The 352,591-nt window shown below is 66.6% G+C and carries 326 protein-coding genes, 1 tRNA gene, 3 pseudogenes and 1 riboswitch (1 of these 331 running past the window's edge); of the genes and pseudogenes, 162 read left to right on the top strand and 168 right to left on the bottom strand.

All coding sequences use genetic code 11. From position 1 onward, the window contains the following. Positions 1-86 precede the first annotated feature (86 nt). From ABQF13_RS10535 to ABQF13_RS10525, 3 genes are all read left to right on the top strand, one after another. Positions 87-920, top strand: coding sequence for an arylamine N-acetyltransferase family protein (locus ABQF13_RS10535; protein ID WP_448392648.1), 834 nt, complete (start codon positions 87-89; stop codon positions 918-920). Between the two features lie 121 nt (positions 921-1,041). Next, positions 1,042-1,959 carry a helix-turn-helix domain-containing protein gene (locus ABQF13_RS10530; protein WP_448392647.1) on the top strand — a complete coding sequence of 306 codons (918 nt, stop codon included), beginning with the start codon at positions 1,042-1,044 and terminating at the stop codon, positions 1,957-1,959. Between the two features lies 1 nt (position 1,960). After that, entirely contained in the window at positions 1,961-2,482 is a 522-nt protein-coding gene (locus ABQF13_RS10525; protein ID WP_448392646.1) for a dihydrofolate reductase family protein, read from the top strand. On the opposite strand, the gene ABQF13_RS10520 is transcribed toward ABQF13_RS10525, so the two are convergent. The 4 genes from ABQF13_RS10520 to ABQF13_RS10505 all read right to left on the bottom strand — a co-directional run bounded on the left by ABQF13_RS10520 (position 2,479) and on the right by ABQF13_RS10505 (position 5,746). Continuing rightward, positions 2,479-3,051, bottom strand: coding sequence for a TetR/AcrR family transcriptional regulator (locus ABQF13_RS10520; protein ID WP_448392645.1), 573 nt, complete (start codon positions 3,049-3,051; stop codon positions 2,479-2,481). The two genes, ABQF13_RS10525 and ABQF13_RS10520, sit on opposite strands and share 4 nt — an antisense overlap. Positions 3,052-3,130: 79 nt before the next feature. Beyond that, the gene (locus ABQF13_RS10515) at positions 3,131-3,268 is read right to left on the bottom strand and encodes a hypothetical protein (RefSeq protein WP_448392644.1); all 138 of its coding nucleotides are present in this window, start codon (positions 3,266-3,268) and stop codon (positions 3,131-3,133) included. 151 nt (positions 3,269-3,419) lie between these two features. Then, complete coding sequence (locus tag ABQF13_RS10510; protein WP_448392643.1) at positions 3,420-4,922, bottom strand: aldehyde dehydrogenase; 1,503 nt, start codon at positions 4,920-4,922, stop codon at positions 3,420-3,422. A gap of 14 nt (positions 4,923-4,936) precedes the next feature. Then, positions 4,937-5,746 carry a class I SAM-dependent methyltransferase gene (locus ABQF13_RS10505; protein ID WP_448392642.1) on the bottom strand — a complete coding sequence of 270 codons (810 nt, stop codon included), beginning with the start codon at positions 5,744-5,746 and terminating at the stop codon, positions 4,937-4,939. A 35-nt stretch (positions 5,747-5,781) separates the two neighbouring features. Here ABQF13_RS10505 and ABQF13_RS10500 point away from each other — a divergent pair, with 35 nt between their 5' ends. After that, positions 5,782-6,942 (top strand): glycosyltransferase family 4 protein, encoded by a 1,161-nt coding sequence (locus ABQF13_RS10500; protein ID WP_448392641.1) that lies wholly within the window; start codon positions 5,782-5,784, stop codon positions 6,940-6,942. Here ABQF13_RS10500 and ABQF13_RS10495 read toward each other — a convergent pair. Together ABQF13_RS10495 and ABQF13_RS10490 are read right to left on the bottom strand one after the other, a co-directional pair. Then, the gene (locus ABQF13_RS10495) at positions 6,926-8,575 is read right to left on the bottom strand and encodes an MmpA family trehalose lipid delivery protein (RefSeq protein WP_448392640.1); all 1,650 of its coding nucleotides are present in this window, start codon (positions 8,573-8,575) and stop codon (positions 6,926-6,928) included. The genes ABQF13_RS10500 and ABQF13_RS10495 overlap by 17 nt on opposite strands. A 32-nt stretch (positions 8,576-8,607) precedes the next feature. Further along, on the bottom strand, positions 8,608-9,813 hold the full coding sequence (locus tag ABQF13_RS10490) for a cell envelope lipid trafficking protein PgfA (RefSeq protein ID WP_448392639.1): 1,206 nt from the start codon (positions 9,811-9,813) through the stop codon (positions 8,608-8,610). A 206-nt stretch (positions 9,814-10,019) separates the two neighbouring features. Between ABQF13_RS10490 and ABQF13_RS10485 the strand changes: the two genes are divergently transcribed. After that, positions 10,020-11,132: an acyltransferase family protein gene (locus tag ABQF13_RS10485; RefSeq protein WP_448392701.1), complete on the top strand. Its 1,113-nt coding sequence runs from the start codon at positions 10,020-10,022 to the stop codon at positions 11,130-11,132. On the opposite strand, the gene ABQF13_RS10480 is transcribed toward ABQF13_RS10485, so the two are convergent. The 4 genes from ABQF13_RS10480 to ABQF13_RS10465 are packed head-to-tail and all read right to left on the bottom strand — an operon-like array spanning position 11,129 to position 17,989. Beyond that, complete coding sequence (locus ABQF13_RS10480; protein WP_448392638.1) at positions 11,129-12,610, bottom strand: AMP-binding protein; 1,482 nt, start codon at positions 12,608-12,610, stop codon at positions 11,129-11,131. The genes ABQF13_RS10485 and ABQF13_RS10480 overlap by 4 nt on opposite strands. A gap of 1 nt (position 12,611) precedes the next feature. Beyond that, a complete protein-coding gene (locus ABQF13_RS10475) occupies positions 12,612-13,589 on the bottom strand; it encodes a phosphotriesterase family protein (protein WP_448392637.1) in 978 nt (325 codons plus the stop codon). A gap of 10 nt (positions 13,590-13,599) precedes the next feature. Beyond that, positions 13,600-17,838, bottom strand: coding sequence for a DUF3367 domain-containing protein (locus ABQF13_RS10470; RefSeq protein ID WP_448392636.1), 4,239 nt, complete (start codon positions 17,836-17,838; stop codon positions 13,600-13,602). Continuing rightward, the gene (locus ABQF13_RS10465) at positions 17,816-17,989 is read right to left on the bottom strand and encodes a DUF2613 domain-containing protein (RefSeq protein WP_064890250.1); all 174 of its coding nucleotides are present in this window, start codon (positions 17,987-17,989) and stop codon (positions 17,816-17,818) included. Before ABQF13_RS10465 ends, ABQF13_RS10470 begins: the two co-directional genes overlap by 23 nt. A gap of 81 nt (positions 17,990-18,070) precedes the next feature. On the opposite strand from ABQF13_RS10465, the gene ABQF13_RS10460 reads away from it, so the two are divergent. Together ABQF13_RS10460 and ABQF13_RS10455 are read left to right on the top strand one after the other, a co-directional pair. Beyond that, on the top strand, positions 18,071-19,231 hold the full coding sequence (locus ABQF13_RS10460; RefSeq protein WP_448392635.1) for a glycoside hydrolase family 3 N-terminal domain-containing protein: 1,161 nt from the start codon (positions 18,071-18,073) through the stop codon (positions 19,229-19,231). An 86-nt stretch (positions 19,232-19,317) separates the two neighbouring features. Next, on the top strand, positions 19,318-19,947 hold the full coding sequence (locus tag ABQF13_RS10455) for a TetR/AcrR family transcriptional regulator (RefSeq protein ID WP_448392634.1): 630 nt from the start codon (positions 19,318-19,320) through the stop codon (positions 19,945-19,947). A gap of 34 nt (positions 19,948-19,981) precedes the next feature. On the opposite strand, the gene ABQF13_RS10450 is transcribed toward ABQF13_RS10455, so the two are convergent. Together ABQF13_RS10450 and ABQF13_RS10445 are read right to left on the bottom strand one after the other, a co-directional pair. Continuing rightward, a complete protein-coding gene (locus ABQF13_RS10450) occupies positions 19,982-20,797 on the bottom strand; it encodes a MaoC/PaaZ C-terminal domain-containing protein (RefSeq protein WP_448392633.1) in 816 nt (271 codons plus the stop codon). 13 nt (positions 20,798-20,810) lie between these two features. Continuing rightward, on the bottom strand, positions 20,811-22,163 hold the full coding sequence (locus ABQF13_RS10445) for a 3-oxoacyl-ACP reductase (protein ID WP_448392632.1): 1,353 nt from the start codon (positions 22,161-22,163) through the stop codon (positions 20,811-20,813). Between the two features lie 47 nt (positions 22,164-22,210). Here ABQF13_RS10445 and ABQF13_RS10440 point away from each other — a divergent pair, with 47 nt between their 5' ends. Both ABQF13_RS10440 and ABQF13_RS10435 read left to right on the top strand, forming a co-directional pair. Beyond that, positions 22,211-23,509 carry an acetyl-CoA C-acetyltransferase gene (locus ABQF13_RS10440; protein ID WP_448392631.1) on the top strand — a complete coding sequence of 433 codons (1,299 nt, stop codon included), beginning with the start codon at positions 22,211-22,213 and terminating at the stop codon, positions 23,507-23,509. Between the two features lie 133 nt (positions 23,510-23,642). Next, entirely contained in the window at positions 23,643-24,590 is a 948-nt protein-coding gene (locus ABQF13_RS10435) for a TIGR03564 family F420-dependent LLM class oxidoreductase (protein ID WP_448392630.1), read from the top strand. Positions 24,591-24,746: 156 nt separating this feature from the next. Here the strand turns inward: ABQF13_RS10435 and ABQF13_RS10430 are convergent, their stop codons facing one another. Both ABQF13_RS10430 and ABQF13_RS10425 read right to left on the bottom strand, forming a co-directional pair. Next, entirely contained in the window at positions 24,747-25,829 is a 1,083-nt protein-coding gene (locus ABQF13_RS10430; protein ID WP_448392629.1) for a lytic transglycosylase domain-containing protein, read from the bottom strand. 242 nt (positions 25,830-26,071) lie between these two features. Further along, on the bottom strand, positions 26,072-27,907 hold the full coding sequence (locus tag ABQF13_RS10425) for an acyl-CoA dehydrogenase (protein WP_448392628.1): 1,836 nt from the start codon (positions 27,905-27,907) through the stop codon (positions 26,072-26,074). A 238-nt stretch (positions 27,908-28,145) separates the two neighbouring features. Between ABQF13_RS10425 and ABQF13_RS10420 the strand changes: the two genes are divergently transcribed. Then, positions 28,146-29,228, top strand: coding sequence for an NAD(P)H-dependent amine dehydrogenase family protein (locus ABQF13_RS10420; RefSeq protein WP_448392627.1), 1,083 nt, complete (start codon positions 28,146-28,148; stop codon positions 29,226-29,228). 1 nt (position 29,229) lies between these two features. On the opposite strand, the gene ABQF13_RS10415 is transcribed toward ABQF13_RS10420, so the two are convergent. Continuing rightward, positions 29,230-40,230: an SDR family NAD(P)-dependent oxidoreductase gene (locus tag ABQF13_RS10415; protein WP_448392700.1), complete on the bottom strand. Its 11,001-nt coding sequence runs from the start codon at positions 40,228-40,230 to the stop codon at positions 29,230-29,232. 235 nt (positions 40,231-40,465) lie between these two features. On the opposite strand from ABQF13_RS10415, the gene ABQF13_RS10410 reads away from it, so the two are divergent. The 4 genes from ABQF13_RS10410 to pe are packed head-to-tail and all read left to right on the top strand — an operon-like array spanning position 40,466 to position 47,896. After that, on the top strand, positions 40,466-41,887 hold the full coding sequence (locus ABQF13_RS10410; protein WP_448392699.1) for a condensation domain-containing protein: 1,422 nt from the start codon (positions 40,466-40,468) through the stop codon (positions 41,885-41,887). Positions 41,888-41,926: 39 nt separating this feature from the next. Next, positions 41,927-44,923: an MMPL/RND family transporter gene (locus ABQF13_RS10405; RefSeq protein WP_448392626.1), complete on the top strand. Its 2,997-nt coding sequence runs from the start codon at positions 41,927-41,929 to the stop codon at positions 44,921-44,923. An 11-nt stretch (positions 44,924-44,934) separates the two neighbouring features. Then, positions 44,935-46,725 (top strand): AMP-binding protein, encoded by a 1,791-nt coding sequence (locus ABQF13_RS10400; protein WP_448392625.1) that lies wholly within the window; start codon positions 44,935-44,937, stop codon positions 46,723-46,725. Positions 46,726-46,762: 37 nt separating this feature from the next. Beyond that, the gene (gene pe / locus ABQF13_RS10395; RefSeq protein ID WP_448392624.1) at positions 46,763-47,896 is read left to right on the top strand and encodes an acyltransferase PE; all 1,134 of its coding nucleotides are present in this window, start codon (positions 46,763-46,765) and stop codon (positions 47,894-47,896) included. Here the strand turns inward: pe and ABQF13_RS10390 are convergent. Beyond that, entirely contained in the window at positions 47,891-48,568 is a 678-nt protein-coding gene (locus tag ABQF13_RS10390) for a GAP family protein (protein WP_448392623.1), read from the bottom strand. The genes pe and ABQF13_RS10390 overlap by 6 nt on opposite strands. Positions 48,569-48,644: 76 nt before the next feature. Between ABQF13_RS10390 and ABQF13_RS10385 the strand changes: the two genes are divergently transcribed. Next, a complete protein-coding gene (locus ABQF13_RS10385; RefSeq protein WP_448392622.1) occupies positions 48,645-49,130 on the top strand; it encodes a flavin reductase family protein in 486 nt (161 codons plus the stop codon). A gap of 20 nt (positions 49,131-49,150) precedes the next feature. Here ABQF13_RS10385 and ABQF13_RS10380 read toward each other — a convergent pair whose 3' ends face one another. After that, positions 49,151-49,312: a hypothetical protein gene (locus tag ABQF13_RS10380; protein WP_448392621.1), complete on the bottom strand. Its 162-nt coding sequence runs from the start codon at positions 49,310-49,312 to the stop codon at positions 49,151-49,153. Positions 49,313-49,785: 473 nt separating this feature from the next. On the opposite strand from ABQF13_RS10380, the gene ABQF13_RS10375 reads away from it, so the two are divergent. Then, on the top strand, positions 49,786-49,947 hold the full coding sequence (locus tag ABQF13_RS10375) for a hypothetical protein (RefSeq protein ID WP_448392620.1): 162 nt from the start codon (positions 49,786-49,788) through the stop codon (positions 49,945-49,947). 42 nt (positions 49,948-49,989) lie between these two features. Here the strand turns inward: ABQF13_RS10375 and ABQF13_RS10370 are convergent, their stop codons facing one another. The 3 genes from ABQF13_RS10370 to ABQF13_RS10360 are packed head-to-tail and all read right to left on the bottom strand — an operon-like array spanning position 49,990 to position 53,310. Then, positions 49,990-51,135 (bottom strand): acyl-CoA dehydrogenase family protein, encoded by a 1,146-nt coding sequence (locus ABQF13_RS10370; RefSeq protein ID WP_448392619.1) that lies wholly within the window; start codon positions 51,133-51,135, stop codon positions 49,990-49,992. A gap of 34 nt (positions 51,136-51,169) precedes the next feature. Then, complete coding sequence (locus tag ABQF13_RS10365) at positions 51,170-52,168, bottom strand: acyl-CoA dehydrogenase family protein (RefSeq protein ID WP_448392618.1); 999 nt, start codon at positions 52,166-52,168, stop codon at positions 51,170-51,172. Beyond that, the gene (locus tag ABQF13_RS10360; RefSeq protein ID WP_448392617.1) at positions 52,165-53,310 is read right to left on the bottom strand and encodes an acyl-CoA dehydrogenase family protein; all 1,146 of its coding nucleotides are present in this window, start codon (positions 53,308-53,310) and stop codon (positions 52,165-52,167) included. Before ABQF13_RS10360 ends, ABQF13_RS10365 begins: the two co-directional genes overlap by 4 nt. A 381-nt stretch (positions 53,311-53,691) precedes the next feature. On the opposite strand from ABQF13_RS10360, the gene ABQF13_RS10355 reads away from it, so the two are divergent. The 3 genes from ABQF13_RS10355 (at position 53,692) to ABQF13_RS10345 (ending at position 57,247) form a co-directional block, all read left to right on the top strand. Next, positions 53,692-55,164, top strand: a complete 1,473-nt coding sequence (locus ABQF13_RS10355; protein WP_448392616.1) for an aldehyde dehydrogenase family protein — start codon at positions 53,692-53,694, stop codon at positions 55,162-55,164. Between the two features lie 70 nt (positions 55,165-55,234). Continuing rightward, on the top strand, positions 55,235-56,416 hold the full coding sequence (locus ABQF13_RS10350) for a CaiB/BaiF CoA transferase family protein (protein ID WP_448392615.1): 1,182 nt from the start codon (positions 55,235-55,237) through the stop codon (positions 56,414-56,416). 72 nt (positions 56,417-56,488) lie between these two features. Beyond that, positions 56,489-57,247, top strand: a complete 759-nt coding sequence (locus ABQF13_RS10345; RefSeq protein ID WP_448392614.1) for a GntR family transcriptional regulator — start codon at positions 56,489-56,491, stop codon at positions 57,245-57,247. A 24-nt stretch (positions 57,248-57,271) separates the two neighbouring features. Here the strand turns inward: ABQF13_RS10345 and ABQF13_RS10340 are convergent, their stop codons facing one another. The 5 genes from ABQF13_RS10340 to ABQF13_RS10320 are packed head-to-tail and all read right to left on the bottom strand — an operon-like array spanning position 57,272 to position 62,651. Then, positions 57,272-58,090: a mycofactocin-coupled SDR family oxidoreductase gene (locus ABQF13_RS10340; protein WP_448392613.1), complete on the bottom strand. Its 819-nt coding sequence runs from the start codon at positions 58,088-58,090 to the stop codon at positions 57,272-57,274. Then, positions 58,077-58,544 (bottom strand): Zn-ribbon domain-containing OB-fold protein, encoded by a 468-nt coding sequence (locus ABQF13_RS10335; protein WP_448392612.1) that lies wholly within the window; start codon positions 58,542-58,544, stop codon positions 58,077-58,079. The genes ABQF13_RS10340 and ABQF13_RS10335 overlap by 14 nt, the downstream gene beginning before the upstream one ends. Next, positions 58,544-59,746 (bottom strand): thiolase C-terminal domain-containing protein, encoded by a 1,203-nt coding sequence (locus tag ABQF13_RS10330; protein ID WP_448392611.1) that lies wholly within the window; start codon positions 59,744-59,746, stop codon positions 58,544-58,546. Before ABQF13_RS10330 ends, ABQF13_RS10335 begins: the two co-directional genes overlap by 1 nt. 41 nt (positions 59,747-59,787) lie before the next feature. Continuing rightward, on the bottom strand, positions 59,788-61,617 hold the full coding sequence (locus ABQF13_RS10325) for a flavin-containing monooxygenase (protein ID WP_448392610.1): 1,830 nt from the start codon (positions 61,615-61,617) through the stop codon (positions 59,788-59,790). Between the two features lie 47 nt (positions 61,618-61,664). Further along, entirely contained in the window at positions 61,665-62,651 is a 987-nt protein-coding gene (locus ABQF13_RS10320) for a cyclase family protein (protein ID WP_448392609.1), read from the bottom strand. 239 nt (positions 62,652-62,890) lie between these two features. On the opposite strand from ABQF13_RS10320, the gene ABQF13_RS10315 reads away from it, so the two are divergent. From ABQF13_RS10315 to ABQF13_RS10255, 13 genes are all read left to right on the top strand, one after another. Continuing rightward, positions 62,891-63,613: a GntR family transcriptional regulator gene (locus ABQF13_RS10315; RefSeq protein ID WP_448392608.1), complete on the top strand. Its 723-nt coding sequence runs from the start codon at positions 62,891-62,893 to the stop codon at positions 63,611-63,613. Positions 63,614-63,759: 146 nt separating this feature from the next. Then, on the top strand, positions 63,760-63,978 hold the full coding sequence (locus ABQF13_RS10310) for a ferredoxin (RefSeq protein WP_448392607.1): 219 nt from the start codon (positions 63,760-63,762) through the stop codon (positions 63,976-63,978). Beyond that, positions 63,978-65,183, top strand: a complete 1,206-nt coding sequence (locus ABQF13_RS10305; RefSeq protein WP_448392606.1) for a cytochrome P450 — start codon at positions 63,978-63,980, stop codon at positions 65,181-65,183. Before ABQF13_RS10310 ends, ABQF13_RS10305 begins: the two co-directional genes overlap by 1 nt. After that, positions 65,180-65,953: an SDR family NAD(P)-dependent oxidoreductase gene (locus tag ABQF13_RS10300; protein ID WP_448392605.1), complete on the top strand. Its 774-nt coding sequence runs from the start codon at positions 65,180-65,182 to the stop codon at positions 65,951-65,953. The genes ABQF13_RS10305 and ABQF13_RS10300 overlap by 4 nt, the downstream gene beginning before the upstream one ends. A 323-nt stretch (positions 65,954-66,276) precedes the next feature. Beyond that, positions 66,277-67,080 (top strand): MlaE family ABC transporter permease, encoded by an 804-nt coding sequence (locus ABQF13_RS10295; RefSeq protein WP_448392604.1) that lies wholly within the window; start codon positions 66,277-66,279, stop codon positions 67,078-67,080. Positions 67,081-67,118: 38 nt separating this feature from the next. After that, entirely contained in the window at positions 67,119-67,928 is an 810-nt protein-coding gene (locus tag ABQF13_RS10290; protein ID WP_448392603.1) for an ABC transporter permease, read from the top strand. Between the two features lie 5 nt (positions 67,929-67,933). Further along, positions 67,934-69,379, top strand: a complete 1,446-nt coding sequence (locus ABQF13_RS10285; protein ID WP_448392602.1) for an MCE family protein — start codon at positions 67,934-67,936, stop codon at positions 69,377-69,379. Between the two features lie 19 nt (positions 69,380-69,398). Beyond that, positions 69,399-70,427 (top strand): MCE family protein, encoded by a 1,029-nt coding sequence (locus ABQF13_RS10280; protein ID WP_448392601.1) that lies wholly within the window; start codon positions 69,399-69,401, stop codon positions 70,425-70,427. Further along, positions 70,424-71,704: an MCE family protein gene (locus ABQF13_RS10275; RefSeq protein ID WP_448392600.1), complete on the top strand. Its 1,281-nt coding sequence runs from the start codon at positions 70,424-70,426 to the stop codon at positions 71,702-71,704. The genes ABQF13_RS10280 and ABQF13_RS10275 overlap by 4 nt, the downstream gene beginning before the upstream one ends. A gap of 2 nt (positions 71,705-71,706) precedes the next feature. Continuing rightward, positions 71,707-73,008: an MCE family protein gene (locus ABQF13_RS10270; protein WP_448392698.1), complete on the top strand. Its 1,302-nt coding sequence runs from the start codon at positions 71,707-71,709 to the stop codon at positions 73,006-73,008. After that, positions 73,005-74,150 (top strand): MCE family protein, encoded by a 1,146-nt coding sequence (locus tag ABQF13_RS10265; RefSeq protein ID WP_448392599.1) that lies wholly within the window; start codon positions 73,005-73,007, stop codon positions 74,148-74,150. The genes ABQF13_RS10270 and ABQF13_RS10265 overlap by 4 nt, the downstream gene beginning before the upstream one ends. A gap of 1 nt (position 74,151) precedes the next feature. Next, positions 74,152-75,606, top strand: a complete 1,455-nt coding sequence (locus ABQF13_RS10260; protein WP_448392598.1) for an MCE family protein — start codon at positions 74,152-74,154, stop codon at positions 75,604-75,606. Beyond that, a complete protein-coding gene (locus tag ABQF13_RS10255; protein WP_448392597.1) occupies positions 75,570-76,052 on the top strand; it encodes a lipoprotein LpqH in 483 nt (160 codons plus the stop codon). Before ABQF13_RS10260 ends, ABQF13_RS10255 begins: the two co-directional genes overlap by 37 nt. Before the next feature lie 37 nt (positions 76,053-76,089). Here ABQF13_RS10255 and ABQF13_RS10250 read toward each other — a convergent pair whose 3' ends face one another. From ABQF13_RS10250 to ABQF13_RS10235, 4 genes are read right to left on the bottom strand one after another with little or no spacing between them, the layout of a single operon-like run. Then, on the bottom strand, positions 76,090-76,839 hold the full coding sequence (locus tag ABQF13_RS10250) for a succinate dehydrogenase/fumarate reductase iron-sulfur subunit (RefSeq protein ID WP_448392596.1): 750 nt from the start codon (positions 76,837-76,839) through the stop codon (positions 76,090-76,092). Beyond that, positions 76,836-78,785 (bottom strand): fumarate reductase/succinate dehydrogenase flavoprotein subunit, encoded by a 1,950-nt coding sequence (locus tag ABQF13_RS10245; protein WP_448392595.1) that lies wholly within the window; start codon positions 78,783-78,785, stop codon positions 76,836-76,838. Before ABQF13_RS10245 ends, ABQF13_RS10250 begins: the two co-directional genes overlap by 4 nt. A gap of 36 nt (positions 78,786-78,821) precedes the next feature. Further along, entirely contained in the window at positions 78,822-79,643 is an 822-nt protein-coding gene (locus tag ABQF13_RS10240; RefSeq protein WP_448392594.1) for a succinate dehydrogenase subunit SdhC, read from the bottom strand. A 42-nt stretch (positions 79,644-79,685) separates the two neighbouring features. Further along, positions 79,686-79,982, bottom strand: coding sequence for an Rv0250c family protein (locus ABQF13_RS10235; protein ID WP_448392593.1), 297 nt, complete (start codon positions 79,980-79,982; stop codon positions 79,686-79,688). Between the two features lie 128 nt (positions 79,983-80,110). On the opposite strand from ABQF13_RS10235, the gene ABQF13_RS10230 reads away from it, so the two are divergent. Continuing rightward, complete coding sequence (locus ABQF13_RS10230; RefSeq protein WP_448392592.1) at positions 80,111-80,869, top strand: isocitrate lyase/PEP mutase family protein; 759 nt, start codon at positions 80,111-80,113, stop codon at positions 80,867-80,869. A 9-nt stretch (positions 80,870-80,878) separates the two neighbouring features. Then, entirely contained in the window at positions 80,879-81,265 is a 387-nt protein-coding gene (locus tag ABQF13_RS10225; RefSeq protein ID WP_448392591.1) for a hypothetical protein, read from the top strand. A gap of 29 nt (positions 81,266-81,294) precedes the next feature. Here the strand turns inward: ABQF13_RS10225 and ABQF13_RS10220 are convergent, their stop codons facing one another. Then, positions 81,295-81,729, bottom strand: coding sequence for an Hsp20/alpha crystallin family protein (locus ABQF13_RS10220; RefSeq protein ID WP_448392590.1), 435 nt, complete (start codon positions 81,727-81,729; stop codon positions 81,295-81,297). A gap of 213 nt (positions 81,730-81,942) precedes the next feature. On the opposite strand from ABQF13_RS10220, the gene nirB reads away from it, so the two are divergent. Together nirB and nirD are read left to right on the top strand one after the other, a co-directional pair. Further along, positions 81,943-84,516, top strand: coding sequence for a nitrite reductase large subunit NirB (gene nirB, locus ABQF13_RS10215; RefSeq protein WP_448392589.1), 2,574 nt, complete (start codon positions 81,943-81,945; stop codon positions 84,514-84,516). After that, positions 84,513-84,890 (top strand): nitrite reductase small subunit NirD, encoded by a 378-nt coding sequence (gene nirD / locus ABQF13_RS10210; protein ID WP_448392588.1) that lies wholly within the window; start codon positions 84,513-84,515, stop codon positions 84,888-84,890. The genes nirB and nirD overlap by 4 nt, the downstream gene beginning before the upstream one ends. On the opposite strand, the gene ABQF13_RS10205 is transcribed toward nirD, so the two are convergent. The 8 genes from ABQF13_RS10205 to ABQF13_RS10170 all read right to left on the bottom strand — a co-directional run bounded on the left by ABQF13_RS10205 (position 84,887) and on the right by ABQF13_RS10170 (position 91,381). After that, positions 84,887-85,564, bottom strand: a complete 678-nt coding sequence (locus ABQF13_RS10205) for a sirohydrochlorin chelatase (protein ID WP_448392697.1) — start codon at positions 85,562-85,564, stop codon at positions 84,887-84,889. The genes nirD and ABQF13_RS10205 overlap by 4 nt on opposite strands. Continuing rightward, on the bottom strand, positions 85,561-86,709 hold the full coding sequence (locus ABQF13_RS10200) for a uroporphyrinogen-III synthase (protein WP_448392587.1): 1,149 nt from the start codon (positions 86,707-86,709) through the stop codon (positions 85,561-85,563). Before ABQF13_RS10200 ends, ABQF13_RS10205 begins: the two co-directional genes overlap by 4 nt. A 78-nt stretch (positions 86,710-86,787) precedes the next feature. Beyond that, positions 86,788-87,342, bottom strand: coding sequence for a GNAT family N-acetyltransferase (locus ABQF13_RS10195; protein WP_448392696.1), 555 nt, complete (start codon positions 87,340-87,342; stop codon positions 86,788-86,790). Positions 87,343-87,442: 100 nt separating this feature from the next. Continuing rightward, positions 87,443-88,333: a 5-oxoprolinase/urea amidolyase family protein gene (locus ABQF13_RS10190; RefSeq protein ID WP_448392586.1), complete on the bottom strand. Its 891-nt coding sequence runs from the start codon at positions 88,331-88,333 to the stop codon at positions 87,443-87,445. An 8-nt stretch (positions 88,334-88,341) separates the two neighbouring features. Then, positions 88,342-89,004 (bottom strand): 5-oxoprolinase subunit B family protein, encoded by a 663-nt coding sequence (locus tag ABQF13_RS10185; RefSeq protein WP_448392585.1) that lies wholly within the window; start codon positions 89,002-89,004, stop codon positions 88,342-88,344. 74 nt (positions 89,005-89,078) lie between these two features. Beyond that, positions 89,079-89,780, bottom strand: coding sequence for a queuosine precursor transporter (locus tag ABQF13_RS10180; protein WP_448392584.1), 702 nt, complete (start codon positions 89,778-89,780; stop codon positions 89,079-89,081). A 12-nt stretch (positions 89,781-89,792) separates the two neighbouring features. Then, positions 89,793-90,701: an ABC transporter substrate-binding protein gene (locus ABQF13_RS10175; protein ID WP_448392583.1), complete on the bottom strand. Its 909-nt coding sequence runs from the start codon at positions 90,699-90,701 to the stop codon at positions 89,793-89,795. 17 nt (positions 90,702-90,718) lie between these two features. Continuing rightward, entirely contained in the window at positions 90,719-91,381 is a 663-nt protein-coding gene (locus ABQF13_RS10170) for a TetR/AcrR family transcriptional regulator (RefSeq protein WP_448392582.1), read from the bottom strand. A gap of 106 nt (positions 91,382-91,487) precedes the next feature. On the opposite strand from ABQF13_RS10170, the gene ABQF13_RS10165 reads away from it, so the two are divergent. Next, the gene (locus ABQF13_RS10165; protein ID WP_448392581.1) at positions 91,488-92,945 is read left to right on the top strand and encodes a cytochrome P450; all 1,458 of its coding nucleotides are present in this window, start codon (positions 91,488-91,490) and stop codon (positions 92,943-92,945) included. A 15-nt stretch (positions 92,946-92,960) separates the two neighbouring features. Here the strand turns inward: ABQF13_RS10165 and ABQF13_RS10160 are convergent, their stop codons facing one another. Both ABQF13_RS10160 and ABQF13_RS10155 read right to left on the bottom strand, forming a co-directional pair. Further along, the gene (locus tag ABQF13_RS10160) at positions 92,961-93,245 is read right to left on the bottom strand and encodes an EF-Tu/IF-2/RF-3 family GTPase (protein ID WP_448392580.1); all 285 of its coding nucleotides are present in this window, start codon (positions 93,243-93,245) and stop codon (positions 92,961-92,963) included. An 8-nt stretch (positions 93,246-93,253) separates the two neighbouring features. Continuing rightward, positions 93,254-94,054, bottom strand: a complete 801-nt coding sequence (locus ABQF13_RS10155) for an SDR family oxidoreductase (protein WP_448392579.1) — start codon at positions 94,052-94,054, stop codon at positions 93,254-93,256. A 197-nt stretch (positions 94,055-94,251) separates the two neighbouring features. Here ABQF13_RS10155 and ABQF13_RS10150 point away from each other — a divergent pair, with 197 nt between their 5' ends. Beyond that, complete coding sequence (locus ABQF13_RS10150; RefSeq protein WP_448392578.1) at positions 94,252-94,896, top strand: dihydrofolate reductase family protein; 645 nt, start codon at positions 94,252-94,254, stop codon at positions 94,894-94,896. Positions 94,897-94,948: 52 nt separating this feature from the next. On the opposite strand, the gene ABQF13_RS10145 is transcribed toward ABQF13_RS10150, so the two are convergent. Both ABQF13_RS10145 and ABQF13_RS10140 read right to left on the bottom strand, forming a co-directional pair. Further along, positions 94,949-96,310, bottom strand: a complete 1,362-nt coding sequence (locus tag ABQF13_RS10145; RefSeq protein WP_448392577.1) for an HNH endonuclease signature motif containing protein — start codon at positions 96,308-96,310, stop codon at positions 94,949-94,951. Between the two features lie 63 nt (positions 96,311-96,373). Next, positions 96,374-97,381 (bottom strand): CobW family GTP-binding protein, encoded by a 1,008-nt coding sequence (locus ABQF13_RS10140; protein ID WP_448392576.1) that lies wholly within the window; start codon positions 97,379-97,381, stop codon positions 96,374-96,376. 103 nt (positions 97,382-97,484) lie between these two features. Between ABQF13_RS10140 and ABQF13_RS10135 the strand changes: the two genes are divergently transcribed. Together ABQF13_RS10135 and arsB are read left to right on the top strand one after the other, a co-directional pair. Next, the gene (locus ABQF13_RS10135; RefSeq protein WP_448392575.1) at positions 97,485-97,847 is read left to right on the top strand and encodes an ArsR/SmtB family transcription factor; all 363 of its coding nucleotides are present in this window, start codon (positions 97,485-97,487) and stop codon (positions 97,845-97,847) included. Beyond that, positions 97,844-99,337, top strand: a complete 1,494-nt coding sequence (arsB, locus tag ABQF13_RS10130; RefSeq protein ID WP_448392574.1) for an ACR3 family arsenite efflux transporter — start codon at positions 97,844-97,846, stop codon at positions 99,335-99,337. The genes ABQF13_RS10135 and arsB overlap by 4 nt, the downstream gene beginning before the upstream one ends. Here the strand turns inward: arsB and ABQF13_RS10125 are convergent. Both ABQF13_RS10125 and ABQF13_RS10120 read right to left on the bottom strand, forming a co-directional pair. Continuing rightward, positions 99,309-100,088: an SDR family NAD(P)-dependent oxidoreductase gene (locus ABQF13_RS10125; protein WP_448392573.1), complete on the bottom strand. Its 780-nt coding sequence runs from the start codon at positions 100,086-100,088 to the stop codon at positions 99,309-99,311. The two genes, arsB and ABQF13_RS10125, sit on opposite strands and share 29 nt — an antisense overlap. Positions 100,089-100,120: 32 nt before the next feature. Further along, on the bottom strand, positions 100,121-101,047 hold the full coding sequence (locus ABQF13_RS10120) for a carbon-nitrogen hydrolase family protein (protein ID WP_448392572.1): 927 nt from the start codon (positions 101,045-101,047) through the stop codon (positions 100,121-100,123). 53 nt (positions 101,048-101,100) lie between these two features. Here ABQF13_RS10120 and ABQF13_RS10115 point away from each other — a divergent pair, with 53 nt between their 5' ends. Continuing rightward, positions 101,101-101,730, top strand: a complete 630-nt coding sequence (locus tag ABQF13_RS10115; protein WP_448392571.1) for a DUF3159 domain-containing protein — start codon at positions 101,101-101,103, stop codon at positions 101,728-101,730. 78 nt (positions 101,731-101,808) lie between these two features. Here ABQF13_RS10115 and ABQF13_RS10110 read toward each other — a convergent pair whose 3' ends face one another. The 5 genes from ABQF13_RS10110 to ABQF13_RS10090 form a co-directional block, all read right to left on the bottom strand. After that, positions 101,809-102,795, bottom strand: coding sequence for a cobalamin B12-binding domain-containing protein (locus ABQF13_RS10110; protein ID WP_448392570.1), 987 nt, complete (start codon positions 102,793-102,795; stop codon positions 101,809-101,811). Positions 102,796-102,906: 111 nt separating this feature from the next. After that, entirely contained in the window at positions 102,907-104,082 is a 1,176-nt protein-coding gene (locus ABQF13_RS10105) for an NDMA-dependent alcohol dehydrogenase (RefSeq protein ID WP_448392569.1), read from the bottom strand. After that, positions 104,083-105,537 (bottom strand): aldehyde dehydrogenase family protein, encoded by a 1,455-nt coding sequence (locus ABQF13_RS10100; RefSeq protein ID WP_448392695.1) that lies wholly within the window; start codon positions 105,535-105,537, stop codon positions 104,083-104,085. Positions 105,538-105,566: 29 nt separating this feature from the next. Next, entirely contained in the window at positions 105,567-106,355 is a 789-nt protein-coding gene (locus ABQF13_RS10095; protein WP_448392568.1) for an SDR family oxidoreductase, read from the bottom strand. 115 nt (positions 106,356-106,470) lie between these two features. Further along, positions 106,471-107,103: a TetR/AcrR family transcriptional regulator gene (locus ABQF13_RS10090; protein ID WP_448392567.1), complete on the bottom strand. Its 633-nt coding sequence runs from the start codon at positions 107,101-107,103 to the stop codon at positions 106,471-106,473. Positions 107,104-107,144: 41 nt separating this feature from the next. Between ABQF13_RS10090 and ABQF13_RS10085 the strand changes: the two genes are divergently transcribed. Together ABQF13_RS10085 and ABQF13_RS10080 are read left to right on the top strand one after the other, a co-directional pair. Continuing rightward, the gene (locus ABQF13_RS10085) at positions 107,145-108,293 is read left to right on the top strand and encodes an ABC transporter substrate-binding protein (protein ID WP_448392566.1); all 1,149 of its coding nucleotides are present in this window, start codon (positions 107,145-107,147) and stop codon (positions 108,291-108,293) included. A 64-nt stretch (positions 108,294-108,357) separates the two neighbouring features. Then, on the top strand, positions 108,358-109,410 hold the full coding sequence (locus tag ABQF13_RS10080) for an NAD(P)H-dependent amine dehydrogenase family protein (RefSeq protein WP_448392565.1): 1,053 nt from the start codon (positions 108,358-108,360) through the stop codon (positions 109,408-109,410). 10 nt (positions 109,411-109,420) lie between these two features. Here ABQF13_RS10080 and ABQF13_RS10075 read toward each other — a convergent pair whose 3' ends face one another. Further along, the gene (locus tag ABQF13_RS10075) at positions 109,421-110,506 is read right to left on the bottom strand and encodes an NAD(P)H-dependent amine dehydrogenase family protein (protein ID WP_448392564.1); all 1,086 of its coding nucleotides are present in this window, start codon (positions 110,504-110,506) and stop codon (positions 109,421-109,423) included. Positions 110,507-110,604: 98 nt separating this feature from the next. Between ABQF13_RS10075 and ABQF13_RS10070 the strand changes: the two genes are divergently transcribed. Next, entirely contained in the window at positions 110,605-111,447 is an 843-nt protein-coding gene (locus tag ABQF13_RS10070) for an SDR family oxidoreductase (RefSeq protein ID WP_448392563.1), read from the top strand. An 11-nt stretch (positions 111,448-111,458) separates the two neighbouring features. On the opposite strand, the gene ABQF13_RS10065 is transcribed toward ABQF13_RS10070, so the two are convergent. After that, positions 111,459-112,262 (bottom strand): SDR family NAD(P)-dependent oxidoreductase, encoded by an 804-nt coding sequence (locus ABQF13_RS10065; protein WP_448392562.1) that lies wholly within the window; start codon positions 112,260-112,262, stop codon positions 111,459-111,461. Positions 112,263-112,580: 318 nt separating this feature from the next. Here ABQF13_RS10065 and ABQF13_RS10060 point away from each other — a divergent pair, with 318 nt between their 5' ends. Genes ABQF13_RS10060 through ABQF13_RS10050 form a run of 3 tightly spaced genes read left to right on the top strand, consistent with a single transcriptional unit; the run spans position 112,581 to position 115,974 of the window. Beyond that, positions 112,581-113,777 carry a cytochrome P450 gene (locus ABQF13_RS10060; RefSeq protein ID WP_448392561.1) on the top strand — a complete coding sequence of 399 codons (1,197 nt, stop codon included), beginning with the start codon at positions 112,581-112,583 and terminating at the stop codon, positions 113,775-113,777. A 1-nt stretch (position 113,778) separates the two neighbouring features. Then, on the top strand, positions 113,779-114,843 hold the full coding sequence (locus ABQF13_RS10055; protein ID WP_448392560.1) for a hypothetical protein: 1,065 nt from the start codon (positions 113,779-113,781) through the stop codon (positions 114,841-114,843). A 33-nt stretch (positions 114,844-114,876) separates the two neighbouring features. Continuing rightward, the gene (locus tag ABQF13_RS10050) at positions 114,877-115,974 is read left to right on the top strand and encodes a dihydrodipicolinate reductase (RefSeq protein WP_448392559.1); all 1,098 of its coding nucleotides are present in this window, start codon (positions 114,877-114,879) and stop codon (positions 115,972-115,974) included. Here the strand turns inward: ABQF13_RS10050 and ABQF13_RS10045 are convergent. Beyond that, the gene (locus ABQF13_RS10045) at positions 115,971-116,783 is read right to left on the bottom strand and encodes a mycofactocin-coupled SDR family oxidoreductase (RefSeq protein ID WP_448392694.1); all 813 of its coding nucleotides are present in this window, start codon (positions 116,781-116,783) and stop codon (positions 115,971-115,973) included. The genes ABQF13_RS10050 and ABQF13_RS10045 overlap by 4 nt on opposite strands. Positions 116,784-116,870: 87 nt before the next feature. Between ABQF13_RS10045 and ABQF13_RS10040 the strand changes: the two genes are divergently transcribed. After that, positions 116,871-117,653, top strand: a complete 783-nt coding sequence (locus tag ABQF13_RS10040) for an SDR family NAD(P)-dependent oxidoreductase (protein WP_448392558.1) — start codon at positions 116,871-116,873, stop codon at positions 117,651-117,653. Here ABQF13_RS10040 and ABQF13_RS10035 read toward each other — a convergent pair. Both ABQF13_RS10035 and ABQF13_RS10030 read right to left on the bottom strand, forming a co-directional pair. Then, a complete protein-coding gene (locus ABQF13_RS10035) occupies positions 117,650-118,729 on the bottom strand; it encodes an NAD(P)H-dependent amine dehydrogenase family protein (protein WP_448392557.1) in 1,080 nt (359 codons plus the stop codon). The genes ABQF13_RS10040 and ABQF13_RS10035 overlap by 4 nt on opposite strands. Positions 118,730-119,024: 295 nt before the next feature. Further along, positions 119,025-120,635, bottom strand: a complete 1,611-nt coding sequence (locus ABQF13_RS10030; protein ID WP_448392556.1) for a class I adenylate-forming enzyme family protein — start codon at positions 120,633-120,635, stop codon at positions 119,025-119,027. Positions 120,636-120,741: 106 nt separating this feature from the next. On the opposite strand from ABQF13_RS10030, the gene ABQF13_RS10025 reads away from it, so the two are divergent. The 3 genes from ABQF13_RS10025 to ABQF13_RS10015 all read left to right on the top strand — a co-directional run bounded on the left by ABQF13_RS10025 (position 120,742) and on the right by ABQF13_RS10015 (position 123,810). Beyond that, a complete protein-coding gene (locus ABQF13_RS10025) occupies positions 120,742-121,290 on the top strand; it encodes a nuclear transport factor 2 family protein (RefSeq protein WP_046750493.1) in 549 nt (182 codons plus the stop codon). Positions 121,291-121,363: 73 nt separating this feature from the next. Next, complete coding sequence (locus ABQF13_RS10020; protein WP_448392693.1) at positions 121,364-122,584, top strand: CaiB/BaiF CoA transferase family protein; 1,221 nt, start codon at positions 121,364-121,366, stop codon at positions 122,582-122,584. 5 nt (positions 122,585-122,589) lie between these two features. After that, on the top strand, positions 122,590-123,810 hold the full coding sequence (locus tag ABQF13_RS10015; RefSeq protein WP_448392555.1) for a cytochrome P450: 1,221 nt from the start codon (positions 122,590-122,592) through the stop codon (positions 123,808-123,810). Positions 123,811-123,818: 8 nt separating this feature from the next. Here the strand turns inward: ABQF13_RS10015 and ABQF13_RS10010 are convergent, their stop codons facing one another. From ABQF13_RS10010 to ABQF13_RS09970, 9 genes are all read right to left on the bottom strand, one after another. Next, entirely contained in the window at positions 123,819-124,382 is a 564-nt protein-coding gene (locus ABQF13_RS10010; protein ID WP_448392554.1) for a hypothetical protein, read from the bottom strand. A gap of 93 nt (positions 124,383-124,475) precedes the next feature. Further along, entirely contained in the window at positions 124,476-125,078 is a 603-nt protein-coding gene (locus ABQF13_RS10005; RefSeq protein WP_448392692.1) for a TetR/AcrR family transcriptional regulator, read from the bottom strand. 29 nt (positions 125,079-125,107) lie between these two features. After that, complete coding sequence (locus ABQF13_RS10000) at positions 125,108-126,274, bottom strand: lipid-transfer protein (RefSeq protein ID WP_448392553.1); 1,167 nt, start codon at positions 126,272-126,274, stop codon at positions 125,108-125,110. Further along, positions 126,271-126,723, bottom strand: a complete 453-nt coding sequence (locus tag ABQF13_RS09995) for a MaoC family dehydratase (protein WP_448392552.1) — start codon at positions 126,721-126,723, stop codon at positions 126,271-126,273. Before ABQF13_RS09995 ends, ABQF13_RS10000 begins: the two co-directional genes overlap by 4 nt. After that, on the bottom strand, positions 126,720-127,853 hold the full coding sequence (locus tag ABQF13_RS09990; RefSeq protein WP_448392551.1) for an acyl-CoA dehydrogenase family protein: 1,134 nt from the start codon (positions 127,851-127,853) through the stop codon (positions 126,720-126,722). Before ABQF13_RS09990 ends, ABQF13_RS09995 begins: the two co-directional genes overlap by 4 nt. Positions 127,854-127,869: 16 nt before the next feature. Further along, a complete protein-coding gene (locus tag ABQF13_RS09985; protein ID WP_448392550.1) occupies positions 127,870-128,283 on the bottom strand; it encodes a Zn-ribbon domain-containing OB-fold protein in 414 nt (137 codons plus the stop codon). Beyond that, complete coding sequence (locus ABQF13_RS09980; protein WP_416584755.1) at positions 128,284-128,838, bottom strand: FAS1-like dehydratase domain-containing protein; 555 nt, start codon at positions 128,836-128,838, stop codon at positions 128,284-128,286. Between the two features lie 14 nt (positions 128,839-128,852). Beyond that, a complete protein-coding gene (locus ABQF13_RS09975; protein ID WP_064891142.1) occupies positions 128,853-130,034 on the bottom strand; it encodes an acyl-CoA dehydrogenase family protein in 1,182 nt (393 codons plus the stop codon). Continuing rightward, positions 130,034-131,206 carry a cytochrome P450 gene (locus ABQF13_RS09970; RefSeq protein WP_046750559.1) on the bottom strand — a complete coding sequence of 391 codons (1,173 nt, stop codon included), beginning with the start codon at positions 131,204-131,206 and terminating at the stop codon, positions 130,034-130,036. The genes ABQF13_RS09975 and ABQF13_RS09970 overlap by 1 nt, the downstream gene beginning before the upstream one ends. Before the next feature lie 278 nt (positions 131,207-131,484). Here ABQF13_RS09970 and ABQF13_RS09965 point away from each other — a divergent pair, with 278 nt between their 5' ends. Together ABQF13_RS09965 and ABQF13_RS09960 are read left to right on the top strand one after the other, a co-directional pair. Then, on the top strand, positions 131,485-132,942 hold the full coding sequence (locus ABQF13_RS09965; RefSeq protein WP_448392549.1) for an aldehyde dehydrogenase family protein: 1,458 nt from the start codon (positions 131,485-131,487) through the stop codon (positions 132,940-132,942). Continuing rightward, positions 132,939-135,332, top strand: a complete 2,394-nt coding sequence (locus ABQF13_RS09960) for a CaiB/BaiF CoA transferase family protein (protein ID WP_448392548.1) — start codon at positions 132,939-132,941, stop codon at positions 135,330-135,332. Before ABQF13_RS09965 ends, ABQF13_RS09960 begins: the two co-directional genes overlap by 4 nt. Before the next feature lie 98 nt (positions 135,333-135,430). On the opposite strand, the gene ABQF13_RS09955 is transcribed toward ABQF13_RS09960, so the two are convergent. From ABQF13_RS09955 to ABQF13_RS09945, 3 genes are all read right to left on the bottom strand, one after another. Continuing rightward, positions 135,431-135,904 carry a MaoC family dehydratase gene (locus ABQF13_RS09955; protein WP_448392547.1) on the bottom strand — a complete coding sequence of 158 codons (474 nt, stop codon included), beginning with the start codon at positions 135,902-135,904 and terminating at the stop codon, positions 135,431-135,433. After that, positions 135,901-137,097, bottom strand: a complete 1,197-nt coding sequence (locus ABQF13_RS09950; RefSeq protein ID WP_064919319.1) for an amidohydrolase family protein — start codon at positions 137,095-137,097, stop codon at positions 135,901-135,903. Before ABQF13_RS09950 ends, ABQF13_RS09955 begins: the two co-directional genes overlap by 4 nt. Positions 137,098-137,188: 91 nt before the next feature. Next, positions 137,189-137,824 carry a cysteine hydrolase family protein gene (locus tag ABQF13_RS09945; RefSeq protein WP_448392546.1) on the bottom strand — a complete coding sequence of 212 codons (636 nt, stop codon included), beginning with the start codon at positions 137,822-137,824 and terminating at the stop codon, positions 137,189-137,191. Positions 137,825-137,873: 49 nt separating this feature from the next. On the opposite strand from ABQF13_RS09945, the gene ABQF13_RS09940 reads away from it, so the two are divergent. Beyond that, positions 137,874-138,311, top strand: a complete 438-nt coding sequence (locus ABQF13_RS09940; protein WP_448392545.1) for a nuclear transport factor 2 family protein — start codon at positions 137,874-137,876, stop codon at positions 138,309-138,311. Here ABQF13_RS09940 and ABQF13_RS09935 read toward each other — a convergent pair. Both ABQF13_RS09935 and ABQF13_RS09930 read right to left on the bottom strand, forming a co-directional pair. Further along, positions 138,301-139,203, bottom strand: coding sequence for a TIGR03619 family F420-dependent LLM class oxidoreductase (locus tag ABQF13_RS09935; RefSeq protein ID WP_448392544.1), 903 nt, complete (start codon positions 139,201-139,203; stop codon positions 138,301-138,303). The genes ABQF13_RS09940 and ABQF13_RS09935 overlap by 11 nt on opposite strands. 27 nt (positions 139,204-139,230) lie before the next feature. Further along, the gene (locus ABQF13_RS09930; RefSeq protein WP_448392543.1) at positions 139,231-140,349 is read right to left on the bottom strand and encodes an acyl-CoA dehydrogenase family protein; all 1,119 of its coding nucleotides are present in this window, start codon (positions 140,347-140,349) and stop codon (positions 139,231-139,233) included. A 207-nt stretch (positions 140,350-140,556) separates the two neighbouring features. Between ABQF13_RS09930 and ABQF13_RS09925 the strand changes: the two genes are divergently transcribed. The 4 genes from ABQF13_RS09925 to ABQF13_RS09910 are packed head-to-tail and all read left to right on the top strand — an operon-like array spanning position 140,557 to position 145,474. Next, positions 140,557-141,750, top strand: a complete 1,194-nt coding sequence (locus tag ABQF13_RS09925) for an amidohydrolase family protein (RefSeq protein ID WP_064891136.1) — start codon at positions 140,557-140,559, stop codon at positions 141,748-141,750. A gap of 6 nt (positions 141,751-141,756) precedes the next feature. Continuing rightward, a complete protein-coding gene (locus ABQF13_RS09920) occupies positions 141,757-142,740 on the top strand; it encodes an acyl-CoA dehydrogenase family protein (RefSeq protein ID WP_064891134.1) in 984 nt (327 codons plus the stop codon). Continuing rightward, on the top strand, positions 142,737-143,933 hold the full coding sequence (locus ABQF13_RS09915) for an acyl-CoA dehydrogenase family protein (protein ID WP_448392542.1): 1,197 nt from the start codon (positions 142,737-142,739) through the stop codon (positions 143,931-143,933). The genes ABQF13_RS09920 and ABQF13_RS09915 overlap by 4 nt, the downstream gene beginning before the upstream one ends. After that, positions 143,933-145,474, top strand: a complete 1,542-nt coding sequence (locus ABQF13_RS09910; RefSeq protein ID WP_448392541.1) for a class I adenylate-forming enzyme family protein — start codon at positions 143,933-143,935, stop codon at positions 145,472-145,474. Before ABQF13_RS09915 ends, ABQF13_RS09910 begins: the two co-directional genes overlap by 1 nt. Here ABQF13_RS09910 and ABQF13_RS09905 read toward each other — a convergent pair. Beyond that, on the bottom strand, positions 145,437-146,327 hold the full coding sequence (locus ABQF13_RS09905) for an IclR family transcriptional regulator (RefSeq protein ID WP_448392540.1): 891 nt from the start codon (positions 146,325-146,327) through the stop codon (positions 145,437-145,439). The genes ABQF13_RS09910 and ABQF13_RS09905 overlap by 38 nt on opposite strands. A 96-nt stretch (positions 146,328-146,423) precedes the next feature. Between ABQF13_RS09905 and ABQF13_RS09900 the strand changes: the two genes are divergently transcribed. The 5 genes from ABQF13_RS09900 to ABQF13_RS09880 are packed head-to-tail and all read left to right on the top strand — an operon-like array spanning position 146,424 to position 150,242. Next, positions 146,424-147,476: a zinc-binding dehydrogenase gene (locus tag ABQF13_RS09900; protein WP_448392539.1), complete on the top strand. Its 1,053-nt coding sequence runs from the start codon at positions 146,424-146,426 to the stop codon at positions 147,474-147,476. Next, a complete protein-coding gene (locus tag ABQF13_RS09895) occupies positions 147,473-147,874 on the top strand; it encodes a nuclear transport factor 2 family protein (RefSeq protein WP_448392538.1) in 402 nt (133 codons plus the stop codon). Before ABQF13_RS09900 ends, ABQF13_RS09895 begins: the two co-directional genes overlap by 4 nt. After that, on the top strand, positions 147,871-148,719 hold the full coding sequence (locus ABQF13_RS09890) for an SDR family NAD(P)-dependent oxidoreductase (RefSeq protein ID WP_448392537.1): 849 nt from the start codon (positions 147,871-147,873) through the stop codon (positions 148,717-148,719). Before ABQF13_RS09895 ends, ABQF13_RS09890 begins: the two co-directional genes overlap by 4 nt. Continuing rightward, on the top strand, positions 148,719-149,675 hold the full coding sequence (locus ABQF13_RS09885; RefSeq protein ID WP_448392536.1) for an LLM class flavin-dependent oxidoreductase: 957 nt from the start codon (positions 148,719-148,721) through the stop codon (positions 149,673-149,675). The genes ABQF13_RS09890 and ABQF13_RS09885 overlap by 1 nt, the downstream gene beginning before the upstream one ends. Before the next feature lie 12 nt (positions 149,676-149,687). After that, the gene (locus tag ABQF13_RS09880; RefSeq protein ID WP_448392535.1) at positions 149,688-150,242 is read left to right on the top strand and encodes a nuclear transport factor 2-like protein; all 555 of its coding nucleotides are present in this window, start codon (positions 149,688-149,690) and stop codon (positions 150,240-150,242) included. A 53-nt stretch (positions 150,243-150,295) separates the two neighbouring features. Here the strand turns inward: ABQF13_RS09880 and ABQF13_RS09875 are convergent, their stop codons facing one another. From ABQF13_RS09875 to ABQF13_RS09835, 9 genes are all read right to left on the bottom strand, one after another. Next, complete coding sequence (locus ABQF13_RS09875; protein WP_448392534.1) at positions 150,296-151,474, bottom strand: amidohydrolase family protein; 1,179 nt, start codon at positions 151,472-151,474, stop codon at positions 150,296-150,298. A gap of 225 nt (positions 151,475-151,699) precedes the next feature. Beyond that, the gene (locus tag ABQF13_RS09870; RefSeq protein WP_448392533.1) at positions 151,700-152,458 is read right to left on the bottom strand and encodes an SDR family NAD(P)-dependent oxidoreductase; all 759 of its coding nucleotides are present in this window, start codon (positions 152,456-152,458) and stop codon (positions 151,700-151,702) included. Continuing rightward, complete coding sequence (locus ABQF13_RS09865; RefSeq protein ID WP_448392532.1) at positions 152,455-153,048, bottom strand: SDR family oxidoreductase; 594 nt, start codon at positions 153,046-153,048, stop codon at positions 152,455-152,457. Before ABQF13_RS09865 ends, ABQF13_RS09870 begins: the two co-directional genes overlap by 4 nt. Positions 153,049-153,275: 227 nt before the next feature. Then, positions 153,276-154,727, bottom strand: coding sequence for a class I adenylate-forming enzyme family protein (locus ABQF13_RS09860; RefSeq protein WP_448392531.1), 1,452 nt, complete (start codon positions 154,725-154,727; stop codon positions 153,276-153,278). Further along, positions 154,724-155,524 (bottom strand): enoyl-CoA hydratase/isomerase family protein, encoded by an 801-nt coding sequence (locus ABQF13_RS09855; RefSeq protein ID WP_448392530.1) that lies wholly within the window; start codon positions 155,522-155,524, stop codon positions 154,724-154,726. The genes ABQF13_RS09860 and ABQF13_RS09855 overlap by 4 nt, the downstream gene beginning before the upstream one ends. Further along, positions 155,521-156,333, bottom strand: coding sequence for an enoyl-CoA hydratase/isomerase family protein (locus ABQF13_RS09850; protein WP_448392529.1), 813 nt, complete (start codon positions 156,331-156,333; stop codon positions 155,521-155,523). The genes ABQF13_RS09855 and ABQF13_RS09850 overlap by 4 nt, the downstream gene beginning before the upstream one ends. Continuing rightward, positions 156,330-157,577, bottom strand: coding sequence for an acyl-CoA dehydrogenase family protein (locus tag ABQF13_RS09845; protein ID WP_448392691.1), 1,248 nt, complete (start codon positions 157,575-157,577; stop codon positions 156,330-156,332). The genes ABQF13_RS09850 and ABQF13_RS09845 overlap by 4 nt, the downstream gene beginning before the upstream one ends. Before the next feature lie 5 nt (positions 157,578-157,582). Continuing rightward, entirely contained in the window at positions 157,583-158,389 is an 807-nt protein-coding gene (locus ABQF13_RS09840; protein WP_448392528.1) for an enoyl-CoA hydratase/isomerase family protein, read from the bottom strand. An 8-nt stretch (positions 158,390-158,397) separates the two neighbouring features. Continuing rightward, entirely contained in the window at positions 158,398-159,657 is a 1,260-nt protein-coding gene (locus ABQF13_RS09835; RefSeq protein ID WP_448392527.1) for a hypothetical protein, read from the bottom strand. A 90-nt stretch (positions 159,658-159,747) separates the two neighbouring features. Between ABQF13_RS09835 and ABQF13_RS09830 the strand changes: the two genes are divergently transcribed. Beyond that, complete coding sequence (locus ABQF13_RS09830; RefSeq protein ID WP_448392526.1) at positions 159,748-160,566, top strand: enoyl-CoA hydratase-related protein; 819 nt, start codon at positions 159,748-159,750, stop codon at positions 160,564-160,566. Between the two features lie 2 nt (positions 160,567-160,568). Here the strand turns inward: ABQF13_RS09830 and ABQF13_RS09825 are convergent, their stop codons facing one another. Further along, on the bottom strand, positions 160,569-161,426 hold the full coding sequence (locus tag ABQF13_RS09825) for an SDR family NAD(P)-dependent oxidoreductase (RefSeq protein ID WP_448392690.1): 858 nt from the start codon (positions 161,424-161,426) through the stop codon (positions 160,569-160,571). 115 nt (positions 161,427-161,541) lie between these two features. Here ABQF13_RS09825 and ABQF13_RS09820 point away from each other — a divergent pair, with 115 nt between their 5' ends. Continuing rightward, entirely contained in the window at positions 161,542-163,050 is a 1,509-nt protein-coding gene (locus ABQF13_RS09820; protein ID WP_448392689.1) for a class I adenylate-forming enzyme family protein, read from the top strand. Positions 163,051-163,129: 79 nt separating this feature from the next. Here ABQF13_RS09820 and ABQF13_RS09815 read toward each other — a convergent pair whose 3' ends face one another. Then, positions 163,130-163,531 (bottom strand): Zn-ribbon domain-containing OB-fold protein, encoded by a 402-nt coding sequence (locus ABQF13_RS09815; RefSeq protein WP_448392525.1) that lies wholly within the window; start codon positions 163,529-163,531, stop codon positions 163,130-163,132. Then, the gene (locus tag ABQF13_RS09810) at positions 163,531-164,676 is read right to left on the bottom strand and encodes an acetyl-CoA acetyltransferase (RefSeq protein WP_448392524.1); all 1,146 of its coding nucleotides are present in this window, start codon (positions 164,674-164,676) and stop codon (positions 163,531-163,533) included. Before ABQF13_RS09810 ends, ABQF13_RS09815 begins: the two co-directional genes overlap by 1 nt. 38 nt (positions 164,677-164,714) lie before the next feature. On the opposite strand from ABQF13_RS09810, the gene ABQF13_RS09805 reads away from it, so the two are divergent. The 4 genes from ABQF13_RS09805 to ABQF13_RS09790 are packed head-to-tail and all read left to right on the top strand — an operon-like array spanning position 164,715 to position 168,589. Continuing rightward, entirely contained in the window at positions 164,715-165,545 is an 831-nt protein-coding gene (locus ABQF13_RS09805; protein WP_448392523.1) for an HpcH/HpaI aldolase family protein, read from the top strand. A 32-nt stretch (positions 165,546-165,577) separates the two neighbouring features. Next, positions 165,578-166,693, top strand: coding sequence for a TauD/TfdA family dioxygenase (locus ABQF13_RS09800; RefSeq protein ID WP_448392522.1), 1,116 nt, complete (start codon positions 165,578-165,580; stop codon positions 166,691-166,693). Then, positions 166,690-167,763 carry an NAD(P)-dependent oxidoreductase gene (locus ABQF13_RS09795; protein WP_448392521.1) on the top strand — a complete coding sequence of 358 codons (1,074 nt, stop codon included), beginning with the start codon at positions 166,690-166,692 and terminating at the stop codon, positions 167,761-167,763. The genes ABQF13_RS09800 and ABQF13_RS09795 overlap by 4 nt, the downstream gene beginning before the upstream one ends. A 1-nt stretch (position 167,764) precedes the next feature. Beyond that, positions 167,765-168,589, top strand: a complete 825-nt coding sequence (locus ABQF13_RS09790) for an enoyl-CoA hydratase/isomerase family protein (protein ID WP_448392520.1) — start codon at positions 167,765-167,767, stop codon at positions 168,587-168,589. Positions 168,590-168,670: 81 nt separating this feature from the next. Here ABQF13_RS09790 and ABQF13_RS09785 read toward each other — a convergent pair whose 3' ends face one another. Continuing rightward, entirely contained in the window at positions 168,671-169,858 is a 1,188-nt protein-coding gene (locus tag ABQF13_RS09785) for an amidohydrolase family protein (RefSeq protein ID WP_448392519.1), read from the bottom strand. A gap of 206 nt (positions 169,859-170,064) precedes the next feature. Between ABQF13_RS09785 and ABQF13_RS09780 the strand changes: the two genes are divergently transcribed. Further along, positions 170,065-170,862, top strand: coding sequence for a TetR/AcrR family transcriptional regulator (locus ABQF13_RS09780; RefSeq protein ID WP_448392518.1), 798 nt, complete (start codon positions 170,065-170,067; stop codon positions 170,860-170,862). Here the strand turns inward: ABQF13_RS09780 and ABQF13_RS09775 are convergent. Continuing rightward, positions 170,851-172,011, bottom strand: coding sequence for an acyl-CoA dehydrogenase family protein (locus ABQF13_RS09775; protein WP_448392517.1), 1,161 nt, complete (start codon positions 172,009-172,011; stop codon positions 170,851-170,853). The genes ABQF13_RS09780 and ABQF13_RS09775 overlap by 12 nt on opposite strands. A 103-nt stretch (positions 172,012-172,114) precedes the next feature. On the opposite strand from ABQF13_RS09775, the gene ABQF13_RS09770 reads away from it, so the two are divergent. After that, on the top strand, positions 172,115-173,131 hold the full coding sequence (locus tag ABQF13_RS09770) for an acyl-CoA dehydrogenase family protein (RefSeq protein WP_448392516.1): 1,017 nt from the start codon (positions 172,115-172,117) through the stop codon (positions 173,129-173,131). On the opposite strand, the gene ABQF13_RS09765 is transcribed toward ABQF13_RS09770, so the two are convergent. Both ABQF13_RS09765 and ABQF13_RS09760 read right to left on the bottom strand, forming a co-directional pair. Then, complete coding sequence (locus ABQF13_RS09765) at positions 173,110-173,526, bottom strand: PaaI family thioesterase (RefSeq protein ID WP_448392688.1); 417 nt, start codon at positions 173,524-173,526, stop codon at positions 173,110-173,112. The genes ABQF13_RS09770 and ABQF13_RS09765 overlap by 22 nt on opposite strands. Positions 173,527-173,543: 17 nt before the next feature. Next, complete coding sequence (locus ABQF13_RS09760; RefSeq protein ID WP_448392515.1) at positions 173,544-174,452, bottom strand: enoyl-CoA hydratase; 909 nt, start codon at positions 174,450-174,452, stop codon at positions 173,544-173,546. Positions 174,453-174,547: 95 nt separating this feature from the next. Here ABQF13_RS09760 and ABQF13_RS09755 point away from each other — a divergent pair, with 95 nt between their 5' ends. After that, positions 174,548-175,660: an NAD(P)H-dependent amine dehydrogenase family protein gene (locus ABQF13_RS09755; RefSeq protein ID WP_448392514.1), complete on the top strand. Its 1,113-nt coding sequence runs from the start codon at positions 174,548-174,550 to the stop codon at positions 175,658-175,660. Continuing rightward, the gene (locus ABQF13_RS09750) at positions 175,657-176,286 is read left to right on the top strand and encodes a nitroreductase family protein (protein ID WP_448392513.1); all 630 of its coding nucleotides are present in this window, start codon (positions 175,657-175,659) and stop codon (positions 176,284-176,286) included. The genes ABQF13_RS09755 and ABQF13_RS09750 overlap by 4 nt, the downstream gene beginning before the upstream one ends. A gap of 78 nt (positions 176,287-176,364) precedes the next feature. Here the strand turns inward: ABQF13_RS09750 and ABQF13_RS09745 are convergent, their stop codons facing one another. Next, the gene (locus ABQF13_RS09745) at positions 176,365-177,459 is read right to left on the bottom strand and encodes an NAD(P)H-dependent amine dehydrogenase family protein (protein WP_448392512.1); all 1,095 of its coding nucleotides are present in this window, start codon (positions 177,457-177,459) and stop codon (positions 176,365-176,367) included. Between the two features lie 98 nt (positions 177,460-177,557). Here ABQF13_RS09745 and ABQF13_RS09740 point away from each other — a divergent pair, with 98 nt between their 5' ends. Further along, positions 177,558-178,793: a cytochrome P450 gene (locus ABQF13_RS09740; RefSeq protein ID WP_448392511.1), complete on the top strand. Its 1,236-nt coding sequence runs from the start codon at positions 177,558-177,560 to the stop codon at positions 178,791-178,793. Positions 178,794-178,985: 192 nt separating this feature from the next. On the opposite strand, the gene ABQF13_RS09735 is transcribed toward ABQF13_RS09740, so the two are convergent. Both ABQF13_RS09735 and ABQF13_RS09730 read right to left on the bottom strand, forming a co-directional pair. Then, on the bottom strand, positions 178,986-179,111 hold the full coding sequence (locus tag ABQF13_RS09735) for a hypothetical protein (protein ID WP_448392510.1): 126 nt from the start codon (positions 179,109-179,111) through the stop codon (positions 178,986-178,988). A 62-nt stretch (positions 179,112-179,173) separates the two neighbouring features. Further along, positions 179,174-179,929, bottom strand: coding sequence for an SDR family oxidoreductase (locus tag ABQF13_RS09730; protein WP_448392509.1), 756 nt, complete (start codon positions 179,927-179,929; stop codon positions 179,174-179,176). 116 nt (positions 179,930-180,045) lie between these two features. Between ABQF13_RS09730 and fadD4 the strand changes: the two genes are divergently transcribed. Beyond that, positions 180,046-181,578, top strand: a complete 1,533-nt coding sequence (gene fadD4, locus ABQF13_RS09725; protein WP_448392508.1) for a fatty-acid--CoA ligase FadD4 — start codon at positions 180,046-180,048, stop codon at positions 181,576-181,578. Here the strand turns inward: fadD4 and ABQF13_RS09720 are convergent. Beyond that, the gene (locus ABQF13_RS09720; protein WP_448392507.1) at positions 181,575-182,630 is read right to left on the bottom strand and encodes an NAD-dependent epimerase/dehydratase family protein; all 1,056 of its coding nucleotides are present in this window, start codon (positions 182,628-182,630) and stop codon (positions 181,575-181,577) included. The genes fadD4 and ABQF13_RS09720 overlap by 4 nt on opposite strands. Before the next feature lie 40 nt (positions 182,631-182,670). Continuing rightward, complete coding sequence (locus ABQF13_RS09715; protein ID WP_448392506.1) at positions 182,671-183,612, bottom strand: NAD(P)/FAD-dependent oxidoreductase; 942 nt, start codon at positions 183,610-183,612, stop codon at positions 182,671-182,673. A gap of 77 nt (positions 183,613-183,689) precedes the next feature. Here ABQF13_RS09715 and ABQF13_RS09710 point away from each other — a divergent pair, with 77 nt between their 5' ends. From ABQF13_RS09710 to ABQF13_RS09700, 3 genes are all read left to right on the top strand, one after another. Next, entirely contained in the window at positions 183,690-184,172 is a 483-nt protein-coding gene (locus tag ABQF13_RS09710; protein WP_448392505.1) for a DUF4383 domain-containing protein, read from the top strand. Between the two features lie 87 nt (positions 184,173-184,259). Continuing rightward, on the top strand, positions 184,260-184,835 hold the full coding sequence (locus ABQF13_RS09705) for a CsbD family protein (protein ID WP_448392504.1): 576 nt from the start codon (positions 184,260-184,262) through the stop codon (positions 184,833-184,835). A 2-nt stretch (positions 184,836-184,837) separates the two neighbouring features. Beyond that, positions 184,838-185,515 carry an IF2 family translation initiation factor gene (locus ABQF13_RS09700; RefSeq protein ID WP_448392503.1) on the top strand — a complete coding sequence of 226 codons (678 nt, stop codon included), beginning with the start codon at positions 184,838-184,840 and terminating at the stop codon, positions 185,513-185,515. A 6-nt stretch (positions 185,516-185,521) separates the two neighbouring features. On the opposite strand, the gene ABQF13_RS09695 is transcribed toward ABQF13_RS09700, so the two are convergent. Together ABQF13_RS09695 and ABQF13_RS09690 are read right to left on the bottom strand one after the other, a co-directional pair. Next, a complete protein-coding gene (locus tag ABQF13_RS09695) occupies positions 185,522-186,934 on the bottom strand; it encodes an NCS2 family permease (RefSeq protein ID WP_448392502.1) in 1,413 nt (470 codons plus the stop codon). Positions 186,935-186,944: 10 nt separating this feature from the next. Beyond that, positions 186,945-187,379, bottom strand: a complete 435-nt coding sequence (locus tag ABQF13_RS09690; protein ID WP_448392501.1) for a MarR family winged helix-turn-helix transcriptional regulator — start codon at positions 187,377-187,379, stop codon at positions 186,945-186,947. A 51-nt stretch (positions 187,380-187,430) separates the two neighbouring features. On the opposite strand from ABQF13_RS09690, the gene ABQF13_RS09685 reads away from it, so the two are divergent. Further along, complete coding sequence (locus ABQF13_RS09685; RefSeq protein ID WP_448392500.1) at positions 187,431-188,096, top strand: TIGR03086 family metal-binding protein; 666 nt, start codon at positions 187,431-187,433, stop codon at positions 188,094-188,096. Here ABQF13_RS09685 and ABQF13_RS09680 read toward each other — a convergent pair. From ABQF13_RS09680 to ABQF13_RS09670, 3 genes are all read right to left on the bottom strand, one after another. Beyond that, on the bottom strand, positions 188,054-188,425 hold the full coding sequence (locus tag ABQF13_RS09680; protein WP_448392687.1) for an NYN domain-containing protein: 372 nt from the start codon (positions 188,423-188,425) through the stop codon (positions 188,054-188,056). The genes ABQF13_RS09685 and ABQF13_RS09680 overlap by 43 nt on opposite strands. A 501-nt stretch (positions 188,426-188,926) precedes the next feature. After that, positions 188,927-189,265 (bottom strand): STAS domain-containing protein, encoded by a 339-nt coding sequence (locus ABQF13_RS09675; RefSeq protein ID WP_448392499.1) that lies wholly within the window; start codon positions 189,263-189,265, stop codon positions 188,927-188,929. Between the two features lie 191 nt (positions 189,266-189,456). Then, positions 189,457-190,695, bottom strand: a complete 1,239-nt coding sequence (locus ABQF13_RS09670; RefSeq protein WP_448392498.1) for a DNA polymerase domain-containing protein — start codon at positions 190,693-190,695, stop codon at positions 189,457-189,459. A gap of 65 nt (positions 190,696-190,760) precedes the next feature. Between ABQF13_RS09670 and fadD2 the strand changes: the two genes are divergently transcribed. Next, positions 190,761-192,449, top strand: coding sequence for a long-chain-fatty-acid--CoA ligase FadD2 (fadD2, locus tag ABQF13_RS09665; protein WP_448392497.1), 1,689 nt, complete (start codon positions 190,761-190,763; stop codon positions 192,447-192,449). A gap of 48 nt (positions 192,450-192,497) precedes the next feature. Here the strand turns inward: fadD2 and ABQF13_RS09660 are convergent, their stop codons facing one another. The 7 genes from ABQF13_RS09660 to ABQF13_RS09630 are packed head-to-tail and all read right to left on the bottom strand — an operon-like array spanning position 192,498 to position 199,474. Beyond that, a complete protein-coding gene (locus ABQF13_RS09660) occupies positions 192,498-192,815 on the bottom strand; it encodes a hypothetical protein (protein ID WP_448392496.1) in 318 nt (105 codons plus the stop codon). Positions 192,816-192,855: 40 nt separating this feature from the next. Further along, the gene (locus ABQF13_RS09655) at positions 192,856-193,131 is read right to left on the bottom strand and encodes a hypothetical protein (protein ID WP_448392495.1); all 276 of its coding nucleotides are present in this window, start codon (positions 193,129-193,131) and stop codon (positions 192,856-192,858) included. A gap of 31 nt (positions 193,132-193,162) precedes the next feature. Then, positions 193,163-195,388 (bottom strand): acyl-CoA dehydrogenase family protein, encoded by a 2,226-nt coding sequence (locus ABQF13_RS09650; RefSeq protein WP_448392494.1) that lies wholly within the window; start codon positions 195,386-195,388, stop codon positions 193,163-193,165. Beyond that, positions 195,366-196,784, bottom strand: a complete 1,419-nt coding sequence (locus ABQF13_RS09645; protein WP_448392493.1) for an MFS transporter — start codon at positions 196,782-196,784, stop codon at positions 195,366-195,368. The genes ABQF13_RS09650 and ABQF13_RS09645 overlap by 23 nt, the downstream gene beginning before the upstream one ends. After that, complete coding sequence (locus ABQF13_RS09640; protein ID WP_448392492.1) at positions 196,750-197,721, bottom strand: 2-hydroxyacid dehydrogenase; 972 nt, start codon at positions 197,719-197,721, stop codon at positions 196,750-196,752. Before ABQF13_RS09640 ends, ABQF13_RS09645 begins: the two co-directional genes overlap by 35 nt. Beyond that, positions 197,712-198,854 (bottom strand): alpha/beta hydrolase family protein, encoded by a 1,143-nt coding sequence (locus ABQF13_RS09635; RefSeq protein ID WP_448392491.1) that lies wholly within the window; start codon positions 198,852-198,854, stop codon positions 197,712-197,714. Before ABQF13_RS09635 ends, ABQF13_RS09640 begins: the two co-directional genes overlap by 10 nt. Further along, positions 198,851-199,474: a TetR/AcrR family transcriptional regulator gene (locus ABQF13_RS09630; protein WP_448392490.1), complete on the bottom strand. Its 624-nt coding sequence runs from the start codon at positions 199,472-199,474 to the stop codon at positions 198,851-198,853. The genes ABQF13_RS09635 and ABQF13_RS09630 overlap by 4 nt, the downstream gene beginning before the upstream one ends. A 96-nt stretch (positions 199,475-199,570) precedes the next feature. On the opposite strand from ABQF13_RS09630, the gene ABQF13_RS09625 reads away from it, so the two are divergent. Beyond that, positions 199,571-200,146: a VOC family protein gene (locus tag ABQF13_RS09625; RefSeq protein ID WP_448392489.1), complete on the top strand. Its 576-nt coding sequence runs from the start codon at positions 199,571-199,573 to the stop codon at positions 200,144-200,146. Between the two features lie 91 nt (positions 200,147-200,237). Here the strand turns inward: ABQF13_RS09625 and ABQF13_RS09620 are convergent, their stop codons facing one another. Continuing rightward, positions 200,238-200,843, bottom strand: coding sequence for a TetR/AcrR family transcriptional regulator (locus ABQF13_RS09620; RefSeq protein ID WP_448392488.1), 606 nt, complete (start codon positions 200,841-200,843; stop codon positions 200,238-200,240). 90 nt (positions 200,844-200,933) lie between these two features. On the opposite strand from ABQF13_RS09620, the gene ABQF13_RS09615 reads away from it, so the two are divergent. The 13 genes and pseudogenes from ABQF13_RS09615 (at position 200,934) to eccE (ending at position 216,892) form a co-directional block, all read left to right on the top strand. After that, a complete protein-coding gene (locus tag ABQF13_RS09615; RefSeq protein ID WP_448392487.1) occupies positions 200,934-201,833 on the top strand; it encodes an oxygenase MpaB family protein in 900 nt (299 codons plus the stop codon). Between the two features lie 23 nt (positions 201,834-201,856). Continuing rightward, positions 201,857-202,057: pseudogene (locus tag ABQF13_RS09610) on the top strand (SAM-dependent methyltransferase); the annotation flags it as partial. A 173-nt stretch (positions 202,058-202,230) separates the two neighbouring features. Beyond that, positions 202,231-204,072: a type VII secretion AAA-ATPase EccA gene (gene eccA, locus ABQF13_RS09605; protein WP_448392486.1), complete on the top strand. Its 1,842-nt coding sequence runs from the start codon at positions 202,231-202,233 to the stop codon at positions 204,070-204,072. Then, positions 204,069-205,616, top strand: coding sequence for a type VII secretion protein EccB (eccB, locus tag ABQF13_RS09600; protein WP_448392485.1), 1,548 nt, complete (start codon positions 204,069-204,071; stop codon positions 205,614-205,616). The genes eccA and eccB overlap by 4 nt, the downstream gene beginning before the upstream one ends. Positions 205,617-205,677: 61 nt before the next feature. Further along, entirely contained in the window at positions 205,678-209,667 is a 3,990-nt protein-coding gene (eccCa, locus tag ABQF13_RS09595) for a type VII secretion protein EccCa (protein ID WP_448392484.1), read from the top strand. Beyond that, positions 209,667-209,975 carry a PE family protein gene (locus ABQF13_RS09590; protein WP_448392483.1) on the top strand — a complete coding sequence of 103 codons (309 nt, stop codon included), beginning with the start codon at positions 209,667-209,669 and terminating at the stop codon, positions 209,973-209,975. Before eccCa ends, ABQF13_RS09590 begins: the two co-directional genes overlap by 1 nt. Position 209,976: 1 nt before the next feature. Next, entirely contained in the window at positions 209,977-211,554 is a 1,578-nt protein-coding gene (locus ABQF13_RS09585; protein WP_448392482.1) for a PPE family protein, read from the top strand. A gap of 52 nt (positions 211,555-211,606) precedes the next feature. Continuing rightward, complete coding sequence (locus tag ABQF13_RS09580; protein WP_069407214.1) at positions 211,607-211,900, top strand: type VII secretion protein EsxS; 294 nt, start codon at positions 211,607-211,609, stop codon at positions 211,898-211,900. Between the two features lie 28 nt (positions 211,901-211,928). Continuing rightward, positions 211,929-212,219, top strand: coding sequence for a WXG100 family type VII secretion target (locus tag ABQF13_RS09575; RefSeq protein ID WP_069407215.1), 291 nt, complete (start codon positions 211,929-211,931; stop codon positions 212,217-212,219). A 6-nt stretch (positions 212,220-212,225) separates the two neighbouring features. Further along, complete coding sequence (locus tag ABQF13_RS09570) at positions 212,226-213,098, top strand: ESX secretion-associated protein EspG (protein ID WP_448392481.1); 873 nt, start codon at positions 212,226-212,228, stop codon at positions 213,096-213,098. Beyond that, on the top strand, positions 213,077-214,507 hold the full coding sequence (gene eccD / locus ABQF13_RS09565; protein WP_448392480.1) for a type VII secretion integral membrane protein EccD: 1,431 nt from the start codon (positions 213,077-213,079) through the stop codon (positions 214,505-214,507). The genes ABQF13_RS09570 and eccD overlap by 22 nt, the downstream gene beginning before the upstream one ends. A 67-nt stretch (positions 214,508-214,574) precedes the next feature. After that, positions 214,575-215,933 (top strand): type VII secretion-associated serine protease mycosin, encoded by a 1,359-nt coding sequence (gene mycP / locus ABQF13_RS09560; protein ID WP_448392686.1) that lies wholly within the window; start codon positions 214,575-214,577, stop codon positions 215,931-215,933. Further along, the gene (gene eccE / locus ABQF13_RS09555) at positions 215,930-216,892 is read left to right on the top strand and encodes a type VII secretion protein EccE (protein WP_448392479.1); all 963 of its coding nucleotides are present in this window, start codon (positions 215,930-215,932) and stop codon (positions 216,890-216,892) included. Before mycP ends, eccE begins: the two co-directional genes overlap by 4 nt. Here the strand turns inward: eccE and ABQF13_RS09550 are convergent. Then, positions 216,831-218,024 carry an alpha/beta hydrolase family protein gene (locus tag ABQF13_RS09550; RefSeq protein ID WP_448392685.1) on the bottom strand — a complete coding sequence of 398 codons (1,194 nt, stop codon included), beginning with the start codon at positions 218,022-218,024 and terminating at the stop codon, positions 216,831-216,833. The genes eccE and ABQF13_RS09550 overlap by 62 nt on opposite strands. A 101-nt stretch (positions 218,025-218,125) precedes the next feature. Next, positions 218,126-218,608 (bottom strand): hypothetical protein, encoded by a 483-nt coding sequence (locus ABQF13_RS09545; RefSeq protein WP_448392478.1) that lies wholly within the window; start codon positions 218,606-218,608, stop codon positions 218,126-218,128. A gap of 48 nt (positions 218,609-218,656) precedes the next feature. Here ABQF13_RS09545 and ABQF13_RS09540 point away from each other — a divergent pair, with 48 nt between their 5' ends. Beyond that, positions 218,657-219,325: a phosphatase PAP2 family protein gene (locus ABQF13_RS09540; protein WP_448392477.1), complete on the top strand. Its 669-nt coding sequence runs from the start codon at positions 218,657-218,659 to the stop codon at positions 219,323-219,325. Here ABQF13_RS09540 and ABQF13_RS09535 read toward each other — a convergent pair. Then, positions 219,282-220,772, bottom strand: coding sequence for a bifunctional phosphatase PAP2/diacylglycerol kinase family protein (locus ABQF13_RS09535; protein ID WP_448392476.1), 1,491 nt, complete (start codon positions 220,770-220,772; stop codon positions 219,282-219,284). The two genes, ABQF13_RS09540 and ABQF13_RS09535, sit on opposite strands and share 44 nt — an antisense overlap. Before the next feature lie 68 nt (positions 220,773-220,840). Here ABQF13_RS09535 and ABQF13_RS09530 point away from each other — a divergent pair, with 68 nt between their 5' ends. Next, entirely contained in the window at positions 220,841-221,494 is a 654-nt protein-coding gene (locus ABQF13_RS09530) for a L,D-transpeptidase family protein (protein ID WP_448392475.1), read from the top strand. 3 nt (positions 221,495-221,497) lie between these two features. Here ABQF13_RS09530 and ABQF13_RS09525 read toward each other — a convergent pair whose 3' ends face one another. Continuing rightward, positions 221,498-221,956, bottom strand: a complete 459-nt coding sequence (locus tag ABQF13_RS09525) for a nuclear transport factor 2 family protein (RefSeq protein ID WP_448392474.1) — start codon at positions 221,954-221,956, stop codon at positions 221,498-221,500. Between the two features lie 46 nt (positions 221,957-222,002). Here ABQF13_RS09525 and ABQF13_RS09520 point away from each other — a divergent pair, with 46 nt between their 5' ends. Further along, positions 222,003-222,764 carry a DUF3159 domain-containing protein gene (locus ABQF13_RS09520; protein ID WP_448392473.1) on the top strand — a complete coding sequence of 254 codons (762 nt, stop codon included), beginning with the start codon at positions 222,003-222,005 and terminating at the stop codon, positions 222,762-222,764. Here ABQF13_RS09520 and ABQF13_RS09515 read toward each other — a convergent pair. Continuing rightward, the gene (locus ABQF13_RS09515) at positions 222,748-224,253 is read right to left on the bottom strand and encodes an FAD-dependent oxidoreductase (RefSeq protein ID WP_448392472.1); all 1,506 of its coding nucleotides are present in this window, start codon (positions 224,251-224,253) and stop codon (positions 222,748-222,750) included. The two genes, ABQF13_RS09520 and ABQF13_RS09515, sit on opposite strands and share 17 nt — an antisense overlap. 110 nt (positions 224,254-224,363) lie before the next feature. Between ABQF13_RS09515 and ABQF13_RS09510 the strand changes: the two genes are divergently transcribed. Beyond that, entirely contained in the window at positions 224,364-226,028 is a 1,665-nt protein-coding gene (locus ABQF13_RS09510; protein ID WP_448392471.1) for an Hsp70 family protein, read from the top strand. A gap of 3 nt (positions 226,029-226,031) precedes the next feature. On the opposite strand, the gene ABQF13_RS09505 is transcribed toward ABQF13_RS09510, so the two are convergent. Further along, complete coding sequence (locus tag ABQF13_RS09505) at positions 226,032-227,216, bottom strand: DUF7159 family protein (protein WP_448392470.1); 1,185 nt, start codon at positions 227,214-227,216, stop codon at positions 226,032-226,034. A 63-nt stretch (positions 227,217-227,279) separates the two neighbouring features. After that, entirely contained in the window at positions 227,280-228,041 is a 762-nt protein-coding gene (locus ABQF13_RS09500) for an SDR family NAD(P)-dependent oxidoreductase (RefSeq protein ID WP_448392684.1), read from the bottom strand. Between the two features lie 99 nt (positions 228,042-228,140). Here ABQF13_RS09500 and ABQF13_RS09495 point away from each other — a divergent pair, with 99 nt between their 5' ends. Next, a complete protein-coding gene (locus ABQF13_RS09495) occupies positions 228,141-228,830 on the top strand; it encodes a VldE C-terminal domain-containing protein (protein ID WP_448392469.1) in 690 nt (229 codons plus the stop codon). A gap of 479 nt (positions 228,831-229,309) precedes the next feature. Here the strand turns inward: ABQF13_RS09495 and ABQF13_RS09490 are convergent, their stop codons facing one another. The 3 genes from ABQF13_RS09490 to ABQF13_RS09480 all read right to left on the bottom strand — a co-directional run bounded on the left by ABQF13_RS09490 (position 229,310) and on the right by ABQF13_RS09480 (position 231,273). Then, positions 229,310-229,717, bottom strand: coding sequence for a hypothetical protein (locus ABQF13_RS09490; protein WP_448392468.1), 408 nt, complete (start codon positions 229,715-229,717; stop codon positions 229,310-229,312). A 165-nt stretch (positions 229,718-229,882) separates the two neighbouring features. Then, a complete protein-coding gene (locus tag ABQF13_RS09485; RefSeq protein ID WP_448392467.1) occupies positions 229,883-231,073 on the bottom strand; it encodes a Fic family protein in 1,191 nt (396 codons plus the stop codon). Positions 231,074-231,199: 126 nt separating this feature from the next. Continuing rightward, a tRNA-Gly gene (locus tag ABQF13_RS09480) sits at positions 231,200-231,273 on the bottom strand. Between the two features lie 45 nt (positions 231,274-231,318). Between ABQF13_RS09480 and dcd the strand changes: the two genes are divergently transcribed. The 6 genes from dcd to rfbA all read left to right on the top strand — a co-directional run bounded on the left by dcd (position 231,319) and on the right by rfbA (position 237,160). Continuing rightward, a complete protein-coding gene (gene dcd / locus ABQF13_RS09475; protein WP_448392466.1) occupies positions 231,319-231,891 on the top strand; it encodes a dCTP deaminase in 573 nt (190 codons plus the stop codon). Positions 231,892-232,155: 264 nt separating this feature from the next. Beyond that, positions 232,156-233,730 carry a DUF7159 family protein gene (locus tag ABQF13_RS09470; protein WP_448392465.1) on the top strand — a complete coding sequence of 525 codons (1,575 nt, stop codon included), beginning with the start codon at positions 232,156-232,158 and terminating at the stop codon, positions 233,728-233,730. Positions 233,731-233,840: 110 nt separating this feature from the next. Beyond that, a complete protein-coding gene (locus ABQF13_RS09465; RefSeq protein WP_448392683.1) occupies positions 233,841-235,136 on the top strand; it encodes a cytochrome P450 in 1,296 nt (431 codons plus the stop codon). 27 nt (positions 235,137-235,163) lie between these two features. Beyond that, the gene (locus tag ABQF13_RS09460; RefSeq protein WP_448392464.1) at positions 235,164-235,910 is read left to right on the top strand and encodes a maleylpyruvate isomerase family mycothiol-dependent enzyme; all 747 of its coding nucleotides are present in this window, start codon (positions 235,164-235,166) and stop codon (positions 235,908-235,910) included. Positions 235,911-235,928: 18 nt separating this feature from the next. Beyond that, positions 235,929-236,294: a nuclear transport factor 2 family protein gene (locus ABQF13_RS09455; protein WP_448392463.1), complete on the top strand. Its 366-nt coding sequence runs from the start codon at positions 235,929-235,931 to the stop codon at positions 236,292-236,294. After that, the gene (gene rfbA / locus ABQF13_RS09450) at positions 236,294-237,160 is read left to right on the top strand and encodes a glucose-1-phosphate thymidylyltransferase RfbA (protein WP_448392462.1); all 867 of its coding nucleotides are present in this window, start codon (positions 236,294-236,296) and stop codon (positions 237,158-237,160) included. Before ABQF13_RS09455 ends, rfbA begins: the two co-directional genes overlap by 1 nt. Here rfbA and ABQF13_RS09445 read toward each other — a convergent pair. The 7 genes from ABQF13_RS09445 to ABQF13_RS09415 form a co-directional block, all read right to left on the bottom strand. Then, positions 237,111-238,373 (bottom strand): YibE/F family protein, encoded by a 1,263-nt coding sequence (locus tag ABQF13_RS09445; RefSeq protein WP_448392461.1) that lies wholly within the window; start codon positions 238,371-238,373, stop codon positions 237,111-237,113. The two genes, rfbA and ABQF13_RS09445, sit on opposite strands and share 50 nt — an antisense overlap. A gap of 39 nt (positions 238,374-238,412) precedes the next feature. Further along, positions 238,413-239,222, bottom strand: a complete 810-nt coding sequence (locus ABQF13_RS09440; protein WP_448392460.1) for a class I SAM-dependent methyltransferase — start codon at positions 239,220-239,222, stop codon at positions 238,413-238,415. Between the two features lie 92 nt (positions 239,223-239,314). Further along, a complete protein-coding gene (locus tag ABQF13_RS09435) occupies positions 239,315-240,934 on the bottom strand; it encodes a helix-turn-helix transcriptional regulator (protein ID WP_448392459.1) in 1,620 nt (539 codons plus the stop codon). A 37-nt stretch (positions 240,935-240,971) separates the two neighbouring features. Next, positions 240,972-242,246, bottom strand: a complete 1,275-nt coding sequence (locus tag ABQF13_RS09430) for a pyridoxal phosphate-dependent aminotransferase (protein ID WP_448392682.1) — start codon at positions 242,244-242,246, stop codon at positions 240,972-240,974. Between the two features lie 58 nt (positions 242,247-242,304). Then, a complete protein-coding gene (locus ABQF13_RS09425; protein WP_448392458.1) occupies positions 242,305-245,229 on the bottom strand; it encodes a (Fe-S)-binding protein in 2,925 nt (974 codons plus the stop codon). A 136-nt stretch (positions 245,230-245,365) separates the two neighbouring features. Beyond that, on the bottom strand, positions 245,366-247,948 hold the full coding sequence (iniR, locus tag ABQF13_RS09420) for an isoniazid response ATPase/transcriptional regulator IniR (protein WP_448392457.1): 2,583 nt from the start codon (positions 247,946-247,948) through the stop codon (positions 245,366-245,368). 4 nt (positions 247,949-247,952) lie between these two features. Continuing rightward, the gene (locus ABQF13_RS09415; RefSeq protein WP_448392456.1) at positions 247,953-249,725 is read right to left on the bottom strand and encodes an Hsp70 family protein; all 1,773 of its coding nucleotides are present in this window, start codon (positions 249,723-249,725) and stop codon (positions 247,953-247,955) included. Positions 249,726-249,961: 236 nt separating this feature from the next. On the opposite strand from ABQF13_RS09415, the gene ABQF13_RS09410 reads away from it, so the two are divergent. The 4 genes from ABQF13_RS09410 to ABQF13_RS09395 all read left to right on the top strand — a co-directional run bounded on the left by ABQF13_RS09410 (position 249,962) and on the right by ABQF13_RS09395 (position 255,221). Beyond that, on the top strand, positions 249,962-250,459 hold the full coding sequence (locus ABQF13_RS09410) for an Rv0340 family IniB-related protein (RefSeq protein WP_448392455.1): 498 nt from the start codon (positions 249,962-249,964) through the stop codon (positions 250,457-250,459). 250 nt (positions 250,460-250,709) lie between these two features. Continuing rightward, positions 250,710-251,696 (top strand): IniB N-terminal domain-containing protein, encoded by a 987-nt coding sequence (locus ABQF13_RS09405; RefSeq protein WP_448392454.1) that lies wholly within the window; start codon positions 250,710-250,712, stop codon positions 251,694-251,696. A 97-nt stretch (positions 251,697-251,793) separates the two neighbouring features. Beyond that, positions 251,794-253,653, top strand: coding sequence for a dynamin family protein (locus ABQF13_RS09400; RefSeq protein ID WP_448392453.1), 1,860 nt, complete (start codon positions 251,794-251,796; stop codon positions 253,651-253,653). A 62-nt stretch (positions 253,654-253,715) separates the two neighbouring features. Continuing rightward, positions 253,716-255,221 (top strand): dynamin family protein, encoded by a 1,506-nt coding sequence (locus ABQF13_RS09395; RefSeq protein WP_448392452.1) that lies wholly within the window; start codon positions 253,716-253,718, stop codon positions 255,219-255,221. A gap of 73 nt (positions 255,222-255,294) precedes the next feature. On the opposite strand, the gene ABQF13_RS09390 is transcribed toward ABQF13_RS09395, so the two are convergent. From ABQF13_RS09390 to ABQF13_RS09380, 3 genes are read right to left on the bottom strand one after another with little or no spacing between them, the layout of a single operon-like run. Then, positions 255,295-255,753, bottom strand: a complete 459-nt coding sequence (locus tag ABQF13_RS09390) for a hypothetical protein (RefSeq protein WP_448392451.1) — start codon at positions 255,751-255,753, stop codon at positions 255,295-255,297. A 19-nt stretch (positions 255,754-255,772) separates the two neighbouring features. Then, complete coding sequence (locus ABQF13_RS09385; protein ID WP_448392450.1) at positions 255,773-256,195, bottom strand: hypothetical protein; 423 nt, start codon at positions 256,193-256,195, stop codon at positions 255,773-255,775. 40 nt (positions 256,196-256,235) lie between these two features. Then, positions 256,236-257,177: an LLM class F420-dependent oxidoreductase gene (locus ABQF13_RS09380; RefSeq protein WP_448392681.1), complete on the bottom strand. Its 942-nt coding sequence runs from the start codon at positions 257,175-257,177 to the stop codon at positions 256,236-256,238. Between the two features lie 263 nt (positions 257,178-257,440). On the opposite strand from ABQF13_RS09380, the gene ectA reads away from it, so the two are divergent. From ectA to thpD, 4 genes are read left to right on the top strand one after another with little or no spacing between them, the layout of a single operon-like run. Then, positions 257,441-257,998, top strand: a complete 558-nt coding sequence (gene ectA / locus ABQF13_RS09375; RefSeq protein WP_448392449.1) for a diaminobutyrate acetyltransferase — start codon at positions 257,441-257,443, stop codon at positions 257,996-257,998. Between the two features lie 30 nt (positions 257,999-258,028). Further along, on the top strand, positions 258,029-259,318 hold the full coding sequence (gene ectB, locus ABQF13_RS09370) for a diaminobutyrate--2-oxoglutarate transaminase (protein WP_448392448.1): 1,290 nt from the start codon (positions 258,029-258,031) through the stop codon (positions 259,316-259,318). A gap of 14 nt (positions 259,319-259,332) precedes the next feature. Continuing rightward, positions 259,333-259,722, top strand: a complete 390-nt coding sequence (locus ABQF13_RS09365; protein WP_448392447.1) for an ectoine synthase — start codon at positions 259,333-259,335, stop codon at positions 259,720-259,722. Continuing rightward, complete coding sequence (gene thpD, locus ABQF13_RS09360; protein WP_448392446.1) at positions 259,719-260,639, top strand: ectoine hydroxylase; 921 nt, start codon at positions 259,719-259,721, stop codon at positions 260,637-260,639. Before ABQF13_RS09365 ends, thpD begins: the two co-directional genes overlap by 4 nt. Before the next feature lie 34 nt (positions 260,640-260,673). Here the strand turns inward: thpD and ABQF13_RS09355 are convergent, their stop codons facing one another. Both ABQF13_RS09355 and ABQF13_RS09350 read right to left on the bottom strand, forming a co-directional pair. Next, positions 260,674-261,147, bottom strand: a complete 474-nt coding sequence (locus tag ABQF13_RS09355) for a hemerythrin domain-containing protein (protein ID WP_448392445.1) — start codon at positions 261,145-261,147, stop codon at positions 260,674-260,676. Positions 261,148-261,167: 20 nt separating this feature from the next. Continuing rightward, a pseudogene (locus ABQF13_RS09350) lies at positions 261,168-261,437 on the bottom strand (PIN domain-containing protein); the annotation flags it as partial. A 294-nt stretch (positions 261,438-261,731) separates the two neighbouring features. Here ABQF13_RS09350 and dnaK point away from each other — a divergent pair. The 4 genes from dnaK to ABQF13_RS09330 are packed head-to-tail and all read left to right on the top strand — an operon-like array spanning position 261,732 to position 265,784. After that, on the top strand, positions 261,732-263,597 hold the full coding sequence (gene dnaK, locus ABQF13_RS09345; protein WP_448392444.1) for a molecular chaperone DnaK: 1,866 nt from the start codon (positions 261,732-261,734) through the stop codon (positions 263,595-263,597). Then, positions 263,594-264,196, top strand: coding sequence for a nucleotide exchange factor GrpE (grpE, locus tag ABQF13_RS09340; protein WP_448392443.1), 603 nt, complete (start codon positions 263,594-263,596; stop codon positions 264,194-264,196). Before dnaK ends, grpE begins: the two co-directional genes overlap by 4 nt. 35 nt (positions 264,197-264,231) lie before the next feature. Next, positions 264,232-265,416 (top strand): molecular chaperone DnaJ, encoded by a 1,185-nt coding sequence (gene dnaJ, locus ABQF13_RS09335; RefSeq protein WP_448392442.1) that lies wholly within the window; start codon positions 264,232-264,234, stop codon positions 265,414-265,416. Further along, positions 265,416-265,784, top strand: coding sequence for a heat shock protein transcriptional repressor HspR (locus ABQF13_RS09330; protein ID WP_448392441.1), 369 nt, complete (start codon positions 265,416-265,418; stop codon positions 265,782-265,784). Before dnaJ ends, ABQF13_RS09330 begins: the two co-directional genes overlap by 1 nt. On the opposite strand, the gene ABQF13_RS09325 is transcribed toward ABQF13_RS09330, so the two are convergent. From ABQF13_RS09325 to ABQF13_RS09305, 5 genes are all read right to left on the bottom strand, one after another. Next, on the bottom strand, positions 265,781-267,229 hold the full coding sequence (locus tag ABQF13_RS09325) for a sugar nucleotide-binding protein (RefSeq protein WP_448392440.1): 1,449 nt from the start codon (positions 267,227-267,229) through the stop codon (positions 265,781-265,783). The genes ABQF13_RS09330 and ABQF13_RS09325 overlap by 4 nt on opposite strands. A gap of 238 nt (positions 267,230-267,467) precedes the next feature. Then, complete coding sequence (locus ABQF13_RS09320; RefSeq protein ID WP_448392439.1) at positions 267,468-268,370, bottom strand: aldose 1-epimerase; 903 nt, start codon at positions 268,368-268,370, stop codon at positions 267,468-267,470. Positions 268,371-268,662: 292 nt separating this feature from the next. Beyond that, positions 268,663-269,724 carry an NAD(P)-dependent alcohol dehydrogenase gene (locus tag ABQF13_RS09315; RefSeq protein WP_448392438.1) on the bottom strand — a complete coding sequence of 354 codons (1,062 nt, stop codon included), beginning with the start codon at positions 269,722-269,724 and terminating at the stop codon, positions 268,663-268,665. Between the two features lie 49 nt (positions 269,725-269,773). Continuing rightward, positions 269,774-270,940: an FAD-binding oxidoreductase gene (locus tag ABQF13_RS09310; protein ID WP_448392437.1), complete on the bottom strand. Its 1,167-nt coding sequence runs from the start codon at positions 270,938-270,940 to the stop codon at positions 269,774-269,776. A gap of 16 nt (positions 270,941-270,956) precedes the next feature. Further along, entirely contained in the window at positions 270,957-271,961 is a 1,005-nt protein-coding gene (locus ABQF13_RS09305) for an ABC transporter permease (protein WP_448392436.1), read from the bottom strand. 102 nt (positions 271,962-272,063) lie between these two features. Here ABQF13_RS09305 and ABQF13_RS09300 point away from each other — a divergent pair, with 102 nt between their 5' ends. After that, positions 272,064-272,678, top strand: coding sequence for a TetR/AcrR family transcriptional regulator (locus ABQF13_RS09300; RefSeq protein WP_448392435.1), 615 nt, complete (start codon positions 272,064-272,066; stop codon positions 272,676-272,678). On the opposite strand, the gene ABQF13_RS09295 is transcribed toward ABQF13_RS09300, so the two are convergent. Both ABQF13_RS09295 and ABQF13_RS09290 read right to left on the bottom strand, forming a co-directional pair. After that, on the bottom strand, positions 272,673-273,323 hold the full coding sequence (locus ABQF13_RS09295) for a GAP family protein (protein ID WP_448392680.1): 651 nt from the start codon (positions 273,321-273,323) through the stop codon (positions 272,673-272,675). The genes ABQF13_RS09300 and ABQF13_RS09295 overlap by 6 nt on opposite strands. 30 nt (positions 273,324-273,353) lie before the next feature. Beyond that, the gene (locus tag ABQF13_RS09290) at positions 273,354-273,755 is read right to left on the bottom strand and encodes an Rv0361 family membrane protein (RefSeq protein WP_448392434.1); all 402 of its coding nucleotides are present in this window, start codon (positions 273,753-273,755) and stop codon (positions 273,354-273,356) included. Positions 273,756-273,924: 169 nt separating this feature from the next. Here ABQF13_RS09290 and clpB point away from each other — a divergent pair, with 169 nt between their 5' ends. From clpB to nhaA, 7 genes are all read left to right on the top strand, one after another. Further along, positions 273,925-276,504 (top strand): ATP-dependent chaperone ClpB, encoded by a 2,580-nt coding sequence (gene clpB / locus ABQF13_RS09285; RefSeq protein WP_448392433.1) that lies wholly within the window; start codon positions 273,925-273,927, stop codon positions 276,502-276,504. Positions 276,505-276,646: 142 nt separating this feature from the next. Next, positions 276,647-277,462, top strand: coding sequence for a trehalose monomycolate transport factor TtfA (gene ttfA / locus ABQF13_RS09280; RefSeq protein WP_448392432.1), 816 nt, complete (start codon positions 276,647-276,649; stop codon positions 277,460-277,462). Positions 277,463-277,476: 14 nt separating this feature from the next. Then, positions 277,477-278,265: an SDR family NAD(P)-dependent oxidoreductase gene (locus ABQF13_RS09275; protein WP_448392431.1), complete on the top strand. Its 789-nt coding sequence runs from the start codon at positions 277,477-277,479 to the stop codon at positions 278,263-278,265. 12 nt (positions 278,266-278,277) lie between these two features. Further along, positions 278,278-279,177, top strand: coding sequence for a hypothetical protein (locus tag ABQF13_RS09270; protein WP_448392430.1), 900 nt, complete (start codon positions 278,278-278,280; stop codon positions 279,175-279,177). Next, positions 279,170-279,811, top strand: a complete 642-nt coding sequence (locus ABQF13_RS09265; protein ID WP_448392429.1) for a TrmH family RNA methyltransferase — start codon at positions 279,170-279,172, stop codon at positions 279,809-279,811. Before ABQF13_RS09270 ends, ABQF13_RS09265 begins: the two co-directional genes overlap by 8 nt. A gap of 14 nt (positions 279,812-279,825) precedes the next feature. After that, a complete protein-coding gene (locus ABQF13_RS09260) occupies positions 279,826-280,926 on the top strand; it encodes a glycoside hydrolase family 76 protein (protein ID WP_448392428.1) in 1,101 nt (366 codons plus the stop codon). After that, a complete protein-coding gene (gene nhaA, locus ABQF13_RS09255) occupies positions 280,923-282,767 on the top strand; it encodes a Na+/H+ antiporter NhaA (protein ID WP_448392427.1) in 1,845 nt (614 codons plus the stop codon). Before ABQF13_RS09260 ends, nhaA begins: the two co-directional genes overlap by 4 nt. On the opposite strand, the gene ABQF13_RS09250 is transcribed toward nhaA, so the two are convergent. Beyond that, positions 282,764-283,741 carry a LysR family transcriptional regulator gene (locus ABQF13_RS09250; protein ID WP_448392426.1) on the bottom strand — a complete coding sequence of 326 codons (978 nt, stop codon included), beginning with the start codon at positions 283,739-283,741 and terminating at the stop codon, positions 282,764-282,766. The two genes, nhaA and ABQF13_RS09250, sit on opposite strands and share 4 nt — an antisense overlap. Positions 283,742-283,878: 137 nt before the next feature. On the opposite strand from ABQF13_RS09250, the gene ABQF13_RS09245 reads away from it, so the two are divergent. The 7 genes from ABQF13_RS09245 to ABQF13_RS09215 are packed head-to-tail and all read left to right on the top strand — an operon-like array spanning position 283,879 to position 291,165. Continuing rightward, positions 283,879-284,751 carry an FAD binding domain-containing protein gene (locus ABQF13_RS09245; protein ID WP_448392425.1) on the top strand — a complete coding sequence of 291 codons (873 nt, stop codon included), beginning with the start codon at positions 283,879-283,881 and terminating at the stop codon, positions 284,749-284,751. 18 nt (positions 284,752-284,769) lie between these two features. Continuing rightward, a complete protein-coding gene (locus ABQF13_RS09240) occupies positions 284,770-285,252 on the top strand; it encodes a (2Fe-2S)-binding protein (RefSeq protein ID WP_448392424.1) in 483 nt (160 codons plus the stop codon). Further along, a complete protein-coding gene (locus ABQF13_RS09235; RefSeq protein ID WP_448392423.1) occupies positions 285,249-287,651 on the top strand; it encodes an aerobic carbon-monoxide dehydrogenase large subunit in 2,403 nt (800 codons plus the stop codon). The genes ABQF13_RS09240 and ABQF13_RS09235 overlap by 4 nt, the downstream gene beginning before the upstream one ends. Before the next feature lie 8 nt (positions 287,652-287,659). Then, positions 287,660-288,406, top strand: a complete 747-nt coding sequence (locus tag ABQF13_RS09230; protein WP_448392422.1) for an XdhC family protein — start codon at positions 287,660-287,662, stop codon at positions 288,404-288,406. Then, positions 288,403-289,290 (top strand): AAA family ATPase, encoded by an 888-nt coding sequence (locus ABQF13_RS09225; protein WP_448392421.1) that lies wholly within the window; start codon positions 288,403-288,405, stop codon positions 289,288-289,290. Before ABQF13_RS09230 ends, ABQF13_RS09225 begins: the two co-directional genes overlap by 4 nt. A gap of 19 nt (positions 289,291-289,309) precedes the next feature. After that, a complete protein-coding gene (locus ABQF13_RS09220; RefSeq protein WP_448392420.1) occupies positions 289,310-289,966 on the top strand; it encodes an SRPBCC family protein in 657 nt (218 codons plus the stop codon). A 2-nt stretch (positions 289,967-289,968) separates the two neighbouring features. Beyond that, on the top strand, positions 289,969-291,165 hold the full coding sequence (locus ABQF13_RS09215; RefSeq protein WP_448392419.1) for a vWA domain-containing protein: 1,197 nt from the start codon (positions 289,969-289,971) through the stop codon (positions 291,163-291,165). Here ABQF13_RS09215 and ABQF13_RS09210 read toward each other — a convergent pair. After that, positions 291,162-291,839 (bottom strand): DedA family protein, encoded by a 678-nt coding sequence (locus tag ABQF13_RS09210; RefSeq protein ID WP_448392679.1) that lies wholly within the window; start codon positions 291,837-291,839, stop codon positions 291,162-291,164. The two genes, ABQF13_RS09215 and ABQF13_RS09210, sit on opposite strands and share 4 nt — an antisense overlap. A 130-nt stretch (positions 291,840-291,969) precedes the next feature. Here ABQF13_RS09210 and ABQF13_RS09205 point away from each other — a divergent pair, with 130 nt between their 5' ends. Then, positions 291,970-292,983 carry an alcohol dehydrogenase catalytic domain-containing protein gene (locus ABQF13_RS09205; RefSeq protein ID WP_448392418.1) on the top strand — a complete coding sequence of 338 codons (1,014 nt, stop codon included), beginning with the start codon at positions 291,970-291,972 and terminating at the stop codon, positions 292,981-292,983. A gap of 44 nt (positions 292,984-293,027) precedes the next feature. On the opposite strand, the gene ABQF13_RS09200 is transcribed toward ABQF13_RS09205, so the two are convergent. After that, positions 293,028-293,876 carry an Rv0361 family membrane protein gene (locus tag ABQF13_RS09200; protein WP_448392417.1) on the bottom strand — a complete coding sequence of 283 codons (849 nt, stop codon included), beginning with the start codon at positions 293,874-293,876 and terminating at the stop codon, positions 293,028-293,030. Positions 293,877-293,968: 92 nt separating this feature from the next. On the opposite strand from ABQF13_RS09200, the gene ABQF13_RS09195 reads away from it, so the two are divergent. Next, positions 293,969-294,385: a DUF3151 domain-containing protein gene (locus tag ABQF13_RS09195; protein WP_448392416.1), complete on the top strand. Its 417-nt coding sequence runs from the start codon at positions 293,969-293,971 to the stop codon at positions 294,383-294,385. Here ABQF13_RS09195 and ABQF13_RS09190 read toward each other — a convergent pair. Further along, positions 294,382-295,272 carry a cation diffusion facilitator family transporter gene (locus tag ABQF13_RS09190; RefSeq protein WP_448392415.1) on the bottom strand — a complete coding sequence of 297 codons (891 nt, stop codon included), beginning with the start codon at positions 295,270-295,272 and terminating at the stop codon, positions 294,382-294,384. The two genes, ABQF13_RS09195 and ABQF13_RS09190, sit on opposite strands and share 4 nt — an antisense overlap. A 75-nt stretch (positions 295,273-295,347) precedes the next feature. Next, positions 295,348-296,127: a site-2 protease family protein gene (locus ABQF13_RS09185; RefSeq protein ID WP_448392414.1), complete on the bottom strand. Its 780-nt coding sequence runs from the start codon at positions 296,125-296,127 to the stop codon at positions 295,348-295,350. Between the two features lie 33 nt (positions 296,128-296,160). Here ABQF13_RS09185 and ABQF13_RS09180 point away from each other — a divergent pair, with 33 nt between their 5' ends. Further along, a complete protein-coding gene (locus tag ABQF13_RS09180; protein WP_448392413.1) occupies positions 296,161-297,513 on the top strand; it encodes a cytochrome P450 in 1,353 nt (450 codons plus the stop codon). Here ABQF13_RS09180 and ABQF13_RS09175 read toward each other — a convergent pair. Further along, the gene (locus ABQF13_RS09175; RefSeq protein ID WP_448392412.1) at positions 297,464-298,039 is read right to left on the bottom strand and encodes a peptidase M50; all 576 of its coding nucleotides are present in this window, start codon (positions 298,037-298,039) and stop codon (positions 297,464-297,466) included. The genes ABQF13_RS09180 and ABQF13_RS09175 overlap by 50 nt on opposite strands. An 89-nt stretch (positions 298,040-298,128) precedes the next feature. Between ABQF13_RS09175 and ABQF13_RS09170 the strand changes: the two genes are divergently transcribed. The 3 genes from ABQF13_RS09170 to ABQF13_RS09160 are packed head-to-tail and all read left to right on the top strand — an operon-like array spanning position 298,129 to position 300,715. Next, entirely contained in the window at positions 298,129-299,427 is a 1,299-nt protein-coding gene (locus tag ABQF13_RS09170; protein WP_448392411.1) for an adenylosuccinate synthase, read from the top strand. Next, positions 299,424-300,059: a PaaI family thioesterase gene (locus ABQF13_RS09165; RefSeq protein WP_448392410.1), complete on the top strand. Its 636-nt coding sequence runs from the start codon at positions 299,424-299,426 to the stop codon at positions 300,057-300,059. The genes ABQF13_RS09170 and ABQF13_RS09165 overlap by 4 nt, the downstream gene beginning before the upstream one ends. Positions 300,060-300,103: 44 nt before the next feature. Further along, positions 300,104-300,715: a hypothetical protein gene (locus ABQF13_RS09160; protein WP_448392409.1), complete on the top strand. Its 612-nt coding sequence runs from the start codon at positions 300,104-300,106 to the stop codon at positions 300,713-300,715. Between the two features lie 108 nt (positions 300,716-300,823). Here the strand turns inward: ABQF13_RS09160 and ABQF13_RS09155 are convergent, their stop codons facing one another. The 3 genes from ABQF13_RS09155 to ABQF13_RS09145 all read right to left on the bottom strand — a co-directional run bounded on the left by ABQF13_RS09155 (position 300,824) and on the right by ABQF13_RS09145 (position 304,331). Further along, on the bottom strand, positions 300,824-301,042 hold the full coding sequence (locus ABQF13_RS09155; RefSeq protein ID WP_448392408.1) for a ferredoxin: 219 nt from the start codon (positions 301,040-301,042) through the stop codon (positions 300,824-300,826). Next, positions 301,039-302,244 carry a cytochrome P450 gene (locus ABQF13_RS09150; protein WP_448392407.1) on the bottom strand — a complete coding sequence of 402 codons (1,206 nt, stop codon included), beginning with the start codon at positions 302,242-302,244 and terminating at the stop codon, positions 301,039-301,041. The genes ABQF13_RS09155 and ABQF13_RS09150 overlap by 4 nt, the downstream gene beginning before the upstream one ends. A 62-nt stretch (positions 302,245-302,306) precedes the next feature. Next, on the bottom strand, positions 302,307-304,331 hold the full coding sequence (locus ABQF13_RS09145) for an MMPL family transporter (protein WP_448392406.1): 2,025 nt from the start codon (positions 304,329-304,331) through the stop codon (positions 302,307-302,309). 66 nt (positions 304,332-304,397) lie between these two features. Between ABQF13_RS09145 and purT the strand changes: the two genes are divergently transcribed. From purT to ABQF13_RS09120, 5 genes are read left to right on the top strand one after another with little or no spacing between them, the layout of a single operon-like run. Further along, positions 304,398-305,621, top strand: a complete 1,224-nt coding sequence (purT, locus tag ABQF13_RS09140; protein WP_448392405.1) for a formate-dependent phosphoribosylglycinamide formyltransferase — start codon at positions 304,398-304,400, stop codon at positions 305,619-305,621. A gap of 2 nt (positions 305,622-305,623) precedes the next feature. After that, complete coding sequence (locus ABQF13_RS09135; RefSeq protein ID WP_448392404.1) at positions 305,624-306,064, top strand: Rv0361 family membrane protein; 441 nt, start codon at positions 305,624-305,626, stop codon at positions 306,062-306,064. A gap of 19 nt (positions 306,065-306,083) precedes the next feature. Further along, a complete protein-coding gene (locus tag ABQF13_RS09130) occupies positions 306,084-306,497 on the top strand; it encodes a rhodanese-like domain-containing protein (protein ID WP_448392403.1) in 414 nt (137 codons plus the stop codon). After that, complete coding sequence (locus ABQF13_RS09125; protein WP_448392402.1) at positions 306,494-307,714, top strand: O-succinylhomoserine sulfhydrylase; 1,221 nt, start codon at positions 306,494-306,496, stop codon at positions 307,712-307,714. The genes ABQF13_RS09130 and ABQF13_RS09125 overlap by 4 nt, the downstream gene beginning before the upstream one ends. Then, positions 307,714-308,130: a hypothetical protein gene (locus ABQF13_RS09120; protein WP_448392401.1), complete on the top strand. Its 417-nt coding sequence runs from the start codon at positions 307,714-307,716 to the stop codon at positions 308,128-308,130. Before ABQF13_RS09125 ends, ABQF13_RS09120 begins: the two co-directional genes overlap by 1 nt. 88 nt (positions 308,131-308,218) lie before the next feature. On the opposite strand, the gene ABQF13_RS09115 is transcribed toward ABQF13_RS09120, so the two are convergent. Continuing rightward, complete coding sequence (locus ABQF13_RS09115; protein WP_448392400.1) at positions 308,219-309,070, bottom strand: SDR family oxidoreductase; 852 nt, start codon at positions 309,068-309,070, stop codon at positions 308,219-308,221. Between the two features lie 82 nt (positions 309,071-309,152). Between ABQF13_RS09115 and ABQF13_RS09110 the strand changes: the two genes are divergently transcribed. Both ABQF13_RS09110 and ABQF13_RS09105 read left to right on the top strand, forming a co-directional pair. Next, positions 309,153-309,671, top strand: coding sequence for a GNAT family N-acetyltransferase (locus ABQF13_RS09110; RefSeq protein WP_448392399.1), 519 nt, complete (start codon positions 309,153-309,155; stop codon positions 309,669-309,671). Next, on the top strand, positions 309,668-309,964 hold the full coding sequence (locus ABQF13_RS09105; protein ID WP_448392398.1) for a hypothetical protein: 297 nt from the start codon (positions 309,668-309,670) through the stop codon (positions 309,962-309,964). Before ABQF13_RS09110 ends, ABQF13_RS09105 begins: the two co-directional genes overlap by 4 nt. Here the strand turns inward: ABQF13_RS09105 and ABQF13_RS09100 are convergent. Beyond that, positions 309,957-310,703, bottom strand: coding sequence for an MBL fold metallo-hydrolase (locus ABQF13_RS09100; protein WP_448392397.1), 747 nt, complete (start codon positions 310,701-310,703; stop codon positions 309,957-309,959). The two genes, ABQF13_RS09105 and ABQF13_RS09100, sit on opposite strands and share 8 nt — an antisense overlap. A gap of 34 nt (positions 310,704-310,737) precedes the next feature. On the opposite strand from ABQF13_RS09100, the gene fgd reads away from it, so the two are divergent. After that, positions 310,738-311,748: a glucose-6-phosphate dehydrogenase (coenzyme-F420) gene (gene fgd / locus ABQF13_RS09095; protein ID WP_448392396.1), complete on the top strand. Its 1,011-nt coding sequence runs from the start codon at positions 310,738-310,740 to the stop codon at positions 311,746-311,748. Here the strand turns inward: fgd and ABQF13_RS09090 are convergent. Genes ABQF13_RS09090 through ABQF13_RS09075 form a run of 4 tightly spaced genes read right to left on the bottom strand, consistent with a single transcriptional unit; the run spans position 311,651 to position 318,323 of the window. Beyond that, positions 311,651-313,465, bottom strand: coding sequence for a glycosyltransferase family protein (locus ABQF13_RS09090; RefSeq protein WP_448392395.1), 1,815 nt, complete (start codon positions 313,463-313,465; stop codon positions 311,651-311,653). The two genes, fgd and ABQF13_RS09090, sit on opposite strands and share 98 nt — an antisense overlap. 1 nt (position 313,466) lies before the next feature. Next, positions 313,467-315,404 (bottom strand): hypothetical protein, encoded by a 1,938-nt coding sequence (locus ABQF13_RS09085; RefSeq protein WP_448392394.1) that lies wholly within the window; start codon positions 315,402-315,404, stop codon positions 313,467-313,469. Next, the gene (locus ABQF13_RS09080) at positions 315,401-316,828 is read right to left on the bottom strand and encodes a glycosyltransferase family 2 protein (RefSeq protein WP_448392393.1); all 1,428 of its coding nucleotides are present in this window, start codon (positions 316,826-316,828) and stop codon (positions 315,401-315,403) included. Before ABQF13_RS09080 ends, ABQF13_RS09085 begins: the two co-directional genes overlap by 4 nt. Beyond that, on the bottom strand, positions 316,821-318,323 hold the full coding sequence (locus ABQF13_RS09075) for a hypothetical protein (protein WP_448392392.1): 1,503 nt from the start codon (positions 318,321-318,323) through the stop codon (positions 316,821-316,823). Before ABQF13_RS09075 ends, ABQF13_RS09080 begins: the two co-directional genes overlap by 8 nt. Before the next feature lie 273 nt (positions 318,324-318,596). On the opposite strand from ABQF13_RS09075, the gene pta reads away from it, so the two are divergent. Both pta and ABQF13_RS09065 read left to right on the top strand, forming a co-directional pair. Next, the gene (gene pta, locus ABQF13_RS09070; RefSeq protein WP_448392391.1) at positions 318,597-320,672 is read left to right on the top strand and encodes a phosphate acetyltransferase; all 2,076 of its coding nucleotides are present in this window, start codon (positions 318,597-318,599) and stop codon (positions 320,670-320,672) included. After that, positions 320,669-321,874: an acetate kinase gene (locus tag ABQF13_RS09065; protein WP_448392390.1), complete on the top strand. Its 1,206-nt coding sequence runs from the start codon at positions 320,669-320,671 to the stop codon at positions 321,872-321,874. The genes pta and ABQF13_RS09065 overlap by 4 nt, the downstream gene beginning before the upstream one ends. 91 nt (positions 321,875-321,965) lie before the next feature. Here the strand turns inward: ABQF13_RS09065 and ABQF13_RS09060 are convergent, their stop codons facing one another. The 4 genes from ABQF13_RS09060 to glnX all read right to left on the bottom strand — a co-directional run bounded on the left by ABQF13_RS09060 (position 321,966) and on the right by glnX (position 327,205). Continuing rightward, on the bottom strand, positions 321,966-322,400 hold the full coding sequence (locus ABQF13_RS09060) for an STAS domain-containing protein (RefSeq protein ID WP_448392389.1): 435 nt from the start codon (positions 322,398-322,400) through the stop codon (positions 321,966-321,968). Between the two features lie 218 nt (positions 322,401-322,618). Then, positions 322,619-324,913, bottom strand: a complete 2,295-nt coding sequence (locus ABQF13_RS09055) for a serine/threonine-protein kinase PknG (RefSeq protein ID WP_448392388.1) — start codon at positions 324,911-324,913, stop codon at positions 322,619-322,621. Beyond that, positions 324,913-325,878, bottom strand: a complete 966-nt coding sequence (locus ABQF13_RS09050; RefSeq protein ID WP_448392387.1) for a glutamate ABC transporter substrate-binding protein — start codon at positions 325,876-325,878, stop codon at positions 324,913-324,915. Before ABQF13_RS09050 ends, ABQF13_RS09055 begins: the two co-directional genes overlap by 1 nt. A 10-nt stretch (positions 325,879-325,888) precedes the next feature. Then, the gene (gene glnX / locus ABQF13_RS09045) at positions 325,889-327,205 is read right to left on the bottom strand and encodes a protein kinase G-activating protein GlnX (protein ID WP_448392386.1); all 1,317 of its coding nucleotides are present in this window, start codon (positions 327,203-327,205) and stop codon (positions 325,889-325,891) included. 121 nt (positions 327,206-327,326) lie between these two features. Between glnX and ABQF13_RS09040 the strand changes: the two genes are divergently transcribed. Continuing rightward, entirely contained in the window at positions 327,327-327,824 is a 498-nt protein-coding gene (locus ABQF13_RS09040) for an NUDIX hydrolase (protein WP_448392385.1), read from the top strand. On the opposite strand, the gene thiE is transcribed toward ABQF13_RS09040, so the two are convergent. Then, complete coding sequence (gene thiE / locus ABQF13_RS09035) at positions 327,817-328,485, bottom strand: thiamine phosphate synthase (protein WP_448392384.1); 669 nt, start codon at positions 328,483-328,485, stop codon at positions 327,817-327,819. The two genes, ABQF13_RS09040 and thiE, sit on opposite strands and share 8 nt — an antisense overlap. A gap of 114 nt (positions 328,486-328,599) precedes the next feature. Between thiE and thiO the strand changes: the two genes are divergently transcribed. The 6 genes from thiO to ABQF13_RS09005 are packed head-to-tail and all read left to right on the top strand — an operon-like array spanning position 328,600 to position 334,368. Next, positions 328,600-329,655, top strand: coding sequence for a glycine oxidase ThiO (thiO, locus tag ABQF13_RS09030; protein WP_448392383.1), 1,056 nt, complete (start codon positions 328,600-328,602; stop codon positions 329,653-329,655). Continuing rightward, the gene (thiS, locus tag ABQF13_RS09025; RefSeq protein ID WP_448392382.1) at positions 329,652-329,849 is read left to right on the top strand and encodes a sulfur carrier protein ThiS; all 198 of its coding nucleotides are present in this window, start codon (positions 329,652-329,654) and stop codon (positions 329,847-329,849) included. Before thiO ends, thiS begins: the two co-directional genes overlap by 4 nt. Then, positions 329,842-330,600: a thiazole synthase gene (gene thiG / locus ABQF13_RS09020; protein ID WP_448392381.1), complete on the top strand. Its 759-nt coding sequence runs from the start codon at positions 329,842-329,844 to the stop codon at positions 330,598-330,600. The genes thiS and thiG overlap by 8 nt, the downstream gene beginning before the upstream one ends. Further along, positions 330,597-331,358: an SGNH/GDSL hydrolase family protein gene (locus ABQF13_RS09015; protein ID WP_448392380.1), complete on the top strand. Its 762-nt coding sequence runs from the start codon at positions 330,597-330,599 to the stop codon at positions 331,356-331,358. Before thiG ends, ABQF13_RS09015 begins: the two co-directional genes overlap by 4 nt. A gap of 47 nt (positions 331,359-331,405) precedes the next feature. Next, on the top strand, positions 331,406-332,914 hold the full coding sequence (locus ABQF13_RS09010) for a M28 family metallopeptidase (RefSeq protein ID WP_448392379.1): 1,509 nt from the start codon (positions 331,406-331,408) through the stop codon (positions 332,912-332,914). Further along, the gene (locus tag ABQF13_RS09005; protein WP_448392378.1) at positions 332,911-334,368 is read left to right on the top strand and encodes a M28 family peptidase; all 1,458 of its coding nucleotides are present in this window, start codon (positions 332,911-332,913) and stop codon (positions 334,366-334,368) included. The genes ABQF13_RS09010 and ABQF13_RS09005 overlap by 4 nt, the downstream gene beginning before the upstream one ends. Here ABQF13_RS09005 and ABQF13_RS09000 read toward each other — a convergent pair. The 4 genes and pseudogenes from ABQF13_RS09000 to ABQF13_RS08985 form a co-directional block, all read right to left on the bottom strand. Then, positions 334,322-334,824 (bottom strand): annotated as a pseudogene (locus ABQF13_RS09000) (solute carrier family 23 protein); the annotation flags it as partial. The gene ABQF13_RS09005 and the pseudogene ABQF13_RS09000 overlap by 47 nt on opposite strands. 12 nt (positions 334,825-334,836) lie before the next feature. Next, the gene (locus ABQF13_RS08995; RefSeq protein ID WP_448392377.1) at positions 334,837-336,003 is read right to left on the bottom strand and encodes an APC family permease; all 1,167 of its coding nucleotides are present in this window, start codon (positions 336,001-336,003) and stop codon (positions 334,837-334,839) included. Positions 336,004-336,017: 14 nt separating this feature from the next. Next, positions 336,018-336,320: a hypothetical protein gene (locus ABQF13_RS08990; RefSeq protein WP_448392376.1), complete on the bottom strand. Its 303-nt coding sequence runs from the start codon at positions 336,318-336,320 to the stop codon at positions 336,018-336,020. 50 nt (positions 336,321-336,370) lie between these two features. After that, on the bottom strand, positions 336,371-336,595 hold the full coding sequence (locus ABQF13_RS08985; protein ID WP_448392375.1) for a hypothetical protein: 225 nt from the start codon (positions 336,593-336,595) through the stop codon (positions 336,371-336,373). Positions 336,596-336,699: 104 nt separating this feature from the next. Here ABQF13_RS08985 and ABQF13_RS08980 point away from each other — a divergent pair, with 104 nt between their 5' ends. Continuing rightward, positions 336,700-337,935, top strand: a complete 1,236-nt coding sequence (locus tag ABQF13_RS08980; RefSeq protein WP_448392374.1) for a TetR/AcrR family transcriptional regulator — start codon at positions 336,700-336,702, stop codon at positions 337,933-337,935. Here the strand turns inward: ABQF13_RS08980 and ABQF13_RS08975 are convergent. The 8 genes from ABQF13_RS08975 to ABQF13_RS08940 all read right to left on the bottom strand — a co-directional run bounded on the left by ABQF13_RS08975 (position 337,902) and on the right by ABQF13_RS08940 (position 345,984). After that, positions 337,902-338,180: a DoxX-related protein gene (locus ABQF13_RS08975; protein WP_448392373.1), complete on the bottom strand. Its 279-nt coding sequence runs from the start codon at positions 338,178-338,180 to the stop codon at positions 337,902-337,904. The two genes, ABQF13_RS08980 and ABQF13_RS08975, sit on opposite strands and share 34 nt — an antisense overlap. An 18-nt stretch (positions 338,181-338,198) precedes the next feature. Next, positions 338,199-339,686 carry a flavin-containing monooxygenase gene (locus ABQF13_RS08970; protein WP_448392372.1) on the bottom strand — a complete coding sequence of 496 codons (1,488 nt, stop codon included), beginning with the start codon at positions 339,684-339,686 and terminating at the stop codon, positions 338,199-338,201. A gap of 54 nt (positions 339,687-339,740) precedes the next feature. Beyond that, positions 339,741-340,331 (bottom strand): septum formation family protein, encoded by a 591-nt coding sequence (locus ABQF13_RS08965; RefSeq protein WP_448392371.1) that lies wholly within the window; start codon positions 340,329-340,331, stop codon positions 339,741-339,743. Next, positions 340,328-340,945: an alpha/beta hydrolase family protein gene (locus tag ABQF13_RS08960; protein WP_448392370.1), complete on the bottom strand. Its 618-nt coding sequence runs from the start codon at positions 340,943-340,945 to the stop codon at positions 340,328-340,330. Before ABQF13_RS08960 ends, ABQF13_RS08965 begins: the two co-directional genes overlap by 4 nt. After that, on the bottom strand, positions 340,942-341,784 hold the full coding sequence (gene thiD, locus ABQF13_RS08955) for a bifunctional hydroxymethylpyrimidine kinase/phosphomethylpyrimidine kinase (protein WP_448392369.1): 843 nt from the start codon (positions 341,782-341,784) through the stop codon (positions 340,942-340,944). Before thiD ends, ABQF13_RS08960 begins: the two co-directional genes overlap by 4 nt. Beyond that, positions 341,781-343,379 (bottom strand): phosphomethylpyrimidine synthase ThiC, encoded by a 1,599-nt coding sequence (gene thiC, locus ABQF13_RS08950; RefSeq protein ID WP_448392368.1) that lies wholly within the window; start codon positions 343,377-343,379, stop codon positions 341,781-341,783. Before thiC ends, thiD begins: the two co-directional genes overlap by 4 nt. Beyond that, positions 343,373-343,482: riboswitch (TPP riboswitch) on the bottom strand. Its footprint overlaps the gene before it by 7 nt. Before the next feature lie 39 nt (positions 343,483-343,521). After that, positions 343,522-345,114, bottom strand: a complete 1,593-nt coding sequence (locus ABQF13_RS08945; RefSeq protein ID WP_448392678.1) for an HNH endonuclease signature motif containing protein — start codon at positions 345,112-345,114, stop codon at positions 343,522-343,524. A 69-nt stretch (positions 345,115-345,183) separates the two neighbouring features. Next, a complete protein-coding gene (locus ABQF13_RS08940; RefSeq protein WP_448392367.1) occupies positions 345,184-345,984 on the bottom strand; it encodes an exodeoxyribonuclease III in 801 nt (266 codons plus the stop codon). A 58-nt stretch (positions 345,985-346,042) separates the two neighbouring features. On the opposite strand from ABQF13_RS08940, the gene ABQF13_RS08935 reads away from it, so the two are divergent. Then, entirely contained in the window at positions 346,043-346,333 is a 291-nt protein-coding gene (locus ABQF13_RS08935; protein WP_448392366.1) for a CDGP domain-containing protein, read from the top strand. On the opposite strand, the gene ABQF13_RS08930 is transcribed toward ABQF13_RS08935, so the two are convergent. Further along, positions 346,334-347,233, bottom strand: a complete 900-nt coding sequence (locus ABQF13_RS08930; RefSeq protein ID WP_448392365.1) for an N-acetylglutamate synthase, CG3035 family — start codon at positions 347,231-347,233, stop codon at positions 346,334-346,336. Beyond that, a complete protein-coding gene (locus tag ABQF13_RS08925) occupies positions 347,233-347,826 on the bottom strand; it encodes a peptide deformylase (protein ID WP_448392364.1) in 594 nt (197 codons plus the stop codon). Before ABQF13_RS08925 ends, ABQF13_RS08930 begins: the two co-directional genes overlap by 1 nt. A gap of 135 nt (positions 347,827-347,961) precedes the next feature. Here ABQF13_RS08925 and ABQF13_RS08920 point away from each other — a divergent pair, with 135 nt between their 5' ends. The 5 genes from ABQF13_RS08920 to ABQF13_RS08900 are packed head-to-tail and all read left to right on the top strand — an operon-like array spanning position 347,962 to position 351,235. Further along, positions 347,962-348,270 carry a nucleoid-associated protein NapA gene (locus ABQF13_RS08920; protein ID WP_448392363.1) on the top strand — a complete coding sequence of 103 codons (309 nt, stop codon included), beginning with the start codon at positions 347,962-347,964 and terminating at the stop codon, positions 348,268-348,270. Positions 348,271-348,306: 36 nt separating this feature from the next. Continuing rightward, positions 348,307-348,771, top strand: coding sequence for a LytR C-terminal domain-containing protein (locus tag ABQF13_RS08915; RefSeq protein WP_448392362.1), 465 nt, complete (start codon positions 348,307-348,309; stop codon positions 348,769-348,771). Positions 348,772-348,781: 10 nt separating this feature from the next. Next, positions 348,782-349,480: a superoxide dismutase[Cu-Zn] gene (gene sodC, locus ABQF13_RS08910; protein WP_448392361.1), complete on the top strand. Its 699-nt coding sequence runs from the start codon at positions 348,782-348,784 to the stop codon at positions 349,478-349,480. Continuing rightward, positions 349,437-350,594 carry a glutamate--cysteine ligase gene (locus tag ABQF13_RS08905; protein WP_448392360.1) on the top strand — a complete coding sequence of 386 codons (1,158 nt, stop codon included), beginning with the start codon at positions 349,437-349,439 and terminating at the stop codon, positions 350,592-350,594. Before sodC ends, ABQF13_RS08905 begins: the two co-directional genes overlap by 44 nt. A gap of 2 nt (positions 350,595-350,596) precedes the next feature. Beyond that, positions 350,597-351,235, top strand: coding sequence for an LON peptidase substrate-binding domain-containing protein (locus tag ABQF13_RS08900; RefSeq protein ID WP_448392359.1), 639 nt, complete (start codon positions 350,597-350,599; stop codon positions 351,233-351,235). 30 nt (positions 351,236-351,265) lie between these two features. On the opposite strand, the gene ABQF13_RS08895 is transcribed toward ABQF13_RS08900, so the two are convergent. Continuing rightward, complete coding sequence (locus tag ABQF13_RS08895) at positions 351,266-352,039, bottom strand: hypothetical protein (RefSeq protein ID WP_448392358.1); 774 nt, start codon at positions 352,037-352,039, stop codon at positions 351,266-351,268. After that, positions 352,030-352,591: the final stretch of a hypothetical protein gene (locus ABQF13_RS08890; RefSeq protein ID WP_448392357.1), read on the bottom strand. Its footprint extends 806 nt past the window's final position; the window shows 562 of its 1,368 coding nt (coding positions 807-1,368); the start codon falls outside the window, past its right edge; the stop codon is at positions 352,030-352,032. The genes ABQF13_RS08895 and ABQF13_RS08890 overlap by 10 nt, the downstream gene beginning before the upstream one ends.

The following is a 352,591-nucleotide window of genomic DNA, read 5'->3' as shown; positions in this document are numbered from 1 at the left end:
TCCGAAGCGAACATACGTTCGATCATGCCAGGGGGGTATGACATGGCACTTGACCTCAACTGCGGTTGAGACCGCAGGATGTGCTCATGACGGCCGACGCGATCCCCGGGCTCGATCTGGGTGCCTACTTCTACCGGATCGGGTACACCGGCCCAACCGCGGCGACCGTCGACACGCTGCACGGGCTGGTTGCCGCGCATCTCCGGTCGATTCCGTTCGAGAACCTCGATCCGCTGATGGGGATCCCGGTGGCCGACCTCAGCGCTTCGGCCCTCAGCGACAAGATGGTGCGTCGCCGCCGCGGCGGGTACTGCTTCGAACAGAACGGCCTGATGGGCTACGTGCTCGCGCAGCTCGGTTTCGACGTCGACCGGCTCGGCGGCCGGGTGGTTTGGATGCGCGACTCCGACGAGTTGCCTGCGCAGACGCACGAGGCGCTGGCGGTGACCGTGCCAGGGGACGACGGGCGTTGGCTGGTCGACGTCGGCTTTGGCGGTCAGACGCTGCCCTCGCCGATCCGGCTCGAAGCCGGCCCGGTGCAGCAGACCCGCCTCGAGCCCTACCGGCTGCGCGAGCATGCCGACGGCTACATGCTGGACACCCAGATCCGCGACGAGTGGCGCCCGCTCTACCTGTTCGACACCCGCCCCCTGCCGCTGATCGACCGCGAAGTCGCAAGTTGGTATGTGTCAACGCATCCCGAGTCCGGCTTCGTCAAAGGCCTGACCGCCGCACTCGTCACCGACGAGGCCCGCGGCAACCTGCGCGACCGCGACCTCGCCATCCACCGCGCCGGCAACACCGAACGGATCCGCTTCGACAGTGCCGCCGACGTGCTGACCGCATTGACCGAACGCTTCGGCATCGACCTGTCGGGGCTCGGAGACGTCGAGGCCCGCGTCAGCGACCTTCTCTTTTGAGCCGAACGGGACATTTCGGCGGATTCGTGCGAGTAATTTCGACCGTTTCGTCGATCTCGGCGGGCTGGACAGCAGGAATTGTCATGTCCAACCGGCGGATGCGCGACGATACTCGTTCAACGTGAGCGAGCGATCACGCCGGGACCGGCTGCGCGAACTGCTCGACGCCGTCGTCGACGCCGACAACGCGGAGGTCGGCGATATGGCGCGCAGCAGCTACGCCTCCGAATTCCACTTCTCCCGCGAGGTTCGCCGGCTGACGGGGGAGTCGCCCGCCGCGCTGCGCCAACGCATCATGCTCGAGCGGGCCGCGTGGCGCCTGCACAACGGCGAGACCGTATCGGCCGTCGCCGCCGACGAAGGCTGGTCGTCGGCGGAGGTGTTCTCGCGCGCCTTCCGACGCACCTTCGGCGTACCGCCATCTCGGGCCCCCGAATTGCCGTTTCGGGTTCAGGCGCCCAACGGACTGCACTTCCATCCGCCCCAGTCGCTGTGGCTGGACAGCGACGATGACACCAAGGAGCCCGACATCTCGCAACTGATGGTGGCCCACGACATCGCCGATACGACGTATCTGATCAACCATGCCGCCCAACTGTCCAACGACCAATGGCGCGAACCGATCTCACCCGGGCAGGTGGTCTTGGACTGGGATGGGCCGGAGCCCAGCGTCGGCGCGGTGCTCGGCGCCATCGTGTGGACCAAGCAGGTCTGGTTGGCCACGATCGAGGGCCGCGATTTCCCGGACCGCGCCGCGATCCAACCCGAGTCTGCCACACCCGGAAGGCTAGCCGAACGTCACGACGATATCGGAAGAGGCTGGGCGGCAATGGTTTCCACGTATACCGCCGAAGGCAGGCTAAATGACACCATCATTGACGCACTGTGCGACCCGCCGGAATCCTTTCAGCTGTACGGCATTATCGCGCACGTGCTCACCTACTCCGCGCACCGACGCCAACTCGCCCGAGCGATGCTCGCGCGCCAAGGCGTGCGCACCGACCACGGCGATCCGCTCGAATGGATGAGAGGCAATTGACATGGCGACCGTGTACTACACCGCGTCCAGCCTGGACGGGTACATCGTCGACGACGCGGACAGCCTGGACTGGCTGACGTCACGCGATATCGACCAGTCCGGGCCGTTCGGCTACGACGCCTTCATCGAGTCCATCGGTGCGATCGTGATGGGATCGGCCACCTACGAGTGGATCGTGAAAAACCAACCGGGCGAATGGATGTACGAGCAGCCGTGCTGGGTGCTGACCAGCCGTCCGCACATCATCATGACGGGCCATCCCGTGCAGACGTTCGACGGCGACGTGACCGATCTGCATCCGAAGCTGGCGGCCGCCGCGGCCGGCAAGGACGTCTGGGTGGTCGGCGGCGGCGACGTCGCCGGGCAGTTCGTCGCCGCGGGCCTGATCGACGAGATGATCGTGAGCTACGCCCCGTGCTCGCTGGGCGCCGGTTCCCGTGTGCTGCCGGTCCGTTCGGAATGGGTGCTGTCGGAGTCCGCGGTCAACAAGGACTTCGTCTGCGCGCGGTGGCGCAAGGGCTAGCGATGGTCCGGAACGTCGTGGCGACGGATGAATTCCCTTGACCTGATCAAGAATTCGACCTGCTGGGCGACGTCCTGCAGCGGATCGACGCTGCGGGTGGACCGGCACAGCACCACCGCACCTTCCAGCGATGCGATGCACATGATCGCCAGCGAGGCGGCTTGGGCGTCGTCGAACCCGTCCGAGACGAACGCCCGGGTCAGCGCGTCGCGCCAGTGGGTGAAGATGCCGCCGGCAAGCGAACTCAGCGCAGGCTCGTCGTCGGCCGACCCGATCGCGGCGGCGACCACCGGGCACCCCGCGGTGAAGTCGCTTTTGACCAGCAGCTGTTCCCAGAACTCGACGAACTGCCGCACCAAATACATTCCGCCGTGCGCGACGGCATCGTCCATCACCTCGGTGATCGCCTCGCCGGCGTACTGCAGCGCCTCGGTCAGGATCTGGTTGCGGCCGCCGGGGAAGTGGTAGTAGACCGAACCCCGCGGCGCGCCGCTGCGCGCCAGTACCTCGTCGATCGTGACGCCCGCGGCGCCGCGTTCCCGCAGCACCTGAGCGGCGCTGATGAGCATGTTGGTTCTGGTGGAGCCGCGCTTGGTGGTGCGGCCCTTGGTCGGGGTGGCAGACAGCAGAGACCTCCGGAGCGAACGGTCAGGCCGTGCGCGTCGGCCGCGGCTGCGACGAAAGCCAGCCGAAGCCGCGCGACCCGAAGCGAACGATGGGCCGACGGTTGTCAGGCACGCGATAGGTGAACCGGCGTCCGGCGAAGTTGACCTCAACGATCCACATCGAGCGCCTCCCTTTGTATGACGTGAAGCATAAATTGGGTAACACCCATTGGCAATTTATGTATTCCCGATCACACTGAGACGCTGATCAGACCGGCGCGGCACCTGGCCAACGGTCAGCAGATTATGCTCTGAACCATAATCCGGGAACGTCAGTCCTCGGGGGTGTAACCGAACGGCAGCAGCACGCTCTTGTGCTCGACGTAGGCCTCGATGCCTTCCGGGCCGTTCTCACGCCCGATGCCGGAGTTCTTGTACCCGCCGAACGGCGAGCCCGGGTCGAAGGCATACATGTTCACCGCGTACGTGCCGGTGCGGATCTTCGACGCGATCTCGATCGCCTTCTTGTTGTCGGTCGTCCACACGCTGCCCGCCAGGCCGTACACCGAGTCGTTGGCGATGCGCACGGCGTCCTCTTCGGTGTCGTAGGGGATCACCGCCAGCACTGGGCCGAAAATCTCCTCCTGGGCGATCGTCATCGAGTTGTCCACGTCGGCGAACACGGTGGGTTCGACGAACCAGCCGTTGTCCAGGCCCTCCGGCCGGCCGCCGCCGGTGACGAGGCGCGCCCCCTCCTCGACGCCCTTCTTGATGTAGCCCTCAACACGCTCGCGTTGCTTCTCGCTGATCAGCGGCCCGATCGCCGCGTTCGGGTCATCGGGCAGCCCGACCGGCATCGCCGAGACGAAGTTCGCGACCTTCTCGACGACCTCGTCGTACCGCGAGCGCGGCGCCAGGATGCGGGTCTGCGCGACGCAGGCCTGACCGCTGTTCATCACACCCGAGAACCCGAGCATCGGCAGCGTCGCATCGAGGTCGGCGTCCTCGAGGATGATCGCGGCCGACTTGCCGCCCAACTCGAGCGTGCACGGTTTGAGCTTCTCGGCTGCGATCTTGGCGATCTCCTTGCCCACCGCGGAACTGCCCGTGAAGGTGAACTTGTCCAGCTCCGGGTTGGCCGTCAGCGCGCGGCCGGTCTCCGGGCCGCCCGGCACGATGGACAGCACCCCTTCGGGTAGACCGGCCTCGGCGAACATCTCCGCCATCGCGAACACCGACAGCGGGGTTTCGGCGGCCGGCTTGAGCACCATGGTGCAGCCGGCCAGCAGGGCCGGGCCCAGCTTGTTGGCGGCCAGGAAGAACGGCACGTTCCATGCGGTGACGGCGCCGACGACACCGATCGGCTCACGCACCACCATGGTCTGGCCGTAGACGCCGTCGCGGACCTCTTTCCACGCGAACTTGTCGGCCGCGCCCGCGTAGTACTGGAACGCCGACATCGCGGCGCCGTACTGCATCATGTCGACGATCGTCTGCGGCTGCCCCGTCTCGGCGGCCAGCAGGTACTTCAGCTCGTCGGCGCGCTCCTCCATGAGCTTGACCGCGGCGCCGAGCACCTTGGCCCGCTCCTGCGGGGACATGTGCGGCCACGGCCCCTCGTCGAAGGCCTTGCGGGCCGCCGCGCAGGCCGCGTTGACGTCGGCCTCGACGGCCAGCGGCACCTTGCCGACGAGCTCACCGGTGGCCGGTGAATGGACTTCGATGACCTCGTTGGACGCGGGCTGGGCCCACTTGCCGCCGATGAAGAGTTTGTCCCACTGGGTTCGATGCGCCGGCTCGCCGGCGGGTGTCTTGTGCGCGACGGTCTGAGTCATGCTCGTCACACTACCTATCCACCGGCGAAAGTAGAACCTGTTCCAGTCGGCGGCATGAGAACGAGCACCAAGTTGCTGACCAGGAATTCCCGCAGCCCCGGGACCCGCGTCAGCCACCATGCCCATCGCGGGTGGTAGCGGGGGAATGCGGCCAGCAGGGCCCCGGTGCCGTCGGCCCACTGCAGCCCGGCGGCCGCCGATACCGCGAACAGTGACGAGCCGTAGTTGTTCTTCGGCGGACGGCCGTGCTTGCGGGTGTAGCGCGCGGCCGCGCGGGCCCCGCCCAGGTAGTGCCACAGCCCGGTCTCGTGCCCGCCGAAGGGGCCCAGCCACACCGTGTAGGACAGCACCACCAACCCGCCGGGCCGGGTGACGCGCAGCATCTCCCGGCCGAGCCGCCACGGCTCACGCACATGTTCGGCGACGTTGGAGGACAGGCAGATGTCGACGCTGGCGTCGGCGAACGGCAACGCCGTACCGGAAGCCCGCACGTAGGTGGCCGGTGTCGTCGCCTCGGGCGCGGCGTGCATCGCATGGATTTCTCCGGGGTCGGGTTCGACACCGATGTAGTGCACCCCGGCGTCGGCGAACGCCGACGCGAAGTAGCCGGGTCCGCCGCCGATGTCGAGCAGCGTGCAGCCGGCCGGCGAGGCGCCGTGCACCCCGCGCCACAGGTCGGCGACCATCGCCGCGGTGTCGGAGGCCAGCGCCCCGTAGAACCGCGCGGGATCGTGCTGCTCGAACCGGAACTCACTGAGCAGCTTGATCGACCGGGTCAGCGTCGCGCGGCGGGCCAACACATCGGTGACATCGGTGACGGCCATCCGAGCGACCATATCCAGCCGCTACGCTGGCACGGATGTCTGACCGCCGCGTTCGCTCCGTGTTGCTGCTGTGCTGGCGCGACACCGGGCACCCGCAAGGCGGCGGCAGTGAGGCCTATCTGCAGCGCATCGGCGCGCAAATGGCCCAGTCGGGCGTCGCAGTGACGTTGCGGACGGCGCGCTACGCCGGTGCCCCGCGACGCGAGACCCTCGACGGCGTGCAGATCAGCCGTGGCGGGGGCCGCCACACCGTGTACATCTGGGCTGGGTTGGCGATGGTGCTGGCCCGCGTCGGGCTCGGGCCGCTGCGCAAGACCCGGCCCGACGTGGTGATCGACACCCAGAACGGCATCCCGTTCTTGGCGCGGCTGGCCTATGGGCGCCGCGTCGCGGTGCTCGTGCACCACTGCCACCGCGAGCAGTGGCCGGTGGCGGGTCCGGTGCTGGGGCGCGTCGGCTGGTTCGTCGAGTCGAAGCTGTCGCCGCGGGTCAACCGCCGCAACCAGTACGTCACCGTGTCGCTGCCCTCGGCGCGCGACCTCGTCGGCCTCGGTGTGCACCCCGACCGGATCGCGGTGGTACGCAACGGTCTTGACGAGGCGCCCCCGGACACGTTGAACGTGCCGCGCTCGGCGGCGCCGCGGGTCGCGGTGTTGTCCCGGTTGGTGCCGCACAAGCAGATCGAGGACGCCCTGGATGCGATCGCCGAACTGAGCAAGCGGATCCCGGACGTGCATATGGACATCCTCGGCGACGGCTGGTGGCGACAGCGGCTCGTCGACCACGCTGCGCTGCTGGGCATCACCGACGCGGTGACGTTTCACGGACACGTCGACGACGACACCAAACACCATGTGCTGCAGAGGTGCTGGGTGCATGTGCTGCCGTCCCGCAAAGAAGGTTGGGCGCTGGCGGTCACCGAAGCGGGCCAACACGCGGTGCCGACGATCGGCTACCGGTCCTCCGGCGGGCTGACCGACTCGATCATCGACGGCGTCACCGGAATGCTCGTCGACGACCACGACGAGCTGGTCGACGGCCTCGAACGGCTGTTGTCCGATCCTGTGCTGCGCGAGGAATTGGGCGCCAAGGCCCACACCCGCAGCGGCGAGTTCTCCTGGCGGCAGAGCGCCGAGGCTATGCACACCGTCCTCGACTCGGTGCACGCCGGCAGCTACGTCAGCGGCGTGGTGTAGCCCGGCGCAAACGCGCCACCGTCATCCCCACCAGCCCCGCCAGCAGCGCCGCGAGCCACACCACGTGCGCTGCAATCATCAGCGGGCGCGCCGACGCGCCGGGGTGGTCGGCGCCGACGCGGTAGAGGGTCAGATGATCGTCGGTGTAGGCGACGGGCAACGGCAAACGTACTGTCGCACCGCCGGATTCGACGACCACCCAGCCGACCCCGGCCTGCGCCAACTCGTCGCGGGACGCGCCGCGCAACAGCATGTCCTGCACCTGCCGGGCACGCTGACCTTCGCCGGGCACTGTCTGGCCGCCGATGTTCAGATCACCGGTGGACAGCACGTCGGCGCGCACCCAGCGCGGCAGCGGATCCAGCACCGGAGCCGCACCCGCCCATGTGAACTGGCGCATGCTGTCCACCGGCAGCACCGCGACCGGCCGCGGGTCGGCGTTGATCATCTCCGCGACCGTCGCCCAACCCGGCGGGTACTGCACCGCGACCACCTTGGCGCCCACACCCCACGCCAGGTCCGGCAGCGTGGCGATCAGCGCCGCACAGCACAACGCCGCCGTCGCCGCGGCAGGTAGCCACCGCCGCAACGTGCTGACCGCACCCGCGGCGGCGAGGGCATAGGCGGGCATCGCCAACGCCACCCATTTCTGCGCGTCGCGCAGCACGCCGAGGCCCGGGAACATCCGGATCATCGCCTCCACCAGCGCCAGCCCGGGCCCGGTCGCCATCACGGCGGGTACCAGCACCGCGACGACGGCCAGCACCACCAGCGGCACCGCGGCCGGGCGCCGGATCAGCGCAGGAAGCCCCAACGCCACGATCGCCAGCAGCACTACCGTCGCCACCGCAGCGAAAAGTATTGTGCGCGAGTCAGGTACGGCCTCTCCGTTCCAGATGCCGCCCAGCCCGGCGAGGCTGAGTAATGTACCCAGCCCCGGTTCGGCGCGCGCCGCGAACGCTGCCGCCCCGGCGGCCTGCGACGACGACAACGAACCGGCGACCGCCGCCGCCAGCAGCCACGGCAGCGCGACCAGCACCGCGACGCCACACGTCAGCGTCGCGCACAGCCAACGCGGCCGTCCCGTGCCCGGGGCGAACACACACGCCAGCGCCACCGTCGCCGCCAGCAGCAGACCCGTCGGGGTCAGACCCGCCAGCGCGATCCAGAACACCAGCGCCCACATCGGCGCCAACGACGTCGACTCCCGCAACCGCAGCATCGAAGCCGCCACCCACGGCAGGCAGCCGTAGCCCACCAACAGACTCCAGTGCCCCTGCAGAAGACGCTCAGCGACATACGGATTCCACACCGCGACCGTCACCGCGACGCACTGGCCGGCCAAACCGGAGGACAGCATCTGGGCCGCCAGCCGCGCGGCGCCCCAGCCGGCCAGCCACAGCCCGGCGGCCAACAGCACCTTGACGACCACGCCGCCGTCGATCACCGACGACGTGATCGCGACAAAGAAATCCTGCGGCAGCGCGCGGGGTGCCGCCTCGCTCAGGCCCAGCGCGGCATCCGACAGATACGAGCGCGGCGTCGACACCGCGTCGCGCAACAGCAGATAGCCCGGGGCGAACAGCGGCGCGGTCACCGCGATGGACAGCGCCAGCGCATAGCCGGCAGCCATCAGCGCCCGTGCAGGCGCCTGGAGTCGCGGGATCAGACCGGTCTGTCCGGCGGCAGATCGGACGGGCGGGGCGCGGGCAGCTTCTCGGTCTGGGCCTCAGCGCCGGGCACGGGTTCAGCGGAGGATCCGCGCGTACCGAAGAAGCGGTGGTCGGCCTCGTCGAGACCCGGGTCGATCAGCGTGGATTCGGCGCGCAGGCTGAACGACCCGGCCAGCGCGCCGCCGACCAGGAACACCAGCCCCATCGCGGTGAAGGTGATCGGCAGGATGCGGCCCCACAACGCCACCCGGTCGCGCTCGTCACGGGCGCTGGCGACCTGGGATTCGACCGTCTCCTCGTTGAACGTGACCTGGTAGTCGACGAACGTCACCTCGGGGTTGAGCGGCTCACGGGCGTAGTAGTGATAGCCGTGCTCTTCGCGTTTGACGATGGTTCCCGACACCGGGTCCACCCAGAAGGTGCGCTGGGCGGCGTAATAGCGCGACATCGTGATCGGTTCTTCCGGCTCGCCGGGGACGCCCCACATCGCGGCGGTCGCGGTGACCTCGGCGTCGGCCTCGTCGTCCAACAGCGACGCATACCGAACGGGTTCCACCAGCTTGCCGTCCGCGTCGTAGCCGACGTTCTGGCTGAACCGGTAGGTGGTCAACCCGTTGACGTCCTCTTCGCCGTCGTAGTTGGCGTCGAACGCCTTCTGCGCGATCGGATCGAAGACGGGATAGGTCTTCTTCTCGGTGTCGAACGGGAACCGGTAGGCCAGCCCCTCGTGGGGCAGCGCGATGTTGGTCGGCGGCTGCTCGTCCTCGATGGCGCGCGGCTTCTGCACGGCGCCGCCGGGGTTGCTCTCGCTGGAGACCGCCTCGGCGGTGTGCCGGTCCACCGTGACGGTGTCGACCATCGCCAGCAGCAGGCCGGTGTCCTGCTGTTTGTCGGTGCGGCGCAGCGTGGTGCCGACCTGCAGCGTGACGACGTCGGCGTTGGACGGCGCCTCCACCGTCATCTGCTGCTGCTGGACCACCGGCACGTCACGGTCGACGACGAACACCGGCTCGTTGAGCGAGGCCGGGTCGAACGCCGTTCCCGTGCCGTCGCTGACCAGTGTGGCGTCGAGGTCGAGCGGGATCTTGGCGATCTTGCCCTCGGTGTAGGTGGACAGCAACAACGCGGCGATCAACAACGCAGCGCCGAGCCCCATGATCCCGCATGCCGCGATTCGCAGCGCCACTGCGCGGTTCAAACCGTGCCTCCTTCACCTGCGGTCACCCGCAAACCCGTTCGACACTAACAGCCCGGTTTAAGGTCGTCGCTTACTACGACCGCATCGGATGGCCACCGTATGACGACCTATTTTCGACCATTTCCCGCTCGCGCGGCACACTGGTCGCCGTGACGGAATCCTCCGGGGTCGGCGGAACGCGCGGATTTCTGCCCGCGGTCGAGGGCATGCGGGCCTGCGCCGCAATGGGTGTGGTGGTCACTCACGTCGCCTTCCAGACCGCTCACACCGGCGGCATCGCTGGGCGGTTGTTCGGCCGGTTCGACCTCGCCGTCGCGGTGTTCTTCGCGCTCTCAGGCTTCCTGCTCTGGCGCGGCCATGCCGCCGCGGCGCGCGGGCTGCGACCGATCCCGCCGACCGGGCACTACCTACGGTCGCGGGTGGTGCGCATCATGCCGGGCTATCTGGTGGCCGTCGTGGTCATCCTGCTGCTGCTGCCCGACGCCAAGGCCGACCTCACGGTGTGGCTGGCCAACCTCACGTTGACCCAAATCTATGTGCCGCTGACCCTGACGGCGGGCCTCACCCAGATGTGGAGCCTTTCGGTGGAGGTGGCGTTCTACCTGGTGCTGCCGTTGCTGGCGCTGGGGGTGCGGTGGGTGCCGGTGCGCGCCCGGATACCGCTGATCGCGACGGCGGCGGTGGCCAGCCTGGCCTGGGGGCTGATCCCGTTCGACACCGCGTACGGGGTCAACGCGCTCAATTGGCCGCCGGCCTTCTTCTCGTGGTTCGCCGCGGGCATGCTGCTCGCGGAGTTGACCGTGTCACCGGTCGGGTGGGCGCACCGGTTGGCGCGGCGCCGGGTGCTGATGGCCGTCGTCGCGGTGGCGGCGTTCCTGGTGGCGGCCTCGCCGATCGCCGGTCCTGAAGGGCTCACCCCCGGCACCGTCGACCAGTTCATCGTCAAGATTGCGATGGGCGCGCTGGTGGCCGCCGCGCTGGTCGCGCCGCTGGTGTTGGACCGGCCCGACACCTCGCACCGGTTGCTGGGCAGCCCGACGATGGTCACGCTGGGCCGCTGGTCCTACGGGCTGTTCATCTGGCACCTCGCCGCGCTGGCGATGGTGTTTCCCGTCATCGGCGAGTTCGCGTTCAACGGGCACATGCCGATCGTGCTGGTGCTGACGCTGGTGTTCGGCTGGGCGATCGCCGCGGTCAGCTACGGGCTTATCGAGTCGCCGTGCCGAGAAGCGCTGCGACGCTGGGAGTTCCGCCGCAAGCGGCCGGTGCCGCCGCTGGATTCCTCGGTCGACAGCGTTCCGGAACCCGTGGCGCGCTAGCCCGCCGTCGCGGACCGCCGCGAGATGATCTCGTCGCGGACGGCCGAGCGGCGCGCCTTACCCGCGTCGTCGCGCAGCGGGGTGTCGGTGAACTCCACGCTGCGCGGCACCTTGTAGCGCTCGATGCGTTCGGTCAGGAACGCGACGACGGCCGCCTCGTCGAGATCACCGTCGGCATGCACGATCGCGTGCGGCACCTGGCCGAGATCGCCTGTGTCGTCGGGAATCCCGACCACCAGACAGGACAACACCTGCGGGTGAGCGGCCAGCGCTGACTCGATCTCGGCGGGATAGACGTTGCGGCCACCGACGGTAAACATGTCGACGCGGCGGTCGTTGAGGTAGAGGAAGCCGTCCGCGTCGAAGTAGCCGAGGTCGCCCAGCGAGTCCCAGCCGTCGCGGCTTTTCGCGGTTGCGCCGACGTAGCGGTAGGTGGGCGCGCTGCCAGGTGCCGGCCGCATGTAGACCTCGCCGACGACGCCCGGCGGGCACTCGTTGCCGTCGTCGTCGAGCACCTTCATCTCGCCGGCGACGACGATCCCGACCGAACCCGGGTGCGCCAACCACTGCTCACCGGAGATGAACGTCAACGCCTGCAGTTCGGTGCCCCCGTAGAGCTCCCAGATCACCTCGGGCCCAAGCAGATCAATCCACGCCTGCTTGACGGCCGGCGGGCACGGCGCACCCACATGCCAGAACCGTCGTATCGACGACAGGTCGTAGGCGTCGGGGTTGGCCCGGTACACCGGCAACAGGCGCTGCATGATCGTGGGCACCGTGGCCAGATACGTCACCCGGTACTCGGTGACCAGGCGGAGGAACTCGGGTGGATCGAACCGTGGCATCAGCACGTTGTGATGGCCCTGCACGAGGCCGATGGCGAACGTGGTGAATCCGGTGTTGTGGCTCAACGGCACCGAGAACAGGTTGACGTCGTCGTCCTGCGTGCCCATCGCATAGCCCACCAGGGCCGGAAAGCGGCTGTCACCGCCGGACTCGATCAACTTCGGGCGCCCGGTGCTGCCGCCGGAGGCCATCGCCTTCAACACCGGCGACACCGCCTCGGGCAGCGGCGCGTCCGACAGGTGCGGATCCGGCTCGAAATTCGCTGGTACGCTGGGGATTTCGCCGGACGGATCGATGCGGCCCACGATCAGCGCCCGCGGCCGCAGCGCGAGCAGCCCGGCCAGCTCCGCGTCGGGCAGGTGCGGGGACAGCGGCTGCGGAATCGCACCCAGCTTCCACGTCGCCACCACCGCCTGCGCCCACTCGATCGAGTTAGGCAGCACGATCGTCACGTAATCACCATGGCGCACACCGAGTTCGGCGTAAGCGCGGGCTAGCCGGTTGGTCCACTCGTCAAACTCGCGGCGGGTCAGGGTGCGCCCTTCGCAGGTAACGACCGGTGCGTTAGGCGCCCGCTGAGCGAGCAGCCTCACCTGGGTGCTGATGGGTGGGGTCTCGGGCGTCTCAGTCATCTCAGTAACCGCCCGTCGTATCGAAGATCTTGCGCGGATTGTCGACGAGCATCGTGGTGAGCTGCTCCTCGGTGACGCCGCGCTGCTTCAACGCGGGGATGACGTCGTGGTGGATGTGCAGGTAGTGCCAGTTCGGCAGCACCGCGGGCACAACCTGTTCGGGCAGCCAGTCGATGAAGCAGGACGCGTCGTGGGAGAGCACCATCTTGTCGGCGTGGCCGCGTGCGCACATCTGGGCGACGGTGTTCACCCGCTCCTCGAACGGCAGGAAGACGTCCACGCCGAACCGGTCCATGCCGATGTAGGACCCGTTGGCGATCAGTTCTTCCAGGTAGCCGAGGTCGGTGGTGTCGCCGCAGTGGCCGATGACGACGCGCGACAGGTCCACACCCTCGTCGGAGAAGATGCGTTGCTGTTCGAGGCCGCGGCGCGTCGCTGCGTGGGTGTGCGTGGAGATCGGCACGCCGGTCTGCCGATGCGCCTGCGCCACCGCCCGCAGCACCCGTTCCACACCCGGAGTCAGACCGGGTTCGTCGGTGGCGCATTTGAGGATCGCGGCCTTCACGGAGGTGTCGGCGATGCCGATTTCGATGTCGCGGACGAACATCTCGACCATCGGCTCGACGTCGCCGAGCATGCCGCCGGGCGCGGTGAAGTGGAAATACATCGGGACGTCGTTGTAGGTGTACACGCCCGTCGCCACCACGATGTTGATCTCGGTGGCCGCGGCGACGCGCGCGATGCGCGGAATATAGCGGCCCATCCCGATCACGGTCAGGTCCACGATGCTGTCGACGCCGACGGCCTTCAGCTCGTTGAGCCGGGCGATCGCATCGGCTTCCCGGTTGGCTTCGTCGCCCCACACCTCGGGGTAGTTGGCGGTGATGTCGGGGGACAGGATGAACACGTGCTCGTGCATGAGGGTGACGCCGAGATCGGTGGTGTCGACGGGACCCCGGACGGTGTTGAGCGTTGCCACCCCGCCGATGCTAGGACCTTTCCCGGCCGTTCGGCGCAGTATGGACCGTCGAGGCCGCGACCATCGCCAGCGAGGTGAGCGCCAGGAACTGGACCCCGGCCGAGTGGCCGACGTAGCCGTCGACCGAGCGCCACGGGTTCTGGCTCAGGATCGCCCCCGCCAGAATCAATCCACCAGCCGACACCCCGACTGTGACGCCGGCGCAGAGCTTTTCGCGGTTGCGCAGCACATGCCGGACCAGCAGCGCAGAGCCGACCACCACGACGCCGACCGCCCCGGACACCACCGCGCCGACGCCCAGTACCGCGACGGTGACCACGGCTCGACTCGGTTGCCACACCGGTGCCGGGTCGTCAGGCTCGAGCCGCCTGCGCACCGGCACAAACGCGAGCAGCGCGAGCACGGGCAGCAATGCCAGGCCGCCGATGAGTCCGGCGCGGTAGACGGTGTTGGAGTCGAACGTGAGCGTGACGGTGCCGTGGGTATGCGCGGGCAGCACCCAGCCCTGTTGCCAGCCGTTGACGGTGACCGGGGTCAGCACGGAGCCGTCGGCGCTGCGCGCGGTCCATCCCGGGTTGACGCTTTCGGGCACCACCAGCACTCGCGGCTGCGGCGCCGAGGACACCGTCATCTCGCGGTGATCAGCGTCCCAGATCCCGGTCTGCGCGCGGACGGTGTCGGCTGAACGGATTTTGGCGGCCAGCGGCCCGGCCAGCTGCACACCGTCGACAACGAACGCGTCGCCGGGGCTGATCACTAACTCCTGCTGTCCCGCGGGCAGCTCGATCGGCCCGTCCCCGCAGGGCCGGGCCCGCACCGGCTCACCGTCGAGCAGCGCACCGACCGTGGTGGCGACCGAGGTCTGCACGAACTGTCCGGCCACCCCGATGATCGGCCCACGCCCGCAGGGCAATTCGATGGTGCGGGCCCGGTTGCGCGCGGCGTCGGCCGCGGCGATCGGCATGCCGTCGGTGTCGAGCGCGACGACTTCGGCCAGGCCGGGAGGTTTGAGTTGGTCGAACCCGAGCGCAGTGCGGTCGATGATGTCGTCCCAGTCCAGGATCGACAGCGTCACCGTGTCGGTGACCCGGGGGGTGAGCTGAAGTGTCTGCCCGCCAGCGTCACCGGCCAGGCGCCGCACCTGCGGTCCGTCACCGAGGTCGACGGCCACCAGCGTCGGCGTCGCGGGCAGCACCGACGAACTCGGCGTCACCCGCAGCGCGGCGACCTCGCTGGCCTGCGGCAGTTTCACCGTCAACGTCGGCGCCGTCCGGTGCTGGACGACGCTCTGCGGCGCGGTCCACGCCGTCTCGGGGTCACCGTCGGTGGCGGCGTAGGCCGACCCGAGCACGTCGATCACATCCGAGTCCCCCATGGCGCGCGCGCTGCCGGGCGCACTGATCAAATCCGCCAGGTTGGGGCCCTGCCGGGCGCGCACCCACACCGACGGTGTCACCGAGATCGGTTCGGGCACGGTCAGCGTCCTGCTCATGCTGACCGGCTCCTCCGGCGCCAGCGACATCGTCGCCGCGCACCGCACACCGGTCGGGCTCGGTGCACAGCCCGGCCGGCCCAGCAGCTCTGCACCCAAATCCCATTGGGCCACAGCAGAACCCGCCGGCGGGCCGGGCACGGAAACAGTGCGCCGAAGCGTGACGGGATGGGCGAAGCCGTTGGCGTCGTACTGGGTGACCGCGAAGTCGGTGATGCCGAATTGCACACCGGGTGAACCGTCTTCGGTGCCCACCGCGGTGATCCGCACCCACGGTGACTCGCCGTAGGGCAGCGCCGCGGTCAACGGCTTACCGGGTTCGTCCACGCGCAGGGTGCTGGTGCCGTTGACGGTGGACACCTCGATGCGGTCGACCTGGGCGCCCACAGCCGTGGCGCTCGGGGTGATCGTGATGGTGGCGTTGGTGACCGGATGGTCGAAATCGACCCGTAGCCATTGGCCGATCGCCGCCTGCAGCGCGTTGGACACCCAGGCCGTAGAGGAGTCGGCGTCGACCGCGGAGGCCGGACCGCTTGCGGGTGCGACGTGGGGCAGCGCGGTGGAGTCGGCCGACGAACTCGACACCGAGATCCGTCCGCCGTTCCACTTTCCGTACACGAGGTCGGCGCCGGGGGCGGGGTAGTCGATCACCCGGTTGAAGGTGTGGCGGGCGTCGTCGGGGGTGCGGATCGCCGACGAATGGTCGTCGACGCGGCCGTAGTCGGTTTCGCGGGCCAGCGGCGTGTCGGTCACCGTGACGAGCGGGGCGGGTAGGCCCGCGCGGTCGGCGTCACCGGTCAGCAGCATCGGGCCCAGCGGCGGCTGGTGGAGCAGCCGGCGCCGTTCGTCGAGGCGCAACAGCGCCTCGGGCGCACCGTCGACGCGGGCCATCGCGTCGGCGTCGACGAGGTAGGGCACGACGGGCATGGTGGCCTCGACCCGGTAGATCTGCACGGCCGGATAGCGCGGCCGCAACCCGCTGTCGGTGACGAATCCCGCGAGCGTGCCCGGCCCGACCGGATCGCCGAACTGCGCGACCTTGGTCAGCCCCGGTGAACCCTCCACGGCCCGGTGCACCAACAGCGGGCGCGCCGATCGCGAAGTCTCCGGGTCCAGATCGTTGCGTACCACCACATACGAAATGCCTTGGCGGGCAAGGGTATCCGCGAGGCCCGCCGACGGGCGGCCTGCGGCGAACAGCCGCTGAACGGAGTCCAGCGCCCGGATGGTCTGCGGCGGGGTCAACGGAATCGAATCCCGTACCCCCCAGGCGTTTTCGCCGAGCACCTGCAGCGGTTCGTCGTGGCTGTTACCCCACACCTGGGTGGCGAACGGCGCGCCGGGGGCCACCAGCACCCGGCCTTCGGTGTTGTGTTCGTCGAGCCACGCGGCGGTCTGATGCCAGTACTGCGGGATCGCGTCGAAGGTGCCGGGCGGGGTCAGCCGTCCGGTCCAGGCCAGCGATGTGGCGGCGATCAACGCGGTCAGCACCACGACGCCGACGGCCACCCGTTTGTCCCGCTCGAGATGGGCGAACGCGTCGGTCCACTGCTCGCGCGGTGCGCTGCCGGGCAGCGGGATGCGGCCGAGCAGGTGCGCCAGCCCCAGCGCCAACGGCAGCCGCAGCAGCGGTTCGAGCTTGTGCAGGTTGCGCAGCGGTGTTCCGGCGTCGTCGAGGAAAACTTGAACATAGTGCGCCACCGGCGATCCCAGGCCGCCGGAGTATCCGGCCGCCAGCAGCACGACGCCGATCAGCAGGATGGTGATGAGCCGTCCGCGCGCGGGCATCGACCGCATCGCCAGCCCGGCCAGCCCCGCCGCGGCGACCAACGTCGTCGCCAGCACCGCGACCGAACCGGTCACCAACGACGCACCCGCCGTCGCATTGGGCGCCACGAACGGCGTCCACGCGTCCGTGCCGCGCAGCATCTCCGTCAACGACATCCACCGGGTGGTGACGCCGGAGGACTCGATGTAGTCCAGAAACGGCGGGCTGATGCGGCCCAGCAGCAGCAGCGCCACCACCCACCACGACACCGCCAGCGCGATGCACAGCGTCCACCATCCGGCGAACCGCCACCACAGCCGGTTCGGCCGGTGACAGGCCAGCCAGATCAGCGCCGCCAGGCACGCGGTCAACGTCGCTACGGCGTTGACGGCACCCATCAACGCGATCGCCACCGCCGACTGTGCGGCCAGCACCCGTGTTCGCGGGTCGCCCCTGTGCTTTCCCACCCCTTCGGTCCCGCCCTGCAGCGCCAGGATCACCGGCAACAACACCCACGGCGCCAACATCATGGGCAGGGTCTCCGAGGAGATCGCGCCCAGCGTGGTGAGCACCCGCGGTGACAGCGCGAACGCCGCGGCGGCGATCACCCGCGAGGTGCGGCTGCCGATGCCGAGGGCCTCGGCGACACGCAACAGCCCCCAGCACCCGGCGGCCAGCAGCAGCGCCCACCACAGCCGTTGGATCACCCACCCCGGGATGCCGAGCAGGTCGCCGGCCAAGAAGAACGTGCCGTGCGGAAACAGGTAGCCGTAGGCCTGATTCTGCGCCTGCCCGAACGGCAGCTCGCTGTTCCACAGGTTGAACGCCCGGGCCAGGAACCGCAGCGGGTTGGCGGTCAGGTCCAGCTTGGTGTCGGGCGAGATCTGGCCGGGCGACTGGGCGAACGTCAGGACCAGAGCCGCCGCAGCAGCCACCCACAGCCAACGCCGCCGAAGCGGCGTGACCTCAGCTTCTGTCGCCGTACTCAACCCGGTTGAGCACCGATGACGCCGGATCGCCCGCCTGCAGCGGAGGCTTCGTGTCCTGCTGCACCATCAGCGTCACCCCGAATACGGCAGCCGCGCCGAGCAGCAGGCCGACGACAATACTGGCGCCGGCAGGCACGAGGAACCGATCCATGCGGCCAAAACTAGCACGGGATACGACGTGGCCCCGTCCGCTGCCACGGTCGGCCACCGCAGTCCGCTATCGTCGAGGCCCATGGCCTTGCCCCGCGCGCTGTGCGCTGCTGTGACGATGTCCGGGCTGGTGCTGGCCTGCACGCCCGCCGAGCCGCCCGCGCCGCCGCCGTCGAGCGTGGTGACGCAGCATAGGGGCGACGTTCCCGCCGCACCGGCGCCACCGGCGTGCGGGGATCCGCAGGCGATGCTGGCCGCGATGTCGACGCGCGACAAGCTCGCCCAGCTGCTGATGGTCGGTGTCTCCAATGCGGCCGAGGCCCGCACGGCCGTCAACAATCACCACGTCGGCGGCATCATGATCGGCAGCTGGACCGACCTGTCGATGCTGACCGACGGCGCGCTGGCCGAGATCGCCGCGTCCGCAGGCCCGTTGCCGCTGGCCGTCAGCGTCGACGAGGAAGGCGGCCGGGTGTCGCGGCTGGCGCCGCTGATCGGTACGCAGCCCGCGGCGCGGGTGCTGGCGCAGACGCAGACCCCCGAGCAGGTGTACGACATCGCCCGCCAGCGCGGCCAGGCGATGCGCAACCTGGGCATCACCGTCGACTTCGCGCCGGTGGTCGACGTCTCCGACGCCGCTGACAGCACCGTGATCGGTGACCGGTCCTTCGGCTCGGATCCGGCGACCGTCACCGACTACGCTGGCGCGTACGCGCGGGGTCTGCGCGACGCCGGTGTCCTGCCGGTGCTCAAGCACTTCCCCGGCCACGGCCGCGGCTCCGGCGACTCGCACACCGGCAGCGTCACCTCACCGCCGATCACCGAACTGCAGAGCGTCGACTTGGTGCCGTACCGCACGTTGACCGGCCAGGCTCCCGTCGGCGTCATGATCGGTCACCTGCAGGTTCCCGGGCTGACCGGCAGTGACCCGGCCAGCCTGAGCCCGGCCGTCTACGGGATGCTGCGCTCCGGTGAGTACGGCGGCCCGCCGTTCAACGGGCCGGTCTATACCGACGACCTGTCGGGGATGCAGGCGATTTCCGACCAGTTCGGGGTGGCCGAGGCGGTGCTGCGCGGGCTGCAGGCCGGTGCCGACACCGCGCTGTGGGTGAGCAGCGCCGAGGTGCCTGCCGTGTTGGACCGGCTGGAGAAGGCGCTGGAGGCGGGCGAGCTGACCATGGGCAACGTCGACGCCTCGGTGCTGCGGATCGCCGGGGTCAAGGGCCCGAATCCGCGCTGCTAGTTCCCGCCCACCGCCCGCTGCTAGTTCCCCGCTGCTAGTTCCCCGCTGCTGACCCCTTCTCGGCGGCCGTTGCTTACTCTTGACTAATGGCCGGAGGCACCAAACGTCTACCTCGCGCGGTGCGCGAGCAGCAGATGCTGGATGCCGCCGTGCAGATTTTCTCGGTGAACGGCTACCACGAGACCTCGATGGACGCCATCGCCGCCGAGGCGCAGATCTCCAAACCGATGCTGTACCTGTACTACGGCTCCAAGGAGGAGCTGTTCGGCGCGTGCCTGGACCGTGAGCTGTCCCGGTTCGTCGACGAGGTCCGCAGCCAGATCGACTTCACGCAGAGCCCTAAGGACATGCTGCGCAACGCCGTGCTGGCGTTTTTGACCTACATCGACACCAACCGAGCGTCGTGGATGGTGCTCTACAACCAGGCGACCAGCAGCCAGGCGTTCGCCCACACCGTGCGTGAGGGCCGCGAACGCATCATCGACCTCGTCGGGCGGCTGCTCACCTCGGGCACCCGCAACCCGGAGCCCGACACCGACTTCGACATGATGGCCGTCGCGCTGGTGGGCGCCGGCGAGGCGGTGGCCAGCCGGGTCAGCACCGGCGACGCCGACGTCGACGAGGCCGCCGACATGATGATCAACCTGTTCTGGCGCGGCCTGAAGGGCACGCCGTCCGACCACCCCATCGAGACTGTGGTCAGATCGCAGAACTGAGCCGAATCGCGATCTGTACGCAGGCTCGACCCACCTACAGCGACCTGACCGTGCCCGTCAGATGCAGGTCGCCCTTCTTCAAGTGCCGCAACGTCAGATCCCACCCGTCGGACACCCGGTCCACGTAGAGCCCGGCGCTGGCGGGCAGCACCACCGGCTTCGCGAACTTCACCGAGTACTTCACCGCATCCGGCAGCTGGCCCTCGATGTTGGCCAGAACCGCTGCCGCGGTGAACATTCCGTGCGCGATCACCGTCGGGAAGCCGAACAGCTTGGCCGCGACCGCGTTGGTGTGAATCGGGTTGTGATCGCCACCGACCGACGCATACTGCCGGATCTCGCTGGGCGTGATGCGCAGCATCGCATTCGGCGGACCCAGCTTCGGCTGCTTCTGCGGCGGCGGCTTGGGTTCATCGGACAGGCTGGTGCGCTGCTGATGCAGAAACGTCGTCACCTGATGCCACGCCTGCTCGTTGCCGACATTCACATCGGTGATGATGTCGACCAGCAGCCCGCGCCGGTGCTCACGCATGTTCTCGGCATGCACCCGCGCCGACACCGTATCGGTGACCTTGATCGGCCGGTATTGCGTGATGTGGTTCTCGATATGCACCGAACCCATTGCCGCAAACGGGAAGTCGAAGCCGGTGATCAATTCCATCACGGTCGGGAACGTCAGCGCGAACGGGTACGTCAGCGGCACCGTGTCACCGAACTGCAAGCCGGTGACGTTCGCGTACGCCGCGACGTTCGCGGCGTCGATGTCCACGTCCTCGACCGTCAGCGTCCGGTCCGGCAGCTTGTCATCGCGCGGGATGAACGGCAGGGCGCCGACGACCGCGCGCAGCATGTTGTTCACCTGATCAAGCCCCCAGCCATGCTTGTCCGCACACCCGAACCGTATTGCCGGTGACGGCATTTGACGCCGGACTCGCGAAATACGCGATGGTCTCGGCGACGTCGACCGGCTTGCCGCCCTGATATAGCGAGTTCAGCCGGCGACCCACCTCGCGGGTGGCCACCGGGATCGCCTCGGTCATCTTGGTCTCGATGAAGCCCGGCGCGACGGCGTTGACCGTGACGGCCTTGTCCGCGTACGCCTCGGCCAGCGCGTCGGTCAGCCCGATCATGCCCGCCTTGGTGGCCGCGTAGTTGGTCTGGCCGCGGTTGCCTGCGATACCGGCCATCGACGAGAGGCCGACGACACGGCCGCCGTCGCCGATCGCCCCGTTGCCCACCAGGCCTTCGGTAAGTCGAAGCGGCGCAAGCAGGTTCACCGCGACGACGGAGTCCCAGCGGCTCTCGTCCATGTTGGCCAACAGCTTGTCGCGGGTGATACCGGCGTTGTTGACCAGGATGTCGGCGCGGCCGTCATAGTTGTCCCGCAGGTGCTCGGTGATCTTGTCGACGGCGTCGTCGGCGGTGACGTCCAGCGTCAGCGCAGTGCCGCCCACCTTCGTCGCGGTCATCCCGAGCGGCTCGTGCGCACCTTCTACATCGATGCACACCACCCGCGCGCCGTCGCGGGAAAACACCTCGGCGATCGTCGCACCGATGCCGCGCGCCGCCCCGGTGACGATCGCGACCTTGCCGTCCAGCGGCTTGTCCCAGTCCTCGGGCCGCGACGAGTCCGCCGCGCCCACGGAGAACACCTGTCCGCCGACGTAGGCCGACTTGCCCGACAGCAGGAACCGCATCGTCGACTCCAGGCCAGTGGCGGCCGGTTTCGCCTCGGCCGACAGATACACCAGGTTCGTCGTCGCGCCGCGACGCAACTCCTTACCGAGCGAGCGGGTGAACCCCTCCAGCGCACGCTGCGCGATGCGCTCATGGGGGCTGCCGGCCTCCTCGGGCGTCGTGCCCACGACGACGACGCGCCCCGACGGCCCGAGGTTGCGCAGCACCGGGGTGAAGAACTCGTAGAGCTGCCTCAACCCGGCCGGGTCGGTGATGCCGGTGGCGTCGAAAACCAGCCCGCCGAACGAGTCGGCCCACCGGCCGCCGAGGTTGTTCGACACCACCTCGTAGTCCTCGGCCAGCGCGGTGCGCAGGGGTTCGACGACCCGGCCCTCCCCGCCGATGAGCAGCGTGCCCGCCAGCGGCGGCTCACCCGGCTGGTAGCGGCGCAACGTCTCGGGTTGCGGGATGCCGAGCTGCTTGGCGAGGAACGATCCGGGCGTCGAATGGACGATTTGCGAATACAGATCGGTAGCCATGTGAACGAACTTACTCCAGAGTAAGAAGGGTGGGTACTATGGGTTTCATGGCTAGTGATACCCACCGACGGGTCGCCATCCTCGGCGGCAACCGAATTCCCTTCGCCCGCTCGGATGGCGCCTATGCAAACGCCTCCAACCAGGACATGTTCACCGCTGCGCTGGGTGGGCTGATCGACCGGTTCAACCTCGACGGCGAGAGACTCGGGGCCGTGATCGGCGGCGCCGTGCTCAAGCACAGCAGCGACTTCAACCTGATGCGTGAATGCGTGTTGGGCAGCGCGCTGTCGTCGTACACCCCGGCGTTCGACCTGCAGCAGGCGTGCGGCACCGGGCTGCAGGCCGCGATCTCGGCGGCCGACGGCATCGCGGCCGGGCGCTACGACGTCGCCGCGGCCGGCGGGGTGGACACCACCTCCGACGCCCCGATCGCGTTCGGCAACGACCTGCGCCGCGTGCTGCTGGGGCTGCGCCGGTCCAAGTCCAACCTCGAGCGGCTCAAGCTGGTCGGCAAGCTGCCCGCAGCGATCGGCGTGGAAATCCCCGTCAACAGCGAACCCCGCACCGGCATGTCGATGGGTGAGCACGCCGCCGTCACCGCCAAGGAGATGGGCATCAAGCGCACCGATCAGGACGAGCTCGCCGCGGCCAGCCACCGCAACATGGCCGCCGCCTACGACCGCGGCTTCTTCGACGACCTCGTCACCCCGTTCCTCGGGCTGTACCGCGACAACAACCTCAGGGCCGATTCCTCTGCAGAAAAGTTGGCGAAGCTCCGACCCGTGTTCGGCGCCAAACAAGGTGACGCGACGATGACCGCGGGCAACTCGACGCCGCTGACCGACGGCGCCTCAGTCGCGCTGCTCGCGACCCCGGAGTGGGCCGCCGAACGCGGCATCGAACCGATGGCCTACTGGGTCGACGCGGAGACCGCGGCGGTCGACTACGTCAACGGCCGCGACGGCCTGTTGATGGCGCCGACGTATGCGGTGCCGCGGCTGTTGGCCCGCAACAATCTGGCGCTGCAGGATTTCGACTTCTACGAGATCCACGAGGCGTTCGCGTCGGTGGTGCTCGCGCACCTGCAGGCGTGGGAGTCCGACGAGTACTGCAAGGAGCGGCTGGGCCTGGACAAGGCGCTGGGCAGCATCGACCGCTCCAAGCTGAACGTCAACGGCTCCTCGATCGCCGCGGGACACCCGTTCGCGGCCACCGGCGGGCGCATCGTGGCGCAGATGGCCAAGCAGCTCAGCGAGAAGAAGAAGGAGACCGGGCAGCCCGTGCGCGGCCTGATCTCGATCTGCGCTGCCGGTGGGCAGGGCGTCACCGCCATCCTCGAGGCGTAGAAATTCTTTTCGCGGGGCTGTAACGGTCCGCCTGCGCCGGTCGATAGTCCTGGTAGCTCCGTATTGCCGTCTGACCCCCCGACCCGATGGCAATACGGGGCTCTTAACTTTTCTGCCGTGCTTCGATGGTGGGATGCAGACCAGCGTCGCTCTCACCGGACTCCTCCAGCCCGACGCCGGCGACCGCTCGCCGGGCCGCTCCCTGGCTGACGCCACCGTGGCGCGGCTGGCGTCGCTGCGCGACGACGGGTTCCGTCGGGTGTGGATGGCGCAGCTGCCGTATGACCCTGATCTGCTGACCGTGCTGGCGGTCGCGTTCCGCGAGATAGACACGCTCGAGATCGCCTCCGGTGTCATCCCGATCCAGATCCAGCACCCCACCCAGTTGGCGCAGCGGGCGCTGACGCTGAACACCATCGCCGACGGCCGCTTTCTACTCGGCATCGGGCTGAGCCACCGCATGGTGACCGAAGGGGTGTGGGGCATCTCGTATGACCGGCCGGTGCGCCAGATGCGGGAGTACCTCGACGCGCTGCTGCCGCTGTTGTCCGGTGCGCCCGCCGACGCGACCGGCGAGTTCTGGACGACGCGCGGCTCGCTGCAGGTGCCCGGTGCGCCGACGCCCGATGTCTATCTGGCTGCGCTCGGCCCGCAGATGCTGCGCCTGGCGGGGCGGCGCAGCGCGGGGACGATGACGTGGATGACTGGGCCCAAGACGCTGGCCGGCCACATCGTGCCGACGTTGCGCACGGCGGCCGTAGAAGCCGGTCGCGACGAGTCGTCGGTGCGGGTGGTCGCATCGCTGCCCGTCGCCGTCACCGACGCCGTCGACGCGGTGCGGGGGCGTGCTGCCGAGGAGTTCGCGATCTACGGCCAGCTGCCGTCGTATCGGGCGATGCTCGACCGGGAGGGATACGCCGGGCCCGAGGACGCGGCCATCATCGGCGATGAGAAAACAGTGTCCGACCGCCTCGCTGAACTGGGCTCATCCGGCGTCGACGAGTTCGTCGCCGGCATCTTCGACACCGACCCCGAAGCCCGGGCGCGCACCCGCGCGCTGCTGCGGTCGATCGACTCCTGAAGTCCCGAAAAAGCCTCTGGTGTGACGCCGGACACCGGCGTACGATCGGTCGCACGACGGGTTCGGGAGTGACTGATCCGAAGAGCCGGCAAGGGTTGAAAGCCGGTCGCGCGAGACTAAACGCGGCGCACCTGAGTGTCCTCCCGAACCCGCCCTTTATTCGGTGCCGCGCGCTCCGCCGGTGCGGCCGTTGCCGATCTTGACCCGCGGCGAGCTGTTGCCGGTGTCGGTGCCCGTTGCGCGACTGCCGCTGCTGCTGCCGCTACCGCCGCTGCTGCCGGTGCGAACACCGCTGGATCCGCCGGCGGAGACCGAGCCCGCCGAGGACGAACCCGATTGCCCGGTCGGCGAGCCGGAGCGGGTGCTGCCGGCGTTGCGTTCGGCCCAGGTTTGAGTGGACGGCTGCTCCGGCACGGATTGCGTGGTGCCAGAACCGCTTTCGGCTGGGCCGGTGTTGGTTGGGCGGGCCACCGCGCGGGTGCTGCCGACCGGCCGTGTCGGCCCGGTGATCGGCGGCAGGTACCCCGGCGGGGTTCCGGCGGCGTATGCCTCGCTCCACCCCAGCACGTTGAGGGTGTAGGGCATCGAGTTGTTGTACCGCAACACCGCGGTGATCAGCTGGGACCGATCGCGAAGGTCGAGTCCTCCGCTGCACAGGTAGCGCGCCGCGGCCAGGGTGGCGTCGAAGAGGTTCTGCGAGTCGGCGTGCCCGTCGCCGTTCCCGTCAGCGCCGAACAGCGCCCAGGTGCTGGGCAGGAACTGCATGGGGCCCATTGCCCTGGCGTACACCGTGCGACCGCTATTGCGGGCCGCCACGATGATCTCGTTGCCGGGCAGCGAGCCATCGAGTGTCGGGCCGAAGATCGGCTCTACGGCCGTGCCACGGTGATCGGCCTTGCCGCCGAACGCGTGCCGCGATTCGATCTGCCCGATGCCGGCCAGCAGGTTCCAGCTGAGGCCGCAGCCCGGTTCGGCGCGCGCCATCAGGCCGTCGGCGTTGCGGTACGCGGTCAGTGCGATCGCGGGGATGTGCACGGCGCCCGGTGCGTTGAGGGCGGCGGGCGGCGGCGGCCCGACCACCTCCGACACGGGCGACGGGCTGGTGGGACGCGCCGCCGCCAACGGGCCGGCGGGAAAAACCGGCTGCGGCGCGACGGCAGCCAACGGGCGGATATCCGGCTCGTCGTGCACCGCCACGATCAGGCTCGGCGCGGTGGCGACCGCGCTGGTCACGACCATCCGAGCGATCACGCTCGCCCCAGCGGCCGGGCCGCGCACGGCTCGGCTGAGCCGGCGACGAATCAACTCCATGGTCGTACGGGCCCGGGCGTTGCCCCCTATCTGCACTGGCCTCGTCCTCGTCGTTGCGTTGTCGGACCCATCATAGGGTCCGGTGAGCCACCCGCCCGGTGCCCCGTGCAACGCAAATGGCCCCCGGGAAGAGACCGGGGGCCATTTGGTGCGAGACGACCAGGAAGGCTTTAGAAGGCCGCCTCGTCGAGTTCCATCACATCGTTGTCGAGGTTCTCGATGATGTGGCGGGTGCTGGTCAGCATCGGCAGGTAGTTCTTCGCGAAGAACGACGCCACCGCGACCTTGCCCTCGTAGAAGGCGCGATCATCGCCCTCGGCGCCGGCGTCGAGCTTGTCGATCGCCACCGCCGCGTGCTGCTGCAGCAGCCAACCGATGACCAGGTCGCCGACGCTCATCAGGAAGCGCACCGAGCCCAGGCCGACCTTGTACAGCTCGGCCGGGTTCTCCTGCGCCGACATCAGATAACCGGTCAGCGAGGCGGCCATGGCCTGGACGTCCTCGAGCGCGGTCGCCAGCAGCTTGCGCTCGGCCTTCAACCGCCCGTTGCCGGATTCGTTCTTGACGAACTGCTCGATCTGCCCGGACACATGCGACAGCGCCACACCCTTGTCGCGGACGATCTTGCGGAAGAAGAAGTCCTGCGCCTGGATGGCCGTGGTGCCCTCGTACAGCGAGTCGATCTTGGCGTCACGGATGTACTGCTCGATCGGGTAGTCCTGCAGGAAGCCCGAACCGCCCAGTGTCTGCAGGCTCTCGGTCAGCTTGGCGTAGGCCTGCTCGGAGCCGACACCCTTGACGATCGGCAGCATCAGGTCGTTGACCCGCACCGCCAGGTCGGCGTCGACGTCATGTAGCGCCTTGGCCACCGCCGAGTCCTGATACGTGGCGGTGTAGAGGTACAGCGCGCGCAGACCCTCGGCGTAGGCCTTCTGGGTCATCAGCGACCGCCGCACGTCCGGGTGGTGCGTGATGGTCACCCGCGGTGCGGTCTTGTCGGTCATCTGGGTCATGTCGGCGCCCTGCACCCGCTCCTTGGCGTACTCGAGCGCGTTGAGGTAACCGGTCGACAACGTGGCAATCGCCTTGGTGCCGACCATCATCCGGGCCTGCTCGATGACCTCGAACATCTGCGCGATGCCCTCGTGCACCTCGCCGACCAGCCAGCCCTTGGCGGGCACGTCGTGCTGGCCGAACGCCAACTCACAGGTGGCCGAAACCTTCAGGCCCATCTTGTGCTCGACGTTGGTGACGAAGACACCGTTGCGCTCACCGAGCTCACCGGTCTCCGGGTCGAAGTGGAACTTGGGTACGAAGAACAGCGACAGGCCCTTGGTGCCCGGGCCTGCGCCCTCGGGGCGGGCCAGCACCAGGTGCATGATGTTCTCGAACAGATCATCGGAGTCGGCGGACGTGATAAACCGCTTCACCCCGTCGATGTGCCACGAGCCGTCGGGCTGCTCGACCGCCTTGGTGCGGCCCGCGCCCACGTCGGAGCCGGCGTCCGGCTCGGTGAGCACCATGGTGGCGCCCCAGTTGTGCTCGGCGGCCATCTTGGCCCACTTTTTCTGCTCTTCGGTGCCCAGGTTGTAGAAGATCTGGGCCATGCCCGGACCCATCGCGTACATGTACGCGGCGGGGTTGGCGCCGAGGATGTGCTCGATCAGCGCCCACTGCAGCGCGCGAGGCATCGGCATACCGCCGAGCTCCTCGTCGATGCCGGCCTTGTCCCAGCCGGCCTCGAACAGCGCGCGCATCGACTTCTTGAACGACTCCGGCAGCGTCACCGAATGGGTCTCCGGGTCGAACACCGGCGGATTGCGGTCCGCGTCGGCGAACGACTCCGCGATCGGGCCTTCGGCCAACCGCGCCACCTCAGCCAGCATCTCGCGGGCGGTGTCGAGGTCCAGGTCGGCGTAGTCGCCTTCGCCGAACGCCTTGTCGACGCCATATACCTCGAACAGGTTGAACACCTGGTCGCGAACGTTGCTCTTATAGTGGCTCACGGTTCCTCCTCATCGAGACGGCCACTTGCGGTTGGGTACTTAGTCCTAAGTTACCCACCAGTAACTGGCCCAAACTATACCGTTCAGTAACTTCAACACAAAGCAGGTGTGAGCTATTTCAATCTGCTAGCCATCCGGCCCAGGCCGCACGGTGCCAAAGTGCCAGTTGACACGTGTATGACCTGGGGTTTCCGAGTTCTGTGACGATGATCACCGACACGCCCGCTAGGGTGTCCGGGTGCAGCGGGTGGCGGTGTGGGGAACGGGCAACATGGGGTCGGCGGCCATCAGGTCGACGGTGGCGTTTCCGGGGTTGCAGTTGTGCGGGGTCATCACCTCGTCGCCGGACAAAGCCGGCCGGGACGCGGCGAGCTTTGCCGGGTTGGATCGCCCGACGGGCGTCACCGCCACCACCGACGTCGATGCGGCGCTGGCCGGCTGCGACGCCGTGGCCTATATGGCCTCCGGCGACATCCGCGCCGACGACGCCGTCGCCGACATCGAGCGCTGCCTGCGTGCGGGCAAGCACGTGGTGACGCCGTCGTTGTACTCCCTCTACGACCCGCGTTCGGCGCCGCCGGACTGGGTCGAGCGGATGACCAGGGCCGCCACGGACGGCGGGTCCACGCTGTTGGTCAGCGGCGTGGACCCCGGCTGGGGTAACGACGCCCTCGCCGTCCTGGCCGCCGGGCTGTGCACACGCATCCGGACCATCCGCTGCCAGGAGATCTTCGACTACTCGACATATGATCAGCCGCACGCGGTGAAGGTGCTCTGTGGTTTCGGCGGCCCGATGGAGGAGACGCCGATGATGCTGCTGCCGTCCATCCCAACGATGGTGTGGGGCGGCAACCTCCGGCTGATCGGACGGGGTCTCGGGCTGCAGATCGACGAGATCGCCGAGGACATTCAGCGCCGGCCGCTGGAATCGTCCGTCGACACCGTGATGGGCCGGTTCGAGAAGGGCACCCAGGGCGCGTTCTGGCTCAAGGTGATCGGCAAGGCCGACGGGCGCGAACGCATCGTCATCGACCACATCACCCGCATCCATCCCTCGTGCGCACCGGACTGGCCCCAACCCGACGAGGGCGCAGGCGATCACCGCGTGATCATCGACGGCGACCCGCAGTTGACCATCGTGAGCCGCGCCGACGTGCCGGGCGGAACCCGCGCCGACGGCGGCAACACCACCGCGGCCAACCGCCTGCTCGGCGCGCTGAACTGGCTGGCTGACCAGAAACCCGGTATCTACGACGGCCTCGACGTGCCGATGCAGTCGGCGCTGCCACCGGAGGTGGAAGCGCAGCGCTGGGCTGACTGAGTCACTGCGCGGCTGGCGACTGCTTTCCATCGGGCATCTGGCCCACCAGATACTCGGCGAGCGACCCGATCGTCGGATAGTCGAAGACCGCGGTCACGTCGATCGTGAACGCATCGCCGAACTGGCTGTGCAGCCGGTTGCGGAGTTCGATCGCCATCAGGGAGTCGGTGCCGAGGTCGAGGAACCGGCTGGTCGCCGCTGGTGGTTGCGCCAGACGCAGGAAGGTCTGCACCTCGCGTTGGAGGAACTCGGTGACGAAACCGGCCCGCTGAGGCGCGGGGATCTCGATCAGTTGCGCAAGCATCTCGCTGTCGCCGTCGGCGTCCCCGCCCGCGCGCGGCAACACCAGGTCCAGAATCGGTGGCCGCGAGGCACCCAGCATCTTCGCCGCGCGCTGCCAGTTGGCGTTGATGACCGCCGCCTGCCCGGTACCGTTCGCGACGACCTCGGCCATCGCCCGCAGCGCGGACGAAGGCTCCAACGGAACCAGTCCCTGGGCTCTGATGTTGGCGCCGGCCGCATCCGATGACGCCATCCCGCCCTGCGCCCACGGGCCGAAGTTGATACCGGTGGCCGGCAGGCCCTGCGACCTTCGCTGCGCGACCAGACCGTCGAGGAACCCGTTGGCCGTGGCATAGTTGGCCTGACCGGGCGAACCGAACAGGCTGGACACCGACGACGACACGATGAAGAAGTCGAGGTCGTCGTCCCTGGTCAAGCGGTCCAGATGGCGGGCGCCGAAGGCCTTGGGCGCCAACGTCATCCGGAATCGCTCGACGCTCTGCGCCGACAGCAGCCCGTCATCGAGCACACCCGCCAGGTGGGCCACCCCCGCGAGCGGCGGCAACTCCGCGCGGATCCTTTCGAGCAGTTCGGCCGCCTCGGATTCGTCGCTGACGTCTGCTGATCTGACGTGGATGCGGCACTTGTGCCGTTCGCTGATCGCGTCGATCGCCTGTTGGGTCTGGGTGTCGGGTTCGCGCCTACTGGTCAACACGATGTCGCCGGCACCGAGTTGGGCGAGGTGGGTGGCCGTGTGCAGACCGATCGAGCCCAGCCCGCCGGTGATCAGATAGGTGCGGTCCACACGCGGCTGCAACGGAGCGGGTATCTGCAGCACGATCTTGCCGATGTGGCGTGCCTGCTGCATACGGCGAAACGCGGCCCTGGCCTCCGTCAGCGGGTAGACCTCGGCGGGCAGTGGCGCCCACTCGCCCTTGCCCAGCCCCTCCGAGATCTCGCCGAGCAGGCCGTGGATGCGCACCGGGTCGTCAAACGTCACGGTGTCCAGCGCGACGATCTCGTAGGCGATATCGGGTCGGATGGCCGCCATCTGCTCCGGTGTCCAGATGTCGCGTTTGGCGATCTCGGCGAAGCGACCGTTCTGTGCGGTGGCCCGCACGGTGGCCTCGATAAACCCTTCGTTGGTCAGGCTGTTGAGCACCACGTCGACGCCCGCGCCTTCGGTGTCGGCCAGGATCTGGTCGGCGAAATCCGTAGTCCGCGAGTCGTATACGTATGCCACACCCATCTTGCGCAGCGTCGCGCGCTTGAAGGTGCTTGCGGTCGCGAAGACCGTGGCGCCGTGCTGGCGGGCCATCTGGATGGCGGCCATGCCGACACCGCCGCTGGCGGCGTGGATGAGCACCCGGTCGCCGGGCCGCAACTGCGCCCAGTCGAACGCCAGGCGCGCCGTCAACGCCGCAGCCGGGACGGTCGCGGCCGCCACGGCGCCCACGCCCTCGGGTGTCGGCGCGAGCAACTGCGCGGGCACGTTGAACCGGCTGCAGAACGCCCCCTGCATGGCGCCGAACACCCGCTGGCCCACCTCGAGTCCCTCGACGTTGTCACCCAATTGGGTGACAACGCCGGCGAAGTCGCCGCCGATCGGACCCGGGTCGCCCGGATACAGCCCGAGCACGTTGAGCACGTCGCGGAAGTTCAGGCCCGCAGCCTCCACCCGAACCTGGACGCAGCCGGGCTCCGGCGGCGGCACATCCGTCTCGGTCAGCCGCAAGTTGTCGATCGCACCGCGTTCGGTGGGCGCCAGCACGTAATCGGTGGAGCGCGGCACCGTGAGATGCCCGCCCCGCGCCCACGGCAACAACCGCGACGCCAGCAGCTTTCCTTGGCGCACAGCCAGTTCCGGCTCGTCGACCGGCGCCGCGATCAGGTCGGCGAGCACCTGCACCGCCTCCGGTGATCCGTCGCAGTCGACGAGCCTGCACCGCAGTGCCGGTTCCTCGTTGATGGCCGTGCGCCCGAAACCCCACATCGCGGCCTGGACCGGGTCGACCGGCTCACCTGAGTCGGTGGCCACCGCCTGCTCGGTGACGATCCACAGCCCGCCAGGCAGTTTCACCTCTCTCTGCTGCACCGTGTGCACGACGTCGAGGAGGTTGGCGATCTCGTTCTCGATCCGCGCGGCGGCATCGATGCTCGACTCGTCGGCCCCCTGTGCGGCGCAGCGCCAGACGACCCCGGAGAACGCCTCACCTCGCGCATGCGCCTGGGTCAGCAGCTGTCCCAAGGGCTGCTGATCGGTGTCGCGGTCCAACGGCACGCAGCCAGGCAGCAGGGTGGCCAGTTGGTCCATCCCGGCCACCAGCCACGTTCCGTTCACCGCTGCGCGTTCCGGCGCCGGGACCTCGTGCCAGCCGAGGGTGTACAGCGTCCGGGTGGCATCGCCGCCCAGCCCGCGCAGCAACACTTCCCGGGGTGCGCGTTTGACGGTGAAGTCGCGGATTCCGCCCAGCCGGCGGCCTTCTCGATCCAAGAAATCCAAATCGAAGATCTGGGTTTCGGCATCGACTGCGCTGGTATGCCACTTCGTGTGGCAGTAGAACCGGCGGGGCATCTTCTCCTGCACGGTCAGCTGCCCGTAACGCAGCGGCAGGAGCAGATCGTCGACGCCCTGTTCCATCGCCTCCCGGGTCGGGAACGCCGGGAAGGTGATTCCGGTGCACAGGTCCAATAACACTGGGTGCATGGGCTCGGTGCCCAGATGCTCGGCCAGTTCCTCGCCGACGAGGATGTCGCCGAGCGCCTCAGCCTCGCCGACCCACAGCGACTTCAGCGACCCCGACCAGGTCGGGCCCCACTCCAACTCCGCGTCGGCAACCAGTTCGAACAACTCCTGCGGACGCGAACGCGTGCACCGCTCGATGATGTCCTCGATCGACTCCTCGTACGACGCCGGATCGTCGGCGATGCCGGCGTCGTCGCGGGTGACGGTGCCGTCGGCGTTCAGCGACCAGTCGCCGCCGCGTTCCCCGTACGGGCGGCTGTGGATCTGGAACTTCCACGCGCCACCGTTCTCGCCCGCGTTATCCAACGGATGCAACGTGAGTTGCACCTCACGAGAGCTCTTCTCGGGCAGGATGATCGGCTCGTAGAAGAAGATGTTCTGCACCCGCGCGGGTGGGCCCGCCGCGGCCAGCGCCATCGTCGCGTACGTCGCGCCGGGTACGACGACCGTGCCGTAGATGACGTGGTCGGCGACCCACGGCAGGGATTTCACCGACAGCCTGCTGGTGTAGACGGTGTCCCCAGATGCGAGTTCCTTTGCGCTACCGAGTATCCCCGAAACCGGGGCGCCGTCGACGGCGATGCTGGTGGTCTGCGGCCAGAAGCGGCGACGCTGGAACGGGTAGGTCGGCAGCTCCAGCCGCCGACGTCGCCGCCGGTGCAGCGCCGCGAAATCGGGCAGGTGCCCACCGACGTAGGCCGAGGCCAACGCGTCGGCGATCTGGCGCCGGTCACCGACACCCTTACGCAGCGACGCGATCGCCCTGGGCGCCGGCACATGTTCGGGCCAGACCTGTACCGCCACACCGGTCAACACCGGTTGCGGCCCGATCTCCATCAGGACCGAGCACCCCAGCGCCGCCACGGTGCGCACGCTCTCGGCGAACTGCACGGGCTGGCGTGAATGCCGCCGCCAGTACGACGCGTCGAGCGGGGTCTGCGCCGTGAGCACCGTGCCGGTGCGGTTGCACACCAGCGGCAGGGTCGGCGTGGCGAACGTGAATTGCCCGGCATAGCTCTCGAATTCGTCGAGTATGGGATCGAGCAGTTCGGAGTGGAAGGCGTGGCTGGTCTCCAGCCAGGTGCAGCGGATCCCGTCGTCGGCGAACCTGGCGACGATCTGCTCGAGATCTTCGCCCGGGCCAGACAACACGGTGTTGGGTCCGTTGTAGGCGCCGACCGACACCCGGCCGAACTCGGCGGCGACTTCCTCGATGTGCTTGGCGTCGGTGAATACCGCCACCATGCGCCCACCTTCGGGCAGGCTGCCGAACATTCGGCCGCGTTCGGCCATCAGTCGTGCGCCGTCTTCGAGGCTGAACACCCCGGCCACGCACGCCGCCGCGTACTGGCCCACGCTGTGCCCCAACACCACGTCGGGTTCGATGCCCCACGACTGCCACAGCCGGGCCAACCCCATCTCGAGGGCGAACAACGCCGGCTGCGCATACGACGTGTGCCGCAACCGCTCGGTGGACTTGCCGGCGGTCTCCCGGTCGGTGGCGAACAGTACCTCGAGCAACGGCTGCGGCAGGATGTCCTTGACGGCTTCCGCGCACCGTGTCACCGTCTCGGCGAAAACGGGCTCGGCATCGAACAATTCGCGCGCCATCCCGGGATACTGACTGCCCTGCCCGGTGAACAGCCACGCGGTCGTCGGCGGGTGGGTGTGCTCGCCGCGCACCACACCGGGGCGGGTGCGGTTCTCGGTGACGTCGGCCAGACACTGACGCACGGCGTCGACGGAATCGACCACCAGCGCGGCGCGGTGCTCGAAATGCGAACGGCCGGTTCCCGCGGTCTGGCACACGTCGGCGAGGTCGAGGTCGGCGTGGGTGCTCAACCACCCCTCATAGCGTCGTGCCAACTCCACCAACGCTTCCGGCGACCGGGCCGACAGCGGAAGCACGTGCACGGACCTCTCGTCCCCAGCCTCGAGTTCGGCGGCGGGCTCGGACGGCGCCTCCTCGATCAACACGTGTGCGTTGGTGCCGGTGAACCCGAACGAGCTCACCCCGGCGCGGCGGATTCGCCCGTTGGTCTGCCACGGCAGCGCCTCGTCGACGACGCGCACCGGCAGCGCATCCCACGGGATGTGCGGCGACGGCTCGTCGAAGTGCAGGCTCTGCGGCAGCAGCCCGTGCTGAAGGGACAACACCACCTTGATCAAACCCGCGGCCCCGGAGGCCGATTCGAGGTGACCGATGTTCGTTTTCACCGATCCCATCAGCAACGGCCGGTCCGCATCGCGCGAGGCGCCGTAGGCGGCCGCGGCGGCCTGCACCTCGATCGGATCACCCAGTGGCGTACCCGTGCCGTGCGCCTCGAGGTAGTCGATGTCACCGCCGGACAACCCGGCCCGGTTCAGCGTCGACTCGATAAGCCGTTGCTGCGCACCGCCGTTGGGCACCGTCAAACCGCTCGATGCGCCGTCCTGGTTGACCGAGCTACCCACGATGACGGCCGAGATCCGGTCGCCGTCGCGCACTGCGTCGCTCAACCGCTTGAGCACCAGAACCCCGCAGCCCTCGCTGCGCACGTATCCATCGGCGGAGGCGTCGAACGTCTTGCATCGTCCGGCGGGGGAGAGCATCCGGGCCCGTGACGCGGCGACGGTGGTCACCGGGCTCAGCAAGACGTTCACCCCGCCGGCCAGCGCCAGATCGCAGTCACCTGACTGCAGCGCCTGGCGTGCCTGATGAACAGCCACCAGCGCCGAACTGCATGCGGTGTCGACGGCGACCGCGGGCCCCTCGAGACCCAGCGCGAACGCGACCCGCCCGGACACGGCGTTGAGGGCGTTGCCGGTGATGAAGTGCGGTTCGATCTTGTCGATCGACTCGGTGGACAGCAGATGCGCGTATTCGTTGGCCGCGACCCCGGTGAAGACCCCGGTTCGGCTGCCCCGCAAGGCTGATGGTGCGTATCCGGCTCTCTCTAAACCCTCCCACACCGTTTCGAGCATCAGCCGCTGCTGCGGTTCGATCCAGACCGCCTCGCGCGGGGAGATCCCGAAGAACTCGGGATCGAACTCGTCGATTGCGTCGAGGAAACCACCGCAGCGGGTGTAGGTCTTACCCCGGGCGTCGGGGTCGGCGTCGTAGAACTCGTCGATGTCGAATCGGTCCTCGGGAACCTCCCGGATCGCGTCGACCCCGCCGGAAAGCAGTTCCCAGAACGCTTCCGGATCGGATGCGCCGGGGAAGCGGCACGACACCGCGATGATCGTGACCGGTTCGTCGGTACGCGTCGGCGCCACAGCGACGGGTCGACGCTCGATGTCGACGGGCGCCTGCTCGGCCAGCTCGAGCACCTCACCGAGCAGGTAGTCGGCCGCGTCCGACAGCCGGGGATGATCCATCACCAGCGTGACGGGTATCTCCTTGCCCGTCGCTGTTTCGAGGCGGCGCCGAAGCTCGACGGCCATCAGCGAGTCCATGCCGAGGTCGAAGAACCCGGTGTCCTCGCGGATCTGGGCGGCCTCCACCCGGGTCACCTCGGCGACAGCGTCGCGCAGGTAGTTGGTGACCAGCCGCTTGCGCTGCTGCACCGGTGCGTTGATAAGCCGCTCGACCAGCTGCGTCTTGCCGGACGGCGCCACCTCTGCGGCCGCGGCCTGGCTGGGCACCTCACGCTCCAGCTCGGCGAGGAACGCACGCCTGCCCGCCTGCTGATACAGCGGAAGGAAGCGTGCCCAGTCGATCCGGGCCACCACCGCCTGGACCGGACCGTCGGACGTCGAGATGACGTCGGCCAGGCCGGTCAGCGCGTCGGCGGGTGACATCGTTTTGACGCCGCGTTCGTCAAGGCGCGCACGGGACTCCGCATCGGCCATGCCCGCGGACCACGGACCGAAGTTGACGCTGATCCCGGTGACGCCCTGCTCGCGCAGTCGCCACGCCAGCCCGTCGAGGAACGCGTTCGCCGCACCGTAAGCGGTCTGACCGAACCCACCCCACACCGAGGCGATCGAGGACGTGCTGATGAAGAAGTCGAGCTGCAGGTCCAGTGCGGCCTCGCTCAGATACCAGGCGCCCCAGACCTTTCCGGCGAACACCCGGTCGACTTCGGCGTCGTCCAGGTCGCTCAGCCGGGTCGTGCTGACCTCGCCGGCGGCGTGCACGATACCGGCCAGCGGGGGCAGTTCGGCAGCCACGCGGTCCAACAGCCGCGCGACATCGTGGGCGTCGGCGACGTCGGCGGCGATGATGCGGAACTCGCAGCCGTGCTGTTCGGTCAGCGCGTCGATGCGCTGCCGGGCGGCCTCGCTGGGCGCCCGTCGGCCGGTCAGCACCAGTTGCTTGGCGCCGTGCTCGGCTAGGTAGCCCGCGATCTCCAAACCCAGGGACCCGAGCCCGCCGGTCACCAGATACGTTGCGTCAGCACGTATTTGCAAGGGCTCCGTGCTTGGCGGCGAGGTGCGCCGGACCAGGCGCGGGACGAAGAGGGCCCGGTCGCGGAGCGCGACCTGGTCTTCGACGACCCCGGAGTCGCGCGGGGTGGCGATCCGGTCGATGAGCCGCGACCATTCCCCGCCGGTCGACTCGGACAGGTCGGCGAGCCCGCCCCACACCTGCGGCAGCTCCAACGATGCGGCCCGGCCGAAGCCCCACAGGCAACTCTGATCCGGTGCGACGGTGTCGGCATCGGTGACGCGCTGTGCGCCGCGGGTCACCACCCAGATCGGCACCCGAAGCTCCGCGGCGCCGGCAGCACGGAAGAGCCGGCGTGTTCCGCCGAGCACCCGGTGCTGGATCCGCAGCAGCGAGCGCATCGACGCCGAGGGCCGACGGGCCGGGTCCGTGTCGAGGGCAGCGACGTGCACGATCCGCAGCTCGGTTTGGGCCGCGGCGCGCAGCATGTCGGTGAACTGTGTCTCGTCGGCGTCGCAGGTCGGCAGGCCGACGATCTCATACCGGTGACCCCGTGCGCTCAACTCGTCCACCAGCGGTGTGACGGCGGGGGTGGGGTCACCGACGAGGATCCAGGTGGGCCCCTCGCCGGTATCGGCTTGCGGGCTTCCCACAGGTGGGGCGGGAACCTCTTCCCAGCGGATCTCGTAGCGGTCGTCTGCGATGGTCTGCGTCGACAGCTGCCGGTTGTGCTGTGCGGCGAAGCTGGCCAGCACGTCGCGGGTCTGCTGATCGGCACCGGAGCCGTCGAGGAGGGCCGCCAGTTCCTCGATGCGGCCGTCCTCCAGAAGACCCAAAGCCTCCGTGCGCGCGGCGGAATGCCTCGGCGCGTCGACCTCCAAGCGGTCGTCGGTCTGGCGCTCCGGCCGGTTGTCCAGGAACCAGTACTGCCGGTGTTCGAACGGATAGGTCGGAAGATCGACCTTGCGCGCGGGCCCCGGCCCGACCGCGGTGAACTCCGGATGGTGTCCGAGGACGTAGGCGTCGGCGAGGGCTTCGGTGATCTGCCGGTGGTCGGCGGTGTTTTGGCGCAGCGAGGCGATCGCGCGTGGCGCGGTGGCGGGCTCGGGCCAGGCGCCCATGGCCGCGGCGGTCAGCACCGGCCGCGGGCCGATCTCGAGTAACAGCTTGCAGTTCATCTCGGCGAGGGTGCGCACGCTCTTGGCGAACTCCACCGGTTGCCGCGCGTGGCGGCGCCAGTAGGCGCCGTCGAGTCGCACGCTCTGGCCGAGTGCGGTCCCGGTGCGGTTGTCGATCAGAATGCGTTGCGGCACACCAAATTCGAACCGGTTCGCACAAGCTTCGAACTCGTCGAGGATCGGGTCGAGCAGCGCGGAGTGGAACGCGTGGCTGGTGTCGAGCCAGTCGCACCGGGTCCCGTCGGATTCCAGCGTGGCGACAGCCTTCTCCAAATCGGCCGCCGGCCCGGACAATACGGTGTTGGTGCCGTTGTAGGCGGCGACCGACAGGGTCGGGTACTCGTCAGCCAGGTTATCGACGCGCTGGGCCGCGGTGAAGATCGCCGCCATTCGCCCGCCCGCAGGCAAGCTGGCGAAGAGCCGGCCCCGTTCGGCCATCAGCAGCGCGCCGTCCTCGAGGCTGCAGATTTCGGCGACGCAGGCCGCCGCGTACTGGCCGACGCTGTGGCCGAGCACCACATCGGGTTCAAAGCCCCACGACTGCCACAGCCGGGCCAGACCCATTTCCACCGCGAACAGGGCCGGTTGCGCATATGAGGTCTGCCGAAGCGTCTGTTCGCAGTCGGGGCTGTCCACGTCGAAGATCACGTCAAGCAACGGCTTTTCAACGACGTCGGCGACCGCGGCCGCGCAGCGCATCAGCGTCTCGGCGAACACCGGCTCGGTGTCGAACAGCTCCCGCGCCATACCCGGGTACTGGCTGCCTTGTCCGGTGAACAGCCACGCCGTCTTCGGTGCGGCCTGCGTTTCGCCGCGCACCAGGCCGGGTGCCGGGCGGTCGTCGGCGAGCGCGCCGAGCAGTTCGATGGCCGACTCCCGCGAGTTGACCACCAGCGCGGCCCGGTGCTCCAGATGCGCGCGCGCCACCCCGGCGGTGAAGCACACGTCGGCCAAGGTGGCGTCGGTGTTCTTCGTCAGCCAGCCGCGGTACTGATCAGCCAACTGCACCAGCGCGGTGGGTGTGCGCGCCGACAGGGGCAGCAGCGCAAACCGTGCAGGGTCGACGGGTTCGACGACGAGGCCGGGCGCGGCAGTGTCGGCTATGGCCGGGGCCTCTTCGAGGATCACGTGCGCGTTGGTGCCGGCGAACCCGAACGAGCTGACCCCCGCGATACGGGCACGCCCGTTGCTTTCCCACGGGACGGTCTCCTTGACCACCTCGATGGGCAGCCGATCCCACGGGATGTGCGGTGACGGGTTCTCGAAGTTGAGATGTTTGGGCAGCGTCTTGTGCTCGAGCGCCAGGATGACCTTGATGACGCCCGCGATGCCCGCGGCCGCTTCCAGGTGCCCGATGTTCGTCTTCGCCGACCCGATCAACAGTGGATCGTCGGCGTTGCGTCCGACGCCGAGCACCTCGCCGGCGGCCTGGGCCTCGATCGGGTCGCCCAGCGATGTTCCGGTGCCGTGCGCCTCGAGGTATCCGACGGCGCTGGGGTCGAGGCCGGCCCGCTTGAGCGCATCGGCGATAACCCGTTTCTGGGCAACGCCGTTCGGCACCGTCAACCCGCCCGACGCGCCGTCCTGGTTGATTGCGCTGCCGCGGATCACGGCGCGGATCGGATCGCCGTCGCGGATCGCGTCCTCGAGACGCTTGAGGACGACGACGCCGCACCCCTCGCCGCGCACGTAGCCGTCCGCGGCCGCGTCGAACGTCTTGCAACGGCCGTCGGGTGCGAGCATGCGGGCTTGTGAAAAGGTGACCATGGTGGCCGGGGAGAGCAGCACGTTGGTACCACCGGCCAGCGCGACGCCGCATTCGTCCAGGCGTAGCGCTTGGCACGCCTGATGGATCGCCACCAGCGACGAACTGCAGGCCGTGTCGACGGCGACCGACGGGCCCTGCAGGCCCAACCGGTAGCTGATCCGGCCGGCCGCCGCGGCGTTCGAGGTGCCGATGGCCATGTAGGCCTCGATCTCGGGATAGTTCAGCTCGTCGGAAACCATGCCCAGGTAGTCGTGGGTGGAGATCCCGACGAACACGCCGGCGGTGGTTTCGGCCAAGGCGCTGGGCGCAATGCCGGCATGCTCCACCGCGCGCCACGCCGTCTCCAGCAGCAGCCGGTGCTGAGGGTCCACCAGCCGCGCCTCACGGGTGGAGATCCCGAAGAACGGCGCGTCGAACCCCGTGGAGTCGTCGAGAAAACCGGCCCGACGGGTCACGATCTTGCCGGGCGCTCCCGGTTCCGGATCGAAGAAATCGTCGACGTTCCAGCGGTCCTCGGGCACCTCCGATATCGCGTCGCGGCCCTCGCGTAGCAGGTCCCAGAAGTCGTCGACGTCCTGGGCGCCTGGAAACCGCGCTGCGTAGCCGACTATTGCGATGCGAGCAGTCGGCTCGTTGAGATGTCCCGCGGATACCATGCCGTTGTTGTCCTCCCTTGACATCGGCGGCCAGAACACGCCCCCTGGCAAAGTGTCGTGCCCGTCAATTGAGCGTGGCCCCCCGGCAGACTATGGCATGTCGGCGCGCGGCATGGTTGGATCCGCTAACGACTGGGATTCGGACGGTGCGGCGGGCCTGCAGACGTATGTTGGTGCGGCAACGACTCGATGCCGGATCGGCAATCGGCAGAAGCAGTATGGATTGGGGGCCGGGTTGCAAATCGGCAAAATCACGATCGGCGCACTCGACGATTGGACGTTGAAGCCCGGTCATCTCACGTCTTGGCATCCGACCCCTGCGGCCGCCGAGAAAGCGCTGCGCGCTCCGGTCAGTTCGACGCCCGTCAGCTACATGCAGGGCCAGCATCTGCGCAACTACTACGAGCGCACCGCTGCGGGGTTGAGTTTCTCGCGGCAGATGATCACTAGCTGCGAGGTGAACGGACAATGTGACATTTCGGCAATGGATCAGGCCGTCAATGCCTACCTGCGTCGGCACGACACCTTCCGCAGCTGGTTCGAACGCACCGGTGACGGTGAGTTCATCCGGCACGCCATCGAGAATCCAGCCGACATCGAATTCGTGCCAATCCAGCACGGCGCGATGACCGTCGACGAAATTCGCGCGCATGTGGTGGACATTCCGAGCCCGTTGGAATGGGGCTGCTTCACTTTCGGGGTCATCCAGAACGAAGACCACTTCACCTTTTTCGCGGCCATGGACCATGTCCATGGAGACGCCACCTTGATCGGCACCACAATGCTCGAAGCCAACGGCATGTATTCGGCGTACAGCGGCAGCGGTGAGGCGCTCGCACTACCCGACGCCGGTAGTTATGCCGAATTCTGCATCCGCGAGCGCGAGCGCACTTCGCCGTTGACCGTGGATTCGTCTGATGTAAAGGCATGGATTGATTTCGCAGACAGCAATGGCGGTGGATTTCCCGAATTCCCGTTGCCGCTAGGTGATCCGACGGAGTCGACCAGCAGCGATATCACCACCGAAATCCTGATGAACCCGGCCCAGACCGAACGCTTCGAAGCGGCGTGTTCGACGTCCGGTGCGCGCTTTGTCGGCGGTCTATTCGCCTGTCTGGCCCAAGTCGAGCACGAACTGACCGGTGCGCTGACGTATTACGGGCTCACCCCTCGCGATTCCCGCTCCGCCGCGGACAATTTCATGACGCAAGGGTGGTTCACCGGATTGATTCCGATCACCGTGCCGATAGGCGTGGCCACATTCGGTGATGCCGCCTGGCTCGCACAAGATTCCTTCGACGCGAACCTGAATATGGCCAAGGTGCCCTACTACCGCGTTCTGGAGTTGGCGCCGTGGCTGAGTTGGCCGCAGCCCAATTTCCCCGTGTCGAATTTCTTTCATGCCGGTGCCGCTCCGCTCAACGCGGTGCTGGCCGCCGCCGACATGGGCATCGCAGACAATATCGGGGTCTATTCGGATGACCGGTACTCATATCAGCTCACCATTTATCTCTTCCGATACGGCGAGGGCACGGTCATGGCGATCATGCATCCCGCCAATCCGGTCGCCGAAAAGTCGGTTGCGCGTTATATGGCGACAATGAGGTCGGTGTGCGGGCTGGTCGCCGACCGCGGTAACTGGGGGCGTGTCGCATAGCGTGGATCGACTCGGTGGCCGTGCGGTGGTGAGGGCGTCATGCGGCGGTTAGCAGACGTAGTGGTGCGGTGGCCCTGGGCGGTGATCGGCGTCTGGGTCGCCATGGCGATCGCCCTGCCGCTTGCGCTGCCGTCGCTCGGCGAGATGGCGCAGAAACATCCGCTCAGCATCTTGCCCAGCGATGCACCGTCGAGCATCACCGCGACGAAGATGGCGGAGGCTTTCCCGGAGCCGGGTTCGGACAACCTTCTGGTCGTCGCGTTCATCAACGAAACCGGTCTCACGCCCGCCGACGAAGCCATCTATCGCAACGTGGTGGACGTGGTGCGCGACAACACCTCCGACGTGGTTTCCGTGCAGGATTTCGTCAGCACACCGCAGCTGCGGCCATTTCTGACCAGCGACGACAAAACGACCTGGGTGCTGCCGGTCGGCCTCGCGGGGGAGCTGGGTACGCCGCGGGCCTATGACGCGTTCAACCGCGTGGCCGACGTCATCAGGCACGAGATCCCCGACGGTCCGCTGGCTGTGCACCTCACCGGGCCCGCCGCCACCGTCGCGGACCTCACCGTCGCCGGTGAGAAGGATCGCCTGCCGATAGAGATCGCCATCGCCGTCATGGTTCTCGGCGTGTTGCTGCTGGTGTATCGCAACGTGGTGACGATGCTGCTGCCGCTGGTGACGATCGGGTCGTCGCTGCTGATCGCCCAGTCGGTGGTGGCCGGGTTGTCGGAGCTGACCGGCGCGGGCGTCTCCAACCAGTCGATCGTGTTCCTCAGCGCGATCATGGCCGGAGCCGGAACGGACTACGCGGTGTTTCTGATCAGCCGCTACCACGACTATCTGCGATCAGGCGACGATTACGATCGCGCGGTCAAGGCCGCGATGATCTCGATCGGCAAGGTGATCGCGGCATCCGCGGCCACCGTCGGACTGACCTTTCTGCTCCTGAACTTCGCGCAGATGGGCGTGTTCAAGACCGTCGGCGCGTCGGCGTCCATCGGGATCGGCGTCGCCTTCCTCGCCGCGGTGACCCTGCTTCCCGCGATCATGGTGTTGGCCGGACCGCGCGGCTGGATTCAGCCGCGGCGCGAGCTGACCGCGCGGTTCTGGCGGCGTTCGGGCATCCGGATCGTGCGCAGACCGGTGACGCATCTGGTCACCAGCCTGATCGTGTTGGCCCTGCTGGGTGGGATCGCGGTGATCGCGCGCTACAACTACGACGACCGCAAGGTCGTCCCGGCGTCGGCGCCGAGTTCGGTCGGGTACGCCGCGCTGGAACGCCACTTCCCGGTCAGCCAGTCCGTTCCCGAATACGTGCTGATCCAGTCCCCGCACGATCTGCGCAACCCGCGGGCGCTGGCGGATCTGGAACAGCTGGCGTCACGCATCGCACAACTGCCCGGCGTCGGTTTGGTCAGCGGCATCACCCGGCCCCTCGGCGAAGTGCCTGCCGAGTTCCGGGCCACCTACCAGGCCGGCCTCGTCGGCGATCGGCTGGCCGACGGCTCCGACCGGATCAGTGATCACGCCGGGGATTTCAACCGGCTGACCGACGGCGCCAGCACGCTGGCCGACAGCCTCGCCGACGTACGGGGTCAGATCAACGCGGTCGCGCCCAGCATCCGGGACCTGGTGACGACGTTTTCTGCGATGCGGACCGAATACGGCGGAGACAGGCTGGTTCGCGACGTCGAGATCGCGGCCAAGCTGGTCGCCAGCGTCAACGCACTCGGCAACTCGATGGGCTTCAACTTCAGCGCCGTCAAGGATATGTTCGCCTGGATCGGCCCGGTCTTGGCCGCGCTGCAGGGCAATGCCATCTGCGACGCCAACCCGTCCTGCCGGGACACCCGGATGCATTTTCAGCGCCTCGTCGCCGCGCGGGAAGACGGAAGCCTCGCTGAGATCAACGATCTCGCCCACCAGCTCCAGGATGTCGACGACCGAAAAACCCTCAACGAGGCGGTGGCCAAGCTCAACGCGGCCATGGCCAACGTGGCCAAGGCGGTCGACGCGATGGGGCTGGACCAGCCCGGCGGCCCCGAAGCCGGGTTGACCGAGCTACAGCAGGGCGCCAACCGACTGGCCGACGGAAGCCGCGAAGTCGCGGGCGGCGTCGACCAACTCGTCGAGCAGGTCAAGGTGATCGCCGCCGGGCTCAATGAGGCGTCGACGTTCCTGCTCACGCTGAGATCCAACGCCGCCGACCCGGCGCAGGCGGGCTTCAACATTCCGGTCGAGGTGCTGAACCTGCCGAACTTCAAGGACGCCGCCAAGGCCTACATCTCACCTGATGGCCGCTCGGTGCAGTACCTGATCCAAACCGAACTCAACCCCTACAGCCCCGAGGCGATGGACCAGGTCAACGAGATCTACGACGTCGCGCGGGGCGCCCAACCCAACACCATGCTGGCCGACGCCACGATCTCCATGGGCGGGTTTCCCGTTGCGCTGCGCGACACCCGCGACTACTACCAGCAGGACATCCGGTTCATCATCGCCGCGACCATCATCGTCGTGCTGTTGACGTTGATGGTGCTGCTGCGCGCGATCATCGCGCCGCTGTACCTCGTCGGCTCCGTCGTGGTCTCCTACTTCGCGGCGGTCGGCCTCGGGGTGCTGGCGTTCCAGGTGGTCCTCGGCCAGGACCTGCATTGGAGCGTGCCGCCGTTGGCATTCGTGGTGCTGGTGGCCGTCGGCGCGGATTACAACATGCTGTTCGTGTCGCGGCTACGTGACGAATCACCGCACAGCGTGCGCTACGGCGTCATCCGGACGCTGGGCTCGACCGGTGGTGTGATCACCGCGGCGGGGCTGATCTTCGCCGCCTCGATGTCGGGTCTGCTGTTCTCGAGCATCGGCATCGTGGTGCAGGGAGGTTTCGTGATCGGGGTGGGAATCCTGTTGGATACCTTCGTGGTCCGCACCATCACGGTCCCAGCCATCGCCACCCTGGTCGGGCGCGCGAACTGGTGGCCGTCGCGCATCGGGCCGCGCCGGGCCGAGCGTCTGCAACCGAGCCCGACGAGCTGATCGGACATAGCGTGACAACAACAACGTCTGAGTCGTCGATCCTGTCGATGCTGCACGGGCGCGCCAGCCTGCGCCCCGACGAGGTGGCGTTCACGTTCATCGACTACCGCCGCGACCCGACGGGCCGCGCCGAGAGCCTGACATGGTCACAGCTGGCCCGTCGAACGATGAACCTGGCCCGCGAGATCGCGCGGCACGGGTCGGTCGGGGACCGGGCGGTGATCCTCGCCCCGCAGAGCCTGGAGTATGTGCTGGCCTTCCTGGGCGCCATGCAGGCCGGGCGGGTGGCGGTCCCGCTGCCGCTACCGCATCCCGGTGCCGGCCACGAACGGGTGAGCGCGGTCCTCGCCGATACCGAGCCCACGGTGGTCCTCACGACCGCGGACGCCGCCACCGGAGTCGACGAGCTCGTCGCCGCGGGCACAGCGCCGACGCCGACGATCGTCGTGGTCGACGCGCTGAACCTGGACATTCTGGAGAACGGGACCGAGACCGACGCCGAGCCTGGCTTCGCGCCGGCGCAGTGGCCGAGCATCGCCTACCTGCAGTACAGCTCGGGATCGACCAGGACACCGGCGGGAGTCATGCTCTCGCACCGCAACCTGACGGTGAACTTCGAGCAGCTGATGCGCGGGCTGTTCGCCGAATCCCCGCTGCCGCAGGACGCCACGCTGGTGTCGTGGCTGCCGTTCTACCACGACATGGGGCTGGTGCTCGGCGTCTGCGCGCCGATCCTGTGCGGCCGTCGCGCCCACCTGATGAGCCCGGAGGCGTTCCTGGAACGGCCGGCCCGGTGGGTGCGCGCGCTGGCCGAGAACACCCCCGCGTTCTCGTCGGCGCCGAACTTCGCGTTCGACCTGGCCGCCCGCAAGACCACCGACGACGACCTGGACGGGCTCGACCTGGGCGGCGTGGTGGGCATCGCCAGCGGCGCCGAACGTGTCGAGCCCGCCACATTGCATCGCTTCGTGGACCGGTTCGCGCACTTCAACTTTCGCGACCACATGATGCGTCCCGCATACGGTTTGGCCGAAGCGACGGTGTTCGGGGCAGCGGGCACCTGGAGCGAATCCGCACCGGCGGTGCACTTCGACACCACAGAACTGGGCGCGGGCCGGGTCCGGCCCTGCGCCGGTAACGGCACGGCGCTGGTCAGGTATCGGGTGCCGCACGGTCCCACGCTGCGGATCGTCGACACCGAGACCCACCGCGAATGCGGACCCGGCCAGGTCGGCGAGATCTGGTTGCACGGGGAGAACGTCTCGGAAGGATACTGGCGCAAACCGCCCGAGGAGCAAAGCTGCTTCGGCGCAACGCTCGTCGAACCATCAGCCGGGACGCCGGATGGGCCCTGGTTGCGCACCGGCGACCTCGGCTTCATCCACGACGGCGAGCTGTTCATTGTCGGGCGCATCAAAGACCTGCTGATCGTGCGCGGCCGCAACCACTATCCCGAGGACATCGAGGCGACCGTGCACGAACTCACCCGCGGCCGGGTCGCGGCGATCGCGGTGCCGGTGAACGGGACCGAGACGCTGGTGACCGTCATCGAGCTCAAGAAGCCGCCAGATCCCGACGGCGACGCGATGCGGTGGTACAGCGCGGTGAAAAGCGATGTCACCTCCGCGATCTCCAACGTGCACGGCCTGAGCGTCGAGGATCTCGTGCTGGTGGCGCCCGGCTCGATCCCCACGACTACGAGCGGCAAGATCCGGCGCGCCGCGTGCGTCGAGCAATATCAGCAGGACGGATTTCCCCGGCTCGACACCGCAAACGGGGTCCGCGTGGATGCGGCGGAGTAGGGTGTACGCGAGTGGCGCGGGGAGGGCTACGACAGGCATGAAGCGACGGCTGGCATTCGGCACTGCGCTGGTAACTCTGTGTGCCACAAGCTGTTTCGGTCTTGGGGTCGCATCCGCCGACGAACCGCCGGACCCGGTCCCCTCCGATGGCCAGCCGGCGCTGGGCACCCCGGGCCGCGGCTATGCGCTGGGCGGTGCCCACGTCTCGGGTATCCCCTACGACGAATACATCATGCGCACCGGCGCCGACTGGTTCCCCGGACTGGACCGGTCGATCGTCGACTATCCCGCGGGGCAGGTACAGGGCCACACCCTGGAACGCTTCTTTCCCGGCATCGGCGCATTCGGTGAGCGCATCATGCCCGGCCTCGGCCTCGACGGCCCGAGCGTCGGTGAGTCGGTCGACGTCGGCACCCCCAATGTGATCAACGCGGTCCGCGACGGCGGCCAAGGCACGGTGATCGGCCTGTCCGAAGGCGCGATGGTGCTCAACGACGTGCAGGCGAAGCTCGCCTACGACCCGGCCGCGCCGCCACCGGATCAACTGAGTTTTGCGATGTACGGGGACCCGGTGGCCCGGCACGCGTTCGGGGAGAGCTTTTTGACCCAGGTGTTCCCGGTCGGCAGCGTCGTGCCGTCGCTGGACTACCGCGTGCCGGCGCCGGTGGAAAGCCAGTACGACACCTATCAGTTCGTCTCCGCCTACGACAGCATCGCCGACTGGCCGGACCGGCCCGACAACTGGATCTCGGTCGCCAACGCGATCGTCGGTCTGGCCACCGGGCACACTGCGGTCGCGTTCACCGACCCGAGCATGGTGCCGCCGCAGAACATCCGCACGACCATCAACTCCAGGGGCGCCAAGACGACGACGTTCATGATCCCCGAGGAGCACCTTCCGCTGGTGATGCCCTTCAAGTACCTCGGGGTGCCCCAGGAGACGCTGATCAAGCTCGACGCTGTGCTGAAGCCCTACGTGGACGCCGGCTATTCGCGCCACGACAATCCGTTGACGGCGCCCATCACCGTGGACCCGGTCAACGGCTATGACCCCGCCGAGATCACCGCCCCCGCCACGCAGGCGGCCTTCGGCGGTGGCGCGGATCCGGTGTCGCAGCTGCTGTCCGGGCTGCAGTACGTGCTGAACAATCAGCCCCAGCCCGGCTCATAGACCGGCCCAGCCCACGCCGAGCAGCACGCACCCCACCACGGCCAACAGCAACGCCACCCCGCGTCGGCCCTGCGCGCGCAGCCAGCCGTGCAGTGCCGCCAGCGTCGCGCGGGTGCGGTCCGGGGCCACCAGATAAAACAGCAGCGGAATCTGAACGAGCGCGAACGCCACCACGTTGAACACCAGCAGCGCGCCGAGTTGCACCGCCGTCGCGGCGCCGGAGGCCGCGATCAGCGCCAGCGCCGCCAGGTAGTCGACGGACGGCAGCGCGGTGCCGAGACCCACGACCCCGGCCGTCCAGAGCGAACCACCGCTGAGCAGTTGCCGGGCGCGGCCCGCAATCGTGGTGAACACCCGGCCTGCGACACCCACCGGCCCGTCAGGGCCGCGCTTGGAGCCAAACACGCCGGTGGCCACCACCGCGGCGTAGACCAGGACCACCGCACCGACCGCGATCTGCACCCGCGGCAGGGTGAAGTGGGTGGACCCCAACGCGGGCCGCAACAGAAACAACACGAGCACGCCCACCGTCAGGCCCATCGCGTAACCACCGGTGAGAAAGGCGACCAGTTGCAGCAGCGGTCGGGGCCGGTTGAGCATGAGCACCGTCATACCGATCCGGAACGGCTCGAGGCTGACGGCAATGGCCATCGCCAGGAGCGGTATCCACATGACGAGCGTCAGGCTACCCGGCGGCCACCGCCCGGGCGTGGCCTGCCAGCAGGTCACATGTGAAGATGGTCAAAGTATGAGTGCAACCAACTTGAACCCCACGTCGCTTCGCGAGGCGTTCGGACACTTTCCGTCGGGGGTCATCGCGATCGCCGCCGAGGTGGACGGCACCCGGGTGGGCCTCGCTGCGAGCACGTTCGTCCCGGTCTCTCTGGAGCCGCCGCTGGTTTCGTTCTGCGTCCAGAACACCTCGGAGACGTGGCCCAAGCTCAAAGACCTGCCAGCACTTGGTATCAGCGTGCTGGGCGAGGCGCATGACGACGCGGCGCGCACGCTGGCGGCCAAGACCGGGGACCGGTTCGCCGGGCTGCGGACGGTGTCGCGGGAGTCAGGCGCGGTGTTCATCGACGGGACCGCTGTCTGGTTGGAGAGTTCGATCGAGCAACTGGTCCCTGCGGGTGATCACACCATCGTGATTCTGCGGGTCAGCGACATCATCGTGCGCGCTGACGTGGCCCCGATCGTGTTTCACCGCAGCACGTTTCGTCGGCTCGGTACGTAGCTGTACCCAGCCTCAAGCGGTCAGGGCCGCGTGGCGAGTTCCTCGCGGTAGGACTGAATGCGCTGCTCGATCTCCTCGGCGTCGGCGATGCGGCCCTCCTTGCGGGCCAGCCTGGCTCGGCTGCTGAGTTCGCGGATGGCCGTGCGGATTTCGGTAATGCTGTGACGCTCGCGTAAGGGCATAGCGCTGCCTTTCGTCGTTGATTGGCCGCTGTGCCTAGAGGCTACCCCCGATCCTGCCGTTCTCAACCCCCGGCGAAGATCCTGCGAGGAGGTAATATATCCCGGATGCATACACGTTGGGCTCGACAGATGCCGGGCTCAGGCGGGAACTGGGACTGGTGTCGTGGAGTACGAGGCTGTCGACAAGTCCGTTGCTGTCGTTCGGATCAACCGGCCGGAGTATCGCAATGCGCAGAACAGGGCGATGACGTGCACGCTCGACGGATCCACACGTTGGTTCATAGCCGGCTTCCTTAGGCAAGTCCCTGATGAGCGAAGGGTGTGGTCTGAAGTTGACAGCAGGGACGCGGCTCCGCAGCGCGGTGGACGAAACTCAGGTCGTGGTCATCCGGGCGCCAGACAGTCCGATCGAGCTCACTTGCAGTGGCCACTCATTGCTGCCCTTGGGAGCTGAGCCCGAACCAGGACTGCCGATGGTGGTCGGACACGACGGCGGAACGGATCTCGGTAAGCGTTACCTGCACGCGGACTCCCGTCTCGAGTTGCTGTGTACCAACGCGGGCGCAGCTGCCCTCTTCGTCAACGACAACGCAATGCCGGTCAAGACCGCCAAGCCATTGCCCGCATCGGACTAGTACTTAGTGCGGTGACGGCGGTTGTGCACCGCGCGAATATCATCAGAGGCCCATTGACTTCGCGATGATGGTTTTCATGATTTCGCTTGAGCCGCCGTAGATCCGGCTTACTCTAGCGTCTGCGTACATCTTCGCGATCGGATACTCGAGCATGTATCCGTATCCACCGAACAATTGCAGGCAACTGTCCACCGCGCGTGCCTGCACTTCTGAGCAGAACAGCTTCACTCGGGCTGCATCGGCTACCGACAGTTCCTTCGCATCGAGTTCAGCGACCGCACGCTGGAGCAGCGAGTCTGCGGCCTCGATCTCAGCCGACACCCCCGCCAGCACGAACTTCGTGTTCTGAAACTTCGAGAGTCGACGACCAAACACTTCGCGCTGGCTGACATACGCGACCGTGTCGGCCAGTGCGGTCTTGGCCATTGCCACCGAACCCGCGGCCACGCTGATGCGTTCCTGCGCGAGATTGCTTGTCAGGTACTCGAACGCCCGACCTTCTTCACCCAACATGTCGTCACAGCTGACAGCCACGTCAGTGAAACTCAACTCTGCTGTATCCGCGTAGTGCATTCCGAGCTTGTCCAGATTGCGGGCTTTGGTGTAGCCGGGCGTGCCGTCCTGCACGACGAATAGCGAAAGGCCCTTACGGCGATCCTGGTGCTGCGAAGTGCGCGCGACAACGATCACCAGACCGGCGTTGATCCCTCCGGTGATGAACGTCTTCGCGCCGTTGATGACGAAGCAATCTCCATCGCGCCGAGCCGAGGTCGCGATACCACCGAGGTCCGAACCCGTTTCCGGTTCGGACATCGCGATGGACGCCATATTCTCGCCGGTTCCCAGGCTGCGCAACCACCGGTGCTTCTGGTCCGCCGTGGCGTAGCTGAGGAAGTACGGAATGACGACGTCGATATGGACCCGCACCGGCGATAGCGACAGATGCGCACCAATCAACTCTTCGGCCACCACAAGGTTGTAAGTAAAGCTGGCCTGACCGGCCCCTCCGTATGCTTCGGGAATCTGCAGACTGAGAATGCCGAGTTCTCCAGCCTTGCGGTAGAACTCGACATCCACCCGGTGCTGTTCCTCCCACTTTGCAACATTCGGTACTGCCTCCCGCTGGATGAATGCGCGAACAGCGGCGCGAAACTGGTCGTGGTCTGGGCCGTAGAGCGAATTGCGCATGATGGTGATCCGATCTGTAAGGGGTGTCGAGCGTTCAGTTGCAAGCGTCAAGTAGGGCGGAGGCCACGACGCTTTCGTGTGCGGCTGCGACTCCCCACGCGGTACTCAACGCCCACACTCGCTTCATCCACAGGTGCAGGTCGTGCTCCCAGGTGTAACCGATGGCGCCATGGCATTGCAGCGCCGTCTTCGCTGCCAAATTCGCTGCACGAGTTGCATAGATTTTCGCGAAACTGATCGCAAGGTCCGGATCAGCGGCATTGGCGGCCAGTACCCATCCGGCGCGGTAGACGACCGGCCGTGCATGTTCGAGGCTGACGAGTGCGGCCGCGAGTAGATGTTTGACCGACTGTTGGGAACCGACAGGGATCCCGAATTGCTTTCGCACTCTGACATATTCGCTAGTCATCGTGATTAAGCGGTCGGCCAGACCGAGGAGCTGAGCGGCCGCTGCCACGGTGGCCCGGCGCCCGGCCAATACGGCGTCGGATCCCGGTAGTTGTCGCGGCCGCACCGGCGTGACGATCGCCGATGTGACTGAAAGATCGACTGATGGCGTCGCCATGGTGATGTTGAGGTCTGCCCTCGCCGTCACTTCCAGTCCACCGCGGCCGGGGTGGACGAGCAGATCCGCCGTGGTGATCCAGCGCACCCGGTCGGAAGTCTGCTCCTGGACGGCGACCACCAGTTCACCGGTCACGGCGGCAACCGCTTCCGGTGCTGCGGCTGCCGCCAGTGCGGGCACCGCTGCCGCGATGTGCTCGCCGAGCGGCCCTGGAACGGCGAATCTTCCGCATTCCTCCAGCAACAGAACGAGTTCGACCTCGGACGCTTCCATCCCACCGGCCTCAGCGGGGGCAAGTAGTCCGAGCAGACCCACTGCGCCAAGTTGTTTCCACAACTGGGGAACAGGACTCGACGATTCCGACCATGCGGCGCGCACCACTGCGGGTGGGCATGTCTCGACTAGAAGGTCACGAAGACCGCTACGTAGCTGGATCTGGTCGGTGGTGAATGCGAAGTACACAGTCATAGCCTCGGCATGCCCAGCAGTCGCTCAGCGACTATGTTGCGTTGAATCTCGTTGGTACCTGCGTAGATCGGGCCGGACAGAGCGAACTCGAATCCCTTGATCCAGTGGTCATCGAGGTCAGCGTCAATGCCTTGCAAGGCCAATGCAGCCTGGTGAAGTTCGATATCCAACTCAGACCAGAACAGTTTGCTCAGGCTGGCCTCGGCACCCAGCGGAACATCATCGAGCAGCCGGGTAACTACCCAATCCGTAGCCAACTTGTAGGCCTGAGCGCCCATCCAAGCGTTCGCAACGGCGCCTCGATACCGCGAATCGGCACGCACCGTCTCCGGTGAAGCGTAGAACTGCTCGATCAACCTCTCGGCAGTCGCCAGAAATCGGCCGGGGCTCCGCAGCGCAAGACTGCGCTCTGATCCCGTCGTCGCCATCGCGACCCGCCAACCGTTGCCGACTCCGCCCAGCACATCGCGGTCAGCGACAAAGACGCCGTCGAAATAGACATCAGCGAACCCTTCCGTTCCGTCAAACTTGGCGACTGGTTTGACAGTCACGCCCGGTTGGTCGAGGTTGATCAGGAAGTAGGTGAGGCCGCGGTGGCGTTCGGCCATTTCGCCGGTACGAAAAATGCCGAACATGTGCGTGCTGACTGCTGCGCGCGTGGTCCAGCACTTCTGCCCGTGTAGACGCCAACCGCTGGAATTACCGTCACGTACGGCCCGCGACCGCAGGGAGGCCAAGTCACTGCCCGACTCGGGTTCTGACCAGCCCTGGCACCAGATGTCTGTGGCCGACGCGATTCGTCGGAGGAACCGCTCTTGTTGGTCTTCGGTACCGAATTCCAATAGCGATGGCGCAAGCAGGAAGATACCGTTCTGCGCGACGCGTTGCGGTAGACCGGCTCGGTAGTACTCCTCCTCGAAAATCAACCAGTGCCACAGGTCCAGGTCGCGACCCCCGAATCGTTGTGGCCAGCTGACGACAGCCAAGCCGGCGTCGAAAAGCCGCCTTTCCCAGTCAAGATGCAGGGGCGCTCCATCGAGGGTGTCACCCGACGGCATCGGTAAGGCCGGCTTGTTGTCAGTCAGCCAGTCGCGTACCTCTGCGCGAAACGCATCATGGCCGGCGCTCGGCGTGAGATCCATTCCTTCTCCCGTATTTCGCAACGGACGTGCCACCGCTGGCAGCTATGAATCCAGGATTCGCAACCCTAGGTTTCTGAGCTCCGTCGTGTCAAACACGAGGTACTGACGGACTTCCACCACCACCGGGAAGAGGCTTGAGGCCGGGCGCGGTCCGTACGCTTCGTGACGGCCCCGTACCGCAGGTTGCGTTACGAGCCCCTAGGCCGAAAGCTTTTCAACCCTTGTTTTGAATCGGAGTAACGTGCCGAACGAGGCCGCAGGATGCTTGACGCACCGGACAAGCTCTGCGTTGACTTCTCACGCCGCGACCTATAGATTTCCCTGTGAATCCTGGATACAGAATCGCGGCGGTCACGCCCGCCGGTGGTATAGGAGGCAAGTGTGGCCGAGGAGTTTGTTCCCCAGCTTCTGATCGACGGGCGTCTGGTGGCGGCTCGCTCTGGCAAGACCTTCGCGAACATCGACCCGTACTTCGAAACCGAGATCGGACAGACCCCCGACGCGGGCATCGAAGATGTGGACGCAGCGGCCACCGCGGCGCACCAGGCGTTCGCAAACACCTCCTGGTCCAAGGACCACGCATTCCGGGCTCGCTGCATCGGTCAGCTTCGAGAGGCGATGCAGCGTCATATCGAGGAGTTGCGCGAGCTTCTCGTCGCCGAGGTCGGCTGCCCCATTTTCATGACCAAGCAATTTCAGCTCGACGATCCGATCGACGAACTTACTGACTGGATGGAGCTGGCCGAAAATTACACATTCGAGCGGAACCTTCCGCCACACCCGGCGATGGTGTCGCCGAATGAGCGGCTGCTGATCAAGGAGCCTTGGGGCGTCACGGCTCTGATCACGCCGTACAACTATCCCATCCAACAGCTCTGTTACAAGGTCGGACCGGCCCTGGCGTCGGGCAATACCGTCGTTGTCAAGCCGTCTCCGCTCACTCCGTGGACCGCCAACTTCGTCGGCAAGTTGGTTGCCGAGGAGACCGACATCCCACCCGGCGTCTTCAACGTCATCACCAGTTCGGACACCGAGGTCAGCGAGGCGCTGGTGGCGCATCCCTGCGTCGAGATGATCAGCTTCACTGGTTCCACGGCGGTCGGAAAGCGGATCATGGCCACCGCGGCGGAACGGGTGAAGAAGGTCGCGTTGGAACTCGGTGGAAAGTCGGCGACCATCGCGCTCGACGACGCCGACGTTGAGGCCGTGGTTCGATTCAATGTCCCACGTATGTCCCGACATTCGGGACAAGGATGCACAAACCTGACTCGCCTGCTGCTCCCCAGGGTGAAATACGAGATGGCTCTCGAGCTGGCCGCGGAGGTTGCATCGCAGGTGATTTGGGGCAATCCCCGCAACTTTGATACGCACATGGGACCGCAGATCAGCCGAACGAATCAGCAGCGCGTGTTGCAGCACATCGAGAAAGCCCGCGCCGAGGGCGGCCGCATCGTCGCCGGCGGCGGGATACCGGAGGCCGCTGAGACCGGCTACTTCGTTGAGGCCACGGTGATCGCCGACGTCGACCCGAACTCGACGATCGCTCAGGAGGAGACATTCGGGCCGGTCCTCGCGGTGATTCCGTACGACACGGAGGAAGAAGCCGTGGCGATTGCGAACAATTCGCTGTTCGGCCTGTCCGGCGCGGTTTACGCGGCGACCGATGAGCGTGCGCTGGCCGTCGCCAAGCAGGTCCGCACCGGCACAATGGATGTCAATGGAGCGACCTGGTTCGCCCGCGACACCCCGTTTGGCGGAATGAAGCAGAGCGGGTTGGGCCGCGAGTGGGGCCTGGCCGGCTTTGAAGAGTTCCTTGACACTCGGGTCATCGGCTATCCGACCCCAAAGGCATGATGGTGCAACGTCATTTACGGACTGCTCCGGCGATCGGCACATACCGATGAAGGTGTTCGAGGGTGTCCGTGTGGTCGAACTGGCCTCGTACCTGTTTGTTCCGGCGGCCGGAGCCATTCTGGCGGACTGGGGCGCGGATGTGGTCAAGATCGAGCATCCCGAGCGACCCGATCCCCAGCGCAACTTCGTGATCGCGGATATGAGCGTCGGCGATGCCCCGTTCGATGCGCTCATGCAGCAGACTAACCGCGGTAAGCGAAGCCTCGGTCTCGACGTCAGTACGGCGGATGGCTACCGGCTGCTCACCAAGCTGGTGGCCACGGCCGATGTGTTCCTGACCAACTTGCTACCGGCCAGCCGAAGGCGACTCCGATTGGAGGTCGATGACGTTCGAGCGATGAACTCGGGCATCGTCTACGTCAGGGGGAGTGGTTACGGCCCGTTGGGTGAGGATCGCAACATGCCCGGCTTCGACGGGACGACTTTTTGGGCCCGCGGCGGGGCGGCGGACAACCTGACCCCGGCGGGGGCTGCGGAGCCGACGCCTATGCCGCCGGCGCTCGGTGACCTACCCGGCTCCACCTCCATCGCCGGCGCCATCGCGGCCGGCCTGTTCCATCGGGTACGCACGGGTGAGCCGCCGGTGGTTGATGTTTCGCTGCTCGGCGTCGCGGTCTGGGGTAACTCACCGGCCATTATCGCATCCGCTCAGCGCGGTGAACCGATCCGCAAGACACCTCGTGAGGAAAACCTGAATCCGGCGTCGTTGGCGTATCGCACCCGTGACGGCCGGTTCATCAAACTGTCGCTGTTTCAGTCGGATCGCTATTTCGGGCGGCTCTGCGAATGCCTCGGCGTGGCAGAAATCGCGGCCGACGCGCGGTTCGCCGACTCGGCGTCGCGGGCGGCCAACGGTAAAGAATGCATTGCGGCCTTGGATGAGGCTTTTGCCCGGTTCGATCTTGCTGAAGTCACGGAGCGGCTGGCCGACCTCGGCGGACCGTGGTCCGTCGTGCAAACCACGTATGAGGTGAGCCAGGACCCGCAGGTTCTAGCGAACCGCTACTTGGCGGACCTGGATGTGAACGGCCAGAGAATCACCGTTGCCGCATCGCCTTGGCAGTTCGGCGAAACACGCTACCCGCTGTGGCCCGCACCCAGCCATGGCGCCGATACCGACGACATACTGCTCGAACTCGGACTCGACCATGACGAGATAATCGAACACAAGGTGTCGGGAACCGTCCTGTGACGTCGGCCTCAGCAATGGGCTCAGATGTTTCGGACAGGCGTCACGCCGAGACTCGAAGGGTATCCTGGATTCGTGACTGGCGGGGGGCGCGCGAGCGCACGTAGGAAGAGCAAGCCGGCGGCGAAGCCACGCATCGCCGGTGGCCGGCTCGTTGACGGGATCACCGCGCAGCTGCGAGAGATGATCCTCGACCACACGATTGCGCCAGGCACGGTTCTGCTTCAGAACGAATGGTCGGAGCGGCTGCAAGTCAGCCGCACGCCGTTGCGTGAAGCTTTCCGGATTCTCGAGCGGGATGGTTTGGTCCGCGTGTCGAACGGCAATCGCACCATCGAGGTCGTGCACTTCGCCAGCCGTGAACATGAGTTGCGAGGGTTGTACGAGGTGCGCGAGGTACTCGACGGCTTGGCTGCCCGACTCCTTGCGAATGAGGGTCTGCAGGACGAAACCGCACTGGAGCTTGACTCGCTACTGGAAGAGATGGACGAAGCGGCGCAGCCATTCGACTCGTCTCGCTGGTTCTCTGCCCATATGGCTTTCCACGTGCGCATCGCCGAGTCGTGCGGCAACAGTCGGTTGCGGCAGCAGCTGGATCTGATCAGGATGACGAGCCTCTCGCTGCACGCCTACCTCGGCGAACTGCCCTCTGCCGGCGACCGCCTGGCGGATGTGCTCACCACGGCTGCCAAGCAGCACCATGCGATTGTCGCCGCGATTCGCAGCGGTAACGGCGATCTCGCCGAGATGGCGGCGTGCCAGCACATCCGTACCGTGCTGGACTCCGACCTGATCGAAAGAGCTGCCGGGCTACTCAAGCCGACAACAGATTAAAACCGTTCTCGTCGCGGCGTTCGATCACTTGTTGACCATGCCCGCGTCGACCGGCAGCGCGATGCCGGTGACGTAGCGAGCTTCATCGGACACCAGCCAGGCGATCGCGTTGCTGACATCGCGTGCTTCGATCAACGAGACAGGCAGCGGGTTGCCCAAACCAGCAGAAAGCGCAGGGTCGGCGGCGGCAGCCGATTCGTGGAAGCCGGCGAGCATCGGTGTGTCGACCCCTGTGGGGTGTACCGTATTCACGCGGATGCTTTGGGACGCAAGGTAATTAGCGAACATCCGCATCAACCCGACCACACCATGTTTCGCCGCCGCATACCCAAAATTCCCTCCGTTGGTACCAGCGACCATGCCTTTCAAGCCGTTCACCGAGCTCGTGATGACAATCGACCCGCCCTGCTTCTGGCGCTCGAGCGTCGGCAATGCCGCCTGGATCGTATTCCACACGCCCACGAGCATTACGTCGATGGCGTCACGGAACGCTTCGTCATCGCGGCCCTCACCGAGTCCTTGGAACATGATCCCCGCGTTGGCAAGCACAATGTCCAATCGCCCGAGTGCGGCCACTCCGTCGGCGACCGCTTTCTTGAGCGCCGCCGCGTCGCGGACGTCGACAACGAAGGACTCCATGCGTTGCCCGAGCTTCTCCACCAGGGCAACCGTCTCGGCGAGGTCCGCGGTGGTTGGCATCGGGTAAGAAACGGTTCCGATTTGTTCACAGATGTCGACGCCGACGATATCGGCGCCCTCTTCGGCCAGTCGGACCGCATGTTCTCGGCCTTGTCCGCGCGCCGCCCCCGAGATCAGCGCAACCTTGCCGTCAAGTTTTCCCATCGGGATTCCTCGCTTTCGTTCGGTGATCGGTAAGTGCATCCGCGGCCCGCGCAGGTTCCCACTGTGGAAGGGTCACACCGGCTTTGATGTCATCGAAGCGCACGCGCATCGGCATGCCCACGGACACCTCAGCCGCACCGGCCAAGTGGCCGATAAAGCGGATGGTGGGGTCTTCATCGAGCTGAACCAGCACGATGGTGTACGGCGTTGGGAACGCCTCATGAATAGTGTGATGTACAACGGTCCACGAATAGATCGAGCCGGTCGGCTGCACGTCCTGCCAGCCGGTCTTCCACGACCCACAATGATGGCAGTATGACTTGGGCAGATGGAGTTTGGCGCCGCACACTTCGCACACGCGCACAACGAGCCGATGTTCGGCAGCAGCCTGCCAGAATCCACCGGTTTCTTCGTCATCGACAACGGGAAGGGGCCGTTGGGGAGTGCCCGACATCAGGCCGCCCGCAGAATCATCGCACTGGTCATCGCCGGCGCCCCCGACGTGACCAAGCAGGTCTGTGCCCCGGGCACTTGCGAAGTTGAGTGGCCGCGCAACTGCCTGACGCCTTCCAGGATGTGGTTCATGCCGTGGATGTAGCCCTCCGAGAGATTGCCGCCTGCGGTGTTGATCGGGATGCTGCCCGTGAGGTCGATGGCACCGCTGGACGCGAAAGCCCCGCCTTCGCCGGGGGCGCAAAAGCCATAGTCTTCGAGCTGCAAGAGCACCGTGATCGTGAAGCAGTCGTAGAGCTGGGCGACGTCCAACTCGGCGGGACCGAGACCAGCCCGTCGATAGAGTTCGCGGGCCACGGACATGGACGGGTTGGTCAACATATCAGGCCTCATCAAGGCCGGAAACACTTTGCCGCCCTGTACTTCCGGAACGGTTCCCTGGGTAACTGCCCGCACCAGAACAGTGGGCTGTGGCGAGTCGATGGCCCGCTCGGTGGCGGTGACCACCACCGCGCATGCTCCATCGGACTCGAGGCAGTAGTCGAACAGCCGAAGCGGCTCGGCGATGATCCGCGACTGGAAATAGTCGGTGATCGACATTGTGCGGTTACTCATCATGGCGGCTGGATTGGCGTTGGCGCGTCTGCGGACTGTAACCGCAATGCTGGCGAGATCCTCAGCGGTGGAGCCGAATTGGAGCATATGCCGATGCGCATACAGCGCATAAAGCTGTCCAGGCGCCATGAGTCCATAGGGTAGGAAGAACTCATCGAGGGTACCGCGACCGCCTACTCGCTGTGCTCCTTTGGCCTGCTGAATCGCGGTTCCCTTACCGAATCTCACTCCTGACCGACCGTTGAGCGCACGATAAACAAGCACGTTTCTGGCCTGCCCGGACATGATCGCGGCGACCGCTTGACCGACCATGCCGCAAGGCGATGCGCCGCCCGTACCAGTGGCGCCCCAGTACGTCAGGTTGGTCAGACCGAGCCACTGGCCGATATCGCTGTGGTGAACTGTGTCGTAATCCGAGCGGACGACGCCGTCGATGTCTGTGGGCGTCATCCCCGCGTCGGCGATGGCGGCAAGGCCGGCCTCGGCGGCCAAAGCCGCGACGCTACGGCCAGACCGCTTGGAGAACTCCGTCGCCCCGATACCGGTGATCGCGCACCTGTCCCGGTGGTTGTAGCCGTCGTCCTTCACCCCGTGACTCCTAGGCTCTCCGGCGCGTGAAAGGCCGCAGCCTAGCCTTGTTCTGACTCGTCGGCGCGCACAATGGTGGCTTTTCTCTCGTATTCCTTGGCTTCGCGCCACTTCGCGAGAATCTCCTGATATTCGAACGTCCCGCCACCGTAGGCATCGACCCAGACCGGTCGACCGTGCTCGAAGTTGCCTGTCGAAGCGTCGAAGTCGCCCTCGTTGTTGAAATAGCCTGGGGTACAAGCTTGGACCGCTTCGGCGTTGAATACCTGGCCGACTTTGTCGTCCATTACGTCGCACCACTCCTGAACGGCGGCCTCGGTGATGTCGATCTTCAGGACACCGTCGTCGTGCAGTTGCTTGATGGTCTTGGCGATATGTCGTGCTTGGTAGGTGAACGCATACGTGTTGTTCACCGTCACCGCTGTTTGCCGAAGTCCTCCGACGACGTACATATTTGGGAAACCGTGGGTTTGGATGCCGTGCACGGATTTCACGCGCTGCTTCCAGGCTTGTGCGAGAGTCAGGCCGTCACAACCGATGACGTCGAACCCACCGGAGCGGTCCGGGGTGACTACGGCTTCGAAACCAGTGGCATAGACAATGATGTCGACCTCGTATTCTCTACCGTCGACTACGATTCCGGTCTTGGTGATGGCATCGGGCCCCCGTCCGTCGGTATCGATCAGATGGACGTTCGTCTTGTTGAATGCTTGCAAATATTCGTCGTTGAAACCAGGACGCTTGCAGTGTGTCGCGTACCAGGGCTTCAGGGACTCGGCCAGCACCGGATCCTTGACCACTTCGTCGACGCGCGCCCGGACTCGTTCCATCTGTGCAATGTCGTTTTCTTCGACCTTGCGAAGATAGGCGTCCATGTCGGGAGTCGTGCCGGCGTCGGGCACCTCAAGGGGCGGGATAGCCCAGACTCTCGTCCATTCGTCCTCGACGATCTTTTCCTCGACGGGGACGCCGAGCATCTGGGCCTCGAAGTTTGCCCAACGCTTTTCCTGCCAGCCCGGCTCCTGGCTGACGAACCATTCTTCGTCCGTCGGTGCGTTGTCGCGCGGCAACACAATCGTCGGTGTGCGTTGTATCAGGTAGGTCTCTTGGGCGCTCTCAGCCACATGCGGGAACGCCTGCAGGGCGGTGGGCCCGGTGCCGATGATTGCGACTCGTTTGTCGGTGAGCTTGTGCAGATTGCCTCGCGAGTCACCTCCGGTCACGCCGAAATCCCATCGGCTGGAATGGAACCACGGGCCCTTGAAATCCTTCAGGCCGGGAATACCCGGTAGTTTGGGGCGATGCAGGATCCCGCCTGTCGCCAGCACGAGGTAGCGGGCACGGACCTCGTCACCGCGATCAGTGCCCACTGACCACAGCAACGCGTCGTCGTCCCAGGCGACACCCTGGACGCGGGCCTGGAAGACCGCGTTCTCGTAGAGGTTGTAGTGCTTGGCGATCGACTTGGCGTAGTCGAATATCTCGTCGCCGGGGGAGTATCGCATCGACGGTACGTAGCCTGTCTCCTCGAGCAGCGGCATATACAGGTACGAGTCGGTGTCACATGCGATGCCCGGATACCGGTTCCAGTACCAAGTACCGCCGAAGTCAGCAGCCTTGTCGATGACTGTGACGTCGTCGATACCCTCTTTGGCCAGGTGCACTGCCGTCAGCAGGCCAGCGAAACCGGCACCTACGATGGCGACCTCGGTTGTCTTCCTAACCGGCTCGCGTGGTTGGATTTTGGTGAATGGGTCGGCTTCGACATCGGAACCGATATCGATGGTGATGTATTGACCGGCGCCTTGGGCCCGGATTCGCTTATCGCGTTCCTCGGCGTATTTTCGAGCCAATTGCTGGGCGTCGGCCATGTTATGTATGCCTCCTACGGATGACTTGCGAGCGATGGGACCTTGGGCTACTTGACGGCGATGGGGTTCACGGGGGAGCCGACAGCGCCAGTGACTCGCAGCGGCGGTGCGACGAGCTGGAATTCGTACACACCGTCGGCGGCGCAGTCGGCGGCCAGGTCATCGAGGAACCAGAACTCGCCGAGCATCATGCCCATATCGCGCAACGTCAACAGGTGCAGCGGGTTGAACATGCCCTCGACACCCGACTCCATACTCTCTACCTGGACGTTGTCGGCCGCGACCGCTGCGACTTCGTGGTCGTGAAGCCAGGATGCGACGGTCCAGGACAGGCCTGAGGACGGTTCCAAGGGATTACCGGTCTGCCGGAATTTCGCGATCCATCCGGTGCGAACCGCGATGACGTCTCCCCGCTGCACCCGCACGCCCTGAGCGGCGGCGGCCGCGTCGAGTTCGGCTCCGGTGATGTCGTTGCCGGGTTCGAGGAAGTCGACGCCACGATGCTTGCACATGTCGATCAGCACGCCGCGGGTTGTCACGCCTTTGATGTCGACCTTGTCGATTGAGCAGTAAAACGCACCGGCGCTGGTGACTGAGGAGGCGGGGAAGCCGTTGTAAAGAAGGCCGTCGTAGTACGCGTGGGATAACGCGTCCCATTGCGTCGACGCCTGAAGCGGCATGATGATCATGTCGTCGTTGAAACGGAAGGCGCTGGCGCCGAAGTACTTGCTGATCTGCTGCGCAGTGCTGTTGTCCGGCCAGTTGCTGCCGTACCGCGCCCATTGCGTTTCGTCACCGCCGTCCACGGTCATCAGGTGGATCGGCTTGTTGCGGAAATCGAGGGCACCTTGCGGGCTCGACGTGCCGAACTCAATACCCAGCGGGAAAACCGTGCCTCGATTGACCAGGCTGGCAGCGTGCCGAACCTTTTCGTCGTCGATGAAGTTGAGCGTTCCCAGCTCGTCGGCCTGGCCCCAACGGCCCCAATTTCGCACCTGATCGGCAACACGGTGGAACTCGGTCAAACTGTCCACTGCAACTCGAATCTCTCGTTCGTAATGGCCCGCATCACTTGCGTTCCGACGGCCTCAGGCAGTATTGCATCCAGGATGCTAGACGACAAGGCCGTGCCCGGATTCTCTGCTTTACACTGGTGGGGCGAGTGTGAACCCCAGAAACCAGTCTGCTTGCGCAATGCCGGTCACTCCACCGGGTCGCCGGACCCGGGAAGGATCTGCCGGCCACGGGGTGCGATGCCCCGAAGGAGGAGCCAATGACTACCGACGCATCAACGAGGATCGAGTTGCTCCGCAGGACGCCTCGGTTGGTCGACGAGGTCATCAACCGGCTGCGGGAAAGCATCGTCGACGGCACGTTGCCCGCTGGTACGCCACTTCCTCAGGTTGCTCTGGCTGCGCAACTCGGCGTGAGCCGCACACCGCTGCGAGAGGCGTTGCGTGTCCTGGACAGTGAAGGTTTGGTCCGTAGTTCGGACAACAACCGGACCGTCGAGGTGGTGCAGATCGGGCCAGAGGATTTGCGTGAGATGTATGAAGTGCGCGAGGTGATCGACGGACTCGCAGCCCGCCTCGCGGCGCGTAAGGGCCTGAATGCCCAGGACGAAGCGCGCGCCTGTCAGCTGCTTGCAGAGATGGCCAGCTCGTCAGATCCATACGACCCGGTGCGTCGCAACCGTGCGCATGCCGAGTTCCACGAGCTGTTCGCGCTGGCCTCAGGCAACGCCAGAGTCCAATCTTTTGCCTCGATGATCCGCACCAGCTCGGCCATGTTGTATCTGCCGCTGGTGCGCGAAACGGCTGCGGCGAACCTTGCGGCCGCTAATCCGGAAAACACGTACAAAGAGTTTCTGGATGAAGCCCAGGCCCAGCATAAGAGCATCCTTGAAGCCGTCGTGGAGCGCAGGGCTGGTGCCGCTGAAGAGGAGGCCAGGCGACACATCCGCCGAACCTTGCGGCTGGCACCATATTTCGGGTGAGCTTGCCAGCACGGCAGCCAATGATTGACGAGATGTGCTTCTTAGCGGTAACGTCCACGTACTGTATCCAGGATGCTTCACGGTTTGGGATCGGCTGAACGGGCCTACGAAGCCCGGGAAGAACTGGGAACGAGGGACACCGACCAATGAAGGTTCAAATCGACGAAGAACGCTGTGCGGGCCACGGCCGTTGTTATGCCATCGAGCCGGACATGTTCGCTCCAATCGACGACGACGGGCATGCCGGCTTCCTTCTCGACGGGCAGCCGGTTGATGCAGCTGACCTAAAGGCGAAGCTGGCCGATGTCAGCGCGAATTGCCCGGAACAGGCAATCACGATCGAGGAGAGTGAGGGTCGGAAGTGATGACCACGCCAACCGAACAAACCGTGTGCCCGGTGGGCTATACGGATTTCGACCATATGAGCACGACGCCGGACGGCGAATGCCCATACCCCGTCTATCAACAGCTTCGAGCCGACAGTCCGATCGGTAGAAGCGAGCATTACGGCGGCTTCTGGGTTGTCACCGGCTATCCGGAATGCTACGAAATAATCCACCGGCCAGAGGTGTTCTCCTCGCGCCGCATCACGTTCCCGGCGTTTCCGCAGGATGCGCCAATGATTCCAATCGAGCTCGATCCTCCCGACCACTCGCTGTATCGGTCGCTGCTGGCGCCAGTCTTCTCACCGCGCCGAACCCGGGAGCTGTGGGAGGATCCGATTCGCGCAGTCGTCAATCGACTCATCGACGGCTTCATCGACAGTGGGCGTTGCGACGCGTACAAGACACTGGCAGAACCCATTCCGTGCTACATGGGCACAACGCTGCTCGGCGTGCCGAACGACGATGCGCCGAGGCTGCTGGAATGGGTGTCAGCGGTTGTCGACAACTCGCCAGCCGACCCAGAGGCGCCCAAAGCAGCGATGCAGAAACAGTACGAGTACTTCACCGAGAAGCTCGAGCAACGGCGCGCCGATCACTCCGGCGACGACGTCTTGTCCCGATTGCTTCGGGCCGAGGTCGACGGTAAGAAGCTGACGCAGGACGAACTACTGGGATTCTGCCTGCTGTTGTTGCTCGCCAGTATCGACACCACCCAAAAGGCGATGGGGTCGATGATCTGGCACCTCGCCAACGATGCGGACCTTCGTCACAAGCTAGCTGCCGATCGTTCCAAGATTCCGGCCGCGGTCGAGGAGATGCTGCGATTCTGGTCGCCATCACAACCCAGCCGACTAGTCCTACAGGACATCGAGTTCGCGGGCCAACAACTCAAAGCCGGTGACGTGGTGCTGATGATGATCGGCTCTGCGGACCGCGATGAACGGGAGTTCCCCTCGGGGGAGGAGTTCGTAACAGACCGTAGCCCCAATCGACATCTCACGTTCGGCGGGCACGTGCACAAATGCATGGGAGCGCACATCGCCAGGCTTGAAATGCGAGTACTCCTCGAGGAGTTGTTGTGCCGCATACCAGATTTCGAGATCGAGGACGATACGAAGGTCCGATGGTGTCCCGGTCAGGTCCAGGGGTACGTCTCGGTGCCGATCAAGTTCAACGTCGGATGACCGCAGTGGGGAAACTGGACTCAAAGGTCGCTTTGGTCACCGGTGCAGGTAGAGGACTTGGAGCCGCCGTCTGCGAGTGGATGGTCAACGAGGATGCGACGGTGGTCGCTGCAGACATCAATGCGGCGAGCGGGCGCGAACTAGTCGATCGGCTCGGAGAGCGGGCCGTGTTCGTCAAACTGGACGTGACCAGCGAGCGATCGTGGGAAGCCGCGGTTGCTGAAGTGACAGCCCAATTCGGCCAGATCGACGTACTGGTGAACAACGCCGGCGTGCTGTGGATCGCACCGCTGATCGGCAGTTCGCTAGATGACTATCACCGGGTCGTCGCCGTCAACCAGACCGGACCCTACCTCGGCATGCGCGCCGTGCTGCCCGGCATGGTGCAGGCGCAAAGTGGTTCGATCGTGAATGTCGCATCGATGAACGGAATTCGAGGAATGCCCGGCGAAGCGGTATACAGCGCAACCAAACACGCAGTCATCGGTATGACACGTTCAGTTGCCCTCGAAGTGGCTGAATCTGGTGTGCGGGTGAATGCGGTCTGCCCTGGACCGATCGACACCCCGATGATCGCGGAGGCCGACATGGGGACCGTCGGCAAGTCCAATGCAGAAGCATTGAAACCGCTGGTTCCCTTCAAGAGACTTGCCGCTCCGGCGGAAGTCGCCGAAGTTGTGTGCTTTCTCGCCTCGGATGCCGCATCGTATTGCAGCGGAGCAGAGTTCGTTGTCGACGGTGCTTGGACGTCGGGCTTGTCATTCTCTTAGGAACGACAGTGATCGGAGTCGTCGACGATGGACAGCGTGCCTGTGGTGTTACCCGGACTGCCCGACTCGGCCCGGGTCCACGGCTGCTCGTTGCGTTGGGCAGTCACCATGGCTGGGCCATGGGGTCCCGTACCCTCGTCGCCGAGTACCTCAGCTCGAGCACCTTTGAAATGGCAAAGATCTCGAAAAGGGTTGGTTGAAAGCACTTCTCGGACCAACGCGAAGGATTGACGGCGTGTTCTGGCTACTGTACGTTGAGCCCACGCAATGTATCCAGGATGCTGATTGCGCGTTGGCGGTCATAAAGGAAGGACCCTGCTGGCATGGCAGCACCGACTGAGGTCCAAACCGGTCCACCCCTGGGGGGCGTACGGGTCGCCGCCAAGCCCGCACGCGCGCTCGGCAACTTCTTCTCGGTTTCGCTCGACATCTTGGTGCAGATGGGGAAACCGCCGTTTGCATGGCGGGAGTTCATCGACCAGACGTGGTTTGTCGCCCGGGTGGCGATCCTCCCGGCCGTCTTGTTGTCGATTCCGTTCAACGCATTCGCCGTCTTCTTGCTCAACGCACTACTTGTCGAGCTGGGCGCGGCTGATCTCGGCGGCGCCACCGCCGGCGTGGCGTGTGTCACTCAGATCGCGCCGATGGTAACGGTTTTGGTGGTAGCGGGCGCAGGCGCCACGGCCATGTGCGCAGACCTGGGCGCACGGACAATCCGTGAAGAGATCGATGCAATGCGGGTCATGGGACTTGATCCAGTCCGCGGGCTGCTGGTTCCGAGAGTCGCCGCCCTGACAGTAAATGCGTTGTTGCTCAATGCTATAACGACGACAACCGGTCTGGCGGCAGACTACGCATTCACCGTCAACTTGCAACACGTTACGCCCGGTGCATTCGCCTCGAGTCTGACTCTTCTGGTCGGACTGCCGGAATGCTTGATCGCCATCCTCAAAGCGGTACTCTTCGGCATCGCCGCGGGATTGATCGCCTGCTACAAAGGCATCACCGTAGACGGCGGACCGCAGGGCGTCGGTAATGCCGTGAACGAAACCGTGGTCTTTTCCTTCATGACGCTGTTCATGATCAACGTACTGCTGACCGCCATGAATGCGCAGATCGCGTCATGAGCGCTCCTACCCGCCACCCCTGGCCGCGGCTTGTCCGAATGTTCGAAAGGTTCGCCGACGAGTGGAACCGAGCCGGCACCCAGGCCGCGTTCTATGCAAGATCGCTCGCCCTGATTCCTAACGCGCTGGCCCGCTACAAGGTGGAGACGTTGCGCGTCATCGCCCAGACCAGCTTAGGCGTCGGCACGCTGGCAGCAATCGGCGGCACCGTTGTCATCGTCACGTTCTTGCTGATGTCCCTCGGCGCACTCAATGGGCTTGAAGCGCACCGATCACTGAGTCACGTCGGCGCGGACGCAGTGGGCGGATTCTTCTCCGCATATGTCACCACAAGGGTTTCTGCGCCCCTGATTACCAATATCGCCTTGGCAGCGACCATCGGCGCCGGCGCTACCGCACAGCTTGGTGCGATGCGAATCAATGAGGAGGTTGACGCTCTCGAAGTGATGAGCATCAACTCGATGGCGTATCTGGTTTCAACCCGAGTCATGGCCGGTGTAATCGTCACCATTCCACTATTTTGTCTGTCGGCCGAGGCAGCCTATCTGACAACGCGAGTCGTCTACATCTATGCCTTCGGGCAGTCGGCGGGCGTCTACGACCATTACTTCTCTACTTATCTCAGGCCTCTAGACCTGATTTGGGCGTTGACTCAAGCGGTTGGAACGGCTCTTGTGGTCATGCTGCTGCACACCTACTACGGGTTCACTGCCAAGGGCGGACCCGCTGGCGTCGGCGAAGCAGTTGGCCGCGCGGTGCGTGCATCTTTGATCGTGTCGGTCGCCACGACATTGATGATCGGCATGGCCGTATACGGGAAGACCGGCGACTTCAACCTAGCGGGATAGCGACGATGAGACCTAAATGGCGCGAGGCTGGTTTGCATCCGGCGATCTGGACTGTCATCGAATTGACGGTGATTGTTGGACTGGTCGTGTTGACGGTCGGCATGTTCAACCGAGACTTCAGGCCCTACGCGCGGGTTACCGTGATGTCCGACCGAGCTGGCCTGGTGATGGAGACCGACGCTAAGGTCAAGCTGCGCGGCGTGCAGATCGGTCGTGTCGCGTCGATCCAGTCGGACAGCCCGGTGCGGCTCGAGCTTGAACTCTATCCCGACCAGCTGAAGTACATTCCGGCCAACGTCGAAGCACAGATTGCCGCGCCAACTGCATTTGGCGCCAAGTATGTAGAGTTCATAGCACCGCAGGAGCCGAGTTCGAAGCGCCTTGTGGCCGGCGCGGTGGTGAAGTCACACAACGTCAGCATCGAAGTCAACACCGTGTTCCAGAACCTCGTCGATTTGCTCAAACAGGTTGACACCGCAAAGCTCAACGCGGTGTTATCGGCGTTGGCCGAGGGGTTCCGAGGTAAGGGCGAGGACCTCGGCGGCGCGATCACCGACCTCAACCAGGTGTTGACGACCATCAATCCCCGCAGGGAGACGATGCGAGAGAACTTCCGCGCGCTCAATGAGGTTGCGGACACCTACGGGGCAGCCGCCCAGGACATCCTGCAAGTGCTAGACGCGGCGAGCACGACAAGTGCGACCATCACCGACAATGCGCAAGCACTGGACGCGTTGCTGGTCAACCTGATTGGTCTCTCACATACCGGTATCGATCTGATCGCGCCGAACCAGGACAACCTCGTGCGGGCGATAAACGTGCTGGAGCCGACCACTCGACTGTTGAAGAAATACGATCCGGAAATCACTTGCACGCTGCTTGGGGCAACCAAGGCCATGGAGATGGGCTGGGGTGAGATAGCCGGCGGCCGCAATGGTAAGTCGATCATTTTGGACGTCGCCCTGTTGCCCGGTGACGACCCATATCGCTATCCCCAACACTTACCGATCAACGGCGCCAAAGGGGGCCCCGGCGGACAGCCGAGTTGTGGTTCGTTGCCCGACGTTTCGAAGAACTGGCCGCAGCGGTACCTGGTCACCGACACCGGATGGGGCACCGGCCTGGACCTACGTCCGAACCCCGGCATCGGGTTCCCAGGCTGGGAGAACTACTTCCCGGTGACTCGGGCCGTCCCCGAGCCTCCTAGCATTCGCAATCTCGGGGGGCCGGCTCCCGGTCCGATTCCGTATCCGGGTGCGCCCCCTTATGGGGCCCAACTGTACGAGCCTGACGGTACGCCGCGCTACCCAGGTCTGTCGCCGGCACCGCCGCCTGGTAGACCGCGCGACCCCGGGCCCCCGCCCCCGGGAGCGGAGCCGTTCCAGCCCACACATCCAGGTGGCGTGCAGCCGACCCCGGCGCCGGCGCTTCCCCCACCGGGATCCCGCTAATGGATGAGGCAGACGACTGATGCAAAAACGATTGCACGCGAAGGTTTTCCACCTTGCAATCTATGCGACGGTATGTTTGGTGTTGACCTTCGGGCTGATCGCCATCCTGGCGCAGTTGCGGTTTCAACCGCAGCAGACATATTCGGCAGTCTTCGCGAACGTCTCCGGGCTGCGGCCTGGCGACTTTGTACGAGTCGCCGGCGTGGAGGTCGGTAAGGTCAAGAAGATCACCGTTCGGCGTGACTCCACCGTGCTCGTCGAGTTTGGGGCGAACGACTCAGTCATGCTCACTGACAGCACCAGGGCCGCAGTGCGCTTCAAAGACCTGATCGGCGGCCGGTTCCTGGCGCTTGAACAGAATCCCGGTGACATCAAACGACTCGATCCAGGGTCGACCATCCCGCTGGCCCGAACGGAGCCGGCACTCGACCTCGAGGCGCTGGTCGGCGGGTTCCGGCCACTTTTCCGTGCGTTGGATCCGGACCAGGTGAACCGACTGACCGGCCAACTGATTTCCGCCTTCCAGGGTCAGGGGGTGACGATGAACTCGATCCTGGCTGAAACCGCGTCGTTGACCAACACCCTTGCGGATCGCGATCAATTGATCGGCGAGGTCATCGGGAACCTGAACACCGTTCTAGGTTCCCTTGGCGACCACACGAATCAGTTTGCGACGGCCGTGGATTCGGTATCGGAACTTGTTGCCGGCCTGGAGGATCGCAAGAAAGACATCAGCAGCGGCATCGCGTATGCCAATGCGGCGGCTGGGTCGATCACCGGTCTCTTGAAACAAGCCCGGCCGCCGATCAAGACGGTCGTACACGAGGCCGATCGGGTTGCGGCTGCAGTGGTAGCGGATCACGAATACGTCGACAATCTGCTCAAGACGCTGCCTGACGCCTACCAAATGCTGGACAGGTTGGCCCTTTCCGGCGATTTCTTCAGCTTCTACATGTGCGAAGTCGTGCTCAAGCTAAATGGTAAGGGCGGTCAGCCCGTGTACGTCAAGCTGGTCGGCCAGAAGTCCGGGAGGTGTACGCCCAAATGACGAGGTTCACCGAACGGAACCCCTACACCGTCGGCGCCATCGGCATCACATTGACCGTCGCCGCTGCCTTGATCACGTTGAATTATGGCAAGTTGCCGTTCTTCCACACCGGAAAGGACTACGAGGCGTACTTCACCGAGGCAGGTGGTCTCCGGCCTGGCAGCACCGTGGCCGTGTCGGGCTATGACGTCGGAGAAGTCTCCAGCATCGAACTCGAGGGACCGGGCGTGCTGGTCAAATTCCATATCGACGACGTACATCTGGGAGAACGAACCGAGGCCTCGATCAGGCTGGAGGGGCTACTCGGCACCAGGCACCTCGAGCTCACGTCGCGTGGCGACGGCGAGCTCACCGAGCCGATTCCCTTGGAGCGGACCACTTCACCCTACGAGCTTCCCCATGCCCTAGGAGACCTCACAGAAACCATCAGTGGTTTGGACACCGGCCAGCTGTCCGATTCACTGGCCGTCCTCTCGGAAACGTTCTCTGATACCGCACCTGCCTTGAAGGAGGCAGTGAAAGGCGTTGGCCGGGTGTCCGAGACGTTGGAGAGGCGCGATGAGCACCTCCGGAACCTCCTGACGAACGCAAACAAGGCGACTGCGGTGCTCGCCGAACGTAGTGACAAGGTGGTGAAGTTGGTGGGCGATACCAACGCCTTGCTGGTCGAGCTGCAATCGCAAAGTGCCGCTCTGGACAACATCTCCAACAATCTGTCAGCGCTTGGTCAGGAGTTGAAAGGCTTTATTGCAGAAAACAATCACGCGGTAAAACCTATGTTGGACAAACTGAATGGCGCGTTGACCATCGTCGACAACCGCAAAAGCGATGTGCAATTAGCGATTAAAAAGCTCAACCCATACGCGCTCGGTTTGGGCGAAGCGCTGGCATCGGGTCCGTTCTTCAAAGCTTACGTCGTCAACCTACTGCCGGGACAATTCGTGCAACCGTTCGTCGATGCTGCGTTCTCCGATCTTGGATTAGACCCGAACGTCCTCGCACCCACTGAGCGCGCCGACCCGCAAGTCGGCCAACCGGGAACACCTCCGCTTCCGGTGCCGTATCCGCGAACGGGCCAAGGCGGCGCACCGCATTTGACACTCCCCGACGCCATCACCGGCAAGCCGGGCGATCCCCGATATCCGTATCGGGAACCACTGCCTCCGCCCCCACCGGGCGGCCCGCCGCCGGGACCGCCCGCCCTCGGCGCAGGACCAGCGCCCGGAGCCGACGGGTCAGCCGGCGAACGACAACCAGCTGAAGAGGGTGGACAGTGAAAATCAGTAAACCGGCCGTCGCAGTCGCTGTGGCCTTGACGTTGGTTCTGGTCGGCGGAATCGTAACGGTTACTCGTACGGCCACCGAGATCGGCCGGACCAACATCGTTGGATACTTTGACAATAGCAATGGCATTTACGTCGGTGACCATGTCGTCATCCGCGGGGTGCCAGTCGGTGTAATCGAAAAGATCGAACCGGAGCCCGACCGGGTAAAGATCTCATTCTGGTACGAAAGCAAGTACCGGGTGCCGGCCGACGCCAAGGCAGTGATTCTATCGCCGACGTTGATCACGGCCCGCGCAATACAGTTGACACCCGCCTACAGCACCGGTCCGGTCATGCACGATGACGCGACCATTCCTCAGGACCGTACCGCCGTCCCGGTCGAGTGGGACGACCTACGGATCCAACTCGAAAAGCTCACCGAGACACTACAACCGACGAAGCCAGGCGGCGTCAGCACCCTTGGGGGCTTTGTCAGCACCGCCGCCGACAACCTGCGCGGCCAGGGTACGAACATCCGCGACAGCCTGACTAAGTTGTCGCGGGCCCTAGCTGCGCTCGGTGATCACAGCGACGATCTGTTCTCTTCGATCAGGAACCTCTCGACCCTGGTGTCAGCCCTGGAGAACAGCGACGACCTGCTGACGACGCTGAATCAGAACCTCGCCGCAGCGACGCGACTGGTGGCCAACGATCCCAACGAAGTTGGGAACGCGATCCGCGATCTGAGTGATGTTGCCGACGATGCCACCCACTTCGTGGTTGAGAACCGCGAGGCGCTGGGCGTTACTTCGGACAAGGTGGCGTCGGTTTCCAACGCGGTTGTCGAGAGCCTCGACGACATCAAGCAAGCGCTGCATGTGTTCCCGACCACTGCGCAGAACTTTGTCAATATCTACCAGCCGGCGCAGGGCACCCTGACGGGCATCTTGGCCGCCAACAACTTCGCCAACCCTGTGCAATTCTTGTGCGGTGCAATCCAGGCGGCGTCACAGCTAGGTGCCGAGCAGTCTGCGAAGCTCTGTGTCCAGTACCTCGCGCCCATCATCAAGAACCGTCAGTTCAACTTTCCCCCGCTGGGCATGAACCCGTTCGTCGGAGCAACGGCTCGGCCCAATGAGCTGACCTACAGTGAAGACTGGCTGCGTCCCGACTACATCCCACCAAATCCATTGCCTGCCGCACCAGCGGCACTGCCGGCCGAGGAAGGCGCGCAGCCTCCTCTCCACGGGTCAACGGTGACTGAACCGGTAGACGGGCTGCTGGGAATGATGATGCCGCAGGGGGCGGGGCAATGACCGGATCTGCCAAGCTTGGGCGAATAACCGTGAGGTCGTTGTTGGTCGTGGCCATTGCCATACTGCCCGCCTGCTCGGATTTCCAGGGACTTAATTCGGTGAAGTTGCCGGGGACCAAGGGGGGTGGCCCGGGTTCTTTCACCATTCAGGCGCAGCTCCCCGATGTGCAGAACCTGGAACGGAATTCCCGTGTTCGCGTCGATGATGTGACGGTCGGAAATGTCGCGAAAACCGAAGTTCAGGGGTGGCATGCGTTGGTGACGATGACACTCGACGGCGACGTCGAACTGCCGGCGAACGCGACGGCCACCATTGGTCAGACCAGCCTGCTGGGGTCTGCGCATATCGAGCTGGCACCGCCGACGGATGTTCCGCCGGAAGGCAAATTGACGGAAGGGGCGCTGATTCCCCTGTCGTCAGCGGAGGCGCACCCGTCAACAGAAGAGACCCTCGCCGCAGTTGCGATGGTGCTAAACGGGGGCGGTGTCGGGCATGTGCAAGACATCGTCACCGCATTGAGCACAGCGGTTACCGGGCGCGAGAACGACCTGAGAAGCCTCATCGAGCAATCCGATACGTTCGTCGGCTATCTCGATGACCAAAAGGATGACATCGTCGCGGCGACTGACAGCCTCAACAGCCTGGTCGGGCAATTCGCCGAGCAGAAGCCGGTGATCGACAAGGCGCTCGAGACTGTGCCGCAAGCGTTGACGGTCCTCAAGGACGAGCGGGAAGTTCTCGCGGATGCGGCGGCACAGGGCGGCAAGCTCAGTGCGTTGGTGACTGACACCGTTGACCAGACCAAAGAGAATTTGGTCAAGGAACTGCACGACTTGGGCCCGGTGTTGAAATCGCTCGCCGACGCAGGTCCGTCGCTGACCCGGTCCCTGGACCTGCTGTCGACGTTACCGTTCCCCAAACCGACACTGGAGAAGTGGATTCGGGGCGACTACGCGAACCTCACCGCCGTGGTCGACCTAACGTTGAGCCGTATCGACGCGTCGTTGTTCACCGGTACCCGCTGGGAGGGTGATCTGACCGAACTCGAGATCCAGTGGGGCCGCACCATCGGCCAGATGCCCAGCCCGTACACGGCGGCTAATCCGCTGGTTGCCCCCTACCGATTCGATCAAGGGCCGTGACATGCGTTTGAAACGATCAATCAGAATCCAATTAGTTGTTTTTGCGGTGATCGCAGTATTCGCGATTTCGGTGATGTTCTTCGGCTACATGAAGGTACCTGCAACGTTTTTCGGTGTTGGCCATTACACCGTGACCGTGCAGTTGCCGGAGGCGGGTGGGCTGTACTCGGAAGGTAACGTTACCTACCGAGGTGTCAAAGTCGGTCGCATAGTCGACGTCCATCTGACTGACACCGGAGCCGCAGCTGTGCTCAGTTTGACGTCAGGCATTGACATCCCTGCCGACCTCGACGCCGAAGTGCACAGCGTTTCGGCGGTAGGTGAACAATATGTGGCGTTGTTACCTCGCGATCGGAGTGCATCGCCGTTGAAAGATGGCGACGTGATTCCGGCGGACCGCACCAGCATTCCGCCTAATATCAACTCGCTGTTGGCTTCCGCCAACCGGGGCCTGGAGGCGATACCTCGCGATGATCTGAAGACCTTGGTCGATGAATCGTATGCGGCGGTCGGCGGTCTAGGGCCGGACCTTTCCCGGCTGCTCAAGAACACGATCACGCTGTCCAGAGGAGCGCGGGAGAACCTGGACTCGATCGTCAATTTGATCGACGATTCAAAGCCGGTGTTGGACACCCAGATCAACTCGTCGGACTCCATTCAGGCATGGGCATCCAACCTTGCCACCGTCACGGCGCAATTGAAAGACAACGACGCCGATGTAGAGGGCCTGCTAAAGAAGGGTAGTCAGTCGACCGACGAGGTGCGGTTGTTGCTCGACCGAGTGAAGCCGACCCTGCCGGTCATACTGGCCAACTTGGTCAGCGTCGGCGAAGTAGCGGTTGCGTACCGAGACAACATCGAGACACTGCTCGTAGCGGTACCGCAGGCGGTGGGAAACGTTCAAGGGATATTGGTGGCCAACGCGGGGACCAAACAAGATTACGCCGGAGCCTATCTGAGCTTCAACCTGAACCTGAACGCGCCGCCCCCGTGCACGACCGGGTTCCTACCCGCCCAGCAACAGCGCGCCGCCGTTTATGAAGACGCACCCGATATTCCGGAAGGCGACTTTTACTGCCGGATTCCGCAGGACTCACAGATCACCGCGGTCCGCGGCGCCCGCAACTTGCCGTGCGCGACGCGGCCGGGAAAGCGCGCACCGACGGTGAAGATGTGCGAGAGCGACGAAGAGTACGTGCCTCTCAACGACGGGGTCAACTGGAAGGGTGACCCGAACGCGACCATGTCAGGGCAGGGCATTCCACAGTTTCCGCCCGGTGAGGCCGCACCTGCGCCGGCCGCCGAACCACCGCCGGTTGCTGTCGTACCGTACGACCCCGCCACCGGTACATATGTCGGGCCCGACGGGCAGGTCTACACCCAACGCGACCTAAGCCAGGGCGCCGGGGAGGAGAAGTCATGGCAGCAGATGTTGACACCCCCAAGCGGAAGCTAAGCGATGAAAATGTGATGAAAAGGCGCTGCGCGGCTGCCGCGGTCCTCATCGTCGTGAGCACTGCCAGCTGTTCATCGGTTGCGGTGCAGCAGAAATCCGGACAACTGCCGCCCGGTACGGCGCAGCTCAGCGTCGGAGGCGAGGATGCCGGCAGGGCCGAGGACGCAAATTGCTTACCGAACAAGCACTTGACGATGATCACAATCGGAGACAAAACCCCGGTTGCTGTCGCCATGATTGCGAGTACCAATGAGCTAGCCGTCGAGTGGGTGAGGTTGCACGACGTCGCCGGCTTCAGCGGCAGCTACAACCACGGCCTTGGGAGCGAGGCGGATGTGACCCTCGCCGGCGCGACGTATCAGATCTCAGGGGTGGCCGATGGATTCGATAGCCAGAATCCCAGCAGACCGACAACCGAAACGTTTGCAATAAACGTTTCGTGTTAGCGGTGGTGCTGCGGCGCCGCGTAGCGTCAGTGTGCGGTTAACCCCGCCGGAACAGCTTGTTGCCCAGCCACACCACCGGGTCGTACCGCCGACCGGCCACGCGTTCCTTCATCGGGATGATCGCGTTGTCGGTGATCTTGATGTTCTCGGGGCACACCTCGGTACAGCACTTGGTGATGTTGCACAGGCCCAGGCCGGTTTCGTCTTGAGCGAGATCGCGTCGATCGGCGGTATCGAGCGGATGCATCTCCAGTTCCGCGGTCCGGATGAAGTACCGCGGGCCGGCAAACGCCTTTTTGTTCTCCTCGTGGTCGCGCATCACGTGGCACACGTTCTGGCACAGGAAGCACTCGATGCACTTACGGAACTCCTGGGAGCGGTTCACGTCAACCTGCTGCATCCGGTATTCGCCCGGCTGCAGCTCTTTCGGCGGCGTGAAAGACGGGATCTCCCTGGCCTTTTCGTAGTTGAACGACACATCGGTGACCAGGTCGCGGATCACCGGGAAGGTGCGCAGCGGCGTCACGGTGATGGTTTCGGACGGGTCGAACGTCGACATCCGCGTCATGCACAGCAGCCGCGGCATACCGTTGATCTCCGCCGAGCAGGAGCCGCACTTGCCGGCCTTGCAGTTCCACCGCACGGCCAGGTCGCCGGTCTGGGTCTGCTGGAGCCGATGGATGACGTCGAGCACCACCTCACCATCGTTGGCCTCGACCGTGAAGTCCTGCAGTTCTCCGCCGTCGTTGTCACCGCGCCAGACCCGCAGCTTTGCCTGGTAGCTCATGCTCCCCTCCTTGCTGAGTGGTTGGTGAGCTCTTCTGGGGTGAAGTACTTCTCCAACTCGTCTAGGTCGATCAATTCGAGTAGGTCCTCCCGCATCGGGACCTGGTCTTCATGGGTGATCGTGATGTCCGGTACGGGCGAATCTCCTTCCGCCCGGCACACCAGCAGCTTCTTGCGCCACCCCGACTCCATCGACGGGTAGTCGTCGCGGGTGTGGCCGCCGCGGCTCTCGGTGCGCTCCAGCGCAGCCATGGCCACGCACTCGCTGACCAGCAGCATGTTGCGCAGGTCGATGGCCAGATGCCAGCCGGGGTTGTAGTGCCGGTCGCCCTCCACCCGAACACGCTTGTAGCGTTCGCGAAGTTCCTTGAGCTTCTCGATCGCTTCGGACACCTCGTCGGCCTTGCGGATGATGCCGACCAGGGAGTTCATCGTGTCCTGAAGGTCCAGTTGCAGCGAGTAGGGGTTCTCGGTCGGGCCACCGTCGGCCGAATCCTCGAACGGCCACAACGCCAGTTCGGTCGCGCTGGCGACGGCCTCCTCGGACACCTTGGGCCGTTCCTTGAGGGCGCGCACGTAGTCGGCGGCACCGAGGCCGGCGCGCCTGCCGAACACCAGCAGGTCCGACAGCGAGTTACCGCCGAGCCGGTTGGAGCCGTGCATACCGCCCGCGCACTCACCGGCGGCGAACAGGCCAGTCGTCTTGGCAGCCGCGGTGTCGGGATCGACCTCGACGCCGCCCATCACGTAGTGGCACGTCGGCCCGACCTCCATGGGCTCCTTGGTGATGTCGACCTCGGCGAGCCCCATGAACTGGTGATACATCGACGGCAGCCGGCGTTTGATCTCCTCGGCGGGCAGCCGCGACGCGATGTCGAGGTAGACGCCGCCGTGCGGGCTGCCCCGGTTCGCCTTGACCTCGGAGTTGATGGCGCGGGCGACCTCGTCACGCGGCAGCAGGTCAGGGGTGCGCCGCGCGGAGTCGTTGTCCTTGAGCCACTGATCGGCCTCATCGGGGGATTCGGCGTACTGGCCTTTGAACACCGCCGGGATGTAGTCGAACATAAAGCGAGAGTTCTCGGAATTTTTCAATACCCCGCCGTCGCCGCGGACACCTTCGGTGACCAGGATGCCTTTCACGCTGGGCGGCCACACCATGCCGGTCGGGTGGAACTGCACGAACTCCATGTTGATGAGCGTGGCACCGGCGCGCAGCGCCAACGCGTGCCCGTCGCCGGTGTACTCCCACGAGTTCGATGTCACTTTGTAGGACTTGCCGATGCCGCCGGTGGCCAGGACCACCGCAGGCGTCTCGAACAGCACGAACTTGCCAGTCTCGCGCCAATACCCGAACGCGCCCGCGATCCTGTCTCCGTCTTTGAGCAGGTCGGTGACGGTGCATTCGTGAAACACCCGGATCCGAGCCTCGTAGTCGCCGAACTCGGCCTTGTCCTCCTGCTGCAGCGAGACGATCTTCTGCTGCAGCGTGCGGATGATCTCCAGGCCGGTGCGGTCACCGACGTGGGCCAGCCGCGGGTAGGTGTGCCCGCCGAAGTTGCGCTGGCTGATTTTGCCGTCCTTGGTGCGGTCGAACAGCGCACCGTAGGACTCCAGCTCCCAAACCCGGTCCGGGGCTTCTTTTGCGTGCAGTTCGGCCATGCGCCAGTTGTTCAGGAACTTCCCGCCGCGCATGGTGTCCTTGAAGTGCGTCTGCCAGTTGTCCTTGGGGTTGGCGTTGCCCATCGCGGCCGCGCAGCCGCCCTCGGCCATCACGGTGTGGGCCTTGCCGAACAGCGACTTGGTGATGACGGCCACCTTCAGGCCGCGTTCGCGCGCCTCGATGACCGCGCGCAGGCCAGCACCACCGGCACCGATCACAACCACGTCGTAGGAGTGCCGTTCAACTTCCGATGAGCCGCTTGCGCGACGAGCTCCAACTTCAGCCATCAATCCTCGCCTCGAATTAGTTCAAGAATTACGTTGTCAGCCAATGAATCGCAGGTCGGTGATCGCCCCGCTGGCCACCAACATGACGTAGAAGTCGGTCAGCATCAGGGAGCCGAGGGTGATCCAGGCGAACTGCATGTGTTTGGTATTGAGCTTGCTGATCTGGGTCCAAAGCCAATAGCGCACAGGATGTTTGGAGAAGTGCTTGAGCCGTCCACCGGTGACGTGACGGCACGAGTGGCACGACACCGTATAACCCCACAGCAGGATGACGTTGGCGGTCAGGATCACGTTGCCCAGGCCGAACCCGAAACCTTCGGGTGACCGGAATGCGTTGAGCGCGTCGTAGGTGTTGAGCAGCGTGATCGCCAGCGCCACATAGAAGAAGTAGCGGTGGCTGTTCTGGATGATCAGCGGCAGGCGCGTCTCACCGGTGTAGGTCGAATGCGGCTCAGCCACGGCGCAGGCCGGCGGTGACTGCCACACCGACCGGTAGTAGGCCTTGCGGTAGTAGTAGCAGGTCAGCCGGAACAGCAGCAGGAACGGCAGCGAGATGAACGCCATCGGGATGAACCACGGCAGGTCGCCGACCCACTGACCCAGGTGGCTGGACCCCGGCACACACGCGGTGCTGACGCACGGCGAGTAGAACGGCGTCAGGTAGTGGTAGTCCGCGACGTAGTAGGCGCTGCCCCAGAACGCCCGGACGGTGGCGTAGATGACGAATGCGGCCAGCCCGAGGTTGGTCCACACCGTCGGCATCCACCAGCGGTCGATGCGCAGGGTGCGCTGCGGAATTCGGGCTCGGCCCGGCGAAAAGACGCCGGTCGCCTTGCGGTCGGCGGTCGGTGCGCTCACTGTTGCCTTTCGGTGTAGAGGTATCCCGCTGGTGACACACGCCTATCGCGTGCCACCGATACCTTCGTCGTCGACCCCGCGCCAAAAGTCGGTGTCGTAGCTGGTGTCCGGGATGGGGATTCGCTCGGCGGGACGTTGCTGCTGGGTCACACCGCGGGTCAGCTCCAGCTCGTCGAGGTCGATGTCGAGGCGGTCGATGTCGTTGAGAAGGCGTTCAGCATCGTTGACGATGCGTCGGGTGGCAGGGGTGTCCCCGTATCTCGACGCCAGCGAAGTCGCACACCGCCGCATTCTGCCGATGAGCTCATGCAGCTCGGCAAGTTCGGTAGTGCTGGACAATTGACCTCCTTGGGCTGAAGGTGTCAGGAATCACCGTACGACACCTGATGCTAGCCACATCATGCGGTTCAGCGTGAGACAGATCACGTTGTCCGACCTGGAACGATGCCGACGACGGAGGGAAACCGATGCCCGATCAGATCCTGGCTCAACGGGCAGCTGCCCTGCTGGCCAAACACCAGCCCGGGAACCCGGTGATCCTGCCGACGGTGTGGGACGCGTGGTCGGCGCGCCTTGCGGTCGACGCCGGGTTTGCCGCGTTGACCGTCGGCAGCCACCCCGTCGCCGACTCGGTCGGAAAAGCCGACCGGGAGGGTATGACGTTTTCCGAACTGCGGACCCGAGTCAAACAGATCACCGGCGCGGTCGACGTCCCCGTTTCAGTCGATATCGAATCGGGTTACGGCCAGGAACCGGCCCGCCTGATCGAGGGCCTGCTCGACTCGGGCGGTGTCGGGCTCAACATCGAGGACACCGTGCACAGCGAAGGCGGCAGGCTGCGCTCGGTCACCGAACACGCCGCGTTCGTCGGCGCGCTGCGCCGCGCTGCCGACAGCGCGGGCGTGCACGTGGTCGTCAACGCGCGCACCGATCTGTTTTTGCGCAAGGACGGTGAGGAATCCGACCGCGTCGAACGTGCGATCGCGCGGCTGCAGGCGGCCGCCGCCGAGGGCGCCGACGTGCTGTATCCGGTCGGTCGACACGATACGGACACCTTGCGTCGGTTGGCATCCGAACTTCCGCTGCCGATCAATGCGATCGCGGTGCCGGACGCCGATGACCCCGCCTCGTTCGGCGCGCTCGGCGTCGGCCGGATCAGCTTCGGGCCATTCCTGCAGGGCGCACTGGCGGGGCGGGCCACCGAGATACTGCAGCGCTGGGCATAGATTACGGCCGTGCCAGAAAACCCGGAAAACGAGGAGGAGCCGGCCTGGCACGACCAGCAACCGGTCGTGCTGGCTGCCGGCGCGGCGGCGTTGATCCTGCTGGCCGTGCTCGCTTACGCGGTGATGCGGACTTCGGACGCGGCGAAAACCCCGGAGACCATCCCACCGCCTGCGCCGTCGACGCCGGTGTCGACCTATACGACTTCGCCGACGTCCACGACCAGCTATTCGCGGCCAAGTGTGCAGACCAGTGAAGACAACCCGGGCCTGCCGCCGCCCACCACCACGACGACCACGACAACGACAACCACGACAACGACGGCGACAACGACGACCAGGACCACCACCAGACTGAGGACGACCACCCCTACAAACGACGAATCCGGTGGAGACTGAGCTCCACCGGATCCCGTTGCCGGTAAGGGTTACTTGTTTTCGATCGCGATGCGCTTGGTGTGCGCGTCCCTGTGGGCACCCGCCACACGGACGTTCAGTACGCCGCTGTCATACGACGCGGAGATGGCGTCCTCGGTGACGTGCGCCGGTAGCTTGAACGACCGGCGGAACGATCCGTAGCGCACCTCGCGTAGGGCTCGACCGTCCTTGTCCTCGGCGCGCTCGTCGCGCCGCTCACCGTGAATCACCAGGTGACCGCGCTCCACCTCGACGTTGACGTCCTTCTCGACGTCGACGCCCGGCAGTTCGACACGGACCACCGCGTCATCGCCGTCTCGAACGATCTCGGCGGCGGGGGTGAACGCCCCGGCGAACCAATCGTCGGCCGTGGCGGGGCTGAAGAAGTCGCGTACCCATCGATCGATGTCCCAGGCGGGACGGGTGCGTAATGCCAACGTGCTCATTTGTCTCCTCACTCCTCTCGGAATCGGCAGGCCAGCTCTCTGACCAGCGTCTACCTAATAGAACTTGAGTCAACCCCGCTCATATTCCGCCCCGGCGCTGTTCGCTGCGAGCGAAGCGGCTCACAGGTCCGCCTGCAAAGGCGTGAGCACACCGTGATTGGCGCTTCACACGAGGCGACATTGCGGCAATATCGGCTGCCTAACGTCTGCGCCATGGCACCTAGAAACGTCGTGGTCGTCGGCCATGGGATGGTCGGTCACCGGTTCGTCGAGGCGCTGCGCTCGCGCGACGGCGACGGCTCCTGGCGCGTGACCGTGCTGGGCGAGGAGGCCGACGCCGCCTACGACCGCGTCGGGCTCACCAGCTACACCGAGCACTGGGATCGCGGACTGCTGGGGCTACCGGGCAACGGTTACGTCGACGACGACGTCGTCGACCTGCGCCTGGGTAGCCGCGTCACCCGGATCGACCGCGCCGACAAGACCGTGTCGACCGCCGACGGCGGACGGTTCGACTACGACGCGTTGGTCCTGGCGACCGGCTCCTATGCCTTTGTTCCTCCGGTCCCGGGCCACGACCTGCCGGCCTGCCACGTCTACCGCACCCTCGACGACCTCGACGCGATCCGCGGCGACGCCGCGCGCGCCGCAGAGCAGAGCCGTGCCCCGGTGGGCGTGGTGATCGGCGGGGGACTGCTCGGACTGGAGGCCGCCAACGCGCTGCGCACGTTCGGCCTGCGCGCCCACATCGTCGAGATGGCGCCGCGCCTGATGGCCCAGCAGCTTGACGAGGCCGGTGGTGCACTGCTGAGCCGGATGATCACCGAGCTCGGCATTTCGGTGCACACCGGCGTCGGGACCGAGTCGATCCGCCCCGCCCAACGCAACCGGCCCGTGCGGCGCTCCGCAGACGACGACTCGCTCCGGGTGAGTTTGAGCGACGGCACCTACATCGACGCGGGGCTTGTGGTCTTCGCCGCGGGCATCCGTCCCCGCGACGAACTGGCCCGCGACGCCGGCCTGGACATCGCCGACCGTGGCGGTGTGCTGACCGATCTGGGATGTGTCACCACGGATCCCGACATCTTCGCGGTCGGTGAGGTGGCTGCCATCGACGGTCGCTGCTACGGGTTGGTCGGGCCCGGGTACACCAGCGCGGAGGTGGTCGCCGACCGGCTGCTCGGCGGGTCCGCGGAGTTCGGCGAGGCCGACATGTCGACCAAGCTCAAACTGCTCGGCGTCGACGTCGCCAGCTTCGGCGACGCGCTGGGCGCTACGCCGGACTGTCTGGAGGTAGCCGTCAACGATGCGGTCAACCAGACCTACGCCAAGCTCGTGCTGTCCGACGACGCCAAGACGCTACTGGGCGGCATCCTGGTCGGCGACGCCTCCGCCTACGGCATCCTGCGGCCGATGGTCGGCGAGGCGCTGCCCGGTGATGCGCTGGCGCTGATCTCACCGGCCGGAAGTGACGGTGCCGGTGCGGGTTTGGGTGTCGGCGCGCTGCCGGCCGCCGCGCAGATCTGCTCGTGTAACAACGTCACAAAAGGTGATCTCACCGACGCGATCGCCGGCGGCTGCGCTGACGTGCCCGCCCTGAAGAAGTGCACGCTGGCAGGCACGTCCTGCGGTTCGTGCGTCCCGCTGCTCAAACAACTGCTGGAAGCCGAGGGCGTCGAACAGACCAAGGCCCTGTGCGAGCACTTCACCCAGTCGCGCGCCGAACTGTTCGAGATCGTCACGGCGGGGCCCTCGGACTCCACCCGCACGTTCTCCGCGCTGATCGAGCGGTTCGGCACCGGAAAAGGTTGCGACATATGCAAACCCGCCGTCGCGTCGATCCTGGCGTCGACGAGCTCGGAACACATCCTCGACGGTGAACAGGCTTCGCTGCAGGACTCCAACGACCACTTCCTGGCCAACATCCAGCGCAACGGCAGCTATTCGGTCGTGCCCCGGGTGCCCGGCGGGGACATCACTCCCGAACAGTTGATCCTGATCGGGGAGATCGCACGGGATTTCGACCTCTACACCAAGATCACCGGGGGTCAGCGGATCGATCTGTTCGGTGCGCGGGTGGATCAGCTGCCCGAGATCTGGCGGCGTCTGGTCGAGGGCGGCATGGAGTCCGGACACGCCTACGGCAAGGCGCTGCGCACGGTGAAAAGCTGCGTGGGCAGCGACTGGTGCCGTTACGGGCAACAAGATTCGGTGCAGATGGCGATCGACCTCGAGCTGCGCTACCGCGGGCTGCGCGCACCGCACAAGATCAAGATGGGCGTGTCGGGTTGCGCGCGGGAATGCGCGGAAGCCCAGAGCAAGGACGTCGGCGTCATCGCCACCGAAAAAGGGTGGAACCTCTACGTCGGCGGCAACGGCGGCATGTCGCCGCGGCACGCGCAGCTGCTGGCGGCCGATCTCGACGACGACACCCTGGTGCGCTACATCGACCGGTTCCTGATGTTCTACATCCGCACCGCCGACCGGCTGCAGCGCACGGCGACCTGGCTGGAAGCACTCGACCACCCGGATAGGTCTGGGCTCGACCACCTACGCGACGTGGTCTGCAACGACTCGCTCGGCCTGGCCGCCGAGTTCGAGGACGCCATCGCCCGCCACGTCGCAGGTTACGCCTGCGAATGGAAGGGCGTGCTGGAGGACCCCGACAAGCTGTCGCGGTTCGTGTCGTTCGTCAACGCGCCCGAGATGGCGGACCCGACAGTGGAGTTCGCCGAAAGGATGGGACGTAAGGTCCCGATCGGAATGCCGAAGGTGCCCCAAACATGACACTGCTCAACGAGGTTCAGGTGTGGACCGCCGCATGCCCGTATGACTTCCTGATCCCCAACCGCGGCGTCGGTGTCCTGCTGCAGGACGGTTCACAGGCCGCGCTGTTCCGGTTGGACGACGGCTCGCTGCACGCGGTCGGCAACATCGACCCGTTCTGCGGCGCGGCCGTGATGTCGCGCGGCATCGTCGGTGACCGTGACGGCCGCGCGATCGTGCAATCGCCGATCAAGAAGCAGGCGTTCACGCTCGATGACGGAGTCTGCCTCGACGACCCGGAGGTTTCGCTGCCGGTCTATTCGACCCGGGTAACCGACGGCCACGTGGAGGTGGGCATTGGCGAGATTGGCCCAAAGGGACAAACGGGCGGTTAGGCCGCCACCCGCAGCCGCCCGTACCGGAACCGGGCCGCGATCAAGCGCACCAACCCGCCATGGGCGCCCAGCGGCGCGGTGACCACATCGGCACCGCTGCACCGTAGCCGGTCCTGAAACAACCCGTCGGACAACAGATACGACGCCACGACCACCCGCCGGGCGCCGCGCCGGCGCAACATGTCGACCGCATCAGCCACCCGGGGCTCGCCCGCGGCGAAGGTCAACTCCACCCGCGAACTCGTCATCGCCGAAGCCCAGGTGGCCATCTTGCGCAGATCCGACTGCGCGCGCGGATCAGATGTCCCCGCAGCCGCCAGCACCACAGAATCCCCGGCACGCCAACCGGATGCGACGAGACGGTCGGCCAGCACCCGCGCCAACTGCGGGCTGGGCCCCAACGCCTCGGTGACCGTAACGTCGGAACGCCCGCTGGCAGCCACCTGCGCGGGGATGTCTGCGTTGACGTGATGGCCGCGTGCGAGGAACGCGGGCACCACGACGGTCGGTCCGGCCAACCCGCGCAGCACCTCGTCCGGTGTCGGACCGACCACGTCGACGAACGCCACGTGTGCCGGCGAACCCAGTGTCACAGAGACCCGTTGCGCCAACTGCTCGACCAGCGCGACGCCACTCGCCTTGCGGGTGCCGTGCGCCACCAGCACCGCGTTCACCATGCGGTGTCCGCGTCGTCGTCGACCGTCAGCCGATAGCCGCGTTTGACCACCGTCGACACGATGTTCTTGTCCCCCAGTGTAGTTCGCAGTCGAAGCACCGCGGTCTCCACTGCGTGGGTGTCGGTGCCGCTGCCGGGCAGCACCCGCAGCAGGTCGTGGCGCGACACCACGGTGCCCGGCCGGTGCGCGAGCGCACGCACGATCGCCATACCCGCAGGCGACACCGCCTTGGCCTCACCGTCGACCAGCACGCAGGTACCGCGGATCTCCAGCAGATGACCGGCCACCCGCACCGTTCGCGTGCACAACATCGGCAGCTCGTCGGTGATGTGACGGGCCAACGCGCCCAACCGCATTCGTTCGGGCGCCGACGTCGGCACCCCGAGGCGCACCAGGGGCCGGGCCGTCACGGGTCCGACACACATCGCATGCACGTCGCCGCGCAGCGCCGCCAGTAACCGGTCCTCGAGGCCCATGTCGGCGGCCCGCAGCAGCAGCGCCGCGACGGCAGGCGCCGACGTGAACGTCACCGCGTCGAACTTCTCCTCGGCGATACCCGCGACGAGTTGGTCGAAGTCCCCGTTGCGCGGCGCCGGCAGCCACCGGTACACCCGGATCGGTACGACGTCTGCCCCCGCGGCCCGCAATTCGCCGACGAACTCGGGAAACGGATCCCACTGCTCGGTGGCCCCGTGCAACTGGACGGCGATGCGCTGACCGACGATGCCGCCGTCGACCAGATAGTGCAGCAGTTCGCGAGATGACTCCGACTCCGGCGACCATTCCTCTTTCAGGCCGGCGGCGCGTAACGCGCCGGTGGCCTTCGGACCGCGTGATACGACGCGCGCATTGGCCAGCGCGGCGGTCAGGTCACCGGCCAGCCCCCAGCCGTCGGCCGCCTCGATCCAGCCCCGCAGCCCGATGCCCGTCGTGGCGATCACGATGTCGGGCGGCGTGGCGATCAGCGCCGCGGTGTTCGCACGCAACGCGTCGTCGTCGGGCAGCGGGACCATGGTGATCGCCGCAGCGCTGGTCACCGCCGCACCGCGGCGTTGCAGCAGCGCAACCAGTTCGTCGGCGCGCCGGGCGGAGGTCACCGCCACCCGGAAACCGGTGAGGGGCGCCCAGTCGGGCTCGCTCATGGGAACTGTGTATTCAGTTCATGTTTCCGAGCGGTTAATTGACCATTGCCCCGACGTATCGACCGCGGGTGACGCCGCTCACCAGACGTCGCCGTCGCGCCAATCACAGGTGATCTCGGCGGTCGGATCGAGTTCTAGGCTCTTCGGTAAGCCGGTCGGCAGCACGAACAACGCGTGGTCGTCGTCGGGGGTGCGGGTTACGCCGTCGGGCGCCAGCACTGATGTCGGCCCCTGCCATGGCACCCACCCCCGCGCCATGTAGATGCGCCGGCCTTCCTCGGTGACGCTCAGCGCGCCGAGTTGATAGGCGCCGCGAAGCACCTGTTCCAGGGCATCCATCACGGCCTGGGCCAATCCTTGGCCGCGCCAGTCCTCGCGCACGGCGACGCCCTCGACGTAGCCGCAGCGCAGCGCGGTGTCGCGGTACAGAAGGCTGCGCTGAACCACCGCCCCGTGCGCGATGACGGCACCGTGATCGGAGATCACGGCATGCATGCCGCCGAGGGTGTGTTCCCAGTCTGCGTCGGTGAACTCACCGCCGAAGGCCTCCATCACCATCCGGCGCGCATCCTCGCGGGTCTCCGGGTCGAGGTCGGCGGTGTGGATCAGGCGTGCGCTGTGAACGCCGCGCACGTGAGGAGGGGTGAAGACCTGTGGGTGCACACTGCCGTTCTACCAGGATCGGCCGACATTATGCGTCGACTCCGGCGAGCAGGTGGCCGTGGCCGCGGGATCAGGCCGCGAACGGCTGCCGCGGACGCGACCACCGCATCCGCACCGTCTGCCCCGGGCGGATCTGGGCCATCTTGTCGATGTCCTCGTCGGTCAGCACCCCGATCACCGGGTATCCGCCCGTGACCGGGTGATCGGGCCCGAGGATCACCGGAAATCCGTTGGGCGGCACCTGAATTGCACCGCGGTTCGCGCCGTCGCTGGGCAACTGTACGCCGGGCTGGCGGTACTCCAGCGGCATACCGACCAGCCGGGTGCCGACCCGGTCGCTCTTGTTGGTGACGAGCCAGTTGGTGCGCATCAGCACGTCGGGGTCGACGAACCAGTCGTCGCGCGGGCCGGGCACGACCGTCAACTCCAGCACGTCGTCCTCGATGGCAGCCACCGGCGCCTGGTCGAGCTCGGGAAACTCCTCGGACTGCGCGCCGATCGGTACGACGTCACCGGCTTGGAGCGGCAGCGGCCCGATCGCCGACATGACGTCGTAGGACCGCGAGCCGAGCACCGGTTTCACGTCGATGCCGCCGCGCACCGCCAGATACGTCCGCAAGCCCGAACGGGGCGCCCCGAGCGAGATGACCTCACCGTCACGGGCATAGTGAACGCTGTTGGTGCCGAACGGAACCCCGTTCACCGCGGGGTCGGTGTCGGCGCCGGTGACCGCGATCGCGATGCCTTCCCTGCTTGAGTCGCGAACCCGTGCCGAAAAGCCGCCGAACGTCACCTCGATGGTGGCGCGGTCGTCGGGGTTGGCGACCAGTCGGTTGGCCAGCATGTGAGAGCGCCGGTCGGCAGCGCCGGAGCGGCCCACTCCCATGTGCGCCAGGCCGGGACGGCCCAGGTCTTCGATCAATGCCAGTGGTCCAGGTCGCAGGATCTCCAGTGTCGCCATGGCTCCTCCTAGCCGACCGCCCGGAATCGCACTGTCATGCCTGGCGTCAGCAGCGCCGGCTGCTCCCTTTCGACGTCCCAGAGCACCGTTCCGGTCCGGCCGATCAATTGCCAGCCGCCGGGCGATTCGCGGGGGTAGATACCGCTGAACTCACCGGCCAGACCTACCGCGCCGACGGGCACCTTGGTGCGCGGTTCCGCGCGCCGAGGTACCTCCAGGCGCGGATCGCCGCCCACGAGGTACGCGAAACCCGGTGCGAAACCGCCGAATCCGACCCGCCACGGGGTCGCGGTGTGCGCGGCGACGATCTGATCGATGGCCAGCCCGGTCAGCCGGGACACCTCGTCGAGGTCGGGCCCGTCGTAGATGACCTCGATCTCGACGTCGGCGCCGGTCGGCTGGGTCAGGTCCGCCACGATGTCGGGGGTGACTTGGATCTTGGCCAGACGCTGACGGGTCGGTGCCTGATAGCCGGGCCCGGCCAGTTTGATCAACACGGTGCGCGATGCCGGAACGATGTCGAGCACGCCGAGCAGATCGGCGCGCCGGATCGCCTCGGTCCACGCCAAGACGTCAGTAGTGCGGTCGAACTCGAGCAGCAGCGCTTGGTCACCGTAGTCATGGACGGTGCCGAGAACGCCGGCTCCCATCACGTCGGCTGTCATGCTCATGCCCCGAACCTACCCGCGAGTAGCAACGAATGCTCGCGCTCTATGAGCCTTGCCAGAGGAGCCTTACCGAAGCCTCAAACGGCGGGCTGATACGTCGGCTCGCGGCGCTTGATGAATCCGATCACCCGGTACGTCACGGGCAACACCAGCACTTCGACGGCGGTCTTGTACACCCAGCCCAACGCCACATAGGTGGCGAAGTCGGCCCAGGTGTTGATTCCGATCGCTGCCGCGGCGATGCTGCAGAACACCAAGGTGTCGGCAAACTCCCCGACGATCGTCGAACCGATCAGGCGAGCCCACAGATGCTTCTCCCCGAAGCGGGTCTTGATCCGCACGACCACCCACGCGTTGAGGGTCTGGCCGACGATGAAGCCGGCCAGCCCGGCGATGACCAGTTGGGTGAATGGTTTGACGACCGCCTCGAACGCGGCCTGGTTCGGGTAGAAGTCCGCGGCGGGCAGGTAGGCGGTGAGCCAGAACGTGAAGGCGGCGATCGCCTCCATCACGAACGCGATATAGATGGCCCGCCGGGTGGCCGCGAACCCGTACACCTCCGACAGCACATCGCCGATCACGTAGGTCAGCGGAAAGACGACGAACCCGCCGTCGGTGATCAGCGACCAGTCGCCGATGATCGGCCCGAACTCGATGCCCTTGGTGGCTGCGACGTTGGAGATCAGCACCAGCCCGGTGAACACCGCGACAAGCGTCGGATAGTAGGCGGAGCCCGTTTTCGCGAAGCCGCGGTGCTCGAGCTCGCCGGTGCCGGTCACCCGGTTATCTTGTCAGGCCAGCGCCCGCATCAGACGAGGTGGCAGCTGGTCGGCCAGCACGGGATAGGACAGCGGCGACGCGAACGCGATCGCGCCCGCGAGTTCCTTGCCGGTGAACACATTGCGTCTGCCGTGCTCAGCGATTTCGGGGTCGGCCAGCAGCGCCGCCTGTTGCTCGTCGCTTTCAGTGCACCAGATCAGCACGTCGGCCGCGTCGGGGTCGTCGGTGACGACGAACCCCATCTGGGTGAGAAATTCGGTGCGCCATGGCGGCGTCAACGGTTGTGGCCGGCCCTCGTCGAGAAGGCCGTGCAACAGCACGGTCTTCTTACCGGTGAACTGCGGATTGTCGGCGCCGATCGCGGTGAACCGTTCGTCGATGCCGGCGATTAGCGCCTGCATCTCGTCGTGTTTGTACACCGCCTGGCCGATGGTGGTGGCCTGCTCCTTCCACGGCTCGAAGAACGCGTCTTCGCCGCTCTGCGCGACGGTCGGCGCGATCTCGGACAGCCGCGCATAGGTGTCGGCGTCCAGGCCGGCGTTGGTCGCGACGATCAGGTCGGGGGTCAACGACGCGATCTGGGCGACCTGGATGCCGTCGGCGAGGTTGAGCACCACCGGCTGCGCGCCGCCGAGTCTCGGTTGCGCCCAGGGCCATACGGCATACGGTTCGCCACCGAACCAGTCGGTCACCGCGATCGGCACGACACCGAGAGCCAACAGGTGGTCCTGTCCGCTGAGGCCGGCGCTGACGACGCGCGTGGGCGGTGCGGGGATTCTGGTCTCGCCGAACACGTGCTTGACGGTCACCGAGCCGTCGTCGGCGACGGTGCCGGGCTGCTCGGATCCGCACGCGGCGGCCAGCGCAACCGTCCCGGCCGTCAGCGCCAGGAAACTCCGCCGGGACAACGCAGCAGGCACCCGGCGAGAGTATCGCCTCATCCGCGATCGTCGCGCAGGCGCGCTCGCGCGACCGCGGCCGCACCATCACCGGTGATCAGCCACAGCGAGGTGAGTTCGGCGACGAGTTCGTCGACGGTGATCGCCACGGTGCCGTTGACGAACGCCAGGATCGCGTCGGCGGTGCCGCCGACCACGAACGCCGGTGCGAGCCGCGCGAGCGGGTCGTGTTTGAGCTCGACACCGTGCACGGTGCGCGCATGGTCGATCAACACCGCGGTGAGGCTGTGCATCACCGTTGCACGGTGCTCGCGCAGGGCGGGTGTCGCAGCCACGTCGCCCAACAGCACCCGGGCGCGGCGCGGATCATCGACAAGGTTGTGCACCAGCGCCTCGACAACCGCGAAGGCCTGTCGCTCAAGGCTTTCCGCATGGTTGTCGAGGAATGCCTTCAGGGTGGCGTCCCGCACCGCCGTGGCAATGTCGTCGATCACCGCGCCTGCCACGGCGTCGACCTCGCTGAAGCTCTCGTAGAAGTAGCGCTTGTTCAGCCCTGCGTCGGCGCACAGCCGCTCGACGGTGATGTCGCGCCACTCGTCGCGACCCATCACGTCCAGGGCGGCGTCGCGCAGCCGCGACCGTCGTTGCCGCTGGCGTTCCGCGCCGGAAACTCCGCCGTAGCTGCGCGGTGACGAGGCCATGGCTCGATCGTCGCACTCGTCGCCCGACACGGGAACCGCACCGTTGACAGCGCTTCAGCGAAACTGGCACGGTTACGTACCAGATAGTCAACGAAGGGATCGACCGATGATCAACCTCGTGGACGCGGTCGCGCCGCCGACCTCGCTGACCGAGGCGCGACAGCAGGTCCAGGGATGGCTCCAGCGGTTCGGTGCGACGTTGGCAGACCGGTGGCCCAGCCCGGATCGTCCCCTGGCCACACCGCCGCCCGGATCAGGCCTTGCGCCGGTGATGGGCAACTACGGTGCTCCGTACCTCGGGCACGTCCTGGCCACCCTCGTGGACCCGTTGGAGTTCGCGCGGCGCCGGTACGCGAAATACGGTCCGGTGTCGTGGGCCGGCGGGGTCGGGTTTCGCGTCGTCGCGCTGATGGGGCCCGAAGCGCTCGAGGCGGCGTGGGTCAACCGGGACAAGGCGCTGTCGAGCACCCGGGGTTGGCAACCGGTGATCGGCCCGTTCTTTCACCGCGGCCTCATGCTGTTGGACTTCGAGGAACACCTCGATCATCGGCGAATCATGCAGCAGGCCTTCACCCGCACCGCCCTCAACACCTATCTGGCCAGCACCGCCGACGGCGTCGACCGCGCGCTTCCGGCATGGCGCCCGTCGTCGAAGTTCCCGATGTATCCGTCGATCAAGCAACTGCTGCTGCAACAGGCCGCCGAGGTGTTCGTCGGAACGAAACTCGGCGCGGAGTCCGATCAACTAATCGAGGACTTCCACCGCACCGTGCACGGCGGTCAAGCGATCGTGCGCGCGGACGTGCCGGGTGGGACGTGGGCGCGTGGCCTGCGGGCGCGAGAACGCCTGGAGCGCTACTTCGGTGCGCAGATCGCCGACCGTCGCCGAGGCGACGGCACCGACCTGTTCTCGATGCTGTGCCGCAGTGAATCCGATGACGGCCAACGCTTCTCGGATGCCGACATCGTCAACCACATGATCTTCCTGTTGATGGCCGCTCACGATACGACGGCTATCTCCTTGTCGATGCTGGCCTACGAGCTGGGCCGAAACCACCACTGGCAGAACCTGCTTCGTGACGAAGCCGTCAACCAGCCGATCGACAGACCCAGCCTCGCGGACCTCGAGGCCTACCCGCTACTGGACTGCGGGTTCAGGGAGGCGCTGCGCATGTACGCGCCCGCGGGATCCCTGTTCCGCCAGGCGATCCGTGACACCGAGATATGCGGGCACTTCATTCCCCGGCACAGCCAGATCGCGATCAGCGTGCACGCGTCGATGAGGTTGGCCGACTGGTGGCCTGACCCCGACACCTTCGACCCGTCGCGGTTCACCGACGCGGCCAACCGTGCGGCGGTGCACCGGTATGCCTTCGCGCCCTTCGGCGGCGGCGCACACAAGTGCATTGGTCAGCAGTTCGCCGACATGACGGTCAAAACGGTCATGCACAAGCTGGTGCGCCGGTTCCGGTGGAGCGTCCCGGACGGCTACCGGGTCCCGCTCACCTGGGGGACCGGGCCCATGCCCGCCGACGACCTACCGATCGAACTCGAAATGCTCTGAGACACTTGCGGTTCCTCACATGATCACGTGGGTGCCGTCGAGCGTTGGGGCCTCGCCTGTGGAGATGATGACGTCGCCGCGGTTGATCTGGCCTTTGTCGATGCTCTTGATCAGCACGCCGACGTTCTCACCGGTGGTTGCCTCGTCGAGTTGTTTGCGGAACTTCTCGATGGCGTCGACGGTGACGGTGGGCTCGCCGTTGATGGAGATGGTGTCGCCGACCCGAAGCGTGCCGGCCTGCACACGGCCGGTCGCGACGACCCCGCGGTTACGGATGACGAACACGTCTTCGACGGTCATCCGAAACGTCACTGGTGGGCCAATCGTTTGTTGATCAACCGCGTCAGCCACGCCGGGGAGAATCGCGAACCGACGGTGAGCGCCTTGGTCTGCGCGCCGACGGGGAAGTGCACCTGATTGAGGGCGCGGCGCAGAGCGGACGGTTCGATCGCCTTGTCGATGGCGTCGGCGACGTCCTGGGCGGTCAGCCGGATTCCGAGTGAGTCGGTGGTGCCGGTCTTGATGTTGTCGGTCATCGCGGTCTGTACGTACAGCGGCCAGATGGCGATGACGCGGATGCCGTAATGGCGCCATTCGATGTCGAGCGCTTCGGTGATGCCGCGGACAAAGAACTTGGTCGCGCTGTAGTTGGCGAGTTCGGCCTGCCCGTAGATCGCCGACGCGGAGGACAGGTTGACCACGACGGAGTCGGGGGTGTCGCGCAGGTAGGGGAAGGCCGCGTGCAGGCCGTTGACGACGCCTTTGGCGTTGATGTCGATTTCCTTGTGGTGCTGGCGGACGTCGCGGTCTTCGAATCGGCCCGCCAGCAGGATGCCGGCGTTGTTGATCAGCACGTCGAGGCGACCGCCGGTGGCCGCTGCGAATTCGTTGACCCGCTGAGTCATTTCGTCGGCGTCGGTGACGTCGAGGTGCCCGACGACCGCCTTCGCGCCGAGCTGCTCGACCTCGTCGGCGAGCGACTTGAGCCCGACCTCGTCGATATCGTAGGCGCCGACGGTGAAGCCCTTCCGGGCGAAGGTGAGCGCGGTCGCGCGGCCGATGCCCGCGGCGGCTCCGGTGATGAACACCGATTTGGTGGATGTGGTCATGGACGAGACATACCCCTTTCGAGGCATGATTGTGTCAGTTCCGCGCCAGCGAGTACCCGCGAGGTCGACGCGGTGGCGAACAGGTTGGCGAGCCGGCGCGCCCGAGGCCGAGACCGGTGAACCAGACCGCGCCGGCGGTGAGTTTTGCGCGGCCAGCGAGTCCAATCAGTGGATCGGTTACCAACCAGGAGGAGCCCGTGGGCCAACTGCTCAGAGTCCAGAACTTCAACGTCTCGCGCGACGGTTTCGGCGCCGGCGAGAACCAGAGCTTCGAGCGTCCGTTCGGTCACGCCGACCCCGGCGACATGTTCGCGTGGGCCGGAGCGACGGCGAGCTGGCCGAACCGCACCGATCCGGGTGGGAGTCGCGGACTCGACGACTACTTCACCCGCGACTTCGCCCACAACATCGGAGCCGAGATCATGGGCCGAAACAAGTTCGGACCACAGCGCGGCCCATGGAGCGACCACGAATGGCAGGGTTGGTGGGGCGACCAGCCGCCGTTTCACACCCCGGTGTTCGTGATGACGCACTACGAGCGCCCGTCGTTCACCCTGTCGGACACTACATTTCATTTCATCAATGCCGACCCGGCGACGGTTCTCGAGCGGGCACGTCAGGCTGCCCAAGGCAAGGACGTACGACTCGGGGGCGGGGCGACGGTCATCCGCCAGTTCCTCGACGCCGACCTGGTCGACACCCTCCACGTCGCGGTGTCGTCACAGGTGGAACTGGGTGCGGGATCACGGCTGTGGGAATCACCCGAGGAATTGTCTGACCGGTACCACCACGAGGCCGTGCCCAGCCCGAGCGGCATAGTGCACCACCTGTTCTGGCGCTGACGCAGCCTTGTATGCCGCCGCGGCCATCGCGGCGTTTTCGCATCGCCGCGGGCTACGCGGCGTCCGGTTTGTCCGGCGGTGGCTGGGGTCTTCGGTGGTATCGGTTGGCCCTGGGCTGTCGGCTGGGGTCGACGGATTTCGGTGGGTACCAAAGTGTTTGGCCGAGGGATTGTTCGTCGTAGCGGCGGCGGGCTTGCCATTGTTCGTCGGTGGGTCCGGTGTTGGCGTGGTCGGTGCCGCAGACCATGGTGAGGCGGTCGATGTCGGTGGTGCCTTGGGCGTTCCATTCGATGACGTGATGGACGTCGGCGTGGTAGCCGGGCTGGTCGCAGCCGGGCATGGTGCAACCGGCGTCGGTCGCGTGCAAAACGATGCGTTGATCGGCGGAGGCCAGACGTTTGGAGCGGCCCAAGAACAGCGGGCGCCCGCAGTTCTGGTCGTAGATGTAGAGGTAGTGGTGGGCGTGGGCGGCCATGCGCAGCGCGACTTCCATGGGCACGGTGGAGCCGCCGCCGGTCATCGCCACCCCGGCGGCCGCTTCCAGCTGCTGCAGGGTCATGGTGACGATGGCGGTGACGGGCAGGCCGCGGTGCTGGCCGAGCTTTCCCGAGGCCAGCAGAGCGCGCAGTCCGGCTTTGATGGCGTCGTGGTTGCGTTGGCCGGTGGTGCGGGTGTCGGTGGCTGCGGCGGCGGGGTCGGGCTCACCATCGACAGCCGGTGACGGGTCCGCGGGGTTGCACATGCCGGGGCGGGCGAGTTTTGCCAGCAGGATCTCCACGTAGGCGCGGGCCTCGGGGTCAATGCAGAACCGGCCTCGGGTCATCCCGTCGGCGTCCTGGGGGCCCATGACGAACTCGCTGCGGGCTTTGCGGCTCTGTTCTCTGCTGACCGGGTCAGTGTGGGTGGCGTCGTATTCAGCGAGCAGCAGCGCCGCGTCGCGGCGCAGGTTTTCAGGGCGCTCAGCCACGGCGGTCCCGGTCAATTCCAGATCGAAGCGGGCCCGGTCGGCGTCGGTGGCGTTGTCCGGCAGTTTGGCGATGGTGTCGCGGATGATCTTGACGTGGTCGGCGCTGATCAGGGCGTGGCGGGCGGCGGCGGCGGTCTCGGGCAGGGTGGGCTCGGTCGCGTGCAGATCGGCGGCCACCGCAATCCGCGCCCCGGCGTCGGCGGCCGACAGGTGCAGCAGGTTGGCCAGGTGCGTGCGCAGCTTGCTCACCTGCGTCGGCCACTGGGCGCGCAATCCGTTGACGGTGTCATAGCCCACGGTGGTCAGCTTGCGCTGAGCCGATTCCACCTCACACAGCACCGCATCGAGCACCTCTGGGGCCAGGTCGTCGAAGGGCAGTTCGGTTAGCTCTGCCACCGCGGCATGCAGGCGGGACAACCGCGCCGCCACGTCATCCGCGCCGAGCATCGTCACCTCCTCTGTCGAACCTATGTTCGAAACGATAGATGAGGGGTCCGACAAAAAGCTCGGTCAGATACTCAGCCGGCGGTAGCGCTGTAGCCGTCGAAGTCCCGCAGCGGGCACCGGGCCGTCGTGTGGCCGCAATGCGGCGTCCATGCGTGCGCGGACGTCGTCGATATCGAACCCGGCGCCAATGGCGACCAAGCTGTTGGCCGCTGTGGGCTTGGGAGCGGTCGCGATGTGCACCGACGTGCCGACCACATTTACGACGTAGCCGCGCTCCCGCACGCCCGAGCGCACGCTGACCACGCCCTTGAGCCGGTACACGCCGGCAGGCGGTTTTTCGAGCAGGTCGACGAGCGGGCCCGGGTCGAGGCATCCCTCGCTGGTCGCGGTGACGGAGTCGGCCGAAACGTGGTCGTGCGCATCGGCGACGAGCAGTTCGCGAAAGGACAGCTGCCCGGTGTCCTCGCCGGCGTCGGCGACGTCGTACAACAACGCCGGGTCGACCTGCCCGGCGATCGCGCCGACGAGGTGCACCTCCGGATTACGCTCGCGCACACGTCGTTCGATTCGGTCGAGGACGTCGTCGCGGCGCTCCGGCGGAATCTGGTCGAGCTTGTTGACCACGACCAGAGACGCCGCACCGTATCGCGCGGGCGGTGTCTGGCCGTCGTCGACGGTGTCGAAATGCGCGGTGACGTCGACGACGTCGACGATGCCGCCCGGGCGGATGCGCTCGACCCCGCTGAACCGGATGATTCGGGAAATCGCCACCGGGTCGGCCAGGCCGCTGGCCTCGACGATGATCGCGTCGAGGCCGAGGCGGGGGTCGGCAAGCTTGGCCAGCGCCTCGTCGAGCCCACCGTCGTCGGGCAGACAGCAGATGCAGCCGCCCGCGATCGACTCGGGCTCGTCGACCTGCCCGGTCACCAGCGCGGCGTCGACGTTGAGCTCACCAAAGTCGTTGATGACCACGCCGATTCGTGCGCCCGGGGTGCGAAGAACATGGTTGAGCAGCGTTGTCTTGCCTGCGCCGAGATAGCCGGTCAACGCGATGACAGGTATCGCTCCCACCGCGCTCCCTCCTTCGGCCGCCGTCAGTGTAGGGGGGCGGCGTGGAGTTAGTTCGCCGGGCGGTCACTTGACCCGCTGATTCGATATCTGTCAATATCGACGAATGTCGAATTCACGCCGATCCGCCGACGACAGTCGCTGTGCCGGCCCACCTCTGCTACGCGAACCCCTGTCGACCGCGGAAGCCACGCAAATGGCGGTCAAGCTCAAGGCGCTGGCAGATCCGACGCGGTTGCGGCTGTTCAGCGCGATCGCCAGCCACGCCGGAGCCGAGGCGTGCGTGTGCGACATCACGACCGATATCGACGTCTCCCAGCCGACGGTGTCGCACCACCTCAAAGTGCTGCGCGACGCCGGCCTGCTGACCTCGCAGCGGCGCGCGTCGTGGGTGTACTACGCCGTGGCCCCCGAAGCGCTGCACAGCCTGTCCGCGCTCTTCGACCTCACCACCGCCGTCGACGCATGAGCAGTACGGCCTCGACGGCGCCGACGGCACCGGTCGTCGGGAAACTGTCCACGCTGGACCGGTTCCTGCCGGTGTGGATCGGCGTCGCGATGGCGGCGGGCCTGCTCCTCGGACGCTGGGTGCCGGAGGTCAACACCGTGCTGGAAGCCGGTCAGGTGGACGGCATTTCACTGCCGATCGCGCTGGGACTGTTGGTCATGATGTACCCGGTGCTGGCGAAAGTGCGCTACGACCGCCTCGACACCGTGACCGGTGACCGCCGGCTGCTGGTGAGTTCTCTGCTTCTCAACTGGGTGCTCGGGCCAGCGCTGATGTTCGCGCTGTCGTGGCTGCTGCTGCCGGACCTTCCGGAGTACCGCACCGGCGTGATCATCGTCGGGTTGGCGAGATGCATTGCAATGGTTATCATCTGGAACGATCTGGCGTGCGGCGACCGCGAAGCGGCGGCGGTGCTCGTCGCGCTGAACTCCGTCTTCCAGGTCGTCATGTTCGCGGTGTTGGGCTGGTTCTACCTATCGGTGCTGCCAGGCTGGCTCGGGTTGGAGCAGACGACCATCACCGCCTCCCCGTGGCAGATCGCCAAGTCGGTGCTGATCTTCCTCGGAATCCCGCTGCTGGCCGGTTACCTATCGCGCCGCGCGGGCGAGCGCGTCAAAGGCCGCGACTGGTACGAAACCCGGTTCCTGCCGAAGATCGGGCCATGGGCGCTGTACGGGCTGCTGTTCACCATCGTGATTCTCTTTGCGCTCCAGGGGGATCAAATCACGAGCCGTCCGCTCGACGTGGCACGAATCGCGTTACCGCTGCTGGCCTACTTTGCGATCATGTGGGGCGGCGGGTATCTGCTCGGCGCGGCGCTGCGGCTGGGCTATGCGCGTACCACCGCGCTGGCGTTCACCGCCGCGGGCAACAACTTCGAGTTGGCGATCGCAGTGGCCATCGCCACGTTCGGCGCCACCTCCGGGCAGGCGTTGGCCGGCGTGGTGGGTCCGTTGATCGAGGTTCCGGTGTTGGTCGCGCTGGTATATGTGTCGCTGGCGTTGCGACGCCGGTTGCTCGCCGACGTGCGGCCCACCGTGCTGTTCTTGTGCACGCACAACGCCGGGCGCTCGCAGATGGCGCTGGGTTACTTCAACCACCTCGCCGGCGAGCATGCCGTGGCGTGGTCGGGTGGCTCGGAACCGGCGGATCAGATCAACCCGTCAGCGGTTCAGGCAATGGCGGAGGTCGGCATCGACATCACTCGGGAATATCCCAAACCGTGGACCGACGACACGGTGCGGGCCGCCGACGTCGTCGTCACGATGGGCTGTGGAGACACGTGCCCGTACTTCCCCGGAAAGCGTTACGAGAACTGGGAATTACCCGATCCTGCCGGCCAGTCCGTGGAGACCGTCCGGCTGATCCGCGACGAGATCGAACATCGGGTACGCGGCCTGCTCGACAGCCTGGCGCCCCAGCTCACATCGCGAACGAGAACCCGCCATTGACGGGGATCGTTTGCCCGGTGATCCACGACCCGTGTTCGCTGCCGAGTAAGACCGCTAGCGCTGCGAGATCATCGGGATCGCCGGGTCGACGGATCGCATAGTTTTGCAGAATCGCCTTGGCCTGTGGGGAATCCGCGTGTTCGGCCCACAACGGCTCGGTCAGCGGGGTACGCATCGTGCCGAGCGCGATGTTGTTGGCCGTGATGCCGTAGCGCCCGTTTTCGACGGCGATGGACCGGATGAATCCGGCTGCGCCGGCCTTCGACGCCGCGTAGGCCGCCCCGTTGGCGTCGCCCGTGCGGCCCGCGTCCGAGACGATCGTGATGACGCGCCCCCAGTTGTTGGCGATCATCGCGGGCAGCACCGCGCGGGTGCAGTGCAGAACCCCGTACAGGTTCACCCGCAGGTACGCCTCCCAGTCCGCGGGCTCGGACTCGGCGAACGGGCCCCGACCGGCGAATCCCTCGGCGCCCGCGTTGCCCGCGTTGTTCACTAGGACGTCGACATCACCTTGTGCGACAACTGCGTTGGCGACCTCGTCGAAGTCCGTCACATCAAAAGGCACCGGTGCGGCGCGGCCGCCGCCCTCACGTAACTCGTCGACCACCGCGTCGGCGCGTGCCGGACGCAGGTCGTTGACGAGCACTTCGGCACCGGCTTTGGTGAACGCGTGCGCCAACCCGCGGCCCACGCCCTGCCCCGCGCCGGTGATCAGGACACGGCGGCCGCCCAGGTCAATTTGCAACGTCACACCGTGCAGAGTTGATCATGAAGTGGGGTCTGTCAACTTGCGCTGCGCATCACGTGACGGCGATACCAACGACGGCCGTGCCAGCGCTGATAGTTCCAGACCACGCTCGGCAGCGGACCTCGAGGATGCAACCAGAATCCCTCGGGCACATCGAGTAACGGTGCGCGACGGCCGATTTCGATCTCTGCGAGAACAATGCCTTCGCCCTCCTCGGCGCGGCGCTCCGCGACGACGTTGCCGAGCGCATCGGTGATCAGCGTCGCCCCCTCGAAACGCCCCCGGTAGGTCATCGGCATCCAGGGCATCGGGCACGTCACCTCACCGGCGTGTGCGGCGTGCACGACCGGTGCGCCGACGTACTTGGCGAAGGAGGCCGCCGCGAGTCGTGCCGTGGCCGCGTTGCTGCGTTCCCAGCGATCGAAGACGGCCCGGGGTGGCCACGGCGGAATCGACCACCAGCCGGATCCGGTCATCACCAGATCGACGCGCGACCGCAACCGATTGACCGTGCCGGTACGCATCAGCTCCCAGCACACCGCCGCGCCGATATCGTGGTCCCCGGCCCGGAACACGCCGTCGTCGTCTCCGCCGACGTAGAAGGCGTTCTCCCACATCGTGGGCAGGTCCTTGTCGTGGCGGCCCACCACACCGCTGGCGTCCGCACCGAAATAGGCGTTGCGTACGTGCCCGTCGGCGTCCCGGCACAGAAACGAACCGCCGACCAGCGCGCGGTGCCGCCGGGCAAGGGCGGTGAGCAGTTCGGTCGCCTTCCCGTCCGGCGGCAGGGCGGCGTCTTTCAGCGCGTCGACGAACCCGATACCGGTGGTGAAGAACTCCGGCAGCGCAATGACCTCGGCGCCGGCCCGGCCGGCTTCATCGGCGAGGCGTTCGCAGGCAGCGAGGTTGGCGCTCACGTCACCAACTACCGCCTCTAGCTGAATCGCCGCCGCCAACACCATGGTTCAAACGCTACTACGAGGCGCGACGGGCGCTCCCCGCTAGTGTGGCGACCATGTCCCAGCCGCCGGGCGACCCCCGGCCACCGATCGAGCGCCTGCTCCTTCGTGCCGGCGGTGTGCGCGGTCTGGTGTCCACGGCGTTGCCGGTCGCGGCCTTCGGCGCGACGTCGGCGCTGGCGGATCTGCGAGCGGCGGTGGCCGCCGCCATCGTGGCCGCGACGGCGGTCCTCGGTTGGCAGTTGCGCAGGCGCGAGTCCATCCGGCCCGCGCTGCTGGGGTTCGCCGGGGTGGCGGTGTGTGCGGCGTACGCCTTCGTCACCGGCCGGGCCAAGGACTTCTATCTGCCCGGCATCTGGATGTACTTCGCGCTGGCCATACTGTTCACCACGTCGCTGGTGATCCGGCGACCGCTGGTGGGTGTCGTGTGGGCACGCATCACCGGCCGCGACGGCAGTTGGCGCCGAATTCCGCGGGTGCGCTTGGCTTTCGATATCGCTACCATCGTGATGGCCACCGCATCCTGGACACGGTTCCTGGTGCAGTTCTATCTGTACGACACGGATCAGGACGGCCTGCTCGCGGTGGCGCGCATCGCGATGGGTTGGCCGGTGTTCGTCGTCACTTCATCGGTGATCTTTCTGGCCGTGCGGACCGCTCTGCGCGCGGTGCCGCGCACCGCTTGAGGGGGCCTCGCGTTCAACCGATCTCGGTTTCGTCCGGGTTTTCAGCGGTGACGGCCGGACCGGAGGTCAGAGTGAGTTTCATGAAGCGGTCGTGGTTCGGTATGCGGACAGGTCCGTACGCGCCGCGGCCAGCAGGCGCTGGGTTCGCGGAAAGTCTTGGAGTTGGGCCGACAACAGTTCCAGCGTCAGCGTCAGCGAGATCGTCGGTACGCCGCGGGCGCAGAGCACCTCGGCGGTCCAGACCATGAAACCGGTGAACAGGTCGTCGTCGTCGACGTACAAAGCGGTCGCAAGGAAGTCGACGATATGGGCGATGTCGGCGGCGGTGTGCTCGCGTTGCGCCTCGCTGTAATCGCGCATCGCAGGGAAACGGTCCTGCAGGTCAGCAAGGCTTTGCTTGACCAGTTGCGCCTTGGTGCTGCTGACCAGCGAATACTCCTGGTCGGCCAGATGCGGCAGGCTCCCGGGAGCGTGGTGGTTCGCGGAGAGGCGAAGCCGGGTCAGGCCTTCGCTCAGCCACTGCGCGGCGCCGCGGGCATCCGGCGCCCAGGCATCGGCACCGAGCAGGCGCGCGTAGCGGCCGTCGGCCCCGAATGCGGCACCGCCGACGAGCACTGAGACACCTGCGGACTGGCAGGCCGCGATCGCGGCGTGTGCGGCAGGCAGCCGGGTCGGGATGGAACACGACAGCGCGACCGCATCGGGTGCGTGCTGGTGCAGGTGCGCGACCAGGTGCGGATTCGGTACCTGGGCGCCGAGGAAGTCCATCTGCCACCACGCAACCTCGCCGCCCGACAGTTCTGTTGGCCTTGCTTCGAACTCGCGGCCGTTCACGGTGCCGGTCGCCACCGAAGCCCGCCGATCGTGTGCGCGCACCAGCCACGACGGCGCGGTGTCGGCCAGCCGGGCGCCGATTTCGACGTCGGCCAGCACCGATCGGGCGGGGGCACTCACTGCGTGGACCACCCCGGAGCGGTCGACCACGACCACCGGGTGGGGAACGGATTGCCAGCTCAACCCGTCGACAGCCGCCGATGCGCTCTGCACGCATCGGTCACTGCTCAACGGTCGGCTCCGCACTCAAAATCATCGCACCCCGGCAGACCTGGATATTCGCTGGGAGGCGTTGGGCTCAGCCCCTGATCATTCGACTCTACGCCCGTGCGCCGAATGACCTCATGGAAAGCTGATGACCCCGCGGACGTTCCTACCCGCGCGCAGATCGCGCATCGCCTCGTTGATGTCGTCGAGCTTGTACTTCTGGGTGACCAGTTCGTCGAGTTTGAGCGTGCCGGCTTCGTACATCGAAAGTAGTCGGGGCATCGCTTCGCGGGGGTTCATTTCGCCGTAGAGCACGCCCTTGAGCGTCTTACACGACGAGACCATGTCAGGCAGGCTCATCGGGACCATCAGGTCGCTGACCTTCGCCATGCCGGTCAGCACGCAGGTGCCGCCCTTACGCAGCAGCAGCATCGCCATCATCACGAGGTCGACCGGCACCACGCCCGGCGTCAGCACGACCCGGTCGGCCATCACACCCCAGGTGATCTCTTTGACGAGGTCTAGTGCGGCGCCGGCGTCGACGGCGGTGTGTGTCGCACCGAAGGTGGGTGCGATCTCGCGTTTGAACTCGTTGGGGTCGACGGCGACGATGTGCTTGGCGCCCGCGGCCTTCGCGCCTTGGACGGCGTTCATACCGATTCCGCCGACGCCGATGACCACGACGGTGTCACCGGCCTGGGTGCCCGCGGCCACCGATCCGGAGCCGAAACCCGTTGTCACACCGCAGGAAACCAAGGACGCGGCTTCCAGCGGAATCCAGTCGTTGATCTTGACGAGGGACCGTTCGGATGCGACGACGTACTCGGAGAAGGTGCCGACCTGCATCATGGCCATCAGGTCCTCGGAGCCGTTCGGCCCCGCAATGTGCCTGCGTCGGGTGCCGTCGGTGGTCATGGCCTTGCTGTAGAGATCGGCGCCGACGTCGCAGATATAGGTGTGCCCAGTGGCGCACCAACGGCAATTGCCGCAGGCTGGCAGAAACGAGATGGCCACGTGGTCACCGGGTTTGAGGTTCGTGACTTCGGGGCCCACCTCCTCGACCACCCCGGAGCCTTCATGTCCGCCGAGCATGGGGAACCATTCGGGCACGGCCACGCCGGAGGCCCGCATCATCTCCTCCATCTCGGGGCTTGGCACGCTGTCGCCGGTGTAGAAGTGCTCGTCGGAGTGGCAGATGCCGGCGTAAGCCATCTTGACCAGCACCTCACCGGCGTGCGGCGGGTCCAATTCGATGTCGGTGACTTCCCAGTCGACGCCCACTCCGCGTAACACCGCGGCTCTTGATTTCATCTACGACTCCTTAGGCCAGCCGACAGTCTTGGTTTCGGTGAAGATCTCGAGGCCCTCGATGCCGCACTGCCGTCCGACACCGGATTGCTTGTAGCCGCCGAAGGGTGCGTCGGCGCCGTACCACAGACCTCCGTTGATTCCGAGGGTTCCGGTGCGGATCCGGCCGGCGACGGACTTGGCCCGGTCGAGGTCGTTGGCGAACACCACGCCGGAAAGGCCGTAGATGGAGTCGTTGGCGATGCGCACGGCGTCGTCGTCGTCGTCGAACCCGATGACCGACAGCACCGGGCCGAAGATCTCCTCCTGGGCGATCGTCATCCGGTTGTCCACGTCAGCGAAAACCGTTGGCTCGACGAAGAACCCCTTCGGAAGGTGGGCGGGAATGTTTCCACCCGTGACCAGGCGGGCGCCTTCCTGCTTGCCCTTCTCGATGTACCCCATCACCCGGTCCTGCTGGCGTTTCGACACCTGAGGACCCTGCAGCACCGACGGGTCGGTGGGATCGCCGTACTTGTTCTTCTCCATCGCGACCTTGACGATCTCGACGGCCTCGGCGTAGCGGGAGTTGGGGACCAGCAGCCGGGTCGGCATGGCGCAGCCCTGTCCGGCGTGCATCGAAATGAAGGCGCTGCCGCCGACCGACGCGCTGATGTCACCGTCGTCGTCGAGCACGAGATACACCGACTTGCCGCCGAGTTCCAGAAAGGTCGGCTTGACGGTCTCGGCGGCGGCGGCCATGATGCGTCGCCCGGTCGCCGTCGACCCGGTGAAGGCCACCATGTCGACCAGGGGTGAGGTCGAAAGGACCTCGCCGACGAGATGGTCCGAGGAGGTGACGATGTTGACCACCCCGGGTGGGATGTCGGTCTGCTCGGCGATGAGCCGGCCGATGCGGGTGGCGTTCCACGGGGTGTCCGGTGCGGGCTTGAGCACCATCGTGTTGCCCATGGCCAGGATCGGCCCGATCTTGTTGAGGATGATCTCGAATGGGAAGTTCCACGGCGTGACGACGCCGACGACGCCGACGGGTTCCTTCCACACTTCGCGCGCGGCCAGCGTGCCCATGCCGAACGCATCCTTGTCGGGAAGCGAACGCTTCCAAGGGAATTGTTCGATCATGTCGGTCGGCCAGCCCAGTGCCTCCCTGAGCGGCACGTCGAGCTGTGGCCCGAACGTACTCAGCAGCGGGCAACCGGCTTCTGCGATGAGCTCGCTGCGGATCTCCTCGCGTTCGGCCTCCAGCGCCGCCTGCAGTTGACGTAGGCCGGCGGCCCTGGCCGCGGGGTTTCGCGACCAGTCGGTGTGGTCGAACGCGTGCCGGGCGGCCGCCACGGCGCGTTCCATGTCGGCGCGGGTGCCGTCGGCGGTACCACCGAGCACCTCCTCGGTCGCGGGGTTGATGTTGTCGAACTGCCGGCCCGTTTCGGATTCGACGAGCTTGCCGTCGATGAGCATGCGCGATTCGTGTGTCACCGAAAAGTCCTTCACCACTGTCGAAGTTCGGCCACCGCGCCGGAGGGCCGGGGAGCCAATGTCAGGTTGGGGATGAAACTGCTGTTCCCACAACAAAGTACGGAATGAACAACATCGACGAGGTGGTCGGCCTCCACGAGACCGCCCTGCATGTAGCCGTTGTCCATCCAGAACCGGATGGCGTTTTCCAACGCCTGGGGCTCCCACGTCTTGTTGAACTCAGTCTGAGAGTCGCCTTCGCCGCCGAAGCAGTCGCCGACCGCCAGCCGGGTGAAGCCGATGTTCGGATGTTCGATCCGCCAAGCCTCGACCAGCTTGTCCAGGGCGGCCTTCGACACCGCGTAGGCCCCGAGCAGCGGCCACGGATCGGAGTACGACGCACTCAGCGACGACAGGTAGACCGCCGAACCGGCGGTGGCCGCGAGGTGAGGTGCGGCTGCTGCGGTGACGAGTGAGGCTCCGGTGACGTTGGTGGCGAACAGGTTCGCCCACTGCTCGGCTGTCACCTGGGTCAGCGGGGCGAGGATGCCGACGCCGGTGGTGTAGACGAGTGCGTCCAGGCCGCCGAAATCTTCGACGACGGTTGCCATGGCGCGATGACAGGCGTCTGCGTCGGTGACGTCGCACGCGACCGCCGCCGATCCGTTGCCGGCCTCCTCGGCGGCCTTCTCGAGGCGGTCGCGACGCCGCGCGAGGAAGGCGACCCTCGCACCCTTGCCCGCCAGGCCGATGCCGATGCACCGACCCAACCCGGCGGACGCTCCGACTACGGCAACGCGCAATGGTGGCGCGTCTGACATCAGCTCTCCTCGAGACGGGGGCGAACAAACATTATCAGGTTGGTAGAAGAACCATAATCAAAAATGTAAACGGACGTTTCCGCACGTGCGCAGCCGGTCGGTTGGACATAGGCCATTAGCGTCGGGCGACTTTGCGGGGCTCGGTAGCGAAGCTGAGCAGAAGCCGGTCGAGTATGCGAGCCGCACGACCACGTGCCCGCGCCGGGCTTTTTGCGTGTGCCACCAAAAGCGCGCCCTCCTCGAGTGATGCGACCAGCATGTGCGTCAACTCGGCAACGGGCAGATCGTCGATGGTGCCCTCGGTGATGGCATTGCGCACCATTTCGTTGATCAACGCGATGCTGTTGTCTTCCTGGATCGCGCGCAGTGTCCGCCAGCCCAATACGACCGGGCCGTCGACCAGCATGATGCGCTGCACCTCGGGTTCGAGGGCCGACTCGAGGAAGCCGTGCAGGCCGGCGCAGAGCCGCTCCCAGGAGTCGGCGCCCGCCGGCGGTGAGGCCAGCGACCGCAGCGTGAGGTCCCGCTCGACCTGCTCGAACACGGCGCGGAAAAGCTCGGCTTTGTCCTTGAAGTGGTGATAGAAGGCGCCACGGGTGCCGGCGCCCGAGGTCGCGACCAAGTCACCGATGCTGGTGTTGAAGTATCCCTTCTCCACGAACAGCGTGCGGCCCGCGTCGATGAGGTCACGCCGGGTTTGATCGCCGCGTGCCCGCCGTTCGGAATCTGTGCCGCCGCGCTTGGCCATGGCGAACATGGTAGCAACCTTCATGTTGTATGTTGCTGGGTATGACAGACCGAGGTGTTCGCGCGTACGGTTCGGTGGCCCCCCTGAAAATCGGTCTGCTCAACGACTATCCGACCAGGTCCGGAGCCGAAGACGACACGCTGGACACCCTGCGGTTGGTGTTCGATGAAGCGGTCGCGTCCGGCATCGTCGACCGCCCGGTCGAGGTGGTGAGACGCGACGTCATCGGCCTGCCCAACGGTACGTATCATGCCGTTGAACGCGGATACGACGAGCTGGTGGCGGAAGGCTGCCTGGCCATCTTCGGCCCATATGTCTCCGACAACGCGGTACCGCTCACCGCGCACGCCAACCGGGTGGCCAAGGTTCCCAACATCATCCTGTCCGGGTCGGAGGGTGCGCTGGGCGAGTGGACCTTTGCGCTCAACAACGGGTCGATGCCCGAGGAGCCGGTGATGCTCGCGGCGGTGATGCTCGGCGACGGAAGATCGAGGATCGCTATCGCCTACGAGGCATCGCTGATCGGCAAGGAATACCTCGCGTTCACCGAAAAAGCATACTCCGCTGCGGGTTTGAAGACAGTGACCACTGTCGCCATTCCGCAGGTCGAAGCCGACAAGGCAGTTGCGGTCGCCGAACTTCGTGCCGCCGCCCCCGATGCCCTTGTTCACGTGGGTTTCGGTCACGGACTATGGGGCTTTTCGGATGCGCTGGAAGCTGCCGGCTGGGATCCGCCGCGCTACACCACCACCGCCTTCGAGATGGCGCACATCAGCGACGAGTGGATGCGGCAGTTGCGCGGCTGGATCGGCTTGGACAGCTACGACGAACGCAACATCGTCGGCCAGGCGTTCCTCGACCGGTTCGAGGCCCGCTACGGCCGTCGACCAGCACACTCGATGCCCGGCCTCTGCCACGACGTCGCAACCGTGATCGCCAGGGGCTTGGCGGCTGCGCGGCCGTTGACCGGTGAAGGCGTCAAGGAGGGGATCGAGCAGGTGAAGCTCGTGCCGGCGGCCAGCGGAGCGCCCGGAACGTTCTTGCGGTTCGGTCGCTGTATCAGGCAGGGCTGGCTGGGCTCCGACTACCTGATCGCGCGCCGGATACTGCCGGACGGAAGCCGGCACGTATTCCACGCGGCGCCGAGTGACAACATCCCACGCGCGGTCGGTGCCCTTGCCGTCCGCTAGCCACCCCCTAGGGAACCGTGATGGTTGAAGCACATCCGATCCTCGAGAACGAGGGAGTGGCCGGATGACTCGTGTGATTCAGTGGGCCACCGGTGTAACCGGAAGGATGTCGCTGCGGCACGTTCTCGGCCGACCGGACCTCACGCTCGTCGGTGTGCGTGTCTACGACCCCGCGAAAGCCGGAGTCGATGCTGGCGCACTGTGCGGTGTTGAGGAGGCCGGGGTGCTCACCACCGACGATCGCGATGCGGTCATCAACACCGACGCCGACGTGGTGCTCTACATGGGCAAGGTGGAAACCGACACCGCTGGCTGCTTCGCCGACGTCTGCGACCTACTCGCATCCGGCAAGAATGTCATCGCCACCGGCAGCAGGTTCATCCATCCACGGTCACTGCAGGAATCCCTTGCAGAGAACATCGAGCGTTCTTGCAACGCAGGAGAATCAGTGTTCCTGGGGCTGGGGCTGTATCCGGGTTTCGTGGCGGAGTCGATCGCGCCCGTCCTGTCGCGGCTGACACAGCGCACGAGCCGGATCAATGTCCGCGAGGTGCTCAACTACTCGACATATACAAGCCACGATCTGGTCTTCAACGCCATGGGTTTCGGGCACGCGCCCGAGGACACCACGCCGCTGCTGACCAACCCCGAGTACGCGGCGAGCGCATGGATAGGCAGCGCGACCGTGCTCGCGCAGGCGCTCGGGCTCCAGATTCATTCTGTGCAGGGATTCCGGGAAGTCGTGACGACGCCGCGTGCCTTGACCGTCGCGGCGGGCCAAATCCCAGCGGGGACTGTCGGCGCCATGCGATTCGGTGTCGTCGTCGACTGTGGCGAGACCACGATGTCCGTCGAGCATCTCACCCGCATGGCCGACGATCTGGCTCCGAACTGGCCGACCGAGATCGGCTACGAGGTCACCTTCGAAGGTGATCCGAACATGCGGATTCATCTCGAAATCGGTTCCGTCGGCGAAGATCACGCCGAACAGGGCTGCCTGGCCGCCGCGATGCATGCGATCAACGCGATACCCGCCGTCGTTGCCGCCGAACCCGGGCTGTACGACCTGTCCACCATTGCGCCGTTTGTCGCGCACTGGACGAACCGCACTGGCTAGCCGGGAGATCTCAGGCGCTGTTGCCGAAGCCTGTGTGGCTGCGAATGAGTGGCAGGTCCGCCATCGTCGCGAACCCGGCGGGCGCCGCGCACACCGCCGGGATCGCGTTGACGACCTGCATCGCCACCGTGACGAGCCCGGCCCGGACATGCTCCTCGATCGACGCCGCACGCGAGAAGCTGGCCAGCGGGAAGAAGTGTGTTCGCATGGACGGGTCGCCCTCGATGGTCAGCGTCCAACCGTCCAGCGGTTGCGGCCAGTGGTCGGGATACTCGCCTCCCACAGTCCATAGCGTCTCGAACTCGATCAGCGGGTTACCGTCACGATGGCCGACGAAGTTCCAGCGCTGTCCCGCTGTGCTGTGCTGCCGCACGAGATGATCGAAGATCTCGAAATCCTTGCTCGCCGGCACGGTTTCCAGGGTGACCGAGACGTCGTCGATACCCGCGTTCAAGGTGTCGGAGAGAAACCAGATCTGCTCGACGAAGAGTTTGGTCAGGAACTTGAGGTAGTCGTTGGCGGTGGGGGTCACCTCGTCCACCGGCCGGCCGAACCACATTCCATCGAAGGTGATCTCGGTGCTCTCCCACAAGGTCCAGTCGGCCCTCTCCTGCAGAGTCAACCGATCGATTGTGCGGCTCATCCCCGACAGCGCCAGCGGCAGCACTCCGGACAGATTGCCCGGGTTGAGCCCGCTGCCATGAATGGTGCTGTTGCCCCTCTCGCACGCGGCCAACAACTTCGTCCTTTCGGCCTCGGGTATCCGCCGAGGATGAAACAAGAACGACGGCGTTGCGACGTTCTTGCCGCTCGCGAGCAGTGCGCAGACGTCGTCGAGGTCGGTGAACGACGGCGCGTACAGCACGAGATCGGCGTCCAGCGCGAGGATCGTCGCCACGTCGGTGGTGGCGGTGGCGCCGATGGGCGCTCTGTCTACCAGCGTCCCGACATCGACCCCGTTCTTCACCTCGGAATATACGCGGGCGCCGACCAACTCGAGATCGGGACGGTGATCGAGGATGGCGGTGATCATCTCGCTGCCGACGGCGCCGGTAGCCCACTGAATGATGCGCAGCCGACGGGTGCTCGTGGTCATCTGGCGGTTGCCTTCCGAACCATCACGATGTCACGGTAACACCGGTGATAACGTGAGTTCTCATATCCGGTAAATGAAGTTCTCGACAGGAGCGTGTCATGGAGGATGTGCTGGGGTATCGCGGTAAGTCGGTTGTCGTGACGGGCGCGGCGTCCGGCATGGGGCAGGCCACCGCGCAGATCCTCGTCGACCTCGGTGCGACGGTCACCGCCCTCGACATCAAACCCACGACCGTTCCCGTCGCCGGTGCGCTACAGGTCGATCTGCGCGACCAGTCGAGTATCGAAGATGTCGCGGCGTCCATCGACGGTCCGGTTGACGGGCTCTTCAGCTGTGCGGGGCTTCCCGGTCCACCGTTCAGCGAGTGGGACACGATCCTGGTCAACTTCGTCGGGGCGCGTCACCTGGCCGAGTGCCTCGTACCGAAAATGCCCGACGGGTCGGCGATCAGCGTCATCTCGTCGTCGGCCGCAATCGGTTGGCAGGACCACATCAAGGTCATTACCGGGTTGCTCGAAACAACGGGGTTCGACGCGGCGGTCGAGTGGCTGACGGCCAACGAGAAGTTGTGGTCGTGGAGCGGCTATGCCTACTCGAAGTACATCATCGATGCGTGGGTGGGTTGGTGGTATCCCGAACTCGGTCGCCGCGGTATCCGGATCAACTGCATCAACCCGGGACCCACCGAGACGGCGATGATGCCGGCCTTCCAGGACCTGATGGGTAAGGACACCGTCGATCAGGCAGTGGGACCGGTCGGGCGGTATTCGACGCCGGAGGAGCAGGCCTGGCCCCTGGTCTGCCTCGGTAGCCCGCGCTTCAGTTACGTGGGTGGTGAGGTGCTGTGGACCGACGGCGGCTGGAACGGTGCCATGACGATGGGCCGGCACCAGGCGCAGTGGGCCGACACGGCCGCCGCGGAGATGGCGAAGAACGCCTAGCGAGCCAGGACTCAGATGAAGTCCGAGCCACCATCGACGTTGACGGTGGCGCCGGTGACGTATCCGTTACGGCGTGAGGCCAGATACGCCGTCGCCGAGGCGATCTCCTCGGGCAGCCCGGCCCGGCCGAGGTCACAGGGGTGCCGGTAGGTCCGCTCCACCCACGTCATCACATCGTGCGGATCCGCGGAGTTCAGTCCTTCGGCGGCGAGCACGTCTTTGAGGATCTCGGTGAAGCTCGCGGTCACAATGGTGCCCGGGCATACGCAGTTCACGAGGATGCCCTCTGGCCCGAGGCTCTTTGACAGGTTCTTGGTGAAGCTCGACAGTGCCGCCTTCATTGCGGTGTAGGCGACAAGCCGCGGGCTCTGGCGTTGAATCGAGTGCGCGGACAGGGTGACGATGCGGGCCCAGTCGGCGGCACGCAGCATCGGCAGCCCTGCGCGCACGGATCGGACTGCGGACATGGTGCCCAAGTCGAAGGCGGCGTGCCAGTCGTCATCGTCGAGTTCTTCGAAGGCTCCGGCATCGGGTCCCACCGTGTGCACCAACACGTTCAGCCGTCCCCAGGCTTCGCCGACCGCGCTGTACCCGGCCGTGATCGATCCGGCGTCGGCCATGTCGACGCTCAGTGCAAGCACCTCGGGCGCGCCGGCCTCGCGGATCCGTTCGGCCGCGGCATCGAGGCCTCGCTGTTCACGCGCCATGATCGCCACCGATGCCCCTTCGGCGCCCAGCGTTTCGGCGATCGCCAGCCCCATGCCCTTACTGCCACCGGTGACGACGGCCGTCGCACCTTCGAAGCCCAAATCCATAGATCGGTCCCTTCTATCGGCCGCCCAAGCCTTGCCTTGACTACCTGACTCCGTTGTCGCTGCCGCAGAGTCGATGATCGAGCGAATCGTGCGCCGACCCCTGGCGCAATCCGAACCGGCGCCGAAGCCATTCTGGGTCTACTTCGACACCGATATGCGCCGGCGCATTCGATCTCCGCGCGATGCGAGAATTCATATTCTCACATGGGCAGTTGGGGCGGCAGCCGACCGTATCGCGAGCGTCCTGGCCGTGCATGCATAAGGGCCTGCCGGAAGAAACCCGCGATAACGAAGCCCGATAACGCCTATTCTCACGGAGTGACCTACAGGGTGAAGGTTGGGCCGTATTACGACCCGCTCGACTTCGACATCGACGACGATCCTTACCCCGTGTGGAAACGGCTGCGCGACGAAGCGCCGCTGTACCACAACGACAAGTACGGTTTCTACGCGTTGAGCAGGTACTCAGACGTCGCCCGCGAATTGGCCAACTGGGAGGATTACCGGTCGGGCAAGGGCACCACCATCGAGATCATCCTCAACGGCGTCGAGGTACCGCCGGGCATCATCCTGTTCGAGGACCCGCCGATCCATGACTTTCACCGGCGGCTGTTGTCGGGTGTGTTCACGCCGCGGCGCATGGCTGCCATCGAACCACTGGCACGGGAGTTCTGTCGGCGCGCACTGGAACCCCTTGAGAAAGTCGAGACGTTTGACTTCATCGCCGACCTCGGCGCATGGATGCCGATGCGCACCATCGGATACCTGCTGGGTATCCCCGAGGACAGGCAGATCGCGATCCGGCAGAACACCGACCGGCTTCTCGAGCTCAAAGACGGCGAACTCGTCGATGTCGCCGACGACGTGCTGACGCGTCAAGGCTCGATGCTGGAGGAGTTCATCGACTGGCGTTACGACCACCCATCGGACGACCTGATGACGGAACTGGTGAACGCTGAGATCGAGGAACCTGACGGCAGTACCAGGCGGTTGACCCGCGGAGAGGTGCTGACCTATACCGGCACCCTCGTCGGCGCGGGAAACGAAACGACGACGCGGCTGATCGGCTTCACCGGACAACTGTTGTCCGACCATCCGGACCAGCGCCGTGAACTCGCGGCCGACTTCAGCCTGATCCCCGCGGCGATCGAGGAGGTGCTGCGCTACGAGGCGCCGTCGCCTGTGCAGGCCCGCTATGTCGCCCGTGATGTTGAGCTCTATGGTGAGACGGTCGCTGAGGGCTCGGTGATGCTGCTGATCAACGGCTCGGCGAACCGCGACGAGCGGCAGTACCCGGACGCGGACCGGTTCGACATCCACCGGCAGCCCGCCCACTTGTCATTCGGGCGCGGCATTCACTTCTGCCTCGGCGCCGCATTGGCACGCATGCAAGCGCGCGTGGCGATCGAGGAGGTGCTGACCCGTTGGCCGGATTGGGAAGTCGATTATGCGACGGCCAAGCGTGCGCACACCACCAGCGTGAGAGGTTGGTCGACTCTGCCAGTGAGCGTGTGACATGGCGAATACCGTTGCGCGAAACTCAAGATCCGGTATCGAACCACGCACCGTGACCCGGTTCTCGCCGTGGCCTGCCCGGGTCGGATGGGGACTGTTCTTCGCGGCCTATCTGGTCTTCGCGATCGTGACCATCGCGAACATCCAGTCGGGCCTGCACGGGCACCCGGCGAAAACCAATCCGAATCCCGGGCCTGCTCCCTACCCACCGTTCCTCGGCTTCGACAACTGGCCACTCGTGGTCGCCTTCAGTTCGATTCCACTGGCCATCGGCCTGGTCGGTGCGCTGGGATGGCTGTCCTGGCGCCAACGCAAGGTGCACTGGGCCGTCATCATCGCGTTCGCCGGGCTCATCACCGGGGCGCTGGATCCACTCGCCAACTGGGCGACGTTCGCGATCTTCGATCCGCGGATGCTGCACTTCCCGTTTTCATGGCCGTACGTCAACATCGCGCCGAATCTCGAACCCGCCCTGGCACTTCTGGGCGGCTATGCGGCCTACTATCTGCTCAACGGGCTGGGCTTTCTAAAGCTGCACGATTTACTGCTGGACCCGCTGATGCGGCGCACGCGTTGGCTGGCGGAGCGCAGGCTGATCAGGGTGTTCATCGGTGCGACGATCATCGCAATCCCGATCAACGGCGTCATCCAGTTCACCTGGATGCGGGCCGGGATCTTCATTTACACCGAAGCCGTCGGGCCTGTGCTTCAGATCGGCCATATCCATTTTCCGCTGATCATGGCGCTCTACGATTCGGTGATCTTCGCGATGGTCGCGGTGATGTGTGTGCGTGATGAGAGCGGCGACCTGGTGCTGATCAACCGCATCGCGCGGTGGTTGCCCGGGCGGTCCGACCGCCCGAAGGTGACGCTGACGCGGCAGCTGCTGATCTCGGTGACTGTGGGCCTGGTGTCGTTCTCAGTGCCGTTGGCGGTGCTTGCCGGGCTGCGGGAAGCCGGCCTGTCGAGGCCCTCATTCGACCAGAATCCCTATCCCGAGATGAACCTGTACGACCCGTATGGGCATCTCGAAGGCGCTGGCAAACCGGGGCCGTTCTACCGGTGACATCGATGGTCGCGTGAAGAGAGTGAGTAGACAGTGACAGATGGGATCGGCAGGCGATACCGAGTTGTCCACGCCGGCACCGGTTTCACCGGCCGTGAGGCGTTACGCGCGGTGATCAATGATCCCGCGCTGGATCTCGTCGGGGTGAAGGTGTCGACGCCGGAGAAAGCCGGGTTGGACGCAGGTGAACTGTGCGGTGCACCAGCTGTCGGCGTATCCGCGACAGATGACCTCGCAGCTGTCCTCGCGTTGAATCCCGACTGTGTGACTTACTGCGCGACCGCTGTTCGACGCGAAGAAGAGGCAATCGCAGACATCGCCGCGTATCTCGACGCGGGTATCAACGTGGTGACGTTCTCGCTGATCCCCATGGTCTATCCCGCGGCGGCTCCCGCCGAGTGGCGCAAAGTCCTGGAAAGCGCCGCAGCACGGGGCAACTCGACGTTCTATGCCACCGGCAGCGAGCCGGGGTTCATCAGCATGAACATTCCCACGGCGCTGCTGGCAGGAGCCGGCCGCGTCGACTCGTACCGCATGGACGAATACGCGCTCGACCTCGACAAGTCCTACCCGATCTGGGATGTCCTGCACGAGTCGATGGGGTTCGGGAAGCCCGACGGCCATGTTCCGGTTCGGATCGCGTCGGGGAAGGTGCACAAGGACTGGGGCACGGTGGTGTCCTACATCGCCGACATCCTCGGCTTCGAACTCGAAGGAATCGAGCTGGACTGGGAGACGCTGCTCGCGCCGACCGATCTCTCCACCGCGCTCGGCGTCATCCCCGAGGGCACGATCTGTGCGCACCGATGGCAGCTCGCCGGGATCGTCGGTGGCCGCCCCGCCGTCGCGGTTCAATACTTCGCGACGGTCAGCAGCACGCCATGGCCCGACCACTGGCCCAAGCCGGCTCGCGAAGGCCAAGGCGGAATGGTCTTTCGCGTCAACGGCAGTCCCAACATGAACCTCGAACTGCACCTCGAGCAGTCGGACACCGACCGGGTGAATCCCGGGGTTGCGGCCACGGCGCTGGCGGCGGTCAACGCCGTCCCGAGCGTGGTGGACGCGCCGCCGGGCGTGATCGCCAGGCCCTTGTCAGGGCCTTCGGTCGTCACACGGCAATCCAGCGCTTAACTGCCCGTCACACCGACATCCACCGGAATGGCAGCAGCCGTGACAAATCTCGCGTCGTCCGATGCCAACCACGCGACCGCATTGGCGACGTCCTCGGCAGTGGTGATCGCGTCGGGCAGAAGCTGTTTCGTGAAGCCGTGCCGCAGCGCGGGGTTCGACGTGGCGGCATCGGCCATCGCCTCGATCATCCGACCGCTTCCCATCGGCGTCGCCACAGAGCCGGGATGCAAGCTATTGACTCGGATGTGGAACTTGCCGAGTTCGGCGGCGAATGAGCGGGCCAGGGCCGTCACGGCGTGCTTACTGGCGGTGTAGGCGATCATGAACGGCTCCACCGTCAGCCCGGCCGCCGAGCCGACGAGGATGATCGAGCCGCCCCGCCCAGCGGCGATGATGTGTTTGGCGCCCGCCATCACCGTGTTCCAGGTGCCGACGATATTGATGTCGATGGTGTCCTGGAAGTCACGCGGCGACACCTGATCCCACGCGGCGGGCGCGCAGATGCCCGCGTTGGCGACGATGACGTCGAGCCGCCCGAGTTCGGCGACCGCGTCATCGACAGCGGTACACAGGCCATCGTGATCTCTTGTGTCGACGATCGCCGTCACCGCACGCCGGCCGTTGGCCGCTACCATCTCCGCCGTCTCGGCCAGATCCTCAGGCGTGGCGGAATCGTAGGGGACACTCGGGGGTAGCGGTCCCGCGATGTCAACGAGTATGACGTCGGCACCGTCGGCGCTGAGCCGAACGGCATGCGCGCGTCCCTGTCCGCGGGCCGCTCCGGTGATGAGCGCGACCTTGTCGGTCATCTCTGGCACACGCGCACGTTACCCCGTCTGAGAATTCGCATTGACAGTTTTGGAGAACGTCCGTTGCGTAGATGATAGTTTCCGATCATGGGTGTGCTCGACGGTCAGACGGCGTTCATTCTCGGTGCATCGGCGGGGATCGCCCAGGCTTCAGCCAGACTGCTGGCCATCGACGGCGCGACGTTGTACTTGCTGGGCCGATCGATGAAGCGGCTGGAAGCGACGCGTGACCGGATCCATGAGGCCGCACCGGACGCGGAGATCGTGCTGCAAAAGGGCGACCCCGAAGACGAAGACACCGTGAGAGCGGCGGCACAGTCCGCCCACGATGTCCACGATCGGTTGAACATCGTCATCGGCACGGTGGCCAGCGGCGGCACGGGGCCGCTCGTCGAACAGGACCTCGAAACCTTCACGAATTTCGTGATGGGCAACCTGCGCTCGAACTTTCTCGCGCTGCGCTATTCGGCGCCGCTGATGACGGGCGGCGGTTCGATCGTGTTCATCTCGTCGACATCTGCCAAGATTCCGATGGAGGGGTTGGGGCACTACTCGGCGGGCAAGGCCGCGCTCGAGATGATGATCCGCGTCGCCGCCTCAGAACTGGGCCCGCGCGCCATCCGGGTCAACGCGGTACGTCCGGGCCTGACCGAAGCAGCCACCACTCAGGGCTACATCCACCTCGAGGAGCTGACGAGCAGTTTCCTCGAGCGGGTACCGCTGGGCAGGCTCGGTGTCTCCGATGACATCGCTCCCGGCGTGCGCTACCTGGCTGGGCCCGAATCCGGCTGGATGACGGGACAGAGCTTCGCGATCGACGGAGGCAACGAGGTGCGGGGCGCACCACGCGGACCGATGTTCACCGTCTAACCGAAGTCCAGCGCGTTGCGGGGCGCCGTGATCGGCAGATCCAACGACGTGACGATTCCCGGCGCCGCGTCGACCACGTAGGGGATGGCGTTGACGACCCGCATGGCGGTCGCCTCCATCGCGTTGGCGTTGGCCGACTCCGGAGTGTCCTCGGTGCCGAGTCGCAGGTCGCACTCAATGTGCGGTCGGCCCTCGATGATGAGGCGGTACGTGCCGTTGGGCGCCGACGCCCACTCGGGTGCCAAGTCGGGAGCCATCCGATTGATGTGCTCGATCGTGATCACCGGGTGGCCATCGACGACACCGGTCGTCTCCGCCCGCACCGCGCCGCACGTTCCCGCGGGAATGGTTCCGCACGCGACGTGCAGATCCCGTGGAGTGAGCACCCGTTCGTAGGTCTCGGTGACCTTCTCGATTTCGACGCCGAGAGCCTCGGCCACCAGCCCGATCGGCGGCCCCCAGGCAAATTGTTGTGCACCTTCGAGCTCGAGAAGGGGCGTGAAGTCGAGCGGTTTGCCGAAGCCCATCGCATCGATCATCAAATCTTGGTTGGGGTAGGTCGAGTAGTCGAAGATCTCCTGCGCCCGGATGGACCGGATGGTGTTCGAAAGGGTGGTCAGCAACACCGCGAGCTGGTCGCCTGCGAAGCCCGGCTCGATCCCCGAGGTGTAGATCGTGACGCCACCGGCCACGGCGGCTTCGCGAACTTGGTCGGCGAGCTGCGGAATCCATTTGTCGGGGAACATCATTCCCGGGGTGTTGGTAGTCACCACGTTCAATCCGCCGTTGAGCAGGCGCACATAGTCACGCACCGCCGCTGCGTCCATCTCGGCGCTGGCCGCGCCGTAGACCACACAATCGGGCTTCGACGCGAAGATGTCGTCGAGATCGCCGGTGGTGATCACGCCGATCGGGCCCAGCCCGACGATTTCACCGGCGTCGCGTCCGACTTTGTCGGCACTGTGTACCCACACCCCGACCAGGTCCAGGTGCGACCGACGGACGATCGCGCGGATCGACAGGCTGCTGATCCAGCCGGTGGATATGACGGCGACGCGTAATGGCCTGTCAGTCAATCGCTGTACTCCTTCAGTGTCACAGGTCGGGCAGCGGCGATTCCGAGATGCCCTCGCCGACGCTGCTGCCGGCCCCCGTCACGATCGCCACTCGGCCCTCGAGGTGGGACTGTTCTAGTGCCCACGCGGCGAATGTACCGGAGCGAGAATGCAAGTTTCCGAAAACGGGAAACCATCTTCACGGCAGCGCAAAAGTGCCGGCATGACCAAGGCTCTTCCGTGGCTGCACCACGTGGATTTGCGATCACACCGGAGCGTTCGTTTTGCCGATCAGTCTGCCGTGACGCTGTCGCGGTCACCCGTCCGACAGAAGGCCGCTCAGCTGCTTGGCGAGATCGGACTTCCTGACCTTGCCTGTCGCCGTGAACGGCAGCGCATCCTTCTTCGTGACCCAGATGAACTTCGGCACCTTGTACGCCGACAGGCGGCTGCGCACCTGCGCCCGCAACTCCGCGGGGTCCAACTCGGCGTTACCGCGCGGCACCACCGCCGCCGCCACGATCGTGCCGTTGTGCCCGTCCTCGGCGCCGACGACGTACGCCTCGAGAACGCCGTCGCAACCCGAGAGGGCCTGTTCCACCTCGCTCGGAGTGACGTTCGTCCCGCCGCCGGTCTTGATCAGATCGCCCAACCGGCCGGTGAACTTGATCCAGCCGTCGTCGTACTGGACTCCACAGTCGCCCGTGCGGTAATAGCCGTCCGGGGTGAACACTTCGTCGCGTTCGCGCTTGTACAACCGCTGCATCAGCGAGTAGCCCCGCACCCAGATTTCGCCGTCCGTGCCGGGGGGCACGGGGTCTCCCGTTGCGGGATCAACCAGCAGATGCGAGAGTCCCTCGATCGAATATCCACCCGTCTCCGCGCGCTCGGCTGGCTGGGCAGGATACGGATCGACACCGATGTGATTGCCGCAGAGTTCGGTCATCCCCAGCGCGTTCGGACCTTTCGGTCGGCGTTCGAACGGCACCATCGCGGGCATGCTGGTGCGCTGCACCGAGCTCAGGTCGCGTCGTGCGAACTCCGGGTGCTCGGCCAGCGACTGGCCCTGTTGCGGCCAACCCAGCGTGATGGTCGCGCGATGACGCTCGATCAACTCGAGCGCATCGGCCGCGTCGAACGCCGGTTGGGTGACCAGCGTTGCGCCGTGGTGGATCACGGCGTGAATGCCGGTGATCAAGCCGCCGACCCAGAAGAACGGCATCGACGTGAACATCACGGTGTCGTTCGTGACGCCGTAGTCGAAGGTCAGGTTGTACGAGTGCCGTACCAGCGTGCCGTGGGTGTGCACCGGGCCTTTCGGATCGCCCGTGCTCCCGGAGGTGTAGATGATCATCACGTCGTCGGCCGGCGTCACACACGATTCGACCTCGACCAGAAAGTCGAGCTCGAGTCCCGTCGCGCGGTCGGCCGAAAGCGCCGACGTCCACGGGCGCTCACCCTCACCGAACACCGCGATCATGCGCAGATATGGTGCGCCCCGCACGACCAGCCTGCCGGGGATGGCTTGGTCCGCGAGTCCTGGAAGTGCCTCCTCGAGCCGGTCGAGAAAGCTGTTGCCACGAAACTCCGGCCGGGCGATGATCGCCCGCAGGTCCGCGTGACGGGCCGTCCACGCCAGCTCCGGAGCCTTGTAGAACGTGTTCAGTGGCACCGCGACCGCGCCGATGCGCGTGATCGCGAACCAGGTGACAGCCCAGTCGAGGCCGTTGGGCATGAGTATGCCGACGTGATCGCCCTTGCCGAAGCCCTCGGCCAGCAGCGCCGTCGCCAACCGCGCCGACTCGAGGTCGAGGTCGGAATAGGTCAGCGTCTGCCCGTCGACGATGAGGAACGGTTTTTCCCCGAAGCTCGCCGAACCCGACCTGACCAGCGCGGGGATCGTGGGCGTGATGGTCGGGAATGGCACGACTCGAATCCTCCGCTCGGACGGTTGGCCCCCACAGGGTATCCACCCTGTTGAAAAGCGAGAATACCGGTTCTCGCAGGCCGCGCCCGGCCATTACACTTCAGGCATGTCGTCGTCGAGCCGGGTCGAACGGCTGGAATCCAATCTTCAGATCGCCCAGTTGCCGAGCCGCTACGCCATGGCGCTGGACTCGCGTGACCTCGACGCCCTGGTGGCGTTGTTCGTCGACGACGTCGACGCCGGTGAGCACGGCAAGGGCAGAGCGGCGCTGAGAAGTTGGTACGACGAGGTGCTCCGCAGGTTCTATCGCAGCATCCATCTGATCTGCGGACACGTAATCGATTTCGTCGACGACGACCATGCGACCGGCTCGATCTACTGCCGTGCCGAGCATGAGGACGGCGACGGTTGGTTTGTCATCACGATGCGCTACGACGACGTCTACGAGCGCCGTGACGGGAGCTGGTATTTCGTGAGGCGCCGAGAGCACCCCTGGTACTCGGTCGATGTGACCGAGCGCCCAGGGCCGGAGTTCATTCGATGGCCTACCGATGTACCGCTTCGTGCGCAGATGCCCCATCGGATGCCCACCTGGCGCGCATTCTGGGAAAGTGGAGACCCGGCGCTTCCCGGCCGCCTGTCCAGGCGGCCCTAGCGCGTTTACAAACCGCTATGAAAGTGCGATTCTCACATTCGTAAATGCTCGTTACCGGTTGTAGGAGGCCGTCATCAGCGTCGACAACGTACTAAGCGGGGTCCGTGTGCTCGAGGTTGCCGCGTGGACATTCGTGCCATCGGCCGGCGCGGTGCTCGCCGAGTGGGGCGCCGAGGTGATCAAGGTCGAGCCGCGTGCGGGTGGAGATCCGCAGCGCGGTCTGGTCACCATGGGCATCGTCGACGAGGGGGGTGGTGCGGTCAACTACATGATCGAGATTCCCAACCGCGGTAAGAAGTCGATCGGCGTGGACCTGAGCACTCCGGGTGGCCGCGACGTGGTCCGCGAGCTGGCCAAGACCTGCGACGTGTTGCTGACCAGTTATCTGCCGGACCGCCGTAAGAAGTTCGGCATCGATGTCGATGACATTCGGGAAGCGAATCCGAGCATCGTGTACGTCCGTGGGTCCGGGCACGGCCCCAAAGGTCCCGACGCGAACAAGCCCGGGTACGACGGGGTGTCCTATTGGGCGCGGGGCGGTATCGCCACCGTCCTCACGGAAGACGCCGAGGAACTCGTCCGCTCCCGGCCGGCGTTCGGCGACCTCCTCGGCGGCATGACCATCGCAGGCGGCATCGCCGCCGCACTGTACAAGAAGGCGACGACCGGTCAGGGGTCGGTTGTCGACGTGTCGCTGCTCGGGCTTGCCGCGTGGAACCTCAGTCCCGACGTCGCTGTGAGCCAAATCCACGGTGGCAGCGCCATTCCCAAGTTCGGCCACGCCGACGCGCCCAACCCGCTGGTGGGCACCTACCGCACGAAGGACGGGCGCTACGTCCAGTTGATGATGCTGCAACTCGACAAGTTCTACGCGGAGGCGATGCGGGTGATCGGCCTGCCCGAGTTGGTTGATGATCCGCGGTTCGCCGACCCCGCATCGCGGTACGAGAATCGGGTGAGCCTGATCGCCCTGCTCGACGAGGCGTTCGCCGAACGCACGGTCGCCGAATGGCGCGAAATCCTGGCGCCGCTCTCGGGTGCGTGGGGAATCGTGCAGACACCGGCGGAGGTGTGTGAGGACCCCGCGGTCACCGCGAACGGATATGTCGCCCAGACCGAAACCGTCAACGGCGTTCCGTTCTCGATACCCACCAACCCCGTCCAGTTCGACGAGCACTCGGTGGTGCCCGCCGGTGCGCCCGAACACGGTCAGCACACCGAAGAAGTCCTGATGGACGCGGGACTCGACTGGGAAACCATCGAGAAACTGAAGGAGTCGGGGGCGATCCTGTGAGTGCGATGTCATCGGAAATAGGCAACGCATCCGTCGAATTCGACCCGTTCTCACGGGACTTCTTCGACGGCGCGTATGACACCTACCGGCGTCTGCGAGACGAGGCCCCCGTTTACTACAACGCGAAGTGGGACTTCTGGGCGCTGACGCGCTACGAGGACGTAACCCCCGCGACGAAGGATCACGAGACCTTCTCGTCGGCCAAGGGCGCGACGCTGGACATGGTCAAGGCGCACGACGACGCGATTCCGGTGCCGAAGGTGATCATCTCGATGGACCCGCCGGAGCACCAGAAGATGCGCCGGCTGGTGAGCAACGTCTTCACCCCGCGTGCGATCGCGGCGCTGGAAGACATGGTGCGCGACAAGGTCTACGAGCGCATCGAAGCGCTCAACCCGAAGAGTTTCGACGTCGTCGCGGACTTCTCCGCGCTGTTCCCGAACGAGGTCATCACGACCATGCTCGGAGTGCCCAAGGAGGATCGCGACCAGATCCGGCGCTGGCTGGACCTTCTGCTCGAGCGTCGCCCCGGTGAAATCGCGGTCCCCAGAGAGGGATACGAAGCCTCGATGAACACCGGCCTTTACTACTACGACCTCGTGCAGCAGCGCAGGGCAGCGCCCCGGGATGACATGATCAGCCGTCTCATCGAGACCGAGATCGAACGGGACGGTGTGGTGGAAAAGCTCACCGACGTCGACATCACGGGCTTTGCGACGATGCTCGGCGGCGCGGGCGCCGAGACGGTGACGAAGCTGATCGGTAATGCGATGGTCGCGTTCGCCGACTTCCCCGACCAGTGGCGAAACCTCCGCGACGACCGCAGCAAGATCCCGGCCGCGATCGAGGAACTACTCAGGTACGAGGCGCCGTCGCAGTATCAGGTGCGGACCGCGACGCGAGACGTCACCTACTACGGCACCACCATCCCCAAAGATGCGGCCGTGTTGCTCGTCACGGGCTCGGCGCTTCGCGACGAGCGGATGTTCGACGATCCCGACCGGTTGGACATCGATCGGGACCGCAAGATGGGCTTCAATCTCGCGTTTGGCTATGGCGTGCACAGTTGCCTGGGAGCCGCCTTGGCGCGGATGGAAAGCCGTATCGCACTCAACGCGCTGCTCGACCTCATTCCAGAGTACGAGGTCGACCGCGACGGTCTGCGCCGCGTGGCGATGTCGAACGTCTGCGGCTACGCGAACGTCCCGGTGCGCAGCACATCCTGAGGCAGATGTCAGCTCGGCAGGCCCGACGCAGCCTGCGCGAGGGGATGGAATCCACCGTGGAATGCTTCGACGGGTGCCGCCGCCAGCGTGCCCACCGCCTTCATCGCGTGGTACTTGAACGCCCGCGCAGCTGAGCTGAGGCGATGTTCGATGTCGGATGCCGAAGCCGGTGCAGAGGACCAACTTCCGCCCCACGCGGCCACATCGGCACCATGCCGCCGGACGGCATCGGTGATGAAGCGGCGCACGCCTCGATGCCGCTCGTGCATCGCTGCAGCGAAGACGACCGCGGCGGGCCATTCCTGCCCGAAATCTAAACTCTGCGGCAGGATGTGGCCGTGGGCGCCGAGGATCTGCAGCGCTCGCGCATCGGATACGGCTGCCAGATAGATCTCGACGCGCCATCCGGCTCGCAGCGTGTCGGCGACGAGTCCACCCGCCGCCGTCACCAGATCCGCGGTGTCAGGCGCCAGCACCACCAATTTGTAGGGCGCGGCGTGGGTCCGGGCCCGGTCCCTCCGGCTCCGGATCTGCCGCGAGGTCTGCGCCGCCGATGCCGCAGTGAGTTTCACCGGGACCCTCCCGATAATCACAGTATCAAATTATGAGAATACGCATTTTCGTCGGGTTGCGCGAGCCACCGGAGCAGGGTCGAGGCCACACCGCTACCGTCGCCGCGGGCCGCCGTCGACGAATCCGTTCACCACATAGGCCCGTACGAAGTCGGCCACGGCGTCGTCGTCGCGCATGTCGATGGTTGGAGACGGAGTGGTGAACAGCGAGAACAACATCCGGGCAAACCACTCGGTCGCCGAGGGCACGTCCAAATCGGCCCGGACTTCTCCGGTGAGCCTGGCCGCCGCCACATAGGGCGCCAGGAACTCGGCGCAGTCCTTGAGCAGGGTGGCCGCGTTCTTCGTCATCATGAGGTTGACCTCCTCCGGATCGAAGTACGCCTCTGGTTCGACGACCCGACGCGCCTGGGTGACGAAGACCGCGGCGCGCACCAACCGGCCTTCCAGCGTGCTGCCGCCGTGGCGGTCGATGGCCTTGGCCATGTTGCGGTAGAACCGCTGCGACGCCGCCTCCGCGCACGCTTCGACGATCGTCTCCTTGTCCCGGAAGTACTCGTAGAACGTGCTGCGCGACACCCCGGCCGCCCGGGCGATGTCGACGATGGTCGTCTTGGCCAGCCCACGTGTACGGAAGCAGGCGAATGCCGCCGAGATGATGGCATCCCGGGTGTCGACCGCCACCGATTGAGTCATGTCAGACGCCACCGCACGACATTAACGGCTCAGTGGTCGGGAGCCAGGATGAGGCCGCTGGTCGGAACACCTGTCCCCGACGTGACGAGCACATGCTCGACGTCGTCGACCTGGTTGTAGGACGTGCCGCGGATCTGGCGGACGCCTTCGGTAATGCCGTTCATCCCGTGGATGTAGGCCTCGCCGAGCAGACCGCCGTTGGTGTTAATCGGCATCCGGCCGCCCAGCGAGAGCTCGTCGACCGACACGAAGTCCTTGGCTTCGCCTCGGCCGCAGAATCCGAGTTCCTCGAGCTGGGTGAACACGAACGGGGTGAAATGGTCGTAGAGAAATGCGGTCGAGATGTCGTCCGGTTTCAATCCGGAGTTGCGCCACAGCTTGTCGCCGACCACCCCCATCTCGGGTAGACCGGTGATGTCGTCGCGGTAATAACTGGTCATCACCTCGCCGTCGTATGCCGCGCCCTGGGCCGCCGCGGTGATCACGGCAGGCGGCTTGGCGAGATCGCGAGCGCGTTCGACGCTGGTGACCACCATCGCCACCCCACCGTCGCTCTCCTGGCAGCAGTCGAGCAGCCGCAGCACCGGTTCGATGATCCAGCGGGACTCCTGGTGCTGTTCGAGGGTGATCGGCTTCTGGTAGAACCAGGCATCGGGGTTGTTGGCCGCGTGCTTGCGGTCGATGACCGAAATCTTGCCGAAGTCGGCGTTGGTGACCCCGTAGGTGGTCATGTAACGCTGGGCGTGCAGGGCGACCCAGGCCGCGGGCGTCATGAATCCGAACGGGGCATACGGCGCCATCCACAGCGGGGTCACGCCGGGTTGGCGGCCGGCGCCGCCGAACCGGAACCCGGAGCGCTCGTTGAACGCCCGGTAGCAGACGACCGCTTCGGCGGCACCCGTGGCGACCGCCATGGCGGCCTGCATCACGGTGCCTGCGGCGGCCCCGCCGCCGTGCGGAACGCGGGTGAAGAACGTGAGGTTCTCGATGCCGACGTTGCGGGCGACCTCGATCTCCTCGTTCTCGTCGACGGTGAAGGTCACCATGCCGTCGATGTCCTTCGGGCTCAGCCCAGCGTCCTCGATCGCGGCTTTGACTGCCTCGCAAGCGAGTTGCATCTCGGTCCGGCCCGACTCCTTGGAGAACTCGGTCTGCCCGATGCCGACGAGCGCGGCCTTACCGCCGATGCCCGTCACGCGTCGACTCCGTCGAGCAAGCTGAGCACCGCGGTGCCGGTGACGTGATCGCCGAGGCTGTTGGTGCCCTTGAAGGCGACCTCGACGAAGCCTTCGCCGTTGGCCGACGACTTGCCGGTCACGCTGCCCTCGAACCGCAGCGGGTCGTTCGGATAGGCGGGCACCCCGAGCCGGATGGACAGCTTCTTGACCATCGCCTCGGGTCCCGCCCAGTCGTGCAGAAACCTCACGCACAGCCCGTTCGTCGTGAGGATGTTGAGGAAAATGTCCTTGGACCCTTGGGAGTTGGCGAAGTCGCGGTCGTGGTGCACCGGCATGTAGTCCCGGGAAGCGATGGCGCCGGCCACGATCAGCGTGGTGGTGACGGGTATTTCCATCGGTGTCACATCGTCGCCGACGTTGATGTCCTTCCACGCCAGCGTGGTGGTGCGGTTCAATGTGGAGGTCATCGGGTCAGTCCTTCCGCGTACGTTCTGCCAAGCCGGGCCAACTGCTGGGAAGCGGATCCAAGCGTGAGTTCAATCTGCTTGGCCCACAGGAAGTATCGAGACAAGGGATAGGTCACGTCGATGCCCATGCCGCCGTGCACCTGCTGAGCCGACGCGGCGACGCGCGCCCCGGCTTCGGCGGCCCAGAACTTGGCGATCGCCGCTTCCCGCTCGGCGGGGCGTCCTTTGGCGATCAACCATGTCGCGTGCCAGGTGGTCCACCGGATCGCCTCGGTGTCGATGAATGCGTCGGCCAGACGTTGTTGGACGGCCTGGAACGATCCGATGGGACGCCCGAACTGTTCGCGCTCGCTGGTGTAGGAGGCGGCCAGTTTCAGCGCCCGCTCGGTCACGCCGATCTGCATCGCGCACAGACCGACCAGGGCTCTGGTGACCTGCGCTTTGACAATGCCGGTGCCGATGTCGCCTTCGGCGTTTTCGCTGAGGCGCCGCCCGACGGCGTCCGTTAGCTCGACGTCGGCGAACGGTTCGCCGTTGGTCGTCGTCGCAGGCGTCACCTGCACCCCGTCACCGGTCTCGACGACGAACAACCCCGGCCCGTCCTCGGTCCCGGCCGAGACGACGATCGCCGTGGCGAGTTGCGCGGCCGGCACCAACTCTTTGGTGCCGGTCAGCCGCCAGACGTCACCGTCGGACCGTGCGGTGGTGCGCGGTGCGGTCGGATCGGAGTTTCCCGGTTCGGCCAGGGCGGAGGTCAACAGGATGCTGCCGTCGACCACCCCGGGTAGATAGCGTTGTTGTAGATCGGAATCACCGTGCCGGGCAATCGCTTCCGCGCCGAGGGCGAGCGTCGCGTACACCGGAACCGGCGCGACGCTGTACCCGACCTCGCTGAGCAGCACGCCCAGCTCCAGGAACCCGCCGCCGGTGCCGCCGACGGACTCGGGCAGCGCGATCCCCAGCAGGTCGGCCGCCGCCAGCTCGGACCACAGCGCGGCGTCGTAGCGGACGTGGCCCGATTCGAGGCCCGCCTCGAGCTCGGTCAGATGCTCTGGTGTGGCACGGTGCTCCAACAGCTGTCGGGCCACCTTGGCGACGGTCTCCTGCTCATCGGTGAAGGTGAAATCCATTGACTGTTCCCTTCACTCAGCGGGCCGGCCGGAACTGATGCAACACCAGCTCGTCCCCGCTCGGCAGGGCCTCGAAGGTCTCATAGAAGACCTCCACGGCCATTCCGACCTCGATCGCCTCCGGTTCGATGTCGCAGAGGTTCGACACGATGCGCACCCCCTCGTCGAGCTCGATGAGCGCGACGACATAGGGGTATTCGAGGAACGGCAGCGGCGGGTATTTCGGCATCACGAAGCTGTAGACCGTGCCGCGCCCGCTGGACACCACGTAGTCCCAATTCAGCGACTGGCAGCCGCCGCACATCGGCCGGGGCGGTACCCGCAACGTCTTGCAGTCCGTACAGCGCTGGATACGTAGCTCGTGCTCTTTGAGTCCCGACCAGAAGAATTCCGTGTCCGGGCTGATCGAGGGAGCGAGTCTGCTGGCCATTCAGTTTCCCGTCTTGAATCGCAGGGTCCGGAACCATTGGCGCCCGATGACCTCGCCGTCCTGATCGCGGTAGGTGGTGACCCACGTGACGAAGAAGCCGTTGCCCATGGCCGTCTTCTTCTCATCCGAGATCGATTCGAAGACGGTCTCGGAGGTGATCTGGTCGCCGACGCGGGGATACCGCTCGATCTCGAACTCGGAGTTGGTCGCGATGATGCCGGTGTAGCCCGCATCGGAGAGGAACTGCAGGGGATTCTCGCCCTTCATCTCGATCGGCACGCCACCGCGCTCGTGAATGCCCTCCAGCTTCGGCGGAGGCATCGTCCAGCTCTGCAACATTACCGGCGGTGAGACGATCCCGCCGTAGCGCGAGTTCTCGGCGAACTCGGGATCGAGGTAGGCCGGGTTCATGTCGCCGATGGCGTACGCCCAGTGCCGGATCATCGCCGTGTTCACGGGATCCGGCGCGTGCACGGGCTTGCCCACGCCGTCGGTGGGCATGCCGATGAGTGCGTCGAGGCGTTCACGCAGGTCGTCTTTGGCTGTGTCGGTCACTGCTGGGATTCCTTTCAGGACGCTCGCATGTCACGGGGTGCCCGTGGCATCCCGAGGCCGGCCATGGCGATGATGTCGCGTTGCAGTTCGTTCGCACCGCCCCCGAAGGTGTTGATGACGGCCAGCCGGTAGGCGCTCTCGAGCTCACCCCTCAGCGGCGCGTCGGAGCCCTTGCGTGTACCGGCCTGCCCGACCACGTCGAGCAGCTCGCGGGCCACCTGCTGGGTGAGTTCGGTGCCGAAAACCTTTGCCGCCGAGGCTTCTCCCATGCCGAGCGCGCCGGAGCTCATGTTGGTGTTGACCCGCAGATTGAGCAGTCGGTAGGCGGCGACCTGCGCCTCGACGCGGGCGAGCGCCTGCTGGACCCATGGCTGGTCGATCACGCGTCCGTCGTCCAGCGGTGTGGTCCTCGCCCATTCCAGGGTCTTGGCGAACAGCGGCTCGAGCGCGCCGAGATTGCCCAGCGCGGCGCGTTCGAGGTTCAGCTGGTTGGTCACCAGCTTCCAGCCTTGGTTCTCGCCGAGCACGATGGCGCTCTCGGGTACCCGCACGTCGTCGTAGAACGTGTAGTAGGTCGACACACCGGGCATGGTGTGCAGCGGCTTCCAGGAGAATCCCGGCGAGTCGGTTGGCACGATGAACACCGTGATGCCCTTGTGTTTCTTGGCTTCTGGGTCGGTGCGTGCCGCCAACCAGATGTAGTCGGCGAATTCCGCGCCGCTGGTGAACATCTTGGAGCCGTTGATGACGAACTCATCACCGTCGCGGACCGCAGTGGTGCGCAACGACGCCAGGTCGCTGCCCGCGCCGGGTTCGGAGTAGCCGATCGCGAAGTCGACGGTGCCCTGAAGGATCGCGGGCAGGAACTTCTGCTTCTGCTCCTCGGTGCCGTATTGGATCAGGGTGGGGCCGACGGTGTTGAGCGTGATCATCGGCAACGGTGCGTGCACCTGGCGCGCCTCTTCGTTGAAGATGTACTGCTCCAGCGCGGTCAGCCCGCGGCCGCCGTACTCCACCGGCCACGCGACGCCCAGCAGGCCGGCTTCGCCCAGCGCCCGCCTGCACTCCCGCACCGCGTCGCCGCCTTCCATCCGGCCTGCGACCGCTGCGCGCCGCTCCGGGGTCATCACGGCCGCCAGCCGCTCCCGGAACTCTTCTCGGAGTCGCTCCTGTTCGGGTGTGTAGTCGAAATCCATCAGCGGCTCGCCCCCAAGCGCACCGGCATGCGTTTGACGCCCGGCACCATCGTCGCGCGCAGCCGGGTCACGTCGCCGGTCAGCTCGATGCTCGGGTAGGCACCGAGGAGGACCTCGAACATGATCCGGGCCTCCAGTCGCGCCAGCTGAGCACCGAGGCAGGCATGTTCACCGGCGCCGAAGGCGATGTGCGGGTTGGGGTTCCGGGTGATGTCGAACTCTTCACTGGTGGGGCCGAAGATCTCCTCGTCCCGGTTGGCCGAGCCGTACAACATCACCACCGTGTCACCGGCCCTGATCCTCTGTCCGCGGATCTCGACGTCTTCGGTGGCCCTGCGCGCCATGTGCGTCACCGGGCTGGTGAATCGCAACATCTCCTCGACCGCGCACGTCAGCAGCGACGGATCCGAACGAAGCAGCGCGAACTGGTCGGGATGCTGCAGCAGCGCCACGGTGCCCAGCGCGATGAGGTTGCGGGTGGTCTCGTTACCCGCCACCAGAAGCAGGAACGAGAAGTTGAGCAGATCGGCGTCGCTGAGGCGCTCCCCGTCGACCTCGGCGGCGGCCAGGATGCTCAACAAATCGTCCTGCCCGGAGACCTTGCCGGAGCGCCGGGCGTCGATCAGCTCGGTGAAGTACGCGTAGAGCTCGCCGAGTGCGACGAGGTGATCCATCTCGATGTCGGGGTCCGCGGTGCCGACGGCCGCGTCCGACCAGGTGCGAAACTTCTCCCAGTCCTCGGGCGGGGCGCCGAGCATCTCGGCGATCATCCTGGTGGGCAGGGGTGCGGCGATCTCCTCGGCGAACTCGTACTCCCGGGAGGGGTCGATGCCGCCGACGATGCCGTTGACGATGTTGCGGATCTTGGGTTCCAGCAACGACACCTGGCGGCGGGTGAACCCGGCGTTGATGAGCTTGCGCAGCTGCCGGTGCCGGGGCGGGTCCGTGAAGATCAGGTTGCCTTCCTGGACGGGTTCGGGCTGGCTGGGATCCGGGATGGTGATGCCGCGTGTCGACGAGAACAGCAGGGGATGACCGGAAACGAACCGCACGTCCTCGTACTTGGTCAACGCCCAGAAGTCGGTGACGTCGTTCCACACCACCGGCGTGCTGTTGCGCAGTTCGCGATAAGCCGGATACGGGTCGCCCGCGTAGAAGTCCGGGGAGTGCAGCGGGTGGGCGGAGGTGGGTCGGGACGTGGATTCTGTGGGCACCGCGGGCTCTCCTCGACGAATCGGACATCGGACACATTGCGCTGCAATGTCCGGCGATTCTGTGTCTACTCTACGGGCGACGTGGCTGTCAATCGACATTCCGCCAGGAAATAAGCGTGTTCGTTGACGAGCCACCATGAAGCGGTGTACACACATGTCACTGATGTCGGACAGCGTGTGCCTGACTGGGACGGTGGTCACCATCAGGCGGAGAACCGGGAAGGTCCAGTGATCTGATGGCCGCGTCCAGCCTTGTCGACAGCTATGATTTGTTCATCGACGGCGGTTGGGTGGCGCCGGACAGCGGCCGGTACGAGGTGACCGATCCGGCCACCGAAACGGTCATCGCGACCGCGCCTGACGCCGGCACCGCACAGGTCGAACAGGCCATCGCCGCCGCGCGGACCGCTTTCGACAGCGGCCCGTGGGCATCGGCGGCGCCGGAGGAACGGGCGCGCTGTTTGCAGCAGTTGAGCGATGCGCTGCTCGCCCGAGGTGATGAGATCTACGCGCTGGCCCAGGCCGAGTGGGGATGCACAGCAAACGAACGACTGATCCACGTCGACGGGCCCGCCTTCATGGTCGGCCACGCCGCCGAACTGGCGCTCGAGCCGGCTGAAGCGCCCATGGACGCATGGGGTGCGGCGGGCACGACGCTGTTGCGGTACGAGCCCCTTGGCGTCGTCGCGGCCATGACACCCTGGAACTTCCCGCACACCCTGAACGTGATGAAGCTGGGCGCAGCGCTGGCCGCGGGCAACACCCTCGTCCTCAAGCCTTCGCCTCTCACGCCGCTGGCCGGCCTGGCGCTTGCGCGAATCATCCTGGAGGACACCGACATTCCCCCCGGCGTCGTGAACGTCGTCACCCCGACCGGGCTTGACGCCAGCAGGATGCTGACCCTCGACCCACGCGTGGACATGGTGAGCTTCACCGGTAGCTCGTCGGTCGGTCGCGACGTGATGGCCGGCGCGGCGACAACGATGAAGCGGATCCTGCTGGAATGCGGTGGCAAGTCGGCCTGCGTGCTGCTCGACGATGTGGAGATCACCGACGAGCTGCTCGAGCGGCTGTTGTTCGAGGGCTGCACACTGCACGCGGGGCAGGCGTGCATCCTCAACAGCCGGCTGGTGGTGCCCGACGCGCTGCACGACGAGGTCGTCGACCGGCTCGCCGAGCTCGCGCGCGCGGTGACGGTCGGCAACCCCACCGACGACGGGGTGACGATGGGACCGCTGATCAGCAGGCAGCATCTGGAGCGCGTCGAGGGTTTCGTCCGGCGCGCCGAATCGGACGGCTCGAAGGTGGTGACCGGCGGTGTGCGGCACGAAAACCCCTCGGGTGGTTTCTATTTCGAGCCGACAATCCTGACCGACACCAGCGCCGACTCCTACATCGCGCAGGAGGAGGTCTTCGGTCCGGTGTTGACGGTGCTGCGCTACCGTGGCGACGACGAGGCCGTGGCCATCGCCAACGACTCCGCCTACGGGCTCGGCGGTGCGGTGTGGGGTACCGATGTCGATCGGGCGCTGGGGGTCGCGCGGCGCATCAGGACCGGGCAGGTGTCGATCAACGGCACCATTCCCGGTGACGCGCCCTTCGGCGGCTTCAAACAGAGCGGCATCGGCCGTGAGGGCGGGGTGATGGGCTTGCGGGCCTACATGGAACCCAAGGCAATCGGGGTTCCGGCGTGAGGGAAGCCCTGGCCGGACTGCGGGTCGTCGAGCTGGGCAGCGAGATCGCGGCGCCGTACTGCACGAAGCTTCTCAACGACCTCGGTGCCGAGGTGTGCAAGATCGAGTCGCCGCAGGGCGATCCGCTGCGCAGATGGGGTCCGTTCCACGACGGCGCACCGCGGCACGGCGGGCTGTTCGAGTACTTGAACGCTGGAAAACACGGACTGACAGTCGATCTCGGGACATCAGCCGGTCTGGCGCGAGCTCACGAGCTGATTGCGCAGGCCGACCTGCTGGTCGAGGATCTGCCCGCCGGCTCGGCCGACCGGTTCGAGTGGGGACTCGACCGTGAGTCCCTGCAACAGCTCAACCCTGACCTCGTGGTCGTCAGGGTCTCCGACTACGGTCAAGACGGCCCGCGGCGATCGCAACCGTCGACACCGCTGACGCTGCAGGCTGCGTCGGGATGGGTCAACACCCGCGAGTTCGGCCGGGCGCCGGTACAAGCCGGCGCGCGCATACCCGAGTACATCGTCGGGGGCTATGCGGCACTCGCGGCGCTGACCGCGCTGCGTATCTCCAACACGGAGCAGGGCCGGGTGGTGGAAGCCGACGTCTCGGCTTTCGAGTCGCTGTTGAGCACACTGCCGTATCCGATGTTGCTTGCTGAGCGGCTGAAAAGCATGGGGCTGCCGACGAACTCGAAGGCCGCGCCGATGCTCGGCATCGTGCGGGCAGCCGACGGCTGGATCGGGATCAACTGCCTGACCGGGCAGCACTGGCTGGACGTGTGCGCGATGATGGGGCTGCCGGAGTTCGGCGAACATCAACTCGCCATCATGCTGGGCGGTCCGGAGCGTGACGAGTTCTTCGCGAAGGCACAGCCCTGGCTGGATTCGATGCCGGTCGCCGAACTGGTGGAATTGAGCCAGGCCATGCGAATTCCGGCCGCTCCGATCAACGACGGATCCTCGATCCTGGACTGCCCGCAATACCGCGAGCGCGACTTCTTCGTCGAGGCGGGCCCCGATGGTGCGCGCTTCCAACGTCCAGGCGCGCCCTTCCGGCTGTCGAAAACTCCGGTACCCGCGCCGGGGCCGGTCATCGGCACTGCCGACACCGTGCGGTGGGAGGCCCGCGGACAGCGCGACGCGGGGCACCAAGGCGAGAGGGCTGCCGATGCGGCGCGTCCGTTCGCCGGGCTGAAAGTGTTCGACCTCAGCACCTTCTGGGCGGGGGCGTATCTGACGTGCTACCTCGGCGCGTTCGGCGCCGACGTGATCAAGGTCGAGTCGATCCAGCGTCCCGACGGGCATCGCTACTCGGGCTCTCTGCTGCGCAGCAGCGACGACTGGTACGAGATCGGGCCGTTATGGCAGGGCACCAACCTGAACAAGCGCGACGTCACTCTCGACCTCGGCAGCGACACCGGCCGAGAGTTGGCGTTGCGCCTGGCGGCCGAGGCTGACGTGGTGATCGAGAACTTCTCGCCCCGGGTGGTCGAACAGTTCGGGTTGGACTACGACTCGCTGGTGAAGATCAACCCCGGGGTGATCATGGTCCGCATGCCCGGCTTCGGCCTGGAGGGCCCGTGGCGCGATTACGTCGGCTGGGCCCTGAACATCGAACAGCTGGCGGGGATGTCGGCGGTCACCGGATATGCCGACGGTCCGCCGTGCAATCTGCAGGGACCGGCCGATCCCATCGCGGGCGTGCATGCGACGGTGGCGTTGCTCGCCGCACTCGAGCACCGGCGCCGGACCGGTGAGGGGCAGCTGATCGAAGTGGCTCAGATCGAGGTCGGCGCCGCGGTCACCGCCGAACCGGTCATCGAGTATTCGATGACCAAACGGGTGCGGGAACGTGAGGGCAATCGGCACCGCGACTATGCGCAAGGTGTCTACCGTGCGCAATGGGAAGACGATTGGGTCGCGGTTTCGGTGCGGGATGACACCGATTGGGCCGCGGTCACCGAGGTCATCGGTCGCCCCGAGCTGCGCGACGACCCCAGGTTCGTCTCGACGGATGCCCGGTTGGCGCATCACGACGAGCTCGACGAGGTGATCGCCGAATGCGCCGCGACGCGGTCGGCCGAGGATTTCGCCGAAGCGCTGCTTCAGCGGGGTGTGCCCGCACAGCGACTGATGACCGGCGATCGGATGTACGACGTCGATCAACTCGACGCGCGGGGATTCTACGAGGATCTCGACCATCGCATCGCCGGGCGACAGCGCTTCCCGGGCTGGCCGTTTCGGATCACTCCTGGGCCGTCACGCCATCACCGTTCGCCGTCGCCGACGCTGGGTCAGCACAATGACGAGGTGCTCGGCGAGCTGGGCCTGACGCCGGCAGAGATTGCGGCCCTGCGTGAGCGGCAGGTCATCGGCGAACGGCTGCTGAACGCCTGACGTCCCCCGTGGGGAGCAGACGCGAAAACCCCTAAAAGTGCGCCACTTTGGGGGTCTTGGCGTCTGCTCGCGGGGAGGGTGCTCGGTCGGGAACGCGCCTACTCGACCATCGCCGCGATGGTGTCGACCACGCATGCCGGCCGCTCGGAGCCCTCCACCTCCACGGTGACCCGCACCGTGGCCCTGGCGCCGTTGTCGGTGCGGTCCACCTTGATCAGCTCGGCACCCGCGCGGATGCGTGAGTCGACCGGCACGGGCGCCGGGAACCGCAGCTTGTCCACGCCGTAGTTCACCTGCATGGACAAGCCGGTCACCTTGTAGATCTGTTGGACGAGAATGGGCACCAACGACAGTGTGAGATAGCCGTGGGCAATCGTCTTGCCGTAGGGCCCTTTCGCCGCCTTCTCAGCGTCGACGTGGATCCACTGGTGGTCACCGGTCGCCTCGGCGAACAGGTCGATCTCCTTCTGGGTGACCTTGCGCCATTCGCTGTACCCCAGGTGCTCGCCGACGTGCGCTTCGAAGCCGGCGATGCCGTCGTACTCCGTCGGCGAAGCGGTTGTCTGGGTCATGCCGGAACCCGTTGGAGCCCCAGTTGCTCGATGGCGTTGCCGCCCATGATCTTCGCCTTGACCATCTCCGGCAACCCCTCCAGCCGGTCGACGAAGCTCAGCGGGTCGCCGATACCTTCTGGATGGGGGAAGTCGGAGCCGAACATCACGTGATCCTCACCCATGATGTCGACGATCCCCTTCACGTCGTCCTCGAGGAACGGGTGGATGTAGACGTTGCGCTTGAAGACGTCGACGGGGTGCTCGTCGAACTCTTTCGGCATCGTCCGGTACGCCTTGTCGAGCAGACGCAAAAGGTTGCGCACCCAACCGCTGCCGTTCTCCACGACGAGTACCTTGAGGTCCGGGAAGCGGGACAGGGCGCCGTGGCAGATCAGCGCCGCCAGGGTGTCCTCCATGGCCCGGAACCCCATCACCACCTCGCGCAGTGCGCTGGGCTTGAAGGACAGGTACTCGTCACCGCCCTCCCATTCCATGAGGTGCTTCTGGTAGCCGCTGTCGGCGGCGTGAAAGGTCACCGGCACGCCCGCCTTGACCACTTCTTCCCAGAAGGGGTCGAACTCGGGGAGCCCCATGGATCGCGAGCCGCCGAACCGGCTCGGCACCGGTGCGGGTCGCACCAGGAAGGTCTTCATACCGCGCTCGAGACACCAGTGGAACTCCTTGATCGCCTCGTCGACCAGTGGGAGGCAGATCACCGGGGTGGCGAAGATGCGGTCCTGGTAGTTGAAGGTCCAGTGTTCATGCATCCACTCGTTGAGGGCATGGATGATCGCGTGGGTCAGGACGACGTCGTCGGTGGTGCGCTCCTCGATGAGGCTGGCGAGGGTCGGGTACATCACGCACTGGTCGATTCCCAGTTCGTCCATGAGTTCCAGTCGAGGTGCCGGTGACTGGTAGGCAGGAATGACGTCCATGGGCTCACCGATGAACTCGCGAAAGTTCAAACCCTCGGGATTGTTTCCCAGGAAGTAGTCCTCTGCGCTGCCCGGCCGTGCCACACGTTCGAATGTCGGGTTGGGGATCATGTGGCTGATGCGGTCCTTGACGACGAGCTTGGGCCGTCCGTTGACCTCGACGTAGCCGACCTTGCCCTTGTGTTCCCTCGGCAGGTACTTGGTGAGGGCGTCCGTCGTCTCGTACATGTGGTTGTCGATGTCGAAGACCGGGTACGGCAGGGACCGGGTAGACATGTGGCCGACCTCCTAAGAGCAGCGAATATGACCATTTACGCCTATTGAGAATGACGTTATCACCAAAGCTCGGGCTACATCCAGAGCGGGGTTAGGTGGCGGCGAGTTCCTTCCACGCCTGCACCACCGCGTCGGTCGTGGTCACCGTCGCGAGCAGGGCCAACGTGTTGTCGATGACCGACTCCGCATACTCGCGGGGATATCCGCTCACCGCATCCCGGGGTAGCACGAATTGGTAACTACGGTTGACGGCATCCATGGCGAAGTTGGTGATCGCGACGTTGACCGAAACACCCACTCCCACAATCGTCTTGATGTTCATGTTGCGGAGCACAGAGTCGAGGTCCGTCCCGGTCATCGGACCGACACCGTGCAGGCGGGTCAGCACGATGTCGCTTGGGTCTTCGCCGAGCTCCGGTAACAGGGAGGCGCCGGGGCTTCCCGGCGTCAAGTCGGCGGGAAAAGACTTACCCGCCATGAACAGCCTGGCGTTGGTGTTCGAACCGCGGTTGTCGGGGCGCTTCTGGATCAGGCAGTGCACCACTGTCACCCCTGCCGCGCGGGCCGCATCGAGCAGTCGTGCGATGTTCGGGATCGCCTCGCGGCGTGCCTCTTCTGCGAGCATCGGTAGACCGGCTTGCGGGCCGATCACCCCGCCCTGGCATTCCTGGGTGACCAGTGCGGTGGTCGCTGGATTGATCAGGTCGAGCAGGCTTGGTTGCGGCATGAGAACACACGTTATCGTGGATCGGCAATTTATGTTTACAGGAGTGCAGATGCAGCGCTGGGAGCTGGAAGTACGGGAGTCTGTTCGTCAGACGCTGTCCGACTACACCGCGGCCACCGATTGCTTCGACCTTCGTTCGCTGGCGCAGTGTTTCGCACCCGACGGTGTCCTCGAGTTCAGCGGCGGTGCCGGACCGCTGACGGGGCCCGCGGCCATCGAAGCGGGTCTCGGTGCGGCGATGGCACAGGAGCCGAGTGCGGCCAAGCGAGGTCCTTCGCACGTCCGCCATCACGTTTCGAGCATTCGCTTCGGCGCGGTCGCGCGGGACCGTGTCGAGGTCAGCAGCTACTTCGCGGTGCACACCGACGTCGGGCTCGACCACTGGGGCCGCTATCGTGATGTCCTGATACCGGTCGACGGGCGGTGGTTGTTCGCACACCGGCGAATCGGTGTCGACGGCTTTGCCGCCGACAGCCTCATGCGGTGATGAACTCCTCGGCGAACGCGTGTGCGCGTTCGAGGACTTCGGCGCGGTCGGCGCCCTGGGGGGCGATGGTCAGCCAGGTCACGCCCATCGCCTCGAGTTTCGCGATGGTGGCGTGCCGTTCGTCTGCGGACTTGCCCTCGTCGAGCATGGTGCCGGCCGAAAAGCAGATGTCCAGCGGCTCGGTGCGACCGATCTCGGCTGCGTACTTCTTGGCCCAGCCGATCGCCGCCTCCAGTTCCTCGAGCGTGGAGATTTCGGCAGTGCGCGACGCCGTCGCGTAGCCGAAGGTGTTGAACGGTGCCCAGCCTTGGGCACGTGTCACCGCGCGCCGCACGGCGGGTTTGCTGTTGCCGCCCACCCAGATCGGTGGAGGAGCCACAGGAACCGGTTGCAGCCGGACTCCGCGCGCGTTGAACGACGTGCCTTCGTAGGCGGTGTCCTCACCGGTCATCACCTTGGCCAGCACGTCGAGCGCTTCGTCGAGCAATGCCCCGCGGTTGTCGAAATCGACTCCCAACGCCTTGAATTCGGGCTTGAGATAGCCGGCTGCCGTGCCGAGGATGAGCCTGCCCCCGGACAGCACGGCAAGGCTGTGGATCGACTTCGCGCCCAGGAAGGGGTTGCGGTAGGCGGCGATGTAGATGTTGGTCAGCAGTTTCACGTCGGTGGTCGCCGCGGCCGCGAACGACAGCGCGACGAACGGGTCCAGTGCGTGGTGGCCGCCGTGGTCGAGCCACTTCGCATCCGGGGCAGGGTGGTCGGTGACGTGCACCGCGGCGTACCCGTTGGCCTCGGCGACGCGGGCGATCTCCGCAATCGCCTCGGCGGTGACGAACTCAGAGGCGGCCTCCACCCGGTGGGTGGGCAGTTCAAGAGAGTACGAAACGGTCACGGTCGTCCTTCCGGCTAGTGGCTTGATCTAGTGGCTTGATGTGGTGACGAGGGTCGCCAGGCGTTGGGCGTGGTAGTCGGGGCTGCCGAAGATCAACTGGGTGGCTTTCGCGCGACGGACGTAGAGGTGTGCGTCGTGCTCCCAGGTGAACCCGATGCCACCGTGGATGCGCATGTTGTCCAGTGCCACCTGGAGAAACGCCTCCGAGCAGGCCATCTTGGCCACCGAGGCCGCCACGGCCCGCTGTTCACCGTCGGGGACCTCGGCGGCGTGCTGCAGAGCGGACCGGGCGCCCTCCACCAGTACGAGCATGTCCGCGCAACGGTGCTTGACGGCCTGAAAGCTGCCGATGGCGCGTCCGAACTGGATCCGTTCCTTGGCGTAGCGCACGGCCATGTCGAGGCAGCGTTGCGCCGCACCCACCTGTTCGGCGGCGAGCGCGACGATCGCAAGGTGGTATGCCTGCTCGAGGCCGGCGGCCGCGGCGCCGTCGGCGCCGATGAGCCGGGCGGGGACGCCGTCGAAGCTCACCTTGGCCACCTTGCGCGTACGGTCGAGCGTTGCCAGTGGTTCGCGGGTAAGCCCGTCGGCGTCCGCGCTGACCGCGACCAGAGAGATGCCCGCGTCCGTATTCGCCGCGGCCAGAATGATATTCGCCGTGTGCCCGTCGATGACCCGATCCGCGTCTCCGTAGAGCCGGTGGCCGGTGCCGTCGCTGCGCGCCGTCAACGTCACCGCGTCGGGATCCCAGGCATCGAGAGTTCCGTTGAGAACGACGGTGGCGGTTTTCGAACCGTCGACGAGCGAGGGTAGGTACTCGCTCATCGCGATCGCGTCTCCGCTGCCGAGCAGCGTCGGGATCGCCAAGGCGACCGTGGCGAAGAACGGCGCGCACAGCAGCGCCGCGCCCATCTCCTCGAAGACGACCGCCAGCTCCCGCATGCCCGCCGCGGCGCCCCCGAACTCCTCGGGTACTGCGATCGCGGCCAGGCCGAGGTCGGCGGTGAGCTCGCGCCAGACCCGCTCGTCGTAGCCCGTCGGCGAATCCATCACAGCCCGCACGGCACTGCTCGACGATCGGGCGGCAAGAAAATCGCGGACCGCCTCGCGGAGGTCGCCGAGATCGACCCCGTCAGCTGTGGACACGCCGACCGCTTACGTCAGCTGTGGCCAATTTTGTTGGTGCAGCCATGTTTTCCTTCCGCACCGACACAACGGTGACCACCTTCGAGGTGACCGTTTCGACAGCGATCGCATCGATTGGAGACATCCCGGGGATAGGCATTACCGATCGAGGATAGTATCTTTTCCTGAAAGAGAGAATAAGCATTCTCGCAACTAAGGAGCGGCGCGGTGACCACCCTCAACTACGGCATCATTGACTGCGATACGCACTGCTACGAGACGCGGGACGCGTTCACCCGGTATCTGCCCGAAGAGTTCAAGGACCGCGCGATCACGACCGTGCGGGGCGCCGACGGGGTGGAGGCGATTCTCGCAGGTCGCCGGGTGGCAACGTTCAACAGCGAAGGCGGCCTCGGGCTGGACGTGGCGTACCGCCCGGGTTCGCTCAAGGAGATGCTGCGCCAGATGGGTTCGGGCAACCCGGAGGAGTCCTACGAACCGCAGCCCATGCAACCCGAGTACATCGAACGTTCGGCCCGGCTGGCGGTGATGGCCAAGCAGAACGTCGAGCGGATGGTGATCTATCCCAGCGGGATGGCGCTGGCCGCCGAACACTACGTCGACGACACCGCTGCGCTGTACGCCAACCTGCGGTCGTTCAACCGCTGGATCGACGAGGAGTGGGGCTTCAACTTCGAGGACCGCATCTACGCGACCGCGCTGCTGTCGCTGCGCGACCTCGATTCCGCGGTCGCCGAGACGGAGGCGATCATCGCGGCGGGTGCGAAGTTCGTGATGCTGCCGACCGGCCCCGCCTATGGGAGGTCGCCGGGCGACCCGTACTTCGACCCGGTGTACGCGCGGCTGCAGGAGGCCGGCTGCGTGCTGGTGTACCACATCATGCCGTTCTGGTACTTCACCGCGATCTCACCCGCATGGGGACACAACCCCGACCCGGCGTCCTGGCACATGTCGGCGTGGCAGTGGATGAACATCTACGGCCAGCGGCCGATCGAGGACACGCTCTCGGCGCTGATCTTCGACAACCTGTTCGGCCGCTTCCCGAAGCTCAACGCGCTGGTCGCCGAGCACGGCGCCGAGTGGGTGCCGTACTTCGTCAAGCACATGGACAAGAGCAGGGGGATGGGCCGCAACGGCCCGTGGATCGGCGGCAAGCTCACCGAGCGGCCGTCGGCGATCTTCCGCAGGCACGTCCGCGTGGTGCCGTACCCGGAGGACGACATCCCCGGCATCGTCAACAGCCTCGGCTACGACGACGTGCTGGTGATGGGGTCGGATTTCCCGCACGCCGAAGGGCTGGCCGAACCGGCGGACTTCGTCAAGCTGCTCGATCCGCTTGATGGTGCGGCGAAGCGGCGCATCATGCGCGGCAATGCCGAAGAGCTGTTGCTGCGGAGCTGACCGGCGGTGGGCACTGAGGGAGATGCCGCCCTCGACGATGCAGTCGACATCGAACTGGTTCGTGGTGCGGCGCGAGGCTTCCTGACCGCATGCGACGCGCAGGATTCGCTCAAAGACCTTGCGGCGATGGACTGGACGGGTCTGCTGGTCGAGGAGGATCTCGGCGGCAGCGGGTGGCGGCCGGTCGAGGCGACGGTGATCGCCGAGGAACTCGGACGCGCCGGCAACTCGACGCACTGGCTCGGTTGCGTCACGGCCGCGGCGGCGTTGAGTTCGGCACCGGTCGACGTCCGTGACCGATGGTTGCCCCCGATGCTCGACGGAACCGGTACGGCGGCGTGTGCCCTGTTCGGGGATGTCGGCCGTGTGGCGCGTGCGGATGTGGTCGACGTCATCGTCACGTTCGACGACAACGGGATTCGGCTGTTCGAGGCGGCGGGCACCCTGCCGCGCGAGCTCGACGACGAGCTGCTGGACGTCAACCGTCCGGTATGGCGGGTGGAGCTCGCCGGCGCGGAGAGCGTGCAGATCGGTGGACCCGAGCGTGCGCAGCAGCTCCTCGCGTTGGCCAGGGTCCTGCTCAGCGCGGACTCGCTGGGCGCGCTGTCGGCGGCGTTCGAGCGGCTGGTCGCCTACCTCAAGGATCGGATCGCGTTCGGTGCGCGGATCGCGAGTTTCCAGGCGGTGCAACACCGTCTGGTGGAGTTGCTGGTCTTCGAGGCCAAGGCGCGCGCGGTGCTCACCAAGGCGGCCCGCGCGCTGGCGTCCGACGTCCCGACTGGGGGGGTGGGGCTGTCCGCCGTGGCGCACGCGTTCGTCGCGGCCCACGCCACCGCCGCCGTCGACGAGTGCATGCAACTCTCGGGCGGCATCGGGTTCACCTGGGAGTACCCGCTGCATCATGAACTGCGGCGGGTGTTCACCAACGGATATCTGCTCGGCACGGCGCGGTCCAGTCGCGCGCTGTTCGCGGCGGGGGCCGGGTGGTGAGCGCCGCGGCGGCGCGGCCGACGGAGGTCCAGCTGGCCGGGTTCCGCGACCGCGTCCAAGCGCACATCGCCGAGCACGCGCCGCCGTTCGAGGCCCGCGAGGGCCATCGCGCGCCCGTGACCGACGAGCAGGAAGCGCGACTGCGCACCTGGTTCGCGTCGTTGTTCGATGCCGGTTTCGTCGGCGGGGACTGGCCGGTCGAGCACGGCGGACGCGCTGACCACCACCCGCTGCACGACCGGATCGTCTCCGAGGAGATTCTGCGGGCCCGCGCGCCACGGCCCGTCGACCAGGTCAACCTGGCGGCGCACGTGCTGCTGCATTTCGGCTCCGATGAGCAGAAATCCGCACTGCTGCCGCGGATCCGGAGCAGCGAGCATGTGTGGTGCCAATTGCTCAGCGAGCCCGATGCGGGCAGCGACATCGCCGCCGTGCGCTGCAAGGGCACCCGGCAGCCCGACGGATCGTGGGTGATCGACGGGCAGAAGACGTGGATCACCGACGGGCACTGGGCCGACATGGGTTTGGCGCTGGTGCGCACCGATCCGTCGTCCTCGCGTCACCACGGGCTGTCGGCGTTCGTCGTGCCGTTGACCGCACCGGGCATCGAGATCCGTCCGATCCGCACGATCAACGAGGCGATCGAGGTCAACGAGGTCTTCTTCGACGGCGTGCCAATCCCTGCCGACAGCCTGATCGGCGAGCCCGGCCAGGGCTGGTCGATCATCATGGCGGGCCTGGATTTCGAACGCTTCGGCATCGGCGGCAATGTCATCCTGCTCGAGCTGCTGATCGACGACCTGGTCATGGTGGCGCGGCACGGCCGCATCGACGGCGTGCCAGCGCTGCAGCACGAAGACATCCGGCATCAGGTCGCCGAGTTGGCCGTCGAGGTCGAGGTGGCCAAGGCCTTCATCGACGACCATGTCGAGCGGATGGTGGCCGGTGCCGAGCAGACGGGCGATGGTTCGATCGCCAAGCTCAGTTTCGCCGAGACGTACCACCGGGTTTCGGCCTACGGCGCGCAGCTGTCGGCAATGGTGTGCACGGTCGCGGATCCGGATGTGGCGCAGGCCAAACAGCGTCTGAAAGAGTGCTGGCTGTGGTCTCGTGCATACACAGTGTCCGGCGGCAGCTCTGAGATGATGCGCAACATTCTGGCCAAGCGGCGACTGCTTCTGCCCACGCGCTGATGGCGCAAACCTACTGGGGACTGGTCGAAGCCGGGGCGCGGAGGCATCCCGACCGCGTCGTGCTCGTCGACGACTACGGTCGCAGCCTGACGATCAGTCAGTTGCGCGACGCGGCGGAGTGCACCGCTGCCGCGCTGTCCGAACGTGGGGTCAGGGCGGGCACCGTGGTGACGTGGCAGTTGCCGACCACGCTGGAGACGATGGTCGTGATGGTGGCGCTGACCCGGCTCGGCGCGGTACAGAATCCTGTATTGCCGATCTGGCGCGAGAGCGAAATCCGTTTCGTGACCGAGCAGCTCGGTACCGAGATGTTCGTCGTTCCCGGGTTGTGGCGCGGATTCGACCACGTCGCGCTCGCCGACGAGCTGGCGCGCGAACGGCCGATGACGATCGTGGTGGTCGACCACGACACGCCGATCGCGGGGGACCTTCGGCTGCCATCGGCGGATCCTGCGCTGCTACCGCCGCCGCCGGCGTCGGGCGAGGAAGCGCGGTGGGTCTACTACTCCTCGGGCACGACCGCGGCGCCGAAAGGCATTCGGCACTGTGATCGCTCGGTGATCGCCGGGTCGGCTGGGGTGGTCGGCATGTTCGGTGCGTCGAGCAGCGACATCAACCCGATCGCGTTTCCGGTCTCACACATCGGCGGTGCCGCGATGTTGGCCGCCAGCCTGCTGACCGGTATGCGCCTGGTGCTGTTCGACGCCTTCGATCCGGTCCACACCCCGCAGGCTGTCGCCGCGCACCGCCCGACGATGCTCGGTTCGGCCACCCCGTTCTTCGTCGCCTACATGGCTGCGCAGCGCGAGCACGGCGCCGAACCACTGTTTCCCGATCTGCGCGGGTGTGTCGGAGGCGGAGCGCCGATCACGCCCGAGCTGGGCCGCCAAGTGCGCGAAATACTTTCGGTGGCCGGGATCGCGAACTCGTGGGGGCTGACCGAGTTCCCCGTGGTGACCTCGCCGCCGCCGGACGGAAAACCGGAGATTCTGGATCACACCGTCGGGCAACCCGTTCCCGGCGTATCCATCCGGGTGGTCGACGACAACGAGCGCGAAGTGAGGGTAGGGGAGGAAGGCGAGCTGCGCCTCAAGGGACCCCAGTGTTTCCTCGGCTACGTCGATGCGTCGCTGGACGCGGATGCGTTCGACGCCGACGGCTGGTTTCGCAGCGGTGACCGGGGCCGCGTCGACGCCGACGGCAACGTCGCGATCACCGGGCGCATCAAGGACGCCATCATCCGCAACGCCGAGAACATCTCCGCGTTGGAGATCGAGGGTGTCCTGGCGAGCCATCCGGCGGTTGCCGACGTCGCGGTCATCGGTGTGCCGGATGCCCGTACCGGCGAACGGGTGTGCGCGGTCGTCGTAGCGCAACCCGGCACCGAGGTGACGTTGGCAGTGCTCGCCGAGCACTGCCAGGCTCAGGGGCTGAGCAAGCACAAGTCACCGGAGCGGCTCGAGCTGGTGGAAGCGCTGCCGCGCAACCTCACCGGAAAGGTACTCAAGAACGAGTTGCGTGCGCGCTTCGCTCCTCGCTGACGCGTGCGATCTCCTGCAGCAGCGGCTCGGCCGCGGTGCGTGTTTCGCGGATAGTCATCCGGCGTAGCGGGTGCACACTCAAGATCAGTTGCACTCGGGAGTTGGAGTCGAGCACGGGAGCCGAGATCGTGGCGACCGAGTGCGCGCCGCGGAGGCTTTCATCGGGCAGCATCTTGGTAGCGATGAACTCGACTCGGAGCTGGTCGACAACCGACCGCAAATTTCCCGGTACGGAGTCATCCGACAGCGTGCCGATGGCGTGCGCCGCCTCCGCGAGTGCCGGAGTCATCCAGTCGACGTCGTAACCACGGCCGCGGGTGTGCGCCAACGCCGCGCGTAGACGCTCGGCCAGAGACGCATCGCCCGCTGCGCCGCGTTGCACCCATGCCTCCTGCTCAGCCACAGAATCCCAAGCGGCACAAGCGATTCCGAAAGGAGGTGCGTACGGGATCCGATCGTTCGGAAGGGCCGCCGGTGGTGGCGAATTCGACGGATTTTCGAACGCGGTGATAACCAGGTCGTCTCCGATGCGCTCGACGACAGAGGCCGCCATGCCGGTCTTCTCGGCGAGACGCCGGATGGCACTGCGTGCGACCGCGGCGGTCGGACGCTCGGCGTCTAGGCGGGACGCGATGAGGGCCAGCGCCGGGCCGAGATTGAACTCTTTGGATACGGGATCGCGGGTGACCCACCCGCGGTTCTGAAGGCTCGTCAGGATGGCATGAGCGGTTCCCTGGGAAAGGTCGAGTCGTCGCACGACGTCGGAGAACCGCATTCCACGAGCGTCAGTGCGGCTGAGGATCTCGATGATGTCGAGCACCCGCTCGGTCGGCGCTGAACCGGCCCCCTGCACCCTTGACTCCTTTTCGGCCGGATTCTACGGTGATTCTGAAATACGAAGAAATAATCTCGAATATTCGAGATTATCAGCTGGCGAAGGTTGCGTCCATTGCGTGCAGTCGTATTGCGTGCCGGCGAATTGACCGTCCGTGAGACGGCCGACCCGGTCCCGGGTCCGAACGACCTGCTGTTGAAGACGCTGAGCACCGCGATCTGCGCGTCCGATGTCCATTTCATCGACCATCCAGAACTCGCGATCGACGATCCGACGGGTCGATCGCTCTACGACGCCGACCGCGACATCGTCATGGGCCACGAGTTCGTCGGCGAGGTCGTCGGGCACGGTCCCGGCTGTGGTGACGCGTTTCCGATCGGATCCCGGGTGACCTCCATGCCTATCCGGTTGGTGGACGGCGGAACCGGTGGTCTGCGCATCATCGGCCAGCATCCCGAGGCACAGGGCAGCTTCGGTGAACTTCTCGTCGTGTCGGAGGCGACCGCGAGAGTCGTCGACGGGTCCGTATCCAGTGACGCAATCGCCCTCGTCGACGCCTTCGCTGTCGGCGAGTACTACGTCCGTGTCGCCGACGTTCAACCCGGGGAGATCCCGATCGTGGTCGGCGCTGGCGCCATCGGCCTGTCGGCCGTCGCGGCGCTGTCTGCTCGTGGCATCGAGCCGATCATCGTCTCCGACTACAACGCGGACCGCCGCGAACTGGCGCGCTCCGGATTCGGCGCGCACGTGCTGCACGATCCTGCCGAACGGCCTGTGTTCGACGTCTTCCGCGACGTGCGCCTGCAACACCACATGTCCGGAACAGCGGTGGTGTTCGAATGCGTCGGAGCCCCAGGCCTCATCAACTCACTCGTTACAGAGGCGGAGTTCTACACCCGCATCTATTGCGCAGGCGGTTGGTATACGGGGGACACACTGGACATCACCGAAGCAACCCGCCAAGGATTGACGCTGCGTTTCGGCGGTGGGCCGATGCCGGAGGACTGGTACGGCGTACTCGATGCGGTTGTCGATGGACGCCTCGACCCGATGCCCAGCGTCGGCAGAATCATCGGCCTTGATGACGTGCCCAGCGCACTCGACGAGGCGCGCAGATCAGACGGGCCGCCGCGGATCATCGTGCACCCGAACGGGGACAGCATATGAGTGATCGAGACGAGCTCGTCGAGCTGACGATTCGCTACGCCACCGCCATCGACAGCCGGCGATACTCATTGCTCACAGAGGTTTTCACCGAAGACGCCCACGTGGACTACGGCGATATCGGTCAGTGGACGGGAGGTGGAGAGGTCGCCGAGTTCATGGCGGCGGCGCACGTCATGGCCGCTCATACCATGCATCGGATCACGAATCAGGCCGTCGACATCAATGGTGACACTGCGACATTGCGCACGTATGTCGACGCCCTGATCCTGCTCGAAGACGGGGCGGGCGCGAACCCAGTCGGATACTACGACGATCACGCTGTACGGACCGCGGACGGCTGGCGCATCGCCCGTCGTGCGTATACCTCGGTTCGACTGGCTGCGGTGCCGGCGCCGTGACCGAAGACTTCGCAGCCAAGTACGGGGCGTGGGCGATCGTGGTGGGCGCGTCCGACGGCGTTGGCGCATTGTTTGCCGAGCGGCTCGCGGACGAGGGTGTGAACGTCGTGCTCGTCGCTCGTCGGCAACACCTACTCGACGAAGTGGCCCGACGCATTCACGAGCGCACCGACGCCGAGACCCGGACACTCGCGGTCGACCTCACCGACCCCGACGCGTCGGTAGCCATCACCGATGCCACCGCCGACATCGAGGTCGGCATGTTGGTCTACTGCGCCGGCGGCGATCCGAATTACAAGAGGTTCCTCACGACGCAGATCTCCGAAGCTGAAGCGCTACTGCAGCGCAACTGCTTGGTGATGATGCGGCTGTGTCACCACTACGCACCACCGATGGTGGAGCGCGGCCGTGGTGGAATCGTCATCTTCACATCGGGGGCGGCGCTGGCCGGCGGTCGCAACATGGTCGTCTACGGCGGGACCAAGGCCTTCGACATGGTGTTCGCCGAAGGCTTGTGGGCTGAGTTGCGCGGCACCGGTGTCGATGTGGTCGGCCTCGTTCTCGGTAAGACGGATACGCCGGCGCTGCGCCGGATCGAGCACAGCCGAGGGCAGATCGCCTCGTTGGACGACGCGCCACCTGGCGCCACCCCCGCGGCGGATGTCGTGCGGGATGCCTTTGACAATCTCGGCAACGGCCCTACCTATCTGGCTACGGACGACGTTCGCATGGCTGGTTCGCTGTTCGGGACGATGACGAGAAACGATGTGGTGAAACTGATCATGGAAGCCACTGTCGCCGTGATGGGCCCCGATCAGTCCGCAGAGGCAGACACTCCGACATGATGTTCACTCTTCGCTTCGACATGCGCGCGCCGTCGATCGGAGCCCCGCCGACGGAGTTGTACGCCGCAGCCTGCGACATGGCGGAATGGGCGGAAACCCGAGGGTGCGTCGCGGCGGTGTTGTGCGAACATCACTGTGCCGACGACGGCTATCTACCGTCACCCTTGCTGCTGGGCTCGGCCATCGCCGCCCGGACCAAGCAGCTCATGCTGAACTTGGTGATTCTCCTCCCCTTCTATGACGTGGCACGTCTGGCCGAGGATATGGCGGTACTGGACCACATCAGCGGCGGTCGGGCCACCTATGTGTTCGGAATCGGTTACCGCGCACAGGAGTACGACCACTTCGGCCTGTCGTTGTCCGAGCGCGGACGGATCGCGGACCAGAAGCTCGGCATGTTGCGCCGTTTGTTGGCCGGTGAGGAAGTCGAGTATGACGGTCGCCGGATGAAGACGACACCACGACCTCGCACACCGGATGGGCCCATGATGAGCTGGGGTGGGGCCAGCCTCGCTGCCGCTCGGCGCGCCGGGCGGAACGGCCTCGGGCTCCTTGCCAACGGCGGGGTGCCCGGTATGCAGGAGGCTTATGAGAAGGCCTGCCGCGACAACGGGTTTGAGCCCGGCTTCAGGTTGATCCCCGACCGCGACGCCGCCACCAACTGTTTCGTCGCCGACGATGTCGACGCCGCCTGGGACGAGATCGGCAAGTACCTTCTCCATGATGCGATGGCGTACGCGGATTGGAACCCTGACAACACCGTGTCGGCCAACATCACCACCGCTAAGACCGTCGACGAGCTTCGCCAGACGTCGTCGCATGTGATCCTGTCGGTCGATGAAGCGAAGGCTCGACTTGCCGCAGGTGAAGTGTTCAACATCAATCCGCTTTGTGGTGGCATACCACCCGACATTGCGTGGCGGTACTTCAAGAGATTCGTCGAACTGAGCCAGTGAATGGGAACAGACATGACCGAGGATCGGGTGGCCCTGCACGAGAAAATCGCCTTCGCCAAGTGGGAGGGATATGCGAAAGCCGTTGAGCGGGATCGTCACGTCACGTTCGGTGAAGAGTTCATCTGGGCCCCGAACTACACGATGATGAGCCCGCTGTTCAACGACGGCGTCCCTCAATCGGTTACCGACATCCTGTCGGACGAGGTGGTGGCGGCCATGGCCGAGCATGCGCCCGACGGCGACATTCTCACCCCCGAGTGGCGAATGTGGTGGAAGCACATGCCGGACTACCGCCTCGTCAGCCCGTTCGAATGTGTCGCTGGAGACTGGGGCTTCTCGTCCTGCGACACCTATGCGGGGACGCTCGCCGGCGGGACGAGGCTGCAATTGCGAGAGTGGGACTACATCTGGACCGACGCGGACGGGCGCATCGCTCGTTGGGACTGGTTCGTCGACACCGCCGATTGGAACCCGTTCCTCGAGCTCATCGGGCTCGGTCCCGAAGGGGTGACCTACCAGAACTACACGGTCAACTTCTTGCGTGAGGGCGGCGCGGGCGCGCGATGAACGATCACTCCGGCAGCGCCCGGAGTTTCGTCACCCCACGCCATCGAATTCGGTTAGAGCCCGATCAGCTCTTTGAGGTTGCGACCCATCACGCGGGCCGTGGTCTCGGCCGGCAGATCTTCGAGTTCATTGACGAAGTCCGCGGGCTCCGCGAGGCCTTCGGGATGGGGGTAATCGGAGCCGAACATCACGCGATCGGCACCGAGAAGCTCGACGAGCTGCGACATGTCCTCCTCGTGAAACGGGTTGATCCAGACGTGCCTGCGAAAGACGTCAGCCGGATGCTCGTCGAAGTCTTTGGGCCTCTTGCGGTACACCCGGTCAAAGACGTCCAGCAGGCGGTACGCCCAGGAGCCGCCGTTCTCGACCACGCCGATGCGCACGCCGGGAAAGCGCTCGAACACCCCGTGCGCGATGAATGCCGCGAGGGTGTCGAAGATGTTCCTGCTCTCCTCGTAGATGAACCCGCGCAACTTGCTCAACGCGAACCCGTTGAACTCCGCGGCGTCCTCCCAATCGTCGACGTAGCGCTCGTATCCGGAGTCCGAATTGTGCATCTGCACCGAGACTCCCGACGACTCCACCAAGCGCCAGAAGTCGTCGAACTCCGGCAGCGCTGGTGAGCGTGACGTGCCGTCCTCACGAGGCACGGCGGCCGGCCGGATCAGCACTGTCCGGGCACCGTTTTCCAGGCACCACTCAAGCTCTTGGACGCCGAGCGCGGGATCGTTGAGCGAGATCGCCGGGACGGGGAAGATTCGGTTCTTGTAGTTGAACGTCCAGTCCTCGAGCAGCCAGCGGTTGAAGGCATGCGTCACCGCGTGGGTCAGTTCGGTATCCGACTTCGTGCGTTCCTCGAGCATCCCCGCCGTGGTCGGGAACATCACCGCGCCGTCGACGCCCTGGCGGTCCATCAGTGCAAGCCGCAGGTCCGGCCGGCGGAACTCGTCGGGGCACCTGATCGGGTTGGCAAGCTCACGCAGTGACTTGCCGTCCGGGTTGATGCCTCGAAAGTAGTCGGACCAGGCACCCGGCGTCGGGATCACCTCATAGGTCGGATTCGGGATGCACTCGGTGACGGTGCCGAGGATCTGAAGCTTCTTGCGGCCGTTGATGTCGACGAACTTCAACGCCTCCGAGTACTTCTCCGGCAGATAGCGCGTGTAGGCGTCGATGGTCTCGTACATGTGGTTGTCGGCGTCCCACACCTCGAACGCCTTGGCCTCGGTCATCGTCGGTTCCTCTCAGTCGCTGTCTCCGGCACAGATGTGTCCGGCAACGGACGCGCCACGACGAACGGTAGCGTCGTTATCCTAAAATGAGAGGATACATTCTCGGTCGGTATCGAGCGCACCCGGATCGAGTGCTTGCTTCACTGGCCGGCAACCGCGCGACGTGCGGGGATGCCGAGGGTCCTGTGTATGGCAGGGCAAGGCCCGTCTCCATGGCACTGCCTCCTACGGATTCATGTAATGGCCGCCGTCGATGCCGAGGGTCTGTCCGGTGACGTAGCGGGCCTGAGGGCCGACCAGGAAGGCGACAGCGGCGCCGATGTCGTGTTCCGGGTCCCCGATGCGGCCCAGCGGGATCCGGCGGGCGAGGCGCTCTTCCATGGCGGGTTCCGCCTTTATCGCGGCAGTCATGGCGGGTGAATACCCCAGGGGCGACACGATGTTGACCGTGATGGCGTGGGGCGCCCACTCCCGCGCCAGGCTCTTGGCGAAGCCACGCAGCGCCCCCTTCATCGTGGCGTAGAGCGGCAGTGTCGCACTGCCTTCGATACCCGCAGGCGAGGTCATCACGATGAAGGTGCCGCCGCGTTCTTTTAGTGCGTCAAAGGCCGCGGCGGCGCAGTGGTGGGCTCCGCTCAGCGACACCGAGAAGTGGTCGGTCCACAGCGCGCGATCGACGTCGGCGAGTTGGTGCGGTTGGCTGGACAGATTGCTCGTCGCGTTGTGCACGACGGCGTCGAGTCGCCCAGTGGTGGTCACGGCGAGGTCGACCGCCCCGGCCACCGCTTCGGGGTCGGTCACGTCGCAACGTGCCCAGGTGGCACGATGACCGCGTGCGCCGATCTCGTCTGCCACGTCCCGCCCGTTGTCGGATCTGGTGGCGACGACGACGTGGGCACCCTCGGCGGCGAGAGCCAGCGCGATGCCGCGTCCCACCCCGGCGCCGGCACCGGTGACCAGCGCCGTCAACCCCTCCAGGCTCACGGCAGCATCACCGAACCTCCATCGGCGACGATGGTCTCGCCGACGAGGTGGTCGAGGCCCGGCCGCAGCAGGAACTTCACCGACTCGGCGACCGTGCGCATCAAGGTCGAATCGTCGGTGACGGCTGCGACGGTGAGATGACCGGCGGCGGTCCCGTCGCCGAACAGTGACAGCGGCGTGGCCACGAGATTGACCGCAACTCCTGAGGAAGACCATTGCCGGGCAGCCGATTTCGCCATCGCGCGTATCCCCTCGATCGCGGCGGTGTACGCGACGAGCCCGGCGGCACCGGCCATTCCGATGGTCGGGACCACGACGACGATGCGGCCGCCGCCGGTGGCCAGGGCCGACCGCACGTGTTGCAGCGCGGTGAGCATGCGCCACATCGAGTCGTCGACGTGGCGACGCCACTCATCGCCGTCCACCATGACCGCATCGATCGGCCGCGGGCAAGGGTGGGCGACGATGACCGCGCCCGTGATCCCGGGCGGCAGCTCGCCCTCGGGGGCGATGTTGACCGCGTCGAGCTCGCTCGCCAGCGTGCCGGACAGCCCGTCGTCCGGGCCCAGGACCACCGTCGATGGGGCCATGTCACCCACCCGGCTGCTGTGCCTGCGGGTCTTCGCGGATGGTGATCAGCTCCCGGGACCCGACGCTCTCGTACCTCGGCTTCGGCTGATGCCACATCGTGCGCCCTCTGCCCGGCGAAAACCCTGGATTCCGACGAGAATAACAAGCATTTTCACAGAACCATCCGCGCGAGCAGACGCGAAAACCCCCAAAACGGGCCAAAAAAGGGGGTGTACGCGTCTGCTCGTCAGGCGTCGGCGAGCGCGGCGAGCTCGCGCTTGACGACCTTGCCGACGTCGTTGCGCGGCAGTCGATCGACGAAGACCACACGCACCGGAACGCGATACGGCGTCAGGCGCTCACGGCACCAGGTGATCAGCTCGTCCTCGCCGAGCGAGTCGTCGGCGCGCACGACGAAGGCCCACGGCACTTCGCCGAGCCGCTCGTCGGGCACACCCACCACCGCGGCCTCCCGCACACCGTCGGCGCCCAGCAGCACATCCTCGACGGCGCCGGGGAACACCTTGAGCCCGCCGCGGTTGATCATGTCCGACACGCGCCCGTCGAGCCAGAGAAAGCCGTCCTCGTCGAACCAGCCCAGATCGCCGGTGTGGAACCAACCGTCGTCGGTGAGCCTGTCGAGAAACGCGGGGTCGATTCTGCGGGCCGCCGTCGTCGGTGTGCGGACCATGACCTCGTCGTCGACGATCTTCACGTCGATGCCGGGCAGCGGGCGGCCGACCGAACCGAGCTTCGTCTCGCCCCACTCGCGGGCGTCGGCGGCCGACCATCCGACGACCTCTCCGCCGAGCTCGGTCTGTCCGTAGGAATTCAGCACGATCACGCCGAACTTGTCGCGGAACCGGGCGGCTTGCACGGGAGACAGCGGAGCGGTGATGGAGCGGACGATCCGCAGGGGCGACAGGTCCGTGACCGCTTCGTCGTGCAGGACCATGGTCAACGCCGCGGGAGGAAGAACTGTGGAGCGCAGCTGGTGGCGCTTGACCAGCTCCGCGAACTCCGGGGCCGAGAACCGGTCCATCAGCACGACGCCGGAGCCCGCCCGAAAAGCGAACAAAACCTGGTAGATGCCAGCCCAGAGGGACAACGACAGCGGCACCAGATTCGGCATCGGCGCCCGATTGTCCTTGCGACTCGAACCTTTTGCTCCGCGCAGCTTGGTCAGCAACCGGTCGATCAGGTCGAGCACGGTGCTGTGGCGCAGCGGCACCGGCTTCGGCGGCCCCGTGGTCCCGGAGGTGAACTGCAGCAGGGCTACGTCGGCGTCGTACCGCCGTGTGTCTGCGGGCGGTTGGCAGGACGACGTCAGAGTCCACGCCAGGTTCGATCCGGTGATGACGGGCACCGAGAACGCCGTGAACCTCGCGGCCAGTTCGGGCGTCGTGATCACCGCGACCGGCGTGAGGGTCTCGAGCTGGGTGGCCAGCTCCGCATCGGCGGCCCTCGGGTTGAGCGGTGTGTACACGGCACCGGCACGCCAGGCGCCGAACAGCGCCGCGACCGTCGTGGCCTCGTTGGGGAGCATCGCCGCGACCACCTGGCCGGTGCTCAGGCCGGCGTCGGTGAGCATGACGCCCAGCCGGTCGGCGCTCGCGGTCAGCTCGGCGCGTGACACGTCGACCGCCAACGTGTGCACCGCGGTGTCGGGAAGATCGGCCAGCAGGTCGGCGAGGCTCACGAATCCGCCTCCAGTGGCCGCCAATTGGGAGTCCGTTTGTCGGCGAACGCCTGCGGGCCCTCGTCCTGGTCGGGATGACCCCACATCGACGTGAGGTGTTTGGCGCCCTCGCGGCATGCGTCGGTCAGGCCGTGCTCGAGCGCGCCCCACAGTGCGCGTTTGGTGGCCCGCATCGCGGCGGGCGAGTTCCTGGCGATCTTCTCGGCCAGCTCCTGCGCGACGTCGCGCAACTTGTCGGGCGGATCGACGATCTGGCTGATCATGCCGAGTTGGTATGCGCGTTGAGCGCTCAGGCGTTCGTGGCTGCCGACCAGCGCCATCCGTAACACCGCCTCGGCCGGCATCTTTCGCATCAACGCGATCGTCTCCAGGGCGCTGACCTGGCCGATGGAGACGTGCGGGTCGACGAAGGTGGCGTCCGAGGCGGCGATGACGACGTCGGCATCGGCGACCCAGTGCAGTCCACCGCCCGCGCACACCCCGTTGACCGCGGTGATGACCGGCTTGCCCACATTGCAGTGCCAGCCCGTCAACTTGAGGTCGAGGGTTTCCATGACCTCCCGATACTGCTGCACGCCTTCGCCGTCGAGGTCGTCGACGTCGGCGCCCACCTGAAAGGCCCTGCCGTTGCCGGTGTGGACGATGACCCGCACCTCGGGGTCGGCGTCCAGTTCCGCCCACGCCTTGGGGAACTCCTCGCGCATCCGCGCGTCGTACGCGTTGAGCCGGTCGGGCCGGTTGTTGATGATCCAGCCGACCGGCCCGCGGCGCTCGACGATCAACCTCTGGTAGGTCACGAAACCTCCACCGGGTCAAGTGGGTGCCAGTGCGCCGGCCGCTTCTCTCGCCACGCCCGTGCGCCCTCGGCGTGGTCGGGGTGGTCGCGCAGACGCCGGATGGTCTCGGCCGCGGCATTTCTCGCTTCCGACAGCCCGACTTCCAGGGAGTGCCAGAGCGCCTTCTTGGTGGCGCGCATTGCGGTGGGTGAATTGGTCGCGACGGCAGCGGCCAGCCGGCCGGCCTCCGCGCGGAGCTGATCGGCAGGAACGACCTGTGAGACGATGCCCAACTCGTAGGCACGGTGCGCGGAGATCCGTTCACCCTTGCCGCTGAGCGTCATTCGGGTGATCGCCTCCATCGGCGACTTGCGCAGCAAGGTGATGGCCTCATACGCCACCGCCTGCCCTACCGACACGTGCGGGTCGACGAACGACGCGTTTCCGGCGGCGATGACGATGTCGGCGTCGGCGACCAGGTGCAAGCCCCCGCCGGCGCACACCCCGTTCACCGCCGCGATCACGGGCTTCCACACGTCGCAGTGCCACGACGAGATCTTCAGCTCGGCATCCCGGGTGCGGCGCGAGTGTTTGCGCATGGCCTGCTTGTCCCTGGCGACCTGCACCACGTCCATCCCGGTGCAGAACGCCTTGCCGTTGGCGGTGTTGACGATGACGCGCACGTCCGGATCGGTGTCCAGCTGGGCCCAGGCGGCCTCGAGCTCGTCGAGCATCAGCGCGTCGAACGCGTTGCCGGCATCGGGACGGTCCAGGATCAGCCATCCGACACCGTCGGACTTGTCGACGACCAACCGCTCGTAGCCCCTCATGAGCGCGGAATCTCTTTCCAGGGCTCGCCCTTCCACGGGTCCGGCTCCTTCGGCAGGCCGAGTACGCGTTCACCGAGTATGTTCTTGTTGATGTCGGTGGTGCCGCCCTCGGTGCTGTTGGCGAGGCTGCGCATCATGCCCTGTACCTCGCGAGGCAACTCGTCCGGATCGTCGGATGCCGGCCAGGCCACCGCGGCGGTGCCCAACAGGTCCACCATGAGATCCTGGATCTGCTGGTTGAGCGTGGCCTGGTGGACCTTGCCGATGGAGGACGCCGCACCGGATGATTGACCGGCCGAAAGCGCCGCGCGCACACGTGCGTTGGTCCAGCCGCGGATCTGCTCCTGGGCCCACAGGCGCATGATCTTGCCTCGTATCACGGGGTCGTCCCAGCGCCCGGTTTCGCGGGCGAGCGAGATCAGTCGTTCCGCGCTGGAGCCGCCGAGGCGGCCCATGCCACCGGATCCTGAACCCGACACCATTTGGCGTTCACTGGACAGGGTCGAGGCGCTGACCCGCCAACCGTCGTTGACGTCTCCGACCCGATGGGCGTCGGGGACACGCGCACCGTCGAGGAAGACCTCGTTGAACTCGGCCTCACCGGTGATCTGCCGCAGCGGCCGCACTGAAACGCCGGGTTGGTGCATGTCGAGCAGGAAGTAGGTGATGCCCCGGTGTTTGGGCTGATCGGGGTCGGTACGGGCGAGCAGGATCGCGAAGTCCGCCGCGTCGGCCCAGGTGGTCCACACCTTCTGTCCGGAGATCACCCAATCGTCGCCGTCGCGCACCGCGCGGGTGGCCAGCGAGGCGAGGTCGGATCCTGCGCCGGGCTCGCTGAACAGCTGACACCATTTCTCCTCGTTGCGCACGATGGGCGGCAGGAAGCGCCGCCGCTGCTCCTCGGTGCCGTGGCTGAACAGCGCCGCGGCGGTGTTGTTGAGCCCCAACGGGTTCAGCCGGGTCAGTCGCAGTGGCGCGAGCACGTTCTCGATTGCGCGTGCGACGTCGTTGCCGGCGCCGAGGCCGCCGTGTTCGGGCAGCCAGGTCGGCGCCACCAGGCCGGAGCCAGCGAAAACCGGATACCAGTCGCGGTAATCCTGTGGAGTGCGCACGGACCGCAGCGCGGCGGGGCCCTCGGCTGCGGCTGTGCGCCAGCCGGCGGGCACTTCGGCCTCGACCCACTTCTGTACGATGCTGACAGCCTCGGCAGCGGTGGTCTCTGAGGTGATCGGCAGCGGGCTCACTGTCTTCAACGGCCTTTGAACTGTGCGTCGCGTTTATCCCGGAAGGCGGCCAGGCCTTCCTTGAAATCCTCACTGCGGCTGGACAGTTCGAGCGCCATCGCTTCGTTGTGTAGATGACGGTCGAGATCGAGTCCGTTGCCGCTCTGCAGTAGCCACTTGGTGAGGCCCAGCGCCACCGTGGGTGCCCCTGCGAGTCGGTCGACGAGTTCGGCTGCGGCGGAGTCGAGTTCAGCGTCGGGATGAGCGCCGTGGATGATCCCCCACTCGGCGGCGGTGGTCCCCGACAGCTCCTCACCGAGCATCAGCAAGCGGCGGGCGTGCACCAGCCCGACGAGCCGGGGCAGCAGCCAGGCCGCGCCGCTGTCGGGGGTGAAGCCGCGCGCCATGAACGGTTCCCAGAACCGGGCATCCTCGGCGGCGACACAGAAGTCCGATGCCAGTGCGATGTGGAAACCCAGGCCGGCCGCCCAGCCGCGGACCACGGCGACGATCGGGACCTGAGTTTCCAGTAGCAACGGGATCAGCCGGTGGGCCTTGTTGGGCAGCCGGCGCTGGGTGCTGCCAACCCGGGGCTTGCGCTCGGACTTCGCGTTGTTGGCGACCAGGTCGGAACCCGCGCAGAAATCCGGTCCTGCGGCGTCGATGCGGATGACGCGCACCGCTTCGTCGGTTCCGGCCGCGGCGAGGTGGCCGACCATCGCGTCGAGCATGGTGTCGTTGACGGCGTTGCGTCTTTCGGTCCGGTCCAACGTCAGGCGCAGGACGGGGCCGTCCAATTCGGCTTGGAGCCCTGGCACGCTCGAGTAGCTCACGGCGGAACTCACTGCCCGGCGAATCGGGCCGAGACGGCCGACAACAGTTCGGAGAGGTTCGTGGCCCCGCCCGGCGGATCGGGCAGCCGGACAGGACCGCGTTCCCTGCTCGGCAGCAGGATCGTGGCGTGACCCGGCGCGGTGACCTCGCCGCGGTGATTGGTCGCCGCGAGGTCCACGTCGACCGCCGGTCGGTCGCCCTCGGCGAGGTGCTTGCGCGTCACGACGCCGGTGATGGTGTGCAGGTCGCCGACGTAGTTGAACAGCCGGAATTCGCAGTCCAGCTTCCACAGCCAGGCGTCATCGCCCATCCAGTCGGTGCACAGATGAGTCAGCCAGGTCTCGCGCATCCGCCCGTAGTCGAACGTCGTTGGGTTGCCGGCGTTTTGGGCGGCGTTGGGCTCCCAGTGCACGCGCTGCTGAACGTCGGGGACACCCTGCTCGTTGGGCGTGTAGAACCGGGGAATGCGTTGCCGGTTGCGCCAGGCCAGCCTCAGCGGCCGCACGCCATAGATGCCGGTGCCCATCCCGATGTGCCAGCACACCATGTCGGTGACGGTGAGCGGCCCCTTGGTGAGCGGACCCATCTCGTCGCCCTCGGTCACGTCCTCCCACCAGCGCGGCTCCGCGCCCCTGGGCGCCTCGCGGGCGTACCACTCGTCGATCTCGGCGATCTCCTCGGCGGTCCACGTCTTGATGGCCACCGACTCGTACTTCTTGCGGCCCCTGGCCTTGCTGCGCTCGGTGCGGATCATGTTCCGGTACTGACCGCCGAGAAGGACGCCTTCGTCGTCGCGGAACACCTGCGCCGACCATTCGTGCACTGCGCGCGCGGCGAACTCGCTGCTCTTGTCGAGTGCGGCGACGAGGGCGTTGCGCCGGAAGATCCGACGGTTCGCACGCAGCGGCGCCCACCACTCTCGCGCTGACCCGCCGTAGAAGGCGTGCACGCCGCGCAGCGGATCACCCTTGGTGGCCGCGCGGTCCTCCGCGGACAGTTCGGTGATCTCGTCTTCACCGATGAGGGTGTCGCCGCCGATCAGCGGTGGCGGTGCGATCGGCTCACCCCACACCGATTTGGTCGCGTACTCCGGATCCGACCACAGCGGGTTGGCATCGCCGTAGCTTTCCGCGACGATCCGGAACGTGTCCTCGTTGGGGCGGCGGTAGTGCGGCGGTTGGGGATGGGGCACGGCGATGCCGATGGTGGCGCGCAACCTGGCCAGACCCTCATCGGTGATCTGGCCCGCTGTAGAGGGCTCGGTCACGCATGGCCTCCTCAGTTCGGCCGGAATGGTCGGTCGGGACGTCGGCGGAAATTAAGATACCCGAAAAACGGAAACGTCGTTAACGCAGGGGTGAGCCGGTTGACAGCAGAACAGACAGGGATCCAGGTCGCCGTTGGGACAGATGGCGTGTGCCGGATCATGATCGACCGGCCGGATGTCGGAAACTCGTTGTCTCCGTTGGATCGTGATGCGATGACGGACGCGTTTGTCAGCGCCGCCGAAGACTCGTCGGTGCGGGCGGTGTTGTTGCGCGCGACCGGGGATCGGCACTTCTGCTCGGGTGCGGGATTGGGGCCGCATGCGAATCAGCCCGCGTCGGACAAGACGCCCGGCGACATCGCCCGGATGCTGCAGAAGGGTTACCAACGACTGATCGCCGCGGTGCTCGATTGCGACAAGCCGGTCGTGGCGGCGGTCAAGGGCGCGGCGGCTGGTGCGGGTTTCAGCCTGGTGCTGGCCTGCGATCTGGTGGTGATGTCCACGGATGCGAAGCTGGTTCCGGCGTTCGTGCAGCGCGGCATACTGCCCGACTCGGGGGCGATATACCTGCTGACCAGGATCGTGGGGCTGCGTAAGGCCACCGAACTGCTCATGCTCGGCGATCCCGTCGACGCCCGGACATGTGAGCGGCTCAGCCTGGTCAACCGCGTGGTCGCACCGGGCGAGGCCGACGCGGTCGCCGAGGAGCTGGTGGGACGGCTGGCCGCGGGTCCCACGGTGACGCTGGGGCTGACCAAACGCCTGTTGTCGGTGTCGTCGGAGTCCGGCCGCGACCGCGCCTTCGAGCAGGAGGCCTGGGCGCAGGAGGTGGTCTCACGCACCGCCGACCTGCAGGAGGGCTTGAGGTCCTTTGCCGAGCGTCGGCGTCCGAACTTTCAGGGCCGCTGACGTCAGCCTTTCGCGGGTCCGCCGCGGATCGTGAAGGTCGTGGCGTCGTCGACCTCGTCGATCGCTTCGGCGACGAATTCCGGTGTGAGTTCGCGATTCTCGATACCCTTGGTGACACCGATGAACACCCGCGACACCTTGCCCGCACCCACGGAGTAGATGTGGGCGGTACGGTCGCAATCGGGGTGCGACAGGTAGAGGACAACGGGGGTGACCAGTTTCGGGTCCATCGCCTTGCCGGCTTCGCCCATGATGTCCTCGGTCATCCGGGTGCGTGCGATCGGTGCGACGGCGTTGATGGCGATGCCGTTGCGGGCGCCTTCGATCGCAAGGACGTGCATCATCCCGACCAGACCCATCTTCGCGGCGCCGTAGTTCGCCTGCCCGAAGTTACCGAACAGCCCCGTGCCAGAGGTCGTTTGGACTATTCGCCCGTAGTTCTGCTCACGCATGATCGGCCACGCGGCCCTGGTCACGTTGAAGGCGCCGGTCAGGTGGACGGTGAGCACCGCGTCGACCTGTTCGGCGGTCATGTTCTTGAACGCCGCGTCGCGCAGAATGCCCGCGTTGTTGATCAGGATGTCGAGCCGACCGAAGGCGTCCATCGCCGCGGAGACGATCGCCGCGCCACCGTCCTCGGTCGCGACGGAGTCGCCGCTGGCGATCGCCGTGCCACCGGCGGCGGTGATCTCGTCGACCACCGCTTGGGCGGCCGAGATCGAAGCACCGCTTCCGTCGACCGCGCTGCCGAGATCGTTGACCACAACACGGGCGCCCCGACGAGCGAGTTCGAGTGCGTGACACCGTCCTAGCCCTCCGCCCGCACCGGTGACGACGGCTACCTGGTCTTCGAAACTCATCTGCGACATGCGTGAGAGGTTACATTTACGTAGACGAGAATCTGCATTCGCATCGGAGGACACCATGAGTGGGGCCAGCGCGCTGCTGCACCATGCACAGCAGCGAGCGGACGGTCTGCGGTATCGGTATCGGGCCGCGGGTTTCTGGTCGGAGCGGCCGCTCGACGTCGTACGTTTCACCGCCGAGCGGCATCCGGCGCGACCGGCCCTCGTCGCCCGCGGGGCCGAGCTGGCGTACGCAGACCTCGACGCGCGGGTCGATCGCGCGTCGCAGGCGATGCGGGAAGCCGGCGTCGGCGCAGGGATGCCGGTGACGGTCGTGGCGGGCAACGACGTCGGATCGGTCGTCGCGGTGCACGCCGCCATCCGGGTCGATGCGGTGGTGCTGCTGGTGCCGCGCAGCGCCGGCCCTAGGCAGGTGACCGACATCGTGGCACGCACCGGTGCGCGATACGCGGTGGCTCCCGACTGGGCACCGGCGGGTGAACCCGCGTTGCGTGACGCCTGTCGTTGGATCGACATCGCGGGCGCGTCGGACACGCCGGTGCCCTGTCGGCCGATGCGACCCGCCGACGAGGCGTCCTTCGTCCTCTACACATCCGGTACGACCTCCCGGCCCAAGGGGGTCATACATTCGTTGAGCACGCTGACCAAGGCGTCGGCGAACTACATCGCCGCGGCCGAACTCGGTGCGGACGACCGCATCTTCCTCATCAGCCCGCTCGCCTCGGTCACCGGTGTGCTGCAGGCGTTGTTCATCGGGCCGATGCTCGCCGCGCCGGTGGTGCTCGAGGACCACTGGGACCCCGCCGCGACGTGTGACCTTCTGCTGTCGTCGGGAGCGACGTGGTACGGCGGGCCGGACCGGCTTCTCGACCGGCTGCTCGACGAGGCGGTCGCCCGCGGGAAGGGCGTGCCGCTGCGCGCGGTGTATCTCGGCGGCACGATGCTCGACCGGCGCATCGTCGAACGGGTGGAAGACGACTTCGGCATCGTCGTGATGCGAGCATACGGATCCTCAGAGGTGCCCGTCAGCACGTCGGGATTACGAACCGAGTCCAGGGCGGTGCGTCACGCGGATGACGGTGTGGCACTGCAGGATGTCGACGTCCGCGTGGGGTCGGTGGGCGACCCGGCCGAGTGCTGCATCAAGGGCCCGCACACCTTCCTCGGCTACACGGACAGCGAGGACGACGCCGACGCGTTCGACGGCGACTGGTTCCGAACCGGCGACGTGGCCGAGATGACCGGGTATCGGGTGCGCATCATCGGACGGATCAAGGACATCGTCATCCGCAACGGCATGAAGATTCCGGCGGCGGAGGTCGAGGAGGCGGTGGCCGGCATCTCCGGTGTGCGGGACTGCGCGGCGTATTCCGTACCTGACGCAACGACCGGGGAGCGGCTCGCGGTTGCCATGGTGCTCGACGACGGCGTTCAGTTGGCGCTCGCCGATGTCACCGAGGCGCTGATGGCGGGGGGTCTGCCGAAGTACAAGCTGCCCGAGGAACTGGTGTTCTGGGACGAGCCGCTACCGCTCAACGCCAACGGCAAGGTGCAACGCAACACGCTCGAGGCGCAGTCGGAGGGACGGCCGCGGGTGCTTGCCGACCGCCTTCGGTGATCACCCCTGCCGCGAAACTGTATTCCAGCAGGCGCCCCCCACTCGAACTTTCACTGCCGGAAAACAGTTTCGCGGAAGATTACGGTCGGAAGACCGGCACGAGGACGCCGTCGTCATCCTGACGGAAGTCGAGTTCGAGATGCAGTCCCGCTCGGAGTTGTTCGGGTGGGCAGTCGAGCACAGTCATCAGCCGCGGGCCCTCCTCGAGGTCGACCATCGCGAGGACGTAGGGAGTCCGTGCATCGAAAGGTGCGACGTTCTGGTGAATCACGCTCCACGTGTAGAGGCGGGACCGCCCGCACGCGGGTTCCAGGCGCACGTCCTCGCTCCAGCAATACGGGCAGAACGGGCGGACATAGAAGGAGTCCCGGCCGCATGCGTCGCACCTGTTGAGCATCAGTGTGCGATCGGCCACCGCCGCCCACCACGACTCGCTGTCGGTGTCGATGGTCGGTCGGTCCGGTTCGCTGGGCGCTGCCATCACTGCCTCCCCAGGATCATCGTCGCACTGTGGGTGAAGAAGCCGCCCATCGCGTGGACACAGGCCAGTTGGGCACCGTCGACCTGCCTCTCACCACATTCGTCGCGCAGTTGCCGAACCGCCTCGACCATCAGGAACATTCCGCGCATGCCGGGATGACACGAGGCCAACCCGCCGCCGTCAGTGTTGGTGGGCAGCACGCCCCCCGGACGCAGTGCACCGGAACCGATGAACGGACCGCCCTCACCCTTGGCGCAGAACCCGAGATCCTCCACGGTGAGCAGCACGGTGGAGGTGAACGAATCGTAGAGCTGACACACATCGACGTCGGCAGGAGTCACCCCGGCCTGCGCAAACGCGCGCGGACCCGTCTGTGCCGCCGCCGATGTCGTGAAGTCGGCCCACTCGCTCATGCTCACGTGCGATGCCGCGTCGGCGGCGCCGAGGATCCATACCGGCTCTTTGGCGCAATCCTTCGCAACCCGCTCGCTGGCAAGGACGACCGCGCCGCCGCCGTCGGTGCGTAGACACACATGCTTGGAGGTGAACGGGTCGGCGAGCATCGGTGCCGCCGCGACGTCGGCAGCCGTAATACGGTCGCGCTCAAAAGCGTTCTCGTTCATGGCCGCCCACTCGTGCGCGGCGACAGCGACTTCGGCGAGTTGCTCTTCGGTCGTCCCGTACTCGATCATGTGCCGCCTGGCCGCCATGGCGTACTTGGCGATCAGGGTGGCGCCGTAAGGTGCTTCGAACTGCATGGCGCCTCCGGTGCTCAGCGCCGCTGACGAGGCCCGCACCCGGCGCTTGACGTCGGAGCGCGCGGTCGACCCGTAGGTGAGGAGGGCGACGTCGATCTCGCCCGCGGCGATCGCGGCTGCGGCGTGGCGCGCCATGACCTCCCACGACGATCCGCCGACGTTGGTCGAGTCGACCCACCTCGGTCGCAGGCCCAGGTATTCGCTCACCTCGATGGGGGGCAACAACGTCCCATGGCCGCCGAAGCCGTCGATATCGTCCTTTGTCAAGCCCGCGTCTTCGACGGCACGGCGTGCGGCCTGAGCCATCAGTGCCATTGCCGTCTTGTCGGGCACTCGCCCGCAATCGGACAGTGCGGCACCAACGACGGCGACCCGGTTCTGGGACATAGGTAATGGGTACCACAGGTGATAATGGCATTAACGACATGGTGGAATCCCCGTTCTCGGTCGGTTACCGTGAGTTGGTGCCGGGACTACTGCGAGACGCTCTGCGTGGTGATCGTCTGGTGTTGTGTCTGGCGTTGCTGAACGCCCGTACGCCCGACGTTCCGGCGGTCGCGGCGGCCTGTGGATACGACGCCGTATATGTCGACCTGGAACACACCTCGTGCTCGCTGGAAACGGCCGGAATGCTCTGCGTCGCCGCCGTCGGCGCAGGCATCTCCGGCCTGGTGCGGGTGCCATCGCACGACCCGAGCGTCATCGCCCGTGTGCTCGACGGCGGCGCGGTGGGAGTAATTGTGCCGCACGTGAACTCGGCGCGAGAAGCCCAAGCGATCGTCGACGCCGCCCGGTTCCCGCCCCTCGGTCACCGATCCATCTCGGGGCCCACCGCGGTGAGCGGTTACGCACCCCGCCCAGCCGCCGAACTCACCGCTGAACTCGAGCGCCATACGGTGGTGGCGGTGATGGTCGAAACTCCCGAAGCGGTCGCGGCAAGCGACCAGATCGCGGCGGTGGACGGCGTGGACGTCATCCTGCTGGGCCCCAGTGATCTGACGGCGGAGATGGGCATCCACGGGCAATATGAGAATGAGCATTTCCACCGTGCAGTAGACTCGGTCGCGGCGGCGTGTCGTGCACACGGTGTGGCGCTGGGAGTGGCTGGAATCAAGCCCCTTGACCTGCTGGAACGCCTTGCAGGGCTGGGATTGCGATTCATCTCGGCGGGAACCGACGTCGGGATGATGACCGAGGCCGCCACTGCCCGCGCACATGCTCTGCGTGAGCTCGAGAGTCGCACGGCGAGCCGATAACCGACACCCTCGTCACGACAACAGGAGGACGGATGCCCACCGTGATCTACACCGAACAAGTCACCGACCCGATGGCATGGACCGGCGCCGACTTCAGGAGCAAGGAGGACTTCGCGTTCGATCTGTCGTCACGCAACGTGGCTGCGCTGGAATCCATCCTGGCCAAGACCGCGCACCAGGATCGCGATGACATCACGCCCGAGGACGCCCGGCATCCCGATCTGGACGACGACCTCGCCCGGCTGTATCAGGACTTGATGTTCGGTAAAGGTCTGGCCTGCGTGCGCGGATTCCCGGTCGACGAGCATTCGGTCGAGGATCTCGAGCGCATCTACTGGGCGTTCTGCACGCATCTCGGCTACCTGGTGTCCAACAACTCCTTCGGCCACCGCATGGTGCGAGTGCAGGAGGAGGTACTGCCCAACGGCGTACAACCCGCCCGCGGGACGAAGTCGAGTGCTGAGCTCGCGATGCACAACGATGCGGCAGACATCCTGTCGCTGCTCTGCGTCTACCCGGCCGCGCAGGGTGGCGAAAGCCAGTTCGCGAGTGGGCCTGCTGCGCACAACCGGATCCTCAACGAGCGACCTGACCTTCTCCCCGTTCTCTACCAGGGTTTCCCGCATCACCGGCGCAGCGAGCAACCCGACGACCAGCCGGACGTGACGCCGTACGACGTGCCGGTGTTCTCTCAGATCGACGGTCGGATCTGCGTCAACTTCACCTACAGCAGCATCCTGCCCGCGATGCACACCCTCGGCCGGGAATTCACCCCGGAACAGAACGAAGCCATCGAGTTGTTGCGGACGATCCTCGTCGAGCAACAGGTCGAGTTTCGCCTCGAGTCCGGCGAAGCCGCGGTCGCGAACAACTTCGCGATGTGCCACTCACGGTCCGACTTCGTCAGCAGCAACGATCCGAAGAAGGCGCGCTGCTTCCTGCGGGCATGGATGGAGGTGCCGCGCGAGGACCGCCGCCTGCCCGTCGGGCGGGAGTACTTCCACATGGAGAACAAGGACCTGCGGCTGGGTTATGACCCCGTCCCGGGGCGTGACGGCGCCATCGCGCTCAACGATTACAAGAATGTGAACACCGAACTGGCCGACATGTTCAAGGCAGCTCAAGCGAAACCCAAAATCACACGATGAGGATCCGACCGCGGCTGGTCTACGAGCGGTGGACCGACCCGGTGGCCGGAACTATCCTGGCGGACAGTGACATCGAGGTCGTCAAACTCGATCTCGACGCAACCGCCGAACAAGGATGGGCGGCACTGGAATCCGCACATGGATATCAAGTGGCGACCCGAACCGACGTCGCCTCCGCCACCGGAGGCGCGCAGTGGCTGGCCGGGCGGGCGCTGGTCGACCGTTGTCATCAGCTACTTGCCGTGTGCTCGGCGGGCGCCGGCTATGACGTGATCGACGTCGAGGCGTGTACGCGGGCGGGAATCGCGGTGTGCAACAACTCCGGTCCCGGCGCCGAGGCGGTGGCTGAACACGCACTGGGTCTGATGCTCGACCTGGCCAAGAAGATCACCGCGGCCGACCGGGCGTTGCGCAGCGGACAACTCGATGATCGCTTGGCGCTGCGGGGCAGTCAGCTGCTCGGGAAGACGCTCGGTGTCGTAGGCCTCGGAGCCGTCGGCGGACGGCTGGTGCAGTTGTGCGCCCCGTTCGGGATGGAGGTCCTGGCCTTCGATCCCTATGTCGACGAAGTGACGGCGCGTGCCCACGGGGTGAACCTGGTCGGGCTGGGCGAACTGATTGAACGGTCGGACTTCGTTCAGGTCACGTGTCCGTTGACCGCCGAGACACGAGGGCTGTTCGGCGGCAAGGAGTTCGCCGCCATGAAGCCGTCCGCGTACTTCATCACCACCGCGCGTGGGCCGGTACACGATGAAGCGGCCCTCTACGACGCGTTGGCCAGCGGAGTGATCGCCGGAGCGGGTCTGGACGTGTTCCACGAGGAGCCGCCGTCGCGGAACAACCCGCTGCTGCATTTCGACAACGTCGTCGCCACGCCACACGTCGCGGGCATCACCGTCGAGGCGGCTCGCGATATCGCGGTCGCTACCGCAACGCAGTGGCAGGACATCTTCACCGGGCACAGGCCACCCCGGCTGCTCAATCCCGAGGTGTGGCCGCGCTACTGCGACCGCTTCCATGAGATTCTGGGCATCCGCCCGACCGACCGCGACATTGCCGCTGTGGAGTGAGATGACGAACTACGACACCATCACGTTGGAGGTTTCCGGCCATACCGCGTGTGTGACGCTGGACCGGCCCGAGGTACTCAACGCGATCAACGACGAGATGATCGCCGAGCTCGCCGAGGTTTATGCCGAAATCGAACGGTCACAGGATATCTGGACCGTCATCATCACCGGTGCCGGCCGGGCGCTGTGCGTGGGCGCCGACGTCAACAAGGCCGCCGACCACGACATGGAGAACGCCGCCGGAATCGACAACCAGGGCGAACCCATCCTCAGCTCGATGCGTCAATGGGACGCACCGCAGGAGGCGACACCGCCGTGGCTGCAGATGACCAAACCCATAATCTGCGCCGTCAACGGCATCGCGTGTGGCGCGGGCATGGATCTGGTCACCACCGCTGACATCACCATCGCATCCGAGCGCGCATCGCTGATGGATCCGCATGTCAGCATCGGCGTGACGTCGGGCCGGGAAGGGGTCAGGCTCGCTCGGATTCTGCCGCTGCCCGTGGCCATGCGGCTGATCCTGATGGGCCGGCATGAACAACTCGACGCGCAACGGGCGTACGAGTTGGGCGTGTTTACCGAAGTGGTCGCGCACGACACGCTGATGGATCGCGCCTGGGAGGTCGCGGAGGTTGTCAATTCCAATGCCCCCCTTGCGGTGCGGGGCTCGCGAATGGCGGTGCGCAAGGGCCTGACGCTGCCGATATACGAAGCCGAACTGCTCGCCGAGAACTACCGGATGAAGGTGGCCTTGACCAAGGACGCCATCGAGGGACCGCGTGCCTTCCTGGAGAAGCGCAAACCGAATTGGAGAGCCCTATAAGCGCTGCCCGCCGGGTGGCTAGCTGACGGACGGCCCTCGCGAATTCACGTGCCCAGAGTTGCCGCTCGGCGCACGAGGCACCTACACCAGGCCGAAGAAGGTCTTGGCGTTGGTGGACAGGACCTTTCGCTTGGTCTCCTGGTCCAGCCCGGCGGTCGCCTTGTTGGCGACGTCCATGCTGTGGGGCCAGTTGGTGTCGTTGTGCGGGTAGTCGGTCTCGAACATCAACTGGTCCGGCCCGACCAGGTCGAGAATCCGGAACGCGACCGGATCGCCGAAGGTGGAGAACCACACGCGCCCGGGCACCTGGGTGCTCGGCGGTTCGGTCAACAACGGGTGGATGCCACCCCACCCGCGCCGGTCCTCCCAGACCTCGTCAACGCGTTGCAGGTAGTAGGGGATCCAGCCCGCTTGCGCCTCGGCGAAAGCCAGCTTGAGTTTCGGAAACTGCTTGAGCTTGCCGGAGAACAACCAGTCCACCAGCGCGATGGTGCAGTTGACGGCCATCAGCGCGCTGGTGACGACGTGCGGGGAGTCGGGGGAGGACTTGGTCAGCGACGAACTCGAGCCGATGTGCAGCATGATGCCGACGTCGTTGCGTTCGCATGCGGCGAAGAACGGATCCCAATAGCCGCTGTGAATGGATGGCAGGTCAAGCCGTGCCGGAAGCTCGGAGAAGCACACGGCCGGCATACCTTTCGCGGCGACCCGGTCAACCTCCTGCACAGCCAACTCGACATCCCAAAGGGGGATGATTCCGAGGGGGATCAACCGGCCGTCGGAGTCACCGGCCCACTCGTCGATCTGGAAGTCGTTGTAGGCCTGGACACAGAGCAGTGCCAGATCCTTGTCCTTGCCGTACAGGAAGCGCTGGCCGCAGAAGCGGACGAGCGTGTTGGGGAAGCAGGCGGATGCCTCGATGCCCGCGATGTCCATGTCGGCGAGCCGGTCTTTGGGACGGTAGCAGCCGGGGCGCATCTCGTCGTACGTGATCGGGTCTGTCGTGAGCTCGTCGATCTCGTACCCAGCGGCGGCGCTGATGAGCGGGATCGGGACGATCGAGTCCTCGTAGTGCCAGATGTCCGCGTCACGACCGTCGTCGTCTTCGACGAACGCGACATCGGAGGTAACTGTCGGATCCATGCGTCCTCGGTGCCGGATGATCCGCGGACCGACGTCGCGATAGCGCTCGGGCAGCCGGCTGGTCCACAGATCAGCCGGCTCCACCAGGTGGTCGTCCGGCGACACGATCAGGATGTCTGCGCTCATGCTGCACTCCTTCGAAATGCGCCACGCGGCATCAGGGCGCGAAACTCTGATTCCCGCAAGCGAGAATGACCGTTTCCAGGGTAGCGTATCCCCACCGTTCGGCAGACCCTGGGCGAGTGCGGCGCACGCTGGTCCCGGGACGCACGCAACGTACCCGTATAGGTAGGTCGCGCCCTGCTCGGAAGAACGCGTATTCTCAACTCATCATGACTGCGAAGAAACGCGCTGGACAAGAACCCGAAGCAGATCTCGAGCTGGTCGAGTCCGACACCGAGATGCCGACCAGTTGGCAGGAGCGAACGATCGAGAGGCGGCTGAGCCAGGCGCGGGCGCGCGCCCTGGCCCGCAGCTCCCGGTTCCTGGCCACGGCACTCGAGCTGGTCGAGGAGTCCGGTCGAGCCGACTTCACCATCCAGACGCTGATCGACAGGTCGAATCTGAGTTTGCGGGCGTTCTATCAACACTTCGCGGGCAAAGAGGAGCTGCTGTTGGCGCTCTATGAGAACGCCACCAGCCAGTTCATCGAGGCGATCCGGCATGAGGTTGCGGCGGCCTCGGCCGACGGTCCGATGGCACAATTGGAGGCGTTCTGCCGGGGATTCCTCTCCCGCGCGGAGTCCTCCGAGGCCATCGGCGGCCGCGTGATGACGATCTACAACCTCAGCCTCGAGATCGAGCGCCCCGCCGACTTCGCCAAGATCTGGGAGCCGCACCAGAAGCTGCTGACGAAGATCCTGACGTCGTGTTCGCGTGCCGGGTTGGTACGCAAAGACATGACCCCCGCGCAGTTGACGACGTTGCTGAATTCGACGCTCATCGCGCTTGCTCAGATCGGCGTGTTCCATCTGGGCGGCAAGGGCGCCGAACTCACTGAGGACCAGCTGTGGGCGTGGTGCCTGCAGGCGCTCACCCCGCCCGCAGGAACGGCTAAACCGAAAGCTGTCGCCGCCAAGCCTGCGGCCAAACGATCTACCGCTCGCAAGCCCAGAAAGCTAACGGGGTAGGCGAAGTCCACGTTGAGCGATGATCGAGCGCTGTACTTCGCTGGTGCCCGCGTAGATCGTGGTGCCCACCGAGAACCGCATCAGGTGTTCGAATCGGCCCTGCTCCGGGGCGGACGGCTCGAAGAAGCTGCGCATTGCGTCCGGTCCGACGAGCTCGACCATGTCCTGGCTCGCGCGGACCAGGGATTCGGTGCTGAACAACTTGGCCATCGGTCCCTCGGCAACGGGCATCCGTCCGGCCTCGACCATCCACACGCAACGACGCTGAAGCAGCATCGACACTTCGTACTCCATGGCGACTCTCGCTATCCGCCGTCGCACATCAGGCTTGGCGATCTGCCGGACGCCATCGTCCGCCACCGTCGCCTCGGCCCATTGCTCGGCGTGGGTCAGCAGCCGAGCGATATGCGGTCCCCAACCGGACGCATGCTCGTCCTGTAACGACAGGCTCAACACCTGCCATCCGGCATCGACCTCACCGATACGCCACTCGTCACCGATTCGGACATCGCTGTAGAAGGTGATGTTGGTGCGCTCACCCGAAAGCGTCCAGACGGCCTGGGCCTCGACCCCGTGCGAATCGAGCGGTACCAGAAACATGGTCAGGCCCTTGTGTTTGGGCTTCTCGGGGCTCGTGCGGGCGAGCAGAAAAACATAGTCGGCGATGTGACCGTTGGTGGTGAACATCTTGGAGCCGTTGATGATCCACTCGTCACCATCGCGCACGGCTTTGGTGGTGGCGGCCGCGACGTCAGACCCGCATCCGGGTTCGGTGAACCCGAGGGCGATGGTGACGTCGCCCTTCATCGCGCCGGCGAGGATACGGTCCTTCATCGCCTGATGACCCACCTCACGAATGATCGCGGCGACCATTCGCGTGGTCTCTGACAGGTACACCGGAGCATCCGAGCGCATCAGTTCCTCTTTGAGCACCTGGTCGTCCCATGCCCCGCGATTCTGGCCGCCGTACTCGGGCGCCCACGTTGGCGCGAATAAGCCCTTGTCGACGAGGCCCTTGGCGAAGTCATCGTCATGAGCGACGCCACTGCGGTACAGGTGTTCCTCGAATTCAGGGGTCATCACGTCATGCAGGTGGGCCCGGACCTCCGCGCGGTATGCCTGTGTCTCGGCATCGAGCTGAAAATGCATGGACTGTAACCGATCCTGTCTGATGAGTATAAGGGCCGACGTGGGCGATAATGTTACTCTCAAATATGAGAGCATTCATATCCGCATGTGATTGGACTGCATTTTGGACTTGAGCCTTTCCGGCGAACAGCGACAGCTCGTGGATGTCTTCGCGGCCATCTACGGGCGGGAGTCGACGTCGCAGCGGGTGCGAGCCGCCGAACCGCTTGGCTTCGACGTCAAGCTGTGGAAGGCACTGATGCAGGCCGGGGCTCTCGACATGGCTGCGGACGAGGCCGCAGGCGGTGGTGCGTCTGAACTGGATCTGGCGCTGATCGCCGAGCAATTCGGTCGCGCGGTCGCATCCGCGCCGGTCGTGGAAACGCAGGTCGCCGCGCGACTGCTCGCCCGATGCGGTGACGCCGGTGCCGAGCTGCTCGGCCGGGCGCTGGCCGGCGACCAACTAGTCACGTTCTCGCCGCGTACCGCCCGCGATGGCGTGCTGAAACTCGTGCCTGGCGGTGCTGTCGCGGATTCGGTCATCGCGTCTGTCGACGGGCGCCTTGTCGTCACGCCGGCGGGACGGGGCCGTCGCCCCGTGCAGAATCTCGGATCGCTACCTCTGGCGGATGTGGATATCGAAGACGGCGCCGTCGTGTTGGTCGACGGCGAGGATGCGTCGCGGTTGTACGGGTGGGCGTTGAATTTGTGGCTCACGCTGACCGCCTCGGTACTTGTCGGAGCGGCGAACAGGGCGGTTGAAATCGGGGTCGAATACGCAAAGCAACGCCACGCGTTCGGGACGCCGATCGGCACCTTTCAGGCGGTGTCACATCCGTTGGCGGACAGCGCTACTGCTGTCGACGGGGCGCGGTTGCTTGCCCTGAAGGCAGCGTGTGCTTTCACTGACGAACCCGCGCGCGCCGATGAGCTCGCGGCGATGGCGTTCGCCTTCGCCTATGAGACAGCACGCGACGCCACCTATCGCAGCCTGCACATCCATGGCGGCTATGGCTTCGGCATGGAATGTGACGTTCAGCTGTACTACCGGCGCGTGCGCGGCTGGGCGATGGTGTACGGCGAGCCTGCCGTCGCACTCGACCGGGTGGCAGACGCCCGCTACGGACCGGTGGCGGGCTGACTCGGCCCACCTGGTTCCATGACGGCGAAGCTCAGCGTCGCGCGGGCAGCCAGCCGATCCCTGGCCACGTCGACGACATCGACAGCGACGACGATCAACCGCCTGCCTGGCCGCACCAGGGTGGCGCTCGCCCGCGCCGGCCCGCCCACGATGGGCGACAGGAAGTGGATCGACATGTCTGCGGTGCCGACGCCTGCGTTGGTATCCGCATACTTGACCGCCAGCCGGCCCCCGGCAACATCGATGAGGGTGGCGACCAGCCCGCCCTGCAACGCGCCCCGAGTGTTCACCAGATCCGGCCGGTGGTGCAGGTCGACGACCACGGTGTCATCGGCGTCGACGACATCGTAGAAGGGCAATCGGGCGAACAGGTGTCCTTCGATGCCCACCGGCATCGGCTCGCCGACGGCGGTCACCCGTCGGCTCGCACTTGGTTCTTCATCGACAACACCACCGGCGGCGCGGTGCGCCAATTCGGCACGCCCTGCTCCTCACCCGCGGTGGCCCGTTTGTCGTCACGCACGCCAACCCAGTGCGAATGGTTGAGCTGGTGCAGGCTGAAGCAGGACTGCAACGCGTTGTAGAAGCCCATGTTGTCCACAGACTGGTTCACCGATTCCTTGATGAGCAGAGCCGCCATTGTCGGCACCGTGGCGATGCGCCGCGCCAATTCGAGCGTGCGATCGGCCAGTTCGTCGCGCTTGAAGATCTTGCTCACCATTCCGAGGCGGTAGGCCTCCTCGATGTCGATCGCATCGCCGGTGAGCATCAACTCCTTGGTGCGACGGGGCCCGAATTCCCACGGATGCCCGAAGTACTCCATGCCGCACATGCCCAGCCGGGTTCCGACGACGTCGGCGAACCGCACCTCTTCACTGCCGACGATCAGGTCACACGCCCAGATGAGCATCAGGCCCGCCGAAAAGACATCACCATGCACCTGCGCGATGGTGATCTTGCGCAAGTTGCGCCAACGCAGGTTGTTCTGGAAGAAGTAGTGCCACTCCTGCAGCATGATCTTCTCCGCGCCCTCGCGGGTGCCGCCGTCGATCACCGCAGTGGGGTGTTGATCCGGTCCCGGCATGAACTCGGCGCGGGCCTGTTTGGAGCCGATGTCGTGCCCGGAGGAGAACATCGGCCCCTCACCGGCGAGGATGACGACGCGGACGTCGTCGTCGGCCTCGGCGCGCCTGAACGCATCGTCGAGCTCGACGAGCATGCCGCGGTTCTGCGCGTTGCGCTGCTCGGGACGGTTCAGCGAGATCCGGACGATCTGACCGTCATCGAACGTCTCCCATTTCAAGAACTTGTAATCGGTCACGATCTCCTCCATGGTGCTGTCGATGCGTAAATGGTGTTATCGACTAATGAGAAGGTATGTTCTCACAGTCGGGTGTGGCCAGGGGAAGGGTGTAGATGACGGACTGCCAACGTAACCCGAGAGTAATCCTCTGGGGTCCCGGACAAGTCGGGGTGGGTGCGCTGCGTGCATTGATCGCGCATCCCGGGCTCGACCTGGCGGGCGTCGTGGTGCATGCCGAAGCCAAGGACGGTATGGATGCCGGTGCGTTGTGCGGTATGCCGGCTACCGGCGTGATCGCCACCCGCGACATCGAGGCCGCGCTGGCACTCGACGCCGACGTCGTCGCGTACTTCGCCTCCGGGGACTACCGCTATCGCGAGGCCGCCGAGGACATCGCCCGCTGCCTACGGGCCGGAAAGAATGTGGTCACCACGTCACTGGTGCCGCTGTGCTATCCGCCCGCCGCCGACACCGAAACCGTCGCACTGATCGAGGCCGCCTGCACGGAGGGCAAAACCACCTTCTTCAACAGCGGCGTCGACCCGGGTTGGGCCAACGATGTGATCGCGTTGACGATGACCGGCTTCAGCAGCCGCGTCGACACCATCACGATGCTGGAGATCCTCGACTACGCCCCGATCAACCAGCCCGAGATCATGTTCGACTTCATGGGTTTCGGCCATCCGCCGGATCATCCTGCGCCGCTGTTCGACCCCGCCCGGCTGGCAGCGTTGTGGGCACCGACGGTCCATCTGGTCGCCGAGGGCGTGGGCCTTCCGCTGGATGAAGTCGACACGACGATCGAGAAGTGGCTGGCGACCGAACGATACGAGGTCGCTTCGGGCTGGATCGAACCGGGCACCATGGGCGGCATGCGGTTCAAGCTGGCGGGCGCGGTCGACGGTGAGGAACGCGTCGTGCTCGAGCACATCACCCGGATGGGCGAGTCCTCCGCGCCGGACTGGCCACGGCATCCGTCACGGCACGGCGGTTACCGGGTGGTCGTCGACGGTCTGCCCACCTACACTGTCGACGTCGAAATGCACGGCCGCGGAAACAATATGCGGGGGCTGACGTACGCCACGGTGATGCGTGAACTGAACGCGATTCCCGCCGTCGTCGCGGCGCCACCGGGTCTGCTGTCGACGCTGGACCTGCCGCTGGTCACCGGTCCGGTGCGCGGTGGCTCCTGGACCGGCACGCTGCCACCGACGTACTCGCGATGACCGACGATCTGTGGACGGTGATGCGCACCGCGTCTGCGGTCCGGCGCTACCGCAGCGAACCGGTCGACGACGCGGTCATCGAGCGGTGTCTGCAGGCTGCCACCTGGGCGCCGTCGGGTGGAAACCAACAGCCGTGGCGGTTCGTCATCGTGCGCAGGGCCGAAGTGCGCGCGGTGATCTCCGCCGCCGCACAGCGGACGTGGGAGGTGATGGCCGAGTTCTACGGGTTCGACGCACCGTCGGAGGATGCGACGGATCCCAAGTCGCGGGTGCTGCGCGCGATGCGCGAACACATGCGGGTCGGCGGCCACGCCCCGGTATGCGTGCTGTTCTGCGTGGAGCCGCAGCCGGGGGCCAGTGATCTGCAGCAGGGTGGGTCGATCTTCCCCGCCGTGCAGAACTTCCTGCTGGCCGCGCGCGCCCAGGGCCTCGGCGCGGCGATCACGTTGTGGCAGGACGCATGCGACAGCGAGCTGCGCGAACTCGTCGGTATCCCGCCGCACTGGCGGATCGCCACCCTGCTCACCGCTGGCTGGCCGGTCGGTGGTCACCATCCGGTCCGGCGCAAACCCCTCGCGGAGGTCGCGACGATCGACTCCTGGACCAATCCGTGGCGCGCCTCCTAGTTCACGAAACGTACACTAGCGTCGCGATTTCGGCCGATCCGCAGCGCTGGTGTACGTTTCGCGAGAGGTCAGGTGCGGCTACAGCTGGATCGCGCCGAACACGGGCGCGGTGACGATTCCCGGCGGCGCGGCCAGCACGTAGGGGATCGCCCGCACCGCGCTCATCCCGATCATCAGGTGTCCGGGGTTGGCGTCGTCGAACCCGGGCGGCACGTCATCCCATGCTTGGCCGCTCGCGCCATCCCACCCGACATCGAGTTGCAACTCGAAACTCGGCACGCCCTTGATGACGGCCCGGATGAGCGGTGCCTTCTCGCCGTCGGCCAGCGGCCGAAGACCCCATTGCGGCAGGTCGCGGGTCAACACCCACTCTTCGTGGATGGCCAGCAGACCGCGGCCCTCCCACCAGCCGGTCCACGAGAAGCGTTGGCCCACAACCAACCCCGGGTCGATGGTCCCGACCGCGATTTCGATGGGATGGTCGAGGGTGGTGCACTCGACGCTGACCGCGATGTCCGACAGCGTGATGCCGAGAACGTCGGCGGTGGCGTTGAGCGCTTGACGGTAGGCCATGTCGAGCTTGGCGATGATCGGGGAGTCGGCGCTCACATCCTCAGGTGGACGGCCCATCCCCATCAGGTCGACGAGCATGGGCCTGCTGTCGATGCCCGAGACGTCGACTGCTTCATAGAGGTCGATGCGCTCGATGCTCTTGCTCAACCCGGTGATCGTCGTGACAAGGCGCTCGAACATGAACCCGGGGTTCTCGCCCGCGGCGTGAAACCTCGAGTTCCCCTCCGCGCACGCCCGGGCGAAGGCGGCCTCGACGTCGGCGCCGTAGGTCGGCAGGTGGTTGTAGGAGGTCGTGGTGATCACGCTGGACCCGGCGGCCAGCAACCGGCAGATGTCCTCGGCGTTCGTCTCCACGGCGTGGGCCTTGCTGGCCGCGTGCACCACCACGTCGGCCCCGAGCGCGGCGATCGCCTCCTTGTCCGTCGTCGCGGCGACGCCGGTGGTCGCGGGCAGGCCACACAGCGCGCCGGCATCCACCCCGGCTTTGTCCGGGTCATAGACCAGCACCCCGACCAGCTGGAAATCAGGGTTCTCGATGAGCTCGGCGAGTGCGGCCCGCCCGACCGCACCGGTGGCCCACTGAACGACCCGGATAGCCAATCGAACGCTCCTGGTTGCGGTTTGGTGGGCCCGAATCACCCACGGCCGATCAACCTACCCTATACAAACCGCAACCGACAGGGTGTATGTTGAGTTGCGTGGTGGAGCCGGCGACCGAAGACCTCGAGCAGCAGATCCGGGAAGCGCAGGAGAAGTTCAACGCGGGCATGGGCGCCGACGGCGACGCGTCGCCGTACCCGTTGCTCGAGGAACTGCGCGCACAGGGCCCCATCCATCCGGGCTGGCCGGAGATGGGCATGGTCGGTAACTCCGGCGATGGGCCACCGACCTTCACCGCCTACACGTTCGACACCGTCAAGGCGATCTTCACCGACCACATCACGTTCAGCACGCGCTGCTACGAGGACGTCGTGCGACCGCTGCAGGGACCGACCATCCTCGAAATGCAGGACCCCGAACACGCGGTATACCGCAAGCTCCATGAATTCGCGTTCGCGCGGTCGTCGATGAAACGGTGGGACACCGAACTCGTTGGCCCGCTGGTGAACCACACCATCGCGAAAATCAAAGACGCCAAACGCGCTGACCTGGTCGACGCGGTGTTCATGCCGATTCCGGTGCGGGTGATCGCTGCGCTGCTGGGCCTACCTGATTCCGACGTTCCGCAGTTCCACCGACTCGCCATCGACCTGCTGGGCTTTCGCGCCGACATGGACTGCGCGCTGCGCGCATCCGCGCAGATGAAGGATTACTTCGTCGAGATCCTCGCCGACAAGCGTAGGTCGCCCAAGGACGACATGGTGTCGATCCTCGCGGCAGCCGAGGTCAACGGTATCAAGATGTCCGATGAACAGATCTACGGCTTCATGCGCAACCTGCTGCCCGCGGGCGCGGAGACCACTTCACGGTCGACGGCGAGCCTGGCGTTCGGATTGCTCACCCATCCCGACCAGCTCGACGCGGTGCGGGCGGACCGCTCCCTGCTGCCGCAGGCCATCGAAGAGGGAATCCGTTGGGAGACCCCACTGCTCAACTTCATGCGCGAGGTCACCTGTGACACCGAGCTGGCGGGGGTGGCGCTGCCGAAGGGCGCGACGATGATGCTCAGCCTCGGCAGCGCCAACCATGACGAAACCCGCTGGGATCGCGCGGAGAATTTCGACATCTACCGGGAGCGCAAGCCCCACATCGGATTCGCACACGGTGCGCACGTCTGCCTCGGCATGCATCTGGCCCGTCTGGAAACCACCAAGATCTTCAACGCCTTGTTCGACGAACTCCCGGGGCTGCGGCTGGACCCCGACGCGCCGGCGCCCTTCATCACCGGAATGATGTTCCGGTCACCGCCGCGCCTCGAGGTGGTGTGGGACTGAAGCGGTCGCGGCCTAGTTTGCCAGAACCCGCGGGAACCGCACATGTTCGGCGATCGAGGCCTGCCGGCTGAAGCTGGCCAGACCGAAGAAGTGGGTCTGCATCGACGGATCGCCATCGATGGTCAACGTCCAAGCGTCCCTGGGCTGTGGCCAGTGCTGCGAATAGTCGCCGCCGACCGTGACGCCGATCGGCTACCGGTACACCACATACACCCGGGCACCGACCGGCTGGAGATCGGGCCGATGGTCCAGGATCGTGGTGACCATCTCGGTTCCGACTCCACCGGTGGACCACTGAATCACTCGCAGTACAGGCATCTGCGGCATCCTCGGCGAAAACGCGCTGGGCTGGGCCGCGGCGAAATCGGCGAAAGAAAGCGTCAGCGCCCGGTGATCCGCGGTGCAAGGTGGACGATCTCGGGCACCACGGTCGGTGAACGGCGGGCCGCGGCCACCAGCGACACCAACGTCTCGGCGACATCCGAAACGGCCGACATCTGTTGGGGTATCTGACCGTGGTGCGCCCACGCCCGGTACAGCTCGGCGAGCAGGTCACGGTCGGCACCCCGCAGGATCTCGGTGCCCTCGGTCGGTCCGACGCTGACCCGGATGATCGGCAACTCGGGATGTTCGCTACGCCAGGCGCGCAGGATCTCGTTCAGCGCGGCCTTGCTCGCGTTGTAGGCGGCGACCCCGGCGCGCGGACGACCGACATCATGGCTGGACGCCACCAAGATCACCGGATCGGCCGATAGGTGCGGCAGTGCCGCGCGCAGCACATGTGAGGCGCCGACGGCGTTCACGGTGTAGGCATGCACCCACGTGGTGATGTCGGTGTCCTCGATGTGGGCGAAAGGAACCACGGTGCTGGTGAACACAACCACGTCGAGCCCGCCGAGGACATCGGCGACCTGGTTTACGACCGGTTCGATGGCCGGGGGTTTGGACACGTCGAGTTCGTGAGCCGAGCCGTCCAGCATGGCGGCTGACTTCTCCAGTACGTCGACGCGCCGTGCCGCCAACGCTACCCGCGCGCCACGGGCGTGGGCCGCGACGGCGAACGCCTGGCCGATACCCGATGACGCGCCGACGATGAGCGTTCGCGCTCCATCGAGATCGACTGGTTGTCCACCCATCTGACAAGCCCTCTTCCGGTGCGGCCCTCGAACTACAGGAGTATGAGAATAGATATTCTCATACTCGCCCGCCGTTACTGCTCGCGGTCTACCCTGGATGCGGTGGTGGTGCGCGGATGCGGCTGAACGATCAAGTATCCCCGGACAAGCCGGCGATCATCCTGAACTCCAGTGGCAAGGTGGTGACCTACGCCGAACTGGACCGACGCGCCAACCAGATCGCCCATCTGCTGCACCGCCGCGGGATCGTCGCCGGGGACACCGTCGCGATCCTGATGGACAACAACGAGCACGTCCACGCCATGATGTGGGCCGCCCGTCGAAGTGGCCTGTACTACACGCTGCTCAACACCCACCTCACCGCTTCCGAGGCGGCATACATCGTGGGCGACTGTGCAGCCAAGGCGCTGATCGGGTCGGCAGGAACACGAGACATATGCGCGGTATTCGCCGATCACCTGCCCAACGGATTGCCCGCCGTCACGATGATCGCCGATGCCGACCTCGACGGGTGGCTGCGCTACCCGGAATGCGTTGCCCACGAACCAGCCACCCATTTCAGCGCGCACGACGAAGGTGAGCTGCTGCAGTACTCGTCGGGCAGCACCGGCCGGCCCAAAGGCATCAAGCGCCCGCGCGGCAGCAGCGGTCCCGCGCGGGGCGCCAAACCGTCGACACCGGTGTTCGAAAGGCTCGGCGTGAGCACCGAATCGGTGTACCTGAGCCCGGCGCCCCTGTACCACACCGCCCCAGCGATGTGGACCATGTGTGCTCAGGCCACCGGGGCCACGACGGTGATCATGGAACGGTTCGACGCCGAGGACGCGTTGGCATGCATTCAGCGCCACCGGGTCACCCACGCACAGTTCGTACCGGCGATGTTCGTCAAGATGTTGCGGCTGCCCGAAGCGACCCGCGTTGAATACGACCTGTCCACCCTCGAACGCGTCGTGCATGCCGCGGCGCCGTGCCCGCCGGAGATCAAGCGTCAGATGATCCAGTGGTGGGGACCGATCGTCGACGAGTACTACGGCTCCTCGGAGGGCGCGGGCATCTCCTTCATCCGCGCCGAGGAGTGGCTGCGTCACCCGGGATCGGTCGGGCGTCCGCTGATGGGAACGCCGCACATCCTCGACGAGAACGGATCCGAAGTCTCCGCAGGGCGAGTTGGTGAGATCTACTACGAGGGCGGATACGAGTTCGCCTATCTCAACGACGATGCCAAAACCGCCGCCGCGCGGTCACCGCAGGGCTGGGTCACGGTCGGAGACGTCGGGTACCTCGACCGGGACGGCTATCTGTATCTCACCGACCGACGAGACCACACGATCATCTCCGGCGGCGTGAACATCTATCCGCAGGAGACGGAGAACATGTTGGTCAGCCATCCGCTCGTCGTCGACGCGGCCGTGTTCGGCGTGCCCGACGAGGTGATGGGCCAGCGCGTCAAGGCAGTCGTGCAGTTGACGCAGCCGGAACTGGCCTGCGACGCACTGGCCGCAACGTTGATGGGTTGGCTCAAAGAGCGGTTGGCGCACTACAAATGCCCACGCTCCATCTCGTTCGAACCGCAGCTGCCGCGTACCGACGCCGGAAAGCTCTACAAACACAGGCTCATCGAACGTTACGGTCGCGGCGCAACGACCTAGGGTGTCGCTTGTTGCCCCACGCCGGTCAGAAGCTCCTTCTCGCGAAATCGTCCGCCCGCGTTCGAATCCAAGGGCGGGGTGGGCATACCCCCACCAGCCCGCAACCCTTCGAGAAACTCGCCGATCGCCTCGAGCGCCGTGTGGGAAGGCGTCCAGCCGAGTTCGGTGTGCGCCCGCGTGGTGTCCATGATCGGCAAGCTCAGCGCCAGATCGAACAGCGTCGGGCTGGCAGGAACAAGATGCAACCGCCACGCCGCGGCCACCGCCGCACGGATGGGCGCGACGGGCAGCTTCACCGGTCGCGCGCCGAGAAGTTCACCGAGGGAACGGGGATCGACAACAGGGTCGGCCGCGACGTTGAACGCGCCGTGCACCGGCCGCAGCACGGCCAACCGAAACGCGTGCGCCGCGTCAAGCGAGTGCAACGCCTGCAGGCGTAGGCCGCGCAAGTCCGGCACGATCGGCAGCAGCGAAGGGCGCGCCAATATTCTGGGCAGCAGCGGGCCCGCGAAGAGTCGGCGTTGCTCGGATGCGGATTCGCGTTTGAAGATGAAGCCCGGCCGCAACCGCACGACCCGGATCTGTGGGTGGTCACGTTCGAACGCGTCGAGAACCCGTTCCAGGTAGGACTTTTCGCGCCCATAGGCCGCAGTCGGCAGCGCATGGGTCGGCCATGTCTCGTCGACACCGCGATCCGTGGGCCCGGGTGAGTACGCCCCAACCGACGACGCGTACACCAACACGCCGACGCCGGCGCGCGCCACCGCGTCGAAGACCCGGATCGCGCCGAGCACGTTGTTGGTCCAGGTCGCCAATTCATCGTGTGTCGGCTGAAAAAGCCACGCCAGGTGCACGACGGCGTCGGCGCTGCGGAAGTGCTCATCGAGTGCGTGACGCGATATGTCGGCCTCGACCCAGGTCGTCTTCGCCGGCTGCCACTTCGGCCGGCGGCGGGCGATTCCCACGATCGTGTCGACCTGCTCGTCGCCCGCGAGCACCTCGACCACGCTCGTTCCGACGTTGCCTGTCGCACCTACCACCACCACGCGCATCGCACCACCTCCAGCGGCGGATTACCCGCTGCTACCCGGCTTAGTCGCCGTCCGGCGGATAGGGCAGTTGGAATTCGTCGGCCAACAAGCTCTGGACGATGATCATCGCGGTTTGGGATCCCGCGGCGATGGCCCCGGCCACATACGGCTGTTCAGCGCACAGGTCGCCAGCGGCGAACACGCCCGGTGCGCTGGTTCGGTGCAGTGCGTCCACGCCGACGGTGTCGGCAGAAAGGGCGCCTTCGGCGCAGGCGGCGCCCAACTTTTCGGCAAGTGGCGAACGCTGGCGCAGCGGGGCTTCGACCAGGAGCCCGTCCCGCGGTAGCCGGTCACCGTCGGCGAATGCGATCGCGGTCAGCGTTCCGTCGTGGCTGATGAGTTCGACGACGCGGCGTTCGTCGATCGCGACGTTGGCTGCGTCCAGCCGTCGGCGCGCATCGGCGTCGAGTTCGGCGGCCCCGTCGGTGAGGAGGACGATGTCGTCGCTCCAGCCGCGCAGCATCAGCGCCGAGTGGACCGCTTCCTCCCCTGCGGCCAGGGTGGCCAGCCGCTTGTCCCGCATTTCCCAGCCGTGACAGAACGGGCATTGAAACACCGAGGTGCCCCACAGCGCGTCGAGCCCAGGAAGGTCCGGCGGGCAATATTGCATCCCGGTGGCCAGCAGTACCCGCCGGGCGGCTACCTGCTCACCGTTGTCCAGGTCCAGCAGAAACCGGTTGTCGACGGCGGCTCCGCTGACCACCTGACCCTCGCGGTACTGCACGCTCGGATATGCGGCCAACTCACGGCGCCCGGCCGCATACAGCTGGTCGGGCGCGCGGCCGTCGTGGCCCAGCAGCCCGCCGATCGCCGACGCCGCGGAGTTGCTCTGCTCGCCGGCGTCGACCAGCAGGGTGCGTCTGCGCGCCCGGCCCAACACCAACGCGGCGCTCAATCCCGCGGCGCCGCCGCCGACCACGACGCACTCCCAATCCTCACTCATGGCACGAGCGTTACCGGTGCTGCTGGTAGCGAAACTTTCGCGCGTTTCAACAGCGCCCGATCGGCTACCCGGCGGCCATGGCAACTCCAGGTACTCAAGGCAGTCCCGCGGCTTCACCGACGTCCGGCCGGGCACCCGTGCAGTGGGCGTCGCTCGCCGTCGGCGCGGTGTTTTTACTGGTGGGCGTGCTCGGCTTCGTCCCGGGCATCACCACGAACTACGACACGATGACGTTCGCCGGCCACCATTCCGGGGCCCTGCTGTTGGGCGTGTTCAACGTCTCGGTCCTGCACAACATCGTGCACCTGTTGTTCGGAGTGTTGGGGCTGGCGCTGTCGCGCACCTTCAACGGGGCGCGCGGTTTTCTGATCGTCAGCGGCATCGTCTATGCGTTGCTGTGGCTTTACGGGCTGATCATCGACCATGACTCCGCCGCCAACTTTGTGCCGCTCAACACTGCCGATGATTGGCTGCACTTCGGTCTGGCTGTCGGAATGCTCGCGTTGGGTCTGATTCTCGGGCGCACCCGCAACGCCCCCGATGACCGACGCCACGTGTAGTTGGGCCTTGGAGTGGGCCTGGGCACATCGCGTTTGACATCGCCGCGATCGGTGAAACCCGTCCCCAGACAGTTTCAGGAGGAACAAGTGACCCAGCACAACAAGGCTGATCAGGCGCGTAAGGGGATGCTCGCGTCGGTGAAGGGCAAGGCGAAAGAGATCGTCGGCGCCGTCACCGGCAACGACTCGCTTACCGCTGAGGGACAACTCGAGCAGACCGAGGCCCGCAAGCGCAAGGAGGCCAGCACCACCGCATCGGTGGCAGAGGCCGAAGCTGAGCAGGCGCGCGCCGAGGCCGCCGAAGCCCGCCTCGAAGGCGCCGCCGAGCGCACCGGGGTAGAGGCAGCGGCCGCGGCCGAAAAGCAACAGGCCGACCGGCAGCGGGCCGCCGAAAAGCGCACCGTGACCGAGGCCGCCCACCAGGACCTGGCTGCCGAGCGGCAGCAGGCCCAGCGCGATGCGCAACGGCAGGTGCAGGAGGCCCGGGCCGAAGAGCGTGCCGAAACCGCCGCCGCACACGCAGAAGCCGACGAGGCACTCGATGACCAATGGGAGTCCGTGCGGGCATCGGCGCATGACCGCGCTGACGCCGCGCGTGCCCGCGAGCGCGCCGAAGAACTGGCCGATGAGGCGGGCGTACCGAACGACCGGGAAGGGAGCTGACGATGAAAATCACCGATGTTCCGTTCGCAGTACTGCGCTTCCAGTATCAGCTCGCCCGGTTGCCCCTGCAGGTGATCGAGGAGCAGGTGGTCTCCCGGATGGACTCCGAGGCGCCGGCGCGGCTGTTCTATGAGCGTTCGCTCGGCAAGCTCGACGTCACCGTCGGAAGCGTGCTCGACGCCCCCGAGGTGGAACAGCGGGGCACGGCACTGCTCGAGCGCAGCGACGCGCTGCGCCGTGCCACCCAGCTCGAGGAGACCGCCACCGAGCGGGTCAAGCACGCCAACACCGAATTGAAGCGCACCCGCCAGGAAGCGGCTGAAGCCAAGAACCAGGCCCGCGAGGACAAGAACCAGCAAGTCAAGCAGGCACAAAGCAACGCTCAGCAGCGCAACCGCGCAGCGGTCGAGAATGCCGAAAACCGTATCTCCGGCGGTACCAAGCGGGCCGACGAAGTCGCTGAGCGGCGGAAGAAGTCCGTCGAATCGGCCAAGAACCAGGAGCGCGCCGAGATCACCAAGGCCGAACAGCAAGCCGCGGCGGCGGCCACCGCGAAGCTCAACGATTCGACGGACAAACGCGTCGCGGCGGCGAACAAGCGCTCCCAGGCCGACCAGATGTCAGATCTGGCCGACGCGGAGAAGCAGAAGCGCCAGGCCGACGGGGAAGCCGACAGCTGAGCGGCTTTACATGCCGATCAGCGACTCGATCCAGCCGCGGGCGAAGTAGAGCAGAAATCCCGCGGCCACGATCCACAGCAGCGGGCTGATTTCGCGGAACTTGCCGGTGGCCGAACGCAATACGACCCAGGCGATGAACCCGACGCCGATGCCGTTGGCGATCGAGTAGGAGAACGGCATCGCGACGACGGTGAGCACCACCGGCAGCGCAACCGAGAACTCCGAGAGGTCGATGTCACGCAGGTGCGATGCCATCATCACGCCGACGATGACCAGCGCGGCCGCTGCGACTTCGGTCGGCACCACGGACGCCAGCGGCGAGACGAACATCGCGGCCAGAAACAGCCCGCCGGTCACCAGGTTGGCCAAACCGGTCCTGGCGCCCTCACCGATGCCGGCGCCCGATTCGGCGAAGACGGTGTTCGACGACGCCGACGTCGCACCGCCCACGACCGCGCCAGTGCCCTCGACGATCAGCGCCGAGCGCAGGCGCGGGAAGGTGCCCTTCTCGTCGGCCAGGTCGGCCTCGCGGGACAGTCCGGTGAACGTGCCCATCGCGTCGAAGAAGTTCGCGAAAACCAGCGTGAACACGAACATGACGGCGGCGATCACACCGATGCGTCCGAAGCTGTCCAGGCTGACCGCGCCGACCAGCGACAGATCGGGCACCGCGAACGGCGAACCCGACAGCGTCGGCGCCCCCAACGACCAGCCGCCGGGATGCTCGGCCGCCGAGCCGAGATGCCAGATGGCCTCGATGACCACTGCGGCAGTGGTGCCCGCGGTAAGCCCGATCAAGATCGCGCCAGGCACCCGTCGAGCAACCAGAACCGCGGTGAGCAGCAACGTCACCACGAACACCACCGTCGGCACCGTGCTGATCGAACCGCTTCCGTCGCCGCCCAACCCCACCGGCGGGGACGGCAGCCCGGTGGCGCTGATGAAGCCGGCGTCGACCAGCCCGATGAACAGGATGAACAACCCGATGCCTGCCGTGATGGCCAGCTTGAGCGGCATCGGCACCGCATCGAACACCAGCCGGCGCAGCCCGGTGGCGGCCAGGACCACGATGATCACGCCGTTGACGACCACGAGGCCCATGGCCTCGGCCCAGGTCAGCGAGCCGACCAGGGTGGTGGCGACGAACGAGTTGATGCCAAGGCCGGCGGCGAACCCGAACGGTAGCCGCGCCACCAGGCCGAACAGGATGGTCATCACACCCGCGGCCAGCGCCGTCACCGCCGAGACCTGCTCGAACGCCAGGCTGTTGCCTGCGACGTCGTCGCTGCCCCCGAGGATGCTCGGGTTGAGCACGATGATGTAGGCCATCGCGATGAACGTGACCAGGCCACCGCGAACCTCGGTCGCCACCGTCGATCCCCGCGCCGAGATCTCGAAGAAGCGATCGAGGCGGTTCATCCGTCTGAGCTTATGGGCGCCGCCCAGAGCCCGTCATCTCGGCGAGCGCGCGCAGAAACACCCGTCGGTCTCCGGCCGAGAGCACTGAAAGCCACTGCTCCTCGCCGCGTTGGATGTCGGCCTGCGCCGCATCCTTTACCGCCCGGCCGGTGTCGGTGATCGCCAGCAGGCGCACCCGCCGGTCGTCGGGGTCGGGTCTGCGCTCGATGTAGCCCTTGGCCTGCAGTTCGTCGAGCGTGGGAATGATGCGCGTCTTGTCGGCGCCGATGGCGGAGGCCAGCGCGGCCTGGGTGCGCACCGGCGCGTTGTCGAGTGCCAGGAGTACGGCGTACCCCCACATCGACAGCCCGTGTTCGGCCAGCACGGGCTGCTCGGCGGCGATCAACTCGCGGATGAGTGGGGCGAGCATCGCGGCCAGGTCGGGGCGGTTGGCCTCGAAGGGCATGACCGGATATTAGGCATTGACCAATCATAGACGTGTGCCTATCGTAAGCGCATGCATACGAATATCTCTGACGTCCGACCGCTGCATCGCCGCGCCGTCACCGCATCCGTCGACGTCGTCGCGGGCGTGACAACTGAGGACCTCGACCGTTCGACGCCGTGCGCGGGTTGGGATCTTGCCGATCTGCTGGCGCATATGACCGTGCAGCATTACGGGTTCGCCGCGGCGGCCCACGGACAGGGCGCAGACCTGGCGGTCTGGGCGCCCGCCACGGTGGCCGATACGGTCCGGGCCGATCCCGCGGCAGCGTACGCCGCGGCAGCAGCCGAGGTGCTCGCCGCGTTCGACGCCGACGGCGTGCTCGACGCCACCTTCGCCATGCCCGAATTCGGGCCTGGCGCAACCATTCCCGGCGAGATGGCGATCGGCTTCCACTTCGTGGACTATGTCGTGCATGCCTGGGACGTCGCCCGCTCGCTTGGCGTGGCGTTCACGCCAGAGGCCGACGTGCTGAGTGCCGTGCTGCCGCTGGCGCTGGCCGTCCCCGACGGCGACATCCGCACCGCGCCGAACTCTCCGTTCGCCAAGGCGCTCGATGTCAGCACGGCGGCAGGGAACTTCGACCGGCTCCTGCTGCACCTGGGCCGCCCGCCCGAGTGGGCGCCGGCCGCCGCTCAGCTCGGATCGACGAGGTTGCGCAACCTCTCCGCCGGGTAGACCGCTGCACCAGCGGCCCGGACCCGCTCGGACAGCGCGCGATCAGAGGTGGCGACAACGACGTCGGCGGGGTGCTCGTCGGCGAGCACCAACCGCACGATCTCGTCGTCGGCGGAGTTCGCCGCGGCTCGCGGTGCGTGGGCGATGGTGATGACGGAGGACTCGATGGGCGGCGATGGCGGACGTTCGAAGACCACCGTGACGTGGTCGTCTTCGGGAGCCCATCGCTCGAGGTGGCCGACGAGCGTGGCCATCGCCCCGGCCCGGTTACGCCACCAGCCATCGGGGCGCGACCCGATGACGTTCATGCCGTCAACGATCCAGTGCATATGCCCGCCCGTGCGGTGCGGAAGGCGTAGCGCGAAGCGCCGCTGGGTATGCATTCAAGGACACGCAATGAGAACGGAGGAGATGTTGGCACTCCAATGTCATCGCAGTCGAGTGATTTCCGCCGCGGCGCTCATCGGTGCGCTTGCGGCAGTACCCGCGGTCGTGGTGGTGGCTGGTCAAACCAACCCGACCCTACTACCGAGGGCGCAGTCGTGCACCAACGAGATGACCGGCAGCATCAGGATCGCCGACTGCATACCGAGTGTGAACCCACCGGAAAGGCATATCGATGAGCGGGGCCCGAACCAATTGCCCACGCTGTACGGGATTCCGTGCGGCGGTAGCGAGTGCCTCGGCCTGAGCCGGGCGTTACAGGGCGCTGCGGCGCCGACGCCGGATACCGAGGTGCGAAGCAACCCCTAGGGGCGCTTGTCGTGCCGCCGACCGAGCAGGTATCCCAGCCAGCGAATATCGAGTAGCACGGTATTTGGACCTTTCCGCTATGCGGTCTTCTTGGTCAGCAACGGCAGCAGGCGGCGGCGTTCGTCGATACCTGCGGCGAATCGGTGAAGGGCGTCGGGCACAGAGGCGGCGACCGGGAAGCCGGCCGCGACGCCGCCGAGCGCGTCCTCCACCGCGGCGCTGGTGATCAACGCCCACTGGACCTCGGTGGCAAAGCAGGCTTCGTCTACGCCGTAGAACAACGAAACACATTGCGGGGTAAACGAAGTCACACCACTCAGGTCGAGCACGAAGCCCTTCTCGGCGAGCACGAACCGCCGGGCGAACGCCGTAACGCGCTCGATGTTGGTGTCATCGACGACACCGCTGATGGTCACGACTGTGGCCAGTTGGCGACAAACCGCGTGAATCTGGGCCCCAGCGCAGTCGAATGACGGATTTCCGTACACCACTGCCTCCTCTCGAGGTCCTCAACTTGAAGTCCAAGGTAGGCGGCCAATCTAAGGCAACCGGGAGTGGTGGCTAATACTTTGGTAAGGAAGCCGTTTTCGGCCGCAGTAGCAAATCGTCAGTCGCGGCGCATCCATTGCGGACCCGAATAGTTCTCCCACGGGTCGTAATCGGCGAGCAGGAGTTCCTGTGGTGGCCGCTGTTTTTCCGGCACATGCTGCAGGTTGATCCGGATCCGATACCAGATCGAACTCGGCCCGCGCATGCCGTCGACGAGAACATCTGCGGGCCGCAGCTTTTCGGCTACCGACGGGTAACGTTGGCGCCACTCGTCAAGGGCTGCCATCGCCTCGTCCTTGGTTTTGGTGCGGGCGATCTCGATGAGCGGCTTCGAGGAGACCCGGCGGCCGGCCGAGCTCTTCTTGGCGCCGCGCGGCGCCTTCTCGGGCGGGCCGAGCCGGTCCGCGAGGTCGAGCAGGGCCTCCAGCGAACCGGCCGAGTCGTCCATGTCCGCCCACGGGTCGCCGATGGCCTCGAACCGTTTGGGCACCGTCGCGATCGTGAACTCCTCGGGCTGACAGTCGGGCACTTCGCCCCACCGCAGCGGTGTCGAGACCCGCGCGTCGGGCGTCGCGCGTACCGAGTACGCCGAGGCGACCGTGCGGTCGAAGGCGTTCTGGTTGAAGTCGACGAACACGCCTTCGCGTTCCTCTTTCCACCAGCGGGCGGTGGCCTGATCCGGTGCGCGCCGCTCGACCTCGCGGGCCACCGCCTGCGCGGCGAGGCGGACGAACTTGAACGGCCACCGCCGTTGGATGCGCGCATAGATGTGAAAGCCGCGCGATCCCGACGTCTTGGGCCACGCCGTCAGCCCGTGGTCCTCGAGGACCTCACGGGCGACCAGGGCGACGTCGACGATCTGGCGCCACGTCACGCCGGGCATCGGGTCGAGGTCGACGCGCAACTCGTCGGGGTGTGCGAGGTCGTCGGCCCTTACCGGATGCGGGTTCAAATCGACGCAGCCCATGTTCACCGCCCACACCAGCCCGGCGGCGTCGGAGATGACGGCCTCGGCGGCCGACGTCCCCGACGCGTATTTCAACTCCGCAACGTCGACGTACTCGGGTCGCTTCGCGGGTGCGCGCTTCTGGAAGACCGCTTCTTCGGTGATGCCCTTGACGAACCGCTTGAGGATCATCGGCCGGTCCGCGACCCCGCGCAGGGCGCCGTCGGCCACCGCGAGGTAGTAGTGGATCAGATCGATTTTGGTGACCCCGAGATCGGGAAAGATCACCTTGTCGGGGTTGGTGACCCGCACCTGCCTGCCGCCCACCTCGAGCTGGAGCGGACCGGCCATGTCGCCATGGTAGTTGCGCGCAGCATTCCTGCCGCCGTGCGACGCAAGTCACATATTGTGGCGGTATGCCCAAGCTGACAGATGTCCCGACGCTGGCCGCGGCCAAAGCGCAGCAGCTTCTCGAACGCGGCTCGGCCGAATTGCACTACTTCACCAAGATGTTCGGCGCTGGAGCGTTCAAGCTCGAGCCGCCCCAGAACATCGCCGCGATGTTGGCGGACATCCGGCGCTGGGGTGAGTTCGGGATGATCCCGGCGCTCAACGCCCGCCGCACCCCGGACCGCGCCGCGGTGATCGACGACGACGGCGAGATCACGTTCGGTGAACTCGACCACGCGGCGCACTGTGTGGCCAACGGCCTGCTGGCGATGGGCGTCAAGGGCGGCGACGGGGTCGCCATCCTGGCGCGCAACCACCGCTGGTTCCTCATCGCGTTCTACGGTGCCGCCCGCGTCGGCGCCCGCATCATCATGCTCAACAGCGAGTTCTCCGGCCCGCAAATCAAGGAGGTCTCCGAGCGCGAGGGTGCCAAGCTGATCATCTACGACGACGAGTATGCCGATGCGGTCGCCAAAGCCGAACCGCCCCTTGGCAAGTTGCGTGCGTTGGGGAAGAACCCCGATAAGGAGCAGCCGTCGGGCAGCACCGACGAGACCCTCGCCGACGTCATCGCCCGCAGCACCGGGCGGCCCGCACCCAAGGCCAGCAAGCACTCGTCAGTCATCATCTTGACCAGCGGCACCACCGGAACCCCGAAGGGCGCCAACCGCAGCACACCGCCCACGCTGGCGCCTATCGGCGGCGTGCTCTCGCACGTGCCGTTCCGGGCCAACGAGGTTACGTCGCTGCCCGCGCCGATGTTTCACGCGCTGGGTTTCCTGCACGCCACCATCGCGATGATGCTGGGCACCACGCTGGTGCTGCGCCGCCGCTTCAAACCGGCCACCGTGCTCGAGGACGTCGAGAAACACAAGGTGACCGCCATCGTCGTGGTGCCGGTGATGTTGTCGCGCATGCTCGACACCCTCGAGGGCATGGAGCGTAAACCCGACCTGTCGTCGCTGCGCATCGTGTTCGTGTCCGGCTCGCAGCTCGGGGCCGAGCTGGCGACCCGGGCGCTCGAGGACCTCGGCCCGGTCGTCTACAACCTCTACGGGTCCACCGAGATCGCGTTCGCCACGATCGCGCGGCCGCAGGATCTGAAGAAGAACCCGGCCACCGTCGGGCCCGTGGTCAAGGGTGTGAAGGTCAAGATCCTCGACGACGACGGCAACGAGTTGCCGCAGGGCGAGGTGGGCCGGATCTTCGTCGGCAACTTCTTCCCGTTCGAGGGCTACACCGGCGGTGGGCACAAGCAGATCGTCGACGGCCTGATGTCCTCGGGTGATGTCGGCTATTTCGACGAGGACGGACTGCTCTTCGTCAGCGGCCGCGATGACGAAATGATCGTGTCCGGCGGCGAGAACGTGTTCCCCGCCGAGGTCGAGGACCTGATCAGCGGCCATCCTGACGTTGTAGAGGCCACCGCGATCGGCGTGGAGGACAAGGAGTGGGGCCACCGCCTGCGGGCCTTCGTCGTCAAGACCGACGGCGCGTCCATCGGTGAGGACGACATCAAGCACTACGTGCGCGATCACCTCGCCCGCTACAAGGTTCCGCGTGAGGTCGTCTTCCTCGATGAACTGCCGCGAAATCCGACCGGCAAGATCCTCAAGCGCGAACTCCGGGAAATAGAAGTCGGCGAGCAGACGTGAAAAACCCGAAAAGCGAGGGTTTTTAGGGGAGTTTGCGTCTGCTCACGGTCAATTGGAGCCCATCATCGCGGCGCCGGGAACCGACAGGCAGACCAGCATCAGCAGGAGCAGAAACCAGCCGGCGCCCTGCCACGCCACCCAGCCGCTGTCCTGGGCCTTCCACATCCGGTAGGTCCTGACGAACGCAACGATGCCGCCGATGAGCAGGATCGCGGGCACGGTCGAGGCCGCGACGACCGAGGTTCGGTCGACGAACGCGTAGATCGCGAACGCGGCAGCGGCGATGGCGATCACCACGGCCCCGTACTTGACGGCCGCACGAAACGCGTCGGGCCGGTTGAACCGCTTCTCAACGTCGTTGGTCATAACACCTGTGTTTCCGTAGTTGTGGCCGCTAAAACGAACGTCACGGACCGTTGATGTACCAGGACAGACAACCGGGGAAGCCGCGGCAGGCGATCACTGCGTTCTGGTCGGGCAATCCGCCGCGCACCTTCGGCGGCCGCGGGCCGAAGTTGCACGACGTCACGTACGGGTTGCCCGGGGCGATGCCGTCGTAGCAGGGCGCAGCCTCGTGCTGGGCTGCCGGTTGGTCAATCAGCACAGTGGGCGCGACGAACAGGCCCACCGCCGCCGCGCCGACGGCCAGCACCCGCGCTGTGCGAACCCTCAGGCTGCTCATTCCACCAGGTTACGCCCGGTGGCAACCCGTTTTACGGATCGCGCGGCAGGCCGAGCAACCGCTCGGCGATGATATTGAGCTGCACCTCGGTGGTGCCGCCGTAGATCGTGGTGGCCCGGCTGCCGAGCAGGTACTCGATCCACCTGCCCTGGGTTTCGTCGGGTTCGGCGATCGCGCCGTCGGTGCCGAACGACGTCACCGCGAACTCCGCGTAGCCCTGCCCCGTCTTCATCGACAACAGCTTCGAGATCGCGGCGGCGGGCATCGGGTCACCGCCTGCCAGGGTCAGCAGCGTCGAACGCATGTTGAGGATCTTGGCGGCGTGACCCTCGGCGATCAGGTGACCGGCGTGGTTCTGCTCGATCTGGTCGAACTGGCCGTCGCGAATGAACTCCACGAACCCGTTGAGGTTGGCCAAGAACGGCGGCTCGCTGCTGCCGATCGAAACCCGCTCTGCGGTCAGCGTGTTGCGGCTTACCTCCCAGCCGCGGTTCACCTCCCCGAGAACCATGTCGTCGGGCACGAACACGTCGTCGATGAAGACGGTGTTGAACATCGCGTTGCCGGTCAGCTCCCGCAGCGGCTTGACCTCGACGCCGTCGCTGGCCATGTCGAGCAGGAAGTAGGTGATGCCATTGTGTTTCGGAGCGCTGGGGTCGGTACGGGCCAGCAGGGCACCCCACTGCGAGTACTGCGCACCGGTGGTCCAGATCTTCTGCCCGCTGATCCGCCAGCCGCCGTCGACCTTGGTGGCTTTGGTGCTCAGGCTGGCCAGGTCCGAACCGGCGCCGGGCTCGGAAAACAGCTGACACCAGATCATCTCGCCGCGGAACGTCGGCGGCAGGAAGCGCTGCTTCTGCTCATCGGTGCCGAACGCGACGATCGACGGGATGATCCAGGCGGCGATGCCCATGGCCGGGCGCTTGACCCGTCCCGTTTCGAATTCCTGAGCGATGATGATCTGCTCGACGGGTCCGGCCGAACGGCCCCACGGCTTGGGCAGGTGCGGCTGCACCCAGCCACCCTCCGCGATCGCGGTGTTGCGCTCTTCACTCGGAATCGCTTTGAGCCCAGCGACTTCCGCGCGGATCTCGTCACGCAGCTTTTCGGTATCCGGATCGAGGTCGATGTTGAGTGGGCGCATCCCCGCGTTGGTCGCGACGTCGACGACCTGCTGCGGATAGTCGGCGAGGCGCCCGAACGCCGCCGCCAGCACCAGCGCGCGCCGGTAGTACACGTTGGTGTCGTGCTCCCAGGTGAAGCCGATACCGCCGTGCACCTGGATGCAGTCCTGGGCGCAGTGTTGAGCGGCCACCGGGGCCAGGGTCGCGGCGACGGCCGCGGCGAACTCGAACGCGCTGTCGTCGGCGCTGTTCTCGGTGCCTTCACGCGCTTCGTCGATGGCGCGGGCCGCGTCCCACACCGCGGCGGTGGCCCGTTCGGTCTCGGCGATCATGTTCGCGCACTTGTGCTTGACGGCCTGGAACTGGCCGATCGGGCGGCCGAACTGCTCGCGGATCTTGGCGTACTCCGACGCGGTGTCGGTGGCCCAGCGCGCGACGCCGATGCACTCGGCCGACAACAGCGTCGAGATCAGCGCGCGCGCCAGCGTCGGGCTCAGGTTCTGCAACACTCGGTCGTCGCCGACCTCCACGGCGTTGGCGCGCACATGGGCCACTGGCCGCAGCGGGTCGACGCTCTTGACGGGTTCGATCTCGAGCTGGCCGGCGTCGAGCACCACCCACTTGGAACCGCTCGTTCCCTCCTCCAGGCCGGCGACGGGGAGCACCAGCAGGGACGCCTGCGCGGCGGCCGCCACCGCGCGCACTTCGCCGCGGATGACGAGGCGCGCCGAATCGTCTTCGCTCTGCCGGGTGGCGGTCAGCCCGGAGTCGATGGCGTATGTGGCGATGGTGCTGCCGGACGCCAGGTCGTTGAGCAGTTTGGCGTCAGGGTCGTGCGCTGCGATGAGCGCGCTGGCGATGGCTGACGGGACGAACGGCCCCGGCACCGCTCCGTAGCCGAACTCGGCGAGGACGATGGCCAGCTCGAGGATGCCGAACCCCTGTCCGTCGACGCTCTCGGCGAGGTGCACCCCCTGAAGACCCTGCTCGGCCGCGGACTTCCAGTACGGCGGCGGGTTCGGGATCGGTGTTTCCAGCGCTTCGTGCAGCACCTCCGACGGCGCCACCCGCTCCACCAGGGACCGCACCGAATCGGCGAGGTCGTTGTGCTCAGTGCTGATTGCGATCGGCATGGTCGTCTTCCCTCGTATCGTCTGTCCCCAAACTAACCGGTGGGTTGGGACCGAGGCTACCTTGACGCGATCGGTCCCGAGCAGGCGTGGCGCGCAACGTGGCCACTACGACCGCCGAGAGCACCATCACCGCGCCCACCGTCCACATTCCGGCCCGCTCGCTTCCGGTGAGATCGACGAGTGCGCCGGTCACATACGGTGCGGCGAAGCCGCCGAGGTTGCCGACCGAGTTGATCAACGCGATCGCGCCGGCGGCGGCCACCCCGGTCAGGAATCGCGACGGCAACGCCCAGAAACTGGGTATCGCGCTGAACACCCCGACCGCGACGACGGCGACCGCGATCATCACCAGGACCGGGCCGTCCAGATACAGCGCGACCGGAATAGTCAGGCCGCCGATCAGCATCGGGACCCCGACGTGCCACACGTGTTCGCCGGTCCGGTCGGCGTGGCGCGACCACATATACATCCCGATCGCCGCGCAGGCGTAGGGGATCGCGGTGATCATCCCGATCTGCAGGATCGACAGCGTGAGCCCGAAGCTCTGCTGGAAACCGGAGATGATCGACGGCAAGAAGAACGCCAGCGCGTACAGGCCGTAGGCGATCCCGAAGTACACCACCGCCAGCGCCCAGATCCGCGGGCTGCTCAACGCGCGCCGCAGCGAGAAGTCGAAGTGCTCGCTGACCTGACGCTCTTCGTCGGCCAATACCTCGACGAGCCAGCGGCGTTCCTCGTCGGTGAGCCAGCGCGCGTCGGCGGGTTCGTCGGTGAGGTAGAACCAGCACACCACCCCGAGCACCACCGCCGGGATGCCGCAGCAGATCATCATGAACTGCCAGCCGGCCCCGAAGACGTCGTCGCCGACGTGGATCAGCCATGCCGCCAGCGGTGTGCCGACGGCGGCGGCGATCGGGGTGGCCAGCATGAACATCGCGACGATGCGGGCCCGGTAGCCGCTGGGAAACCAGCGGCTCAGGTAGAAGATGACGCCGGGAAACAGCCCCGCCTCGGCGACCCCCAGCAAGAACCGCAACACCAGCAGGGTGGCTGCGTTGGGGGCAAATCCGATGGCCACCACGACAATTCCCCACGACACCGCGATCCGGGCCAGCCAGCGTCGCGCACCGAACTTGTGCAGCGCGAGGTTCGACGGCACCTCCACCAGGACGTAGCCGATGAAGAAGATGCCCGCCGCAAAACCGAACATGGTCGCTGACAGCTGCAGGTCTTCGCTGATGCTGGCTTTCGCGATGCCGAGGTTGGTCCGGTCCAGATAGTTGACGAAGTACAGCGCCATCAGAAACGGCACCAACCGCACGACGGCTTTGCGCACGGTGCGGGCCCGCAGCGACGGCGCGCTAATGGCGTTTCCCGTCGACCGCGTTGACCACATTCTCCAGGCCGTGGCCCTCCTGCAGCCGCCGGCAATTGGCCACGGCGTGGGTCAGGTAGCGCTGCATGGTGTCGACGGTGTACCAGCTGACGTGCGGGGTGAGCACCACGTTGTCCAGGCGCAGCAGCGGGTTGTCGGGGGAGACCGGTTCGGTGGCGAACACGTCGAGCCCGGCCGCGGCCAGCCGACGGGCGCGCAGCGTCTCGGTCAGCGCGATCTCGTCCACGATCGGACCACGCGAGGTGTTCACCAGCACCGCTTCGGGTTTCATCCGGGCCAGCGCGGTCGCGTCGAGCAGGCCCAGCGTCTGGTTGGTCAGCGGAAGGTGCAGCGAGACGATGTCGCTGGCGGCCAACAGGTCCGGCAGCGACCGCCAGCCGGGATGCCCGTCGTCTGCAGTGCTGGTGTGCAGCACCTTCGATGGCGGTGTGCCCATCGCGACCACGATCCGTTCGACGCGTCTTGCGATGTTGCCGTAGCCGATGAGCCCGACGGTGCAGCCGCTGATGTCGCGCACGGTCTCACCGAGGCTGGGGTCCGACGGCCAGCCCCGTCCCTCGCGGGTGGCGCGGTCCAGTTCGATCAGCCGGCGCAGCGCGGCCAGCATCAGCAACACCGTGCCTTCGGCTACCGACGCTGCGTTGGCTCCCGGCATGTTGGCCACCGCGATACCCAGCCGGCTGGCGGTGTCGACGTCGACCGTGTTGACCCCGGCGCCCAGCTTGTGCACGAGCCGCAGCCGACTCGCCTTCTCCAGGTCGGCGCCCGAGATCGGGCGCAGCACATGCCAGAGCACGTCGGCGTCGGGTAACTCGCGGTAGAATGTGTCGTCGTCATCGGCTGCGCAGTAGCGGATGTCAAGCCAATCAATGTGCGGGGCAAGGGATTCGGCGACCTTGTCACCAGGCGCGAAGTGGGCGAGGACTTTTAACGCCATCGCTTCGCAATCCACTTGGCGATCAGGTCGGCCTTCTCGCTGCGGGCCCCGGGCGTGGTGAAGTAGTGGTCGGTGTCGACCGAGCACGGCGTCTTGTCGGTGCTTGCCAGCGCGTCATAGATGCGCTTGGCGTCCGACGGGTAGACCCCGGTGTCCTGCTCGGCGTTGATCACCATTGCGGGACAGTCGATTCGGGCCAAGTGCGGTTCGGCGCGGGTCTGGGCGTGACGCAGGCTCCACATGCCGATCCAGTTGCGCAGCGTGGATGCCGCGGCGATGCCGTGCGCCGAGCGGTTGGCCTTCACCGGGACGCCGGCGTAACACATGTTGGGCGGTCGTTTCGTCGGTTCCAGGGTCGGATCGACCATGCGCGGATCAGCCCAGGTGCGCATCACCGTAAACGGGCGGTCCGAGTAGCCGGCGGCGCGCACCCGCTTGAGTTCGGTGTCGGCCCAGTCGGTGATCGCGTGATTGCGGGCGATCTGGGCGGCGCGGTAGCGCTCGACGAACTCCGCAGAGTACGGCGGCCCGTTCCGCTCGTTGAAGAGGTCCAGGTCGGGATCGGTTGCGACGGCGTTGTTCTCGTCGGTCACCGCACCGTCCATCCAGGCGGTGAGCACGTCCGGCCGGCCGGGGTGCGCGGCGCTGGCGATGTAGCCGTCGGCGGGCGGCAGGTCGCTGAGACCGGCTGCCGGCCGCATCCCGAGCAGCGGTGTCACATGCGGGTCGACGGCCTGCGCCTGATAAGCCGCCATCAACGACCCGCCACCGGAGTTGCCGAGCAGCACAACGGTTTCCACCCCGGCGACCTCACGCAGCCAGCGCACCCCGACGCCGATGTCGACCAGCGCATGGTCGAGCAGGAAGCTGCTCTCGAAGCCGCGGTAGCGGGTGTTCCAGCCCAGAAAACCGATGCCGCGGGTGGCCATGTAGTCGGCCAGATAGTGCTCGGAGAAATCGATCTGGTAGTGCGTGGCGATCATGGCCACCTTGGGTTTACGGCCCAGCCCGCGGTGGTAGAGGCCCTGGCACGGATGGCCGCCGGCGCCTGCTCGGCGCGCGGTCGCCGAGTCGAGCCCGACGAACTCGCGGGTGACACCCGGCGCGCCGCCATTCACCGGTGTTCTGCTCATCTGGGTCCCTTGCAGTAGATCGTCCGGTAGAAGATGTTGGCCAGCGTGGTGATGCACGCTTCGTCGTTCACGGCGGCCGTTCCCTCGCCCGACAGCTGCGTGTAGCAGAACTGGTTGAGCATCGACACCAGCGCCACCGCGATCAGGTGTGGATCGTCGTCGCGGCAAAACCCTTGCCGCGCTGCATGTTTGACCATCTTAGTGATCAGCGCGATCGGCAGCGCGCAGATGTCCTTCCAGTACTGGGCGAAGTCGTCGTTGACCATCGCCAGCTGTGACACGCTGATCATCTCGGCCAGCCGGTCGCGGTACGTGGTCCAGTGCGCGGTGGCGGCCTGATGCGAGCGTTCCCAGTTGGTCAGCGCGGGATCCTCCGCGCCGCGGGACCGTTGCCTGGCCTCGTCGCGGAACCGCACGGCCCACTCGCGGACCATCGCTTCCTTGGAGTCGTAGTAGTTGTAGAACGACGCCGTGGACCGTCCGGCTTCGGCCGCGATATCTGAGATCGTCGTGGCCAGAATGCCTTTGCGTGCAATCACCGCGCGGGCGGCGGCGTCGATGGCCGCCTTGGTCTGCCTGCCGCGCACGGTCGGCAGCGGCATGCGCGGCGTGACGGTCATTCCGGTGGACTCCTTCGAATGCCATTGCTCGAAACTGAACCTGATGTTAGATTCAGTTTGCGTTCTTGGCCATAGGTTCGCCCGAGGAGGCGCGGCATGATCAAGCCCAACAATCCCAACTCCGAGTTCGAGCTCGGCGGCATTAACCATGTGGCGTTGGTCTGCTCGGATATGGAGAAGACCGTCGACTTCTACAGCAATGTGCTCGGCATGCCGCTGATCAAGTCGCTGGATCTGCCGGCCGGCATGGGCCAGCACTTCTTCTTCGATGCGGGTAACGGTGACTGCGTGGCGTTCTTCTGGTTCGCCGATGCGCCGGACCGGGTCGGGGGCATCTCCTCGCCGGAGGCCATCCCCGGCATCGGCGATATCGTCAGCTCGGTCAGCTCGATGAACCACCTGGCGTTTCACGTGCCTGCCGAGAAGTTCGACGAGTACCGCCAGAAGCTCAAGGACAAGGGTGTTCGCGTCGGGCCGGTGCTGAACCACGATGAGAGCGAGATGCAGGCGTCACCGACCGTGCATCCTGGTGTGTACGTGCGCTCGTTCTATTTTCACGACCCCGACGGCATCACGCTCGAGTTCGCGTGCTGGACCAAGGAGTTCACCGAGCAGGACACCGCGACCGTGCCGAAGACGGCCGCCGACCGCCGCCCCCGCGTCACCGCATAGCGCGGCATAGACGCCGAAAGGGACAAACGGGCGGGAAAGTGCGAGAGATCGGCGCCTAAACGTCGGTTTCGGCGTGGCGGGGGCCGCAGATTCACCCCTGCGCGAGGATATCCAGCGTCGTCGCCAGCACCTCGACGAGTTGGTCGGGCGCCAGATCGAGGTCCCCCGACAGCCAGGCGCTGATGGTCTGACCGACCCCGCCGACCGCGAAGTGCGCGCTGGCCTTGGTGCGGTCGTCGCTTCCGGCGCCCAGCGCGCCGGCGTGCTGAAACAGCAGCGAAGCGAACAACACCGTGGACTCCGCGCGTTTGCGCACGATCACCGTGTTGGACAACTCGACGCTGAACAGCAGCCGGCCCACCCGGGCGTCGGCGGCGATGCTGTGCACGATGTTGGCCATCCCAATGCGGGCCTGCTCGTGCGGTGGCGCTGACGCGACGGCGGCCTGCGTGGTGGTGGCGATGTCGGCGACGACGCTGTCGAACACCGCGCCCACGTAGTCGTCCTTGTCGGAGAAGCTCTCGTAGAAGTAGCGCACCCCGAGACCGGCCCGCGCGCAGATCGCGCGCACGGTCAGCTCGGCCGGATCCTGGTCACCGGCGCCGAGCAGGTCCAGACCGGCGTGGAGCAGCCGTCGCCGACGCCCCGCGAGGCGCTCGGCGGCATCGACGCCGCGGTACGGCCGCACCTGTGCCATACCCGACATCTTGACACCCGTCATCCAGGTGCGGCAATATCGGGAAACATACGTTCTCAGATTTGCTCACATTTGGAGTAGGGGTCGCCAATGACGGTCAGCGAGCCTATTGCGCACGTCGAACGGGCGGTCAGCGATCCGCCTAAGCCGGCAGCAGTCGCCAAACGCGGCCGCGGAGCGCACTTCGACGACGGTCTGATGGGCGTCGCGCTGCTGGCGGGCCCGGCCAACGTGATCATGCAGCTGGCCCGGCCCGGCGTCGGCTACGGCGTGATGGAGAGCCGGGTCGAAAGCGGCCGGGTGGACCGGCACCCGATCAAGCGCGCGCGCACCACGTTCACCTATCTCGCGGTCGCGACCGCAGGCAGCGATGAACAGAAGGCCGCGTTCCGGCGCGCGGTGAACGGCGCCCACGCGCAGGTCTACTCACTCGACGACAGCCCAGTGCAGTACAACGCCTTTGACAAGGACCTGCAGCTGTGGGTGGGTGCATGCCTGTACAAGGGCGGCGTGGACATCTACCGCCTGTTCATCGGCGAGATGGACGATGAGACGGCCGATCGACACTTCGAAGAGGGCATTGCGCTGGGCACCACGTTGCAGGTCCCCGAGGACATGTGGCCCAAGGACCGCGCGGCCTTCGACAAGTACTGGCAGGAGTCGCTGGAGAAGGTCCACATCGACGACGCGGTGCGCGAGTACCTGTGGCCGATCGCCGCGGGCCGCATCCGCGGGGTCAAGCTGCCGGGCCCGATGCAGCGCCGCATCGACGACTTCAACCTGCTGATCACCGGTGGGTTCCTGCCGCAGCGCTTCCGCGACGAGATGAAGATCGAGTGGAACGCCGACAAGCAGCGCCGGTTCGACCGGGTGATCGCCGTTCTGCGCACCATCAACAACCTGCTGCCGCGGCTCCTGCGGCAGTTCCCGTTCAACGTGCTGCTCAAGGATCTGGACCGGCGGATCCGCACCGGCCGACCGCTGGTCTAGGCAGACGGGCGTATACGCGCAGAGTGCGCGCCGACGACGACAGCTGGGACATCACCACCAGCGTCGGCTCGACCGCGCTGTTCGTCGCCGCCGCGCGAGCGCTCGAGGCGCAGAAGCCACACCCGGTGGCCGTCGACCCGTTCGCCGAGGTGTTCTGCCGCGCTGACCCGACCCCGCTACCGGACGTGTGGCGCGACAACGGCGGAACCATACCTGCGCCCGACCCCGATACCGACCTGATGACAAGCACTATCACGCTGGTCAGCGCGCTAAAACGGGGAATCGGGTTCCGGTAGCGGACCCGACCGTGCGTCTCGACAGTTAGCTTATGCAATGCTAACTTCAGCAAAAGTTTTGGGTAGCCATATCGAGGCCATATCGAGGGAGACGACGGGGCATGCCCCTTTCGACGGGAATTGCCGCTGCGGCCCGGGTCGACCGCGATGTCGTCAGCCGGTTCGCTACTTGTTGCCGGGATCTGGGGCTGTCCGTGCACGACCGGCGACGGCCGACCGACCTGGCCGCCGCGCGCTCGGGGTTCGCCGAACTCACTCGTATCGCCCGTGACCAGTGCGACGCCTGGACGGGGCTGGCCGCCGCCGGGGACACCAGCCCCCGGGTGATCGAGGCTGTCTGGCAGACCGTGGCGACCGCCGGTGTGCTGCAGCGGCAGGTCGAGCTCGGCGACGGCGATCTCGGGTTCACCTATGACACCGGCCTGTACCTGCAATTCCGCGCCGCCACGGCCGACGATTTCCAGCTGGCCTACGCCGTCGCCCGCAGCGACGCCGGTGACTTCGCCGGCGCCGACAAACTCGTCGAACCGCTTCTGGCCAGGCGGCCCGACTGGGGTGAGGCCCGCTGGGTGCGCGTCGCGATGTACTACCGCACCGAACGCTGGTCAGATGTCGTGCGAATGCTGAGCCCGATCGTCAACGACTCCACGTTGGACGAGACGTACGCCCATGCCGTGCGCACCGCGTTGGGCACGTCGTTGGCGCGGTTGGGCATGTTCGCGCCCGCGCTGTCCTATCTCGAGGAGCCCGGCGGTCCCATCGACGTCGCCGCGGTGGACGGCACCCTGGTCAAAGCGCTGTCGATGCGCGCCCAAGGCGAGGATTTCGACGCGGCCGACGTGCTCGCTGAGCTGTATGCGGCCAACCCCGAGAACCAGGAGGTCGAGGTGGCGCTGTCGGATTCCTCCTACGGCATCGTGCCCACCACGGCGGCGCGCATCGAGGCGCGCACCGACCCGTGGGATCCGCAGACGGAGCCGGACGAAACCGACTTCGTCGATCCCGGCGCCAAGGAACGCAAGGCGCACCTGTTGATCGAGGCCGAGGCCGAGCTCGCCGAGTTCATCGGCCTCGAGGAGGTCAAGTACCAGGTGGCCCGGCTCAAAAGCTCGGTGGCGATGGCGATCCGGCGTCAGGAACGCGGGCTGGCGGTCGCCAACCGCGCCAACCACTTGGTGTTCGCCGGACCGCCCGGCACCGGTAAGACGACGATCGCGCGCGTCGTCGCCAAAATCTATTGCGGCCTGGGCATTCTCAGGAAAGAGACCGTCCGTGAGGTCCACCGCGCGGACCTGATCGGTCAGCACATCGGCGAGACTGAAGCCAAGACCAACGCGATCATCGACAACGCGCTGGACGGCGTGCTGTTCCTCGACGAGGCGTACGCGCTGGTGTCGACCGGCGCCAAGAACGACTTCGGGTTGGTGGCCATCGACACGCTGCTGGCCCGCATGGAGAACGACCGCGAACGGCTGGTCGTGATCGTCGCCGGCTACCGCAAGGACCTCGACGCGTTCCTCGACACCAACGAGGGGCTGCGGTCCCGGTTCACCCGCAGCATCGATTTCCCGTCGTACACGCCGCATGAGCTTGTCGAAATCGCCACCCGCATGGCCGAAAAGCGCGACAGCATCTTCGAACCCGCCGCGCTGACGCACATGGAGACGCTATTCGGGCAGCTGGCCCAGGGCACCACGCCCGACGCCAATGGGGTGGAACGGCGCAACCTCGACATCGCGGGCAACGGCCGGTTCGTCCGTAACCTCGTCGAGCGTTCAGAGGAGGAACGTGAGTACCGGCTCGACCACCGTCCGCCGACGGGCGATTCGACCGCCGATGCCACCGAGTTCACCGATGACGAGTTGATGACGATCACCGACGAAGACGTGACCAGATCGGCGACTCCGTTGCTACGCGGACTCGGCCTGCCGGTGCCCGAATGAGCACACCCGACGACCAGAACGAATACCCCGCGCACGGAAACCGCCGGGGTTTCAGTTCGCGTACACCGACCAACCACAACCCCGACCACGTTGCCTACCGGCGCGGGTTCGTCACCCGCCACCAGGTATCAGGGTGGCGATTCATCATGCGCCGCATCGCATCTGGTGTCGCACTGCACGACACCCGCATGCTTGTCGATCCGCTGCGCACCCAGTCGCGGTCGGTTCTGGTGGGTGCGCTGGTGCTCATCACCGGGTTGGCGGGCTGCTTCGTCTTCTCGCTCATCCGGCCGGCCGGGGAGCCGGGCGACGACGCGATCCTGGCCGACCGCACCACGTCGGCGCTCTACGTGCGCCTCGGCGACAAGCTGCATCCGGTGCTGAACCTGACCTCCGCGCGGCTCATCGCGGGCCGCCCCGACAACCCGACGATGGTCAAGAGCGACGAGCTCGACCAGTTCGCGCGCGGCAACCTCATCGGCATCCCGGGTGCGCCGGAACGCATGGTGCAGAACATGACTCGCGACGCGGACTGGACCGTCTGCGACGGCGGTTTCGGTCCGGCGACCGGCGTGACGATGATCGCGGGTCCGCTGACCGACGGTGGTGAACGGGCTGCCACGCTGCCCGCCGACAAGGCTGTCCTGGTCGACAACGCCGGCGGGCCGAACGCAGGAACGTGGCTGCTGTGGGACGGCAGGCGCAGCCGCGTCGATCTCAACGACCGCGCCGTCACCAGCGCACTCGGGTTCGGCGTCCAGGCACCGAGCATCCGCCCCATCGCGCCCGGACTGTTCAACGCCGTTCACGAAGCGCCCCCGCTGAGCGCGCCCGCCATCCCCGGGGCCGGCGAACCGCCTCGTTTTGCGCTGCCGGTGGGCGCGCCGGTCGGGGCAGTCGTGGCGTCCTTCGATGCGAACAACACGCTGCGTCACTACGTCGTGCTCAGCGACGGGCTGCAGCCGGTCTCACCGGTTGTCGCGGCAATCCTGCGCAACACCGACTCGTTTGGTCTCGATCAGCCTCCGCGGCTGGCCGCCGACGAGATCGCCCGGCTGCCCGTCGCGAGCGTGATCGACGATTCGGCGTACCCCAGCCAGCAGGTGACGCTGGTCGACGCCGCAGCTGCGCCACTGACGTGTGCACAGTGGACCCGACCCGCCGACGCCACCAGCGGCACCCTCGATCTGCGTTCCGGTGTCACGCTTCCGGTCTCCGAAGAGCTGGGCAGCGTGCCGTTGGTGGGAGCGGGTTCGGGCGCCACCGCCGACCGGGTCGTGATCGCACCGGGGCGCGGCTACCTGGTGCAGAGCGGAGGCGCGAACTTCTGGCTGTCCGACACCGGGGTGCGCTACGGGCTCGACACCGACGGTGACCAGGCGACGCTTTCAGCGCTCGGACTCAATCCGCCCGCGCTGCCGATTCCGTGGTCAATGCTGAGCCAGTTCGCGCAGGGCCCGACGTTGTCGCCCGCCGATGCCTTGCTGGCCCATGACGGGCTCGCCGCCGATCCCCGACCCGCCGTCGTGAGGGAGACACCGTGAGCGACGCTTGCGAGCGAACCATGAGCACAGAACGCGCCGGTCGAGCCTGCGAGGACGACGCGTGAGCCGCCTCATCTTTGAAACGCGCCGCCGAATCCCGCCGCCGACGACGCGCCAGGGCACTATCACGATCGAGCCGCCGCCGGAACTGCCGCGGCTGGTGCCGCCGTCGCTGCTGCGTCGAGTGCTGCCGTATCTGATCGTCGTCCTCATCGTCGGCATGATCGTGGCGTTGGTGGCCACCGGCATGCGACTGATCTCCCCGACGACGCTGTTCTTCCCGTTCGTTCTGCTGCTGGCGGCGACGGCGCTCTACCGCGGCACCGACAACAAGATGCGCACCGAAGAGGTCGACGCCGAACGCGCCGACTACCTGCGTTACCTGTCGGTGGTGCGCGACAACGTCCGCGCCCACGCCGCCGAACAACGCGCCGCACTGGAGTGGTCGCATCCGGATCCCACCCTGCTCGCCGACGTTCCCGGCACCCGGAGACAGTGGGAACGTGACCCCGGCGACGCCGACTTTTTGGTGCTGCGCACCGGATTACACGATGCGCCGCTAAACGCGAAGCTGCGCGTGAAAGACACTGCGAACGAGATCGACCTCGAACCGGTGTCGCACAGCACGTTGCGCGGCCTGCTCGATGTGCAGCGTACCGTGCGGGCCGTGCCGTCGGGCATCGACCTGGGCAAGGTGTCGCGCCTGACCGTGCTCGGCGACCCCGACGAGGTCCGGGCAGCGCTGCGCGCGTGGATCACCCAGGCTGTGACGTGGCACGACCCGGCCGTGCTCGGGTTGGCTGTACTGTCGCCGCACATCGAGGGCGACGACTGGTCGTGGGCGAAGTGGTTGCCGCACGCCGACGTTCCCGGCGCCGCCGACGGGGCAGGTCCGGCGCGGTTCCTCAGCAGCGACGTGGCAGAGCTGCGGTCCATGATCGCCCCCGTCCTCGAAGACCGCGAGCCCTTCGGTGTGACAGCCGATTCCGGGGCCAAGCACCTGCTGATCATCATCGACGACCCCGACGTCGACCCCGCCGTGCTGTTGCCCCGCACCGGGCTGTCCGGTGTGACCGTGGTGCACCGGTCCGTCGAACCGCCGCACCGCGAACAGTACGTCGACCCCGAACGGCCGTTCCTGCGTATCGTCGACGGGCGGCTGGAGCGCTGGCAGACCGGCGGGTGGCAGCCCTACGTCGACGCCGCCGACCGACTCGATGTGGCTGCGGCCCGCCACATTGCGCGTCGGCTGTCGCGCTGGGACTCCAACCCCGGCCACGCGCGTACCAGCAACGCCGGGGTCGCGACGTTCTCCACCCTGCTCGGCATCCCCGACGCCGCGGCGCTGGATGTGGCCAGCCTGTGGGCACCGCGCCCACGCGCACAGGAGCTGCGGGTGCCCATCGGCGTCACCGCGACCGGTGACCCGTTGATGTTCGACCTCAAGGACGAGGCCGAAGGCGGCATGGGCCCACACGGCCTGATGATCGGCATGACTGGATCGGGCAAGTCGCAGACGCTGATGTCGATCCTGTTGTCGCTGTTGACCACCCACTCCGCTGACCGGCTGATCGTCATCTACGCCGACTTCAAGGGTGAGGCCGGCGCCGACATCTTTCGCGAGTTCCCCCAGGTGGTCGCGGTCATTTCGAACATGGCCGAGAAGCGTTCGCTGGCAGATCGTTTCGCCGACACCCTGCGCGGCGAGGTGGCGCGGCGCGAACAGCTGCTGATGGAGGCGGGCCGTCGGGTACAGGGCAGCGCGTTCAACTCGGTGCTCGAGTACGAGGCCGCGATGGCGGCAGGCCACGATCTGCCGCCGCTGCCGACGCTGCTGGTGGTCGCCGACGAGTTCTCGCTGATGCTGGCCGATCACCCCGAATACGCCGACCTTTTCGACTACGTGGCGCGCAAGGGCCGGTCGTTCCGCATCCACATCCTGTTCGCGTCGCAGACGCTGGATGTGGGGCGCATCAAGGACATCGACAAGAACACGTCGTACCGGATCGGGCTGAAGGTCGCCAGTCCCGCCGTCAGCCGCCAGATCATCGGCGTGGAGGACGCATTTCACATCGAGTCGGGACCCGAGCACAAAGGTGAGGGTTTTCTGGTGCCGAACCCCGGCGCGATGCCGGTGAAGTTTCGCAGCACCTACGTCGATGGCATCTACGACCCGCCGCGGGTGGAGAAGTCGGTTGTGATGCAAGCGGTTCCGACACCGCAGGTGTTCACCGCCGGCCATGTGGAGGCCCCCGCCGACACCGTGACCGTCGTCGAACCGGCCGCGCATGAGGACCGCCCGCCCCGCAAGCTTGTCGCCACCATAGGTGATCAGCTCGCGCACTACGGTCCCAGGGCGCCGCGGCTGTGGTTGCCGCCGCTCGATGAGAACATCCCCCTTGACGGGTTGCTGGCGCGCGCGGATGTGCCCGAAGGGCAATGGCGTTGGCCGTTGGGCGAGATCGACCGGCCGTTCGCGATGCGGCGTGACCCGCTGATCTTCGATGCAACATCGGCGGCGGCCAACATGCTGATCCACGGCGGGCCGAAGTCGGGTAAGACGACGGCGCTGCAGACCTTCATCCTGTCGGCGGCCGCGCTGCACTCTCCGCGTGAGGTCACGTTCTACTGCCTCGACTACGGCGGTGGCCAGTTGCGGCCGCTCGCAGATCTCGCGCATGTCGGGAGCGTCGCGTCACCGCTGGAGCCCGAACGGATCCGGCGTACGTTCGGTGAACTGGAACAGCTGCTGCGGGCCCGGCAAGCCCGCACGCACAACGGTTCAGCCGAAGAAGGTGACGAGTACGGGGAAGTGTTCCTGGTCATCGACAACCTATACGCGTTCAGCCGCGACAACACCGATACGTTCAACACCCGAAACCCGTTGCTGACTAAGGTCACCGAGCTGGTCAACACCGGAATGTCCTACGGCATCCACGTCGTCGTCAGCACGCCGAATTGGCTGGAGGTGCCGTTGGCGATGCGCGACGGACTCGGGTTGCGCCTCGAGCTCAAACTGTCGGACGCGCGTGACAGCAACGTGCGGGTCACCGGCGCGCTGCGCCGCCCTGCCGAGGCGGTGCCTGCCGATCAGCCGGGCCGCGGACTGACGATGGCCGCCGAGCACTTCCTGTTCGCCCAACCGGATCTGACCGACATCGCGGTGATCAACGCCCGCTACCAGGGCGTCGGGGCGCCCCCTATCCGGCTGCTGCCACACGATCTGTCACCCGGAGCGGTCGCGCCGCTGTACCCGGCGCCCGAGCGGGTGGTCGTCGGCCAGCGCGAAGAGGATCTGGCAGCGGTGACGGTGGATTTCGCGCGCAACCCGTTGTTGATGGTGTTCGGAGACAGCAAGTCGGGCAAGACGACGCTGCTGCGTCACTTGATCCGGACCGTGCGCGAACACTCCACGCCGGATCAGGTCGCATTCACGGTGATCGACCGGCGCCTGCATCTGGTGGACGAGTCCCTGTTCCCCGACAACGAGTACACCCCGAACATCGACCGGATCACCCCGGCCATCCTCGGCTTGGCGGGGCTACTCGAGAAGCGGCGCCCGCCTGCGGGTTTGACGCCCCAGCAGCTCGCCGACTGGAGCTATCGACCCGATGAGAGCGGGCACACCCACTACCTGATCATCGACGACGTCGACCAGATCCCCGACGCTCCCGCGGTCAGCGGTCCCTTCGTCGGGCAACGCCCGTGGACAGCGCTCCTGGGCCTGCTGTCACAGGCCAGCGAGCTCGGGCTGCGCGTCATCGTGACCGCGCGCGCCACCGGGTCAGCACATGCGTTGATGACCGCGCCGCTGCTGCGCAGGCTCAACGAACTGCAGGCCGCGATCCTCATGCTGTCCGGTAATCCCCAGGACAGCGGCAAGATTCGGGGCCACCGGTTCCGCCGGTTGCCTGCCGGGCGAGCGATGCTGCTCGACGCCGACGCCGACGGCGATGACGCCACATTCCTACAACTGGTCAATCCGTTCGCCGACGCGGTTGTGGGCAATCCGAGAGGCAACCGAAGAGACAATGGAAGGGAGTTGAACTGATGACTCTGCGTGTTGTTCCCGAAGGCCTGACCGCGGCCAGCGCCGCCGTCGAAGGGCTGACCGCACGGCTGGCCGCAGCGCATGCGGCCGCAGCGCCACTGGTTACCACCGTCGCGCCCCCCGCGGCGGATGCGGTCTCGCTGCAGACCGCTGTCGGCTTCAGCACCCTTGGGGCGCAGCACAATACGATGGCCGCCCAGGGCGTCGAAGAGCTCGGCCGGGCCGGCGTCGGCGTCGGCGAGTCCGGGGCAAGCTATGCCGCCGGTGATGCGATGGCCGCTTCGTCGTACCTGGTGTCGGGTAGCTGACATGACCGCCCCCATCTGGATGGCGCTTCCCCCGGAAGTGCATTCGGCGATGCTGAGCAGCGGCCCCGGGCCGGGTTCGCTGCTGGCCGCCGCGGGGGCGTGGCAGTCGCTGGCCACCGAATACTCCGCGGCCGCGGCGGAATTGACCGGCCTGCTGGGCGCCGTGCAGAGCGGTGCCTGGGAAGGTCCCAGCGCCGAGCAGTACGTCGCAGCGCATACGCCGTATCTGGCGTGGCTCGCGCAGGCCAGCGCCAACAGCGCGGCCAGCGCCGCTCAGCACGAGGCCGCCGCGGCGGCGTACTCGACGGCGTTGGCGACCATGCCCACGCTGGCCGAGCTGGCGCTGAACCGCAGCACCCAAGTCACGCTGATCGCCACCAACTTCCTTGGCATCAACACCATTCCGATCGCCATCAACGAAGCCAACTACGTGCGGATGTGGATTCAGGCGGCCACGACGATGGGCACATATCAGGCCGTGTCAGGTGCCGCGGTGGCGGCCACCCCGACGACCCCGCCCGCCCCGTTCGTGCTCACCCCTGGCGTGGGGGAGGCCGGATCGGCGGCGGCGACGGCGCAACAGTCTTTCGCGCAGCTGACCGCGGCCGATTCCGGTTCGGCGCTGGCGAATTCAGACATCATCGCGCAGCTGTTGCGGTTCGTCGGGCAGATCTTCGATGCCTATGGGCAGTATGTCTATCAGCTGTTCGAACCCATCATCGAATTCATGGCCGACCCGATCGGCAACACCCAGCAGCTGATCGTCGGGCTGCTGACCAACCCGGGCCCGACGCTGGTGACCTACGGTCCCTTCCTGTTCGCCGTCGCCTACCAGGCCGTCTCGTGGGTCGGCGCGTCGGTGACCTACCCCAACCTGCTGCTGACGACGTGGATGGCACCGCTGGCGCTGGGAATCGGCGGGTACTTCCTGCACCAGTACCTCAACCCGCCGGCTCTCCCGGCGCCGGAAGCTGCACCCGCGCCGCCGCAACCGGCGTCGAACACGCCCGCGCCCGCACAGCGCGCCGACCCGCTGCCCGCGGCCGCCGTCGCCCCGACGGTGCCCGCCGCGCCCGCAGCACCCGCCGCATCGGTGGCCGGCGGCGTCGCTCCCGCGGGCGGTGTGGCCGCTGCGGCCGCCGCACCGGTGGTGCCCTACGCCGTCGCCGGTCCCGGACCCGACGAGGGTTTCACGCCGACCCTGCGCGAGGGCACCGGAGCCAAGGCCCCCGCATCCGATATCGCCGCGTCGGCATCCGCCGCGGCCGCGGCGTCGTCGCTGGCCAAACGCAAGGCACGGCGGCGCCGCGCGGCACCGGTGCACGAACGCCAGTACGCCGACGCCTACATGGATTACGAACCCGACCCGGAGGACACGCCGCCGGAGCCGGTCCGCAAGCCGCGGATGAGCGCATCCGACAAGGGCGCGGGCCCAATGGGTTTCACCGGTGCAGCGGCCAAGCCGGAGACCGAAGAAGCGGCCGGGCTGACCGAACTGGCCGGCGACCCGTTCGGCGGCGGTCCGCCCGAGCCGCTGCTGCCCGGCGACTGGGATACGGAAGGGGGCTCGCGCAACTGAGAAGACCGACCGATCACCACCGTCCAGTTACGACAATCCGAAAGGTAAACCCATGAGCCTCTTAGACGCTCACATCCCGCAGCTCGTCTCGTCGGAGGCGGCGTTCTCCGCCAAGGCCGCGCTGATGCGTAGCACGATCGCCCAGGCCGAACAGGCTGCCCAGTCGGCGCAGGCGTTCCACATCGGCGAATCCAGCGCCGCCTTCCAGGCCGCGCACGCCCGGTTCCTCGAGGTCTCCGCGCGGGTCAACTCGTTGCTGGACATCGCGCAGGTCAACCTGGGCGACGCCGCGGGCAGCTACGTCGCGCAGGACGCCGCCAACGCCAGCACCTACACCGGCATCTGAACCACGAACTGACAAGAGGGAGAACCTGATGTCACAGATCATGTACAACTACCCGGCGATGCTGGCGCACGCGGGTGAGATGGCCGGTTACGCCGGTGCGCTGCACGCCGTCGGCGCCGACGTCGCCAGCGAGCAGGCCGCCCTGGCCGCCGCATGGCAGGGCGACACCGGCATGACCTACCAGGCGTGGCAGGCGCAGTGGAACGTCGCCATGGAGGAACTGGTCCGGGCGTACCGCGCCATGGCCACCACCCACGAGACCAACACCATGGCGATGAGCGCGCGCGACGCCGCCGAAGGCGCCAAGTGGGGTGGCTGACCGTCGGTGTCTGCTAACGCAGTCGAACTGACCGCGGAGCAGGCCTGGTTCATCGCTGATGCGTTGGGCGCCGGGAGCTTTCCCTGGGTGCTCGCCATCACGCCGCCGTACAGCGACCATGCGGCGCGCAGGGCGGTCGAGGACAGGCTTACCGCGGAACTTGTCTCGCTCGGGTTGATGACCGCGGACCGCGTCGTCAATCCCGATGTGCAGCAGTGGGTCACCACCACATGTCGGCCGCGGCGCTGGCTGGAGCTGAGGTTCGTCAGCGCCTCGAACAACCTGTTGCGCGGCCATGTTGCGCGCCAAGGGGACTCCACGATCGTCGCGCTGCGCGGCGGAGGGCTGGTGACGTTCACGGCGGTGGATATCGACCATCCGCAGGCGCTGGTGCCGGTGCTGACCGCAGGCCTTCCGGGACGTACGCCGGCCGCGTTCGAGGAGTTCGCGATCCCCGCGCGCATCGGGGCGCGCGCCGACGAGCAGTTGCGCAACGGCGCAACGCTCACCGAAGTCGTTGACGACCTGGGTCTTCCGGCGTCGGCGCTGCCGGTCGTGGAAGCCGCATACGCACCCGGCCGCAGCTATGTGGAGATCGTGGCCGGTGACCACCGCGACGGACACCGCGTCAGCACCGACGTCGGCGTCAGCGTCGTCGACACCAGCGCGGGACGCGTACTGGTGCACCCGTCCCGCGCCTATGACGGCGAATGGGTGTCGACCTTCACCCCAGGCACCACCCTTGCGATCGCGACCGCGGTCGAGCGGCTGACCGCGACGCTGCCCGACGGCGCGTGGTTCCCACACTTGCAGTTGACTCGAGACTTCGATCTCGACCAGAGAACGGAACACCGGAAATGGCGTCACACAGTTCATTGAACGGCAGCACCGTGTTGAAGGCGATGCCGATCGTTCGCGTCGCCGTACTCGCCGTCGGCGACGGCGGCGGAGGCCGCGTCACCGACATGGTGCTGCCCACCGAACTTCCGCTGCGCGAAATCCTTCCCGCCGTGCGGCGGATGGCGATGCCGGACGACGGCGACGGTGAGCACAGCCTGGCGGCGCTCTCGCTCGCCCCGGTCGGCGGTGCCCCGTTCAGCCTCGACGCCACCCTGGACACCGTCGGCGTCGTCGACGGTGATCTGCTGGCCCTGCAGCCCGTCCCCACAGGCACACCCGCCCCGCGGATCGTCGAGGATATCGGCGACGCGACGGTCATCTTCTCCGCCGCCCGCGAAAAGCCGTGGGGCGCCGAACACATCGCCCGCGGCGCGGGCGTCGCGGTCCTCGGGCTGACCCTGGTCGCCACCGCGCTGGCGACCGCGCATCGCATCGTCAACGGCGGTGACGCGGGCCTGTTCGCGGCCGCGGGTATCGCCATGGCCGCGGTGCTGACCGCTCTGCTCACCCGGGCCCCGTTGCCCCGTTTCGCCACGGCGATGTCGGTGGCGGCGTTGGCGCCCATCGCCGCCGCGCTCGCGCTAGCGGTGCCCGGTGAATTCGGGCCATCGCAGGTGTTGCTCGGCGCCGCCGGTGTCGCGGCGTGGTCGATCGTCTGCATCACCGTCGCCGAGCGCGGGATCGCGCTGTTCACCGCAACCAGCGTCGTCGGGTTGGGCGCGCTGATTACCGCGGGGGCTGCGGCGATCTGGGAGCTGGACTCCGTGGTGATCGGATCGGTGCTGGTGGTGCTGGCGCTGTTGATCATCGTCTCAGCGCCGCAACTGTCCGCGCTGTGGTCGCGGCTACCGGTGCCGGTGATTCCCGCGCCGGGCGACCCGCCGCCGTCGGCGCCGTCGATCTCGGTGCTTCGGGACCTGCCGCGTCGGGTGCGGATCAGCGACTCTCACCAGACGGGTTTCATCGCCGGTGGTGTCCTGCTGATCACCGCCGGGACAGTGATACTGGCTGCGCCGGAAGGGGTCTCGAACTGGACGTGGTACGTCGGCGGGGCGGTGGCGCTGGGAAGTGTGTTGAAGGCGCGGGTGTGGGACTCAGCCCCGTGTAAAGCGTGGCTGCTGAGCCAGCCGTTCCTCATGGCGATCGCGTTTCTCGCGGTGTTCGTCGCCGACGGCCGCTACACCGCGGCATGGTGGACGCTCGCGGCGGTGACCGGTGTGACGGCCGTGTGGGTGGTTGCGGCGCTGTTCCCGCACGTGGCCTCACCGGACACCTACTCGCTGCCGATGCGTCGCCTGGTCGGGTTCCTGGCTTCTGCGGTGGACGCCTCGCTGATCCCGGTGTTGGCCTACCTGGTCGGATTGTTCGCCTGGGTTTTGAACCGATGAGGCGTCGGTGATCCGCACCAGGCTGCGCCCCGCACTCGCGGCCGCGACGGTCCCGCTGACCGTCGCGATGGTGAGTTGCCCTGCGGCACTGGCGATCACGCCGCCGGAGGTCGACCCCGCGGTGACGCCGCCGTCGGGCAGCGCAGGCCCCGTGCAGCCGATGACGCAGCGCGCGCCGTGCGTCGCCGCAGCGGTGCTGCCCGGCACCGATACCGGCGTGGTCAACCCGAACCAGCTCATGCTCAACCTCGGCGACGCCTGGGAGTTCAGCCGCGGGGAAGGCCAACTGGTCGCGGTGATCGACACCGGCGTCCGGCCCGGACCGCGGCTGCCGAACGTCGACCCGGGCGGCGACTTCGTCGAGTCGACCGACGGGCTCTCCGACTGCGACGGGCACGGAACGCTGGTGGCCGGCATCGTCGCCGGCCAACCCGGCGCCGACGGCTTCTCCGGCGTCGCACCGGCCGCGCGGGTGCTGGCGATCCGCTCGACGTCGGCGCGGTTCGCACCGAGCACCACCGGTGAGGACCCGGCCACCGCACGGGTCGCCCACGACGTCGCCACGCTGGCACGGGCCGTGGTGCGTGCGGCGGACCTGGGTGCACGCGTCATCAACATCTCGGCCGTCACCTGCCTGCCCGCCAACGAGACCGTCGACCAGAACGAACTCGGCGCTGCGCTGCGGTACGCCGCCGTCGAAAAGGATGCGGTGATCGTCGCGGCGGCCGGTAACAACCGGGCCGGGTTGAACCCCGGGTCGGCATGTCCGTCCAACCCGCTGTCGGATCCGGGCCGTCCGGAGGACCCGCGGAACTGGGCGGGCGTGACGTCGGTGTCGATCCCGTCCTGGTGGCAGCCATTCGTGCTGTCGGTGGGATCGGTCAACACCGCGGGACAACCGTCGGATTTCACGATGGCCGGCCCGTGGGTGGGCATCGCGGCGCCCGGTGAGAACGTCACCTCGGTCGGTAACGGCGAGGGCGGCGCTCTGGCAAACGCCCTGCCCAACGAGCGTGGGGAATTATTCGGGCTCAACAGCTCGAGTTTCGCCTCGGCCTACGTCGCAGGTACTGCCGCGTTGGTGCGCAGCCGATTTCCCCAGCTGACTGCACAACAGGTGATCGACCGGCTGACGGCAAGCGCTCGGGGCGCCGCCCGGACGCCGTCCAACCTGACCGGCGCGGGCCTCGTCGACCCGGTGGCGGCACTGACCTGGGACGTCACCGACGCCGCTGACAACGGTGTGGCCGAGCCCAAACCCGTTGCCGCACCGCCACAGCCGCCGCCGACCGATCCCACTCCGCGCACTGTCGCGTTCGTGGGCGCCGGCGTACTGGCGGCCGTCGCCGCCGTAACGGCCGCGGTCGCAGCCCACCGCAAACGGACCACCGCGGCCGACGCCGCACCTGGGAGGCACTCGAAGTGACCATACGACTGGCGTTGGCGCTGTTGGCTGTCGTGGCCGCGGCGATGGCCTATCCGTGGGAGACGACCACCGAACGCTGGGTCCTCGGGGCGGCTGTTGCCGTGGTGGTTGTCGTGTTCGCGTGGTGGCGTGGGCTTTTCCTGACGTCCAGGGTCGCGCGGCGCTTCGGCGTGTGGCGCCGCAACCATTCGAAGCCGAAGCCGCAGCCGTCCAACGAAGCCACGGTGTTGTTGCGGATCGACGATCCGAACGGCGTGGGGCTGTCGTTGCCGTTGGTAGCCGGCTACGTCGAGCGGTTCGGGATCCGGTGCCAGACGGTGCGGGTCACCAGTCGCGACCAGGCCGGTGTGCGTACGACGTGGATCAGCATGACGCTCGACGCCGCCGATAACCTCACCGCGCTGTTGGCCCGCTCACCGGAGCTTCCGCTGCTGGCCACCACCGAGGTGGTCGGCCGTCGACTGGCCGACCACCTGCGCGAGACCGGACTGGAAGCGGTGATCGTCGATGTCGCCGATCCCCCCGCCGGCCCGGGCCGCGAGAAATGGCGCGCGGTCATCGACGACCACGGCGCGGTCTCGGCTTACGGCATCCCCGTCGATGACCGGCTCGGCGAACGACTTGACGAGGTGTGGTCACGGCCGAGCGAAACATGGACTGCGCTGGAATTCAGCGGCACTGCAACACATCCCACGGTCACCGCGATGTGCGCATTCCGCACCGCGGAGGCCGTCCGGGAGACGCCGCTGCCCGGTCTCGTCGCGCATCCAGGGATCCAGCGGCCGCTGCTCAACGCGTTGGATCCGCGGACCGCAGAGCGGCTCGGCACACCGACCGGCCCGTTGCCGTCGGGTCTGCTGGAGCGGATCGACTGGCGCGTGGGCCCGTCGGGCGGTGTCAGTCGAAAAGGAACGGCCGCAGAAAGCGCGTCATCCGGCGCAGGTAGTCCGGTTGGCTGACGTGTAACACGTGATTGCCGGGGAACCAGTGAAACGCGCAGCGATCCCAGTGTTCCCACAACATCTCGGCTTGTTCGGGCGGGGCGAGCCGGTCACCGAGGCCGGTGATGATCAGCCGTCGGTCCTTGGGCACCAGGGGTGTGTAGTTCAGCGGTGACGAATACATCGTTGCCGCACCGGCCAGTTCGTCGTCGGTGTGGGCGAGCACGTTGCGCAGCCGCATCACCTGGTTAGCCGGGAACCACTCGTCGGCCGTCCGATCCGGCGTGACCACAGGAACATTCGGAATCACCGCCTGGATGCGGTCGTCGATGCAAGCGAGCAACGCGGCGGTGTAGCCGCCCAGCGACATGCCGGTCAGCGCGACCCGGTCTACCCCGGTGTACTCGAGATAGTCGACCAGAGAACGGAAGTCGTGTACCGCCTGGGCCATCGCCTCGGCGAACCCGGCGAAGCCGTGTGCGAAGTAGCCGTAACCGGAAAACGGTGAGAAGCGTTCAGCGCGCCGACCGTGAAACGGTAGCGTGAGCAGCAGCACGTCGTAGCCGGACCGGTAGAACCACGGCAGCGAGAAGAACAGCCCGTTGAACAGGTACGCCGACCCCATGAAACCGTGGATCAGGCACAGCGTCGGATGCGGTCCGTCGCTGTGGCGCCAGTGCTGGGCGTGTACGACGTTGTTGCGCTGGTACGCCCGGCACTGGTCGCGCAAGGCGGGGTTGACCGCCTCGAAGCTGCTGTTGAACCGGATGTTGTGGACCTGGCCTTTGGCGATCCACTCGGCGACCGGATTGGCCGGCCGCGACGAGATCCGCGGTTCGATTGTCGGCGCGGGAAACGACAGTTGGGCATCCTGTTCGGCGGCTAGTTCGGCGTAGAAGCGCAAATGCTCGCGCTCCACGCGCGATTGCGACCGCAGCGCGGCGCCGACAAGCGATGGCAGCACCGATGCGCCGATCATCGACGCGATCGCCGTGCGCAACGCGATGTCGGCAACGGCCGAGGAATCCACGATCAGGCGCTGCCGCAACGTGAGGTCCATCCGACGCGGAAGGCCACGAGAACCGGCGTCGGCGCCTGGGACATCGAGAACAGGGATGGGCGGATCGACCGGGGCGGCGTCCGACGTGATCACATTCGCATGTTAACGCGGTCGTCTCGCGCCGAGTGTGGGGTCGTGTCACGCCTGGCGCGCTGCGGGCGTGCGGGTAACCCACGTTCGGCGGAGCAAAGCTAGGGGTCGTAGGGCACGCCGACCGCGCGGAAGACGTATTCCGGCGGCACGTCGAACGCCAGGGACCGGCGCGGCAAGCACGTCAACAGCTCGTCCGGGAGCGCCTCTTTGTAGTGCAGCGACAGCTGGCCCTCGCACCGCGGATCCACCGCGTGGATGTCGACCTCGATGAACAGGCCGGTCTCGGACAACTCGGCGGTCACGGCGCCCGCCTGCGGGCCGTCCCAGCGCTGGTCGACCGTGCGCGGCGCCAACTTCGGCACCGTCGACAGCGTGGCCAGCACCCGCTGCTTCGTCAGCACCAGCGAGCCGACATAACTTGCGATGTCGCCGCTGGCGCGTTTACCCGGGATCTTGCCGCTGAACCGGCGCGTCACCGGCACGTACTCGGCCAGGTGAAGTACTCCCTCGGCCTCCACCTCGGCGCGCAGTTCGGCGGGTAGACCGCCGATGCGGAACAGCTTGCGCAGAAATACGGCCATGTGCAGCCACCCTAATCCGCGCGGCATCGTAGGTGGTAGAGCTAATGCGTGGCACCGAACAAGCGCTGGCTGATCGGCTCGGCCGTCGCCGCGGTCGGGGTGTATGCGTTGTTGTGGATCGGATACGCCCAGCACTGGCGGTGGCTCACCGATCTGGACAACGCGCTCCTGGACGGCTTCTACCGCTACGGCGACGCGCATCCCGGCTGGGTGCTCGGGTGGCATGTGTTCTGCACCGTGCTGGGGCCGATGGCTTTTCGTTTGGTGACCCTCGTGGTGATCGTGATCGCGCTCGTGCGGCGCAACGTGCGCATCGCGATGTTCTTGCTCATCACCGTGGAGATCAGTGGGCTCATCACCGAAGCCGCCAAGCGGGCCGCCGATCGGCCGCGGCCCGACACCGCCCTGGTGTCCGCGATGAGCTCATCGTTTCCGTCCGGCCACGCGCTCGGCGTGATGGTGGCAGTGCTCGCGCTGCTGACCGTGGCCCTACCGGTCGTGCGCAGGCCGCTGCGGGTATGGCTTGTGGTGTTGGGCGTCGTGATCGTCGCCGCGATCGGACTGGGCCGGGTGAGCCTCAACGTGCACCATCCCTCCGACGTGCTCGCCGGATGGGCGCTGGGGTACTCCTATTTTGCGGTCTGTTACGCGTTGGTGTCGCCGACGCAACCGATCACGCAGCCGGACGATATACCGGAAGCACGCGGTACCGCGTGACGAAGCTGGCCTCCTGACATTCGGTGCCGACCTCGCCGTCGTGCGCCAGCGTCGTCGTACCGTCGACGACCGTGAAATGAAACTCCGGCACCCGAAGCTCGTGGTAGAGCGGGCTGCGTTCCAGGCGTCCGGTCGCCAGCGCGGCCAGGATCCGCAGCTTGGCCCACCGCCGCCCGGTCTCCAGGATCCGGATGTCGAGCAGGCCGTCGTCGATGCGGGTACGCCGCGACGGAGCGAATCCGGACGGCAGATACGTCGAGTTGCCGAGGAAGAACAGCGACGTCTGCAGCGTCTTGTTGTCGTAGCGGATGCGGACCGGATCGTCGTAGCGCAGCGTGTGATACATCGCGTACACGCTGGCCAGCGGTTTGCCGATCCGGTGCTCGTACTTCTCCCGCGTTTCGACGAACGACGGGTAGGCGCCGATGCTCGCGGTGTTGATCACCATGTGGTTGTCGTTGAGGCACACCAGGTCTACGCAGGCGACAAGGCCCTCCCGGATCGCCTCGACGGTCTTGGCCACGGTGTCGCAGCCGATGTCCTTGGCGAAGTGGTTGAACGTCCCACCCGGAAACACCGCCAGCGGAATGCCCGCCTCGACGGCGATCCCGGCCGCACACGACACCGTGCCGTCCCCGCCGCTGACGGCCAGCACCTCTGCCTGCTCGGCGGCTGACCGTAACGTCGCGGCAATATCGTCGTCGCCGTCGAGCTCCACAACCTGCGTGCGCGGCAACGCTTCTCGCACCTCGTCGATGGTGTCGGCTCCAGCGCCGCCGCCCGACGCGGGGTTGGCGACCAGCACCACGCCCGCACCGTCTGGACGTTTCGGGGCGCCGACCCACAGCGGGTCGGCGGCGGGAACTTCGGTCGGAACCACCGGCGGCACCACCCGCCCGCCGAGCACGGCCACCGCGGCACCGACGCCGAACCCCGCCAGCACATCACCGGGGTAGTGCGCACCGGTTGCCACCCGCGACATCCCGACCAGGCCGGCCAACAGCGCCAGCATCAACCCCAGCAGCGGACTCTCCAACCCGACACCGACCGCGAACGCCGCCGCGCTCGCCGAATGACCCGACGGCAGCGAGTTCGACGTCGGGGTGCGCCGCGCGCGACGCGCCAACGGCACCAGGGTCCAGTTGGGTCGCGCCCGTTTCCACACCCGTTTGGCCACCTGGTTGGTGAGCAGGCTCGTCACCGCGAGGCTCAGCACGCCCCGAGTTGCCCCACGTCTGACCGACGGCCCGCCGACGAGCGCCAGCACCGCCGCGATCGCAAACCACAGCTTCGAGTAGTCCGCGGCCCTGGTCAGCTTGGGCATCACCGCATCGAGCAGCGGGCTGGGCGAATCCGCGATGGCCTCGAACACCTCCTGGTCGAGGCTGCCGAGGCCCTGACCGATTTGGCGGATACCGCGGCGCCGTCGTACGGGCAGTAAATCCATCCCTTCAACTTATCCAGCCAGCGCGCGGCTTAACCCAAACCGAACGCACCGCGACTTAGCATGGTTGCGTGCGCCGGCTGTTGATCTTGATGTGCGCCTTGGTGGCGTTGGTCGGCACCGCCGCGGTCGGGCGCGCCCAACCCGCCCCGTGGTTCGCCGACTCCGTCGGATCGGCAACGCAGGTGATTTCGGTTGTGGGCGTGGGTGGTTCGAAGGCCAAGATGGACGTATATCAACGCACCCCGGCGGGCTGGCAGCCGATCGGAGTGGCCATCCCCGCCTGGATCGGGGCCAAGGGGATCGCGCCGCAGACCCACGACGGCCAGATGAAGACCCCGATGGGGGTCTTCACCCTCGATTTCGCGTTCGGCACCGAGCCCAACCCCGGCGGCGGTCTGCCCTACGTGCAGGTCGGTCCGGACCACTGGTGGGACGGCGACATGAAAAGCCCCACCTACAACACCATGCAGGTGTGCAAGAAGGCGCAGTGTCCGTTTGACACCGACCCGGCGAGCGGCACCGAGAACCTCGACATCCCGCAGTACGTGCACGCGGTCGTGATGGGCGTCAACAAAGCGCGTGTCCCCGGCAACGGCGGCGCCTTCTTCCTGCATGCCACCGACGGCGGACCGACGGCGGGATGCGTGGCGATCGACGACGACATGCTGGTCAAGATCATGGCTTGGCTGCGCCCGGGCGCGCTGATCGCGATCTCGAAGTAGACCTCAGATGTTCAGCGCACGACCGGGTTTCACCTTGAAGTTCAGTGCTTCGGTGGACATCGACGCGTCGTAGGTGCGGTCGTAGCCGGTCTCGCAGATCTTCCAGCCGTCGCCGGTGCGTCGGTAGCGGTCGTGGTAGAACCCGGCGCCGATCAGCATGAAGTTGAAGTCCGGGGCGATCACCCGGTCCTGCAGGTACCAGGTCGCCGACGCCTCGTCGCCGTCGACGCGGATCTCGGGGTGGGTGACGCGGTGCTCGGTGATGATCTCGGGCCCCAGCGAATTGCGCATGAACGTCACCAGCTCGTCGCGGTTGGTGAAGTGATGCTCCTCGCCGATGGACTCGCCGTACCTGCCGACCACGTCCTCGGTGAGGGTGTCGGCGAACTCGTCCCAGAACTTGGTGTCCAGCGCGCGCAGGTACCGGTACTTGACTTGTTTGATCTCATCGATGTCGCCCATGGTCGACATTGCAGCACAACCGCCCAGCACCGCATAAAGTGCCACCATGAAATTTGTCGACGGGTACCTCAGGTCGCCCCTCGCGGGCATCGCACCGTGGATTCTGATGGGGATCATCAACGGTCCCGGCCGCTTCGAAGAGGCCGCCTCTGTCGCGCTGGCACTGTCGCTGCTGACGCTGTGGGTCGGTGCGCGCCGCGGCGTGCCCGTGCACCTGCTGGAAGCGTTCACCGTCGCCTACTTCGGCGTTCTCGCGGTGCTCGGCCTGGTGGCCTCCGACCGCGTCATCGAATGGCTGCAACTGTGGGCCGGCGCGCTGAGCAATGTCGCGCTGGCGGTGTTCGCGATCATCACCCTGCTGATCCGCAGACCCTTCACCCTTGCCTATGCCAAGGACACCACACCCGAAGAGCACTGGGACAGCCCGGTGTTCTTGCGGATCAACTACGTCATCTCAGCGGCCTGGGCCGGTGCGTTCCTGTTCTCCGCCGTGGCCGGCGTGTACGGCGACGCCGTGCTGGGCGACAACGACAACTTCTGGACGGCGTGGATTCTGCCGATCGGCGCGATGATCTTCGCCGTGTCGTTCACCGAGTTCTACCCGGACTACGCCACCGGGGAGAAGACGTCGATCGCCGCGGCCGTCGACTGGTTCCCACCGTTTGTCACCGTGGTCGGCATCGTCGGATGGGTGAGCGACGCGCTTCCCGACATCCCGGCGATCGCGCTGATCGTCGTCGGCGGGGCGGGGTCGGCACTGATGAAAAGGCTCGTGCCGGACCAGGCGGAAACTACTGCGCCGCAGTGAGGTTGCGCGTCGCCGGGCCCTCCAGCAGGGTGCCGTCAGGGGCGAACCGTGACCCGTGCAGCGGGCATTCCCACGCCTCGTCGGCGTCGTTCCAGTTGACGATTCCGCCCAGGTGCGGACACACCGGCGACACCCTGTGCTCGACGCCGTCGACGACGCTGCGGGCCTCCAGATCCCATGGGGGACCGCTGACCACACCGCCCTCATCGGGCGTCCGGTCGCCCATGCGGGTCGCCGGGGTGATCCAGCCCCGCGCCAGATACATTGCCACCTCGAGGTTGAGCTGCATGGCTTTGGGAATCCCCGACAGTTCGTGGGGGCTCCAGCTGGAAAAGGCCTCGGCCCAGTCCATCCGCCCGCCGAGGATACGGCTCGACAGCGCCAGCGCCGCCGCCGTGCCGTTGGTCATCCCCCATTTGTCGAAACCCGTTGCGACGAAGATCTTGTCGTGGCCGGGCAGGATGGGCCCGACATAGGGCAGCTGGTCGATCGGCGTGTAGTCCTGCGCTGACCAGTAGTTGGTCTGCATCGCGCCGGGGTAGTGGGTCTTGGCCCACGCGTCGAGTTCCTGCACCGACGACGCCGGGCTCTTCTGGTGGCCGACCGGGTGACCGGCGCCGCCGACCAGCAGCCGGTCGCCCTCGGCCGTCGGCGCGTACCGGATCGACCTGGTCGGCGAATCTGCTGAGATGTACATACCGCGGGTGATGTCGCCGGGCACCTGATAGGCCATGCAGTACGAGCGGCTCGGCTCCAGGCGCGCGAAGAATCCGCCACGGTCGAGGATCGGAATGCCCGTGGCGAGCACGCATTGCTTTGCGCGCGTGTCGAACTCGGCGCCGTCGTTGGTGCGCACGCTGAGCTTCAGGCCGTCGCCTTCGTTCGAAACCTTCTGCACCCGAACGCCTTGCGCAAGCCGACCACCGCGCTCGTCGAGCTCGACGATCAGGCTGTCCAGCAGCGGCATCGGATCGAACTGCGCTTGATCGGCCAGCCGCACCCCGCCCGCGAACGGAAACGGCACCCCGGCCTCGTCCACCCACGACACGTCGAGGCCGGCGGACTTGCAGGCCGCCAACTCCTCGCGCACCGACGGCACACCCTTTTCGGACTGCGCGTAGGTGTAGGCGTCCTCGCGCTGCACCGAGATACCGTGCGACTCGCAGTGCCCGATCAGCCACTCCAGGCCTTCGCGGTTGCCGTCGACGTACTGCTTGGCCTTTTTGACCCCGTGCTTGCTGACGATCTTCGAGATCTTCGTGCTCTGCAGCAGGGAGATCTTGGCGGTGGTGTTGCCGGTGGCGCCGGCGCCGGGGAACAGCGCCTCGAGCACCAGGACGTCCTTGCCGGCCCTTGCCAGCAGGACAGCGGTGATCAACCCGGTGATGCCCGCGCCGACGACCACGACGTCGGCAGATCGGTCGGCATCGACCATCGGATTGGCTGGAGTCGCTCGGTTGGCGCGGTTTGCTAGCCACAGTGACGTCATGGCTTGCGTAGTACCCGTTCCGGTCGGTCCAAAACCGTGACGGCCGAACGTCGTTGGACCGGAGTGTCGGACGGGTTTCGGCAGGTGCGACGGCTATCGTGTGGTCCGTTATGAGCGACCCGTTGGGGTTGTCGATCGGGACGACGAACTTGGTCGCGGCGCGTATCGGCAATCAACCCGTGATACGACGTTCCGTGCTGGTCGACGCCGACGGCACGGTGTTCAGCGGTTTCGTCGACCGCGTCGGTGACGCCGTGCCCTTGGTGGCGGCCGACGGATCGACGCATCGGGCCGAACAACTGGTGGTCGACGCGCTGACGGAGCTGGTGCACGCCAGCGGAGAGCCGCCAGCAGACATCACCATCGCCGTGCCCGCGCACTGGACACCGGCGTCGTTGGACGCACTGGGCAACGCGATGCGCGCCAGCGCCGTGCTGGCGCCGGCGCGGCTGCTGTCCGACGCCGTCGCCGCGCTGACCGCGCTGAAAACCAACCCCGGCCTCACGCCGCAGGGCGTCGTCGTCCTGCTGGATTTCGGTGGCGGCGGCACCAGCATCACGTTGGCCGACGGAGGCGCGGGGTTCGAACCGATCGACGAGACCACCCGTTATCTCGAGTTCTCCGGCGACCACATCGACCAGGCGCTGTTGCGCCTCGTGCTCGACGAGATCACCCGAACCGGTGAAGTCGATCCCGCTGCCACCGCCGCGGTGGGATCGCTGGCCCAGCTGCGCGACGAATGCCAGCGCGCCAAGGAGCGGTTGTCGACCGAAGAGGTAACCGAGGTGGTCGCCGAACTGCCCGGACACCGGTCGTCGGTTTCGGTGTCGCGGCCGCAGCTGGAGGAATTGCTCGCCGAACCGCTGGCCGGACTTCTGGTGACGCTCGATAATACGTTGCAGCGCAACCGGATTGACTGGATCAATGTGTCGGCGGTGGCGATGGTCGGCGGCGGTGCGAGCATCCGGCTGCTCGGGCAACGGCTTGCCGGGCATACGGGCGCGCCCGTGATCACCACGCCGCAGCCGGCGCTGGACGCCGCTGTCGGTGCCGCGCTGTACGCGGCTTACAGGGCGGTCGCCGAGGCCGAAACCGGGTTGGCGCCGGCCCCGCTGGTCGACGTCGAGGCGTCGGAACCATCGACGGTCGGGGCGCTGGCATGGTCGCAGGACGATGCCAGCGCTGAAGATCCGGTGCCCTACACCGGCCCGGAGTCCTACGACACCGGCATGACCGCGTCGCGACCTCCGGTGCAGTACGTGCCGCCGACGGGGCCGATCGATTCGCCCCGCACCTGGCAACGGCTCCCGGCGCTGGCGGTCGGCGTGGCCGCCGCCGTCGCGTTGATCGCCGTCGGCGGGGTGGCGATCGCGCTGACCGGCGCGACCGACACCAGCAACACCCCCGAGGCGCCGCGCACGTCCGCTGCGCCCAGCCCTCCCGCGTCGCCGCCGCCGACCAGCGCGCCGCCGCCGAGCCCGCCCGCGGAGACCGTCACGGTGACCAGCGACCCGCCGCCGCCACCCGAGACCACCCAGGCATCTCCGCCGCCGCCGTCGACGGCCGTCACCACGACCACGCCGCCCACCACAACCACCACGACGACTACGACTACAACGACCACTACGACGCCGCCCACCACCACCACCACGACGACGACGCCCACCACCACGACGACGACGGTTCCGCCGGTGACGACAACCCACTTGGTCGTGCCGGGCGTCGGGTCGATCCCGATCCCGGTGCCCAACAACCAAAATCCGCCGGCGCCCTGACGGTCAGCGCGGGTACGGATATTCCGGTTCGTGGAACCGGTTGATGATCGGGATGCGCTCGATGATCCGGTCGCGCAGCCTCGGCTTGGGCGCGGGAACGTAGGCCGGCTGCTGCGGCGGCGGCACGTAAGCCGGCGCAGGTGGGGGCACATACGCAGGCGCCGGCGGCGGGTAGGCCGGGGTGGGCGGTGCGACCTCGGGCGCCGGCGGCGGGACGTACTCGGGCGGGTCGTACATCGGTTCGGCGACGGGCGCCGCGGGCGGCGGCGGAGCCGCGACGGCAATGGTCTGGGCGAGCACCGGGCGGGCCTCGGCCGGCGTCGACACCTTCTTCTCCGGCGGCGCGGGTGCGCCTGCCGGTTCCTCAGCCGGGTTTGTCGCCGAGGCGGCCTGCGGCTGCTCGTCCGGGGTGCCAGGAGACAAGCTCAGCACGACGGCCACGGACAGCGACACCACGAACGTCAGCACCGCGGCGGCAAGGACCGAAGCCAACGCGCCCACCTTGGATGGCGCCTTCGACCCGGCCGGAGCCATTTCGTTGACGGCATGTGCCGACGCCAGGGCCGCCCCCCGGGCCAGCGCCACGTCGGCGTCGGCGGCCGATACGACCGGACACTCCGCCGCGTCGGTGAGGGCGGCCACGACCACGTCGAGGTCCTCGGCCGAACCGAGGACGAAGATCGCATCCGGATTCCAACCGTCGAGTTGCGACAGCGCCAGCACCCGGCTCGACAGTTCCACCACGTCGGCGCCGTCAAGCGGCCGGGCGATCCGGTCGACCGTCGCGCCGGCGGGCTGGACGGCCGCGACCACCGCCGCGTCCGGTTCGACGATGCAGACCGCGAGATCGTCGTAGCCGCCGAGGCCGGCGAGCCCCGCGGCGAGCACGTCGGCGGCCTCGAGTTCGGATACGGCGATCACGTTGGCGAACCCGCGGGCGGCCAGCGCGTCCAACACGTCGGAGGCCGCGATTTCGGCCTCGTTGGTCCACGTCACGCCGATGGCGTGGATGGAACCGTCGACCTCGTCGGACAGGACCACGTCCAGCAGATCTTCGGGGTCGACGGCCGCGGTGAGGGCGCAGGCGCCGCGGTGAACGGTGTCACCTTCGCCGGTCGTTCCTTCGACCAGCACCCAACGAACAGCGCTGGACGTCATCGATAGACCCAGCACGAGGTTCATGGCCATGCCCCCATCCGCTGACGATCGGCTCAGAGGTTACCCCTCCACTCAGCGGCGGTATCCACTCCCTCAGGGCCGAAACGTCACGCCGCCGTCGACGCTGATCGTCTGGGCGGTGATGAAGCTGCCGTCGTCGGAGAGCAGCAGCGCGGCCAACGCGGCGATGTCGTCGGGTGCGCCGAAGCGGGACTTGATCATCTGACGGGCACGAGCCTGTTCGACGACGCCGTCGGGCATCGGCTGCTCGTCGAACTTGTAGTGCCAGATCAGGCCGGGAGCGATCGCGTTGGCGCGGATGCCCTTGGGTCCGTACCGGCGGGCGATGTGGCGCATCAGCGCGAGCTCGGCGGCCTTGCTCATCTGGTAGGACACCCGGGTGCTGGCCGCGTTGTAGGCGTCGGCCGAGGCGGTGAACACGATGGAGCCGCCGCCGTTGTCGATCATTGCCGGTATCGCGTGCTTGGCGCAGATCACGAAACCTCTCGTGTTGACCCGCATGACCTCGTCGAACACCTCGAGCGGCAACTCGACGACACCGCCGGGGAGGTACGCGTCGGCGGTGTTGGCGAAGTTGACGTGCAGGCCGTCGATGCGGCCGAAGGTGTCCACGGCCGACCGCACGATAGCGGCGACGGAGCCCTCGTCGGCGCCGTCCAGCCTTACGCCGCGGACCCGTTCACCTGAGCGATCGATGTCGGCGACGACGCCCGTCACCAGGTCCTCGTCGAGGTCGCCGACGACCAGCAACGCGCCCTCGTCGGTGAAGCGCCGCGCGAGGCCATTGCCGATGCCGCCGAGCCCGGCGAGGATGACGACCTTGTTCTCGAGCATTCCGGTCACGGGTCGATCTTGCCCCCTGACCTGGGCGATCGCTCAGCGGGGGTGGCAGCGGTTGCGGCAAATGTAACGAATTGATATAGGCTGCAGCCCGTGGGTCGCCATTCCTTAGCCACAAAGCGACGGAGGCCGCCGATCGGGCTGGCTGCGATCATCGCCCCTGCCGCGGTGCTTTTCGCGGTCGGCGGCGACGTGCCCGCACCGGCCGAGACCAGCCGCGAGGCCCCCGAACCCGTCGTGACACCCGTTGAGAATCAAGCGAGCGCCGAGACCGCGACGCCGTGCTGTGTCGAGTTGGTGGCTGCGCCGCCGACCGCGCCACCGTTCATCGTCGACGAGCCCGATGCGGCTCCGCCACCCGGCGAGGTGTTCGCCGCGTCGCGTCTGCGGATAGTCGACCGAGCGCTGCCCGCCGGCATCGCTCCCGAGCGCGGATTGCAGGTCAAGACGATCCTGACTTCACGGGCCATCAGCGAGGCATTCCCGGAGATCAGCAATATCGGCGGTGTGCGACCGGATTCACTGCGGTGGCATCCCAACGGGCTGGCGCTCGACGTGATGATCCCGAACCCGACCAGCGCCGAGGGCATCGCGCTCGGCAACGAGATCGTCTGGTACGTGCTGCGCAACGCCGAGCGGTTCGGCATGCAGGACGCGATCTGGCGCGGCGTCTACTACACGCCCGATGGTGCGCAGGGTTCCGGACATGGGCATTTCGACCACGTCCACATCACCACGACCGGCGGCGGATTCCCCGACGGCGACGAAATCTACTTGCGCTGAATTTCTTGGCGCTGAAATAGCGCGTAGGGTCGCGCGCACGCGAATTACAGTGCCCTGAGCGCTATCTCGGGCTCAGTGGTGCCCGGAGTCGTGTTCCGTGCTGTCCACCGGGGAACCGATGCCGGCGGTGGGCGGCGCCGGCGGGACGGGCGCGGGTACGCACGTTGGGGTGCCGTCGACAACGGATTCGGCTCCGATGCAAGCAGGTTCGGCGAGTGGTAGTGACGGCGTTTCGTTCAGCGCGGCTAACGCGGGCGCCGCAACGAGCGCGCCGCCGACGGCGGCTGCACCAATGAGTCGGCGGGTAGACCGTGGCAGATCGAACATTTCGCACCTCTCAAATGGAGGAATCGAGACTATCGGCGTTGGCGTGTCCAGCGTTGGAATTTACGCAAATTGACACAGTGGTAACCCAGTGGGGGAAGGTCGCTGCTGAGCTGTCACCACGGCCACGTGTGCGCGTCGTGCGGTCAACGAGGTCAACCGACCTTGCGCAAGTGGAACGGGCTGTGCGACACGACTCCGCCTTCGCAACCGTAGTTGGAGTCCGACGTCAACACCCCGTTGAGCGTCACCGGGTCGATCGACATCGACACCACAGCGGGTTCGTAGTGGCCGTCGGCGCAGGTCAGACCACCGGGCTTGGAAACTGTGAAGATCCAGCGGCCATTGGCATATGTGGTGGGGGTCTGCCAACCCTCGTTGCTGGCGACGGTACCGGTGCAACCGGTCGGGCCGCAGCTGGTCGCGAACGTCCAGACGATCACCGAGTCACCTTCGACTTCGCTGTAGTTGCCGTTGAGCAGCGCCGGATCGGCGGCCGCAGTGGCGGCGAGGGCAATGCCGGCGAATGCGGGCGCGGCGACGACGGTGGTCAAGGTGCGCAAGACTTTTGTCATAGTGACTGAGGAATTTAACGGTCATGTCAGCCACTTGACGCCAGCGACGCGCCTGCGTCGCCGAATCGCAACCTGCGGAGCCGATGACGGGAATCGAACCCGCGTTCTCAGCGTGGGAAGTCGTTCAAAGAGTTCTGACGCTCCTCCTACGTCCTAGAGCCTTACGCGCTCCTCACGGTTGATCGCATTGAGGATCTCCGGTGCGACAAACAGCCGGTCTTGCCGGCGTCCCGTGATCTCCATGAGGACTCCATGTTCAATCAATTTGCCCACTGCCTGGTTTGCGGCTTGAAACGATCGACCCAAAAGGTCTCTGACGGTTGGTACGTCGATCACCGGGTAGCCGACCAGTACTTCTGCGATTTCTACGGGTGATCCGCGCATGCCTTTGCCGCGCAAGTCCGCAACCAGCCGGTCCCTGATGCGTAATAAGCATTGGATCTTGGCGAGACCCTCACGAGCCTGCACTTCAACAGCGTGAGCGAATAGTTCGACCCAGGGGCTGAAGTCTCCAGAAGTTGTGACGGCCAACAAGCCGTCCTGATACTGCTGCCGCCGAGCTTCGAACCACGGAGCGATGTTCAGTACCGGCCAGCGGAGCTCGCCAGCCTGCATCACCTGCAAGAGCGCTATCAGGCGGCCCAGTCGACCATTGCCGTCGCTAAATGGGTGCAGTGTCTCGAATTGGTAGTGCGCAATTGCCATTTTCGCCACGATCAATAGATCGGAGTTCTCATTGACCCAGTCCTCCCAGGCGGCGAAGCCTGTCTCGAGGTGATCGCCAGCCGGACATGGAACGAATCGAGACTCTTCAATGGGCCTGGTTTCGGCACCGATTGCCACCTCATGCGGCCTGAGATCACCTGCATCCGCCGTGTCACCCTTGGTCCCGCGAACGATTATCCGTTGCAGCTGCCCGAGAAAGCTGCGTGAGATCCTCCGCTCCCTGATGTTGTGAACTGCGAGCTCCGATGCCTGCACGTAGTTGCGTATCTCGCGTTGTTCGAACGACATCTGATTTTCCTGCAGGAAGTCAGCCTCAAGAACTTCCTGGAAGCTGGCGTACGTCCCCTCGAGTGCCGATGTACTCGCTGCTTCCCGTCGAATGATCGGTCGAACGAGAATCTCTGGTCGAGGCAGTTGCGCAACGGCCTCATCGAGGCGGGCGATGGCCATGGCGGCTTTTGACGCGCACGCCACGGCCCGTGCGGACAAATTGGGAGCAGCCGGCAGGGGAATAGGTAGGTATGCCCAGTAGTGCCATTCCTCCATGCTGCGAGGATCCGTCCCACTGATCGGTACCAGTTCACCGATCGGCGACGCGCGGACTGCTTCGAGTTCCATAGTTCAACCTTATACCCCATTAGGTTGAATGTTGACGCTCAAGCTCAACGTAGGTTGCGCCCACCCCGCCTTGGTTGAACTGCATACGGGGAAGTTCAACTAACGGGGAAGCGCGGCAGTTCAATGTGGAGCCGGTGACGGGAATCGAACCCGCGTTCTCAGCTTGGGAAGCTGATGTTCTGCCATTGAACTACACCGGCCGGTTTGAGCACGAAGGCTAGCATTCGAGCGGCTACGCTCGTCGCGTGCTGCTCTCCGACCGCGACATCCGCGCTGAAATCGCCGCCGAGCGGCTGGGCCTCGACCCGTTCGACGACACCCTGATCCAGCCGTCGAGCATCGATGTCCGCCTGGACAACCTGTTTCGGGTCTTCAACAACACTCGCTACACCCACATCGATCCGTCGCTTCAGCAGGACGAGCTCACCAGCCTGGTACAGGCCGCACCCGGTGAGCCCTTCGTGCTGCATCCCGGCGAGTTCGTGCTCGGCTCGACGCTGGAGCTGTGCACGCTGCCCGACGACCTCGCCGGCCGCCTGGAAGGCAAGTCCTCGCTGGGCCGGCTCGGCCTGCTGACCCACTCCACCGCGGGCTTCATCGACCCCGGCTTCTCCGGGCACATCACCCTGGAGCTGTCCAACGTCGCCAACCTGCCCATCACCCTGTGGCCGGGCATGAAGATCGGACAGCTCTGCCTGCTGCGGCTGACCAGCCCCGCCGAGCACCCCTACGGCAGCGCCAAAGTCGGCTCCAAGTATCAGGGCCAGCGCGGTCCGACGCCCTCGCGGTCCTATCAGAACTTCCTCAAATCGACCTGACTCGAGTCCCTCGTTGACCCTGCGCTGAGGGGGTCTCGGGGCGTACTTTTTGCGCCCTGGACGCAGCGTGAACTGACTTGCGCGCACCGCCGTTGATCCGAGTAGGGTCGAAGTGCCGATACAAAAGTTGATCGCCATCAGCTAATGGCATTTTGGGATGTAACGCGGCTCCTGCCGATGCCGATGAACTACTAGTCGCCGGTTTCTGCGAATCGCGGGGCGACACGAAAACCTTGATAGCGTAGCAAACTTTTTGGAGGGTTCGTGGACATCGTATTAGGTGTGTCGATGACACCTACGACGGTCCGCATGGTGCTGGTCGAAGGGGAGAAGGCCGACGGCGTCACCGTCGACCACGACGTCTTCGACGTCAACGGCGAGCCCGACTCGGCAACGTCGAGCGCGCCCAACCAGGTCATCGACGCTGTGCTCGGCACCAAGGAGAGCGCCGAGACCGGCGGGCACCATCTCAAGTCGATCGGCGTCACCTGGAGCGACCACACCGAAGCCGCAGCCCTGCGTGAGGAATTGGCCGCCCGCGGCATCGACGACGTCATGCTGGTCTCCGACGGTCACGCTGCCGCCTCGCTCGCCCAGGCGGTGGGCCGGGCCGTCGGATACGACACCACCGCGCTGCTCTTCCTCGACCGCGACACCGCGACGCTGTCGGTGGTGCAGACCGGCGACGGGTCGGTGGTCAAGGTGCTCAGCCGCACTCTGCACAGCGACGACGCGATGGTCGTGCTGACCGAAATGGCCGCCGCGGTCGACGCCCAGGAGTCACCGCCGCAGGCCATGTTCGTCGTCGGCTCCGGCGTCGATATCGCCTCGGTGAAGAACCACCTCGAACACCTCGTTAGCCTGCCCGTCAGCGCACCCGACGAACCCGACCTCGCGCTGGCCCGCGGCGCCGCGCTCGCCGCCGCCAACGCCCCCGCGTTCGAAGCGTCCACCGTCGGGCTGGCCTACTCCCAGGACCCCGACGGCCCCACCGCCGGTAGCGCATACGCCGGGCTGGCCGCCGGCGCCGCACCGCTGCTCGACGGTGACGAGCCCGCTACCGACTTCCACCCGATCGGTGAGGAGCGCAAGCCGTTCCTGCTCGTCGGCAGCGCGCTGACGTCGATCTTCGTCGTCGGTGTGGTGGCCCTGGTCATCTCGTTGGCGGTCAGCATCCGCCCGACGGCCGATCAGCGACCCAGCCCCGGGCAGAGCGCGATCGTGCCCAGCGCCGTCGCCCCCGCGCCACCGCCCGTGCAGCAGGAAGCCCAGCCGGTCGAGGCACCCCCGCCGCCACCTCCGCCGCCGGCCGAGACCATCAAGGCCCCGATCCCCGTCGTGCAAGAGGCTCCGCAGGCCCCGCCGCGCACGGTGTACGTCGAAGCGCCCGCTGCGCCCGCACCTGCACCCCCGCCGGCTGCGCCGCCACCACCTCCTCCTCCCGCGGCGCCTGCGCCTGCCCCGGCGCCGGCCCCCGTGGCTCCGGCACCGGCCCCGGTGTACATCCCTCCGCCCGTGTACAACCCACCGCCGATGTGGTATCCGCGGCAGCAGAATCCGTGGTATCCGCCGCGGCCGACCTACGACCCGCCGACGCCCACCTGGACGCCGCCCAAGTCGCCGTGGGACCCGCCATGGGAGAAGCCCGACAAGCCGCGCAACCCGAAGTGGCCGCCGTGGGAGAACGGCTCGGGCTCGCGTGGCTCCGACTCGGACAGATCTTCGGGGTCACGCGGTTCGGGTGACTTCGGTCCCGGGTCCCGTGGTTCCAACGGGCCGTCCGGGCGCGGCGGTTCGGGCGGTTCGGGCAACAACTGTTTCCTGATATTCTGCAGTTAATCGCCTGCCAAAACACCTGAGCAGGAAGCACTTTTAGGAGTGTCATCGTGCACGACGGTCGCCCGCGTCGACGCAACGGCCCGATCAAACAACGGGCCCGATGGGTGGCGATGCACGGGGTCGTGCGCGCGCTCGCCCGGTTGGCCGCCCGTCGCGGCGATTTTCAGGGCAGGCTGATCGCCGATCCCACGATCCGGAACGATCCCGCCTCGTTCACCGAGGAACTGCGTGCGCGCGGTCCCCTCGTGCGCGGTCGGGCCGCCTACCTGACCGTCGAGCACAAGATCATCAACGATGTGCTGCGCTCCGACGACTTCCGGGTCTTCGCGATGGGGTCGAACCTGCCCAAACCACTGAAATGGGTGACCGACCGCACCAAGACCGACATGCTGCATCCGTTGCAACCGCCGTCGATGCTGTCGGTCGAACCGCCGGATCACACCCGCTACCGCAAGCTGGTGTCGTCGGTGTTCACCACCAGAGCCGTTGCGGCACTGCGTGATCGGGTGCAGGAGTCGGCCGACGCAATGCTCGACGAGATGGCTGGCACCTCTGGTGCCACCGGCACCGTCGACATCGTCGAGCGCTACTGCTCTCGGCTGCCGGTCAGCATCATCAGCGACATTCTCGGCGTCCCCGACGAGGCGCGGCCAAACATTCTGGAGTTCGGCGAACTCGGCGCGCCCAGCCTGGACATCGGCCTGCCGTGGAAGATGTACCGCCAGGTCAACCGCGGCATCGAAGGGTTCAACGACTGGCTCGTCGACCACCTGGCCGAGCTACGGCGCAATCCGGGCGAAGATCTGATGAGCCAGATCATCCAGGCCAGCGACGAGGGCGCCCGGCTCAACGAGGAAGAGCTGATGGCCACCGCGGGTCTGGTGCTGGCCGCGGGCTTCGAGACGACAGTCAACTTGCTGGGCAACGGAATTCGCATGCTGCTGGACAACCCCCAGCATCTCGACACCCTGGCCGCCAGGCCTGAACTGTGGCCCAACGCCGTCGAGGAGATCCTGCGGCTCGACTCACCGGTGCAACTCAGCGCGCGAATGGCGCGCAAGGACACCGACATCGCCGGCACCCGGGTGCGCCGCGGCGAGATCATCATCCTCTACCTCGCCGGCGCCAACCGCGATCCGAACGTTTTCGACGACCCGCACCGCTTCGACATCGAACGTGAAAACGCGGGCAAGCACCTGTCGTTCTCCGGTGGCAGGCACTATTGCCTGGGCGCGGCGCTGGCGCGCGCCGAAGGTGAGGTCGGGTTGCGCACCTTCTTCGAACGCTTCCCCGACGCCCGGCTGGCCGGTGCAGGCAGCCGACGCGAGACCCGGGTGCTGCGCGGGTGGTCGGCACTGCCGGTCACGCTCGGCAAGGCGCGCGCCCCCATCGGTTCGACGATCTAGCCGCAGCAAGTGGGTTAAGTTCGGGGCGTGGATTTCCGAGGGGCGCTGCTCGAACAGACCCGGGCGTTCGGGGAACTGATCCGCAGTGCAGACCCGTCAACGCCGGTTCCGACCTGTCCGGAATGGACACTCAAGCAGCTGTTTCGCCACGTCGGACGGGGAAGCCGGTGGGCCGCACAAATCATCGCGCAGCGTCGGATGACGCCGGTCGATCCGCGCGAGGTGCGGGACGGCAAGCCACCCGACGATCCCGACGGCGCGATCGACTGGCTGAACGGCGGTCCGCGGGCCGTCTTCGCCGCGGTCGACCGGGTCGGTTCGGAGCGGGTGTGGACAGCGGCGGGGCCGCGCCCGGCCGGGTGGTGGGTCCGCAGGCTGTTGCATGAAGTGGCGGTGCACCGCGCCGACGCCGCGCTGGCGCTGGGCGCTGACTACGACCTGCCCGCCGAGGTGGCCGCCGACGGCATCAGCGAGTGGATCGAATTGATGTCCATCAAGGCCAGCCGAGCCGGCGCCCCCCTCGATCGCGGCCGCACCATGCACCTGCACGCCACCGACGACGGCCTCGGGCCCGCCGGCGAGTGGACCGTCGCCCACGCCGAAGACGGCGTGACCTGGACGCACGACCACGGCAAGGGCGACGTCGCACTGCGCGGTCCGGCAAAGGATCTGTTGCTGGCGATCATGCGGCGACGCAGCGCCGCCGACACAGGAATCGAGATCTTCGGCGACGAAGCGGTGTGGGAGAGCTGGCTACAGCGCACCCCGTTCTAAATGGGTACCTTCCTGACCATGAGCACCTCAGAGATCGCCACCGTCCTCGCCTGGTACGACGCGCTCAACGAGCGTGACCTGGACACCCTGGCATCGCTGTCCAGCGACGACGTTGAGATCGGTGACGCCGACGGAGCCGCCCAGGGCCATGTCGCGCTGCGGGAGTGGGCGCAGCAGGAGGCCGGTGGAAAAGTCGAGACGGGCCGGCTGTATGTGCACGACGGCGTCGTGGTCGCCGAGGAACTGTCCGGTGATTCGGACGCAGTGGCGTCGGCGTCGGCGTTCCGGGTCGTCGACGACCGCGTCACGTCGGTGTTTCACCACGGCGACCTCGCGTCGGCGCTGGCCGCCACCGAACTGACCGAAAAGGACCTCAAGAGCTGATGCGCGGCATCATTCTCGCCGGCGGGTCGGGCACTCGGTTGTACCCAATCACGATGGGTGTCAGCAAGCAGCTGGTACCGGTGTACGACAAGCCGATGATCTACTATCCGTTGTCCACGCTGATGATGGCCGGTATCCGCGACATCCAGGTGATCACCACACCCGACGATGCGCCGGCGTTCCACCGATTGCTCGGTGACGGTTCGCATTTCGGCATCAACGTCACCTATGCGGTGCAACACCAGCCCGACGGGCTGGCCCAGGCGTTCATTATCGGAGCGGACCACATCGGAACCGGGCCAGTGGCATTGGTTCTGGGCGACAACATCTTCTACGGCCCCGAACTCGGCACCGGGCTGCGGCGGTTCCAAGACATCAGCGGCGGAGCAATTTTCGCCTATCGGGTGTCCAACCCATCTGCCTACGGCGTGATCGAGTTCGCCGAGGACGGCACCGCGCTGTCGCTGGAGGAGAAGCCCGCCACCCCGAAGTCGCACTACGCGGTGACCGGGCTGTACTTCTACGACAACGACGTGATCGAGATTGCACGGTCGCTGAAGCCTTCTGCTCGAGGCGAATACGAGATCACCGAGATCAACCAGACCTACCTCAACCAGGGCAGGCTGACGGTCGAGGTGCTGGCCCGCGGCACGGCGTGGCTGGACACCGGAACGTTCGACTCGCTGTTGGATGCCTGTGACTATGTGCGCACCATCGAGCGGCGCCAAGGTTTGAAGATCAGCGTGCCCGAGGAAGTTGCGTGGCGCGTCGGCTTCATCGACGACGAGCAACTGGCATCACGGGGATACGCGCTGCTCAAGTCCGGCTACGGCGCGTATCTTCTGGGGCTACTGGAGGAAGGCTAGCGATGCGCGGAGTGGCCAGCACGGCCGCGATCGCGGTCGTCAACGGCACCGACAGCGCCAGCGCGATGCCACCCACCGCAGAACGCGCGATCTCGATGGCCACGCTCTCACTCGTCAGCACGTCGCCCAGCGACCTGTTGGCCACACTGAACAACAGCAGCAGCGGCAGCGCACTGCCCGCATACGCCAGCACCAGGGTGTAGACGGTGCTGGCGATGTGGTCGCGGCCTACCCGCATGGCGCCCACGAACACGGCCCGGCGCGAACTGCCTTCCAACTCGGCCAGCTCGAACACCGTCGACGCCTGGGTGACGGTGACGTCGTTGAGGACACCCAGCGAGCCGATGATGAACCCGGCCAACAGCAGACCGGTGATCGATACGTCCCCGAGATACGCTGCAACGGTGTTGTTTTGGTCCTCCGACAGTCCGGTCAGGTGCGCCGCTTCGATGGCCACCCAGGACAACACCGCGGCCAACAGCAGCGACGTCAACGTGCCAAGCAACGCCGCGCTGGTGCGCAGGCTCACCCCGTGCGCCAGGTAGATCACCGCGTAGAGGATCACCGCCGAGGCCACCAGCGCGACTGGGATCGCGGCCGCGCCGTCGCGCAGCGCAGGCAGTAGGAAGACCACCAACACCAAGAACGCGACCACGATGCCGACCAACGCGCGCAACCCACGCCATCGGGCGACGGCCACGACCACGACCGCGAACACCACGGCGAGCGCGATCAGCGGCCACGTCCGCTCGTAGTCGTAGAACGAGTATGTGGTGGTGCCGGCGTCGTCGATCTGCCTGCTGATGCGGACCTGGTCGCCGACGGCGAGGTTGGGCTGCCCCGGCCCGCCGCTGAACTCCAACAAGGTGTTGGCGCCCGTATTGGGCCCGGAGTCGATCGCGATGAGCGCCTGCACGCAGGTGCGTGCAGCGTCGCTTTGAGCGGGCACCGGTGCGGCGGTGAGGACCCGCCCGCTTGACGGGCTGCCGCAGGCGGCAAGGCTGCTGGAAAGCACGTGCCCGGCTTCGGTGGTGACCGCGCCGCCCGCCGCGTTCTGAAACGGCAGGGGGATGTCGGCCTTCTGCTGGCTCGGCCACAACCACGCGGCGCCCGCGAGCACGGCGACGCCGATGGCGATCAGCAGTCCGACGACGACCTTCGCAGCCAGGGGGCCCAGCGGCGCCGGACCGCTCAGGGAATGGGAGTGCGTCACCCGAACAGGGTAAAGGCCCGCACCCTCGGGACCGCGGCCCTACTTTCGAGCGGTCGCTGTGGTGACCCCAAGCTCGACAACCAGTCCGTCGCCGTCGACGAACTCGCGCCAGTTGGCGACGACATTGTCCTCGAGCGCTCGCCGACGGTCGGCATCGGCGGCCAGGACGGTGCCGGCGAGCGGAGTCACCTTTAGGTACTGCCAGAGGAATTGGGCCGGTGGCGGCAACCGCAGCGTCCTCGTCACGGTGTTGACGATGACGTCGCGAAAGTCATTGTCTTGCAATAACGCGAGAAGGGTGCCCTCACTCACCGAGAAGATGGCGCGCAGGAAGCCGGGGAGGCCCGGGTCGATGTGGCGACCGAGCGCCTCGGCCATGACGTCGAACAGCCGCGGGATGGGCCCGGGCACGTTGACGGCGATACGACCACCGGGCGAAAGCACCCGCCGCATCTCCCGCACGGCCGCGGTCCGGTCCGGAAAGAACATCAGCCCAAGCTGGCACAACACCAGGTCGTACGAGTCGTCGGGAAGCGGGAGCGCCTGCGCGTCCGCCTGCTGCCACTCGATCGTCGCGCCGTTGTCGGGGCAGGCTCCGTCCGCCACCGCCAACATCTCGGGAACGAGGTCTATCCCTACAACTTTCCCGGCGGCGCCGACTCTTTCGGCGGCCAGGTGCGCCACCACACCGGTCCCGCATGCGATATCGACGACGAACTCGCCCGGCTCGGGTGCGGCGACCTCGATGAGGTCGGCGGCCAGTGGAGCGGGGATGACGGGGACGAAATCGCGGGCGTAGTTCTCGGCTTCGGTCCGCCGCAGGTCACGGTAGCCAACGTGTTGAGACATGGTGCAACGGTACGAATCCCAACGCTCTGGCCGCGTCGACGGAATACACCATTCGGCTCTGCCGAGATGGTCAGTTCTGACCACTGCGGTCCTCACACCAGGTGCTGCTCGTAGGCGTAGGCGGTGGCCGCGGCCCGCGACGACAGGCCCAGCTTGGCGAAGATGTTCTGCAGATGCCGCGCGATCGTGTGCTCGCTGAGGACCAGGGTCGCGCCGATTTCACGGTTGGTCTTACCCGCGGCCACAAGCCGCAACACCTGGCATTCCCGCTCTGTCAGCACACCCGCCGCATGCCGACGGCCGGTGACCAGTTCGGCCAGCCGGTCCAGGTCGGGTTGGGCGCCGAGCCGGCCGAAAGCAACCCGCGCGGCGTCGAATTCCATTGCTGCTGCATCGATGTCGCCGAGTTCGCGGCAGGCCAGGCCGGTTTGGACCCGCGTGCGCGCCGCCTCATAGGGCATCGACAACTCCAACCAACCCGCAGCGGCCCGCCGCAACGCCACCAGTGCCGAGGTGGCCTCGCCTTCGGCGAGAAGCGTCGCACCGTCGGCGTACGCGGCGATGGCATGCAGGTAGGGAGCGTCGATGGCGGCGGCAATCCCGGCTAGCTCGTCAGCACTTGTCCGCGCGGCAGCGTCGTCGCCGATGGTGAGCATGATGTCGACGTGGGCGGCCAGGGCCGCCGGCCTGCCGTACCGGTCCTGGTTGTCGTCGAGGGCGCGGCGGATGGCGGCGACTGCGGCATCGACGCGCCCCTCGGCGAGTTTGAGCTGCGCCAACCCCGGCAGCGGCTGTCTGCCGTGCTCGTGAGCTTGCCGGTAGGCGGCGTCGGCATCGTCGAATTCTCCACGCAGCCGGTGTATTTCAGCTCGCTGGTAGGCAGCCATGCCCAGGGAGGGGTGCGGTGTCGGCTGTGCCAGGTGCGTGCACGCCAACTGCGCCGCCTTGGCCGCCTGCGACCATTCACCGTGGATCTGCAGGATCTGCGAGCGGTGCACCAGGCACTGGCCGCGGTAGGGCACCAGATCAGGTTGGGATTCACACCAGGCGACCAACGCCATGGTCCATTCGGTGGCTCGGCGGAGGTCGAATGCGCCCATGCACGTCTCGATGACGGCGCAGTAGACGATTCCGGCGGGGATCGGCGCAACCTCGCCGGTGGTGACGCCCACCATCGCTTCATCGAGCAGGGCCAGCCCGCGCGCCGTCTGCCCGCCGGTGACCGCCGCCTGACCCTGACCCAGCAAGGCGATCGCCGCCAGGTTTTTGTCGCCGAAGCGCGCCGCGATCCGGCCCGCCTCACCGCACAACTGGTCTGCGGTGGCCGAATCTCCGCCGGCCCACGCTCCGAGGGCCGGCGGAATCAGCAGATATCCCCGGGCGGCACAGTCGACGTCGGCGTCGTCGAGAAGTCGGCCCACCCGGGCGAGCCACCCGCCCGCTCGGGCGGAATTGCCGTGCAGCAGCTGTGTCAGCGCCAGCCAGAAGCCGCATTCGGCGGCCTGGCTGAATTCGTCGAGCGCCACGCGGGCCGAGTAGGCCTGCTCCCAGGCGTGCACACTGGCCTCATCGTCACCGATGAGGTAGGCGGCGACGGCCAAGCGTTCGAGGTCATCAGCGGTGAGCGGCTCATTCGGGTCGGTGAGACACTCGTACACGTCAGTCCAAGCGTGGCGCTCGAACGCGATGGCTGCCCGGCCGGTAGCCGCCATCGTCTCAGTCTCGCGCATCCCCCCGGTGCGCACCGCCTTATTGGCGGTAGCTGGTGAGGAAGTTGCCGAGGCGTTCGATGGCCGCGGCGAGGTCGCGGGCCCACGGCAGGGTGACGATGCGCAGATGGTCGGGGGTGGGCCAGTTGAAGCCGGTGCCCTGAGTGACCAGGATCTTTTCTTGCAGCAGCAGGTCCAAGACGAGCTGTTCGTCGTCGACGATGTCATAGACCTCAGGGTCGAGCCGCGGGAACGCGTACAGTGCCCCCTGCGGTTTGACGCACGACACCCCGGGGATCTCGTTGAGCTTCTCCCACGCCACGTCGCGTTGTTCGAGTAGCCGACCGCCGGGCAGCACCAGGTCGTCGATGCTCTGGTAGCCGCCCAGCGCGACCTGGATGGCGTGCTGCGCAGGCACGTTGGGGCACAGCCGCATGTTGGCCAGCAGGCTGATGCCCTCGATGAAGCTCGCGGCGTGTTCTTTCGGGCCGGTGATCACCAGCCAGCCCGCGCGGTAGCCGGCCACCCGGTAGGCCTTCGACAGCCCGTTGAAGGTCAGCGTCAGCACGTCGGGGGCCACCGACGCCATCGCGATGTGTTCGGCGTCGTCGTAGAGGATCTTGTCGTAGATCTCGTCGGCCAGCAGCAGCAGTTGGTGTTCGCGCGCCAGGTCGGCCATCTGGGTCAGCACCTCGCGGCTGTAGACCGCGCCGGTGGGGTTGTTGGGGTTGATCACCACCAGGGCCTTGGTGCGTTCGGTGATCTTGGACTCGAGATCGGCGATGTCGGGTTGCCAGCCCTGGGTTTCGTCGCACAGGTAGTGCACCGGGGTGCCGCCGGCCAGCGACGTCGACGCGGTCCACAGCGGATAGTCCGGCGCCGGGATCAGAACCTGGTCGCCGTTGTCCAGCAGCGCCTGCAACGTCATCGTGATCAGCTCGGAGCACCCGTTGCCCAGATACACGTCGTCGACGTCGAACCGGGGGAAGCCCTCGACCAATTCGTAGCGGGTGAACACCGCGCGCCGCGCCGGCAGGATGCCCTTGGAATCAGAGTAACCCTGCGCATAGGGCAGCGCCTGGATGATGTCGCGCATGATCACATCGGGCGCCTCGAACCCGAACGGCGCCGGATTGCCGATGTTGAGCTTGAGGATCCGGTGCCCCTCAGCCTCCAGCCGCGACGCATGCTCGTGCACGGGCCCGCGGATCTCGTACAGGACGTCCTGCAGCTTGGATGACTGCGTGAACGTGCGCTGCCGCGGGTGTTGGCCGGCGGCGTGGAACGGCACGTGGTGGGTAGTCACGCGCTCAATAGTCTCACTGCTGTCCAATGATTATCTAAAAACACTGGTCAGCGATGTTTCGAGACCATCACCGCTTACCCGGAGGGCGGGCGCCCTTCGCGATCCCGAGGCCTTTCACGGGAGGTGCCGGCTTGTCACTGTCGGCCGGAGCAGAATCCTGGGGCGCAGCCTCGGATTCCTTGTCGGCTTCCGGCTTCGGCTGCGGCGCAGCGGGCTTCGCCGGGGCCGCCGACTTCTTCGCGCCGGGACGCCGTGCGCCGGGTGCGATACCGAGGCCCTTCACCGGCTGCTGGGGTTCGGCTAGCCCGCGGTCGGAGTCGGCGGTGTCGGTCTTGGTTTCCGGTGTCGCCTGATCCGGGTCGACGTTCGGCGGCTGCGTGACGCTGGCTTCACCCTCGTTGGGCGATACCTTCGGCGCGGCCTTCTTGGCACCGGGACGCCGTGCGCCCGCGGCGATTCCGAGACCCTTGGCGGGCGGCGCGGCGGCCGGCTTGTCGGCCGATGTATCGGCGGCTGGCGCCGCGGCCTTTTTCGCACCTGGGCGCTTGGCGCCCGCGGCGATGCCGAGTCCCTTGGCGGGCGGCGCGGCGGCCGGCTTGTCGGGCGCAGGAGCGGATTTCGCCTGGGCCGGCTCGGCCTGGGGCTGCGGTTCGGCTTGCGGCGCAGTCTTCTCTACCGCAGGCGCCGACGCAGCGGCCTGGGCGGCACGCTCCTCGGCTTCCTTTGCCGCCGTGCCCTTTTCCGGCAGCTTGACGCTGCTCCTGTCGAGCGAGTCGAGCAGCAGCTGCGCCACGTCGAGCACCTCGGTCTTCTCGACCTCACGGGCGGCGGCGACGTCGTCGACACCGTCGGTGATCATCACGCGGCAGAACGGGCAGCCGGTGGCGATGGCCGACGCGCCGGTATCCATGGCCTCTTCGACCCGTTCAACGTTGACGCGCTTGCCGATGTGCTCTTCCATCCACATCCGCGCACCGCCCGCGCCGCAACACAGCCCGCGGTCGGCATGGCGGGGCATCTCGGTCAGCTGCGCACCGGACGCACCGACCAGCTCGCGCGGTGCCTCGTAAACCTTGTTGTGCCGGCCCAGGTAGCAGGGGTCGTGGTAGGTGATGTCGCGTCCGCCGTCGACCGGCTTGACCGGCACCAGCTTCTTGTCCCGGATCAGCCGGTTCAGCAGCTGCGTGTGGTGCAGCACCGTGTAGTGGCCGTCGAGCTGCGGGTATTCGCGGCCCAGCGTGTTGAAGCAGTGCGGGCAGGAGGTGATGATCTTGCGGTCCACCCGCTCCACACCCTCGAACAGGCCGTTGAGCGTCTCGACGTTCTGTGCGGCCAGCTGCTGGAACAGGAACTCGTTGCCGGAGCGGCGGGCCGAGTCACCGTTGCAGGTCTCGCCCTCGCCGAGCACCAGATACTTCACGCCTGCGGTGGCCAGCAGCTCGGCGACGGCCTTGGTGGTCTTCTTGGCGCGGTCTTCGTAGGCGCCGGCGCAGCCCACCCAGAACAGGTACTCATAGCCGTCGAACGACTCGACGTCCTTGCCGAAGACCGGCACGTCGAAGTCGACCTCGTCGATCCAGTTGGTGCGGTCCTTGGCGTTCTGGCCCCACGGATTGCCCTTGGTCTCAAGGTTTTTGAACAGCACACCGAGCTCGCCGGGGAACTCCGACTCCATCATCACCTGGTATCGGCGCATGTCCACGATGTGGTCGATGTGCTCGATGTCCACCGGGCACTGTTCGACGCAGGCGCCGCACGTGGTGCAGGACCACAGCACGTCGGGGTCGATGACGCCGCCCTGCTCGGCGGTGCCGACGAGCGGGCGGGTGGCTTGCTCGGGGCCGGACCCGGTGACTCGGCCGAAACCGGATTCGGGGACATGGTGGTCCTCGGCGTGCTTCTCGCCGCGAATCTCCTCACCGAGGCCGCCCTCGGGGGTGTTTTCCAGCGGGCTTTCCTTGTCACCGAGGACGTAGGGCGCCTTGGCGAACAGGTGGTCGCGCAGGTCCATGATCAAGAGCTTGGGTGACAGCGGCTTGCCGGTGTTCCACGCCGGGCACTGCGACTGGCAGCGGCCGCACTCGGTGCACGTGGTCATGTCGAGGTAGGCCTTCCACGTGAAGTCCTCGATCTTGCCGCGGCCCAGCACGGCGTCCTCGGGCGGATCCTCGAAGTCGATCGGCTTGGCCTCGTTGTCAGACACGTATTCGACGGGCAGCAGCGGGCCCAGCCCGTCGGGCAGTCGCTTGAAGGTCACGTTGATCGGTGCCAGGCCGATGTGCAGGTGCTTGGAGTGCAGCACGATCAGCAGGAAGACCAGCATCACGGCGATATGCAGCAGCAACGCGATCGTTTCGATCCACTCGTTGGCTTCGGTTCCGAGCGGATTGAGCACCCAGCCCATGAAGTTCGAGAAGAACGCGCCGTCGCCGTAGGGCAGGGCCCCGGTATTCACGCCGGCGCCACGCACCAGCGCGTAGGTCCAGATGACGTTGAAGATCATGAAGAGGATCAGCCAAGCGCCACCGGTGTGGGAGCCGTAGAACCGCGAATCGCGACCGTGCTCTTTGGGTTCGGTACGCAGCCGGATGATCGCGAACGTGATGATGCCCGCCAGCACCGCGACTGCGAAGAAGTCCTGCAGGAAGCCCAGCAGATCCCAGCGGCCGATGATCGGGATGTGGAAGTCGTGGTCGAACAGGTATCCGTAGGCCTCGAGGTAGACCGACGCGAGGATGAAGAAGCCCCACATCGTGAAGAAGTGCGCCAGGCCGGGGATCGACCACTTCAGCAGGCGGGTTTGCCCGAACACCTCTCTGATCTGCGTGAGGATGCGGGTACCCAAGTTGTCTTTGCGGTTGTTCTCGCGGCTGGTGGGCGCGCCGGCGCGGATCAGGTTGGTCAGCCAGAGCACGCGTTTGGCGGCGAACACCAGCACGATCGCGGTCATGCCGAGACCGACGATGAGCCTGATGAGCATCTGCGTATCCACCACGTGCCTCCCGTGTCTAAGTTACCCAAAGGTAACTTAATACATGTTACCGGCCAGTAACATTCGCTCAGGGCCAGTTCAAGCCGGGCTCATCGTCGCACCCCGTGGGGAAAGTGCGCTACGAAGGCTTGCCTAACTACCTCTCGGACCCGGTCGATCGGCCCTGCGGGGTGAGCATGGCCCGCAGCATCGAGAGCATCTCAGAGCGGGATTCGGCGCCGAGGCGACGACGGATCCGGGCCACGTGGTGTTCGACGGTTTTCGCGGAGATGAACAGCTGCGCGCCGATGTCGCGGTACGGCATGCCGAGCAGCAGCAGTTCGGCGACCTCGCGTTCACGGTCCGAGAGCCGCGTCGACGCAGGCCGGGTCGGCGCGCTCTGGGGAGACGCGGTGCTGTCATCGATATCCGGCCCTGGCCCGTCGTCCAGGGCCGCGGTCTGCTTGAGGTCGCGCGCCAGTTGCAGCATCGCCCCGGACGCCCGTCCGTCGGGTGCGTGCAGCGCGGCCTGGCTCGCCAGCCGGGTCGCGTCCCAGGTCAGACCGAACTGCGCCAACCGCTGTGCCGCCGCGGTGACGTCGTCGACGTCGACGGTGTTGGCCAACACCCGCAACCAGGTCCGGCCCCCATGGGCCAGCGCCTTGGCGAAGGCGCTGTCGGGTCCCTCGGCCCGGCTGGCCGCCGTCAACACCTGCCCGTGCGGGGCCACCGCGTCCGGCGAGTTGATGAGGATCCCGGCGTGTACGCCGGCCCAGTGCAGCGGGACCGACCACAGCGTCGGGTTGCCGAGCGACTCGAGCAGAGCGAACGCTTCGTCGATGCTGTGTTGTAGGCGTTCGATCTGACGCAACCGAGCGGCGGCCACCCATAACTCGCCCAACGGCAGCAGCGAGAACAGGTCCATCGAGCATTCGGCGAGCACCTCGACGGCCGTATACCAGTGTTTCTGCACCGCACCGCTGTCGCCGCTGCGCCGGGCGATCGCGGTCTGCAGCGCCGCGGCCCACAGCGCGTCGCGCCGATGTAGTGCCGTGGGGGCATCGCGGTCGGAGACGACGGCGGCGACGTCGGCGCCTGCTGCGGCAAGCCGGCCGTCCTGCATCCGCGTCCATCCCAGCAGCAGTCGGTGTCGGTGGGCGACGAACGCGGTGTTCTCGAGGCCCTCGTCGAGGTCGGCGCGGACCGCCCTGGCGATGACGCTGCGGGCGCGCACCGGGTCGCCGCCGTGCAGTGCGGTCAGCGTCAGCAGCGCCGCAGGGGTGTCCGGTGCGACGGCCGTCGGGGATTGCTCGGCGGCGACAGCCTGGCCGAGCCGGGCGACGGCGGCCGGATAGGGCCCCTGTACCGAGGTGAGGAGCCCGTCGGCGAGGCTGCGGGCAGCGCGTGCCGTCGACGTTGGCGGCCCCGCGCTGTCGGTGCTGAGCGCCGCACGCGCTCCGGGTTGGTCGCCCGTGCCGAGCATCACGACGGCACCGGCGGCACCGACGAGGGCGTCCGGATGGGGTCCGAGCCACCGGAACAATTCAGCGGCGTGCGCGGCGCTGCCGTCGTGCGCGGCGATGCTGGCGGCGATCCGCACGGCCGCCGCGCGTTCGGTGGAGTCGGCGGAACCCAGCAGTTCGTCGGCGAGCCGGCCAGCCGTCGCGCAGTCACCGGTCAAGGCGAGGGCGTCTGCCAGCGGCGCGGCCAGCGTCGTCGCGCCCGCCGCCGTCGCGGCACGGTAAAGCCTTGCCGCCCTTGCGGGTTGGCCGGCGCTACGGGACGCCATATCGGTGAGCACGGCGGCCAGTCGGTCGTCGCGCAGCCCGTGCTCGGCCAGCTGTAGCGCGAGGTCAGCTGACAGCGTCGACGATCCGAGCTGGGACGTCAGCAGCGCCATCTCGATGTCGTGATGGCGCGCCGCCCCGACGATCTGGGCGATGCAGCGGTGCAGCATCCGCAGAAACGCATGGTTGTGCGACGGCTCGATCAGCCCGGTCGCGCGGGCGCGGTCCACCAGCTCCTGTGCGTCATCGGCGTTGCGCCGCAACGTGGCCGCCACGTCGTCGGGTCCGAGGTCGCGGCCCAACGACGACAGCAGCAGCGTGTCGAGCAGCGGTTCGTCGATCCGGCGCAACCGGTCGATCAGCGTGAACTTCGCCACATCGACGACGCCGGCCGTTGGTATCTCACCGTCGGATGATGCCACGGCGGCGACCGCGGATTGCAGTAGAAACGGCAGCCCGGCCGTCGCCACCATCAGCGAACGCATGACCTCCGAAGACAGTGTGGCGCCGGTCATTTCGGTGACCGCATGAGCTGCGTCGCTGGGACTCAACGCGCCCAGCGACACAGCGGGGTTCTCACGCTCGATGGCCGTCGTCAACGCGTTGAGTGCGGGCCGGCGCGCCAACGGTTCAGCAGCGATGACGACCGTGGTATCCGGATCGGCAACCCGGTCGGTGAGCCGGCCGAGTTCGTCGTCGCTGAGCAGGTGCGCGTCGTCGACGACCACCGCGGCGACCGGCGCGTCACCGTCGCGCGGAGCGCTGGTCAGCACCGGTATTTCGGCGCCGCGCAACGCGGCGCGGACAGCGGCCAGCACCGAACTCTTGCCGGTGCCGACGCCTCCCGACACCACAAGCTTCACCGGGGCGTCCGGCGCGGAGGTCAGCGTCGCGACGGCGGTGCGCGCGGCCGGCGGGATGCCGGTCAGTCGTTCCGGCGCCGGTCTGGCCATAGGGTCACGCTCCTGGATCCGGCTCCGGCTCAGGTTCGGGCTCTGGTTCGGGTTCGGGGGCAGGCGGTGACGTCGTGGTGATGGTCGTACGGGTTGTCGTCGGCGCCGTAGTGGTGGTGGTCGGCGGCGTCGTCGTTGTCGTGGTCGTCGTGGTCGTCGTGGTCGTCGTCGTGGTTGTGGTGGTGGTCGGCGGGGTAGTGGTAGTGGTTGGCGGGGGCGGCGGCACCACCGACGTCGTCGGTCGGCCATCGGTCCCGGTTACCGTGACCGTCTGGGGCGCAACGGTTGTCGGTGGGCTATCCGGTGAGGGCCCGGTCTCGACCGTGGTCGCGGTTTCGGTCACCGGGCTCGTGTCGCTGCTGGTGCTGGTCAAGGTGACTGCCAGGCCACCGACGGCCAGCAGTGCCGCAGCGGCGGCCGTGCCGAACAGAATCGGCGGCCGCTTGTACCAGGGCAGCGGTTCGGGTTCGGGCGCAAAGCCCTCTTCCTCGTGGGCGAACGCCATCTGCGGGCGGGCGCCGGTGGCGGCTTGGTTGAAGGTGTAATCCTCGCCGGCGTAGGGCACCGGTTCACCTGCGGGCGAATCGTCTTGCGACCACGCGAGCGCGCGGAACGTCGCGGACGCGGCGCCGTCCGACGCCGACTCGGTGGCGGCCACGCCGGCCGCACCCGCCGCCCAGGCCGCGGCGGCCATGCTCGTCGGCGCATCGGCAGCGGGCGCCAACCCGGTGGGCGCGTCGGCGGCGCCCCCCCGGTCGGCGATCAGGGCCGCGCCCGCCGCGACGTTGAGTTGGGATTGCGGGGTGGTGACCACCGGGGCGCGCAACCGCTCTGAGAGTTGCGCGGTAACCAACGGAATGTTCGCGCCGCCCCCGACGGTGGCCACCGCCGAAATGCTGGCAGGTGCAATATTGTTGCGCTGCAGCGTTTCTTCGACGGTGTCGAGGAGCCCGGCCAGCGGCGCGGAGATCAGCTGCTCGAGTTCGCTTCTGGTGATCCGGACATCGGAGCTGAACCCCGGCAGATCGGCGCGCACCGCAGTTGCCGTCTCCGCGGACAACCGCTCCTTGGCCTGTCTGGCTTCGTCGCGCAACCGGGCCAGCGAGCCCAGACCCAATGTGCCGGTGGGGTCGGCGCCGGCGGACTCGGCGATGCCCGCGGTGACATGGTTGAGCAGCGCCTGATCGATCAGGTCGCCGGAGAAGTCCGGATAGCGCACGGTCTCACCGACGGGGTCGAACGTCGACGCGGCGTCGGCCAACGTGATGCTGGTGCCGCTACCGCCGAGATCGACCAGCACGATGACACCGTCCGCGGGCAGTCCGGGGGCCGCCTGCAGCGACGCCAGCGCGGCGACCGAGTCGGGGATAAGCGCCGGTGGCGCCCCGTCTGGCAGCAGGCTCGGCTTGGTGCGCAACGCTCCGCGCAGTGCCCCGACGGTGCCCGGACCCCAGTGGGCGGGCACCGCGACCGCGATGGGTGCGCCGCCACCGACGGTGCGGGCCATCGCCTCCAGCGCCTCGACGAGTACGTACTCCCCGCGATGTGGCGATCCGTCGGCCGCCACCAGCGGCACCGGGTCGCCGACGCGTTCGACGAAACCGCTGAGCACCAGACCGGGTTGGTTGGGGTCGTAGGCGTATTCGGATGGCACCCCCACTTCTGCGGGGCGATCGTGGAAGAGGGTGAGGATCGAGCGGCGCATCACCGGGGGACGGCCAATGCGGGCCGCCACCAGGTTGGTCATTCCGATCGACAACCCGAGTGAGTCGCTCATCTACACCTCTACGTTTGGCCGTGCTTCACGATAATGGTTCGGCGCGCCAAGCTACGACACATCCCCTAGTGCGTCGAAACCCCCTAACGCCGATCCCCCTAATGGCGGAGGGGCGAAGCCGGGTTCGGCACCGATCTCGACGCGGGTTCAGTTCCATAACATCGAAATCACACCGCAGATGGCTGATATCGCAGGTATATCTGCAGATATATCTGTCAGGGGAAGGAAGGTGTTTCGTGGCCAACTCACTGCTCGACTTCGTCATGTCGGTGGTGCGTGATCCCGACATCGCTGCCCGCTTCGCCGCCGACCCCGATCGAGTTCTCGCCGACGCCAACCTGACCAATGTGACCAGCGCCGACGTCGAGGCCCTCATCCCGGTGGTGTCGGAGTCGATACCGTCGCTGGTAACTGCACCAGCGACCGTCGACCTCGACGGGCTCGGTGCGGCGACGACGAACATCTGGGCCAGCGGCGCGGCCACGACTGCCTTCGACGCGTTCGGCGACGAGGTGCCGGTTTCGGTGGTCGATGACACACCCGCGTTGATCTCCGACCACGTCAGCGCCGTTGAACCCGCTCAGCCCCAGTACGAACTGGACGTACCCGATGTCGGGGTCATCGGTGACGAGATTCAGCCCGCCGAGGCGCCCGTCGACGATGTGCTGGGCGATGCCGTCGTCGACGTCATGGACGACGTGGATCCCGGGGCGTCCGGCTTCGACATCTTCTGACACCTCCACGACAACAACCCGAACTGCGCGGCCGATTTTTCGGCCGCGCAGTATTGGTTTCGGGCTCACCTGCTCCCCCCTAAGCACCCCCTAATCCCCTAATGGGCGGCGTCGGGACGACCCCGAACGCCGGGGTAAAGGGAGGGGTTTCGACCCCGTTTCGTAGGTGTCGTCGGCTCCATAACGTGGGTGTCAGTTCGCCGGACAGCCCGGTAACCAGCTCCCCGCCAGAAGTGAAAGGACCGAAGAAATGACGAACGTAATCGACTGGATCCTCAACCTGTTCCGCGACCCGGTTCGCGCCCATGAGTTCATCGCAGACCCTGACCGGGCCATGGCCAACGCCGGCGTGCACAACCTGACCGCCGCGCAGGTCCAGTCGGTGGCCGCCACCGTCGCGCCGGCCGCGGTGCTGCAGGGCGGCGGCGACCCCGTCGTCGGGTTGCAGCAGGCCGTCGCTCAGACCCACGGCATCGCGTTCACGCCGCAGCGCCAGACCGACCTCTGGTCGAACAACGACACGTTGAGCAACAACGACACTCGCTTCCTGAGCCCGGAGACCGACGTCAACAACATCGCCGGCCAGGACCAGCAGCAGGGTGCCGTCAACGTCGGACTGGACTTCGGTGACATCACCTTCGGCGACAAGACCAGCAACACCGCCGCAGACGGTGGCGTGGTCAACACCGGTGTCGCAGGTGACATCGATGCCACCAACGTCGACGGTGACGGCAATGTGGTCGGCGACGACAACGAAAACGTCAACACCGGCGATATCGACGACTCCAACGTCAATATCGGAGAGGACAACGAGATCGACGACAGCGGCGACCAGACCGCAGTCGGCGACATCATCTCCGACAACGACGGCCCGGTCATCAGCGACGTCGACATGAGCGGCGGCGACGGTGGGGCAGCGGTCGGCGGTGACGGCCGCGGCGGCCTGATCGGCATCGGCAATGACGGTGGCGACGCCACCGGCGGGGCCGGCGGCAGCGGTGGCGGCATCGTCATCAACGACAGTGACGCCACCAACGTCGACGCAAGCCGGACCAACGTCGGAGACATCGACGGCTTCGTGTCCGGTGGCATCGCCGGCGGAGCGAGCCTCGAGGACACCTCGATCGACAACTCCGTGGACAGCTCGGTGGACAACTCCGGGCAGAACAACTCGGTGGACAACTCCGGTCAGATCAATACCGATGTCGATCTGAGCAACGACATGAGCGTCTTCTGACGCAACCGCACCGCACAACTGGCGGGGATCGAAGTCTGATCCCCGCCAGTTGGCGCGTCTACCGTGAGTGAATGGCGTGTTTCGACAAGAGGGACCCATGACGCAAGCGAAGGACTCAGGCAAGGCCAAACCGGTCACGGCCGGCGGGCCGGCCAAACCGGTCAAAGTCCTCGTCGAGTTGATTGACCACACCAGCAAGATCGCCGATGCGCACGAACGCGCTGACCTGGTCGAGCGGTTGGCCCGAGCCAAAACTCGGGTGACGGACCCGCAGATTCGGGTGGTGGTCGCCGGTCAGCTCAAACAGGGCAAGAGCCAGCTGTTGAACTCGTTGCTCAACGTGCCGGTCGCGCGGGTCGGCGATGACGAGAGCACCGTGCTCCCGACCGTGGTGTCCTACGGCGAAACCGCTACGGCGAAGCTCATCGTGGCGCGCGGCGAAGGCGAAGAGCCCGACGAGGTCGAGATTCCGATGGCCGACGTCACGAACGATCTGCGCCGTGCACCGCAAGCCGCAGGGCGAGAAGTGCTGCGGGTGGAGGTCACCGCGGCCAGCCCCCTGTTGAAGAACGGGCTCGCGTTCGTGGACACCCCAGGTGTCGGCGGCCACGGTCAGCCGCACCTTTCGGCGACCCTTGGCCTGATGCCCGACGCCGACGCGCTGCTGATGTGTAGCGATACCAGCCAGGAGTTCACCGAACCCGAGATGACGTTCATGCGGCAGGCATTCGAAATCTGCCCGTTGGCAACGATAATCGCCACCAAAACCGACCTGTACCCGCATTGGCGCCAGATCGTCGACGCCAACAAGGCGCATCTGCACCGGGCAGGACTGGACATCCCGATCATCCCGTCGTCGTCTCTGCTGCGCAGCCACGCCATCGCGCTCAACGACAAAGAGCTCAACGAGGAATCGAACTTCCCCGCCATCGTGAGGTTCCTCAGCGAAGAGGTGTTGGCCCAGCAGAACGACCGGATCCGCAACCTAACGATTGGTGAAATACGTTCCGCTGCTGAGCATCTGACGATGTCCGTGGAATCCGAGCTGGCGGCTCTGAACGATCCCGAAACCCGGGAGCGGCTCGAAAACGAACTCGAGCAGCGCAAACAGGAGGCCCAGGACGCTCTGCAGCAGACGGCGCTGTGGCAGCAGGTGCTCAACGACGGGATCTCGGATCTGACCGCCGACGTCGACCACGACCTGCGCAACCGGTTCCGGGTGATCAGCCAACGCATCGAAAAGGTGATCGACACCTGCGATCCCACGCATCACTGGGCCGAGATCGGCGCCGAGCTGGAGAACGCGGTCGCCACCGCGGTCGGTGACAACTTCGTGTGGGCCTACCAGCGGGCCGAGGTGCTGGCCGCCGAAGTCGCGCGCACGTTCGTAGAAGCGGGGCTGGATGCGGTCAAGATGCCCCGGATCGACCCCAGCGACATGGGCGCCAGCCTCGGTGAGATCAAGTCGTTGGCCAACCTCGAGGCCAGGCCGCTCGGCAAGGGGCGAAAGCTCACGATGGGTATGCAGGGGTCCTACGGCGGCGTGCTGATGTTCGGCATGATGACGTCGTTTGCCGGGCTGGGCATGTTCAACCCGCTGTCCCTCGGCGCCGGGCTGCTGATGGGGCGCACCGCCTACAAGGAGAACATGGAGAACCGCATGATGCGGGTGCGAAACGAGGCGAAGCTGAACACCCGCCGGTTCATCGACGACACGCAGTTCGTGGTGAGCAAGGAGTCGCGCGATCGCCTCAAGGGCATCCAACGCCAGCTGCGCGACCACTACCGCGGTATCGCCAACCAGACCACCCGTTCGCTCAACGAGTCGCTGCAGGCCACGATCGCCTCGGCCAAACTCGAGGAGACCGAACGCAACAACCGGATCCGCGAACTCGAGCGTCAGCTCAACATCCTGCGGCAGGTGCTCGACCACGCCCGGCCGAGCGGCCAGATATGACACGCGAACTCGTGTACGGCGTGCCATAAGTGGCCACTCGACTGCCTAAGCTGTAGCGCGAGATGAGCACGAGTGATCAGGTGCGCGCGATCCTGGCCGGAACGACGCTGGCCTACCGCGCCGATCCCGCATACCGCGATCGCCCCGACGTGCACAACGAGTTGGACCGCATCGGGCGTCGGCTGAACCAGCCGATCCGCATCGCGCTGGCCGGAACCTTGAAGGCGGGTAAGTCGACTCTGGTCAATGCCCTTGTGGGAGAGGATATTGCGCCCACCGATGCCACCGAGGCCACCCGCATCGTGACATGGTTCCGGCACGGTCCCACGCCGAAGGTGACCGCCAACCACGTCGGCGGTCGACACTCCAACGTGCCGATCGGCCGGGATCCCGAGGCGGGCGGTCTCACGTTTGACTTCGCCAGCCTCGATCCCGAGGACGTCGTCGACCTCGACGTGGAATGGCCGGCCGCTGAACTCATCGACACCACCATCATCGACACGCCCGGAACGTCGTCGCTGAACCGCGATGTCTCCGAGCGCACGCTGCGGCTGTTGGTGCCCGACGACGGCGTGCCGCGGGTGGACGCCGTGGTGTTTCTGCTGCGGACCCTGAATGCGCCAGACATCGCACTGCTCACGCAGATCGGCGAGTTGGTGGGCGGTTCGGCGGGGGCGCTCGGCGTGATCGGCGTGGTGTCGCGCGCCGACGAGATCGGCGCCGGACGCATTGACGCAATGCTGTCAGCCAAGGATGTGGCGACCCGGTTCACCAGCGAAATGGACCGCACCGGCATCTGTCAGGCGGTGGTCCCGGTGTCGGGCCTGCTCGCACTGACCGCACGTACGCTGCGGCAAAGTGAGTTCGTGGCGCTCGAGAAGCTCGCCGGGGTGGACGCCGCCGAGCTCACCAAGGCGATGTTGTCAGTGGACCGGTTCGTGCGAGAGGACATCTCGCTACCGGTCGACGCGGCCACCCGCGCGGCGCTGCTGGACCGGTTCGGGATGTTCGGGATCAGGATCTCGATCGCGGTATTGCGCGCCGGCGTCACCGATTCCGTGAGTTTGGCCGACGAACTGCTGGAGCGCAGCGGCTTGGTGTCGTTGCGCGAGGTCATCGACCAACAGTTCGCGCAGCGTTCGGACCTGCTCAAAGCCCACACCGCCCTGCTGTCGCTGCGGCGGTTCGTCGAGGTCAACCCGATCTACGCCACGCCCTACATCATCGCCGACATCGACCCGCTCCTCGCCGACACCCACGCCTTCGAAGAGCTGCGGTTGCTCTCCCAATTACATTCGCGACCAACGACATTGAACGACGACGAGATGGCATCGCTGCGACGGATCATCGGCGGATCGGGCACCGACGCCGCGAGCAGGCTCGGGCTGCAGCCCGACGCACCCTATGACGGCCCCAGGGCGGCGTTCGCGGCGACGCAGCGCTGGCGCCGACGTGCCGAGCATCCGCTCAACGACCCGTTCACTACGCGGGCGTGCCGCGCGGCGGTGCGCAGCGCGGAGGCGTTGGTGGCCGAATACGCCGCGCGCGGCCGGTCCCCATCGCGTTGACTCTGCGCTCAGGGCGTGAAATCGGCTGAAATCGCGCCCTCACCGCAGAGTCAATCGGCAGGACGTGACCGGCTCAGCCTTCGCCCTCGGGTGGCGCGGTGACGGTCTCGGTCTGGGTCACCGTTTCTGTGCTGGTGCTGACGCTGGTGGTCGGCTCGGTGGTGGTGGTTGTCGTCGGTGGGGCCGTGGTCGTAGTGGTCGTGGTTGTCGGCGGCGGCGGTGTGGTGGTCGGAGTGACTGTCTCCGTGACGGTTTCGCGTGTGGGCACGGTCGTCACGACCGACCTCGTCGTGGTGGTCAGCGGGGTCAACGTTTCGGAATCGGTCGGTTCGTCACCGCCGGCGATCAATTGGGCCAGACCCCACACGATCAGCGCGATCACCACCGCGCCCAACGCACCGAGCGCAACCAGCGCGGCCGGTTTGCGATACCACGGCGTCGGCTCCTCGGGCGGCGTGCCGTAGTACTCCGTCGGTGAGTCGTCGGGGTAGTTCGGGTCGTTCGGGTCGTTCGGAGGTCCGTATCGCGCCACGGCCTCCGATAGTAGGCGCTCAGGGCAGCGGATAGAGCGTGCGCGTCACATTTGTGCGCGGCTTGCGACGGGTACTGGTCTCCGTCGACTCCTCTTCGTCGTCGGTCTCGACGGTCGCCTCGGCGCTGGAGGTCTCGGTTTCCGACGTGGTTTCCGAGGTCGTCTCGAGCGCCGACAGGTCGGTGGTCTGCGGCGGGCTGGTGGTGGTGACCGTGTGGGTGGTGGCGGTCGGGGTGGCCGACCGGGTGGTCGGCGCCGAATAGGCGGGTTCGACGAAATTGAGCGGAGCCTGTTCGGGCGCGCTGAACTGGCGGGCCATCGCCGTCGCGGCGAGCACCAGAACGGCGATCACCGCCAGCGCGGCGATGCTCGCACCGACGAGGCTGGGCGTGCGGTTGTGCCAGGGCTGCCCATCCTCGCGATCGTCGTCCCGGCGGGTCACGGGACGAATCGTAGCCGCGGAGCGCTTCAACGGCGCGCGCTCAGCGCAGCGCAGGAACGACTTCGCGGGCGAAGAACTCCAGGTGATCCAGGTCGGACATGTCCAGAAGCTGCAGGTAAACGCGCTGGATGCCGGCATCGGTATACCCGGCGAGCTTGTCGGCGATCTCGGCGGGCGTGCCCACCAGCGGGGAGTTGCTGCGCAGCTCGTCGACCTCGCGGCCGATCGCGGCTGCGCGCCGGGCGATCTCGGCCTCGTCGCGGCCCGCGCAGATCACGAACGCCGCCGAGAACGTCATCGAGTCGACGGAGCGTCCGGCGTCGGCCAGCGCCGTACTGACCCGCTTGATCTGGGTCTTGGCCACATCGAGGGAGACGAACGGCACGTTGAATTCGGCGGCGTACTCCGCGGCCAACTGCGGGGTGCGCTTGGCGCCGGTGCCGCCGATGATGATCGGCGGGTGCGGCGCCTGCACGGGTTTGGGAAGCGCGGGCGACTTGGTCACGGTGTAGTAGGTGCCCGCGTAGTCGAACGTTTCGCCGGGTGGCGTCGTCCACAGCCCGGTGAGGATGCGCAGCTGTTCGGTGAGTCGGTCGAACCGCTCGCCGACAGACGGGAACGGGATCGCGTAACCGATGTGCTCGGCCTCGAACCAGCCGGCGCCCAGACCGAGTTCAACTCGTCCGCCGCTCATGTCTTCGACCTGAGCGACGGAGATGGCCAGCGGACCCGGATAGCGGAACGTCGCCGAGGTGACCAAGGTGCCCAGCCGGATCGAGGACGTCTCGCGCGCGATGCCGGCCAGTGTGACCCAGGAATCGGTGGGGCCGGGCAAACCCTCACCGCTCATCGCGAGGTAGTGGTCTGACCGAAAGAACGCCGAGTAGCCGAGTTGTTCGGCGGCGCGGGCGACCGCAAGTTGGTCGGCGTAGGAGGCACCTTGTTGCGGTTCGACAAAGACCCGGAAATTCGCCAGAGAGATCACGAGCGTCAGCCTAGAGCGACGCAGTGGCGCAGCTCACCCGATGCCGGGTTTTGGTAACAATTCGATAACAGCCGGGCTCCGCCGCCCGGCACGCTCTGGGTTCGTGTTTGCGCAGGTTTGCGGGGTGGAGGGGACGTTCTGGCGGCCGATTTGGCCGGTCGTCGCGCTTGATCGGCTAGTGGGCCTCGCTTACGGTCGGTTCACCGATGAACTGAACTGACGATGGTCGACAACTGCTCGGTGGTGACTGCTAACTGGTTATGTCCGCTCTAAATCGTGCCCCGCACGCGTGGGCAGATTCGCTGCGTTCACCGGTGGCTGCAGATGCGCTCGCAATGCACCGATTAGTTGCTGCCACCGGCGTGCTGGATCTCAATTCGTCGTACGCCTACCTGTTGTTGGCGACGGATTTCGCGGATACCTCAATCGTGGCGGATCGAGACGGCAAACTCTGCGGGCTCATCACCGGCTATCACCCGCCGGCCCGACCGGATGTGTTGTTCGTCTGGCAGGTAGCGGTCTCTGATGCCGCCCGCGGTCAGGGCTTGGCCAGCGCCATGCTCGACGCCCTGGTACACCGCGTGCGCAGCGACCGCTGTGGCCACCCCGTCACCGTGGAGACCACCGTCGCGCCGAGCAACTCGGCGTCGCGAGCGTTCTTCGGTGCGTTCGCCCGACGCCATGGGGTGCCGTTGACCGAGAGTCCGCACTTCAGCTCCGAGCTGCTCGCCGCTGATGGCGAGCACGAAGACGAGCCGTTGCTGCGGATCGGACCGATCACGGCAGCTCTACCGAACGAAATGTCCGACAAAAAGTAAACTGATTATCTGAAACTGAGGATTGACTGTATGTCGCTCGCAACATTGACCCCCCTATCCGAATCGGAGCTTCCCGATGTCTATAGCTCGGTGGAATCCGAAGTGCGCAGCTACTGCCGCGGCTGGCCGGCGGTCATGGAGCGCGCTCAGGGTTCCTTGGTCACCGATACGGCCGGTCGGCGGTATCTCGACTTCTTCGCCGGTGCAGGAGCATTGAACTACGGGCACAACAACCCGTTGCTCAAAAAGCCCCTTCTGGATTATCTGGCGTCCGACGGAATCGTGCATTCCCTGGACGTCGCCACGTCCGCGAAGACGGACTTCCTGGAAACGTTTGAACGCGTGATCCTGAAGCCGCGCAACCTGGACTACAAGGTGCAGTTTCCGGGGCCGACCGGCGCCAACTCGGTCGAGGCGGCGCTGAAGCTGGCCAGGAAGGTGACCGGGCGCGAATCGATCATCAGCTTCACCAACGCTTTTCACGGGATGACGCTGGGTGCGCTTTCGGTGACCGGCAACTCGATGAAGCGTGCCGGCGCGGGTATCCCCCTGGTGCACGCGACCCCGATGCCGTACGACAACTACTTCGACGGCGTCACCGAGGACTTCCACTGGTTCGAGCGTGTTCTCGACGACTCCGGTAGCGGGCTCAACCGGCCGGCCGCCGTGATCGTCGAAACCGTGCAGGGCGAAGGTGGGCTCAACGTCGCCCGCATCGAATGGCTGCAGGCGCTGGAAAAACTGTGCCGTGAGCGCGACATCCTGCTGATCGTCGACGACGTTCAAATGGGTTGCGGCCGAACGGGTCCGTTCTTCAGCTTCGAAGAGGCCGGTATCACACCCGACATCGTGACGCTGTCGAAATCGATCAGCGGCTACGGGCTGCCCATGGCGCTGACGCTGTTCCGCCGTGATCTGGATGTCTGGACTCCCGGTGAGCACAACGGCACCTTCCGCGGCCACAACCCGGCGTTCATCACCGCCACGCAGGCGCTCAAGTCCTTCTGGCAGAGTTCGGATTTCACCGACGAAACGGTGAAAAAGGGCAAGTTCATGCGTAAGCGTCTCGAGGAGATCGCTGCCGCCCACGACGGCGTCTCCGCACGAGGCCGGGGGATGGCGCAGGGGCTGAAGTTCGAGGACACCGAGCTGGCCTCCGCGGTGTGCCGCGCCGCGTTCGACCGCGGTGCGCTGATGGAGACTAGCGGTCCCTCGGACGAAGTGGTCAAACTTCTCCCACCGCTTACCATTTCGCAGGAAGATCTCGAGACCGGCATGGACATCCTCGCTGAGGCTGTCGATGCAACGGTCACTGCATAGAAAGTGTTCGATCCATGATTGTGCGTACTACCGCAGAAATCACCGGCACCGAACGTGACGTTTCAGACGGTGCGTGGAGGTCCAAGCGGATCATCCTCGCCGGTGACGGTGTGGGGTTCTCGTTCCACGAGACCACCATCAACGCGAACTCGGTCAGCGAGTTCCACTATCAGCACCACGTCGAGGCGGTGTGGGTCGTCGAAGGCAGCGGTTCGTTGACCAACCTCGAGACCGGGGAAAAGTTTGCTTTGGGCCCGGGGACGATGTATCTGCTCGACGGCCACGAACGGCACCGGGTCACCTGCGACGAACAGCTCAGGATGCTGTGCGTCTTCAACCCGCCGGTGACCGGCCTCGAAGTCCACGACGAGACCGGCGCTTATCCGCCACCGCAGATAGCATGAGTACCGTGACGATGCCGCGCGTCCGCGACCGGTATCCGACGCGGTTGGGCCATGCGATTTCCCCGATTCCCCGGGAAGAGCCGACGGTGTGGGGCGGTCCGCACGACGGCCCGCTCAGCAAGGACGCGTTGGACAGCTTCGCGCGGGCCGGCTATATGGTGCGCCCCCGCACGCTCGGCGAGGACTGGCTGCCGCCGCTGCGCCAGGAACTCGAGCGGATGGGTGCTGAACTCGACCGCGACGACCCGCGGGTGATCTACGAGCCGGGCGGGGGCAGTATCCGCTCGGTGTTTGAGCCGCACCTGATCAGCGATCTCGTCGCGGAGGTCGTCGGGCTGGAGACCGTGATACCGGTGGCCCGGCAGTTGCTCGGCAGCGATGTCTACATTCACCAGGCCCGGATTAACATGATGCCGGGGTTCACCGGTACCGGGTTCTACTGGCATTCGGATTTCGAAACCTGGCACGCCGAGGACGGAATGCCCCTCATGCGTGCGGTTTCGTGTTCGATCGCGTTGACCGACAACCATCCCTACAACGGCCCGTTGATGGTGATGCCGGGATCTCATGAGGTGTTCTATCCGTGTGTCGGCGCCACGCCGGACAACCACCACACCTCATCGCTAGTGCGACAGGAAACCGGTGTGCCCGATCAGGACGCGCTGACCAAGGCCGCCGCCGAGTACGGCATCGACCAGCTCACCGGGGCCGCCGGGACGGCTGTCTGGTTCGACTGCAACCTGTTGCACGGGTCCTCATCGAACATCACGCCGCTGCCGCGGTCGAACGTCTTTCTGGTGTTCAACTCGGTCGACAACGCGCTCACCGAACCGTTCGCGGCGCCACGTCCGCGGCCCGAGTATCTGGCGTGCCGCAACCCTGAGCCGTTCGGGGTGAACCCGCCGCCGGTGCGCTAGCCCGCGTCGGCCTGACCGCCTCAGCCCCGGGCGGTCAGGTCCAGCGCACCATCTCGCGCCCCGGGTGGGCGTCGTGCCAGGCCTGGATCGCGGTGTCCCACTGGTCACCGTCCAGCGACGTCAGCGCCGCGGGGAAGAGCCCGTCCTCTTCTTTTCGGGTGTGCTCGAAGAGGTGTTCCACGGCGTCGCGGATGGCCTGCTGGCCCTCGGCGCGGGAGATATCCACGGTGGCGAGCAGTTCCTCGAGTTCGCGGTGCTCGCGCACGAGCGGTTCGATGTGTTCGAGGAACAGGTCGTCGGTGGACATGACCGCGAACAGGCCGTTCTCCTCGCCCTTGAAGTGCGATAGCAGTTCGTCGGCCATCGCGGCCAGCCGTTCGCGCGCGGTCTGCAGGTCGCCGCGATCGATCGCGCGTACCGCGTCGCCGCCGAGGTTGAGCACATAGGCGTGCTCGCTGATGTAATCGCGGATCAGCGGCATGTCGCGACATCCGCAGTATTGGCACATGCTTCCGATGCTAGGAAGTATCAGCCGATTTGGCGCTCGAGCAGGTCGGGGCGCACTTCGGCGATCCGCGCATACGCACGGTCGTGATGGAGGACTCCCGCGCAGTGGAAAAGGGCGGTCTCGGCGATGAAGAGGTCCGGAATGGCGGTGCGATGCCACATTCGGCGATGGTGCGCGAGATCGCGTTGCAGTCGACGAACCCGGTCGAAGATGTCCGGCGGCGTAGCCAGCCTCGTGAACGCGTCGCGTACCAATGTGCGTTGCCGGTCGTAGTCGGCGGACGAACGTGCGCGCTCTTTTCGAGCACCCACAGCGTCATCGCCACGCCTCGTTGGACTCGAGCGGGCGGGCGGCCGTCGTGAGACGGACGCATTGGTCGATTCGCAGCGCGTGAAACCGCCACTGCGTCGGCTTCGAGCAGTCCCACCTCCACGCCGGGAACAAACCGGCGAAACGTACCGTTAGCAACTTTGACACTTGAGTGTAGCGGGCTCAAGTCTGGTTTGACAGGATAGGGTCCGTCGGAGCAGTCTTGAGTGCGGTGCACTCAGACCCCTAGTAGGACTAGTTCAGGAGGCAACACTATGGCTCGTGCGGTCGGAATCGACCTCGGAACCACCAACTCGGTCGTCGCGGTACTGGAGGGTGGCGACCCGGTCGTCGTCGCGAACTCCGAGGGCTCCCGCACCACGCCGTCCGTCGTCGCGTTCGCTCGCAACGGCGAGGTGCTGGTCGGCCAGCCCGCCAAGAACCAGGCGGTGACCAACGTCGACCGGACCATCAGATCGGTCAAGCGCCACATGGGCTCGGACTGGTCGGTGGAGATCGACGACAAAAAGTACAGCGCGCCCGAAATCAGCGCGCGGACCTTGATGAAGCTCAAGCGGGACGCCGAAGCGTACCTGGGCGAGGACATCACCGACGCGGTGATCACCGTGCCCGCTTACTTCAACGACTCCCAGCGTCAGGCCACCAAGGACGCCGGCCAGATCGCCGGCCTCAACGTGTTGCGCATCGTCAACGAACCCACCGCCGCAGCGCTGGCCTACGGGCTGGACAAGGGCGAGAAGGAACAGACCATCCTGGTCTTCGACCTCGGTGGCGGCACCTTCGACGTCTCGCTGCTGGAGATCGGCGAGGGCGTCGTCGAGGTACGTGCCACCAGCGGCGACAACCACCTCGGTGGCGACGACTGGGACGATCGCATCGTCGAATGGCTCGTCGAGAAGTTCAAGGGCACCTCCGGCATCGACCTGACCAAGGACAAAATGGCGATGCAGCGGCTGCGTGAGGCCGCGGAGAAGGCGAAGATCGAGCTGAGCTCAAGCCAGCAGACATCGATCAACCTGCCCTACATCACCGTTGACGCCGACAAGAACCCGCTCTTCCTCGACGAACAGCTCAGCCGCGCTGAGTTCCAGCGCATCACCCAGGATCTGCTGGACCGGGCCCGCAAGCCGTTCCAGTCGGTGATCTCCGACGCCGGCATCTCGGTGTCCGACATCGACCACGTCGTGCTGGTCGGCGGCTCCACCCGGATGCCCGCGGTCTCGGATCTGGTCAAGGAGATGACCGGTGGCAAGGAGCCCAACAAGGGCGTCAACCCGGACGAGGTTGTCGCGGTGGGCGCCGCGCTGCAAGCCGGCGTGCTCAAGGGTGAGGTGAAAGACGTTCTGCTGCTGGACGTTACGCCGCTGTCACTTGGTATCGAGACCAAGGGCGGCGTGATGACCAAGCTGATCGAGCGCAACACCACGATCCCGACCAAGCGGTCTGAGACGTTCACCACCGCCGACGACAACCAGCCGTCGGTGCAAATCCAGGTGTATCAGGGTGAGCGTGAGATCGCCGCGCACAACAAGCTGCTCGGCAGCTTCGAGCTGACCGGTATTCCGCCGGCGCCGCGCGGTGTGCCCCAGATCGAGGTGACGTTCGACATCGACGCCAACGGCATCGTGCACGTCACCGCCAAGGACAAGGGCACCGGCAAGGAGAACACCATCCGCATCCAGGAGGGCTCCGGTATCTCCAAGGAGGAGATCGACCGGATGGTCAAGGATGCCGAGGCCCATGCCGAGGAGGACCGCAAGCGCCGTGAGGAGGCCGACGTCCGCAACCAGGCCGAATCGCTGGTGTACCAGACCGAGAAGTTCGTCGCTGAACAGCGCGAGGCCGAAGGCGGATCCAAAGTCCCCGAGGAGACGTTGAGCAAGGTCGACGGCGCGATCGGAGACGCGAAGAAGGCGCTGGAAGGCACCGATATCGCTGCGATCAAATCCGCGATGGAACAACTCGGCGTCGAAAGCCAGGCGCTCGGCCAGGCGATCTACGAGGCGACCCAGGCCGAACAGGCCGCAGGCGGCGGTGCCGCCGACGCTGGAGCCACGGGCTCGTCGGCTGACGACGTGGTGGACGCCGAGGTTGTCGACGAGGACCAGGAGAACAAGTGAGCCAGAACGATTCGCACGAGCCGGTGACCGTCACCGACAAGCGGCGTATCGACCCCGACACTGGCGAAGTACGTGAACAGGCGACCGGGCCGGCTCCTGGCGAGCCGGCCCCGGAAGCCGGGGGTTCGCCGCAGGAGGTCACCGAGCTGAAATCCACACTTCAGCGGGTAAAGGCCGAGTACGACAACTACCGCAAGCGCACGCTGCGTGACCAGCAGGTCATCGCCGAGCGGTCCAAGGCCACCGTCCTCACCGAGCTGTTGCCGGTGCTCGACGACCTGGACCGGGCGCGCAGCCACGGTGACCTGGAGTCCGGGCCATTCAAGGCGGTCGCTGACAAGCTGACCAGCATCCTTGAGGGGCTTGGCCTTTCGGCATTCGGTGACGAGGGCGACGATTTCGATCCCGAGTTGCATGAAGCCGTTCAGCACGAGGGCGACGGCAGCCATCCCGTCGTGGGCGCCGTGATGCGCCGCGGCTACCAGGTCGGCGATTTCGTGCTGCGCCACGCCATGGTTGGTGTCGTCGACACCGTCCCCGATTCCGCCGACACGTCGGATAACACCGACGAATCGGACGAGAAGGCAGCAGAATCCTAATAACGAGTAGGCAAATGGTAAGGAGGTGACGCGACATGGCCCAGCGTGAATGGGTCGAGAAGGACTTCTACTCCGAGCTCGGCGTCTCCTCTGACGCCAGCGACCAGGAGATCAAACGGGCGGCGCGCAAGCTGCTCGCCGAAAACCATCCCGACCGCAACCCCGGTAACTCGGCGGCAGAGGAACGGTACAAAGCCGTTTCGGAAGCCAAGGAGGTGCTGACCGACCCGGCCAAGCGTAAGGAATACGACGAGACCCGAAGGCTTTTCGCCAACGGTGGCTTCGGTCGCGGCCGGTTCGGCGGCGGCGGTGGTGGCGGTTTCGGTGGTGGCTACGGCTCCGACGGTGTCGAGTTCAACCTGAACGACTTGTTCGATGCGGCCGGTCAGACCGGTGGTGCGAACATCGGTGACCTTTTCGGCGGTCTGTTCGGGCGGGGCGCACAGCAGCCCCGGCCGAGCCGGCCCCGTCGCGGCAACGACCTGGAGACCGAGACCGAGCTGTCGTTCCTCGAGGCGACCAAGGGCGTCGCGATGCCGCTGCGCCTCACCAGCCCCGCGCCGTGCACGAATTGTCATGGCAGCGGCGCACGTCCGGGCACCAGCCCGAAGGTGTGTCCGAACTGCAACGGGGCCGGCGTGATCAGCCGCAACCAGGGCGCGTTCGGGTTCTCCGAACCGTGTACGGAATGCCGGGGCAGCGGCTCGATCATCGAGCACCCGTGTCAGGAGTGCAAGGGCACCGGTGTGACCACCCGGACCCGCACGATCAACGTGCGGATCCCGCCGGGCGTCGAGGACGGCCAACGGATCCGGCTGGCCGGACAGGGTGAGGCCGGGCTGCGCGGGGCGCCGTCGGGTGACCTGTACGTGACCGTACATGTGCGCCCGGACAAGGTTTTCGGCCGCAAGGGCGACGACCTGACCGTCACCGTGCCGGTGAGTTTCCATGAATTAGCATTGGGCACAACGCTTTCGGTGCCAACTCTGGAGGGCAAGGTCGGCGTGCGGGTGCCCAAGGGAACGTCGGACGGACGGATCCTGCGGGTGCGCGGGCGTGGGGTGCCCAAGCGTTCCGGTGGCCACGGCGACCTGCTCGTCACGGTCAAGGTGGCCGTTCCGACGAACCTCGGGGGCGACGCGGTCGAGGCGTTGGAGGCGTACGCCAAGGCCGAGCGGGCCAGCGGGTTTGACCCGCGGGCGGGATGGGCAGGTGCGTGATGGCGGCGAAGCGTTCCAACGATGAAGCGCGCACGTTCCTGATTTCGGTGGCCGCCGAGTTGGCGGGTATGCATGCGCAGACGCTACGTACCTATGACCGGCTGGGTCTGGTGCGCCCGCAGCGCACGGCCGGTGGCGGCAGGCGCTATTCGCAGCACGACGTTGACCTGCTGCGGGAGGTGCAGCGGCTATCTCAGGACGAGGGTGTCAACCTCGCGGGGATCAAACGCATCATCCAGTTGACCAACCAGGTCGAGGCGCTGCAGGCCCGCGTCAAGGAGTTGACCCGCGAGCTCGAGGAGCTGCGGGCGCAGCCGCGGGCCAAGAGCACCGCGTTGGTGGTGTGGCAGCCGCGCAACCAGCGCTAGTCGGTGGCGGCGTTCAGCGTCGGCAGGCGTTGCTGTTCGAGTTCGATGTAATTCGTCAGCATCTCGTCGGCATCCACGGGAACGAAGCCGGTGGACTCGATCTTCGTCAGGTCCAGAACGCTGTTGGCCGGGCGTGGAGCAGCAGGCCCGGTGGCCTGGCCGAAATACTCGGCGGTGGAAACGCCGGTCACTCGACTCGGCTCATGGCCGGCGATGGCGAACGTGCGTTGTGCGATCTGTGCCCATGACCGAACCGACCCGGATCCCGTCACGTTGTAGGTGCCATAGGGTGCACGGGACTCGGTGACGTGTCGGATCGCCCGCGCCAGCTCCGAGGTGAACGTCAAGCGTCCGAACTGATCGTCGACGACGGCCGGGTTCACGTCATTGCTGGCCAGCGACAACATGGTGCGTACGAAGTTGCGCCCGTCGCCGATCACCCACGACGTGCGCAGGATGTAGTGACGCGCAAGCGTGGCCACGAGTTGATCGCCGGCGGCCTTGGTCTGTCCGTATACGCCCAGCGGCGCCGGCGGGTGGTCCTCGCGGTACGGCGTCGTGCTCGTACCGTCGAACACGTAGTCGCTGGAGATATGCACGACGGTGATGCCATGCTCAGCGGCGACCCGCACCAGGGCCGCTACACCGGTGACGTTGGTGGCCCATGCCGCGGCACGACCTTCCGCGGTCTCGGCTCCGTCGACGTTGGTGTATGCCGCGGCGTTGATGACCGTGTCGTACTCACGCCATGCGCGGGCGGAAGCGAGGTCACCGCCCGTTAGGTCGAGATCGGCGCGCCCGGCGAATTCGATGGACGGCGCATCAGCGTACGCACGGCGCAATGCGCGGCCCAGTTGCCCGTCCGCCCCGACGATCAGGGTCTTGCGCGGCGGAATGGGTTCGACCTCTGCCAGGTGCGGCTGGGCTCGGTCCTTGGCCGACAACACCGCTTGGTCCAACGGAATTGGCCAGTCGATGGCGACGCGCTCATCGCCGGGATGCACCGAGGTGTAGTCCGCGTCGGGGGAGTAGTGATCGTTGACGAGGTAGGAGTAGACGGTGTTCGGCTCGAGGGTCTGATAGGCGTTGCCAACCCCACGGGGTACGAAAACCGCACGCGAAGGGTCGAGTTCGATGGTGAACACCGTCCCGAAAGTCTCGCCCGCACGCAGATCGACCCAGGCGCCGAACGCCCGTCCGGCCGCAACCGAAACGAATTTGTCCCACGGCTCGGCATGGATACCGCGCGTCGTGCCCAGCGATTCGTTGAAGGCGATGTTGTGTTGTACGGGTCCGAAATCCGGCATCCCGGCAGAAATCATCTTCGCGCGCTGCCAGTTCTCCTTGAACCAGCCGCGGTTGTCGCCGTGGACGGGCAGCTGCCAAACGGTCAGCCCCGGGATCGGGGTGTCCATGGCACCCAACGTCTTGCCGTACTCCGTCATTGCTTGGCTTCTCCGTCATTGCCCGAGTCGGGCGTAGAACGCTTCGGTGGCTCCTTTAGCGGGTGCCCACCAGTCTTCGTGGTGGCGATACCAGTCAATAGTCGCAGACAGACCTTCCTCGAAGTCTCCGTACCGTGGGCGCACGGAAGCATTCGATAGGCGATGTAATGATTCTGGCATTAGTCGCCGCGGCGAAGACCAGGTGCGCTACCGCATGGTGCCAGGGATGTGGTGACGGTCACCGCACGCTGATCGAAAAGCGTACCGTTTCAGGCCTGCCCGGGACGGCACAGCGGTAGGTACCGCGGCGCAGCGAGTCGGTCGGGGCGGCCATCGGCTCGAAGCAGACGACGTCGTCGCTGCCGGGCGCGAAAATCTGCGCCGCCGGATAACCCGCCTCGAACCTGACGTCGAGGCGGTGGTCCCCGCCGGACAGCGAGAACACCGCCCCGTCGGGCACGTTGTCGAAGCCGTCGTCGTACTCGACGCGGCCGAGCGGTTCGGTGCCGCCGTGCCACTCCTGATGCCCCCCGGTCGGAATACCCCGGTCGTCCACCGGCAAGCGGCGCATGGCCGGAGTGGTCAGCCGCCACTGTTCGCGCGGCACACCGGGGATCGTCAGATAGGGGTGGTAGCCGAAGCACAACGGCACCGACGCCGACGTCGTCGCCATCACGGTGGTTTCGATGGTCAGCTTGCGTTCGTCGAGCGCGACGCTGTGGACCAGCAGGTGCGGGAATGGGAACGAGGCCAGCAGCCTGGGTTTGCCGCCGTAGTCGAGCACAGCCGTCAGCGAGTTCTCCGACCGGGCGGTTACCAGCCACCCCGGATAGGCGGCCAGCACACCGTGGATCGGAGCGCCGTGTTCGTCCGTGCGCACGCCACCGGCACCGGCGGTCAGGGTGACGACAGCGTCGTCGACACTATACGTGTTGTCGCTCAACCGGTTTGCCCACGGATACAGGAACGGAATGCCCATCGTCTTGCCGGATGTCACGTACGCGTCCAACCCGCGGCGCTGGCCGAGGAACTCATCACCCGCGTCGGCCAGCGAGGTGCCGACCATGCCGGCCGTCGGGACGAACGTCGCTGTCATCGACGATGCCGGATCCTTCAGCGTGACGCTCTCCAACTCGGCCATGTCAGCCGATCCTGCCACCGGATGCGGTTAGATCAAACGGTGATCGGAGATACGCGGGCGCACGACGAAACCGAAGCCCGCAACCTTGAGATCGTCCGCGCCGGTTTCGGCGCCTGGAGCGACGGCACTGGCAGCCCCGATCAGGCGCTGAGGGCGCGGCTCGCGACGGCGTGGCCTACCGCAACACCTATTCGTGGTTTCTGACGCTCGCCGACGACCGAATCGTCAGAGGTACAGCGCTTTTCGACAGCATCGCGTTCAACGATTTCTGGCAACGGGTGCCCGCCGACAGTCAGTCGTAGACGATCACCGCGCGGCCGACGAAATCGCCGTGGCCCAGTGCGTCGATGTGATCGTTGACCTCCTCGAAACGCACCTGCGTCACCGAATCTTTGATCTTGCCCGCCTCTGCCAGCGCCACGACCTCGGTGAGGTCGCTGTAGTTGCCCCAAAATGAACCGAACAATGTGTATTCGCGGCTGACCAGAGGGAACAGCGGCATGTCGACGCGATTGCCGACCAGCCCCACCGTCGCGACCGCGCCCTCGGTGGCCAGCAGGGCGAAGGCCAGCCGGATGCTGGTTTCGGCTCCCGCGCATTCGATGACCGCGTCGAACTCCCGTCGGCCGGTGACCTGCTCGAGCGCGTCGCGCACCTGATCGTCGGAGCGGTCGCCGATGTTGATGGTGTGATCGGCTCCGTTTTCTTTTGCCAGCGCGAGCTTTTCATCGTTGCGGGCCAGCGCCACCACCGTCGCCCCCGCGCCGAGCAGCTTCGCGTACTGCACGGCGTATGCGCCGAGCCCGCCGACGCCCATCACCGCCAGCGTGGTGCCCGGACCGAGCACCCCCGCGGAGCGGAGCTTCTTCAGGCCGCGGTAGGGGGTCAGGCCGGCGTCGGTCAGCGGCGCCAGGGACAGGGCCGACATCTGACCGCTGACCCTGATCAGCTGTCGGTAGGAGACCGGGACGTACTCCTGGTACCCGCCGTGCGGCCCGAAACCGATCCAGTGGCCCTGGTTGCAGATGTGCTGGTTGCCGCGATGACATTGGCGGCAGGAGCCGTCGCCTTGCGGCCCGAAGACCACCACATGGTCACCCTCCGCCAACGCTGCGGCGGCAGGAACGTCGGCGCCGAGCCGATCGATGGTCCCCGCGATCTCGTGACCCGGGGTCGCAGGCAGCGGCATATCCATCCCGAAGTAGCCGTCGATGAGCTGAAAGTCGGTGCGGCACATGCCCGCTCCGCCCACCTTCACCAGTACCTGGTCGGGTTCGATGTCGGGTATCGGGATCTCTTCGAGCTTGAGCGGTTGCCGGTATCCGTACATCCGTGCGGCGCGCATGGTCGGCATGGCTTCTCCTCAGCCTGAACTGATCTTGAGCAGTGTATGAGCCCGCCGCTCAGTTGGATAGCGGATCGTGCTGAATCCGCTCGGCCGGCGCCCCTTTGGCGATCAGCGCGGCCTTGGTGGCCTCGACCATCTGCGGCCCGCCGCAGATCAAAATCTGGCGGTCGCCCCAGTTGCCGTACCGGGTCACCACGTCGGGCAGCCTGCCGGTCTGGCGCACGTGCAGCCCGCGAGGCGGGTTGACGTCGGGATACTCCGACGCCCACGGCGGATCGACGTTGTACTCCGACACCGGCGTCACCGACAGCCACGGATTCTGCGAGGCGATCTGCCACAGGGTGTGCAGGTCGTAGAGGTCGCAGGGGTAGCGCCCGCCGAAGAACAGCTGCACCCGGGGGTTCACCCCCCACCGGGTGAGGTCCATGATCAGCGCCCGCAGCGGGGCCAGGCCGGAGCTGCCGGCGACCATCAGCACATCGCCGCCGTTGCGGTCGATGTGCAGGCCGCCGTGCGGGTTGGACAGCCGCCACCGGTCACCGGGTCGGGTCTCGCCGACGATCGCGGTGCTCACCATGCCGCCGGTGACCGAGCGGATGTGGAACTCGATGCCCCCGCTGGGTTCGGCCGGAATCGACGGGCTCAAATACCGCCACCGCCGCGGCCACTGCGGCACCTGCACGGTGACGTACTGGCCGGGGTGGTAGGCCAGCGGTCGGTCCAGTTGCAGGCGTACCACCGAGACGTCACGGGTGGCGCGGATGTGCTCGATCACCGTGCCGTCGCAGTACGGCGGGCCCTCCTCGGCCTCGGCCGCCCCCCGCATGACACCGATGAACAGCGCGACCGCATCGTGGCTGGCCTCGGCCAGCCTGTCATCCCAGCGCTCGACGAGGTGATCGCGCAGCGACCTCAGCAGGGCGCGTTGCATGCTGTCGTAATGCTGTTGTGTCACACCGTATTTGCGGTGATCGCGACCGAGCTGGGCCAGGAAGGTCACCGGCTCGTCGGCGCGTTGCGCGACGAGTTCGCCGAACAACCAAGTCAACGCCTGCGCGAACACGGCGCGCTGCTGGGCCATATCGGGTGGAAACAAGTCGCGCACCGACGGGTCGGTGGCGAACCAGTGGGTGTAGAAGGTGCGGATCAGATCGTCGGAGCCGAGCGCGGGGTCGACGGCGTGGCGCAGCATTTGCAGCGCGTCACGGTCGTCGAGTCCCACGCCGCCCGAGTGTAAGTCAGCTCGGCCCCCGGCTCCGTTGGCGCAGCGCGGCGATGACCATCAGAGCCGCACCGGCCAGCACCCAGAGACTCAGCACGAGGACCGGCACGGCCCCGCCTGCGCCGTCGAAGAACGCCGTCGACCGCAGCAGGGTGGCATTGGCGCCCTGCGGCAACCACTGACCGACCTCACCCCAGCCGCTGGGCAACATCTCCGGCGCACTGTTCAGCCCCGACAACGGGTTGCCGACCAGCACCGCCAGCAGCGCGCCGACGATCAACCCGATCCGCCCGAACACCGAGCCCAGCCCCATGATCGTCAGCCCCGCGGCAAGCACGCCCAGCGTCAAACCGGCGGTGACACCCCAGAAGTTCTGGTCGATCGAGCCGAGCACGAAGCGCAGCAGCGCCGCGATCGTCACGCCGGAGACCGCGGCGAAGGCGATCATGGCCGCCACTCGCGTCCAGATCTCGCGCCGAAGCACCAAGACCAGCGCAATCGCGGGCAGCAGCGCGGCCAACGTGAGCGGCAACGCCGAGGCGGCCAGCCCGATGCCGCGCGGATCGTCGGCGGTGGGCGGCGCGAGATCCTCGACCTGGACCTGCGCGCCGGTCTGTTTGGCGATGCCGTTGGCGACCTGGGTGAGCATTTGCGCGACGGCCGGGCTGGCCCCGGTGGCGATCAGCAGTGTCCGCCCGTCGGGACTGAATGCCATGCCGCCGTAGACATCCCGGCTTTCGATGGCGTCGCGCAGCGCCGCTTCGCCGGGATAGTAGGTGACGGCGAACGCGCCGGGGGCCTGCTGCTGCAGCAGTGCCTCGACTTGACCCGCCGCGGCCTGCGGGCCCGCCGCGCCGATCGGTACGTCGCGGGGCGCCGTGTGCACGGCGGGCAGCGCGAAGGCCAGCGCGACGATCGCGACCACGACGGTGAGCACCAGCACGATGCCGGTCGCGCGGATCGCCGCGGACGGTTCGTGGCTCGGAGTGAAGGGCGAGGTGTCCAGCTGTGTTTCGGTCATGGTTCGAAACCTTTTCATCTGGTGTTGAATTAATGCCTTGCGCCGAGCGTAACGCCGCTGGGGGAAGGATTTCAACAGTTATTGAAATGTTAGTGTCGCAATATGCCTTCACCAGCCCGGGTGGCCAAACGGCGCGGCCGCCGCCAGGGTGACCCGGTGTCGCGGGAGGCGGTGCTGGCGGCGGCCAAGAAGCGGTTCGCCACCGAGGGTTACGACAAGACGACGCTGCGGGCGATCGCGCGGGATAGCCATGTCGATCCGGCGATGGTGCTCTATCTGTTCGGTTCGAAGGCCGAGCTGTTTCGCGAGTCGTTGCGGTTGATCGTGAATCCCGACGTGTTGATCGCCGCGCTCACCGGCGCGCCCGGCGACGACCCCGACATCGGCACCCGGATGGTGCGCGCATACCTGCGGATCTGGGCCGAACCCGACACCGGTCCCACCATGGTGGCGATGCTGCAGTCGGCCACCTCCAACAGCGACGCCCACGAGGCGTTTCGCGGGTTCATGCAGAACTACGTGCTGACCGCGGTGTCGGGCGTGCTCGGCGGTGACGAGAACGCGCGGCTGCGCGCGATGCTGGCCGCCAGCCAGCTCGTCGGCATGGCGATGCTGCGGTATGTGATGAAGATCGGACCGTTGGCGGCCCTGCCCGACGACGAGGTGGTGAGGCTGATCGCCCCGACGGTGACGCGGTACCTCACCGACGAGCTATAGGTGCGAAATCCCCTTGTACAGCACCATGAGCCCGATCACGACGAGGATCACCGCCATCAGGACCGCGTGCTGTTGCTCCATCCAGTCCTTCAGCCGCGCCAGGGCGTTGTCGAGGCGTTTCCCGGACACGGCGTAGCCGAGAATCGGTATCACCACCGACGACGCGGCGACCACCACGAACCACGCCACGGCCGCCCAGACGCTCGATCGGCCCATGCCGGCCGAGCCGATCGCCAAACCCGCCGCGGCGCAGATGAGCAACACCTTGGGGTTGACGACGGTCAGCGCCAGCGCCGTACCGCCCGCACGGGCCGGGGTCAGCTTGCTCAAGCTCTGCATCCAGCGCGGCATGTGCGCGGACTTCTTGCGCATCGACCACCGGTAGATGCCGAACGCGATCAGCGCGACGCCCACGGCGATGCGCAGCCATGAGGCCCAGCCGGGAGGCTCGCGGTCCAGCCCGCCGAGCAGGCTGGAGACCGCGAGGAAGGCCGTCGTCAGCACGGCGATGCCGATCACCCAGCCGGCCAGAAACGACAACCCGGTCGGGCGCGGGCGCGCGGTGTGTAGCACCAGCACCGCCGGGATGATCGACAGCGGGGACAGCGCCACGACGAGCGCCAACGGGATGAGTTCGGTGAGCACCGATACCAGCACGGATAACCTTTCGTTGAACTAAATGGCCTCGACGGCGTGATATCGGCAGGCCTTCCACTGCGCGCCCTCGCGGACGAACTCGACGGCCAGTGTCTCAGTGTGGTGGGCCGCCTCGAAGCGCACGGTGGCCATCGCCGACGTCGCCGGATCGCCCGCCACCGATACCGCTCCGACGCTGATGCGCGTCGGCCCGTCGACGCGCCTGCTGGAATACCAGCCCGGCTCGAAACCGTCATCGTTGCGCATCGCGGCGCACACATACATGGCGAAGGCATCGAAGTCGAAGCGGTTATACGAGTCGTTCATGCCGTTGAGCACCGCACGGACCTGTTCCTGATCGGTTGCCGCCCGGGCTGTGCTGGACGGCCACGCCAAGCCGAGCACCGCGAGGACCGTCAACGCGGCGATCAAACGCACCATGTGTCAAGGGTCGCCGACCCGAGTGTGCGGATTGGTACGCCGGGACCGGCGTGTTGCGGATGAAACCGCACGACCGCGGAAAGTTTGGCAGACTTGAGCGGAACAGACTCAACATTGACTGCGTTGTACATCGCGACAACGCTTTCCTTTAGACGAAACGGAGGTAGTCGTGGACTCGTTTAACCCGACGACCAAAACCCAGGCGGCGCTGACGTCGGCGTTGCAGGCGGCCACCGCCGCTGGCAACCCGCAGATCGCGCCCGAACACCTGCTGATGGCATTGCTGACGCAGAACGACGGCATTGCCGCCCCGCTGTTGGAGGCCGTCGGAGTTGACCCCGCGACGATCCGGGCCGAGACCCAGCGGTTGCTCGACCGGTTGCCCAGCGCCACCGGTGCGGCCACCCAGCCGCAGCTGTCGCCGCAGTCGCTGACCGCGATCACCGCTGCGCAGCACCTGGCCACCGAGATGGACGACGAATACGTCTCCACCGAGCACCTGCTCGTCGGCCTCGCCGGCTACTCGGGTCGCTCCGCAGGCTCCGCTCCTGAAGGCGACAGCGACACCGCCAAGCTGCTGAGCGGCCACGGCGCCTCCCCGCAGGCGCTGCGCGAGGCGTTCACCAAGGTGCGCGGCAGTGCGCGCGTCACCAGCGCCGACCCCGAGGGCACCTACCAGGCGCTGGAGAAGTACTCCACCGACCTGACCGCCCGCGCCAAGGAAGGCAAGCTGGACCCGGTCATCGGGCGCGACAACGAGATTCGTCGCGTCGTGCAGGTACTGAGCCGACGCACCAAGAACAACCCGGTGCTGATCGGTGAACCCGGCGTCGGCAAAACCGCGATCGTGGAGGGCCTGGCCCAGCGCATCGTGGCCGGCGACGTGCCGGAGAGCCTGCGCGACAAGACCGTCGTCAGCCTGGACCTGGGCTCGATGGTGGCGGGATCGAAGTACCGCGGCGAGTTCGAGGAACGGCTCAAGGCCGTGCTCGACGAGATCAAGAACTCGGCGGGCCAGATCATCACGTTCATCGACGAGCTGCACACCATCGTCGGCGCCGGTGCGACCGGCGAGGGTTCGATGGACGCCGGCAACATGATCAAACCCATGCTGGCGCGCGGCGAGCTGCGTCTGGTCGGCGCGACCACGCTCGACGAGTACCGCAAGTACATCGAGAAGGACGCCGCGCTGGAGCGCCGCTTCCAGCAGGTGTTCGTCGGCGAACCGTCGGTGGAGGACACCATCGGCATCCTGCGTGGTCTCAAGGATCGCTACGAGGTGCACCACGGTGTGCGGATCACCGACTCCGCGTTGGTGTCCGCCGCGACGCTGTCGGACCGCTACATCACCGCGCGGTTCCTGCCCGACAAGGCCATCGACCTGGTCGACGAAGCCGCATCGCGGTTGCGGATGGAGATCGACTCCCGGCCGGTCGAGATCGACGAGGTCGAGCGGCTGGTGCGTCGCCTCGAAATCGAGGAGATGGCCCTCTCGAAGGAAGAGGACGAGGCCTCCAAGGAGCGGCTGGAGAAGTTGCGCGCCGAGTTGGCCGACTACAAGGAGAAGTTGGCCGAGCTGACCACCCGCTGGCAGAACGAGAAGAACGCCATCGACGTGGTCCGCGAGCTCAAGGAGCAGCTCGAGTCGATGCGCGGCGAGGCCGACCGCGCCGAACGTGACGGCGATCTGGAACGCGCCGCCGAGCTGCGCTACGGCCGTATTCCGGAGGCCGAGAAGAAGCTCGACGCCGCGTTGCCGCATGCCGAGGCGCGGGAGGACGTCATGCTCAAGGAGGAGGTCGGACCCGACGACATCGCCGAGGTGGTGTCGTCGTGGACCGGCATTCCGGCCGGCCGGATGCTCGAGGGCGAGACCGCAAAGCTGCTGCGGATGGAAGACGAACTGGGTAAACGGGTCGTCGGGCAACGGAAGGCGGTCACTGCGGTTTCTGATGCGGTCCGCAGAAGCCGTGCCGGGGTCGCCGACCCGAACCGGCCCACGGGTTCGTTCATGTTCCTGGGCCCGACCGGTGTCGGTAAGACCGAGCTGGCGAAGGCGCTGGCGGAGTTCCTGTTCGACGACGAACGCGCGATGGTCCGCATCGACATGAGCGAGTACGGCGAGAAGCATTCGGTGGCTCGGCTGGTCGGTGCGCCCCCGGGCTACATCGGCTACGACCAGGGCGGTCAGTTGACCGAGGCGGTGCGCAGGCGTCCGTACACGGTGATCCTGTTCGACGAGATCGAGAAGGCCCACCCGGACGTGTTCGACGTGCTGTTGGCCGTGCTCGACGAGGGCCGGTTGACCGACGGGCAGGGCCGCACGGTCGACTTCCGCAACACCATCCTGATCCTGACGTCGAACCTGGGTGCCGGCGGCACCGAGGAGCAGGTGATGGCCGCGGTGCGCGCGGCGTTCAAACCCGAGTTCATCAACCGGCTCGACGACGTGATCGTCTTCGACGGGCTCAACCCCGAGGAGTTGGTCCACATCGTCGACATCCAGCTGGCTCAGCTGGCCAAGCGCCTCGAGCAGCGCCGCCTGACGCTGGAGGTGTCGGCGCCCGCCAAGAAGTGGTTGGCCCACCGTGGGTTCGACCCACAGTACGGCGCCCGGCCACTGCGTCGGCTGATCCAGCAGGCGATCGGCGACCAGCTGGCCAAGCTGCTGCTGGCCGGGACCGTGCACGACGGCGACGTGGTGCCGGTCAACGTCAGCCCCGACGGGGACTCGTTGGTGTTGGGCTGAGCCCCCTACCACCCGCGACGCTGCATTCCGGCAGCGAAATGTCGAGTAGACACCTGCCGGAATACAGTTTCGCGGCTCGGATGCGGGACCGTGACCAATCCGAGTTCGGGATTTGGCTGTCCGTGCCAGTAGGCTGAGCGTAATGGTGCCGCTTTGGTTCACGCTGTCCGCACTCTGTTTCGTGGGTGCGGCGGTGCTGCTGTACGTCGACATCGATCGTCGACGCGGGCTGGGCCGACGACGCAAGTCGTGGGCCAAGTCGCACGGGTTCGACTACGAACACGAATCCTCGGACATCCTCAAACGCTGGAAGCGCGGGGTGATGTCGACGGTCGGCGACGTGAGCGCCAAGAACGTGGTGCTCGGTCAGATCCGCGGCGAAGCGGTGTTCATCTTCGACCTCGAAGACGTCGCGACGGTGATCGCGCTGCACCGCAAGGTGGGCACCAACGTCGTCGTCGACCTGCGGCTCAAGGGAATCGCCGAGCCGCGCGAGAACGACATCTGGCTGCTGGGCGCCATTGGGCCGCGGATGGTCTACTCGACCAACCTCGACGCCGCCCGGCGCGCATGTGACCGGCGGATGGTCACGTTCGCCCACACCGCCCCCGACAGCGCCGAGATCATGTGGAACGAGGAGCACTGGACACTGGTCTCCATGCCGGTGACGTCCACCCGCGCCCAGTGGGACGAGGGTTTGCGCACGGTGCGCCAGTTCAACGACCTGCTTCGGGTGCTGCCGCCGACGCCGCAGTCCGGTGCGCAGGCCGCGCCGGCCCGACGCAATGCGGCACCGAGCCGCCCCCTGGTACCGGGCCGCGCAGAAGCTCACCCGCCCGCCCGCCCAGATCCGCCCGAGCGCGCCGGTCGCTACCCACAGCCGCCGGCTCCGCCCGAAGGCGTCCGCCGCCCGCCGCAGGCGCGTAATGGACGGCAGTCACCGCACTACCAGCGGTAAGTACCCTCTTAGGCATGTCACGCCCTGTCGCGCTGATCACCGGACCGACGGCCGGCCTTGGTGAGGGGTTCGCGCGCCGGTACGCCCTCGACGGCTACGACCTGGTGCTGGTCGCCAGGGACGCCGAGCGTCTCGAACGCCTGGCCGCCGAACTGCGCAGCGAAGGCGGCGCGGACGTCGAAGTGATCGTCGCCGATCTCGCCGAAGCCACCGACCGGGCCAAGGTCGCCGACCGGCTGACCGCCGGGGTGCAGGTCCTGGTCAACAACGCCGGGTTCGGCACCTCCGGCGAGTTCTGGACCGCCGACTACGCGCTGCTGCAGTCCCAGCTCGACGTCAACGTCACCGCGGTCATGCAGCTCACCCACGCCGCCTTGCCCCCGATGCTGGCCGCCCACGACGGCACCGTGATCAACGTCGCCAGCGTCGCCGGGTTGCTGCCCGGGCGCGGTTCGACGTACTCGGCGTCGAAGGCCTGGGTGGTCGCGTTCTCCGAGGGGCTGGCCAACGGGCTGGGCGGCACCGGCGTCGGTGTCTATGCGCTGTGCCCGGGATTCATCCGCACCGAGTTCCACCAGCGCGCGGGCATCGAGATGAGCGGCACCCCCTCGATTCTGTGGCTGCAGGTCGACGACGTGGTGCGCGAGACGATGGCCCACGTGCGCAAGGACACCAAGAAGAACGCTGTCGTGATCGTTCCCGGGCTGCAGTACAAGGTGCTCACCACTGGAGGGCGCCTCATACCGCGCAGGCTGGTGCGGGCCATGACGAAAGTTGTTGGCCGTGGCCGGAACAGAACCTAGATCCGGACATACGTGCGCGCGCTGATCGCGACGCTGGCCGCGGTTGTCGTCGTCGCGGCCCCGGCGTGTTCCACCGACGACCGGCTCGAATCTCCCTACGCCGCGCAGACCGCCGCCGTCGGCGAATCGCTCGCGGTGCTGGGCTGGAACATGTCGGTGTCGAACCTGCGCGTCGAGGGCGACCACGTGCTGATCGACGTCGACGCCGCACCCGCACAGCCCGACGCCCCGCACGCCAAGCCCGAGGACATCAGGTTCGGCCTCTACGGTGCGCTGGCCCACCCGATCGAGGCCAACGCCATCGGCGGCTGCCGTGACGTCACAAACCTTGCGCTGCAACCGGTTTCTGAATCCACGCCGGACCGGATGTCGGGCACGGTGTGCCTGGGCCCGCACCGCGACCTGGTGCAGGTGCGCGGGGTGTACGTGTACTCGCCGCAGGACCGGATCGCCGGTACGACGACGGCTCATCCGGCGGCGTTCCCGGTCGGGTTGCCGCCGACGAAGGACAACGAGACCGGCCTGTCGATCCAGACCACGAGCCTCGACGCGTTCCGTGCCGACGGGGCGATGCTGGGCCCGAACGCGCTCGGCGACCCCGACGCGTTCCAAGGCGGGGGCTACATGCTGCTCGGGCTCGAGATCAGCGGCCTGGCAGAGCAATACCGCGAAGCCTCGCTGCGCCGAGGTGGCCCGACGATGATCGTGGTGTCACCGACGCTGCCCGTGCCGGGACTGAGCCACGCCTGCGACGTCTACGGCGCCTCGGTCCTGGTGCTGCCCGACGCGTCGCGCGACGCGGTGCAGGTGCGGGTGTCGCTGTGTTCGCAGGGCGAAATCAACCAGGCCCTGTTGTACAGCACCGTTTCGGTGATCGGCACCCACGCCGGGCTGTGGATCGCCGATGGATGAGCCTGGCCCTACCGAATGGGGGCAGCGCCCCGGCGTCGGACCGTGGCAGGGCCCGCAGCCCGACGACCCGCGCTACGACCCCGCGCTGCTGCGTGACGGCGACACCCGCAATGTCGTTGACGCTTATCGCTATTGGACACGTGAAGCGATCGTCGCCGACATCGACACCAGACGGCACCCGCTGCACATCGCGATCGAGAACTTCGGCAACGACGCCAACATCGGCGCCGTGGTGCGCACCGCGAACGCGTTCGCCGTCGACACCGTGCACATCGTCGGGCGGCGGCGTTGGAACCGGCGCGGCGCCATGGTGACCGACCGCTATCAGCGGTTGCGCCACCACGACACCACCGCGGCGCTGCTGGCGTTCGCCGCCGATGCCGGGTTGACCGTCGTCGCCGTCGACAACGTGCCGGGCGCCGCGCGCATCGAACACACCGCGCTGCCGCGGCAGTGCCTGATGATCTTCGGTCAGGAGGGCCCCGGCATCACCGACGACGCCAAGACCGGCGCGGCCCTCACCTTGTCGATCGCGCAGTTCGGATCCACCCGCAGCATCAACGCCGCCGTCGCCGCGGGTATCGCGATGCATACCTGGATCACCCAACACGGGGACATTTCGACGGCCTGGTAGGGCAGGATCAACACATGGATCAGGTATGGGCCAACCGCGCAGCCAGCGCCGAAGCCGCGATCGAGAAACGACACCTGAGAAAGCTGTGGGGGCTGCCCGGCACACAACTCGGCGTGGTCGCCTGGCCCCCGGCGCGCAACCACCGATGGTTCGGCACCTGGCACTACTGGTGGCAGGCCCATCTGCTCGACAACCTGGTCGACGCGCAGGTCCGCGACCCTTCGCCCGAGCGGGAGAAGGCGATCCGCAACCAGATCCGCGCCCACTGGCTGCGCAACACCGGCTGGGTCAACGACTACTACGACGACATGGCCTGGCTGGCGCTGGCGCTGGAGCGCGCCGGGCGGCTGGCCGGCGTCGAATACCCCAAGGCGCTGAAGAGGCTGGCCGAACAGTTCGTCAACGCGTGGGTGCCCGAAGACGGCGGTGGCATCCCGTGGCGCAAACAGGACCAGTTCTTCAACGCTCCCGCCAACGGGCCGGCCGCCATTTTCCTCGCCCGCTACGATGACCGGCTGCGGCGCGCACAGCAGATGGCCGACTGGCTCGACGAGACCCTGATCGACCCGGAAACTCATCTGGTGTTCGACGGCATCAAGGCCGGCTCGCTGGTGCGCGCCCAGTACACCTACTGCCAGGGCGTCGTGCTCGGTTTGGAAACCGAGCTCGCCGTGCGCACCGAGGACCCCGACCACGCCCGGCGGGTGCATCGGCTCGTCAACGCCGTCAAGGACCACATGGCACCGGGCGGGGTGATCCGCGGAGCAGGCGGCGGCGACGGCGGGCTGTTCAACGGAATTTTGGCTCGCTACCTCGCGTTGGTCGTCACCATGCTGCCGCAAAATGACCCGCAGGACGCCGCGGCGCGCGACACCGCCCGCTCACTGGTGCTGGACTCCGCGCAGGCCGCCTGGGACAACCGCCAAACCGTCGACGGTCTGCCGCTGTTCCCCGCGTTCTGGGACCGTGTCGCCGAAATACCCACGGTCGCAAGCGAAGAAGCGCAGTTCGTGGCGGGTGCCGTCAACGCCTCCGAGGTGGCCGAACGTGACCTATCGGTACAGCTGGCCGGCTGGATGTTGATGGAAGCCGCGCACGCCGCCTCCCAAACGTGACCGCCGCATCCGCGCCGCGGATCATCCGCCTGCTGCCCGCACGGTTCAGTCGCGACGGCAGGGCGTCGCACACCGGTGAGAACAGCGCGGCGGCGCTGCTGCTTACCTTCACGCTCATCGCCATCCTCTGGGCGAATTCACCGTGGGACCAGAGCTATTGGGCCTTCTTGGATACCCACATCGGGTTCACGTTCGGGACCAGCAGCTACGAGCTGACCGTCAAGCATCTGGTCAACGACGGCCTGATGACGTTCTTCTTCTTCATCGTCGGCCTCGAGGTCACCCGCGAGTTCACAATTGGCGAGCTCACCGACCGCTCGCGGGCGGCAGTGCCCGTCGCCGCCGCGATCGCCGGGCTGGTGCTGCCCGCGCTCATCTTCGTCCTGATCAACTCATCGGGAGAGAACGCGCACGCGTGGGGTGTGGTGATCTCCACCGATACCGCGTTCTTGGTCGGTGCGCTGGCCATCATCAAACCCAAATTCCCTGGGCGGCTACGGATCTTCCTGTTGACACTGGCGGTGGTCGACGACGTCGGCGCGCTGATCGTCATCGCGGTGTTCTACTCCGACGCCATCGAGGTGGCGCCGCTGGTTGCGGCGATGGCGCTGATCGTGGCGATCGCGCTGGTGCGGTTTCTGCCCAAGGCCCGCGGACCGGCATATGCGGTGCTGGGGTTCGCGCTGTGGGTGGCGTTGGCCGCCGCGGGCATCCATCCGACGCTGGCCGGTGTCGCCCTCGCGCTGCTGATCCCGGTCTTCACCCCCGAACGCCAGAGCGTCGAACAGGCGATCGAGGTGATCCGGGCGTTCCGGCAGTCGCCGAACTCGCGCTACGCGCGCACTGCGGCGCGCCGGCTGCGCGAGTCGATCTCGATCAACGAGCGACTGCAGACCGACTTCGGGCCGTATGTGTCGTATTTCGTGCTGCCACTGTTCGCGTTGGTCAATGCCGGAGTGCACCTGGACGCCGAAAGCCTTGCCGTGGCGTTCCGGTCGTCGTTGACCTGGGGCATCATCGCTGGCCTGGTGCTCGGCAAGTTCATCGGCATCACCGCCGCGACCTGGTTCACGCAGCGCAGCCGCTACGGGCAGTTGGCGCCCGGGCTGACCGTCAAGCGGCTGGCGGGCGGTGCCGCGCTGTCCGGAATCGGATTCACCATCTCGCTTTTCATCGTCGACATCGCGATCGCCGACCCCGACCGCCAGGATCAGGCCCGCATCGGTGTGCTGGCCGCCTCGCTGCTGGCGTTCGCACTCGGCTGGGCGATATTCCGGATCACCGACTGGCTCAGCCCACCAGAACCTATCGGGGTCAAGATGATTCGACCGATCGACTCCGAGCGCGACCACATCCGCGGCAACCCCGACGCCCCACTGAGCCTGGTCGAATACGGCGACTTCGAATGCCCGTTCTGCAGCCGCACCACGGGCGCCATCGACGAGGTGCTCGCCCATTTCGGTGACCAGCTGTGCTACGTGTGGCGCCACCTGCCGCTGGAACGGGCGCATCCGCGGGCCTTCGACGCCGCGCGGGCCAGCGAGGCCGCCGCGCTCCAGGACAGGTTCTGGGAGATGGGCCACGAGCTATTCGGACACCAGGACGATCTGGAGTGGTCGGATATGTACCGCTACGCGGTGGCCGCGGGCTGCGACATCGAGCAGTTCGACCAGGATGTGCGTGTGCATCCGTCGAAGGTGCTGCACCGGGTGACCGACGACGCGCAGGATGCCGAGGAGATGGACCTCAACGCGACCCCGACGTTCTTCGTCAACGGCAGGCGGCATAAGGGCCCGTGGGACGCCGCCAGCCTGATCCGCGCGTTGGAGGCGGCCCGCTAGCTCCAGAGCGTGACGTGGATCTTGGGCCGAAACCGCCGCACGCTCACACCGGCGCCCCGCAGCATCGCCTGGGTGCACCGCGGTGTGGTGATGAACCGGAGCAACTCGGAGGCGGCGGGCTGGCGGGCTGCGGGTGACAATGTCATCGCGCACCACTCGCCGGGCCGCTGCAGCCGCGGACCCTTGACGTGCACGAGCCGGCCCGCGGCCAGGTCCTTACCCACGGCGAAACCGATCGCCAGGCTGACACCGCCGACATGCTCGACCTCCTCCAATGCGGCGGCGTCACTTTGGAAGATCCGCTGTTGTCCTTCCGGAATCGCCAGATCCTCGAGCATCAAGGCGATCTCACCGTCGACGCTGCCCGCCGACGGGCCGAGCATCCACTGTTGTTCGTGCAGCGCCGAAAGGGGTGGCGGCCCATCGGCGAACGCCGCCAACGGGTTGTTGGGCGCTGTCACCGTCAGGATCTGGTAGTTGAGGAACGGCCGCAGGACGATCGACCCGTCGTCGAGGCCGCCGACGTCGTCGGCGATACGGCCCAGGGCAATGTCCACGGCCCGGGAGGCGATCAGTTCCCGGAACCGGCTCGTCGGGTGCACGCTCAGCTCCACCGAGAGGTCCTTGGCGCGCGCCGAGAACAGCTCGATGAGGCCAGGCGCCGCGTGTTCGGCGAACGCGCTGGACGCCGCGATGCGCAGCAGCCGCCGACCGTGGGCGGCCTCGGTGACCTCGATCGCCGTCTGCTGCTGCAGGCCGAGGATCTCCACGGCCCGGCTGGCCAGCCGCAGACCGCCGGGGGTGAACGCCAGACCCGCAGACGTCCGGGTGAACAACGGGTCGTCGAGTTCCTTGCGCAACTGCGCGACGTGCATGGAGATCCCGGCGTCGGATACGCCGAGTTCCTCGGCGGCCGCGTGCACCGAACCCAACCGCACGACGGCCGAGAACGCACGAAGCTGAGCCGGGGTCACGACGTGAGACTACGTCGGTAGTCGCCCGACCGGACCGAAGTCGACGGGCCAGTTAAGCGATCGCTTAACTCGCGGTTGACGCCCTGGTCAACGGCACCCACACTGGGGGCCCAGCCCAAATCTGTGAGGACGATCACATGCAGGTCCCCGGACCATTCGAATACGAACGCGCCACCAGCGTCAGTCACGCCGTCGGGCTCCTGGACCGCCTCGGAGACGGGGCGATGGTCGTCGCGGGCGGCCACAGCCTGTTGCCGATGATGAAGTTGCGCATCGCCAACCCCGAGTACCTCGTCGACATCAACGACCTGGTGGGCGAGCTGGGCTACATCGAGGTGGAACCGAGCCGGGTGCGCATCGGCGCGATGACGCGGCACCGGCAGGCCCTGGAGTCCGACGCGCTCGCCGCGGTGTGCCCGATCTTCCGGGACGCCGAGAAGGTGATCGCCGACCCGGTGGTCCGCAACCGCGGCACCGTCGGCGGCTCCCTGTGCCAGGCCGATCCCGCCGAGGATCTGACGACCGTGTGCACCGTGCTCGACGCGGTGTGCGTGGCACGCGGCCCGTCGGGAGAGCGCGAGATCCCGATCGACGACTTTCTGGCCGGGCCGTACGAGACCGCGCTGGCCCACAACGAACTGCTCACCGAGGTCCGTATCCCGCTGCGCCGGCACAGCTCCAGCGCCTACGCGAAGGTCGAGCGTCGCGTCGGGGACTGGGCGGTCGCTGCGGCCGGCGCCACGGTGACGCTGGACGGTGACACGCTGGCCACGGCTCGGCTCGGGCTGACCGCGGTCAACAGCGACCCGGCCGCGCTGGCCACCGTCGGTGCGGGCCTGGCCGGGCGGCCGGCCACCGAGGAGACGTTCGCCGAGGCGGGCCGCGACGCCGCGCAGGCGTGCAACCCGGTCAGCGATATGCGCGGCAGCGCGGAGTACAAGCGCCACCTCGCCTCCGAGCTCATCATCCGAACGTTGCGCACCGCGGTGGCGCGGGCGCGAAACAACTGAGGCCGAAGGGGTCTGAGAATGCAAGTGAACATGACCGTCAACGGCGAACCGGTGGCCGCCGAGGTTGAGCCCCGCACGCTGCTCGTGCACTTCCTGCGAGACCAGCTGCGGCTCACCGGAACCCATTGGGGTTGCGATACCAGCAACTGCGGCACCTGTGTGGTCGAGATGGACGGCGAGCCGGTCAAGTCGTGCACGGTGCTCGCTGCGATGGCCAGCGGGCGCGCCATCCGCACCGTGGAGGGCCTGGAGGTCGACGGCCAACTCGATCCCGTGCAGGAAGGCTTCATGCAGTGCCACGGGCTGCAGTGCGGCTTCTGCACTCCCGGGATGATGATCACCGCGCGCGCCCTGCTGGACAAGGATCCCGACCCCGACGAGGACACCATCCGGGAAGCCATCTCCGGGCAGATCTGCCGCTGCACCGGCTACACGACGATCGTGCGGTCCATCCAGTGGGCCGCCAAAGCCGGCGCCACAGAAGAGGCGGCGAACGCATGACCACCACCGAAGTACGCCCGGAAGAGTTGCCCGGCGACGCCGTCGACAACGACCAGAAGCCGTGCGGACACGGCCGGATGCTGCGCAAGGAGGATCCCCGGTTCATCAGGGGTCGCGGCAACTACGTCGACGACGTGGCGCTGCCGGGGATGCTGCACCTGGCGATCCTGCGCTCACCGTATGCGCACGCCCGCATTGTCGGCATCGATACCACTGCGGCACAAGCACATCCGAAGGTCAAGGCCGTGGTCACCGGCGCCGATCTCGCCGCCAAGGGGTTAGCGTGGATGCCGACGCTGTCCAACGATGTGCAGGCCGTGCTGGCCACCGACAAGGTGCGCTTCCAAGGTCAGGAGGTGGCCTTCGTGGTCGCCGAGGACCACTACTCCGCGCGCGACGCGCTCGAGCTCATCGACGTCGACTACGACCCCGTCGACCCGGTGATCGACGCCCGCCGTGCCCTCGAGCCCGACGCCCCGGTGATCCGCACGGATCTGGAGGGCAAGACCGACAACCACTGCTTTGACTGGGAAACCGGCGATGCCGCCGCGACCGAAGCCGCGTTCGCCAAGGCCGACGTCGTCGTCAGACAGGAAATCGTCTATCCCCGTGTGCATCCGGCGCCGATGGAAACCTGCGGCGCCGTGGCAGATCTGGACCCGGTCAGCGGCAAGCTGACCCTGTGGTCGACCACCCAGGCGCCGCACGCGCACCGCACCCTGTACGCGTTGGTCGCCGGGCTGCCCGAGCACAAGATCCGAGTCATCGCCCCCGACATCGGCGGCGGGTTCGGCAACAAGGTGCCGATCTACCCGGGTTACGTGTGCGCGATCGTCGGCTCGCTGCTGTTGGGCAAGCCGGTCAAGTGGATGGAGGACCGCAGCGAGAACCTGACGTCCACCGGGTTCGCCCGCGACTACATCATGCTCGGCGAGATCGCCGCCACCAACGACGGCAAGATTCTGGCGATCCGGTCCAACGTGCTGGCCGACCACGGCGCGTTCAACGGCACCGCGGCCCCGGTGAAGTATCCGGCCGGGTTCTTCGGAGTGTTCACCGGCAGCTACGACATCGAGGCCGCGTACTGCCATATGACCGCGGTGTACACGAACAAGGCGCCCGGCGGGGTGGCCTACGCCTGTTCGTTCCGCATCACCGAGGCGGTCTACCTCGTCGAGCGGTTGGTGGACTGTTTGGCCTACGAGCTGAAGATGGATCCCGCGCAGCTGCGGCTGGCGAACCTGCTCAAACCCGAACAGTTCCCGTACAAGTCCAAGACCGGATGGGTCTACGACTCCGGCGACTACGAGACCACGATGCGGCTGGCCATGGAGATGGTCGACTACGACGGGTTGCGCGCCGAACAGAAGGAGAAGCGCGCCCGCGGCGAGCTGATGGGCATCGGCATGTCGTTCTTCACCGAAGCCGTGGGCGCAGGCCCGCGCAAGGACATGGACATCCTCGGCCTCGGCATGGCCGACGGCTGCGAGCTGCGGGTGCATCCCACCGGCAAAGCCGTTGTGCGGCTGAGCGTTCAGACCCAGGGCCAGGGCCACGAGACGACGTTCGCCCAGATCGTCGCCGAGGAACTGGGCATCCCGCCCGACGACATCGACGTGGTGCACGGCGACACCGACCAGACCCCGTTCGGGCTCGGCACCTACGGCAGCCGCTCCACCCCGGTGTCGGGTGCGGCGGCCGCGCTGGTGGCACGCAAGGTCCGCGACAAGGCCAAGATCATCGCCGCGGGAATGCTCGAGGCCAGCGTCGCCGACCTGGAGTGGGACAAGGGCACCTTCCGGGTCAAAGGAGACCCGTCGGCCTCGGTCACCATCGCCGACATCGCGATGCGGGCCCACGGCGCAGGCGACCTGCCCGAGGGTCTCGAAGGCGGCCTGGACGCGTCGATCTGTTACAACCCCGAGAACCTCACCTATCCGTACGGCGCGTACTTCTGCGTCGTCGACATCGACCCCGGCACCGCGGTGGTCAAGGTGCGCCGGTTCCTCGCCGTCGACGACTGCGGCACCCGCATCAACCCGATGATCATCGAGGGGCAGGTGCACGGCGGCATCGTCGACGGGATCGGCATGGCGCTGATGGAGATGATCGCCTTCGACGAGGAGGGCAACTGCCTGGGCGGATCGCTGATGGACTACCTGATCCCGACCGCCGTCGAGGTTCCCAACCTGGAGACCGGCCACACCGTGACGCCATCGCCGCACCACCCGATCGGCGCGAAAGGAGTCGGCGAATCGGCCACCGTCGGCTCACCACCCGCGGTCGTCAACGCCGTGCTGGATGCGTTGGCGCCGTTCGGTGTTCGCCACGCCGACATGCCGCTGACCCCGTCGCGGGTGTGGGAGGCGATGCAGGGCCGGGCGCAACCGCCGATCTAGGAGCTGACATGACGATCACCGAACGCGTCACCCAATTGCGGCGCGCACGCACACCGTTCGTGCACGCCACCGTGGTACGTGCCCAACAACCCGCGTCGGCACATGCGGGCGATGAGGCGATCCTGTTGTCGGACGGCACGATCGAGGGGTTCATCGGCGGGCACTGCGCGCAGAACTCGGTACGCAAGGCCGCGCTGGGCGCGTTGCAGGCCGGGGAGAGCGTGCTGCTGCGGGTGCTACCCGACGGCGACGTGCACTATCCGGACGCTCCCGGCGCGTGTGTTGTCGTCAACCCGTGTCTGTCGGGCGGGGCGCTGGAGATCTTCCTGGCGCCCCAGGTGCCCCCACCCCTGGTCCGGCTCTGCGGCGCCACCCCGATCGCCGATGCGCTGGCCCAGATGTGCACGGTCCTGGGCTACGACGTCGCACGCGACGACGACGGCGATTTCGGCCGCGCCACCGCGGTCGTCATCGCCACCCACGGGGGACCGGAGGCCGAGATGATCCGCGCGGCGCTCGACGCCGGCGCGGGATACGTCGGGTTGGTAGCCAGCAGGGTCCGCGGCCAGGCGATCATCGACGAACTCGACCTGACCGATGCGCAGCGGCAACGTGTACACACCCCGGTGGGCCTGCCGATCGGCGCGAAGACACCGGCGGAGATCGCGGTGTCCATCCTGGCCGAGGTCATCCGGGGCATCCGCGTCGACGGCCTGACCGCCGCCCGGGCAGGGGCCGCATCGGTGGCGCGATGACCCAACGATCGGCCCTGTTCGCCGATGTCGACGACGTCGTCCGCCGCTTCGACTCCCACGATTACCTGCTGGACACCGGTACGGCGTCCGCGATCTATCTGGCGGTCACGCTCGGGCGCCCGCTGCTGCTGGAGGGTGAACCTGGTGTTGGCAAGACGACTGCTGCCAAAGTCCTTGCGGCTGTGGCAGAGTCGCCGTTGTTGCGCCTGCAGTGCTACGAAGGTCTGACCGCTGCCGAGGCACTCTACGACTGGAACTACCAGCGTCAGCTGCTGTCCATCCGACTGGCCGAAGCGCGCGGCGGCGGGATCGACGAGTCCGACCTGTACACCGAGGCGTATTTGGTGAACCGCCCGATCCTGCAGTGCGTTCGATACCGGGGACCCGGAGCGGCGATCCTGCTGATCGACGAGATCGACCGCGCAGACGACGAATTCGAAGCGCTACTGCTGGAGTTCCTGGGTGAAGCCGCCGTCACGGTGCCGGAACTGGGCACCTTTGTCGCCGACCGGCCACCGATCGTCGTGCTCACCTCGAACCGCAGCCGTGATCTGCACGACGCGCTGCGGCGGCGGTGCCTGTACCACTGGATCGACTACCCGGACCCGGTGCGCGCAGCGGACATCTTGCGCCGCACCGTGCCCGGCGCAAGCGCCCCGCTGATCGAGCACGCCGCCCAGTTCGTCGGCGCGACAAGGAGTCTCGACCTCGATAAGCCACCAGGCGTTGCGGAAACTATCGACTGGGTCGCCGCGCTCGTCGCGCTCGGGGTGACCGACCTGGTCGGTGCTGACAGTGAACGAGGTCTGGCCAGTTTGGGTGCACTGGCCAAAACCCCCGACGATTACGCGGCGATCAACGATGCGTTCGCCGAGTACCGCTGAAAACTGAGAGGAAAGCTTGATGAAAATCGCCAACGAGTTCACCGTCAGTGTCCCGGTCGAAGATACTTGGGAGCTGCTGAATGATCTCGACCAGGTCATCCCGCTCATGCCGGGAGCCCAGATGACCGGCCGCGACGGCGACGACGTGCTCGGCAAGGTCAAGGTGAAGGTCGGTCCGGTGACCAGTGAGTTCAGCGGCAAGGTGCACTTCGTCGAACAGAACGCCGAGGAGCACCGCGCGGTCATCGACGCCAAGGGTAAGGAGGCCCGCGGCACCGGAAACGCCGCCGCGACCGTCATCGCTCAGTTGCACGCCGAAGGCGACCACACCCGGGTCAACGTCGACACCGATCTGAAGGTGGTCGGCAAGCTGGCCCAGTTCGGAAGCAGCATGCTGCAACAGGTTTCGGAAAAGCTGCTCGGCCAGTTCGTCGAGGCGCTCGAGGAGAAGCTGGCCGCCGACCGGGCGGCCGCGCTGCCCGCACCCGAACACGACGGCGTTGCACCGGTGACCCCGCTGCCCCAACCCGCTGCCGCCAAGCCGCAATCGGAAGCCATCGACCTGCTGGAACTCGCCGGTGGCGGAGCGTTGAAGAAATACGCGCCTGCGGTGCTGGGTGCCGTCCTGGCCGCGGTTGTCGTGTTGATGCTCGTGCGAAAGGCCCGGCGCGGGTAACGATGACGACACCGTATCTGCTGCGCGGCGTCGATATCGCCGCCTTCGCCGTCGCGCTGGTGGATCGGTTACACAACGGTGGTGTGGCGGTCTCCGCCAGCGGACCGACAGGATTCGTCGAGGTGCTGCAACACCGATGGCCCGCCACCCGAACGCAGCTGTACTGGGCGGCGCGGCTGACCCTGGTGAACCGGGTCGAGGACATCGCGCCGTTCGACGCGGTGTTCGACAGGGTGTTCGCCGACGCCGTACTCGGCGTGGACCCGCCCGGGCTCAAACGCAGCCTCGGCACCACCGTCGCCACCGAAGTGGGCGTGCCCGGCCGCGCGGACGTCGTCGCTGAAGGCGGGCTGCCGTGGAGCACCCGGCCCGCATCGGTGACAGCGACCGACCCGCACGACGGCGATCTCGGCATCCCCGACACCCTGCCCAGCCGGATCGTGGCCTGCGCCGACGAACCGTTCGGCAGCTTCGACCCCGACGAGCTTCGGCTGCTGGGCCGGTGGCTGGAACAGTCCGTAGTGCGCTGGCCGCAGCGCCGCACCATGCGTCGCGAGCCGCATCGGACCGGTAAACGCATCGACCTGCGGGCGACCATGAAGCAGTCGCGCGAGACGGGCTGGGAGACGATGCGGGTCGCGCGAACCCGGGCCCGTGCGCACCCGCGTCGCGTCGTGCTGCTGTGCGACGTCAGCCGCTCGATGCAGCCCTACGCCACCATCTATCTGCACCTGATGCGCGCTGCGGCGTTGCGGCACAGCGGGATCCGGCCCGAGGTGTTCGCGTTCTCCACATCGCTGACCCGGCTCACCGCGGCACTTTCCCACCGTTCCGCGGAGGTCGCGCTGGCCAGGGCCAACGCCAAGGTCACGGACCGATACGGCGGAACACGCGTCGGGCACTGCGTGGGGGAACTACTGTCGGCGCCGCACGGCAACGCGCTACGCGGCGCGGTGGTGATCATCGCCTCCGACGGATGGGACAGCGATCCGCCGGAGATTCTGGATCGGGCGCTGGCGCGGGTGCGTCGGCGCGCGCAGACGCTGGTGTGGCTCAACCCCCGCGCCGCACATCCCGACTTCCGCCCGCTGGCCGGTTCGATGGCCGCCGCAATGCCCTACTGCGATCACTTTCTGCCCGCGGACTCGCTGACCGGGCTGAAGAAATTGTTCGCCGTGCTCGCCGACCAAGCGGTCTAGGACGGCTGCTCGGTGGCCGGCTGCGCGGTCCCGCCGGCGCGCTTGGCGGCGCGACGACGTTTGAGCCACTCCAGCAGCATCGGCATCACCGACACCACCACGATCGCGATGACGATCGGCTCGAGCAGGTTCTGGATGAACTCGAACTGGCCCAGCCAGTAGCCGAGCAGCGTCAATCCCACGCCCCACACGACGGCGCCGACGATGTTGTACAGCGCGAACACCGGATAGCTCATCCGGGCCGCGCCCGCGGTCAACGGCGCGAGCGTCCGCACAATCGGCACGAACCGGGCGATCACGATCGCGAACGGGCCGCGCTGCACGAAGAACTCGTGCGCCTCGTCGAGGTACCTCTGCTTGAGGAACCGGGCGTCGGGCTTGAACATCGCCGTGCCGATGTTGCGGCCGATCCAGTAACCGGCCTGACCGCCGAGGATCGCGGCGATCGGAATGAACACCAGCAGCTGCCACAGCTGGAAGTTGATGGTTTGGCCGCCCTCTTCGGCCAGCGCCGCCGTGCCCGCGGCCAGCATTCCGGCCACAAACAGCAGCGAGTCCCCCGGCAGGATCGGGAACAGCACCCCCGACTCGACGAAGATCACGACCAACAGGCCCACCAGCGCCCAGGTACCGAAGTACCCGAGCAGCGTCATCGGGTCCAGAAAGTCCGGCATGAGCGCCAGCTGGTCACTCGCCGCCAAAAAAGCCGTGGTGGTCACAACGCCCCAAGATACCGTCGCTCGCGCCGATCCAGGAAAACGTCGTCGGCGGGCGCCGGCGCGTCGGCGCCACTAATCTTCGAATATGCCGACGCACAGAGCCGTCCTTGTGGAATCCGCCGGTGCGCCCCTGGTGCTCAGCGACGTCGAGACGACGTCACCGCCGCGCGACCACGTGCGCATCGCCGTCGCGGCGTGCGGGGTGTGCGGCACCGACCACGGCATCGTCAACGGCGGGTTCCCGGGGATGACATGGCCGGTCACGCCGGGGCACGAACTCAGCGGCACGATCGCCGAACTCGGCGACGGCGTCGACACATTCGCGGTCGGTGACCGGGTCGTGGTCGGCTGGTTCGGCGGCAACTGCAACAGATGCGTGCCGTGCCGCAAAGGTCAGTTCCTGCAGTGCGTGCGGATGCAGGTGCCGAGCTGGCACTATCCGGGCGGCTATGCCGAGTCGGCCGTCGTACCGGTGACCGCGTTGGCGCGCATCCCGGATGAGTTGTCCTTCGCCGAGGCAGGCCCGATGGGCTGCGCCGGCGTCACCACCTTCAACGCGCTGCGACGCACCGCGGCCCGGCCCGGCGACCTCGTCGCCGTGGTCGGCGTCGGCGGGCTCGGACATCTCGGGGTGCAGTGGGCCAGGGCGATGGGCTTCGAAACGGTCGCGGTCGCCCGCGGTGCCGACAAAGCCGACGACGCGCGCACCCTCGGTGCACACCACTACGTCGATTCCACCGCCGAGGACGTCGCGGCGGCGCTTCAGGCGCTCGGTGGCGCGTCCGTGGTGTTGGCGACCGCAGCGAACTCGGCGGCGATCGGCCAGGCCGTCGGCGGTCTCGGCCCCGAGGGCGATCTGGTGGTCGTCGGCGTGTCACCCGATCCGTTGCCGATCACTCCGGGGGAGTTGATCATGGCCGGGCGTCGCGTGACCGGGCACCCTTCGGGCACGTCGCGCGATGTGGAGGAGACCATGCGCTTCGCCGTACAGACGGGGGTGCGGGCCTGGATCGAGGAGCGGCCGCTGGCCGAGGCCGCCGATGCGTACGCCGCGATGGCGGCCGGCCGCGCACGCTACCGCGTGGTCCTCACCATGTGATTTGGGCGCGCCTACGCCCGCTCAGCGTCCATGAGCGCGCCGAATCACGCTTGCGGCGCCTGGCAGATCTTCCACTGGTCGTCGCGGAACTGCAGGTCGAAACTGCGGGTCGAGCGGGTCTGCGGGGCGAACGCCATGAACGTGGTGACGTTGGCCTCGGCGTGGTCGCCGTTGACCACCACCTCGTCGATGCTGGCCACCACCGGGTACTGCTTGGCCGCCGCGACGCGGGCGTGGGTCTCGGCCCACGCCTGGTCGTTGTACTTGACGTAGCTGTCGCGGGTGGCGCCGCAGGTGATGCTGCGCAGGGTGGCCAGATCGCCGTTCTGGATCGCGATGTCGAAGTTCTGGATCGTCGAGCGCACCTGGTCCTGCTGCGACACCTTCGACTCCGAACCGCGCGTCAGCAACACCGTGCCGAGGATCGCGACGGCTACCAGCGCCGCGATCACCAGGACCACCGCGATCACCCAGCCCCAGCTGCGACGGTTCTGCGGCGGCGCCTTGGGCTCCTCGCCGCGAGGCGGAATCACCTGCGGTGCAACGGGTTTCTGCGGTGGTGGCGCACCCGGCGGCGGCGAGAACACCTCGGTGGCTGGATCGTGCGGGGTGTCGATCTGCTGGGTAGAGCCGGCGTCGAAACCCGACGGCGCGGTGAACCGGCGCTCGCCCGGTTGGCTCACCGGGGCCTGCTCGGTGTTGGCCTCGGCCTGCGAGATCACCTCGGTGGCCGGTTCGTGATCGGGATCCGGCGGCGGCAGCACCTCGGTGGCGGCGTCGGAATCGTGGCGCGCGACGTCGCCGGATTCGGTGGAATCTACGCGGTCGGCGTCGTCGACGGCGGCCTCGTCGACCTCGTCATCTGGCTGGTCAGGCCCTGATGGGTTCGGCATCCGTGCTGCATTCCTCCCTTACGACGCTACGGCCGGAAGCTTAATCATCCGGCCGGATCTCTGCTTTGCCCGACGCACGGCACAATGGGGCCATGACGCGGATGGGTGATCTCCTCGGACCGGATCCGGTACTACTTCCCGCTGACAGCGCCGCGGAAGCGGAGTTGGCGGACGCCGAGAACCCCGCCATCGTGGCGGCTGCGCATCCGACGGCGTCGGTTGCGTGGGCGGCACTGGCGGAGACCGCGCTGGCCGATGATCAGGCCGTCACCGCCTACGCGTACGCCCGCACCGGCTACCACCGCGGGCTGGATCAGTTGCGCCGCAATGGCTGGAAGGGTTACGGGCCGGTGCCCTACAGCCACGAACCCAACCGCGGGTTCCTACGGTGTGTCGCGGCGCTGGCCCGCGCCGCCGACACGATCGGCGAGGCCGACGAGTATCAGCGCTGTCTTGACCTGCTCGACGACTGCGATCCCGAAGCACGCTCGGCGTTCGGGCTGGCTTAGTCGGCCTCACACCGGCAGTCCGCGGCGTCGCCTGGCGGCTCCACCTGAACCGTTGAGTGGTCCAAACCGCGGGCCGTCAACACCGCACGCGCGTCATCGAGTACCTGCGCGGAGTCTCGCGTGCTCGTCAGGTGCGCGGTGACCATGTCCTTGCCGGGCACCAAGGTCCACACATGCAGGTCGTGCACTTCGGTGACGCCCTCGACCTCGCACAGCGCGGTGCGCAGCTCGTCGACGTCGATGTGGGTCGGTGAAGATTCCGAGAGGATTCGCAGGGCGGCGCGGGCCAGCGAGAACGCCCGCGGCAGCACCCACAACGCAACGAAGACGGCGACCACCACGTCGGCGTAGGGCCAGTTCGTGGTGACCGTGACGATGCCGGCGATCAGCACGCCCACGCTGCCCACGGTGTCGGCGAGGACTTCCATGTAGGCGCCCTTGACGGCCAGGCTGCTCTCGGAGTGCGACCGCAACAGCAGCACGACGACCGCGTTGGCGGCCAACCCGGCCAGCGCAACGACGATCATCGGTACGCCGGGCACGTCGGGCGCGTCGCCGAGCCGTTCGACCGCCTCGTAGAGGATGAACGCCGCCACCCCGACCAGCAGCACCGCATTGGCGACGGCGGTGAACACCTCGGCGCGGTGCCACCCGTAGGTGCGGGCGGGAGAGGTGCTGCCGCGGCGGGCCAGTAGCACCGCGGTCAGGCCCATGAACATCGCCACCAGGTCGGTGAGCATGTGGCCGGCGTCGGCGAGCAGCGCGATCGAGTTGATCAGCAGCGCGGTCGTGAGCTCCAGCACGAAGAATGCGGTGAGGATCGCCGCCGCGATGACCATCCGCGATACGCGGGCATCAACCGATCCGTGCGCGTGTCCGACACCCATGCCAGCAAGATATGCATAAATACGCATATATTCAAGGCGGCGGCTTGCGCGGGGCCTTTCGCCGCCCCGCAGGATCTAGAGCCAGGCGGACCAGAACCGAGTCAGCGCGTTGCCGGTACCCACGAGCTGTCGAGGCACGCCGGAGATGTCGAAGATCCACAGCACGATGTCCCAGAACCACTGGTTGAGCCCGGGGGCCAGCAGCAGGATCAGCAGGATGAAGAAGCCCCACTGCTTGACGGGTTGCAGGGCCCGCTGGGTTTCCGGGCTCAGGTGCGGTTCCAGGGCGCCGTAACCGTCGAGGCCGGGGATCGGCAGCATGTTGAGCACGAACGCGGTGACCTGCAAGAAGCCCAGGAACGCCACGCCGGACCAGAACACCGAGCGCTGCGCGTCGCGCATGACCGCGGTCAGGCTCAGCAGCAGCACCGCGAAGGCCAGGTTGACGGCTGGGCCGCCGAGGCTGACCAGAGTCTTCTGGCGGTTGGTCATGAACGACGTACGCACCCACACGGCTCCGCCGGGTAGGCCGATGCCGCCGATCGCGATGATCAGGATCGGCAGCCCGATCGACAGCAGCGGGTTGGAGTACTTGAACGGGTTCAGCGTCAGGTAGCCGCGGAGGGGGACGTCGTGGTCGCCGAAGCGCCACGCCGTGAAGGCGTGGGCGAACTCGTGCAGGCACAGCGTCACCACCCAGCCGGCGATGACGAAGATGAACACCCCGACGTAGGCCAGCACGTCCGGCGCGTCGGCGGCCGCCCATGCCAGTGCGCCGCCGGCCGCCGTCAGCGCGACGATGGCCAGGAAGACCGGGCTGGGCCGCACCGACTGGTTCAGCGGACGGATAGTCACGGCTCGAAACCTACCGCTGTGAGACAGTCGGGTATGCGACCACCGAGCCTGCCTGCACCGAAACCGTTCAGCGCGGTGTTCGGGGGCGTGTACGCCGCGGCATACGGGGTGGGCGGCCAGCAGCTCGTGCACCAGCTGGTGCGGCGTTGCGGCCCGGTGGTGGAACTCCCGGTGCTGGGCTTCGGAAAGGTGGTCGCCGTCGGCGATGCGACGCTGGCCAAGCAGGTGTTCACCGAGAAGTCCGACGTCCTGCTGGGCGGCGAAGGGGTGGGGCCGGCGGCGGCCATCTACGGCCCACGATCGATGTTCGTCCAAGAGGAGCCCGAGCACCTGCGCAGGCGCCGGTTGCTGACCCCGCCGCTGCACGGCCAGATGCTGGACAGCTACGTGCCGATCATCGAGGCGGCGACGCGGTCGGCGATGGCGACCTGGCCGGTCGGGCGGCCGATGCGCATGCTGAAAGCGGCGCGTGAACTCACCCTGGATGTCATCGTGCAGGTCATCTTCGGGGTCCAGGATCCGGAATCGGTGGCGCGGTTCGGCAAGCCGTTCGAGCAGCTGCTCGACTTGGCGCTGGCCGAGGAGACACCGGTGCGATACGCGCTGCGCCGGGTGGGAGCGCTGCGCCGGTGGGGCAAGCTGTCCGACGTCAACCGCAGGATCGACGAGCTGGTAATGCCGCTGATCGCCGAACGGCGCTCCGATCCTTGCTCCGCCGACCGAACGGACATTCTCAGCATCCTCGCGCACGCCCGCACCGACGACGGGGACCGGCTGTCCGAGGACGAGATTCGAGCCGACCTCATCACCTTGATGCTCGCGGGTCACGAAACCACCGCGACGACCCTGGCTTGGCTGATCGACCTGCTGCTGCACCACCCGGACACGTTGGCACGGGTGCGCGAAGAAGCCCGGTCCGGCGACACCGAGTACACCGAGGCCGCCATCTCCGAAACGTTGCGGCTGTGGCCGGCCGCGCCGATCACCGGCCGGATGACCACCGGCCCCTACCGGCTGGGCGACTACCTCCTCGACCCGGGAACGCGCATCGTGCTGCTGCTCGATGTCGTGAATCGCGATCCCAGCACCTACCCCGAGCCCGACGAGTTCCGGCCCGAGCGGTTCATCGGCAGCCGACCGCACCCCTATGCCTGGATCCCGTTCGGCGGCGGTCTCAAACGGTGTATCGGCGCCAGCTTCTCGATGTGCGAGCTGACCACCACGCTTCACACCATCCTGCGTGAGGGCCATCTGGAACCGGTCAGCTCCCGGCAAGAGGCCGCGCCACTGCGGGCCGCGCCGGTCGTTGTGCCACGCGACGGCACGATGGTGCGGTTCATACCCGCAACCAGCCCTCGGTGTGCCGGTAGAACGTCGAACGCCTGACCGGGCGGGCGGCCGGCACCCCGTCGCGCAGCACGGTGGCGCCCGTCGTGCCCAACTGGGCGGCGCGGCCGGTAACCCAGCGCAACCGACCCCTGCGCAGTACCGCCGCGCGCAGCCCCGGCAACGTCGACGTGGGTTCGACGCGGACCCCGGGGGTCTCGCCGTCGAACAGCACGGTGTCGTCGACGACGGCCTCACCAAGAAGGGGCTTACCGGCCGGGTCGCCGCGCCATTCCGCGGCGCCGACGACCACGGTGCCGGTTTCGTCGCGGATCAACGGCACCCGCGTGGCGGCGCCGTGCAGCGCCCGGCGCACCTGCCATGGACGTCGTACGTGCGCGACCTCGACGTCGAGCCGGTCGGTGCGCAGTAGCCGGGTCAGCACGCCGGCCAGGTCGGCATCCGACCCCACGACGATCATCCGACGACAGGCGACCTCGGGGCTGTCGACGACGGGCAAACCACGCAGCGGGCGGGGCAGTCTGCGGTCGCCGAACGACAACACCACGATGTCAGCGGCGCTCAACGCGGCTCCTCACATGGGGCTGGGATAAGGTAGCTCACCGGCTGCAAAGTGTTGATGCAAGAGTAGCGGCGAACTGCGAGGACCGAGCCATGCCGGCAATCGTGCTCATCGGCGCCCAGTGGGGCGACGAGGGCAAAGGAAAAGCCACCGATCTACTCGGTGGGCGTGTCCAGTGGGTGGTGCGCTACCAGGGCGGCAACAACGCCGGCCATACCGTCGTGCTGCCCACCGGCGAGAACTTTGCCCTTCACTTGATCCCCTCGGGCATCCTCACGCCCGGCGTTACCAACGTCATCGGAAACGGCGTCGTCGTCGACCCGGGTGTACTGCTCACCGAGCTCAAGGGGCTCGAAGACCGCGGCATCGACACCGAACGGCTACTCATCTCGGCCGACGCCCACCTGCTGATGCCGTATCACGTCGCGATCGACAAGGTCGTGGAACGCTATGCGGGCAGCAAGAAGATCGGCACCACCGGCCGAGGTATCGGCCCGTGCTACCAGGACAAGATCGCCCGCATCGGAATTCGCGTCGCCGACGTCCGCGATCCCGTCTTGCTCGCCGAAAAGATCGAAGCCGCACTGGAGTTCAAAAACCAGGTGCTGGTGAAGGTCTACAACCGCAAAGCGGTCGACGCCGACGAGGTGGTCGAGACCCTGCTGGAGCAGGCCGAAGGGTTCGAACAACGCATCGCCGACACCCGCTACCTGCTCAACACCGCGCTGGAAGACGGCGAGACGGTTCTGCTGGAAGGCTCGCAGGGCACCCTGCTCGACGTCGACCACGGCACGTATCCCTATGTGACGTCGTCGAATCCGACGGCTGGTGGTGCAGCGGTCGGATCCGGTATCGGCCCCACCCGCATCACCACGGTGCTGGGGATCCTCAAGGCGTACACCACGCGGGTGGGCTCGGGCCCGTTCCCGACCGAGTTGTTCGACGAGAAGGGCGAATACCTTTCGAAGGCGGGCGGTGAGGTCGGTGTGACGACGGGACGGCAGCGCCGCTGCGGATGGTTCGACGCGGTGATTGCCCGCTACGCCACCCGCGTCAACGGAATCACCGACTACTTCCTGACCAAACTCGACGTGCTGTCCAGCCTGGAGACCGTGCCGGTGTGCGTGGGTTACCGAGTGGACGGTAAACGCCTCACCGACATGCCGATGACCCAGTCCGACATCGCTCGCGCCGAACCGATCTACGAGGAACTGCCAGGTTGGTGGGAAGACATCTCCGGGGCCCGTGAGTTCGACGATCTGCCCGCCAAAGCACGCGACTACGTGTTGCGGGTGCAAGAGCTTGCAGGAGCGTATGTTTCGTGTATCGGGGTGGGCCCTGGCCGCGAACAGACCATCGTGCGCCGTGACGTCCTGGCGGCCCGTTCGTGAGCCAAGATCCGCATCTGATCGACCCCGACTACGACAAGCATGGCGGCTTCCCCGATTTCGAGCCCGCGCAGCCAGGGCCGGGGTTCGGCCGGTTCCTGACCGCGATGCGCCGCCTGCAGGATTTGGCTGTCTCCGCCGATCCCGACGGTGACACATGGGACTTGGCCGCCGACCGCACCGAGGAACTCGTCAAGCTGCTCGAACCTTTCGAAGCACCCGAAGGCGTCGGGCCGGCCAACCGGGTGCCGGATCTGCCCGGCGCCGGCAGCCTGCTGATGCCGCCGTACCGGGATGTCACTATGAGCCCCGAGGGTGTCGAGCTCACCGTGCAGTTCAGCCGGTTCTCGGTGGGCGGTAACTCCGCGGTTCACGGGGGCGTGCTGCCGTTGCTGTTCGACTCGGTGTTCGGCATGGTCATCCACGCCGTCGGCCGGCCGATCAGCCGCACCGCGTTCTTGCACGTGGACTACCGCAAGGTGACCCCCATCGACACGCCGTTGACGGCGCGGGGGTGGATGCGAAAAGCCGAGGGCCGCAAGGCGTTCGTCAACGCCGAACTGCGAGACCCGGACGCGAACCTGCTCGCCGAAGCCAACGGGCTGATGATTCTGCTGCTGCCCGGACAACCGTGAACTCGCCGCGACCACACCGGCTTTCGACACCGAGGGCGGCTGCGGTGGCCGGGGTGCTGTTCGCGCTGCTCTTCGGTACTGCACTCGTGCTGATCCGCACCGCTCTGCCCGACGGGGCTGAACCCGGATCGCAGTGGATCGCGGGCGCGAGCGGCCAACTGCGGGCCTCGGCGATCCTGATGCCGTTCGCCGGCATCGCGTTTCTGTGGTTCATCGGTGTCATCCGTGACGGCTTCGGCCGCTACGAGGACAAGTTCTTTGCGACGGTGTTCATCGGCAGCGGTCTGCTGTTCTTGGCGATGATCTTCGCGTCGTCGGCGGTGGGTGCGGGCCTGGTCGCCAGCCGGGCTGGTCAGGCCGACGTGACCGCGCGCGACGAGGTAGCGGCGTTCGGCCAGGCCATGCTCGAAGTCCTCAGCACCACCTACGGACTGCGGATGGCTGCGGTGTTCATGATCTCGCTGGCTACCATCTGGCTGCGGACCGGGCTGATGCCCCGCTGGCTTGTCGTGGCCACCTACCTGGTGGCCGTCGGGCTTCTGATCGCCGCCGACGTCAGCATGTGGCTGGTGCTGGCGTTCCCGCTGTGGGTGCTGGTGGTCAGTATTTTGCTGCTGGTCCGGGCCGGCGTGATCGACCTCGATCATCAGCCGTAAGCCACGAGCGCTGAATATGATCGTGGGCTCGGTGCAAAAGGCTGACGACGGATGGCGCAGCTGGGCGTGGCCCGCCAGCAACCGCGGGCTGTGCTTGGAGCAGGACGACTAGTCGATCAGCCGCAACGCCTGTGAGGGGCAGAGCTTGACCGCTTCCTGCACGTTGTGCACCTGTTCCTCGGGCACCTCGCCGGTTTGGACGTCTCCGCCGTCCGTGTCGACAAGGACCACCACGATGCCGTCGTCGTCCTGATCGAACACCGCGTCGGCCACCATCACACAGTTTCCCGCTTGGATGCACACATTGCGGTCAGCTTGAACTTTCACCATTTCACCTTCAACGATTTCAGACCGTAGATGAAGTGAAACGACCGGAACGGTACATCGTCGAAATCCTCGGCCAGCTCCAACGTCGGAAACCTGCGCAGCAGTGCGGGAAACGCGATGCGCATCTCCATTCGGGCCAGCGGCGCGCCGAGACAGTGGTGCACACCGTGGCCGAACCCGAGATGCCCGATCGCGCCGCGCCGGATGTCGAACAGGTCGGGCGCGTCGATGAAGTCCGGATCGCGGTTGCCCGACGGCAATGAGACGAACACGAGTTCGCCCGCCGGGATCTTTACCCCGGCCACTTCGACGTCGGTGGTGGTGTAACGCGGAATCGCGCTGTGCACGATCGACAACCACCGCATCAGCTCCTCCACCGCGGGTCCCACGGCGTCCGGGTCGTCACGCACTGCGGCCAACTGGTCGGGGTGGCGCAGCAGCGCCAATGTGCCCAGCCCCAACATGTTCGACGTGGTCTCGTGTCCCGCGAGCAGCAGCAGGCCGGCCACGCCGATGAGCTCGTCGTCGGTGAGGTCGGCGCCGTGCTCGCGGACCAGCATGCCAAGGATGTCGTCGCCGGGCTCGGTGCGGGCGCGCTCGACCAGCGAGCCCATGTAGGCGCGGCCCTGCCGCTGCATGTCCAGCCGCTCGGCAACGGGCGCGGACAGGTCGAGTTGACGCGCGCTGCGCTGCTGGAACTCCGCGCGGTCTTCGTAGGGCACCCCCAGCAGTTCGCAGATCGCCAGCGACGGAATCGGCAGCGCGAAGGCTTCGACCAGGTCGACGGGCGGACCGGCGCCGGCCATCGCGTCGAGGTGCTCGTCGACGATTTGGGTGATGCGCGGTTCCAGCCGCTTCATCCGCCTGATGGTGAACTCCGGGGTGAGCATGCGGCGCAGCCGCTGGTGTTCGGGCGGGTCGAGGCCCAGCAGGTTTCCGGAGCGGGCCCTGGCCAACTCTTCCTCGGAAAGCGTTGGCGCGCCGGGCAGCACGAAACCGGGTGGACGGACGTTGGAGAACCGTTCGTGATCCGACAGCACGGCCTTGATGTCGTCATGGCGGGTCACCAGGTAGACCTGCATGCCGAACGAGTTGGTCGACGTGGACACCCCGAGGCGCTCGCGGATCTCCCGCAGCGCTGGCGTCGGGTTGAACCCGTCGCGCCGCATGTGCAGCGGCGGCGCCGCAACGGATTCGGTCATGCTTTCGACGGTACCGGCGAGCGCTCGCGCCGGGACCGACGCTTTGGTCGTTTTTACTCGCGCTAACCGTGCAAATCGTCCCTTTCGGCGGGAGAGTGGGCGCCCGACTCCCTGACCCACGGGGCCGGCCACCAGATGCGCGGGCCGATCAGCGTGAACAACGCAGGGATGATCACCGTGCGCACCAGGAACGTGTCCAACAGGATGCCGAGCCCGACGATGATGCCCACCTGGGTCAACACGATCAGCGGCAGCACGCCCAGCACGCAGAACACCGCCGCGAGCACGATGCCGGCGCTGGTGATGACAGCGCCGGTCGCCGATACCGCACGCACGATGCCGTTGCGGGTGCCGTGCTCGGGTGTCTCCTCACGCGCACGGGTGACCAAGAAGATGGTGTAGTCCACGCCCAGCGCCACCAGGAACAGGAACGCGAACAGCGGCGCGGTGTTGTCCAGCGCCGGGAAGCCGAAGATGTGCACGCTGGCCCAGCCGCCCAGACCCAGCGCGGCCAGCGCGCTGAGCACCGTCACCGCCACCAGCACCAGCGGCGCCAACGCCGACCGCAGCAGCACATACAGCACAGCCAGCACCACGACCAGAATCGCCGGCACCACAACCGCCCGGTCGTGCCCCGCGGCGGCGCTGGCGTCGCGCGCGGTGGCATCCGATCCGCCAACCAACGCGTCGTCGTCGACCGCGCTGACCGAGGCGCGCAGCTCGTCGACGATGGTGAACGCCTCGTCGGACGCCGGTTCCGCGTCGAGCACCACCGACCACTGGGTGAGCCCGGTCGGGCTTTGGCCCGCCGGCGTCGCCGACACCACGCCGGGCGTCTCGGTGATCGCGCGTTCGACGTCGGCCGCCCGATCGGTCGGCGCGACCACGTGCGTCGGGTCGGTCAGGCCGCTGGGAAAATGCTCGGAGAGCCGTTCGTATCCGGTGACGGACTCGGCCTGCACCCGGAATTGTTCAGTCTGAGACAGGCCGACCGGCGTGTTCCACACCCCGATGCACAACAGCGCCAGCCCCGCGATCGACACCGCAGCGACCGGGCCGGGACGGCGGGCCACCGATTCGGCGATGCGGTGCCAGATCCCGCTGTCGGTCAGGGGTTTGGCGCCCATCTGCGGAATGAACGGCCAGAACAACCGCCTGCCGAACAACGCCAGCAGCGGCGGCAGCACCAATAGCACGTACACCGCAGCGACGATCAACCCGGCCGCCGCCTGCACCCCGAGGCTGCGCACACTCGGTGAGGAGGCGAAGATCAGCGTCAGTAACGCCAGCACCACCGTCGCGTTGCTCGCCAAGATGGCCGGCCCGGCCCGACGCACCGCGGTGCCCAACCCCTCGCGGTGGTTCTCCTTGCGGCCCAACTCCTCTCGGTAGCGCGAGATCAGCAGCAACGCGTAGTTGGTGCCCGCGCCGAACACCAGCACGCTGGTGATGCCCGACGTCGACCCGTCCGGCGTCATGCCGACGGCCTGAGCCACGGCGGTGCCCAGCACCGCGGCCACCCGGTCGGCGAACCCGATCACCGCCAACGGCACCAGCCACAGCACGGGGGAGCGGTACGTGATGATCAGCAGCACCGCCACGACGGTGGCCGTCACCGCCAGCAGCGTGATGTTGGCGCCCGAGAACGAGTTGGCGATATCGGCGCCGAACGCCGGGCCGCCCGTGACCTCGGTGCGCAGATCCGGCGGTAGCCCCGCCGCGGCCTGCTCGCGCAGCTGCTTGACCGCGTCGTTGAGCTCGAAGCCCGACAGCTCCGAGTCCAGCGGCACCGCCGCCAGCGCGGCCTGGCCGTCGGCGGAGACCTGTGCGGGCCACTTCTGGTTGACGGCGTCGATGTCGGCCGGGCTCAGCAACGCGCCGTCGGTACGGGTGACGACGATGATCGCGGGAGCGGCGTCGCCTCCGGGGAACTGCGCGCGCAGCTCGTCGACGCGGGCGGACTCGGCGGAGTCGGGCACCGGAACCGGCGACCGGTCACTGGAATCGTCGCTGCCGATCAGCGCCATCAGGACGCCGGAGAGGGCGACCACGAGCACTGCCAATACCCAGGACACGGGTCGCGACATGTCCTCCAATATTTCAGAGATGCCCATGCTCCCGCTGGCCCAGTATCTGGCAGGCTGGACGGCGCGATGAGTGACACGACCGAACCGGACACACCCCCAGAGCCGAAATCGGCGAACTCGACGGTGATGCTGCTCGGTGCCGGCGAGCTGAGCCGCGAGCTGGCACTGGCTTTTCAGGGGCTGGGCGCCGATGTCATCGCGGTGGACCGCTACGCCGACGCGCCCGCACACGCGGTGGCCAAGCGGTCGGTCGTCGCCCAGATGACCGACGCCGACGCGCTGACCGCGCTGATCGAGAAGGAAGCGCCGCGCTACATCGTGGCCGAGGCCGGGTTGATCGCCGCCGATGCGTTGATCGCGGTCGCCGAACGGGGCGAGGTCGAGGTGTTCCCGACCCCGCGCAGCACCCGGCTGTCACTGGACCGGGAGGGTCTGCGCCGGCTGGCCGCCGACGAACTGGGCCTGCCCACCGCGCCGTTCTGGTTCGCCGGTTCGGCCGAGGAGTTGACCGCGGTGGCCCAACACGCCGGCTTTCCGCTGGTGGTCAAGCCCGTCTCGGCGGCGCCGGGTGAGGGGGAGTCCGTGCTGCTGCGGGTCGAGGACGTCGAGCCGGCGTGGCAGCGCGCCGTCGTCGCGGGCCGGATCCCGCACAACCGGGTGATGGCCGAGACGGTCGTCGACGTCGACTTCGAGGTCACGCTGCTGACCGTGCGGACCACCGGACCGACGGGGCCGACGGTGCATTTCTGCGAGCCGATCGGTCACCGCCAGGTCGACGGCGGCGTGCTGGAATGCTGGCAGCCGCAGCCGATGCCGTCGGCCGCGCTGGATGTCGCCAAGTCGATCGCCGCGCGCATTGTGAACTCGCTGGGCGGGCGCGGCGTGTTCGGTGTCGAGCTGCTGGTGCGCGGCGACGAGGTGTACTTCGACAGCGTGCAGCCGCGTCTGCACGACAGTGGTTTGGTAACTCTGCGCTCCCAACGGCTTTCGGAGTTCGAACTGCACGCGCGTGCGATCCTCGGCCTGCCGGTGGACACCATCATGATCTCTCCGGCCGCCGCCGAAGTGGCCTACGCCGGTGCCGAATCCACCACCGGGGCGGGGGTGGACCCGCAGGCCGTGCTCGCCGATGCGCTGACCGTGGCCGAAAGCGACGTGCGGTTGTTCAACCGGCCCGACGACGGCGAGACGCCGCGCCGGTTGGGGGTGGCGATCGCGACCGCGGCCGACCCGATCGTGGCCCGCGACCGCGCGAGGCGCGTCACGGCGGCGCTGCGCGGGCTCTGGTAGCCATGTCCGAGCCGAATCAGGCGGACCGGCCGACGATGGGGCCGTTTCTGGCTGCGCTGGCCGTCGTGGCGCTCGTCGGCGTCGGCATCGTGATGTTCAATCTGTTGGGCGACGGCGAACCGTCCGCCGAGCAGCAGGTCGCCCGCGCGGTGATCGCGCAGAACGACGCGCTGCAGCGGGAGAGCTACGCCGACTTCCGTTCCCACACGTGTGCCGCCGAACGCGGCACCGAAGCCGACATGCTTGCCGGTCAACAGGATTCGGTCGAGTCGCGCGGCGAGCGGTTCGTCGACGACGTCACCGACGTCGAGGTCGACGGTGAGCGTGCCAGCGCCGAGGTGACCTACCACTTCGACAAGGCGCCGGACGCCAAAACCACTGTTCCCATCAGCTTTGTCCGCGAAGACGGGGCATGGAAGGTCTGTTCGGCCGGTCCCAGGTAGCTATGGGAGACTTCGGTCCGTGAACTATGCCGGAGACATCACGCCGCAGGAGGCTTGGACGCTGCTGACCGACGTCCCGGAGGCAGTGCTCGTGGATTGTCGCACCGAAGCCGAATGGCGTTTCGTCGGCGTTCCGGATCTGGGCCCGCTGCGGCGCGATGTCGTGTTCATCGAATGGAACCGCTCCGACGGTACGCACAACGAGGCGTTCGTCGAGGACCTCGTCGACCAGATCGGTGACAACGCCGAGCGGCCGGTGGTGTTCTTGTGCCGCTCGGGTAACCGCTCGATCGGCGCCGCGGAGGCCGCCACCGCGGCCGGTATCGCGCCCGCCTACAACGTGCTCGACGGGTTCGAAGGCCACCTCGACGAGCGCTGGCACCGCGGGGGAAGCGGGTGGAAGGCCGTCGGCCTGCCGTGGAAGCAGTCATGAGCGACGACCCCGAAGTGCCGTCGGTGCGGCGGCCCGCCGAACTGCCCGACGGTGTCGGGCAGGCCACCATCGGTGCGCGCGGCGGGCTGCTGCGGTCGCAGTTCGAGGAGACCGCTGAGGCGATGTACCTCACGTCGGGATACGTCTATGCATCGGCCGCCGAGGCCGAAAAGGCGTTCACCGGCGAGGTCGACCGCTACGTGTACTCGCGCTACGGCAACCCGACCATCTCGATGTTCGAGGAGCGGCTGCGCCTGATCGAAGGCGCGTCCGCCTGCTTTGCTACGGCCACCGGGATGGCGGCGGTGTTCACGTCGCTGGGCGCGTTGCTCGGCGCCGGTGACCGCTTGGTCGCCGCGCGCAGCCTGTTCGGTTCGTGCTTTGTGGTGTGCGACGAGATCCTGCCCCGGTGGGGTGTGGAAACGGTTTTCGTCGACGGCGAGGATCTGTCCCAGTGGGAACAGGCGCTATCAGTGCCGACCGCGGCCGTGTTCTTCGAGACGCCGTCGAACCCGATGCAGTCGCTGGTCGACATTGCCGCGGTGTGCGAGCTCGCCCACGACGCGGGTGCAAAAGTGGTGCTGGACAACGTATTCGCCACCCCGATTCTGCAGCAAGGCTTTCCGCTCGGTGTCGACGTCGTGGTGTATTCGGGCACCAAGCACATCGACGGGCAGGGTCGCGTGCTCGGCGGGGCGATTCTGGGCGACAAGGACTACATCGACGAACCGGTGCAAAAACTGATGCGCCACACCGGCCCGGCGATCAGCGCATTCAATGCGTGGACGCTGCTGAAAGGTTTGGAGACGTTGGCGCTTCGGGTGGAATATCAGAACGCGTCGGCGCAGCGCATCGCGGAGTTCTTGGAGAACCATCCTGCCGTCAGCTGGGTGCGGTACCCGTTCCTGGAATCGCATCCGCAGTACGACCTGGCCAAGCGCCAGATGACTGGCGGCGGCACGGTGATCACGTTCGAGCTGGGAAGCGGCACAAAGCAGCGCGCCTTCGAAGTGCTTGACAAGCTGCGACTCATCGACATCTCCAACAACCTGGGCGACGCCAAGTCGCTGGTCACCCATCCGTCCACCACCACCCACCGCGCGATGGGCCCGGAGGGCAGGGCGGCGATCGGACTCGGCGACGGGGTGGTGCGAATCTCGGTGGGGCTGGAAAACACTGAGGATCTGATCGCCGACATCGACGAGGCGTTGAGTTAGTGTCGCGGCGGTCGAATGAGAAGAAGGCACGGCGGCGCAAGCGGCGGGCCGCGCGCGACGCCCGCTGGGTGCCGGACTCCGTCATGGCCGCGATGTCCGACGACATCGAAATCGCCGCGGTGCTCGAGGAGTTGGACCAACGCATCACCGAGCGCGGCTGGGTCTTCGACGACGACGCCTCCGACGACGAGTCGGCGCTGTGGTTCTATGCGCCCTCACAGGCCGACGTCGGCGACGACGACACCGTCGACGCGACGACGATCGTGCTGACCGCAGCCGACAACGCCGACATCGTCCACGTGGTGTTCGTCGGTACCGGCGAGGACTACCAGTTCGGCTTCGAGGAGCTGTTCGAGTGCCTCGACGTGATCGAGGCATACCGCGCCGGCGATCAGGTACCGAGCTTCACCCCTTAGCGTGAAGGCGGCGTGAGAGCTCATCCTCGTACGCTTTTTCCCTCGCTTTCCGTACCAGGCTGTGCGCTCGCGGGGCTGCCGGTAACGGCTAGTCCTCCACTACGCCCTGGGCGTCCTGCGCGCGCTGCTCGTAGCCCTGGCGCGCGGTGGCGTCGAATTCCAGGAACACCCGGTCCAGGCCCAGCTTGTTGTTCAGCCAACGGCGTGCGCGCGGGCCGAGCAGCTGCGCGGCCTGCGCGGTGAACCGCAGCGGAGGCGGAACGGAGACATGGGTTTTCGGCTTCTGCAGTGTCTTGACCACGGCCGCGGCGATGTCTTCGGGCTCCACCGGCTTGATGGCTCCGCTGCTCTTGGTGCCCGAGATCAGCTCGGTTTTGGTGAACGGCGGCATGATCACGGAGACGTCGACACCGTGCGGCGCTATCTCGTCGGCCAGCGCGGCCGACAGCCCCACCACGCCGAACTTGGCGCCCACGTACACCACCTGGCCCGGCACCGGGATGAGGCCCGACAGCGAGGCGATGTTGATGACGTGTCCGCTGCGGCGCGCGATCATGCCCGGCAGCACCAGCTGGCAGCCCGCGATGACGCCGTAGAGGTTCACCTCGATCGAGGACCGGATGGACTGCTCGGATTGCTCGAGGAACGGGCCGATCGGCATCACGCCCGCGTTGTTGATGAGCACGTCGATGTGGCCGCCACCGTCGGTGCGCGCCTTGTCCAGAAACGTCGTGAACGACTCGCGGTCGGTGACGTCGAGCGGATACCCCGACACCGGCCCGAGCTTGGTGAGCTGAGCGACGGCCGACTCCTGAAAGGCCACGTCACGGTCGCCGATCACCACCCGCGCGCCGTGCTCGAGCAGCGCCTTCGCGGTCGCGTAGCCGATGCCGCGGGCAGCGCCGGTGATCGCGATGGTCTTGCCCCTGATGTTGTCCATGCGGCCAAACTTTACACGTGTCAAGTTCATCGGGGAAGCGTGCCGGAATAGGCCTGCGCTCCTCGCGGTAGACATGGAAGTGATGCACCTTCGCTTCGTACCGGTCACTCAGGACGACCCGCTGGCTGCGCCGCTGCTCGCCGAGTTGGCCAAGGAGTACGCCGGCCGGTACGGCGGCAGCGAGGAACGCGTCATGAAATGGCTGCGTTCGGTGCCGCCGCACGCTTTCGCCCCGCCTAGCGGCGGGCTGCTGATCGGGATGCTCGGCGATCAGCCGGTCACCGGCGGCGGGTTCTGCCGCTTCGACGAGAACACCGCAGAACTCAAGCGCATCTGGACCGACAGCCGGTTTCGGCGTCAGGGTCACGCGAGGGCGCTGCTGGCCGCGCTGGAGGCCGAGATCGCCGCGCGCGGCTATCGGCGGGTGTACCTGATGACCGGAGACCGCCAACCCGAGGCTGAAGCGCTTTATCTGGCAACCGGATACATTCCCCTGGACGAACCGTTGCCGTCAGACGGTGAGGTGTTTCCTGTCGCGTTTGCCAAGGCTCTCAACGGGCAAACCGTGGCAATCGAGGCCGACAGGGAAGTGGACATGTGACGTTGACGCAGACGACCGTCGGCTGGCTGATCCTGTTGGCTGCCGCCGGAACGTTTGCGCTCGGGCTCGCGTCGCGGGTGTTCATCGGCCGGAGGCGAAACACCAGGTCGGTGCGCGGGATGGTCCGGTTGTTCCGCCGGACCGGGGTGGCGCGCGTGCTGTTCGGCCGGTTCGAGGATGACGTGCTCGACGACGAAGAACTCGACAGCATGATCCTGATGCCAGCCGTCGTGGTGGGGTGCGGGCTGTGCCTGACCGCGATCTTCCTGCTGGGTTACCAGAGCCTCATTTGAGAGTCGCCCCGCGCCTGGCGGTTTCGGCGGCCTGCCGGACTGATCCGCGCCACACCGGTCCGTGTCCTGGCAGCAGCACCTCGGCGTCGAGCCTCGCCAATGCGCCCAGGCTGCGCACGCAGCCGTCTTGGTCGTGGTTGAACAGCGTGGGCAGCAGCTGCGGCCCGCCGCGCGGTGCCAGCGGGTGCCCGGTGACCAGCGCGTCACCGCTGATCAGCACACCGTCCACCAGATAGGAGCAGTGCCCGCCGGTGTGGCCAGGGGTGGCAACCGCAACCGGCTGGCCGGGCAGCGCCGCGGCGACGTCGTCGGTGAGCGGTTGGGCCGCCGGTATACCTTCGCGGGTCAGTGCACCCTTGCGGGTGATCGCCACCGTCCACGCCAGATAACGCGGGTGCCAGATGTGCTTGGCGATGTCGACCGGCGATGCCTGCTCCAGGTACTCGCGTTTGGCGTGGCCCACCTCGGCGGCATGCGAATATACCGGTGTGCCATGGATTTTGGAGAACCAGATGGCCGAACCGAAATGGTCGACGTGGGCGTGCGTGAGCAGGATCGCCCGCAGGTGCTCGACGCCGAAGCCCAGTTGGCGCAGCGACGCCAGCACTTCGTCGCGGCTGCCGGGGAAACCGGCGTCGATCAGCAGCACACCATCACCGTCGGTGACTAGCGTCCAGTTGACGAGCTCGGTATGGGCGAAATGGACGGTGTCGGTGACGGCGGTCAGGACCGGTGCCATCCCGCGAGTCTAGATAGTGGAGTAGAACTGAGACGTGGCTGAACTCAAACTCGGATACAAGGCGTCGGCGGAGCAGTTCGCCCCGCGTGAACTCGTCGAATTGGGCGTCGAGGCAGAAGCACACGGCATGGACAGCGCGACGGTCAGCGATCACTTCCAGCCCTGGCGGCACGAGGGCGGCCACGCGCCGTTCTCGCTGTCCTGGATGACGGCGGTCGGTGAACGCACCAAGCGCATCGTGCTGGGCACGTCGGTGCTGACGCCGACCTTCCGCTACAACCCGGCCGTCATCGCGCAGGCGTTCGCCACCATGGGCTGCCTGTACCCGGACCGGATCTTCCTCGGGGTGGGCACCGGGGAGGCGCTCAACGAGATCGCCACCGGCTACGAGGGCGACTGGCCGGAGTTCAAGGAGCGCTTCGCCCGGCTGCGGGAATCCGTGCGGCTGATGCGTGAGCTGTGGCTCGGCGACCGGGTGGACTTCGACGGCGAGTATTACCACACCAAGGGGGCGTCGATCTACGACGTGCCCGACGGCGGCATACCGGTCTACATCGCCGCGGGCGGCCCGGTGGTGGCCAAGTACGCCGGCCGCGCGGGCGACGGGTTCATCTGCACGTCAGGTAAGGGTGCGGAGCTGTACCAGGACAAGCTCATCCCCGCGGTCAAAGAAGGCGCCGAGAAGGCCGACCGCAACGCCGACGACATCGACCGGATGATCGAGATCAAGATCTCCTATGACCCGGACCCGGACCTGGCGTTGAAGAACACCCGGTTCTGGGCGCCGCTGTCGCTGACCGCCGAGCAGAAGCACAGCATCGACGACCCGATCGAGATGGAGAAGGCCGCCGACGCGCTGCCGATCGAACAGGTGGCCAAACGCTGGATTGTCGCGTCAGATCCGGACGAAGCCGTCGAAAAGGTCGGCCAGTACGTGAAGTGGGGGCTCAACCACCTGGTGTTCCACGCGCCGGGGCACGATCAGCGCCGGTTCCTGGAGCTGTTTCAGAAGGACCTGGAGCCCCGGTTGCGCCGGCTTGGCTGATCTGATCCGCGGTCGGCTTGGCGGTCGCCGGCCGCCCGGTCGTGCGGTAGATCCGGAACCGTTCGTCGCCCGTCGCGCCGTATACCGAATGCACCAGCGTGCCGAGCCCGGCGCCGTCCTGCCATAGCGTCGGATAGCGCAGGTTCAGGGCATCGGCGTTGCTGATGTTCGGATTGCTCGCCACGATGTACCGCACGCCGAAGTCCCACGGCCGGTTCAGCGCCGCGGCGAAGTCGTAATCGCTGGTGATCACGAATTGGCGTGGCCGGTCCGACGCCAACCAGACACCCCAGGTGTTGAACGTGTCCATCAACACCGCGCCGTCGGGCAGCCGCTTGCGGTCGAAGTAGTCGGCCAGCGCACGGTCGTTGACCATCAGCCGTCGGTACCACTGTTCCTCAGGCGGATACCGCTCCGGGTCGACTAGGGACCGCAGACCGAACTGAAGTTGTTGATTGCCGATCCGTTCGTCGGCCATCGCGGCGAGGGTCACCGGAATCCCGATCATCAGTGAGACGCTCAGCAGCACCGCACCCGCGCGAGCCGCCACATTATCGGCAAGCCCCCGAACGTCTTTGCCAGTTGAACCAGGCTCCCACAATGCCAGCGCTACACAGATCACCAGCGGGACGGCCAACAGGTAGAACCGGAACCAGCCGAATGTGGACGACGTGTACTGGCCCCACACGGCGAATGCCAGAACGGGTCCGAGCACGGCGACCGGCACCAGCGCGTCGGCTCTCCGGCGCAGCACGCTGTGTGCGACGGCGACCGCCACAGCCAACACGACGAACGGCTGCATCCCGAGCAATCGTGCGGCGATCACCACCCAGTCGCTGGACGCGGCCTCGCCAAGCGGGCCGCCCCGCTCCGCTGCAGCGCTGACCTGACTGTCGTTGCCGTACTGCGATGACAACGTCGCGAACAGTTCACCTGAAACCACCCAGCTGGTCAGTGCCCAGACGATGAAGGCTGTAGCCAGCGGGAAGAGCACGATGATGACACAGAGAATGGCGTTGTTGACTCGTTGCGATCGATGTGCGGCGTGGAATGCGAAGGCCCCGACGAGTAGCGCCGCACCGCAGGCGGCGGGGACCGTTTCATAGCGACAGAGGTAACCGAGGCCCAAAGCGATGCCGGCCCAGGCCAAATCGCCCACCCGCTCAAAACGCACCCACTGCAGGAGGTGGCGCACGCACCACAGGAGGCAAAATATATGGGCCGCTTCGCTCATCCCGGATGCCCCGTAGATGATGATCATCGGCTGCAGCGCGAAGCATCCGACGGCCAACCAACGCCAGGCCTTACCCACGCCGCGGTCCAGCGCGATACGCCGTATCAGCACAGCCGCGGCCGCCATGAACAACGCGCTCTGCATAACGCCGGCCAGTCCGTGGGTCTTCAGTTCGGGCCACCACTGGCTGAGCGGAAGCATCGGTATCTGAACCATGCTCGGCAGCGGATTCCAGACGAAGCCGATGGCCGACAGATGCGGATGGCGGCTCATCACCACGTATCCGGCATTGGCGACACGGCTCGGTGCATCCGGATCGAACATGTTGAACTGCAACACGAGTACGGCCCCGACGGCGAAGTACAGGATGGACAGCGCAACGAACAGGCCGACGCCCCAGACGCGCCGAGGTTCAGTGGCGGGCGCGGGGTCGCTGGCGACTGACCCTGCGTCGCCGGCAATCGAAGGCCGTACGGTTACCACCTCACTGGGTACCGCGTCGCCGGCGGATAACCAACAGCACAGCCGCTGCGATCACGATCGCGACACCGGCGGCGATCGACGCCCATGCCCACCACTTCCAGTGGTCCCCGGGATATTCGTTGATCAGCCCGCCGCCTTCGCGCACGGTGAGGTTGACGGTCTGCCGCTCGGCGCCGGTGGCAACGACGTCACCGGACAGCGATGCCCAGCGGTTCTCGAGGCCGCGGATGTAGTTGAACGCGTCTGCGACGAGAGACCAGTCACCGCGGCCTGATATCGCCAGCACGGTACGGCCGTTGTGAGTGAACGCCTGTACGACGCCCAGCGGACCGCCCAGATCCAGCTCGGTATCTGGGCTCGCGTTGACGTTGACGGTGTTCGCTGCACCCGGCTGGATCGGTGGATTCATTCCAGCGTTTGCCATTTCGCTACCTTCGGTCACCGCCAACAGGCCCGTGCCGGCAGAGGCGGCTTCCGCGAACGACGTGAGTTTGGGACGCAGCGCCACCGTCGTCTGCTGTCCCATCAGGTTGATCGCTTGCGCGGCGTAGGTCAGATGCTCCGGGTTGTCGATGGCCACATCGAAGTCCGGTGTGAACGCCATGGGCAGAACCGGAAACCCGCCACGGTTGTGGGTGCCGGGTGTGACGGTCACCGTCGACTGTGGGTCCAGCGCGAAGGTCATACGATCGTTCAACGGTGCGCATTCCTGACGGGGGCTGTACCGCAGCTCCATAGCGATACCGATCGTTGAGGTGATCGACTCGGGAGGTATGTCACCGATGACGTCCAGCACGCCGGATTCGTCGAGAACATGGGTGGCCAGCACGGTGGAGCCGGAGCGGATCAGGATCGATGCCTCGCCGCCGACCACGGGTGTGTACTTGGCTTTGACGTGCACCTTCGCGTGGCTGATCGGCCCGAGAGCGAACTTGCTGACGTCGAAGCCGGCGTACAGCGTGCTGGTTCCCAGCACCGACGCCTCGCCGGCCATGCCGAGCTGCGCGAACGTCTTTATGTTGGTGGCCTGGCTGCGGTCCTCCAGCGCTGAAAGCGTTGCGGCCGAGGGTGACTGGGCCAGACTGAAGCGTCGGTCGGCGAACAGGTCGACCTGCTGCACCAGCTCTTGACCGGTGCCGGTGATCGCCAACGCCGCATCCTGTGTGCCGGCGTTCTCGACCTTCAGCGCCGCAGTTGCGCCGTCGCGAATGTCGATCACCCGCCGCGCTGTGCTGCTCGCCGGCGACACCGCGCCGTCGGAACTGTCCACCTCGATCCGCACGGGCATCGGCCGGTACAGATGGGTCAGTTCAGCGACCAGATCCAGCGCGGCCTGCTGTTGGCTTTCCGTTGGTGCCGAACCAACGCGGATGAGGACCTGGTCGAGGTAGCCGGGCAGAAAATCCGCGACGGTGCGGGGTGCCGGAGTGGGGCCGGAGAACGCCGCTGCCAGCTGGCTCAACGCCAGCGAGGGCCGTTGTGTACAGCTGTCGACGGCGACGGTCTTGTCGCGCAGCACGAAACTGAGTTGAGCCTGCCCGTCGTTGATCTCGGCGCGTGAGATGTCGACTTTGAACGGTACGGTGGCCATATCGGCTGGCACGGGGATCGTGCCGAGCACGACGCCGCGTCCGTCGGAAACTTCGATCCGGCCCTCGACGACGTTGACCACCGATCCGACTTGACCGGTCAGCGTCGTCGGTGTCACGCCCGACGGCACCGGAATCGAAACGCTGGTCGACTGGTTCGACCCGATCAGCTCCAAGCGGTCCGGAAGCCCCAACTCCGGCCAGACGATCGGCGGCGTCACGTTGGAGCCGGGAATACCAGAGTCCCGTGGATCCGCTGAGGCACGTGGCAGCTCGGGCTGCATGACTTGCGCCCATAGGGCCGCGACGACGACGAGGGCGACGCCCACCGTCCGGACGATTGCGGTCACTGAGAACCTCCAGCGGATGGCGGTGAAATATGCGGAGCTGTCAGCCCGTGAACTGTCTTCTCCCAGAAGAACGGTCGGAACAGCAACTGGTAGATGGCTTTTACGGCGGCAACCGCCTGAAGCAGCCAATACACCGGTGTCAGAAGTGCGGCCGGCCACAGATGGGGTTTGCCGAGTTCTTTGGTGACGACCAGCCCGGAGTAGATCGACAACGGAGCACCGATGAGGAACAGCGTCAAGCAGATGTAGTAGGTCGTCGGCGGAAAGACCATCGCGATGAAGTGAGGGCGTCCCAACACCCAGACCAGTAACGTGAACCAGAACACCAGGTTGCAGACTGCGGTCAACGGCACTCCACCGGTCATGTTGAGCAGTCGGAGTATTGCCTTTGTTCCGATCTCGCGCCGCAGTCCCGAGGGGTTGCGCAGATGCACGAGCATGGTCTGCAGGTAACCCTTGTACCAGCGGGACCGTTGCCTGATCCAGTTCACCACGTCGGAGTTGGCCTCTTCCAACGTGATCGAGTCCAGGATCATGGTGCGGTAGCCATGCCGCGCCAGTCGCACACCGAGGTCGGCGTCCTCGGTGACGTTGTACTCGTCCCATCCGCCGATCTCCCGCCAGGTGGCGGTCGACATGTGGTTTGAGGTACCGCCGAGGGGGACCACGCAACGGGCTTTCTCGACGGCGGGCAGGATGACGCCGAACCACTGGTCGTACTCCAGGGAGAACCACCGCGTGAGCAGGTTCTGCTTTTCGTTGAAGTAGCCGAGTCTTGCTTGCAGGCACCCGATTTCGTCGGGCAGCCGGCGGAATGCGGCCACGGCGCGGCGCAACTGCAACGGCTCGGGGATGTCCTCGGCGTCATAGATCGTCACCATTTCGCCGCGTAGATCCGGCAGCGACATCCCGTAATTGCAGGCTTTCGGTTTGGTCTTCGGCAGGCTGTGCGGAACCAGGACAACCCGCACAGATTCGAGTTCGGCGCCGATCAGCGCCGCCTGGGTGGCGACGTCGTCCTCTTCGACCAACAGCAGCACTTCCAGCTTGTCACGCGGGTAGTCGAGCTTGCCGACTCCGTTGATCAGGTTCGTCACGATCGACGGTTCGTCGTAAACAGGTAGCAGGACCGTATAGACCGGGAGTTCGTCGTCGGACAGTGCCAACGCTTCCTCGCGGGTCACCCGCACCATCGCCGATTCGCGAAGTCCTTTGAACAGCAGGTAGTTCCGGTCGATGGTCGCAGCCAGGTAGAACAGGGCGACGATACCTGTCAACAGTGGCGCGACAACGTGTGGCGCCGCGATGACGGTGCCTACCACAATTGCGGCCAGCGCGCCGAACCGCAGGAGCGACTTACGGTTCAGCGCGGTACGTGCCGAGAAGTGGGCCGGCAGGTGCGCCGGGATGAGGGCTTTAGTCACTGGTCGGTGCCCCGGTGGCCTCGGCCGACTTGACGAGACCACGCGTCAGGTGGTCGGCGCGGCTGAGAACCGATTGGTCCACCTCACCGTCGACATGGGGTTGCTGTCGTGTGGTCCACAGCGCCGGTTTGACCGAGGTGTCCAACAGGGACAGCGGTGCGGGGTCCGGAGGCATGTCGCGCCCGTCGAAGGACTGGCTGACGATCACCGTGACGGTTTGGTATTCACTGCCGGCGTGCCAGTTCCAGGTGACGGCGTACCAGTGCTGATCACTGCCGTACATCGCTGCATCGGCGTTGGTGTGCACGATCCTGGCGCCTTCCGGAAGTCCGGCCGACGGCGGAGCAGGCCGGTATTCCACTGGGCTGGCGCTCGGGTACCACACCGCGCCCGCGAAATCGTCCTGCGCCGCGCGGCTGGGGCTGGTCATTACATCGACTGCGGCCGCAGGCATCGCCGCGCTTCCGGGTAGCGCGTAGCGCAGCAGGGTCGCGTCCGCGCCGAGGGATCGGGTGATGAACGGGAACGCCTCCGGCGCGGTGAGACCGGCGTGTGCGGTCCAATCAGCCGGGACCGACGGCGCGTCGGCCTGACGGGAGGAGGAAAAGTTCACGACGGCCAGCACGATCGCGATGACCGTGAGCGCGGCCAGCGATACCGGCGAGAGGCGCGGGAGACGCGCGTCGGAGGGCTGCGGTTCGTCGCTCATCGACCGTGTCATGCGGTGCAACATGACAGCGCTCAGCACCGGGAGGGCGCCCGCACCGATGACGACCGCGGTGAGTAGGCCGATATACGCCTCGAGGAACGTCACAACGACGGCGGCCAAAACGAAGCAGCCCGCGGTCGCGATCAGCCGGTGCCGTAACCCGGCGGCTTCTGACGCGAGGAACACCGCGACGGCACCCACACCGGCGGCCAGCAGGGCCGCGGCATCGTCGGAGCCGCCGAGTGCGGCCGTGGCCAGCAAGAAAGGCAGTGGTGTTGCGCAGCAGACCGCGAACACCCATAGCTTCCACATGTGCACCACATGGCGGGCGCCGAACAGAATCACCAGCAGGCAGGCGAACCATACGACGAAGCCCAAGGACTGTAGGCGCCAGAGCGAGGACAGCGTCGACATGCGTTCGCTCAGCAAATGGATCGCCGTGAAGCACGAGATTCCCACGAATGCGGCGATGATCCAGTCGGACTCCGAATCGCCGACGCCACGTGACGGGCGGCGGTAGCCGGTCGCGATCAGCACCATGAGAAGCGGGGTGATCGCCAGAATGACCGTGCGCGAGCCGGCCGCGGCATCGGCGACAGCCTGGCCGAACACCCCGAAGTAGCCGACCAGGCCGAGTGTGGCGGCGATGCCGAGCCGTGCGGAGAACGGCAGGTCTGCGACCGATGCACGCCGACGCGGGACAGTACTGACCGGCCGCTGCGTGAGCACCACGCTCAAGGTGGACGGTTGTGTCCTGAGATCGGGCGGAACTGCAGTGTCAGTCATGGTCCTCGCAACGGGCAGGGGGCCTACCGAAACACTCCCGCGCCATTGCAAGGAGTTTGCTAGCTTTGCGCTCGCAAGTAATTTACCAGATGGTTAGTAGTGCTGACGTGTCGGTACGTCAATTTATAACGCCAACGCAAATTCGATCGTCTTTCCTGAGACGAAGGTCACACGCGTTTTTTCCCGCGCGGCGGAAATCCAGCAGGCCGGTATGAGCCGGCCGAGCGGTTTCCCGGCCGACCGGCGGAGGGTGATTGCCTTAGGCTGGCGTGCGTGCCCGCTGATCCATATGGGATCTACGTCGCCTCACCCGAGGGCGATACCGGTAAGTCGACGATCGCCCTCGGCATCCTGCACCGGCTGACCGCCACGGTCGCCAAGGTCGGTGTCTTCCGGCCCATCACCCGCCTCGGGGAACAGCGCGACTACATCCTCGAATTGCTGCTCGCCCACGCGACGGCGGATCTCGCCTACGACGACTGCGTGGGGGTCAGCTACCAGCAGCTCCACGACGACCGGGATGCGGCGGTTGCCGACATCGTGGACCGCTACCACCAGGTCGCCGAACAGTGCGACGCGGTGCTGATCGTGGGCAGCGACTACACCGACGTCGCCACGCCCAGCGAGCTGTCGACGAACGCACGCATCGCCGCCAACCTCAAGGCGCCGGTGGTACTGGCGGTGAAAGCCAAGAACCGTACCCCCGACGAGGTCGTCAAGCTCGTCGACATGTGTCTTGACGAGGTGGCCACACAGCATGCGTACACCGCCGCCGTGGTGGCCAACCGCTGTGACCCCGACCAGATGGCCGAGGTCGCCGAGGCGCTCGAGTCCTTCAAGCCGAACTGCTATGTGCTGCCCGAGGCGCCGCTGTTGGTGGCGCCGACGGTCGCGGAGCTGCAGAAGGCGGTAGACGGTTCGATGGTGATCGGCGATCCGGTCCTGCTCAACCGCGAGGTGACGAGCATGATGGTGGCCGGCATGACCGCCGAGCACGTGTTGGAACGGCTGACCGAGGGCGTCGGCGTCATCGCCGCCGGCGACCGGTCCGACGTTGTGCTGGCCCTGTCCAGCGCGCATGCCGCCGAAGGCTTCCCGTCGTTGTCGTGCATCATTCTCAACGGCGGCCTGCAACTGCATCCGTCGATTGCCGCACTCGTTTCGGGTCTCGGCCTGCGGTTGCCCATTCTCGCGACAGGGCTGCGCACGTTCGAAACCGCAAGCAGGGTGGCGGCGACACGGGGCCGGGTGACCACCACGTCGCAGCGCAAGGTCGACACCGCGCTGCAGTTGATGGAGACCCACGTCGACACCGCCGAACTGCTCGCCCAGCTTGCCATTCCGATACCCGACGTCGTCACCCCACAGATGTTCACCTACCAGCTGCTGGACCAGGCCCGGTCGGACCGCAAGCACATCGTGCTGCCCGAAGGCGACGACGACCGCATCCTGCGGGCCGCAGGCCGGTTGTTGCGCCGCCACGTCGCCGACCTCACCATCCTCGGCGACGAATCCCAGATCCGTTTCCGCGCAGCGGAGCTCGGGATTGATCTGTCCTCGGTGACCGTGCTCAACCCGCAGACCAGCGACCTGTGCGACAAGTTCGCCGAGCAGTACGCCGAACTGCGCAAACACAAAGGCGTCACCGTCGAGCAGGCCCGCGAGATCATCCACGACGTCTCGTATTTCGGCACCATGCTAGTGCACAACGACATGGTCGACGGTATGGTTTCGGGGGCCAAGCACACGACCGCCCACACCGTGCGGCCCGCCTTCGAGATCATCAAAACCTCACCCGGCGTCTCCACCGTGTCGAGCATCTTCCTCATGTGCCTTGCCGACCGGGTGCTCGCATACGGCGACTGTGCGATCGTGCCGGACCCGACGTCAGAGCAACTGGCCGACATCGCGATCTCCTCGGCAAGTACCGCGGCCCGGTTCGGCATTGAACCGCGGGTCGCCATGCTGTCGTATTCGACGGGCAGCAGCGGCTCTGGCGCCGACGTAGAAAAGGTCAGGCTGGCAACCGAACTCGTACAAAAGCGCGCACCCGAACTGCTTGTCGACGGGCCGATCCAATACGACGCAGCGGTGGAACCCTCCGTCGCCGCATCGAAGATGCCCGACTCCAAAGTCGCCGGCCGCGCGACGGTGTTGATCTTCCCCGACCTCAACACCGGCAACAACACCTATAAGGCGGTGCAGCGCAGCGCAGGCGCCATCGCGATCGGGCCCGTACTGCAGGGCCTGAACAAACCCGTGAACGATCTGTCCCGGGGTGCGCTGGTCGAGGACATCGTCAACACCGTCGCGATCACGGCGATTCAAGCCCAAGGGCAACCAACATGACCGCGCCGGCCCGGACGGTCCTTGTCGTCAACTCGGGCTCGTCGTCGCTGAAATGCCAACTAATCGACCCGGATTCGGGCGCATCGCTGGCAGACGGGACCGTGGAACGCATTGGCGAAGACTCTGCGCTGGCGGGGGTCACCGTCGGGCAGCGCGAAGCCCGACGCGACGGCCCGGCCATCGTCGATCATGAGGCGGCGCTGCGTACCGCGTTCGACCTTCTCGACGAGGCAGGCGCCAGCCTGGACACGGCCAACCTGGTCGCTGTCGGCCACCGCGCAGTGCACGGCGGCCGCAGCTTCTATGCGCCGACGCTGGTGACCGAGGAACTGATCGCCAAGATGCGCGAGCTGGCACCGCTTGCGCCACTGCACAATCCGCCCAGTGTGCTCGGCATGGAGGTGGCCCGCAAGATCCTGCCGGAGCTACCGCACATCGCCGTCTTCGACACCGGCTTCTTCCACGACCTGCCTGCGGCCGCTGCGACCTACGCGATCGACCGGAACACCGCGCAAAAGTGGAACATCCGCCGGTACGGGTTTCACGGCACCTCACACCAGTACGTCAGCGAGCAGGCGGCGGCGTTCCTCGACGCACCGCTGGAGTCGCTGAACCAGATCGTGCTCCACCTGGGCAACGGCGCGTCCGCGTCGGCCATCGCCGGTGGACAGGCGGTGGACACGTCCATGGGCCTGACCCCGCTGGAGGGGCTGGTGATGGGCACCCGTCCCGGCGACATCGACGCCGGCGTCATCTTCTACCTCATGCGCACCGCGAAGATGAGCGTCGACGAAGTAGACGAGATGCTCAACCGGCGCTCCGGGGTCTTCGGCCTTGGCGGCGAGATCGACTTCCGGGAGCTTCACGAACAGATCGAAAACGGTGACGCGACAGCGCAATTAGCGTACGACGTGTATATCCACCGGTTGCGTAAATACATCGGTGCCTACATGGCGGTGCTCGGCAACACCGACGTCATCGTGTTCACCGCCGGTGTGGGCGAGAACGACGCCAACGTGCGCCGCGATGCTGTGACGGGGCTTGCGGGGTTGGGCGTCGAACTCGACGAACACCTCAACGCCAGCCCGGGCAAGACCGCGCGCCGCATCTCGACCGAAAACTCACCGACCACGGTGCTGGTGATTCCCACCAACGAGGAACTGGCGATCGCCCGCGACTGTATTGCAGTGCTCGGCTCGTAACGACTTCGAGGGCCTCGAGTGTGGGATTGATCGACGCGAAATCGGCTGATGCGTGCCTCAACCCAACACTTGACCAGCGGGTTGGGGTGGCTTAGGCGCCCGCGACGAGCGCGCGGCCCCCGGCCTGCAAATCGTCGAGCACCGACTGCGGCTTTTCAAGCGGCAGGGTGGCGTCGGGATTGCAGATAGCCAGCAGGCGGCGGACCTGTCTGCCGCAGCGCAGCTGCCAGGTGACGCCGCTGCGCGAGCAGATCACGTTGACGTTGTGCAGCGCGGCGAACCCCGAGGTACCGAAGAAGTCGACCAGCCGAAGGTCCATCACCAGATGCGAGGCACCGATCAGCTGCGCTTCCACATACGTCACCATGGCGCGGCTGTTGGTCGCGTCGACCTCACCCTCCACCGTGACGACAACGTCGGATCCCCGATGGGATGCGCAGAACTGGGCGCGGTGGTGGTGTTCACGCCGGTCCAGCGCCGCGGGATCTGGACGGAAGATCCGAAAGGTTCCTACCGCAGCAGACACGATGGACTCCCTCAGACGAAATTCATGGTTCGTACTGTGGGTGCCGCCAGGGGTCGGGTCGCGCACCGATGACGTCACCGTCAGCTGTTAACTCAACCTGATCGGAGATTACTACGAAATCAGTTGCTTGACCATGATCGATCTGCGAGCGAAAACACTGGTCAAAGCAATACGAGCCGGGTCTGCGGCAACCGATTCCGTAGGTCGGTTCAGCAAAGCTAGAACGTGCTGGTCGGGCGCACGCTGTTGGCCAGGTCCACCAGCGCATAGCGGTGCGCCTGGGTCGGTGCGGCGCGCGCCAGGGCCCGCAGCGACGCCTCCACGCCCAACTGCAGACCGTGCTGGGTGAACGGGAAGCCAAGGATGTGGTTGGTGCTCGCGGTGTGGTCGGCGTTGTCGGCCAACCAGTCCATCGCCGTGCCCAGCACCAGCGCCCGGATCTGCAGCACGCGCGGCTCGGTGTCGGGCAGTGCCTCGACGCGGCGGGCGGCATTGCGGATGTGTTGTTCGGTGATCTCGCTCATCGAGCGGCCGGACAGCAGCGTGACCGCGCTCGTCAACCTGGCGGTGGTGAAGTGCCGCGACATCGCGGGCACCTGGTCCAACGTCTTCACCGCGGCGTCGCGGTCACCGGCTGCCGCTTGCGCGCGGGCCAACCCGAACGCGGCCGAGATGATGCCGTTGTCGGTGGACCACACGGTGTTGTAGAACTTGCGTTCCGCCGACTCTTCGATGTTGGAGCCGGCCAACTCGGCGGTGGCGGCCAGTGCGAGCTTGGGCGCCAGCTCGCCGGGAAGGGTGTCCAGCACTTCGGTGAAATGTTTTGTGGCGGCGACGTAGTCAGCCGTCAACAGCGCGGCCACGGCGCGGAACCACACCAGCCGCCACCGCCAACCCACCCGGCCGGTCAGGTCGTCGAGCTTGCGGGTGGCCTTGGCGACGTCGCCGAGGTCCAGCAGGGCGCGCACCTCCATCAACGGCAGTTCGACGGACTCCGACAGGTCGACACCCTCCGAGTCCAGCGCACCGTGCCGAGCCGCGCGCAGCTGGTCCAGCGTCTGGATGGGCTGGCTCAGCACGCTAGCCGACAGCACCGGCGCACCCACGTCGGTCGGGTCGACCAGCGGTACCGGCAGCGCCTTGACGATCTCCTGGGCGGTCAGCTTCTCCGAGTGCACCTGGCCGTCGAGATATACGTCGGTGTGTGCCACCAGCAGATCGATGCCGAACGTCGACCGGGCGGGGGAGAACACCGTCGACAGGCCGGGTCGCGGGGTGCCGGTGTCGCGGGCGACTACCTCGCGCAGCACGCCGAGCAACTGGCTCGACATCTCGTCGGCGCTTGCGAACCTGCGCCGCGGATCCGGGTCGATGGCGCGGCGCAACAGCCGGCCGAACGAATCGTATTCGGCGAGAACGGGATCATCCTCGGGCAACCCGTCGACGTAGCGACCCTTGCGGGTGCGCAGCTTCAACGTCAACGCTGCCAGCGTGCGCCCGACGGTGTAGATGTCGGTGGCCACGGTGGGGCCGGTGCGCACGATCTCTGGTGCCTGGTAACCCGGTGTGCCGTAGAGGTAGCCGAACGAGTTGAGGGTCGAGACCGCGCCGAGGTCGATCAGCTTGAGCTGCTCCTCGGTGATCATGATGTTCTCGGGTTTGAGGTCGTTGTAGGCCAGCCCGATCGAGTGCAGGTAGCCCAGCGCCGGCAGGATCTCCAGCATGTAGCCGATGGCTTGGTCGACCGGAAGCTTCTCTCCCCGTGCCGGTTTGAGCGATGTGCCGCCGACGTACTCCATCACGATGTAGCCGACCGGGTTACCGTGCTTGTCCGCGTGCTCGACGAAGTTGTAGATCTTGACGATCCCCGGATGAGTCACCTCGGCGAGGAACCGGCGTTCGGCCATCGCCATCTTCTGGGCTTCGGCGTCACCGGAATGCACCAGACCCTTGAGCACCACCGGTCGCTTGTTGACGTTGTGGTCCAGCGCCAGATACACCCAGCCGAGACCGCCGTGAGCGATACAACCCTTGATCTCGTACTGGTCGGCGACCATGTCACCCGGATTTAGCTGCGGCAGAAAGGAATACGAACTACCGCAGTACGGACACCAGCCCTCCGACTGTGCGGGGCTCTCAGCTGTGGCGCGGCCGACGGGACGTCCGCAGTTCCAGCAGAACCGTTTGGACTCCGCGACCACCGGGTTGCGCATCAACGCCGCGAGCGGGTCCTTGGCCCGCACCCGCGGTATCTCCACCAACCCGCCCCCGAGCCGGCGGGTGGGTGAGAGCGCCCTGGTCGCCGTGGTGTGTTCGTGGGGTTCGGTGTCGCCGATGTCGTCGTCGTCGTCATCGTCGAATTGCGGACGGAACACCGCCTGGGTGGCCATCGGGCGCACCGTCGACGCCGAATCCATGCCCATGTCGTCGAAGCTGGCCGGTTGCGTACCGACCATCGGCTCGTCCGCGCCGGCGCGGTCCTCGTCGAAGTCGTCGTCTCGCACGTCAGCCATCAGTCCGAGTACCTCGCGACCGGGGGCGCCGGCGCCGGGCCGAGCACCGTCAGCCACTTGCGATACAACGTGTACCACGTGCCATCGCGGCGAATGCGCTCCAACGTTCCGTTGACGAAACGCACCAGCCCGGTGTTGTCCTTGTTGATGCCGATTCCGTAGGGCTGCTGACTGAGGCTGGGCCCCACGATGTGCAGGTAGGGATCCTGTGCCACCAGGCCGGCCAAGATGGTGTCGTCGGTGCTGACCGCGTCGACCTGCCGCTGCTGGAGTGCGACCAGGCAGTCCGCCCACGCCACCACGCCGACGATGACCGGCGGCGGCGTGATCTCCTGGATCCGCCGCAACGACGTCGTGCCCTTCGCCACGCACACCCGCTTACCGGACAGGTCCGACGGCTGCGCGATCGTCGAATCCCGCGACGCCATGATGCGCTGGTTGGCGTTGAGATACACCGTGGAGAAGTTGACCAGCTTCTTGCGCTCGCAGGTGATCGTCATGGTCTTGACGACGACGTCGACCTCGTTGTTCTCCAACCCGGCGATCCGGTCGGCTGAGGACAGGATCCGGTACTCCACCTGTGACGGGGAACCGAAGATGTCGCGCGCGATCTCGCCGGCGATGTCGACGTCGAATCCGGTGATCTGACCCGTGATGGGATCGCGGAAGGAAAACAGGTTGCTGCCGATGTCGAGGCCGACGATCAACCGGCCGCGCGCGCGGATGTCAGCCACCGCGGCGTCCGCCTCGGCCTTGGTCGGAAACGGGCGAAGGCTTTCCGTACGGTCGCAGTCGTCGTCGTCCTCGTCCGGCACCCGCGCCGGCCGCGGCGGCAATTCCTCCATGCCCGCCGGCGTGGGCGGAACCAGCGTGACCCCCGGCGGCGTCGTCGTCGGCGTCGTCTGGCCGCAACCGGACAACAACAACGCCGTTGCGGCCAGCAGCACGCCCAACTTTTTCCCCATCACCGGCAAATCACCTGTACTCGCTAAGCCTCGGCCACAACCCCAGCGCCACTGAAATCGCGGCGACGATACTCAGCACCGCGGCGCCCACCGTCGCTCCGGACAGCACCCGGTAGGCGTTGACGATGTTGTTGCGCAGTTGGCTGCGGCTCTCCTCGATCCCCTTGCTCAACGCCGCGTCGAGCTGGTTGAAGGCCGGGGTGGAGTCGTCCTCACGCGTACCCAGCGCTACCTGGGTGGCGGCCTGGTAGTTGCCCACGCTGATGTAGGCGTTGATGCGGTCGTCGGCCGCCCGCCAGCGCGCAAGCAACTGCTCGGCGTCGACGAGGTCGGTCTTGTCGACCGCGTCGTCGCGGGCCAGATACTCCGACAGCTGCTCGGCCATCATGTCGATGCGCTGATAGTAGGACTGCTTACGCGCGGTTTCATCACCACGCCGGATCAGCGACAAAATTTCGTCGGCGCGGGCCTGTTGCGCGCTGATCGCCAGGTTCGTGACGGTCTTGAGCGATTGAGCCGCAGTGTCTTTCGCGCTGCGGCTGTCGGCGGTCGAGAGCACCAACGCGGTGCCGACCCAGATCAACATGATCGACACGGCCAACCCGCCGGCCACGAAGCCGATGTTGATGCGCCGTCGGGTCCGCCGCGCCAGCCAGCGGTTGGCGAACACCCCGAACAGCAACGTCGCGAGCACCACCAGGATCACCGGACCCGGAATCCGCGTGGAGGCCGACGTCTCGGCGTCCACCAGCCCCGAGGTCTGCTCATACAGCTCTTGGGCGTTGGGCAGCATCTGGGTCTGCATCAACGCCGAGGCCTCCGACAGGTACGACGAGCCGACCGGGTTTCCGGACCGGTTGTTGGTGCGCGCGGTCTCGACCAGCCCGGTGTAGACGGAAAGTTGGGCGTTGATGCGGCCGAGCAGTTGGATCATGTCCTCGTCGGTCAACCCGCTGGACGCACGGGTGACCGCGACCGAGGCGTCGGTGATGGCCTGCTCGTAGCGTTGCCGCACATCGCGGGGTTCGGCGCCGGCGATGAACGCGGTGGCCGCGGCGGCGTCGGCGACCGACAGCGTGGTGTAGAGCTGCCCGGCGGCGAACGCCAACGGTTCGGTGTGGTTGAGCACCCTGGTCAGCACCTGCTGGCGGTCGTTGATCGTCGTCGACGTCGCGAACGCGCTGGCGATCACGAGCGCAGAAAGCACGAACCCGATGCTCAGGATCCGGCCGGGCGTAGTCCAGAAAAACCACCACCGCGGGTGCGCAGGGGTCGGCGACCGCGACGCGAGCGGCTCGGTCGACGGGTGCGCCAACTCCACAGTCACGTGCGCGCGGACCTCATCACTCTTATCCGACTCGTGCTTTTCCGGCTATCGTTCCGACCGCTCCCACTCTATAAAAAAGTCTAAGAGGTTCGGGACGCGCGCGCGTCCGTATTCTGATGCCGTGCGTGGCGACGGTGACGGCTGGGTGGTGGCGGACACCGGGGCCGCTTTCTGGGGCAAGTTCGGCGCGGCGGGCTTGTTGCTACGCGCGCCGGATCCGAGCGGGACGGCTGCGGTGCTCCTGCAGCACCGTGCGGTGTGGAGTCATCAGGGCGGCACCTGGGGGTTGCCCGGCGGGGCCCGCGACAGCCACGAATCCGCGGAGGAGGCCGCCGTGCGCGAGGCGCAGGAAGAGGCCGGGCTGGCCGCCGAACGGCTCACGGTGCGCACCACCGTCGTCACCGCGGAGGTATCCGGTCCGGGCGGCGCCTACTGGACCTACACCACCGTCATCGCCGACGCCCCCGAACAGCTGGCGACCATCCCGAACCGGGAGAGCGCCGAGCTGCGGTGGGTCCCCGTCGAGCAGGTCACCGATCTGCCGCTGCATCCGGGGTTCGCCGCGAGCTGGGAGCGGCTGCACTCGCTGACCGCATCGATTCCGCTGCTGATCAACTAGCGTCCCGCAGCGCCGCCTTCAGGTGTTGCGCCGCGGCGCGCGGATCGTCGGCAGCGGTAATCGCCCGCACCACCACGATGCGGCGCGCACCCGCGTCGAGTACCTCGGGCAGCCGCTGCGCGTCGATTCCGCCGATCGCGAACCACGGTTTATCCGTGTGCAGTTCGGCGGCCGCGCGGACGAGGGGCAGCCCGGGGGCGGGCCGGCCCGGTTTGGTCGGCGTCGGCCAGCATGGGCCGACGCAGAAGTAGTCGACGGCTTCGGTGACGGCGGCGCTGACCTGGTCGGGGTCGTGGGTGGACCGGCCGATCAGCGGGTCGGGGCCGATGACGTCTCGCGCGACGGCCAGCGGCAGATCGTCCTGGCCGAGGTGCAGCACGTCGGCACCGGCCGCCAACGCGATGTCGGCGCGGTCGTTGACCGCCAGCAGTGCGCCGTGGCGCCGCGCCGCATCAGCGAGCGTGGCCAGCGCGTCGAGTTCCTCGCGGGCCTCCAGCGGGCCGAACTGTTGCTCGCCCGGTGAACCCTTGTCACGCAGCTGGATGATGTCGACCCCGCCGGCCAGCGCCGCGTCCGCGAACTCGGCGAGGTCGCCGCGCTCACGTCGGGCGTCGGTGCACAGGTACAGCGTTGCGCTCGCCAGGCGGTCACGGATGTTCACACGGCGAACCGTAGCGCTTTCGCCCGAGTAGGCTGGGAGGCGCTACACGGGAGTCCCGGGAACGGGGGCTGAGAGTGGGCCGCCCTGCCCTTACCGTCACACCTGATCCGGGTCATGCCGGCGAAGGGAGGGATCTTGGATTCAGGAAGAACCGGCAGGTCGCTGGCCGTCATCGGCGGTGGCGTCATCGGGCTGTCTGTCGCCCGCCGGGCCGCGCTGGACGGCTGGGCGGTCCGGGTGCATCGCCGCGACGAGCGCGGCGCCTCCTGGGTGGCCGGCGGGATGTTGGCCCCGCACAGCGAGGGCTGGCCCGGTGAGGACGAGTTGCTGCGGCTAGGCCTGGAGTCGCTGGAGTTGTGGCGCGACGGTTTCCTCGACGGCCTGCCCGACGACGTCGTCACCGCGCGCGAGTCGTTGGTGGTCGCGGTGGACCGGGCCGACGTCGCCGATCTGAAGCGGGCCGGCGGGTGGTTGGCCGCCCAGGGGCATCCGGTGAGCGTGATCTCCTCCGCACGCGATGTCGAACCCTTGCTCGCACAGAGCATCCGCCACGGGCTGCGGGCCGAAACCGAACTGGCCGTGGACAACCGGGCCGTCGTCGCGGCGCTGGAAGCGCACTGTGAGCGGCTCGGGGTGCAGTGGGCGCCGTCGGTGCGGCAGCTCAGCGACGTGCAGGGCGACGTGGTCGTGATCGCGAACGGGATTGACGCGCCTGCGCTTTGGCCCGGCCTGCCGATCCGCCCGGTGAAAGGCGAGGTGCTGCGGTTGCGCTGGCGGCGTGGCTGCATGCCGGCGCCGCAGCGGGTGATCCGGGCCCGGGTGCACGGCAGGCAGGTGTACCTGGTGCCCCGTGCCGACGGCGTCGTCGTCGGCGCGACGCAGTACGAGCACGGCCGCGACACCGCGCCGTCGGTCACCGGGGTGCGCGAACTGCTCGACGACGCGTGCGCGGTGATGCCGGCGCTCGGGGAGTACGAGCTGGCCGAGATCTCGGCCGGTCTGCGGCCGATGACGCCGGACGGGTTACCGATTGTGGAACGGCTCGACGAACGCACGCTGGTGGCGGCAGGACACGGCCGCAACGGATTTCTATTGGCGCCGTGGACCGCACAAAAGATCGCTGCCGAACTCGATGTCATGGTTGGAGCAAGTCTTGGAGCAAACCGATGAAGGTCATCGTCAACGATGAAGCGGTCGAGGTCAACGAGGATATGACCATCGCGGCGCTGTTGTCGCACCTCGGCTTCCCCGAGAAGGGCATCGCGGTGGCTGTGGACTGGTCGGTGCTGCCGCGGTCGGAGTGGGACACCACGCTGGCCGACGGTGCGCGCCTCGATGTGGTGACGGCGGTGCAGGGTGGTTGATACGAAGCTGACGATTGCCGGGCGGGAGTTCGGATCCCGGCTGATTCTGGGCACCGGCGGTGCGGCCAACCTCGCGGTGCTGGAGCAGGCGCTGGTCGCCTCCGGCACCGAGCTGACCACGGTGGCGATGCGCCGCGTCGACGCCGAGGGCGGCACGGGCGTGTTGGATCTGCTGAACCGGCTTGGCATCTCGCCGCTGCCCAACACCGCGGGATGCCGCGGCGCAGCCGAGGCGGTGATGACCGCGCAGCTTGGCCGCGAAGCGCTGCAGACCGACTGGGTCAAGCTCGAGGTGATCGCCGACGAGCGCACGTTACTCCCCGACGCCGTCGAATTGGTCAAGGCCGCAGAACAATTGGTCGACGACGGTTTCATCGTGCTGCCCTACACCAACGACGATCCGGTACTGGCGCGCCGGCTCGAGGACACCGGCTGCGCGGCGGTGATGCCACTGGGTTCGCCCATCGGCACCGGGTTGGGGATCGCCAACCCACACAACATCGAGATGATCGTCGAGGCCGCTTCGGTACCGGTGATACTCGACGCCGGCATCGGCACGGCGAGCGATGCGGCGCTGGCGATGGAACTTGGTTGCGATGCTGTACTTTTGGCATCCGCGGTCACCCGCGCCGACGACCCGCCCACCATGGCCGCCGCGATGGCGTCGGCGATCACCGCCGGATACCTCGCCCGGCAGGCTGGGCGGATTCCGAAGCGGTTCTGGGCGCGGGCGTCCAGCCCGTCGATATGAGTCGCTATGTGGCGCTGGGCAGTTCGATGGCGGCCGGACCGGGTATCCGTCCGAGAGCCACGGGCAGCCCGTTCACGGCGGGCCGATCGGCGCGCAACTATCCGCACCTGGTTGCCGAGCGGCTCGGTCTCGACCTCGTCGACGTGACGTATTCCGGTGCGACGACGGCGAACCTGCTTCGTATCAGACAACTCGGTGCGCGCCCGCAGATCGAGGCGCTCGACGGTTCCGAAGACCTTGTCACGGTGACGATCGGCGGCAATGACGTGGGCTACGTACCGTTGCTGTTCGCCGCAGGCCTGCCGCACGCGGTACGTAAGGTGCCGGTGCTCGGTGCCGCGGTGCAGGCCAAACTCGACCGCTCGGCCCGTGACCGTGCGCTGGCGGAGGTCGGTGACGCGCTGAAGGAAGTGGGCCGCGCCCTACGGCAGCGGTCACCGCGCGCCGACGTAGTTTTCGTCGACTACCTCACGCTGCTGCCGCCACCGGGAACCTCGGCGCCTCCGTTGACGGAATCGGACGTCGCGACCGGACGGCACCTCGCCGACGAACTCGAACGCCTCACCGCCGAGGCGGCGGCGGCCACCGGGTGCGGGCTGGTCCGTGTCGCCGAGCCCAGCCGCGAGCACCACGCGTGGTCGACCGACCCGTGGACGACCAAATTCGGGCTGCCCCGGCCCGGCCGCCCGGCGCCACTGCATCCCAACGCAACAGGTATGCGCGTGGTCGCCGAACTTGTCGCCGCGCACGTGGCCTGACGTCGTCGGCGGCGCGGCACGTCAACTTGCCGCTAACGTGGTCGTCGATGAAGCACACACTGTCGTCGAAACTGGTCGCGCTGGCGGCTGCAGCTCTTTTGGTGTTGGCCGGTTGCGGCCGCGAAGCGCCCGAGGACCCGGCGCCGTCCACACCGCCCGGGCCCAGTAAGGCCGCCACGGACTTCGCCGAGACCCTGAGGCAGCGGGTGACGGGTGATGCGCTGTCGGCGCATCTGATCAAGCTGCAAGAGATCGCCGACGAGCACGACGGCAACCGTGCGTTGGGCACCCCCGGCTACAACGCCAGCATGGACTATGTCGTAAACGCGCTGCGGGACAAGGGCTTCGACGTGCAGACCCCTGAATTCGAGGTGCGCATCCCGTTCGCTGAGGAGCCGGCGCTCACCGTGGGAGACGCCACCATCGCTGCCAACCCGCTGAACTTCACCATCGGCACCCCGCCGGAAGGCGTATCCGGCCCGCTTGTACCCGCCCGCGTCGAGGACTCGCCGGGGTGCACTCCCGCTGACTACGACGGGCTACCCGTCGCAGGTGCCGTCGTGCTCGTCGACCGCGGCACCTGCCCGTTCTCCGAGAAGGAGAGCGCCGCCGCCGAGCGAGGCGCGGTGGCGTTGATCGTCGCCAACAACGAGGACGGTGACGAGATGGGCGGCACGCTCGGAGAGCACACCGAGGTGAAGATCCCGGTCATCAGCGTCACCAAGGCCGCCGGTGAGCGGTTGCGCGCCGACCCGGCCAACACCACCATAAAACTCAACGCCGGCGTGCGCACCGAACGCACCCGAAACGTCATCGCCCAGACCGAGACCGGCTCCACCGACAACGTGGTGATGCTCGGCGCCCATCTGGACAGCGTCCCGGAGGGACCCGGGATCAACGACAACGGTTCCGGGGTGTCGGCGGTTCTGGAAACCGCGCTGCAGTTGGGCAGCTCACCGGAGGTGAACTACGCAGTGCGGTTCGGCTTCTGGGGCGCCGAGGAACTCGGTTTGCTCGGCTCCAGCGACTACGTGTCATCGTTGAGCGTCGATGAGCTCAAAAACATTGCGCTGTACTTGAACTTTGACATGATCGCATCACCTAACCCGGGCTACTTCACCATCGACGGTGATCAGTCCGCGCCGCCCGACCCGAGCCAACCCGTTCCCCGGGTGCCCGAGGGTTCGGCGGGTATCGAGCGCACGCTGGTGTCGTATCTGGAGAACGCCGGAAAACCGCCCGCCGACATCAACTTCGAAGGCCGCTCCGACTACAGCAGCTTCACCATCGCAGGCATTCCGGCGGGCGGCTTGTTCACCGGCGCGGAAGCAGAGAAGTCTGCCGAGCAGGCTAAGAAGTGGGGAGGTCAAGCGGACGAACCCTTCGACCCGAACTACCACAAGGCATCCGACACGCTGGAGAACGTCAACCGGATGGCGCTGGAGATCAACGGAAAAGGCGTTGCGTACGCCGTCGGGATCTACGCGCAGGACCAGGGCGGCCGCAACGGTGTGCCGATCCGTGACGACCGCACCCGGCACGCCCTCGAATCATGATGAGGTGGGCGGCACTCCTCGCGGCGGCCGCGGTGCTGACGTCATGCTCGACGGCCGATGACCAGGTATCCGCGCCGGAGTTCGCCCGTGGGTTGGCCGAGGCGGTCACCGCCGACGGGATGTACACCCACCTGCAGAAACTGCAGGAGATCGCCGACGCCAACGACGGCAACCGGGGTCAGGGCAGCGCGGGTCTGCAGGCCAGCGTGGACTACGTCGCGCAGGTCCTGCGGGATAAGGGTTTTGACGTCGAAACACCGGAGTACGAGCGGCTCGACCGGATGGCGGGCGGCGACCCGTCGATGACCGTCAACGGTCGTGAGCACAGTGTCGATCAAGCTTCGCTGCTGATCACAACACCGCCGGGCGGTCTCAAAGCCGTCACCCTGCGACCCGGGAAACCTTCCGGGTGTCGTACCGCCGACTACGACGGGGTCTCGGTCAAAGGGGCGATTTCGGTTGTCGACGACACCGGATGCTCCGTGGTCGACAAGCAGAATGTGGCGGTTTCGGAGGGCGCCGTCGGGCTGCTCGTCGTCAGCGACCCGGGTCAGCGCGGCAGCCCGCCCGACCTGTTTCCCGCGGGCTACTACCGTGAGCTGACCGTCCCCGTGGGGATCATCGACACGGGCACCAACGCGGCGCTGCGTCGCACCACCGCACAGGTGTCGCTGGTGCTGGATAGCAAGCCGGTGATGGCCAAGGGCCGAAACGTGGTGGCGCAGACCAAGACCGGCAATATCGACAACATCGTGGTGGCCGGGGCCCACCTGGACAGCTCGGCGGCCAGCCCCGGCATCAACGACAACGGCTCGGGGGTCGCTGCGCTGTTGGAAACCGCGTCGGCACTGGGAGCCCAACCGCGGACGGCCAACGCGGTGCGGTTCGCATTCTGGGGCTCGGAGAAGAACGGGCTCGCCGGCGCGACGAGCTACCTGCAAGGTCTGTCCGCCGAAGAACTCAACCAGATCGCGCTGTACCTCGACTTCGACATGCTTGGGTCGTCAAACGCCGGCTACTTCACCTTCGACGGCGATCAGTCGGCGCAACTCAACCCCGATATTCCGGTGGACTCCGTGCCGGAAGGGTCGGCTGCGATCGAGCGCACCCTCGCCGGGTATCTCTACTCGGCGGGTGCGCGGCCTGCCGACATGCCGCTGAGCCGGGTCACCGACTACAACGCATTTCTGACCGTGGGCGTGCCGATCGGCGGCTTGACCGCAGGGTCCTCGCAGCGCAAATCCGAAGCGCAAGCTCGTCTTTGGGGCGGGCAGTCCGGTGTCGCGTTCGATCCGAATTACCACACCAGACGCGACACCATCGACAACATCAACCGCGATGCGCTTTCGGTGATGGGTTCGGCAGCCGCGTTCGCGGTCGCGACCTACGCGCAGTCCATCGAAGGGGTCAACGGGGTACCGGCTCTGGCGCAGCGAAATCGCGGCGCTCGTTAGCGTTGCGAAACCCGAACAGCCGCATCCCGTGGTACACCAACAGCGCGGCGATCGAGCCGAGCGCGATGCCGGTGAACGTCAAACCGCGGGCGTGCCAGGTGAAGTCGGCGATACCCACGACCAACGGTATGGCGGCGGTCATCTGGCCGACCAACTTGACGTGTCCGAGGTTTTCGGCGACCAGCGCGATCACCGCGGGCAGAAGCATCGGCAGCACAGCCAAGCTGAATGTGGGCGACTGGCCGCCGGCGCCAGGTTGAAGCCGATCAGCGCGACGACCGCTCCGGTGACCACCGGCGGCAACGTCACGTCGATCCAGTGGGTGCCGACGATGTGCACGACCATCCCGATCAGGATGAGCGCGACGCCGACCGCGACCAGACCACCCAACGCGCTGCCGGTTCCCTGTGCGCCCACTGCCGCGGTCACCGGGGCGATCACCGCGAAACTCGAGCCTGGTGTAAGACGCTATGCCAGCGGAGCCACAAGTGAGAACGCCAACACCAGACAACCGATGATTCCCGCGGTCGGAATCGCCCTGCGCCCCAGCGTGAACGCCGCGGCGTTGGCGATCGCGTAGTACACCAGCACGGCGAACGAGGATACGGCGATCACGCTACGCACATCGACCACCGCCGCCAGCACGGCCACCACGGCGCCGACGGCGACCTCGGCGCGGTGGGGGCCGCCGAAGCGCGGGTGCACCGCGGCAAGGGGGCGGGGCAAGACCCCGTCACGCGCCATCGCCAGCGTCGTACGCGATACCCCGAGGATGAGCGCCAGCAGCGAACCGAGCGCCGCCACCGCGGCACCCGCACGGACCACCGGCTCGAACCCGCCAAAACCAGCCGCCGTCACCGCATCGGCCAGCGGTGCCGTCGCCGAAGCCAGTGTCTGGCTACCCAATTCGGACAGCACGGCGACCGCGACTGCGGCGTACACCACCAACGTGATCGCCAGGGCGATCGGGATGGCACGCGGGATCGTCCTTGCGGGTTCGCGCACCTCCTCGCCGAGCGTGGCGATCCGCGCATAGCCGGCGAACGCGAAGAACAGCAGCCCGGCTGCCTGCAGCACACCGCCTGCCGAGACGTCATCGCCGAACGTCAGCCGCGCCGCGTCGACGCCGCCGAAGCCCAGCACGAGCACGACCACCGCGGCCAACACCGCGAGCACCACCGCGACCAGGGCGCGGGTCAGCAGCGCCGACTTCTGAATGCCCGCGTAGTTCACCGCCGTGAGCACCACGACCGCGCCGACCGCGACGGCGTGCGCCGCGCCCGGCCACACGTAGTAGCCAACCGTCAACGCCATCGCAGCGCACGACGCGGTCTTACCGCCGATGAAGCTCCAGCCGGCGACGTTGCCCCAAAACGAGCTGAGCCGCTCCTTGGCGTAGACGTAGGTGCCGCCGGACTGCGGGTACAGCGCGGCCAGCCGAGCCGACGAGGTCGCGTTGCAGTAGGCGACGAAAGCGGCGATCACCAACCCGACCAGCAGGCCGGAACCCGCCGCGGCGGCCGCGGGAGCGAACGCGACGAAGACGCCGGCACCCATCATCGAGCCCAGCCCGATGGTGACGGCGTCGAAGGTTCCCAGCCGCCGATGCAATCCGGGACGCTCCGGCGTGCTCACGCCGAAATGCTAATTCAGCCTGCGTCGCCGTGCCCCACCAGCGATTCACGCACCGACGTCGTCGCCGACGCGAGGACGACGGTCAGCAGCACGACACCGGAGAGCACCGCCAGCGGAATGGTCCACAGGCGGCGGGATAGCAGCGCGCTGTGGCACTCGTCGACGTAGTCGGATTCCCCGACCGCTTCGGCGGCCTGGGTCAGATCCGAGATGTACCCGGTGCCGCAGTTGATCTGGAACCCCCACTGGTCATAGGTGTCGAGGTAGACCGGGAAGTTCATCGCGAGCAGGGCGACGCCCAAGAGAATGGAGGCCACGATTCCGGTGTAGGCAAGGCGGTGATGCCGTTGGCTCAAGTGTCCCCCCGTCAAGTCATACAAACGTCAGAGAAGAGCAGCACGGGCCACGACGCAATCGATCCGAGATAGGAAACCGCCAGGTCGATGCCGCTCATGTGCTGCAGATGCTCGGTGTGCGTGCTGGACCAGAAGACCCCGATGACCAGGTAGGGGGTGCCGATGACCAGGGCGAGCACGATGAGCTCGCCGACCGTCACCCGGAAGCCCAGGACCTTCCGCAGCGCGCCCAACACCCCCATTATGTTAATGACTATTCTTCCGACTGCCAAAGATTTGCTCATGATCTGTAGGCGAACCCGGCCGATATGTGTCCATAAGGTCCGTTATCGTGAATGCCATGTCGCCCAGCGGGTCATCCAACCCGGACACGGTGCGACGTCGGCCGAAGGACCGCAAGGCCCAGATTGCGCAGGCGTCGGCCGAGGCCTTCAGCGGGGTCGGATATTACGGCGTAAGCATGGAGGCTATCGCGTCGCGCGTCGGCATCTCCGCGGCCGCGCTGTACCGCCATTACGCGAGCAAGTACGAGCTGTTCCGTGATGCGGTGTTGAGCCTGGGCCAGCAGTTGGTGGACTGTACGGCGTTCGCCGACGGGGTCGAACTCGACGATCCGCAGGCCCTGCTCGACCAGTTGGTCGCGGCGCTCATCGACACCGCGATGCGAAACCGGACATCCGGCGGGCTGTATCGGTGGGAGGGCCGGTACCTGCGCGGTGACGATCAAGCGTCGCTGATTGCGCAGATGCGCGTCGTCAACCACCGAATCCAACGGCCGCTGCGCGCAATTCGTCCGAGCCTCACCTCACGGCAGCGATGGACGCTGTCCAGCGCGGTACTGTCGGTGATCGGCAGCATCGTTGATCACCGGGCCAAGCTGCCCGCCGTCCAGGTCCGGGCGCTGCTGGCCGACCTGGCCGGGGCGGTGCTCACCACCGATCTGCCCGACCTCGTCGAGGCCGAACCTGCGCCGCGGGTGCGCACGCCTGCCGACTCGTCGAAGTACGAGGCGCTGTTGACCGAGTCGATGTGGTTGTTCCACATCAACGGCTACCGCGAGACCAGCATGGAGGACATCGCAGCGGCGGTGGGCATGCCCGCGTCAGGCATCTACCGGTACTTCTCGGGTAAGAGCGACATCCTCGCCGCCGCGTTCCGGCGGGCAGCCGACCGGTTGTCGGCCGAGCTGGCGACGATCACCAGTACCATCCCCGACCCTGAGGACGCGCTGACCGCGGTTATCGACGCCTACGTCGAGCGGTCCTTCAACCAGCCCGAGCTGGACTACGTCTACTACGCCGAGCGGCTCAACATGACCGCCGCTGACCAGAAGATCCTGCGCAACATGCAGCGCGCCACCGTGGAGGCGTGGGTTCACCTGGTGGTCGCGGTCCGCCCGGAATGGACGCCCGGTCAGGCGCGGTTCGCCGTACACGCTGCGATGTCGTTGGTGATCGATCTGGGCAGGCTGACCCGCTACGACAATTCGCCACAAAGCCACCTGGTGATACAACGGGTACTGGATCTGACGTTGTTGGGCCGCTACCGGTTACGTGCGACGTTGCCCGCGAGGTAGATCAGGTAGCCGACGGTGCCGGCGATGGCCAGTTTGCGGGTCTTGCGGGCGGCCAGGCCGAGGCCCAGCGCGGTCTCGATGGCACCGTTGATGTAGATCTGCTGGCGGCTCTTGGTCGCGAACGCCTGTTCGGTGATCGACTCGAACAGCTCAGGCTTGGCGAAGTGTGCCAACCCGGTCCCAGCGAGAGCTAAACCGGCAAGGGTTGCGGCACGCGAGTTTGTTCCTGATTCGTCTTGGGGCACAGCGGGTGTCCTCTCTGATCACGCAATCTGATAGTCGCTCAACGGAAACTGTGCCGCCTCTTTGAGAGCGGTGCGCGTCGACATCGGCCGGAGCAGTGACGCCTCCCCAGCGGGGTCGAAGTAGTAGGAGCGCGACGGCGCGCAGTTACCGAGCGTGAGCACCGAATCCCCGATGAGTTCGGTCATCCGGTCCAGGTAGCGGGTGTTGGCGTGCTCGGTGACTTCGAACGTTTTCGCGTTGCGGCGCTTCATCTCTCCGAGCAGTCGGTCCATGTGCCGCATCTGGTATTCCATGGTGTTGAAGAAGTTCAACCCGAGGAATGCGTAGGGGCTGGCCAGGCTCAGATAGTTGGGGAAACACGGTACCGCCATGCCCTGGTAGGCCTGGAACCGGTTGTCGCGCCACCACTTTCCGAGGTTTCGCCCGTTGCGTCCGACAATCTCGATCGCGGGGAAGTTGGCCTCCCACAGGTCGAATCCGGTGGCCAGCACCAACGTGTCGATGACGGTCTTGGTGCCGTCGTTGGCGACGATGCCGTCGGCCTCGATGTGTTCGATGCCGTCGGCCTGCAAGTGCACATGCGGTTTGGTGAAGATCCGGTAGTAGTCGTTGGAGAAGGACGGCCGCTTGCAACCGAAGTCGTAATCCGGCGTCAGCTTCTTGCGCAACTCGGGATCGCGCACCGAGAAGAACCGGTGCATCTTGGCTAGATCGGATGCCGCGACGTTGAGACGACGGAACAGTAACTGCCGGTGATGGAGCACGACGTAGATGAAGAACTCGTAGAGCGAGTCGGTGACGGCGCGGAGAGCACGCTGCGCCAACGGAACCCGGGCGAACAGCCGCTTCGCGCGCGGTGAGAACCGGAGGTCGAGCTTGGGCACCACCCAGATCGGGGTCCGCTGGTAGACGGTCAGGTCGGCCGCCTTCTTGGCGAGCTCGGGTATCAGCTGTACCGCGGTGGCGCCGGTGCCGATGATCGCGACCCGTTTACCGTCCAGCTCATAGCCGTCGTCCCAGGCGGTGCTGTGGATGATCTTGCCGGCAAAGCCGCCGAGGCCTGGGATGTCCGGAGTATTCGGCTGGGAGAGAAACCCCGTGGCGGTGATCAGATAGCGCGCGGTCAGCGTCTCGCCGCCGGCCAGCGCGGTCCGCCAGACCTCGGCTTCTTCGTCCCAACGCGCGCCTTCCACGGTGGTGCGGAAGCGCATGTGTCGGCGCACGTCGTATTTGTCGGCGACGTCATTGGCGTACTGCTTGATCTCGTCACCGGTGGAGAACAGCCGCGACCAGTTCGGGTTCGGCTCGAAGAAGTACGAGTATGTGGTCGTCGGGACGTCGACGGCCAGCCCGGGGTAGCGGTTGACATGCCAGGTGCCACCCAGGTCGTCCTCACGGTCGACGATGAGGAAGTTCTCGTAGCCCAAGCGCTTGAGTTGGATGGCCGCACCTATTCCGGCGAAACCGGCGCCCACGATGACGGCGTCTAACTGCTCGGAAAGCATGTGAAAAAGGTACCCCAGGTACCGACTAATTCTACGCGCGCCTTGGCGTCGTGATCATCCCTTTATCGTGCCTGTGCGCGGCGGATCGAGGGTGGCGATGCAGGTCACGGCCCGGTCGCCCTCGGCCCAAGTTTCGGCAGTGGGATAGAGCACATACATTTGAATGGTGTCGTCTTCCATTGCGGCGGGCGAGTAACTGGCCAATTCGGGACCGCACTTGTCCGCGTAGTCGTCAATGGCGTCCTGGCCCGGAAAATCGCCGTCGGGCATCAGCAATACGGCGAACACCTCACCGGCATGCGGCTCGTCGCATCCGGTGGTCTGAACCGTCAGCACCCGGGTACCGCTGGGAATCTCCTTGAGGCAGTCGCCGACCTTCACGTCGGTCGCGGTGACGGTGTCCTTACCTACGATCAGGAACAACGCGATGATGGCGCCGACCACGAGCACGATGATCCCGACGATGACCCCGAGGACGATCAACAGCACCTTGGTGCGGTTTGACTTCGGGTTCTGCTGGGGCGGGTAGTAATAGCCACCCGGCGGCGGCGCCGAGTACGGTGGGGGAGGAGGCGGCGGGTACTGCTGCCCACCGTACGGCGGCGGCGGTCCGTACGGCGGCGGTTGGCCCGGCGGGGTGGTCACGCGAGCAAGCGTAGTGCGGCATCGACCGCCATGGCGGATACATCGAGCGACTTGGACCCCAGGTCATGGCGGGCCCCGGCGACCTCGACGATCTCGGTGCGCGCGGCGATGAGCGCCGCCGCGGTACCCAGCTCGGCGATGGTGCCGAACGGGTCAGAGGTGCCGTGGGTGAACACCGTCGGCGTGGTGATGCGTGGCAGGTGCTCGGTGCGCAGGCGTTCCGGTTTGCCGGGCGGGTGCAGCGGATAGGAGAACAGCGTCAGCACGTCGATGTCGACCGCCTGGTCGGCGACCACAATGGAGGTCATCCGGCCGCCGTACGAATGCCCTCCGGCGACCATCGGGCCGTCGGCCAGCGTGCGGGCCACGGCGATGGCCTCTGCGACGCCGGCTTGATCCGCGTTGGCCGATCCGGACGGAGGGCCCTTGGGCCGGCGGCGCCGGTACGGCATGTTGTAGCGCACCGCCAGCCAACCGCATCGCGCCCACTGGTCGCAAATCCGCGTCAGCAGCGGTGAGTCCCTGCTGCCACCGGCACCGTGGGTGAGTACGACTACCCCCGTCGGCGCCGTGGCGGGTTCGTGGGCGATGCCTGCGATCTGATCGAGGTTCATCTGGTGAGCCTGAACAGCGGTGAGACCGGTCCATGGCCTTGTCCCAACGGGTAGGCCGCGTTGAGACATTCGGTGACCCAGCGCTTTGCGAACGCGACGGCATCGGGCACCGAGTAGCCGTGGGCCAGCGCGCTGGCGGTCGCGGCGGCCAGCGTGTCACCCGCCCCGTGGTCGTGGCCGGTGTCGATGCGCGTGGCGTCGAACTCGAAGAAGTCCGTGCCGTTGAACAGCAGGTCCGGGCTGTGCGATGACGTCCGCAGATGGCCACCCTTGACCAGCGCCCACTGCGGCCCGAGCGCGTGCAGGGCACGCGCGGCGTCGTGCTGGGTCTCGGCGTCGACGACCTCGATACCGGTGAGCAGCCGAACCTCGTCCAAATTGGGTGTCACCAACGTGGCCAGTGGAAACAGTTGGTGCCTAAGGGAATCCAACGCGCTGGGATGCAGCAGTGGGTCGCCGTGCATCGATGCGCACACCGGGTCGACCACCAACGGGACGTTTCCGACGAGGCCCTGCCGGCGCCAGACGTCAGCCACGGTGTCGATGATCGCCGACGACGCCAGCATGCCCGTCTTGGCCGCCTGCACCCCGATGTCGGAGGTCACCGCTTCGATCTGACCCGCGATCACATCGAGGGGAACCTCGTGAAAACCCTTGACGCCCAACGAGTTCTGCACGGTCACCGCGGTGACGGCAACGAGGCCGTGCACGCCCAGCAGAGCGAACGTGCGCATGTCGGCCTGGATGCCGGCGCCGCCGCCGGAGTCGGAACCCGCGATCGTCATCACCCGCACCGGGGTGGCGCCGGGTTTTGGGACGGGCAGAAACGGTTGGTTCATGCCAGCGGAAGGTAGACGCGGTTGCCGTGCTCGGCGAACTCCCGGGACTTCTCGGCCATGCCGGCTTGCCTGGCGGCGTAGTCGCGGACGTCCTGGCTGATGCGCATGGAGCAGAACTTCGGACCGCACATCGAACAGAAGTGGGCGGTCTTGGCCGGTTCGGCAGGCAGCGTCTCGTCGTGGAACTCCCGCGCGGTGTCCGGGTCGAGTGACAACGCGAACTGGTCGTTCCACCGGAACTCGAACCGTGCGCGCGACAGGGCGTCGTCGCGGTCCTGTGCATGCGGATGCCCCTTGGCCAGGTCGGCGGCGTGTGCGGCGATCTTGTAGGCGATGACGCCGTCCTTGACGTCCTTACGGTCGGGCAGGCCCAGGTGCTCCTTGGGCGTGACGTAGCACAGCATCGCGGTGCCGGCCTGCGCGATGATCGCCGCGCCGATGGCCGAGGTGATGTGGTCGTAGGCCGGTGCGATGTCGGTGGCCAGTGGACCCAGCGTATAGAACGGCGCCTCTTCGCACAGTCCCTCTTCCAACCGCACGTTCTCGACGATCTTGTGCATCGGCACGTGGCCGGGTCCCTCGATCATCACCTGCACGCCATGGGATTTCGCGATCTTCGTCAGTTCACCGAGCGTGCGCAGTTCGGCGAACTGGGCGGCGTCGTTGGCGTCGGCGATCGACCCGGGGCGCAGCCCGTCGCCGAGCGAGAACGTCACGTCGTAGCGGGCCAGGATCTCGCACAGCTCCTCGAAGTGGGTGTAGAGGAATGATTCCCGATGATGGGCCAGACACCAGGCGGCCATGATCGAGCCGCCGCGGCTGACGATGCCGGTGACCCGTTTGGCGGTCAGCGGAACGTAGCGCAGCAGCACACCGGCGTGCACGGTCATGTAGTCGACGCCCTGTTCGCACTGCTCGATCACGGTGTCGCGGTACAGCTCCCACGTCAGCGCGGTCGGGTCGCCATTGACTTTCTCCAACGCCTGGTAGATCGGCACGGTGCCGACCGGCACCGGGGAGTTGCGCAGGATCCACTCGCGCGTGGTGTGGATGTCGCGGCCGGTGGACAGGTCCATGATGGTGTCGGCGCCCCAGCGGGTGGCCCACACCATTTTGTCGACCTCTTCGGCGATCGAACTGGTCACGGCCGAGTTACCGATGTTGGCATTGACTTTCACCGCGAACGCCTTGCCGATGATCATCGGCTCGGTCTCAGGGTGGTTGTGGTTGGCGGGTATCACCGCGCGTCCGCGGGCCACCTCGTCGCGCACTAACTCCGCAGGAACACCTTCGCGCGCGGCGATGAATGCCATTTCCGCGGTGGTCTCACCGGCGCGGGCGCGCTGCAGTTGGGTGCCGCGGTCGCGTTCGACGCCCGGCCGCGGCGCAAGCCCGCGCTGCAGGTCGAGGTCCGCGGCCGGGTCGGTGTACGGCCCCGACGTGTCGTACAGGTCGAAATGTTCGCCGTTGGACAGGTTCACTCTCCGAAACGGGACCCGGGCGCCGCCCTCGAGTTCCCGGTAGCTCTTGGTGCTGCCCGCGATGGGGCCGGTGGTGATGGACGGAGTTGCCACGGAAGTATCCGACAGCGCCATGGAAATCCTCTCCCTACGCCGGCATTACCCGGTCAGGTTCGTACGGTCGACGGGCCCACCCGTCCTCTCAGCGCACTGGGCGTGCACTCCCGTGTATGGACGCTGCCCACGGTAGCGCAGAGGTCAACCAAACGGGAGACCGCTAGAACGGTGGGTCGGCGTCGTCGGGCAGCGACGGCGGCTTTGGTGGCGGCTCCCAGTCAGGTGGAAGCTCTTCCGGTTCCATCGGCTCGTTGATCCACGGGCACCACGGACTGGTACTGGGTTTGCCGCCCTTGAACAGCAGGAGATACTTCCGCGACCTGTTCCGCCACTTGCGAAGTTCGATCTCTTGTCTGCGGGCTCGATCGCGGTAGCGAATGGCGGCGTTGATTGGCCGCTCTTCTCGAAGTTTGTTGCGGATTCGCTTGATTCGGGCCGCTTTGTCGCGTGCGCGACTGGCCTTGCGCGCCGTGGGTGCCGCGCAAGCCGGCCGCATCTGGGGAAACAGTTCGGCTCCGCCCGGCGTGGTGCGGTAGGTCCGTCCGGTCGGGGAGGTCCACACGATGGTGCCGTCGGCCAGCTGTTCGTCCTTCCAGCCGCCCGGTCCGCCATGGAAAGTCTTGAGCCGGTGGTGTTGTCGGCAGTAGTCCGCCAAACCCGACGGCACCGTCAAACCGCCTACGGTGGGATTGGCGTGGTTGAACGGTGTGGTGTGGTCGGTGTCGCAGCGGGCCGCCGGCCGGTCACAACCGGGGAATCGGCACGTCAGGTCGCGCAGCCGGACCCAGCGCGCCACCTCGGCCGACGGCTGATACCGCGTCGCCTCCTCTTCGGTGACGGTGGGCGGCTCGATCAACCGCACCGCCGCGGCGGTATCGGCGAGTTCGCGCACGTGGGCGGCGTCGATCACGCCGAAACCCTCCAGGTAACCAGGTTCTTCGCCCTCACCGGTGACGGTGTCCTCGCTGGCGATCACGTTGATGACCGTCCGAGGACCGTTGTCGGCGCCGTCGGCGCCGCGTGCCGGGCACTCCGGTCGACCGCAGTCGCATGGCAGCCCGCGGCCTTCGCTTAGCGCAAGTACGGCATCGGCGCGCCGCTGGTCCATTGTCCGGGAATCCTTGGCGCACACTGACATCGCCAGCTGTGAGATCCGTTGTTCGAACGCGGCGGCCGCGGTGGCGCTGATGCGCCCATTGAGGTCTGCGGTGCCGTCGGGCCGCGCGGTCGTGCTGACGTAGCGGCGTCTCTCGGCCGATTCGCGCCGCTCCTTGGCGGCGTCGGGATCTATCTCCCGCACCAGCTTGTCGACCGCGTTGATGAGCCGCCGGCGCGACCAGCTCGACCACTCGATCAGCCGGGCAGCCAGGCGTTGGTCGACCTGTTCGATCAGGTGGTCCTCGACTAACTCGGTGCGGGTGATGATCAACTGCGTCGTCGGCCAATCGATGTCGGCGTCCTCGAGCAACTCGGCGATCATGGGCAGCCGGGTGTCCAGCGCCTCTGCCTGCGAGACCAGTCGACTGGCGGCCATCGGCGCCATGTTCATCGCGGCGCCCACCTCGGCGCAAGTGCGGGCGAACCCGGTGATCACGGCGTAGCCCGGGTCGGGGTCAGCGCCCTCGGCTTCTTCGGTGCGCACCGACAACAGGTCCCCGATGCTGGCCATCCGGCGCGCCATCAGCATCGATTCTTGGCGGTGGGTCGACTCGATCTCCGCGATCAGCACGTCGGCGCTCGGGTATTCGAACAGTTGTTCGATCAGCATGTCTCGATGATGCCACGGCCCACCGACAAGTTCGGCGGTCGTCCACAGAAATTTTCAGGACAGCTCCACCAGCACCGGCGCGTGGTCGCTGGGTGACTTACCCTTGCGTTGTTCGCGCACGATCTCGGCGTGGGTCACCCGTTGCGTCAGCGCGGGTGAGCCGAGGATGAAGTCGATGCGCATACCGCGGTTCTTGGGAAACCGCAGCTGCGTGTAGTCCCAGTAGGTGTAAACGCCGGGTCCGGGCGCGAAAGGCCTTACCACATCGGTGAATTGGCCATCGACGATGGCGTTGAAGGCTGCCCGTTCGGGTTCGGTGACGTGGGTGCTGCCCTGGTAGAACTCGACACTCCACACATCCTCGTCGGTGGGCGCGATGTTCCAGTCCCCGGTCAGCGCGATCTGGGCGGTCGGATCCTCGGCCAGCCAACCGGCTGCAGCGTCACGCAGCGCGGCAAGCCATTCCAGCTTGTAGACGTAGTGCGGCGAGGCGATGACGCGTCCGTTGGGCACGTACAGGCTCCACACCCGCACGCCGCCACACGTCGCCCCGAGCGCACGCGCTTCGGCGGCCGCCTCCACGTCGGGTTTATCGCTCCATGTCGGCTGACCCTCGAACCCGACCTGTACGTCGTCGAGGCCGACGCGCGACGCGATCGCAACGCCGTTCCATTGGTTGAACCCGCAATGCACCACTTCGTAACCGGCGGCCAGGAACGGCATGACCGGGAACTGCTCGTCGGAGCACTTGGTCTCCTGCATGGCGAGCACATCGACGTTGTCGTGTTCCAGCCAGTTCACGACGCGGTCGACCCGTGCACGGATCGAGTTGACGTTCCAGGTCGCCAGTCGCATGGCTACAGGCTACGAAAGGCCCGCGAAGACATGGCGAACAGCGGTAGCGTTCGTGGCTATGAAGCGCTGCGTCGTCGCCACGGTGGTCGCGATGCTGACGGCGGCGGGCTCGATGGCGTTGGCGCCGCCGGTGGCTGCCGGCTGTCACTACGGGGGAGCCTTCATCAGCAAGTGCGACGGCCCCATCCAGCCGGACGGCACCTGGGAACGGTGCGTCGGAGTGCCCCGGGTGGTGCACAGCGGCTTCAGTACCCACCTCGTGCCCGTAAAGCACTGTGGTCTGATGGGCCCCGGCCAGCAGCACGCGGACCTCGCGTTCGCCGACCCGCCAACGCATATTCCCGGCTGACTACAGTCTCAGGGCGTCAGCGCGCATATACCGCGAGCGATGGTGCTCGATGAAACCCATCGACTCGAACAGCCTTCTGCCGGGCGCGTTGTCAACCAGCACCTGGGCGTACGCGTGGGAAGCACCGCGGTAGTGGCCCCAGGACAACACGGTCGAGCACAGGCGCCGGGCGTATCCGCGTCGAAGCGCGGCCTCGACCACCCGCAGGGCCGAGATGCCCACCCACCGGCCGCGGTCGATCGTCGTCGTCACCGCGGCACGGGCGACGGCCGCACCGGAGACCGTGGCGAACACGGCCTCGCCGTCCACGACGGAGGTCAGTACGTCGACTGGCACGTCGCGCTCATAGAGCCGACGCCATTCGTCGCTTGGATCCGCGGCGAGCAGCACCGCCGGGTCGTGTTCTTCGGAGGGGCCGAGTTCGCGTGCGAACACCACGGTTTCGAGATGCGGCTCCGCATCGGCGAGCCGGAACAGCCGGTCCGGAATCGAAAGCCACGGCGTGAGTTCCCGCGCGGCGTACCACTCGAGGATCTCCGGCAGCGCCGAGGCGGTGGCGTCGAACCCCAGCGGCACAGCCGAATTGCCGCGGTGGGTGTGACCGTTTGCGGCCCGCAGGAACCAGCCTTCGATCCACCGTTGTTCGACGCCGGGCCACGCCATCGCGGCTGCGTGCTCGAGCTTGCGGATATCGGCGGTGCGCACCGTTGCGGGGGGCAGTTCTCGAAGCACCATCACGTCGTCGGCCGGAACGGCCACGACGTCGCCGGTTTTGGTGCGCACGGTCAGCGTCGGGCCGACCTCGAGTAGCTGGCCGATCACGTCGCTCAGCGGCGGTTCGGAACCGGCAGGCAGCCGATAGCGGATCACGACACGAGCCCCGACCGGCGGAATCTGCATCAGTGCCCGAACGGGTCCGGATCCTCGCCGGGCATCCACGTCAGCCCCGGCACACCCCAACCGTTCGACTTCACCGCGCGTTTGGCGGCGCGGGCATGCCTGCCGACCAACCGGTCCAGATACAAATACCCGTCCAGATGGCCGGTCTCGTGCTGCAGCATGCGGGCGAACAACGCGGTGCCCTCCACGGTGATCGGGTTGCCGTCGGCGTCGAGGCCGGTCACCCGCGCCCAGTCGGCGCGGCCGGTCGGAAACGACTCACCGGGCACCGAGAGGCAACCTTCGTCGTCGTCATCCGGATCCGGCATGGTCTCGGGCACCTCCGATGTCTCCAGCACCGGGTTGACCACCACACCGCGGCGGCGGGTGGTCTTGCCCCGTGCATCGGCGCAGTCGTAGACGAACACCCGCTTGGCGACACCGATCTGGTTGGCCGCCAAGCCAACGCCGTTGGCAGCGTCCATGGTGTCGTACAGATCCTGGATCAGTTCCACGACATCGGCCGGCAATGAACCGTCGTCGTTGACGATCACAGGTTCGGTAGCGGTGTGCAGGACGGGATCTCCTACGATGCAGATCGGTACGACGGCCACGGGGAAAGCTTAAGGCGGCAACCCTTAACCCCCGACTCGCGGGCGTATCTGACGCATCACACTACGAACCCGTGATTGAATGAGCGCCGAACCACAGCGATGTAATTTCGATTGTCGGAAGGGTCCAAGGGCGAGATGGACGGCGCGATCGCGCGGACTGAGCAATCCGGGGACGACTCTGATCGCGGTGACGGGCTGACCCGCCGAGAGCACGATATTTTGGCGTTCGAGCGCCAGTGGTGGAAGTACGCCGGCTCCAAAGAAGACGCCATCAAAGAGCTGTTCTCGATGTCGGCCACCCGCTACTACCAGGTGCTGAACGCGCTGGTCGACCGTCCCGAGGCGCTGGCAGCCGATCCGATGCTGGTCAAACGGCTGCGCCGGTTGCGGGCCAGCAGGCAGAAGGCGCGTGCGGCGCGTCGGCTGGGTTTCGACGTCACCTGATCTTGAGGGGCCGGACGGGCCGATACAGTGGGCGCAATGAACCAGCGAAACTCATCCCGCCTACCGCTGCGCGCCATGGTGATGGTGCTGCTGTTTCTCGGCGTGGTGTTTCTTCTGGTCGGTTTTCAGGCGATGGGTTCTGACGACGACGAAGACGCCGAGCAGTCGACGATCGCCACGAGCACCATCACCACGACCCCGAGAAGTCCGACGGAATCGCCGGAAGCGGCCAGGGCCGACGTGCGCGTATACAACGTCTCAGAGGTCCAAGGGGCTGCCGAAGCCACCGCCACCCAGCTGCGCGACGCCGGCTGGGACGTCACCGAGACGGGCAACCTGACACTGCCGGAGGTGCCGGTCACCACGGTGTATTTCAGCGACGCGCCCGGTGAGCAAGAGGCCGCCGATGAAGTGGGCAGACTGTTGGAAGCGCCCGTGGAACCGCGGCTACCCGAACTGATTGAGCAACCGCCGGGCGTGGTTGTGGTGGTCACCGGCTAGGCTCTTGCCCATGCTCAAGACCGCAGCTGCCGCCGCCTTGTTCGCCGTTCCCGCTCTTGCGCTGAGCGCATGTGCCGCACCCGAACAACCCAGCGAAACGCCGGGCACCACGCCGTCGATCTGGACCGGTTCGCCCTCGCCGACTGCCGCGCCCGGCGCGCAGCAGGAGGGTCAGGGCGGCGAAGGCGGTAGTGAGACGTTGACCGCCGATCTGAAGATGGCCGACGGCAGCACCGTGGCCACGGCGGACTTCGAGTTCGCCAACGGGTACGCCACCATCACCGTGCAGACCACCCAAGCGGGCAAGTTGAACCCCGGGTTCCACGGTATGCACATCCACTCAATCGGTAAGTGCGAGGCGAACTCGGTCGCCCCCACCGGTGGCGCGCCCGACGACTTCAATTCCGCGGGTGGACATTTTCAGGTGCCCGGTCACACCGGACATCCGGCCAGCGGTGACCTCACCTCGCTGCAGGTCCGTGAGGACGGTTCAGCGCTCCTCGTGACGACGACCGACACGTTCACCGCAGAGGACCTGCTGGCGGACGAGAAGACCGCGATCATCATCCACGAGCAATCCGATAACTTCGCCAACATCCCGCCGGAGCGCTACCAGCAGGTCAACGGGAACCCGCCACCCGACGAAACCACCTTGGCTACCGGCGATGCCGGAAAGCGCGTGGCGTGCGGTGTTATCGGTACCGGCTAGCAGCCACATAGATTTCGCCGGATCGCCCCGGCCGACCGTCGGGGTGGAATGGGAGTTCGCGCTCGTCGACGCCGAATCCCGCGATGTGAGCAACGAGGCCACCCACGTCATCGAGGAGCTCGGCGAGAACAACCCGCGCGTGCACAAGGAACTGCTGCGCAACACCGTGGAGATCGTCACCGGCATCTGTGATTGCGTGCCGGATGCGATGGAGGACTTGCGCGAAACACTGGTGGCTGCCCGCAGAATCGTGCGCGACCGCGGGATGGAGCTGTTCTGCGCGGGTACGCATCCGTTCGCGAAATGGTCGGCGGGCAGCCTGACCGACGCGCCGCGCTACGCCGAGCTGATCAAGCGCACCCAGTGGTGGGGTAGGCAGATGCTGATCTGGGGTGTGCATGTTCACGTCGGCATTTCCTCGGCGCACAAGGCCATGCCCATCATCACCTCGCTGCTGAACCACTATCCGCACCTGCTTGCGCTGTCCTCGTCGTCGCCGTTCTGGGACGGCGAGGACACCGGCTACGCGTCGAACCGGGCGATGATGTTTCAGCAGCTGCCGACGGCCGGGTTGCCCTTTCACTTCCAGACGTGGGCGGAGTGGGAACGCTTCGTCCATGACCAGAAGAAGACCGGCATCATCGACCACATGAACGAAATCCGTTGGGACATCCGGCCTTCACCGCATATCGGTACCGTGGAGATCCGAGTCTTCGACGGTGTTTCCAACCTTCGCGAGCTGAGCGCACTGGTCGCGCTCACCCACTGTCTGGTGGTCGATTTGGACCGGCGCCTCGACGCCGGCGAGCGGCTGCCGACGATGCCGCCGTGGCATGTGCAGGAGAACAAGTGGCGCGCAGCGCGTTACGGCCTGGATGCAGTGATCATCTTGGATGCCGAGAGCAATGAGCGGTTGGTCACCGAGGATATCGACGAGCTGCTGAACCGGCTCGAACCGGTGGCCAGGCTGCTGCACTGCAGCGACGAGTTGGCCCGTGTCGCCGACATCTACCAGAGGGGTGCGTCCTACCAACGGCAGCGCCGGGTCGCCGAGGAGCACGACGGTGATCTGCGTGCGGTGGTCGATGCGCTGGTCGCCGAGTTGGACATCTAGTCATGCCCGCGATGCCGATGTTTCCGCTTCAGGTGGCGATGCTACCCGGCGAGGAGTTGCCGCTGCGGATCTTCGAACCGCGCTATACCGCACTGGTTTCGGACTGCTTGGCTACCGATGACCCGTCGTTCGGCGTGGTGCTGATCGAGGCGGGTCGTGAGGTCGGCGGGGGCGACGTCCGCACCGACGTCGGGGCGTTGGCCCGCATCGTGGAGTACGCCGACCACGGCGACGGGCGCTACCGGTTGCGCTGCGTGATGGGTGAGCGGATCAGGGTACTCGAATGGCAGCTTGACGACCCCTACCCGCGGGCGGCCGTCGAGCCGTGGCCTGATGAGCCTGGTGAGCCGGTCGGTGTAGACGCGATCCGTGACGTCGAGGATCGCATGGTGGCGTTGTTCGAGAGGATCGCCGCTGCCCGCGGTGCCGAGGTCAACGGCCGTGACATCGTGGTCGGCGCCGACTCCTCAGGGGACGCGGGGATGTGGTTGTACGCGTTGACGTCTCGGCTTCCGATCGGGCCGGCCGACCGGTATGCGGTGCTGGCGGCACCGAGTGCGTCGGCACGGTTGGCGGCGCTCGGCGACGCGGTCGAGACATTGACGGCGATGGTGGAGTTTCAACTGTCGTCCGAGGAGTAGCGCCTAATCCCCAAGCGCACGCTCGGCGGATCAGGAGACGTCGAATTGCTCGTTGCGAAGACGCTCGAGTGCTCGTCCGTCGGTGAGTTCGTCGCGCCTCTCTGGATGCTTCCAGTAGTGCCGGACCATCCAATACAGCGCGGCGCCGCTGGGTGCGTATCCACTGGCGTTCTTGACGACGATAGGCTTGTCGTTCTTGATGACGAAGACAATCGGGTGTCGGTCCTGCTTGTTCGCTGATTCGTCCGTGATGTCGATGATGTCGTCCCAAGAACTCTGCCGGATGAACACAATGTCGACGTTTTCCACTCCCTTGGGCCCTAGCCGCAGGTGGCCGGCTCCACGCCGGTGAGCAATGCCGATCAATCCGGCCGCCGCGATGATAACCATGGTGCCGATAAGTACCGGGTCGAATATTCGATCCGCGCTGGTCAATGGAAGGTCCACTGCGCCTTGGGGAACGAAGATCACGAAAAGCGTACCGCTCACAACGGCCGCGACGAATGCGATGGTGACCAGCCAAACTCCGACTAAGTCGGACAGCAGAACGGTCCCCGACGGATCGAACTTTGCCCGCAGTGGCAGCGTCATGAACTGAGCACGCAAACCCAAGACGGTGAAGCAAGAGCATAAGACCGCGGCGCCGAGCGTGATTGCCGCCGTTAGGTACTCGGCGTGTTGCAATTTGTCAAAAGTCAACACGACGGCCGCCACCGCTGACGCGGCGCCGAGGAGTATCCCGAGCGTAATTAGGACGTTGCGGTCGCGCCAATTCTCGGGCTGCGGAAGCTCGTTTACTGGCAAATCGCCGCACCGACCTTCGCGCCGACATCCTTCATCCATTCCCCACCCGTATAGGAGAAAGTGATAGCACCCAAGGGAACCGTCGCAAGTTGTGCCCCTGGCGGCGCAACGATAGTGCCGAGACCCGCGCCAAATGCGCCGCCTGCCACGTCTCCCACGACCTCGAACCCGCCGGCGAATCCCGCAACACAGCGGTCGTACGGTGTTTGCGCCGAGCCCATCTCGTACACCGTAGATAAGATGCCTAGCGCGGGTCCACCAAACTTCGCGCCGGCTCCGACCTTGTCTACCGCGTCCATGGACAACATCGGCAGCTTGCCTCCACGACCGATATGCGCCTCCAAACCTGTCAAGGAGTGTCCGACGGCTTTTGGACCTGCGCCCGTGAAGAACGGATTATCGGGAGGCAGGACACCGTGGCGGCCGTCAGGCAGTGTGAATGCCGCGGTGCGGTGGCCATCTGGTGTTTCGGTCGCGTTGAAGACGGTGCCGTCGGCCCATTCGATGTCGGTGTGCTTGATGTCATCGAGTGGATTGGTCCACGACGTCATG

Source organism: Mycolicibacterium sp. XJ879 (genome assembly GCF_053483935.1).
This window is presented reverse-complemented; position numbering and strand designations above follow the sequence as displayed.

What these genes read in the sequence shown, in the direction of transcription:
- ABQF13_RS10535 (WP_448392648.1), top strand. Translation starts at nt 87, where the DNA reads ATGACGGCCGACGCGATCCCCGGGCTCGATCTGGGTGCCTACTTCTAC.
- ABQF13_RS10525 (WP_448392646.1), top strand. Translation starts at nt 1,961, where the DNA reads ATGGCGACCGTGTACTACACCGCGTCCAGCCTGGACGGGTACATCGTC.
- ABQF13_RS10520 (WP_448392645.1), bottom strand. Translation starts at nt 3,051, where the DNA reads ATGCTCATCAGCGCCGCTCAGGTGCTGCGGGAACGCGGCGCCGCGGGC.
- ABQF13_RS10515 (WP_448392644.1), bottom strand. Translation starts at nt 3,268, where the DNA reads ATGTGGATCGTTGAGGTCAACTTCGCCGGACGCCGGTTCACCTATCGC.
- ABQF13_RS10510 (WP_448392643.1), bottom strand. Translation starts at nt 4,922, where the DNA reads ATGACTCAGACCGTCGCGCACAAGACACCCGCCGGCGAGCCGGCGCAT.
- ABQF13_RS10505 (WP_448392642.1), bottom strand. Translation starts at nt 5,746, where the DNA reads ATGGCCGTCACCGATGTCACCGATGTGTTGGCCCGCCGCGCGACGCTG.
- ABQF13_RS10500 (WP_448392641.1), top strand. Translation starts at nt 5,782, where the DNA reads ATGTCTGACCGCCGCGTTCGCTCCGTGTTGCTGCTGTGCTGGCGCGAC.
- ABQF13_RS10495 (WP_448392640.1), bottom strand. Translation starts at nt 8,575, where the DNA reads ATGGCTGCCGGCTATGCGCTGGCGCTGTCCATCGCGGTGACCGCGCCG.
- ABQF13_RS10485 (WP_448392701.1), top strand. Translation starts at nt 10,020, where the DNA reads ATGCGGGCCTGCGCCGCAATGGGTGTGGTGGTCACTCACGTCGCCTTC.
- ABQF13_RS10480 (WP_448392638.1), bottom strand. Translation starts at nt 12,610, where the DNA reads ATGACTGAGACGCCCGAGACCCCACCCATCAGCACCCAGGTGAGGCTG.
- ABQF13_RS10465 (WP_064890250.1), bottom strand. Translation starts at nt 17,989, where the DNA reads ATGGATCGGTTCCTCGTGCCTGCCGGCGCCAGTATTGTCGTCGGCCTG.
- ABQF13_RS10460 (WP_448392635.1), top strand. Translation starts at nt 18,071, where the DNA reads ATGGCCTTGCCCCGCGCGCTGTGCGCTGCTGTGACGATGTCCGGGCTG.
- ABQF13_RS10455 (WP_448392634.1), top strand. Translation starts at nt 19,318, where the DNA reads ATGGCCGGAGGCACCAAACGTCTACCTCGCGCGGTGCGCGAGCAGCAG.
- ABQF13_RS10450 (WP_448392633.1), bottom strand. Translation starts at nt 20,797, where the DNA reads ATGCTGCGCGCGGTCGTCGGCGCCCTGCCGTTCATCCCGCGCGATGAC.
- ABQF13_RS10445 (WP_448392632.1), bottom strand. Translation starts at nt 22,163, where the DNA reads ATGGCTACCGATCTGTATTCGCAAATCGTCCATTCGACGCCCGGATCG.
- ABQF13_RS10440 (WP_448392631.1), top strand. Translation starts at nt 22,211, where the DNA reads ATGGCTAGTGATACCCACCGACGGGTCGCCATCCTCGGCGGCAACCGA.
- ABQF13_RS10435 (WP_448392630.1), top strand. Translation starts at nt 23,643, where the DNA reads ATGCAGACCAGCGTCGCTCTCACCGGACTCCTCCAGCCCGACGCCGGC.
- ABQF13_RS10430 (WP_448392629.1), bottom strand. Translation starts at nt 25,829, where the DNA reads ATGGTCGTGACCAGCGCGGTCGCCACCGCGCCGAGCCTGATCGTGGCG.
- ABQF13_RS10415 (WP_448392700.1), bottom strand. Translation starts at nt 40,230, where the DNA reads ATGGTATCCGCGGGACATCTCAACGAGCCGACTGCTCGCATCGCAATA.
- ABQF13_RS10405 (WP_448392626.1), top strand. Translation starts at nt 41,927, where the DNA reads ATGCGGCGGTTAGCAGACGTAGTGGTGCGGTGGCCCTGGGCGGTGATC.
- pe (WP_448392624.1), top strand. Translation starts at nt 46,763, where the DNA reads ATGAAGCGACGGCTGGCATTCGGCACTGCGCTGGTAACTCTGTGTGCC.
- ABQF13_RS10390 (WP_448392623.1), bottom strand. Translation starts at nt 48,568, where the DNA reads ATGTGGATACCGCTCCTGGCGATGGCCATTGCCGTCAGCCTCGAGCCG.
- ABQF13_RS10385 (WP_448392622.1), top strand. Translation starts at nt 48,645, where the DNA reads ATGAGTGCAACCAACTTGAACCCCACGTCGCTTCGCGAGGCGTTCGGA.
- ABQF13_RS10380 (WP_448392621.1), bottom strand. Translation starts at nt 49,312, where the DNA reads ATGCCCTTACGCGAGCGTCACAGCATTACCGAAATCCGCACGGCCATC.
- ABQF13_RS10375 (WP_448392620.1), top strand. Translation starts at nt 49,786, where the DNA reads ATGGTGGTCGGACACGACGGCGGAACGGATCTCGGTAAGCGTTACCTG.
- ABQF13_RS10370 (WP_448392619.1), bottom strand. Translation starts at nt 51,135, where the DNA reads ATGCGCAATTCGCTCTACGGCCCAGACCACGACCAGTTTCGCGCCGCT.
- ABQF13_RS10365 (WP_448392618.1), bottom strand. Translation starts at nt 52,168, where the DNA reads ATGACTGTGTACTTCGCATTCACCACCGACCAGATCCAGCTACGTAGC.
- ABQF13_RS10360 (WP_448392617.1), bottom strand. Translation starts at nt 53,310, where the DNA reads ATGGATCTCACGCCGAGCGCCGGCCATGATGCGTTTCGCGCAGAGGTA.
- ABQF13_RS10340 (WP_448392613.1), bottom strand. Translation starts at nt 58,090, where the DNA reads ATGGGAAAACTTGACGGCAAGGTTGCGCTGATCTCGGGGGCGGCGCGC.
- ABQF13_RS10335 (WP_448392612.1), bottom strand. Translation starts at nt 58,544, where the DNA reads ATGTCGGGCACTCCCCAACGGCCCCTTCCCGTTGTCGATGACGAAGAA.
- ABQF13_RS10325 (WP_448392610.1), bottom strand. Translation starts at nt 61,617, where the DNA reads ATGGCCGACGCCCAGCAATTGGCTCGAAAATACGCCGAGGAACGCGAT.
- ABQF13_RS10315 (WP_448392608.1), top strand. Translation starts at nt 62,891, where the DNA reads ATGACTACCGACGCATCAACGAGGATCGAGTTGCTCCGCAGGACGCCT.
- ABQF13_RS10310 (WP_448392607.1), top strand. Translation starts at nt 63,760, where the DNA reads ATGAAGGTTCAAATCGACGAAGAACGCTGTGCGGGCCACGGCCGTTGT.
- ABQF13_RS10305 (WP_448392606.1), top strand. Translation starts at nt 63,978, where the DNA reads ATGACCACGCCAACCGAACAAACCGTGTGCCCGGTGGGCTATACGGAT.
- ABQF13_RS10300 (WP_448392605.1), top strand. Translation starts at nt 65,180, where the DNA reads ATGACCGCAGTGGGGAAACTGGACTCAAAGGTCGCTTTGGTCACCGGT.
- ABQF13_RS10295 (WP_448392604.1), top strand. Translation starts at nt 66,277, where the DNA reads ATGGCAGCACCGACTGAGGTCCAAACCGGTCCACCCCTGGGGGGCGTA.
- ABQF13_RS10290 (WP_448392603.1), top strand. Translation starts at nt 67,119, where the DNA reads ATGTTCGAAAGGTTCGCCGACGAGTGGAACCGAGCCGGCACCCAGGCC.
- ABQF13_RS10285 (WP_448392602.1), top strand. Translation starts at nt 67,934, where the DNA reads ATGAGACCTAAATGGCGCGAGGCTGGTTTGCATCCGGCGATCTGGACT.
- ABQF13_RS10280 (WP_448392601.1), top strand. Translation starts at nt 69,399, where the DNA reads ATGCAAAAACGATTGCACGCGAAGGTTTTCCACCTTGCAATCTATGCG.
- ABQF13_RS10275 (WP_448392600.1), top strand. Translation starts at nt 70,424, where the DNA reads ATGACGAGGTTCACCGAACGGAACCCCTACACCGTCGGCGCCATCGGC.
- ABQF13_RS10265 (WP_448392599.1), top strand. Translation starts at nt 73,005, where the DNA reads ATGACCGGATCTGCCAAGCTTGGGCGAATAACCGTGAGGTCGTTGTTG.
- ABQF13_RS10260 (WP_448392598.1), top strand. Translation starts at nt 74,152, where the DNA reads ATGCGTTTGAAACGATCAATCAGAATCCAATTAGTTGTTTTTGCGGTG.
- ABQF13_RS10255 (WP_448392597.1), top strand. Translation starts at nt 75,570, where the DNA reads ATGGCAGCAGATGTTGACACCCCCAAGCGGAAGCTAAGCGATGAAAAT.
- ABQF13_RS10250 (WP_448392596.1), bottom strand. Translation starts at nt 76,839, where the DNA reads ATGAGCTACCAGGCAAAGCTGCGGGTCTGGCGCGGTGACAACGACGGC.
- ABQF13_RS10245 (WP_448392595.1), bottom strand. Translation starts at nt 78,785, where the DNA reads ATGGCTGAAGTTGGAGCTCGTCGCGCAAGCGGCTCATCGGAAGTTGAA.
- ABQF13_RS10230 (WP_448392592.1), top strand. Translation starts at nt 80,111, where the DNA reads ATGCCCGATCAGATCCTGGCTCAACGGGCAGCTGCCCTGCTGGCCAAA.
- ABQF13_RS10220 (WP_448392590.1), bottom strand. Translation starts at nt 81,729, where the DNA reads ATGAGCACGTTGGCATTACGCACCCGTCCCGCCTGGGACATCGATCGA.
- nirB (WP_448392589.1), top strand. Translation starts at nt 81,943, where the DNA reads ATGGCACCTAGAAACGTCGTGGTCGTCGGCCATGGGATGGTCGGTCAC.
- nirD (WP_448392588.1), top strand. Translation starts at nt 84,513, where the DNA reads ATGACACTGCTCAACGAGGTTCAGGTGTGGACCGCCGCATGCCCGTAT.
- ABQF13_RS10200 (WP_448392587.1), bottom strand. Translation starts at nt 86,709, where the DNA reads ATGAGCGAGCCCGACTGGGCGCCCCTCACCGGTTTCCGGGTGGCGGTG.
- ABQF13_RS10190 (WP_448392586.1), bottom strand. Translation starts at nt 88,333, where the DNA reads ATGGCGACACTGGAGATCCTGCGACCTGGACCACTGGCATTGATCGAA.
- ABQF13_RS10185 (WP_448392585.1), bottom strand. Translation starts at nt 89,004, where the DNA reads ATGAGCATGACAGCCGACGTGATGGGAGCCGGCGTTCTCGGCACCGTC.
- ABQF13_RS10170 (WP_448392582.1), bottom strand. Translation starts at nt 91,381, where the DNA reads ATGGCCTCGTCACCGCGCAGCTACGGCGGAGTTTCCGGCGCGGAACGC.
- ABQF13_RS10165 (WP_448392581.1), top strand. Translation starts at nt 91,488, where the DNA reads ATGATCAACCTCGTGGACGCGGTCGCGCCGCCGACCTCGCTGACCGAG.
- ABQF13_RS10160 (WP_448392580.1), bottom strand. Translation starts at nt 93,245, where the DNA reads ATGACCGTCGAAGACGTGTTCGTCATCCGTAACCGCGGGGTCGTCGCG.
- ABQF13_RS10155 (WP_448392579.1), bottom strand. Translation starts at nt 94,054, where the DNA reads ATGACCACATCCACCAAATCGGTGTTCATCACCGGAGCCGCCGCGGGC.
- ABQF13_RS10145 (WP_448392577.1), bottom strand. Translation starts at nt 96,310, where the DNA reads ATGCTCGGCGCGGATGACGTGGCGGCGCGGTTGTCCCGCCTGCATGCC.
- ABQF13_RS10135 (WP_448392575.1), top strand. Translation starts at nt 97,485, where the DNA reads ATGTCGAATTCACGCCGATCCGCCGACGACAGTCGCTGTGCCGGCCCA.
- arsB (WP_448392574.1), top strand. Translation starts at nt 97,844, where the DNA reads ATGAGCAGTACGGCCTCGACGGCGCCGACGGCACCGGTCGTCGGGAAA.
- ABQF13_RS10120 (WP_448392572.1), bottom strand. Translation starts at nt 101,047, where the DNA reads ATGGTGTTGGCGGCGGCGATTCAGCTAGAGGCGGTAGTTGGTGACGTG.
- ABQF13_RS10115 (WP_448392571.1), top strand. Translation starts at nt 101,101, where the DNA reads ATGTCCCAGCCGCCGGGCGACCCCCGGCCACCGATCGAGCGCCTGCTC.
- ABQF13_RS10105 (WP_448392569.1), bottom strand. Translation starts at nt 104,082, where the DNA reads ATGAAATCAAGAGCCGCGGTGTTACGCGGAGTGGGCGTCGACTGGGAA.
- ABQF13_RS10100 (WP_448392695.1), bottom strand. Translation starts at nt 105,537, where the DNA reads ATGCTCATCGACGGCAAGCTCGTCGAATCCGAAACGGGCCGGCAGTTC.
- ABQF13_RS10095 (WP_448392568.1), bottom strand. Translation starts at nt 106,355, where the DNA reads ATGTCAGACGCGCCACCATTGCGCGTTGCCGTAGTCGGAGCGTCCGCC.
- ABQF13_RS10090 (WP_448392567.1), bottom strand. Translation starts at nt 107,103, where the DNA reads ATGGCCAAGCGCGGCGGCACAGATTCCGAACGGCGGGCACGCGGCGAT.
- ABQF13_RS10085 (WP_448392566.1), top strand. Translation starts at nt 107,145, where the DNA reads ATGACAGACCGAGGTGTTCGCGCGTACGGTTCGGTGGCCCCCCTGAAA.
- ABQF13_RS10080 (WP_448392565.1), top strand. Translation starts at nt 108,358, where the DNA reads ATGACTCGTGTGATTCAGTGGGCCACCGGTGTAACCGGAAGGATGTCG.
- ABQF13_RS10075 (WP_448392564.1), bottom strand. Translation starts at nt 110,506, where the DNA reads ATGACCACGAGCACCCGTCGGCTGCGCATCATTCAGTGGGCTACCGGC.
- ABQF13_RS10070 (WP_448392563.1), top strand. Translation starts at nt 110,605, where the DNA reads ATGGAGGATGTGCTGGGGTATCGCGGTAAGTCGGTTGTCGTGACGGGC.
- ABQF13_RS10065 (WP_448392562.1), bottom strand. Translation starts at nt 112,262, where the DNA reads ATGGATTTGGGCTTCGAAGGTGCGACGGCCGTCGTCACCGGTGGCAGT.
- ABQF13_RS10055 (WP_448392560.1), top strand. Translation starts at nt 113,779, where the DNA reads ATGGCGAATACCGTTGCGCGAAACTCAAGATCCGGTATCGAACCACGC.
- ABQF13_RS10045 (WP_448392694.1), bottom strand. Translation starts at nt 116,783, where the DNA reads ATGACCGACAAGGTCGCGCTCATCACCGGAGCGGCCCGCGGACAGGGA.
- ABQF13_RS10040 (WP_448392558.1), top strand. Translation starts at nt 116,871, where the DNA reads ATGGGTGTGCTCGACGGTCAGACGGCGTTCATTCTCGGTGCATCGGCG.
- ABQF13_RS10025 (WP_046750493.1), top strand. Translation starts at nt 120,742, where the DNA reads ATGTCGTCGTCGAGCCGGGTCGAACGGCTGGAATCCAATCTTCAGATC.
- ABQF13_RS10015 (WP_448392555.1), top strand. Translation starts at nt 122,590, where the DNA reads ATGTCATCGGAAATAGGCAACGCATCCGTCGAATTCGACCCGTTCTCA.
- ABQF13_RS10005 (WP_448392692.1), bottom strand. Translation starts at nt 125,078, where the DNA reads ATGACTCAATCGGTGGCGGTCGACACCCGGGATGCCATCATCTCGGCG.
- ABQF13_RS09995 (WP_448392552.1), bottom strand. Translation starts at nt 126,723, where the DNA reads ATGACCTCCACATTGAACCGCACCACCACGCTGGCGTGGAAGGACATC.
- ABQF13_RS09990 (WP_448392551.1), bottom strand. Translation starts at nt 127,853, where the DNA reads ATGGATTTCACCTTCACCGATGAGCAGGAGACCGTCGCCAAGGTGGCC.
- ABQF13_RS09985 (WP_448392550.1), bottom strand. Translation starts at nt 128,283, where the DNA reads ATGGCCAGCAGACTCGCTCCCTCGATCAGCCCGGACACGGAATTCTTC.
- ABQF13_RS09975 (WP_064891142.1), bottom strand. Translation starts at nt 130,034, where the DNA reads ATGGATTTCGACTACACACCCGAACAGGAGCGACTCCGAGAAGAGTTC.
- ABQF13_RS09965 (WP_448392549.1), top strand. Translation starts at nt 131,485, where the DNA reads ATGGCCGCGTCCAGCCTTGTCGACAGCTATGATTTGTTCATCGACGGC.
- ABQF13_RS09955 (WP_448392547.1), bottom strand. Translation starts at nt 135,904, where the DNA reads ATGACCCAGACAACCGCTTCGCCGACGGAGTACGACGGCATCGCCGGC.
- ABQF13_RS09950 (WP_064919319.1), bottom strand. Translation starts at nt 137,097, where the DNA reads ATGTCTACCCGGTCCCTGCCGTACCCGGTCTTCGACATCGACAACCAC.
- ABQF13_RS09945 (WP_448392546.1), bottom strand. Translation starts at nt 137,824, where the DNA reads ATGCCGCAACCAAGCCTGCTCGACCTGATCAATCCAGCGACCACCGCA.
- ABQF13_RS09940 (WP_448392545.1), top strand. Translation starts at nt 137,874, where the DNA reads ATGCAGCGCTGGGAGCTGGAAGTACGGGAGTCTGTTCGTCAGACGCTG.
- ABQF13_RS09910 (WP_448392541.1), top strand. Translation starts at nt 143,933, where the DNA reads ATGGCGCAAACCTACTGGGGACTGGTCGAAGCCGGGGCGCGGAGGCAT.
- ABQF13_RS09895 (WP_448392538.1), top strand. Translation starts at nt 147,473, where the DNA reads ATGAGTGATCGAGACGAGCTCGTCGAGCTGACGATTCGCTACGCCACC.
- ABQF13_RS09885 (WP_448392536.1), top strand. Translation starts at nt 148,719, where the DNA reads ATGTTCACTCTTCGCTTCGACATGCGCGCGCCGTCGATCGGAGCCCCG.
- ABQF13_RS09880 (WP_448392535.1), top strand. Translation starts at nt 149,688, where the DNA reads ATGACCGAGGATCGGGTGGCCCTGCACGAGAAAATCGCCTTCGCCAAG.
- ABQF13_RS09875 (WP_448392534.1), bottom strand. Translation starts at nt 151,474, where the DNA reads ATGACCGAGGCCAAGGCGTTCGAGGTGTGGGACGCCGACAACCACATG.
- ABQF13_RS09865 (WP_448392532.1), bottom strand. Translation starts at nt 153,048, where the DNA reads ATGGCCCCATCGACGGTGGTCCTGGGCCCGGACGACGGGCTGTCCGGC.
- ABQF13_RS09850 (WP_448392529.1), bottom strand. Translation starts at nt 156,333, where the DNA reads ATGAGGGGCTACGAGCGGTTGGTCGTCGACAAGTCCGACGGTGTCGGA.
- ABQF13_RS09825 (WP_448392690.1), bottom strand. Translation starts at nt 161,426, where the DNA reads ATGAGTTTCGAAGACCAGGTAGCCGTCGTCACCGGTGCGGGCGGAGGG.
- ABQF13_RS09815 (WP_448392525.1), bottom strand. Translation starts at nt 163,531, where the DNA reads ATGGCAGCGCCCAGCGAACCGGACCGACCGACCATCGACACCGACAGC.
- ABQF13_RS09810 (WP_448392524.1), bottom strand. Translation starts at nt 164,676, where the DNA reads ATGTCCCAGAACCGGGTCGCCGTCGTTGGTGCCGCACTGTCCGATTGC.
- ABQF13_RS09805 (WP_448392523.1), top strand. Translation starts at nt 164,715, where the DNA reads ATGGTGGAATCCCCGTTCTCGGTCGGTTACCGTGAGTTGGTGCCGGGA.
- ABQF13_RS09800 (WP_448392522.1), top strand. Translation starts at nt 165,578, where the DNA reads ATGCCCACCGTGATCTACACCGAACAAGTCACCGACCCGATGGCATGG.
- ABQF13_RS09795 (WP_448392521.1), top strand. Translation starts at nt 166,690, where the DNA reads ATGAGGATCCGACCGCGGCTGGTCTACGAGCGGTGGACCGACCCGGTG.
- ABQF13_RS09790 (WP_448392520.1), top strand. Translation starts at nt 167,765, where the DNA reads ATGACGAACTACGACACCATCACGTTGGAGGTTTCCGGCCATACCGCG.
- ABQF13_RS09785 (WP_448392519.1), bottom strand. Translation starts at nt 169,858, where the DNA reads ATGAGCGCAGACATCCTGATCGTGTCGCCGGACGACCACCTGGTGGAG.
- ABQF13_RS09780 (WP_448392518.1), top strand. Translation starts at nt 170,065, where the DNA reads ATGACTGCGAAGAAACGCGCTGGACAAGAACCCGAAGCAGATCTCGAG.
- ABQF13_RS09775 (WP_448392517.1), bottom strand. Translation starts at nt 172,011, where the DNA reads ATGCATTTTCAGCTCGATGCCGAGACACAGGCATACCGCGCGGAGGTC.
- ABQF13_RS09765 (WP_448392688.1), bottom strand. Translation starts at nt 173,526, where the DNA reads ATGCCGGTGGGCATCGAAGGACACCTGTTCGCCCGATTGCCCTTCTAC.
- ABQF13_RS09755 (WP_448392514.1), top strand. Translation starts at nt 174,548, where the DNA reads ATGACGGACTGCCAACGTAACCCGAGAGTAATCCTCTGGGGTCCCGGA.
- ABQF13_RS09750 (WP_448392513.1), top strand. Translation starts at nt 175,657, where the DNA reads ATGACCGACGATCTGTGGACGGTGATGCGCACCGCGTCTGCGGTCCGG.
- ABQF13_RS09735 (WP_448392510.1), bottom strand. Translation starts at nt 179,111, where the DNA reads ATGCCTGTACTGCGAGTGATTCAGTGGTCCACCGGTGGAGTCGGAACC.
- ABQF13_RS09730 (WP_448392509.1), bottom strand. Translation starts at nt 179,929, where the DNA reads ATGGGTGGACAACCAGTCGATCTCGATGGAGCGCGAACGCTCATCGTC.
- fadD4 (WP_448392508.1), top strand. Translation starts at nt 180,046, where the DNA reads ATGCGGCTGAACGATCAAGTATCCCCGGACAAGCCGGCGATCATCCTG.
- ABQF13_RS09720 (WP_448392507.1), bottom strand. Translation starts at nt 182,630, where the DNA reads ATGCGCGTGGTGGTGGTAGGTGCGACAGGCAACGTCGGAACGAGCGTG.
- ABQF13_RS09715 (WP_448392506.1), bottom strand. Translation starts at nt 183,612, where the DNA reads ATGAGTGAGGATTGGGAGTGCGTCGTGGTCGGCGGCGGCGCCGCGGGA.
- ABQF13_RS09710 (WP_448392505.1), top strand. Translation starts at nt 183,690, where the DNA reads ATGGCAACTCCAGGTACTCAAGGCAGTCCCGCGGCTTCACCGACGTCC.
- ABQF13_RS09700 (WP_448392503.1), top strand. Translation starts at nt 184,838, where the DNA reads ATGAAAATCACCGATGTTCCGTTCGCAGTACTGCGCTTCCAGTATCAG.
- ABQF13_RS09695 (WP_448392502.1), bottom strand. Translation starts at nt 186,934, where the DNA reads ATGAACCGCCTCGATCGCTTCTTCGAGATCTCGGCGCGGGGATCGACG.
- ABQF13_RS09690 (WP_448392501.1), bottom strand. Translation starts at nt 187,379, where the DNA reads ATGCCCTTCGAGGCCAACCGCCCCGACCTGGCCGCGATGCTCGCCCCA.
- ABQF13_RS09685 (WP_448392500.1), top strand. Translation starts at nt 187,431, where the DNA reads ATGCATACGAATATCTCTGACGTCCGACCGCTGCATCGCCGCGCCGTC.
- ABQF13_RS09680 (WP_448392687.1), bottom strand. Translation starts at nt 188,425, where the DNA reads ATGCACTGGATCGTTGACGGCATGAACGTCATCGGGTCGCGCCCCGAT.
- ABQF13_RS09670 (WP_448392498.1), bottom strand. Translation starts at nt 190,695, where the DNA reads ATGGCCGGTCCGCTCCAGCTCGAGGTGGGCGGCAGGCAGGTGCGGGTC.
- fadD2 (WP_448392497.1), top strand. Translation starts at nt 190,761, where the DNA reads ATGCCCAAGCTGACAGATGTCCCGACGCTGGCCGCGGCCAAAGCGCAG.
- ABQF13_RS09660 (WP_448392496.1), bottom strand. Translation starts at nt 192,815, where the DNA reads ATGACCAACGACGTTGAGAAGCGGTTCAACCGGCCCGACGCGTTTCGT.
- ABQF13_RS09655 (WP_448392495.1), bottom strand. Translation starts at nt 193,131, where the DNA reads ATGAGCAGCCTGAGGGTTCGCACAGCGCGGGTGCTGGCCGTCGGCGCG.
- ABQF13_RS09650 (WP_448392494.1), bottom strand. Translation starts at nt 195,388, where the DNA reads ATGCCGATCGCAATCAGCACTGAGCACAACGACCTCGCCGATTCGGTG.
- ABQF13_RS09645 (WP_448392493.1), bottom strand. Translation starts at nt 196,784, where the DNA reads ATGTGGTCAACGCGGTCGACGGGAAACGCCATTAGCGCGCCGTCGCTG.
- ABQF13_RS09640 (WP_448392492.1), bottom strand. Translation starts at nt 197,721, where the DNA reads ATGGCGTTAAAAGTCCTCGCCCACTTCGCGCCTGGTGACAAGGTCGCC.
- ABQF13_RS09635 (WP_448392491.1), bottom strand. Translation starts at nt 198,854, where the DNA reads ATGAGCAGAACACCGGTGAATGGCGGCGCGCCGGGTGTCACCCGCGAG.
- ABQF13_RS09630 (WP_448392490.1), bottom strand. Translation starts at nt 199,474, where the DNA reads ATGACCGTCACGCCGCGCATGCCGCTGCCGACCGTGCGCGGCAGGCAG.
- ABQF13_RS09625 (WP_448392489.1), top strand. Translation starts at nt 199,571, where the DNA reads ATGATCAAGCCCAACAATCCCAACTCCGAGTTCGAGCTCGGCGGCATT.
- ABQF13_RS09620 (WP_448392488.1), bottom strand. Translation starts at nt 200,843, where the DNA reads ATGGCACAGGTGCGGCCGTACCGCGGCGTCGATGCCGCCGAGCGCCTC.
- ABQF13_RS09615 (WP_448392487.1), top strand. Translation starts at nt 200,934, where the DNA reads ATGACGGTCAGCGAGCCTATTGCGCACGTCGAACGGGCGGTCAGCGAT.
- eccA (WP_448392486.1), top strand. Translation starts at nt 202,231, where the DNA reads ATGCCCCTTTCGACGGGAATTGCCGCTGCGGCCCGGGTCGACCGCGAT.
- eccB (WP_448392485.1), top strand. Translation starts at nt 204,069, where the DNA reads ATGAGCACACCCGACGACCAGAACGAATACCCCGCGCACGGAAACCGC.
- ABQF13_RS09590 (WP_448392483.1), top strand. Translation starts at nt 209,667, where the DNA reads ATGACTCTGCGTGTTGTTCCCGAAGGCCTGACCGCGGCCAGCGCCGCC.
- ABQF13_RS09585 (WP_448392482.1), top strand. Translation starts at nt 209,977, where the DNA reads ATGACCGCCCCCATCTGGATGGCGCTTCCCCCGGAAGTGCATTCGGCG.
- ABQF13_RS09580 (WP_069407214.1), top strand. Translation starts at nt 211,607, where the DNA reads ATGAGCCTCTTAGACGCTCACATCCCGCAGCTCGTCTCGTCGGAGGCG.
- ABQF13_RS09575 (WP_069407215.1), top strand. Translation starts at nt 211,929, where the DNA reads ATGTCACAGATCATGTACAACTACCCGGCGATGCTGGCGCACGCGGGT.
- eccD (WP_448392480.1), top strand. Translation starts at nt 213,077, where the DNA reads ATGGCGTCACACAGTTCATTGAACGGCAGCACCGTGTTGAAGGCGATG.
- mycP (WP_448392686.1), top strand. Translation starts at nt 214,575, where the DNA reads ATGGTGAGTTGCCCTGCGGCACTGGCGATCACGCCGCCGGAGGTCGAC.
- ABQF13_RS09545 (WP_448392478.1), bottom strand. Translation starts at nt 218,608, where the DNA reads ATGGCCGTATTTCTGCGCAAGCTGTTCCGCATCGGCGGTCTACCCGCC.
- ABQF13_RS09535 (WP_448392476.1), bottom strand. Translation starts at nt 220,772, where the DNA reads ATGGATTTACTGCCCGTACGACGGCGCCGCGGTATCCGCCAAATCGGT.
- ABQF13_RS09525 (WP_448392474.1), bottom strand. Translation starts at nt 221,956, where the DNA reads ATGGGCGACATCGATGAGATCAAACAAGTCAAGTACCGGTACCTGCGC.
- ABQF13_RS09520 (WP_448392473.1), top strand. Translation starts at nt 222,003, where the DNA reads ATGAAATTTGTCGACGGGTACCTCAGGTCGCCCCTCGCGGGCATCGCA.
- ABQF13_RS09515 (WP_448392472.1), bottom strand. Translation starts at nt 224,253, where the DNA reads ATGACGTCACTGTGGCTAGCAAACCGCGCCAACCGAGCGACTCCAGCC.
- ABQF13_RS09510 (WP_448392471.1), top strand. Translation starts at nt 224,364, where the DNA reads ATGAGCGACCCGTTGGGGTTGTCGATCGGGACGACGAACTTGGTCGCG.
- ABQF13_RS09505 (WP_448392470.1), bottom strand. Translation starts at nt 227,216, where the DNA reads ATGGCCATGAACCTCGTGCTGGGTCTATCGATGACGTCCAGCGCTGTT.
- ABQF13_RS09500 (WP_448392684.1), bottom strand. Translation starts at nt 228,041, where the DNA reads ATGCTCGAGAACAAGGTCGTCATCCTCGCCGGGCTCGGCGGCATCGGC.
- ABQF13_RS09485 (WP_448392467.1), bottom strand. Translation starts at nt 231,073, where the DNA reads ATGGAACTCGAAGCAGTCCGCGCGTCGCCGATCGGTGAACTGGTACCG.
- ABQF13_RS09465 (WP_448392683.1), top strand. Translation starts at nt 233,841, where the DNA reads ATGCACGGGGTCGTGCGCGCGCTCGCCCGGTTGGCCGCCCGTCGCGGC.
- ABQF13_RS09455 (WP_448392463.1), top strand. Translation starts at nt 235,929, where the DNA reads ATGAGCACCTCAGAGATCGCCACCGTCCTCGCCTGGTACGACGCGCTC.
- rfbA (WP_448392462.1), top strand. Translation starts at nt 236,294, where the DNA reads ATGCGCGGCATCATTCTCGCCGGCGGGTCGGGCACTCGGTTGTACCCA.
- ABQF13_RS09440 (WP_448392460.1), bottom strand. Translation starts at nt 239,222, where the DNA reads ATGTCTCAACACGTTGGCTACCGTGACCTGCGGCGGACCGAAGCCGAG.
- ABQF13_RS09435 (WP_448392459.1), bottom strand. Translation starts at nt 240,934, where the DNA reads ATGGCGGCTACCGGCCGGGCAGCCATCGCGTTCGAGCGCCACGCTTGG.
- iniR (WP_448392457.1), bottom strand. Translation starts at nt 247,948, where the DNA reads ATGGCCAGACCGGCGCCGGAACGACTGACCGGCATCCCGCCGGCCGCG.
- ABQF13_RS09415 (WP_448392456.1), bottom strand. Translation starts at nt 249,725, where the DNA reads ATGAGCGACTCACTCGGGTTGTCGATCGGAATGACCAACCTGGTGGCG.
- ABQF13_RS09405 (WP_448392454.1), top strand. Translation starts at nt 250,710, where the DNA reads ATGACGAACGTAATCGACTGGATCCTCAACCTGTTCCGCGACCCGGTT.
- ABQF13_RS09400 (WP_448392453.1), top strand. Translation starts at nt 251,794, where the DNA reads ATGACGCAAGCGAAGGACTCAGGCAAGGCCAAACCGGTCACGGCCGGC.
- ABQF13_RS09395 (WP_448392452.1), top strand. Translation starts at nt 253,716, where the DNA reads ATGAGCACGAGTGATCAGGTGCGCGCGATCCTGGCCGGAACGACGCTG.
- ectA (WP_448392449.1), top strand. Translation starts at nt 257,441, where the DNA reads ATGTCCGCTCTAAATCGTGCCCCGCACGCGTGGGCAGATTCGCTGCGT.
- ectB (WP_448392448.1), top strand. Translation starts at nt 258,029, where the DNA reads ATGTCGCTCGCAACATTGACCCCCCTATCCGAATCGGAGCTTCCCGAT.
- ABQF13_RS09365 (WP_448392447.1), top strand. Translation starts at nt 259,333, where the DNA reads ATGATTGTGCGTACTACCGCAGAAATCACCGGCACCGAACGTGACGTT.
- thpD (WP_448392446.1), top strand. Translation starts at nt 259,719, where the DNA reads ATGAGTACCGTGACGATGCCGCGCGTCCGCGACCGGTATCCGACGCGG.
- ABQF13_RS09355 (WP_448392445.1), bottom strand. Translation starts at nt 261,147, where the DNA reads ATGTGCCAATACTGCGGATGTCGCGACATGCCGCTGATCCGCGATTAC.
- dnaK (WP_448392444.1), top strand. Translation starts at nt 261,732, where the DNA reads ATGGCTCGTGCGGTCGGAATCGACCTCGGAACCACCAACTCGGTCGTC.
- dnaJ (WP_448392442.1), top strand. Translation starts at nt 264,232, where the DNA reads ATGGCCCAGCGTGAATGGGTCGAGAAGGACTTCTACTCCGAGCTCGGC.
- ABQF13_RS09330 (WP_448392441.1), top strand. Translation starts at nt 265,416, where the DNA reads ATGGCGGCGAAGCGTTCCAACGATGAAGCGCGCACGTTCCTGATTTCG.
- ABQF13_RS09325 (WP_448392440.1), bottom strand. Translation starts at nt 267,229, where the DNA reads ATGACGGAGTACGGCAAGACGTTGGGTGCCATGGACACCCCGATCCCG.
- ABQF13_RS09320 (WP_448392439.1), bottom strand. Translation starts at nt 268,370, where the DNA reads ATGGCCGAGTTGGAGAGCGTCACGCTGAAGGATCCGGCATCGTCGATG.
- ABQF13_RS09315 (WP_448392438.1), bottom strand. Translation starts at nt 269,724, where the DNA reads ATGCCGACCATGCGCGCCGCACGGATGTACGGATACCGGCAACCGCTC.
- ABQF13_RS09305 (WP_448392436.1), bottom strand. Translation starts at nt 271,961, where the DNA reads ATGACCGAAACACAGCTGGACACCTCGCCCTTCACTCCGAGCCACGAA.
- ABQF13_RS09300 (WP_448392435.1), top strand. Translation starts at nt 272,064, where the DNA reads ATGCCTTCACCAGCCCGGGTGGCCAAACGGCGCGGCCGCCGCCAGGGT.
- ABQF13_RS09290 (WP_448392434.1), bottom strand. Translation starts at nt 273,755, where the DNA reads ATGGTGCGTTTGATCGCCGCGTTGACGGTCCTCGCGGTGCTCGGCTTG.
- ttfA (WP_448392432.1), top strand. Translation starts at nt 276,647, where the DNA reads ATGGTGCCGCTTTGGTTCACGCTGTCCGCACTCTGTTTCGTGGGTGCG.
- ABQF13_RS09275 (WP_448392431.1), top strand. Translation starts at nt 277,477, where the DNA reads ATGTCACGCCCTGTCGCGCTGATCACCGGACCGACGGCCGGCCTTGGT.
- ABQF13_RS09265 (WP_448392429.1), top strand. Translation starts at nt 279,170, where the DNA reads ATGGATGAGCCTGGCCCTACCGAATGGGGGCAGCGCCCCGGCGTCGGA.
- ABQF13_RS09260 (WP_448392428.1), top strand. Translation starts at nt 279,826, where the DNA reads ATGGATCAGGTATGGGCCAACCGCGCAGCCAGCGCCGAAGCCGCGATC.
- ABQF13_RS09245 (WP_448392425.1), top strand. Translation starts at nt 283,879, where the DNA reads ATGCAGGTCCCCGGACCATTCGAATACGAACGCGCCACCAGCGTCAGT.
- ABQF13_RS09240 (WP_448392424.1), top strand. Translation starts at nt 284,770, where the DNA reads ATGCAAGTGAACATGACCGTCAACGGCGAACCGGTGGCCGCCGAGGTT.
- ABQF13_RS09235 (WP_448392423.1), top strand. Translation starts at nt 285,249, where the DNA reads ATGACCACCACCGAAGTACGCCCGGAAGAGTTGCCCGGCGACGCCGTC.
- ABQF13_RS09230 (WP_448392422.1), top strand. Translation starts at nt 287,660, where the DNA reads ATGACGATCACCGAACGCGTCACCCAATTGCGGCGCGCACGCACACCG.
- ABQF13_RS09225 (WP_448392421.1), top strand. Translation starts at nt 288,403, where the DNA reads ATGACCCAACGATCGGCCCTGTTCGCCGATGTCGACGACGTCGTCCGC.
- ABQF13_RS09220 (WP_448392420.1), top strand. Translation starts at nt 289,310, where the DNA reads ATGAAAATCGCCAACGAGTTCACCGTCAGTGTCCCGGTCGAAGATACT.
- ABQF13_RS09215 (WP_448392419.1), top strand. Translation starts at nt 289,969, where the DNA reads ATGACGACACCGTATCTGCTGCGCGGCGTCGATATCGCCGCCTTCGCC.
- ABQF13_RS09210 (WP_448392679.1), bottom strand. Translation starts at nt 291,839, where the DNA reads ATGCCGGACTTTCTGGACCCGATGACGCTGCTCGGGTACTTCGGTACC.
- ABQF13_RS09205 (WP_448392418.1), top strand. Translation starts at nt 291,970, where the DNA reads ATGCCGACGCACAGAGCCGTCCTTGTGGAATCCGCCGGTGCGCCCCTG.
- ABQF13_RS09200 (WP_448392417.1), bottom strand. Translation starts at nt 293,876, where the DNA reads ATGCCGAACCCATCAGGGCCTGACCAGCCAGATGACGAGGTCGACGAG.
- ABQF13_RS09195 (WP_448392416.1), top strand. Translation starts at nt 293,969, where the DNA reads ATGACGCGGATGGGTGATCTCCTCGGACCGGATCCGGTACTACTTCCC.
- ABQF13_RS09190 (WP_448392415.1), bottom strand. Translation starts at nt 295,272, where the DNA reads ATGGGTGTCGGACACGCGCACGGATCGGTTGATGCCCGCGTATCGCGG.
- ABQF13_RS09180 (WP_448392413.1), top strand. Translation starts at nt 296,161, where the DNA reads ATGCGACCACCGAGCCTGCCTGCACCGAAACCGTTCAGCGCGGTGTTC.
- ABQF13_RS09170 (WP_448392411.1), top strand. Translation starts at nt 298,129, where the DNA reads ATGCCGGCAATCGTGCTCATCGGCGCCCAGTGGGGCGACGAGGGCAAA.
- ABQF13_RS09150 (WP_448392407.1), bottom strand. Translation starts at nt 302,244, where the DNA reads ATGACCGAATCCGTTGCGGCGCCGCCGCTGCACATGCGGCGCGACGGG.
- ABQF13_RS09145 (WP_448392406.1), bottom strand. Translation starts at nt 304,331, where the DNA reads ATGTCGCGACCCGTGTCCTGGGTATTGGCAGTGCTCGTGGTCGCCCTC.
- purT (WP_448392405.1), top strand. Translation starts at nt 304,398, where the DNA reads ATGAGTGACACGACCGAACCGGACACACCCCCAGAGCCGAAATCGGCG.
- ABQF13_RS09135 (WP_448392404.1), top strand. Translation starts at nt 305,624, where the DNA reads ATGTCCGAGCCGAATCAGGCGGACCGGCCGACGATGGGGCCGTTTCTG.
- ABQF13_RS09125 (WP_448392402.1), top strand. Translation starts at nt 306,494, where the DNA reads ATGAGCGACGACCCCGAAGTGCCGTCGGTGCGGCGGCCCGCCGAACTG.
- ABQF13_RS09115 (WP_448392400.1), bottom strand. Translation starts at nt 309,070, where the DNA reads ATGGACAACATCAGGGGCAAGACCATCGCGATCACCGGCGCTGCCCGC.
- ABQF13_RS09110 (WP_448392399.1), top strand. Translation starts at nt 309,153, where the DNA reads ATGCACCTTCGCTTCGTACCGGTCACTCAGGACGACCCGCTGGCTGCG.
- ABQF13_RS09100 (WP_448392397.1), bottom strand. Translation starts at nt 310,703, where the DNA reads ATGGCACCGGTCCTGACCGCCGTCACCGACACCGTCCATTTCGCCCAT.
- ABQF13_RS09075 (WP_448392392.1), bottom strand. Translation starts at nt 318,323, where the DNA reads ATGACTGACACTGCAGTTCCGCCCGATCTCAGGACACAACCGTCCACC.
- ABQF13_RS09065 (WP_448392390.1), top strand. Translation starts at nt 320,669, where the DNA reads ATGACCGCGCCGGCCCGGACGGTCCTTGTCGTCAACTCGGGCTCGTCG.
- ABQF13_RS09055 (WP_448392388.1), bottom strand. Translation starts at nt 324,913, where the DNA reads ATGGCTGACGTGCGAGACGACGACTTCGACGAGGACCGCGCCGGCGCG.
- ABQF13_RS09050 (WP_448392387.1), bottom strand. Translation starts at nt 325,878, where the DNA reads ATGGGGAAAAAGTTGGGCGTGCTGCTGGCCGCAACGGCGTTGTTGTTG.
- thiO (WP_448392383.1), top strand. Translation starts at nt 328,600, where the DNA reads ATGCCGGCGAAGGGAGGGATCTTGGATTCAGGAAGAACCGGCAGGTCG.
- thiS (WP_448392382.1), top strand. Translation starts at nt 329,652, where the DNA reads ATGAAGGTCATCGTCAACGATGAAGCGGTCGAGGTCAACGAGGATATG.
- ABQF13_RS09015 (WP_448392380.1), top strand. Translation starts at nt 330,597, where the DNA reads ATGAGTCGCTATGTGGCGCTGGGCAGTTCGATGGCGGCCGGACCGGGT.
- ABQF13_RS09010 (WP_448392379.1), top strand. Translation starts at nt 331,406, where the DNA reads ATGAAGCACACACTGTCGTCGAAACTGGTCGCGCTGGCGGCTGCAGCT.
- ABQF13_RS09005 (WP_448392378.1), top strand. Translation starts at nt 332,911, where the DNA reads ATGATGAGGTGGGCGGCACTCCTCGCGGCGGCCGCGGTGCTGACGTCA.
- ABQF13_RS08980 (WP_448392374.1), top strand. Translation starts at nt 336,700, where the DNA reads ATGTCGCCCAGCGGGTCATCCAACCCGGACACGGTGCGACGTCGGCCG.
- ABQF13_RS08970 (WP_448392372.1), bottom strand. Translation starts at nt 339,686, where the DNA reads ATGCTTTCCGAGCAGTTAGACGCCGTCATCGTGGGCGCCGGTTTCGCC.
- ABQF13_RS08960 (WP_448392370.1), bottom strand. Translation starts at nt 340,945, where the DNA reads ATGAACCTCGATCAGATCGCAGGCATCGCCCACGAACCCGCCACGGCG.
- thiD (WP_448392369.1), bottom strand. Translation starts at nt 341,784, where the DNA reads ATGAACCAACCGTTTCTGCCCGTCCCAAAACCCGGCGCCACCCCGGTG.
- thiC (WP_448392368.1), bottom strand. Translation starts at nt 343,379, where the DNA reads ATGGCGCTGTCGGATACTTCCGTGGCAACTCCGTCCATCACCACCGGC.
- ABQF13_RS08940 (WP_448392367.1), bottom strand. Translation starts at nt 345,984, where the DNA reads ATGCGACTGGCGACCTGGAACGTCAACTCGATCCGTGCACGGGTCGAC.
- ABQF13_RS08935 (WP_448392366.1), top strand. Translation starts at nt 346,043, where the DNA reads ATGAAGCGCTGCGTCGTCGCCACGGTGGTCGCGATGCTGACGGCGGCG.
- ABQF13_RS08930 (WP_448392365.1), bottom strand. Translation starts at nt 347,233, where the DNA reads ATGCAGATTCCGCCGGTCGGGGCTCGTGTCGTGATCCGCTATCGGCTG.
- ABQF13_RS08920 (WP_448392363.1), top strand. Translation starts at nt 347,962, where the DNA reads ATGGACGGCGCGATCGCGCGGACTGAGCAATCCGGGGACGACTCTGAT.
- ABQF13_RS08915 (WP_448392362.1), top strand. Translation starts at nt 348,307, where the DNA reads ATGAACCAGCGAAACTCATCCCGCCTACCGCTGCGCGCCATGGTGATG.
- sodC (WP_448392361.1), top strand. Translation starts at nt 348,782, where the DNA reads ATGCTCAAGACCGCAGCTGCCGCCGCCTTGTTCGCCGTTCCCGCTCTT.
- ABQF13_RS08905 (WP_448392360.1), top strand. Translation starts at nt 349,437, where the DNA reads ATGCCGGAAAGCGCGTGGCGTGCGGTGTTATCGGTACCGGCTAGCAGC.
- ABQF13_RS08900 (WP_448392359.1), top strand. Translation starts at nt 350,597, where the DNA reads ATGCCCGCGATGCCGATGTTTCCGCTTCAGGTGGCGATGCTACCCGGC.